The 461,373-nt window shown below is 48.6% G+C and carries 372 protein-coding genes, 4 tRNA genes and 6 pseudogenes (2 of these 382 running past the window's edge); 146 read left to right on the plus strand and 236 right to left on the minus strand.

The annotated features are described in order from the left end of the window. The 5 genes from lpxK to coaW form a co-directional block, all read left to right on the plus strand. Positions 1 to 134 carry the 3' end of a tetraacyldisaccharide 4'-kinase gene (gene lpxK, locus BMY16_RS00440; protein WP_139207072.1) on the plus strand. Its footprint begins 1,057 nt before the window's first position, so only the last 134 of its 1,191 coding nucleotides appear in the window; the start codon falls outside the window, past its left edge; its stop codon occupies positions 132 to 134. Continuing rightward, the gene (locus tag BMY16_RS00445; RefSeq protein WP_091838602.1) at positions 19 to 828 is read left to right on the plus strand and encodes a purine-nucleoside phosphorylase; all 810 of its coding nucleotides are present in this window, start codon (positions 19 to 21) and stop codon (positions 826 to 828) included. The genes lpxK and BMY16_RS00445 overlap by 116 nt, the downstream gene beginning before the upstream one ends. Before the next feature lies 1 nt (position 829). Then, positions 830 to 1,933 (plus strand): thiamine-phosphate kinase, encoded by a 1,104-nt coding sequence (gene thiL, locus BMY16_RS00450; protein WP_091838604.1) that lies wholly within the window; start codon positions 830 to 832, stop codon positions 1,931 to 1,933. A gap of 178 nt (positions 1,934 to 2,111) precedes the next feature. Continuing rightward, positions 2,112 to 2,184: transfer RNA gene (locus tag BMY16_RS00455), tRNA-Phe, on the plus strand. A gap of 92 nt (positions 2,185 to 2,276) precedes the next feature. After that, positions 2,277 to 3,107, plus strand: coding sequence for a type II pantothenate kinase (gene coaW, locus BMY16_RS00460; RefSeq protein WP_091838607.1), 831 nt, complete (start codon positions 2,277 to 2,279; stop codon positions 3,105 to 3,107). Positions 3,108 to 3,139: 32 nt separating this feature from the next. On the opposite strand, the gene BMY16_RS00465 is transcribed toward coaW, so the two are convergent. Further along, a complete protein-coding gene (locus BMY16_RS00465) occupies positions 3,140 to 4,351 on the minus strand; it encodes an MFS transporter (RefSeq protein WP_091838610.1) in 1,212 nt (403 codons plus the stop codon). A 143-nt stretch (positions 4,352 to 4,494) separates the two neighbouring features. Here BMY16_RS00465 and BMY16_RS00470 point away from each other — a divergent pair, with 143 nt between their 5' ends. Beyond that, the gene (locus BMY16_RS00470; RefSeq protein ID WP_091838613.1) at positions 4,495 to 5,370 is read left to right on the plus strand and encodes a hypothetical protein; all 876 of its coding nucleotides are present in this window, start codon (positions 4,495 to 4,497) and stop codon (positions 5,368 to 5,370) included. Positions 5,371 to 5,407: 37 nt separating this feature from the next. Here BMY16_RS00470 and BMY16_RS00475 read toward each other — a convergent pair whose 3' ends face one another. After that, on the minus strand, positions 5,408 to 7,012 hold the full coding sequence (locus BMY16_RS00475) for an L-lactate permease (protein WP_091838616.1): 1,605 nt from the start codon (positions 7,010 to 7,012) through the stop codon (positions 5,408 to 5,410). Positions 7,013 to 7,214: 202 nt separating this feature from the next. On the opposite strand from BMY16_RS00475, the gene BMY16_RS00480 reads away from it, so the two are divergent. The 4 genes from BMY16_RS00480 to BMY16_RS00495 all read left to right on the plus strand — a co-directional run bounded on the left by BMY16_RS00480 (position 7,215) and on the right by BMY16_RS00495 (position 14,421). Then, complete coding sequence (locus tag BMY16_RS00480) at positions 7,215 to 10,250, plus strand: FAD-binding and (Fe-S)-binding domain-containing protein (protein WP_091838618.1); 3,036 nt, start codon at positions 7,215 to 7,217, stop codon at positions 10,248 to 10,250. Between the two features lie 108 nt (positions 10,251 to 10,358). Beyond that, complete coding sequence (locus tag BMY16_RS00485) at positions 10,359 to 10,943, plus strand: helix-turn-helix domain-containing protein (RefSeq protein ID WP_091839782.1); 585 nt, start codon at positions 10,359 to 10,361, stop codon at positions 10,941 to 10,943. Between the two features lie 55 nt (positions 10,944 to 10,998). Next, the gene (locus tag BMY16_RS00490) at positions 10,999 to 12,705 is read left to right on the plus strand and encodes an AMP-binding protein (RefSeq protein ID WP_091839785.1); all 1,707 of its coding nucleotides are present in this window, start codon (positions 10,999 to 11,001) and stop codon (positions 12,703 to 12,705) included. Between the two features lie 561 nt (positions 12,706 to 13,266). After that, positions 13,267 to 14,421 (plus strand): glycoside hydrolase family 3 protein, encoded by a 1,155-nt coding sequence (locus BMY16_RS00495; protein WP_211839315.1) that lies wholly within the window; start codon positions 13,267 to 13,269, stop codon positions 14,419 to 14,421. Between the two features lie 63 nt (positions 14,422 to 14,484). Here the strand turns inward: BMY16_RS00495 and BMY16_RS00500 are convergent, their stop codons facing one another. Further along, positions 14,485 to 16,854 carry a S8 family serine peptidase gene (locus BMY16_RS00500; RefSeq protein WP_091838621.1) on the minus strand — a complete coding sequence of 790 codons (2,370 nt, stop codon included), beginning with the start codon at positions 16,852 to 16,854 and terminating at the stop codon, positions 14,485 to 14,487. A gap of 730 nt (positions 16,855 to 17,584) precedes the next feature. Between BMY16_RS00500 and BMY16_RS00505 the strand changes: the two genes are divergently transcribed. Then, positions 17,585 to 18,784: a DUF418 domain-containing protein gene (locus tag BMY16_RS00505; RefSeq protein WP_091838624.1), complete on the plus strand. Its 1,200-nt coding sequence runs from the start codon at positions 17,585 to 17,587 to the stop codon at positions 18,782 to 18,784. An 82-nt stretch (positions 18,785 to 18,866) separates the two neighbouring features. On the opposite strand, the gene BMY16_RS00510 is transcribed toward BMY16_RS00505, so the two are convergent. Continuing rightward, the gene (locus BMY16_RS00510; RefSeq protein ID WP_091838625.1) at positions 18,867 to 19,430 is read right to left on the minus strand and encodes a GNAT family N-acetyltransferase; all 564 of its coding nucleotides are present in this window, start codon (positions 19,428 to 19,430) and stop codon (positions 18,867 to 18,869) included. Between the two features lie 113 nt (positions 19,431 to 19,543). On the opposite strand from BMY16_RS00510, the gene BMY16_RS00515 reads away from it, so the two are divergent. The 13 genes from BMY16_RS00515 to BMY16_RS00575 all read left to right on the plus strand — a co-directional run bounded on the left by BMY16_RS00515 (position 19,544) and on the right by BMY16_RS00575 (position 27,994). Next, on the plus strand, positions 19,544 to 20,197 hold the full coding sequence (locus BMY16_RS00515; protein WP_091838628.1) for a CatB-related O-acetyltransferase: 654 nt from the start codon (positions 19,544 to 19,546) through the stop codon (positions 20,195 to 20,197). Positions 20,198 to 20,286: 89 nt separating this feature from the next. Beyond that, entirely contained in the window at positions 20,287 to 20,472 is a 186-nt protein-coding gene (locus BMY16_RS00520) for a hypothetical protein (RefSeq protein WP_091838630.1), read from the plus strand. Between the two features lie 18 nt (positions 20,473 to 20,490). After that, positions 20,491 to 20,928 carry a DoxX family protein gene (locus tag BMY16_RS00525; protein ID WP_091838633.1) on the plus strand — a complete coding sequence of 146 codons (438 nt, stop codon included), beginning with the start codon at positions 20,491 to 20,493 and terminating at the stop codon, positions 20,926 to 20,928. 3 nt (positions 20,929 to 20,931) lie between these two features. Continuing rightward, positions 20,932 to 21,285 (plus strand): DUF1304 domain-containing protein, encoded by a 354-nt coding sequence (locus tag BMY16_RS00530; RefSeq protein ID WP_091838636.1) that lies wholly within the window; start codon positions 20,932 to 20,934, stop codon positions 21,283 to 21,285. A 4-nt stretch (positions 21,286 to 21,289) separates the two neighbouring features. Further along, positions 21,290 to 21,811: a GNAT family N-acetyltransferase gene (locus tag BMY16_RS00535; protein WP_170835953.1), complete on the plus strand. Its 522-nt coding sequence runs from the start codon at positions 21,290 to 21,292 to the stop codon at positions 21,809 to 21,811. Between the two features lie 74 nt (positions 21,812 to 21,885). Further along, positions 21,886 to 22,503, plus strand: a complete 618-nt coding sequence (locus BMY16_RS00540) for a NapC/NirT family cytochrome c (RefSeq protein ID WP_091838643.1) — start codon at positions 21,886 to 21,888, stop codon at positions 22,501 to 22,503. 40 nt (positions 22,504 to 22,543) lie between these two features. After that, positions 22,544 to 24,103 (plus strand): ammonia-forming cytochrome c nitrite reductase, encoded by a 1,560-nt coding sequence (nrfA, locus tag BMY16_RS00545; RefSeq protein ID WP_091838646.1) that lies wholly within the window; start codon positions 22,544 to 22,546, stop codon positions 24,101 to 24,103. Then, entirely contained in the window at positions 24,103 to 24,996 is an 894-nt protein-coding gene (locus BMY16_RS00550) for a cytochrome c biogenesis ResB family protein (protein ID WP_091838648.1), read from the plus strand. The genes nrfA and BMY16_RS00550 overlap by 1 nt, the downstream gene beginning before the upstream one ends. Further along, positions 24,993 to 25,784: a cytochrome c biogenesis protein CcsA gene (gene ccsA, locus BMY16_RS00555; protein WP_073211487.1), complete on the plus strand. Its 792-nt coding sequence runs from the start codon at positions 24,993 to 24,995 to the stop codon at positions 25,782 to 25,784. The genes BMY16_RS00550 and ccsA overlap by 4 nt, the downstream gene beginning before the upstream one ends. Before the next feature lie 6 nt (positions 25,785 to 25,790). Continuing rightward, positions 25,791 to 26,306: a pyridoxamine 5'-phosphate oxidase family protein gene (locus BMY16_RS00560; RefSeq protein ID WP_028913134.1), complete on the plus strand. Its 516-nt coding sequence runs from the start codon at positions 25,791 to 25,793 to the stop codon at positions 26,304 to 26,306. Next, complete coding sequence (locus tag BMY16_RS15900) at positions 26,303 to 26,833, plus strand: nitrous oxide-stimulated promoter family protein (RefSeq protein ID WP_091838651.1); 531 nt, start codon at positions 26,303 to 26,305, stop codon at positions 26,831 to 26,833. The genes BMY16_RS00560 and BMY16_RS15900 overlap by 4 nt, the downstream gene beginning before the upstream one ends. Next, on the plus strand, positions 26,834 to 27,220 hold the full coding sequence (locus tag BMY16_RS00570; RefSeq protein WP_073211496.1) for a C-GCAxxG-C-C family protein: 387 nt from the start codon (positions 26,834 to 26,836) through the stop codon (positions 27,218 to 27,220). Between the two features lie 9 nt (positions 27,221 to 27,229). After that, the gene (locus tag BMY16_RS00575) at positions 27,230 to 27,994 is read left to right on the plus strand and encodes a YaaA family protein (protein ID WP_091838653.1); all 765 of its coding nucleotides are present in this window, start codon (positions 27,230 to 27,232) and stop codon (positions 27,992 to 27,994) included. 21 nt (positions 27,995 to 28,015) lie between these two features. On the opposite strand, the gene BMY16_RS00580 is transcribed toward BMY16_RS00575, so the two are convergent. Next, on the minus strand, positions 28,016 to 28,711 hold the full coding sequence (locus tag BMY16_RS00580) for a tyrosine-protein phosphatase (RefSeq protein WP_091838656.1): 696 nt from the start codon (positions 28,709 to 28,711) through the stop codon (positions 28,016 to 28,018). 97 nt (positions 28,712 to 28,808) lie between these two features. Between BMY16_RS00580 and BMY16_RS00585 the strand changes: the two genes are divergently transcribed. From BMY16_RS00585 to BMY16_RS00605, 5 genes are all read left to right on the plus strand, one after another. Next, positions 28,809 to 29,129, plus strand: coding sequence for a helix-turn-helix domain-containing protein (locus BMY16_RS00585; protein ID WP_091838658.1), 321 nt, complete (start codon positions 28,809 to 28,811; stop codon positions 29,127 to 29,129). Between the two features lie 129 nt (positions 29,130 to 29,258). Beyond that, positions 29,259 to 30,005: an SDR family NAD(P)-dependent oxidoreductase gene (locus BMY16_RS00590; protein WP_091838661.1), complete on the plus strand. Its 747-nt coding sequence runs from the start codon at positions 29,259 to 29,261 to the stop codon at positions 30,003 to 30,005. 1 nt (position 30,006) lies between these two features. Beyond that, positions 30,007 to 30,516, plus strand: coding sequence for a hypothetical protein (locus BMY16_RS00595; protein ID WP_091838664.1), 510 nt, complete (start codon positions 30,007 to 30,009; stop codon positions 30,514 to 30,516). 37 nt (positions 30,517 to 30,553) lie between these two features. Further along, positions 30,554 to 31,447, plus strand: a complete 894-nt coding sequence (locus BMY16_RS00600; RefSeq protein WP_244512795.1) for a helix-turn-helix domain-containing protein — start codon at positions 30,554 to 30,556, stop codon at positions 31,445 to 31,447. A 236-nt stretch (positions 31,448 to 31,683) separates the two neighbouring features. After that, entirely contained in the window at positions 31,684 to 32,109 is a 426-nt protein-coding gene (locus tag BMY16_RS00605) for an Hsp20/alpha crystallin family protein (RefSeq protein ID WP_091838666.1), read from the plus strand. 256 nt (positions 32,110 to 32,365) lie between these two features. Here BMY16_RS00605 and BMY16_RS00610 read toward each other — a convergent pair. Continuing rightward, a tRNA-Ser gene (locus BMY16_RS00610) sits at positions 32,366 to 32,450 on the minus strand. Between the two features lie 120 nt (positions 32,451 to 32,570). Between BMY16_RS00610 and BMY16_RS00615 the strand changes: the two genes are divergently transcribed. Next, positions 32,571 to 35,183: an endonuclease MutS2 gene (locus BMY16_RS00615; RefSeq protein ID WP_091838669.1), complete on the plus strand. Its 2,613-nt coding sequence runs from the start codon at positions 32,571 to 32,573 to the stop codon at positions 35,181 to 35,183. 175 nt (positions 35,184 to 35,358) lie between these two features. Then, complete coding sequence (locus tag BMY16_RS00620; protein ID WP_170835954.1) at positions 35,359 to 35,796, plus strand: lytic transglycosylase domain-containing protein; 438 nt, start codon at positions 35,359 to 35,361, stop codon at positions 35,794 to 35,796. Between the two features lie 90 nt (positions 35,797 to 35,886). Here BMY16_RS00620 and BMY16_RS00625 read toward each other — a convergent pair. Further along, positions 35,887 to 35,959: transfer RNA gene (locus BMY16_RS00625), tRNA-Met, on the minus strand. A gap of 205 nt (positions 35,960 to 36,164) precedes the next feature. Between BMY16_RS00625 and BMY16_RS00630 the strand changes: the two genes are divergently transcribed. The 12 genes from BMY16_RS00630 to glmM all read left to right on the plus strand — a co-directional run bounded on the left by BMY16_RS00630 (position 36,165) and on the right by glmM (position 53,378). Next, complete coding sequence (locus tag BMY16_RS00630; protein ID WP_091838672.1) at positions 36,165 to 36,758, plus strand: TetR/AcrR family transcriptional regulator; 594 nt, start codon at positions 36,165 to 36,167, stop codon at positions 36,756 to 36,758. Positions 36,759 to 36,790: 32 nt separating this feature from the next. Further along, a complete protein-coding gene (gene fabG / locus BMY16_RS00635) occupies positions 36,791 to 37,528 on the plus strand; it encodes a 3-oxoacyl-[acyl-carrier-protein] reductase (RefSeq protein WP_091838675.1) in 738 nt (245 codons plus the stop codon). Positions 37,529 to 37,548: 20 nt separating this feature from the next. Next, positions 37,549 to 38,214 (plus strand): RluA family pseudouridine synthase, encoded by a 666-nt coding sequence (locus tag BMY16_RS00640; protein WP_091838678.1) that lies wholly within the window; start codon positions 37,549 to 37,551, stop codon positions 38,212 to 38,214. 24 nt (positions 38,215 to 38,238) lie between these two features. Then, entirely contained in the window at positions 38,239 to 38,736 is a 498-nt protein-coding gene (locus BMY16_RS00645; RefSeq protein ID WP_244512798.1) for a hypothetical protein, read from the plus strand. Beyond that, entirely contained in the window at positions 38,733 to 41,168 is a 2,436-nt protein-coding gene (locus BMY16_RS00650; protein ID WP_091838681.1) for a DUF3160 domain-containing protein, read from the plus strand. Before BMY16_RS00645 ends, BMY16_RS00650 begins: the two co-directional genes overlap by 4 nt. Continuing rightward, positions 41,137 to 42,072, plus strand: a complete 936-nt coding sequence (locus BMY16_RS00655) for a CapA family protein (protein WP_091838685.1) — start codon at positions 41,137 to 41,139, stop codon at positions 42,070 to 42,072. The genes BMY16_RS00650 and BMY16_RS00655 overlap by 32 nt, the downstream gene beginning before the upstream one ends. A gap of 52 nt (positions 42,073 to 42,124) precedes the next feature. After that, positions 42,125 to 46,819, plus strand: a complete 4,695-nt coding sequence (locus tag BMY16_RS00660) for a translocation/assembly module TamB domain-containing protein (RefSeq protein WP_091838688.1) — start codon at positions 42,125 to 42,127, stop codon at positions 46,817 to 46,819. Continuing rightward, entirely contained in the window at positions 46,806 to 49,208 is a 2,403-nt protein-coding gene (locus BMY16_RS00665; protein WP_091838691.1) for a translocation and assembly module lipoprotein TamL, read from the plus strand. The genes BMY16_RS00660 and BMY16_RS00665 overlap by 14 nt, the downstream gene beginning before the upstream one ends. An 86-nt stretch (positions 49,209 to 49,294) precedes the next feature. Continuing rightward, complete coding sequence (locus BMY16_RS00670; RefSeq protein ID WP_091838693.1) at positions 49,295 to 50,236, plus strand: glycosyltransferase family protein; 942 nt, start codon at positions 49,295 to 49,297, stop codon at positions 50,234 to 50,236. Further along, a complete protein-coding gene (locus BMY16_RS00675; protein ID WP_091838696.1) occupies positions 50,237 to 51,271 on the plus strand; it encodes a DHH family phosphoesterase in 1,035 nt (344 codons plus the stop codon). A gap of 61 nt (positions 51,272 to 51,332) precedes the next feature. Continuing rightward, positions 51,333 to 51,977 (plus strand): DUF4827 domain-containing protein, encoded by a 645-nt coding sequence (locus BMY16_RS00680; protein ID WP_091838699.1) that lies wholly within the window; start codon positions 51,333 to 51,335, stop codon positions 51,975 to 51,977. A gap of 12 nt (positions 51,978 to 51,989) precedes the next feature. Then, complete coding sequence (gene glmM, locus BMY16_RS00685; RefSeq protein WP_091838702.1) at positions 51,990 to 53,378, plus strand: phosphoglucosamine mutase; 1,389 nt, start codon at positions 51,990 to 51,992, stop codon at positions 53,376 to 53,378. On the opposite strand, the gene BMY16_RS00690 is transcribed toward glmM, so the two are convergent. Genes BMY16_RS00690 through BMY16_RS00705 form a run of 4 tightly spaced genes read right to left on the minus strand, consistent with a single transcriptional unit; the run spans position 53,353 to position 58,369 of the window. Next, positions 53,353 to 54,627: an ABC transporter permease gene (locus BMY16_RS00690; protein ID WP_091838705.1), complete on the minus strand. Its 1,275-nt coding sequence runs from the start codon at positions 54,625 to 54,627 to the stop codon at positions 53,353 to 53,355. The genes glmM and BMY16_RS00690 overlap by 26 nt on opposite strands. Continuing rightward, a complete protein-coding gene (locus tag BMY16_RS00695; protein WP_244512800.1) occupies positions 54,611 to 55,780 on the minus strand; it encodes an ABC transporter permease in 1,170 nt (389 codons plus the stop codon). Before BMY16_RS00695 ends, BMY16_RS00690 begins: the two co-directional genes overlap by 17 nt. Positions 55,781 to 55,798: 18 nt before the next feature. Then, positions 55,799 to 56,782: an HlyD family secretion protein gene (locus tag BMY16_RS00700; protein WP_091838707.1), complete on the minus strand. Its 984-nt coding sequence runs from the start codon at positions 56,780 to 56,782 to the stop codon at positions 55,799 to 55,801. Between the two features lie 51 nt (positions 56,783 to 56,833). Then, positions 56,834 to 58,369, minus strand: a complete 1,536-nt coding sequence (locus tag BMY16_RS00705; RefSeq protein WP_317614769.1) for a TolC family protein — start codon at positions 58,367 to 58,369, stop codon at positions 56,834 to 56,836. A gap of 204 nt (positions 58,370 to 58,573) precedes the next feature. Here BMY16_RS00705 and BMY16_RS00710 point away from each other — a divergent pair, with 204 nt between their 5' ends. From BMY16_RS00710 to BMY16_RS00725, 4 genes are read left to right on the plus strand one after another with little or no spacing between them, the layout of a single operon-like run. Then, positions 58,574 to 58,795 (plus strand): DUF4492 domain-containing protein, encoded by a 222-nt coding sequence (locus BMY16_RS00710; RefSeq protein ID WP_091838710.1) that lies wholly within the window; start codon positions 58,574 to 58,576, stop codon positions 58,793 to 58,795. Positions 58,796 to 58,821: 26 nt separating this feature from the next. Then, positions 58,822 to 60,357, plus strand: a complete 1,536-nt coding sequence (locus BMY16_RS00715) for a cytochrome ubiquinol oxidase subunit I (RefSeq protein ID WP_091838713.1) — start codon at positions 58,822 to 58,824, stop codon at positions 60,355 to 60,357. Further along, positions 60,354 to 61,499, plus strand: a complete 1,146-nt coding sequence (locus tag BMY16_RS00720; RefSeq protein ID WP_091838715.1) for a cytochrome d ubiquinol oxidase subunit II — start codon at positions 60,354 to 60,356, stop codon at positions 61,497 to 61,499. The genes BMY16_RS00715 and BMY16_RS00720 overlap by 4 nt, the downstream gene beginning before the upstream one ends. Further along, on the plus strand, positions 61,471 to 61,707 hold the full coding sequence (locus BMY16_RS00725; protein ID WP_091838718.1) for a hypothetical protein: 237 nt from the start codon (positions 61,471 to 61,473) through the stop codon (positions 61,705 to 61,707). The genes BMY16_RS00720 and BMY16_RS00725 overlap by 29 nt, the downstream gene beginning before the upstream one ends. A gap of 12 nt (positions 61,708 to 61,719) precedes the next feature. Here BMY16_RS00725 and BMY16_RS00730 read toward each other — a convergent pair whose 3' ends face one another. Continuing rightward, positions 61,720 to 62,283: a peroxiredoxin family protein gene (locus BMY16_RS00730; RefSeq protein WP_317614770.1), complete on the minus strand. Its 564-nt coding sequence runs from the start codon at positions 62,281 to 62,283 to the stop codon at positions 61,720 to 61,722. Between the two features lie 949 nt (positions 62,284 to 63,232). On the opposite strand from BMY16_RS00730, the gene BMY16_RS15390 reads away from it, so the two are divergent. Continuing rightward, on the plus strand, positions 63,233 to 63,334 hold the full coding sequence (locus tag BMY16_RS15390; RefSeq protein ID WP_170835955.1) for a smalltalk protein: 102 nt from the start codon (positions 63,233 to 63,235) through the stop codon (positions 63,332 to 63,334). Between the two features lie 69 nt (positions 63,335 to 63,403). Here BMY16_RS15390 and bcp read toward each other — a convergent pair whose 3' ends face one another. From bcp to BMY16_RS00745, 3 genes are all read right to left on the minus strand, one after another. Beyond that, a complete protein-coding gene (gene bcp / locus BMY16_RS00735; protein WP_091839807.1) occupies positions 63,404 to 63,856 on the minus strand; it encodes a thioredoxin-dependent thiol peroxidase in 453 nt (150 codons plus the stop codon). A 24-nt stretch (positions 63,857 to 63,880) separates the two neighbouring features. After that, positions 63,881 to 64,522: a helix-turn-helix transcriptional regulator gene (locus tag BMY16_RS00740; RefSeq protein WP_091838720.1), complete on the minus strand. Its 642-nt coding sequence runs from the start codon at positions 64,520 to 64,522 to the stop codon at positions 63,881 to 63,883. Positions 64,523 to 64,662: 140 nt separating this feature from the next. Beyond that, complete coding sequence (locus tag BMY16_RS00745) at positions 64,663 to 65,949, minus strand: O-acetylhomoserine aminocarboxypropyltransferase/cysteine synthase family protein (RefSeq protein ID WP_091838723.1); 1,287 nt, start codon at positions 65,947 to 65,949, stop codon at positions 64,663 to 64,665. A gap of 218 nt (positions 65,950 to 66,167) precedes the next feature. On the opposite strand from BMY16_RS00745, the gene BMY16_RS00750 reads away from it, so the two are divergent. The 8 genes and pseudogenes from BMY16_RS00750 to BMY16_RS00790 all read left to right on the plus strand — a co-directional run bounded on the left by BMY16_RS00750 (position 66,168) and on the right by BMY16_RS00790 (position 78,877). Next, a complete protein-coding gene (locus tag BMY16_RS00750) occupies positions 66,168 to 66,632 on the plus strand; it encodes an Lrp/AsnC family transcriptional regulator (protein ID WP_091838726.1) in 465 nt (154 codons plus the stop codon). Positions 66,633 to 66,967: 335 nt separating this feature from the next. After that, positions 66,968 to 67,567: pseudogene (locus BMY16_RS16000) on the plus strand (alpha/beta hydrolase); the annotation flags it as partial. A 969-nt stretch (positions 67,568 to 68,536) separates the two neighbouring features. Beyond that, complete coding sequence (locus tag BMY16_RS16005; protein WP_411267762.1) at positions 68,537 to 69,925, plus strand: family 43 glycosylhydrolase; 1,389 nt, start codon at positions 68,537 to 68,539, stop codon at positions 69,923 to 69,925. A 167-nt stretch (positions 69,926 to 70,092) separates the two neighbouring features. Continuing rightward, complete coding sequence (locus tag BMY16_RS00765; RefSeq protein WP_091838731.1) at positions 70,093 to 72,471, plus strand: glycoside hydrolase family 3 C-terminal domain-containing protein; 2,379 nt, start codon at positions 70,093 to 70,095, stop codon at positions 72,469 to 72,471. Positions 72,472 to 72,478: 7 nt separating this feature from the next. Continuing rightward, positions 72,479 to 74,263: an alpha/beta hydrolase gene (locus BMY16_RS15750; RefSeq protein WP_244512802.1), complete on the plus strand. Its 1,785-nt coding sequence runs from the start codon at positions 72,479 to 72,481 to the stop codon at positions 74,261 to 74,263. A gap of 1 nt (position 74,264) precedes the next feature. After that, positions 74,265 to 76,424: a glycoside hydrolase family 31 protein gene (locus BMY16_RS00775; RefSeq protein WP_091838733.1), complete on the plus strand. Its 2,160-nt coding sequence runs from the start codon at positions 74,265 to 74,267 to the stop codon at positions 76,422 to 76,424. Between the two features lie 322 nt (positions 76,425 to 76,746). Beyond that, entirely contained in the window at positions 76,747 to 77,757 is a 1,011-nt protein-coding gene (locus tag BMY16_RS00785; RefSeq protein ID WP_091838739.1) for a LacI family DNA-binding transcriptional regulator, read from the plus strand. A gap of 127 nt (positions 77,758 to 77,884) precedes the next feature. Beyond that, positions 77,885 to 78,877: a Gfo/Idh/MocA family protein gene (locus BMY16_RS00790; protein WP_091838741.1), complete on the plus strand. Its 993-nt coding sequence runs from the start codon at positions 77,885 to 77,887 to the stop codon at positions 78,875 to 78,877. Positions 78,878 to 78,957: 80 nt separating this feature from the next. Here the strand turns inward: BMY16_RS00790 and BMY16_RS00795 are convergent, their stop codons facing one another. Genes BMY16_RS00795 through BMY16_RS00805 form a run of 3 tightly spaced genes read right to left on the minus strand, consistent with a single transcriptional unit; the run spans position 78,958 to position 82,680 of the window. Further along, on the minus strand, positions 78,958 to 79,686 hold the full coding sequence (locus tag BMY16_RS00795) for a LytR/AlgR family response regulator transcription factor (RefSeq protein WP_091838744.1): 729 nt from the start codon (positions 79,684 to 79,686) through the stop codon (positions 78,958 to 78,960). Continuing rightward, complete coding sequence (locus BMY16_RS00800) at positions 79,683 to 80,861, minus strand: sensor histidine kinase (RefSeq protein WP_091839812.1); 1,179 nt, start codon at positions 80,859 to 80,861, stop codon at positions 79,683 to 79,685. Before BMY16_RS00800 ends, BMY16_RS00795 begins: the two co-directional genes overlap by 4 nt. A 49-nt stretch (positions 80,862 to 80,910) precedes the next feature. Continuing rightward, positions 80,911 to 82,680, minus strand: a complete 1,770-nt coding sequence (locus BMY16_RS00805) for a carbohydrate-binding domain-containing protein (protein WP_170835956.1) — start codon at positions 82,678 to 82,680, stop codon at positions 80,911 to 80,913. Positions 82,681 to 82,834: 154 nt separating this feature from the next. On the opposite strand from BMY16_RS00805, the gene BMY16_RS00810 reads away from it, so the two are divergent. The 6 genes from BMY16_RS00810 to BMY16_RS00835 all read left to right on the plus strand — a co-directional run bounded on the left by BMY16_RS00810 (position 82,835) and on the right by BMY16_RS00835 (position 90,572). Then, positions 82,835 to 84,856 carry a protein-disulfide reductase DsbD family protein gene (locus BMY16_RS00810; RefSeq protein ID WP_091838750.1) on the plus strand — a complete coding sequence of 674 codons (2,022 nt, stop codon included), beginning with the start codon at positions 82,835 to 82,837 and terminating at the stop codon, positions 84,854 to 84,856. Between the two features lies 1 nt (position 84,857). Continuing rightward, positions 84,858 to 85,874, plus strand: coding sequence for an SDR family oxidoreductase (locus tag BMY16_RS00815; RefSeq protein WP_091838753.1), 1,017 nt, complete (start codon positions 84,858 to 84,860; stop codon positions 85,872 to 85,874). Positions 85,875 to 85,885: 11 nt separating this feature from the next. Further along, on the plus strand, positions 85,886 to 87,508 hold the full coding sequence (locus BMY16_RS00820) for an alpha/beta hydrolase (protein WP_139207073.1): 1,623 nt from the start codon (positions 85,886 to 85,888) through the stop codon (positions 87,506 to 87,508). 73 nt (positions 87,509 to 87,581) lie between these two features. Beyond that, the gene (locus tag BMY16_RS00825) at positions 87,582 to 88,769 is read left to right on the plus strand and encodes an Ig-like domain-containing protein (protein WP_091838758.1); all 1,188 of its coding nucleotides are present in this window, start codon (positions 87,582 to 87,584) and stop codon (positions 88,767 to 88,769) included. A 370-nt stretch (positions 88,770 to 89,139) separates the two neighbouring features. Continuing rightward, the gene (locus tag BMY16_RS00830; protein WP_091838761.1) at positions 89,140 to 89,514 is read left to right on the plus strand and encodes a hypothetical protein; all 375 of its coding nucleotides are present in this window, start codon (positions 89,140 to 89,142) and stop codon (positions 89,512 to 89,514) included. 437 nt (positions 89,515 to 89,951) lie between these two features. Beyond that, positions 89,952 to 90,572 carry a hypothetical protein gene (locus BMY16_RS00835; protein WP_091838763.1) on the plus strand — a complete coding sequence of 207 codons (621 nt, stop codon included), beginning with the start codon at positions 89,952 to 89,954 and terminating at the stop codon, positions 90,570 to 90,572. 264 nt (positions 90,573 to 90,836) lie between these two features. On the opposite strand, the gene BMY16_RS00840 is transcribed toward BMY16_RS00835, so the two are convergent. Further along, on the minus strand, positions 90,837 to 91,433 hold the full coding sequence (locus tag BMY16_RS00840; RefSeq protein ID WP_244512804.1) for a D-Ala-D-Ala carboxypeptidase family metallohydrolase: 597 nt from the start codon (positions 91,431 to 91,433) through the stop codon (positions 90,837 to 90,839). Between the two features lie 526 nt (positions 91,434 to 91,959). Then, a complete protein-coding gene (locus BMY16_RS00850) occupies positions 91,960 to 92,187 on the minus strand; it encodes a DUF4248 domain-containing protein (RefSeq protein ID WP_091838769.1) in 228 nt (75 codons plus the stop codon). A 293-nt stretch (positions 92,188 to 92,480) separates the two neighbouring features. Between BMY16_RS00850 and BMY16_RS00855 the strand changes: the two genes are divergently transcribed. From BMY16_RS00855 to BMY16_RS00870, 6 genes are all read left to right on the plus strand, one after another. Beyond that, entirely contained in the window at positions 92,481 to 93,023 is a 543-nt protein-coding gene (locus BMY16_RS00855) for an HU family DNA-binding protein (protein WP_139207075.1), read from the plus strand. Beyond that, on the plus strand, positions 93,020 to 93,124 hold the full coding sequence (locus BMY16_RS15395) for a smalltalk protein (RefSeq protein ID WP_411267756.1): 105 nt from the start codon (positions 93,020 to 93,022) through the stop codon (positions 93,122 to 93,124). The genes BMY16_RS00855 and BMY16_RS15395 overlap by 4 nt, the downstream gene beginning before the upstream one ends. 113 nt (positions 93,125 to 93,237) lie before the next feature. Continuing rightward, a complete protein-coding gene (locus BMY16_RS00860; protein WP_091838774.1) occupies positions 93,238 to 95,097 on the plus strand; it encodes a DNA topoisomerase 3 in 1,860 nt (619 codons plus the stop codon). Then, positions 95,094 to 95,528 (plus strand): hypothetical protein, encoded by a 435-nt coding sequence (locus BMY16_RS15660; RefSeq protein WP_211839316.1) that lies wholly within the window; start codon positions 95,094 to 95,096, stop codon positions 95,526 to 95,528. Before BMY16_RS00860 ends, BMY16_RS15660 begins: the two co-directional genes overlap by 4 nt. After that, a complete protein-coding gene (locus tag BMY16_RS00865) occupies positions 95,525 to 96,523 on the plus strand; it encodes an AAA family ATPase (RefSeq protein ID WP_211839317.1) in 999 nt (332 codons plus the stop codon). The genes BMY16_RS15660 and BMY16_RS00865 overlap by 4 nt, the downstream gene beginning before the upstream one ends. A gap of 49 nt (positions 96,524 to 96,572) precedes the next feature. Then, positions 96,573 to 98,591, plus strand: a complete 2,019-nt coding sequence (locus BMY16_RS00870) for a PorE family type IX secretion system protein (RefSeq protein ID WP_091838780.1) — start codon at positions 96,573 to 96,575, stop codon at positions 98,589 to 98,591. Here the strand turns inward: BMY16_RS00870 and BMY16_RS00875 are convergent. From BMY16_RS00875 to BMY16_RS00890, 4 genes and pseudogenes are all read right to left on the minus strand, one after another. Continuing rightward, on the minus strand, positions 98,503 to 98,886 hold the full coding sequence (locus BMY16_RS00875; RefSeq protein WP_170835957.1) for a DUF5056 domain-containing protein: 384 nt from the start codon (positions 98,884 to 98,886) through the stop codon (positions 98,503 to 98,505). The genes BMY16_RS00870 and BMY16_RS00875 overlap by 89 nt on opposite strands. After that, a pseudogene (locus tag BMY16_RS00880) lies at positions 98,876 to 99,415 on the minus strand (RNA polymerase sigma factor). The gene BMY16_RS00875 and the pseudogene BMY16_RS00880 overlap by 11 nt, the downstream one beginning before the upstream one ends. Before the next feature lie 36 nt (positions 99,416 to 99,451). Further along, on the minus strand, positions 99,452 to 99,649 hold the full coding sequence (locus tag BMY16_RS00885) for a PspC domain-containing protein (protein WP_091838785.1): 198 nt from the start codon (positions 99,647 to 99,649) through the stop codon (positions 99,452 to 99,454). After that, complete coding sequence (locus tag BMY16_RS00890) at positions 99,624 to 100,313, minus strand: DUF6249 domain-containing protein (RefSeq protein ID WP_139207076.1); 690 nt, start codon at positions 100,311 to 100,313, stop codon at positions 99,624 to 99,626. Before BMY16_RS00890 ends, BMY16_RS00885 begins: the two co-directional genes overlap by 26 nt. Before the next feature lie 133 nt (positions 100,314 to 100,446). Here BMY16_RS00890 and BMY16_RS00895 point away from each other — a divergent pair, with 133 nt between their 5' ends. The 3 genes from BMY16_RS00895 to BMY16_RS00905 are packed head-to-tail and all read left to right on the plus strand — an operon-like array spanning position 100,447 to position 102,920. Beyond that, the gene (locus BMY16_RS00895) at positions 100,447 to 101,628 is read left to right on the plus strand and encodes a methyltransferase RsmF C-terminal domain-like protein (RefSeq protein ID WP_091838790.1); all 1,182 of its coding nucleotides are present in this window, start codon (positions 100,447 to 100,449) and stop codon (positions 101,626 to 101,628) included. A gap of 18 nt (positions 101,629 to 101,646) precedes the next feature. Beyond that, a complete protein-coding gene (locus BMY16_RS00900; protein WP_091838793.1) occupies positions 101,647 to 102,441 on the plus strand; it encodes a thymidylate synthase in 795 nt (264 codons plus the stop codon). Next, a complete protein-coding gene (locus BMY16_RS00905; RefSeq protein WP_091838795.1) occupies positions 102,438 to 102,920 on the plus strand; it encodes a dihydrofolate reductase in 483 nt (160 codons plus the stop codon). Before BMY16_RS00900 ends, BMY16_RS00905 begins: the two co-directional genes overlap by 4 nt. An 8-nt stretch (positions 102,921 to 102,928) precedes the next feature. Here BMY16_RS00905 and BMY16_RS00910 read toward each other — a convergent pair whose 3' ends face one another. After that, a complete protein-coding gene (locus BMY16_RS00910; RefSeq protein WP_091838798.1) occupies positions 102,929 to 103,348 on the minus strand; it encodes an ATP-binding protein in 420 nt (139 codons plus the stop codon). Positions 103,349 to 103,477: 129 nt separating this feature from the next. Between BMY16_RS00910 and BMY16_RS00915 the strand changes: the two genes are divergently transcribed. Next, positions 103,478 to 105,532 carry a TonB-dependent receptor gene (locus BMY16_RS00915; RefSeq protein ID WP_091838800.1) on the plus strand — a complete coding sequence of 685 codons (2,055 nt, stop codon included), beginning with the start codon at positions 103,478 to 103,480 and terminating at the stop codon, positions 105,530 to 105,532. Between the two features lie 35 nt (positions 105,533 to 105,567). Here BMY16_RS00915 and dnaA read toward each other — a convergent pair whose 3' ends face one another. From dnaA to BMY16_RS00955, 8 genes and pseudogenes are all read right to left on the minus strand, one after another. Then, a complete protein-coding gene (dnaA, locus tag BMY16_RS00920; RefSeq protein ID WP_091838803.1) occupies positions 105,568 to 106,974 on the minus strand; it encodes a chromosomal replication initiator protein DnaA in 1,407 nt (468 codons plus the stop codon). Between the two features lie 308 nt (positions 106,975 to 107,282). Then, the gene (locus BMY16_RS00925) at positions 107,283 to 108,179 is read right to left on the minus strand and encodes an MlaD family protein (protein ID WP_091838805.1); all 897 of its coding nucleotides are present in this window, start codon (positions 108,177 to 108,179) and stop codon (positions 107,283 to 107,285) included. A 13-nt stretch (positions 108,180 to 108,192) separates the two neighbouring features. Continuing rightward, the gene (locus BMY16_RS00930; protein ID WP_411267757.1) at positions 108,193 to 109,518 is read right to left on the minus strand and encodes an N-acetylmuramoyl-L-alanine amidase family protein; all 1,326 of its coding nucleotides are present in this window, start codon (positions 109,516 to 109,518) and stop codon (positions 108,193 to 108,195) included. Positions 109,519 to 109,545: 27 nt separating this feature from the next. Further along, positions 109,546 to 109,914 (minus strand): dihydroneopterin aldolase, encoded by a 369-nt coding sequence (gene folB / locus BMY16_RS00935; protein ID WP_091838810.1) that lies wholly within the window; start codon positions 109,912 to 109,914, stop codon positions 109,546 to 109,548. Between the two features lie 36 nt (positions 109,915 to 109,950). Then, positions 109,951 to 110,394, minus strand: a pseudogene (locus BMY16_RS00940) (ribonucleoside-triphosphate reductase); the annotation flags it as partial. Between the two features lie 210 nt (positions 110,395 to 110,604). Then, complete coding sequence (locus BMY16_RS00945) at positions 110,605 to 112,947, minus strand: glycoside hydrolase family 2 TIM barrel-domain containing protein (RefSeq protein WP_091838813.1); 2,343 nt, start codon at positions 112,945 to 112,947, stop codon at positions 110,605 to 110,607. Beyond that, a complete protein-coding gene (locus BMY16_RS00950) occupies positions 112,944 to 115,934 on the minus strand; it encodes a TIM-barrel domain-containing protein (RefSeq protein ID WP_091838816.1) in 2,991 nt (996 codons plus the stop codon). The genes BMY16_RS00945 and BMY16_RS00950 overlap by 4 nt, the downstream gene beginning before the upstream one ends. Positions 115,935 to 115,958: 24 nt before the next feature. Further along, a complete protein-coding gene (locus BMY16_RS00955; RefSeq protein WP_170835958.1) occupies positions 115,959 to 119,078 on the minus strand; it encodes a sensor histidine kinase in 3,120 nt (1,039 codons plus the stop codon). 276 nt (positions 119,079 to 119,354) lie between these two features. Here BMY16_RS00955 and BMY16_RS15755 point away from each other — a divergent pair, with 276 nt between their 5' ends. Then, positions 119,355 to 121,250, plus strand: coding sequence for a heavy metal translocating P-type ATPase (locus BMY16_RS15755; protein WP_091839817.1), 1,896 nt, complete (start codon positions 119,355 to 119,357; stop codon positions 121,248 to 121,250). Between the two features lie 102 nt (positions 121,251 to 121,352). On the opposite strand, the pseudogene BMY16_RS15955 reads toward BMY16_RS15755, so the two are convergent. The 6 genes and pseudogenes from BMY16_RS15955 to BMY16_RS00985 all read right to left on the minus strand — a co-directional run. Next, positions 121,353 to 123,725, minus strand: a pseudogene (locus BMY16_RS15955) (two-component regulator propeller domain-containing protein); the annotation flags it as partial. 35 nt (positions 123,726 to 123,760) lie between these two features. Further along, a complete protein-coding gene (locus BMY16_RS00970) occupies positions 123,761 to 124,774 on the minus strand; it encodes a LacI family DNA-binding transcriptional regulator (RefSeq protein WP_091839819.1) in 1,014 nt (337 codons plus the stop codon). 590 nt (positions 124,775 to 125,364) lie between these two features. Further along, on the minus strand, positions 125,365 to 125,529 hold the full coding sequence (locus BMY16_RS15400; protein ID WP_170835959.1) for a hypothetical protein: 165 nt from the start codon (positions 125,527 to 125,529) through the stop codon (positions 125,365 to 125,367). Further along, positions 125,517 to 127,040, minus strand: coding sequence for a sodium:solute symporter family transporter (locus tag BMY16_RS00975; RefSeq protein WP_091838824.1), 1,524 nt, complete (start codon positions 127,038 to 127,040; stop codon positions 125,517 to 125,519). The genes BMY16_RS15400 and BMY16_RS00975 overlap by 13 nt, the downstream gene beginning before the upstream one ends. A 38-nt stretch (positions 127,041 to 127,078) precedes the next feature. Continuing rightward, positions 127,079 to 128,173, minus strand: a complete 1,095-nt coding sequence (locus tag BMY16_RS00980; RefSeq protein ID WP_139207077.1) for a porin — start codon at positions 128,171 to 128,173, stop codon at positions 127,079 to 127,081. 144 nt (positions 128,174 to 128,317) lie between these two features. After that, positions 128,318 to 129,559, minus strand: coding sequence for an esterase (locus tag BMY16_RS00985; protein WP_091838829.1), 1,242 nt, complete (start codon positions 129,557 to 129,559; stop codon positions 128,318 to 128,320). A 249-nt stretch (positions 129,560 to 129,808) separates the two neighbouring features. On the opposite strand from BMY16_RS00985, the gene BMY16_RS00990 reads away from it, so the two are divergent. From BMY16_RS00990 to BMY16_RS01000, 3 genes are all read left to right on the plus strand, one after another. After that, positions 129,809 to 130,690 (plus strand): cation diffusion facilitator family transporter, encoded by an 882-nt coding sequence (locus BMY16_RS00990; RefSeq protein WP_091838832.1) that lies wholly within the window; start codon positions 129,809 to 129,811, stop codon positions 130,688 to 130,690. Positions 130,691 to 130,794: 104 nt separating this feature from the next. Further along, positions 130,795 to 131,274 carry an RNA polymerase sigma factor gene (locus BMY16_RS00995; RefSeq protein WP_091839822.1) on the plus strand — a complete coding sequence of 160 codons (480 nt, stop codon included), beginning with the start codon at positions 130,795 to 130,797 and terminating at the stop codon, positions 131,272 to 131,274. 14 nt (positions 131,275 to 131,288) lie between these two features. Then, on the plus strand, positions 131,289 to 131,873 hold the full coding sequence (locus BMY16_RS01000; protein ID WP_091838834.1) for a hypothetical protein: 585 nt from the start codon (positions 131,289 to 131,291) through the stop codon (positions 131,871 to 131,873). 76 nt (positions 131,874 to 131,949) lie between these two features. Here the strand turns inward: BMY16_RS01000 and BMY16_RS01005 are convergent, their stop codons facing one another. The 4 genes from BMY16_RS01005 to BMY16_RS01020 all read right to left on the minus strand — a co-directional run bounded on the left by BMY16_RS01005 (position 131,950) and on the right by BMY16_RS01020 (position 140,309). Continuing rightward, positions 131,950 to 134,310, minus strand: a complete 2,361-nt coding sequence (locus BMY16_RS01005) for a beta-glucosidase (RefSeq protein WP_091838837.1) — start codon at positions 134,308 to 134,310, stop codon at positions 131,950 to 131,952. Positions 134,311 to 134,316: 6 nt separating this feature from the next. Further along, entirely contained in the window at positions 134,317 to 135,537 is a 1,221-nt protein-coding gene (locus BMY16_RS01010; RefSeq protein WP_091838839.1) for an esterase, read from the minus strand. A gap of 105 nt (positions 135,538 to 135,642) precedes the next feature. Next, positions 135,643 to 137,208 carry a RagB/SusD family nutrient uptake outer membrane protein gene (locus tag BMY16_RS01015; protein ID WP_091838842.1) on the minus strand — a complete coding sequence of 522 codons (1,566 nt, stop codon included), beginning with the start codon at positions 137,206 to 137,208 and terminating at the stop codon, positions 135,643 to 135,645. Positions 137,209 to 137,261: 53 nt separating this feature from the next. Then, positions 137,262 to 140,309, minus strand: coding sequence for a SusC/RagA family TonB-linked outer membrane protein (locus BMY16_RS01020; protein ID WP_091838845.1), 3,048 nt, complete (start codon positions 140,307 to 140,309; stop codon positions 137,262 to 137,264). Positions 140,310 to 140,590: 281 nt separating this feature from the next. On the opposite strand from BMY16_RS01020, the gene BMY16_RS01025 reads away from it, so the two are divergent. After that, on the plus strand, positions 140,591 to 144,631 hold the full coding sequence (locus tag BMY16_RS01025; RefSeq protein WP_091838847.1) for a two-component regulator propeller domain-containing protein: 4,041 nt from the start codon (positions 140,591 to 140,593) through the stop codon (positions 144,629 to 144,631). Here BMY16_RS01025 and cysK read toward each other — a convergent pair. Together cysK and BMY16_RS01035 are read right to left on the minus strand one after the other, a co-directional pair. After that, positions 144,628 to 145,575 (minus strand): cysteine synthase A, encoded by a 948-nt coding sequence (cysK, locus tag BMY16_RS01030; protein WP_091838850.1) that lies wholly within the window; start codon positions 145,573 to 145,575, stop codon positions 144,628 to 144,630. The two genes, BMY16_RS01025 and cysK, sit on opposite strands and share 4 nt — an antisense overlap. Before the next feature lie 117 nt (positions 145,576 to 145,692). Next, complete coding sequence (locus BMY16_RS01035) at positions 145,693 to 146,877, minus strand: dicarboxylate/amino acid:cation symporter (protein ID WP_091838853.1); 1,185 nt, start codon at positions 146,875 to 146,877, stop codon at positions 145,693 to 145,695. Positions 146,878 to 147,036: 159 nt separating this feature from the next. Between BMY16_RS01035 and BMY16_RS01040 the strand changes: the two genes are divergently transcribed. The 3 genes from BMY16_RS01040 (at position 147,037) to BMY16_RS01050 (ending at position 150,326) form a co-directional block, all read left to right on the plus strand. Next, entirely contained in the window at positions 147,037 to 147,765 is a 729-nt protein-coding gene (locus BMY16_RS01040; protein ID WP_091838855.1) for a tRNA threonylcarbamoyladenosine dehydratase, read from the plus strand. A gap of 12 nt (positions 147,766 to 147,777) precedes the next feature. Further along, a complete protein-coding gene (locus tag BMY16_RS01045; protein WP_091838858.1) occupies positions 147,778 to 149,178 on the plus strand; it encodes a histidine-type phosphatase in 1,401 nt (466 codons plus the stop codon). A gap of 71 nt (positions 149,179 to 149,249) precedes the next feature. Continuing rightward, positions 149,250 to 150,326, plus strand: coding sequence for a DUF4421 family protein (locus tag BMY16_RS01050; RefSeq protein WP_091838860.1), 1,077 nt, complete (start codon positions 149,250 to 149,252; stop codon positions 150,324 to 150,326). A 7-nt stretch (positions 150,327 to 150,333) separates the two neighbouring features. On the opposite strand, the gene BMY16_RS01055 is transcribed toward BMY16_RS01050, so the two are convergent. The 8 genes from BMY16_RS01055 to BMY16_RS01090 all read right to left on the minus strand — a co-directional run bounded on the left by BMY16_RS01055 (position 150,334) and on the right by BMY16_RS01090 (position 160,191). Beyond that, positions 150,334 to 151,686, minus strand: a complete 1,353-nt coding sequence (locus BMY16_RS01055) for a cation:proton antiporter (protein ID WP_091838863.1) — start codon at positions 151,684 to 151,686, stop codon at positions 150,334 to 150,336. 491 nt (positions 151,687 to 152,177) lie between these two features. After that, positions 152,178 to 154,856 carry a DUF5686 and carboxypeptidase-like regulatory domain-containing protein gene (locus BMY16_RS01060; RefSeq protein ID WP_170835960.1) on the minus strand — a complete coding sequence of 893 codons (2,679 nt, stop codon included), beginning with the start codon at positions 154,854 to 154,856 and terminating at the stop codon, positions 152,178 to 152,180. Between the two features lie 91 nt (positions 154,857 to 154,947). Next, the gene (locus BMY16_RS01065) at positions 154,948 to 155,631 is read right to left on the minus strand and encodes an HAD family hydrolase (RefSeq protein ID WP_091839827.1); all 684 of its coding nucleotides are present in this window, start codon (positions 155,629 to 155,631) and stop codon (positions 154,948 to 154,950) included. A gap of 12 nt (positions 155,632 to 155,643) precedes the next feature. Then, entirely contained in the window at positions 155,644 to 156,552 is a 909-nt protein-coding gene (locus BMY16_RS01070; RefSeq protein WP_091838865.1) for a CDP-alcohol phosphatidyltransferase family protein, read from the minus strand. A 49-nt stretch (positions 156,553 to 156,601) separates the two neighbouring features. Continuing rightward, complete coding sequence (locus BMY16_RS01075) at positions 156,602 to 157,384, minus strand: ATP-grasp domain-containing protein (RefSeq protein WP_091838868.1); 783 nt, start codon at positions 157,382 to 157,384, stop codon at positions 156,602 to 156,604. A gap of 3 nt (positions 157,385 to 157,387) precedes the next feature. Continuing rightward, a complete protein-coding gene (locus BMY16_RS01080; RefSeq protein WP_091838871.1) occupies positions 157,388 to 158,104 on the minus strand; it encodes a nucleotidyltransferase family protein in 717 nt (238 codons plus the stop codon). An 82-nt stretch (positions 158,105 to 158,186) separates the two neighbouring features. Next, positions 158,187 to 158,957, minus strand: coding sequence for a head GIN domain-containing protein (locus tag BMY16_RS01085; protein ID WP_091838873.1), 771 nt, complete (start codon positions 158,955 to 158,957; stop codon positions 158,187 to 158,189). 76 nt (positions 158,958 to 159,033) lie between these two features. After that, positions 159,034 to 160,191, minus strand: a complete 1,158-nt coding sequence (locus tag BMY16_RS01090; RefSeq protein ID WP_170835961.1) for a sensor histidine kinase — start codon at positions 160,189 to 160,191, stop codon at positions 159,034 to 159,036. A 257-nt stretch (positions 160,192 to 160,448) separates the two neighbouring features. Between BMY16_RS01090 and BMY16_RS01095 the strand changes: the two genes are divergently transcribed. From BMY16_RS01095 to BMY16_RS01130, 8 genes are all read left to right on the plus strand, one after another. Further along, on the plus strand, positions 160,449 to 161,957 hold the full coding sequence (locus BMY16_RS01095) for a THUMP domain-containing class I SAM-dependent RNA methyltransferase (RefSeq protein ID WP_091838877.1): 1,509 nt from the start codon (positions 160,449 to 160,451) through the stop codon (positions 161,955 to 161,957). After that, positions 161,947 to 164,106 carry a S9 family peptidase gene (locus BMY16_RS01100; protein ID WP_091839830.1) on the plus strand — a complete coding sequence of 720 codons (2,160 nt, stop codon included), beginning with the start codon at positions 161,947 to 161,949 and terminating at the stop codon, positions 164,104 to 164,106. Before BMY16_RS01095 ends, BMY16_RS01100 begins: the two co-directional genes overlap by 11 nt. Positions 164,107 to 164,109: 3 nt before the next feature. Next, positions 164,110 to 165,378 (plus strand): phosphoribosylamine--glycine ligase, encoded by a 1,269-nt coding sequence (gene purD, locus BMY16_RS01105; protein ID WP_091838880.1) that lies wholly within the window; start codon positions 164,110 to 164,112, stop codon positions 165,376 to 165,378. Continuing rightward, positions 165,375 to 166,319 (plus strand): hypothetical protein, encoded by a 945-nt coding sequence (locus BMY16_RS01110; protein WP_091838881.1) that lies wholly within the window; start codon positions 165,375 to 165,377, stop codon positions 166,317 to 166,319. The genes purD and BMY16_RS01110 overlap by 4 nt, the downstream gene beginning before the upstream one ends. After that, complete coding sequence (locus BMY16_RS01115; RefSeq protein WP_091838884.1) at positions 166,295 to 166,747, plus strand: YqaA family protein; 453 nt, start codon at positions 166,295 to 166,297, stop codon at positions 166,745 to 166,747. Before BMY16_RS01110 ends, BMY16_RS01115 begins: the two co-directional genes overlap by 25 nt. Positions 166,748 to 166,863: 116 nt before the next feature. Then, the gene (locus BMY16_RS01120) at positions 166,864 to 170,217 is read left to right on the plus strand and encodes a DUF2723 domain-containing protein (RefSeq protein WP_091838886.1); all 3,354 of its coding nucleotides are present in this window, start codon (positions 166,864 to 166,866) and stop codon (positions 170,215 to 170,217) included. Further along, entirely contained in the window at positions 170,214 to 170,825 is a 612-nt protein-coding gene (locus BMY16_RS01125; RefSeq protein ID WP_091838889.1) for a polysaccharide deacetylase family protein, read from the plus strand. Before BMY16_RS01120 ends, BMY16_RS01125 begins: the two co-directional genes overlap by 4 nt. Before the next feature lie 30 nt (positions 170,826 to 170,855). Further along, entirely contained in the window at positions 170,856 to 173,204 is a 2,349-nt protein-coding gene (locus BMY16_RS01130; protein WP_411267758.1) for a beta-glucosidase, read from the plus strand. 62 nt (positions 173,205 to 173,266) lie between these two features. Here the strand turns inward: BMY16_RS01130 and BMY16_RS01135 are convergent, their stop codons facing one another. The 56 genes from BMY16_RS01135 to BMY16_RS01415 all read right to left on the minus strand — a co-directional run bounded on the left by BMY16_RS01135 (position 173,267) and on the right by BMY16_RS01415 (position 241,505). Continuing rightward, positions 173,267 to 174,037, minus strand: a complete 771-nt coding sequence (locus BMY16_RS01135) for a DNA alkylation repair protein (protein ID WP_317614771.1) — start codon at positions 174,035 to 174,037, stop codon at positions 173,267 to 173,269. 12 nt (positions 174,038 to 174,049) lie between these two features. Then, positions 174,050 to 176,473 carry an FHA domain-containing protein gene (locus tag BMY16_RS01140; RefSeq protein ID WP_091838897.1) on the minus strand — a complete coding sequence of 808 codons (2,424 nt, stop codon included), beginning with the start codon at positions 176,471 to 176,473 and terminating at the stop codon, positions 174,050 to 174,052. A gap of 29 nt (positions 176,474 to 176,502) precedes the next feature. After that, positions 176,503 to 177,381 (minus strand): hypothetical protein, encoded by an 879-nt coding sequence (locus tag BMY16_RS01145; protein WP_139207078.1) that lies wholly within the window; start codon positions 177,379 to 177,381, stop codon positions 176,503 to 176,505. Further along, positions 177,381 to 178,565 carry a hypothetical protein gene (locus BMY16_RS01150; RefSeq protein WP_139207079.1) on the minus strand — a complete coding sequence of 395 codons (1,185 nt, stop codon included), beginning with the start codon at positions 178,563 to 178,565 and terminating at the stop codon, positions 177,381 to 177,383. The genes BMY16_RS01145 and BMY16_RS01150 overlap by 1 nt, the downstream gene beginning before the upstream one ends. Before the next feature lie 8 nt (positions 178,566 to 178,573). Then, a complete protein-coding gene (locus tag BMY16_RS01155) occupies positions 178,574 to 179,176 on the minus strand; it encodes a ubiquitin-conjugating enzyme family protein (protein ID WP_091838905.1) in 603 nt (200 codons plus the stop codon). Further along, entirely contained in the window at positions 179,173 to 179,490 is a 318-nt protein-coding gene (locus BMY16_RS01160) for a ubiquitin family protein (protein ID WP_091838907.1), read from the minus strand. Before BMY16_RS01160 ends, BMY16_RS01155 begins: the two co-directional genes overlap by 4 nt. A 21-nt stretch (positions 179,491 to 179,511) precedes the next feature. Beyond that, positions 179,512 to 181,215 (minus strand): hypothetical protein, encoded by a 1,704-nt coding sequence (locus tag BMY16_RS01165; protein WP_139207080.1) that lies wholly within the window; start codon positions 181,213 to 181,215, stop codon positions 179,512 to 179,514. Between the two features lie 27 nt (positions 181,216 to 181,242). Continuing rightward, the gene (locus BMY16_RS01170; protein WP_091838912.1) at positions 181,243 to 181,671 is read right to left on the minus strand and encodes a GPW/gp25 family protein; all 429 of its coding nucleotides are present in this window, start codon (positions 181,669 to 181,671) and stop codon (positions 181,243 to 181,245) included. Positions 181,672 to 181,705: 34 nt separating this feature from the next. Continuing rightward, positions 181,706 to 182,908 (minus strand): ATP synthase subunit B family protein, encoded by a 1,203-nt coding sequence (locus BMY16_RS01175; protein WP_091838914.1) that lies wholly within the window; start codon positions 182,906 to 182,908, stop codon positions 181,706 to 181,708. A gap of 4 nt (positions 182,909 to 182,912) precedes the next feature. Then, positions 182,913 to 183,704 carry a hypothetical protein gene (locus BMY16_RS01180; protein WP_091838917.1) on the minus strand — a complete coding sequence of 264 codons (792 nt, stop codon included), beginning with the start codon at positions 183,702 to 183,704 and terminating at the stop codon, positions 182,913 to 182,915. Then, entirely contained in the window at positions 183,701 to 184,837 is a 1,137-nt protein-coding gene (locus BMY16_RS01185; RefSeq protein WP_091838919.1) for a HesA/MoeB/ThiF family protein, read from the minus strand. Before BMY16_RS01185 ends, BMY16_RS01180 begins: the two co-directional genes overlap by 4 nt. Positions 184,838 to 184,839: 2 nt before the next feature. After that, a complete protein-coding gene (locus BMY16_RS01190) occupies positions 184,840 to 186,192 on the minus strand; it encodes a PEGA domain-containing protein (protein ID WP_091838922.1) in 1,353 nt (450 codons plus the stop codon). Beyond that, positions 186,189 to 186,578 carry a DUF4280 domain-containing protein gene (locus BMY16_RS01195; RefSeq protein WP_091838924.1) on the minus strand — a complete coding sequence of 130 codons (390 nt, stop codon included), beginning with the start codon at positions 186,576 to 186,578 and terminating at the stop codon, positions 186,189 to 186,191. Before BMY16_RS01195 ends, BMY16_RS01190 begins: the two co-directional genes overlap by 4 nt. A gap of 80 nt (positions 186,579 to 186,658) precedes the next feature. Further along, positions 186,659 to 187,654: a hypothetical protein gene (locus BMY16_RS01200; RefSeq protein WP_139207081.1), complete on the minus strand. Its 996-nt coding sequence runs from the start codon at positions 187,652 to 187,654 to the stop codon at positions 186,659 to 186,661. Between the two features lie 15 nt (positions 187,655 to 187,669). Next, the gene (locus BMY16_RS01205) at positions 187,670 to 188,377 is read right to left on the minus strand and encodes a ribosome recycling factor (protein WP_091838930.1); all 708 of its coding nucleotides are present in this window, start codon (positions 188,375 to 188,377) and stop codon (positions 187,670 to 187,672) included. A gap of 27 nt (positions 188,378 to 188,404) precedes the next feature. Then, complete coding sequence (locus tag BMY16_RS01210; protein WP_091838933.1) at positions 188,405 to 190,417, minus strand: hypothetical protein; 2,013 nt, start codon at positions 190,415 to 190,417, stop codon at positions 188,405 to 188,407. 11 nt (positions 190,418 to 190,428) lie between these two features. Beyond that, a complete protein-coding gene (locus BMY16_RS01215; RefSeq protein WP_091838935.1) occupies positions 190,429 to 194,328 on the minus strand; it encodes a phage baseplate assembly protein V in 3,900 nt (1,299 codons plus the stop codon). A 26-nt stretch (positions 194,329 to 194,354) separates the two neighbouring features. Then, positions 194,355 to 194,846: a hypothetical protein gene (locus BMY16_RS01220; protein ID WP_139207082.1), complete on the minus strand. Its 492-nt coding sequence runs from the start codon at positions 194,844 to 194,846 to the stop codon at positions 194,355 to 194,357. Positions 194,847 to 194,862: 16 nt separating this feature from the next. Continuing rightward, positions 194,863 to 195,279, minus strand: coding sequence for a type VI secretion system tube protein TssD (tssD, locus tag BMY16_RS01225; protein WP_091838941.1), 417 nt, complete (start codon positions 195,277 to 195,279; stop codon positions 194,863 to 194,865). A 96-nt stretch (positions 195,280 to 195,375) separates the two neighbouring features. Continuing rightward, positions 195,376 to 195,774, minus strand: coding sequence for a type VI secretion system tube protein TssD (gene tssD, locus BMY16_RS01230; RefSeq protein ID WP_091838944.1), 399 nt, complete (start codon positions 195,772 to 195,774; stop codon positions 195,376 to 195,378). 61 nt (positions 195,775 to 195,835) lie between these two features. Beyond that, complete coding sequence (gene tssD, locus BMY16_RS01235) at positions 195,836 to 196,228, minus strand: type VI secretion system tube protein TssD (protein ID WP_139207083.1); 393 nt, start codon at positions 196,226 to 196,228, stop codon at positions 195,836 to 195,838. A gap of 33 nt (positions 196,229 to 196,261) precedes the next feature. Further along, on the minus strand, positions 196,262 to 197,623 hold the full coding sequence (locus BMY16_RS01240) for a hypothetical protein (protein ID WP_091838949.1): 1,362 nt from the start codon (positions 197,621 to 197,623) through the stop codon (positions 196,262 to 196,264). Between the two features lie 38 nt (positions 197,624 to 197,661). Continuing rightward, positions 197,662 to 198,126, minus strand: a complete 465-nt coding sequence (locus tag BMY16_RS01245) for a hypothetical protein (RefSeq protein ID WP_091838951.1) — start codon at positions 198,124 to 198,126, stop codon at positions 197,662 to 197,664. Positions 198,127 to 198,170: 44 nt separating this feature from the next. Further along, entirely contained in the window at positions 198,171 to 200,714 is a 2,544-nt protein-coding gene (locus BMY16_RS01250; protein WP_091838954.1) for an AAA family ATPase, read from the minus strand. Between the two features lie 143 nt (positions 200,715 to 200,857). Further along, positions 200,858 to 202,315: a fimbrillin family protein gene (locus BMY16_RS01255; protein ID WP_139207084.1), complete on the minus strand. Its 1,458-nt coding sequence runs from the start codon at positions 202,313 to 202,315 to the stop codon at positions 200,858 to 200,860. Then, the gene (locus BMY16_RS01260) at positions 202,296 to 203,186 is read right to left on the minus strand and encodes a hypothetical protein (protein ID WP_139207085.1); all 891 of its coding nucleotides are present in this window, start codon (positions 203,184 to 203,186) and stop codon (positions 202,296 to 202,298) included. The genes BMY16_RS01255 and BMY16_RS01260 overlap by 20 nt, the downstream gene beginning before the upstream one ends. Before the next feature lie 32 nt (positions 203,187 to 203,218). Beyond that, positions 203,219 to 203,911: a ribosome recycling factor gene (locus tag BMY16_RS01265; RefSeq protein WP_091838962.1), complete on the minus strand. Its 693-nt coding sequence runs from the start codon at positions 203,909 to 203,911 to the stop codon at positions 203,219 to 203,221. 47 nt (positions 203,912 to 203,958) lie between these two features. Further along, entirely contained in the window at positions 203,959 to 205,947 is a 1,989-nt protein-coding gene (locus BMY16_RS01270; RefSeq protein ID WP_091838965.1) for a hypothetical protein, read from the minus strand. 24 nt (positions 205,948 to 205,971) lie between these two features. Beyond that, positions 205,972 to 210,306, minus strand: coding sequence for a phage baseplate assembly protein V (locus tag BMY16_RS01275; protein WP_091838968.1), 4,335 nt, complete (start codon positions 210,304 to 210,306; stop codon positions 205,972 to 205,974). A 1,223-nt stretch (positions 210,307 to 211,529) separates the two neighbouring features. Next, positions 211,530 to 213,173 (minus strand): ABC transporter ATP-binding protein, encoded by a 1,644-nt coding sequence (locus BMY16_RS01285; RefSeq protein WP_170835962.1) that lies wholly within the window; start codon positions 213,171 to 213,173, stop codon positions 211,530 to 211,532. Further along, complete coding sequence (locus tag BMY16_RS01290; protein ID WP_091838977.1) at positions 213,146 to 213,415, minus strand: PqqD family protein; 270 nt, start codon at positions 213,413 to 213,415, stop codon at positions 213,146 to 213,148. Before BMY16_RS01290 ends, BMY16_RS01285 begins: the two co-directional genes overlap by 28 nt. Next, positions 213,412 to 213,867, minus strand: coding sequence for a S24/S26 family peptidase (locus BMY16_RS01295; RefSeq protein ID WP_091838979.1), 456 nt, complete (start codon positions 213,865 to 213,867; stop codon positions 213,412 to 213,414). Before BMY16_RS01295 ends, BMY16_RS01290 begins: the two co-directional genes overlap by 4 nt. Beyond that, positions 213,843 to 214,694, minus strand: coding sequence for a hypothetical protein (locus BMY16_RS01300; protein WP_091838982.1), 852 nt, complete (start codon positions 214,692 to 214,694; stop codon positions 213,843 to 213,845). The genes BMY16_RS01295 and BMY16_RS01300 overlap by 25 nt, the downstream gene beginning before the upstream one ends. A gap of 22 nt (positions 214,695 to 214,716) precedes the next feature. Next, positions 214,717 to 215,535, minus strand: a complete 819-nt coding sequence (locus BMY16_RS01305; protein WP_091838985.1) for an acid phosphatase — start codon at positions 215,533 to 215,535, stop codon at positions 214,717 to 214,719. A 19-nt stretch (positions 215,536 to 215,554) separates the two neighbouring features. Next, positions 215,555 to 216,697, minus strand: a complete 1,143-nt coding sequence (locus BMY16_RS01310; protein ID WP_091838988.1) for a porin — start codon at positions 216,695 to 216,697, stop codon at positions 215,555 to 215,557. A gap of 23 nt (positions 216,698 to 216,720) precedes the next feature. Then, complete coding sequence (locus BMY16_RS01315; protein WP_139207086.1) at positions 216,721 to 217,449, minus strand: hypothetical protein; 729 nt, start codon at positions 217,447 to 217,449, stop codon at positions 216,721 to 216,723. Positions 217,450 to 217,506: 57 nt separating this feature from the next. Further along, positions 217,507 to 219,471 (minus strand): hypothetical protein, encoded by a 1,965-nt coding sequence (locus tag BMY16_RS01320; RefSeq protein ID WP_091838993.1) that lies wholly within the window; start codon positions 219,469 to 219,471, stop codon positions 217,507 to 217,509. Between the two features lie 8 nt (positions 219,472 to 219,479). Next, positions 219,480 to 223,217 (minus strand): phage baseplate assembly protein V, encoded by a 3,738-nt coding sequence (locus BMY16_RS01325; RefSeq protein ID WP_091838996.1) that lies wholly within the window; start codon positions 223,215 to 223,217, stop codon positions 219,480 to 219,482. Between the two features lie 105 nt (positions 223,218 to 223,322). Continuing rightward, positions 223,323 to 223,802 carry a hypothetical protein gene (locus tag BMY16_RS01330; RefSeq protein WP_139207087.1) on the minus strand — a complete coding sequence of 160 codons (480 nt, stop codon included), beginning with the start codon at positions 223,800 to 223,802 and terminating at the stop codon, positions 223,323 to 223,325. A gap of 3 nt (positions 223,803 to 223,805) precedes the next feature. Continuing rightward, complete coding sequence (gene tssD, locus BMY16_RS01335) at positions 223,806 to 224,219, minus strand: type VI secretion system tube protein TssD (RefSeq protein WP_091839002.1); 414 nt, start codon at positions 224,217 to 224,219, stop codon at positions 223,806 to 223,808. Between the two features lie 177 nt (positions 224,220 to 224,396). Further along, a complete protein-coding gene (locus BMY16_RS01340; protein WP_091839005.1) occupies positions 224,397 to 224,978 on the minus strand; it encodes a helix-turn-helix domain-containing protein in 582 nt (193 codons plus the stop codon). Between the two features lie 35 nt (positions 224,979 to 225,013). After that, positions 225,014 to 227,455, minus strand: a complete 2,442-nt coding sequence (locus BMY16_RS01345) for a TonB-dependent receptor (protein ID WP_091839007.1) — start codon at positions 227,453 to 227,455, stop codon at positions 225,014 to 225,016. A gap of 15 nt (positions 227,456 to 227,470) precedes the next feature. Continuing rightward, positions 227,471 to 229,927 carry a TonB-dependent receptor plug domain-containing protein gene (locus tag BMY16_RS01350; RefSeq protein ID WP_091839010.1) on the minus strand — a complete coding sequence of 819 codons (2,457 nt, stop codon included), beginning with the start codon at positions 229,925 to 229,927 and terminating at the stop codon, positions 227,471 to 227,473. Continuing rightward, positions 229,924 to 230,745, minus strand: coding sequence for a sensor histidine kinase (locus BMY16_RS01355; RefSeq protein ID WP_091839013.1), 822 nt, complete (start codon positions 230,743 to 230,745; stop codon positions 229,924 to 229,926). Before BMY16_RS01355 ends, BMY16_RS01350 begins: the two co-directional genes overlap by 4 nt. After that, a complete protein-coding gene (locus BMY16_RS01360) occupies positions 230,729 to 233,581 on the minus strand; it encodes a sensor histidine kinase (protein WP_091839016.1) in 2,853 nt (950 codons plus the stop codon). Before BMY16_RS01360 ends, BMY16_RS01355 begins: the two co-directional genes overlap by 17 nt. Beyond that, positions 233,578 to 235,167 carry a hypothetical protein gene (locus BMY16_RS01365; RefSeq protein WP_091839018.1) on the minus strand — a complete coding sequence of 530 codons (1,590 nt, stop codon included), beginning with the start codon at positions 235,165 to 235,167 and terminating at the stop codon, positions 233,578 to 233,580. Before BMY16_RS01365 ends, BMY16_RS01360 begins: the two co-directional genes overlap by 4 nt. Positions 235,168 to 235,193: 26 nt before the next feature. Further along, positions 235,194 to 236,363: a PP2C family protein-serine/threonine phosphatase gene (locus tag BMY16_RS01370; RefSeq protein ID WP_091839021.1), complete on the minus strand. Its 1,170-nt coding sequence runs from the start codon at positions 236,361 to 236,363 to the stop codon at positions 235,194 to 235,196. Positions 236,364 to 236,392: 29 nt separating this feature from the next. Beyond that, positions 236,393 to 236,695: an STAS domain-containing protein gene (locus BMY16_RS01375; RefSeq protein ID WP_170835963.1), complete on the minus strand. Its 303-nt coding sequence runs from the start codon at positions 236,693 to 236,695 to the stop codon at positions 236,393 to 236,395. A 28-nt stretch (positions 236,696 to 236,723) separates the two neighbouring features. Continuing rightward, positions 236,724 to 237,188 carry an ExbD/TolR family protein gene (locus BMY16_RS01380; RefSeq protein WP_091839831.1) on the minus strand — a complete coding sequence of 155 codons (465 nt, stop codon included), beginning with the start codon at positions 237,186 to 237,188 and terminating at the stop codon, positions 236,724 to 236,726. Positions 237,189 to 237,193: 5 nt separating this feature from the next. Continuing rightward, on the minus strand, positions 237,194 to 237,715 hold the full coding sequence (locus BMY16_RS01385; protein WP_091839028.1) for an ExbD/TolR family protein: 522 nt from the start codon (positions 237,713 to 237,715) through the stop codon (positions 237,194 to 237,196). Next, positions 237,676 to 238,035, minus strand: coding sequence for a hypothetical protein (locus BMY16_RS01390; protein ID WP_139207088.1), 360 nt, complete (start codon positions 238,033 to 238,035; stop codon positions 237,676 to 237,678). The genes BMY16_RS01385 and BMY16_RS01390 overlap by 40 nt, the downstream gene beginning before the upstream one ends. 3 nt (positions 238,036 to 238,038) lie before the next feature. Next, a complete protein-coding gene (locus BMY16_RS01395; RefSeq protein ID WP_091839034.1) occupies positions 238,039 to 238,788 on the minus strand; it encodes a MotA/TolQ/ExbB proton channel family protein in 750 nt (249 codons plus the stop codon). A gap of 141 nt (positions 238,789 to 238,929) precedes the next feature. Further along, positions 238,930 to 239,017, minus strand: a tRNA-Ser gene (locus BMY16_RS01400). 48 nt (positions 239,018 to 239,065) lie between these two features. Further along, complete coding sequence (locus BMY16_RS01405; protein ID WP_091839037.1) at positions 239,066 to 239,833, minus strand: TatD family hydrolase; 768 nt, start codon at positions 239,831 to 239,833, stop codon at positions 239,066 to 239,068. Continuing rightward, positions 239,830 to 240,804, minus strand: a complete 975-nt coding sequence (locus BMY16_RS01410; RefSeq protein ID WP_091839039.1) for a polyprenyl synthetase family protein — start codon at positions 240,802 to 240,804, stop codon at positions 239,830 to 239,832. The genes BMY16_RS01405 and BMY16_RS01410 overlap by 4 nt, the downstream gene beginning before the upstream one ends. 8 nt (positions 240,805 to 240,812) lie before the next feature. Then, positions 240,813 to 241,505: an energy transducer TonB gene (locus tag BMY16_RS01415; RefSeq protein ID WP_091839042.1), complete on the minus strand. Its 693-nt coding sequence runs from the start codon at positions 241,503 to 241,505 to the stop codon at positions 240,813 to 240,815. Positions 241,506 to 241,662: 157 nt separating this feature from the next. On the opposite strand from BMY16_RS01415, the gene porQ reads away from it, so the two are divergent. The 3 genes from porQ (at position 241,663) to BMY16_RS01430 (ending at position 244,808) form a co-directional block, all read left to right on the plus strand. Further along, a complete protein-coding gene (porQ, locus tag BMY16_RS01420) occupies positions 241,663 to 242,670 on the plus strand; it encodes a type IX secretion system protein PorQ (RefSeq protein ID WP_244512806.1) in 1,008 nt (335 codons plus the stop codon). After that, entirely contained in the window at positions 242,667 to 243,359 is a 693-nt protein-coding gene (cmk, locus tag BMY16_RS01425) for a (d)CMP kinase (RefSeq protein ID WP_091839045.1), read from the plus strand. The genes porQ and cmk overlap by 4 nt, the downstream gene beginning before the upstream one ends. A 93-nt stretch (positions 243,360 to 243,452) precedes the next feature. Beyond that, positions 243,453 to 244,808 (plus strand): OmpP1/FadL family transporter, encoded by a 1,356-nt coding sequence (locus BMY16_RS01430; protein ID WP_244512808.1) that lies wholly within the window; start codon positions 243,453 to 243,455, stop codon positions 244,806 to 244,808. A 51-nt stretch (positions 244,809 to 244,859) separates the two neighbouring features. Here BMY16_RS01430 and BMY16_RS01435 read toward each other — a convergent pair whose 3' ends face one another. The 4 genes from BMY16_RS01435 to BMY16_RS01450 are packed head-to-tail and all read right to left on the minus strand — an operon-like array spanning position 244,860 to position 253,549. Further along, on the minus strand, positions 244,860 to 245,714 hold the full coding sequence (locus BMY16_RS01435) for a 4-hydroxy-3-methylbut-2-enyl diphosphate reductase (RefSeq protein ID WP_091839048.1): 855 nt from the start codon (positions 245,712 to 245,714) through the stop codon (positions 244,860 to 244,862). 55 nt (positions 245,715 to 245,769) lie between these two features. Continuing rightward, positions 245,770 to 246,864 carry a methylmalonyl Co-A mutase-associated GTPase MeaB gene (gene meaB / locus BMY16_RS01440; protein WP_091839052.1) on the minus strand — a complete coding sequence of 365 codons (1,095 nt, stop codon included), beginning with the start codon at positions 246,862 to 246,864 and terminating at the stop codon, positions 245,770 to 245,772. A 2-nt stretch (positions 246,865 to 246,866) separates the two neighbouring features. Then, positions 246,867 to 247,979 (minus strand): DUF1573 domain-containing protein, encoded by a 1,113-nt coding sequence (locus tag BMY16_RS01445; RefSeq protein WP_091839055.1) that lies wholly within the window; start codon positions 247,977 to 247,979, stop codon positions 246,867 to 246,869. A 29-nt stretch (positions 247,980 to 248,008) separates the two neighbouring features. Further along, the gene (locus BMY16_RS01450; protein WP_170835964.1) at positions 248,009 to 253,549 is read right to left on the minus strand and encodes an alpha-2-macroglobulin family protein; all 5,541 of its coding nucleotides are present in this window, start codon (positions 253,547 to 253,549) and stop codon (positions 248,009 to 248,011) included. A gap of 95 nt (positions 253,550 to 253,644) precedes the next feature. Between BMY16_RS01450 and BMY16_RS01455 the strand changes: the two genes are divergently transcribed. Together BMY16_RS01455 and BMY16_RS01460 are read left to right on the plus strand one after the other, a co-directional pair. Further along, entirely contained in the window at positions 253,645 to 255,729 is a 2,085-nt protein-coding gene (locus BMY16_RS01455) for an acetate--CoA ligase family protein (RefSeq protein WP_091839071.1), read from the plus strand. Positions 255,730 to 255,748: 19 nt separating this feature from the next. Beyond that, complete coding sequence (locus BMY16_RS01460) at positions 255,749 to 256,828, plus strand: HAD family hydrolase (RefSeq protein ID WP_091839074.1); 1,080 nt, start codon at positions 255,749 to 255,751, stop codon at positions 256,826 to 256,828. A 200-nt stretch (positions 256,829 to 257,028) separates the two neighbouring features. Here the strand turns inward: BMY16_RS01460 and BMY16_RS01465 are convergent, their stop codons facing one another. Together BMY16_RS01465 and BMY16_RS01470 are read right to left on the minus strand one after the other, a co-directional pair. Then, positions 257,029 to 258,579, minus strand: coding sequence for a RagB/SusD family nutrient uptake outer membrane protein (locus BMY16_RS01465; protein WP_091839077.1), 1,551 nt, complete (start codon positions 258,577 to 258,579; stop codon positions 257,029 to 257,031). 23 nt (positions 258,580 to 258,602) lie between these two features. Continuing rightward, entirely contained in the window at positions 258,603 to 261,881 is a 3,279-nt protein-coding gene (locus BMY16_RS01470; protein WP_091839081.1) for a SusC/RagA family TonB-linked outer membrane protein, read from the minus strand. 275 nt (positions 261,882 to 262,156) lie between these two features. On the opposite strand from BMY16_RS01470, the gene BMY16_RS01475 reads away from it, so the two are divergent. Next, positions 262,157 to 264,622 carry a glycoside hydrolase family 94 protein gene (locus tag BMY16_RS01475; protein WP_091839084.1) on the plus strand — a complete coding sequence of 822 codons (2,466 nt, stop codon included), beginning with the start codon at positions 262,157 to 262,159 and terminating at the stop codon, positions 264,620 to 264,622. A 117-nt stretch (positions 264,623 to 264,739) separates the two neighbouring features. Next, positions 264,740 to 267,247: an ATP-dependent chaperone ClpB gene (gene clpB / locus BMY16_RS01480; protein ID WP_091839086.1), complete on the plus strand. Its 2,508-nt coding sequence runs from the start codon at positions 264,740 to 264,742 to the stop codon at positions 267,245 to 267,247. Positions 267,248 to 267,256: 9 nt separating this feature from the next. On the opposite strand, the gene BMY16_RS01485 is transcribed toward clpB, so the two are convergent. The 5 genes from BMY16_RS01485 to hflX form a co-directional block, all read right to left on the minus strand. After that, positions 267,257 to 268,759 (minus strand): M6 family metalloprotease domain-containing protein, encoded by a 1,503-nt coding sequence (locus BMY16_RS01485; protein WP_139207089.1) that lies wholly within the window; start codon positions 268,757 to 268,759, stop codon positions 267,257 to 267,259. 20 nt (positions 268,760 to 268,779) lie between these two features. Then, a complete protein-coding gene (locus tag BMY16_RS01490) occupies positions 268,780 to 270,429 on the minus strand; it encodes a fumarate hydratase (RefSeq protein ID WP_091839092.1) in 1,650 nt (549 codons plus the stop codon). Between the two features lie 50 nt (positions 270,430 to 270,479). Continuing rightward, positions 270,480 to 273,383 carry a M16 family metallopeptidase gene (locus BMY16_RS01495; protein ID WP_091839094.1) on the minus strand — a complete coding sequence of 968 codons (2,904 nt, stop codon included), beginning with the start codon at positions 273,381 to 273,383 and terminating at the stop codon, positions 270,480 to 270,482. A 15-nt stretch (positions 273,384 to 273,398) separates the two neighbouring features. Next, positions 273,399 to 275,252: a DUF4954 family protein gene (locus BMY16_RS01500; RefSeq protein ID WP_091839097.1), complete on the minus strand. Its 1,854-nt coding sequence runs from the start codon at positions 275,250 to 275,252 to the stop codon at positions 273,399 to 273,401. Between the two features lie 148 nt (positions 275,253 to 275,400). Continuing rightward, positions 275,401 to 276,723: a GTPase HflX gene (hflX, locus tag BMY16_RS01505; protein ID WP_091839100.1), complete on the minus strand. Its 1,323-nt coding sequence runs from the start codon at positions 276,721 to 276,723 to the stop codon at positions 275,401 to 275,403. Positions 276,724 to 276,887: 164 nt separating this feature from the next. On the opposite strand from hflX, the gene nagB reads away from it, so the two are divergent. Continuing rightward, a complete protein-coding gene (nagB, locus tag BMY16_RS01510; RefSeq protein ID WP_091839103.1) occupies positions 276,888 to 277,682 on the plus strand; it encodes a glucosamine-6-phosphate deaminase in 795 nt (264 codons plus the stop codon). A gap of 79 nt (positions 277,683 to 277,761) precedes the next feature. Further along, entirely contained in the window at positions 277,762 to 279,807 is a 2,046-nt protein-coding gene (locus BMY16_RS01515) for a glycoside hydrolase family 97 protein (protein ID WP_091839106.1), read from the plus strand. 494 nt (positions 279,808 to 280,301) lie between these two features. Here BMY16_RS01515 and BMY16_RS01520 read toward each other — a convergent pair whose 3' ends face one another. The 7 genes from BMY16_RS01520 to BMY16_RS01550 all read right to left on the minus strand — a co-directional run bounded on the left by BMY16_RS01520 (position 280,302) and on the right by BMY16_RS01550 (position 289,085). Continuing rightward, positions 280,302 to 282,323, minus strand: coding sequence for a polysaccharide biosynthesis protein (locus BMY16_RS01520; protein ID WP_091839109.1), 2,022 nt, complete (start codon positions 282,321 to 282,323; stop codon positions 280,302 to 280,304). Further along, positions 282,308 to 283,492, minus strand: a complete 1,185-nt coding sequence (gene wecB / locus BMY16_RS01525) for a non-hydrolyzing UDP-N-acetylglucosamine 2-epimerase (protein ID WP_091839111.1) — start codon at positions 283,490 to 283,492, stop codon at positions 282,308 to 282,310. Before wecB ends, BMY16_RS01520 begins: the two co-directional genes overlap by 16 nt. Positions 283,493 to 283,557: 65 nt before the next feature. Then, the gene (locus BMY16_RS01530) at positions 283,558 to 284,547 is read right to left on the minus strand and encodes an NAD-dependent epimerase/dehydratase family protein (protein WP_091839113.1); all 990 of its coding nucleotides are present in this window, start codon (positions 284,545 to 284,547) and stop codon (positions 283,558 to 283,560) included. Continuing rightward, on the minus strand, positions 284,544 to 285,674 hold the full coding sequence (locus BMY16_RS01535; RefSeq protein ID WP_091839116.1) for a nucleotidyltransferase family protein: 1,131 nt from the start codon (positions 285,672 to 285,674) through the stop codon (positions 284,544 to 284,546). Before BMY16_RS01535 ends, BMY16_RS01530 begins: the two co-directional genes overlap by 4 nt. Positions 285,675 to 285,706: 32 nt before the next feature. After that, a complete protein-coding gene (locus BMY16_RS01540; protein ID WP_091839119.1) occupies positions 285,707 to 286,846 on the minus strand; it encodes an NAD-dependent epimerase/dehydratase family protein in 1,140 nt (379 codons plus the stop codon). Between the two features lie 120 nt (positions 286,847 to 286,966). Then, complete coding sequence (locus BMY16_RS01545; RefSeq protein ID WP_091839121.1) at positions 286,967 to 287,701, minus strand: sugar phosphate nucleotidyltransferase; 735 nt, start codon at positions 287,699 to 287,701, stop codon at positions 286,967 to 286,969. 199 nt (positions 287,702 to 287,900) lie between these two features. After that, positions 287,901 to 289,085, minus strand: a complete 1,185-nt coding sequence (locus BMY16_RS01550; protein ID WP_091839124.1) for a GHMP family kinase ATP-binding protein — start codon at positions 289,083 to 289,085, stop codon at positions 287,901 to 287,903. Positions 289,086 to 289,315: 230 nt separating this feature from the next. On the opposite strand from BMY16_RS01550, the gene BMY16_RS01555 reads away from it, so the two are divergent. Both BMY16_RS01555 and BMY16_RS01560 read left to right on the plus strand, forming a co-directional pair. Then, positions 289,316 to 290,851, plus strand: coding sequence for an aldolase catalytic domain-containing protein (locus BMY16_RS01555; protein WP_091839127.1), 1,536 nt, complete (start codon positions 289,316 to 289,318; stop codon positions 290,849 to 290,851). 3 nt (positions 290,852 to 290,854) lie between these two features. Beyond that, entirely contained in the window at positions 290,855 to 291,553 is a 699-nt protein-coding gene (locus BMY16_RS01560; RefSeq protein WP_091839129.1) for an acylneuraminate cytidylyltransferase family protein, read from the plus strand. On the opposite strand, the gene BMY16_RS01565 is transcribed toward BMY16_RS01560, so the two are convergent. From BMY16_RS01565 to BMY16_RS01620, 13 genes are all read right to left on the minus strand, one after another. Further along, positions 291,538 to 293,370, minus strand: coding sequence for a phosphatase PAP2 family protein (locus tag BMY16_RS01565; RefSeq protein ID WP_170835965.1), 1,833 nt, complete (start codon positions 293,368 to 293,370; stop codon positions 291,538 to 291,540). The genes BMY16_RS01560 and BMY16_RS01565 overlap by 16 nt on opposite strands. Positions 293,371 to 293,389: 19 nt before the next feature. Next, positions 293,390 to 294,181 (minus strand): exopolysaccharide biosynthesis polyprenyl glycosylphosphotransferase, encoded by a 792-nt coding sequence (locus BMY16_RS01570; protein WP_244512812.1) that lies wholly within the window; start codon positions 294,179 to 294,181, stop codon positions 293,390 to 293,392. Positions 294,182 to 294,193: 12 nt separating this feature from the next. Beyond that, on the minus strand, positions 294,194 to 294,853 hold the full coding sequence (locus BMY16_RS01575; protein WP_091839136.1) for a Rossmann-fold NAD(P)-binding domain-containing protein: 660 nt from the start codon (positions 294,851 to 294,853) through the stop codon (positions 294,194 to 294,196). A 316-nt stretch (positions 294,854 to 295,169) separates the two neighbouring features. Next, on the minus strand, positions 295,170 to 295,751 hold the full coding sequence (locus BMY16_RS01580) for a superoxide dismutase (protein WP_091839138.1): 582 nt from the start codon (positions 295,749 to 295,751) through the stop codon (positions 295,170 to 295,172). A 162-nt stretch (positions 295,752 to 295,913) separates the two neighbouring features. Continuing rightward, positions 295,914 to 296,981 (minus strand): Fic family protein, encoded by a 1,068-nt coding sequence (locus BMY16_RS01585; RefSeq protein ID WP_091839141.1) that lies wholly within the window; start codon positions 296,979 to 296,981, stop codon positions 295,914 to 295,916. Positions 296,982 to 297,201: 220 nt separating this feature from the next. After that, positions 297,202 to 297,447, minus strand: coding sequence for a helicase associated domain-containing protein (locus BMY16_RS01590; RefSeq protein ID WP_139207090.1), 246 nt, complete (start codon positions 297,445 to 297,447; stop codon positions 297,202 to 297,204). Then, the gene (locus BMY16_RS15905; protein WP_262987316.1) at positions 297,444 to 297,578 is read right to left on the minus strand and encodes a hypothetical protein; all 135 of its coding nucleotides are present in this window, start codon (positions 297,576 to 297,578) and stop codon (positions 297,444 to 297,446) included. The genes BMY16_RS01590 and BMY16_RS15905 overlap by 4 nt, the downstream gene beginning before the upstream one ends. 165 nt (positions 297,579 to 297,743) lie before the next feature. Further along, positions 297,744 to 297,896: a hypothetical protein gene (locus BMY16_RS15405; RefSeq protein WP_170835966.1), complete on the minus strand. Its 153-nt coding sequence runs from the start codon at positions 297,894 to 297,896 to the stop codon at positions 297,744 to 297,746. Between the two features lie 41 nt (positions 297,897 to 297,937). Further along, on the minus strand, positions 297,938 to 298,366 hold the full coding sequence (locus BMY16_RS01600) for a hypothetical protein (RefSeq protein WP_091839148.1): 429 nt from the start codon (positions 298,364 to 298,366) through the stop codon (positions 297,938 to 297,940). 5 nt (positions 298,367 to 298,371) lie between these two features. Then, the gene (locus BMY16_RS01605; RefSeq protein WP_091839150.1) at positions 298,372 to 298,977 is read right to left on the minus strand and encodes a Panacea domain-containing protein; all 606 of its coding nucleotides are present in this window, start codon (positions 298,975 to 298,977) and stop codon (positions 298,372 to 298,374) included. A gap of 232 nt (positions 298,978 to 299,209) precedes the next feature. Beyond that, complete coding sequence (locus BMY16_RS01610; protein WP_091839152.1) at positions 299,210 to 299,440, minus strand: helicase associated domain-containing protein; 231 nt, start codon at positions 299,438 to 299,440, stop codon at positions 299,210 to 299,212. A gap of 5 nt (positions 299,441 to 299,445) precedes the next feature. Then, on the minus strand, positions 299,446 to 300,189 hold the full coding sequence (locus tag BMY16_RS01615; RefSeq protein WP_091839155.1) for a hypothetical protein: 744 nt from the start codon (positions 300,187 to 300,189) through the stop codon (positions 299,446 to 299,448). A 69-nt stretch (positions 300,190 to 300,258) separates the two neighbouring features. Then, positions 300,259 to 301,107, minus strand: coding sequence for a hypothetical protein (locus BMY16_RS01620; RefSeq protein ID WP_139207091.1), 849 nt, complete (start codon positions 301,105 to 301,107; stop codon positions 300,259 to 300,261). 572 nt (positions 301,108 to 301,679) lie between these two features. Here BMY16_RS01620 and BMY16_RS01625 point away from each other — a divergent pair. Next, positions 301,680 to 301,916, plus strand: coding sequence for a DUF2188 domain-containing protein (locus tag BMY16_RS01625; RefSeq protein WP_091839839.1), 237 nt, complete (start codon positions 301,680 to 301,682; stop codon positions 301,914 to 301,916). Positions 301,917 to 302,229: 313 nt separating this feature from the next. On the opposite strand, the gene BMY16_RS01630 is transcribed toward BMY16_RS01625, so the two are convergent. The 4 genes from BMY16_RS01630 to BMY16_RS01650 form a co-directional block, all read right to left on the minus strand. Beyond that, complete coding sequence (locus BMY16_RS01630; protein ID WP_091839160.1) at positions 302,230 to 302,808, minus strand: hypothetical protein; 579 nt, start codon at positions 302,806 to 302,808, stop codon at positions 302,230 to 302,232. 153 nt (positions 302,809 to 302,961) lie between these two features. After that, entirely contained in the window at positions 302,962 to 303,696 is a 735-nt protein-coding gene (locus BMY16_RS01635) for a TIGR04255 family protein (RefSeq protein ID WP_091839163.1), read from the minus strand. 535 nt (positions 303,697 to 304,231) lie between these two features. Then, entirely contained in the window at positions 304,232 to 304,621 is a 390-nt protein-coding gene (locus BMY16_RS01645) for a WbuC family cupin fold metalloprotein (protein ID WP_091839168.1), read from the minus strand. A 723-nt stretch (positions 304,622 to 305,344) separates the two neighbouring features. Then, positions 305,345 to 305,623: a WbuC family cupin fold metalloprotein gene (locus tag BMY16_RS01650; protein WP_170835967.1), complete on the minus strand. Its 279-nt coding sequence runs from the start codon at positions 305,621 to 305,623 to the stop codon at positions 305,345 to 305,347. A 333-nt stretch (positions 305,624 to 305,956) separates the two neighbouring features. Between BMY16_RS01650 and BMY16_RS01655 the strand changes: the two genes are divergently transcribed. The 8 genes from BMY16_RS01655 to BMY16_RS01690 all read left to right on the plus strand — a co-directional run bounded on the left by BMY16_RS01655 (position 305,957) and on the right by BMY16_RS01690 (position 314,251). Further along, positions 305,957 to 306,997, plus strand: a complete 1,041-nt coding sequence (locus BMY16_RS01655) for a type I phosphomannose isomerase catalytic subunit (protein WP_091839173.1) — start codon at positions 305,957 to 305,959, stop codon at positions 306,995 to 306,997. Between the two features lie 98 nt (positions 306,998 to 307,095). Next, positions 307,096 to 308,253, plus strand: a complete 1,158-nt coding sequence (gmd, locus tag BMY16_RS01660) for a GDP-mannose 4,6-dehydratase (RefSeq protein ID WP_244512814.1) — start codon at positions 307,096 to 307,098, stop codon at positions 308,251 to 308,253. 7 nt (positions 308,254 to 308,260) lie between these two features. Further along, complete coding sequence (gene rfbC / locus BMY16_RS01665) at positions 308,261 to 308,839, plus strand: dTDP-4-dehydrorhamnose 3,5-epimerase (protein ID WP_091839178.1); 579 nt, start codon at positions 308,261 to 308,263, stop codon at positions 308,837 to 308,839. A 33-nt stretch (positions 308,840 to 308,872) separates the two neighbouring features. Next, positions 308,873 to 310,081, plus strand: coding sequence for a UDP-N-acetylglucosamine 4,6-dehydratase (locus tag BMY16_RS01670; protein ID WP_091839181.1), 1,209 nt, complete (start codon positions 308,873 to 308,875; stop codon positions 310,079 to 310,081). 12 nt (positions 310,082 to 310,093) lie between these two features. Further along, entirely contained in the window at positions 310,094 to 311,008 is a 915-nt protein-coding gene (gene rfbA / locus BMY16_RS01675) for a glucose-1-phosphate thymidylyltransferase RfbA (protein ID WP_091839185.1), read from the plus strand. A gap of 1 nt (position 311,009) precedes the next feature. After that, complete coding sequence (gene rfbB / locus BMY16_RS01680; RefSeq protein WP_091839187.1) at positions 311,010 to 312,146, plus strand: dTDP-glucose 4,6-dehydratase; 1,137 nt, start codon at positions 311,010 to 311,012, stop codon at positions 312,144 to 312,146. Between the two features lie 112 nt (positions 312,147 to 312,258). Beyond that, positions 312,259 to 313,794 (plus strand): MATE family efflux transporter, encoded by a 1,536-nt coding sequence (locus BMY16_RS01685; RefSeq protein WP_091839190.1) that lies wholly within the window; start codon positions 312,259 to 312,261, stop codon positions 313,792 to 313,794. Then, positions 313,781 to 314,251: an acyltransferase family protein gene (locus tag BMY16_RS01690; protein WP_091839193.1), complete on the plus strand. Its 471-nt coding sequence runs from the start codon at positions 313,781 to 313,783 to the stop codon at positions 314,249 to 314,251. The genes BMY16_RS01685 and BMY16_RS01690 overlap by 14 nt, the downstream gene beginning before the upstream one ends. Here BMY16_RS01690 and BMY16_RS01695 read toward each other — a convergent pair. After that, a complete protein-coding gene (locus BMY16_RS01695) occupies positions 314,240 to 315,673 on the minus strand; it encodes an IS4 family transposase (protein WP_411267759.1) in 1,434 nt (477 codons plus the stop codon). The two genes, BMY16_RS01690 and BMY16_RS01695, sit on opposite strands and share 12 nt — an antisense overlap. 209 nt (positions 315,674 to 315,882) lie before the next feature. On the opposite strand from BMY16_RS01695, the gene BMY16_RS01700 reads away from it, so the two are divergent. The 23 genes from BMY16_RS01700 to BMY16_RS01810 all read left to right on the plus strand — a co-directional run bounded on the left by BMY16_RS01700 (position 315,883) and on the right by BMY16_RS01810 (position 342,297). Next, complete coding sequence (locus BMY16_RS01700; RefSeq protein WP_091839199.1) at positions 315,883 to 317,025, plus strand: DegT/DnrJ/EryC1/StrS family aminotransferase; 1,143 nt, start codon at positions 315,883 to 315,885, stop codon at positions 317,023 to 317,025. 30 nt (positions 317,026 to 317,055) lie between these two features. Beyond that, positions 317,056 to 317,694 (plus strand): formyltransferase family protein, encoded by a 639-nt coding sequence (locus tag BMY16_RS01705; RefSeq protein WP_091839202.1) that lies wholly within the window; start codon positions 317,056 to 317,058, stop codon positions 317,692 to 317,694. 6 nt (positions 317,695 to 317,700) lie between these two features. Then, the gene (locus BMY16_RS01710; RefSeq protein WP_139207092.1) at positions 317,701 to 318,756 is read left to right on the plus strand and encodes a nucleotidyltransferase family protein; all 1,056 of its coding nucleotides are present in this window, start codon (positions 317,701 to 317,703) and stop codon (positions 318,754 to 318,756) included. A 2-nt stretch (positions 318,757 to 318,758) separates the two neighbouring features. Then, positions 318,759 to 320,033 (plus strand): glycosyltransferase, encoded by a 1,275-nt coding sequence (locus tag BMY16_RS01715; RefSeq protein WP_091839204.1) that lies wholly within the window; start codon positions 318,759 to 318,761, stop codon positions 320,031 to 320,033. A gap of 11 nt (positions 320,034 to 320,044) precedes the next feature. Then, a complete protein-coding gene (locus BMY16_RS01720; protein ID WP_091839209.1) occupies positions 320,045 to 321,028 on the plus strand; it encodes an acyltransferase family protein in 984 nt (327 codons plus the stop codon). Beyond that, the gene (locus BMY16_RS01725) at positions 321,025 to 322,188 is read left to right on the plus strand and encodes a glycosyltransferase (RefSeq protein WP_139207093.1); all 1,164 of its coding nucleotides are present in this window, start codon (positions 321,025 to 321,027) and stop codon (positions 322,186 to 322,188) included. Before BMY16_RS01720 ends, BMY16_RS01725 begins: the two co-directional genes overlap by 4 nt. Positions 322,189 to 322,194: 6 nt before the next feature. Further along, positions 322,195 to 323,460, plus strand: coding sequence for a hypothetical protein (locus BMY16_RS01730; protein WP_091839215.1), 1,266 nt, complete (start codon positions 322,195 to 322,197; stop codon positions 323,458 to 323,460). A gap of 53 nt (positions 323,461 to 323,513) precedes the next feature. Beyond that, positions 323,514 to 324,284: a glycosyltransferase family 2 protein gene (locus BMY16_RS01735; protein WP_091839218.1), complete on the plus strand. Its 771-nt coding sequence runs from the start codon at positions 323,514 to 323,516 to the stop codon at positions 324,282 to 324,284. A 126-nt stretch (positions 324,285 to 324,410) separates the two neighbouring features. After that, a complete protein-coding gene (locus BMY16_RS01740; RefSeq protein WP_091839221.1) occupies positions 324,411 to 325,574 on the plus strand; it encodes an IS4 family transposase in 1,164 nt (387 codons plus the stop codon). Positions 325,575 to 325,632: 58 nt separating this feature from the next. Beyond that, positions 325,633 to 326,703 (plus strand): glycosyltransferase family 2 protein, encoded by a 1,071-nt coding sequence (locus BMY16_RS01745; protein ID WP_091839223.1) that lies wholly within the window; start codon positions 325,633 to 325,635, stop codon positions 326,701 to 326,703. Between the two features lie 2 nt (positions 326,704 to 326,705). Further along, the gene (locus BMY16_RS01750; protein ID WP_091839226.1) at positions 326,706 to 327,641 is read left to right on the plus strand and encodes an NAD-dependent epimerase/dehydratase family protein; all 936 of its coding nucleotides are present in this window, start codon (positions 326,706 to 326,708) and stop codon (positions 327,639 to 327,641) included. Continuing rightward, positions 327,638 to 328,663: an acyltransferase family protein gene (locus BMY16_RS01755; RefSeq protein ID WP_091839229.1), complete on the plus strand. Its 1,026-nt coding sequence runs from the start codon at positions 327,638 to 327,640 to the stop codon at positions 328,661 to 328,663. Before BMY16_RS01750 ends, BMY16_RS01755 begins: the two co-directional genes overlap by 4 nt. Continuing rightward, positions 328,608 to 329,861 carry an HAD-IIIA family hydrolase gene (locus tag BMY16_RS01760; RefSeq protein WP_091839232.1) on the plus strand — a complete coding sequence of 418 codons (1,254 nt, stop codon included), beginning with the start codon at positions 328,608 to 328,610 and terminating at the stop codon, positions 329,859 to 329,861. Before BMY16_RS01755 ends, BMY16_RS01760 begins: the two co-directional genes overlap by 56 nt. Before the next feature lie 10 nt (positions 329,862 to 329,871). Then, positions 329,872 to 330,873: a GHMP family kinase ATP-binding protein gene (locus tag BMY16_RS01765; protein ID WP_091839234.1), complete on the plus strand. Its 1,002-nt coding sequence runs from the start codon at positions 329,872 to 329,874 to the stop codon at positions 330,871 to 330,873. A gap of 15 nt (positions 330,874 to 330,888) precedes the next feature. After that, complete coding sequence (locus tag BMY16_RS01770) at positions 330,889 to 331,449, plus strand: D-sedoheptulose-7-phosphate isomerase (protein WP_091839237.1); 561 nt, start codon at positions 330,889 to 330,891, stop codon at positions 331,447 to 331,449. Then, positions 331,446 to 332,504 carry a glycosyltransferase family 2 protein gene (locus BMY16_RS01775; RefSeq protein WP_091839240.1) on the plus strand — a complete coding sequence of 353 codons (1,059 nt, stop codon included), beginning with the start codon at positions 331,446 to 331,448 and terminating at the stop codon, positions 332,502 to 332,504. Before BMY16_RS01770 ends, BMY16_RS01775 begins: the two co-directional genes overlap by 4 nt. 7 nt (positions 332,505 to 332,511) lie before the next feature. Beyond that, positions 332,512 to 333,714 carry a Coenzyme F420 hydrogenase/dehydrogenase, beta subunit C-terminal domain gene (locus BMY16_RS01780; RefSeq protein ID WP_091839243.1) on the plus strand — a complete coding sequence of 401 codons (1,203 nt, stop codon included), beginning with the start codon at positions 332,512 to 332,514 and terminating at the stop codon, positions 333,712 to 333,714. A 4-nt stretch (positions 333,715 to 333,718) separates the two neighbouring features. Beyond that, on the plus strand, positions 333,719 to 334,885 hold the full coding sequence (locus tag BMY16_RS01785) for a polysaccharide pyruvyl transferase family protein (RefSeq protein ID WP_091839247.1): 1,167 nt from the start codon (positions 333,719 to 333,721) through the stop codon (positions 334,883 to 334,885). A gap of 12 nt (positions 334,886 to 334,897) precedes the next feature. Then, positions 334,898 to 336,013 (plus strand): glycosyltransferase, encoded by a 1,116-nt coding sequence (locus BMY16_RS01790; RefSeq protein ID WP_091839251.1) that lies wholly within the window; start codon positions 334,898 to 334,900, stop codon positions 336,011 to 336,013. A gap of 12 nt (positions 336,014 to 336,025) precedes the next feature. Then, positions 336,026 to 337,147, plus strand: coding sequence for a dTDP-4-amino-4,6-dideoxygalactose transaminase (rffA, locus tag BMY16_RS01795; protein WP_091839254.1), 1,122 nt, complete (start codon positions 336,026 to 336,028; stop codon positions 337,145 to 337,147). 7 nt (positions 337,148 to 337,154) lie between these two features. Beyond that, positions 337,155 to 339,095 carry a sugar phosphate nucleotidyltransferase gene (locus BMY16_RS15410; RefSeq protein ID WP_170835969.1) on the plus strand — a complete coding sequence of 647 codons (1,941 nt, stop codon included), beginning with the start codon at positions 337,155 to 337,157 and terminating at the stop codon, positions 339,093 to 339,095. A gap of 15 nt (positions 339,096 to 339,110) precedes the next feature. Beyond that, positions 339,111 to 340,520: an exopolysaccharide biosynthesis polyprenyl glycosylphosphotransferase gene (locus BMY16_RS01805; RefSeq protein WP_091839257.1), complete on the plus strand. Its 1,410-nt coding sequence runs from the start codon at positions 339,111 to 339,113 to the stop codon at positions 340,518 to 340,520. Beyond that, positions 340,501 to 342,297 (plus strand): phosphatase PAP2 family protein, encoded by a 1,797-nt coding sequence (locus tag BMY16_RS01810; protein ID WP_091839260.1) that lies wholly within the window; start codon positions 340,501 to 340,503, stop codon positions 342,295 to 342,297. Before BMY16_RS01805 ends, BMY16_RS01810 begins: the two co-directional genes overlap by 20 nt. 149 nt (positions 342,298 to 342,446) lie before the next feature. Here BMY16_RS01810 and BMY16_RS01815 read toward each other — a convergent pair whose 3' ends face one another. The 13 genes and pseudogenes from BMY16_RS01815 to BMY16_RS01885 form a co-directional block, all read right to left on the minus strand. Continuing rightward, entirely contained in the window at positions 342,447 to 343,082 is a 636-nt protein-coding gene (locus BMY16_RS01815; RefSeq protein WP_091839844.1) for a sugar transferase, read from the minus strand. Between the two features lie 1,101 nt (positions 343,083 to 344,183). Next, complete coding sequence (gmhB, locus tag BMY16_RS01830) at positions 344,184 to 345,470, minus strand: D-glycero-beta-D-manno-heptose 1,7-bisphosphate 7-phosphatase (protein WP_091839269.1); 1,287 nt, start codon at positions 345,468 to 345,470, stop codon at positions 344,184 to 344,186. Further along, positions 345,467 to 346,114: a D-sedoheptulose-7-phosphate isomerase gene (locus BMY16_RS01835; protein ID WP_091839272.1), complete on the minus strand. Its 648-nt coding sequence runs from the start codon at positions 346,112 to 346,114 to the stop codon at positions 345,467 to 345,469. Before BMY16_RS01835 ends, gmhB begins: the two co-directional genes overlap by 4 nt. A gap of 11 nt (positions 346,115 to 346,125) precedes the next feature. After that, positions 346,126 to 347,142: a GHMP family kinase ATP-binding protein gene (locus BMY16_RS01840; RefSeq protein WP_091839275.1), complete on the minus strand. Its 1,017-nt coding sequence runs from the start codon at positions 347,140 to 347,142 to the stop codon at positions 346,126 to 346,128. Positions 347,143 to 347,146: 4 nt separating this feature from the next. Further along, positions 347,147 to 348,256 (minus strand): glycosyltransferase, encoded by a 1,110-nt coding sequence (locus BMY16_RS01845; RefSeq protein WP_091839277.1) that lies wholly within the window; start codon positions 348,254 to 348,256, stop codon positions 347,147 to 347,149. 56 nt (positions 348,257 to 348,312) lie between these two features. After that, positions 348,313 to 349,473 carry an EpsG family protein gene (locus tag BMY16_RS01850; RefSeq protein WP_091839280.1) on the minus strand — a complete coding sequence of 387 codons (1,161 nt, stop codon included), beginning with the start codon at positions 349,471 to 349,473 and terminating at the stop codon, positions 348,313 to 348,315. A gap of 71 nt (positions 349,474 to 349,544) precedes the next feature. Further along, the gene (locus tag BMY16_RS01855; RefSeq protein WP_091839283.1) at positions 349,545 to 350,543 is read right to left on the minus strand and encodes an endonuclease/exonuclease/phosphatase family protein; all 999 of its coding nucleotides are present in this window, start codon (positions 350,541 to 350,543) and stop codon (positions 349,545 to 349,547) included. A gap of 784 nt (positions 350,544 to 351,327) precedes the next feature. Then, positions 351,328 to 352,383 (minus strand): annotated as a pseudogene (gene gmd / locus BMY16_RS15765) (GDP-mannose 4,6-dehydratase); the annotation flags it as partial. Between the two features lie 6 nt (positions 352,384 to 352,389). Continuing rightward, on the minus strand, positions 352,390 to 353,436 hold the full coding sequence (gene gmd / locus BMY16_RS01865) for a GDP-mannose 4,6-dehydratase (RefSeq protein ID WP_091839847.1): 1,047 nt from the start codon (positions 353,434 to 353,436) through the stop codon (positions 352,390 to 352,392). 42 nt (positions 353,437 to 353,478) lie between these two features. Further along, entirely contained in the window at positions 353,479 to 354,540 is a 1,062-nt protein-coding gene (locus BMY16_RS01870; protein WP_091839288.1) for a glycosyltransferase family 4 protein, read from the minus strand. Then, complete coding sequence (locus BMY16_RS01875) at positions 354,537 to 355,664, minus strand: glycosyltransferase family 4 protein (RefSeq protein ID WP_091839290.1); 1,128 nt, start codon at positions 355,662 to 355,664, stop codon at positions 354,537 to 354,539. Before BMY16_RS01875 ends, BMY16_RS01870 begins: the two co-directional genes overlap by 4 nt. Next, entirely contained in the window at positions 355,661 to 356,557 is an 897-nt protein-coding gene (locus tag BMY16_RS01880) for a glycosyltransferase family 2 protein (protein ID WP_091839293.1), read from the minus strand. Before BMY16_RS01880 ends, BMY16_RS01875 begins: the two co-directional genes overlap by 4 nt. Continuing rightward, complete coding sequence (locus BMY16_RS01885; RefSeq protein WP_091839296.1) at positions 356,557 to 357,396, minus strand: NAD-dependent epimerase/dehydratase family protein; 840 nt, start codon at positions 357,394 to 357,396, stop codon at positions 356,557 to 356,559. The genes BMY16_RS01880 and BMY16_RS01885 overlap by 1 nt, the downstream gene beginning before the upstream one ends. Before the next feature lie 214 nt (positions 357,397 to 357,610). Between BMY16_RS01885 and BMY16_RS01890 the strand changes: the two are divergent. Beyond that, positions 357,611 to 358,575 (plus strand): annotated as a pseudogene (locus BMY16_RS01890) (IS110 family transposase). 159 nt (positions 358,576 to 358,734) lie between these two features. Here the strand turns inward: BMY16_RS01890 and BMY16_RS01895 are convergent. The 10 genes from BMY16_RS01895 to BMY16_RS15770 all read right to left on the minus strand — a co-directional run bounded on the left by BMY16_RS01895 (position 358,735) and on the right by BMY16_RS15770 (position 370,395). Next, positions 358,735 to 359,871, minus strand: coding sequence for an NAD-dependent epimerase/dehydratase family protein (locus BMY16_RS01895; RefSeq protein ID WP_091839299.1), 1,137 nt, complete (start codon positions 359,869 to 359,871; stop codon positions 358,735 to 358,737). A 187-nt stretch (positions 359,872 to 360,058) separates the two neighbouring features. Continuing rightward, positions 360,059 to 361,492: an oligosaccharide flippase family protein gene (locus tag BMY16_RS01900; RefSeq protein WP_091839301.1), complete on the minus strand. Its 1,434-nt coding sequence runs from the start codon at positions 361,490 to 361,492 to the stop codon at positions 360,059 to 360,061. Positions 361,493 to 361,629: 137 nt separating this feature from the next. After that, a complete protein-coding gene (rfbC, locus tag BMY16_RS01905; protein WP_091839304.1) occupies positions 361,630 to 362,199 on the minus strand; it encodes a dTDP-4-dehydrorhamnose 3,5-epimerase in 570 nt (189 codons plus the stop codon). A 25-nt stretch (positions 362,200 to 362,224) separates the two neighbouring features. Further along, positions 362,225 to 362,605 (minus strand): four helix bundle protein, encoded by a 381-nt coding sequence (locus BMY16_RS01910; protein ID WP_091839307.1) that lies wholly within the window; start codon positions 362,603 to 362,605, stop codon positions 362,225 to 362,227. A gap of 19 nt (positions 362,606 to 362,624) precedes the next feature. Further along, positions 362,625 to 363,539, minus strand: a complete 915-nt coding sequence (rfbA, locus tag BMY16_RS01915) for a glucose-1-phosphate thymidylyltransferase RfbA (protein ID WP_091839309.1) — start codon at positions 363,537 to 363,539, stop codon at positions 362,625 to 362,627. A gap of 87 nt (positions 363,540 to 363,626) precedes the next feature. After that, positions 363,627 to 364,271, minus strand: coding sequence for a dTDP-4-dehydrorhamnose 3,5-epimerase family protein (locus BMY16_RS01920; RefSeq protein WP_091839312.1), 645 nt, complete (start codon positions 364,269 to 364,271; stop codon positions 363,627 to 363,629). Between the two features lie 134 nt (positions 364,272 to 364,405). Then, the gene (locus tag BMY16_RS01925) at positions 364,406 to 364,879 is read right to left on the minus strand and encodes a hypothetical protein (RefSeq protein WP_139207095.1); all 474 of its coding nucleotides are present in this window, start codon (positions 364,877 to 364,879) and stop codon (positions 364,406 to 364,408) included. A gap of 1 nt (position 364,880) precedes the next feature. Beyond that, positions 364,881 to 365,966: a hypothetical protein gene (locus BMY16_RS01930; protein WP_091839318.1), complete on the minus strand. Its 1,086-nt coding sequence runs from the start codon at positions 365,964 to 365,966 to the stop codon at positions 364,881 to 364,883. Positions 365,967 to 366,271: 305 nt separating this feature from the next. Then, the gene (locus tag BMY16_RS01935) at positions 366,272 to 368,725 is read right to left on the minus strand and encodes an SLBB domain-containing protein (RefSeq protein ID WP_091839321.1); all 2,454 of its coding nucleotides are present in this window, start codon (positions 368,723 to 368,725) and stop codon (positions 366,272 to 366,274) included. A 257-nt stretch (positions 368,726 to 368,982) separates the two neighbouring features. After that, positions 368,983 to 370,395, minus strand: a complete 1,413-nt coding sequence (locus BMY16_RS15770; protein ID WP_244512818.1) for a DegT/DnrJ/EryC1/StrS family aminotransferase — start codon at positions 370,393 to 370,395, stop codon at positions 368,983 to 368,985. Between the two features lie 237 nt (positions 370,396 to 370,632). Between BMY16_RS15770 and BMY16_RS01950 the strand changes: the two genes are divergently transcribed. From BMY16_RS01950 to BMY16_RS01975, 6 genes are all read left to right on the plus strand, one after another. Continuing rightward, complete coding sequence (locus tag BMY16_RS01950; RefSeq protein ID WP_091839323.1) at positions 370,633 to 371,007, plus strand: hypothetical protein; 375 nt, start codon at positions 370,633 to 370,635, stop codon at positions 371,005 to 371,007. Next, complete coding sequence (locus tag BMY16_RS01955) at positions 371,004 to 372,185, plus strand: AAA family ATPase (RefSeq protein ID WP_091839326.1); 1,182 nt, start codon at positions 371,004 to 371,006, stop codon at positions 372,183 to 372,185. Before BMY16_RS01950 ends, BMY16_RS01955 begins: the two co-directional genes overlap by 4 nt. 88 nt (positions 372,186 to 372,273) lie before the next feature. Continuing rightward, positions 372,274 to 373,041 (plus strand): DUF6371 domain-containing protein, encoded by a 768-nt coding sequence (locus BMY16_RS01960; RefSeq protein WP_139207096.1) that lies wholly within the window; start codon positions 372,274 to 372,276, stop codon positions 373,039 to 373,041. Positions 373,042 to 373,414: 373 nt separating this feature from the next. Then, positions 373,415 to 373,597, plus strand: a complete 183-nt coding sequence (locus tag BMY16_RS15260; protein WP_139207097.1) for a DUF4248 domain-containing protein — start codon at positions 373,415 to 373,417, stop codon at positions 373,595 to 373,597. A gap of 394 nt (positions 373,598 to 373,991) precedes the next feature. Further along, positions 373,992 to 374,486 carry an HU family DNA-binding protein gene (locus BMY16_RS01965; RefSeq protein WP_170835971.1) on the plus strand — a complete coding sequence of 165 codons (495 nt, stop codon included), beginning with the start codon at positions 373,992 to 373,994 and terminating at the stop codon, positions 374,484 to 374,486. Positions 374,487 to 375,328: 842 nt separating this feature from the next. Then, positions 375,329 to 375,772 (plus strand): N-acetylmuramoyl-L-alanine amidase, encoded by a 444-nt coding sequence (locus BMY16_RS01975; RefSeq protein WP_091839335.1) that lies wholly within the window; start codon positions 375,329 to 375,331, stop codon positions 375,770 to 375,772. A 43-nt stretch (positions 375,773 to 375,815) separates the two neighbouring features. Here the strand turns inward: BMY16_RS01975 and BMY16_RS01980 are convergent, their stop codons facing one another. The 5 genes from BMY16_RS01980 to BMY16_RS02000 form a co-directional block, all read right to left on the minus strand. Beyond that, complete coding sequence (locus tag BMY16_RS01980; protein ID WP_091839338.1) at positions 375,816 to 377,162, minus strand: class I adenylate-forming enzyme family protein; 1,347 nt, start codon at positions 377,160 to 377,162, stop codon at positions 375,816 to 375,818. Positions 377,163 to 377,173: 11 nt separating this feature from the next. Further along, entirely contained in the window at positions 377,174 to 378,070 is an 897-nt protein-coding gene (locus BMY16_RS01985; protein WP_091839341.1) for a polysaccharide pyruvyl transferase family protein, read from the minus strand. A gap of 7 nt (positions 378,071 to 378,077) precedes the next feature. Then, the gene (locus BMY16_RS01990) at positions 378,078 to 378,314 is read right to left on the minus strand and encodes an acyl carrier protein (protein ID WP_091839344.1); all 237 of its coding nucleotides are present in this window, start codon (positions 378,312 to 378,314) and stop codon (positions 378,078 to 378,080) included. Positions 378,315 to 378,326: 12 nt separating this feature from the next. Then, the gene (locus tag BMY16_RS01995) at positions 378,327 to 379,073 is read right to left on the minus strand and encodes an SDR family NAD(P)-dependent oxidoreductase (protein WP_091839346.1); all 747 of its coding nucleotides are present in this window, start codon (positions 379,071 to 379,073) and stop codon (positions 378,327 to 378,329) included. A 175-nt stretch (positions 379,074 to 379,248) separates the two neighbouring features. Then, positions 379,249 to 380,307: a ketoacyl-ACP synthase III gene (locus tag BMY16_RS02000; protein WP_091839348.1), complete on the minus strand. Its 1,059-nt coding sequence runs from the start codon at positions 380,305 to 380,307 to the stop codon at positions 379,249 to 379,251. A 20-nt stretch (positions 380,308 to 380,327) separates the two neighbouring features. On the opposite strand from BMY16_RS02000, the gene BMY16_RS16010 reads away from it, so the two are divergent. Then, positions 380,328 to 380,531, plus strand: coding sequence for a hypothetical protein (locus BMY16_RS16010; RefSeq protein WP_411267760.1), 204 nt, complete (start codon positions 380,328 to 380,330; stop codon positions 380,529 to 380,531). Positions 380,532 to 380,564: 33 nt separating this feature from the next. Here the strand turns inward: BMY16_RS16010 and BMY16_RS02010 are convergent, their stop codons facing one another. Genes BMY16_RS02010 through BMY16_RS02025 form a run of 4 tightly spaced genes read right to left on the minus strand, consistent with a single transcriptional unit; the run spans position 380,565 to position 384,491 of the window. After that, positions 380,565 to 381,212: an acetyltransferase gene (locus BMY16_RS02010; protein ID WP_091839353.1), complete on the minus strand. Its 648-nt coding sequence runs from the start codon at positions 381,210 to 381,212 to the stop codon at positions 380,565 to 380,567. Further along, on the minus strand, positions 381,209 to 382,144 hold the full coding sequence (locus tag BMY16_RS02015; RefSeq protein WP_091839356.1) for a glycosyltransferase family 2 protein: 936 nt from the start codon (positions 382,142 to 382,144) through the stop codon (positions 381,209 to 381,211). The genes BMY16_RS02010 and BMY16_RS02015 overlap by 4 nt, the downstream gene beginning before the upstream one ends. Then, positions 382,129 to 383,109: a glycosyltransferase family 2 protein gene (locus BMY16_RS02020; RefSeq protein ID WP_091839359.1), complete on the minus strand. Its 981-nt coding sequence runs from the start codon at positions 383,107 to 383,109 to the stop codon at positions 382,129 to 382,131. Before BMY16_RS02020 ends, BMY16_RS02015 begins: the two co-directional genes overlap by 16 nt. A gap of 14 nt (positions 383,110 to 383,123) precedes the next feature. Then, a complete protein-coding gene (locus tag BMY16_RS02025) occupies positions 383,124 to 384,491 on the minus strand; it encodes a DUF6056 family protein (protein WP_139207098.1) in 1,368 nt (455 codons plus the stop codon). A gap of 66 nt (positions 384,492 to 384,557) precedes the next feature. Here BMY16_RS02025 and BMY16_RS15265 point away from each other — a divergent pair, with 66 nt between their 5' ends. Next, on the plus strand, positions 384,558 to 384,788 hold the full coding sequence (locus BMY16_RS15265; protein WP_139207099.1) for a hypothetical protein: 231 nt from the start codon (positions 384,558 to 384,560) through the stop codon (positions 384,786 to 384,788). 61 nt (positions 384,789 to 384,849) lie between these two features. Here BMY16_RS15265 and BMY16_RS02030 read toward each other — a convergent pair whose 3' ends face one another. The 55 genes from BMY16_RS02030 to BMY16_RS02300 all read right to left on the minus strand — a co-directional run bounded on the left by BMY16_RS02030 (position 384,850) and on the right by BMY16_RS02300 (position 444,118). Continuing rightward, positions 384,850 to 385,794 carry an MraY family glycosyltransferase gene (locus BMY16_RS02030; RefSeq protein ID WP_091839365.1) on the minus strand — a complete coding sequence of 315 codons (945 nt, stop codon included), beginning with the start codon at positions 385,792 to 385,794 and terminating at the stop codon, positions 384,850 to 384,852. Continuing rightward, on the minus strand, positions 385,795 to 386,538 hold the full coding sequence (locus tag BMY16_RS02035) for a WecB/TagA/CpsF family glycosyltransferase (protein WP_091839368.1): 744 nt from the start codon (positions 386,536 to 386,538) through the stop codon (positions 385,795 to 385,797). 7 nt (positions 386,539 to 386,545) lie between these two features. Further along, the gene (gene rffA / locus BMY16_RS02040) at positions 386,546 to 387,667 is read right to left on the minus strand and encodes a dTDP-4-amino-4,6-dideoxygalactose transaminase (RefSeq protein WP_091839371.1); all 1,122 of its coding nucleotides are present in this window, start codon (positions 387,665 to 387,667) and stop codon (positions 386,546 to 386,548) included. Further along, the gene (locus tag BMY16_RS02045; RefSeq protein WP_091839375.1) at positions 387,668 to 388,888 is read right to left on the minus strand and encodes a glycosyltransferase; all 1,221 of its coding nucleotides are present in this window, start codon (positions 388,886 to 388,888) and stop codon (positions 387,668 to 387,670) included. A 25-nt stretch (positions 388,889 to 388,913) separates the two neighbouring features. Next, a complete protein-coding gene (locus tag BMY16_RS02050; protein WP_091839378.1) occupies positions 388,914 to 389,819 on the minus strand; it encodes a glycosyltransferase family protein in 906 nt (301 codons plus the stop codon). A gap of 3 nt (positions 389,820 to 389,822) precedes the next feature. Further along, positions 389,823 to 390,656 (minus strand): glycosyltransferase family 2 protein, encoded by an 834-nt coding sequence (locus BMY16_RS02055; RefSeq protein ID WP_091839382.1) that lies wholly within the window; start codon positions 390,654 to 390,656, stop codon positions 389,823 to 389,825. Next, positions 390,653 to 391,579: a hypothetical protein gene (locus BMY16_RS02060; protein ID WP_091839385.1), complete on the minus strand. Its 927-nt coding sequence runs from the start codon at positions 391,577 to 391,579 to the stop codon at positions 390,653 to 390,655. Before BMY16_RS02060 ends, BMY16_RS02055 begins: the two co-directional genes overlap by 4 nt. A 4-nt stretch (positions 391,580 to 391,583) precedes the next feature. Next, on the minus strand, positions 391,584 to 393,056 hold the full coding sequence (locus BMY16_RS02065; protein WP_091839388.1) for an MBOAT family O-acyltransferase: 1,473 nt from the start codon (positions 393,054 to 393,056) through the stop codon (positions 391,584 to 391,586). Beyond that, positions 393,038 to 394,132 (minus strand): glycosyltransferase, encoded by a 1,095-nt coding sequence (locus BMY16_RS02070; RefSeq protein WP_244512820.1) that lies wholly within the window; start codon positions 394,130 to 394,132, stop codon positions 393,038 to 393,040. Before BMY16_RS02070 ends, BMY16_RS02065 begins: the two co-directional genes overlap by 19 nt. 25 nt (positions 394,133 to 394,157) lie before the next feature. Beyond that, positions 394,158 to 395,153 (minus strand): hypothetical protein, encoded by a 996-nt coding sequence (locus BMY16_RS02075; RefSeq protein WP_091839393.1) that lies wholly within the window; start codon positions 395,151 to 395,153, stop codon positions 394,158 to 394,160. Beyond that, on the minus strand, positions 395,150 to 396,070 hold the full coding sequence (locus BMY16_RS02080; RefSeq protein ID WP_170835972.1) for a glycosyltransferase family 2 protein: 921 nt from the start codon (positions 396,068 to 396,070) through the stop codon (positions 395,150 to 395,152). Before BMY16_RS02080 ends, BMY16_RS02075 begins: the two co-directional genes overlap by 4 nt. Continuing rightward, complete coding sequence (locus BMY16_RS02085) at positions 396,046 to 397,905, minus strand: hypothetical protein (protein ID WP_091839399.1); 1,860 nt, start codon at positions 397,903 to 397,905, stop codon at positions 396,046 to 396,048. The genes BMY16_RS02080 and BMY16_RS02085 overlap by 25 nt, the downstream gene beginning before the upstream one ends. 2 nt (positions 397,906 to 397,907) lie before the next feature. Continuing rightward, on the minus strand, positions 397,908 to 398,702 hold the full coding sequence (locus tag BMY16_RS02090; protein ID WP_091839402.1) for a hypothetical protein: 795 nt from the start codon (positions 398,700 to 398,702) through the stop codon (positions 397,908 to 397,910). Beyond that, a complete protein-coding gene (locus BMY16_RS02095) occupies positions 398,677 to 400,197 on the minus strand; it encodes a lipopolysaccharide biosynthesis protein (RefSeq protein WP_091839404.1) in 1,521 nt (506 codons plus the stop codon). The genes BMY16_RS02090 and BMY16_RS02095 overlap by 26 nt, the downstream gene beginning before the upstream one ends. Continuing rightward, positions 400,194 to 401,246, minus strand: a complete 1,053-nt coding sequence (locus tag BMY16_RS16015) for an acyltransferase (RefSeq protein WP_091839407.1) — start codon at positions 401,244 to 401,246, stop codon at positions 400,194 to 400,196. The genes BMY16_RS02095 and BMY16_RS16015 overlap by 4 nt, the downstream gene beginning before the upstream one ends. A 9-nt stretch (positions 401,247 to 401,255) precedes the next feature. Beyond that, complete coding sequence (locus tag BMY16_RS02105) at positions 401,256 to 402,344, minus strand: glycosyltransferase WbsX family protein (RefSeq protein WP_091839410.1); 1,089 nt, start codon at positions 402,342 to 402,344, stop codon at positions 401,256 to 401,258. A 3-nt stretch (positions 402,345 to 402,347) separates the two neighbouring features. Continuing rightward, the gene (locus BMY16_RS15960; RefSeq protein ID WP_091839413.1) at positions 402,348 to 402,929 is read right to left on the minus strand and encodes an acyltransferase; all 582 of its coding nucleotides are present in this window, start codon (positions 402,927 to 402,929) and stop codon (positions 402,348 to 402,350) included. A gap of 14 nt (positions 402,930 to 402,943) precedes the next feature. Then, complete coding sequence (locus BMY16_RS02115) at positions 402,944 to 404,092, minus strand: ATP-grasp domain-containing protein (protein ID WP_091839416.1); 1,149 nt, start codon at positions 404,090 to 404,092, stop codon at positions 402,944 to 402,946. Between the two features lie 5 nt (positions 404,093 to 404,097). Continuing rightward, entirely contained in the window at positions 404,098 to 405,144 is a 1,047-nt protein-coding gene (locus BMY16_RS02120) for a hypothetical protein (RefSeq protein WP_091839419.1), read from the minus strand. Continuing rightward, the gene (locus BMY16_RS02125) at positions 405,135 to 406,214 is read right to left on the minus strand and encodes an ATP-binding protein (protein WP_091839421.1); all 1,080 of its coding nucleotides are present in this window, start codon (positions 406,212 to 406,214) and stop codon (positions 405,135 to 405,137) included. The genes BMY16_RS02120 and BMY16_RS02125 overlap by 10 nt, the downstream gene beginning before the upstream one ends. Before the next feature lie 10 nt (positions 406,215 to 406,224). After that, positions 406,225 to 406,920, minus strand: coding sequence for a sugar transferase (locus BMY16_RS02130; RefSeq protein ID WP_091839423.1), 696 nt, complete (start codon positions 406,918 to 406,920; stop codon positions 406,225 to 406,227). A 1-nt stretch (position 406,921) separates the two neighbouring features. Further along, on the minus strand, positions 406,922 to 408,508 hold the full coding sequence (locus BMY16_RS02135) for a CotH kinase family protein (RefSeq protein ID WP_091839425.1): 1,587 nt from the start codon (positions 408,506 to 408,508) through the stop codon (positions 406,922 to 406,924). Between the two features lie 26 nt (positions 408,509 to 408,534). Further along, on the minus strand, positions 408,535 to 409,470 hold the full coding sequence (locus BMY16_RS02140; protein ID WP_211839318.1) for a glycosyltransferase family 2 protein: 936 nt from the start codon (positions 409,468 to 409,470) through the stop codon (positions 408,535 to 408,537). Further along, a complete protein-coding gene (locus tag BMY16_RS02145; RefSeq protein ID WP_091839428.1) occupies positions 409,467 to 410,366 on the minus strand; it encodes a sugar 3,4-ketoisomerase in 900 nt (299 codons plus the stop codon). Before BMY16_RS02145 ends, BMY16_RS02140 begins: the two co-directional genes overlap by 4 nt. Then, positions 410,353 to 411,366, minus strand: a complete 1,014-nt coding sequence (locus tag BMY16_RS02150; protein ID WP_091839431.1) for a glycosyltransferase family 92 protein — start codon at positions 411,364 to 411,366, stop codon at positions 410,353 to 410,355. Before BMY16_RS02150 ends, BMY16_RS02145 begins: the two co-directional genes overlap by 14 nt. Next, positions 411,356 to 412,798 (minus strand): lipopolysaccharide biosynthesis protein, encoded by a 1,443-nt coding sequence (locus tag BMY16_RS02155; protein ID WP_091839434.1) that lies wholly within the window; start codon positions 412,796 to 412,798, stop codon positions 411,356 to 411,358. Before BMY16_RS02155 ends, BMY16_RS02150 begins: the two co-directional genes overlap by 11 nt. Further along, complete coding sequence (locus BMY16_RS02160; RefSeq protein WP_091839437.1) at positions 412,795 to 413,982, minus strand: CDP-glycerol glycerophosphotransferase family protein; 1,188 nt, start codon at positions 413,980 to 413,982, stop codon at positions 412,795 to 412,797. The genes BMY16_RS02155 and BMY16_RS02160 overlap by 4 nt, the downstream gene beginning before the upstream one ends. Positions 413,983 to 414,013: 31 nt before the next feature. Next, entirely contained in the window at positions 414,014 to 414,736 is a 723-nt protein-coding gene (locus BMY16_RS02165; RefSeq protein WP_091839439.1) for an IspD/TarI family cytidylyltransferase, read from the minus strand. A gap of 18 nt (positions 414,737 to 414,754) precedes the next feature. Then, positions 414,755 to 415,984: a glycosyltransferase family 4 protein gene (locus BMY16_RS02170; protein WP_091839441.1), complete on the minus strand. Its 1,230-nt coding sequence runs from the start codon at positions 415,982 to 415,984 to the stop codon at positions 414,755 to 414,757. Between the two features lie 6 nt (positions 415,985 to 415,990). Then, positions 415,991 to 417,115, minus strand: coding sequence for a DegT/DnrJ/EryC1/StrS family aminotransferase (locus BMY16_RS02175; RefSeq protein ID WP_091839444.1), 1,125 nt, complete (start codon positions 417,113 to 417,115; stop codon positions 415,991 to 415,993). A gap of 7 nt (positions 417,116 to 417,122) precedes the next feature. Continuing rightward, the gene (locus BMY16_RS02180; RefSeq protein WP_091839447.1) at positions 417,123 to 417,584 is read right to left on the minus strand and encodes an acyltransferase; all 462 of its coding nucleotides are present in this window, start codon (positions 417,582 to 417,584) and stop codon (positions 417,123 to 417,125) included. Continuing rightward, a complete protein-coding gene (locus BMY16_RS02185) occupies positions 417,581 to 418,003 on the minus strand; it encodes a sugar 3,4-ketoisomerase (protein ID WP_091839449.1) in 423 nt (140 codons plus the stop codon). The genes BMY16_RS02180 and BMY16_RS02185 overlap by 4 nt, the downstream gene beginning before the upstream one ends. Next, positions 417,990 to 418,400 carry a sugar 3,4-ketoisomerase gene (locus BMY16_RS02190; RefSeq protein WP_091839452.1) on the minus strand — a complete coding sequence of 137 codons (411 nt, stop codon included), beginning with the start codon at positions 418,398 to 418,400 and terminating at the stop codon, positions 417,990 to 417,992. Before BMY16_RS02190 ends, BMY16_RS02185 begins: the two co-directional genes overlap by 14 nt. Next, positions 418,397 to 419,017: a hypothetical protein gene (locus BMY16_RS02195; protein ID WP_139207100.1), complete on the minus strand. Its 621-nt coding sequence runs from the start codon at positions 419,015 to 419,017 to the stop codon at positions 418,397 to 418,399. Before BMY16_RS02195 ends, BMY16_RS02190 begins: the two co-directional genes overlap by 4 nt. 158 nt (positions 419,018 to 419,175) lie before the next feature. After that, positions 419,176 to 420,381, minus strand: a complete 1,206-nt coding sequence (locus BMY16_RS02200) for a glycosyltransferase family 4 protein (RefSeq protein WP_091839456.1) — start codon at positions 420,379 to 420,381, stop codon at positions 419,176 to 419,178. Further along, positions 420,374 to 421,516, minus strand: a complete 1,143-nt coding sequence (locus BMY16_RS02205) for a glycosyltransferase (RefSeq protein ID WP_091839458.1) — start codon at positions 421,514 to 421,516, stop codon at positions 420,374 to 420,376. Before BMY16_RS02205 ends, BMY16_RS02200 begins: the two co-directional genes overlap by 8 nt. Continuing rightward, positions 421,513 to 422,739 (minus strand): O-antigen ligase family protein, encoded by a 1,227-nt coding sequence (locus BMY16_RS02210; protein ID WP_091839461.1) that lies wholly within the window; start codon positions 422,737 to 422,739, stop codon positions 421,513 to 421,515. The genes BMY16_RS02205 and BMY16_RS02210 overlap by 4 nt, the downstream gene beginning before the upstream one ends. 11 nt (positions 422,740 to 422,750) lie before the next feature. After that, positions 422,751 to 423,374 (minus strand): acyltransferase, encoded by a 624-nt coding sequence (locus tag BMY16_RS02215; RefSeq protein ID WP_091839464.1) that lies wholly within the window; start codon positions 423,372 to 423,374, stop codon positions 422,751 to 422,753. Positions 423,375 to 423,387: 13 nt separating this feature from the next. After that, positions 423,388 to 424,212, minus strand: coding sequence for a DUF4422 domain-containing protein (locus BMY16_RS02220; protein WP_091839467.1), 825 nt, complete (start codon positions 424,210 to 424,212; stop codon positions 423,388 to 423,390). Further along, the gene (locus BMY16_RS16020; protein WP_091839470.1) at positions 424,209 to 425,177 is read right to left on the minus strand and encodes an acyltransferase; all 969 of its coding nucleotides are present in this window, start codon (positions 425,175 to 425,177) and stop codon (positions 424,209 to 424,211) included. Before BMY16_RS16020 ends, BMY16_RS02220 begins: the two co-directional genes overlap by 4 nt. An 18-nt stretch (positions 425,178 to 425,195) precedes the next feature. After that, on the minus strand, positions 425,196 to 426,137 hold the full coding sequence (locus tag BMY16_RS02230; protein ID WP_091839473.1) for a glycosyltransferase family 2 protein: 942 nt from the start codon (positions 426,135 to 426,137) through the stop codon (positions 425,196 to 425,198). Further along, positions 426,134 to 427,060, minus strand: coding sequence for an ATP-grasp domain-containing protein (locus BMY16_RS02235; protein WP_170835973.1), 927 nt, complete (start codon positions 427,058 to 427,060; stop codon positions 426,134 to 426,136). The genes BMY16_RS02230 and BMY16_RS02235 overlap by 4 nt, the downstream gene beginning before the upstream one ends. 15 nt (positions 427,061 to 427,075) lie before the next feature. Continuing rightward, positions 427,076 to 428,188 carry a DegT/DnrJ/EryC1/StrS family aminotransferase gene (locus tag BMY16_RS02240; protein WP_091839480.1) on the minus strand — a complete coding sequence of 371 codons (1,113 nt, stop codon included), beginning with the start codon at positions 428,186 to 428,188 and terminating at the stop codon, positions 427,076 to 427,078. Positions 428,189 to 428,190: 2 nt separating this feature from the next. Next, the gene (locus BMY16_RS02245; protein ID WP_091839482.1) at positions 428,191 to 429,267 is read right to left on the minus strand and encodes a hypothetical protein; all 1,077 of its coding nucleotides are present in this window, start codon (positions 429,265 to 429,267) and stop codon (positions 428,191 to 428,193) included. Then, positions 429,264 to 430,790 (minus strand): lipopolysaccharide biosynthesis protein, encoded by a 1,527-nt coding sequence (locus tag BMY16_RS02250; protein ID WP_139207101.1) that lies wholly within the window; start codon positions 430,788 to 430,790, stop codon positions 429,264 to 429,266. The genes BMY16_RS02245 and BMY16_RS02250 overlap by 4 nt, the downstream gene beginning before the upstream one ends. A 5-nt stretch (positions 430,791 to 430,795) precedes the next feature. Continuing rightward, positions 430,796 to 431,977 carry a hypothetical protein gene (locus BMY16_RS02255; protein ID WP_091839488.1) on the minus strand — a complete coding sequence of 394 codons (1,182 nt, stop codon included), beginning with the start codon at positions 431,975 to 431,977 and terminating at the stop codon, positions 430,796 to 430,798. Positions 431,978 to 431,984: 7 nt separating this feature from the next. Next, positions 431,985 to 432,836, minus strand: a complete 852-nt coding sequence (locus BMY16_RS02260; protein ID WP_091839491.1) for a LicD family protein — start codon at positions 432,834 to 432,836, stop codon at positions 431,985 to 431,987. After that, positions 432,833 to 433,582, minus strand: a complete 750-nt coding sequence (locus BMY16_RS02265) for a DUF6564 domain-containing protein (protein ID WP_091839492.1) — start codon at positions 433,580 to 433,582, stop codon at positions 432,833 to 432,835. The genes BMY16_RS02260 and BMY16_RS02265 overlap by 4 nt, the downstream gene beginning before the upstream one ends. Further along, positions 433,583 to 434,581: an NAD-dependent epimerase/dehydratase family protein gene (locus tag BMY16_RS02270; RefSeq protein ID WP_091839494.1), complete on the minus strand. Its 999-nt coding sequence runs from the start codon at positions 434,579 to 434,581 to the stop codon at positions 433,583 to 433,585. Then, positions 434,578 to 435,309, minus strand: coding sequence for a metallophosphoesterase family protein (locus tag BMY16_RS02275; protein ID WP_091839496.1), 732 nt, complete (start codon positions 435,307 to 435,309; stop codon positions 434,578 to 434,580). The genes BMY16_RS02270 and BMY16_RS02275 overlap by 4 nt, the downstream gene beginning before the upstream one ends. Positions 435,310 to 435,312: 3 nt before the next feature. Then, a complete protein-coding gene (gene aepY, locus BMY16_RS02280) occupies positions 435,313 to 436,455 on the minus strand; it encodes a phosphonopyruvate decarboxylase (protein WP_091839499.1) in 1,143 nt (380 codons plus the stop codon). Positions 436,456 to 436,493: 38 nt separating this feature from the next. After that, positions 436,494 to 437,804 (minus strand): phosphoenolpyruvate mutase, encoded by a 1,311-nt coding sequence (aepX, locus tag BMY16_RS02285; protein WP_091839853.1) that lies wholly within the window; start codon positions 437,802 to 437,804, stop codon positions 436,494 to 436,496. Between the two features lie 11 nt (positions 437,805 to 437,815). Then, positions 437,816 to 438,877, minus strand: coding sequence for a GumC domain-containing protein (locus BMY16_RS02290; protein ID WP_091839501.1), 1,062 nt, complete (start codon positions 438,875 to 438,877; stop codon positions 437,816 to 437,818). Position 438,878: 1 nt separating this feature from the next. Continuing rightward, the gene (locus BMY16_RS02295) at positions 438,879 to 441,326 is read right to left on the minus strand and encodes an SLBB domain-containing protein (protein WP_091839856.1); all 2,448 of its coding nucleotides are present in this window, start codon (positions 441,324 to 441,326) and stop codon (positions 438,879 to 438,881) included. Positions 441,327 to 441,616: 290 nt separating this feature from the next. Next, a complete protein-coding gene (locus BMY16_RS02300) occupies positions 441,617 to 444,118 on the minus strand; it encodes a beta-galactosidase (protein ID WP_411267761.1) in 2,502 nt (833 codons plus the stop codon). Positions 444,119 to 444,252: 134 nt separating this feature from the next. Here BMY16_RS02300 and BMY16_RS02305 point away from each other — a divergent pair, with 134 nt between their 5' ends. After that, entirely contained in the window at positions 444,253 to 446,331 is a 2,079-nt protein-coding gene (locus BMY16_RS02305; protein ID WP_091839503.1) for an alpha-glucuronidase, read from the plus strand. Positions 446,332 to 446,939: 608 nt separating this feature from the next. Here BMY16_RS02305 and mnmA read toward each other — a convergent pair. From mnmA to frr, 3 genes are read right to left on the minus strand one after another with little or no spacing between them, the layout of a single operon-like run. Then, positions 446,940 to 448,019 (minus strand): tRNA 2-thiouridine(34) synthase MnmA, encoded by a 1,080-nt coding sequence (mnmA, locus tag BMY16_RS02310; RefSeq protein WP_091839505.1) that lies wholly within the window; start codon positions 448,017 to 448,019, stop codon positions 446,940 to 446,942. Positions 448,020 to 448,031: 12 nt separating this feature from the next. Continuing rightward, on the minus strand, positions 448,032 to 449,027 hold the full coding sequence (gene rsgA, locus BMY16_RS02315; protein ID WP_091839508.1) for a ribosome small subunit-dependent GTPase A: 996 nt from the start codon (positions 449,025 to 449,027) through the stop codon (positions 448,032 to 448,034). A 43-nt stretch (positions 449,028 to 449,070) separates the two neighbouring features. Then, complete coding sequence (gene frr, locus BMY16_RS02320) at positions 449,071 to 449,631, minus strand: ribosome recycling factor (protein ID WP_091839511.1); 561 nt, start codon at positions 449,629 to 449,631, stop codon at positions 449,071 to 449,073. Between the two features lie 211 nt (positions 449,632 to 449,842). Here frr and BMY16_RS02325 point away from each other — a divergent pair, with 211 nt between their 5' ends. The 5 genes from BMY16_RS02325 (at position 449,843) to BMY16_RS02345 (ending at position 460,531) form a co-directional block, all read left to right on the plus strand. After that, positions 449,843 to 451,951, plus strand: coding sequence for a PAS domain-containing sensor histidine kinase (locus BMY16_RS02325; RefSeq protein WP_170835974.1), 2,109 nt, complete (start codon positions 449,843 to 449,845; stop codon positions 451,949 to 451,951). Between the two features lie 15 nt (positions 451,952 to 451,966). Continuing rightward, the gene (locus tag BMY16_RS02330) at positions 451,967 to 454,000 is read left to right on the plus strand and encodes a PAS domain-containing sensor histidine kinase (protein WP_091839516.1); all 2,034 of its coding nucleotides are present in this window, start codon (positions 451,967 to 451,969) and stop codon (positions 453,998 to 454,000) included. Between the two features lie 100 nt (positions 454,001 to 454,100). Further along, positions 454,101 to 456,884, plus strand: coding sequence for an ATP-binding protein (locus BMY16_RS02335; protein WP_091839519.1), 2,784 nt, complete (start codon positions 454,101 to 454,103; stop codon positions 456,882 to 456,884). A gap of 15 nt (positions 456,885 to 456,899) precedes the next feature. Beyond that, positions 456,900 to 459,659, plus strand: coding sequence for an ATP-binding protein (locus BMY16_RS02340; protein WP_091839522.1), 2,760 nt, complete (start codon positions 456,900 to 456,902; stop codon positions 459,657 to 459,659). 2 nt (positions 459,660 to 459,661) lie between these two features. Then, a complete protein-coding gene (locus BMY16_RS02345; protein ID WP_091839525.1) occupies positions 459,662 to 460,531 on the plus strand; it encodes an AraC family transcriptional regulator in 870 nt (289 codons plus the stop codon). A 33-nt stretch (positions 460,532 to 460,564) separates the two neighbouring features. On the opposite strand, the gene nhaD is transcribed toward BMY16_RS02345, so the two are convergent. After that, positions 460,565 to 461,373, minus strand: partial view of a sodium:proton antiporter NhaD gene (gene nhaD, locus BMY16_RS02350; protein ID WP_091839527.1) — the 3' portion only. It continues 523 nt past the right edge of the window; only the last 809 of its 1,332 coding nucleotides appear in the window; its start codon lies off the right edge, out of view; its stop codon occupies positions 460,565 to 460,567.

Genomic DNA, 461,373 nt, shown 5'->3' on the forward strand with positions numbered 1-461,373 from the left:
ACAAGAGAATATTAGACTATGTACGAAAAAATTCAAGAAACGGCTTCCTGGTTAAAAGCAAGGATGACCACAAGTCCGACAACAGCCATCGTTCTGGGGACAGGCCTCGGACAATTAGCTTCAGAAATTTCTGACACTTACGAATTCGCCTATCAGGACATTCCCAATTTCCCTGTCTCTACTGTGGAAGGCCATTCAGGCAAACTCATCTTCGGCAAGTTGGGGGGTGTTGATGTCATGGCCATGCAGGGCCGTTTCCATTTCTACGAGGGCTACTCGATGAAGGAGGTCACCTTCCCTGTACGCGTCATGTATGAGCTAGGCATTAAGACCCTATTCGTATCCAATGCTGCCGGTGGTATGAATCCTAGTTTCAAGATTGGTGATCTGATGATCATCACCGACCATATCAACTTCTTCCCGGAGCATCCGCTGAGAGGCAAGAACTTCCCCACAGGTCCCCGATTCCCTGACATGCATGAGACCTACGACCAACAGATGGTCAGACAGGCCGATGAGATAGCCCGCGAGAAGGGTATCAAGGTACAGCATGGCGTCTATGTCGGTGTACAGGGACCTACATTCGAGACACCTGCAGAATATAAGATGTACCATATTCTGGGTGGCGATGCCGTAGGCATGTCCACTGTTCCTGAAGTCATCGTGGCCCACCACTGCGGCATCAAGACCTTCGGTATCTCCGTAATTACCGACCTGGGGGGCTTCGATGATCCAGTTGAGGTCAGCCACGAGGAGGTCCAGGAGGCAGCCAATAAGGCACAGCCCCTGATGACAGAGATTATGCGTGAAATGATAAAAAGAAGTTAGAATGGAAATTGCAAAACTCGGTGAATTCGGCCTGATTGACCGTCTCACCAAAGATATAGAAATCAAAAACGAGAGCACGAAGTATGGTGTAGGCGATGACTGTGCCGTACTCTCCTACCCCGATAAGGAAGTGCTGGTAACTACCGATTTGCTGATGGAAGGTGTGCACTTCGACTTGACCTACATCGACCTGAAGCACCTCGGCTACAAGTCGGCTATGGTCAATATCAGCGATGTATTTGCCATGAACGGCACTCCCCGTCAGATAACCGTCTCACTGGCTCTTAGCAAGCGTTTCTCTGTCGAGGATATGGAAGAATTCTACAGCGGATTACGTCTGGCCTGCGACAAGTGGAACGTTGACATCGTGGGAGGCGACACAACCTCCTCCTATACAGGTTTGGCGATCAGCATCACTTGTATTGGTGAGGCCAAGAAAGAGGACATCGTCTACCGTAATGGAGCCAAGAACACCGATCTCGTCTGCGTCAGCGGTGACCTCGGTGCCGCCTATATGGGTCTCCAGCTGCTTGAACGCGAGAAGAGCGTCTATTATGGTCAGATCAACGACCTCCAGAAAAAGATTGCCGAAGCCAAAGCCGCTGGTGACAACCAGAAGCTCTCAACTCTCAACTCACAACTCTCAACTTTCGACTTCCAGCCCGACTTCAGTGGCAAGGAATATCTGCTCCAGCGCCAGCTGCAAGCCGAAGCCCGTGGTGACATCATCCAGAAACTCCGTGAGGCAGGTATCAAGCCCACTGCGATGATGGATATCAGCGACGGACTCTCTTCCGAACTGATGCATATCTGCAAACAGTCGGGAGTCGGTTGCCGTATCTATGAGAAGAATATCCCCATTGACTACCAAACCGCAGTCATGGCTGAGGAAATGAACATGAACGTCACCACCTGTGCGCTCAACGGCGGCGAAGATTACGAGTTGCTTTTCACCGTTCCTATCGGTGATCACGAGAAAATCGAGCAAATTGAGGGAATAAAGCTCATCGGCCACATCACTGAGGAAAAGTTCGGAAAAGTGCTCGTAACCCGTGATAATCAGGAGTTTGAGCTTAAAGCGCAGGGCTGGAATCCGCTGCAATAAGAATGAAAGAATGAAAGAATGAAGAAATGAAAGAATGAAGAAATGAAAGAATGAAGAAATAAAGACGCTTTGTTAATAAACATTAAATCCGACCAATTTATTCTTCCATTCTTTCATTCTTTCATTTTTTCTTAGTACCTTTGCACCCGCAAACGAAAGGATTGCACATTGACATGATGGTGCCTTAGCTCAGTTGGTAGAGCATCGGACTGAAAATCCGTGTGTCCCCGGTTCGATTCCTGGAGGTACCACTCCTCCTTTCATTAGCCCGGTTTCGCGTAATGGCGGCCGGGTTTCTTTTTTATATTGAAGATTGAAAATTGAATATTGAAATATTGAATATATGGGAATAGTCATTGGAATCGACGTGGGCATCTCAACCACAAAGATTGTTGGAATCAAAAACGGCAAAGTATCGGCTCCTATCCGTATTACCGCTGCCGATCCTATCACCTCTCTCTATGGAGCATTCGGAAAGTATCTTCATGACAACGACATCGATCTCAAAGATGTAGAACAGGTGATGCTCACAGGTGTGGGTGCTGCCTACATCGACCAGCCCATCTATGGTCTGCCAACGGCAAAGTCTGAGGAGTTTGTGGCCGACGGTCTCGGAGCCCGCTTTGAATCAAAGCTCGACCATACCATTGTCGTATCAATGGGTACAGGTACCTCGTTCGTCAAGTGCGACGGTGACGAGATGAAACATATCGGTGGTATCGGTGTAGGAGGCGGTACACTCGCAGGACTAGCCCGTATCATGCTCAACACCAGCGACATCAAGCAAGTGGCAGCGATGGCCAAACAGGGTAATATCCGTAATATCGACCTGACCATCGGTGACATCAGTGCCCAGCCATTGCCTGGACTGCCTATGGATACTACGGCCTCGAACTTCGCCCGTGCCACTACCGACGCCAAGAAAGAGGATATCGCCGCTGGCCTCATCAAGATGGTGCTCCAGAGCATTGGCTCAGCCGCCTGGCTCGCCTCTTTAGGTAGTGACATTCGCGACTTTGTACTCATCGGCAACTTGTCACTTCTTCCCCAGTGCAAAGAAGTATTCCCTGCTTTGGAGAAGCTCTACGATATCCGATTCCACATCCCCAAGTACTCGCAGTACTGCACCGCCATCGGTGCTGCCCTCGATTATACCATCAACGGGAAAAAATAAAGAAATCCTCGCCAATCGGCGGGGATTTTTAATTATCGGACTGTCGGATTGAGATTTCTGCGGAGGAAGAACGTCTTGGTGGCCAAGAAGAAAGTAGCGACACCTGTGGCATTCACCACGACGACCGTCCAGAAGGCAGCACCATAGCCCAAAAGCTCGGATACGACACCACCCACGAGAATGCCAAGGCCCATGCCGATATCCCAGGAGATCAGGATGGTGCTGTTGGCTGTGCCACGCTGGTTGTTCGCAGCCACGTTGATGGTCATATTCTGAAAAGCAGGCCACATGTGACCATTGCCAAGACCTATCAACAGAGCAGAGCCGTAATAACCTGACATAATGGCTGTAGGGCTGGCAGGGAAGAGTGTTGGCATTAATATAAATAAGGTGTAGCCAACGAGTGAGATGACCATCCCCGAGCCTGCATTATGCGTCACACGTCCGTTTCTCAAGGCCTTCCCGCCCTGTAGACGAGAGAGGATCAGACCTACGGAGCAGAGCATGAAATAGGTGCCCGTGCCTCCTGTGATACCCATCACCTCCTTACCATAGATGGCGAGGTAGTTACTGAGTACGCCGAAACTGAAGCCAAAGGCCACCATATTTAACCCTAAGAGCCAGCCGCGCACGAGGAAGAAGCGGTCAAGTGAGAACTTACGGCAAGCAGTGGGAGTTGGTAAGTGTTTTACTTTGACCGTCGAGTCGACAAGCCATCCAGCACAAGCCACGATAAAGGCCAGCCAGAAAAGGAACTCAAAGCTGTGGGTAAGCTGATAGATGAAAATGCCAATCGTAGGAGCCAGTGCCATCGCCAGATTATTGCTCAAGCCATAATAACCGATGCCCTCAGTACGCCGACTGGAGGGCAGCACATCAATGGCCACCGTGGAGTTTGACACTGTCAAAGCCCCGAAGGGCCCTCCATGGAGTGTCCGGACGATGGTGAACAACAATAAGGTGGAAGCAGCCAGATAACCTGCGAAGAAGATGGAAAAAGCGCCAAAGGCCACCATCAGCACCTTCTTGCGGGGAAAGGCATCTACCATATAACCACTGAAAGGCCGGAACAGCAGGGCCGTGATGGTATAGCCTGAGAGTACGAGCCCTATCACATCCTTCGTGGCCCCGAAATGCTCACTCAGATAGAGCGGCAACAACGGCGTCAGCACGTAGAAAGCAAAAAACAACGAGAAGTTCGCTGCCATCACCTTACAATAGTTCCTATTCCAAAGTCTCTCCATACAAATTGCAAAGGTAGTGCTTTTTTCGCTTCCAGCGGTCGCCGCAACGTTAATGTTCTATAAATCTCTGCCTTTGGATTTAACTTTCACACCTCCGTTGCGTTTATTCATCAGATCATATTATCAACTTAAAAGGACCTTTTATGAAACGAACCATCACCTCTGTCCTGATGGCTATGACCATCGGATGCACGGCTGTGCAGGCACAGCCCTTCGGAGCCCCAAGTGGCCCCTCAGATCCACACACCCTGAAATGCGGTCACCAGACGATGACCATCGACGCTGGCAAAGGCGGAAAAATCCTGTCGCTGAAGTACGACGACCAGGAAGTTATCTCCCAGTCAAGGTTCCCCGAATCGTTTGGCAGCACCTTCTGGACAAGTCCGCAGAAAGAATGGAATTGGCCCCCCGTACCCGAATTTGACAAGCAGGCCTACACGGTTGAGGAAAAAGATGGCCATCTCATCATGACCAGCCCCGTTAGCAATCGTCTGGGCTTCCGCATCCGCAAGGCTTTTGCTACCGATGAGAAAGACGGTGCCTTCGTTATCACCTACTCTATCATCAATGAGAGCAACGACACCCGCAAGGTAGCTCCCTGGGAGATTACCCGCGTCACCAACGATGGTGGCGTCATCTTCTTCGATGCCCCCTTAGAGGGCATCACACCAGCCAACCTGATGGACTTCAAGGCCGAGCACGGTGCCGTGTGGTACAAGACTGACGTGACCAATGAGAACCGTAAGATCAATGCCGATGGTAATGGTTGGCTGGCTTATGCGAACAACGGACTGCTGCTGGTGAAGAAGTTCAACGACCTGAAGCCTGGCGATCCTGCTCCCAACGAGGCCGAGGTTCAGGTTTATGTCAACCGAGGCAAGACCTACATAGAGCTCGAGAGTCAGGGTGCCTACACCACGCTTCAGCCCAAAGAAGAACTCAATTGGACCGTCCGCTGGTATCTCAAGCCCATCAAGGAAGCAACACCCTCGAAAGACTTGCTGAAGATGGTAAAATAACAGAACAAATCCCACCGATTGGCGGGATTTGTTTTATTTAGATGACGTGTAAGCCGAGGAACACCATCAGGCCGTTCATCAGGATCCAGAAGATGGCAAACGGCATTGTCTTACGCATGATGTCACCGTCCTGACCCTCCATATCGCAGGCAGCCGTAGCAATGGCGATGGATTGCGGAGAGAGCAGCTTACCACCCTCAGAACCAGCACAGTTGGCAGCTGCCAGCCAGTTGGTTTCGTTACCCGTTACGCCGAAGAATGTGCCCTGGTTCACCAGTCCGAGGTCGCTGGCGGCAGTAGCCTGCAGCTTACCGAAGAGGATGTTGGCATTCGTGGCGCTACCCGTTACGAAGGTACCGATAGAACCAATCAGCGGAGCGAAGAACGGGAAGGCAGCACCCGTGAGCAATACCAGTCCCTTGGCAATATCGTTGGTCATACCCGTATTGTTCATCAGCATGGCCATAGCCACAAGACAGCAGATCGTCACCACCGTCTTCTGCAGGTTGATGGTGGTCTTGGCCAACAGTTTCATCAGACTGCCGAAGCTCATGCCCTGAATCAGTCCACCGATGACTGCACCGAGGAAAATCATCAAGCCAGCATTCGACAACCAGCCGAACTTAAACGTATTGCCAATCACTGGCAACTCAAACTTAGTCACCAGCGTATTGTTCAGCAGTTCGTTTACCGGCGGTACAATCTTACTGCTAATCAGGATGAAGAAGATGATCAGACCGTAAACACTCCAAGCCTTGAGGGTCTTTGCCAGACCGAACTTCTTCCTCTCCACGATCACCTCGTCCTTGGGGTCCTCATCGCGTATGAACAACTTATTATATATAAGCATGGCGATGATGGCAGCCACAGAACCGAGGATGGCTGGTGTCTCAGGACCGATGAAGTGAGCACAGCAGAACTGCACCACGATGGAGAAGGTTCCCACGAAGAGCGCAATGGTGATATTCTTCATGATCTTCGTACGATCGGTCATCATCAGGATGAGGAACGGGGTGATGAAGAACATCAGCGAGAGCTGCAGGATGATGAACGTAGCCACCTCACAGAGCTCTTCGGGCGTAGCCACACCACTGGCAGCCACCTGGTTGGCCAGCGTCGTGGCGGGCAGACCTACGGCACCGAAGCCTACAGCCACCGTATTGGCCACCAGACAGATGACAGCCGAGAACATCGGCTTGAACCCCAGTCCAATCAAGATAGCGGCAGGGATAGCCACAGCCGTACCGAAGCCGGCCATACCTTCGAGCACACCACCGAGACCCCATGTGAGCAAAAGCACCAACAATCCCTTATCTGAGGTCATCTGAATGAACTGCGTCTTGATGGTCTCAATCTCCTTGGTCTCGCATAGGATATTATAACTGAAGATGGCGCAGATAATGATCAGGATGATCGGGAAGCACGCCTTCAAGAAGCCCTCCACCACCGACCATAAAGTGATGCCAAAGATGGACACCCCGGCATACTTCTCCGGAACGATACCCATCGCAGGAACGGCAAACAGGGCCAACAAGATCGTTACAGCCAAGGTGATAATAGCACTTCTATAGCCCGACACCTTGAAACCCATCATCAGGACGATGAGCAATAAAATAGGAATTACAGATACTAATGCAGTCATAGCGGTCTTTAGTTATTATTTTGTGAATATTATATACGTTTTGCCGACAAATTTACAAATATTCTCCCATAAAACCATATTATTTTAGTGAAAAAATCAAAAAGAGCAAAAAACTCTCATCTTTCTACTCCCAACTTTCAAATTAATTTTGTATCTTTGGGCCGAAAATAATAATACACATCTAACTAAAAACGAATGCCCTATGATTGAACAATTCCTATCAGACCTCAGGAAGTTCCTACCGTCTGACCGTATCTACACCGATGAGCTCCGTACACTCGGTTGGGGAACAGACGCCAGTTTTTACCGTCAGATTCCCAAGGTCGTCATCCGCAGCGATGGCGAAGAGGAAATCTCCAAGATAGTAAGTCTCTGCCAGAAGCACAAGCTGCCCTTTACCTTCCGTGCTGCAGGCACATCACTCTCTGGTCAGAGTTGTACTGACAGCGTGCTCATCGTAGCCGGCAAGCACTGGGAGCAGTACAAGTTTGGTGAGGGTATGGAGACCATCAGACTCCAGCCTGGTATTGTGGGTGCCAGAGTGAATGAGATTCTGAGGCCCTTCGGTCGTGTATTCCCACCCGACCCTGCCTCCATCGGCTCAGCCATGGTGGGTGGTATCGTGATCAACAATGCCTCGGGTATGAACTGCGGCGTGCATGCCAACAGCGACCGTATGATGGTCTCTGCCCGCATCATCCTGACCGATGGCACCGTGCTCGACACAGGTTCTGAAGAGAGCAAAGCGGCCTTCCGCAAGAGTCACCCCGAGTTTCTGAAAAAGATTGAAGATTTGCGCGATAAGGTACGTGCAGACAAGGAACTGGCAGAGCGCATCAAGACCAAATACAGCATCAAGAACGTAACGGGTCTGAACCTGCGTCCGCTGATAGCCTATGACGATCCGTTCGACATCATCGCCCACTCGATGGTAGGCTCCGAGGGTACCCTTGCCTTCCTCTCCGAAGTCACGATGAAGACGCTCCACGACTACAAGTACAAAGCCTCTGCGATGGTTTACTTCCTCACGATGAAGGAGAGCTGCGAGGCCGTGGTAGCCATGAAGAAGCTGAAGGCCGGTGACGAAGACCTAGAGATGAGTGCAGAGAACCTGATGGTGAAGAGTGCCGAGATGCTCGACTACATGTCACTCAGTTCCGTCGACGACCCTGTCTTCCTGCGTTATAAGGAAGATGTGGATGCCGGACGTATTGCAGGTGTGGAGCCCGGCGACTATCACAACCTCACCGCCATCCTCACCGAGACCAAAGGCATCACACACGAGCAGCTGCTGGAGAAGATTGAAGCCATCGGCAACTGTCTCACACAGTTCAACCTCTACCAGCCCGTTGAGTTTACCGAGGATCCCAAGGTATACGGCAAATACTGGGCCATCCGAAGCGGAATCTTCCCAAGCGTCGGTGGTACACGCCCCATCGGCACCTCCTGCCTCATCGAAGATGTGGCCTTCCCCATCGAATCGTTGCCTGAGGCTACCGTCAAGCTGCAGAAGCTCATCGCCGACCACGGCTATGACGATGCCTGTATCTACGGTCATGCCTTCGAAGGCAACTACCACTTCATCCTCAACCAGAGCTTTGCTGATGAGCACGAGGTGGCACGTTATGCCGAGATGATGCGCGACGTGGCCAAACTCGTGGTCGAGGGCTACGATGGTTCACTGAAGGCAGAACACGGTACAGGTCGTAATATGGCACCGTTCGTGAAGTATGAGTGGGGCGACAAGGCCTACGAGGCCATGAAGGAGCTGAAGGCCATCTTCGACCCCGACGGCCTGCTCAACCAGGGTGTCATCTTCAACGACGACCCCGACTGCTTCATCAAGTGTCTGAAGCCGCTGCCAGTGCTCGACTTCGACTTCAAGAAGGTGCCCGATGGCGGTCATTACCTCATGGACCCGACGCTCTCTACAGCCAAGGAGACCATCGAGCAGGTGAAGCGTGCCAACAAGTGTATTGAGTGTGGTTTCTGCGAGGTCAACTGCATGTCGTGCGGCCTCACCCTCTCCTCTCGTATGCGTATTGCCGTCCAGCGTGAGATCCGCGAGCTGGAGGCCACGGGCAAGAATCCCGAACGTGTGGCTACGCTGAAGAAACAGTATAAATACTATGGTGATCAGACTTGTGCCACCGACGGCCTCTGCTCCACCTCGTGCCCGATGAAGATCAACACAGGCGAGCTGACACACATCATCCGTCAGATGGATATGCTCAACAACCATCTGGGCTATCAGGTCGGTGAGTTTGCTGCCAACCACATGGCTGGCATCAAGTCTGGCCTGCGCGTGGTACTCGATGTGGCCCATACAGCCCATGTCACCCTCGGTCCCACGCTGATGACCACCGTGTGCCGCACGATGAACAAGATGGGTCTTCCGCTCTGGACCACAGCCATGCCCAAGAAGCACCGTCAGCCCAAGAAGTCCGACCTCACCCAGTTCATCATCGAGAAATCCATCCCGCACAAGGAAGAAGAGCACTCTGACCTGAAGGTGGTCTACTTCCCCAGCTGTATCAACCAGACCATGGGTCAGTCGAAGGGAAGCAAGATGAAGCACGACCTCGTGGATGAGGTCATCCAGCTGATGGCGAAGGCTGGTTATGAGGTCATCTTCCCCGAAGGCATGGAGAAGATGTGCTGCGGACAGATCTGGGAGTCAAAGGGTATGCTCGATATTGCCGACCGTAAGAGTGCGGAGCTTGAGGCCGCTCTCTGGAAAGCCTCCGAGCATGGCAAATATCCAGTGCTCTGTGCCCAGAGCCCCTGCCTCCATCGCATGAAGAAGGTGATGAAGAAGATGAAGCTCTACGAGCCTGCCGAGTTTATCATGAAGTACCTCGTTGACCGTCTCGACTTCCATCCCACCGACAAGCATATTGCCCTGCACCTCACCTGTTCTACCCGCCAGATGGGTGTAGACAAGGATATGATTGCCCTGGCGAAGCTTTGCTGTACCAACGTCTTCCTACCCGAAGGCGTGGGCTGCTGCGGCTTTGCCGGCGACCGCGGATTCACCTTCCCCGAGCTCAACAAGTACGGCCTGAGGAAGCTCCGTCCGCAGATTGAGAAGAAAAAGATTGAGGTGGGCTACTCCAATAGCCGTACCTGCGAGATTGGTCTGGAAACCAACACCGGCATCCCCTACATGAGCATCATCTATCTGGTGAACCTCTGCACGACGCCGAAAAAAGGTCTGACATCGCATGATATGAAATAACAAATTGTCAACGATTTATGTTAATTTCCCCAAAATAGGCCGTTAATTCGGCCTTTTTTATTACTTTTGCGGCCAAAAATTAAGCTTAAGAATAACATTATCGATAATATGGCCAATAATAACTCTTTCGTAGGCTCAAAAATCAAGAGCCTTCGTGAAACAAAGAATCTCAGCATCGAAGAGATTGCAGAGCGCAGCGGACTGTCCGTAGAGCAGATCAACAGTATCGAAAACGATGTGAACCTGCCCTCCTTAGGGCCGCTGATTAAGATTGCCCGTGCACTGGGTGTCCGTCTGGGTACGTTTATGGATGATAACGATGCGCTGGGTCCCATCGTGACCCGTGCCGCCGACCGCGAGAAGGATAGCAGCATCAGCTTCAGCAACGATGCCACCGATGCCCGCAAGCACATGGAGTATCACCCGCTGGCTCAGCAAAAAGCCGGTCGCCACATGGAGCCGTTTGTGATTGACATCAATCCCGAGGAAAGTCCTAACTTCCAGCTCTCTGCTCATGAAGGTGAGGAGTTCATCTATGTCATGCAGGGCGAAGTGGAGATTGTGTATGGCAAGGAGACCTACAGCCTCAAAGAGGGTGACTCCATCTTCTACGACTCCATCGTGAAGCACCACGTGCATGGTGCCCCGGGCAAATCAGCCAAGATCCTCGCAGTCGTCTATATTCCATTTTGATTGAGAATTGAATATTGAAAATTGAAGATTGAAGATGAGCAACGTAAAATACGATATGGCGGGGCGTCCGCTTCCTGATAGAACATACCCTGCCGAGACGGGCAGCAAAGGCTATACACTCCACGAGCGCACACTCGGCCAGTGGCTCGAATACTGGGCTGAGACAACGCCTGACAAGGAGTACATTGTCTACTCCGACCGTGATCTCCGCTTTACGTGGAGCAAGTTCAACGAGCGCGTAGACAACCTTGCCAAAGGCCTCATTGCCATCGGTGTGGAGCGTGGTTCCAACGTAGGCATCTGGGCCACCAACGTGCCCGACTGGCTGACGTTCCTCTATGCCACAGCCAAGATCGGTGCCGTGCTGGTAACGGTGAACACCAACTACAAGCAGAGCGAGCTCGAGTATCTTTGCAAGGACTCCGACATGCACACCCTCTGCATCACCGACGGTACCTGGGACTGTAACTATGTAGACATGACCTACACCATGCTGCCCGAGCTGAAGACTTGCGAGCGCGGTCATCTGAACAGCGAGCGTTTCCCCTGTATGAAGAACGTAGTGTTCATCGGCATGGAGAAGTATCGCGGCATGTTCAATACTGCCGAGCTGTTGCTGCTGGGTCAGAACGTGGAGGATGAGACCCTGCTTGAGATGAAGAGCAAGGTGAGCTGTTACGATGTCTGCAACATGCAGTACACCTCGGGCACCACAGGCTTCCCCAAGGGCGTGATGCTCACCCACTACGGCATTGCCAACGATGGTTACTTCACAGGCGAGAATATGGGCTTCACGCAGGACGATAAGCTCTGCGTCTGTGTGCCGCTGTTCCATTGCTTCGGCGTGGTGCTCGCCACGATGAACTGCCTTACGCATGGCTGTACCGAGGTGATGGTTGAGAAGTTCGACCCGCTGGTAGTACTGGCGTCCATCCATAAAGAGCGCTGTACGGCTGTCTATGGTGTGCCCACCATGTTTATCGCCGAGCTCAACCACCCCATGTTCTCGATGTTCGACCTCACGTGTCTGCGCACGGGCATCATGGCTGGTTCACTCTGTCCTGTGGAACTCATGAAGCAGGTCAGCGAGAAGATGTATATGACCATCACGAGCGTCTACGGACTCACCGAGTCGTCACCGGGTATGACGCAGACTTGTCTGAACGACACCTTCGAACAGCGTTGCACCACGGTAGGCCGCGACTATCCGTTTGTAGATGTCAAGGTGCTCGACCCCGAGACCGGCGAGGAGTGTCCCGTCGGCGTACAGGGTGAGATGTGCTGCAAGGGCTTCAACGTGATGAAGGGCTACTATAAGAATCCTACAGCCACCGCTGAGGTCATCGACAAAAACGGCTACCTCCACTCTGGCGACCTCGGCATCAAAGACGAGCAGGGCTTCTACAAGATCACGGGCCGTATCAAGGACATGATCATCCGCGGCGGTGAGAACATCTACCCGCGTGAGATTGAAGAGTTCCTCTACCACATGCCTGGCATCCGCGATGTGCAGGTGGCTGCCGTTCCCTCCAAGAAATACGGTGAGGCCGTAGGTGCCTTCATCATCCTTGAGGAGGGAGTCAAGATGACCCCCGAGGATGTCCAGCTGTTCTGCCGTGGCAAGATTGCCCGTTACAAGATTCCAAAGTACGTCTTCTTCATCGACCAGTTCCCGCTGACCGGCTCAGGTAAGATCCAGAAGTTCAAGCTCAAGGAGATGAGCCTCAAACTCTGTGAGGAACAAGGCATCGAAGTAGTTTGATATACCCCAAAAACATCCATCCCCGCCCCGAAAACGAGCGGGGATGATTGTGTCTACTTGTTTAACAGAAGAAAGATTGTAAATTACAGTCCTGTCATCCCGAGCGCAGTCAAGATGGCACTATCAATTATTGTTAAACTATTACCCTACCCTTGCGCAATCCAAATAAAAGCCGTACTATTTTTCTTCCGTCACTTTGTAACTTTGTAACATTGTAACATTAAGGTGGTGGCGATTGTGGAAGGGGAAGGTAATAAGAATTATTATATATTATAATATATAATAATTTATAATATACTCTAGGCGGGAATTGCAATGTGCTTAATGTTACAATGTGACAAAGTGACATTGTTACAAAGAATCGGCATCTGCTTGGCTGAAAAACACGAAACGTAATTTCGCGGAGCAATTTTTCACGGCTCGAAGGCCATGAAATTACGGCTCGTAAAAAATCGCGCGAATTTGAGCATCTTCGACGTCAAAATGACGTCAATTGGAGGGCGAAAATTTGGAAGTGTGCGAAAATTGTCGTACCTTTGCACCGTTTTTAAAATGACAGTTATGAAAGAAAGATTTTTATGGATGTTGACCGCCATCTTGACTTGCGGCCTTTTGACAACCTCATGCTCGGATAATGATGATCAGAGTTCACCGAGGGATGAGGTGGAAGAACAATTAGCAAAGATGACGCTGCGAGAGAAGGTGGGACAGATGTTCTTCGTACGCATGGAAACACTCGATACGACCATTCACTGGAACGCCTATTCCGACCTTCAGGAGAATCCTATACATGAGGTGAATAAGACCATGCGCGATGTGAATGCCAACTACCCCATCGGCGGACTCATCCTCTATGCATGGAATATCGACGACGAGGCACAGCTGGCCAAGCTGATTCCTCAGATACGGGCACTGAACGGCCATCCACTGCTCTGCATCGATGAGGAAGGCGGACGTGTGTCACGCCTCGCCAACAACCCCAACTTCAACGTGAAGAAGTATGAGTCGATGGCTGCCATCGGTGCTACAGGCGACCCGAAGAACGCCTACGAGTGCGGCAACACCATCGGCACCTATCTGAAGCACTACGGCTTTGACATCGACTTTGCACCCGTAGCCGATGTGAACACCAATCCTGACAACATCATCATCGGCCTCCGTGCCTTCAGCGACGACCCTCAGGTGGCTGCGCCGATGGTAACCAACTATCTGCAAGGTCTGAAGGATGCAGGTGTCACAGGCTGTATCAAGCACTTCCCCGGTCACGGTGACACGAAGACCGACACACACTTCGGTTATGCATCGACTCAGAAGACGTGGGAGGAGATGATGGATTGTGAGATGGTGACCTTCAAGGCAGGCATCCAGTGGGGCTGTCAGCTGATCATGACCGCCCATATCGGTGCACCCAACGTCACAGGCTCGGATGTGCCCAGCACGATGTCATCGGTGATCCTGCAAGACAAGCTGCGCGGCGAACTGGGCTACCAGAACATCATCATCACCGACGGCATGGAGATGGGTGCCATCACCCAGCAGTACTCGAGCGCAGAGGCTGCCGTGAGCAGCATCAAGGCAGGTGTTGACATTGTATTGGGTCCGAAGAATCTGGTGGAGGCATTCGATGCCGTGATGGACGCCGTCAACAAGGGCACCATCACCGAAGAGCGCATCAACCAGAGCGTGAGAAGAATACTGAAACTGAGGCAACAATAATAAAAAAAGATGCCCTCCTGAGAAACCGGGAGGGCATTTTTTTTATGGATGTTACTTACGCAATTACTTACGAATGAGCGTTGAACCCAGCTTGGCGAGCTGTACGGCATAGACGCCCTTGTGGAGCCCCGCAAGACTGATCATGCCATCCTGAACCTGGGTCTGAGCCACCACAATGCCCTGCAGGTTGTAGAGCGTCACGGGCGTACCATCTTCAGCGCCATCGGCATAGAGGCAGTCACCAGCCACGCGGAAGGTGATATTGTCAGGCTGGTTGGTGCTGATGCCGTTGATGCCCGAAGGGTCATAGAGACCCAGCACGTAGAGCAGGCCCTTGTAGGCATTCATCTTTCCAAAGCCGAAACGCTCGGGCTTGGCCTTCGTAAAGTCATCGTTGTCGCTGGTCTTGGCACAGATATCCTTGATGTCGGCAGAAGTCAGCTTCCTGCCCTTGTCACGGGCGGCCTGCATCCAGAGGGCCACGATACCGGCAGATGCGGGTGTCGACATAGAGGTGCCGCTGGAAGAGCCCCACTGATAGGTGCGTGCAGACTTCTGACCCTCAAACTGATGATCGAGATCCTTCTTAGCTACAACCGTATAATCTTCGTTGGGATCTTCATAGAAGCTGTTGATGGCAGAATAGACACTCACGCCTGGCGTGCAGACATCGGGGTGCTTATGGCCTGCCAAGTCGGTGCCGAAACTTGAGAACTCGGCAATATCGCCTATGACCTTGCCAAATCTGTTTTCCTTGGTTGTGCCATCAAGCTTTTTGTTCACGTTGTTGGCCGACCAGGCACCTACAGAGACAGGCAGACCCGTGGTATTCCAGTCACCCATGCTCACCTCGCTTGTTCCTTTGATAAAAATACCTTCATTGATCATCGTCGCATTATTATCGGCCCAGGCAAACACCTCAGCAGGCTCCTCGAGCGGTTTGACGTGCAGCGTCCAGCCATACACCGGCATGCCAAGAAAAGACTTGAACTGGGCAGTGGCAGTCTTGACGGTGATAAGTGTATATTTGAAAGTATTGTCAGAGGTATTGCTCTCCATAGCCGTTCCCTGACTTGATGCGAACTCGATACCACCAGCGAAATAATTGCTGACATTTTTCACAACATCCTCAAAGGCCTGGCGTTCCTCAGGAGTATGTTTGCTCAGCTCGGCCTTTATCTGGTCGTTGATAAACGAGAAGATCTGGACGGTGTCGTTGGCTTGTTTTCCCGTGTTGATGGTTAGCGGACAGGCATACACCTCTTTATCGTCTAATAAGTCATAGATGCCCATTCTTGCCTCAATAGGCTTGACAGACTTCACAAAAAAGTAAATAGACGATTGATTTCCTGACACTGCCACGTTGACCGAATCACCCACGTTCACCGTACGGTGGACATAGATGCTGTCTTCGCCCTCGTTGCTGGCACAAAGCATCAGCACATTGTTCTTGGCGAACTCTCCAAGAAGCTGAGAGGTGGGGCTGGTGCCGTTATGCCATCCATCGTGTGCATTCATGCTGTAGCTTACCACCAGTTCCTTGTTGTTCTTCTCAGCGTAATGCTTCATGTAATCCAGAAAGTCAGAAGTGGAATTGCTTACATTAACGATAGCCTCACCATCGCTGTCCTTGTCGGGCTGATCGGTACAGAGGATGAGCTCAGCATCGGGAGCCATACCACCCAACATGTTGCCCGTAAGGCCGTTGACACCTTCGACGGGCGTGCCTGCGGCGATGTAGGCGCAGTGCGTGCCATGCGACTCGGTGCCATCCTTTACTTTCAGGGTGTCAAGGATCACTTTGGGGTCGGTAACGATGCCAGGCAGCAGCTGTACCTGCGTGGAAGCCCCGGTATGGTCGGTCTTGGTGACGGTCACCTTCTCTTGTGGCACCTTGGTGTTGCCAGCCAGGTAGACAGCCTTGACGCGCAGATTGCCATCCTTATCCTTGAAGCCCGGGTGGGTATAGTCGAAGCCAGTGTCCATGACGCCGATAACCACATCCTTGCCCGTATAGGCCTGAGGCAGTTTCTCACCCTTGCCCGACTGCACCTCGTCGACCTGAGTAACCTTACGCGAGGTATCAGTCTTCTTCACACCCTTCGTAGCCACATCGACGAGCAGCACGCCCTCTGTCTGAGCCATCGCCTCGATCTTGTCTGCAGGGACGGTCACAGCCACGCAGCGTCCATAGACACTATTCACCTCGGCGCCAAGGGCCTTCAGCTGTTCGGCAACAGCCACAGGACTGGCCTCGGCCTTACAGATGACCACGAACGATGCCTTCGGCATTTGCTTTCCATCGGCACGCGTCATAGCCTTATTCTTCTGATACTGCTGTTTCAGGGCATTGGCCTGAGCAGAGAAATCCCCTTGTGCACTGGCTGTGAGTCCAGTTACGAAGAGCAATGATGCGAGTAAAAACTGTTTCATGTTATCTTGTCTGTTAATAAATGTCGATTCACTTTTAAATGAAAACCCGCGCAACCCATTGATACCAATTAGTTACGCGGATTTATCAGCGGAGAGAGAGGTATCTCTCGCAGAAGGAGAGGATCCCTATATTTTTCCGTCTAACACACTGAGAACCAGCACCCTTCTGCTTCATCTCTATGTGGTTCGATTTCTCATCTGTAATTAATTTGTAATACTCTTCTTTTTCGGTCAGATTTCGCTTGTTTTCGCTCATCATAACCTTTTCGACTGCAAGGACGGTGCAAACCGAGTACAGAGAGCTCGCTCTTTGTCGAGGTGCAGCCCGTTCTCGCGGTTTTCAGCCGCAAAGTTACGAATAATTTTCGATATGTGTACCAAATGGAGCAAAAAATAACATTATTTTCTTTTGTCCGTTCCCTCTACCCTACCTCATGGTGATCATTGAAATGGAAAACTCGCAAATTAGACCATAATAAATTGTAGCCACTCACATCACATTCTTGCTCAGTTTATCCCACTATTATGCCCGTTTATTACAAACCTATGCAGAATATCCCAGATTTATGGAGGAATAAATCTGACTGCCTACCTTTGCAACATGATTTCAAAAGTTTAGTAGATGGCATTCGTTTCGACCACTACGTTGAATTTGCCTCGAAGGTCTCAAACCGCTAAAATTTTAGGGGAAATGTGATGGGGTTACTGAAAAATTGCTTATCTTTGCACCATGCTAAAACAAAAACTTGGACCGACTACAGAAAAAGAGCGTCACCTGATACTCGATATTCTTAGGGGATTGGCATTGGCTGACATCGCACTGGCCAATTTCCCCGAGTTTGCATTGTGGACCTTCCTCTCTCCGAATGAGCAGGCAATGTTGCCTACGGCTGAGGTTGACAAGGTGGTAAGATTCTTGCAGTTTGCCTTTGTCGACGGAAAGTTCTACACCATCTTCTCGATACTGTTTGGCATAGGATTCTCACTGATACTGGCTCGACGAAGTGTCTCGCTATTCCTGCGCCGCATGCTGATACTGGCCTGCATCGGCTTCTGCCATCTGATGTTTATCTGGAGCGGCGATATCTTGTTGCTCTATGCCGTAGGCGGACTGTTGCTGCCTCTGTTCATCAAGATAAAAGACAAGGTGCTCATGGTAATAGCGGGGCTGCTGATCTTTGTGCCAGTTGTGCTGGATGCCCTGACGGAGTTCGTCGGCATCGATTTCTCGGGACCATTCTATGACCTCTGGTGGGCACAGGCAGCCAAAGAGGGCATCACGGAGGCCAACTTCGCCTCCTGGCTTCGCGATGCCGACGATTATGCGGCGATGTTTGCCTTTCTGAAACAAGGGGCTTGCGAACGACTGTGGGAGATTGTGTCGGGTCATAGGTTGCCAAAGGTGCTGGGACTGTTTATCATCGGTTTTCTGATAGGCAGACACCGGTTCTATGCCCGTTTAAGGGAACTGCCACTGAAACAGATCTTCCTGTGGACGCTGGTGTTCTCGCTGCCTACCTCGCTGCTCTATGCCTGGAGTGTGGTTGAGGGACATCCCTGGGGACTAACTGTCCACTCGCTGCTCTATGCCGTGAGCGTCATTCCCATGTCGTTCAGCTATATCGCGGCTGTCTGTCTGCTATTCCTGAAGCGCCCTGCCTGGCTCATGCCTCTTGGCCAGCCCGGACGGATGGCGCTGACGTGCTACATCATGCAGTCGGTGATAGGCGTCATCTTGTTCTACGGCTTGGGATTTGGACTTGGCACAACCTTCGGCCTCATCACCATCGAACTGACGGCCGTCATCGTCTTCCTCTTCCAGATAGCCGTCTGCAAGTTGTGGCTTCACTTTTTCCGCTTCGGCCCGCTCGAGTGGATCTGGCGCATGCTTACTTACGGCCGCTACTTCCCCATATCTTGGAAGGAGTAAAAGTGATGAAAAAACGCTTGAGCAGTATGTACGAATCTGTATGCTCCCAGAAGGAATATGGAAAGGGTGATACTACTCATTGCTACAATATCAGATGTTTCATGGGGTGACCGCCCCAATGGCTATCATTTACATATCGGAATCCGACAGAAGTGTATAATGCTTCGCCGACGGGATTATTCTTATCTACCAAGAGACCGACACACGGCAAGCCCAAACGATTAGCCCGTTCTTTAGTAGCCAACAACAGTTTTTGGGCTATACCCTGACGACGATATTCGGGTTGTACAGCCAGAGAATCAAGATAGAGTTCACCTGCTTGTGTTTCATCGTCCATACCTGAATGGTCCTTACCAATATATTCTTTTGCATCTTCGATGAAAGCTCGTCGAAGTTCGTGCAGTTGGCCGCCATCATAGCTGACTGATATGCCGACCACCTTATTGCAATCCTTTGCAACGAGAGTATTCTTGTAACTATACTGAGAGTCTTCTCTTTCGACAAGCATTGTCATCATCTTCTGGAAGTCATCAAGTCCATAGCCATCCCCGCAGAAATACAGACAGCAATCATCTGTCATTGCCATCATAATCAAGCGGACAATTTCTGCTGCCTGGCTCTTTGTTGCTTCTTGAATCTCTATCATCTGTACTTCTCCAATTCCTTAATTAATCTCAAAACCAGGCACAAAAGTACAAAGAAATCTCCAAATCTCAGATGAAAACACTAACTTTGCAACATTATTTATGAGAAATAGCGATGGCAAATAAAAGACCAAATCCAAACGAGGCGTTTCCTAATCCGAATCTACCAAGACTCTGCTACATCAAGAATGTGGTGAAGAATCCGCGTATCATCATCGGCGATTACACCTACTATGATGATGTGGATGGTGCTGACCAGTTTGAGAAGCACGTCACGCATTTCTACGACTTTATCGGTGACAAACTTATTATCGGTAAGTTCTGTGCTATTGCCAAGGGGGTGGAGTTTGTGATGAACGGTGCTAATCACAGGATGGATTGTGCTACAACATATCCCTTTTATATCATGGGTGGCGACTGGGGAAGTGCCATTGCACCAGTGAAAGACGAATTGCCGCAGAAAGGAGATACCATCATTGGCAATGATGTCTGGATCGGCCAGAACGTCACCGTGATGCCTGGCGTCCATATCGGCGACGGAGCCATTATTGGAACAAACTCGGTGGTGGCAAAGGATATTCCTCCTTATGCTATTGCTGTTGGGAATCCTTGTCGAGTTGTCAGGAAACGCTTCGATGACGAACTGATAGAGCTATTGCTTAAACTCAGGTGGTGGGACAAAAGCATAGAGGAAATAGAAACCCTCATGCCGATATTATCTTGTGGCAACTTGGAAAAGGTAAAGACAGAACTGAAGGCAAGACTATGATTATTCTGATAACAGGTGCATACAGCTTGGCAAGACCGTTGTGACAGCAAACAATTAAAATAACAATATTCAAAGTAAAGCTATCAATTATGAAGTACCCATGTGAGAACTGCAAGCTACGTGCTGCGTATGACAAGAATCCGAAGTCATTAATTGGACGCTTCTGGCGTTGGCAAATCAACTTCTGTCCCAGTTGGCGAGGTTACTTTAAGTCGTTGCCACCTGAGAAACAGGAAGAGTTTCGCAAGAAGTATGATTTTTGGAAGTATCAATAATTTGTAAATCGTAGAGCTATGAAGTATCTCAAATTATTTTTCCGTTTGCTGTTGGGTCTGTTTATGACCTATGCAGGTTTCAGTCATCTGACATTCAACCGTCAGGAGTTTGTGGCGCAGGTGCCCACATGGCTCCAATTCAGTGAAGGCTTAACCGATTTCGTGGTGCTGGCATCGGGCGTAGTGGAGATTGCACTTGGCCTCGGTATGCTGCTGTTATGGAAGAAAAAGGCTGTGGTAGGTGCATTACTGGCCCTCTTCTATGTCGCCATCTTCCCTGGTAACATCAACCAGTACGTCAATCACATTGATGCCTTTGGTCTCACCACTGACAATCTGCGTCTTATCCGTCTGTTCATCCAGCCCGTCCTTATCTACCTCGCTCTTTGGAGCACTGGAGGTTGGCAACAGTTGAAATCATGGTGGCAGTGTCTAACAAAGTCTAAGAAGGCATAAAATATGAGTATGCTCACCACTGTCCTGGCAATATTGGTGGCCTTGGAACATCTGTACATCATGTTCCTCGAAACCATCGCGACGAGTTCAGAAAGCACGTCAAGAGTGTTTGGCATCAGCATTGACCAGCTGAAAAGCAAGACCATTGCGACGCTGTTGAAGAATCAGGGTGTGTATAACGGTCTGATAGCCATTCTACTGTTGGTTGCTGTCTGGCAACAGGATTTGCTGTGGACACGGCTGCTATTGGGCTATGTCGTGTTGGTAGCACTATATGGTAGTCTGACCAGCAAGCCAAACATCATCCTGAAACAAGGCGGCTTGGCTATCTTGGGATTGATCTGTAGTTTTATCTGAGTGTATGGAAAAAGAGATACGGTTATTACCACTTAGGGAGGCAAAGACCATTGCTATGAAGGAAGAAATGCAGGAGGCATTCCAGCATGGATTTCAGTCGTACTATAAAGAAGACAACCAATGGCAGGTGCTGCCTGATAAGGACTTCTATCAGTCGTTAGAGGCTGAAGGAGCAGAAGTCTACGAAGCTATTGATACAGACGGTCTGCGTGTGGGTGGTGCCATCATTGCTATTGATTCTGCCGAACATAGAGGCGAATTGTCGTTTCTCTATGTGAAAGTGGGCGTTCAGAGCAAGGGCATCGGACAGGGCATCTGGAAAGCCATCGAGAGATTGCATCCTGAAGTGGAGGTTTGGGAAACCTGCACGCCGTATTTCGACCGTCGAAACATCCACTTCTACATCAACCGCTTAGGATTCCATGCCGTCGAGTTCTTCAACGAGCATCATCCTGACCCGCACATGCCAGAGCAGTTTGACCAGGAGGACGGGCTGTTCAGATTTGAGAAGAGAATGGCGGATTAACAATTATTATGTCCTAAAATTAGGCAGTTTGGAATATTTTCCGTATATTTGCAACATAAATATACCTATAACGAATGAAGCTGAAAGATTTTTTTGCTTTTAAAGACTGGCTATCGTATCGACAGAAGGTGGGTTTGCTGGTGATAGCAGGCGTCGTATGCGGCCTCGGCGGATTGTTTATGTATCTGCTTAGGGCGCATACTTATTTTATAGGTGACAACCCGTCGGCCTGCGTCAACTGCCACATCATGACACCTTACTATGCTACGTGGAGCCACTCCTCTCACGGACGTATCGACCATCAGTCAAACGGTGCCACTTGCAACGATTGCCATGTGCCCCATCAGAATCTCGCCGTATATTACGGTTTCAAGGCAGTCGACGGTTTAAAGCACACAGTGTATTTCGTGGGCCACATGGAGCATCAGGCCATCAAGGCCGAGAAGCTAACAGGTCAGGTAGTGATGGACAATTGTATCCGCTGCCACACACAGCTGAACACGGAGTTTGTGAAGACAGGCCGCATGGGCTATATGCAGCAGTTGGCTACAGGCGGCAAGGTGTGCTGGGACTGTCATCGTAACGTGCCCCACGGTGGCATGAACTCGCTGATGGCAACACCTGGAGCCGAGGGGGTGACACCCCTACCACCATCGCCTGTGCCGGAATGGCTTCAGAACATGATGAAATGAAAAATTCAACAAACATCGCAAATAAATTAAAAAAAATATTATGGCAAAGCAATTGAAAAAATGGCAAGGTTGGATACTCTTCGGAGGATCTATGGCAGTAGTCTTTATCCTGGGACTGCTTGTGTCGTCGCTGATGGAGCGCAGGGCCGAGGTGGCCAGTGTGTTCAACAACAAACGTACTGTGTTTGAGGATGAAATAATCGCTCAGAACGAGAAGTTCAAGGCTGACTATCCGCGTGAGTACGAGACGTGGGCGATGACAGAGGACACCACGTTCAAATCAAAGTACAACTCGTCGCAGGAGGTAGATGTGCTTGAGCAGCGTCCTGAGATGGTGGTGCTGTGGGCTGGCTATGCCTTCTCGCGCCACTACAATTCCCCTCGTGGACATAAGCACGCCCTTGAGGATATGCGCAAGATTCTGCGTACGGGTAATCCAGGCATTATGGTAAAGACTGCCGATGGAAGCGATTCTATCGCCGTAGATATGCAGCCCGCCACCTGCTGGACGTGTAAGGGACCCGATGTGCCTCGCATGATGCGCGAACTGGGTAATGGTAAGGATCAATTTGATCCTGCTAACTTCTATGCAAAGAAGTGGAGTGAGTTAGGAGCTGAAGAGGTGAATACCATCGGCTGCTCAGACTGTCACGATGCCCGCACCATGGATTTGCGCCCTGCCCGTCCTGCCCTCTACGAGGCCTTTGCCCGTCGTGGTCTGGATGTGAAGAATGCTACCCATCAGGAAATGCGTTCGCTGGTATGCGCTCAGTGCCACGTGGAGTACTACTTCATCAAGCCTAACGACGAGAAGAATCCCGGCAAGGCCAACTATCTGGTATTCCCGCACGACAAGGGATTAACCTGCGAGGCTGCCGAGGAATACTACGACGAGATTGGTTTCTACGACTATATCCATCCGCTATCTGGCACGAAGATTCTGAAGGCTCAGCATCCGGGTTGGGAGATGTCGCAGCATGGTATCCATGCCCAGCGCGGCGTATCGTGTGCCGACTGTCACATGCCCTATAAGCAGGAAGGTGGCGTGAAGTTCTCTGACCACCAGATTCAGTCGCCATTGGCCAAGATTGACCGCACTTGTCAGACCTGTCACCGTCAGGATGCCGAGGTGCTGCGCCAGAATGTGTACGACCGTCAGGAGAAGTGCAACGAGGTGCGCAACCGTGCCGAGCAGGAACTGGCCCGTGCCCATTTCGAGGCTAAGTTCATCATCGACAAGGGAGCTACAGAGGCTGAGATGGCTCCTATCCAGGCTTTGTTGCGCAAGAGCCAGTGGCGTTGGGACTATGCCATCGCCTCTCATGGTGCTACTTTCCATGCGCCTCAGGAAGTTACCCGTCTGCTCTCCCACTCTGTCGACTATGCCCAGCAGGCCCGTTTGCTCATCGCCCGCGTAGCCGCCAAGCACGGACATACCGAAGCCATCCCTGTGCCTGATTATAGCACCAAGGCAAAGGCTCAGGCTGCCATCGGTCTCAACATGCAGAAGCTGAACGAGAACAAGCAACGCTTCCTGCAGGAAATCGAGCCCAAGTGGATTGAAGAGGCGAAAAAGAACGGAAAACTGATTGAGATCTGATGTGGACGAAACCCTGGACATTTAAGGAAGGCTTCCTCATTGGAGGAGGCCTTATCTTTGCAGGACTGATGCTGGAACTGAGCGTGGGTCCTGTAATGTGGGATGCATTTGCGTGGCCAGCTAACGCCATTGTGCTGGCAGGACTCTTTGTGATGTTGACAGCGATGGCGTACTTGCGTAAAAAAATATATGCCTTCCAATGGATGACAACGTATCAAGCAGCCATCCCAGCTATGGTATATGCTGTTGCGCTGACCATTATCATGGGACTGACACGACAGCAAGCAAACGGCACGTGGCTGAACAATATGCTGTCGTTCTGGCCGTTCGTACTTATTTATGTGTATATCACGGTGATTCTGGGACTCACCATCCATCGCAGATTACGTCAAATATTCAGAGGTGAGTGGTCGATGAAGCGCGATGTACCTTTCTTATTGAACCATCTCGGCCTTTTCATAGCATTGACCACTGCCACGCTTGGCAATGCCGACATACAGCGCGTAAAAATGATTAGTAGCGTTGGCGAACCTGAATGGCGCGCAATGGAGCAAGGAGGTGCTATCAAAGAAATGGATCTGGCCATCGAACTGAAGAAGTTCATCATGGAAACCTACGACGACGGCTCGCCCAAGCGCTTTGCTTCGGAGATACAGATACTGACGAAGACGGGCAAGAATATCGAGACTACCATTGATGTGAACATGCCCTACGAGGTGGACGGCTGGAAAATCTATCAGTACGGCTACGACACGCAGATGGGGGCTCAGAGCCAGATATCAATACTCGAACTGGTGAGCGACCCGTGGCTGCCATTTGTCTATACAGGTATTTATATGATGCTGGCAGGAGCGGTTTGTATGTTTGTTATTGGTGGGAGGAAACGCGTATGAGTTGGGAGCATTTTATATATTTCGCAATTGCAGCGGTACTGCTTTGGGCCGTGGGTGCATGGGCTGCGTGGAAGAGTAAAACTGGTATGGCCTACGCGACAACTGTCTTGGGCTTGCTCTTTTTCTTCTCGTTCATCCTCTCTATGTGGATCTCGCTGGAGCGACCGCCACTGCGCACGATGGGCGAAACGCGACTCTGGTATTCGTTCTTCCTGCCGTTGGCGGGTCTCATCGTCTATTCGCGCTGGAAGTACAAGTGGATCCTGTCGTTCTCAACCATTCTCGCCCTGGTATTTATCTGTGTAAATCTGTTCAAACCGGAGATACACGACAAGACGCTGATGCCCGCCCTTCAGAGTCCTTGGTTTGCGCCACATGTTATCGTCTATATGTTCGCCTACGCCGTACTCGGTGCGGCGGCAGTGATGGCTATCTATCTGCTCTTTATCAAAAAGAGTGACATCGCTGACCAAGAGTTTGACATCACGGACAACCTCGTTTATGTCGGTCTTGCCTTCCTCACCATAGGCATGCTTTTTGGTGCCCTATGGGCCAAGGAGGCATGGGGCCACTACTGGTCGTGGGATCCTAAAGAAACGTGGGCTGCCATCACTTGGCTAGCCTACCTCATCTACGTCCACTACCGCCAGTTACAACTCCATCGTGAGCGGCTGGCCCTTTGGATAATCATCATATCGTTCGTACTCTTACAAATGTGTTGGTGGGGTATCAATTACCTGCCATCAGCCCAAGGTTCAAGTGTACATACTTATAGCATTAGTGAATAAACAACTATGAGAAAAGCAAGTAGAGAGATGGATGCCGCCTTCGCTTTGGAGGTGTTAGATAAGGCACCATACGTTACAGTCAGCATGATTAAATCAGATGGGAGTCCATACGGATTACCTCTTTCGTTGGTACGCACAGACGAGAAAACCTTCTATTTCCATTGTGCCTTGGAGGGTGACAAGTTGGACTGCATTCGTCACTGTCCGACTGTATTCCTCTCGGCAGTTACTAAATGTGCGCCTACGGTTGGCCCTAAAGATGGAAGTTTTACGCTACAATACAAATCTGCAACCGCCGTAGGCAAGGCAGAGATTGTGACAGACCACGAAGAGAAGATTGCTGGTCTGAGAGCTATCTGCCAGCGTTTTCTCCCTCATCATATGGATGCTTTCGATGATGCTATTGCCAGAAGTCTCGAACGGACAGCAGTGGTTAGGATTACTCTGACTGAACCTCCCGTTGGTAAGCGTAAACAGTATGATAAACAGGGTGAAGAAATGAAATATGGCAGAATGAAATGACCAGGATTGAGCAAGAGAAGCGAATAGTCCGTAAGATGATTGAGCTGTATTGTCGCCATCATCTTCATCAGGACACAATGCCGGATGAATACTTGCATCTGGCAGACTTCGCTTGTCGTCGTCTTGATCATTGCACGTATGGCGAACAGAAGACAGCTTGCAAGGATTGTCCTACCCATTGCTATGCTCCTAAAGAGCGCGAGGCCATCCGTGAAGTGATGCGCTGGGCAGGGCCAAGAATGATATGGTATGCCCCAAAGGATGCCTTCATTCATTTTTTTCATATAGTGAAACACTGGCTCCAGTCGCTCTCTTTTAGAACTGGTGTTATTGTTCTTTTGTGCTGCATACCCTTCTATATCCTTTCCTTCGCCCAGATGCTGCTACCAACAAGTGTTGCTGCAAAGGGAATCTTATGGACTATACTATTCGGATTGGCTAAGACCTGTCAATATGGAGGTCTTACAATTCTTGGTGTTGAGGGCTACAAGCGGTTAAAAAATAAACTCAAAAAGAAAAAAGAATAAATGGAAACAAGAAAACAAATAGCAGCAGAGAAAAAGAGGTGCAACAGCCATAATTGCGCCCAAGCAATTCTTCACACCTACGCAGATATAGCTGGAATCAGTGAGGATGAAGCCATGAACATTGCTGGGGCTTTTGGTGGTGGTATGGGTAATATGGAAGGTACATGTGGCGCACTTGTTGGATCTGGCCTCGTTCTGGGATTAGTTAACAAAGATAAGGCAAAGTCCATGAAACAGATGCGTCAGATAATGACCAAGTTCCAAGAGAGAAACGGAGCCACACAATGCAAGCTGCTGAAAGGTATCGGAACAAAGGTGGTACTCAGAGAATGTCCTGACTGTGTAGCTGATGCAGCAGAATTTCTTGAAGAACAATTAAATGGGTAGAAGTCAAATATGCAGATAATTCTTGCTTCCGCAAAAATCATGAACGACAAGCTAAAGTCTGTTCCTGACGTTAGCCTGTCAACACCTCGTTTCCAGAATGAGGCAGATGCTTTTGCCAGGGACATGAGCCAGTATTCCGCAGAGACGATAGCCGAAATGCTGGGCTGTAGTCAGCAGATTGCCGTACAGAACAGGCTCAGGTTCATGCAGTTCTTCGATGAAAAGCCAAAGCTTCCAGCTATCCTTGCCTATCATGGTCAGGCTTACAAGCACCTGAAGGCTGAGACGCCGAATGTGGATGACCTCAATTATGCCCAAGGGAAGTTATGGATTACCTCGTTCCTCTACGGTCTGCTTCGTCCTTTGGATGGTATTCTGCCTTATCGAATGGAGGGTCATGTGGAACTGCCATGCGGAGCTGGGCAAAACATGTTCGGTTTCTGGAAGAGCCGCCTGACAGATGTCCTGATTGATGCCGTGAAAGCGGATGGCGGCATCCTGATTCACCTTGCCACTGAGGAATACCAACACCTCTTCGACTGGCAGCGTGTCCGTCGGGAAGTCCGTATTATTCAACCATTGTTCTATATCCGTAAGGGGAGCGATTTGAAGATACAGGCCGTATGGGCAAAGACCTGCCGGGGAGCCATGACGCGATTCATCATCGAGAACCGAATCGATAAGCCGGAAGATCTTTGTGCCTTCAGATATGAAGGCTTTGTCTATGAGCCAACTCTTGGTGAGCCGGATTTCCCGCATTTTATAAAGGAATAGCTTACGAAAGAGTAAGTTGTATCAGCCATAGTTCTCAATGGCTGTTACTATCAGTTTCCTGTCAGCCATGAAAGCCTTGTAAGCTGTTTTGACCAGACTCCAGTTCCTCGTCAGCAAGGCTATGCCTATACATTTCTTTATAGTTGTCCAAAAGGCATTACGATTGGTACGCATATAGTCCCTGATAATCTCCTTGTCGCCAACACCGTATGATTTCAGTAGTGCCATGCTGGCAATACCTGTCCTGTCTTTGCCAGCCGTACAATGAAACAGCGTCGTAATGCCTTTATCAGCATTCGCTCTTAATGTCTCAACGACTTGATTCAGATGACTGCGGGAATACCCGTCAGTCACTATATCCGTATAGAGTGCCGTGAAGTCTGGTATCATCTCCTTCAGTTTCTCAGGATGCTTGCGGAGATTACGGATGATGGTCATGGGGTCAGAACCTGTCTCATGGGTAATGCCGACGGCAGCATCCTTCAAGAGAGGTATTTGCAGGTATTCTACTCCTTCAGGCAACGGGTCTGGAAACTCGGCTGCCTCCACTGGCGTACGCAGGTCGATGATGCATTGGATATTGTACCTCTTGCAGAGTTCGGCGCATTCGGTTGGTGTGAGTATGCTGAGTTTGCCACTACGCAGAAACAGCCCTTGGGGAATAACATCATCTATTCCACCAAGGTCTCGTAGGTTCAACTCAGATCTTTTTGCCACGGTCTATCTCAGATAATCCTTTGCTTTTCTATCAAGTTCCGACCATGCCCTTCAATACTCCGACGACCTGAAAGGTGTTGACCAGAGCGCGTGGATCATGCGGCGCTTCATCGACCTGTTGCAGCAAGGGCTCATCCGCCAGCATCGCACAGTAGAGTATTACGCCTCGCGCCTGAATATCACACCCAATTACCTCACGGAATGCTGCATCAAGACGAGCCGTCATAATGCCAGTTTCTTCATCGAGCACTTCACTGCCGAAGAAATTGCCCGCCTGCTGAAACGCGAAGACCTGTCGATTACGGATGTAGCCTATCAGCTGGATTTCAACACCACCAACTACTTCACCCGCTACGTGAAGCGCGTTCTTGGCATGACTCCCAGCCAGTATAAGGCAAAGTTTAGCGTAAAAAAATAGGGAAAATCACCCCATCAGTAATTTGTATAAACCTTTCAGTAATTTGTTTAGCGATGGTTCGGTGAAATCGTCGTACCTTTGCAGCCGAGAACAAATAACAGTATTAATAACTTAAAAAAAATTGCGGTTATGAAGAGAATAATTATCATTACGGGTGGTACAACAGGTATCGGTAAGGCTACGGCTTACCAGTTTGCAAAGAACGGTTGGAATGTGGTTATTACAAGTAGAAGTGAAAAGAAGGGTCAGGCATTCGTCGAGGAAGCCAAGAACGAGGGGTTGGATATGACCTTCTTCCAGTTGGATGTGACGAACGAGGAGCAGGTGGCTCAGGTCATCGAGCAGACGGTGGCCAAGTTCGGCAAGCTGGACAGCATTGTCAACAACTCTGGCATCTCGCTGGGTGCCGCACCGCTGGCTGACACCGAGACGGACGAGTTCAAGCAGCAGCTGGACACCAACGTCCTGGGCGTTTATTACGGCATGAAGTATGCCATCCGCGCCATGCTGAAGACGGGCGGTGGCACGATTGTCAATCTGGCATCTATCGCAGGACTCAACGGACTGATTTACACCGCACAATATTGCGCAACTAAGCACGCCGTGGTGGGACTGACCAAGGCTGCTGCCATCGACTACGCCCAGCAAGGTATCCGCATCAACGCCGTTGCTCCCGGTGCCATCAAGACCGACATCCTGAAGCACGCTATCGAGGCTGGGGCTTATGATGAGAAGGGCATTGCTGCCATCCATCCGATGAATCGCATGGGCGAGGTGCAGGACATTGCCCTGGCTATCTATTATCTGGCTAGTCCCGACAACAAATTCCTGACAGGTACCATCCTCAACGTTGACGGCGGTTATAATTGTAGATAATATGGAACTGATTGACTATACCAACAAATGGTTGACTGGCGAAATTCAGGAGGATCTGGCAATGGTTGCAGGAGGCGTGGTATGCCTCCTGCTGGCCCTTGTGGCATGGCGTTGGGGCTCGTCGGAGTCGGCTCGCGCCATCATTCTGCCATTGACGGTGGTGGCGGTAATCTTTATCGGAGGAGGAGCTGCATTAGCCTATAATAATCATCAGCGGAGCAAGCAGTTCGTGGAACAATACCAGGAGTCGCCTGAGAAGTTTCTGGAGAGCGAGAAGGCTCGCGTGGCTGCTTTCATGAAGATCTATCCGCAGACCATCATCGTCTCTGCCGTCATGATGGTCATCGCTGTCTGCGTGTTCACCTTCTGCGATAAGCCCTGGCTCCGAGCATCTGCCCTTGCGCTCATCCTTGTAGCCCTCACCGCCCTGACAATTGATTTCTTCTCGAAGGAGCGTGGCGTGATTTATCAGCAAGAGTTGGACACCGTGAAGATAGAAAATGTAGGATGATAGTCATTATCTGCGAAAAAATTTGTATCTTTGCGCCATGAAGATAAGACAAATCCATTTCCCCACCGTGTCGGCATTCATGCATGCCCTCGGACGTGACGATGTCCGCCATCCGCTCATTGAGGTCATCCATCTCGACGACCTTGCTGATTGCAGCTCGTTTGGCAACACCCGCTATACGTTTGGCTTCTACTGCGTGGTTTACAAGGATGCACGCTGCGGCACCGTGCGCTACGGGCGCAACGAGTACGACTACGACAACGGCACGCTGCTCTTCTTCGCCCCCGACCACGACGTTGAGCTGGGCACGCTCGAACAGAGCTACCAGGGCGTGATGCTCATCTTCTCGCCGGCACTGATGCAGGGATTATCGATGTCGCCCTACACCTTCTTCGGCTATTCAGTCAACGAGGCCCTGCACGTATCGGAGCGTGAGCGCCAGCAGCTGCACGACATCCTCGGCAACATCGAGACAGAGTTGGAACGCGGCATCGACCGCCACACCCGCCAGCTGATGGCGCAGAACGTCGCCCTGATTCTGAACTACTGCGTGCGCTTCTACGACCGCCAATTCATCACCCGCGAACCCGTCGACAGCCAGCTCATGCAGCGCTTCACCGTCCTGCTCGACGACTATTTTGCCCGAGGCCTAGCCGCACGTCAGGGAGTGCCCACCGTGCGCTACTTTGCAGACACGCTGAACCTCTCGGCCAACTACTTCGGCGACCTCGTAAAAGCCCAGACGGGCAATAGTCCGCAGCAGCTCATCCAGCAGCACCTCATCGCTCAGGCCCGCCACCGCCTCACCACGACCACCGACACCGTCAGCCAGATAGCCTACGCCCTCGGCTTCGAGTACCCCCAGTACTTCTCCCGCCTGTTCAAAAAGCAGACCGGCCAGACCCCGCAGGAGTTCAGGGCTCAGGCGTAATGGTGGAATTAAATCGACAGAAATCTACTGTTGTGACAGCCAATGTTTAATGACGTTTAAATAATTGTCAGCATCAATTAATCGAGTTTAAAATCGGTGCCATCCTGACCGAATCCGAGTGCCATTTTGACAATCGGCATGCAAGTTGCTTTTAGGTGAGTGAAAGCCGACGCTAAATAGGCCGAGGCAATCAACAACATACGTTAAACTAAAAGTATAATTAGGAGGTATTGATTATGTTGAACGGATTAATGAAAAGCAATGGTTGGTTCCCAACAATGTTTGATGATTTCTTTAACACTGATTTCATGCCTCGTGCCAACAGTACAGCACCCGCAGTCAATGTCAAGGAGACAGACAAGAGCTATGTAATGGAACTTGCAGCTCCAGGCATCAAGAAAGAATATTGCCGCGTAGGTATCAATGACGAGGGCAACCTTACTATCGCCATCGAAAACAAGCAGGAACACAAGCATGAGGACAGTCACCGCCACTACCTGCGCCGTGAGTTCAGTTACTCGAACTACGAGCAGAACTACGTGTTGCCTGACGATGTTGTGAAGGACAAGATCTCAGCCAAGGTGGAGGACGGCATCCTGACTATCACCATGCCGAAGACCGAGCCGAAGGAGAAAGTCACCAAGGCCATTGAGGTATCATAAAGTGATTCTATTTCAAAACAGCAAGACCCCGACCTGCAGAAATGCAAGCCGGGGTCTCTTGGATGTTGTAATACAACAATAACACTATATGTCTGTTTATCAGACACATACTTTAACATCTCCTTGGATAGTTTAGGAATCGCTATTTTCAGAATTCTCCGAGTTTTGGATGAGATTTGGGTCTGATTTTGGGTAACGGAGAAATAGAAAATCCGCGTAACTTATTGATAAACAACTAGTTACGCGGATTTATCAGCGGAGAGAGAGGGATTCGAACCCCCGGTACCTCTCGGTACGGTAGTTTTCAAGACTACTGTAATCGACCACTCTACCATCTCTCCAGTGCTCTACTATCTTGAAAGCGGGTGCAAAGGTACGGATTATTTTGGAAATGAACAAATTTTTTGGCAACTTTTTAAAAAATATTTGGAAAATCGCTCACTTATTCGTACCTTTGCAGCGTGATTTATCCAAATAACTTCGAACATAAGCTCGGCTTCGATGAGATCAGACGACTGTTGAAAGAGCGCTGTCTGAGTACTCTCGGCAAAGAGAAGGTAGATGAAATAGCCTTCTCTACGGATGCCGATGTGATCAATGAATGGCTCGCACAGGTAAGGGAATTCCGAAGGCTGCAGGAAGAGAAAGATGACTTCCCGATGCAGTATTTCTTCGATGTACGACAGGCCATCATGCGCATCCGACTGGAGAACACTCATCTGGAGGAGGACGAGGTTTGGGACTTACGACGCTCACTGGAGACCATCACCAACATTGTGAAGTATCTCAATGATGCGGGAGAGGTCATCGGCGACCCTGTGGCCGACATGGCTTTGGCAGAGTACAAGTATCCCGCCCTGCAGAGACTGACGGAGGGTGTGATGACCTTCCCTGCCATGATTCGTCGCATTGACTCGATACTCGACAAGTTTGGAAGAATCAAAGACTCAGCCTCGATGACCCTTGCCAGCATCCGTCATGAGCTGGAGAAGACACAAGGCAGCATCTCGCGTACATTATATACTATATTGCATGCGGCACAAAAAGACGGGCTTGTGGACAAGGACGCCGCCCCGACCATGCGCGACGGTCGACTGGTATTGCCGGTAGCCCCATCCGTGAAGCGCAGAATCAGCGGTATCGTACACGATGAGAGTGCCACGGGAAAAACCGTGTTTATCGAGCCTGCCGAAGTGGTGGAAGCCAACAACAAGGTGCGTCAGCTGGAGGCAGAAGAGCGCAGGGAGGTGATCCGCATCCTCACGGTGTTCACCGATGAAGTAAGACCCTACGTCAGCGATATTCTCAACGCCTACCAGCTGTTGGCACAGATAGACCTGATACACGCCAAGGCAGAATGGGCGCGGCTTACGAAGGCTTTTGAGCCCATCGTGAACAACCTGCCCTACATCGATTGGATTCACGCCGTTCACCCCTTGTTGCAACTCTCGCTTGAGAAGAAAGGTGAGAAGGTGGTACCGCTGGATATCAGGCTCCAAGGAGACAGGGAGCCAGGAAGACAAGGAGACAAGAATATCGGACGTCTGCTGATTATATCGGGTCCGAACGCGGGTGGAAAGTCGGTATGTCTGAAGACGGTCGGACTGTTGCAGTATATGCTCCAGTGCGGCCTGCCCATTCCCATCGGCGACCGTAGCATGACGGGCATCTTCCATCATATCCTCATCGACATCGGCGACGAGCAGAGCATTGAGAACGACCTCTCAACTTACTCCAGCCACCTGATGAACATGAAGCAGATGATGCGTCAAGCCAACGATAAAACGCTGCTGCTGATTGATGAGTTTGGCAGCGGAACGGAGCCAACCATCGGCGGAGCCATCGCAGAAGCCATGCTGAAGCAGTTCTGGAAGAAGCAGGCCTTCGGCGTGATTACCACCCACTATCAGAACCTGAAGCACTTTGCCGAGGACCATGAGGGTGTGGTGAACGGAGCGATGCTCTATGACCGTCATGAGATGCAGGCACTCTTCCAACTGGCCATCGGACAGCCCGGCTCGAGCTTTGCCATCGAGATAGCCCGCAAGACCGGCATCCCTGAAGAGGTGATCAAAGACGCCTCAGACATCGTAGGTTCTGACTATATCCAGAGCGACAAATATCTGCAGGACATCGTACGCGATAAACGGTATTGGGAAGGCAAGCGGCAGACCATCCACCAGCACGAGAAATCACTGGAGCATAAAATCAACCGCTATGAAGACGAGCTCAACGAGATCGACCGTCAGCGGAAGGAGATACTGCGCAAGGCCAAGGAGGAGGCCGAAGAACTATTGCGCGAGAGTAATAAGAAGATAGAAAATGCCATCCGTGAAATCAAGGAAGCTCAGGCAGAGAAAGAGCGCACACGCCAGATCCGTGAAGAGCTCGACAGCTTCAAGGAGCAGGTGGCAGACATCGATACCCGCGATAATGACGAGGCCATAGCCCGAAAGATCCGTCAGATTCAGGAGCGAAAAGAGCGTCGTGAAAAGCGAAAGGCCGAGAAGAATGCTTCGACAGGCTCAGCACCCAAAGACGCTGCCGCTACTGCTACTAAGAAGCCTACGGACAACCAACCGATAGCCGCCGGCGACACCGTGAGGATCAAAGGACTGAGCTCAGTGGGTGAGGTTGAGTCCACAGACGGCAAGATGGCCACCGTGATCTTTGGCGGCATGAAGACCAAGATGCGCCTGGAGCGCCTGGAGCATGCCGAGAAGCCCAAAGCACAGACCACCAAGGCCGAAGAGCGCAACAACAATATCGCAGGCTCGTATGCCACCGTTTCAAGAGATACCCGCGATGTCATAGACAACCGCAAGCTCAACTTCCGCCAAGACCTCGATGTGAGAGGCATGAGAGGAGACGAAGCCATCAATGCCGTGACTTATTTCATCGACGACGCCATCCTTGTGGGCATGCCCCGCGTACGTATCCTCCACGGTACCGGAACGGGCGTTCTACGCCAGTTGATACGCCAATATCTGGCTACAATTCCCAACGTGAAAGCCTACCGTGACGAGCATGTCCAGTTCGGCGGAGCAGGCATTACCGTGGTGGATTTAGACTAACAAAATTCTTATTTTGACCATTTCCTTTCTCTTGACATAAATTAAGTGTACGTACACAATTATCATAAAAAGACCTAAAAAATTTGGCTAACTCATTGATTCTTTGTAACTTTGCACCCGAATCTAAAGGATAACGCGGCTCTTGTGATGAGAATCCGCCTAAAGTATAGAGCTTATGATAGTAATAAAGAAAGCAATGTTTAGCTTGATGGCTCTGTTGCTTGTGAGCACGATGGCCTTTGCGAAAGGAAAGACTACAAAGAGTTCAACATCAAGTTTTGACTGGAGCCCTGTAATGGAAGCAATCATTCAGGTTGAAAGCAATGGAAATCCCAACGCCGTGAGTGGAAACTCGGTTGGCGCAATGCAGATTACTCCGATTCTTGTAAAGGAATGCAATGACATTCTGAAAAAGCAGAAGAGTAAGAAGCGTTACACGATGGACGATCGCTACAGCATCGGAAAATCAAAGGAGATGTTCCTATTAATTCAGAAGTACTATAACCCTGAGAACTGCATTGAAAAAGCTATTCGCTCTTGGAATGGAGGAATGAAGTACAGTGTGAGGGCAACCAACCGGTACTACAAAAAGGTTTTAGCACAGATGAAGTAATGGATAAAAGAAACGCGGACCAATTATGGTTCGCGTTTCTTTTTTATAAACCATGGAGAAAAGAAAAGCAGCCTCCCGGCTGCTTCAGAGTTGCGGAGGCAGGATTCGAACGTGCGACCTCCAGGTTATGAGCCTGGCGAGCTACCAACTGCTCCACTCCGCGATGTTATTTTCAGGGCTTTTCTTGAAAAGCGGTGCAAAGGTACGACTATTTTTTGAAATAGCCAAATATTTGAGTATTTTTTTTATAAATTCTCACTTTTCTCAACTTTTTCCGCCTTTTTTCTTGCGTAATTCAAAGGAAAAATGTAATTTTGCACACAGAAAGTAAGTGTGCAATTTTGCAATAAGACAAGGAGGAAACAGATATGTCAATATCCAAGACCAGACAAAAGCTTGTAGATGTGGCCCGCCAGTTGTTTGCAAAGAACGGACTGGAGAACACCACGATGAACGACATTGCGATGCAATCAGGCAAGGGTCGTCGTACACTCTACACCTATTTTAAATCCAAGGAAGAAATCTACTATGCCGTCATTGAGAGCGAGCTGGAGCGACTGAGCGACAAACTCGACGAGGTGGCAGCACGCAAGATTCGGCCGCAGGACAAGATCATCGAACTGATCTACACCCATCTGAGCATGATTCGTGAGACGGTGGTCAGAAACGGAAACCTGCGCGCAGAGTTCTTCAGAAACATCTGGATGGTGGAGAAGGTGCGTAAGCATTTTGACGATGCAGAAATTGAACTCTTCCGTAAGGTATACACCGAAGGAAAGGAAGACGGAGAATTCGACATCGATAATGTAGACCTTGTAGCCGACATCACCCACTATTGTATCAAGGGGCTGGAAGTACCTTATATATACGGGCGTATCGCGCACGGGATGAAGGAGGAGGACACCAAGCCACAGGTAGCCAAGGTGGTGTATGGCGCACTGGGTAAGTTCAGGAGAAATTGATTAAACATTAAATATTTAAGATTTTAGAAATTATGGGATTATTAACTGGTAAGACAGCGCTTATTACTGGTGCTGCACGCGGTATCGGAAAAGCTATCGCACTGAAGTATGCCTCTGAGGGCTGTAACATCGCATTCACCGACCTTGAGATCAACGAGGAGACAGAGAAGGAAATCGCAGCCCTGGGCGTGAAAGCCAAGAGCTATGCCTCTAACGCAGCTGACTTTGCCCAGACCGAGGAAGTGGTAAAGGCCGTCAAGGAGGAGTTCGGAAGCATCGATATTCTGGTGAACAATGCCGGCATCACCAAGGACGGACTGATGCTGCGTATGACTGAGCAGCAGTGGGATGCTGTGATTGCCGTGAACCTGAAGTCGGCATTCAACTTCATCCACGCTTGTGTGCCCGTCATGATGCGTCAGCGTGGCGGAAGCATCATCAACATGGCTTCCGTAGTAGGTGTGCACGGTAATGCCGGACAGGCTAACTACGCTGCCTCAAAGGCTGGACTGATTGCCCTGGCCAAGAGTATTGCTCAGGAGATGGGTCCCAAGGGTATCCGTGCCAACGCCATCGCTCCAGGCTTCATTGAGACAGCCATGACAGCTCAGTTGCCCGATGAAGTTCGTGAGCAGTGGAAGCAGAAGATTCCCCTGCGCCGTGGTGGTCAGGTTGAGGATATCGCCAATGTGGCTACATTCCTTGCTTCTGATATGTCAAGCTACGTCAGCGGTCAGGTCATTCAGGTCGATGGTGGCATGAACATGTAGTTCATTGAACATTGATCATTATGGAGGTCGTTTACGAGGACAACCATATTATCATAGTCAACAAGCAGAGCGGGGAGATCGTTCAGGGTGATAAGACTGGCGATCGCCCCCTTTCTGATATTGTGAAAGACTATATCAAGGAGAAGTACCAGAAGCCGGGAGCAGTGTTCCTTGGTGTGGTGCATCGCCTGGATCGTCCCGTTAGCGGCCTCGTGGTCTTCGCTCGCACCTCGAAAGCCCTCACACGCCTGAACAAGATGTTTGCCGAGGGAGAGGTTCACAAGACCTATTGGGCCATCGTCAAGAATACTCCGCAAGCTAATGAGGGAACACTTGAGCACTGGCTCGTGAGGAATGAGAAGCAAAACAAATCGTACGCCTACAATCAGGAGAAGCCGAATGCAAAGAAGGCCATCCTAAAATATAAGGTGATAGGTCACAGTGACAACTACACATTGCTTGAAGTGCAGCTGATGACGGGCCGTCATCACCAGATACGCTGTCAGTTGGCTGCGATGGGCTGTCCCATCAAAGGCGACTTGAAATACGGCGCTCCCAGGAGCAATCCTGACGGCAGCATCTCCCTGATGTCCAGGCGCGTGGAGTTTACCCATCCCGTCTCGAAAGAAACCATCATTGCCGAAGCACCCATTCCGAAGGATCCTCTCTGGCAAGGCATGAAGTGAAGCATCAAGATTGAAATGTGAAGATTGAATAACCTAAGGCCGATATTACTATCCATTGTTCTCTTTGCAAGCATCGGTGTCTGTGAGTCACAAAGCAATGAGTCGCGCAAAGAACAAGGTTTCACACTGCGAAAGCAGCATGACAGCCTTTATTGGTTGAACGACTGGAAGCTCCCCTACCCTGTCTACCAGTTTCAGACGGGCGACGTTGACGGCGATGGAAGTATTGACGCCATGGTTGGGGTTATCAAGTCAACGCGTTTCTATCCTGAGAAGGCCCGCAGGATATTCATCTTCAAAGAGGTCCATAAGAAAGCTCGCCCCATGTGGTTGGGATCCAAGCTAGGAGGCATCCTTGAAGACTTCCGTTTTATCGATGGTAAGATACGGGCATTAGAATCGACCACCGACTCGCTCTATGTGGTATCCGACTATGTATGGGGCGGCTTCGGTATGAAATTCGACCACTATATAATAAAAGGTGTAGACAAACAAACAGCATTAAAAACCTATAGCCAATGAAAAGATTACTATTTCTCGTCTGTGCAGCAGCCTTGATAACAGCCTGCAGCCAGAAGCAAAGTCTGGTGACGTCAGTACCTCCATCGCAGATTGATGTGGAGAAGTTGATTGACAGTATTGATTACAACATGGACGTGAGCGGCCTCTCGCTGGCAGATGTCCGTACATTGCGTCATGCACCTGCAGCCCAACGCGGTCTGCCTTTCATGGATTCTTACCTGCGAGGCATCTACTCAGCCACTACCTGGTATGACTCACTGATGTGGGTATTTGATGAGAAGGTGGAAACGGCTGGCCTTAGTTCAAAGGAGGACGAGTCATGGCGTGACTTCTACTTTCGCGTCATCGAAGAGAAAAACCTGTTGAACTACAACGATCAGGAAAAAGCCTTTATTAAACGTATGGAGGCTCGTGAGACAGAACTCAAGAAACAGAACTTCGAGGTTCCCGAGGGTCTGAGAGTAAACATGACCAACCTGTTGAATCCCTCACAGATCAAGGAGTTTGACCAACAGCTGAGCCAGCAGCTGAGCGAAGACGGCTTTGCCATCGTACCCGCTCTGAATGCACAACTGTTTCAGGTCTATGAGCAGAACGACTACAATGAATTCCCCAACTTCGTGACTACCGACCTCTACCTGCAGCTCTATCATCTCTATATCGACTGCATGCTGAGGGAGTTGGAAATGTATCAGCTCTTCCCGATGATGGTGGATTACAGCTACGAGATGCTTCAAGAGATGAAAAAGATTTACCAGCGGACTGAGAACGGAACGGAATTGGAACGTGCCGCTGCTCACAGCGTGAGGTTTTTCACGATTGCCGAGACACTCTTAAGAGGGATGAAATACTTCGACCCGGGCAATGACGAGATTATTGCCGAGGAGGTAGAAAAAGCCGTGAAAGCCGTTGATGGCCCAAGCAATTTCATGGCCGACTATAAGGAAGTGACCTTTGCCTATAGCCTCTTCCGTCCGCGTGGCCATTATACCCGCAACCACGTGCTTGAAGAGTACTTCAGAGGTATGATGTGGCTGCAGAGCGTACCCTTCGGCATGGACCATGAAGACGAAATAAACGCTGCCGTGATGATTGCCTGCGTCATGAAGGACAATAAGAGTGTGCGAGATAAATATGAGAAGTTTGACCGTCTGATTACCTACCTGATGGGCAAGCCCGACAATCTGAGCATCCAGCAGGTGATTGCCGAGGTGGAAAAAGCCGGTCTGCCTATGGAAGAACTGCTCAAGAACAAGCAGGCTATGAGCAAGCTGAAGAAGAACCTCGAGAATATCGGTAATGAGCAGACTCGTATCCGTCCGAAGTTCGAGAAGACCAGCCATAACAAGATCTGTATCATGCCCCAGCGCTACCAGCCAGATGCAGAGGTGCTGCAGGAAATGGTAGACTATGACAACAAGCCCACCCTACGAGCCACACCTAAGGGACTTGACTTCATGGCAGCCATGGGTGTTACAGCCGCCGAAAAGATCCTGATGGAAGAGAAGACCGACTGGAAGGATCTCGGCAAGAACCTCAAACTGATGAAGAAGCGCATGGGTGAGATTGACTGGAATGAGAACATCGCCACCCAATGGATGCAGACGCTGAAGATAATGACCGACAAGGATAAGGGCGGCAAACTACCCTACTTCATGCAGAATCCGGAGTGGAGCAAGAAAGACCTGAACGCAGCCCTTGCCTCTTGGGCAGAGTTGAAACATGATGCCATCCTCTATGCCAAGCAGCCAATGGGTGCAGAGTGTGGTGGCGGTGGTCCCCCAGAGCCTGTCGTAAAGGGGTATGTAGAGCCCAACGTGGCCTTCTGGAAGAAAGCCATCGAACTGCTAGACAACACAGAGAAGTTGTTGAAGAGCCAGAATCTGCTAACCGAAAAGATTAGTGATGCCACGGAGCGCATGAGAGATGAAGCCAAATTCTTGCTTCAGCTCAGTGAGAAGGAGTTGGCAGGCGAAGAGCCGAGCGAAGAAGAGTACGACCAGCTGAAGTATATCGGTGCCTCCTTCGAGAATATCAGCCTGGACCTGCTGCGCGAGCCCAAGCAGATATTGAGTGGCTGGACTGACGTACAAGGTGTTGACCGTAAGGTTGCCATCGTTGCCGATGTCTATACAGCCAATGCCGACAACAACCCCAACAAGTCTATCCTCTTCGAGGCTGTGGGTGATGCCGATGAGATCTACGTGGTCGTGGAGATTGGCGGCTATCTATATCTGACGCGTGGTGCCGTACTGAGCTATCGCGAGTTTATCCAACCCATCGACCAACCCCGTAAGACAGACGAAGAGTGGCAGAAGGAACTGGAGAGCAATCCTCGCAAGGGCGTGCCCGAGTGGATGAAGCGCATCATCGTGCCACTGAACAAGATGCCGGAGCCGAATGAGGAAGTATTCTATAGTTCTGGCTGTTAGTATACTGTTGGGTGTGTCAGCACAAGCTGCTGACACACTCAGCATCGTCTTCACCGGCGATATTCTGCTGGATCGTGGAGTGCGCCGCGTGATTAACCATCATGGAGTCGGCCATCTCTTCTCGGAGGGTGTCGACTCCGTGTTCCGTTCTGCACAAATAGTCGTAGGCAATCTTGAGTGCCCTGCCACAAAAATCGAAGCACCTGTTTTCAAACGTTTCATCTTCAGAGCCGAGCCGGAATGGCTTGACACCCTCAGACAGCATGGCATCACCCATCTGAACCTGGCTAATAACCATGCAATAGATCAAGGGCGTGAGGGACTGATGGACACCCGTAGGAATATCATCGAGGCAGGAATGGTGCCCATCGGTGCAGGCGAGAATATGCAGGAGGCTTCAAAACCTGTGCTGTTGGCAGAACATCCGAGAAGGGTATGGCTCTTACCTTCGTTACGATTGGCGCTTGAAAACTATGCCTATCTTACAGACAAGCCCTGCGTCAGTCAGGAGCCGATGGACTCCTTGTTGAATCGCGTTCACCGGCTGAGACAAGCGGACTCTACGGCGGTCATCATCGTCTCACTCCATTGGGGAGGCGAACATACGTTGGAACCTGTCATCTCCCAGCGTCACGTTGCCCATCACCTGATACTCGCCGGGGCCGATGCGCTTATCTGTCATCACACCCACACCCTGCAAACCATTGAGGAATTTCGTGGCAAGAAGATCTACTATAGCATTGGCAACTTCATTTTCGACCCCACACGCTCCCTCAATGCCAAAGCCTGTATCGTAAGTCTAAAAATCACTCCTGACACCCTCCTCACAGAGTCACTACCTGTGGAAATACGCCATTGTGTACCTTATCTAAAAGATAACCAACACATTTTTGACAAGAAATGATGCGTATTTCGTAGAAATATCGTAAATTTGCAGCGTCAATACGATATCGTTGATGAAGAAAATTGCGAAGTGGATTGGGATTGCGGTGATAATCCCCATTCTACTGATTATAATACTCGCCGTGTTACTTTATTTACCACCCGTACAAAACTGGGCGGTAAAAAAAGTGGCTGCCATCGCCTCAGAGAAAACAGGCATGGAGATTACGGTGGAGCACGTGAATCTGGAATTTCCCCTTAACCTCGGCATAGGAGGGTTCCGCGCCCTGCACCCCAATGACTCCCTTCCACATGTAACAGACACGATAGCCGACATCGGGAAGATGGTGGTCGATGTACGTCTTTGGCCTTTGCTTGACAAGCAAATCATCATCAACGAGCTCTCAATCCAACAAGCCAAGGTCAACACCAACGGCTTTATCAGTGATGTGCGTATCAAAGGTGACTTCAATGAACTATGGCTCTCTTCAAAAGGTATCGACCTTAATCAGGAAACGGCAGAGATCAACGGACTCAGACTGAAAGAGGCACAATTGGACATCAACCTGACAGACACAGCTGCTGTGGACACCACATCAACATCAGTGAAATGGATTATCAATGCCGACAGCCTCAGCTTCAACAAAAGCAATCTGACATTACATTTGCCTGGCGATACCCTGAACCTGAAGACCAACTTCGACAAAGCCGTTGCCCGCAAGGCCGTCATCGACATCGGGAAAGGCATATATAAGGTGGGCAGCCTCGACTGGAATGGTGGACACTTTGCCTTCAACAACAGATATGAGCCTGAAACAACGGATGGCATCGACTTCTCTCACCTCTTGATGAACGATGTCAACCTCAGGCTCGAATCCTTCAGCTTCACCCCTCAAGGCACCTCACTCTTTGTAAAAAAAGCCTTCTTCAAGGAGAAAAGCGGACTGGTGGTGAGTGAAATGACTGGTGGCGTGACGCTCGATTCCACCTATAATCACATCCGCATGCCACTGATGACGCTTAGGACACCCGATTCGAGCATCATGACTGAGGCAGACTTGGATTTCACTGCCTTCGACAATCAGAATCCAGGACAAATGAAGGTACGCCTCTATGCTCAGCTTGGCAAACAGGATCTGCAGATCTATGCAGGCAAACTGCCCCAGAAGTTCATGGAGCATTTCCCAAACCGGCCACTTATTATCAGAGGTTCGCTTAATGGCAATATGCAGCATCTGGAACTGACGGGCATCGACATCAACCTTGCCACAGCCCTCCATGCTTCAATCGAAGGAACGGCAGACAACGTGACGGATATGAGCCGGCTGAAAGCCGACATCAAGATGGAGGCCAAGACCAAAGAACTGAACTTCATGACAGCCCTCATTGATCCAAAGATGAGTGGCATCTATCGCATACCCAACGGCATGGATCTCAATGCCACCCTGAAAGCCAACGGCACACGCTACACTGCAGACATGACCTTGCACGAAGGTGGTGGCAACGTGAAGATGAAAGGCACAGCGCTTATCCCTCTCAATGCCAAAGGAGAGATGGTGACAGGAAATATGACCTACGATGCAGACATCAGTATCAACCAACTAAACCTGCACCACTTCCTACCTAAAGACTCCATTTACACCCTCGCAGCCGATATCAAGGCAAAGGGACACGGCACAGACCTATTCTCAAGTCAGAGCCGCCTCGATGCCACAGCAAACGTGAGACTGCTGAAATACGGCTACATGAACCTCGACAACCTCACCGCCTCGGCAACACTCGAGAACGGACATGCACAAGCCAGTATCACAGGCCACAACGAGATCTTCGACGGAACCATGTCCGTAGACATGCTGCTCAATAAGAAACAGATAGATGGTACCGTCAGCGCTGATCTCGCCAAAGCCGACCTCTATCAGATGCGACTGCTCGACCAACATCTGACCATCGGCACCCACGGTAGTCTGAAGATTACCTCTGACATGGACCAAACCCACTACGTCAGCGGCCGACTCAACGAGGTCTATGTGAAGGATCTCAAGAAGACCTACAACCCTGGCGATGTAGGCATACTCATCAAGACCAGCCTCGACACCACCGTTGTCAGAGCCCAGAGTGGCGATTTCATCCTGAAGTTTGACGGCAGGGGCGGTTACGAGAAACTACTCTCACAAGCAACCGTCCTCACCGACTCCGTCATGGCCCAGTATAATGACAAGGTCATCAACCAACCAGCCATCAAGGCCCTGCTCCCTGTTGTGAAGCTTCATTTTGAAAGCAAGCGCGAGAATCCCATAGCCAACTTCCTCAGAGCTATTGGCATCGACTTCAAGGACATGGCCGTAGACCTGAACACCTCGCCAGAGACAGGCATCAACGGCACCAGCCATATCTACTCACTCGTCTACGATTCCACCCGTATAGACACTGTACGCCTGAACCTGACACAGAAAGGTGAGCGCCTCAGTTATCAAGGACAGATCTGCAACAACAAGAAAAATCCGCAATTCGTGTTCAATGCCCTTATCGACGGCCATATCCACGAACACGGTGCACTGGCGGGTCTGCGCTATTACGATGCGAAAGGTAAGATGGGTGTGCGCCTCGGAGCCACTGCCGAGATGGAGCAGAATGGCCTGCGCCTTCACCTCCTGCCTGAGCGCCCCACGATAGGTTACAAGGAGTTCAATCTTAACAAAGACAACTTTATCTTCCTGGGTAGTAACAGGAAAATGCAAGCCAAGATAGACCTGATAGCTGATGATAAAACAGGTATCAAGCTCTATACTGAACACCAAGACTCCACCATGCTTCAGGACCTTACCTTGAGCGTAAACCGCCTGGATCTTGGCGAAGTAACCTCTGTGATTCCCTACCTGCCCAAAATCACGGGGCAGTTGAACGGCGACTACCATATCCTGCAGGATCAGAATGAAAAAATCTCCGTGGCCTCTGATATGGCTATCAGGAACATGACTTATGAGGGTTCGGCAATCGGAAATATCAGCACAGAGTTGGTCTACCTGATGAAAGAGGATGACACCCATGCCATTGAGGCCCGGCTCATGCTCGATGACGAAGAGTTTGGACTGCTTAGCGGAACCTATCAAAGTAAGAATGAAGGCTACATCAATGCCACCTTTGACATGAAACATTTCCCCTTGTCATTAGCCAACGGCTTTATTCCTGATCAGATTGTCGGTTTTGAGGGTTATAGTGAGGGACGTTTGTACATCAAAGGCACCACATCCAACTCCCATGTCGACGGGGAGGTGTATGTCGACTCTGCCTACCTTGTCAGTATCCCCTATGGTGTAAGGATGCGCATGGATAATGACCCCATCCGTATCATTGACTCCAAGTTGCTCATTGAGAACTACGGGCTCTATGCCTATAACAACGAGCCTCTGAACTTGATGGGAGAAGTGGATTTCTCGAATCTGAATAATATCACGACCGACCTGAGGATGAGAGCACGTAACCTACTGCTTATCAATGCCAAACAAGAACAGAAGTCAATTGCCTGGGGAAAGGCATTCGTAAACTTTATGGCTCGGGTTCAGGGGCCACTCGAAACGATGAAGATGCGCGGCAGGCTTGATGTCCTAGGAACGACCGACATGACCTATCTGCTACTTGATTCTCCCCTTTCTACCGACAACCGACTGGATGAGTTGGTGAAGTTTACCGACTTCAACGACTCTACCCAGACTGTTATCACCCGCCCCACTCCTTCTGGACTTGATGTCGACCTGACTATCAATGTGGCACAGGGTGCCCATATTGTGTGTAACCTGAATACTGATCAGACCAACTATGTTGACCTGACGGGAGGTGGTGACCTTCGGATGAAGTACAACTCTGAGGGCATCAATCTGACAGGCCGCTACACATTGGCTAGTGGTCAGATGAAATACTCATTGCCCGTCATCCCGCTCAAGACTTTCACAGTGAAAGATGGCAGTTACGTGGAGTTTACAGGCGACCCGATGAACCCGAAACTGAACATTATAGCCACGGAACACACAAAAGCCACCGTCAGCGATGAGGATGGATCCACTCGTAGCGTGGCCTTCGATTGTGGCGTGGAAATCACGAAGACGCTCAATGACATGGGTCTGAAATTCATTATCGAGGCACCACAGGATAATATGATCAACAGCGAGCTGAGCGCCATGTCAGTAGAAGAGCGGGCTAAGATTGCCGTGGCTATGCTGACCACAGGTATGTACCTGAACACCGGCAACTCTGGCAATTTCTCCATGAACTCTGCACTGAGTGCCTTCTTGCAGAGTGAGATTAACAACATCGCAGGATCGGCACTGAAGACCATCGATATCAGTTTCGGCATCGAGAATTCTGTCACCAGCACGGGGCAGGAAACCACCGATTACTCGTTCCAATTCTCCAAACGCCTTTTCAACAATAGGCTGAAGATTGAAATTGGCGGGCTATTGGCTGGAGGAGCCAACGATGTTATGGGGCAGAAGCAATCGTTCTTCGATAATGTATCCATGGAGTATCGCCTGAATCAGGAAGGTACACAAAACCTCAAGCTTTTCTATCAGCAGAACGTATACGACTGGCTGGAAGGCTACACCAGCGAATACGGCGCTGGTTTCATCTGGCGCAGAAAACTAGATAATTTCTGGGATATCTTCCGTTTCTGGCATAAGGAACCGGCACCTGTTCCACAAAGACGACCAGTCGCGAGAACCGACTCAGTCAGGACTGACACCATAAAAGTAGTAAACAATGAGACGAAATAGTATTATTTACATACTCACAACCATGTTCCTCGTTTCGTGCTCGATGACGAAGAATATTCCCGAAGGCGAACAACTTTTCGTGGGTCTGACGAAGATTACCTATGAAGACGAGACTGCCAACTACCCTTACGAAAAGCACCTTGACGCCATGAAGGTGGAGATGGAGGCAGCCCTTGCTACAGAACCCAACGGCTCTCTCTTTGGCAGCAGTTACTACACTGTGCCCTGGTCATGGCACCTTTGGGTATACAACAAATACTCCGGCAAAACCTCTGGCTTTGCCAAATGGATGACCAAAACTTTTGGAAAGCCACCCGTGCTGATGAGTCAGGTCAATCCTGCCCTCCGTGCATCTGTGGCACAGAGCGTGCTCCGTAATAATGGCTATTTCCGCGGCTATGTGAACTACGATATTGTGCCCCAGAAGAATCCTAAAAAGAGCAAGATTGGCTATACCATTCACCTCGATTCCCTGTTCACGCTCGATTCCGTCAGCCACCAGAATTTCCCAGAAGGCATGAAACTACTGATCGATTCTACCCGCGAGGAGAGCCTCATCAAATCCGGTGCTCCTTTCAGCATGACCAACCTTGACGGAGAACGCACCCGTATCAGTACGTTGATGCGCAATAACGGCTACTATTATTATAACCCCAACTACGCCTCCTATCTGGCTGATACCTTTGCCGTTGACAACAAAGCACAGCTGCGTTTCCAGTTGGCCGAGGGACTACCTTCTGAGGCTTTACGGAAATGGTATATCGGCCATATAGATGTGCTGTTCCGCAAATCCTTCCGAGAACAGATGACAGACTCCATCAAACGGCGCGATCTCACCATTCACTATCACGGGAAGCGCTCTCCCATCCGACCAGCTATAGTGCTGAGGAATCTCCGTCTGCGACCACGACAGGAATTCAATTACGACAGGTATCTTGAGTCAACGAGTAAGATCAATGCTACGGGTGTCTTCAGCAGCACGGATTTCCAATTCACACCCAGACCCGACACTGACACCCTTGATCTCAGACTCACATGTACGTTCGACAAGCCCTACGATTTCTATATCGAAGCCAATGCCATCGGACGCACCAACGGGCGCTATGGTCCAGAAGCAAAGATCGGTTTCACAAAACGCAATCTCTTCAGAGGTGCAGAGAAACTCGATATCAATCTGCACGGCGCCTATCAGTGGCAGTCGAGCGGAGGCAGCAAGACGAGTACTTACGAATACGGTGCCGATGCCTCTATTGAGTTCCCACGCATCATCGCACCTTTCTATAATAGCGACCGCATACGCAGAGACCAGAACGGTCGTCCAAGACGCCGCCGATTCTATTCACCTCCCACAACTCTGGCCAAAATATCAACAGATGTTGTACGGCGTCCCGAATACTATAAGATGCACGTTGTATCAGGAGAATGGTCTTATCGTTGGCAGACTTCTGAGAGCAGCCGTCATGAATTCTCACCCCTGACAGTAAAATACCAGTTCAAGAATAGTACCACGGATAAGTATGAAGAAATCGTTGGCAAGAATTTTTATTTGGCCACGGCCATGGACGACTACTTCATCCCAAAGATGCGCTATACCTATACCTACACCAGTCCGGCAACCCTGCGCAACCCTATCCGTTGGGAAACCACCATCGAAGAAGCCGGTAATATCATATCGCTTGTAGATGTAGCATGTGGCAGGCAATTCAACACGAAAAACAAAGAACTCTTTAAGACCCCATACTCCCAGTTCCTTAGGTTGGAAACGGATCTGACCAAGACATGGTCTATTGGTACATCATCGAAGCTCGTAGGACATCTCAATGCCGGTATTATCTGGAGTTACGGTAACAGCGAGGAACCTCCTTTCAGTGAGATGTTCTACGTAGGTGGTGCTAACAGCATCCGTGCCTTCAGTGTACGTGATATAGGCCCGGGCCATTTCGATGATCTTGAAGAGAAAGACCGTCAGTTTAATTACGTCTTCCGTAACGGCGAGTCGAGGTTCGTTGCCAACCTCGAATACCGCATGCCGTTATTCGGCAACCTCCATGGAGCCGTTTTCCTTGATGCCGGTAATGTATGGACTGTCAATACCACCCCCTTTTCTGAGGAAGAAATAGAAGGAGCAGACTCGTTAGAACTCCTGGCATATATGCTGTTTTACAATAAATGGGCAGATCAGTCTAAATTCAGAATCTCCAAACTCTTCGACGATATTGCCCTTGGTACGGGTATCGGTCTGCGTTACGACTTAGGGTTCCTGGTGGTTCGTGTTGATTGGGGAATAGCACTGCATTGTCCTCACGATACAGGCAAGTCGGGCTATTTCAACATTAATCGCTTTAAAGATGCCCAGACACTGAATTTTGCCATTGGTTATCCATTCTAATGTTAAGGCGCGTTAATACGTGGCTGGATAAAAAAAAAATTCGTATCTTTGCAGACAAATTTTGAAACTCTAATATAATCAAGTTTATGAAACCAACTTTATTTCTGCTTGCAGCAGGTATGGGCAGCCGTTATGGCGGTCTGAAGCAGCTTGATGGTCTGGGACCCAACGGTGAGACCATCATGGACTACAGTATTTACGATGCCATCCAAGCCGGATTCGGCAAGATTGTGTGGGTTATCCGTAAGGATTTTGAGGAGCAGTTCCGCACACAGATTCTCGCCAAGTATGAAGGTAAGGTAAAGTGCGAACTCTGTTTCCAGGCACTCGATGCCCTGCCAGCAGGCTTCAGCGTACCCGAAGGCCGTCAGAAGCCTTGGGGAACTAACCACGCCGTACTGATGGGTAAGGATGTCATCAAGGAGCCCTTCTGCGTCATCAACTGCGACGACTTCTACAACCGTGATGCTTTCATGGTGATTGGCAAGTATCTGGCCAATCTGCCCGAGGGTGCCAAGAACCAATATGCCATGGTGGGCTTCCGCGTAGGTAACACCCTCTCTGAGAATGGTACTGTTGCCCGTGGCATCTGCTCTAAGAACGAGAAGGGTCACCTGACCACCGTTGTAGAGCGTACGGAGATCGTGCGCTGTGCTGAGGACGGTTCGAATGCCGGTGCCGCCAGCGAGCCTATCCGCTATAAGGATGAGAACGGCCAGTGGGTCGTGGTGGAAGATAACACACCAGTATCCATGAACATGTGGGGTTTCACCCCCGACTACTTCGAGTACTCGGAGGAATACTTCAAGGAATTCCTCAGTGATCCGAAGAATATGGAGAACCTGAAGGCCGAGTTCTTTATCCCCCTGATGGTCAACAAGCTCATCAACGAAGGCACTGCCACTGTTGAGGTGCTCGACACCACCTCGAAATGGTTTGGTGTGACCTATGCCGCTGACCGTGATGCCACCGTGGCTCGCATCAAGCAACTCGTCGACGAGGGCGTATATCCCAATAAACTGTTTTAAATGAATATCGATATTTTAAGTGAAGATCAGCTGGTTCAACTGGACCAGCTGATTTCTCATGCTGAAAACATTATCATCACCTGCCACAAGAGTCCTGACGGCGATGCCATCGGCTCCTGTTTAGGATGGGCAGAGTACCTGCGTTCCAGAGGTAAGGAGCCTACGGTCATTGTGCCCGACCAATATCCCGACTTTCTCCTCTGGCTGCCCAATACCGAAAAGATCGTACGTTATGACAAGCACAAGGAGAAGTGCGACATGCTCTTCAAGATTGCAGACTTGATTTTCTGTCTTGACTACAACACGCCAAGCCGTGTGGAAGACATGCAGGAGGCACTGGTCAGTTCACCAGCCCCCCGTGTACTCATCGATCATCACCTAAACCCCGACGTGCCTGCCGTCCTCACCATCTCCTTACCTGAAGCCTGTAGCACCTGCGAGCTTGTGTTTCGCATCGTCTGGCAGATGGGTGGATTTGAGAAACTCGACAAGCACTTTGCCGCCCCCATCTATTGCGGTATGATGACGGATACTGGCGGATTCCTTTGGAACAGCACCCGGTGCGAGATTTACTTCATCATCGGCGAACTGCTGACCAAGCGTATAGACAAGGATAAGATCTACCGCAATGTCTACCACAATTACTCAGAAAACCGCATCCGCCTGATGGGGTATGTCATGTATGAGAAGCTAGTATATCTGCCTAAGTTCAATGCTGCCTACTACACATTGACAAGAGAAGAGCAGAAACGCTTTAACTTTATCAAAGGCGATGCCGAGGGACTGGTCAACATCCCCCAGCAGATTAAAGGTCTGAAGCTTTCCATCTCACTCCGTGAAGATTCCGACAAGCCCAACCTGATATGGGTCAGTCTGCGCTCTGTCGATGACTTTCCCTGTAACCTGATGGCAGAGCAGTTCTTCAACGGAGGTGGTCACCTGAATGCATCCGGTGGACGAATTAACGGAACGATGGAAGAAGCCGTGGAGATAGTCAAGAAAGCCATCATTGCCTACGAAAACAAGTTAAAGTAGCCTAATATTGACGTTGTTTGAGATTTTATTCGTAATTTTGCACCGTCATACAGAAAAAAAGATGAAGAAATTTCTAATCATACTGATTGCCTTCACAGCTGTTCTCATCAGTTGTAACAACTATGAGACCTATGGCGACAAGAAAGACAAGGAGCGCAATGCCATCAGCAAGTTCATTGCCGACTCGTCGATCATGGTCATTTCCGAGAGTCAGTTCGAACAGCAAGGCAACACCACAAATCTTGCCCGTAACGAATTTGTCAAGCTTAGCAAGAGCGGTGTCTATCTTCAGATAGTCCGCGAGGGCTGTGGTACAATGGTAGAAGACGGAGAGAACGTGAACTTAGTATGTCGTTTTGAAGAATTTGACATCATGAACGACACGTTGAGTCTTTGCAACAACACCAACACCCTGCTCTACTACGGCAAAGGCCTGGCGGCTATTCCTGACATTATGAAGGTCAGCCGTAAAAGCGGTGCCTATACTGCCAGCTTCACCAGTGGCATGATGTACAACATCTATGGAGCCACGGTGCCTGCAGGCTGGCTCGTCCCCCTGCCATACGTTAAGGTGGGTCGCCCCGAGGCTAACGATCAGGAGTGTGCCAAGGTGCGCATCATCGTTCCCCATTCTCAGGGGCACGCCAGTGCTTCAAGCAACGTGAGACCCTTTTATTACGTTATCACTTTCATGCGTGAATCATAAATTATTATTGATATGACATTAATCAAATCCATCTCCGGTATCCGCGGAACCATTGGCGGACCCACTGGAGATACATTGAATCCATTAGACATCGTTAAGTTTACCACAGCCTATGCCCAGTTTATCGGGAAGACTGTCAAGGACAAGAAGCCTTTGATCGTTGTAGGACGTGATGGTCGTATCTCCGGTCTGATGGTGCGTAACGTAGTAGTAGGCACCCTGATGGGCATGGGATATGATGTCATCGATATCGGCTATGCCACAACCCCTACCACAGAGTTGGCTGTACGCATGGCTGGTGCCGATGGTGGTATTATCATCACCGCATCGCATAATCCCCGTCAGTGGAACGCCCTGAAGCTGCTTAATAGTGAAGGTGAGTTCCTGACAGCTGCCGATGGTGCAGAGGTCTTGGCCAATGCCGAAGCCGAAAACTTCAACTATGCCGAGGTCGACAAGTTGGGAACGCTGACAATTGATGACTCGTTCAACCAGCGCCATATTGACTCTGTGCTCCAGCTGAAGCTTGTCGACGTGGAAGCCATCAAGAAGCGTCAGTTCCGTGTCTGTGTGGACACCATCAACTCTGTAGGTGGAATCATCCTGCCCGACTTGTTCAAGGCTCTTGGTGTAGACTACGAGATACTCAATGGCGACTGCACAGGTGACTTTGCCCACAACCCCGAGCCACTGGAGAAGAACCTTCATGGCATCATGGGCAAGATGAAGCAAGGCGGCTTCGACCTCGGTATCGTGGTGGATCCCGATGTAGACCGTCTGGCCTTTATCTGCGAAGACGGAAAAATGTTCGGTGAGGAATACACCCTTGTCAGCGTGGCCGACTATGTGCTGAGCCACACTAAGGGAAACACCGTTTCAAATCTGAGTAGCACCCGTGCCTTGCGTGATGTGACAGAGAAACATGGTGGCCAGTACACCGCTGCCGCTGTAGGCGAGGTCAACGTTACCACGAAGATGAAGGAAGTAGGAGCCGTGATTGGCGGCGAAGGCAATGGTGGTGTCATCTACCCTGAGAGCCACTACGGCCGTGATGCCCTCGTTGGCATCGCCCTGTTCCTCTCATCGTTGGCTCAGAAGGGCTGCACTGTCAGCGAGCTCCGCTCTACCTTCCCCGACTACCAGATTGCCAAGAACCGCATCGACCTCACCCCAGAGACCGATGTCGACGCCATTCTGGTAAAGGTCAAGGAGATGTTCGCCAAGGACAACTCGGCCGTCGTCAACGACATCGATGGTGTCAAGATCGATTTCCCCGACCGCTGGGTACACCTGCGTAAGTCGAACACCGAGCCCATTATCCGTGTCTACAGCGAGGCTCAGACCATGGAACTGGCCGACGACTTAGGCAAGCAGCTTATGCAAGTGGTCTACGGGATGTAGAAAGCTGTTTGCGGACGACACGCTTCTTGCGGAGGAACTCCAGACGCTCTTGTGCGTGCTGTCTCGAGATATACAGCTGATGACCATACACAAGGCAGGCAGCAAAGAAATAGGCTGCAGCCTGAATCCAAAGAAACCAGATCTCGGGTGCGACGTCGCTGACGCTCGCACCCATTGTATTCATCCTGACAAACGCACGCACGCCGAAGGTACTGGGGAAGAGCCATGAGATGCCCTGCCAATAGCCTGGGATAGCCGACTGCGGCCAGGAGACGCCCGTCAGGAAGAGTAGCGGCAATGAGATAAATACCACGAGCAACATCACATTCTCTCGATAGCGCACCAGACAGGATACCGTCATGCCGAAGAACACACATGCCAGCAGATATGGAATCATGATGGTGAGCAGGTTCTGGATAGAGGCAAGCTGTGGGAAGTGGAAGAGCCGCGGCACGACAAGCGTCAGGTAAGCAGCCATGACGGCAAAGATCATCAGATAACAGAGGGATTTCCCGAAGACAACGCGCCCTACCCCATCATAACAGGGATGAATGGGTAAAAGATCACCATAGCGGTTACTCTCACGGGCCGTACCTGCGGAAAGACCGATTCCCAGCACTAACGTCTGCTGGAGAATCAGAATCAGCACAGCCGGCAATACAGAAGAGCCATAGCCACCCTGGGGATTAAACATCACCACTTCCTCAAAGTCGAGCGGACGGGTCACGATAGCCTCTTCACGACTGGTATACAGTCCCGACACCTTCTTTTGTATCTCTGCGCCCATCGACTGTGAAACAGCCATTGCCGTTTGGTAAATCGCCTTATAGGTAAGCATCAGTGCCATGTCGCAATAGACACTAACGGTGGCCTGTTCCATCCTGTTCAGACGTGTGTTGAAGTCAGATGGAATCAAGTAGATTCCTTTGACAATCTGTCGGCTGACGAGTGACTGCGCATCATCGAGATCCTCGGCATAACAGGCCACACGGACATCGGGCGAGGCATCACACATGCGGACAAACTGGCGCGACTGCTGTGAATGAGACAGGTCGACCACTACCACAGGCACCTCATGGATCGTCTCGTTATTATAAATCCACGAGTAGAGCAACGGATAGACAAGGGGCACGATGATAAAGAAGATAAGTACGCCCTCATCACGAAACGCCTGTCTCATCTCCTGACGCCAGACGTAGGCTGCATCCTGGATGCGCTGAAATATGGTTGTGTTAGGGAATATAGACATAAGTAAGCATTGCGTTTTTAATCTTACGGATAACGAACCACGGCAGCAGTGTGAAACCAACAAGGGCCACGAAGTGGAACCACGCGTCGATCAAGGGGAAACCATTAAACACCGTAATCTGATAAAGCATGTAGTAATGACGCAGTGGGAACAGCCAGGTCAGGGCCTGAAGGGGTGCGTCCATACCCATCACAGGATAGGCGGAACCCACTAACGAGAAACTAAGCACTGCCCATAGCGAACAGACACTCATCGACATACGGAGCGACGGCATCAGACCGAAGGCAAAGATACCGAAGCCGATGGAGCCGAACACCTGGAGCACTGCCAGCAGCACAATCATCCACCAGTTGCCAACATGCGGGAACTGGATGATGTTGTAAATATAGAACTCATAAAAGAAAATCAACACCAGGAACACGAGGGCCTGAGGCAGGAACTTACCAAGGATGGCCACCACAATGTTTCCTTCGGCCTTTTCAATCCACTCCTTGCCTCGTCCGAACTTCAGTTCCATACCTAAGGAATAGGCAGAGATGAGGAACATGAAGAGCATCATGATTCCTGGCACGAAAACGGTCGAGAGATAGAGGTTGTAGTTGGTCCACGGATTGGCTATCTGGTGGAGGTCAATGCGAATGGGCTGAAGAAAAGCCTGTATCTGCTGAGGGGTATACCCCTTGGCCCGCATCGTGGCCTGCCCTACTGCGGCAGAACCGAGGTTGGAGATGGTCTTCAGATCTTTCATCAGCAAGGCTCCCGACATGATGGAAGCCATGTTGTAATAATACGAGATCTTCGGCTGGCGACTGGCAAGCAGGTCATCCGTCGTTCCGTGTGGTATATAGAGAAACGCATAGATCTCATTTCTCTGGATGGCCTGACGGGCTGTGGCCACACTCGGATAGTGGGCGACGACCCTTGAACTCTGGAATGCATCAAGACGACGTATCAGTCCACGTGAGGTCGACGTGTTGTCAAGGTCTACGACACCCACAGGCATATCCTCAGGCAGTCCCTCATCCATCAGCGTGGTAAAGAATATCAATGCCAATAGAGGGAATACCACCATGCAGAAGCCGTAAATGCGATTCTTATAGAGAATCGCGCACTCACGCTTGGCTATCGTCCAGATATTATTGAGGTATCTCACTTCTTACTCTTCACTTTTTCACTTGATAATAAGTGACATGCCAGGACGCAGACCGTCAAGCTTCTCCACAGGACGGGCCTTCACCTCAAAGGTCTTCAGGTCGTACTGGCCGTTGGTCTTTGTAGCCTTCCATACCGCATAGGAGCCCTGATCCTTCAGATAATAGACCTTCATCTTCACCTCTTTATTAAAGGCAGGCACGAAAGCTGAAAACTCAGAGCCCACCTTCATACCATTCAGCTGGTCTTCACGTACATTGAATGTGCCCCACATATCGTCCATCACGGCAATCGACATGATGGGAGAGCCAGTGCCAACGAGCTCACCCACCTTGGGATAGATATCGGCCACCTCGCCCTCCATCTGGGCCACCTGTACCGTTTCGTGGATATAGCTGTTCACCTCACGGACAGCACCACGTGCACGACCCACCTGGGCGGCAGCTGCCATCTTATCCTCCACACGGGCACCGTTGACAGCCATGTCATACTGACTCTGGGCAGCCTTCATCTGAGCCTCCATGGCCTTGTAGTTGGCATAGGCCTCATCACGCTTCTGGGCACTCATCACGCCCTCGTCATAAAGACGCTGCACACGGTTATACGACTTCTCTGCAATCTCAAGACCAGCCTTGGCCTGCTGGAGCACATTGAAAGCACCACGCACCTGTTCCTCACGGGCACCGTTCTGAGCCTTCAGTTCCAGGGCGGCAGCAGCGCTCTCGGCACTCTGGGCCTGTTCCATCTTGGCACGCACCTCGGGAGCGTCAAGGATGGCAAGCGTATCGCCCACCTTCACATAGTCGCCTTCCTTCACCCGTAGCTCAAGAATACGTCCGGGCACCTTACTCGACACACGATACTCACTGACCTCCACCTGTCCCTGAATCGTATCAGGCTGACGGTCAAGGGCTAGAAAACCAATCAGGGCAACGATAATGATCACTGTCACAAATCCTGCAATGGCAAGCAGAATATTGTTATGTTGACTTTTTGCTGACATAATATATAATTATCTATTATCAATCTTCAATTTTCAATCTTCAACCTTCAATTACTCCAGCGTTCCGAGGGCCTTCTGGAGATCCACCTGCGAGAGCTTCACGTCAATCTCTGCATCAATCTTCTGCGACTGAGCCTGAAGCCAGGCCGTCTGGGCCTCCAGCACTGTGGCGGGCGTAATCACCCCCTCCTGGAATCCAAGATTAGCCGTGCGGAGATTCTCGTTGGCTCGTTGGATATTAGCCTGAGCCATCACGAGTTTCTTGTTCGCCTCACCCATCTTGAAGTTGCTTTGGTTCACCTGCAGTTCAATCTTCTCACGGGCCTCTGCCAGTTCGAGATTAGCAATGCTGGTGGCACCCTTCGAGGCACGCACCTTATACATCACGTCGCCCCAGTTCCATAGTGGTACGCGCACCTGCACGCCGATATGCCAGAAGCCACCGAACTGTTTCTGGTAGCCATTGAGCAGATTGGGGTTGCTGATAGCATAGCCACCCGTCAGCCCCACCTGAGGCAGATTACCTGCACGGAGCACGTTGGTGGCCTGCTTGGAGAGGTCGACGGTATTCTGGAGCATCTTCAGTTCCGGACGATTTGCCATGGCTACGGATGCATCACCCGACACGCCAGCACCTTCTGCGTTTTCTTCCGACAGGTCTGTGCTCTGCTCGTCCTCCAGGATCACCTGTTCGTTCAAGGGGATGCCACAGAGTTGGTTGAGAAGCATGCGCGAGAGTACGAGCCCGTCGTCCACCTTCATCACAGCCATCTCTGCCTCGTTCACCTTCACGTCGACACTCAGTCCGTCGCTTCTGGTGGCCACGCCCTCGTCGATCATCTTATGGACATCCGAGTCCAGTTTCTTGACCAGGTCGAGATAGCTCTCTGCCAACTGCTTCTTGTGATGGAGCGACACCACCTGCCAGTAGGCCATATCAATATGGTAGAGCGTAGCCTGACGTCGGGCATCGAGCGTATTCTCTGCTATTCTTTCATTGATATCAGCCATCTTGTTGAGGGCGATGATACTACCACCCATGAAGATGGGTTGAGTGAAAAGGATACTACCTGCCCAGACATTACGTGTATCGGTATTCAGGGCATCCACGATCTGCTGCCCCTGGGCATTCAGGATCTGCTGGAGACCAGCCGTCAGTCCCGTCATGTTCTTCTGCAGGTCGCCCATCATCCCCTGCACTTGAGCAGGGGGCACGCCCAACTGCACGAAGGCATTACCCATCTGGGCAAAAGAGTTCTCAAGTCCAGCCATCTGAGGTTGCAGGCCTCCTACAGCCTCCGTACCCATCTGGGGCAGGCTTTTCTTCTGGGCGTCGTTCAACAGTGAGATGGCCTCACTCGTGTGCTCATAGGTACCTATGGCACTGATGTGGGGCAAATACTTTGTACGCGCCGATTTGCGGATGTTGGCTGCCACGTTCTGCTTGAGCTTGGAGATACCCAGCTGCTTATTGTTCTGCAGGGCCATCTGTCGACAACTGTCGAGCGAAAGCACCCGCTGGGCTGTCATTGGTATCACCATCATGCAGAGGAGGCCTCCCAACCATCTTAAACTAATTTGCATCATAATCCAATTATTGACACTTCTAATCAGGTGCAAAGGTACGGCATTTCAGTGAAACCACAAAGAGAAATGGTCTTTTCTTTGTTTAACCTTGTTTAATTTTAAGATTATTACCGAAATTTCGACCAATTTTTGCAGTTTTCCTGCTCATTATTTGGTAGTTAAATGAAAATAACGTATATTTGCAGCAGTGTAAAGGCTAAGTCTATGAATAAGAGAGGGTTTCTCTATCGCACATTTGACCTCTACTATGAGGGGTTCAAGTCGATGCGCCTCGGGCGTACGCTCTGGGCCATCATACTCATCAAGCTGTTCATTATCTTTGCTGTACTGAAGCTGTTCTTCTTCCCCGACTTCCTTAAGACGCATGCCGGGGACGACAAGGCAGGCTATGTGGCCACCGAGCTCGTAGACCGTGCCACGGAGTAGAAATCACAAACGTAAATATTACAGATATGTTCAATCAGCTAATCTTATCTATCGATGCCGACACCATCGATTGGTCGAGGGCCCAATTCGCCCTGACGGCCATTTACCACTGGCTCTTTGTGCCCCTGACCCTCGGACTGGCGGTCATCATGGGCATCATGGAGACCAAGTACTATCGCACGAAGGACCAGTTCTGGAAAGACACTGCCATCTTCTGGCAGAAGCTCTTCGGAATCAACTTCGCCATGGGTGTCGCCACAGGTATCATCCTCGAATTCGAGTTTGGTACCAACTGGAGCAACTACTCCTGGTTCGTAGGCGACATCTTCGGAGCCCCACTGGCTGTCGAGGGTATCGTGGCCTTCTTCATGGAGTCCACCTTCGTGGCTGTGATGTTCTTCGGTTGGAAGAAGGTATCGCCAGGCTTCCATCTTGCCTCGACATGGCTCACTGGCCTTGGCGCCACCATCTCCGCCTGGTGGATCCTGGTGGCCAACGCGTGGATGCAGTATCCCGTTGGCTGCGAGTTCAATCCCGACACCATGCGCAACGAGATGGTCAGCTTTGCCGAGGTGGCACTCTCGCCCTTCGCCGTCAGCAAGTTCTGCCACACCGTCACCTCTGCCTGGATCATCGGTGGTGTCTTCTGCGTAGGCGTCTGCTGCTGGTATCTGATGAAGAAGCGCGACACGAAGATGGCTCTCGAGAGCATCAAGATCGGAGCTGGCGTAGGTTTGGTGGCCTCGCTGTTGGCAGCTGCCACTGGCCATAAGTCGGCTCAGGATGTGGCCGCTGTGCAACCCATGAAGCTGGCAGCCATGGAGGCACTCTACGATGGCGGCAACGGCGTTGGGCTCAAAGTGATTGAAGGCATCGAGGTGCCTTACGCCCTCTCGTTCATGGCCACCAACGACTTTCAGGGCTATGTGCCTGGCGTCAACGATATCCTCAACGGTTATACCACATCCGACGGTAAGGTAGAGCCCTCCGTCGACGAGAAGATAGAGCGAGGCAAGAAGGCCATCACAGCGCTGGCTGCTTATCGTGCTGCCAAATTCGAGTCGAGCGACGACGGTTCGACAGCAGCCGCCCATCTGAAGGTGTTGCAGGAGAACATGCCGTACTTCGGCTATGGCTATATCAAGGACAAGAACGATGTCGTGCCTCCCATCGCCGTCAACTTCTGGGCTTTCCGCATCATGGTGGGAATGGGATGCCTGTTCATCCTCTTCTTTGCCGTAGTACTGGCAGGTGCCTACCGATGGCCGAAGTTCCTGTTTGCCCATCGCGACATCACAGCCCTGCCCTCGTGGCACTACTGGATAGCCATCGCCCTCATCCCCCTGGGCTATATCGCCTCTGAGAGCGGCTGGCTGGTAGCAGAGTTCGGACGTCAGCCATGGACCATTCAGGACATGCTTCCCACGTGGGCAGCCGTCAGCGACCTCCAGTCGGCCAGCGTCATCATCACCTTCTTCCTCTTCCTGATTCTCTTCTCCACCATGCTGGCTGTAGAGATCAACATCATGCTCAAACAAATTAAGAAAGGACCCGAATTATGACATACGAATTCTTACAGCATTACTGGTGTTTCATCGTATCACTGCTTGGAGCCATCTTAGTGTTCCTGCTCTTCGTTCAGGGCGCCAACTCCGTGGCACGATCCTTAGGTTACACTGAGGAAGGACGCCGACTCGTCTATAACTCCACAGGCCGTAAATGGGAGTTCACCTTCACCACGCTCGTCACCTTCGGAGGAGCCTTCTTTGCCTCCTTCCCCCTCTTCTACTCCACCTCGTTTGGCGGTGCCTACTGGCTGTGGATGATCATCCTCTTCACCTTCGTGTTGCAGGCCGTCAGCTACGAGTTCCAGAACAAGATCGGCAACATTCTGGGACCGAAGACCTTCCAGTTCTTCCTCACGCTCAACGGCATCGTAGGACCATTGCTCTTAGGTGGGGCGGTGGCCACCTTCTTCGAGGGTTCCAACTTCCTCGTAGCCAAGGACAATCTGATTGACGCGGGTGCCATCACACCCATCATCTCGCGCTGGGCCAATGCCTCCCACGGCCTCGATGCCCTGCTCAACCCCTGGGTACTGGTACTGGGCTTCGCCGTGGTATTCCTGGCCCGCGTGCTGGGCATCCTCTACGTGATGAACAACGTGGCCGACGAGGACATCCGCTCGCGTGGCAGTGTGCGACTGATTGGTGCAGCCGTGCCCTTCCTCGTGCTCTTCGTGGCCTATCTCGTCCACCTGTTGCTCAAGGATGGCTTCGCCGTCAACGAAGAGGGCATCATCTACATGGAGCCCTATAAGTATCTCAACAACTTCCTGGAGATGTGGTACCTCACCGTCATATTATTAATAGGTGTCGTTCTGGTGCTGTTCGGCATCGGCAAGACCATCCTCTCGAAGAATTATGTGGGTGGCATCTGGCCTGCGGGCTTCGGCACCGTGCTCACCGTGCTGTCCCTGCTGCTCTGCTCGGCATGGAACAATACGGCCTACTACCCCTCAACGGCCGACCTCCAGTCGTCGCTCACCATCCAGAACTCCTGCTCGAGTGAGTTCACGCTCACCACCATGTTCTACGTCTCGCTGCTCGTGCCCTTCGTGCTGGCCTACATTGTCTATGCCTGGCGCGCCATTGATAACAAAAAACTCACAAAAGATGAAATCAAAGAAGATCACGCTTATTAATCGTCTGCTCACATGGCTGGGCATCGGCACCTCGTCGATGCTCTTCATCGCCTGCTATGGGGCTGCTCCCCGTGGCTATGCTGTCATCGACAACGACGACTCCATCGCCGTGGTCATGGGCGACAGCGTGGCTGCCACCTTCGATATAGCCTCAAATGATACGGAGCCGGCAGCTGCCGACTCCGCAAAGGTGGTGGACGAAGAGTAGCCCGGGAGCTACTTACTTCTTCGCAAAAAGTTCGTCGAGGAAAGGATAGAATGCCGGATCCTCGCCAACGACCACTTTCACAAGCTTCCCCTCAGGGTCGATGATCACCTTCGTGGGGAAGCCTTCTACGTTATACATCTCTTTGATAGCCTGCACCTTCTCGTCAGGACAACGCACCTGCAGCCAAGGCATCTGGAGCTGATCGACGGCAGCCCTCCAACTCTCTTCCGTGTCATGGCAGTCAACACCCAGAATTTCCATCTTGTCCTTGTGCTTGGCGTAGGCCTCCTTCATCTTGGGGACACCACGGATGCACCATACACACCAGGAGCCCCAAAAGTCGAGCACCACATACTTGCCTCGCAGGGAGGACAGTTTCAGAGGATTGCCCTGAAGGTTGGGCAGTTCGAAGTCAGGCGCCAGATCGGCAGCCTCCGCCTCTTGTGCCTCAGGCGCAGCGGCCTCAGTAGTCTCAACAGCAGCCGTCTCGTTAGTCTTTGCCTGCTGTTTGCACGAAGTCACTAATGTCATGGTGGTTGCCATCAGTGCAATGGCCATAAAAGTCTTCTTCATCATTGTCTCTTTTACATTTTCGGGGCAAAGGTATGAAATTTCCCCGAGACCACCAACGGTTTCGAGGAAATTCTTCATCCCTCCCTGTCATCCCGACTACCATTCCTGTCATCTCGAGCGCCCCCATTTGTCATCTCGAGCGCAGTCGAGGGATCTCACGTCTGTATAAACGCCGTCTTTCTCCGATTCTCTCGTGGTCGTTTCTCTCGGATTTGCGAGGGCGCAAATTTGCGCTCTCGCCTAGGACAAAATCAGAGTCCCTTCCGTCCCTTTGTCGCAACACCCATGTCGAGGGGACAATGGGACAACGGGACAAGAACGTTTTTGAAAAAGGACAAAATAGTCTTAATTTATAATTATATATTATATATATTATAATATATATAATATATAAAAGTATTTTCGTGCTTTTTTGAGTCAAACCAAAAAAGCTTCCTGTCCCGTTGTCCCATTGTCCCATTACGTTTGACACATAGATCTTATGTATCTTCATCACAATAAAATATTCTTGACAAAACAATATTCTTACATCACCCACAAAATATGCCTCCAATGAAAGTCGGAGTTTGGTCGGAGGAAAGTGGATGTTTCCTCCGAGTAAAGTCTGAGTTTGGTCGGAGGAAACCTCAAGCGTGCTATATGGGTCTAAAAAGGCAGCTCTACAGCTGCCCAAGGTGTTGATAAATAATATTTACTTCTGACGGAAGAAACGTGCGGCGTTTCAATTGCGTAAGGTGCTTTGCGGTGGCTACGCACACCGAGCCTGCCGGTACGGCAGGCTAGTAGACAAGGAGACAGGGAGTTCAGGGAGTTCTTGGACGAGCCAAGCGGCAAAGCCGAGTCCAGGACGATACTCCAAAGGCTGAAAGACCCGCAGAACATATGTCTTGGACTCCTTGAACTCCTTGAACTCCTAGTCTCCTAAATTTTTAATTCTTTAATAATTAGTATTATGACTAAGAAAGAGACTTTGAAGTGGACGCTGCAGATCATAGCGTCGGTAATCACGGCCGTACTGACGGCATTGGGCACCACCTCGTGCATGGGGATGTAAGCAAAGGGGGCTGGCGATTTAGTTCGTCTGCCCCTTTGGTTTTATTATATTGATTTTTGAGCGGGAGATCTATCGCGTTAGGATCTGCTCTGCGTGTTCTTTGGTTTTTACTTGTTTGCCTGCGAAGATCTGCTCGATGACACCTTCTTCATTGATAATAAAGGTGGTGCGGATGGTGCCCATGGTCTTTTTGCCATACATCGATTTCTCGCCCCATGCGCCCATCGCCTCCAGAAGCTCATGGTTGATGTCTGCTATCAAGGGGAAGGGCAACTCATACTTCTCCTTGAACTTCACATGCGAGGCGGCGGAGTCCTTGCTTACACCCACCACCTCATAGCCTTTGCCCTGCAGCTCTCCGTAGTGATCGCGCAAGCTGCATGCCTCAGCCGTACAGCCGCTCGTATTGTCCTTCGGATAGAAGTAGAGCACTAACTTACGACCCTTGTAATCACTCAGACGGATCTTACGTCCCTGTTCGTCTTTGCCCAGAATCTCAGGCGCCTTGTCTCCAATGTTCATCATACAGATGTTTTTAAACCTTATTTAGATATAGAATTCACTGGCATCTATCAGTCCGGCACGGAGGGCATATTTCACGGCCTCGTGGGCCGTGTTGATGCCCAGTTTGCGGAAGATGTTTTTCCGATGGGTGGTGACGGTGTGGATGCTCGAGAAGCGTTCGGCGGCGATTTCCTTGGTGGTCTTACCCAGGGCGATGGCCTTCACTATCTCCGTTTCCGTAGCCGTCAGGATGTCGGGTTTCTCGTCATCCTGCTGTTGGGAGATGATGGCTTCCAATGCCCGTTGGCTGAGGTAACGTGTATGACGGCTAACGGCCTGCAGGGCCTCACGTATCTCACTCATCGGACCATCCTTGAACACCAGACTGAACTGATGGGAGGAGTAGACCACACGACGGATGAACTGAGGGGTCAGCTCGTCGCTGATAAGGATCCACTCCGACAGACTGAAGCGCTCGGCCACAATCAGCAGCTGGTCTTCGTCGGAGAAATCAAACAGGGTATAGTCCAGGAACACAACAGCGTCTTCGTGTCCCTTCAGCAACTCTATCAGGCCTGCCTTGTCCACTGCACGGAAGACAGCACTACCTTCGTCGCGCTTCAGCAGACTCTGCAGTGCATAGCCCGTCAGTTCTTGATTATCTGCAATAATATAATTCCTCATACTGTGTCGGCAAAGTTACGAAATTAAAAGCAATCTGCCAAATCTTTTGGAAGGTTTGACAGATTACGCATTACTTTTTTAACTCTTCATTTTTCAAATTCCTACATTTTCACATTTTTCATTTTTACATTCTTACATTTTTATATTTTATCAAGTGCCTGTGCGAGGTCGTCGATGATGTCGTCGATGTGCTCAGTACCGATGGAGAGGCGTACGGTCGAGGGCGTGATGTGCTGTTCGGCCAGTTCCTCGGGCGAGAGCTGAGAGTGGGTGGTGGTGTAAGGATGGATCACCAGGCTCTTCACATCGGCCACGTTGGCCAGCAGCGAGAAGATCTGCAGGGCATCGATGAATTTCCACGCCTCTTCCTGACCGCCCTTCACTTCAAAGGTGAAGATGCTGCCGCCGCCGTTGGGGAAGTACTTCTTGTAGAGCTGGTGGTCGTGATGACTCTCCAGGGCCGGATGGTGAACAGCAGCCACCTTCGGGTGGTTAGCGAGGAAATCGACCACCTTCAGGGCGTTCTCCACATGACGCTCCACACGCAGGCTCAAGGTCTCGACACCCTGCAGCAGGATGAAGGCATTGAACGGAGAGATGGTGGCACCAGTGTCGCGCAGGATGACGGCACGGATACGGGTGACGTAAGCAGCAGCGCCTACGGCGTCGGCAAAGACGATGCCATGATACGAGGGATCGGGCTTGGAGAGCGAGGGGAACTTGTCGTTCTGTTTCCAGTCGAACTTACCACCGTCGACGATGACACCACCCAGGGAGGTACCATGACCACCGAGGAACTTCGTGGCGGAGTGTACCACAATGTCGGCACCATGCTCCAGCGGGCGGATGAGGTAAGGCGTGCCGAAAGTGTTATCCACAATGAAGGGGATGCCATGCTTATGGGCTACGGCCGCAACGCCCTCGAGGTCAAGTACATCACTATTAGGATTACCAAACGTTTCGGCATATACTACTTTTGTGTTGGGTTGGATAGCTGCCTCGAGGGCTGCGAGGTCGTTGACATTGATGATTGTATTACTGATGCCCTGAGTAGCCAGCGTGTGGGTGATCAGGTTGTAGGAACCGCCATAGAGGTTGTCGGCAGCCACGATGTGATCGCCAGCCTGAACGATGTTCTGCAGCGCGTAGGTGATGGCGGCAGCACCAGAGGCTACTGCGAGACCTGCCACGCCACCCTCAAGGGCAGCCACACGATCCTCGAACACACCCTGAGTGGAGTTGGTCAGACGGCCGTAGATATTACCTGCATCGCGGAGGCCGAAACGGTCGGCAGCGTGCTGTGAGTTACGGAACACATACGAGGTGGTCTGATAGATGGGCACCGCACGAGCGTCGGTAGCGGGGTCGGCCTGTTCCTGGCCTACATGAAGCTGTAAAGTCTCAAACTTGTAATTCTTTGTACTCATAATCTTATCCTTTCTTTTTATTTGTTATTATTATGTTTATTTTCACGGTGCAAAGGTACGATGTTTGGAAATATTATCCAAATTTCTTGCGTAATTCAGAAAATATACCTAAATTTGCAGCCGAGAAAGAAAATCTTTCCGATTCGGGCGCTCTTAACGCCTCCAAACAGAATAACATTCTGAAATTCAATTTTCAATATTCAATTTTCAATATAAAAATGGCTGAATTATTAGACGAAACCGACTTGCAGATACTGAAAACGCTGCAAAAAAACGCAAAATTGACCACTAAAGAGCTGGCCGATGCCGTACATCTGACCCCTACCCCCGTATTTGAGCGTCAGAAACGGTTGGAGAAGAAAGGGTATATCAAGAAGTATGTCGCCATCCTCGACCCCGAGAAGTTGGACCAAGGGCTGCTCGTGTTCTGCAAAGTCAAACTGAAGCAGATCAACCACGAGATTGCCGATGCCTTTGTGCGCCGCATCCACCGCATACCGGAGGTGACGGAGTGTTACAACACCTCGGGAGCCTATGATTATCTATTAAAGGTTCGCGCACGCGATATGAAGCAGTATCAGGAGTTTGTGCTCAACAAACTCGGCGAGATAGAGAGCCTGGCCTCCATCGAGTCGACTTTCGTGATGAGCGAAGTGAAGCAAAACTACGGCATCAACATCTGAAGCAGTCGTTTTTTTGCCGAATTTCTTGCTTGTTTCAAAATAAAGTCCTAACTTTGCCACCCGAATCATCAATCATTGATATGAAGAAAACTATCTTATTACAACTATTCATGGGAGTGGCATGCATGGCCACAGCCCAAAACATCTGTCATGAAGACGGAACCGTAACCTTCCAGTACAAGAACGATCAGGCCAAAGAAGTCATGGTAGACGTGCAGTTTGCAGGTCGCAACGCCATGACGCGCGATGCCAAGACAGGACTTTGGACTGTCACCCTCGGCCCTGCCGCGCCTGACATGTATCCCTATTGCTTCATCGTCGACGGCGTGAGCGTGATGGACCCGGAGAATCCCCAGTACTTCCCTAACGAGGGCTTTAAGAACTCGCTGTTGGAGATTCCTGCCAGCAAAGGCAAACTGGCCCACGACATTCTGGATGTGCCCCACGGCAAGCTGGAGTATATCCACTATTATTCCAAGAGTCTGGGGGCCACGAATCAGGCTGTGGTCTATCTGCCCCCGAAGTATCAGGAGAATAAGGACAAGAAATACCCCGTGTTCTATCTGATTAGCGGTACGACCGATACGGAGGAGGTGTATTACAAGGTAGGCCGAGTGAATTATATCCTCGACAACCTGCTGGCAGAAAGCAAGGCAGAGGAGATGATTGTGGTACTGCCTTACGGTAATCCCTATAAGCTGTTGCCCACCCCACCCAGTCTCGGCCTGGGAGGCATGCCGCAGACGATGTTCGGAAAGGATGTGTTCAGCCTCGACCTGACTGACGACCTGATGCCATACGTGGAACAGCATTACCGCACCATCAACGATGCTGACCATCGTGCTATCGGCGGATTCTCCCGTGGTGGCAACCAAGGACTGTCCAACGGCTTGCACAATCTCGATAAGTTCTCTTATCTGTGCAGCTACAGTTCGTTTACCTCGACGGATATCCCCGGCGTCTACGACCATGCCGCAGAGACCAACAGTAAGATCCGTCTGTTCTGGCTCGGCGTGGGCACAGACGATTTCCTTTATGGAAATGCTCGCGACTATATGGAGTTTCTCGACAAGAAGGGCATCCGCAGTGTGAAGGAGTTCACCCACGATAAGTTCGGACATACCTGGATGAACGCCAAGTATTTCCTCTCGAAGACCCTTCCCCTGCTCTTCAAGCCCGAAGTGGCTGAGCAGGCGATGAAGAACGGACAGCCTGCCCCCGCCGCCACTGGTAAGGAGCAGCAGTTTACACCTGGTGTGATGGCACGCCTCTTCCCCAAGCCCATCATCTCGCCCGAATACAAGTACGACAGCGTCGTTTTCCGCATGAAGGCACCTGACGCCAAGGAGGTGCTGCTGGCAGCAGAGATCCTGCCCAAGCCCAAGGCTATGGAGCGCGACAGCGACGGCATCTGGAGCACAGAGGTCGACGAGCATATCTATGAGGCATTCACCTATTATTTCATCGTCGACGGTACGGCTGTGGCCGACCCGCAGAACATGTATCTCGCACCCTCCAAGGGTTTCAAGCCCAGCATCTGCAACAACCCTGCCGCCACGTTCAACTTCATGAACATGGCAGAGATGGAGCATGGCGTGGTGAGCTATGACCTGAACGAGAACAAGGCTTGTTACCAGCCCGCAGGCGGTAAACCTGAGTTCATCATCCAACTCATTCCCGGCAAGGACGACACGATGGAGAGCTGGTTTAAGATCGGAGGAGCCGACGTGATGGCCGATAAGTTCATTGCAGCCAAGAAGCTGCCGCCATTCTGTATCACCACTGGAGAAGCTGCTTGCTGCAAGGGCAAGAAATGCGAGAAGAAGGTTTATACACTCAAAGCCGACGACTACCCCAACTGGCCTGAGCGCCGTCATGCCCTGGAGTCTATCCTCGACTCACTGATGCTGCAGCGCGCTGCGAAAGGCGAGATCAGTCTTAACCTGCCACTCTTCCAGACGAAATACACAGCCGACCCCGCCCCGCTGGTAGTGGGCGACACCCTGTTTCTCTTCACCTCGCACGATGCATCGCCAGAGGACATTCCCGATGTGAACGAGAAGAGTTCAGCAGGATTCTTCATGTACGACTGGCTTTTGTGGAGCACCACCGACATGGTGAACTGGACGGAGCATGGAGCCGTGGCCTCGTTGAAGGATATCCCCTGGCGCAGTCGTGAGAACGGAGCCTGGGCCATCCAGACGGTGGAGCGCAACGGTAAGTATTACCTCTATGCCCCACTCCATGGTCATGGCATCGCCGTACTGAAGGCCGACTCCCCCTACGGACCCTTCAAGGATCCTCTGGGCAAGCCATTGGTATGGGACCAGAGCAACTGGTTCGACATCGACCCTTCGGTATATACTGACGATGACGGACAGGCCTACCTCTACTGGGGCAATCCCCACACCTTCTACGCCAAGCTGAACGACGACATGATATCGCTGAAGAGCGAGGTCACCAAACTGCCGCATATCAAGCATTATCAGGAAGGGCCCTGGATTTATGGAAGGAGACAGGGAGACAGGGAGACAGGGAGTTACAAGTATTATTTAGCCTATGCCTCTACCTGCTGTCCTGAGGCTTTGGGCTATGCCATGAGCGACTCGCCTACAGGACTTTGGGAGTGGAAGAACTACATCATGCGCCCCACCCTGCGCGACAGAGGCAATCATCCTGGCATCTGCGACTTCAAGGGTCACTCCTATGTCTTTGGTCAGAGTTACGACCTCATGCACCTCGACACCTTCACGCATCACGAGCGTCGCAGCGTCTCTGCCACAGAGATCACCTACAATGAAGACGGCACCATCCAGGAGGTGCCTTACTGGCTCGATCAGGAGCCTGTGAAACAGCTCTGCTGGCTGAATCCCTACCAGCGTGTGGAGGCTGAGACGATGGCTTGGGGCTATGGACTGAAGAGTGCCAAGATGGGCATCGAGAATACAGGTGTGGTGGCTGACATGCCCACGTCTACCGGTAAGAAGAATATGTATATCTTCGACATCAACGATGGTGAGTTCATCAAACTGCGTGGTGTAGATTTTGGCAATGGAGCCAAGAAGTTCAACATCACGGCTGCCTCTACGGGCAGTTGTAAGGTCACCCTGCGTCTGGACGGTCAGGATGGTCCCATCGTTGGTGAAGCCGTCATCTCGAAGACTGGTTCGGTAGAAAAGTACAAGGCCTTTAATACCAAGGTGACGAATGCTTCAGGCGTACATGACCTCTACCTCTGCTTTAGCAACACCTCCGGCGAAACAAGGCTCGACTGGTGGAAGTTTGGGAATTGAAGATTGAAGATTGAAAATTGAAGATTGAAGATTGAAAATTGAAGATTGAAAATTGAAGATTGAAGATTGAAGATTGAAAATTGAAGATTGAAAATTGAAGATTGAAGATTGAAGATTGAAAATTGAAGATTGAAAATTGAAAATTGAAGATAATTGATAATGTGTCTATGAAGAAGTATGGTCTAAAAAAATCAGCTTTTGTGTGCTTTGGCGCACTATTGACGGGATGTAATGCTCCTGCCGACATCGAACAGCAAGTTGACGAACTCTATCAGAAGATGCCCCAGGAGGAGCGCATCGCCCAACTGAGGAGCATGTATATGGACGAGCTCTTCGATGAGCAGGGGAAGCTCGACACTGCGAAGTGCCGCGAACTGATTCCCTATGGCATCGGACACTTCTCGCAGTTCTGCATGCAGCAGCCCAGAGACCCCAACGAGTTGCGTGATCGTGCCATCGCCATCCAAGACTGGCTGATGCACAACACCCCCAACGGTATCCCTGCCTTGTTGCACGAAGAGGTGCTCTCTGGTGTCAACACCTTAGGCTCTGCCATCTACCCGCAGCAGATAGGCCAGGCCTGCTCGTTCAATTCCGAACTGGCTGAGTTGAAGACACGCCAGACGAGTACCACGCTGCGCAAGATAGGTGGAATCCTGGCCCTTTCACCCATGGTCGACGTGTGTCGCACACCCAGCTTTAACCGTCTGGAAGAGTCGTATGGTGAAGACGGCTACCTCTCAGCCGTGATGGGAACCGCCTTCGTCAAAGGTCTGCAGCAGGGTAACCTGAAGACGGGCGTTGGTGCCTGCTCGAAGCACTACCTTGGCTATGGCGGCGGTGGTGATGCAGAAGAGAAGGAGCTGATGGAGGAGATCCTGTTGCCCCACGAGACGATGATCCGCCTGACGGGTAGCGTGGCCGTGATGCCTGGCTATCATGATGTGCATGGCATCAGATGCGTTGCCAACAGCGAGATTCTTCAGGATATCCTTCGTGGTTATGTGGGCTTCGACGGTATGGTGGTGAGCGACTATACTGCCATCGACCAGATACCCAATCTGGAGACTTCGGTTGAAAAGGCTGCTGCTGCCATCAATGGTGGCAACGACGTTGACTTCCCCCATGGTGCCGACTATAAGAACCTGCAGGAGGCCATCGACAAGGGGCTGGTCAAGCCTGAGACATTGGAGCGTGCCGTGAAGGATGTGCTGCGCATCAAATTCCGCATGGGACTCTTCGACAAGGATGCCTATCTCTATTCCAAGGAGACAATCAAGCTCGACACCCCTGAGGAGCGCCAGACGGCCTACGACATCGCCACCCAATCGGTGGTGCTCCTCGAGAACAATGGTATCCTACCCTTGGATATCACAAAGCTAAATGCTCAAAGCTCAAAGCTAAATGTTCTTCTCACTGGTCCTAATGCCAACTCCATCTGGGCCATGTGTGGCGACTACACCTACCCTGCCATGTCGTACTTCTGGAAGCGAGTCGAGGATGTGGCCGATCGCGACAATCCCCATATCGTGAAACTGCTGGAGGCCATGCAGAACCGCAAGCCAGAGGGTGTCAACGTGATGTACTCGCGTGGCTGCGACTGGACTGAAGACATCGAGACCAAATACGGAGAAGTGGGCGATGCCCGTGCCTGGGAGTATTACCTCCTCCACCGTAAGGTAGACTCTGGCGAGAAGGCTGATAAGGCCGAAGCCCTGAAGATGGCCAAGGAGGCTGATGTGATTATTGCCGCCGTGGGTGAGAACGTGATGCTCTGCGGTGAAAACCGCGACCGTGAGGGACTCCGTCTGCCTGGTAAGCAGGAACAATATGTCAATGAACTGTTGAAGACAGGCAAGCCTGTAGTGCTGGTGGTATTCGGAGGTCGTGCCCAGGTCATTTCCGGCATCGCCGAGAAGTGCGCCGCCGTCATCCAGGCATGGTATCCTGGCGAGGAAGGCGGTAATGCAGTGGCAGATATCCTCTATGGTAAGGTGTCTCCCTCTGCCAAGCTCTCTGTCAGCTACCCGAATGTGGAAATCAACGAGCCCATCTGCTATAACTATAGTGCGGAGAAGGATGCACGCGTAGCATGGCCCTTCGGCTATGGTCTGAGCTACACCACGTTTGATTATCAGAACCTGCAGGTGAACAGTGAGGCCAAGACCTCCGACGATTTCGTGGAGCTCACTTTCCAGGTAAAGAATACGGGAGAGGTAAAGGCTGATGAGGTGGCACAGATCTATCTCTCGCCCACACAGGAGAGCCAGAATATCCGCCCCATCCAGCTGCAGGGCTTTGCCCGTATCTCACTGGAGCCAGGACAGACAAAGACTGTCACCACCCGCCTCTTTGTAGAGCAGTTCGGATTCTACACCCACAAGGGCGATGTACGCGAGTGGAACATCGAGCCAGGTACGTTCATCGTGAAGGTGGGCGCCTCTTCGGCCGACATCAAACTCCAGCAGCAGGTTGAACTCAAGGGTAAGGCTACCACCAAGCCCCTGCGCGACCACTATTTCTCAGAAACAACTATATCACAATAAAACAGAAATGAAAAAGACATTATTATCAACTATCATGATGTGCATGACTTCAATAGCCATCGCACAGCCAGCAGGCGGATTCGGAGGACTCCAGGCCCCGCAAGTAAAACTCGAAACATCACAAGAGTTCAAGGACGTGAACTATGCAGGAGACGACCAGGCATACCACACTTGCGACATCTACCTGCCTAAGCAGGAGAAAGCCACCTACCCCGTAGTGATTCACATCTACGGCAGTGCGTGGTTCAGCAACAGCAGTAAAGGCATGGCCGACCTCGGCACAATCGTCAATTCACTTCTCAAGGCAGGCTATGCTGTGGTTTGTCCTAACCACCGCAGCAGTATGGATGCCAAGTGGCCTGCCCAGATTCACGACATCCGTGCCGTCATCCGCTTTGTGCGTGGCGAGGCAGCCAAGTATAAGTTCGACACCCAGTTCATCGCCACCAGCGGTTTCTCATCTGGCGGACACCTGGCCTCTATGGCAGCTACCACCAGCGGAACCAAGCAAACTAAGGTGGGGACTATTGACATCGACCTCGAAGGCGAGGTGGGCAGCTATCTCAAGGAGAGCAGCGCCGTGAATGCAGCCTGCGACTGGAGCGGTCCTATCGACCTCACTGCCATGGATTGTGGTGAAGGTATGAAGATGGGCGAGAACTCACCAGAGGACGTGCTGCTTAATTCGAAGCTTGCCAAAGAGCCAGACAAATACATCAGTCTGAGTGCCAACCACTATGTAGACCCCAACGATCCTCCCATCATCATCTTCCACGGTGATAAGGACAACGTTGTGCCCAACTGTCAGGGTAAGGCTTTCTTTGAGACGCTGAAGGCTGCTGGTGTGAAGACTGAGGCCACCTTCCCTGCAGAGGGAAACCATGGAGGTCCGGCCATGTACACTGAAGAGAACTTACAGAAGATGGTACACTTCCTGGATGAGGTGCGCACCAATCGTTCACGTATCATCGAGAATGGTGGCACTGGTCAGTACAAGGCCATCATGAAGGAAGATACCACCCTGCCCGAGCACACCATCTTCGTGCCTCAGGATCTCTCTGCCTTCAGTGCCGAGAAACCTCTGCCCGTACTCGTATGGGGCAATGGCGCCTGTGCCAACTCTCCGTGGGAGCACATGAACTTCCTCAACGAGATTGCCTCACAGGGTTACATCGTGCTCGCCACGGGTATCATCCCGATGACCGACGATTGGTACAAGGGTCCGATGTCACGTTCAGAGCAGCAGATTGAGAGCATCGACTGGATCATTGCCCAGAATGCCGATCCTGCATCACCTTACTATCAGAAGATCGACGTGAAGAATATCTGCGTGGCTGGTATGTCATGTGGCGGATTGCAGACACTCTTCAACTGTGCCGATCCCCGCATCTCTTGCCTGATGATCTGCAACAGCGGACTCTTCAATCAGCAGAATGCCAATCAGGCTGTGAGCGGCATGCCCATGCCTCCGAAGGAGAAGTTGAAGGAGATCCACACGCCTATCATGTATCTGCTGGGGGGTGAGACTGATATTGCCTATGGCAATGGTATGGACGACTTCCACCGCATTGATCATGTACCTGCTGTCGCCACCAATTTCCCCGTAGGTCATGGTGGCACCTATCGCGAGCCGCATGGCGGTGAATTCACCATCGTAGCCCTCGCCTGGCTCAACTGGCAACTGAAGGGTTGCAAAGAGGCAGCCAAGATGTTCGTAGGCAAGGATTGCGGCATCTCTAAGCGCAACAAGTGGACCATCGAGAAGAATGCCAAGTTCGAAAAGCTGAAGTAATATGAAGAAGATACACACCATCATTCTGTCGATGGCTTTCTGCCTGAGCGCTGCGGCACAGACGCCCTTCTCTGAGGGGCGCCTCACTGTGACGCCTCTCTCGCGGAATGCCGTCCGCATCCAGTACGCCAAGGGCGACATCAAGAGCGAGCTTCCAGAATGGATCTATGTCAAGCAAGAACCGTTCAAAAATCGACAGGATATCTCTGTCGCCATCGATGCCAAGCAGCAAGAGGTTAAAATCTGCAATGCCCAAGGCAAGACCGTCTTCACAGCCACCAACCATCAGTTCAAGGATGGTGAGGCGACCCTCTCTTTCGTCTCTCCCGACGATGAGTTCCTCTATGGACTCGGGCAGTTCCAGGATGGCTACAGCAACGTGCGCGGTCTCTCCCGTCGACTCACCCAAGTGAACACCCAGATATCCATCCCCATGCTCATCTCCAGCAAGGGCTACGGCATTCTATGGAACAACTACGGACTGACGGAGTTCAATCCCTGCAGCCAGAGTGTCAAGCTTATCAAGCGTGACGGTGCTGGTGCACAGGAAGTGGTGGATGTCACCTCTACGGAAGGAGGCAAGCGCGAGGTACGTGAGCGCCATATCTTCGAAGCAAGCATCGACATAGCCGAGAGTGGTGACTATGCCCTGCTGCTCGATGTAGGACAGAAGATGGCACGTCGCCACAACCTCACCATCGATGGCAATCCCGTCATCGAGATGCAGAACCTATGGCTGCCCCCTACGGCTTCGCAGATAGTCCATCTAGAGGCAGGGCGTCATACTTTAGAGGCAGAACTCACCAAGGACGATCAGCCCACCCTCTATTATAATAAGGTAGAGAATCAGACCACCTTCCGTTCGCCTGTGGCTGAGGCAGTAGATTATACCGTCTTCATCGGCACCCCAGACGAGATTATCGCTTCGTATCGTGAACTCACGGGACCCTCTCCGCTGATGCCCGAGTGGGCACTGGGTTATATCCATTGCCGCGAGCGTTTCCACTCCTCCGATGAGATCCTGCAGACCGCCCGCCGTTTCCGCGACGAGCAGATGCCCCTGAGCGTCATCGTGCAGGACTGGCAGTATTGGGGGAAATATGGTTGGAACTCCATGCAGTTCGACGAGGAGTTCTACCCTGACCCCAAGGCACTCACTGACAGTCTCCACCAGATGGATGTACGCTTGATGGTGAGCGTATGGAGTAAGATTGACAAGAACTCCGAGGTAGGTCGCCAGATGGAGCGCGACCAGTATTACATCCCCGAAACCGACTGGATAGACTTCTTTAATCCCGAAGCCGCTGCCGCCTACTGGAAGAATTTCCGCGAGCGCCTCGTCCCCTTAGGCATCGACGCCTGGTGGCAGGATGCCACAGAACCAGAGAACGACGATCTTGCAGGCCGCCGTGTGAACAATGGCCGCTGGAGTGGCGAACAGGTGCGCAATGTCTATCCCCTGCTCGTCAACAAGACAGTCTATGAGGGACTGAAAGAAGCTGGTAAGGATCCTGTTATCCTCACCCGCTGCGGATTCCCCGGTATTCAGCGATACGGCTCAGCCATGTGGAGCGGTGATGTGGGCAACGACTGGGAGACCTTCCGCCGCCAGATTACGGCAGGTCTTGGCATGCAGGCAGCAGGTATCCCCTGGTGGACCTATGATGCAGGCGGATTCTTCCGTCCCCGAGACCAGTACACCAACCAGGATTACATCGACCGTATGCTCCGCTGGATAGAGACCAGCGTCTACCTGCCCCTGATGCGCGTTCATGGTTATATGAGCAATACCGAACCCTGGAACTACGGTCCAGAGGCACAGGCCATCATCACAGAGTGTCTGAAGGAGCGCGAGCGCCTGTTGCCATATATCAAGCAGTGTGCAGAGCGCGTCTCTAAAGAAGGCTACACGCTGATGCGCCCCCTTGTGTTCGACTTTGCCGACGATCCTGAGGCCCTCAAACAGAAATATGAATATATGTTCGGCCCAGATCTGCTCATCAGTCCTGTCACCAAACCAGGCGTCACTGAGTGGCAAACCTATCTGCCCAAAAGCAGGAACGGCTGGCGAGAACAACATACAGGACAACACTTCGAAGGTGGGCAATACGTCACCACCCCTGTGACCAAGGCCCATATTCCAGTGTTCGTTCGTGAGTAAACTAGGAAATGTTGCGTAAGTTTTCCGCAACGGGTTGCGTATAGATTTACTGAATAAGTTGTATATAATTTTAGTTTTTTTGTGTATTTTTGCAGTGTCAGGATGAACCTTTTATGCAATACGGTTGAGAACCTGACATGCAACACAAAAAAATCATATATGTCAGTGAATTCGTTAGATTAGACCATCTACTTGAAAAAGTGGGTGGTCTAAATCATATAATCCGAATGTTGCGCAACGCGTTGCGCAATATTTTAAGCAACACTTTCGTTATAATGTTACCAAGAATGATTACTTTTGTGGTGTCAATAAAACTAGGAAGGTGAAAAAAAGAATATCTCAACGTGATCTAGCCAAGATTCTCGGGGTTAACGTCTCGACAGTCTCACGTGCGTTGAAAGGTCTTGATGGCGTAAGTTTAGCTTTGAAGCAGAAGATTCTGAAACTGGCAGAAGAAAACGGCTATCGCCCCAATCCCCTTGCCATGAGTCTGCGGTATGGCAAAACGCGTACCATTGGCGTCATTGTGCCCGACATGTCGTTCAGCCACTTCTCCCACATCGTGAAGAGTATTGAGGCTGAAGCACGTAAAGCGGGCTATATGTGTATTGTCACTGATTCTAATGAGCGTTATAAGGGTGAGGTGGCCTGCGTCGAGCTATTGGAGGACCTCCATGTGGATGGTATCATCATGTGTCTATCGCAGGAAACGGTTGACTTTGCACATCTGGAACAACTGAAAGAGACACACATCCCCGTAGTGCTGTTTGACAGGATTGCCGATATCAACTTATCGTCAGTTACGATTAATGATATAGCCACGGCCTATGAGATGACCCTCCACCTCATTGACGGAGGAGCAAGGCGTATTGCCTTCTTGGGGGGACCTAACCAAATGAAGCAGACAGCCGACCGCAAACATGGATACATCACAGCCTTACGCGAACGGGGAATCCCAATCAGACGAGAACTGGTAAAATGCGGAGTCGCCACCATCAACTCAGGCCTAAAGGATACATTGGACTTGCTCGACATGACCGAGCCCCCTGATGCCATTCTGGCTACTCACGGACTTTTGGCAGCCTCTGCCTTCCAGACAGTTCGTAGCCGGGGGCTCCGTATGCCGGAAGACATTTCTTTGGCAGGCTACATGAGCGAATGGGTGTCGGACATGTATCATCCTCGGGTGACGTTTGTAAAACAAAACTTAAAGGAAATTGGACGGAAGGCCTTCAGGCTCCTGTACGATCAAATGGAAGGCGACACACTTGTCAAGCATCTGACAGTTGACGCTCATATGGAGATGAGAGAGAGTACATTAAAAGTAACATAACAGGTGAGGATCATTCGCCTGCCTTCACAAGAATGAAAAGACTGTATAGCTATATTCAGCATTCTTTCTCAGCCAGATTAAACAAGTTGGCTGAAGACGTGGAGGCAATCTATAAAATGGCACGAGGATGACAGATAACAAAATACTGCGTGTCGGTATCATCGGCACAGGATGGATTGCCGAGAAGGCTGCCATCACCTTGAATGGTTTGACAGTGTGTGAGGCCTATGCTGTGGGGTCGCGCTCACAAGAGAAGGCAGAAGCGTTCGCCCAGAAATGGAACATCGGAAAGGCTTATGGCTCATATAGTGAGTTGATTGCCGACCCTGACGTAGACTTGGTTTATGTAGGTACGCCCCACTCCCACCATTACGACGTGACCCGTGAGGCCCTGTTGGCAGGCAAGCCCTGTCTGGTGGAGAAAGCCTTTATGGCCAACCACCGTCAGGCTAAGGAGATCGTTGACATAGCCCGTCAGCAGAAAGTCTTTCTGGCTGAAGCCATCTGGACACGTTACCAGCCTGTTGTGAAGACGATGCGTGACCTCATCAGCAGCGGACGCATCGGAGAACCCAGGCTCGTAACCGCCACCCTTGGCTACTCGATGGGCGACAAACCACGCATCATGCGCCCAGACCTCTGCGGCGGTGCCCTGCTCGACCTCGGTGTCTATGTCCTGAACTTCGTGAGGATGTTCTTCGATGCCGATATCGTGAGTATGGAGAGCCAATGCGTGAAGTCAAAGACGGGTATGGACCTGACAAATGCCATCAGTCTCGTGCTTGCCGATGGTGTACTCTGCAACCTGCAGTCGAGTGCCCAGTGCGTGGGCGACAACATCGGTGTGATAGCAGGTACGGAGGGTAACCTGATCATCGACAACGTGAACAATCCGCAACAGATTACGGTAAATGGCCCCGACCGTACCTATATCGAGACCATCCATGTTCCACAGCAGATTACGGGCTACGAGTATCAATTTCGAGCTTGCCGTCAGGCGCTCATCGACGGACTTCTGGAGCCTCGGGAGATGCCTTTAAACGAAACGCTTTATATCATGGAGCTGATGGACGGCCTGCGCAAGAAGTGGGACGTACGCTATCCTATGGACGAGGAATAACAAATAAACACAGAACAATAAAACATGAAACGTATGTGATCTTCGGCTCGTCGTTCAAGAATATCGTAGGCAGCAAATAGTCACTTGCCCAAGAACTTCGTGTCGAGATAAGCCTGGAAGGCATCCTTATACATCTCGCCAATAGGCAGATAGGTGTCGGCATCCATGATGACGCGGTTCTTGTTGACTTCCTGAATCTTGGTGAGGTTGATGATGTAAGAACGGTGGATACGCATAAACGTGTCGGGTAGCCGTTCTTCCATCTTCTTCATCGAGAGGAGGGTGATGATGGGCTTGGACTGTCCTTCAAGCCAGACCTTCAGATATTCGCTCATAGCCTCCACATAACGGATATCGCCGATGCTGACTTTCACGATACGATAGTCGGTCTTCAGGAAGAGCGTATCATCTTCAGTCTCTTTGGCCGGAGTATTTTCCGCAGCCATACCCGCACCCTCCATCCTTTCTTTCAAACGGTTGGCAGCCCGTTGGAACTCCTGCAGTCCGAAAGGCTTCAACAGATAGTCTACGGCATTCACCTTAAATCCCTCAACAGCATATTCCGAATAGGCAGTAGTAAAGACCACAAGAGGTGGAGCCATGAGCGCCTTGACAAACTCCATGCCATTCAGGTCGGGCATGTTGATATCGCAGAAGATGGCATCCACGGTATCGTTCTCCAAAAACCGACGGGCTTCAATGGCACTCCGGCACTGGGCAGCCAACTCCAGGAAGGGCACCTTATTAATATATGAAACAAGCTGCTGCAGAGCCAATGGCTCATCATCTATGGCAAGACATCTGATCATGATAACGGAATATTTAGTTCGACGGCGTAGCTGTCGGCTTCGTCGTGGATATCGAGTGAATAATCATTTTTGAATAGCAGGTCGAGACGCTTGCGGACATTGGTGAGTCCTACGCCGCCTTTCTCCTGATTGGGTTTGCTAGCCTTGGAGTTACGACAAGAGAAGACCAGTCTTTCATCCTCCACGGCAGCCTGCAGCTCTATATACGACTCCTGCTGATAACTGACCCCATGCTTGAAGGCATTCTCGACAAACGTGATGAGCAACAGGGGCGGGATGTTCCTGTCGGGCACCTCCGCAGGCAGATTCTGCGAAATCCTTACCTGATCGGTAAAGCGCAACTGCATCAGTTTCAGATAGGTTCGGATAAACTCCAGTTCACGAGCCAGGGTCACGCCGCGCTTGTCGCCCTCATACAAGACGAACCGCATCATCTTCGACAACTCCACGATGGTCTCTTGAGCTTTAGCAGGATCGATATCCACGAGCGCATGGATATTATTGAGCGTGTTCATGAAGAAATGGGGGTTGATCTGATAACGCAGATACTCCAGCTGCTGCTCCAAATTCTGCCGTTCCAGTTCTGCCAACCGCTTCTGGTCGTCACGACTACGGAAATAGTACTTCGTGCCGAGGTTTGCGCCAAACATCAGAATGAGCACCACCAAGGCCAGTATATCACGTTCGCCAACGATGGGAGGCGGCATATGGTCCCGACGCATGCGATGCTCAGGTTTGTCGTGAGGCGGCTTGTCGAAGGGGGGCTGATGCTCACCGGCCTCATCCATATGGGGCTGATGCCCACCGTTCTCATCCATATGGGGCGGCCGTGATTCATGTCGCTCCATGGGGGGTCGCCTGCGGAAATCCTTATCCCTCTGTGGCTTATGGGAACATTGCCAGATGAAGAACGCACCCAATACTGCCGTTACGACAGAGAAGTAAAGCACCCGTCGCTGCTGATGCACGATGAGCGGTGCCAGGAAGCAGTTATGAAGGAGAAACAAGACCAGGAAAATGGCGAATGAGCGCCAGACAATCAGCACCTCCGTCCAGTTGAAAGTGGCATCCTCATGATTGATAGTCCTGACATAAAGGCTGAGGAGTGGGGCTAAAAAGAGCAAGCCCCACACCACCAGATACATCATATTTTCATGTCGTGACTGATTCTTCATCAAATTCATCTGTTTAATGATATAACGTGAAAGAAAGAGATTTATTGTGTCAACGCCATCCGCCAGGACCGCCTCCCATGCCACCGTTGCCACCTGTATACGAGGTGAGCGATACCGAAGAACCGCCACTGACGGTGCCATCCTGAATACCCAGACCACCAAAATACTTGCTGCCGCCGCTGACGGAGACGTCCTTCAGAAGTGAGGGTGCGGAAGCTGCCGATACAACGAGCCCTGAGCCACCGCCCGATGGTGTCTGGAACGAGAAACTGCTGTTTCCATAGGAAAGGGTGTACCAGGCATTGGTCGACCATTGCGAAGCCAGATAACAAGCCTGTGTCAGTTGTGAACCATTCTCCAATCCTCCCACGGCCACGATCGTACCGCCTGTGAGATAGAGTTTCTTGCCACCCTCGGTATTGGCATCGATAGCCACCTCGGGAGAGCCGGAGCAGATGGCATAGACAATTCCGCCCTTGATATAGCAGTTGCCGTTGGCATCGAGGCCGTCGTTGGCCTTTCCCTGGGCATAGACATAACCGCCACTGATGGTCATGTCATCCTTCGAGTTGATGGCATCGTCATAAGCGTAGGAAGCCACCTCGCCACCTGTTATCGTCAGCTTACCTTTGGTTTCGATGCCCTCACCGTTATTACCGCTGGTGCGCACCCAGATAGTACCGCCGCTGATGGTCAGGTTGCCATCCACCTTGATACCCTTGGGCGACGAGGTGTCGTTGTTGCTCCTGAACTGTCCGCCCTCGGTGATGATGTATACCTCACCGCCATTGAAGTAGGCCTCCATATCCACATTGATGCCTTTGCCACCCGAGCCTGTACTTTTCAGCATCAACGTACCTGCATTCACCGTCAGGGTGGAATCGGCCTTGATACAAGCAGCCCCCTTAGCCTCGCGGTCGTCGGTGTCATAGATGCCATCGCCTGTCGTGATGACGGTGGTGCGTCCGCCATTCACCACGATATGCCCCTCACAATTGATGCCTTTTGCTGCGGCCGCTGTCACCTCGACGTTCAGGATGCCGCCATTGATAAACACCCCGTCGTTGGCTTTGATACCGTGGTTGGCTGTCGACTTCACCGAGATGTTATTCCCTTTGCGAAACACGATATAGTCTGCCGAGTGGATGGCATTGTTCGTGTTACCCGTCACACTGAGCGAACCTTTTCCGTTGAAGAGCAGCTTACCCTTGCAATAGAGTGCTCCTTTCTGGCTGCCACCAGCGCCATCGGCCAAGGTATTGTCTGTACCTTCTGCCAGCACCACATAGGCACGTTTGCCGCTCAACAGGTTCAGGGCAGCACTGTCGGGATTGGTGATGCTGACACCGTTCAGCTTCACCTCATATTTCTTATCGCCCACCACCGTAAACGAGCCGTTAGTCGTCGTACCGCTCAACACGTAGCAGATGCCCTTCGCTGAACCATGATTGGCGGTGACGTGTCCGCCTTTGACGGTGACCTCCACCCCACTCTCACTCTTCGCCACAGGGTTCGTCAGGTCAATGCTCACCTCGGTCTTGAAATCGTTGTTCTCCAAGGCATCCTCGTCTTCGGGGAAATACTCCGAGGCAGCTGCGGTGGGCTCGGCTGTCGTCTGGTCAGGGTTCACCGCAAAGGTAGCCAATACTCCCGTCGTGGCAGAACTGCCACTGCCATTATTGCCAGGAACCTGTGATCCGCCTTGGTTCCATTCTTCTTGCGGATCATTATAAAAATCACTCAGGGGGTCTTCTGCCGAACAGCAGGTCAAGACCACTAAAGATGCCATCAGCATCATGAAAAACATCATCCTCTTCATACGAATATTATGCATTTATTTATTTGTTGGCGCAAAGGTAATACAAATAGTGTCACCCACCAAAACTTTTCAGCGAACGGCCCATTTCCTTCAATGAATGTTAAATCCCAAGGGCACTCTTGGTTTTTTGCTCGCTTATTCGTATCTTTGCAGCATGAAGAAATTTCTGTCATTATCACTCTTACTGTTCTTTGTGCTCTCAGCCACGGCTCAGATGATGGAGCCCGTTCATTTCACTTCACAGTTGAAGGAACTGAAAGGCGGCGAGGGCGAGCTCGTATTCTCCGCCACCATCGATCCAGGCTGGCATGTCTATTCCACCAATCTTGGCAACGACGGTCCCATCTCCGCCTCCTTCAACGTGGTGAAGATGGAGGGTGCCCAACCTGTAGGAAAGCTGCAAGCCAGAGGCAAGGAAATCAAACAGTTCGACAAACTCTTCGAGATGGAGCTGCGCTACTTTGAGAGTGCCGTCACCTTCGTGCAGAAAATCCGTTTCACTAAACCCCAATACGACATCGACTGCTACCTCGAGTATGGCGCCTGCAATGATGCGTCTTGTCTGCCTCCCTCTGAGGTCACGCTGCAGGTCAAGGGAAAGAGTCCCGTAGTGGAAGAGGAGAAGAAGGATCAGGATGAGAAGAAGGAAGAGCCCGTCGTGGCAGAGACACCCAAAGACACGGTGGTGGCCGATACGGTGGTGGCCGATTCCGCTACAGTAGCCACTGCCTCCGACCTCTGGCAGCCTGTGGTGGAGGAGCTCCGCGCCATGGGCTCCGACAGCGACAACATTGCCGACCACTCCTTATGGTTTATTCTCCTGATGGGCTTTGTCGGCGGATTGCTCGCCGTCTGCATGCCCTGCATCTGGCCCATCATCCCCATGACGGTCAGTTTCTTCCTCAAGCGTGCCAAGAGTGATAAGCGCCAAGGGGTGCGCGATGCCGTCACCTATGGGCTGTCCATCATAGTCATCTACCTCGGACTGGGATTGCTTGTGACAGCCCTCTTCGGCAGCAACACGCTCAATGCCATGTCCACCAATGCTGTGTTCAATATCCTACTCTTCCTGCTGCTCGTGGTCTTTGCCCTGTCATTCTTCGGTTGGTTCGAAATCAAGCTGCCCGACAGCTGGGCTAACAGCGTCGACACCAAGGCCACAACGACCAGCGGGCTGCTCTCCATCTTCCTCATGGCGTTCACGCTGGTACTCGTGTCGTTCTCATGCACGGCCCCCATCATCGGCCTGCTGCTCGTAGAGACCACCACCAGCGGCAACTGGCTGGCACCTGCCCTCGGCATGTTCGGATTCTCCCTGGCGCTGGCCCTGCCCTTCACGCTCTTCGCCCTCTTCCCTGCCTGGCTGAAACAGGCGCCGAAGTCGGGGTCGTGGATGAACACGTTGAAGATTGTGCTGGGTTTCATCGAACTGGCCTTCGCCCTGAAGTTCTTCTCCGTGGCCGATCTCGCCTATGGCTGGCATCTGCTCGACCGTGAGGTGTTCCTCTCGCTGTGGATTGTCATCTTCGCACTCCTGGGTGCCTACCTCTGTGGCTGGCTCAAATTCCAGAGCGACGAGGTGGGCGGCGAGCTCCATAAGCCGATGCCAGTGGTCTGCATCATGGGCGGACTGGTGTCGCTGGCCTTCGCCCTCTATATGGTTCCCGGACTCTGGGGGGCTCCGTGCAAGGCTGTCAGCGCCTTCGCCCCTCCGATGAACACGCAGGACTTCAACCTTAATAATAAGGTGGTAGAGGCCAAATACACCGACTACGAATCGGGCATGGCCGCTGCCAAGTCGCTGGGCAAGCCTGTACTCATCGACTTCACCGGCTTCGGTTGCGTGAACTGCCGTAAGATGGAGGCAGCCGTATGGACCGATCCTACCGTGGCCGATATGCTCACCAACGACTTCGTGCTCATCTCGCTCTATGTCGACGACAAGACGCCGCTCAGCGAGCCCTATGAGGTGACCGATGCCAACGGCAACACCAAGACGCTGCGCACCGTCGGGGCGAAGTGGAGCTGGCTCCAGAGTTCCAAGTTCGGTGCCAATGCCCAGCCGTTCTATGTCATCCTCGACAACGACGGCCATCCGCTCACTGGCAGCCGTGCCTACGATGAAGACATCAACGCCTACATCGACTTCCTGAAAAAAGGACTTGACAAATATTAATATGAAGATTCTATTAATCGGTGGCACGGGCACCATCTCGAGTGCCATCACCCGCCAGTTGGCAGCAAGCGGCCACGACCTGTGGCTGCTCAATCGCGGCAATCGCAAGAGCGAAGTACCCGCCAGTGTGAAACAAGTCATTGTCGACATCAACGACGAGCAGGAGGTGCTGCGTCAGGTGGGCAGCGAGATGTTCGACGCCGTCTGTGAGTTCATCGGCTTCCTGCCCTCTCAGGTAGAGCGCGATATCCGCCTCTTCAAGGGCCGCACCCGCCAGTATGTCTACATCAGCTCGGCCTCGGCCTACAACAAGCCCGCCGCCAATCATGTCATCACCGAGGGCACCACCCTCGCCAACCCCTACTGGGAGTACTCGCGCAACAAGATTGCCTGCGAGGAGCTGCTCATGAAGGAATACCGCGAAAACGGCTTCCCCGTCACCATCGTCCGTCCCAGCCACACCTATTGTGAGCGTGGCGTGCCCGTCAGCGTGCATGGTCCCAAGGGCAGCTGGCAGGTGCTCAAACGCATGATGGAGGGCAAGCCCGTCATCGTCAATGGCGATGGTTCATCCCTCTGGACCCTCACATGGAACGAGGATTTTGCCCGAGGCTTCATCGGCCTTTTAGGTAATCCCAAGGCCATCGGCGAGCCCTTCCAGATCATGAGCGACGAACAGCTCTCGTGGAATCAGATCTACCAGTGTGTGGCCAACGCCCTCGGCGTCACGCCCCAGCTCTACCATGTGGCCTCCGACTTCCTCGCTGCCGTAGCGCCCAAGGAATACGACTTTACGGGCAACCTCTTAGGCGACAAGTCGGTCACCGTCATCTTCGACTGTTCGAAGCTGAAGCGTGCCGTTCCGGGCTTCCAGTGTGTCACCCGTTTCGACGAGGGTGTGCGCCGCTGTGTAGCCTATCTCCTCGCCCACCCCGAGCTCCAGGAAGAAGATCCTGAGTTCGACGCCTGGTGCGATAAGGTCATCGCCGCCCAGGAATCCGCAAAACAAATAATATAACTTAAAGCAACATGAAAAAAGTATTATTCACAATGATGGCCGTAGTGCTCCTGTTAGGCTTGAGTGCCTGTAAAGACAATACCGACAACCCCGCAACCCCCAGCCAACAGGAGATGGAACAGAGCCTCGTCGGCCTGTGGAGCGAGTCATTCGACTATGAAGACGTCACCGAGGACGGCAAGCCCTTCAACCGCGCTTTGATTGTAGTGGAGGCCAAAGCCGACCACACGGGCTACATTGCCCTGGCTGTGTTTGATGACGAATTCAATGAGCCGCTCGAGATTTACGGCGGTCCGAAGGATGCACCGTTCACATGGCAGGTGTCTGCCAATGGACAAGTCACCCTGACCGACCCGAATACTGGCACATCCTATGCGGCGGCCCGCACACGCGGTGACGGGGGTCACAACGACTTTGTCGATATCGGTCAGATCAAGATGAGAAGTGGCTCGGGCAGTATCGCCTTCAGCAATGCCACCCACGAAGGTACACTTACCAAGACTGTAAGCAATAATAGCGGGATGATCCAAGACTGGATGGCCAAGTCGACCCTCCCTCGGGCCTGCATTATCGACAGCATCCCCGTGCTGCTTTTCCCCAACCACATGAACTATGTGTTCAACTATCCTTCTGTCGACCCCTTCGGCAATCCCTGCACGCTCAGCGGCACCATCACGGTCAACAAATCACTGATAAAGGAAGACAAGCCCTTCAACGGCATTCTGCTCTACAATCACTTCACGATCTACGCCACCACGCAGGCGCCTTCGCGCGGAGCCGTTGAGTTCCCCACCGGGGCTTCCCTCACCGACTTCATCGTCGTAGCCCCCGACTACTACGGCTTCGGCATCACCGAGAAAGAGCCGCAGGCCTACTGTATCTCACGCACCAACGGACGCGCCTCGCTCGATGCCTACCTCGCTGCCAAGCGACTGATAGAAGACTTTAAAGTGAAAAAGGGCGACGACTTCGTCATCGCAGGCTACTCGGAGGGCGGACAGACCACGATGGGCGTCTTGCGCGAGATCTCAGAGCGCCACCCGGAAATCAAGGTTAAACGCGCCTTCGCCGGCGACGGTCCCTACGACATCAACTCGATGTTCGACGCTGTCACCAAAGGTGAAACCGAGATGCCCAGCACCGTCTGCAACCTGCTCTATGCCTACAACCACTTCTTCCGTCTGGGTTACAACATCCACGACTATCTGAAGGATCCCGTGGCCAAGAACTTCGATGAGTGGTTCCTTAGCAAGCAGAACAAGCGCAGGGCCCTCGACGAGGAGCTTATCAAAACCAAGAAGACGAGCGATCTCCTCACAGAGGCCTTCCTCGATGCCAACAATCCCCTGTCGCTCAAGTTCAAGGCCGCCTTCAGTGAGGATGCGCTTACCAGCGGCTGGACGCCCCGCAAAGACTTCGATGTGATGCTCTTCCACGATACGAAAGACGATGTCGTGCCAGTGGAGAATTTCTATGCCATGAGCAAGTTCCTCAAGGCCAATGGCATCAAGACCGAGGAGTTTGTCGGAGAGTACAGCGCCGAAGCGACCAAGGAGGTCGGCATCACCAATCACGAGGTATCGGCTCTGACCTTCTTCCTCAGGATTGTAGAATGGATGAAGGCAAACTATTGAGACAATATTTGGATATTTTCGATATTTTGTTTACCTTTGCCACCAATAAATAATAATTTTAATCAATAAAACAATGAAACAATCAATGATGAAAAAACTCTGGGGACTGGTAGTCCTCTTTAGTCTTTCCATGTGTTTAACCTCGTGTGAAGATGTGCTCGGCCATTGGGAAAAGCCGACGCCTCCAGAATGTACCGTAACCAGTATCTCGCTGGACAAGACCAGCTTGGTGCTGTATATTGATGGCGGTGAAAATACTGCAACGTTGAAACCCACGCTCGTAGGCGATCCGGGCCTTGATCAGGTCGTCTTTAGTTCAAGACGCCCGTGGGTGGCCACTGTCGATGAGGAGACTGGCGAGGTGACGGCTGTTGATGGCGGTGAAACGACTATCACAGCCTCTATCGGGGATTTGTATGTCGACTGCGAAGTGAAGGTTTACCACAAGTTGCATGACATCAATACTGGAGATGCAAACATCCCAGCCAATGAGCAATGGGAGATCATAGGAACAAGTGACACATATAAGATTACTATTGCAGATGAGGCTACCGCCGTTCTCAATGGCGTCACCATCAACAGTACTACAGGGTCATGTATTGAGACCAGTGGAACTACCGGTTCCAACATCATCTTGGTTGACGGTACGACGAACACCATGACCACAACACACAATGGTTCTGCTGCTATTAATACAGCCTTCGGTCCGCTCAACATCTTTGGTCAGACCGCAGGAACGGGTAAGTTGGAAGCTAATGGCGGTGCTAGCGGTGCGGGCATTGGTGGTAGTTTGAACGGTAATTTCAAGGCTATCGTAATTATGGGTGGAGAAATTGAAGCTAATGGTGGTAATGGCGCTGCGGGTATCGGATCGGGATACTTTAGTGATGCCGCTACCTCTTCTTATACTAACGGTGACATTACCATCTCGGGTGGTACAGTAACAGCCACGGGCAAAGGTGGTGGCGCAGGTATCGGAACGGGAGAATCAGATAATGGTACGTATGCTGCATCATGCGGTAGTATTAAGATCGAGAAAACAGTTGTCAGCGTGACCGCCCAAAAAAGTACGGGTGCAAACTGCATCGGTAAAGGTTTTGGTAATGTATTACAGCACCCAATATATTTCGGCACAGAAAAAGTGACTAACGATGATGGTGATTATACAATTACCATAACCGATGGCACTTACCCCCATAGCGATGGCGACATGACACTTGCCATCTCCGGCGACACTTGGACGCTGACGCCAACCAACTAATGGTGCAGCATCTGGGTTGCGAAACAGCCCTTTTAATCATCTGAAAACAGTATCCCCAGTCGTAGTCACGGCTGGGGATTATTGAAAAACCAAAATATATTTGGTCATCTCTCGGCTACGCTCGAGATGACAAGGGGCATGGATCACGTCTGCACAATACATTTTAGCAAACAGCACCCCAAATTATATCGACGAATGGAAAAATCTATTAAAATAGAGTTAAATATTTGGCTATTTCCCCAAGAATCCGTACCTTTGCATCGTCAAAACATTGTTGAGCTTAGAAATAATGGTATGAATAACATCACATCACATTTACACCATATTTATATAGTCTCAATATTAGATTATTAATAATAAGCATAAAGATATGGAATGCAAAAACGTAATTTTAGATTTTGAGAGTAAGCCCGTAGATGAAACACTACAAGAGGCATACTGGAAGTATTATTTAGATCATGATAGCGCAATTCCCATTAGTGTAATGGGAGCCATGCTAGGTTCTATCAGGTGGATGGCACAATATTCAGACTTCTATTATGATGGGGGATGGCCAAATAAAAGTCATGAAGATTATAAACTGTATTATAATGGTATTTGGCAAGACATCTTAAGTCGCAAGCAGAAAACAGAAGATGTATTTGAAAAATATTTTAGTTCGCAAATGACCACAAGACTTTCTAACAAAATTAAGGAAGTCATAGAAATAGCCAAGTTGTTTGCACCTGAATATGCGCAATTGTGATAAGAAAAAAGTAATTTAGTTTTTCATATATTATTGGCAAAAGGGGTTCACTTCAGTGATGCGCGCCCCTTTTTTCATGTCATCTCGAGCGTAGATGGTCGCCTACCCGTTGCCTTTCGAGATGACAAGAAACGGAAGCTAGCTGATTACTTATCGGGATTCAACTGGTCAGGCCCATGCAGACTGACAGCAAAGCCATCATCATGAGGTTGGTAATCTTCTTCTTAATTTTTTAAGTTTTTGTTATTCAAATCGTTAATACTATTTCGATTGCAAAGATAATATAAATCGAAGATAAAACCAAATAAAAACTCGATTTTTTGTTTTTGTTGAACATAATATGTCCCCACAACAACATGGGAAGAGGATAGAAAAACAATCAAATGTTTGGAGGAATCTGAAATAATTATTACCTTTGCCAGCAGAAAACATATACTATGACAGAAGAGCATCTTATCGAAGACGAGATATTCGAAGACGAAGTGGAGCAAATGTGGCTTGTGGCCGAGGCTCCATCGAGGGATATTGCTGAGCAATTGGCTGATCTGCATTCCTTGAAGGGTGCGGGATTCATCAGCATGCTAAAAGAGATAACCCAGCAAAGAGCCTTTAGTCCTTTGGAGGGCGAAAGCAACATCTATACCACTGGTGGTACGAAGGATGATGATTATGACAATCTGCTGAATGCTGCCCGCAAGGCTGTGGAGCATGGTTACAGCGTCTATATCTTGCCAAATCCAAGAGGCATCAGAACAGCCGATTTCATCTTTGAGCGAAAGGGTGTGTACAAGATGTTCGACTTAAAGACTATTTCAGGGAAGAATTCAATCGACAATCGTTTGTCGGAGTCTGTTGGACAAACTAATCGTGTGCTGCTCAACATGACTATTGACTATTCGCCTAGTACATTGGCTCGTAACATTAAACATTACTTTGAGGCAAACTTTAATGCAAAAGAAGTTTTGGTGTTCAAGGGTAAGAAGCAATTGTCTGTAACCCGAAAGAGTTTGGAAGACAAACGGTTTTTCCAGACCTTTATTTGCCGTTACATCAAATAAGAAAAATAAATGAGCCACTTCCGAGTGACTCATTTAAAATGGAGTAGTGTCGATAAAGTCTTGCTCCCCCGCGGGATTCTGCCCGGATAGCCAGAACTTTCATTCTGACGGTGCAAAGATACGAAAAAGCGAGCAAACTACCAAATAAATCTCGATTTATTTTTAGTTTCGAGCGAAAGTATCTTCGGCGAAGCCAGAGATAAGAAGGAATTCAATATGTTCCAAATATTATTTATCCTGCAGGGATGCAAGCCTCGTTCTTTTTTACGTCTGCACAAAAGCCGTCTTCCGTCGATTCTCCTTCGGGCGCACTGCGAAGTGAATCCAGTAGCGCCCCTGCTTGCTTCGTTCGTTGAACAGTTCATCGTAATCCCGCTTCGAGCCATCCGCGATATCCAGCAGGATACACGCATACCGAATCGCCTGCTCAATGCCCACGCATCGGATATCCACCGCACACCCCGTCAGGTGGTTACTCGTTGGCGATCCTCCCACCGCCTTATTCACCTCCGGCGAGCGATAACCGCTCGTGATGATGATGGGCTCGTCACCCTTACAATCCCCTACTCCTTCGTAAATGAGATTATAATTCTCGCGCAGCTCCTCCAACCAATTCTCACAGAGATTCCTCAGATTCTCAATCGCCACATGGCTGGGAATATTCTTTGCAAGCAAAGCGTCTCCTTGCGTCGCCGAGCGTTCTCCCGCCGTTTTCACACTCGTCTTCGTAACCTCCCCGAGCGTAAAGTGAGGCGATAAGCGAAGGCCATCAAGCTTGCTTGAATGGCTGAGCGCAGCCTCACTCGGCGAAGCCAAGTGCTCGGAGAGGTGCATTGATTTATTCATTTCTACTGTTTCCATTTTGTGAGTTTGTGAGTTTGTGAGTTGTGAGTTAAATTAGCATTTGATGCCTTTTCCTGATTTAGGTAGACACTTTTCCTGAGAAAGTAGACACAGCCATGAAAAACACCGCGGTGGTTTGCCTCAGCGGCTGGAGGCGCGAAGCCTCCGAAGAGCGTCTCGGCTGCAATGTCTTGTACTAAAAACGTAGACACTGGTACTCACAACTCACAAATTCACAAATGGTTCTGAAAAAGTGATTATGGAGGGTGAGTGAGGTGGTAGAAAGAATTGGAGGTAGAGATAATTTAATCTATTTATTAAATTATATATATATTAATTATATTATAATATAATTAATATATATATAATTATTAAGAGAGAGATTGGTGAATTGAAAAAAGTATTTGTGAGTTTGTGAGTTGTGAGTAGCTCTAAGGGGGGGAGCGGAGTTTTAGTCGGAGTAAAGTCTCGGTTTACTCGGAGTAAAGTCCGAGTTTAGTCGGAGTAATCCTTAGACAAGCTCAGGGACCGAAAAGGGGGCGCTTTATGGGCGCCCCAGGTGGTGGTAGATAGTGTCTACCTCTGAAGGAAGAAACGTTCGTCGACGCTGCTTAGCGAAGCCTGAGAGGTCTGGATTTTCGCGTAAGAGTCTCTTGAACTTTTGCCAGGCAGAGCGAGGCAGAAGGAAAGGGAAATAACTCTGGGCGAGCTCCATGCGACCGATGGCCGACGATTGATTGGTGTTTTGATCGTAATGATTGGTAATAAACATAATTGATAAATAGTATTGATTAAACGCACCACAAAGATACAAAATAAAAGAGCGTTTTGCAAGAAAAACGTCCAAATACCGGGCGTAAGTACTCATAAGTTCACATAAGTTCACATAAGTACTCGCGCAGAGGGGTAAAATTTGGAAAAAGGCATTTTATTTAGTAACTTTGCAATGCATTCCAGAAGAGAAGATCGCAGTGCGCAGGCGGGAGGCTCGGAAGGGTTGCAAAGAGAGAACAATTAACATTAAGCTTTAAGCTTTAACCATTAAAAAAGAAAGGAACAAAGAAAATGGCAAGTGAAGTAATTGCATTTCCGGTGAATCTCCGGAAGAACAAAAACCAGTACAACGCCGGTTACGGCCAGTACTATCCCGAGGCAGACACCAAGGAGCCTCTGAGTCTGAAGGGCTTCGCCAAGCACCTCGCTGAGCACGGAAAGCTCGTAGACTACCCCATGGCGGTGCTCGTGTTGCAGAACATCGTGGCATGTCTGAAGGAGATGGTGATCCAGGGTCAGCCCGTGAAGCTCGACGGCTTCGGAACGTTCTCGCCCAGCATCGAGAGCGACGGCAAGAAGGCGCAGGACACGGTGGAGAAGTCGCTCAATGTGGGCATCGAGAATCTGATTGCGGGTGTACACCTGCGCTTCGTCCCCGAGAACTCGAAGGGCGAGAAGCTGACCAGTCGCGCGCTGAAGGAGGAGTGTACCTTCAAGGCCGCCTACGTGGTGGAGTCGAAGAAGAAGACCATCGACGGCAAGGAGCGCACCTATCAGGAGAAGATTCCCATCAGCTCGTTCGCAGTAGCAACCCATCAGGAAGGAGGTGAATGATGAGTAAGAGAGAGACGTTGAAGTGGACGCTGCAGATCATAGCGTCGGTGATCACGGCAGTACTCACGGCACTGGGGGCCACCTCGTGCATGGGTATGTAGAGAGAGAAGGGGCAGGCGATTTGGTTCGTCTGCCCCTGTTTTTGTGGGCATTTTATGAAAAACCAAAATATATTTGGTTATCTTCGCACTTTTTTGTACCTTTGTCCCCTGATATGATAGTATGTATTGCAGAGAAACCTAGCGTGGCGAGAGATATCGCCCGGATTATCGGGGCCACATCGTCGCGCGACGGATATATGGAGGGGAACGGGTATCAGGTGACCTGGACCTTCGGACATTTGTGTACCCTGAAGGAGCCAGGCGACTATAGCCCGGCATGGAAGCCGTGGGCACTGACACAGCTGCCCATGGTGCCACAGCGCTTCGGCATCAAGCTGATAGACGATAACGGCATCAAGAAGCAGTTTGCCACCATCGAGCGCCTGATGCAGGCTGCCGACGGCATCGTGAACTGCGGTGACGCCGGACAAGAGGGAGAGCTTATCCAGCGATGGGTGATGCAGAAGGCGCAGGCGAAGTGCCCCGTGAAGAGACTGTGGATATCGTCGATGACCGACGAGGCCATCCGCGAGGGATTCGCCAACCTGAAAGACCAGCAGGATTACCAGCCGCTCTACCTAGCAGGACTCTCACGCGCCATCGGTGACTGGCTGCTGGGCATGAACGCCACACGACTCTACACGCTGAAGTACGGCCAGAACCGTCAGGTGCTCTCCATTGGGCGCGTGCAGACCCCTACCCTCGCCCTCATCGTGAACCGACAGAAGGAGATAGAGAACTTCAAGCCAGAGCCCTACTGGGTGCTGGCAACCGTCTACCGAGATACCACCTTCACCGCCACCAAAGGGAAATTCACCTCGAAGGAGGAGGGCGAGAAGGCTTTTGAGACCATCGAGGGCAAGCCCTTCACGGTGACGAAGGTGGAGAAGAAGGAGGGCAAGGAGCAGCCACCACAGCTCTACGACCTCACCTCGCTGCAGGTGGACTGCAACCGCAAGTATGCCTATTCTGCCGAGATGACGCTCAACCTGATACAGAGCCTCTACGAGAAGAAGTATACCACCTACCCCCGTGTGGACACGCAGTACCTCTCGGACGACATCTACCCCAAGTGCGGACCAACGCTGAACGGACTCTATCAGACGCAGTTCGGCGGGGTGGCTCCCTATGCCGAGCTGATCAGGCCCATCGGCGGCAAGCCCCTGAAGAAGAGCAAGCGCGTATTCGACACCTCGAAGGTGACCGATCACCACGCCATCATTCCGACGGGCGTGATACCACACAACCTGAGTGATGCCGAGCAAAAGGTGTTCGACCTCGTGGCAAGGCGGTTTATCGCCGTCTTCCTGCCCGACTGTAAGTTCTCGACGACGACGGTCTTAGGAGAGGTGGACGGTATTGAGTTCAAGGTGACGGGTAAGGAGATTCTGGATCCGGGCTGGCGCGTGGTGCAGGGCAAGGAGAAGCAGAAAGACGAGGAAGAGAAGAAGGGCGACGACGAGGAGCGCACACTGCCCACCTTCGTAAAAGGCGAGAGCGGCGAGCATAAGCCGACACTGACGGAGAAGTGGACCACGCCCCCACCTTATTATAATGAAGCCTCGCTGCTGAGGGCCATGGAGACGGCAGGTAAGTTTGTGGAGGACGAGACCCTGCGCGCCGCCATGAAGGAAAACGGCATCGGACGACCCTCATCAAGGGCAGGCATCATCGAGACCCTGTTTAAGCGCCGCTACATCAAGCGCGACAAGAAACGCCTCATCGCCACACCCACTGGCATAGAACTGATAGACCTGATCAGGGAGGAGCTGCTGAAGAGCTGTGAGCTGACAGGTATCTGGGAGAAGAAGCTGCGTGACATTGAGCACCAGAAGTACGACCCGCAACAGTTTATTGAGGAGCTGAAACAGCAGGTGGCCGAGATTGTGCACGAGGTGATGACCGACACCAGCAACCGAAGGGTGACCGTGCTGACAGATGCCGAGCTGAAGAAGATAAAATCGCCGAAATGACAATACGGAAGCGCAAACCCTGGCTATGGGGCAGCCTCCTGTTGCTTCTCATCGGCGGAATGATCTACATCCTGTTCCGCTCCAGACAGACGCTTATCAATCTGCTGCTCGACCATGCGGGAGCTAACGGTCTGGAAGGCGCACGGGAGGCCATCAGCCAATGGCAATTCCCAGAATGGGTGGTCTACAACCTGCCGGGAGGACTATGGTCGGGAGCCTATATCATGCTCATCCACGCACTGACCATGGGCGAGCCCATCGGCAAACGCCTCTTATGGGCGGGATTGATTCCCGCGCTCGGTGTGCTCTCGGAAATGATGCAGCAATTATTGCTGCTGCCTGGTGTGGCCGACCGTTGGGATATGTTCTTCTATGTACTACCCTATTTTGTCTATTTTGTGTATATATCACTAAAAACTATAAGATCATGAATGTTAACATTAACAACAAGTGGGCGGCAGCCATCGTCTTCGTGCTGCTAGGCATCTTCACCATGCTGGTTCCCACAGACGAAGAAGAGAAGGATGAGGAATCGACCACCGCTGAGACCACCGAACAGAAGACGGAGGAGAAGAAAGACAGTGTGGTGATTAACCCCGTGCTCGACACAGACCCCTATCAGGAGTTGGAAGACCTGATTGGACTCGAGAACGTGAAACAGGAGGTGAAATCGCTGGCCAACTTCGTCAAGTTGCAGAAGCAGCGCCAGCAGAAGGGGCTGAAGACTCCGAAGCTCTCGTACCACCTGGTGTTTACGGGTAGTCCTGGTACAGGTAAGACCACCGTGGCCCGCATCGTGGCACGTATCTACAAGGACCTGGGTATCCTGAAGAAAGGCCATACCGTGGAGACTGACCGCTCGGGACTGGTTGCAGAATACGTGGGTCAGACAGCCACCAAGACCAACGCCATCGTAGACTCGGCACTCAACGGTGTGCTCTTCATCGACGAAGCCTATGCACTCGTGCCCGAGGGCAGTGGTCAGGACTACGGACAGGAGGCCATCTCGACCCTGCTGAAGCGCATGGAGGACGATCGCGACAAGCTGGTGGTGATCATCGCCGGCTATACCAACGAGATGAAGCGATTCATCGACTCGAACCCCGGACTGCAGTCGCGTTTCAACCGCTATATCAACTTCCCCGACTATTCGGCCCAAGAACTGGTGAAGATCTTCCACATGTATATGAAGAAGAACCAGTATACCATCTCTGACGAGGCCGACACGCTGCTGAAGGAGAAACTCGACTACGCCGTAGAGCACAAAGACAGGAACTTCGGTAATGCCCGATATGTGCGCAACGTGTTTGAGAAGGCCATACAGATGCAAGCCAACCGTCTGGAAGGAAAGTCGAACCTCTCCGACCGTCAGCTGACGGAGATTACCGCCTCGGACATCGAAAGGTCGTTCGCCAGCGTGAAATAACAGCTGCCCAAAATAATAATCCGCATGCCTCATGCGTTATTAATAAGGTATGCGAAGACATCTATACATCCTATACATCGCCCTCTGCTCCCTGCTCCTTCTGAGTTGCGGAGCAGAGAAGGCTATGAAGAAAGGCGACCAGTTCTACGCCATCGGAGAATATTACAACGCCGCAGAACAATACAGGAAAGCCTATTCGCAGACACCCGCCAAGGAGAGAGACCTGCGAGGCCAGCGCGCCCAGAAACTCGCAGAGTGCTACCGGCGCATCAATGCCACCACCAAGGCCATCAACGCCTATAACAACGTGGTGCGCTACAAGAAGGCCGACTCCATCACCCACCTCTACCTCGGACAACTCTACCTGAAAAACGGCAATTATAAGGAGGCTGCCAAAGCATTCCAAACCGCCAACGACTCACTGCCCGGCGATGAGCGGGTGAAGAACGGCCTGAAATCGGCACAGATGGCACCAGCATGGAAGAAGGAGGGTTCGGCCTATATCGTGAAGCGGATGGACGTGTTCAACTCCCGCCGAGACGACTACTCACCCATGATAGGCGGTGACGACAATAACCTGCTCTACTTCACCTCCACCCGTAACCAGGCACAAGGCGACGACTGGAGCGGGATCACAGGTGCCAAGGCCGCCGACATCTTCCTCTCGCAGAAGGACGACCAGGGCCGATGGAGCAAACCCCAGAGCATCGACTCGGAACTGAACTCCGACTTTGACGAGGGTGCCTGCTGTCTGTCGCCTGATGGCAGGACGATGTATCTCACCCAGTGTAAGACCGACCCTACCCATCCACGCTATGCCACCATCGTGGTGTCGGAACGAAGCGATGCCACCTGGACGAAACCCCGCGAGCTCACCATCTCGAAGGATACCACCTGCAGCTATGCCCACCCCGCCGTCTCGCCTGATGGCGAATGGCTCTATTTCGTCAGTGACATGCCTGGAGGTATGGGCGGACTCGACATCTGGCGCTGCCGTCTGCTCAGCCATGGAGAAGCTGGCGTGGTGGAGAATCTCGGCAAGCCTGTCAACACAGCCGGCGATGAGATGTTTCCTACTTTCCGTCCCAACGGCGACCTGTATTTCTCGAGCAACGGCCACCCAGGCTTCGGAGGTCTCGACATCTACATTGCCAGAGGCCATCAACTGGAACATCTGGGCTTTCCCGTAAACTCCCAAGGTGATGACTTCGGCATGACGTTCGAAGGCAAGCGCAACCAGGGATTCTTCTGTTCCAGTCGTGGCGACCAGCGTGGCAACGACCACATCTACAGCTTCTACAATCCGGAGATCGTACAGACCGTGAAAGGCTGGGTGTATGAGCAGGACGGCTATGAGCTGCCTGCCGCACAGGTATATATGGTGGGCAATGACGGTACGAACCTGAAACTCAGCGTACGCGGTGACGGATCGTTTACACAGGAGATCAAGCCAGGCGTGGACTATGTGCTGCTGGCTACCTGTAAGGGGTATCTGAACCATCAGCAGGAGATCAGCGTGGCTCCCGCAAAGACCTCGGAGGAGCATGTGCTGCAATTCCCCCTGGCCAACATCTCCGCCCCAGTGCTCATAGAGAACATCTTCTACGACTTCAATAAGGCCACCCTTCGCCCGGAGTCAGCAACAGCCCTTGACGAACTCGTCAGATTGTTGAACGAGAACCCCAACGTCACCATCGAGCTCTCTGCCCATACCGACTGCCGAGGTTCCGACCCATACAACGAAGCCCTCTCCCAGCGAAGAGCCGAGAGCGTGGTGAACTACCTGATTCAGCACGGCATTGCTTCAGACCGTCTCACGCCCAAGGGGTATGGCGAAGGCAAGCCCAAGCGCATCAAGCGTAAGGTGGCAGAAAAATATCCGTTCCTCAAGGAGGGCGATATACTCACCGAGGAGTTTATTGCCACGCTCCCAGAGGAACAGCAGGAACAGTGTCACCAGCTAAACCGGCGCACGGAGTTTATTGTATTACGTACAACTTACGGGCTATTTGATAAGGCAGGAAGATTAATACAAAAGCCAACAGCAGCAGAACCACCCACGGATTGACGGGTATCTCTGTGGTTGGAGCTGTTACCATCAACACCTCGAGCCATCCCAGCATCATGCGCAAGCCTCCGTAGAACAGACCCTGCAGGATCTGCCAACCTCCGAACACGAAAAAGAGCACCACGCCCACGACACCGCAGAAGATGGTCCACAGTCTGGACAGACGGCGCACGCGCTCTGCACTGGTCTCGGGCAGGCTCTTCATCACCCGCTCCGTAAAGCCGTTGTCTTCAATCTGCTGCTGAGCAGCCTGCTTGAAGAATTCCTCTATCATGATATTGTCTTTATCGGTCATAGCCATTTTCCTTTAAATAGTTTGCCAATTTGTCTTTTCCTCTCTTCAGGTGAGATTTCACCGTATTCTCGTTAATCCCCGTAATCTTGCTAATCTGGTCGACCGGATAACCATCGATAAGCTGCAGGGTGACGCAGCTGCGTTCATCGGGCTTCAACAGGGCCAGAGCTGCATGGATATCCATCTTCAGGTTGGAGTCGCCGGACTTCGAGGACTGCCGAACCGCCGAACTGGTATCGATATCTTCGGTCTGCTTACGGGAACGGACATCATCGTAGAACACGTTGTAGGCAATGCGCATGAGCCATGTAGAGAAGCTCGACATACCTCGGAACTTCGTGATGTTCACATAGGCCTTGATGAAAGTCTCCTAGGCAAGGTCGTCGCTCAGCTGCTCGTCGCCCAGCGTCTGATTCAGGAAGAAACGACGCACAGGTGACTGATACTTCCTAACAAGCTGGTCGAAGGCCTTCTTGTTGTGCAGTACCGCCACCTGGGTTACGAGAGAGATATCGCTGAGATCCGCCACCTTTTTACCCTTTTACCTTTTTACTTTTTTACTTTTTTACTTTTCCAAAAGGTTCTTTTCCGGCATCACAATCCACAGCACGATATAGAAAATCAATCCGCTGAAGGCTGTGAAGAGTGTCAGGAAAGCGTATGCTATTCTAACCAATACGGGGTCGAAATCCAGATACTCGGCAATGCCGCCGCAAACCCCAGCCCATACTCTGTCGTTAGAGCGTGTCAGTCTCTTGTTCATTGTTGTTCATTTTATAGTTGTTATAATCTTGAAAATCTCTCGGGGCATCATTCTTAGCCTGGCGCGCTACGTACCACTTTCCGAGTCCGATGAAGAATACCAGGGCACCGATGCCTATTCCCAGTTTTCCGATGATGATACCCAGGAAGATGGCTAAGCCAACACCTGTGAACATCTGGCGGAGGCCTGTATCGTAGTCGTCTTTCGTCATCGCGGCTGTATTCTCCTTCAGCAGCTGATCAGGAATAGGTTGTCCGTTCTGCATGGCCATCTGTGCCAGTTTGTACTTCTCCCTGCGGTTCTTGTTCACAAAGTAGAAGATGGCGATGATGATACCTATCGGTGCAGCCAGGAACATGATCAGAATGATCAGCAGTACGAAGAGCATGCCTGCGATGTCATCTCCGTCGAGGTTATTAAAGATCCCAGGGAAGCCGCTGACGTGGTGAGTGGTGTGACGACGGCTCTGAATGTACTGGTCGTCCTCAGCATCCTCTGAATTAGCAACATTGGTTGTGTCAGAAAAGGCTTCGATTGCGTCCTGATTGTTTTTAGTAGTGTCCACCTGCTCCGTACGAGGAGTATGGCGGTGTTTCTGTGCTGCAGCGTTAGCATTCATGCTAAGCGTGAGCACCATGGCGATTGCGATTAAACACTGTTTCATATTTATTCTCCTTTTTAACTTTTATCTGTTTAACTTGTTTCTTTTGTCTATTTGACGAAACAAATTATAATTTAGTTGCAAAGATAGTGATAATTCCTATTTTTTTTGTAATTTTGGCGCGAAAATAGCATTTATGACGAATTTACCTGAGGATTTCATCCGTGAGACGAGGTTGGTGATGGGCGAGGAGCGCCTGAACCGCTTCTTAGGAGCCTTCGATGACGAGGCTCCCGTAAGCATTCGGATTAATCCGAGGAAGGCTGCTTCCGCCAGAGTCTCAGGCGAGAGAGTTGCTTGGTGCGAGGAGGGTTATTACCTTGAAGGGCGCCCGCAGTTCACGTTCGATCCCCTTTTCCATGCAGGCTGTTATTATGTGCAGGAGGCGGCATCGATGTTCGTCACCCATGTATTGCGACAATTTGTCAAAGACCCCGTGGCGATGCTCGACCTTTGTGCCGCCCCTGGCGGAAAGTCTACGGCTGCCATCAGCGTATTACCTGCAGGCAGTACACTGGTAAGTAATGAGCCTATCGCTAACCGTGCACAGATTCTGTTGGAGAACATCACGAAGTGGGGCTATCCTGAATGCAGCGTCACCAACGCCTACCCTCGCGACTTCCGAAAGGCGAAGGCCAGCTTCGACGTGATACTCTGCGACGTACCCTGCTCTGGCGAAGGCATGTTCCGCAAGGATCCTGCCACCATCAGCGAGTGGAGTCTGCAAAATGTGGAAAAGTGCTGGCGACTGCAGCGCGACATCGTGGCCGATGCATGGGAGTGTCTGAATCCCGGGGGATTGCTAATATATAGTACATGTACCTTTAATATAAAAGAGAACGAAGAGAACATACGGTGGATTCTCAAGACATACGATGCGGAGTTGATGGAAGTTCCCACACAGACGGAATGGCATATCACGGGTTCGCTACTCGAGGGCTTTCCTATGCCCGTCTATCGTTTCATCCCAGGGATCACCCGAGGAGAAGGACTGTTTATGGCTGTGGTGAGGAAAAAGGGCACGTCTTCTCACGATAAGAGGAAACAACTCCCGTTAAAACCGCTGATGATTGATTTCCCCACAGGAGAGCCCATCAGTCTCTCCTACCCCGAGGCACTCAGGTATCTCCGGGGCGAGGCACTGGTATTGCCTCCCGATACACCCCGTGGCATCGTGACCATCGCCTACAAAGGATTCGCACTGGGACCTGCCAAGAATATCGGCAACCGCGCCAACAACCTCTATCCCAAGCCCTGGCGCATCAAGACCACGCATCTGCCCTCAGAACCTGTTGGGATATTGAAAATTGAAGATTGAAAATTGAAATATTGAAATATGAAACAGTACTTAGACATTCTGAACCGCATCCTTACCGAAGGCACTGAGAAAGGCGACCGTACCGGTACAGGCACCATCAGTATCTTCGGCACCCAGAGCCGATACAACCTCGACGACGGTTTCCCTCTGCTCACCACGAAGAAGCTCCACCTGAAAAGTATCATCTACGAACTGCTATGGTTCTTGAAGGGCGACACCAACGTGAAATACCTGCAGGAACATGGTGTCAGGATCTGGAACGAGTGGGCTGACGAGAATGGTGAGCTGGGACCTGTATATGGTCACCAGTGGCGCTCATGGCCCGATTATAACGGGGGGACTATCGACCAGATACAGTACGTGCTGGATCAGTTGAAAAACAATCCGAACTCCCGTCGTATGATTGTCTCGGCATGGAATGTGGCCGAGGTGAATAAGATGGCCCTGCCCCCATGCCACACCATCTTCCAGTTCTATGTGGCCGATGACCGTCTCTCGCTGCAACTCTACCAGCGCTCGGCTGATACTTTCCTTGGCGTACCCTTCAACATCGCCTCTTACGCCCTCTTGCTCCAGATGATGGCACAGGTAACTGGATTCAAGGCTGGGGACTTCATCCACACGACGGGCGACACCCACCTCTACCTGAACCATATCGAGCAAGCCAAGCTCCAATTGACACGAGAGCCGAGGCCATTGCCACAAATGAAGCTTAACCCCGATGTCAAGTCGCTCTTCGACTTCCAGTTCGAAGACTTTGAGCTCATAGGTTACGATCCACATCCCCATATTAAAGCAGAAGTGAGTGTATGATATCGATTATTGCAGCGGTGGCGAAGAATAGAGCCATCGGATTGAAGAACAAACTGATTTATTGGCTCCCCAATGACCTGAAGCGCTTTAAGGCACTCACCACAGGTCATACCATCATCATGGGGCACAACACCTTTCTCTCCCTCCCCAAAGGAGCCCTGCCTAATCGTCGTAACATCGTGCTGAGCCGAAGTGCCAAGGCTTTTCCAGGCTGCGATGTCTACCCTTCGCTGGAAGAAGCCATCGCCCATTGCTCTTCAGATGAGGATATCTACATCATCGGAGGGGCTAGCGTCTACCAGCAGGCTCTGCCTCTGGCCGACCGTCTCTGTCTCACAGAGATTGACGACACCCCTGTTGAAGCCGACACTTTTTTCCCTGAGTACAAGGACGAGTGGCAAGAAGAAAGTCGTGAAGACCATCCTATGGACGATCGTCACGACTTCCGCTATTCGTTTGTAGACTACGTCAGAAAGTAGACTTATCCTTATTGGCCAATCTTCTTGGTAAGCGTAAGGATGTTGTAGCCATCAGCCGTACGCTCATAGGACATCGTGTCCATGATGCTACGGATCATGTGGATACCCAGACCACCTACCTGACGGTATTCGAGTGTAGCTTCCACATCGGCCTCATGATGCTTTGTAGGATCGAAGGCAATGCCATGGTCCTTGACCACCAACTTCAGCACGCCATCTATGACCTCAGCTGTTATTTCCATGCCTTCAGGTTTTGTACCCTCGGGATAGGCATGATTGATGACGTTAACTGCCCATTCCTCAACAGCCAGATTCAGGCTTCTGAAACTCTTATCACTGAGTTCATAGCCACGACAGACTTCTTGCAGGAAAAACTCCAACCTGCTCGTCTCAGAAATATCGTTCTTTAAGATGATATGCTGAACCATGTTGCAAATATAGGAAAAAAGTAGGACACAATCAAGATTGTTTGTCAAGAAATGGCATAAATATAGTTAAAATTCAGAAATCTTCACATTTTATCAGTACCTTTGCAATCCCTTTTTTATTTATAACAAATGTACAAACCAACTTTCAACATGAAGCGCCAGGTCCTGGTGTTCCGACATTTCGGAAACAAGGGCTACTCGCTTTTTGCCTGTCTGGGGCGCGAGGTGGTATGCAGTGTGCTCTCAGTAGCCACACTGACCTATGCCTCTGCAGAGAGTGTCAGCACGGATCCCGTGGTGAGTGACTCTGCCTCGATGACGACGGCTCGCGAGATGATGCTCGAGGAGGTCAGTATCACCGGCTCGAGGGCGCCCCTGACTAAAAGTCAGGCTGCGAGAATGGTCACTGTACTGGATCGTGCAGATATTGCGCAGGCTCCAGTACAAAGTATTAACGATTTGCTCAAATACGCTGTTGGCGTAGATGTACGTCAGCGCGGTCCCATCGGCACTCAGACAGACATCTCCATCCGTGGCGGTACGCAGGACCAGGTGATTCTCTTGCTCAACGGCATCAACATCTGTGACCCACAGACGGGGCACAATGCGATGGACTTGCCAATAGACCTGAGCGAAATTGTACGCATCGAAGTACTAGAAGGCCCTGCAGGAAGAATCTACGGAAGTTCATCACTCGTAGGAGCCATCAATATCGTGACGAGACCAGCCCCTACGACAAGTGCTGACGTGACAGTGGAAGGTGGCAGTTATGGCTACGGCAAGGTAAGTGCACGCGCCAACCTGCGACAAGGATCATGGAACAACCAGGTGAGTGCGGGCTATAATCGTAGCGACGGCTACTCACGTTCGAAGGCGGGGACGCTGAATACCGACTTCAGCGGTTCGAAAGCATTCTATCAGGGACAATACGCTGACAATGACGTACGTATCCGCTGGCACCTCGGTATTGCAGACAAAGGCTGGGGCTCCAGCACCTTTTATGCCTCACCGAAATGGCAGGCCGATGACCAGTATGAGCACACCACAAAACTCTACTCGGCCATTCAAGCAGAGACATCTATCGGTAAGCTACGCCTGATGCCCAGCATCTACTGGAATCAAAACTACGACCGCTATGAAGGATATCGTAACCATCCTGAGAAGATGAAGTACAACTATAACCGCACAGATATCTATGGTATCAACCTGAGCAGTTATTTCGACTGGGCAGCAGGGCGCACAGCCTTCGGTGCGGAGATCAGAAACGAAGACCTCATGAGTGGCAATCTCGGTGAACCCCTTTCAGAGCCACACGCTATCAAAGGTACAAACCGCGACTATACATTAGGCTTGAACCGCACGAACATCAGCGGTTACTTGGAGCACAACCTGTTGTTAGAACATCTGACGGTATCTGCAGGTCTCGTGGCAGTGAAGAACACCTGGAGCAACATGAACATGACCATCTATCCAGGCATCGACGTCAGCTATCGTCCTGACACCCACTGGACGCTCCACGCCTCCTACAACACCTCTCTCCGCATGCCCTCATTCACAGAGATGTATTACAAGCTTCAGGGTTATGCAGCCGATCCCCACCTGAAGCCCGAAGAGATGCAAGCCTTTGAGGCTGGTGCTCAATATAGCCAGCAAACGCTGACGATATCCGCCACTCTCTGGCATCACCGTGGTCGTAATATGATCGACTGGATCATGGATACCTCATTGGGAGACGAGGCTGTATGGCAAAGCGTCAACCACACGAAAGTAAACAGCCTTGGTTTCGAGGTCAAAGCCCAGCTTTCAATTCTTAACTCTCAATTCTCTGCTTCCTACAGTTACATTGATCAGGATAAAGAACAGGAGCCGAATATCGTGTCGCAATACGCTTTAGAATACCTGCGCCATAAGTTCGTGGCCAATGCCCTATTACCTCTCTGGAAACAATTGACGCTCGGTCTGAACTTCCGCTGGCAAGACCGTGTGGGACAATACACCGACTTTGACGGCATCGTACAGGATTACCAGCCATACGCTCTCGTCGATGCGCGCCTGTCGTGGCAGCAAAAGAAATGGAAGTTGTATCTTGAGGGCAACAACCTCTTCGATAAAGACTACGTAGATTTTGGACATGTCGAGGAACCTGGCCGATGGCTCATTGTGGGAATGAACCTCTCCCTATAATCATAATCCCCATCCAAGTGGATGGGGATTATTTGTTATTTTTTCAGCTTAAAGGAGTTTTCTATACTATTGATCTCATCGAGGAACGACTTGTCTACCTTCATACGCTTCTCGATGGTATTACAACTGTGAATCACCGTCGAGTGGTCACGATTGCCTATTAACAATCCGATACGTGCGGCCGATAGCTTCGTGTGCTTCTGTGCAAGATACATCGAAACTTGGCGCACCTGCACGTAATTACGCTTACGGCTCTTGCTGAAGGCGCTTTGCTGACTGACACCATAATGGTGGCATACCTTCTCGAGAATATCGTCGATAGTCAGTGGACGATCGTCGATCTTCACCGAACGCATGATGACACGCTCAGCCAGATGCATATCAATATTCGAGTTATAGACAATTGAATATGCCATCAGCGAATTCACCACACCCTCTAGGTCACGCACGCTACCATTGGCTGTCTGGGCAATGAAATCAATCACATCTGCGGGAATCTTCAGGCCGTCACGACGGCACTTAGCATTCAGAATATCGATACACAACTGTGTATTGGGCTTCTCCAACTCTGCAATCAGACCGCAGGCAAAGCGTGTCAACAGACGGTCCTTTACACCCTGCAGATCCACGGGAGGACGGTCGCTGGCCAAAACAATCTGCTTACCAAGACGGAACAGATGATCGAAGATGTGGAAGAACGTATCGAGCGTCTTCGGCGAGTTCATCCACTCCTGAATATCATCCACAATCAGCACATCGATCGACTGATAGAAGTTGATGAAGTCGTTGGTCGTATTCTGACGGACAGAGTCCGTGAACTGCACCTGGAACAGACGGGCACTGACATAGAGTACACGCTTCTGCGGATAGGTCTCCTTGCAGCGCACGCCAATGGCATTGATCAGATGTGTCTTACCACAACCCGAAGGTCCGTAGATAAAGAAGGGGTTGAACGTGGTCTTGCCCGGATGCTCAGCGATGGAAAGACCTACCGTACGTGACAGTTTGTTGCTGTCGCCTTCAATGAAGTTCTGAAAGGTCTTCTTCGAATCGAGCTGAGGATTCAGTGCAGGCGTCACACTATCCAACGTGTGGGGCGCCTTGTTGCCCATGGGAGCCGGCTGGGCGATATCGAGGCCAGGACCATCACTCTCCACGTCTACAACGCCAGGGGCAGCCGACTGCACGGTCATCAGTCTATAGGTAAGCGTCACCCCAGAACCGAATACGCGTGCGAGTACCTTACTTAATAGTCCAGCGTAGTACTGCTCCAAGTACTCGTACACATACGGACTTGGAACCTGCACCAAAAGCTTGTGCTCATCCTCCGAATAAGACTCGAGGGTGAGTGGTGCAAACCACGTTTTAAACTGCTGCTCAGTAACGTTTGCCTGAATCAGTTTCAGGCAGTTGTCCCAGAGCGCCTGGTGACTATCTTTCATTTGGCGTTATAGTTTCTAATTTAAACAAGACGTTGGCTTGTTGATTTATAATTGCGAGTGCAAAGTTCGCAATTTTTTTTCAATCCTGCAAATCCGTCTTTTTACCCTTCGTGTGTACAAACCTTCGTAACTCGTTACAGAATGGGCATTTAGGGTGTTTCACGCTATATTGTGCCCAAAATAACACTTGCAAAAATGTAACTATTTGATACTCCGCAATATAACAAATTCATAGGCCTCTAAAAGGCACGATAAACCGACATTCAGCGAACAAATGAAACTTTCTGCTTATTTAGACAAATTATAAATTACTTATCTTTTTTACCGAAAACTGAGAAGTGTACGTAGCGTTTTGGATGAGCCTTCAGATCTATCATCAGAGAGTCGGCATGCATCATCGTAGCATTGAGGTTGGAATAGAGGCTCGGGTCTCTCATCAGCAGTCCCAATGTACCTTCTTTGCTGTTCAACTGGTTAGTCATCTGCTCTACATTTTTCAGTGTAGTGTTCACGCTGGCCATTGTTGAGGAGATGTCCAGATCGTTCAGCGATTTCGTCAACTGATTGGTATTTGCCAGAAGCCCATCAGCATTCTCCAGCATCTGGGGCATATGACTGTTCAGACTGGTGGTCAATGCATTCAGGTCGTGCGAGGTCTTCGTCAAGTCCGCAGTAATCTGATCGATGTTATGCAAGGAATTCGCAATGGCGGGATCAGCCAACAGCATGTTGATGCTCGCCAGGATAGAGTCGAGTTTAGGCAGCATCTGCTCAATCTGCGGAACCATACCTGCCGCCTGTCCCAGAGCACCTTCGTGCTGACAGCCGAAGATGGTATCACCAGGGGCAATGGCGGCACCAGTACCCATCACCAGCTCCACCTTCACATTACCCATCAGATCAGTCAGAATCTCAGCCCTACTGTCTGCAGGTACGGCCAACTGATTGTCTATACCAATCCTTGCCACGATGTTGCTCTGGTGCTGATAGTCAAACACGATGTCCTCCACGACGCCCACCTTGAAGCCGTTGGCATAGATGGGGCTGGCAGCGCTTAATCCACTGACATCACTAAACTTCACATAGTAATTATTGTCTGTCGAGAAGAGCGTCTTGCCCTTAAGGTACTGCAGTCCGAAAAACAGCACCACCACACCTACGATGGCTACGAGCGCAATCTGAATCTCCTTTGAAAACTTCTTCATATCCTTACCTTTTTTACTTTTTCACCTTTATCTTTCTCGCTTCATTCACATCCATGCGGGCCCCGTTTCTGAAGGCCACGATGAACGCTTGTGGGAATTTATCCACGATCGACTTCCTTAACTGATAAATCTCATGATAATCCTCAGAGCAACCAACGGTGTACTTAAACATGCCGCCCTCCTGATAGATGGCCACACCAGACAATCCCTTGAAGCGCGCATCCGTAGACCGCAGTCGAGACGAGCTCACCAGAATCTGTACCTTAAACACTGGTGCCTCCTCCACGGGTTTTACTGCCACAGGTTCCTCCTTAGGTTTAGCGACAGGATCCGCAACAGGTTCCGTAGCAGGCTGAGCCACGGGCTCCACAGGGGTAGCTACAGGCTGTACCACTGGAGCGACTACCAACTCCTCTGCCACTGTCTCTGGCTCCTTGACCACAGTATCCATTGGCACAACGGGCTCCTGGGCCACAACCTCCGGCACCACCTCGCGCTTCGACTTTGACCTTGGCTGGGGCTCGCTTGCAGGAATATAAGGAATGGTGATATTCCCGCCATGACGCTTCCGATAAGCCAGGAAAGCATTAAACACACCTCTTGCATACTGCCCTTCAGCGGCTTTGGAGTTCATATATTGCTCCTCGTCCCTTGTGGAGATAAAGCCCAGTTCTATCAGACAACCTGGCATCGACGAGAGGCGCAGCACAGCCAGATTATCCTGCTGGGCACCCATATTCTGACGCCCCGTAGCCTCACAGACGTATTTCTGCATATACTTCGCCAGCTCAACGCTGTTCTCCATGTTCTTGTCCTGAATAAACTCAAACATGATGTTACTCTCCGGGGAGTTCGGGTCGTAGCCATGATAAGTCTGCTGATAGTCCTTCTCAAGGAAGATCACAGCGTTCTCACGTTTGGCCACTTCCAGATTCTCCATCACGCCAGTCTTCTTACCCGTACGTTTGCTCGTTCCTAATGTGTAGGTCTGGAATCCACGGGCAATCCTACCTTTGGGCAGCGCATTGATATGGAACGATATAAAGAGGTCGGCCTTTGCCTTGTTGGCAATCTCCGCCCTACGATAGAGCTCCACAAACTTATCCGTCTTTCGGGTATAAATCACCTTCACGTCGGGGCACCTCTGTTCCACGAGGCGTCCGAAGGCCAGGGCAAACTTCAGCGTCAGGTTCTTCTCATACGAGATGGCTCCCTTGGCACCAGTGTCGCCACCGCCATGACCCGCATCAATCACCAGCGTAAAAGTCTTATTCTGTGCAGCGCTCATCATTCCTGCCACACAGAGCATCGATATCAAAACAATTAAAAACCTTCTCAATTCCTACCTATTTACTTTTCTACCTTTTTACCTTTTCCAATGCACTTCCACTCCAGCACCCTCGCAGTCGGCCCCCATCGGGGGATTTAACTTCGTCAGAGTCAGGTCGATGGAAGTCACCAGCGGAAATGTATTATCGATGGCGGCCACGATTCTGCCAGCCACATGTTCCAGCAACTTCGAGGGTTGCTTCATCTCCTGTTTCACCAGCGCATACAGCGCCGCATAGTTCAACGTGTCATTCACCTCGTCGCTCTCCATCGCCCGCTCCAGTGGATAACCCACACGCAGGTCGACATCGAAGTCGCCTCCCACTATACCTTCCTGAGGCATCACCCCATGAAAGGCCTGGAAACGGACATGCCGCAGAACGATATATGACCCTTCAATTTTCAATCTTCAATCCTCAATTTCATCCTCGTGCACCCCAGGGATATACTTCTTCAGCGCACGCTCCACACCCGTCTTCCAGGTGTTGATACTCTCATCCTTCAGCGAAAGCGAGGCCACCAACTTGATCACATGCTCCAAAGGCATACGATAGCGCAGCACACCCGAGATCAGCTTGGCATAGTTCCAGTACTCAGGGTTGAACTTCTCCGAGAGGCCCTCCACCGTCGTCTTGTAGCCACGCTTGTTCTCAAACTGGAAGTCATAGCGTTTCGTTCCGTCGGGATTCACCTGCTTGATGATCTTACCGTGGGTGACGGTCTTGGGCAGGATGATACCCTCCTCGTCGTCCTGGAGACCAGTAAATATCTCATAGGGATAGCCATCGAGCAGTCCTACGAGCGCCACCCATTTCTCCTTATTATTCTGGAATCTCACCACATCGCACTCCAGTGCCTGCGGTCTTACCTCCGTCACCTCAGGTCTGATGGTTGGCAGGCTTACCTCCAAGACGGGTATTATCTCCTCCTCCTTCAGAGCACGGCCCAATTTCTCGCCCATCAAAGCCAGTTCATGTGCCACACGCTGCAGAGACTCATTTTGCATATTTCCTTCCATATCAGTCACTTTTTGCGTGCAAAATTACAATATTTCCCCGAAACCACCAACGGTTTCGGGGAAATTCTTCTTATCGTCCTACTCAATCTCAATCCATGCAGGTTTCAGCGTTGCCGACTTGGCTGTGATGGAGCCTTTTCCTTTTGCCACTACGAGGCACTTGCCAAAGAAGGCCTTGCGACGGGGAGCCGTGAAGCGCTCCATCGAAGTCTGGCAACCATTGTCGGTGCCAAGGATGCCCCCTTCGCCTTCGTAGATGAAGACAATTTCATCGTCGGCCCAAGGGCAGAGGTTGCCATCCTTGTCTACAACCTCAGCCACAATGAAGTCAGTGGTTTTACCCCGGTAGTCATACGACAGACGGATATGGTCTGGGGCACCAGCGGTCTTGATGGTCTGCTGGGCCACCTCCCTGCCATCTTTCCGGGCCACAACCTTCACCTCTCCCGGATCAAAGACCACTCGCCACATCACATGATACTGATGGCTGTCAGCCTTCTTACGGACGCCCTGGCTCTGGCCATTGATGAATAGCTCCACCTCGTCGGCATTGTTATAGTAGCACCACATGTCGATATAGTCGCCCGGAACCCAGTTCCAGTGGGGGAAGAGATGGAGCACGGGCTGGCTGGTCCATTCGCTCTGGTACATGTAGTAGCTGTCTTTGGGGAAGCCTGCGAGATCGATGATTCCGAAGTAGCTGGAGCGGGCAGGGAAGCCATAGGGTGTGGGCTCACCGATATAGTCGAAGCCCGTCCAGATGAACTGGCCACCCACATAGGGCGTATGTTTCACCACATCCCACGTTTCTTCATGGGTACTCGACCATGAGGCGTGCATGTTGTCATAGGCAGAACACATATAGGAAGGATCGGTATAGGGCAGCCACCACTCCTTGGGAGCTTTGTAGATGCTGTCGGAGGGCATTCTATAGTGTCCTCGCGTCTGGAGAGCCGACACACTCTCTGAGAAGATGAAGGGTTTGCCAGGGAAGTTCTGGGGGACGTCCTTCACCCACTGGTGGTGATAGTTAAAGCCGATGATGTCGATAGCCCCGCTCTTGAAGAGGTGGTTGTTGGGCGAAGGCTCGTTACAGCCTGCCGTAATGGGGCGTGTCTTATCGTAGCGTTTCACGATCTCCGCCAGATGACGGGTGAGCAAGGAGTTGACACTGAGTTCACCCTCCTTGGCGAGTGTCGATGCATCATGACCAGCATTGAGAATCAGGTTAGCCTGTTCAAGGGTCAGCGTATCGGCCTGTACATCGCTCCATTGTTCGAGCACCTCGTTACCAATCGACCACATGAGAATGGAGGGATGGTTACGGTCACGGAGAATCAGATCGGTGAGGTCTCGCTCGTGCCACTCGTCGAAAAAGCGGGCATAGTCGTTCTGAGTCTTCTTGCGTCGCCACATGTCGAACGATTCGTCCATGACTATCAGTCCCATGGTGTCACACATATTCAGCAACTCAGGGGCAGGAGGATTGTGCGAACTGCGGATAGAGTTCACACCCATAGCCTTGAGTTTCACGAGTTTACGGTGGAGGGCGTCCTCGTTAAGGGCAGCGCCGAGACAACCGAAGTCATGGTGCTCGCAGACTCCGTTGAGCTTGAAGTTCTTACCATTGAGCCAAAAGCCGGTCTTGGGGTCGAACTTAAAGTCGCGGAAGCCAGTGGTCGTCTCTACTTCATCCACCACCTGGCCGCCAGCAATCAGTTGCGTGCGTACCTTATATATATAAGGGTCCACACACGACCACTTGCGGGGCTTCTTGATGCTTGTGGGTTTGCCGTCGGCATCAAACCAGGTATTCTTAACTATGACTTTCTGATTAGTGGGATTCTCAAAATCTACTTCTACTTTGCCATCATGTACATAGACGCCCCAGTGTTTGACGTGAATGGGGTTGGTCTGTGTGAGCCAGACATGGCGATAAATGCCACAACCAGAGTACCAACGTGAATTGGGCTGATCAGAGTTATCCACACGTACAGCCACCACGTTCCCACCAGCCTTCACGTAAGGGGTGATATCATATTCAAAGCTCGAATAGCCATAGGGGCGGAAGCCCACCTGCTGGCCATTGACATAGACCGTGGAGTTCATATACACGCCATCAAACTCAAGATAGACCTTCTCTATCTTGTCGAGCGAGAAGTGCTTCCGATACCAACCAATGCCACCTGGCAACGCTCCTCCACCCGCGCCACTTGGGTTTCCCACATAGAAGTCTCCCTCGATGGCCCAATCGTGGGGCACGTTGAGTTGGCGCCAATGGTTGTCATTATACCCAGTCTGAGACATCTGGACAGAGTCGCCCAGAATAAAAAGCCAGTCAGCGTCAAAATTCTGACGCTGACGGGCTTGTATCGTTGTCAGTCCACAAAGGACGCAGACGAGACAAAAGAATCTTTTCATAATTGAATGCTTACGGCTTTACCATTATAGTTAACCATCTTGCCCTCTGGATCCTCCAGGTTGAGGGGTTTGGGGGCATCCTTAGAGATAAGAACCACATTGAAGCGGCGATTCTTCAGCATGCCAGGGAACTGGCCCTTGCGGGCAGAGAAGCTAACCGTCTTAGTGGCATCATCGTAAGTGATGTCGATAGTGGCATACTTGCCCTTCTCGTAATTGTAGTTAGTACCTTCGTCCTCGTAAAGCTGGAACGAGCCATTCTGTCCTGCATAGACATAGAGGTTGATAAGCTCTGCTGGCTTCTCGTCGCTCCACTCCATCTCTGGGCCGAAGGGGATGATGGCTCCCTCGCGAACGAAGACAGGAATCTGCTCATAAGGTGCATCGACCACAAGGCGCTGACCTCCCTGGATATACTCGTTGGTATAGAGGTTGTACCAGCCACACTGCTCAGGGAAATAGACACTGCGGTTGCGAGCCTTGTAGTAACCTACGGGACAAGCCATCAGCGCAGGGCCGAACATCCACTGGTTGCCGATATTCTCCACTTCCTTATCGCCATTGAAATCCATCACCAGCGGGCGCATCAGGGTATAGTCCTTGAAATGGGCCCAACCCGCCATTGAATAGAGGTACGGCATGAGGCGATAACGCAACTTGTCGTAATAGACGAACGACTGATAGGCAGGATGATTTTCTGGGGCGATATTCCAGATTTCACGCAATGGCCACTGACCATGACTACGGAAGAGCGGAATAAAGGTGCCGAACTGGTTCCAACGGGTCTGCAGCTCGCGCCACTCCTTCAGGTCTTCGTTCTCCACACCACTCTTGTCAAACAACTGCTGGGCAGCCATATAACGGTTTTCCACACAGAAACCGCCCTGGTCCATACCCCAGAAAGGAAGTCCGGAGATAGAGTAGTTCAGGCCTGCGGTCATCTGGGCACGCATATCCTCCCAACGGGTACCGATATCACCACTCCAGGTAGCTGTCGAGAAGCGCTGCTCACCAGCAAAGCCACTACGCGTCAGCAAGAAGACGCGAGGCTCATTGAGCTTGCCATTATACACACTGCGCTGACCATTATAGATGGCATCGGCATTAACCGTACTGTAGGCGTTGAAATATTCAGTAGAAGTACCGAGCGCCGTAGGACCACTCAGGGCTTTACGATACCACATAGGAGTACAGTCGCGCACGTTGGGCTCAGAGGCATCCATCCACCAGGCGTCAACACCGGCTATACCACCATGGTTAAATTTGGTATAGAGATTCTCGTCCATCTGACGCCAGAACATCTTACGGGCTCCAGCATCGTAGGCGTCATAGAAACCATTCTTATAGCCAGGGCCTACCCAGTCGTGGATATCGTCGGTAGGCGACTGAATATACATCCATCCCTTGGCATCAAGCTCTTTGTAGTTGTCGGTGTTACAATAGAACTTGGGCCAAACGGAAATCATGAAACGTCCATGCATGGCGTGAACGCTGTCGAGCATTGCCTGGGGGTTTGGATAGCGCGAAGCCTCAAACTTGTGACTACCCCACTGGTCCTCGGGCCAGTAGTTCCAGTCTTGTACGATATTGTCGATGGGTATATGACGCTTACGGAACTCTGCGAGGGTCTCCTCGATCTCGCCAGAGGTCTTATAGCGTTCGCGACTCTGCCAGAAGCCCAGCACCCACTTCGGATAGAGCGATGCCTTACCCGTCAGTGTACGGTAACCTGATACCACCTGATCCAGGTTCTCACCTGCGATGAAGTAGTAGTCCATATCCTTGGCCATCTCACTCCAGATGGAGAGCTGTTCGCGCTGTTCCTTGTTGCGAGGTTCTGAAACACGCAAGCCACAATAAGCCTCACCACCATCGGGGCGCCACTCGATGCGCAGCTGTACACGCTTGCCCTTCTGCAACTCGGTAGAGAACTTATAGGTGTTAGGGTTCCAGGCTGTGCGCCAGCGCTCGGGCACCACCTCACGACCATCGATGTATACCTTCACATAACCAGAATAATAGAGGATAAACTGGTAGAGTTGTGTCTTACCTTTACATTTACCACAACACTCGGGTTCAATGAAACCCTCATAGGTAACGTTGGCACCCATCAGATTGATGCCCTTGGGGAAGTTTTTAATACCGCCATTATCAGTCTTCAAAGCAATCTCCGACTTATCGGGCGTACCATATTCATAATAGATACTGTCCTCGTCGCGAACGAGCTTCTTACCCTTAGCATCGACATAGGTTCCCGTCAGGTGTCCTTCCTTGCCGTTCTTATCGTAAAGTTTGAAGGCGCGATTCAGCTGCAGATAGTCGTTAGGATTACCAAAACGGCAATAGCTGTAAGAGTCCCACAACAGTCCATAGTTCTTGTTTGACAGGACGAACGGTATCGACACCTTAGTATTATACTGGAACAGGTCTTCGTTCTTGCCTTTCATATTGAACTCCTCGCTCTGGTGCTGACCCAGGCCATAGAAAGCCTCATCGTCAGGGCTATCGAACTTCATCTGCCAGGTGAGCCCATGTTTCTGCTCCTCAGGCACCGTATAGCCCGACTTCATACCAAGTTCTCGCTCAGGTACGGTGAAGTCCCAGAACTGCTTTCCGTCCTTGGCTTCCTTCAACAACTGGTTGCCATTGGCATCGAAGAAGGTGATCTCACCTGTAGCTTTTTGTACCACGGCCTTGACGTTCTTCGCCTTAACCACTACTGTCTCACCCTCGTCGTTCATCGTATAACCGCCCTTCTGGGGAGCCGTCTGGGGCACAATCATCAACGAAGCCGGTTTCTGAGGCAAATCGGCCTTTGAGGTGGCACGCACACGAATGATGTTGTCGTTCATCACTTCAAGGCAAATGACCTTAGCCTGACCTCCGTCAGGACGGATCAACACACTGTTTCCATTGGTCTGCACCTCTGCTGCCATAAGCGTTTCAGCCATCAGGAGGGCAGACACCATCGTTAGTAATTTTTTCATAAATTGGTTTTTATAATGTTTGTATTAATTCTCATCATCCATAAGTACAGCCTCTTCGACATCATCGCCCATGCCATCAAGCGGCAGGGTGATGGTGAACACACTTCCACCTCCGGCATTATTGTCGCCCACGACCGTACCGCCATGGGCAGTCACGATGTCCTTCACGATATGCAGGCATACGCCAGGGTCGTCGTCGCTGACAACGGGATCGAACATGTGTTCCTTGGCCTCCTCTGGCAAGCCGACGCCATTATCCGAGATGCGGATGGAGCCATTCTTATCGGTCTTGTCTACAAACACCTTGATACGACAATCACTGGGCGAGAACATCACCGAGTTGTTCAAAAGAATCTGAATGGCCTGTCCCAACATGTCGTGGTCGAATTCCATAGAGAGGTCGGGCGCCAAGGGGAAGAAGGTAAACTTCAGGCGCTTGCCTTCTGGAGCCTTGAACTGGGCACATTGCTCCTCCATAAACTCCTGCAGGTCACCTGGGGTCTTATGTAAGTCTTCGGGCTTCATGCCCCATGCCAGATCCTCACTGGTACGTGTTGGCTGCTTCTGCTGATCCAAACCAGCTTCTTTCATGAGCTGGGCCTTCATCTCGTTCATCCACTGCTTCTTCATCACCTCCATACGCAGATGTTCGCGCTCTACAGTGTCTGCCTGACGCTTCAAGAAGAGGCGACGCCAGAAATAGACACCTCCTCCGACACACAGCAGGAAGGTCAACAGCATCCAACGGTTACGAAGCAGCGGGGGCGTGATGGAGATTTTCAGCACAGCCTCGTTCTGACCCATCGAACCATCCTCGTTAAGCATACGCACATGGAGCACATAGTCGCCATGGTGGAGCGACATATAGGTGATGTTCGGGTCCTGGGGCTCGGTCTTAATCCACTTGTCGCTGAAGCTTTCCAGCATGTAGATGAAGCGCGAGGTGTTGTGAATCTCACCTTTATCGGTACCCAACTGAATGGTAAACTGGTTCTCGTCATAGCGCAGCGTCAGTTCCTCGAGCTCGTTGAGTGCCTTCTTGAGGATGACACGTCCTTCATAAGCCTTGCCGACACCCAGTTCCTGACCGAAGAGCTTCAGTCCGCTGAAGATGGGTTTTTCTGTATTATTGACATTGGCCACCAGCTTGGGGTCGATGACATCCACGCCACCTACGCCACCCACGAGAATCAGACCATCGTGCGTACAACTGATAGAACGCTTGTTATAAGGTCCCTGCTGCAAGCCGTCCTTGCTACTGAAACTACGCACCAGGAACGACCACTCGCCATTATCTTCTTTCTTTGGCACAACGTTTGAGACACCATGATCGGTGACCACCCACATGGTGTGGAGCTTATCCTCAGCAATACCTGCCACGCTGGAGCCTATCAGACCGTTGGTCATGTCGAGCGTCGTCTGCTTGCCAGTCTTCCGATCATAGATACAGCAACCGGAAGTAGAGCCATACCATATCAATTCACGACTATCCTCCATCACACAAACGTTGGTGGCATTGGCTACCGACTGGCCTGGGACTGCAGGAATCGTGAAGTTGATCACCTTGCCGCTGACAGGATTGATGAACGAATAGAACTGAGAGTGTCCCACCACGAGCCAGCCTTTCTTATTCCAGTTGGCCGAGGTCATAAAAATCTCTTTCAGATTGCTGTTGTTGGGGTCATAGGTCCTGAACTTACCCGTCTTCACGTTGAGTTTCTGCACACCACTACCCAAGGTACCAATCCAGATGTCACCCCACTTATCCTCCGTAACCGACCACACGTTGCTGTTGGCCAATGAGCCCTCAGCGCTGGAGGCAGAATAGACTTTCACCTGACCATTAACAACGCGCACCAGACCACCGTTGTAAGTACCAAACCATACAGAGCCGTCGCGGGCTCCATGGCTAGCCACCATGATATCGGATGTCAGCGGACTGTTTGCCTTGTTGAAATGCTGCTGCTCGCCCGTCTTAGGATCATATTTGATGATACCATTATTGTCACTGCCAAACCAGTAGTTGCCATAGATATCCTCGGTTGTGGTGTTGATATCTCCCAATTCGAGCAGGGAGAAGGCCTGAGGCTTCTCAATATACTGGTTCAGACCGCTACGATAGGCGCCAATCCATACATTACCACTCTTGTCGAGCATCAACTGCTTTAAGGTATTCTCGTTGATGGAGCTCTCGTCGAATTTATTATTCAGGAACTGCTTCATCTCCATGGTCTTCGTGTCGATCACAATCAGACCCTCATGATCAGTAGCCAGCCAGAGCCAGCTGCGTTGATCCATCATCAGGTCCCACACCAGCAGGTTGTCAGGCAGGGCCGTCACGCCTTTCAGACCAAAAAACTCATTGATGGAGTTATACCACTTCTTCTGCTTCTGGTCGTACACATAACTCTTTCCATTGGAAAGGATAAAGAAGTTGCCGTCGTTGTCGACAATCGTCCGGTACTCCGTATTCTGATCTCCCCCGCTACGCTTCATGTAGTCGTCTTTCCAAATCACGCGCCCCTTGCGGCCATCGATACCCATCAGTTCACCATTACTCGATGCTACTATCAGCAGACCGTTATATTCAGCAAACGAGGAGAACCAGAAGTCTTTGGGGAACTGGTCTTCATCATAGCCGTACTTGACCAGCGTCTTCTGCTTCGTCTTGGGATTATAGCAATAGAGGCCGTCGTCATAGTTCTTCACCCACAGATTCTTCTGCGCGTCGATATAGATACGGTCAATACCGCCCGTGATGCCGATTTTGGCGAGTTCGGACGAAGGATTGCGTACAGTGCTCTCCGTCTTGGGGTCGAAAATGCAGAAGTTCATACCCTGGCGCAGCCACAGCCTGCCATCGATATCCTCCCAGATCATATCGACATAGTTGTTGCGTAGCGACGTGGTATCATTCGGATCGGAATAGAACGTATGGAAGCGATAGCCGTCATAGCGGTTCAAGCCGTAGGCCGTTCCTATCCAAATGACTCCTCTAGAGTCTTGAAACAGTTCATTGACTGAAGAATTCGACAATCCGTCACGCGTATCCAGACGACGGAACTTCATATCAGGAATCACTGTAGATGCTGCGTTCATGCCAAGGCAGAACGTCAGCAACAAAGATGTTAGCAGTTGTTTCATATCATTGCGGGTCATCTGATAATATTCATAATTCGGCACAAATTTAGACATTTTCCCTGACATAAACAAATGATTTGGAAAAAAATTGCAACCAAGTTGCGAAAGAAAGGCCGTACCTTTGCATCCGAAAAGAATTTCAAGGTAAAAAAGTAAAAAAGTAAAAAGGTAAATATGTCACACGAACATCATCACCACGAGTGCTGCGAGCACGAACATGAACACCATCTTGAACATCATCATGAGCATGAACATGAGCATCATCACCACGAGCACAGCCTGAAGAAACAGCTCTCCCTGATTGTCATCACAGCCATCCTGCTCGTCATCGCCGTTCTCATCGAGAAGGGACTCATTTTCAATATTCATTTTTCAATCTTCAATCTACTACTCCTCTACCTCGTGCCCTATCTGCTCATTGGCCACGACACCCTGAAAGAGGCTCTGGAAGGACTGATGCACGGGGATATCTTCAATGAGCACTTCCTCATGTCGATAGCCACTATCGGAGCTCTCTGCATCGGTTTTCTGCCAGGGGCAGAGACAGAGTTTCCTGAGGCGGTATTTGTCATGCTTTTCTTCCAGGTAGGAGAACTCTTCGAGGGTTACGCTGAGGGAAAGAGTCGCGACAGCATTGCCCATCTGATGGACATTCGTCCCGATGTGGCACATCTGGAGGAGACAGGGAGACAGGGAGACCGGGAGTTACAGGACATTAGTCCTGAGGCTGTAGAAGTAGGATCAATTATTGTGATACGCCCAGGCGAGAAGGTGCCATTGGACGGTATCATCATTGAGGGCTCCACCTCGCTTAACACCATCGCCCTTACCGGCGAGAGTCTGCCTCGTGAGATCAGCGTAGGCGATGAGGTCATCTCGGGCTGCGTCAACCTCTCTGGCGTCATCAGGGTACGTACCACGAAAGCTTTTGGTGAGAGCACAGTATCAAAGATTCTATCACTCGTAGAGAATGCGGGGGAGAACAAGTCGAAGAGTGAGGCGTTCATCACCCGTTTTGCCCGTATCTATACCCCCATCGTTGTCTTTGCCGCCGTGGCTCTGGCCATCATCCCCACCCTCTTTGGAGGTGCGTTGGCCACATGGCTTTATCGTGCCTTGATGTTCCTTGTCGTCAGCTGTCCCTGCGCCTTGGTCATCAGCGTTCCGCTGACCTTCTTCGGAGGCATCGGCGGCGCTTCACGCAAAGGCATCCTCATCAAAGGGGCCAGCTATATGGATGTTCTGGCGAAACTACACACAGTAGTCTTCGACAAGACGGGTACACTCACGCATGGTCAGTTTGCCGTCACGGCTGTTCATCCCGAGGCCTGCAACGAGCACCAATTGCTGCACCTGGCAGCCCATTTGGAGCATTACTCCACCCACCCCATCGGTGCCGCCCTGCGCGATGCCTTCCCAGAGGAGGCTACCGACGGCTGTGAGGTGTCGGAGGTGGAAGAGGTTGCTGGTCATGGCATCCGTGCCCGGGTGGGTGGAAAGACTGTCTGTGTAGGCAACACCAAGATGATGGATGCCGTGGGGGCCAACTGGCACGACTGCCATCATGTCGGAACGATCATCCATGTCGCCATCGACGGACAGTATGCAGGCCATATCGTCATCAACGACAAAATTAAGGACGACAGTGCCGAGGCCATCCGACAGCTGGATGCGCTGGGTATTGCCAAGACCGTGATGCTGACTGGCGACCGTCAGGAGGTTGGTGAGAAAGTAGCCGAACAGCTCGGCTTGAGTGAATACCATGCCGAACTACTGCCAGCAGACAAAGTCAGTCATGTGGAACGTCTGCTCGGCGAGAAGCCCGCCAACAGCTACCTGGCCTTCGTGGGCGATGGCATCAATGATGCCCCTGTGCTGGCACGCGCTGATGTAGGCATTGCCATGGGAGGCTTAGGCAGCGATGCTGCCATCGAGGCAGCAGACATCGTACTGATGGACGACAAGCCTTCGAAGATTGCCTTAGCGGTCAGCATCGCCAGGCGCACCATCCTCATCGCTCAGCAGAATGTAGGAGTCGCCATCGGCATCAAGGTTGCTGTCCTGATCCTCGCCACCCTCGGCATCGCTACCATGTGGCTCGCTGTCTTTGCTGATGTAGGAGTCACCGTCTTGGCTGTCCTCAACGCCATGCGTGCCCTTCGGACTACGGCGTAGCTGCTGCCACTTGCGCCAGCCTATCCAGCCTGCCACCAACAGCAGGAGATATAGGATGTATGCCCACCATGAGCTGTACCAGGGAGAGCCGATGGTTATCTCCAGTTCACTCTCATTTTCCCCCATGGTGCCATCGTCTCTCAGCATTCTCACGCAGAGTGTATAGGTACCTGGAGGCAACGACATGTAGGTGATGTCGGGATTAGCTGCCGAGGTCTTGATCCAACGGTCGTTGAAGCCTTTCAACTGGTAGATGAAACGCGTGGCATTCTTCACGCCGCCATTGTCCGATGCCATGTGTATCGTAAACTGGTTCTCGCTGTATTTCAGACTGATGCTACGCTGCATGTCAAGGGCTTCCTTCAGAATGACGCGGCCATCATACTTATGTCCCACTTCCACTTCCTGGTCAAAAAGGAGCATACCACTGAACACTGGCCGTTCGCTGGCATCGCCATTACCCAGATTCAGCGTGTTGATGATATCCAGCCCATCCTGTCCGCCAATCAGCAGTTCACCAGAACGACTACAGAAGATGGCCCGTTGATTGAACGGACCAGGCTGCAAGCCGTCTCTGTCATTGAAACTGCGAACGGTAAATGTCCATGTGCCATCGTCCTGCTTCAGCGGGGTGATGTTCGATACACCATGATCGGTGGCCACCCACATGCTCTTCCTGGTATCCTCAGTCACAGCCACGGCATTTGATCCATGCAGGCCCGACTTCATATCGAGCAGCGTCTTCTGCCCAGTCTTACGGTCGTAGATGACCACGCCAGAAGGTGAGCAGAGCCAGAGTAGTCCACGGCTATCCATCACAGCCTGACTGGTGGCCGTCGACACAGTGATGGCCTTCAGGTCATCCTCCTGCGGAAGCGTTCCGTTAATGACCTTGAGATTGCCAGGATGTATCAGGGCATAGTACTCTGAGTTACCCAATACAATCCAGCCATTGGGTGCCGTAGAGATGCTATTTGTCCAAACGGTATTCAACACGGAATTGTCTGATGTGACAGCCGTCTGTTTGTCTGTATTCTTGTCGAACCTGACAGCACCGCCGCCCAGCACACCTGCCCAGATGTTACCCCAGCGATCTTCTGTCACGCCCCATATATTATTTGTTTTCAGCAGACTACCCTCATCGGAGGCACGGAAGTTCTTCCACTGTCCGCCCCTGTATCTGAGCAGACCACCTTCCCAGGTGCCGAACCAAAGACTGCCATCTCGGGCGGCATAGCTACCCACCACCACATCGCTGGGCACTCCCAACGACTGTTTGGTAAATCTTTCCAAGGGCTCCCTGGTTTTGGAATCTAGTTTCACGATACCACCGCTGTTCAGACCCAGCCAGTAATTGCCATCCTTGTCTTCTGTGATGGCGTTGATATCGCCAAGGGCCATGCTGGTGAAGTTTGACATGGCCTCCGAACACATGGCGACGCCATTCTTATAGGAGGCCACCCACATACGTCCCAGCTGATCGAGATAGAGATGCTTCAGCGTGATATCGGGCAGGGTGGTCTCGTCGCCCTTTACATTCGTGAACTGACGCCACTCCTTGGTCTTGAAGTCGAGAACCAGGGCACCCATGTGGTCACTGGCTACCCAGAGGAATCCCTTTGCATCGTAGCACACCTCCCACACGACGATGTCGTCAGGCACATTCTCAAAGCCCTTTGCCCGCATCAACTCCGTCAACGAGGTATACCAGCGATCCTCTTGCTTCATGTAAATATAGGTACCTGTGGAGTGCGTGATCACCCAGATGTTTTCTTCCTTATCGACCATCACCCAGTAGTCGTTATAGGTGTCCAGGGCTTCCTTCACGTAATTGTTCTTCCAGCGGATGATGCCTTCCTCGCCCCTGATGCACATCAGCTCACCGTATGTCGACACGAGAACCATACCATCCTTTGTCTCAGAATAGGCCGACACACCGAACTCCTTGGGGAACTCGTTCTCACCATAGCCGAAGTTCAGGTGTTGCAGATTCTTCGTCACGGGGTTGAAATAGTAGAATCCATCTTCGTAGGTTTTGATCCAATAGTTCTTCTTCGAATCCAGATGGAGGCTCTCAATAGAGCCCTTGATACCCTGCTGGTTGAGCCAGCGTGAAGGTGTACGATCCACCTGCTCTGTCACTGGGTCGTAGAGCGAATAGTTCATGCCCTGCTTCAACCATAGTCTGCCACCATACCCCTCTTGTATCTCATCCACACGGTTGTTGCGCAACGAGGTGGTATCCTTGTCGTAAGAATAATAGATACGCACGCGATAGCCGTCATAGCGGTTCAGGCCATAGCCTGTTCCCAACCACACATAGCCTCGCGAGTCACGGTAGATACAGTTTACCGTAGAGTTCGACAATCCCTCCCGGGTATCAAGTCTTCGGAATTTCATGTCGGGTATCACGCCCGACCACACGGTGAGGCTGATTATCAGCATCGCCGATAATGTCAAAAGTTTGTTTTTCATTATTTACTCGCTATTCACTCTATATGTTATTATCTTCATTTCTTTGCACTCGTGTCGCGGATGACCAACTTCTGCGGCACGATCTTTTTACAGATCTTCTGGTCGCCGCCGATGTTCTTCAACAGCAGCCTACAGGCCTCCATACCCATCTCATGGCTCTGGTCTTCGATGGCCGACATCCGTGGTGTGACGTATTGGGCATGCACATCGTCCGTAAAGCCAATCAGCGCCACATCCTCAGGAATCCGCAGTCCCTTATCCTTGATGGCCGAAAAGGCGGCAAAGGTGATGATGTCATTGAAGGCCAAGATGGCATCAGGCCTGTTTTCCATATCCAACAGCCGTTTCGTGGCTTCCAAGGCCCAGTCGTAGTCAATCTTCTCACACACCACAAGTTCCCTCTCAATAGGAATCCTATTCTCGCGCAGTGCCTCTAAATAACCGTGTTTGCGACGACGCACCATGTCAAGGTGATTGGGGCCTCCGATAAAGGCTATTCTGCGACTGCCCGTATCAATCAGGTGCTGTGTGGCCTCCTGGGCTGCCACATCGCCATTAGCCATTACACAAGAGAACTTATCCGACAGGCAGGTTCGCCCGAAGAACACCAAGGGGATGCTCATCTGGGAGATTTCCTCAAAATGCTTATAGTCGGTGGTGCTCTGTGCAAGACAGGCAATGATTCCTTCTACATGAAGATTGATGAAGTTGTCGATGGCTTGGACCTCCCTCTCACTGTCCTCGTGGGTATTGGCACAGATGACGGAGTAGCCCGACTCGCGGGCCTCATCCTCAATACCATCGAGCACGGCTGCATAATAGTGTGTCACCAGATTGGGCACCACCACACCAATCACCCTCGGTGCCTCCTTCCTCAGACTCTGGGCAAAGGGGTTCGGACGGTAATTCAGCTTCTTGGCCAGAGCCTTTACCTTCTCCTGCATCTCAGCACCAATCTCTGGAGAGTTTCGCAAGGCCCTGCTTACAGTGGCAATACTCACGCCAAGTTCTTTGGCGAGGTCTTTCAATGATGTACGATGTTTATTAATGGCCATAAAATGAGTTATAAGTTAGTCGACGTTGCAAGGGTGGTGCAAGGCGAATGCAAAGCCGAACTCGCTCGAGCTATGCTGAGCCGCAGCCCACGCTCGCCGTGCAATTTTCCTATTGCACGGCAAAGGTACAAAAATAATTGGAAATTTGCAAACGTTTACGTGTATTTTTTCACCATCAACTATTGTTTTTTCCCATTTTTCGTCGTACCTTTGCACTCGCAAACTAGAATGAGTAATGAATAGTTGATAATAAGTTAGTTAGAAAAACGTTGCAGGACTGTCGTGATGACACTCCTGCTTTTTTTGTTTATTACCCGTTCAGAAATGCCAGTCTAGAAAATAAAAAAATCATTACATTATTAGCAGTCTCCAAACCTGTTCCAAAGTTGCCACTTTAAAACCTGAATTTTACCCGTCATAAAGTCGGAGTTTACCCGTCACAAACCAACGGTTTAATCGTCATAAAGTCCCAGTGTACTCAAGGGCTCTCAAAAGACGCTACAAACCACGAAATTGGGGCGCCCTACGGGTGTCCCCAAATGTTGGTAAATAATATTGACCTCACACGAAAGAAATGTCCGCCATCACTGCGTCGCGAAGCCTGAGAGGTCGGGATTCTCGAGCATCAGGTGCTTGAACTTTTGCCAGGCAGAGCCGTACTCACGGCACTGGGAGCCACCTCGTGCATGGGCATGTAGACAATAAACGGAAGCCAGTGGCTTCCGTTTATTGTTTCTTATTTGTAGCACTCGAAGATGCTGTCGACGGTCTTTTGGGGGAGTTTCTTGGTGAGCAGACTCACAATAAAGACTACGGGGAAGCCGCCAACCATGGCGATGGCACCACAGTTGATCGGGTTGATGGGGTTGCCGATGAGCATGTTGATCACGGTGAGACCCACACCCCAAACGAAGCAAGCCCAGACGCTGGCCTTTGTGACGCCACGCCAGTAGAGACCCAGCATGAAGGGAGCCAGGAAAGCACCAGCCAGAGCACCCCAGGAGATACCCATCAGCTGAGCGATGAACGTAGGCGGATTGAGGGCGATGAGCAGGGAGATGGCAATGAAGAACATGATGAGCACACGCATCACCACCACCTTACGACGCTCGATCTTCTCGGCCACGATATCGTCGATGGTACCATCCTCCACCTCGCCTGGCAGCGATTTCTTGTCACGATAGATGAGGTCGAGGGTCATGGTAGACGACGAGGTGAGCACCAGCGAAGCCAGCGTAGACATCGAAGCAGAGAGCACCAACAACACCACGAGGGCAATGAGCACATCGGGCAGCGTTACCAGCATGGCAGGCACGATCGAGTCGAAGGCAATCTTACCCGTGGCCTCGTTGATGACGGGGTCGTAGAGACGGCCGAAGCCTCCGAGGAAATAGCAGCCACCAGCCACGATGAAGGCGAAGACGGTTGAGATGACCGTACCACGCTTGATGGCACTCTCGTCGGTGATGGAATAGAACTTACCCACCATCTGAGGCAAGCCCATCGTGCCCAGTGAGGTGAGGATGACCACACCCAGCAAGCCCCAGGGATCGGGACCGAACCACGAGGCAAATCCACCGTTCACACTGGGGTCGGCATCAGAGGGAATCTGAGCCAGCTTATCGACAGCAGCCACCAGTCCGCCCTGCGCATTGAGCACAGCCAGAATAACGGCACAGATACCAAAGAGCATGATGATACCCTGGATGAAGTCGTTCATGGCCGTGGCCTTGTAACCTCCGATTATCACGTAGACAGCCGTCAGGATAGACATGATGACCACGCAGTATTCGTAAGGGATCTCGAAGCCCATCTCGAAGAGGCGGGAGATACCACTATAGACACCTGCTGTGTAGGGAATGAGGAACACGAAGGCGATGACGGAGGCCACCACGCGCAGACCCTGATCCGAGAAACGGGTGCCGAAGAAATCGGGCATCGTGCGCGATTCGATATGCTGGGTCATCAGCTTCGTGCGACGACCTAAGATGATCCAGGCCAGAAGCGAACCGATGATGGCATTGCCGATGCCGATCCAGGCACTCGAGAGACCGTATCTCCATCCGAACTGTCCAGCGTAGCCCACGAAGACCACAGCTGAGAAATAGGAGGTTCCGAAGGCGAAAGCCGTGAGCCAGGGACCTACGGCACGACCGCCCAATACGAAACCGTCGACTGTGCTGGCCTGCTTACGGGAGTAGACACCCACGCCAATCATCACGGCCAGGAAGATGATGGTCAATGTTACCTTAATTATCATAGATTCTTAATTTTCAATTTTCAATTTTCAATTCTCAATTAAAATGCCACCTGCACTTGGGCCTGAAGCCAGTCGTAATCCTTTGAGGAGATATTCTCGCCACAGAGGCAACGTGTGTACTGCAGCTGCAGACGGCACTTCTTATAGAACCAGTACTGCAAGCCTAAGGTGAGGTTGGTCTGATCCCAGCCATCCACCTTGGTGTTACGGTCGAAGGTCTCGCCGCTGGCCACCACGTCGAGGGCATCCACCACAGGGATGCAGACGGTGGCATAGCCGCCACGTGAGCCCACGTCGCCATCCTGACCACCGAGCCACTCTGCACGGATGGAGGCCGGACGCGCTTCCTTGTATTTACTACCAGCATAGGTCTGCGTCTTATACTCAGCACCCACACTGTAACGATTGCGTGTATAGTTGTCGCCCACCTTGACGTCAGGGTTCCAGGCAGCCGTGTTCACAGCACAGCCCGTGCCCAGATAACCTGATGCCACCACGCGGAAGCCCGGCATGGGACGCAGTTCAAGTTTGGCAATAAAGTCTTTCTGATTATTCAGGTCCCTACGGTTGATACCCTGACCACTCATCAAGGCCAGCTCGTAGTGGACGAGGCCCTTGGCCAGATCGCCATAGATCTCCAGACCCATATCACGGCCATAGTTGACGCCATTCAGCGGGTCGGGACCTTCGCCAGCCAGATAGAGCACCGCCTGCGAATAGACGTCGATAAGCTCCAGCTGTGTGGGCGAGAGGGGATTTTCCATCGAATAGGAGTGTTTGAATTGTCCGAGGCGCACAGTCAGTTCGTTACCCTTCGAGAGGCGATAGTCGGTATAGAACTCCTGGACTACGCTCGAGAAGTCGTGCATGAACATAAACGACCAGCGATCGGTGATACGTGCCTTTGCCCATAGTAAGGTGCGTTTAAGGTTGTAGGCATTGGTTGGTTCTCCGTTAGGGTTCTGATACGACCAGCCTCCCTGTGCATAACCGTTAAGAGTGATTCTACTTGTGAAGTCCTTCAGCCAATCGGGCTCACTGTTCTTTTTCTCTGATTGCCCCATAGCGGCAACACTACTGAACACCGCCATGATCATGGCGAGTGTCCTCATTTTGCAAGTTTTACGTTTCATTTTGTCATTTTTAAAAAAAGATTTTAATCCTTGCGTCGGCAAAAGTACAACTTTTCTTGCAAACAGACAAAAGAAAAGGCAAAAAACTTGCAATTTTACATAAAAGAGTTCTTGGACGAGCCGTGAAGCTCGTCCAAGAATCACTTATTTGAAGATTTTCTGGGCAAACATCGTCAGATAGATGCGCCAGTTACGCCAGATGTGACCGCCATCGGTCTCCACATATTCGTAGTTGTAACCCTTGCTGTCCCAGAAAGCGCGCAGGTCGACAGTGCTCTGGTAGAGGAAGTCGGTCTTACCCATACCCATCCAGTAAAGCTTGGGCTTGCTGCCAAAGAGCTTTGCTGACTGGGTTGCGAACTCGGGATTAGCCTTGATCTGATCGGCAAACGATCCCTGGAATCCACCATTGCCCAAGTGCAGACCAGCAGAGAAGAGTCCGTAATAGTCGAACTTGTTGGGGTAAAGCAGACTTACGTGGAAGGTGTGGCCACCACCCATGGACAGGCCACAGATAGCACGGTGGGCACGATCCTTCAGAGTGCGGTAGTTGGCATCCACATAGTTCACGATGTCCATGAAGCTCTCCGGGATAGAAGCTGCAGCAGGAGCAGTAGGACCGGTACCACTGTCGCGGAAGCCAGGCGTGTACATGCCCCACGACCACTCACCAGGGGCTGCCTGACAGTTGGGGTTACCATTGGGCATCACCACGATCATGGGCTTAGCCTTACCTGTGGCAATCAGGTTGTCGAGAATCTGGGCAGCACGTCCAAGCTCACTCCAGGCGTTCTCGTCGCCACCAGCACCATGAAGCAGATACAATACCGGATATTTGCCACCCTTGTCGTAGCCGGCAGGGGTATAGATGGTCATACGGCGCTGCATCTTCAGTGTGGGACTATTGTACCATACCTTCGAGAGGTTGCCGTGGGGCACTTCGTTCACACGATACAGGTCGCCCTTGTCGCCCTTCTCGTTGCTGACGATGAAGATGTTGGTGAACGATACGATGTCGCGATTCACATAGATGTTAGCAGGATCCTTCACACCCGTCATGCCATCAATATTAAAGGTATAGCTGTACATCTCAGGAGCGAGCTTGTCGGTGGTATAGCTCCACACGCCGTTCTTTCCTTCTTTGAGCTGAGCCACACCTGGGGCATCATAAGTACCAAAGCCTTCGACCTCAACAGGCTGAGTGGGCAGGAAATCGCCTGTCACCTCCACCTTCACGGCCTTTGGGGCAAAGAGGTTGAATGTCACTGTGCCGTCCTTGTTGACGACTGGAGATTGAACACTGGCACTGTTGAAGAGCTTCTCCTGTGCCTGAGCGCCTACACAGCACATGGCTGCCAGCGCGAAAGTCATGATTTTCTTTTTCATACGATTGCAATTTATCTTTGATTGAATTTTGGGCAAATATACAAAATATTTTTGGATTTCCGAGTGCAAAGGTAAAAAAACTAATAAAAAAAGACTTTTCGCAGCGTACGTTTGTTTTTCACAAGTGTTCAAAAGTGCACCTCGACGTTTCTATTTGTTCAAATCCGTTTCTATTTGTTCATTTTTCCAAGGATTTCTTTCCGATTATCGGATAAATGGTGTATTTTTGCAGCCTGTAAACTTGACACGATGGAAAGAAACAGGAAAATCTATCAGGTGACACTTGTCGGGGGAGCAGTGAATGTGTTGCTGCTCGTCTTCAAGTTTGTGGCGGGCATTGTGGGACATAGTGCGGCCATGGTGGCCGATGCCGTCCACTCGCTCAGCGACTTCGTGACGGATGTCATCGTGCTCGTCTTCGTACATATCAGCGGTAAGCCCAAGGACAAGTCGCACGACTACGGCCATGGAAAGTATGAGACGCTGGCCATGACCATCATCGGACTGGCACTACTCGCTGTAGCCTTTGGTATCGTCTATGGCGGCATCACGAAAATCTTTGCATGGTGGAATGGTCATCAGCTCAAGGCACCTGGTATGCTGGCCTTCTGGGCTGCCCTGTTGTCGATATTACTTAAGGAGGCTGTCTACCGCTATTCGATAGCGGTGGCCCATCAGCTCCAATCACAGGCGCTCGAGGCCAATGCCTGGCATCACCGCAGCGACGCCCTTTCATCAATAGGCACAGCCGTCGGCATCGGGGGGGCTATCTTCCTGGGACAGAGCTGGACCGTACTCGACCCCATCGCCTCCGTCATTGTGGGATTCTTTATCATCAAGGTTTCTACAGAACTGTTGCGACGTGGCTTTGGCGACCTGATGGAGCAATCACTGCCTGAGGAGGTGGAAGAAGAGATTCTGCGCCTTGCGGCCTCCGTGGATGGCGTTGTCAATCCCCACGACCTGCGTACACGGCGCATCGGCAGCCATTATGCCATCGAGCTCCACATCCTGATGCCTGGCGACATCTCCTTGTGTCAAGCCCACGACAAGGCCTCCGAGATTGAAGAGATTCTGAGACAGCATTATGGCCCGGAAACACACGTGGCCATACATGTAGAACCAGAATAATCGAATCAGCCAAATAGCTTTTTTTGAAAAAAATTGGAAATTCGCGTAGTTTTTTGTATTTTTGCTGCGTCTAATGGGCAAATGATTCAAAAAACAGAATGACAATGATGACATTAGAAAGACAATTTGCGCAAATCGTTGCAGAACACAAGAGCACCATCTACACCGTGTGCTACATGTTCTCGCAAGATGCCGACGAGGTGAACGACCTGTTCCAAGAGGTACTAGTGAATCTTTGGAAAGGTTTCGACAAGTTCGAGCATCGCAGTGACATCCGGACGTGGATCTACCGCGTCGCCCTCAACACCTGCATATCAATTGACAGGAAGAAGCGACGCGCAGCCACAACCAGACTGACAATGGACATCAACCTCTTTGAAGACCGCGACGAGGACACCAAGCAGGTGGACATGCTCCATAAGCGTATCTCCAAGCTCCAGCCCTTCGACCGTGCGATTGTCCTGCTCTGGCTCGAAAACCTCCCCTACGAGGAAATCGGACAGATTGTCGGTATCTCTACTAAGAACGTCAGCGTCCGTCTGTTTAGAATCCGTGAACAGTTAAAACAAATGTCAAACGATTAAAACCACGCCCCATTATGAACGAGAATTTCAATTTAGAGGAGATGCGTCAGCAGATGACCACTCTCAAGAATAAGCTTAACCAGCAGGAAATAGTGAACGACCGCCTCATACGCCGTTCGATGCGGAACGAAGTGAGCAACATCAACCGCCGCTACAACATTATCATGGCCATTGGAATATTGATGGTGCCCTACGGCTACTGGTGCTTCGTGAAACTGGCAGGCCTCTCCGTCTTTTTCTGGATTGTCACCAGCATCTTTATGCTCATCTGTGCAGGTGCCACTTTCTACAACAGTCGCAAAATCAGTGATCCCGGACTGATGAGCCACAGTCTCGTGGAAGCCCGCAAGAAGGTGGTCAGTGCCAAGAAGTTTGAATCCAACTGGCTGTTGTTTGGCATTCCCGCCGTCATTTTATGGATGGGATGGTTCTTCTACGAGATCTATCAGATTCAGGGAGGTGACTTTAACAATGGCTTCTTCTGGGGCGGTTGTATCGGAGGTATCATCGGCGCCATCATTGGCATCAAGATCCACCTCAAGACCCAGCGCCAGTATCAGGACGTCATCGACCAGATAGAAGACCTGACAGCAGAATAGCCCTTGCCTGTCTATCATAAAAGAATCAAGCACGACTCTCACGAGCCGTGCTTGACTATTTATAGACTAATAGCTATTAACGCTTCAAGAGATTTAGCGGAGCCTGAGGCTTCATCACATCGTTGACCTTGGTCTGCTGAGCCTTGGCATTAGCAGTAAGGGTAGCCTTGATGTCCTGAGAGGAAGCACCTACCAGGAACTGATACTCACCCTCGGCAACCACCCATGCAGAGGCAGCCTCGTCAAATGATGCGAGGTCGGCAGCCTTCACTGTGAGTGTGAGTGTCTCACTCTCGCCCGGCTTCAACTGCTTGGTTTTGGCAAAGGCCTTCAACTCTTTGACGGGTTTGTTGGCAGCCTTGTTGTCGGGAGCGGAGATGTAAAGCTCAACGACCTCCTTGCCCTCAAACTTACCTGTATTTTTAACAGTAACTGTCACCTCGTAGGCATCGCCCTTCTCGGCAATCTGGGCATCGCTGTACTCAAAAGTAGTATAGCTCAGACCGAAGCCGAAAGGATAGCTCACGGGTACGTTGAAGCTGTCGAAATAACGGTAACCCACGTAGATATCCTCCTCGTAGTTGGTGTAGTCTACATTCTTCACATTACCCCGTTCTACAGTATTCATGAAGTCGATCTTTGCTGTCTGGTCTACAGGGAAGTTACGTGAGGAATAAGCATCGGTGAATTTCACAGGCCATGTCATGGTAAACTTACCAGAGGGTGACTGTTTGCCGCTCATCACGTCAACCACGCTGTTGCCGCCTTCCTGTCCTGCCTGCCAGGCACAGAGGATAGCATCAGGCAGATCCTTCCAAGAAGCAGTCTCGATGACGCCACCGATATTCAGCAGCACGACCACCTGCTTGCCAGCCTTATGATACACCTCACACACCTGCTCGATGAGCTTACGCTCAGAGTCGCTCAGATTAAAGTCGGCAGACTTACGATCGAAGAACTCGCCAGAGATGCGTCCAATAGTCAGCACGGCGATGTCAGCCTTGGCGGCCTGAGTCTCAAGTTCCGCAGCAGTAAACTGCTTCTCTGCAGGCAGACCGCTGGGCAGGAACTTCATCATCATTGCCCGCTGCTTATCTGTCTTCTCGATTTCAGCAATCTCGGCCTCACGTGCCTTATGGTAGTCGCTCCAGAACTGCTCATACGCCTGTTTCAGATCGTCAGAGACAGCGTAGCCTCCGTTCTTCAGACCATCGAGCAGCGACACCACATAAGCATGGTTCACATTACCAGAGCCCGTACCTCCGGCGATAAACTCGTATGATGTATTGCCATAGAGAGCCACATTCTTCACACTCTCCTTCAGAGGCAGAGCCTCGTTGTTCTTCATCAGCACCATACCTTCAGCAGCACTCTGACGGGTAACGGCTGCATGAGCCTCGAGGTCGGGCTTGTTGGAATACTGATAGCCCTGGTATCGAGGTGTTTTCTCAATGAGATTCAGGATACGGCTCACGTTGCGGTCGAGGTCAGCCTCTGCGAGCTTACCACTCTTCACGCCAGCCACGATAGAGTCAAACTGGGCTTTCTTTCCAGGCTGGAGCATATCGTTACCTGCCCACATCTGCACAGCACCGTCTTTACCTCCGAACCAGTCGGTCATCACAGTTCCCTCATAGCCCCACTCATCACGAAGGATGGTCTGTACGAGGTCTTTGCTCTCAGAGGTATAGACACCGTTGATATAGTTATAAGAGGTCATCACCGTCCAAGGCTTGCTCTCCTTGATGGCAATCTCAAAGCCCTTCAGGTAGATCTCGCGGAGAGCGCGCTGCGACATATTGGCATCGTTGCCCATGCGGTTGGTCTCCTGATTGTTGGCCGCAAAGTGCTTGATGCTGGTGCCTACATCGTTCTTCTGAACGCCAGTGATATAGGCGCCAGCGGTCTTACCTGCCACCACGGGATCCTCAGAGTAATACTCGAAGTTACGACCGCAGAGGGGGTTACGCATAATGTTCAAGGCAGGTGCCAACAACACATCGGCACCATATTCCTTCACCTCCTGTCCCATGGCGGTACCCACCTCTTCTACGAGCTGAGTGTTCCATGTAGAGGCCAGCAGCGTTCCGATGGGGAAATGCGTGCAATAGTAGGTAGCAGAGTCACCCTCACGCGTGGGGTCGATACGTAGTCCAGCAGGACCGTCGGCCAATACGATGGCAGGGATTCCCAGTGAGTCGAGAGGATAGGTGGTACCAGCAGCACCAGGCACCAGGTTCTTAGTGGCGCCAATCACGGCCTCATCACCAGAGAAGCCTTGCATTCCTGTACCAATCACAAAATGTGCCTTGTCCTCAAGCGAGAGTTTGGCCATCACCTCTTCCTGATTGATGGTGTTCTTAGTCACTTTGTCGGCAGAGTTGCAACCCGTCATCAGGGCTACCATACCGAAGGCGAAAAAAATGGTCTTCTTCATACGCTATTATTTGAAAAGTAATGGAGTAAATTCTGTGAGATAGATACGCCAGTTGCGCCAGATGTGGCCACCATCGGTCTCAAGGTAGGTGTATTTGTGGTTTTTGCTATCCAGATAGGCACGCAGATCGTTATTGTTCTTGAAGAGGAAGTCGGTCTTGCCGATACCGATCCAGAACAGTTTGGGATTCTTGCTGAACAGGCAGTCAATCTTCTGATCGCGGTCTGCATACACTTCCGGATGACCTTCCGCCCCATCCTTCTGCTGCTGGTCGACAGCGGCAGAGAACAAACCTACATAACCAAACATATCAGGATTGTTGATCGAGATGAAGAGGCTGTGGAAACCACCCATCGACAATCCTGCGATGGCGCGGTGTGCCTTATCCTTCTTCACACGATAGGTCTTCTCGATGAACTTCACCACATCGGGGAAAGCAGTCTCGAAGCTTCCCTCCATCGTCTTGGGGAGCATCATCGTGGGCACCTTGAAGCCTTCAGAAGTCTCACCAGGGCATGCCTCCTGAGAGATGTTACCATTGGTCATCACCAGGATCATGGGCTCTGCCTTCCCCTGGGCAATGAGGTTGTCAAGGATCTGGGCGGCACGACCAAGTTCACTCCAGGCATTCTCGTCACCACCGATACCATGCAACAGATAGAATACGGGATACTTCTTTTTACTCTTTTCGTAACCAGCAGGGGTATAGACCGTCAGACGACGGGTTAGACCTGCCGTAGGACTCTCGTACCATACCTTGCTCACCGTTCCGTGGGCCACCTTGTTTACCTTATAGAGATCTGTACGGGCATCACCGCCAATCAGCAACACACTGAACAGGTTGTTGATATCTCGGATGTTATACACATTCAGCGGGTCGATAATCTTCACGCCGTCCACCATCATGTTATAGGTATAGAGCTCGGGCTTCAGGGGTTCTGACGTAAAACTCCATACACCTTTATCGTTCTTCACGAGGTCCACAACGCCAGGGGCTTCAACCTCACCATAGCCTTCCACCTTGATTTTCTGCGTTGGCAGGAAATCGCCAGTGATCTGTACCTTCTGTGCCTCAGGGGCAATCAGATTAAATGTTACTGAGTTGTCAGCATGTACATCGGGCGAAGCCACCTGCGGGCCCTGTCCCCAGCTCAGGTTTTGCTGAGCCTGAGCGGCTGAGCCCATGAGACAGAGGGCTGCCACTACCATCATTTTAATTGCTTTCATTTACGTTATAGTCTTTTTAGGTTGGTGCAAAGATACAAAATATTTTTGAACCTTTGCACCATTTCCTATTCTTTTATAATCTTTTTTACCTTTTACCTTTACAAATCACCATCCGGGATTCTGCTGCATGTTAGGATTCAACTCGAGTTCCTTCAGAGGAATAGGCAACAGCATGTTCCTATCCTGGAAGCCATACTTGGTGTTGTGCCAGTTCCATTGTACGCCATTGGTTGTGAAGGCAGGCACATCCTTACCCTGCTCACCCATAGCACTTTTGGCGTCACCCCAGCGCACCAGATCCTGGAAACGGATAGCTTCGTTGCAGAGCTCCAGACGCTTCTCCATCTTAATGTCACTCATGGAGACTTCTGTCAGCGGTGTTTCCTTGGCACGTGCACGCACTTCATTGACATACTCCAGAGCCTTCGATGCGTTGCCTGACTGAAGCTGAGCCTCTGCAGCCATCAGCAACACCTCTGCATAGCGCATCACCTTCTGGTCGATATATTGTCCACCCTGGAAGTACGACATATCCACAATCACGTCCGACTTCAGCGACTGGTTCTTCCAGTAGAAATAACCTTCGTTGCCATAGACGCTGGCACCGGGCTGAGCCTCTACGCCGTAAGCCTTAATCTGATCGTAGGTCATGATGGACTTGTTCAGACGATAGCCGTCGGCACCTTCCCAAGCCACGAAAGCATCATAGAGCGACTTGCGTGGATTGAAGAAGCCATAGGTACCTGTTGCCAACTCCTGGGCAGCCTGTCCGCTATACATCAGTACGCTCGTACGCCAGCCCTGCATCAGGAAGAGCATGTCTAACTGGTTCCACATCTGCTCTGCATCGTTACGCTTCTGGAGTTCAAAGAGCGACTCGCAGTTGTTGTTAGCCAGAGCATGGAACTGGGCATCGTACTCACCTGGATAGAGGGCGTACTTCTTAGAGTTGATCACATTGTCGAGCATCGAGGCTGCCTCGCTGTACTTTCCCTGGAAGAGGTAAGCCTTACCCAACAGTGCCTGGGCGTATTCCTTGGTCACACGGATACCGGTTTCCTGATCGTTGACATCGTTCTTTGAAGGCAGCGTACCAGAGCCTATAGCCTCGGTGAGGTCCTTCTCCACGAAAGCCCAGAGGTCGGCTGCGGTACCATTAGCCTGACGATACTCGCCCGGTTCCAGCAGATGGTCAACCACCGGGGCCGTTCCAAAGAGAGAAGCCAGTTCGAAGTGTCCGAAAGCACGAAACACCTTGGCCTCGTTGATAGCGTGTTTCATCACAGGCGTATCACCCTCAGTCTTGTCGATAATCAGATTGGCCTTGTAGATGATACCATAAAGTCCTGAGTAGAGGCTCTCAATCATGCTGTGATTAGTGTCGAAAGAGTACTCGTTCAACTCCTCCATCTGGCCATTGTCATTACGCTGACCACCGCCACACCAAGAGTCGTCAGAGAGCAGGTTCTTGGTGAAGAACCAGTTATAGTAGTTGCTGCGCATCTGCAGATAGAGCGATGCCGAAGCCGTGTTAATATTCTCGTCGGTGGTGTAGTATGTGTCCATGCTACCCATATTGCCGTGTTTCTCGATGTCGAGTTCGCTGTCGCAAGCGGTAAAGGCGAGTGACATCAGACCCAGCAGTGCTATATATAATCTGTTCTTTTTCATAACTTTTTCTATTATTCAGTTTTCAATCTTCAATTTTCAATTTTCAATCTTAATTAGAACTCTATATTGAAGCCCAGTACCACCTTCTTAGATGTAGGATAAGCACCCTTGTCTACGCCCATGCCAGTGGTGGCGTTGGCGCTGGCCTCAGGATCGAAACCGGGATACTTCGAGATGGTAAAGAAGTCGTCGAGAGAGCAGTATATGCGAGAGTGGCTGATGCCTACCTTACTGATCAGGCTCTTCGGTAGGGTGTAACCCAGCTGGATCTGCTTGAACTTGAAGTAGCTACCATCGTAAACCATAGCGCTGGAGTCCACATACTTATCGATGTCGTTGGCTCCTGCACGGGGCTTCGTACCATTGGTGTTGGTGGGAGTCCAACGGTCGTCGAACATCACCTCCTTCATCTTATTAGAGGTAGCGTAGTCCGGGCGGTTGATACAATTGAAAATCTTGTTGCCTGCAGCACCTGTGCCGAATACGGTCAGGTCGAAGCCCTTATAGGCTGCCGTCAGGGTGATACCATAGGTAATATTGGGAATGGCGTTGCCGATATCGGTCATATCATCGTTGGTGATCTGATTGTCACCATTGATGTCTACGAACATCGGGTCACCAGTCTCAGGATTGATCTTGTCGAACTTGAAGCCTCGGAAGTAGTATACAGGATAGCCCTGCTCGAAGTAAGTGATCGTATAGGTATGGAAGGTGCTGCCAGACAGACGGGTGATTGACGGGTCAATATAGGTCACCTCATTCTTCAGGGTAGAGAGGTTGGCACGGATGCCATAGCTGAAGTCGCCGATATGGTCTCTCCAACCCAGGTCGAACTCGAAGCCTTTGTTCTCCACATTACCGGCATTGATAGGCGATGTAGAACCACCGATGACCAGCGAAGGGGTGGTGTTCCAAACCAGCAGGTCCTTGGTCTTTTTGATGAAGTAGTCGATACCGAAGGTCAGACGCCCACCCAGCAGGATACCGTCGAGACCGAAGTTCAGCTGCTCAGACGTTTCCCACTTCAGGTCATCGTTACCCATCGTTGAGGGGGCAGCAGCCTGTGTGTACTGGATACCTGAGTTGAAGGGATACAGCCCGCCCAGAGCAATGTCTGTGCTGTAGCTATAGCCGCTCAAGGCCGAGAGACTACCGTTCTGGCCCCAAGATGCACGGAATTTCAAGCTGTCGAACCAGCTCTTCAGTGGATTGAAGAACTTCTCCTCGCTGATAGTCCAACCTACAGATACGGCAGGGAAGTATCCCCAGCGACTCTTTTTAGAGAGCTTCGAGAGGTCGGCAGCATCAGCACGCAGCGAAGCCTGGAAGAGGTAACGACCCATGTAGTCATAGCCCACACGACCGAAGTATGAATATTTCGTAGTGTTGGTGGTCTCACCGCTGACGCTCTTGGTAGCTGAGGCATTGGCGTAGTTCAGATAGTAGAAGAGCGGATCGTTCTTTTTCAGGGCATCCTCACCGTTAGCGTCCAGACCGCCAGTCACGTAGTCGTAGTTATTGTCTTGGAACGACATACCGACCATGGCACTCACGGTGTGGGCATCAGCGAAGGTCTTCATATAGTTTGCGAAGTTCTCCCACTGATAGTAGATCGTGGTAGAAGAGGTGTTGCTCTGGCTTACGTAGTCGCGGCTCTGAACGGCATTGCCGTAGAAAGGCAGCGAGGTAGAAGAGCTACGAGAGCCAGCCAGACGATAACCGAAACGAGACGTGATGGTCAGGTTGGGAATCAGCGTGAAGTCGCCATAGATACTTCCCGTCACGTTATAGCCAGAGCTCTTGCTCAGACCATTGTCGCGCATGACCATGGGGTGATATTGCTCACCATTGTAGAACTGAGAGATACCATAGTAGTTGCCTGCACCATCCTGCAGGAATGTCTTTCCTGCGGCCTGATAGGTCTGATATATTTCTGGCAGGGTCTTTCCATAGGTGTCAGGGGTCAGCGGATCCATCATCAGCACAGCCGTCAGCAGAGAGCCGTACTCATTGTTAGAAGATACCTGACGCACGTTGTACTTCTCCACCTGGTTCGTTGTACCAACCTTCAGCCAATCTTTTATCTTATACTCTCCATTGATGGTGGCTGTCAGACGCTTATAAGTGTCTGCATCGCCCTTTACGATACCATTATTATTCAAGTATGAGAGGGCCAGGTAGTAGTTGCCGCGATCGTTACCACCAGTGAACGAGAAGTTGTGCTTCTGCATGTGACCGTGGGTGAAAGCCACGTCCGTCCACTTGGTGTTGGTGGTGCCGTCCCAGTTGGCGTTAATGTAGTCCTCAGTAAAGAGGTTACCCTCCATCATATACTGCTTATACTCCTGTGCGCTCAGCATCTTGGGGATGCGGGCCAGACTCTCGTCAGTCCATTGGAAGTCATAACTGATCTTACCCTGTCCGGCCTTACCCTTCTTGGTGGTAATCAGCACCACGCCGTTACCAGCCTCAGCACCATAGATGGCAGCCGAAGCAGCGTCCTTCAGGATTTCCATCGAGGCGATGGTGGCAGGGTCGATACCGCTGATGTCGCTCAGGCGCACACCGTCCACCACGTAGAGAGGTTCAGAACTACTATTAGAGGAATAACCGCGCACACGTACGGTAGGCGAGCTGCCTGGGGCTGCACTCGACTGAATGATCTGCACACCAGAGGTCTTACCCTGCAGAGCTTGCTGGGCATTCGAGATGGTACGGTTTTCCATATCCTCTGGTTTAACCTGCGAGATGGCACCCGTCACCGAACTCTTCTTCTGTACACCATAACCAACTACGACCACCTCGTCGAGCACCTTGTTGTCAGGCTGAATCTTAATGGTCATGCCATTCTTGGCTGCCAACTCCTGGGTCTCATAGCCGATGTAAGAGACCACAATGCTCTGTCCAGTCTTCACATTAATTACAAAGTTTCCGTCGAAGTCGGTAATGGTAGCGTTCTTGCTGTCGTTCTTGTCAGCAATCGTTGCACCGATTACGGCCTCACCGTTCTCATCAATCACAGTGCCCTTGATTCCTTGGGCGAATGAAGTCACCGACATCATCAGTGCCATCATCATCATCAAAATACTGCTCTTTTTCATTGAGTTTTAATTGTTTGAGTTAAATTGTTAGAACTATTATTTGAAAATTTTAATGCTTTGGTCTCGTTTTCGGCTGCAAAAGTATATAATATTTAAAAAGGTAGCGTTCTGAATCTGTTTTTCGTTTTTCCCCTTTGTTCAAATCGTTTCCGGCACTTTCCTATTTGTTCAAAACTTATCCGATTCGTTCAAAAACACCTCTGCCCGATTAAACCTTTCTGTAAAAAAGCACCATAAATTCAAAAAATCATCGTATCTTTGCAGCATAAAATTACGACACTATGAGACTAAAAGAGAATCTTGCCGTAGCACTGGCTGCGTTTTTCAGTACGTTGATGATTGTTTCCTGTCAGCAAAAGGATTTGTGCGATGGGAGCAAGGATAAGGACGAGGAACATGGACTGGTGGTGGCTGGCGAACTATCTAACAGCCGCGTGCAGGACATCGAGGAGGATGCTACGGGTCAGCTATGGATTGCGACGTTCAGAGGACTGAACCGCTATGACGGACATGCGTATCACCAATATTTCTGCACGGAGGACTCGCTGGGACTGCCTGACAATAACGTGCAGGATCTGCTCAACGACAAGCAGGGACGGCTCTGGGTGGCGACAGTGAACGGCGTATGCCGATATACCAGACAAGACAATTTCGAGCGCATACCCATGCAGACGAGCAACCGCAACGCCCGTAAGCTGCTGATGGACTCGAAGGGACGCGTGATGGTCTACAACGGCACGGAGGTAATGGTTTACGACGAGCATCACCATATCTTCCTGCCTCGCATCAACCGTCAGCTGACAAACCAGTCTTGGGGCGACTTCTTCATCGACTCAAGCGACGACATTCTGCTGATTGGTTCTGAGAACCTGTTAATCTATAGCGGCAACGACTTTAAGCTACGCACGGAACTGAAGCACCCCGAGGGAGCTGGATTCTACTATTTCGCCATGCTGAAGAACGGGTTGCTGCTGTCGTCTGGCAACGGTACGTTGATGCTTTTCGACACGAAAGGCCGTCAGGAGGTGCCGTTAAATACAGAGATGAAGGCGAGGTTACTGAAGAACGGCAGCGTGGTACAGGCTGCCTGTCTGCTGGAAAACAACACCATCCTGCTGAACACCTCGAAGAATGGTCTCTTCGAACTGAACCTGCTCACCCACACACTGGTGGGCGAGGGCGAAGCCGGCTTTACCCTACCCGTGCCAGATGCCTACGTGACGCAGATTTTCCAAGACTCCAGGAAAAATATCTGGCTGGGCTCTTACGACAAGGGGCTCTTCGTAGACTACTATTATAAAGAGAAGTTCGGCGGCAGCGACAGCTATCTGAACCGAATGATCGAGAACTCATCGGTGATGGCCGTGGCTATAGACAAGCAGGAGAACCTCTGGGTATCGACGATGCTGAAAGGTGTGTTCGTGTATCATACTGCGACGCAGAAAGCCGAACAGATTGGGATTGAGGGACTGCCAGCTGGTGAGACAAAGAACGCCGTAAACCACATTTTCTGCGACCGCGATGGACTGTTATGGCTCTCGACGAGCAATATCGTGATGAAATGCCGATACGACGGGACGAGACTGAATATCCTCGGCCAGTGGCCCGTGCCGATGGCGATGGACATTGAGCAGACGGACGACGGTACGGTATGGGCCTCGACAGCATCGACTTATCTTTATGGGTTCCACCCTGGCAGCAGCGAGCCCGAGATGAAGCAGGCATTTAATGTGGACTATACCTTCATCCCCTCATTGCTGAAACTGAGTGACGGACAGATGCTGATATCAGCCTTCTATCAAAATATCCTACAGATGAATCCCACGACGGGTAAGCTGACACAGCTGGAGATACAGGACATGCAGAAGTGTATCCGCAGAAGCGTATATATCCCCACCAGCATGCATGAGGACAAGCAGGGCTATGTGTGGATAGGCACCGTGAGCAACGGATTACTGAGGTACGACATCCAAGCGAACAGGATGACGCGTATTGGCGGTCTCTCATGTTCTGACGTGGCGAGCATCGAGGAGGACTGTCAGGAGAACATCTGGATCAGCACCATGAAGGGGTTGAACAGATGGGACAGAAAGACAGGACGCATCACAACACTCTATAAGGCCGACGGCATTGGTGGCGATGAGTTCGTGGATCGTGCCTCGTGCCAGCTACCCAACGGCAGTCTGGTATTTGGCAGTACGGAGGGCATTACCATGTTCAACCCTGCCGACATCGACACCATCCGACAGATTCCACTGATATTCTGCGACTTGAAGATTCACAACCAACTGGTACGTCCTGCCGCAGAAGGTCCTATAGAGGCGATACTCGACAGTTGTCGTGAGGTGCGTCTGAAGCATCATGAGAACAGCTTCGGCATCTCGTTTACCGCCCTCGACTTCGGCGAATACGAACGCGTACATTATTATTATAAGCTCGACGGATTCGACAGCGAATGGATTGATGCGGGCAATGACCACTGGGCCAACTACGCCAACTTGCCCTCAGGCCACTACACCCTGCGCGTTCGCACCACCGACAGTGCTAGCGACGAGGTAGCTGGCGACGAGCGCTCGATCCGCATTGTCATCGAGTCGGCTCCTGCCCTATCGTGGTGGGCGTGGATCATCTATCTGGTACTGGCATCGGCCCTCGCGTGGTATCTCTATCAGAACGCCCATAGAGTGGTGATGGCACGCAGGGCAGCCCGTCAGGCACAAATGGAGAAGGAACAGGAAAAGCGCGTCAACGCGATGAACATGAGTTTCTTTGCCAATATCGCCCATGAGTTCCGTACGCCCTTGACGATGATCGCAGGGCCCGTCAGACAACTGTCAAAGAGCGGTTCACTGGACAGTGGTGAGCGTAATCTGCTGACTGTGGCCCAGCGCAGCATCCAAAGGATGTTTAAACTCGTGAACCAGCTGATGGATTTCAACAAACTGGAGAATGACACCCTACGACTTTGCGTGGAGCAGACCGACGTGGTGAAGGCGATGAACGACATCTGCGACACCTTTGAGTTTAACGCCCACGAAAAAGGCCTGACGCTGAACCGATTCGGGATGGAAGACCAGCTCATGGCTTGGACAGACAGTGACAAATTGGAGAAGATTGTGTCGAACCTGCTGTCGAACGCCCTGAAGTTTACGCCCCGTGGAGGCCATATCGACGTATCGTTGGATGTAGCAGACAATCAGGTGAAGGTGACCATTGCCGATACAGGCAAGGGCATCCCTGAGGAGCAGAAAGAGAATATCTTTAAGCGCTACTACCAGCTCGACAACCAGACGAAAGCAATCGTGAATTGGGGTACGGGCATCGGCCTCTACTACTCGCGCCGTCTGGCAGAACTACACCACGGAAGTCTGACGGCAGGCAATCGTACAGAGGGCACTGGTGCCGTCTTTACGCTCATCTATCCCATGAACGAGAGCGCTTATACCGAGGCAGAACGAAGTCTATTACAGGAAGACAAGACTCCCCCCACTTCAGCTATGGTCTTGGACTCCTTGTCCACATATTCCCCTGTCTCCCCGGAAAAGGACGACGACCACCGTCCGACCATCCTCGTCGTCGACGACGACACAGAGATCATCAACTACATGCGCATACTCTTCTCACAAGACTATAGGCTCATCACCTGTCTCGATGCAGACACGGCCCTTGAGGAGATGCGGGCAGAGGAACCCAACATCGTGTTGAGCGATGTGGCGATGCCAGGAAAAGACGGTTACGAGCTGTGTCAGGAGATTAAGCAGGACATCCAGCTAAGTCATATACCCGTAATTCTGGTGACGGCCAAGGTAACGGCCGAGAATCAGGTGGAGGGATTGAACGTGGGTGCAGACGCCTACGTGACAAAGCCTTTCGAGCCTGCCGTACTATCAGCTCTGATACAGAGTCAGCTGAAAAATCGCGAACGTGTGAGGCAATTATTGACCTCGAACACCAACTCCCAGCTTTCAGCCCTCAACTCTCAACTCGACAACGCCCTCTCCGAGCAGGACAAGCACTTCATGGAGGAACTCTACAAGCTGATGGAGGAAGAACTCTGGAACTCAGAACTCGATGTGACACGTATCACCAGACTACTGCTCATCTCGCGAACCAAGCTCTACTACAAAATCAAAGGACTGACTGGCGAGACACCCTCGAACTTTTTCCGTACTTACAAACTAAACCGCGCCGCGGAACTCCTGAAGAGCGGCAAATATACCGTCTCAGAAGTTTCCGACAAGTGCGGTTTCAGTACACAAAGCCACTTCTCTGTGGTGTTCAAGAAGCAGTTTGGCGTGACGCCTACGGAGTATAGGGGTTAAAGAGGATAATCCTCGAAGGCGTAGAGAACGGTAGAGAGATAGCGCTCACCCGTATCAGGCAGCAGGACTACAATCTTCTTTCCCTTGTTCTCTGGACGCTTGGCCACCTGGATGGCTGCATAGAGGGCAGCACCCGCAGAGATACCCACCAGCAGACCTTCTGACTGGGCCACCTCACGACCTGTGCGGATGGCATCGTCGTTTTCTACGTCGAACACCTCGTCGATCACCTCAGCATCGTAAGTCTTGGGAATGAAACCTGCACCGATACCCTGAATCTTGTGAGGACCGCTCTTGCCACCGTTCAAGACGGGGCTCGACTTTGGCTCAACGGCGATGATCTTCACGTTGGGGTTCTGCTCCTTCAGATACTTACCTGTTCCAGAGATAGTACCGCCAGTACCTACACCCCCTACGAAGATATCCACCTTTCCATCGGTATCACGCCAGATCTCCGGACCCGTAGTGGCATAATGCTTGGCGGGATTGGCTGCGTTCTCAAACTGCTGCAGGATGACAGCACCAGGGATAGAGTCGCGCAACTCCTCGGCAGCGCGGATGGCGCCTGGCATACCGTCTTTACCAGAGGTGAGGCGAACCTCGGCGCCATAGGCCTTCACAAGATTACGGCGCTCAATGCTCATGGTCTCAGGCATGGTAAGGATAAGATGGTAGCCCTTGACGGCAGATACCAGTGCCAGTCCTACGCCCGTATTTCCTGATGTGGGTTCGATGATGGTGGCACCGGGCTTCAAGATACCCTTAGCCTCAGCGTCCTCGATCATGGCGAGGGCAATACGGTCCTTTACGCTACCGCCGGGGTTGAAAAACTCTACTTTAGCAATAACCGGGGTCTCGAGACCCTTTGCCTGTGAATACTTGTTGAGCTCAAGAATTGGAGTGTTGCCGATGAGCTCAGTCAGCTGTTTTGCAATCTTTGTCATAATCTTATCCTTTTATAAATAAATAACTAAATGTTTCTGGGTGCAAAGGTAGGCTGTTTTTTCCACCTCCACAATACCGCGGGCGCGTTATTCGCATACCACAAACATGGTATTTTGCTATAAATCGTGGTTAGTCATGGCCACAACGCAGGAGTCCGACCATACATTTTCAGCCGTTTCCACCATATCTATAATAGTATAGATGGGCAGGATGACACCCAGGATGGCGACAGGAGCACCTATGCCCGACATCAGCGAGAGCGTCAGGAAATAGCAGCCCATGGGCACACCAGCATTACCTACAGCAGAGACGACGGAGATGAGAATCCACAAGAGGATGGTCGACCATGTAAGCGGTGTACCGCCATTCTGCATCACGAAGAGCGAGGTGACGAGGATAAAGGCTGCACAGCCGTTCATATTGATTGTGGTGCAGATGGGCAATACGAAGCGGGCAATATTCTTCTTGACACCCAGACGATTCTCAGCAGTATCCATCGTCACTGGCAGCGTGGCTGCACTGCTCTTGGTGAAGAGGGCCATCAGCACGGCGGGCATCATCCGCCCTAGCACATGGATAGGGTTCAGGCCTCGCGCCAACAGGAACAGCGGCAGCACAACGAAGAACTGTATCACATTACCACCCAGCACCACCAGCACATACTTGCCGATGCTGTCGGCTACGACACCTGCCGACACCTGGGCAGACAGCTGGGCAGAGAAAGCCACGATGCCAAGGGGCAGGGTCCAGATAAGGCCGCGAATCAGCAGGAAGAGCAGCTCCTGAAGTCCCAGCAGCCCCTTTACGACCACAGCCTTATTCTCGGATTCAGGCAACTTCGACAGTCCGATGCCGATGGCAAAGGCCAGCAGCAACAGCGAGAGCACATTGCCTTCAAGGAAAGGCTTGACGATGTTATTCGGTATGAGACCCATCAGATGACTGTAATAAGAGAGGTGTGGAGTATCGGCGGCAACCTCCTCACCCTGTCCGATAGCGTCAGCAGGCAGATTGCCAGGAGCCACCAGCACATAGAGCACCGCTCCCACTGCCGCCGCTGCAAAGGTCGTCAGAAGGGTGTAAGTCAACGTACGGCCAAAAACCCTGCCAGAGCCCTTCGAGCCGAATGTGGCAAACGTTGTGATGACCGCCAAGACGATTGTAGGCACGGCCAACAGCTGGAACAGTCGTGTGTAAACCACAGCCACAAACTCCATCGTCTGGTCGAGCCAATGCAGCCCTAACAGTCCCAATACCGCACCAACCACGAGTGCAGCTATCCATAATATCGTTTTTTTCATAATCCTCTTTTCTTTCGTTTTCGGGTGCAAAGGTACGAAAAATAGCGGAACAGGGAATACCAACAGTGAGGTATTATGCTAAAAAATGTATATGATTGGTGATTAGTTCTAAAATTAGTCGTACCTTTGCAGCCGTGAAAACCTTCACGAAGAGACCGTATGGCATTAGAACAAGCTATTTTCAGTAGATCAGAACTCTTGTTGGGTCAGGAAGCGATGGAGCGCATCGGCGAGAAGCGCGTCATCATCTTCGGTGTGGGCGGCGTAGGCTCGTGGTGCGCCGAGAGTCTGGTGCGCTCAGGAATCAAACATCTGACCATTGTCGATAGCGATACTGTATGTGCCAGCAATATCAATCGCCAGCTGATGGCCACCACGGAGACGATAGGACAAGTGAAGGTGGATGTGCTTCGCCAACGTTTGCTCACCATCAATCCCTCTGCTGAGATTACGGCTATTCATGAGTTCTTCACAGCCGAAACCGCCGAGAGCTTCCATCTCAACAGCTATGACTATATTATCGATGCGATTGACTCGCTCAAGGATAAGGCATTACTCATTCTAATGGCTTGCGAAACCAATGCCACGTTCTTCGCATCGATGGGTGCAGCCTTAAAGCTAGACCCTACACGCATCAAAATTGCAGAATTCTGGAAGATTCAAGGCGACCCCCTGGCTCGTGCCCTCCGCAAGCGTTTCAAGGTTCAACCGCAGGTCAAACTCCAGGGCCTGTATCCCTCGCGTAAGTTCCTGTGCGTCTATTCCGACGAACTCATCGAGCCCCAAGGCGAGGGCAAAGGCTCCCTCGTACACATCACCGCCATTTTCGGCAACATGCTGGCGGGACTGGTCATTCAGGATGCCGTCAAAGAACCACCTCTTTCTTAAAGATTGAACGATATGAAAAAATGGTTGATAATGGTAGCAGCAGCCATCATTGCTGCAACGAGCCTACAGGCTCAGACAGAACGCTCCGATGTCTTCAAGGCAAAGTATGAACTGAAAGAAGTGGTGGTGATGAGCCGTCACAACATCCGTTCGCCACTGACATCTGGTGGTGCTGCCCATATGAGGGTGACACCATACGAATGGTTTAAGTGGACATCACCCAGCAGCCAGCTGTCGCAGCGCGGCGGTGTGCTCGAGACAGAGATGGGCCAGTTCTTCCGTAAATGGGTGGTCAGCGCAGGCCTTTTACCCGATAACTACCGTCCAACAGACAACGAGGTGCTGTTCTATGCCAACTCGCGCCAGCGCACATTCACTACGGCGAAATACTTCTCAGCAGGTTTCCTGCCTTTTGCCAATGTGGAGATAAAACATAAGTACGACGAGGACAAGATGGATCCCGTGTTCAAACCCCAGTTCACAAAGATGAACGATCAGTATCGCCAGCAGATTCTTGCTGAGATGGAGGCTTTGCATGGCGGTCCGGAGGCATGGATGCAGAGTGTACAGCCCACGCTGACCCTGATGGAGGAGGTGATAGACATGGCCCACTCGCCTGCTGCCGCCAACGATACGACCCATTTCCGCTTCGACGATATGCAGTACAAGTTGGAAAAGGACGACGAGCCCAAGATGTCGGGCGGCTTCAAATTGGCCTACAGCGTGTCGGATGCCCTCGTGCTTCAGTGCTTTGAGAGCGAGAACATGGCGGCCTTTGGTCATGAACTGACAGAGGAACAATGGCGCGCCATCTGTCATGTCAAGGAGGTGCACGACGGTTTGCTCTACTCCACTCATAGTGCTGCTGTCAATCTGGCCTATCCCCTGGTGAGCCTTATCCGTGAGGAGCTTGCCAACGTCAATCGCAAGTTCACTTTCCTCTGTGGTCATGATGTCAATCTGACATCTATCGGAGCAGCCTTGCGTCTGAATCTTCCGGAGACAGAGCATGCATTGGAGGTGCGCACGCCCATCGGTTCGAAGCTCGTCTTCGAGAAATGGAGCGATGGCAGCGAAGACTATGTCGCCATCAATCTGGTCTATCCGAAATACACTCAGATGCATGCCCGCTCACTGCTCTCGCTTGAAGAGCCTCCGATGGTTCAGTCCGTCACGATCGAGGGTCTGACAGCCAATAGCGACGGGCTCTACCGTCTGACAGACCTCGACGCCCGTATGACTGAGGCGATGGCAGAATACGACGCCATCGAGGATATGCCGACAGCTGTGACCTCTGCTACTCGCACCGTCACTACTGGTGAAGAGCGTTCCTATACGCTGAGCGGAACACCTGCCAATGCTTCTACCCGTGGAATAGTGATCAGCAATAATAAGAAAATCATCAGGAAATAACGTTGGCACAAGTCACCAAAACAATCTTTATATCGGTTGTATTTCTTTGCCTGAATTTCTGTGGGCAGACGATGGCGCAAGGGAAACTGGTTTCTCTTGTCAATAAAGTGGGTACCCTTCTCGACTCCATGGCCGTCAAGGGTGTTGACCGCAGCTATATAGGTGCCCCCGAGAAGCCCTGGCAGGTTATCCTGAGAGGCAATGTGAGCCAGACCATCGTGAGTATGAAGTCCCAAGGGGATATGGCAGGCGAAGAATACAGTGCCAACCCGCACTTGAAGACCACTCCTTCGCAGTATGTCGGCCTGTGGGCAGGATATAGGGGCTATGGTCTGGGCTACACGTTCAACGTTGGCGGCGACAAAGGTAGCTATTTCACGATTGGTGCCACGGGAGGCTCCTATGGCATCAATGTGCGCATCCACTCGTTTGAAAACAGCACCCCGAACTTCAATCTGAACAGCAGCCTTATATCAGAAGAAGACCTGGACACATGGCAAGAAGTGAAGCTGATAGACCCTATCCACGTGAAAACGATTATCGCCGACGGATACTATATGTTCAATGGCAAGAAATTCTCCTATGCGGCAGCCTACGACCAGTCGGTGATACAGAAACGCTCGGCGGGTTCGCTGATGGCCGGACTCATGTACAACTACACCGACATCGACTATGCCTCAGACCTTAATGGCGACATCATCTATGCGATGGAAGGACTGGGCCGCATGAAACTATGGCAAGGCAGTGTTGGTGTAGGCTATGCATACAACTGGGTACCGGCTCGCGGTCTGCTCATCAACATCCTCGCCATGCCCATGCTCACCTTCGTCAACAAGCTCAAGGCCTATGCCTATGAAACAAACGTCGAGACACTGATGGAAGCCCCCATCTTCTGGGACCCGGACATCTCCAACGAAGACTGGGATAAGTGGTTCTATGGGAATCTGCATATAACCCCCATAGGTGATAAGACCTTCAACAGCGGACTCAGCATAGGCTTCGATGCCCGCATGTCGCTAACCTATAGCTTTGGGCGCTGTTTCCTCAATGCATACGGGCAGTTCAACAATATCCGTTATCATCACAACAGCACCAAAGGTTATCTGAACGACTGGTTCATCAACACCTCCTTTGGCGTACGGCTATAACCTGCAGCTAATTTGCCTTTTCATCGTGAGCACTCATGTTCTTGATAAACAGATTGACAAGATGCTTCATGATAAAAGTGTTCCTGACGGCATGTCGAACCTTTTCTGCAAATGACTTCGTGTCGCCGGATGGCGTAGCCGCCTCTGCCTCTGCTGCTGCCACTTGCTGCTCACGCTGGTCGATCTTAGCACGTAAGCCCGCTGGGGCGTGATTATAAAGGAACGTATAGCATGGCACAGCAGCCTTCATAATATAAGGTGTGAGGAAGGTGGTCACCACACTGGATGCCACGATGATAGGATAGATCACGGGATTGAGAACGCCCAGGCTGGTACCCAGCGAAGCGATGATGAACGAGAACTCGCCAATCTGGACGAACGAGAAACTAGTGAGCATAGAGTCGCGCATGGTCTGACCGCCCCACCAGCAACCCAAGGTAGCAAAGAGAATCATTCCGATGATAATGACCAGGCTGACATAGGCGATGCTCACCCAATATTCCGCCAATGAAGCCGGGTTGATCAGCATGCCCACGGAGATGAAGAAGATGGCAGCAAAGACATTCTTGAGCGGTGTCATCAGCTTTTCGATACGATGCGACTCCACCGTCTCGGCAAGGATGGAACCCATCACGAAAGCACCGAGAGCGCTGCTGAACCCTGCTTCCTCAGCCGTCAGCACCATACCCAGGCACAGACCCAAGGCGAGGATGATAAGCGTCTCGTCATTCAAATGTTTCTTCACTTTGCGTATCAGTGTCGGGATAATCAGAATGCCGCAGATGAACCATGCCGCGAGGGTAATAGCCAGATCGATGACCTTGCCTACCAATTCGGCACCCTCGAACTGATGGCGGATGGCTATACTGGAGAGCAATACCATCAGGACCACAGCCACCACATCCTCAACGATGAGAATGCTGGTGGCGCCCTTCACGAAACGCTCCTTTTTCAAGCCTGCCTCATCAATAGCCTTCATCACAATCGTGGTGCTCGACATACAAAGCATGCCTGCCAAGAAAAGGGAGTTGACCATATCCAATTGGGCATCCTTGCCCACGGCATAGCCAAAGAGCATCATACCACCGATGATAGTCAACGCACCGATTGCTGCCACCTTGCCGCTGCTGATGAGGTTCTTGAGGCGGAACTCCAGGCCGATGCAGAACAACACAAACAGCACGCCGATGTCGCCCCATGCCTTGACGTTTTCCTCATTCACCCAAGTCCCTCCAAACAGATTGGGGCCTACCAAGACGCCGGCAACGATATAGCCCAGCACCACAGGCTGCTTTAACAACTTAAACAGAATACTGACTACAGCTGCTGTAATCATCAAAACGTATAAATCTTGTACCATACTTAATATTTATAGAATTATTGTCTTGAAAGTGTCATAAAGACTGTTTACGATGCAAATATACTAAAAACATCCGACATATTTGCATTTCCGCCCACCCTTTAATATTTTTTGTCTAAAAACTTGTCATCTCGAGCCCCCCCTCCCCTGACAGGCTACGCTCACGTCTGTAAAAACTCCGTCTTTCTCCGATGGTTTCCCGTGAGCTGCGCAATCTCCAACGAGGTCATGTGCTGTGCCACATTCTGGAAGAGTTGAAAGGGCAAGACAGATGGTAAAAGTGAAAAACGAAATGTACCATTTGTACCATGTACCACGTGTACCACCAAGGTAGTTTATCTTATAATAGTTTAGACGGAGCAAAGGCTCGGTTTACTCGGAGTAAAGCTGGAGTTTACTTGGAGGAATGATGAATAAGAAAGAGACGTTGAAGCGGACATGGGTATATAGACAAAGAGTAATCCCCGCTGATTGGCGGGGATTATTGTTTGTTAGAATGTGGTGCGGATCATGAAACGGAAACCGTGTTTGTGGGCGGTGGGGAGCTCGTTATAGTTCAAGCGGCGCACGTACTCCACATGGATGAGCTTGAAGATGTTGTGAATGCCCAACGACATTTCCATGTAAGGCCGCTTGGAGTCGATGACATAAGAGCCCTCGGGGAAGTACATCAACAACGGCGAACCAGCGTTCTCTTCAAGGAGGGGGTTGTTCTTGTCCGTCAAGTCACCCCAGAGGATGCGGAACCCGATAAACTCGCGCCACTTAAGCTTCTTCAACAGCGGGATGCGGTTCAAGATCTTACCATTCAGGTCCCACCCGATGTTACCTGAGAGGAAACGGTCGGTGGGGAACTCCATGTTGTTGATGGAGGAGAAGGTGAAGTCCTGCAGGATATAGGAGAGGTTGGTCTCTGGCATGATGAGGAGCGGATAAGGCACTTTCTCCCACTGGAGACCACCCTTGAGCATGATGTCGAGCTTACCCCATGACTTGAGCCAGAAGCGCTTGTAGATAGAGGCTTCGGTGTAGTTATAGCTGTAGTCGCTGCCCAGGACACCCTTGATGCCAAGGGTATGGCTGAGGGTGAAGACAGGGGCATCGAGGTTGATGCGCACACGACGCTGCTTGGTGTTGATGAAGCTCTCGCCAGGGGCAAAGCGCAGCTGGGCAAAGAGTTCTGTTGTACGGAACTTTCGGGAGGCCACAGGAGCAAGGTTAGCTGTAATAAAGCCATTGCCCTCGAACATAGGCGCCACGGGATGACTCCAGTTGGTCCACAGACTGCGGTCGGAGCTCTCCGACAAGGGGATATAATATAGTTCTCCAGCGGCCTCGTTTTCTTCAGTCTTCAGACGCACGGTGGTGCGGAAGCCCCAGTCTTCCTCACGTTCGAAGGTGAGCGACTGACGGTTGTAGAAGAGCATCTTGTCGACCTTAGACCACTTGAAGGCCGTGAACACATTATCCTTATCGGTATGCATGAACTTGTCGGAGGGTGACTCGATGTCGTAGCTCGACGAGAAGGTGAGTGTGCGCATGGGGAACTCACGGGGCAGGTATTCCTTCTTGTTGAACGACCAGATGACATCACCTTTATAATACATTTTCTTCGATCCCCAGCCTCGGGCAATATAGCCACGGAAGAAGAAGTTGGAGTCGAGGTTGGCCGTAGTCTGCGCTGAGAGTCGTGTACGGAGACCATCGATGAAGTTGGACGTCACAGTGGTGTTAATAGGTCCTAAGTCAACCTTCGAGGGATGCTTCTTGGAACCCGTCTCGACAAAGTTCTCAATGAAAGCCTTGAGTACAAAGATGATGTACTTGAAGCCCTTGATATTTTCAATATTACTGATAAAGTTGCCCATGGAGCTCTCGCTCTTTGTGAGTTCCACCTGACGGTACTGCGCCCAGAAGTCGTCGCCACGCATCATGGCATTCGCATCCTTCACCTCCTTTTTCTTTCCCTTGAAGAGCTGACGGGGCAGTTCGTCGAAGGCATAGTCGGTAAGACGGGTATTGCGAATCACGGCAAAGGTGTTGAGGAAGCTGGCGAACTTCAACTCCGTAAAGAAGTCGTCGACCGTGAGCACCCAACCACCATCGGGCAGCTGACTGAACTCCTGAACAATCTGCATGTTCTCCACGAAGTTGACATCGCTCTTCTTGGGGATGGTCATCTCACAGCGCTTCACCTGCCACGAGCTGTCGGCCAGGATATAGAGATCGCCACGGAAGCCGAAGTCCTGCTGGTTGTTGGGCAGGAAGTGGAGATGGAAGCACTTGTCGCCGTTCACCATCAGCGTGTCCTGGATATAATAGCGGTAGAAGGCTATGGCATCCTTTCCGATGGGCGAGGTGAAGGGATACTGCAGCATGCGGATCTGGTCGTCGTAGATATTGACATCAGTAAAGATGTCCTTGATCACCGTATTGAGGATGTCACCCGTCTGGATCAGGTCGTTGATACCCGTGGAGTTCATACCCTTGATGATGGTCTTCTCGTCGTGGGGCTTCTTGCGATAGATCTTCTGCGACACCGTCTCATCCACGCTGACGGGCAGGATGAGCTTGTTGTTGTAGGGGCAGGGCTCTATCTGGTCTACAAGCCACTGGCGCTTCTTGAACTTCGGCAAGGAGTCGAGTTCCTCGGCTTTGAAGTCGTTGAGGGCCAAGGTGATTTTCTGATACTTATTATACTGGTAGAAGTCACGATTCGACAGGTCGGTGAGTTTCTTGGCAGCCACCACCTTCTTCATCATCTCTACGGCAGGGTTGTTCTTACGACTATAGCGTCCACGCTTGGCTTTGACCGTCACCTCCTTCAGCACTTTATTATCCGGCTGCAGACGCACCCTGACGATGTTCTTGGCAGAGGCATTGACCAGAATGGTCTGCGACACATAGCCGACGGCAGAGAACGTGAGATACCACCCGTTATGACGGGCAATGGAATAGTTGCCCTCGATATCCGACACCATACCGATGTTGTGGCCCTTATACTGGCACGATGCAAAGGGAACGGGTTCGCCTGTTGTGGCATCGAGAATCTGACCTGTTAAAAGGTGAGGATTCTGGGCAAGGGCAATGGAATATTGAAAATTGAAGATTGAAGATTGAAAAAAGAAAAACGTAAACGGGAGATGGAGAATGAACAATAAAACGACCATTCTCTTTACCAGCTGCATGCTACATTTTTTTTTGTTACCTTTTATATTTATATTCATCCTAATCTTCAATTTTCAATCTTCAATCTTCAATTTATAGCTCACCGAGATCCGTAATAATCTTCTCGGGAATCGACTCGTCGACGGGAGCGTCGGTCCATCCCTCACCTCGGAACCACACTGTATGGCATCCTGCCTGACGGGCGGGGATGATGTCCTTGTCAATGCTGTCGCCCACAACTACGATCTCATCCGGCTTCATATTCAGCGCCTCCACACCGAGGGTAAAGATACGGGGGTCGGGCTTACGCACGCCCACCACAGCCGATTCGATAATCTGAGAGAAGATACCATCAAGACCAAACTCCTTCAAGACGGTCTCGATGTTACCATAGAAGTTGCTGACGAGTACCATCGGGTATTGCTCCCTCAGGCGGAGCAGCACTTCACGACTTTTCCGCGTCTCGTTCTGCGTGTGGGTATAGAGATCATTCAGGACGGCCTGAAGATACTGCCCGCAGATCGTTTTTCCACACTTCGTTTCCATATACTCCATCTGCAGCTGGAGTTTCTTCTCCAGTGTCTGACGGAAGGTAAAATCCGGCTGGATGATAGGATTCTTACCCAGTGTGCGCTCCACGTAGACATAAGCCTCACGGAACAACGCCTCATCGACGGGCACCTGCTGCCGCTCATAGGCATGCCAGATGACCTTGCCCCAGTGATGGCCACCAGTGTCGAGGGTACCCCCGTAGTCGAATATATAGCCTTTTATCATCATTGTCCCGCCTTATTTTTCAGTCAACGAAGCGCAGAGTTGCTCATGCGTGCGGTGCATATAGACATACATCGCCTGGAATACAGTGAGTTCGACAAGTGGATAGACCCACGGGCAACCCAGCAGACAGGTGACATAGATGGTGATGGCACGCGAGTTGAACGTCAGCAGGTTGGTGTATTTCATCAGCGGACGGCTACCTGCAAGCAGCTGCTGGCGTACGGTCTCCGACGGTTGCTGCTTCCATTGCGCGAAGAAGCGCTGGAAGTGGGGCGTACGCTGTTCCTGACTCTTACAATAGTTCGCGTAATTATAGTAGAACGTGCGCGCGAGGAGCTCTCCCTTAGGCAGGTTCTCATAAATCTGGCGCTGCTGCTGGTAATTATCAAGTTCACTACCCTCCTTACCCAAGAGGAAGAAGAGGTGAATCTGACGATAGTAGTCGGCCAGGGAGCTCTGCTTGGAGTGGAAGCCAAAACCCGCCAAGGCACACAGTACAAGCCCTGCGAGGCCCCACTGGTAATCCGTAAAGGGGACATTCTGATGCCAGAGACGGACCACGATACCCAAGTAGATGGCGACAAACCACACATCACCGGCAAAACCATCGAGCATTCGACCAATAAGGGTCTTCTTACCCGTGATACGTGCCATCTGTCCGTCGGTAGAGTCACAGAAGTTGGCGAACATCAACAGCAACACACCACAGACATTCGACCAGAGGTCTGTATATTGGAACATCCATCCAGCTGCCACTCCCAGGAAGATGGAGAGGATGGTGATAACGTTGGGATGGATATCGAACTTGTTCCACAACAAGGCAAAAGCCAAACCTATAGGACGCGTAAAGTGGACATCGAGCCACTCTTCTGTATCCTCCGACTTAAATGATAATTTCAGTAATTCCTTAAATGTTGCCATATTCTATTTTTTTAAGCATTAAGCTTTGAGCTTTTTCAATTTTCAATCTTCAATCTTCAATAATTCCCGCTATTGCGGAAGCTGCTTCGGGGCGGCAGCGTGAGAAGCTGGGCCAATCGTTGAAATCAATCACAGCCCAGGAGCCGTCACTACGTATGATACAATCGCCTCCGTACACCTGAAGTCCCACAGCCTTTGCCAGTTGCTCCATCTGTTGTTGGAGTCTGGTCTCATCGAAGGGATAGTGATGGGCATCGCCATTTCGCTGTTCGTCGCCAAACTTCGACTGACGGTCGTCGGTGGGGTAAAAGTAACGGAAGAAGCCCGACCCGGCAACCCCATAGAATTTCACCAGATCACCCACGACATGGGCACTTACCACATACTCATGGATGCCTCGAGCCTCGAAGGCTGCCACCTTCTCAATCAGTTCGGCCTTAGTGGCAGCAAACTGCACATCATCCTTGGATTGGGCGGCCGCATCGCCCCGTTTCAGCCAGAAGCCGTCAGGGCCTTCTTTGGGAGGCACAGGGATACCCGTCTGCTCCATGATAGCCTGTAGCTTCGTCCGAGCGCAATTATCAATGCCCTCAGGGGTGTTGATGACTCTCACACCTTTCAAGGCTTTCAGGGTTTGGAGCGTTTCAGGCTCACGACCCATCGTAAAGATCGCATCGTAAGCGATGGGCGTCTTGAGCGCCAACTCGCTTATCATATCTATTTGATGACCAGCAGCAGTGAGGTTGGCGCCTACTGCCTGGAGTATCGCCTTATCGTTCTCTACCGAGTTTGGCGAGAACCTCTCCGCCCGCTGTATTAATAGAATCTTCAATTCTCAATCTTCAATCTTCAAAAAAGCCTCAGCTTTTTGAATGTCGCTTGCATGGTCGATATCGAGTACCTTAGAGAAAGGCCACGCCTGAAGACGAAGTCCATCACTGACAAGGGCCCTCTGGAAGTTACGCATTCGGCTCTCACCACGTTCAATGCAACGATTCAGGGTGGCGATACTCCCAGGAGTAAGACCATAGATACCCCCACTGATATAGCGGGGATTGTCACAGCTGTCGAGGAAGCCTGTAATACGCAGTGAGTCATCAGTAGCCACATAGAGTGGTTTCTCGTCGTCGATATAGTCGGTGACGCCCATCAGGCCGTCGCCCCTACCCTGTTCCAACAGCGTCTGGAAGTCACGCACATAAGTAGCAAACTCCTGTTCGCGGAAGATGGTGTCGACGGTGGTAAGCACAAAAGGCTCATGGTCGAGCCAACGGCTCAACTCCCACATACTGTGCATCGAGCTAGGTGTTGACTTGACCAAATATCGCAGGGGGATGTCCCCACGTTCCTGTACAGCTGCCAGATGGTCCTTCACGGCGGTCATCTGCTCATTACAGATCACCACAATCTCCGAAGCACCATTGGCCATGAAGACCCGCATCAGACGGTCTATCAGCCGTTCTCCACCAATCTCCACAAGGGGTTTCGGCTTCTGAATGCCCTCCTGGGCCAATCGCGAACCTTCTCCTGCAGCAATAATTGCATATTTCATCCTGATTTTCTTATACGTACATCTAATTCAGGCCGCAAAGGTACGCATTTCCCTTGAAAATCAGAAAACTATTTAGATTTATTTATTTTTCTATGGTTAAATTCGCAATGTCGATATCCCCCGAACCATGTTTTTCTCCACGAAAATGTCCGATTTTACCTGAAAGGCCGATATCGCCGGAACCATTGACCGTACAGTCTACCGAACGGCACCCTTCAGAAAAATCCACCTTGATGTCGCCAGAACCTTTCAGCGAGAGACGAGTGTCGGCCACCTTGGAGAGGCCCATCTTGATATCACCGGAGCCTACCAGCACCGCAGAGGTTTCTTTGGCCTCCACCTCGGGCAGATCAATGTCGCCGGAGCCTATCAACTCAACATCACAACGGTCACAAAGCAACTTGTCTATATTGATGTCGCCAGAACCCCGTAAGGTGATGTTCATGTTATCGGTATCTATTAGATCGGTACTGATAAAATCGCCAGAGCCGTTCACGCGTACAGCCACTAGATCGGGCGAGGTCACATAGACAGCCAGTTCGTCCTCATCGCTGAAGGAGATATTGACAACGCCCCACTTCCCCTTGTTACGGACGGTTAGTGTCTTGCCGTTTTTCTCTGTGAGGATGTTATCCACAAAATTATCGGGTCCCTTCACTCGCACCGAGAAGCTGTCGGCCTGAGTGTAATACACATTGGGAGAGCCAACGACCTCTACTTCTTCAAAGCCCTTGATGAGGCGGTCTTCTGTAACGTAATCCTTACTGATCACAGCTGTGTTATGGCATGACACCAACGTTGCTGAACCCATCAGTAACATCATTCCAACGATTGCAAACTGTTTCCTTTTCATTTGTCTTCCTTCTTTTTTTATAACTTCTGACTGTTAGACGTGATAAGGAGCGGGAAAGTTGCAAGCACTAAAAAAATCACATCAACGACAAATCCACCCAGAAGGTTGAGCCCTTGTTAATAGCCGACTCCACACCGATCTTTCCGCCCAAGCTCTCGATATGCGATTTTGCCACAGAGAGTCCGAGACCTGTACCTGGGATATAGTCGTCGACCTTGATGAAACGTTCGAAGATACGCTGCTGATCCTCTGGAGCAATACCCTTACCAGTATCTGCCACGCTGATACGCACACGGTCGCCTTCTGCCAGGCTGAAGCCCAAGGTAATAGTACCATGGTCTGTAAACTTGATGGCATTCTGCATAAGGTTGTCGATGGCCTCACGCAACTTATCTGCATCAGTATTCACCAACAGCTCATTATAGGGGAACTGTGTGACGATTTTCACCGTCTCACCGTCGACAAGGGTTCTGCAGTTGTCGGCAATCTCCTTCAATATAGGTACAATATCGGTCTGCGCCCTTACAAGGCTCTTCGCCTCAGCCTCAACCTTCGACATGCTGACAAGACCATCGATAATCTGCAGCAGTTTGTGGTTGTTCATTTGTATCTCAGAGATCAGCTGCTGACGGTCTTCATCACTCTCCACCACAGGAAGGAGGTCGGCAAAGCCCACAATGGCATTCAAAGGCGTACGGATTTCATGCCCCATATTCGCCAAAAAGGCAGTCTTCAACCGGTCACTTTCCTCTGCCCTGTTACGGGCATTGATAAGGGCCGTTTCCATATGTTTCTGCTCGTCGATACGCATCGAGGCACCCACAATCTTCGTGGGCATGCCATCGGCATCGCGATCAGCCACCATGGCAAAACTCTGTTCCCAATAGATCTGTCCAGGGGTCATACCCTTGGCCTGATACTGCTGGTTGTAGAACATCGTACGTCCAGAGATCATATTCTCCAGAGCCGACATCACGCGCTGAGAGTCATTAGGCACAAGCAAATCAGGCAGAAGGTCGAGAGAGGTCTCAACAGCCGTATAATAATTATCAATTCCTTCACGGAAATCAGCATCGAAAGTAAGGGTACGCGCTTGACAATCGATATGCCACGTAGCCAACTTCATGGCCTTCAGTACAAGATCATACTCAATATTATCCTGACGAACCTTATCCAGCTCCAACAGCTCCTGACGGATTTTTTTCCCGTTGCGATATTGAAAAATGATACTCATAATGAGAAGAATCATCAAAAGGATGCCAATACCCCACATAATGGGGTAAAAGTAGGTATCTGAGAACTGGACAACTAATAGTAATCTGAGCATAGGTTCTTATTCTTTATTTGGGCAAAAGTACGTATTTTATTTGGAATTACCGCATTTTAGTTCTCTTTTTTCACAAAAACTGATGTTTTTTATTAGATTAACAGAAAAAAAGGCGGTTTTTCGGTCAACTTGCATTAACTTTGCAGGCTGTAATTGACACATTCATGGAACAAAGTTTTGAAATAATCGCCAAAACGTTTATGGGACTGGAACCTGTACTGGCGAAAGAGCTGACCCAAATGGGGGCTAAGGATGTAGAAATCGGTAGACGAATGGTTTCGTTTACAGGTGATAAGGAAATGATGTATCGTGCAAACTTCCAATTGCACACAGCCATCAGAATTTTAAAACCTATCCGTCATTTCAAGGCGAAGAGCGCTGACGACGTGTATGAGGAAATCAAGAAGATAGACTGGACAGAATATTTAGGCACAGAGAAGACCTTTACCGTTGATTCAGTGGTTTTCTCAGAAGAGTTCCGTCATTCAAAGTTCGTATCATATAAAGTAAAGGACGCCATCGTGGACCAGTTCCGCGAGAAGACGGGTAAGCGCCCCAACATCTCCGTGGCCAATCCCGACATCCGACTGAATATGCATATTGCAGACGACAAGTGTACGCTGAGTCTCGACTCCAGTGGTGAATCTCTGCATCGTCGCGGTTACCGTCAGGAAAGCGTAGAAGCACCGCTTAACGAAGTGCTGGCAGCAGGTATGATTCTGCTCTCCGGATGGCAGGGCGACACTGACTTTATCGATCCGATGTGTGGTAGCGGCACCCTGCTCATCGAGGCAGCCCTCATTGCCAAGAATATGGCACCCGGACTCTTCCGTAAGGAGTATGCCTTTGAGAAATGGCCCGACTTCGATGCTGAACTTTTCGACGCCATCTACAATGACGAGAGTCTGGAGCGTGACTTCAACCATAAGATCTATGGCTACGACATCGACATGAAGGCTGTGAACACGGCCCGCATGAACGTGAAGGCTGCTGGCCTCTCCGACGTCATCAGCGTAGAGCAGCAGGACTTCAAGGAGTTCACACAGCCACAAAACAAGAGCATCATGATCACGAACCCGCCTTATGGCGAGCGTATCTCCACACCCGACCTCATGGGTACCTATAAGATGATTGGCGAACGCCTGAAGCACCAGTTCAAGGGCAACGACGCCTGGGTGCTCAGCTATCGGGAGGAGTGTTTCGACCAGATTGGTCTGAAGCCCAGCATCAAGATTCCTCTCTATAACGGATCGTTGGAGTGCGAATTCCGCAAGTACCAGATGTTCGACGGCAAACTGAAAGATTTCCGTTCCGAGGGCGGTATTGTGAAGACTGAAGAAGAGAAGCGTCAGATGGCAGAGAAGCACCGCTTCAAGAAAGAGCGCGAGTTCAAGAAGCGCCTAGAGGAACAGGAGGAGAACGAGGAGGCCGACATCCGCTCGTTTACCTTCCACCGCCATGACATGGAGAAAAAAGAGCGTTCGGAGCGCAAAGGCCGTAGAGATGGAAAACGCGAAGACCGTGAGGAGCGCAGAGACCGTAAAGGTGGCTATAAAGGCGCCAACAAGGGCGGTCACGAGCGTTTTGATAGAAGCGGAAAGAGCCGCTCCTTTGGAAAAGGCAAGAGTTTTACGGACAAAAGGAAAAGGATGTTCGAAGATGATGAAGAATAACACATGGCTTTTAGCACTGCTTGCTTTTCACTTATCGTTATTCACTCCCATGAGCGCACAGGATAAGTTATTCTCATTGGAAGACCTGAACTACGGAGGCAACAACTACCACCGTATGCAGCCCAAGGATTTGTTTCTCACCTGGTGGGGAGAGAAACTGGTCAATACCGATGTGGAGGAGTGTTATCTCATCGATACCAAAACGGGTAAAAAAGAGCTACTCTTCACCCTTGATGATATCAACACCTGGGCAAAGAGCGACGACGTGAAGTACGTGCGGCACTTGATGAATGCCACTTTCCCCTACCCCGACAAGCCCATTGTGGCCGTAGGCAATAGGAAGGCATTTATCCTCGTTGACTTCGAGGCAAAGAAAATTGTCTGGCAGGATAGTATCTCCGGGCAGGACGCCAATGACTGGAATCCGCAATCGCGGGCCACAGCCTACGTGGAGGATCATCAGCTTTTTGTAGTTGACAGCCATGGCCAAAAGTACCAGTTATCAACCGATGGAAGTCGTGAGATTGTGTATGGACAGTCTGTACATCGTAACGAGTTCGGCATCAACAAAGGCACTTTCTGGAGTCCTGACGGCACTAAATTGGCCTTCTATCGCATGGATCAGCAAATGGTGGCAGACTATCCGCAGGTAAACATCTTCCCCCGTGAAGCCACCTATGAGCCCGATAAATACCCTATGGCCGGAATGACCAGCCATCAGGTGACAGTGGGCGTCTATGACCTGAACACTCAAAAGACCGTTTATCTGCAGGCCGGAAGCCCTATCGACCGTTATTTTACAAATATCGCATGGAGTCCCGATAGCAAAACCGTCTATATGTTTGAGCTGAACCGTGGTCAGAACGATTGTCGGCTCGTATCCTATAACGCAGAAACGGGTGCCAAGATTGCAGAGCTCTATCGCGAGACCTCCGACAAGTATGTAGAACCCCAGAACCCCATCCTTTTCCTGCCCTGGGACCATTCGAAGTTCATCATGCAGAGTGAGAAGGACGGTTATAACCACCTGTATCTTTTTGACCATAGTGGCAAGGAGCTGAAACAGCTCACCAAAGGCCCGTGGGTAGTCATCAGCGTGGTGGGTTTCAATACCAAGACGCAAAGTATCCTCATCCTGAGCAATGAAGCGGATCTGCGTCAGAAAAACCTCTATGCCGTCAACATCAAGAGTGGCAAGCGTACCCTGTTGGGCAGAAATATCGGCGTGACAAGAAGTGCGGAGCTGTCAGCCTCAGGCCAGCAAGTTTTCCTGAAGCTCTCGGCCCCCGATTGTCCGCGCATCATCGATGTTGTCAATACCAACAACGGCCGACAGACAGAACTGTTGAATGCTGAGGATCCTTGGAAAGATTACCGTCAGCCTATCTTTACCAATGGTTCCATCAAGGCCGCCGACGGTGTGACAGACCTGTTTTATCGTATGGTGAAGCCCCACGACTTTGATGCCAGCAAGAAATATCCGACGGTGGTATATGTCTATGGCGGACCGCATGCCCATAACGTGGATGCCTCCTGGCACTGGGCCAGTCGCTCGTGGGAGACCTACATGGCTCAAAAGGGGTATATTGTGTTCATCCTCGACAATCGAGGTTCGGAAAACCGTGGACGCGACTTCGAGCAGGCCACATTCCACCAACTGGGACAGATAGAGATGCAAGACCAGATGAAAGGTGTCGAGTATCTCCGTACCCAACCCTATATAGATATGGACCGTCTAGGTGTACATGGATGGAGTTTTGGAGGTTTCATGACCATCTCACTGATAACCAACTACCCCGACGTGTTTAAAGTTGCTGTGGCTGGAGGCCCCGTCATCGACTGGAAGTGGTATGAGGTGATGTATGGTGAGCGCTATATGGGCACCCCCGAGAATAATCCCGAAGGCTATGCCAAGGTCAGTCTCATAAGCAAAGCCAAGAATCTGAAAGGTAAGTTGCAGATTATCACGGGGTACAACGACCCGACGGTGGTACCCCAGCATTGTCTGTCGTTCCTCGATGCCTGTATCAAGGCAGGCACTCAGCCAGACTTCTTCGCCTACCCTGGTGAAGAGCATAACATGCGCGGCCATGCCAGTGTTCATCTGCATGAGCGCATCACTCAGTATTTTGAAGATTATTTAAAATAAGATATGAAAATATTACTGTTAGGAAGTGGCGGACGTGAGCACGCCTTAGCATGGAAAATTGCTCAGAGCAGCAAGTGTGAGAAACTGTTTATTGCCCCAGGCAATGCCGGTACCGGCAATTGTGGCGAGAACGTAGCCATGAAGGCCGACGATTTCGAAGCTATCAAGAATTTCGTAGTGGAGAAAGGTGTCGACATGGTGGTGGTAGGTCCTGAGGATCCTCTGGTAAAAGGTATCTATGACGAGTTGAAGGCCGACAGCCGCACTAAGGACGTGCCTGTTATCGGTCCTTCAAAGGCTGGTGCCGTGCTCGAAGGTTCCAAGGATTTCGCCAAAGGCTTCATGCAGCGTCATCACATCCCCACAGCCCGTTATCAGACATTCGATGGTGAGCACCTCCAGGAAGGTCTCAAATTTCTTGAGACTCTAGAAGCCCCTTATGTTCTCAAGGCCGATGGCCTCTGTGCCGGTAAGGGCGTACTGATTCTCCCTACCCTCGACGAGGCAAAAAAGGAACTGAAGGAGATGTTGGGCGGCATGTTCGGTAACGCTTCCAGTCAGGTGGTCATCGAAGAGTTCCTGAGTGGTATAGAATGTAGTGTCTTCGTTCTTACGGACGGCCAACACTATAAAATCCTGCCCGAGGCCAAGGATTACAAGCGCATCGGCGAGCACGATACGGGTCTGAATACTGGTGGCATGGGTTCCGTCACCCCTGTGCCCTTCGCCACAAAGGAGTGGATGCAGAAGGTGGAGGACCGTATCATCCGGCCTACCGTTGAGGGTCTGGCTGCCGAGCATATCGACTACAAAGGCTTTATCTTCTTCGGACTCATCAACGTGAAGGGGGAGCCGATGGTCATCGAATATAACTGCCGTATGGGCGACCCAGAGACCGAGAGTGTCATGCTGCGCTTGCAGAGCGACATCGTGGACCTCTTCGAAGGTGTGGCTCAGGGAGACCTCGACCAGCGTGCCATCACGTTTGATCCCCGTTCAGCCGTCTGTGTCATGCTCGTCAGCGGTGGATATCCAGAGGCCTATCAGAAGGGATATCCCATTACTGGAATCGATCAGGTCGAAGGATCCATCGTATTCCACAGCGGCACAGCCATAAAGGATGGCAACGTCGTCACTAATGGCGGTCGTGTCATCGCCGTTTCATCTTACGGTAAGGATAAGGCCGAGGCTCTGCAGAAGTCGTTCGAAGAGGCTCAGAAGATTCAGTTCACCGATAAATATTTCCGTCGTGACATTGGTGCCGACCTATGATCAGACGCATACAGAACATTGTCGCTGAAAGCCGTGTAACCCTACCTGTAACGGTGGTTTATGCGGTGGCCATCTGGCTGCTGACAGGACTACTGAAAGAGCAGTGGTGGATACAGTTCGTTTGCTTTGCCGCCTCCGTGGCACTGATGATGGAGCTCAACAACCAAAATCTGCTGATCCGCGTCTTCAGCAGGATGGTGTCGTCGACATACATTGTTCTGACGTGTACGGCAGTCTTCCTTTTTCCTTCCCTTTCGGGAGCCATTCTCCAGCTCTGCACCATCGCCGCCCTCTGTCTGCTCTATCACACCTATCAGGACAAGGCCTCGATGGGATGGATTTACTTTGCATTCCTTTGTGTGGGATTGGGCAGCCTCATGGACATCCACATGTTCTGGTACGTGCCGCTCCTCTGGGTCATCATGACATGGTTCACCTATTCCCTCTCCTGGCGCACATTCTTTGCCTCACTTCTGGGATTGCTGACACCCTACTGGTTCATTGCGGCTTGGAAATCCTATCATGGGAAAGAAGCTCTAATAGCCGGAATAAAAGAAGTGAGCCATTCCTTCGACCTCATCGTGCAGCCCGATTATGCCGCTTTGACCCTCCAACAGACACTGTTCTTGGCATTTCTTGTGATCCTGGCGATTGCTGGTACCATCCATTTCCTGCTGACAAGCTATCACGACAAAATCCGCGTACGACAGCTCTACTATAGTTTCATCATCATGACCTGTTTCTCGTGTGTACTGATAGGCTTACAGCCCCAGCACTATGACATGGTCATCCACCTGATGATTATTACCGTCAGTCCGCTCATCGCCCATTACGTCGCCCTTACCCATTCCAGACTTAGCAACATCGTGTTCATTGTCATCTCAGCGATTACCTTGATTCTGACAGGCTTTAACATATGGATGTCATCATTTCTCTTCTAAGTCAGTATGGCTACTGGGGCATGCTGTTGGCAGCCTTTTTGGCCGGCAGTTTCTTCCCGTTCTCGAGCGAGGCAGTCATGGTGGCTCTCATGGCTACAGGTCTTGACCCATGGCTGCTGATGGTCTATGGTACCATTGGCAACGTACTTGGCAGCATTTTCAACTATACGTTAGGGCGCATGGGCAAGATGGAGTGGATTGAGAAGTATCTCCATGTAAAAAAGGAAGACCTCGACAAAGCCCACCGTTTTATGGCAGGCCGTGGCTCATGGATGGGCTTCTTTGCCTTCCTACCAGTTTTGGGATCGGCCATCACGATTGCCTTAGGACTCATGCGTTCCAATATCATCATCACATTTATCGCCATCACATTAGGAAAGATTTTCCGTTATATCGTCCTCATCTATGGTGCTGGTTTGTTCATATAACGTTAATTTATGTAGAGCAACCATAAATTCTCAATTTTCAATTCTCAATTTTCAATTAATATTCGTACCTTTGCAGTCACAATTGTAGTTTTAACGTTAGAATAGCATCTTTTTCAATGAAACAATTCAGACTGGTGGATAATACCCTCGGCTGGCTCTCGTTCTTGATTGCCGCCTTCGTTTATTGTTCCACAATCGAACCGACAGCCAGTTTCTGGGACTGTCCGGAGTTTATCACGACAGGTTACAAACTGGAAATAGGCCATCCCCCTGGGGCACCGTTCTTTATGCTCACGGCCAATCTGTTCTCACAGTTCACGAGTGATGCCACGCAGGTGGCCCGGATGGTCAACATCATGAGTGCTTTGCTCTCAGCTACCTGTATCCTCTTTCTTTTCTGGACCATCACGCACCTCACCAGAAAGTTATTCATCAGTGAATGGAGTGAGATGACGCTGCCAAAGCTGATAGCCATCGAGGCCTCCGGTCTTGTCGGTGCCCTGATATACACCTTCAGCGACACGTTCTGGTTCTCGGCTGTCGAGGGTGAGGTCTATGCCTACTCCTCTGCCTTCACGGCTGTTGTATTCTGGCTTATCCTGAAATGGGAAGATCAGGCCGACGAGCCTCACAGCGACCGTTGGCTGGTACTAATCATGTATATGACGGGCCTCTCCATCGGCGTCCACCTGCTGAACCTGTTGTGTGTCCCCGCCATCGGCCTCGTCTGGTACTACCGCCGCTTTCCAAATGCCAACCTCAAAGGCTCTCTCATTGCCTTAGGCATCTCCATCGTGATCCTGGCAGCCGTGCTCTATGGTGTCGTGCCCGGCATCATCACCGTAGGCGGATGGTTCGAGCTGTTCTTTGTCAATACGCTCGGCATGCCGTTCAATACCGGTGAGATTATCTATATCATACTGCTTGTAGCCTGTGTCATCTGGGCCGTCTATGAGACTCAGACCCAGCGCCATGGGCAGAAGATACAGAACCTGGCCTTCCTGCTCTCCGTAGGTATGCTCGGTATCCCCTTCTATGGTTGGGGATGGTCGGCCTTCATCATCGGCATCATCGTACTCGCAGCCCTCTGGTTCGTCCTTGGCTACACCCGCGAGAAGCAGCCGTTGATCTCCGCCCGCGTGAAGAACACCATGCTGCTCTGCATGCTCATGCTGATGATTGGCTATTCCTGCTACGCGCTGATAGTTGTCCGCTCGGCGGCCAATCCCCCGATGGACCAAAACTCACCGGAAGATATCTTCACTCTGGGCGACTACCTCGGACGTGAGCAGTACGGACAGCGTCCGTTGCTCTACGGACAGGCCTACACCTCCCAGGTGGCCCTTGAGCAGGATGGCAACTACTGCCGTCCCGTGATGTCGAAGGGCAAGCCTGTCTGGCAGCGTAAGGAGAAAGCCTCCGAGGATGAGAAGGATTCCTACTTTGTAGTCCGCACGAAAGATGAATACAAATATGCCCAGAACATGCTGTTCCCACGTATGTACGACAGTGGCCATGCCCCTGCCTACGAGTCGTGGATGGGCGGTGTCGACGGTACTGAGGTGCCTTACGACCGCTGTGGTGAGATGACAACCGTCAAGGTGCCCACCCAGTTCGAGAACATCCGTTTCTTCCTATCCTACCAGTGTAACTTCATGTACTGGCGCTATTTCATGTGGAACTTCGCAGGCCGTCAGAACGACATTCAGGGTAACGGCGAACTCGAGCACGGCAACTGGCTCACAGGTATCCCCTTCATCGACAATGCCCGTCTGGGAAATCAGGAACTCCTGCCCGACGAGTTGAAGGAGAACAAGGGGCATAACGTGTTCTACTGCATGCCACTGATCCTCGGCCTCCTCGGCCTCTTCTGGCAAGCCTGGTATACCCGTAAGCGCAAGGATGGTGAGAAAACCGTCGAAGACCCCATCGGCATCCGCCAATTCTGGGTGGTATTCTTCCTCTTCTTTATGACTGGTCTGGCCATCGTCATCTACCTGAACCAGACACCGATGCAGCCCCGTGAGCGCGACTATGCCTATGCCGGTTCCTTCTATGCCTTCGCCATCTGGTGTGGCATGGGTGTGGCAGCCATCATCGACTGGCTCAACCGCAAGCTTAAAAAAGAAAGCCTCATCGTAGCTGCTGTGGCTGGCATCGTTTGTCTCTTTGTACCTATCCAAATGGCCAGTCAGACCTGGGACGACCACGACCGCTCAGGCCGTTACTGCTGCCGTGATTTCGGACAGAACTACCTGATGACCCTGCAGGAAGAGGGTAACCCCATCATCTTCACCAACGGCGATAACGACACATTCCCACTCTGGTACAACCAGGACACCGAGGGTGTGCGCACCGATGCCCGTGTCTGCAACCTCTCTTATCTGCAGACCGATTGGTATATCGACCAGATGCGCCGTCAGGCTTATGATTCACCTTCCGTACCCATCACATGGAGCCGACTGGAATACTGTGCCGGCACTAATGAGTACGTACAGGTAGATCCCTCACTGAAAGAACAGGTACTCGAACTCTACCGTCAGAACCCCGAAGAAGCCAAGGCACAACTTGGCGAAGAGCCCTTCGAACTGAAGAACATTCTGAAGAACTGGGTGCGCTCGAAGATCAAGGACTTCCACGTAATTCCCACCGACACCGTCTATGTCACCATCGACAAGGAGGCTGTCCGCAAGAGCGGTATGATGATGGCCGCCGACTCCATCCCCGACAAGATGGTCATCTCGCTCAAAGGTAAGAGTGCCCTCTATAAGGGTGACCTGATGATGCTGGAGATGATTGCCAACGCCAACTGGACACGCCCCATCTACGTCGCGCTGACCGTGGGTTCAGAGAACTATATGAATCTTGGAGACAACTTCGTACAGGAGGGTCTGGCCAACCGCATCACACCGTTCACGACCAATGCTCCTGGCGCCAAGAACTTCGATACCGAGAAGACCTTCAACAACGTCATGAACAAGTTTAAGTTCGGTGGTGTCGACGTGCCGGGCATCTATCTCGATGAGACCGTGACACGTATGTGTTATACCCATCGCCGTCTGATGGCATCCCTGGCCATTAACCTCATTCAGGAAGGACAGGACGAGAAGGCCAAGCAAGTACTCGACAAGTGTGAAAAGGAACTCCCAAGCTACAACATCCCGCACGACTACCAGAGCGGCTCTTTGGACCTGGCCCGCGGCTATGCCCTCACCGGACAGAACAAAAAAGCTCAGCAGCTGATCGACGATCTATGGAAGAAAGCCGCTCAGTACCTCAAGTGGTATTGTTCGCTCGATGGCTCACGCTTCAGCATGTCACAGCAGGATAGTATTATCCACCTCTACATCATGCAGCGTATCCTAGAAATCCAGGAACTTGTCGATGAAAAGAAAGCCGAGAAGATGGATCAGCAGATTCAGAGCTTTATGAGTCTATACGAATCTAAAGGAGGAAGCTACGGACAATGATTATTGAGCAACCGGCAATCTACCTCCGCTGGCTTTATCCAAAAGCTTACTGGAGAATGGACCGTCACGAGAAGGCCGTCTATCTGACCTTCGACGACGGTCCCATACCGGAAGCGACACCTTTTATCCTCGACACCCTACGTGACTTTAATGCCAAGGCCACCTTTTTCATGGTGGGCGATAATGTCCGCAAGTACCCTGAGCTCTACAAGCGTATTCTGGCAGAAGGTCACCAGGTGGGTAACCACACCCACAACCACATCCAAGGGCTCACCCACAGCATCAAGGAGTACAGTTACAACGTGGAGAAGGCCAATGCCTATATCCAGAGCCACTACGTGCGGCCACCTCACGGATGGATGCGCCTCAGCCAGTACGCCTGGCTCAGTCGGAAGTACAAGATTGTGATGTGGGACCTCGTTACGCGCGACTATTCCAAATGGTTGTCGGCTGAGGATGTGGTGAACAATGTGAAGAAGTATGCGCGCAATGGCTCCATCATCACCTTCCACGATTCGTTGAAGTCTATCGACAAGCTCCGCACCGCCCTACCCGAGAGTTTGCAATGGCTCAAGGATCAAGGCTATGCCTTCCGCACATTCCCATAAACATGGCATTTACTCTAAACAATAAACAATATGAAGAAATTACTAACAACCTGCTTATTAGCAACATCATTCGTTATGACAACAAATGCCCAGCCTCAGCTCCGCGCTGACAACATCGATGAGGTAATCAAGGCCATGACCCTTGAGGAGAAAGCCAAACTGCTCGTTGGCGGTGCCAACAACTTCTTCGGCGCAGGAGCCGTCGTTGGCGGTGAAGCCGACCTCGTAGCAGGTGCCGCCGGTACCTCGCCCGCCATTCCCCGTTTGGGAATCCCTGCCACTGTATTGACCGACGGTCCTGCCGGTGTACGTATTGACCCCACCCGTAAAGGAACGGACAAGACCTATTACGCCACAGCCTTCCCCATCGGCTCCTGTCTTGCCTCCACCTGGAACACGGAGCTCGTTGGCAAGGTAGGTGAAGCCATCGGCAACGAGACCAAGGAGTATCGCTGCGACGTGATTCTCGGTCCTGGTATGAATCTGCACCGCAATCCGCTTTGTGGCCGTAACTTCGAGTACTATTCAGAGGATCCGCTGCTGACGGGTAAGATTGCCGCCGCCTATATCAATGGCGTACAAAGCCAGGGTGCAGGTGTCTCTGCCAAGCACTTCGCCGTGAACTCACAGGAGACCGATCGTACCGCTGTCGACGAGCGTGTCTCGCAGCGTGCTGCCCGTGAACTCTACCTCCGTGGCTTCGAGATAGCCGTCCGCGAGAGCGATCCCTGGACCATCATGGCCTCATATAATAAGGTCAACGGCGAGTTCTCTATGGGCAACCACGACCTGCTCACCAAGATCCTGCGCGACGACTGGGGGTATAAAGGTATCGTGATGACCGACTGGATTGGCATCCGTGAAGGTCTGCCCACCACCCGTGAGGTACATGCAGGCAACGACCTGATGGAACCAGGACAGCCCGCCCAGGTCGAAGAGATTATCGCAGGTGTCAAGAACGGCAGTCTCGACATCGCCGATGTCGACCGCAATGTGCACCGCATGCTCGAATACATTGTCAAGACCCCAAGCTTCCATAAGTATCCTGCTTCCAATGCCCCCAACTTCAAGGCCCACGCAGCCATCACGCGTCAGAGCGCTGCCGAGGGTATCGTCCTGCTGAAGAACAATGGCGCCCTGCCCTGGAAGAGTGGTGCCATCAAGACCGTTGCCCTCTTCGGTGAGAACTCTTACGACTTCCTCTCCGGTGGTACTGGTTCCGGTTGCGTACACCCGCCTTATGTGGTTGACATGCTCGAAGGTCTGAAGAACGCAGGCATCAGCTCATCTGAGACCCTAACCGACATCTACCGCAAGTACATTGCCTACGCCCGAGTGAAGTTCCAGGCCGAGCGCCATCCCGCCAAGTGGTTCCAGACCGAGATGATGGGCCAGCAGAAATATCCCGAGATCAGCATCTCTCCCATCGCCGTCAACAAGGAGGTTCAGGCCGCCGATGCCGCCATCATCACCATTGGCCGTCAGGCAGGTGAAGGCATCGACCGCGACATCGCCACCGAGTTCAACCTCATCCCCGAGGAGCGTGCCCTCATCACCGATGTGTGCAATGCCTTCCACGCTGCCGGTAAGCCCGTCATCGTAATCATCAACTCCGGCAGCGTCATCGAGACCGCCTCTTGGAGCAGCTATCCCGACGCTATCCTCTGCGCCTGGCAGCCAGGTATGGAGGGCGGCAACTCTATCGCCGACCTGCTCACCGGTAAAGTAAACCCCTCCGGCAAGCTTACGATGACATGGCCCATCGCCGCCACCGACCACGCCTCCACTCCGAACTTCCCCGGTCAGATCGACAGCTATACCTACGAGGTGATGATTGCCAACAAGATGCCCGTCCCGGGCCATGCCTACACCAACCACGATGAAGACATCTACGTGGGCTATCGCTATTTCGACACTTTCCAGAAGGATGTCGCCTACCCCTTCGGCTTCGGTCTGAGCTACACCACATTCAGCTTCTCCAAGCCCGTTGTGAAGGCTAAGGGTAACAGCGCCGTTGAGGTGAGCATCACCATCAAGAACACCGGTGCCGTAGCTGGTAAGGAAGTGGCTCAAGTCTATGTTCAGGCTCCCAAGGGAAAGTTGGAGAAGCCCGCTCAGGAGCTGAAGGCCTTCGCCAAGACCCGTGAGCTGAAGCCCGGCGAGAGCCAGACGCTCACAATGACCATCCCCGTGCGCGACCTCGCCTCGTTCGATGAAGCGGGTTCACAGTGGCTCACCGAGGCAGGCACCTACACCTTCTGCATCGGTAACAGCAGCCGCAACCTCCCCTGCTCAGCCTCTCTGAAACTCGCAGAGTATACCGAGAAGACCAGCAACGCCCTTGCTCCCCAGCAGCCGCTGAATCTTCTCAAGCAATAAGCAATCATACATCCCACAAAAAAAGTACGGCTCTCATCCCTCAGAGCCGTACTTTTTTCATATTACGCATTCATCCACTCTTTTCGTTCCCTCTCCGGCATTTTCTCAATCGCATAACGGAGCATCGTCCGAGGCATCTCCTGGACATGTTGGCTCAGGAACTCACGGAGCAGCTCCATCGATACGCGCTTTCCCATCTCACGAAGCATCCATCCTACGGCTTTGTGCATCAGGTCATGAGGATGGTGCAAGTGAACCTCGGCATAGCGCAAGCACCACGAGGGATCCCCCATCTGCGAGGTCTTCCACGAACAGACGATACTCATACGCTGTTTCCATAGACAAGAACTTGCAGCCAACTCATCAAGCACCTTCATCTTGTAATCCTTATCTCCAAGATTCGACGGCAGCATCAACCAATGCCCCAGTATCTTTGGTGCAGAGAGATCCACGAGATCCCAGTTATTTGCCTGCTCAGCATACTGCAGGTACATCGTCACGATCTCATCCCGTTTCCTGATAGCTTCTGCATCGGCCTCCAACCGTTTCGTGGCCAGCTTCTCAAACATCGACACAAGAATCAGAAAGCCACAAAGCCGGATCTCATGCCAACGGTTCATCAGCAGTTCTGGCACGTCATCGAGCGAAACATCTTTAGCCACTGCCCGAACGACCTCTCTTGTCTGCGGCACCTTCAGCCCCAGGAACTCATCGCCATAACCATACTCACCTGGTCCCGTCTTAAAGAATCCCATGAGTATCTTTCGCTGTTCGTCATTGCGCAACGATTCCATATACGCGATGATCTCCTGTGCATAGTTTCCATTGTTCAATTTTATAATTCCTTAGTTATCTTTCTCGACATAAGTGAAGGAAGTGTTACCGATAGTGAAGTGGCGGCCGTGATAGAGCCACACTTCTTTGCCGATGGGCAGCGGCTTGTCATTGTCGACATAGACACCATTCTCCAAGGCGATGAGGCGCATGCTGCCCACGTACTGACGTATCTCGGCCTGTACGGCTGCCACATTGCCGTTGAGGTCCCATGACAGCTGTAGGCTGCAGTCGACAGACTTACCGATAGTGACCACATGGTCGGGTGAGGTACGCATCCACTTGTAGAGGGCGACATCCATCTCCTTGACGGCCCCCTCGATATGCAGGAAGTAACGCTCCGACCTCGGAGCCACACGGGCGATACTCACAGCAATACAGACCGCATAGGTAATGAAACTCATCAACAATGCCACACGGTAGTCGAGGAAAGAGTAGGTATAGACCACCGACCAAATGAACATGGAAAGGAAACCGATGATACAGGCAGCCACCAGGAACACTTTCTCAATTCGGGTACGCGTTGCATATGTGATGGCAAACATGATAACCCAGCTCATCAGTGCCCAGGGAATCCAGTCGACCAGGAACGAGTTGGAATCCAGATGTAAGGCGATGGGGATAATACTACCCACGACACAGCAGAAAAAGCTGGCTATACCAGCCAATATGGCACGAATCACCATCTCAAGGATGCGCAGATGCCACTGGCGGCGACGGATAGTGAGGAACGACAGGAACAGCGTGACATAGAAGCTGACATAGAGGCCAAAAGCAGGCAGATAAGTCAGACGTGAGCCATACTCTGCCACGGAGAGTTCGGCCTCCTTGGTACCATCCTTCAAACCATTGATCAAGAGCACGATGCGTTCTACAATATAGGTCGACACCGGATGATCCAATATAGTGTATAAGAACCAAGCCACGAAGCCAGAAACGATGGCCACGAATATCCACTTCAAATAGAAAAGGGCATTACGCGAGTCGTAGATATTCTTACTATTGTAATAGTGAGAGCCTTCCTTGCAGTGACGGCCATGCTCCGGACAATGGTACTCGTTCTCATCCCAGCATTGTTTGTGCATGGTGTGCTTACACTTGGTGACAATCTCATCACCCTCTACGAAAGGAGCCTTACAGAGGTAACAGGTCTCTGCCACCATCTGGCCCCCAAAGCTCATCTTGTTGCCTCCATAAACGTTCACATATTTGCGTTTGAAGATCTGATAGCGGATATAGGGCTCCAATAGCTGGAACACCAACCACGTCACCAATAACAGTACAAACAGTACGATAAATCCTTGGATAATCACATCGAGCGTGGAACCGCCATTGACAATGATAGGTGCATAGACGCTACCCAGATAGAAGAAGGTAGAGCCCGTCACGATCAGATCGTTATTAGTGACATCACGGAAAGTAAGCTGGAGGTTATGGCGATTGCCACGGAACACCTTATTGTCAGGCTGCTCAAGCGTGATGATATAATTGGAATAGTTGACATTGAAGTCCTTCATGATGTCATCTTCAATCTCGGGCCAGTTGAACTCTCCCTGCCACAAACCATTCATATCCTTACAGAAGTATTGCATGATATTGGCATCGGCCTGTTTGCCCGGCACCATGAAGAGAGAGTCTTGGTTCGTGGTGCTCTTCTCTGCGAAGTTGGAATAGTAGGCCAACAGCTGTCCCCTGCCCTCCTTCACCTTATCAGCCAACTGTTGCTGCATCTCAAAGTGTTTGGGGTCGATAGGTTGGTCACCATCGTAGGTCTTACCGCCTGAAAGGATGAGCATCACCTTATAACGGGCGCTGCCCAGCACGGTAGACTTATCCTGAAGTTCAGAGAACTTGGTCAGTATCGAGCGATAGAGATAGGTATAGTCTGGATCATGATGCACGAAATAGTTATTGATCACATAGTCAGTGGCCTGATAGGTCTCCGACACATTGTCGCCCTGCATGAAAGAAAGGAAGAGGTTTTGATCGCCAAAGAGGGTTCTGATCTCACGTACGGCATCGCGCTCCTCGTCGACGAGCGACTGAGGCAGGCTGAGGTCGACGAGAACGAGCAGGCGCATCTTGAGCTTGGCCACCTGCTCCCGGCTGACATTCGTGACACCGGTAACGACGGGTTGGGTCTCCTGTCTGGTCTGTCCGGAGATGAGTTTCACCTCTTGCTGCACATCGACATTCACCATGGCAGAATCCGTGAGGTCATAGGTTCCAACATCGTGCAGCAGACGGGCTGACACGGTCATCACCTTATAATCGTCGGAGAACTTTATATCATGTATCTGAAGGCCTTCGCCCGAAACCACCACGGAGTCCTCAGGCGACATCAAATCGTCGATATTGGGAACGCTCTGTTCATCGCAGGCCGCCGCTCCAAGAGCGACACCTACAGCCAATAACCATTTATATACCTTATTCATATATATTCAATTTACAATCTTCAATATCATTATATCGTCGGGTAGTCACGCTGCCCCATCATACTTTCTTTCAACTTCTTAGCCTGATCTCGGGCAGCCTTGATCTGCTTCAGCTTCTGGGCAAACAGGTTGAAGAACATCATTAGGATGGCCACTGCCGCCAAGCCAATCAGATAATCCTTGATACGCTGGATAAAGGGTTTGTAGACCATCTCCTGTATCTTCGTCGAGACGCTCTGCAACTCAATAAACTTCTTTTCCATGCCCTTCATGCGCACCTCTAATCCCGGGAAAGCCTCTGCCGCCTCTTTAGCCTGCGCAAAGAGGGTCTGGGCCTCGGTAAAGATATTGGCCTCCTCAGCCTTCACCTTTTCCAGTTGGGAGGCCAGCTTCGGTGACAGCGAATATTTCGTCGCATCCTGATAGAGCTTACGGTATTTCTTGTCCTGTCCCCAAATAAAACGCTCAGCCTTTGAGAAGGTAGACAACTGCTCATATTGTTGCTGACGCACAGTCAGGGTGTCGGTCACTATCTGTTGCATCTGCTGGATCTGTGCCACCTTATTGAGCAAAGAGTCATTGTCGGCGACATACACCTGCTGAGCCTGGGAATAAGTGTTCCATCTGACGGAGAAGGAGTTGAGGGCATTCGACAACGAGTTCAGACGATTGGAAACAGCATCAAGCAACGAGGCATTGAGTGGCATCTCTAAATCGATGTTCATCTGGAAGCGACTGAGAGCATAGAGCTGGTTCAGTTCTTCCTCAAACAAAAGCATGCGCTCCTGAATGTCCATGTAGGTGGACTCCAAGTCCTCCTCAGCAGGCGCTGCGGACTCCTGAGCCCCAGCCACTAGCGGCATCAGGGTCAGAAAGGCCATGAGTAGCATACTTCTTATTCTTATCATCACTTCTGACAATTCTTCCTAAAATATTGTTCTGCCTCACGGAACACCGACAGAGCATGACGCTGTTCTGCGCTATAGACGCCCATGGACTTTACTGAGGCATTGACTTCCTTGATTGTTCCCTCACACTGGAGGATGATATCGCGCCGCTCGATGGGATCGCTGGAGAGCAACCAACGAGCCACGGCAGCATCTATCTGACGAGCCTTCGACAGTAATGACTTCGCATTGACACCACTGCCACCGGCACCGCCGCCACCTTCAGAACCGCCCAACACACATTTCATGTTGGCAATAGAGTCGGCATAAGCATTATAGTCGTCCAACGCCTTCTGCAGATCGGGACAAGCGCTCTGTTCGTCCTTACGCGGGAACTGCTTGACAAGCAGATCCTTCAGGTCCTGGAACAACTTCAAACTCTCCTGATTGGTAGCGATGCCATTGGGGAATTTACTATGAAGATTATTATAACTCTTCTGGATGCCTTCCAGCGCTGTTGTGGCCGAGGCGATCTCTTCATCCAGGCCGAAACAGGGATTACGCTGGATATCTACATGATACTCCATATAGAGGTCGCGGCCAAAGCGTATCTCATACTCTTTCTTATTCGGTTTCTTGCTGACATCATCCATCAGGAGCACGTCACGAAGGCGAACCACGACAGAAGAGCGTTTGTTCATAATGTCAAACGTCTGGGTAATATAGTCATTAACCATTGCATACTCCTGTGGTGCAGGCTGGAGGCCCTCATAGTCTATCCAGCGATGGAACACATACTGACTACGGGGCTTGGGGACCGTACTCCTGAAGAGTTTGGAGAAACGGTATTTTTCTTTCGGGTCGAAGGTTACCACATACGGCAGTAAGTCTGGGCGTATGGTACGGCCCTTGATGGTGGGCTTGAAACGAGTATCCTCACGGAATACGAAGATATTACGATAGGAGATCAGGCTGACGGTCAGCTGATTGGCAGCCTCATCGAACACGAACTTGACCATGATGTCCTTGTCGGTAGCATCATCGTCGAGACTGATGTGGTCAGTAAAGGCCTGCCCCTGACTGACGGTCACATTCCTGACTGTCTGAGCGGAAGAAGTGAGAAGAGAGGAATGGAAAGTGAAAAGTACTACCAGTACTTTCGCAATCCACCAGTCTTTCACACCATACGTTATTTTATATCTCATATATCTTTTCATTTTTCACTTTTCACTTCATCACTATCAAAGTAAATCCATTCATTGGGTTCACCCTGACGGATAACCCAGGAGGCCACCTTCAGGTCCTCGGGGTAAGGTGGTTCCGAGACAGCGTGATAGACGTCGTAGCGCAGATAATGGGCCACGCGCTCCACTCCCCATACGAGGTCGGTATAGGTGTCGGCCATATTGATGCACACCCGCCCGGCAAAGTCACCGAACCAACGGATGTTCGGATGCCATGGATGCGGAATGGGATTCCCCTCTTCGTCATGGGTCAGGAAACGGAACACTGCCGGACTGTCCACGGAGGGATAACCCTCAGGGATGTCTATACGCATCTGGAAACCTGTGGCGAAGACAGGGGCATGGGTGACACCCCGCTCACCGAAATGTGCCAGATTGCTGACACCGCAGATACTCCGGAGCTGATAGCTGACCAGATAGCCTACGGGCAGTCCGTCGGCATTGCGACGGACAACCTGTAGCTGGATGTCGCGTCTGTTCTCCAAATGCTCCTCCAGCTTTCGCCACTCGTTCAACAGGCGTCTGTTGCGCCCGATGAACTTCCGGTCGGCATATCGTTCACTTTCTCTCATCCCGGAAACGGATCTGGCATTAAGAACACTTTGTCACCATTCTGCACGTTATAGTCGGCCAGTGTCTGGTCGTTACGGCCGATACGCGGACGAAGCACTCGGATTTCATGAATCTCCGGGTCCTCACGTCCGAAGAAGTAGTCGAGCGGCGCTCCCGTTTCATCAATCGACGGGAAATCGAAGATCAGACGACCGTCACTGCCTACGGCATGACGTAGATTGTTCATCAGCGTCGACAACGGGGCCTCTGGGTTGATCACCTTAAACCTCACCGTCTTGTTCTTATAAACTATATCTAAAAAGAATTCATCCATATAGCATGATAGGTTTTATGTTTACTTAATCTGAATACTCACAAGAATAGGATAGATGTTGGTACTTCTCACCTCAATCATCTTCTGCAGCAGGATCTCTACCTGCGGAATCTTATCGGCAAAGCTGCGCTTCACGAAAGAGTTGTCGGCCAAGAGAATCTCCACGACGATTTCATAACCACAGTCACGATAGTCCATCTGCTGACGACGCCGCACACTGATGTCGCTGACCATGTCACGAACGATACCATAGCGCGACAGGAGTTCGTTGTAACAGAATATCTTAATGTCGGCAGGTGTCACAATACGGTCGTTAGTGGCCAGGTAATAGCGCGACAGACTGGCCAGCGCGCCTTCTTCACGGATTTCATCGCTACCCAATACCGGGCTGGCAATCTGATGTGTCTCGGCGGCATTAAAGCCTGTAGGCACAGTAAACGTGCTGCTGGCATTGAGAGAGGCATTCACATTGGCACCAGCAGTCGTCATGTAGTTTATATCCACACTGCCACCACCTGCTCGCATGGCATTCATCTCACGCAACAGGATATAAACACCAGGCAACTGGCGCAGTTTGTCTTTCTGGGCAGCATCCAACAGTCGTGCCAGAATCTCCTGCAACGCCTGAATGGTCTTATCGCCCGAGATGCCCTTCAGGTCTTGGAAGGCGTAATAGTCAGAATGATATTTCGCTATCAGGGCGTGCAGCAGACGAACCAGCTGTCCCTGGTTGAAACGGTCAGCTGCCACGCGACGTACCTCCACGAGGCTGTTGCCGTAGATCTGCTCTTCCGGTGGGCGAATGGCATGCAGGAACTGCTGTCCGCCCTGAGTGTCCTGGCTGTCGTATCCCGCCACACGGGCTAAAGGCGAGGCTGCCGAGAGCGTCACTGTGTGCATCTGCGCATTGGCTAGCAATACGGTGTTCAGAGAGAAGTTTTCCTTATCAAACTGGAACTTGTCGCTGATACCCATAAACTCAAACAGCAGGTCGACGGTCTCCATCTCTGTTGGCAACAGCTTGCCTGCAGCATGAGGCTTCACACAGAAGATCCGGATGTTCTGACGGGCAAAGAGGTCGAGACAGGAGGCCTGCGCCTGATAGGTCAGTGAACGGTTATAGAGGATCGTATCCAGGCCGAAGCACTCCGACATCGGGAGGTCGGCAAAATCCCAGGGCTTGACCAAGGGAACAGGTTGTCCCTTGATGGTCACTTTCAGATCCTGGAAGTTCATATTGCGCACGGCAAAGGACAGGCCCGATATCTCGCTGACTGGCGACTTGAACTGCAGGCTCACCTTCCAACGGCGGCCATCCATCCTGACGATGGAACGCACCCTAGCATTCATCACCCTGGTGTGCAGCACAGGAATAAACACATGGTTGGTACCTGCAAGCGTAAACTCGTTCTGGGGCGTCATGTCCACCTCATGTATCGTATCCTGCAAGGCCGTTTCCAACACTACCGTAGCAGGTACAGCATGTCCCACCTCATAAGGTGTCAGCAGATGAGCGTACTCCTCGAGCACTTCGGTCTTCAGCATTTCCATATCGCCTACAGCCTCATTCATCTGATAGGCCAATGCTGTCAACATCAGCGAGAGCACCGGGTCGGTCTCCAGACCTTCCAGGAAATCATTCATGTCGCTCTGCCGCCAGATATTGATGGCTTCACGCATTAACTCATCGGCTCGTTGCCTGGTCTCAAATATTGTTTGTTTCATGCTTTAATCTTCAATTTTCAATCATCATCAGTTCCAGACTCTGATTGTCTGTTTGTAGACATAATTCTCCTTTGTACTTACAATCACCCCTTTGACAGTAATATATATCTGCCGTTCCTCACGGATGTATGTCATCGATACAGCCACATCTTCCAAACGGCGCTCATATTTCAGAACCGACTCCTTCAGTTCGGAAGCGAAGGTGTTGATACTCTTCGACGAACCGGAGATCTTCTTGTCGTAGATGCCCTGCAGGTCGTCCATGGACTTGGTATCACCTGAATCGTAGACCACGCCTTCATTCTCGTTGAAGATCTCGAAACGCAGGTTGTTGAACACAAATCCGAACTGCGGGTCGGCAGGTGTACTGAACTGTGGCGTTGTCAGAATCAGGAATATCGACGCATCCAGAGACTTCTTCAGTTTCTCTTCTCTCGCGAGTCCTTTTGGACTCACACGTAGTGGCAAGCTAAGACTGGTCATAAGCACATCAGATTAGCGGTATATACTCTTTCTCCTCAGGCTCCGGCACGTAAAGGGCATTGAACAGATGGTCGAACATGTTGAAATAGAGTTTCTCATAGAGCGACTCTGAGAGATCCTTGCCCAACTGATCGAACTTCTGGTTCAACGAAACGCTGAGCTGGGTCATGCGATTGTCCATCTCCGATCCCAACTGTTCCATAATGGCAGCCTTAAGATTATTATTGATATAGTTGGTGAGCGACTCGGTCTGCTGCTGCATCTCGGCGCGCAATTCCTCCTTCATGTCGGCCAACAGCTTTGCTATCAGCTCTGGATGCAGCTGGGAATACAGTTCGGCCTTAGCCTGTGCCAGCAGAGCCTCGTAGTCGATGGTGTTATCTTCTAGCACCACACCGTCGAGGATGACGGCGGCACCGGCCAGATAGTCGTCGAGCCACTGCAGCCAGATCTGGATATCGGTATATGACGGCAGCGGCACATCCGTGGGCTGCTCCCTGTTGGGGGTGACGATATAATAGTCGATGGCCTGCGCAATCTCCTGGGTCAGCAAGACGAAGTCCTGCATACTGTTCTGTAGGTTATAGCCCTTCAGACGGAACACATAACGGAGTAATGTCCGCTTACCTTCTCCATCGGCAAGGCTCTTGTGGGATGCCAGGATGAACAGCTTATCCACATACCTTTCGATATAGTCCAAAAAGCGCAGGTCGGCAGACAGTAGCAGGCAGGGCGGAATAAACTCCGTATCCATGGAGAACACACCGTCGGTGACCTTAAACCTCAACAGGGGGAACAGGTCATTGGCCTCAATATCTTCCATGGTAGAGATACCATAGACATAATGCGGGCGAACGTACGGCACCCCATCCATCTCGTACTCCGTCAGTTCTTCGCCGAAACCTACAGTCAGGTAATAGCGCTCACCGAAGAGCATAGGAATCGTGACTTGCACATCCTCGTCGGCACTGACAATCCTGCCTGATGCCAGGAGCGCCAGACACTGAAGGTGGTCAACTTCGAAACGGTTCTTTACAAAGATACCGTTACAGTTGAAGACCGACTCGGGCAAGAGTCCCATCCTATTGTTACCAAGAGCTGCACGCAGGGATAACCTGTACTTGTAGTTCCAGTTCTCGGCCATCCCGAGGAAGGTCTCCGCAGTGACCTCCATGCCCGGCATCCAGTTGATTCTCGAGTTGATATCCATATCGTCATTCGTTTTTTAATTCCATATTATAGCCCAAAGTCAGACGGGTGTTCACCTGCTGCTCTGAATGATGTTCCTTAATCAGTATGTCGCACTTCACCTCGAAGGGGATGAACCACTCGCAGATGAATTCGCGCAAAGGCTGCAACGCTGTATTCAGCGACCTGAACTCTTCAGGCGACAGACCGGGAATGAGTAGCTCATACCTGATGCGAGGCAGCCAGCGGAGCGTCGTGTCCGTCTGACTGTAGCGGCCTGTCATCGTATTCACCTTGCAATGGAGCAGCGCACCCAATAGCGCGCCAACATATCCGAAGTTCCCACGCATCCTGCTCACATAGGGCAGCATGAGCGCAGCCTCTTTCACCAGCGGGCTCTCCACCTCGTCCAGATTAATGCCGAAATACTCTTTCAGAATATACGACAGTTTGTTCTGCAGGAGTTCCGACACCTGACGCTCCACATACAGGCGCTGTCGGAAGGCAGTTGTATCGATAGGCAGAAACGCCTCGTTCAACAGTCGGATGCGGCGCTGTATCTTCTTGAACTTCTCGGCGGCATCCTCTCCCCTCAGGTCATTGTCGTTGTTGATGACACCCTGCGGCAACAGGTTCAGGAAGGTGTCGCGCGCCAGCCATGCCTCCATCGTCTCATCATCGAAATCAAGGAGGTCATTATTATAGTTGCGGTAGAAAGAGCCTTCACCATGGGCAATCCACTTCCGTTCCACCTCCGGATAGAGGTAGTTCAGCAGCATCTCTGCACTGGCTTCAGATATTTTGTTTCTTTGTCTCATGCTTCTTCCATTTCAAAATAATAATCACCCGCTCCGGTTGACACATGCAGTACATCATGGGGCGGCAAGCCCAGTTCTGCAAGCGTCAGTTCCTGATAGGGGAACGAGCGGTCGACATGACGATACTCGTGCTGGTAGAGTCCGCTCAAGGGGACGCCCTGTAGGGTCTTATCCCGTGCGGTGACCTCCTCCACAGCCCTTCCGGGACACATCACCGTAGTGCGCTCGTCATTGTCGCGCCGCGCCACGTAGTCCACGTAACAGTCCCGTGTCAGACAGAGCGTCACATCCTGCGTTTCCAACTCCTGCGACAGTTTCCGGAGTGCTTCTGCCACGCTGTCGGTGGGCATCACACGGCACGGTTTGACAGGCGTCCACGGCTCATGTTCGGCACAGTCGTCATCATAGGCGGCAAAGTCAGCGATGCGGGTCGTCAGATGTTCCCCGTCGTAATACAGCATCTTCCCACAGAGGGAGGTCAGCCTGCCGGCCTCCAGTTCCTCACGGTGGATCAGTTTCAGTGCCTCCTGCACCTGTACGGCTCCGATCACCGAAGCCACGATAGAGGTGGTGGGTGCCGACCCTGCCTGTTCCTGCCGGCGGATGATGCCCGAGCAGGGCATGCGCCTCGCCAGATCCTTCAGGCCCTCAGGTCCGAGGTTGCAGGCGTAGCAGTTCTTTCCCGGCATAAACACACGGGCCGTTCCTTCCAGACCGTCGATGCCGCCGTCTACCCAAGGGATGCCTGCCCGCATACAGAGGCGGTTGATGCAGTAACGTGCCCAACGGCTGTCGACACAGCCGATGACCACATCCATCTGGCGGACCAGTCCCAGTCCGACATCATAGGCGATGTCGCCACAGACGGTCCATACCTCCATGGCCGGATTCATGGCCACCAGGCGCTCTGCCACCACGTCGACCTTCAGGCGACGGGCCTCGGCATCAGCCTCGGTGAAAAGGACAGAACGGGAGAGGTTACCCATCTCCACCACATCGAAGTCGACAGCCACGATGTGCTCCACGCCCATCAGCACTAGATTCTTCAGTACCTCGTTTCCCAAGGCACCGCAGCCAACCACCATCACACGGGCGGACTGAATCAGGCTCTGACTGAAGCAACTGTCCTTCATCCTTATATCTTCTTCATTTTAATATTCACGTCGACCATATCGTTGCCGATCACCTGCACCATGGTCTCACTGTCGCGGAAGCCATCCTTCGTCAGCTTCACCTTACAGTTCATACCCGCAGGGAGGTTCTCGACCACCAGGGGCGTAACCCCTTTCAGGGCACCGTTGATATAGACCTTCGCACCAATCTCCTCACTGTGGATATTGAGCAGGCCATAGTTGGTCATCGGCGGGAGCAGCTCAAGCTTCTTCGGCGTCTCATCGTCGATCCAGACAGCCGTCGTCCGCGACTCCAGACCATCCTTCTCGGTGCTCACCTGATAATAGCCCAATGGCAACTGCCCTTCCCAGGTGCCGTAGCCCATGAGCTCACGGTTCACCCAGATGGCCGTACTGTCGTCGGGGGCCACAATCGTCACAGGCGCCTTCTTCACGACGGCAGCCACGCTCACGGAGTCGGTGACCTGCGTAGAGTCGGTGGCCACCACTGGCAGACTGGCCATCAAGGGCACCCTACCCTCATGACTCGTCACGCGCGGATAGAGATCCGAGGCAGCCAGTTCTATCTGTTTCTTCTCTGCCCTACCGATGGTCACCATGCCCTCGTAGTAGCACTGCTGACCGACCATCACCGTCAGGCGGTGACTGCCCTCCAGCAGATGTCCGCTCGTAGCCTCGTGGTTGCCTATCCACTGACCGTCGACCATGATACGCCCCTCGTCCAGGGGGGTCTTCACGGTAAGATAGGAATAGAACGGCTTCAGGGCCACCGGCACGATGAGCCGCGCCGTGTCGGAGAGTTCAAAGCTGTCGACCACCTCTTCGTGGAAAGGGGCCTCCACCTTATAGGGGTGTGTGCCCACCGACAGATTGAACTGGCAGATGCCCGTACGAACCGCCGTCGTCACACTGTCTATGGTGACGATGGCATCCTTAGGCTGTATTTCAAAGATCACCCACTGCTTCTGCAGCTTATATGACTTGGTAGGACTGAAGGTCAGCAAGTTGGCCTCATAGTGCTGTTTCTTCCGAAGGCCCTTCTTTCCCGGCACCTTCCAGGTGTACTGACCATAGTCCGGATGACTGATCACCAGAAACGTGGTCTTGTCGGGCGTCTTCAGCGACAGTGCACCGTCGGCCTCCTCTGCCTGCACCTCTTCCTTTCCGTTGGCAAGAAACTTAAAGCCTTTCTCGCCTGTCTTCATGTCAATAGTGGCCAACTGCTTGTCGGTCTTCACATGATTCATGTTGAACGGTCCTTTCTTCTGCTTGGAAAACCGTTCCACGCGCATCTGCTGCGCACTTACAGTGAGTGCCAGCACCAGCAGCCCAACTATCGACAGCCACCGTTTCACTTACCCTGCGTCGTCATACTGCCACTGGGGTTAGTAACCGATATCTGACCGCCCCAGTTACACATGCACTTGGCATTGTTGATAAGTGCCGGCATATTCATCACTTTCACCTGACCACCGGGCGTCCAAGGGGCTGCTATCACAGGGATGCAAGGCATCGGCGTGAGCACACCCATGGCTGCAGCTGTGGCTGAAGCCACCGTCGGGTTGGCCATCGACTGGCACATACCGAAAGGCATGATGTTAACCATCGGAATATTATCCATAATGTTGGCCATCAACATATTGCCACATTTGGGACGAAGGGGCACGATGACGTTCAGCGTCGAAGGTGCCATCCCAAAAGAACACTGGAGCATTGCTCCCTGACATACGAAATTTCCCATATACCTTATTATTTATTAAACATTATCTTTTATCATGCGAAAGACTATCTTTTATCATGCGAAAGACTATCTTTTGTTACTCAAAACAACGTCTTTGCAAACCTGACACTCAGGACAGGATAGATCTTCAGGGCCTCGACCAGGGCTATGCTATGCCCCATCGTGCCTTTGATATTACAGACATCCTCGAGGTCGGTGCCATCCTGAGTCTGCTGCAACGGCGTACCGCCCCAGATCAGGACACCCAGTGCGGCAGACACCTTCCAGTCGTCGCGACTCTTGATCAGACGTCCGGTATAGCCTACACCCAGATAGGGCTTCACAGACCACGACTTGGCAGTGATGCGCACCGTGCCGTCTTCAGCCGGCTGCAGCAGGAAGGGATCGCCCTTCTTGTGCATCACGCCCTTGACCACAAAGTCACGGCCGTAGTCACCGGGATAGAGATCCAGACGCCCGTATTTCTTGATGGGGTCGTCGGCAGCTGCCTCGTCATAGAGCTTGTTATAGCTGGCCATATAGCTCAGCATGACATCGGCCCCGGAACCCTTCTCTGCCACGGCGAACTGCTGCGGTCCCCAATAGATACCGGCAGTGACATGAAGGTGCTTGTTATAAGACAGCGGATAGACATCGAAGAGCAACTTCAGGTTGTTCATCGTCAGCTTACCATCCAACTGGATATGATCCTCCATCTCGTAACCGGACTGCTGATACATGTACTCCGCAATCTCAGTAAACGGCGTCACCTTGCGATTGCCTTTCTCGTCATACTGACGGGCAGCCTGTCCGCCGCCAGCCAGTGGCATTTCAAACTTACGCTTGAAAGGCAGCATATAGTCATAGCCCAGACGCACCTGTATGAAATCGCATATAGGCGTAGCCACGTCGATACCGATGCCGGTAGTACCCAGCGAGACCGACACCTCCAGATGCTTGAAGGTGTTACCCTCGTCCCAGTACCCCTTACCAGGATCTTTCGTCTCCATGGTATCCGTACGGAATGCCGGGATGTACTGGGCATCAGCCAGTGCAGCCATACAAGCCATCAGTATACACAGAATACCTTTCTTCATACTTCTTTCCGCTCTTTATTCATCCTCCTGATTGATGTTGAACGCCTGACCCGCATTCTCTCCACGGGCAGCCGCTTTCTCGTCGGCAGCCGTCTGCTTTTCAGCCTGCTCCTTCAGATAGCGCTGATAAGCCTCCTCAATCTCTTTCAGCTTGGCATCTTTATACTGGAGACATATCTCGTCATGCTTATTATAGATTTCCTCCAGCTTATCCTCAGCCTCCTTAGCATCTTCTTTTGAACTGCCCAATAACTTGGTTGTCAGACGAGACTTATAGATAGTATGGTTAGCATCAAGCTTTGCCTTACACTGGTCGTAAAGCATACCTACTCCATCGGTCAATGAATCATGACGGTCCTTGTTGACCTCTGGCATAGTACAGAGAAGATACTTGTTTTCATCTTCACCAGAATCATTACTATTTTCCTCTGACTTAACATCTATCTTGAACTCCGGATGAGCATGTTTAATGCCCTTGCTGATGGCAAAGACCATCTTCGAATCATGTGGGTAGATTGCAAACTGATAGTCGTTGGCCAAACATGCTGAGGCCACGCTCTCAAGATCCTTCTCTTCTCCTTCTTCATCGATGACAGAGATTGCCAAAAGAGCTGCAGGCTCTGCTTTTATGCAAAGATTCATAAACCGATACTGCAACAAGACGGCGTAACCGCTCATCTTGGTCTTCATCTCACCAATCAGGGTTTCTATACTCTTTTTCATTGCTCACTTATCACTATTCATTTTTCACTATTCATTATTGTCTCCTTCCTCGTCATCCTTAGGCAGTTCCACATCCTTCGCCTTAGGCGCATCAGCCTCTTTCAACTTGGCACTGAGCTTAGCCGATGACGGAGCACCAGGCACAGCAATACCGTCGCTGATGTTCTTGCTCTTGAACGAGGTCTTGGCCTCCACGTTGTCGGCCGTCAGTTTCGTCATGGTGGTATCAGCCTTGAAGTCGGTCTTGCCGTTCACGGTGTTATCACCATAAAACTCTGCCTTCGAACCACTGATGGCCACATTGCCACCATCGAGCTGTACCACAGCTTTGGCCTCACCCTGTTGCATCTCGGCAGTCGTCTTACCGTAGATACCCGTCTTGTCGGCAGATACCAACAGCTCCTTAGCCTGGTTGTCTGCATCGGTACGTCCGATATACATCTTCTCAGCCAACAGTGTCAGGCTACTGCCTTCTGCCATATTCTTATCAGTCAGTTTCTCCGCATCCACGTCGGTAGCTTTCACATACACATCCTTGGCATCAAGACTGATCTGACCCTTTGCCTTGCCTTCCTTGTCGATGGCAGCAACACTAGCCAATTCGGTAACGAGTGTGAACTGACCCGTGGCGTTCTTATCCTTGTCGGTAGAAGATAGAGCCATATTCTGTGCCTGAACTGTGAAGGTACCTGTAGTATTCTTATCTTTATCAATAGATCCGAACTTCGTGTCGGCTGCATAGACAGAAAACTGACCCGTTGTATTTCCGTCCTTATCTTGTGAGAGCAAATCTATATTTTCTGCACGAATACTAACACTACTCTCAGACGCTTGATCTTTTTCTTCCAGTTCACCATCCTTGATGTCGTAGTCAACTGCCACAACACTAAAGTCCTTCGTTTCTATAAATACAGAACCGCCAGAAGTGACACTTCCATTCGTCTCATCGGTCATTTCCGTATTAGCTGTCGATATTGACAACGACTCAGTGTTGAACGAGATACTGCTATCTGCTATCAATGTTCCATCAACATTGAGGGTATCAGCACTCATGTGACGAGCCTGCATATGGATGGATGACTCATCATTCGTACGGATATTACCATCTCCATCAACAGACGAGAATAGCATCTGTTCGGCATTCACTGTGAGACGTGTACCCGTTGTCTTATCCGTAAATTCCGACTTGGCATTATCCACATCTGTCTGCTCAGCCTCCAAAGCTGTAATACGCCTATTAGTTTCAGCTAAACGGGAGAGAGTATCGATACAGTTGGTTACAGCATTATAGAGAGCCGGTATCATTCCTTCGTACTGGTTCTGTAGTTCAACCAGGTCTACAAGATTTGACCTGATATCCAACTCCCCATCCTTCAGGTCTTCCTCCGACTTCAGAATATCCTCCACGTCAGAAATGATACTGTTCACCTGCTTCATCTTTGCAGAAGCCTCAGAGTTCAAATCAGACTTGACACTTTTCAAGTCGCTCAACTTATCAGAGATAGAGTTACCCCGGTTCTCCACTGACTTGGTGGCACTAATTTCTATCGTGTCATCGGCATGGATGCGCACACCAGCACCTCCAGAAACTGGGGCTTCTGAAAAATAACCATTGGATTCGTTACTCTGAAGGACGATATTACGGGCTTGACTAACCACTTGCGAATGAGGCCATACGACCTCTTCCACGCCATCAGGTCCCGGATCAACGGCTATCTGTGAAATAAAGGGTGCACGACTTGTCACAGTTCCTGTTTCACCGGTACCTTCCAAACTCACGTTGCCACCTCTGACCACGACGGCTCCGCCATCGCCCCAGAGAGTACCACTTTTATCCACATCACCGATAATGATCTCAGGCGCAGAAATCACAATCCGCTTGTCATCACGGAAATACTTGCCTTCAGCCAGCCGGTTGAAGATATCTATCTTGATCTGTTGCACCTCTGCCTTCTGCTTGCGTATCTCTTCCAGATCCTTCTCAACGCAATCCTGCAGGTTCTGAAGCGCTTCCTTCCAATCACTGAATACTGTATCCATAGTCACATCTTTTATTTTACAGCATTAACTATACGTCTTAATTCTATAGGATGAGAATTGGTCACTTCACCGAAATTATGATCGGTTACCAATTGCTCAGCATCGAAATGAATGGTTCGTCCCGGTGTATCAGAGATTAGAATTCGTCCTTTCTCCGGAGCCTTCCATTTCCATTGATTACTTAAAGGATTACCAACGGCATCAATCCAGTCATTAAGGAAATTCGTCTTGAAATAATTCTTAAAGTAGGTTTTTGCACCTACATCGTAAGACGCAACCGAGGTCGGATCGCCAATATAGTCAGCGTACTCTTTCCACTTGGCATCATCTCCAAAGTCAGGCTTAGTTGCTTTGGAATCAACACTAAACATATCCTTATAGCCATCCTTCGTCTTTACTTCAGTTATCAGTTCATAAACAATCTCACGGTGAATCTTAATAAGATCCTTGTCAAAATCTTTAAAGACGTCCTTATCAAATTCTACCGTACCACCGTCCACTTTGCTAACAAAATTGTCAAAGATATTAAGATCTTGAACTTTCTTGATAATACTATCTGAAGAATAATAGAGATCTCCCTGATGAGCCGCATTAAATTTAAAGTTCTTCCAAGCGGCAACTGTATCAAACAGGACTTTCAGCTGAAAACCAAGTATCCTGGCTTTCTCAAGAACAACAGCACGCCTAGGTCTGATTATCTTATTATCATCGGCCTTGTCTCTTTTATACGCCTCATAGGCTTCCTTTATCCTCAAACCATAAGCCTTCTTTTCTTCGTTTTCTTTCTGGTTCGGTTTTTCGAACTTTTTATCTCCAATCTTGAGCTTAAAGCCTTCTGTATTGTCAAAGTCAAAGTCTTTCTCCTCAATAACTGTATAAATACTAAAATTTTTATCAGTTCTCTTGGCATATACCTTCTGAACAATATCATTCACTTTCATCTTTGTCAGGCTATCATAACATTTGAAGCCCGACACATCAGTCTTCTCGTAATCCGATTTCTTCGTTTTAGATTTGTTAAAGGCTGTCTTCATCTTCTGACAAACAGTTGTTGTGTCTGAAGTAAGGGCATCTATCGTATTTGTTAACTTGCCCAACAATGGAGCCTGTGCCACATAGTCATTACCTTGTACTCCTTCCCATTTAGGTCTATTAAAGTCAGCATGAGGAACCTGAGCAGAACCCTTACCGGCTTCAAGAAGCAGATAAGTGTTCGACCTGATTTTAAGCGTACCGTCTACCGGACGAGTAAACACCTCAAAGATTGTACGGAAGAATGACAGATCGATGAGTTTGCCCAAAGTTCTGTCTAACATATCTGTACCTATCCCCACCAACGAAGTCAAGAAACCATCCTTGGATGTAAAAGCATCCTTATTGATATAACGATCGCTGACAGCAGAACCAGACTCAAGAGTCAGTTTATTGCTGGCTGCTATAGTCACATTCTTACCCTTGATATCAATATTGCCGTTGGGGGCTGAGATCGTTATTCCCGTAAAGGCATTGAGCTTTACGTCACCCAACGGGGAATTGATATTGACCTGTCTGCCGTCCGACGACATGTTGATGGAATACAATCCGTAACGGTCGCTGATTTTGATACCGCCAGTCAGGTCTACCATATTCTGGAACGTTATCAGTTGATCGGAAGCAGGAAGGAAACTCTTGATAAACGTAACCAGAGGATTCACCTGAGGAGCCATACCTGTCAGGAATGCCAGACCGTCGTCCTTGTCTGTGAAGGTTATCGCATGACCATTCTTCGACTGAACAACACGATCGGCCAAAGCCCCCCAGTTGTCTGTGACGTACTTCGACTGAAGAGAGCCAACGATATACGGACGTTCAATATTTCCGTCTTCGAAGTTAAGCAAGACCTCATCACCTTTCTCTGGTTTGAACGTCACACCGCCACCATTAGTGGCAAAGGGTGTCGCCATACGGATCCAAGGAGAACAATCACCATCCTTGAGCTGCCAGGGGAATCTCACACGGACGCGTCCAAGTTTGTTCGGGTCGAGATTGTTCTCTACAAAGGCCACCTGCGCATCCGATGTCCTGACATCAGGAATCTCCGGCATCAGTGGCGGACATGGGATGGCTGCACTAAGTTTATTGTTCTCTACTTTCTTATAGAAAGGAGGAATAGCCTCTACAACATGGTCCTTACCATCCAGTTCCACCTGTACGACCACATAGTAGTCGTCATCCACCTTAATGACATCTCCTAAGCAGAGTCCGGGATTCGAACTTCCATAGTTCAGTCTGACACGTACCTGACTGACAGTCGTCGCTGCCATCCGCATCTTGGAATAGAAATCTGCCACCAGCAAAGACACGACTGACCCTTCCTTATTCACATCAAATGTGGATGGCTTCATATTCGCCTTCAGCGTAGAGAACAGGTTAAAGGTGCTATCATCTGTCTGGTCCGGATTCTTAGTGCTTGTAAGTGTCAGATTGACGTCGTTGTTCTTGTTGTTCTTCTTTCTCTGAGCCATATCAGCCTCTCCGAGACCCCAGAGCAATCCAGAAGCCAAATCTGCTATAGCATCGTAGAGCGTCGTACTGTCAAGCAGGTTCAGGAACAGATCATTGAACAGGAACGTCCTGTAATCAAACCATTCATCCACAAGACTGGTATAGCCGTCTTTCTTTAATTCCTCAAAAACAGCATCGTTAGACATTGGCAGGTTGTAGTTGCCTAAGGATGTTTCGTCATTCGAGCCTGTTGTCGGCTCTGTTATCGTCTTCTTTGTCGTATAGACGTATTTGCCGTCTTCCTTCTTGTAATCATTCTTTCCTTTGTCAAGCTCATAGATATATTCCACCTTTTCAGTTTCCATCAACAATGCATTACCGCTGGAGTCTTCCACCTTGTAGGTTGTTGTCACACTACTAAGTTCTCCCTTCAGTTTGTTGGCAGGAGATGTGGATTTATCAGTGAAATAGACCTTCTCTACCGTGATGGTTGTTTTTCCACATTCACAATTATTCGTAGTGACCTCCGTCACCTTTCCATCTTCCTTCTTCCCTGTTATTACAGGATCCTCGGTCGAGACGAACCTGCCTATCAGCGAGAAGGTAGAATTGGTATACCGGTTGTCGTTGTCCTTCGAACGGTCCATGTAGTTATAGTGGCGGTCGGAAAGGGGTACCGCCCGTTCCATGCAGTCTTCAAGATCCACGCTGTCAGCCTTTGTGGCCTGATCGTCTGTCACCTTAAGAACCACAGGCATACCCAGGTGCAGCTTGCCACCCTCGAAATACAGCATCTCACCACAACGGATGGCACTACGCGCCATGAAGTCGTAGAAACTCTCATTATACTGCACCAGATAGGGTTGACGCACCTCGACTGTCTTCTTATTGTCCTTATCGTCTTTCTCCACTTCACTGACATAATTCAGGATCTGCAGGTTTACTGCGCCCTCTAACGCAGTACTTCCAATCTTGAATTTTTTGATCTCATCCGTGAAGATCTCGCCTCCAAGTTTCTTGCCAGTAAAGGCATTGCAATATTTGTCGATTGTTAGAAGTTTATCGAGACTGTAGATAAAAAGTTCCACTTTCAGGACGGAAGACTGTTGGCCATCCTTACTCCTGCTGGGTTTCATCTTATACACGAAGAAATTCTCTGCCACCTTGACTGTGTCGTCATACAGTGTCACCAGCTTCTTTGAGAAGACGGATTGAAGCTCACTTAATTTGGGAGGATCAGCTATTGTATCTGTTTTTTTCACAATGCTGAGTACGGTATGAATTTCATTGGGAGCAAAGATCTTTTTCGTATAAGTCAGGCTCTCCATGATTACCGAATAGACAATGCTGTTGATTGTGACTTTAGCTGTATCTTTGCTCAACTCAATATCCTTGATGTCACCGACAGTCAGTTTATAGGTTGCCATATATTCTTGTTCTTAGTTTTACTGTGTTATTGATTATCTCGCGAGATGATGATGGAGCGGTTACCATTCATGCCTATATAAGTGATATTGGCAACCAGCAGCTTCACGTGGATCATCATCTGTTCCGTACTTCCATCCGCCACCGGGGTCGTGGAATAGTCGTCTTCAACGTCTACCACATAACCACAAACCACCATACCATCCTCGTAACCAGTCACAAACTGACGTTTCTGAATATCTGCATTAAACATGAATGTAAAGTCACCTGGCTCATTCTGTTGCATCAGCTGATAGAAATATCTACCATCATCAGGTTGTAACAGTCGGATAGTGAATTCAAGGAAAGTGGTCGTGGTATTCCCTTGGGGAAATCCCGACTTGTTCCGTTCCCGACTACACGCATAGTTAAAATGGAGTATGGTGAAGCACTTGTCTAAAGGTATCCTGCATATCTCTTCCGTGAGGATATTGGCAGGATAGAGCGTTGCCTTCAAATGGTTGGATAGCGTTATTGCCATAGTCGTTGGGGATTTATCAGATGGGACTATTATATTCTACATCATTCACGATCATTTTCTCTGCCATGAAAGAGAGCTTCAAACAGCGACGGTTTGAGGTGTCTACATGATAGTCTTCTGCCAATGAAAAACAATAGGCATCTTCAAACAGCAGCTCCTTCGCCGACGTAAATTCTCCGCCATGCATAGATGACAAGTCGAACAATAAACGACCACTGAGCGGGTTACCGCTGATATACCAGTCGAAGAGATTAAGGTTCTCTTTTCCTGGTGCCACGACAATCACTTCAACTCGTTCACAACGGGCATCTGCATCGGGATGGAACTGATTGTGGTGACGCGTAAAATGACAGTGGCAGTCTGCTACCAGATATTCTGTCGGGTAGGTTTTTGACTCGTTATCGCCGAACTGAAGACGTGCTGTTAGTGCCATAGAATTGTAATGGTTTTTAGGGTTCTTATTTACACGGCAAATCAATTGACCCGGTCTTTTCAGGCCGAATCAATTGATTATGAGGGTATTGGAATATTACTTCCAAGGATTTTCGTAGCTGACAGGACCGTTCTCGAGTTTCTGACATACGATTTCGATTTCCTCGTAGTGCTGCTCACCATCCTCCCACTTCTCAACATAGTTGACGCAGTAGCAGTTGGTGCCCTTCAGCTCCTTCATAGCTGCACCGTCCACAGTGTTCACGAACTTTACTGAGAAATCCTTCGGGGCTGTTGGATCGAGCATCCAGGCAATCAGCTGGTTGTTGCCGTCGTTCATTGCCTTCACACGAACTGTTACCTTACCACCACGGGGGATACCTGCAATCTGTCCTTCACGATCGGTAGCCTGATCAAACTTATAGTCTACCATCATCACCTCACGAGGCTCAAAATCCTTGATCTCAAGTACTACTGGGGTTACATTTTCTGCCATAATAATGATGTTTTAATATGGTTCAACTTAATTTTTACTTTTTTACCTTTTCACCTTTGGGTTATGCCCAGTCGTTCTCGTACTTCACGTTGCCGAACTCGATGGCCTTGCAGGTGATAGTGATCTCCTCGAAGTGACCCATCTTGTCCTCCCACTTCTCCTCGAAGTTGACGCAGTAGCCGTTGGTGAACTTGATGCTCTTCATCTCCTTGTTGGTCTTGGTCTCCAAGAACTTGATCTCACCGTTCTTCGGGAGGCTGCGCTCTGTCATCCATGCCAGCAGGTCGGGAGTTCCGTCGTTCAGAGCCTTCACACGCACAGTAATCTTACCGCCACGTGGAATGCCAGCCATCTGGCCTTCTACATCTGTTGCCTGGTTGAACTCATAGGTCACCATCAGGACTTCTCTGTCTTTGTAACCATCAATGGTCATTGAAACTGGAGTCTTTGCCATAATTGTTTGTTTTTAATTGTTGATAAAATATTTTTATGCGCTTGCCATAGCGGCTTCTTTGTCCTTCTTGTCAGCAGCCACCTTGATCACGAAGTTCTTGGCAGCATAGAACGGGGTCAGCGTAATGTCACAGGTAATCTGCTTGGTAACAGGATCCTGACGCGGCTCACCAATCTCATAATTCTGGAACAGGTTGCCATAACCCTTGTAAGCATTCAGGAACTCCTGGATCTTAGCCTTCAGGTTCTTCGGGCTGTTGTATGGATCCCAGTTCTCAAGAGCCACCTCGTGTACGAAGTTCATCAGCACCTTCTTCACCCAGTCGAACACGCGTACGATAGGATACTCCTTCATAGCGTCGAGGTCACCGTTGTAAAGCGTGGTGTTGTTGAATGCCATCACACGACCCTCAGAGTAAACCATAGGAATTACCTGGTTGTCCATCAGGGCAGCAATCTCTGACTTCAGCAGGTCGCTCTTAACGCCCTTCACACCGTCGAGTGTACCATACTTCTTACCACCGGCACCCTGTGCCATATTAGCGGTCTCGTCGTACAGTTTTCCGCAGAGGGCGGCAGCCGGTGCGATATAGAAAGCCTTCTGGTCTTCCTCGTCAGAAGACATCTTCTCAGCCTCACGGCCTACGAGCCAGTTAGCGGTCATCACCACATTCATCAGACACTGGTCGCTGTCGCGATAGCCCTCGGTGTTAGCCTGCAGGTCATCGAACGAGTACTCATCAGCGTGGTCGGTGATCATCATTACCTTATACTTGAATGCCATCTTAGCCCACTGCAGCAGGTCTACCTTGTCGGTGAACACAGCACCAGGTACGCAAACGAGGCTGTATGCATCCTTCAGGCTCAGACGGTCGAAACCGTTGCGGAGGATGTTCTCCACCTCACCAGCGAAGCCTGAGTCGGCATCGGCGATATCTTCCTTCAGCACGTTGATGATACGCAGGTTCTTCACCTTATCGGTACCACAGGTCTTGAAGAAAGAGTCGAGCTGACGATAGCTGCGCTCCAGATTCTGTGTGGCATAGAGGGCGTCGGTGATACCCTGCTTCAGCACGTTGGTGTACTTCTCCTCGTCCTTCTTACAAGCATCGGCAAAACCAGTAGCGCTATCAATGCTGTCGTCGCTGAGCAACTCAATCCAGCGGGCGATTTCCTTCTTCAGGCTCTCGCGCTTATCCTTGAAACGCTTGTCCTTCAGGAACACGTCCTTGGCTGCCTTACGGGCAGGATTCATATTGTCGGCATCAGGCATGAAACCACGGATAGCATTAAAGCCACCAAATGATTTCAGCAAATCTTTCTTACCTTCTTTCTCTTGAAGCTCGGCACCGGCCTGACCGGCGGCCTGGGCTTTCTGCATTTCTACATCTGCCATGATATTATCTCTTTATACCTATTAACTTATTTAATAAATTACTCTGCGCCATTCAGTTCATCGAGCATGCCCTGCAGCATCTCCTTCAGCTCAGAACGGCTGCCAGCCTCCTTCAGGATGTCGCGCAGTTTGCGGTTCTGCTCAATGCTCTTGCGGATCTTCACGTTCGTATCAATCTGCTCCTTAGTACCTGACAGGAACGGGCTGTTCTTCACCAGATTGCCCTTACCGCCCTGTGCCTCGAAGTCGCGGATCTCACCAAACTTCAGTGACTCCTCAACGGCACCACCATCGGCGTCGGTAAAGGTCACGTCTACCTTCGGCTTAAAGTGCTCAAAGGCGTCGTTAATGTTCTGGATATCCTCTACAAACTCGGGATTGCCAGCCTCTACATCACTTGTGTACTGATCGATCATCAGTGTTTTGTTCTGGTCGATCAAACTCACTTTCGCACTGCTCTCCTCATCGGGAGCCATGGAAATAAAATTTTCCTTCATTGCCATAATTGTAATGGATTTTAGTGAATACTTATTTAAAATTTAAACTCTTATTTTCCTTTCTTTGCTGCTTTCTTCTCTGCTGCAGCAGGAGCCTCTGCCTTACCTTCGGGATTATCCGCCTTCTCGCCATTGATCACAAAGACTGCCTGAGCATCCTTGTCGACCTCTACCAGGATCTTGTCGCCCGGCTTCACCTTACCTGCAATCATCATCTTAGAGATGGGGTGACGCAGTTCCTTACGGATGATACCGATGACGGGACGCGCACCGTACTGCTGGTTGTAGCCACGCAGGGCAATAGCCTCGCGGGCCTTCGGATCCAGTGTCAGCTCGATGTTCTGCTCCTCAAGCAGCTTGAGCAAGCCCTTCAGGTGGATATCGAAGATCTTCGTCACGGTCTTGTCGGTGATCGGTGAGAACGGGACGATCTCGGTCAGACGGGCCAGGAACTCCGGACGGAAGTAACCCTGCATGATGTCCATCAGCTCGTTGTTCTCGGGGATGACACCGCTGTTGAACTTCTCAACGATAGTCTGTGCACCGATGTTTGAGGTGAAGAGGATGAGGGCGTTAGAGAAGTCACCCACACGACCCAGACGGTCATGGAGCTTACCCTCGTCAAGAATCTGCAGGAACAGGTCGAACACACTCTTGTGAGCCTTCTCGATCTCATCGAACAGCACCACAGCATAGGGGTTCTGACGGATCTTGTTCACCAACAGACCACCCTCCTCGTAACCTACGTATCCCGGAGGCGCACCATACAGCAGAGCCACTGAGTGCTCTTCCTTGAATTCCGACATATCGAAACGGATCAGTGCACTCTCGTCGCCGAAAAGGAACGTAGCCAGGGCCTTTGCCAACTCGGTCTTACCAGTACCAGTCGGGCCAAGGAAGAAGAACGAACCCATGGGCTGTCCCTTCTTGCTCAGACCAGAACGGGCCTCGTATACGGCATCGAGCACCTTCTTCACGGCATGATCCTGACCAACCACGCGCTTCTTCAGGGTCTCTTCAGCACCCATCAGGCGGTCGCGCTCCTTCGTCTGTACCTTACCAAGAGGTATACCGGTCTGCTTAGCCACTACGGCACTCAAGTCGTCACCCTTCAGGTCGGTACGCTGCTCAGCGCTCAGCTCAGTCAGCTTATCGAGGATACCAGCCAGGAAGTCAATACGCTCCTGAATCGTGGCTATCTTGCTGAAGTCGGTATCTGAATCCACACCGGCCAACAGGATGCAGCTCACCTTATTGAACAGCTCGTAGTTCAGCCAGTCGAGTTCCTTCATCAGTCCCTCGTCAGCCTTATCCTTACCCTCTGCCGATGCTTTGATAGCCTCCAGCTTACCCTTCAGCTCGTCGATGATATTACCGGTCAGGTCGTTCATCGTCTTCACCTGAGCCATCGTACGGTCGATGAGGTCGAAGGCTGAGTCGGGCAGCGACTTCTCCGTCAGATAGCGCTTAGCCAGACGGATAGCCTCGTCCATCACAGGCTCGTCGATCTTCAGACCGTGATACTCCTCGTAAGCGGGCAGCGCACCCTTCAGGATACGCAGTGTCAGGTCGGCTGTGGGCTCTTCCACAGTGATCTTCTCCAACTTAGAGATCATCTCCTTGTCGGTCTCGATATTCTTCGTATAACCGTCGATGCTGGAGGTAGCCAACAGCTGCAGACGGCCTTTCGACAATTCGTTCTTCAGGATGGAAGAGGCGCCAAACAGCGAGCCCTGCTTATCAAACAGTTTGTCGATCGACTCGATGATCAGCACGGCATTCGGCAGGTTCTCCACCTCCGTGATGACGTTCTTGAAACGATCCTCCACCTCACCCTTATACTGGGCGTCGCCACCAAGGGCAGCCGTATCGAGTTCATAAGCCACGGCACCGCTCAGGAATCCGGGAACATGGTCGGCAGCCAGTTCGCGAACGAATCCGTTCACCAGCGAAGTCTTACCAACACCAGCCTCACCGGTAATCAGCAGGTTTGCCTTGGTCTTACGGCCTAATATCTCGTAGATAATGGCGATTTCTTTCTCAAAACCAATCACGTTGTCGAGGTTGCCGGCACGGGCCACAGCCGTCTTGTCAACGCAATACTTAGCCAGACAGCCCTTACCGCCTGAGGCAGCAGTCTTCTTCGTCAGCTCAGCGCCCTCCATATAGGGAGCCTCCACGTTCGCACCACCACCCATCTTGGCACTGATGTCCGACGGAGTCAGGGGCAATGTCTTCAGCTGGTCGAATGAAAAGCCGACACCCGGAGTTACCAGGGCAGCCAACACGCACACGTCGGTCGTCTCGTCAAGGTCGAACTTCACCTTGTAGTTTTCGGCCTCCTCGAGCACAGCCACACTCTCGTCGCTGTATTCCAGATCACGCATCGGACGTACGGCGCGTGGCGACAGTTGCATCTGCACGTCAGCCCAGTCCTGAAGATAAAAATAATCCTTGTCCAGTTCAGTCTCAATGAAATGGACGAGCCCAATCTCCTTGTGTAGGATGGCCTTAAAAAGGTGTGCCGGATAGATGGCATCACTACAATACTCCTCTGCAAAGGAATTGGCAATAGACTTTAGATTCTCATTCATATACTTTAGTTATAAGTTTCTTATAGATTACAAAAGTACAAAAAAAAATTTATTACCGCCTACATAAAAGCATTTAGCCGCCCATTTTTTAATCTTTTTAACTATTGACGGCTAAATACTTATATCTGGAGCTGTTTTTCCCATTATTCAGAAGTAACCTTCCACCCTGGAGGAATGCCCGAGGCATCGTCCGTGATAGCGCTCCAGCCTTCCATCGACGACGCTTTGACAAAGGTGCCCGACGCCTTCACGCCGTTCACCCAGTTAGAGGTACAACCCGTCGCTGATATGTCCGTGGCCATACACTTGATATAAGCCAGGTTGAGACATCCCGTAAACATCGACTGATAGCAACCGGCACGCAGTGTGGAAGCCGGCAGCACTGGTGCTTTAGTCAGGCCCGTACAACCGGCAAACATATTGCGGTAGCAGTTAGGCTGCAGCGTTGTGGCAGGCAGCAACAGTTCCTTATCCGGATGGCTCATGATCTGGGTGTTATTCTCAAAGAGACTGCGGAACGTATCGTTGCCGTCTGGCAGACTGGTCAGCTTGTCAAAGGCAGTGGCGTTGACCAGGCTCATGATGTTGCCATACACATAGCAGGGGTCTGTACACGTGATGCTGGAGGCCTCGTTGTCAGGATAATAGGAGGCATTGTTACCTCGGAAATAAACCTTCTCGCCAGCAGACAGGGAGATATTACGCGATGCTTCCGGAGCAATATTCTCCCAGTCTGTCAGGTTTTTGCTGACCTGCACATTTCCCTTCGACTTATTGATGAAGGTAATCTGCGTGCCGTCGCCAACAGCCTCTAACGTCAGCGGATTGCCCAGCATCGGGTCTCGGTTGCTCTTCATCGAGACCGTGATGGGATAATAGGCGCCGTTCTCAAAGGTCTGACTATTAGCGGTGGTGTAGGTATAGGTATCATCCCCCACGGTCGCCGTGAGGGTCACCTTGCCATTCACGCCGCTCAGGGCCGCATAGATGTCACTGGTGGCCGCAGCAGGTGTGATGGTGAGTTCGCCTGTGGCGGTCGCATTCTGCTTCAGTCCGTCGGCAGCAATCGAGAGGCTCGTCACCGGAAGGGGGTTAGCACCGTCTCTCAACGAGAACTTCACGATGGCCTGCTGATTCTGGAACACGGCATTGGTGGCCGATACGATACCATCCTCGACATATCGGATGCGCACCGCCGCCGTCGCATAGTCGTAACGGGCAGCGATGTCGGCCAGCGTACCCACCTGTCCGGTATAGTCCTGCCCCGTACGGGGGAACACCAGGGTGAGCGCATCGTTCAAGGCAACCGGCGAAGTAAGGTTGGCCTTCAGGCGCGCCGTCGCCGATCCTGTGTTCAAGGGCGTCATCGTTCCAATCTGCGAGCCGTCGGCTGTGAGCACGGCCACGGCGTCGCCCTCGCTCCAGATGGTCTGAACATTGTTGGTAAGCCCTCGGGTCTGGGCACGACCGTCTTTGGTGGCATCCACCACAAGCACATCCCCACCCTGTGGACGATGCTCCAGGGCGAGGTCGCTGCTGCAGGCCGTCAAAGCGAGGCCTACGGCAAGAAGTGCTATGAGTTTACTGCCAAACGGTGTCACCCTTGTCTGTGTAACCAGTACGTTCGCTGTAAGTGTTGTTCATGTCCTTCATCCATATCACGATGTCCCAGAATTCACCGGGCTTGAAGGTCACGTTCTCCTTGGTATAGCAGTACACGGTATTGTTGGCTCTCGTCGTAAACGTATAGGTGTCAGCACCGTCATGGTCGTTGCGCAGTGCCACGAAGAAGGTCTTAGTGGCGGCAGACGGCGTAACGGTCAGACCGCCGTAGTTCACGGTCGATCCGTCGAGATTGCGCGACAGCACGATCTTGCCACTGCTGCTGACGATGGTGAGCGACGGCACCACCAGATCCTGTGAGCCGTCATCATTCTTCAGTGTAAACTTCAGGATGGTCTGCTGAGGAGCGAAGATGGCATTGCTGGCATAGAGTTTGTTATTGCTCTCTTTGTCGATATAGATCACCTGTGCCTCGGCCACGGCATAGTCGTAGGTGCTGGAGATTTTCTCCAGCGTACCGTCCTGCTCGGCGTACGACCAGTCGGTACGCGGGGTGATCAGGTCCATCTTGTCGCCCACATTCATCCCCGCCGAGTTCACGCTGCCGTCGAGCTTTGTCCTGGCATTGTCGCTGTCGGCCTTCGGAGCGAGGTCGCCGATCTTCGCGCCCCATCCTTTCTTATAGACAGCCACCTTGTCGGAGGTCTTCCAGGTAGACACCACCGTAGAGTTGGCCTCGGTGATCGTACGCGTCTCTACGGGCGCCGTATACTCTCCTTTGGATGCCTCGAGCGTCAGCTCGGCAAACACCTCGGGCAAGTCGTTGTCACTTGATGAACAGGAACTGACGGCCACCGACAGTGTCATCACGACTGCCGATGCAAAGGCCGTAGAAATATTTTTTTTCATTGCTCTATTCTTTGATAAATTCTTGATTCCGTTTATTCGTCCGTCGGCTTCCACTCCTTGACCACGTCGTAGTCAGGTTGGTCTTCATCGAGGTCCTCATCGTAATAGATGTCTGAGGGATGTCCCTCCAGATAGTGCTGATAAGCCTCCTCGATCTCCATCAGCTTGGCATCGCGTATCTGTTCGGCCTCGTCCTTGCCATCGTCGTAGAGGGTTTTCATCTCTCCTTTGGCCTCGTCGGCATCCTCTGCCGGCGCATGAAGCAGCAGGTCAACAAACTTGGCCTGCTCCTTGGCATAGGCTGCATCTATCTGAACGGTACACTCGTCATAGAAGCCTTTAGTCAACTTGGTCAGCAAGTCGTAGCGGTCCTTATCCACATCGGGCATGGAATACGAGGCATAGCGGTGCTCGTTATCATCGGTATCCTTCTCGGTTTTCATTTCCAGAATAAACTCCGGATGCACGTCGAAGATATAGCCAGTGATGTCATCGAGGTTGTTCTCGTTGTTCGCCCTGATTTCCAGATGATACTCGTCTGGGCGACGGATCTCCGCCACCTCTTCGAGATTATATTCCTTGCCCAAGATCTCCACCGTAACGGGCATGAGTGCGGCGGGTTCCGCCTTCACACAGAGGTTCATCAGACGGTAGTTGAAAAGCATGTTGTAGCCACGAATTTTTTGTGTAAAATCCTGAAGCTTTATATTGATTATCGTATTCATTCTTTTACTTTTTTACTTTTTCACCTTTTTACTTTTTTACCTTTCTCCTACCCTTCCTTCGGGGCGTCTTCGGTCTTCAGCTTCGCACTCAAGCTGCCGCCACCGCCACCGCCACCTGCGGCCATACCGTCGCTGATGTTGGGCGACTTGAGCGCACTCTTGGCCTCCACGCTGTCGGCAGATACCTTCGGTGCCTTGACCTCGCCTTTGACCTCGGTCTTGGCATTGATGGTCGTTTCGCCATAGATCTGTGTCTTGTCGCCACCCACAGCAGTCTTGCCGCCGTCGAGCTGAACCACGGCCTTGCCGTCGCCCTGCTGGGCCTCGAAGGTCTTGTCGGCAAACAGGCCCATCTCTTCGCTGACAGCCTGGAATTTCTTGCTCTTGACATCCTTCGACTTCGCACCCACGTACATCTTCTCTGAGACGAGCGTCATCGTGCTGCCTGCAGCCAGCTTGTCGTCGGTGAGCTTCTCCTTGTCGACATCCATCGACTTCACGTCCACGGCCTTGGCGTTGACGCTGAAGCTACCCGTAGACTTGCCTTCGACATCGGCAGCCAGGAAGGCCGTCTTCTCGGCGCGTACGGATACCTTACCGTCCTTGGTAAGGGCTTTCGGTTCGAGCTTGCCGTCCTTCAACTCACTGTCGAGGCTCTCGACGGTGAAGGTCTTCGACCTGAAGATCACATCACCCTCGGCCGTGTATTCACCCTTCGTCTGCTTGCCCTTGTCGTCGACCTCAATGTTGGCAGAAGCCTCGGTGCTCACCTCGATGGTCTTGGCGCGCATCTTGATCTTACTGTCGGCCGTCAGGGCCTTCTCCTTCAGTTTCTTATCGGCTACCTCGTAGTCCACGCTCTCGAAGGTGATGTTCTTCGACTTCAGTGTGAAGTCGCCCTCTGCGGCATAGGTGGCGGTCGTCAGCTCGCCTTCCTCGTATTTCTGGTCGGCCTCGCCGGCAGTAGCCATCTCTATGTTCATGGCCTTCACGCTCACCTTACCTTTCTCCTTCAGCTTACCGTCCTCCTCTATAGAGGCGATGCTCACGCTGTTGGCGGTCATGGTGATGCCCGAGCCCTCGTTGTCGCGCAGGTTGTTCTCGCCGTCGGCCGATACGAGGCTGATCGACTCGCCCTTCACCGTCACAGCAGCACCCGTCGACTTCTTCTTAAAGTCGTCGCCTTTGACAACCTTGCCTTTCAGTTCCTTGAACACCTTGGCCTGACGGTTGGCCTCGGCCAACTGAGAGAGCACGTCGCTATAGTCATAAATGTTCGTACAGATGCTTGACGACAACTCTCGTATATCACGGTCAAGCTCCACCACCTCACTGGCATTTGTACGCACGGCTGTCAGGTCCTTACAGAGTTTCTCCTTCTCTTCTATCAGCTTCTGGATCTCCTCTATGGATTTCTTAAAGCCCTCTTTCTGTTTGTCGGCCTTTTCCTTCAGGGCCTTCTTGACATCTTCGGCAGCTTTCGCACGATCCTCGAGCTGCTTCTCACGGGCCTCCGCCGTCATGGATGCCTCCAGCTCCAGCTTCTGGTCGGCATGAATGCGCACGCCACTGCCGCCTGTGGAGAGAGTGGGCTCAAAGAACGCATCGGTCGCATCATCGCTCTGGATAACAATGTTGCGGGCCTGACTGACCACTTCCGAGTGGTTATACACCACATGCTCGTAACCGTCTACACCCGGGTCTTCGGCAATCTGACGGATACCCGGAGCGCGCATTTCCAATAGACCGCCCTCGCCGGCAGCCTGCACACCTACGTTGGTGCCTCTCACCACGATGGTAGAACCGCCAGGGAAGAGGGTGCCGTTACGGTCTACGTTGCCGATGACGATCTCTGGGGCCGAAATCACCACCCGATGGTCGTCGCGCAGGAAGTATCCCTTTTTCAATTCGGCTGTCATCTCCAGCTTCATCTGCTGAATCTCGGCCTTACACTTACGGATCTCTTTCAGGTCTTTCTCAACGCTGTCAGCATAAGTTGACATCCGTTTCTCCCAGTCTTTGAATATATAGTCCATAATCTTTTTTCGCTTTGATTGTTGTTACAAATCTCTCATTATCCACTTCAGGTGTTGGTAAGTACCCTGATTGGCATCTGTCTCCACATGCACGCTCGCACCATCGAAGTTCATTGTACAGTCTTCTCTGTCTGAGAAGAGTATCTGTCCGTTGAGGTCGGAGCCCCATACCTGTCGGTCGGTCTCTTTCTTAAACATGCCTACGGTGTTGTCATAAATGTCGTTCAACAGTTTTCCAGCAGTGCTGTCCCAAAGTGTGCGCGCCAGTGAATTCTGGCTATAGCGGTCAATGGCGTGTACTTGGCGCTTCCACCAGTAGTCCACACTTAAATCCACTTTCTTGGGATCCGTGACATCTGCCTCTTTATAACCAATATAGAAATACTTAAACGTATTCTTCGTCAACTTATCCAGTTTACCCGGATTCTCCTTCTTGTTCTCTGGAGCGTCATAGGCATTTTTCAGGAAAACCAGTAGGAAGGCACGGCGGAAGAATGTCTGATGTGATGTTCCAAAAGGATCGCTATTTTCTTCAATGAATTTCTCTTCCTCGTTTCCGAAGATGGCATCGTCACATTTCTTGTGCCAATCCTCAAAGTACTTTTCGCACCATCCCTCAGTCGCAGTTTTGAGATAGGCTTCATCCAACCATTTAAAATCTTCGTGTTTGACCATATTGATAGTCAATTGGACGCCATTGCAAAGGTTATAATAATAGCGGCCTGCGTTGTAATAGTCCTTGACAACGGGTTCAATGGCCTTGAACTTCTCTTCATTCTTATCGTAGTCTACACCTTTCAATTTGAACTTGTCTTTGAACAGGGGTATGAATTGATCTATGGTGTAAGAAGGTGTCTGACCGTTATTCTTGGCATCGGTCATTGCCATCTTACCGATAGTAGGTACCTTAGAGTCTGGCTTCAGAACCTCCTTCATCAAAAGAAGATAGTTCGCCCGACAAGAGAAGAAATTCTTTTTGACAACATTATAAGTATCGAGGAACATGTTAACGTCGTCGTTGATACACTTCACTCTATCAATCAGCGCCAGGAAGAACGCCTGTTCCGTTGCCATTTTAGCATCACTCTTCTCCTTATAGTGGTTATGCTTGATGGTAGCATTGCCAAGACCGGCCTCCAGTCTGAGGAACTTCCTCGACTTGATGAGTGTCGTACCGTCGACAGGGCGCACAAACACCTCGATGATATGGCGTATCGTCGAGAGGTCGACAATAGAAGATGCGAACTGGTCGACAAGAGCTGTACCTACACCGCCGATGACCGCCTTCGTAATATCTGCCGCCTTGGTCTTGCCGGCAGGAGCCGTACCAAAGTCCGGCTGTGGCAGGTTGGTACCCGAGTTAATGGTCACCTTATTGCCGGCCTCCAGAGTGATATTCTTACCTTGGATTTTCACATCACCATTGGGCGCACTGATGGTGATACCCGTGAAGGCATTGATACTCACAGTTCCTAAGGGCGACTTGATCTCAATAGCACGCTTGTGGCTCTTCATCTCGATCTCATACAGGCCATAGCGGTCGCCGATGTGGATACCGCCCGCCAGGTCCTTACCGCCCTTGGCGATCTTGTTGAAACCGAAGATGCTACCATAGAATCCCAGTCCCGGTGAGATCAGGTTGGAGATGAAGCTACCGCCTCCTCCCGGATCGGTAAACGAGATATGATGTCCGTTGGGCGACGAGATGGCCATCGAGATATCCTTCCACTGCAGTTCGGGCGACTGCTTGCGGTAATAGCGCTCATCGGGTGTCAGGACGTTCTTCGAGAAGAGACTGCCCACCACGTAAGGCCGCTCCACATTGTCGCTGTCGAAGTTCACCAGCACCTCATCGCCGACGCGCGGACGATAGAACGAACCGCCACCAGGCGTGGCCATCGGCGTGGCAATGCGCACCCACGGAGACGACATTTCATTAATGCTCTGCTTGAGGGCCTTGATCTGCTGTTTGACGTCTGATTCGACGGTTTTCTTCTGCTTTTCGAGATCATCAATAGAAGCATCCAGCTTAGACCTCTTTGCAGTATGAGAATTCCTGGTATCCTTGAACTTCTTGATGACCGAGTTATCTTTTGACGGTTTCTTATAACTGCTATCCTTCCCTTTCCTCTGATCATGCTCCTTGGCAGCATCATTCATGATGGATATCGTCTCTTCGAGAGCCATCTTTTTGTCATTCTTACTTTTTCTCTCTTCCTCCTTTTGATTAAGTAATGCAGTCTTCACCTGTACCTTGGCCTCATCCACCGGATAGGCCTGCTTCAGCGCTTCAATTTCATTCTTTTTCTGGTTGATATCAGCATCCAGATTCGCCACCTCGGTGGTCAGTTTTTTGAGATCCGAGGTCTTGGCATCCATGGTTGTCTTACGCACCTCGGCCGAAGCTTCCACATATTTTATCAGATCATCGTCGAAAAGCATGTCTAGGATGATAGCCTTCAGTGCATTCATCCTCTGATCTTTCAGCTCGTTTATTTTAGTCTCCAGAGCCTTCAGCTGCTTCTGGCCTTCTGCAATCTTTGTTTTCAGACCGGAACCTTCCGACTGCCAGGGATAGGCGATACGCACACGACCCTGGAACTTCGGATCCTCATTGTCGGTCACATAAGCCGTCTGCGGACCCGACTTACGGATCACCGACACGGGCTGCACAGGCGGAACAAAGTATTCCACGGTATCCTTTTCATCCTTCTTGAACGACGGGATGCAATAAATCTTCAGTGAGCGCTTGCCAGTGAACTTATCGCTTTTCTCCAAGCCGTACTTCTCGTAGTCACGGCTCCACGCCTCTTCCGACAGCTGCTGGATCTGGATCACCACGTAGGTGCCTTCCAAACCCGCAATCTGAACCTTCTGACCCAGTTTCACGGGAGCAAACTTTGTACCCATGTTGACGCACACTATCTGGCGCTGCTGGGCCTCCTCGTATTTGAAGATGTCGTTATAATAGTTAAGCGTGGTCCAGCCTGCTGCCGACAAGGAAGCGAACTCTACGGCTTTGCTGCCGTCGTATTGTTCCTTCTTATCCTCATATGGCTTAATATAGCGTTCTTCCTTCTCTTTATTGACAGTACTTTGCTGCATACCCGACAAGCCTGCCTGAACGAGATGATCCACAATGGTGGCTTTGGCCAGACTGCCCAGCACACCTCCTACAGCATCCAGCGTGTTCGAGAAAATCGTCTTTCCCGCCTTAAATGCCTGGAACATGGCGATATCGGCTCCATCACCATAATAGAACATCTCGCGTGCAGTCTTCGAGAATTTATCCTTGAAGAGCGGGAAGATATACTCATCGGTAGCCAGTTCCGAGTTGGCACTCAGCTGCGCGGGGAACGCCTCATTGGGGAAGCCCGCTGAGCCATTCTTTATGACCGTCTGGTTCAGGTCTTTGATTTCACCTACACCGTCCTTCATGCTGTCACGGGCATATTCACTGACAAGCATCGGGCCGGCAGTGATACTCTGCATCGTCACCGAATCATAGCCCTCAAGAAGCATGGGCGGTTCGACTTTCTTCTGCTCTTCCGTCTTCTTTTCCTCCTGTTTTTTCTCCTCTCCTTTGGGCAGGCCCAGTGTCAGCTGTCCGTCCTCAAAGAAGAGGAACTCACCGCAACGGTTGGAGGTGCGCACCAGGAAGTCGTAGAAGCTCTCGTTATACTGCACCAGGTAGGGCTGTATGAACTCACGCGAGGTCGAACCATCCTTATACTTCAGGAATTGTAGCCCGCTAAAGTCTGTCTTCACCAAGGGGGTATCCTCCGCATCTTTGCCAAACTCCAGACTCTCCGGCTGGAGGATTTCCGAGCCCAGCTTACGGGCCACGTAGGCTTTGCTGTATTTATTGAGCGTCATCAGCTTGTCCATACTGAAGATGTTCAGCTTCACGTACATCTGCGTAGAATCACCATTACGCTTCAGCAGAGGATCCATCTCATACACAAAGCAGTTCCAGGCAAGTGTTTGGACTAACTCATTCTCTGGTTCCGTATTGTTCTCGGACGTCTGTCCAGTCTTCATAAGGTCCACTTTCACCATTCTCCTCATCAACAGGTCCGTCACACTGCTGAACGATGGTGCCTGAGGATTCGTCGAACTATTATTGTCCGTCTTCTGCTCGAAGGTCAGCTCCGCCTCTATCTCTACAGGCTGATAGATCTTACGGTTGATCTTCACGCCGCGCAAAGTAAGGTAATACTCGCGGTCCGAGTCTTTGAATCCATTTTTTTTACCTTGGTCCAAGACCAGCTCGGGAAGATCTTTTTTGGGTGCTGAGATCGTGTTGGCAAATGTCAAACGATAAAGATAGACTGAACTATCGTTGGTATTTGTAGCCATTGTTTTATATTTTAATTAGTTATTTGGCGACAAAGTTAGGAAAAACCAAGCAAAAGACAAAGGAATTTGCATTTTTTAATTGTTTTGCCTACGCCGCCTAACGATGCCATTTTAGAGCAAAACGGAGCTAAAAGTGTTAAAAATTGACCAACTTAACTTTCTTTAGCTAGCAAACATAATAAAACTTAAAACCGTTCTTTTATATTTGCACCCGAATAGGCAACTATACTGGAACTTAAAACTTTAGAAATATGAGAAAAACCAAACTAACGTACGAAAAGCCTTCTCGTCCTTATAAGTCAGTGACAATATAACGCTTATTGCAATTTGTAGTTTGACATATCGAGCGGGAAGGAGCAAACCTTCCCGCTTCTTTTTCTTGTCATCTCGGGCGTCCCCCTGTCATCTCGAGCGTCCCAGCCCTTTGTCATCTCGAGCGTCCCCCCTGTCATCTCGAGCGCCCCCCTGTCATCTCGAGCGCCCCCCTGTCATCTCGAGCGGAGTCGAGAGATCTCTCCATGCGCTTCGCTTAGTCGAGATGACACATCACTCTACCAACACCCCACCAAAAACGCTCGGAACCCCTGTGTTTATCGGGGTTTGAGCGTGGTGGAGTGTTGGCTTAACCCCCCCACCACCCCCCCCACCATTTTGAATCAGGCGACCTTAACGTATTGTCGATAAACATACCCTCTGGAATCGTCAGGCAGATGTATCGACGACTGCATGCGGCATCCGACAGCGGATGATGATTGTCTTGATTTTAACAATTGGGCTGAGGGTGGAACAATTGGGCAGCCAAATGGGTGGAGTGTTGGTGGGGGGTTGGTGGGGGGGTTGGTGGGGGGTTAAGCCAACACTCCACCACGCTCAAACCCCGATAAACACAGGGGTTCCGAGAGATTTTGGTGGGGTGTTGGGTGAACTTTACCCGGAGTAAACATAGACTTTACTCGGAGTAAAGTCCCACTTTACCCGATAGTCTTTTACACTTGTCCGGATAGTCTCTTTCAGTTATCCGAATAGTCCTTTTCATTTATTCAGATAGTCCTTTACCCCTATAAGGGATTATCTCCATACCTCATAGAAGATATCGGAACAACCGTAAAGGACTATCCGAATGTCGTAAGCAAACCCTTTGTCATCTCGAGCGCCCCACCCTTTGTCATCTCGAGCGGAGTCGAGAGATCTCTCCATGCGCTCCGCTTAGTCGAGATGACACATCACCTTGGCATCCTGAGCGGAGTCTGCAGTTGGTCGTCTCCAATCCGATACATATCACACAATTCACACACGGAGGAGCGATGGGTGATGAAGAGCATGGTCTTGTCGGGATAGGCGGCGAAGAGACGGCTGTATAGCTCGCGTTCGGTGGGCTCATCGAGCGAGCTGCTGATCTCGTCGAGCAGGAGGATGTCACCGCCATGCAACAGTCCGCGGGCGATGGCGATACGCTGAGCCTGACCTTCGCTGAGTCCGCTACCACGTTCGCCCAGTTCGGTATCAAGACCATCGGGCAGGTCGAGCACAAAGTCGGCACAGGCAGTGTGTAGCACCTCGCACAGTTCGGCATCGGTGGCATCGGGCTTGGCCAGTTGCAGGTTGTAGCGGATGGTGCCGCTCATCAGGGTGTTTCCCTGGGGCACGAAGCAGAGCTCCCCACCCTTCTCTACCGTTCCTTCCGTCGGCTCGATAAAACCGAGAATCAGCCTGAACAGCGTGGTCTTGCCGATACCAGTCTCACCCATGATGGCGGTCTTCGTACCAGGCAGGAAGTCGTGGGAGAAATGCGACAGTATCTCCCTGTCGCCCTTGGCATAGCGGAACGACACGTCTTTGAAGCTGATGCCCTTCGCAGCGGTGTGGCCGACATGTGCGGCTGACGACGGCTGTTCCCCGTGATTTGCCAGTTCCTCCAGGCGGTCGATGCTCGCCGTGGCATGGATCACGCCAGGCACCATGTTGAGCAGTTGCAGGATCGGATGCTGGATCATGCCTACCAGCTGCAGGAACGATGTCATCACACCAAAGGTGATGGTGCCATTGCGCAGACCGATGCCTCCCCATACGAATGCCAGGAGATAGCCCAGTCCGAACACGCAGCCCATGATGAGTCGGGCGAGAACCGTAAAGCGCAACCGCCTGACCACATTCCCCTTCAGGCGTTGCTGCATGGAGTCGAGCCGCCCGGTGACCCACTGTTCACTGCCCAGCGAGCGCAGTACGGCATTGTGCTCCATACCCTCCTGCACCTGCATCTGGATACGGCTCTCGTCCTGGCGGATGTCGAGGGTCATCTTTCTCAGTCGTCGGGCAATGAGTTTGCCGAAGACGATGGCCAGAGGGGTGAGCAGCAACAGGGCCCAAGCCAGACGGGCGTCGAACCACCGCATCAGCAGGAACGCCCCCGACAACTGTATCACCGTGATGACCATCTGAGGCAGCGTGTCGGTGCAGATGGCGCTCACCTGCTCGATGTCCTTCGCCAAGCGGGAGGTCACGTCGCCGGAGTGCAGCTCTTCGCCATCGTACAGCCGTCGGCGGAACAGACTGCTGAAGATCCTCAGGCGCAGGGTGTTGGTCTGGCGGACGTTGGCAGTGGTGGTCAGCCAGAAGCCGACCTGTCGCAGCACGACACCGCCTAAGACGGTAGTCACCAGCCAGAAGACGACCTGCAGCACTTCATCGGCCGACACCGTACGGATGGTCTCGTCGATGAAGTGCCGGCTCAGCCATACCATCAACAGCCCGCACACCACCTGTCCGATGCCTGCTGCGATGTGCATTGCCGTATTCCAGCGGATGCCACGCATGTTGCGCCAAAACCAAGAGACGTATTTCATTCCACGACGTCCACTTGCTGCCACTCGGCGATGATGTCGGCGACATCCTTTCGGGCTTCAGCTTCCGACACCTCGTATTCCTCACACAGTTTCTCAGCCAGGGAATCGATGGTGAAGTCGCCCATCCCGACAGCCTGTTTCCACAACCATGCCGCCGACCCGTTAAGTGCCAGCATCTTACCGAAGTTAAGGGCACCGAGGCCCTCACCTACAATCACATTCTCGCCGCACACCTCGCGCAGCACAAATCCCTTCTTTATTCTCATTTTCCCTTTTTACTTTTTTCCCTTTTTACCCTTCTATACACTGCCAACAAGTATCTTCTCACGGGGCGCAGCCAGAACCACAAACGGGCTCCGAACTGCCGCGGCCTGGTATACAGATAGTGCCTCCTGCCCTTGGCATCGACCACATGGGTGGCGATGGCCTTGATGTTGCAGACGGCACAACGCTCGGTTCCCACGAGATTCCCATCACCCATCAGCGTGACGGTGTCGCCCTCGATCCGGATGATGCGGTGGACAACGTAACGGCCGTCATCCACCAAAGCAAATACGACATCGCCTATATTCGGCACAGAGGGCTTTTGCAGGATGACACTCTCCTGACCGCCGATGATAAACGGCAGCATGCTACGTCCATCGACGGGCAGCGTCACACAGACCCCCTCTTCTACCAGCCGGATGGCTTCTTTCAGGATGTAATCGTCGTTTGGCATAAGTTTGCAGCTTCTTGATCGGGCAGGCACTCCAGATGCCATATCGGCATGTTGGAAGCCAGCTCATTCTCCGTTTGGTGAAGACCGTTGGCAATCCCTTCATTCCAGCGCTGTCCACTGATGCTCGACACCAGAACCATATAGGCCTCAAGACCTTGCATCCTCTGGATCTGATTATAGGGTGCTTGACTCAGCAGCACGACGCCACCCAACGGGTAACTCACGTTACGGTAACAGGGTGTCTTTCCACTCCAGGGCGAGCCATAGACAACAGACTGACCATCGGTGATACGCACCACAGGATTGTCGTCGTTGATCAGCACAGCCCCTTCGATGTGTTTCACCCACAGACCCGCATGAGTGCTCTTGCCCGTACCGCTACTGCCAAGGAACATATAGCCGCGGCCGTCATAGCTCACCGCTGCCGCATGGAAGAGTGCCGTACCCTTCTCGGCCGTCGACAGGGCATACATCACCATCACGGCATTGTCGATGGCCATCTTCGTGTGATGGCCAGTCAGGATGAGCCGACCCTCGCGATAGTCGTCGGTACAGACGAGCCAGCCTGCAGATACATTCCACCATATAAACTCATATACAGGCTCAAGGTCAGCAGTTCGTCCACAAACGATCTGCTGACCCTCTTCCTCCTGGCGGAGATCCTCTATATAACTGACGGCTTGGCCGTCGGCAATCGCGAGCATGAAGACTGGATCGCCTACAGCCTCACTGGTCAGAAACGGTTCGTAGTTGTCCATCAGTGCGAAGACTTCCGCACCGCCAGAGACACCGAACGTGTGACCTGCCACCTGATAATATCTTCTCATTCAGAAGATCTTCAGATATGCCTTATTTGATAGCTGCAATCTTGGCTGCCTTAGCCGCAGCTTTGGCACGCTTGGCGGCGGCCTTCTTATAGGCCTTCATCTCGACGATGGTGGCAAGACCCATCTTCACACGGAACTCCTCACGGGCAAGGCGCATCTGCTCGAGGAAACGCTCACTGGTGTGCAGACGGGCATAGGCGGCGGCAGCTGCCAGACGGGCGGCATTGACATCACTCTGCCAGTGGGCACCGACGATGAGACGGCTGTCGCCGTACATCAGGCCGCGAGCCAGGATGGTGTCGGCACGGTCGGGGTTGATCTCAGAGAGCAGCAGCGCAGAACTCCAGCCGAGCAGCGTGTGGCCTGAGGGATAAGAGCCGTTCTTGCGGAGTGCAGGCTCATCCTCTGGGGTGAGCGTCGGCTCGTTGAAGCGCATGAAGGGGCGCTTGCGCATGTAATATCTTTTGGGCAGTGTGCAGATGCTGTCGCAGGTGGCAGTACCCTCACGCAATACCTTATAGATCTCGGGGGTCTCTTCCTTGGAAATCTGCAGGCCGAAAGGCTCGCTGAACTCACGGATGATACAGTCGAGGCCATAGACGGCATCGCGGATGGCAATGTCGGCGCGCTCCTTGCAATTACGCATCTGCTTGCCCCACATATACTGCATGATATCGTAGGCAAAAGCAGGGCCGATGGTATCGGGAGGTGCGGGACACCATTTCACCATGTCGGGCATCTCTGCGGTAGTAAAGTAGGCATCAACGGGGGTTTTGTCACTCTGTGCCGAGGCACACACGGAAGCCATCATCATGACGGCCATTGTCAATAACTTTTTCATAATCGAATTATTTTGAGCTTTAGAATTTTACTTGCAAACGCGTTTCGAGGATGCTGCACTCATTGTCGGCAAAGCCGCTGCGATTGGTCACCTTGGTATATGAGGCACGCACACGCCAGATCATATACTTATTGGGGTAGAAGTTGTAGCAGAGCGCCCAGTCGTTGAGGTAGCCGCCATAGACTCCTGCAGAGGCATCGGAGAGCGACGTGTAGTTGTACTGCAGGCAGACCTCCATGTTGCCGGGATCGGGGGTGGCAATACCACCGTCGCCCATGTTGGGAGCATAGTTGCGACCCTTGACGAGCGCACGCAGGGTGACGTAGGCACCGCTGCCGGTGAAGCTCTCCAGATTGTTTTCACGGGTGATCCGATTCCAGAAGTACTGCCCTACCACGGCGAATCGACCCTGAGAGTACATCACCTCGGGCGAGAACTTATACATGGTCTTGGCATCGGTGACAACAGCCTGTTGGGCGTTGACCTTAGCGACACGCATCGGCCAACGGGAAGTGAGGGTGAACTGCTTGTGGTTCATGTCCTTATTACTGCTGTAACGGGCGCCCTCAAGGCCACCACTGATACCCACCTGAAACATCTTGCCACGCTGGGCATAAGGACGGTAGAGCAGTCGCGTCATGGCACCGATAGCCTGATCGCCAGTCTGGTCGGTAGTGGCCTTCATGGCATCGCTCTCCACCACAACACTGGCAGTGCCGAGGAACTTCTCTGCAGAGTGCTCGTACATGATACCAATCATACGGTCGTTGTTGAACACGGCGTTGCTCTGGGGCTCCTCCATGGTCTCCTTGAACGACGAGCTGGTACTGCTCTGGAAGCCGTACTGATGGATGAAGTAACCGCCACGGATGAAGTTCTTCTTATCGAAGTCGTACTGCAGCCAGACGTCTTTCATGTTCACCTTACCATAGGCATAGCCCATGTCGATCTTTCCTTTCCACTGACCATAAGAGAAGCCGACACCCACACGAAAATCGGGAATGCCGACACCACTCTTCAGGTCGTCCTCCTGATGTTGCGGATTGACATAGGCAGCATCGAAGAGGATACGTCCCGACGGCTTTACCGTCAGCTTGGGTTCCTCCTGTGCGTAAACAGCGACAGCAAGGCCCCAAGCGACTAAAGTTAGTTTCAGTCTCATATGCTTCTGTTGGTTATGTTTTGTCAGTTGGCCTCCTCTTCATGTTTACCCATGCGCATGGAGTAGGTCACGTTCTCACCACGAGCGTCTTCCTTCTCCTTCTGCTTCTGGTCGAGATCGGCTTTCTGGTTAAGCCACTTGTTATGGGCATCCTCGATTTCCTGGAGTTTCTCGTGATAGAGACCGTCGCGATGCTCAGTCCACTGCTTATTCAGTTTGTCGCGCTCAGCCTTGATCAGTCGCATATTCTCTGGTGTCTCGTCGACAGTCAAGACGGCCAGTTTCACGTCGGCATTTGTATTAGCCACATCCATCTGGTTCTTACACCCCTCATATAAGGCCTCAACTCCTTTCTTAAGCGCATCGTAACGATCGTCGTCGACTTCGGGCATAGTGACCAGGATATAATGTGCATCGGCCTCCGTGGGCTCATCATTCTCATCGAGGGTATCAACCTTCATGATTTTCTCCTCCTGTTTGAACTCTGGATGGACAGCCATGATACCCTTGGCCACAGCCAGCATATCCTCTTCGAACTTGGGGAAAATCATAAAGCTATAATCATCCTTTCTGGCAATGACAGTACACTTCTCCAGATTCTTCATCTCGCCCTCAACCAGTACCTGTACAGGCAGGAGTGACACTTCCTCAGCCTTGATGCACAGGTTCTTCAGATTATAGCCGAACATCGTACTATAGTTACTGAGTGACTCAGACAACTGTTCGAACTCTCTTATAATACTTCTTCTCATAATTATTCTATATTATTACCTTACCCTTTTTTACCTTTTTACTTTTTTACCTTTCTCCTACCCTTCTTTCGGAGCGTCTTCGGTCTTCAGCTTCGCACTCAGGCTGCCGCCACCGCCACCGGCTCCTACGGCCATACCGTCGCTGATATTGGGCGACTTGAGCGCACTCTTGGCCTCCACACTGTCGGCCGACACCTTCGGAGCCTTGAGCTCGCCCTTGACCTCGGTCTTGGCATTGATGGTCGTGTCGCCATAGACTGCCGTCTTGCTGCCACCAACGTTGGCGTTGCCGCCGTCGAGCTGAACAACAGCCTTGCCGTCGCCCTGCTGGGCCTCGAACGTCTTGTCGGCAAACAGGCCCATCTCTTCGCTCACGGCCTGCAGCTTTTTGCTCTTGATGTCCTTCGACTTCGCACCCATGTACATCTTCTCTGAGACGAGCGTCATCGTGCTGCCTGCAGCCAGCTTGTCGTCGGTCAGCTTCTCCTTGTCGACATCCATCGACTTCACATCCACAGCCTTGGCGTTGACGCTGAAGCTACCCGTAGACTTGCCTTCGGCATCGGCAGCCAGAAAGGCGGTCTTCTCGGCGCGTACGGAAACCTTACCGTCCTTGGTAAGGGCCTTCGTCGCAAGTTTGCCGTCCTTCACCTCATAATCAAGGCTCTCGACAGTAAAGGTCTTCGACCTGAAGATGACATCACCCTCGGCAGTGTACTCACCCTTAGTAATCTTGTCCTGATCGTCGCGCTCAATATCCTTCGGATTCGTGGTAGCCACCTCAATGGTCTTGGCGGTCATCGAGATCTTACTATCGGCTGTCAGTTCTTTTTCCTTGATTCCCTTATCGTCTTTCTGGTAGTCGATAGCCTCCATAATGATTTCCTTCGACTTGACATTAACCTTTCCAACAACAGGAAGTTCCTTTCCGTCGTTAGTCACATTAACAGAGGTAAGAGAGATATTCTGTGAATTAACTGTAAAGGTACCGTCTTCAACGAGTTTACCAGTACCGTCGGACATGCTCACGCCGAATCGTGGTGTCTGGATGCTGATGCCAGCCTCAGGATTAATGTGGAAATTGCCGTCACCATCAGAGGTTGACATGGTAATATTCTCTGCTACGATACTCATCGAGGCACCAGTGGTATTTTTCTTGAAGTCGTCGCCAGTCTTAATCTCCTTCTTCTCGGCCTCTAGTGCCTTCTTCTTACGGTTCACTTCAGCCAGCAGCGAGACTGTATGGATGAAATCGGCAGTGGTGCTATACAACGAAGGCATCACAGACTCCATCTGATCATGCAGATTATCTATATCCTTCAGAGTGACACGTGACAGGAAACCATCAGAAACATTCAGTTTCTCTTCAGCATCCAACAAGTTGGACATCTGTTTAAAGAATGTGTCTAATGTCTTCTTCTGCCCATCCATCTGTTTCTTCAGATTGTCGGCCTGTGTAGAAAGATCTTTCACCTCGTCCTCGATAGCCTTTTTCCGGCCATCAGCCGAAACAGCGGACTCTAACTGCAGGCTGTTGTCAGCATGAATCCTGACACCGCCCTTACCAGCGAGAGCTGGAGCCTGAGAAAAGGCATCCTTGGCATCGCTGCTGTGGAGCACGATATCCGTAGCCTGAGAGACAATCTCCGAGGTTGGGCATACCACATTCTCCAGTCCGTCGATACCAGGATCAACTGCCACCTGGCGTATGCTCGGTGCACGAGAGATAATCCGGCCATTAGTACCAACACCCTCCTGAGAGATTTCATTGCCTTTGACGATGATACGCCCGAAGCCCTGCAGATCGCCAGTTCTGTCGACGTTACCGATTACGATTTCCGGTGCGGAGATAACGATACGAGTGTCGTCATGATAGAAAAGGCCTTCGCCCATCTTGTTGAAGATATCACTCTTGATCTGCTGCACCTCTGCCTTCTGCTGGTGGATCTCCTCCAGATCTTTCTCTACGCTTTTTTGGAAGTTCTCTAACAGTTTCTTCCAGTCATCATATATATATCCCATAACTATAATTAATCAAAAGAACTCAATTTTCTACGAATTGCATCGAGGAAAGAGTTTACCGGCCCGTTTGCTTCAACGTCGTCATCCTTCGTCAGATTTTCCTTAGCGGCGACTTCAATTTCCTCAATAGCGTTATTATTCAGACTATAGACATTCTCACTTGAAGAAAAGAGAATGGCTCCCTTCTTGGCATTGCCCCATGACAAATTCTCCTTGATATTCTTGAAGAAATACAGATTGTCTACAGCACCCAGTGCAGCCTTCTTCAACTCATTGAGTGCTTTCCACTGTACGGGGTTAAGCTGAGGTACAGCGACAAGCGTTGTCAGATAGTCGGTCCAATATTCATCAGTGAGATCCGCCTCATTCGTTTTGAGTGGCAATGGTACCATATTTGGAGTGGGGAGTGGAATAGCGGCAGGTGGTGCAGGAATGCCTGGTACAGCGGCAGCCGGTGCTAACGCTACTGGTGGTACGAGAGGAACTGTTCGATCTACAACTCCCTTGCGCCATTCATCTTTGAAGCCCATTTCTGTAAGCAGCGTGATGGCAGCCTTACGCTTCAAAGCCTTCCGCTGAGATTCTAGGTCATTATTTTCATACTTGGTTGTCAGTGCCTTCTTATCATCCACAATCTCCTTATAATAGAATGTGTCGCCCAATTTATCTTTCTTAAAGGCTGTGATAAGCGCTTTTCGGAAATCATCAGGAATATTCCGATCCTTCCATGCACCAAACAAAGCATTGACATCCTTCTCTGACAATCCATACATGCTCTGCAAATCTGCTATTGCATTTTGTAGATCGACAGCGATCTTTAGAAGTTTATCCCTAGAAGCGATGCGATTATTAACAACGGCTTCTCTTCTCACATCTTCCTTTATAAAGATTGGACTATTCAGAGTTGATGAGTAGTAATTCAATGCCTTATCTTTAACGTCATTCTTAGCGAACTTGTAATTGTCCTTGAAATCCAAATCTGCTACTTTGAGATCTGGCTCCTTAGGATTCTTCCATAACGTCTCCTTCAGATCATCATAGGTTTTACAGATCTTCGGATTCTCGGCCACGGACTTGGCTGGATCATAATCATCCGACCATCTCACGGCTTTTGCGTACTCTTCAACATATTCTTTACGAAGATCACAGCACTTGTTATAGGCAGTACGATAGTCAGCATCAATCTTATTTCCCAATGTATTTACTCTGGCTATCATCTCAACCACACCTGATGATAATTTCAAGCCTGGACGGAGATCCTCCTTCGCCTTCTTCTTGAGGACTTCCTGAACTGTAGCGTTGTCCTTATAGGCAGCTGCAGGATAGTCGCACTCACCCTTACCCGACTCTAGCATCAGGTATCTGTTGGACTTAACACGCAGGTTTCCTTCAGCTGGGCGCCAGAAGATGTCGAGCACATTCCTCACCATCGACAGGTCGACAATGTTCAGAGCCTTCTGTGCCAGTTTCTTCGTAACGGCAGCAGCCATATTTCCAAAGAAAGCAGAAGCAATATCACCACCACTCTTATCAATGGTCTCACCCAACAGCTTGTACTTAACATTGGTACCTGAAGTGATCTCCAGATTATTACCGGCCGAGATAGAGACATTCTTACCAGAAATGGAGACGTCACCGTTAGGAGCAGAGATGTTAATGCCTGAGAAAGCGCTGAGATTCACTTCACCCCAAGGAGATGCGATGGATACTTCACGTCCATCGGTAGAACCAGAGATCTTGTAAATACCATATTTATCCGCAAGCTCAAATCCACCACCAAGAGCGATATTGTTCTTACAACCTGCTGAGGGTTTTAATACAGCCTCTTTAAAAGCGCTGAATCCAGGGATGAGGGAGATGAAAGGCGTTATTGTACCAACGCCCGGAAGGAACATGCCATTCAAGAAGGAGGCAATACCTTCTTCATCATCGGTCATTGTAAACTGGTGACCTCCAGGCGTGCTCTGGATGTAATCATTACCATCACCTTTTGAGGTCACGCCGCCCAGGACATAGGGACGCTCCACATTTCCGTCGATAAAGCCCACCAGCACCTTATTCTTCTCATAATGCTTTCCGACAATAGGAGAGCCGGCAGAACCCGCCGTGAAGGTAAGCCAGGGCGAAGAGAGTTTCTTCGTCTCATCAGTGATGCTTTCTTTCTTCTTCTCGTCCTCGAAATGAATGGTCTGCCATTTATCGAACATCACCCTGACACGGTTCTTGCCACTGGGGTCGTCCGCATCGGTAATGGTTGCGATCTGAGGATCAGACATCTTAACATGACCAGAAGGAATCACAACGGGATAGAAAATCTTGTCACTGTTTTGGGGAGTGGCAATGACCTCGAACACCTGAGCTCTGACAGTCACCTGTTCAATTTCTTTTGTATCTTTATCTAAATCGTAATAAGTATTCTCGTCGACATGGGAAGAGATTTCGAAAACAAGGAACGGTTCACCATTGACGTTAATAATATCACCCAGATTCAGTTCGGGGCATGTGGTGCCATAATCAATGTTGACGGCATCCTTGGCTGCAAGGAACTCTTTTTTCAGAATCTTGAAGTACTTTTTCTCATTATAATCGGTATTGATTTCTGAGAACAGGTTATAACCGGTTGCTATATCTTTATTGTCGTCATCACCAAAATTATAGTCACCATACTGTTCGTCCAATCCCGGCTTGTCTTTGTCGGGGAAATAGTCTTTATCAAAACTCTTGTTATCCTTTAAGACGCCTAACTCCTTGACAAGAAGATCATAGGAATTATCAAACAAGCGGTTAGTCAGATAAGTAGGTATGTTCTTGTCGTTCTTGAGTAAGGCTGCAACTTCCTTCATAGCCACCTTGTCGCCCTTTCCGTTAGGACAGAACAAGTTACCTGAGATAGAATTAGGGCTCTTTCTCAGTGTACTGCCAATGAAGTCTTTCTCTTCAGAAGCTGCACAATCATATTTCTCAGTCTCAGGAATAATCTTACTCTCATTGTCAAGGTTGACATATGTGATATCGTTATAATCCTTGTCGATCGTCTTCTCTTTAGCAGTAGCGTTGTAACCGATGTTCAGCTTGCCATTCTCGTAATACAAGAACTCACCCCAACGGTTGGTAGTACGGGCCAGGAAATCGTAGAAGCTCTCGTTATACTGTACCAGATACGGGAAGATGTGCTCCTTCTTTTCAGAGCCCTTCGTATAGAACAACTGCTGGGCACCGCTGCTTTCCAGTACTATTGATTTGCTGTTATCATAAGGAAGGGGATAGGTGTACACCTTTTTCTTCGATCCGTCTGGTAGGGTTTCATCCGTTTCCTTTTGCTTAAGCTCGTCAGTCAGGATATCTTCAATAAGTTTCTTACCCACGAATGAGCGACTAAAATGATTGAGTGTCAACAGTTTGTCGGGGCTATAGATCTTCAACGTAACAAACAATGAATCGGTCTTATAGCGAGGTTTCACTTCCTGGACATAAAAATCGTTACCGATTGTATGACTCACGCACTCGTTGTTCTGAGCATCCTTTCCCATCTCCTCAAGCGATACCTTCTTGTTTTTAAACAACTCGATAAGCACACTCTTTCCGATGGTTTTCCATTTACTGCCTAGTGCTTTGGTCAGCTGTATCTCTGCGGAGACCTCTGTAGGCTGATACATCTTCTTCTTAAAGCTCAGATCTACCAGATTCAGGGTATAATCCATGCCGTCGGTATCGGAAACCTTGACAGAGATGGTATCGGTCTCCATCTCGTTGGAGACATGCAAGTCTCTTGCTACAAGACTTTTCAGAGTAGAATCCTGGTAGCAATTGACTTGATGTATTGTTAATCTTAATTTTGCCATATATAATAATTAATGAATAAACGTACTTTGGAAATTATTGTCTACACCGAGGTAGGTCACAGAGCGTGACAGAAGGGTCACCTTCATCTCAATCTGCGTGTTGCTACCTGCCTGATTAGTGGTAGAGGAATATTTCTCTTCGATATGTACGATGTAACCGTTGACTACCATTCCATCTTCATAGGAATTCAGACGCTGGTTCTCATTATAAGTCACATTAAACAGAAAAGAGAAGTTGGTATGCTCGTTGGACACCAGTTCCTTATAGAACGCCTTGGCCTGACGAGGAGAGTTTGCACGGATGGTAAACTCAAGAATGACAGGATTCAAGGCACCGTAGATATCACCGGCCTCATTACGCTTGTGCTCACAGTCGTAATTAAAATGCTGAACGGTCATGCAGTTCTCTTTCAGCACGTTCATGGGGTTGTCGAGGAAATTATCCATCACGACAACAGCTTTCAATTCATTGGAATATAATGTTGCCATCGCTTACACACATTTAAATTCTACATCTTCTATTTCTATCGAATCAGCTACAATGGCCAACTTGACGAGTCGTCGGCTGGAGTTGTCGATATCATAAATCTCAGAGAGCGAGAGGCACTTGGCGTTCTCGAAATAAATCACCTGAGGGTCTGCCTGATTCTGCATCATATCTCCTATCAGACTGATGGCGATACGACCTTCACGGATTTCTTGATTAGAGAACCACTGGAAGAGACCGAGATCTTTCTTACCCGGTGCAATCACCACAACCTCCAAACGCTCGCAACGGGCCGGACGCTCCGGACTGAAGGCGTTGTAGGGTCGATCAAAAACAAAGCGACAGTCAGCAAGCAGATACTGCTTGGTGTAACGTCTAATGTTGTTGTCGCCGAATTCTAAAGCTGCTATTAATGCCATATTTTCTATTTTTATTCTGATTTTTTTTGCAAAAGTAGTATATATCTTGTATGCTTCAAAGGTTTTTCCCCTGTTTTTTGCCCAAGTGGTTGCGACACGAGAGCGTTTTTGCGACAAAACGGGGGGTGATTCCCGGAATCTGTCGGATTACCCGGACCTGTGAAGGACTAAATGACATTAATTGTCGCGAGTCATCATCAGGCGGTATTCAACGGGAGTCATACCTATGGCTTCCTGGAAGCGGCGCTGCAAGGTACGGACGTTACCGAAGCCAGCCTCCTCGGCAATCACAGCTATCGTGTAATTAGGTTGCTCGCGGAGCATGCGCATGGCTGACAACAGACGTATGTTGTCGATATAGGCCTCGGGCGTACGATAGATCGTCTGCCTACGGAAAAGGCGGTTCAGGCGTTCCTGACTGACGCCTAACAGCCGGGCTAAGGCTGCAGTATCGAAGTCAGGATTCTGATGGAGCATGTCGCTCTCGACACGCATCTCAATAAGGGCCATCAACTGACCGTCGTCCTGAAGGTCTGCATTCCGCTGGCGCTCGATATTACCCTCAAGCAATTCGCGTGCTACTTCCACTCGGCGACGCAGGTCTACATCGTCTTCCAAGCGTTCTGAGAGGTCAAGGTTACGACTAATCAGCCGCATCATCTCATCCTTCAGTTGATCAATCTCTTCTCGCAGAGCGGCGTTCTCGGCCTGCAGCTGCTGGAGTTCATTGTTTTCAGTTTTGCTAGTTGATTTTGGCATATATATCTATTATTATAGTTTATTATCTGTTTGATTCAGAAGGTATAAGCCACAGAGGCCATCAGGGTACGGCCATGCTGGAAAACCGGATGCTTATCATCAATAGCATCGATTATATAACGATCGGAATTCAGGAGGTTCTCACAGTCAAGGGAGATATTCAGACGCTGACGGTAGCAATACTTGATGCCAAGGTCGAAAAACGCCTGTGCCTTCAAATAATAATCATCCTTCATGACATCGGTTTGGTTCAACTGACGGCCAATATAGGATGCATGGCCATAGACCTTGAGTTCGTGACTGGCAGTCTGAAAGAGTTTGTAGGCACCAAAAAGGCCCATGGTAAAATGGGGAACGCCCGTTACGACTTTCTCTATACTATTATAGTAGTAATTCTCACAACTAACGGTATGACAATAGTAAAGGTTGAGCCCGCCTGAAAGCCGTTGGTTAGTATATCGGACACTTGCCTCTATGCCGATATTTTTCATTTGGCTGTTATTCATGGATTTTGTCATATCAAGAACGTCCTCGTCTATCCTGCTGCTAGCCCAGCATGGCAGATTGAGAAAATAATTATAGAAAAGGTTGAATTCATAATTCAGGTGCCACGGAACAATTTTACCCATAGCCGTCAACTGTAAAGCCGACAGATGCTGAGGGTCTAGTTTAAAAACCCCATTAAGAATGTATCGGTAATAAAACGCCATATCGGCAAAAGCCTCAGCATACGACAACTTCAGGCTAAAACGGTCGCTAGGTACATACATCAGGGCCAGACGTGGGGAAAAAGTTGTCAACTGATCTACCTTACGGAATCTTTGGTCGAAACGCAGACCTGCATTCAAGATGAACTGTGGTGTGAAGTAGTGCTTGTCTTGCACAAACAGAGAGAGATTGTCTTCCCTTCCTCCCTCAGTCAGTGTCTCATCGAAAATGGAGACAGATTCAGATCCCTCATTTATAGCCAAGCCCACCATGGAATTGATAGAGAAATGCTCAAAATGACAGCCTACCAACAGGTTTCCCTTCATATTTGAAAAACGATAGTCGGTAGCTACTTTTATGACGCCACCAAATGAAGACTCCTTATAATCGCTGACATCTATTCCCCTGTCTTCTACAATCGTTTGATCGTCAGGATCAATTTCTTCATCAGAGAACTCCATTTCATCTATATTTTCCCTTCGAAGAAATAAAGTGTCATAGTTAACAGCATAATGGTGCGAGGTGTTCCAGCTGCCATAAAGTGAGGCATTGAGAGAGAATCTGCCCAACTGACGGGTGTAACCAAACTCTATATGCGTCTCCTCATTACCCTCACCGGGCTTGTTGCCTAAGACATTAGAATAAATATCATAATCATAGCCAGAATTACTAGTATGTTGGAATAGTTTCTTGGTTCTCTTATAGCTGACCATTGCATTAAAACCTTTCAACCTAAAGGTGAAGCCTAAGTCATAAGAAGGGGTGTCTCTATAGCTATCGATATAAAGTCTGTCAGGCCCCACACAGGCATTGAAATTATAGCCCCATGTATATGAAGTAGATAAATGACTGGCATAGTAGCCCTCGCCGTCATTAAAATGACGAATTTGTCCGTCAGACCTATAGAGCGATGCCCAAGCGGAAATATCGGCATCCATGAACTGTGTACCCATCAGTATGTCAGCCCTGTGGGTGTTGTAGGAGCCATAGCCGTAACGTGCCTTGATGCCATTGATATCACGGCCGCTCTTGGTAATGATGTTCACAACGGCAGAAAGGGCCACATTACCATACAAAGACGAAGCCGGACCGCGAAGCACCTCTATGTGGTCGATCTTCTCAAGGCTGATGGAATAGCCGGTTGTTCCGATGTTGGTGGTATGGTTGTTCAGACGGTGACCGTTTTCCATAATGAGGATAAGTTCCTGTCCATAGGCATAGGCACCATGCATCGCCAGATTCTCACCCGGGGAATAGGGTGCAATCTCCGCCATACCCGGCACATAGGCTGCCAGGATCTGGTTGAGGTTCTTGTTATAGCCAAGTTCCTCTATCATCTCGGCCGTAATGATGGTGATGGGCACAGGGGCTTCGTTGACGCTCTCACTCTGATTGGACGCCGTGGAGATGGTGGTGGTTAAGCCCTGCTTGATGTCATTAATCATATCAACAAAGCGGGGCGGGTAATCAATAGTAGGCGTGTAATACGGATTTTCTTCGAGTACCAGTTCAGCATAGTGTCGGGCATCATCCTGCTGGTCGAGGGCCAGACAGCAAAGTGACAGCAGACGGTAGCCTGAGAGCCGCTGGGCATTATCCAGCCTCTTGACGCAGTCTTCGGCCAGTTTCTTAGCTTCCAATATCCTTCCTATCTGGTACGCCTCTTCTGCCTGTTCTAACATCTGACGGGGAGAATTTTCTTGAGCACTGACAGTAAGAACTGCCAGCAACAGCGCAACGACGATAGGAAAGAGTCTTCTTTTGTTCATATCTTGATTGGTTTATTATATATGAAAGGCTATAGAAGCCATCAGATTACGTCCTCGCTGGAAAATAGGGTGAAACGTGTCAAGAGGACCACAGAGATAACGGTCGGAGTTTAGGAGATTCTCGCAGTCAAGGGAGATATCCAGACGCTGACGGTAGCTATACTTGACACCGAGGTCGAACAATGCCTGAGCCTTCACGTAATAATCGTCCTTCAAGTATTCTGTTTGGTTCAACCGACGGCCAATATAGGACGCATGGCCATAGACTTTGAGTTCGTGATTGGCGGTCTGAATGAGCTTATAAGCACCATGAAGATTCATCGTGAAATGGGGGACAGCCGTCACTGTTTTCTCCATGTCGTTATAGTAGTAATCTTCACATTTAATGTTATGACAATAGTAAAGGTTGAGAGCACCCGAGAGCCGCTGGTTAGTATATCGGACGGTAGCCTCTATACCAGCATTTTTCAGTTGGCCACTATTCAAACGTTTATTAAATGAATAGCTATCAGCATCATTCCTTGTAAATAAGCACAGCAGGTTGGTATAATTATTATAGAAAAGGTTGACTTCATAATTCAAATTCCACGGAGCAATTTTACCCATGGCCGTCAACTGAAAAGCCGAAAGTCGCTGGGGAGACAATTCGTAGGAATAATTAAACACGTAATGGTAAAATAAGGCCAAATCAGCAAAAGCCTCAGCATATGACAGTTTCAGGCTAAAACGGTCGTTTGGTACATACATCAGCGCCAAACGTGGGGAGAAGGTCGTCTGTTTTTCGTCATTCTGGGATTTCTGATCATAACGCAGAGCAGCGTTCATAATAAGATGTGGCGTGAAGTAGTGTTTGTCTTGCACGAAAAGGGACAGAATGTTCTCAGTTCCTACTAATGCCAAATCTTCATAGTAATATGATCCTTCTCTTATAAAATCATCTTCGTCTCCATAAAAATAAACTCTGGAACCGGCGGAGGAATGCTCAAATTGACAGCCAACCAACAGGTTTCCCTTCATGTTGGCAATGCGATAGTCTGTGCCAACTTTCAGCATACCCCCAATCGTGTTTTCTTTGAAACTTTCATAATTCGATCTAGATCCTTCTTCCTCTATATCATAAATTTTGTTTCCCTCTTCATCATAAATATAACCATTCTCGTCATACTTGTAAGAAAGCGACGATAAAGAATCATACCAGACTTCATATCTCCTGAAGGAATACCAGTCGCCATAAAGTGAAGCATCTAAGGAGAACTTTCCCAACTGACGGGAATACCCAATCTCTGCATGTGTCTCGTCTAATGCGTTGCCAGGCTTGAGGTTATTTATACTATGGTAGTGACTATAATCATACCCGCAATATGAAGCTGTTTGGAATAGCTTCTTACCACTCTTATGACTAAACTGCAGGTTAAAGCCTTTCAGCCTAAAAGCAAAGCCAAGGTCGTAGGATGGGGTATCCCTATAACTATCAACATAGATTTTGTCAGGGCCAGAATAATAATTAACCATAAAATTATAATATCTGGCAACAGGACTTGCATATTCCTTATAGTATCCCTCACCATCATTAAAATGACGGATCTGTCCGTCAGATCTATAAAGTGAAGCCCAGGCTGAAATGTCGGCATCCATGAACTGCGTACCCGCCAGCAAATCAGCCCTATGGGTATTGAAGGAGCCATAGCCATAACGGGCTCTGACGCCATTGATATCACGACCGCTCTTGGTTATGATGTTCACAACGGCAGAAAGGGCCACATTACCATACAAAGACGAAGCAGGACCGCGAAGCACCTCTATGTGGTCGATCTTCTCAAGACTGATGGAATAGCCGGTAGATCCGATATTATTAAAACGGTTGTTCAAACGATGGCCGTTTTCCATGATAAGGATAAGCTCCTGTCCATAGGCAAAGGCACCATGCATCGCCAGATTCTCACCTGGCCTAATGGATGTGGATGCCAATTCTGCCATACCCGGCACATAGGCTGCCAGGATCTGGTTGAGGTTCTTGTTGTAACCAAGTTCCTCTATCATCTCGGCCGTAATGATGGTGATGGGCACAGGGGCTTCGTTGACGCTCTCACTCTGGTTGGACGCCGTGGAGATGGTGGTGGTTAAGCCCTGCTTGATGTCATTAATCATATCAACAAAGCGGGGCGGGTAATCAATTGTAGGCGTAAAATACGGATTTTCTTTGAGTACCAGTTCAGCATAGCGTCGAGCATCATCCTGCTGGTCGAGGGCCAGACAGCAAAGTGACAGCAAACGGTAGCCAGAAAGCCGCTGGGCATTATCCAGCCTCTTGACGCAGTCTTCGGCCAGTTTCTTGGCTTCCAATATCCTTCCTATCTGGTACGCCTCTTCTGCCTGTTCTAACATCTGACGGGGAGAATCATCCTGAGCACTGACAGTAAGAACTGCCAGCAACAGCGCAACGACGATAGATAAGGATCTCCTTCTGTTCATGCCTTGATTGGTATGCTAAATATAAATGTCGTACCCTCGCCTACTGTTGAGTCGAAGGAGATCTTGCCACCATGGCGGTCTTCAACGATTTCGCGGGTAATACCCATACCCAGTCCGGTACCCTTTCCGATAGGTTTGGTGGTAAAAAAGTTCTCAAACAACCGCTCTTTCACCTCGTCGGTCATTCCCTCACCGTTGTCGCTCATGGTGATAACGACGTTGCCGTCATGGGAAACAACACTGACAGAGACCTCGGGCTTATAGTCTTCAGCAGCCGTCTGTGCCTTATGCCAGACTGCATAGAAGGCATTGTTCATCACATTAAGAACGGCACGGCTGATATCCTGAGGTATCAACATCATCTGCGGCAGACCATCCTCGTATCGTTCATGAATTCCGACATTGAAGCCCTTGTGGTTAGCACGCATTGCATGATAAGCCAGCCACGTATACTCCTTTACAATCTTGCAAATGTCTGAGGGCAGGAGCTCGCCCTCCTTACCCCTCGATACGAGCAGGATACCCCGGATTATACTGATGGCGCGCTCACCATGTTCGACAATCTTCGCCATATTATCCTTCAGGCCAACCATGATGTCAGCAATCTCTTCACGATCATCAGCAGGTAGCTTGTCGGCATGGGCGTTGACGAGCTCTGTGAGGTCACTGAGCAGATTATCGTTCATCTTGCTGAAGTTGATAACGAAGTTCAAGGGATTCTGTATCTCATGGGCGATACCTGCACTAAGCATACCCAATGAGGCTAGCTTCTCTTGCTTCTGCAATCGTTCTTTGAGTTCTTCAATCTGTTTCTCCATAGGTTGGTGATGTTTGTTTAGGCAGGGTGATGGTAAACTCAGTAAACTCATCCTTAACGGAACGGGCGGAGATATCACCACCATAGTTTTGAATAATTTCATGACTCAGGTAGAGGCCGATACCGGCAGCCTCGCCAGTGGTCTTCGTCGTAAAGAAGGGATCAAAGATCTTGCTCAGAATCTTCTCCTCGATGCCGAGACCCGTATCGTAGATGGTTATCGTCACCTGATCGCTGTCGACAACGGTCCTCAATGCGATCTCCGGCTGGTAGTCCATGCGCTGGGCTTTCTTCACCACAGCATAGACACTGTTACCCAATGAGTTCATCAGCACCTTGCTGAGTTGATCAGGATTGACGTTGACATAAACAGGGGCGGCGGGATAGTCAAACAGGGTACGGATATGATGGTCGCTGATCTGCTTAGCATAGTAGGTAGCGAACATTTCTTCGTCCTGACGAAGAATGTTGCGGAGATCGATGGTAACAACACCACCGCTACGGTCCTTGAGCATTTCCTCCATGGCCTTAAGGGTTCGCGTAGTGTTCTGTCCATGCTCTCCCACTTTCTGTAGGTTACCTTTCAGCATGTCGAGCACATCCATCGTATCCTCATAGTTTTCCTTATCCATGTGTTCCTCCTCATCCTCGATATTGGCCTTAATGTCCTTGACAAGACCCTCAGAGAGCTTTGAGAAGTTGTTGATATAGTTCAACGGGTTCAATATACGGTCGATAAGTCCTTGCGTCAGCTTACCAACGGTAGCCATCTTCTCATGTTTAATGAGAGCCTTTTGCGCACTCCTCACCTCGGCTGTCCGTTCCTCCACAATCTGCTCCAGACGGATCTTATCCCGTTGCAGGTTACGCATTCGCAGACGGAGCACGAGATAGACCAAAGAGCACACCAGCAGAACATACAGCAGGTTCATATACCAGCGCATATAGAAGGGATATTTGATATAGAAATCGATGGATACGACCTCCGACTCACGTCCAAAGGCATCACGGGCCTGCACCTCGAAGGTATAACTGCCGTATGACAAATTATTGTATTCCACAGAATGGTTGTCGGCCCAGGCAGACCATTCTCCGTTGTTCAGTCTATATCGGTAGACCGTTTCACCAACAAGGGCCTCATAGTCGAGCGAAAATACAAAACGCAGGTTAGAGTCATCGCTATCCAAGATAGGTAGTTCTTCTGGCATATCGCCATAACCACCCCAAAACACACTATCGTTACCCAGCACAATACTGCGAATTTTCAGCTGAGGATTGGTTTCCATGATGGGGTCCTTCTGTTTCGTGTTGATGATAACCACGCCATCGGACCCTCCCAGCCAGATTTCATCGTTGTGCAGCATGATGGCCCTGACAGTCATCTTGGCAAACGGATAGAGCAACTGGTCAAGGTCAGTCACCCGCTGGCCATTCTTCCAACGATAGATACCTTTGCCATCTGGATTCGTCAGCCAAAGCACACCTGAAGGATCAGAATAAGTGAACATAGGATATGGGAAAGGCTCGGTGTCATCGGCCCTGACAATCTGCATCTTACCGTTGATCTCCACGATGGTGGCCGCAACATCTTCAGAGCCTTCATTCTTATAAGGTGCAAATTCCTTTTCCTGAGCCTTCTTGCTCCAGATTGCACCATACATGCTCTGCAACCAGATAGTCCCTTCGGCATCCTTGACAATTTTCGATATTTTCTCCAGCTTGCACACTCTTCTACGGCCACCACCATTTTTCTGTGTCACCCAAAGACCGTCAATCTCACCACTATAATATTGCTGGTCATCGTCCATCAGCGAAAGACAGCTGGTAGCGGTTAGCCGCCTTACCGCGCCATTAGGAGTAATCAACATAACGCCGACACTGGTCGCAGCCAACAGACCCTCATCAGTAACAATCAGATGCCAACAGGTATAATCAAATCCCGGCAGCTTAACAAACCGTCTACCTTCCAACCGAAAGAGGCCATCATTGGTTCCCACATACTTCTGACCATGATATTCCGTCATGGCCACCACTTCACCCTTCAATCCTTCATGCTCCGTAAATCGGGAGAATGCAGAAGGGACAGCCATCGCAAAGACGCCATTCTCGGTGGCTCCCCATATACAGCCATGGTCATCGTAATCAATCCACTGGACATTGCTGGTTATCAATCCATTAGCCTCGGTAACCGTGTATAGTTCCTCACCATTCTCGTTTGTAACGAGAATGCCATGCCCTTTCTTGACGGAAGCCTTTTGCCCTTGCTTCAAGTCTATCACCTGTGTGATATCGGTCAGCACTTCCAACTCGCCTTTTTCATCGATAACATCAGGATTGATAATGTCAGTCAGACCTGTCTTGGATATATTTCCAAGTTCTTTGTAGACGGTCACCTTATCTCCATTCACATGAAAACACTGACCATCGTTGACGACAAAATTAAGCTGACCATCCTTTTCCCATATTTCAAGTACTTCGCCCATGAACAGGTCTGGCTTACCTACCCGTTGCAGGTAGAGTTCACCATTTTCAGTCTTGGAGACGCGACCAAAATAGTTGTAACCGCCTGTCCAAATTACATCATTCTTATCACGGTAGACGACAGTGACACGAGTGATGCCCGAGTTATAGAGGATGTTCCACGTCGCATGGTCATAATACATCACGCCTTCGAAATTAGCGAAATAGATGGTGCCGTCGGCACCTGTCTTAAGATCGAAATTGATATTATGCGCATCATATTCCTGAGGCGTATAGTTTTTCAGGAAAGGCACGCCCTGAGCCGAGAGAGCCATGGCCTGCAACAGCATCAGCAAAGGAATCAGCAATCGTTTCATAAGCGCACCCCCTTTCTGACGAGTAACAAAAACGACTCATAAGGCACGTTACGACCAATATAGTAGTTCCATTCTTCCTGACTCAAGTTACGGTTGACTTTCTTCTGCAACTTGTCGAACATCGCCTGGGTTGAAATCAAGGCTTCCGAGATAGTACCCCGCTGTCCGGCTGTCCACAAGTAGTTCTTCGAGGAGTCGAAGGTGAAATGCAAAATCCAGTTGTTGGTATTGACGAGAGGCATAGGTTCTATCTTCTCCTTGTTGGTCATCCATAGGTTCACCGTACCATCAAAGCTCGAGGAATAGAGTTGTGAACCGTTAAGTTTGAGCTTGGAGATACGAGAACGATGACCGACCAGACGGAAGATTTTCTTCTGTTTGTCTAACAAAAAAATAGTGCCGTCGTTCAGACCATAAGCCTCATAGCCAGTCGACTTAGAACTGGCGAAAGCCGACACATTCCCCAAAACGGGCACTTTCCTGGACGAAAATTTATTCAAATCTCTCACTGTGTGCATCTTTCCCTTATTGTCGAAAATGGCAGGCGCATAGTCATAACGGGAACACAGCGTCACCATGAAGTCCAGATCTTGCGAACCGACAATAGTATTGGTGGTCATGTCGAGTTTAGCCAATTTATTCTCTCCGACAATAAGCAAATGGCGCTTATCCTGCATGGGCTCAATAGCGAAAGGATGCAGCATGTTGGTAAGAGGCAGAATCTGGCTGTTTTTTGAGGTCTTGATAAACAGACTGCCAGTACGACTCACCGCATAGATATTCTTATTTTCGGGATAGATATACACATCCCGGAAATCATAGTGACGATCCCTGAGAAGAGCTGTTGTCTTCAGCCTATTGCCATCGCGGACATGATAGAGCACCTCACCATAGGAACTGACGGTTACCAATTCGTTATCCGTCTGGGGCATGAACTCCAGATCACGTATCGCACCCTCATGCCGCGGCCACTCACTTTTACTCTGGCTACAAAGAGAGAGAGACTGGTAGACCGAAGGATTATAGATATCACCCTTGTAGCGACTGGTATACAGGCAAGCAGCAAAGCCCAGAATATTAGCCAAATCGTTATTCCCAGCCCTGAACTGCGCAATGGCAAGGGAACCTAGGGTACGCCCCAAGGTCACATAGCTCAACGTGTCAGCCACCCGTTTGGAGAACTCAGCCTGTACACGCTGTTGTTCAGCTATCTCGCGCTGACTTTGTGCCTGGTCATAGGCTTCGAGGGCTTTACGCTCAGAGACGACTGCCTGCTGTTGGGCTTGGATGGCATTCCGACGCTCTGCTTCCGAACGCTCACGCAACTCATTGGCCACGCGGGTCTGCTGAAGAGCTTCCTCACGCTGTTCATCAGAGATTTCTTTCTGTTGAAAAGCTATCTGCTCCATCTGCTTACTTACACTCTGTAATACGGCAGAACGCATTTCCTGACGCCGGAGTTCTTGCAACTGCGCCTCCAAAGCCCTCACACGCGTATTTGAGGTATACCACCCTATCATGCCCGCTATGGCGGTCATGAGCAGTGCCAGTCCGACGGCACCTATGATGAGGTCTTTCTTTCCCATACGCTACGGGAACTAGTTATTAGTTTTTATGACAAGCGTTTCAGAGCGAGCATCGTGATATCATCACTCTGCTCTGCACCTTTCGTATAGTCAGCAACATCGGCCTTCATTGTGTCGATGATCTGCTGGCAGGTGTGTTGGGGAACCTTTGCCAAAGAGGCCTTCATTCGGTCTTCACCAAACATCTCGAGATTGACATCCATTGCCTCTGAAACACCATCTGTATAAGTAAACAGGGTATCTCCTGGCTCCAGCTGGCATCTCCCCTCCTCAAACTCAAAGCCATCCATAATACCAACAATCAGATTGGTCGACATGGGCAGTTCCTCCACCTTACCATTTTCCTTAAGGATAAAGGGAGAATTATGCCCCGCATTACAATAGGAAATCTCACCGGTCTTGACATTGTAGATGCCATAGAATACGGTGACGAACATGCCATTTGAGGACTCTTTAGAAATCAGGGAGTTGGAACGAGCGATACAAGCGCCCGGACTCATGCCTTGAATGGCTGTGGTGCGGATAACGGTCCTGCTTACAGCCATGAAGATGGCAGCGGGGATGCCCTTGCCGCTCACATCGGCCATCACAAAGCCTATATGGTCGTCATCAATGCGAAAGAAGTCGTAGAAGTCGCCTCCCACATCCTTGGCGGCATGCATACTGGCAGCAATGTCCAGTTTGTCAGTACAGTCGGGGAAAGGCGGGAAGATTCTAGGCAGAATAGAGAGTTGTATCTGACTGGCCACAGCCAAATCGTCCTTGATGCCCTCCAGTTGCTTATGCTCCAGCTCCATACGTTTGATATACGCAATCTGAGCGATAGCCTTCTCAATGGTCACACTCAGATCATCTAGGTCGATAGGTTTGGTAGCAAAATCGAAAGCGCCATTGTTCATCGCCTGACGAATGTTTCCCATGTCGCCATAGGCCGATACCATGATACACTTCAGGGCAGGGTTCTGCATCTCATTGATCTTCGTCAGCAGTGTCAAACCGTCCATCTCCGGCATGTTGATATCCGACAGAATGATGTCGAAGTTTTTATGCTTCAGCAACATCTCCAGTGCTTCTAAACCGTTGTGGGCAAAAGAAAACTCATATTCGCCCTTACGGATCTTACGTCTGAAATATTGTGTAAGCAGCAACTCGAGGTCACTCTCATCATCAACACTTAGGATTCTTACAGTATCCATTGAAGAAAATCTAAAAAAACAATTAACTATTATTCAATGATAAAAAGTTTAGAGAAACCTGTCATAGAGAAGACCTCCCTGAGGTAGTCGTTGGCACCACGGATAATCACTTGACAGCCCTTGGGCTTTGTAGCCTGAAGCAAACTGAGGAAAATACGCAGACCACTGGAAGCGACATACTCCAGATTCGTACAGTCGAGTACGATATCAATTCCATTACTGTTCTTGAGGGGTTCCAGATCTTTCTGGGCCTGTGATGAGGCTGCCGTGTCGAGGCGACCTTCGAGGATAGCCAATGTACGGCCTTCTTGTTCTTGGATTGTAGCTTTCATTGTAAAAACGTTTTTAATGTTGATATTATTATTGTATTTCTGTTGCACTATAGTTGATACGCAAGGCATACGACTGCTGGAGAGCTTGCTTCACATCCTGGATGATACCCATCGGAGTGTGGCGATCGGCACGAAGGCTGACAGTCAAGCGCTCTGCCAATTCCGGCGACATTGTCGCACGGATCTGCTCGATACGGGCCGGTAACTCTTCCGGCTTCACCAAATCGCCATTCAACTGTACAAGCCAGTCTTCTCCTTGTCTCCCTGTCTCCTTGTTTACTTGTCTCCCTATATAAATATTCACCACCGATGACTTATTGGCGAGCTTCCGCACCTCATTGCCCTCTGGCACCTGCAAACGCACTTGCACCTCGTCGTTACGCATATGGGTAACAATCATAAAGAAAAAGAGTACCGTGAAGATGAGGTCAGGCATCGAGGCGACATTCAGCGAAGGCACATTGTGCCGACGGGTATGAAACATGCTGCGCATAGGTCTCATGGGCGGCCTCCTTTCACTATTGGAGCTTCACTGATGCGCTGCGGATAGCGGTCGTTGATGACCGAGCGCTCCTCAGCCGTACAACGCTGATAGGACTTCCCGTAATGCTCTTGAGCATATTGCTGCCGCAAGCTATTGTAGGCTCTCACCACTGCGTCCTGCATCCGGAAGTAGGTTTCATAGGTAGCCTCACGGTCTGCCTGTACGGCGACCACATGCCCCGTAGGATTGACGGAAGCCATCGTGCGCACCTCTTCTGTGAGTTGGACTGGTGTCACCGCCTTCCCGTTGAGCATCAACCGGTTGTTGGCATCAATCTCCACATTCATCACCAGATCCTTGTTAATATCCATCGGCTGTTCGTGCTCAGCAGGCGGAGGCGCCATTTGACGCATGAGTCCCTTGTCCGTGTCCATCGACGATGTCACGAGAAAGAATATCAACAACATGAATGAGATATCAGCTGTCGATGTAGTATTCAGCTCCGGAATCTGCTGACGATAGCGCTTACGAAACATCCAAGGATTAATAAAATGGAGGTATAGATAAACATATCCGTCAGCTTCAGCCAAAAGACATTCGTGAACTGGACGCCATTGGTGACGACTGGAGCCGACGAGCCAAGAAGGAATGTAACAGCGAGGCAGACTACGAAGCAGATGGCTACGCACCACCCTATCCTACCTGCAGGTACACCATTTATGATATCATCGCCCTTCCGCCGCGTGCGCATACCATGCCAAACAGAGTAGGCCGTCACACCCAGTGCGGCAGCCACCATCAGGTACATCAGTCCCAACATCACATCGGCAAAGAATGGCGATACAAGACTATTCATTTTTCACTGTTTATTCTTCAGTTTGTACTCTGTAATCATGTCGAGCAGCGTGATGGCACTCTCTTCCATCTGTGCCGTCAGCCGTTCTATCTTCGAGAGGATATAGCTATAGAAAAGTTGCAGAATCAGCGCCACTACGATTCCGAAGATGGTGGTTATCAGCGCCACCTTCATACCTTGGGCCACAATAGTAGGACCGATATCGCCGGCCTGCTGAATCTGATCAAAGGCCATCACCATACCTATCACCGTTCCTAAAAAGCCCAGAGAGGGAGCCATGGCGATAAATAACTTGATCCAAGAACAACCCTTCTCCAAATTGGCTGCCTGCAATCCACCGTAGTTGGTGATACTGCGCTCGATGGCCTCCATCGGCTGACGGATATGGAGCAGACCCTGGTAGCAGACAGAAGCCACCGGGCCACGTGTATGCTGACAAAGACTCCTGGCCCCCTCCACATCATCCTGCTGCAGATGTTTCTCAATATCCTCTAATAGTCGGTAGCTTTTAATCTCAGATAATGTTAGATAAATGATGCGCTCGATGCAAAATGCCAGGCCCAATACTAAGGCCAGCGCCACCAACGACATAAACCCGACGTTACCGTCGATGAACTTCGTCTTAAGCTGCTTGTGGAAACTGTCAGAATCATCCACAATTTCGGTATCATCTATTGTCCTCTCTTGAGCCTTAACGGTCTGAATCATACCGATCAAAAGCACCATTGAGAACAAAACTATCAGTCTTTTCATTGTGCGTGCAATATTATTACGGCACAAAGGTAAAAAAAAAAAAGGAAAATACGAAGAAATTTAAAAAAAATTATCTCAAAAAAGGAAAAAGCGGAGAGAACAGGAAATCGTAAAAGGACGCTTTGAACCAGTTCTATCTTGCGGAGAGAACAGGATTCGAACCTGCGAGCCGGTTTTGCCGGCTACACGCTTTCCAGGCGTGCCTCTTCAACCACTCGAGCACCTCTCCTTAGTTTAGCGGCTGCAAAGGTAATCATTTTACTTCACATAATACCGCTTAAGCCGTGATATTTAATACTTTTTTGCAGTTTTCATCTGTCTGGCGAATCACTTCCGATATACTGACGCCATAGGTCTCAGCAAGTCTTTGCGCTACATGCGCCACAAAAGCAGGCTCATTGCGCTGGCCACGCATGGGCACTGGTGCCATATAGGGGGAGTCGGTCTCAAGTACGATACGCTCCAAGGGTACAACCGCCTGTAGCGTCTCGGGCAACTTCGATTTTTTAAAGGTCAGAACGCCACCAATGCCTAGAACAAACTGATCAAACTGCAAGAGTTCCCGGGCTTCCAACTCATTTCCCGTAAAGCAATGGAACACCCCGCCCGGCAACTGATTCTTAAACCGTTTTAATAAAGTGACCATCTCGTTCTGCGCCTTCCGACAGTGGATCATCAGGGGAAGTCCCAATTCTACCGACCAACGTACCTGTTCTTCAAAAGCCTCTATCTGCTCACGTTCAAACTCACGACTCCAGTAGAAGTCGAGGCCCACCTCACCTACGCAGACCCCTTTGTTCAAGAAAGGCTTGATGCGAGCCAGCACCTCACGCCAATCAGCGCGGACCTCCTCGGGATGTAGGCCAAGCATAGGGAAGCAATAGCCAGGGTAACGGCGACAGACCTCCAAGACGGTGTCACACGATTTCAAGTCAATACCCGGCACCCCAATAGCAGTAACCCCTGCCTCACGGGCACGGGTCACCACGGCATCGAGATCCTCATGGAACTCTTCTCCGTCCAAATGGCAATGGGTATCAATCATGACTGACGGGTCATCATCTCAGCAGCATAGGCCTTCAGCTCTGCCTTGCGCTCTTCGGACACCTCCACCTTAGCCAGATACTGCAGAGCCAGCTGATAGCACTCCTCCATCTTCTGTTCACAGAGCTGACGGATACCAATCTCATCATAGAGCTTCGTCACAGCTGCCACCTTCTCGTTGCGGTCAAAGCCCTTGGCCTCAATCCACTTTTTCAGCTCTTGGCGCTGGGCATCGTTGGCACGGTTGATGGCATTGATAAGCATATAGGTTTTCTTGTTCGACGTGATATCTCCACCGATATTCTTACCAAACACCTTAGGATCGCCATACACATCCAACAGGTCGTCCTGCAACTGGAAAGCCAGACCAATTTGCTCACCAAACTTATACAGGTTGTCCCAGTCCTTCTTTGGCGCACCAGCCAAGATGGCACCAATCTTCACGGCACAGGCCAACAGGACACTGGTCTTCAGACGTATCATCTCGATATATTCCTCCTCACGCACATCATTGCGGGTCTCAAACTCCACGTCAAGCTGCTGACCCTCTCCAATCTCATAGGTGGTGATGAGGAAAGTCTGGAAAACATCCTTCACTTTGTCCACCTCGCAGGCCTCAATACGTTCAAACGCCTGCAACAACATCGTATCACCAGAAAGGATGGCCTGGTTGGCATCCCACTTCTTGTGAACGGTCTCATGACCACGGCGCATGTCGGCATTGTCCATCAGGTCATCGTGCAACAGTGTGAAGTTGTGATAGGTCTCCAAGCCGATGGCCTGCGTCATAATACGCTCAGGGTCATCCTTGTAGAGGTTATAGGCCAGCAACATCAGCACTGGGCGTACACGCTTGCCACCCAATGAGAGCACATACTTGATTGGTTCGTAAAGGGTAAAGGGCTTACGGTCATAGACAATCCCGTCGAGCGACGCATTCACCTTCTTCAGTAATTCTTCAGATGTGTACATATCTTATATTATAAATTAAATACAACTGGTATGCAGACTTTCGTCCTACAAGGCTTGGCATTCATCACGCCAGCCTGCCAGTTCGGCATCTTCTTGAGCACCCGCAGCACCTCTTGGTCACATACAGGATGCAAATGTTCCACCACCTCCAAGTCACTCACCGTTCCGTCCTTATTGACGATAAACTGTGCCACCACCTTGCCCTTGATTTTCTGCTGCTGGGCAACGGCAGGATATTTGAGGTTTTTCGTGAGCCACTTCATAAATTCCACAGCCCCTCCGGGAAACTGAGGCAGATCCTCCACCACACGGAAGTCCACGGGCTCGTCGTACATATCTACGACCTCAGGCTTTTCTTCCTCGGCCACCTTCTCAGGGTCGGGTATCTCCTCGGGCTCCGCAAGTGCCTCCTGAGGCAGTTCTACGTCCTCTTCTACCAGCCTCAACTGTTCCGATTCAGGTTTCTCCACCTTATGCTCTTGCGGCAGCATCATCGGGATCTCATCCTGGTCGCGCTTCAGGGGCGAGAGCTCCATCTCCGCTTCCAGATCGTCATCTTCTTCAAAAAAAGTCCAGCCGCTGTCGGAGCTATTCCACTCCAAGGCCACGAAAGCGGAAGCCAGCACTACAATCAGTCCCAGGAGAAACCGCTGCGTCCGTTGCTGTTCCAAATCAGCCTCACGACTCTTCTTGACTTCCATAATAAAAAAGCTTTTTCTACGTTTTATAGCTAAAGTGAGTGCAAAGATAAGAAAAAAGTAAAAAGGTAGAAACGATAAAAGGTAAAAAAGGGGCGAAATTAAGAAAAATTTTGTAATTTTGCGCCCAATTAGGGGATAAAGGAGTGAAAAGTGAAGAATGAGAAGTGAAATGTCCAGAATCGGCAAACGTTCAGGCTGCAGAAGTCACAGACCTCTGCCCCTTCGTTTTTGCCTTTCACTTTTCATTTTTCTTTTCTCTGTAAGTTCGGCTTTTCCCCAAGAAAGCTCAACCACCTACAACTTCCTCCGACTGCCCGTCAGTGCCCATGTGGCTGCTGTGGGAGGTGACAACATCACCCTCACCGACGACGATGCCACCCTCATCTTCCATAACCCTGCCCTCATCAATGGCGTTAGCGACCGTTCCATCAACCTCAACTACATGACCTACATGGAGGGAGCCAAGACGGCCAGTGCCGCCTTTGTCAAGGGAGCTGGCGATCGTGCCACATGGGGTGTCACCGGACAGTATATGGACTACGGAAGTATCAAACAGACTTCTGCCCACAACGAGGATCTCGGCACGTTCTCCGCCCGCGACTGGGCCATCGGCGGCACCTTCGCCTATGCCCTTACCAACACCCTTAGCGGCGGCATCACAGCTAAGGTCATCTCCTCGCATATCGCAGGATATAACTCCATGGCCGTAGGCGTAGACCTCGGCCTGAACTACTTCAACGAAGTCTCTCTATGGAGTCTCTCTGCCGTGGCCCGTAACCTCGGTGGACAGGTCAAGGCCTACCACGATACCTTCGAACGCATCCCCTTCGACCTGCAGGTGGGTGTCAGCAAACAGCTTCAGGGCGCCCCCTTGCGTTTCCATGTCACGCTGAGCCGCCTCACAGACTGGGATGAAGCCTTCGGGCGACATATCGCCATCGGTGCCGATGTTCTGTTGGGCAGCAACATCTACGTGGCGGCAGGCTATAACTTCCGCCGTGCCTACGAAATGAAGATCAGCGACGAAGACGGTTCCTCTGCCCATGGGGCAGGCTTTTCACTTGGTGCAGGACTTAGCCTTGAGCGCTTCAAGCTCCACGTAGCCTACGGCAAGTACCACGTCACCACCTCATCGATACTCATTAACATATCATACGCATTATGAAGAAGATTACAATTGCCATCGATGGTCACTCGTCGTGCGGAAAGAGCACGATGGCCAAAGACCTTGCCCGTGAAGTGGGCTATGTCTATGTCGACACTGGTGCCATGTACCGCAGTGTCACCCTTTATGCCCTCCGCAAGGGGCTGTTCAATGATGACGGTAGTGTCAACACCTCCGCCCTGGAGGCCGAGATGCCCAACATCCAGATCTCGTTTAAGTTCAATCCCGAGACTGGTCGTCCCGACACCTATTTAAATAATGAGTGTGTGGAAAAAGAGATTCGCTCACTCGAAGTCTCCAACCATGTCAGCCCCATCGCTGCCGTCGGTTTTGTGCGCACAGCCATGGTTGCCCAACAACAGCAGATGGGCAAGGACAAAGGTGTGGTGATGGACGGCCGTGACATCGGCACCACCGTCTTTCCTGATGCCGAACTCAAGATCTTCGTCACCGCCTCTGCTAAGGTTCGTGCCCAGCGTCGCTACGACGAACTGAAGGCCAAAGGGATGCCTGCCGACTTCGACGATATCCTGAAGAATGTCGAAGAACGCGACTACATCGACTCCCACCGTGAGGTTTCTCCCTTACGCAAGGCCGATGACGCCATCGAGCTCGACAACTCCAATATGACGATTCCGGAGCAGAAACAGTGGCTCATGGACCGCTTCCGTGAGCGTACAGCGCAATAATTTGTCCCTTTTGCGCAATTTTCTCATCATAATTTCGGTTAATAAGGGAAATTTTGCTAACTTTGCAGCCAAATTTCGTTAGAATCGACAATTATGATGAGAAAATTAATTATTTCAGCCGTTATCGCTCTTTGCAGCAACTCAGTCTTCGCCGGCGGACTGATGACCAACACCAATTATCACATTGCCTTCGACCGTATGTTCGCCCGTGGTGCATCCATGGAAATCGATGCAGCCTACAGCAACCCTGCAGGCCTCGCCTGGGGACACGAAGGTTTCCAACTCTCACTCAACTTCCAGAAGCCCTGGCAGCACCGCGACATCGAGACCAGCATCCCCAACTTCCTCGGTTCCAATTTCGAGAAGAAGTACAACGGTGTGGCCTCTGCTCCTATCGTCCCTGCCCTCTTCGCCTCCTACAAGAAAGACCGTTGGGTACTCTCTACCATGATCGGTATCGTGGGCAGCGGCGGATTCGTAAAGTATGACGATGGTGTTCCCATGTTCGAGGTGCCCATCCGCGCCATGCTCGCCCAGAGCAAGCTGATGCCCGGAATGTACGACTATGATGCCCAAATGAAGGGTAAGCAGTATATCTATGGTGCCCAATTAAACTTCACCTATCGCATCACCGACAACTTTGCCGCTGCTGTAGGTCTGCGTGCCAACTACTATGACGGCTACAACCGCGGATTCGTTTCTGCCACGACACAGGGAGTCGACCTCATCAACCTCAACCTCGACTGCATCCAGCGCGGTTTTGGTGTGGCCCCCATCTTCAGTTTCGACTACCACAATGGTCCTCTGACTGTAGCTGCCCGCTATGAGTTCCGTACGAAGATAGAGACCAAGAACGACACGAAGGAACTCTCTGGCCGCATCAAGAACACCGATCCCAACACGGCTGCCCTCATGCCCTACATCGAAGGCGAGCTGGCCCTGGCACAGTTTGGCGACAGAGTGGCCGCTTATCAGGATGGTGTCAAGACACGCTACGACATGCCCTCGCTCTTCGTGGCAGCCGTCGGCTATGAGTTCACCAAGCAGCTCCGCGCCACCCTCGAATACCATTTCTTCGACGACAAGCACGCTATCATGGCTGGCGACCGTCAGAAGGAACTCGACCACGGCACCCACGAGATCCTTGCAGGTGTGGAGTACGACATCAACGATAAGTTCACCGTCAGCTGCGGTGGTCAGCGTACCGACTACGGTCTTAGCGACGGCTACCAGCAGAACACCTCGTTTGCCTGCGACAGCTACAGCCTCGGCCTTGGCGGTGCTTGGAACATCACCGACAAGATGCGCCTCAACGTCAGCTATTTCTGTTCGCTCTATAGCGACTACAAGAAGCAGCAGGACCAGTATCAGGGAACTCCCTTCCCCGGTTCCGACACCTACAGCCGCACTAACCACGTCATCGGCGTAGGTCTCGACTACAAGTTCTAAAAATACGATAGTTCACAATAATCCCCCGCCACTTGACGGGGGATTATTGTTTTATTGCATCTGCTGGATAGCATCACGGCACTGTTCCATAAGCCAGCGAGGAGTAGAGGTTGCTCCACAGATGCCCACGGTCTGGATACCTTCAAACCACCCAGGCTGTATCTCCTGAGGATCCTCAACAAGGTGGGTATTGGGATTCACACGCAGACACTCGTTATAAAGCACCTTGCCGTTGGAGCTCTTTCGCCCGCAGACAAAGAGGATCAGGTCGTGTTTCGTGGCAAACTGCGAGATATTTGGCATGCGGTTGGCCACATTACGACAGATCGTATCAAAGCTCTTGAAGGTTGCCTCTGGGGCTATATGACTCTGGATATAGTCGATAATGCGATGAAACTCGTCGAGCGATTTCGTGGTTTGCGAATACAAATATATATCGCGTGAGAAGTCGAGTTTGGCCACCTCATCGAAGTTCTCAATCACAATGGCCGTGGACTGGGTCTGGCCTACAAGACCGAGAACCTCAGCATGTCCTTTCTTACCGAAGATGACAATCTGGCCGTTGCCCGCCTCAAACTGGGTTTTGATGCGCTTCTGAAGCTGAAGCACCACAGGACAGGTGGCATCGATGATCTCTATGTGGTTCTTGCGGGCGAGTTCATAAGTCTCTGGGGGCTCACCATGGGCCCGCAACAACACCTTGACATCGTGGAGCTCGCGCATCTCGTCGTGGTTGATGGTGATGAGTCCCATCTCACGGAGGCGCTCACACTCCATACCATTATGCACAATATCACCGAGGCAGTAGAGCTTCGACCCTTTGGTGAGCTCTTCCTCGGCCTTCTTGATGGCGGTGGTCACTCCGAAGCAGAAGCCACTGCCTTCGTCTATTTCTATTTGAATCATTGAAGATTGAATATTGAAGATTGAAAATTGAAAATTGAAAATTGAAGATTGAAGATTATTTTTTCAACTCTGCAAAGTATTCATCCAGCAGGTCCTGAGCGGCGACGAATGAAGTTTTGTGGCCTGCCAAAACCGTTTGTTCGGCAGCACTGAGCTGAGCCTTGATTCGTGGGTTGTTGTAGAAGTTCAGCCGCAGATGCTCGTTGATACTCTCATACATCCAGTATTTCGACTGTTCATTGCGACGGTAGTCAAAATAGCCATTGGCCTTCACGAAGTCGATATACTGGTAGATCATGTCCCATATCTCTTTCACGCCCGTGCCATAGAAGCCCGAGTAACAGAGCACTTTAGGCAGCCAGCCACTCTCGGGCATGGGGAAGAAATGGAGGGCGTTGCGGAAGTTCGTGGCCGCCATCTGACAACGGTCCACATTGTCACCGTCGCACTTATTGATGACGATGCCGTCGCTGATCTCCATGATACCTCGCTTGATGCCCTGAAGCTCATCACCCGTACCTGCCACTTGGATCAACAGGAAGAAGTCGACCATCGAGTGACAGGCCGTCTCACTCTGTCCGACACCCACGGTCTCAACAAATATCTTGTCGAAGCCAGCGGCCTCACAGAGGATAATCGTCTCACGCGTCTTTCGGGCCACGCCACCCAGGGAACCTGCCGATGGACTAGGCCGTATGAACGAGTCAGGATGCTGTGCCAGCTTTTCCATACGGGTCTTATCTCCGAGGATAGAGCCTTTGGTACGCTCACTGGAAGGGTCGATAGCGAGAACAGCGAGTTTGCCGCCTTTCTCTCGGAGTACGTGCATGCCGAACTCATCGATAGAGGTCGACTTTCCTGCCCCCGGCACACCGCTGATGCCCACACGGATACTACGGCCACTGTAAGGCAAGCACTTGTTGATGACCTCCTGGGCACGGGCCTGATGGTCTGGGTTGACACTCTCTATGAGGGTCACAGCCTGGGAAAGGATGGTGACGTCGCCCTTGACGATACCCTCGACCAACTCTGCTGCAGAGAGTTCGCGACGACGGTTGCGCTTCAGGTAGGGATTGACGATAGGTGGCTGCTTGACACCACTGTTCACCTGCAGGCCTGCATATTCTGAACTATTCTCAGGATGATCCATGTTTATTTTGTTTTAATGTTAATGATGACCTTGGCATGGTCAGGGTCGTTGGTGATGAGTAGGATACGAGGACGGGCACGCAACTTACTCAGTTCGTCGGCATAGCCGGTAATCTTCAGCGTCGTGGACTGTCCAGGCTCCAGCTCGCGTTTGCCCAGCGTCACTTTCATACCACCCGTAGACATCTGCATGGAGGAGAAAGTGAGCGTGGAATGTCCTTGATTGCTGAAGAGTATCTCAGTCGATTTCTTGGACTTGCCTCCGAAGTCGGTGAAATCGACATCGGTGGTGGAGATAGTCAGCTGCGGGGCCAGATCCTTATTGGTCGTGGCAAACGACTTCAGGTCGGGCAACAGGATGGTAGATACGGGCACCTCGGTATCCTGGCTAACCTTCTCACCGAGCTGCTTGGCCAGATAGACGGAGGTTTGGGTCAGGCCATAGTCACGCAACTTGTCGGAATGGAGGGTCACCGTGATGGTGGCACCACGACCTGGTCTGATACGCTCTGGCGTTACCGTAGCTGAGAGGTAGGGCGGCAGGTGCATCACGTTGGGTGTCATCTCCTTCGTACCGTTGTTGAAGACATGGATCTCCTGCACAGGCTCGTCGCCCTTGTTCACATCGTCGTACACCAGCTCAGCCTTATCGAGCAGCAGCTCACCCATCGACAAGGGGTAGTTGCCCGAGTAGTCGACCATCTCTGCAAGCACCACGCCCTGCATCGTGAGATAGACGGGGGTCTTTGTGCCATTGCTCGTCACAGCAGCCATCTTGTGGAAGTGGCCGAGCTGACGGGCGTCGTAGGTCATCTTAATAGTAAACTTATCGCCTGCACCCACCTTCTTGGGATAGTCGACAGCCGTACAGCCGCAGTCGGGTTTCACGCTCTCAATGACGAGGCTACGGCGGCCTTTGTTACGCAGTTCGAAGGTAGCCGTGATAGGCTGTTCATAGCCTGTACGACCGCAGTCGATGGTGGTCTTCTCGATAACGAGTTTCTGGGCGAAGATCATTGAAGATTGAAAATTGAAGATTGAACAATGTAGCGCCAAGGCCAACAATGCTATTCTTCGTTTTCCAACGCCTGAGATTCTTAAATACTTTCTTTCCATATTTTATAAATTTTCACAATCTTCAATTTTCAATCTTCAATCTTCAACGTTTGTGACTTTGTGATGGCACGGAACTCTGGGGCATAGGCACACTCTACGGTACAGGTGCCCGTCTCGTAGGTTCCTGTGCGGTCGATATAATAGACATTCTCTATGACATGCTTACCTTTCGACAGACAGTCGAAGTAATAGTTCGTAGAACAGTCGTGGGGCGCACAATAGGAGCCGTCGTGCCAACCACTGAGCTGACGGACGGGTTCCATGCAGGCAGCACGGCGGTCGATCACCTGTACGAAGTCATAGTCGCTGTCGGCAGTGATGGTGATACGTACACGAATCCGGTCGCCCACTTTGAGCTTTGAGCTTTCAGCATTAAGCTTTGAGCTTTGATCTGCAGCGAGGATCTCGCGCTTCACGGTGATGCCACTGCCAGCATCGGCAATATGCTTCGTTGCCTGAGAGAACTGGGCATAGACAGCCCCCCACGAAGTACCTGTCGAGGTCTTATCGATGGTGAGAGCCTTACTGTCGGCGGGCATCGTGGTCTTCACATAGCCAATGGCTGCGGTGGCCTTGGGCAGTTCGAGGGCCTTACCGTCCACCTTGATGGTGGAGTTCTCGGCATCAAGTCTCAAAGTATTGCCTTGACTCCTTGTCTCCTTGTCTCCTTGTCTCCCTGTCTCCTTGTCTCCTTGTCTCCCCAAGAATGCATACACCGCATTCACGCTGTTGATAGGCGTATCCCAGGCCTGGGTACGTTTCTCCATCAAGAGCCAGCGCTGCATCTCCTCGATGGTCTGCTCATCCTCTGGGGTGAGGCGCTGCAGGGCCTCGATAGCCACGGTCTGGGTGGGAATCTTATAGTCGTACCAGCTATAGCCGGCACGTGGCGTATCGTAATAACGCCCCATCTCCTCACGATAGACGGTATACTCCTTCAACGACTGGACATACTCGAGGGCACGCTTCGGATCAGTCTTGGAGAGGATCACGGCCGTCAGGGCCTTTTCATAGATGCTCTGTCTCTTGATATCCTTCTTCAGCAGGCGCAGCAGATAGTTGTTGGCAGCCTGTACCTTGGCTGGCAGTTCCCTGCCGTCGAGGGTGGTGAGATAGAGCCACTGGAGGGCCTTGAACGAGGGGAACGAGGGCTTATGACCTTCCTTCTCCCATTTCTTCATCTCTTCTACCATCTCCACGATCTCCGAGCCCATGAAGTCGAAGGCACTGGAGAGCATCTGCTCCGTAGAGGCCTGTGTTCCTGTCATATCGTTCAGACGGACCAGCATCTCACTCACGGCCACAGTCATATAGAACGAGCCCGGCATACCTTGCCACCAGGTCCAGGCACCATCACTGAGCTGTAGCTTACGGAGTTTCCCGATAGCCGAGTTCAGACGGTTCTGCATCAGGTTCTCATCGAAGAAGTCTCCCAGCCGCTGGCGCTGTTCGGTCTCACGCTCTGCATCCAACACCCACGGTGTCTCGTTCAGAATCAGGTCCTTCAGTTCCTGGTTCTTCTCGAGTTGAGAGGTGAGCGACTCGCCCGAGGCCTCCTGCTTCCAGAGTCTGAAGGCCACAGCAGCCTGTGGGTTCTGCTGGAGGATATACTGTCCGATGGCGTTGGCATAATACGAGGCAGCCTGTGAGATGGCATTATCGTCAACGGGGTTACCTACGGTGGGCAGTGCCTGTATCATGAGCCATGCGGGATGGTTGGTATACTCAAGGGTGAGCTTGCCATTCTTCCCGTCTTCAGGAATCAGGGCGGCGAGGTCGATGGTGGTCTCTCCCGGCTGGTGCTGGGTGATGGGCACTGCCACCGTGACGCGCTCCGTCGAAGGCAGCAGGGGCAGGTAGTGCTGTTCACCATCAGAGAAGCCCTTTCCGCTGACAGTCATCTGACAGACGAGCAATGGAAGATTGAAGATTGAATATTCTTGCGTCCCGCTGGTAGCAAGCGTCCTTCGGCCGAGCGGAAGATTGAAAGTTACGGGGGTGGTGGAACCTGCAGGGAGGGTAACATCCTGCGTCTGCTCGAGCACCACGGCATTGGTCTCCGGATCGAGGAACCTGACCACGGCCTTACCCGTAAGCGACTGTTCGCCGGTGTTGATGATACGGGCAGAGATGGCACTCTCATCACCCTCACGGATAAAGCGGGGCATGTTGGGCTGTATCATCACATCCTTCTGGGCCACGGTCTCACCGGTGAGTGAACCGTAATACATATCCTTTGTATGGGCAACACCCATGAAGCGCCATGTGGTGAGGCTCTCAGGCAACGTGAACTTCAGGGCCACGGAACCATCCTTCGCCGTCACCAGCTGGGGATAGAAAAAAGCCGTCTCGTTGAGGTTCTCACGCACCTGAACCTGTTCTGCCTTCGACTCCTCTTCAGGGGCCTCGGCCTCTGTCACTTCAGCAACCATCGCGTCGGCAGCCTCTTCGACAACCGCATCTTCCAACATGACGTTACGTGCAGACATCTTGGCCATCGGAGCCGAATCCAAGACTGCACCAGCCCCTAACATAGCACCCCGCGAGAAGCGACGGAAACGACCACTCCTATACGACGGGAAGATCTCATCGTCGAAACGGCTGAACGTCAGATCATCGACAGATGCCGAGCGCCACGACATATAAGCGCTGCCGCTCATGCTGCGCACAGGGACAAAATACCAAGAGCTGTTGGGAAGGGCCACCGACAGAGCGGGCACCAGACTCCAGGAGTGGGCATAGATCTGGTCGAGGCTCTTATCGTAGAGCGTGGCCATCAGCTGGGCGTCGACAGGCTTGCCATCGGCATCCTTGATGGTGAGTGTCCATTCTTCCTGCTGACCAGGTGTCAACCGGTCACGGAAGGTGGTCCACTCCAGCTTCAGACGCTTGTCGGGCAAGGGACGGCGGATAGTAGCCGTGTGGGTATAGCAAAGGCCGTTCTTCACCCACGCAAAGGTGAGCAACAGGCCGTTTTCATAATTCTCATCATACTTCAGCTTGAGGTTAAGCAGTTGGTTGCTCTTGTCGACGGCCCCCTGCTTGATCAGTTTCTTACCGGCAAAGAGGCTGTAGACGATATGCACATCAGCATCGGAAGAGCCTGCCTGCACCGTCACGGGCTTGCCGTCGTTAGGGAACTGGGTGGCCGAGAGCCAGAACCAGTCATGCGTCTCTGTGGCAGGCACCTCGTCATCTGCCGAGAAGAGCACGAACTCACGCTTCGTGGTATCATTCTCGAAGGTGGCCTCCAGCACATGCTTTCCAGAAGCGAGTTTCTGCATCACGATAGGACTGTTGGTCTTGACTTTCTGCCACGCTCCCTCATCTATGCGGTATTTCACCTCGGCGTCGAGGTCCTTGCCGGCAGCATTGAGCAGATGGATGGTGGCCTTGGGCTGGTCTTCCTTCAGGATCTTCTCTGCCAGGTCGATGCTCAGGGCCTGTTTACGATTGCCCAGAGGCAGCGAGAGTTCACCGCTATGGGTCTCACCCGCCGTATCAGTAACATCAGCCGTCACCACAAAGTGGTAGAACATCGGATAGCTGGTCTCGGGCATCTGCAAAGGCATGGTCACGTCAAACGTTCCGTCATCGCCCGTGGTTGCCTCACCCTGAAACACCTCATCGCCCTGATTACGATAGTTCAGCGAGGTGGAATCCCAGTAACTGCTGTAGCTCCACCACCAGAAGGCTGTACGGCGCACCACCTTATAGCTGACCTTCGCCCCCTGTACTGGTACGCCGGCATAGCTCATGGCCGTACCCTTTACTGTCAGGGTGTCGCCAGCGGCATACAACTGTTTCACTTCGGGGAAGTCGACATGGAACGTCGGACGCTTATACTCCTCCACACGGAAACCGTAGCTCTGGTTCCCCACTTGGAGGGTAAACCGTCCCGTCAGTCCTGTAGAGGGCAGGGTGAAATCGGCAGCAGCCGTACCATAGGCATCCGTCACGGCCTGCTGCTCCTTGATCACCTTATAGTTGGCATCGCGCAGGACAAAGGTCAACGGGGCCTCGCTCCTGACAGAATGCTTGAAACCCTGGATCACATTATAGAGAATGGCCGAGGCATGAACGGTCTGACCCGGACGATAGATGGCGCGGTCGGTATAGATACAGGTGCGCTGCTCCAAACCACGGTCGCCATAGTAAGTGTAGCGGAAGGTGCCGGAAAGGGGCGGACAGGCCTGATCGTCGGGGGTATAGGCAAAAGCCTCCATACGGTGGTCGGCATCCTTGGCATGATAGATATACTCACCCTTGGCGTCGGTCACGGCATCGTGTTCAAAAAAGTTTTTGTAGCCTAACTGCTCCTTGATGTGCAGCTGAGCGTTGGCGATGGGCTGGCCTGTAGTGGCACTCACCACCACAAAGCGCATGGCCTCGTTTGCCGGCTGGGGCTCGGCAATGGTGTAGACATCGGTCACAAAATACAGGCTGCGAATCACCTCCGTGGCAGGAAGGCTCTTAAACTCCACCATATACACACCCATGGGGAGACCATCCAACTGGAGGGTATCCTTAAACATCTCATAAGGGGCCTTACCCGTATAGGCATGCTCCTGCTGAAGCACCACCTCTCCCAAGAGGGGTTTGATCTTCCTATAGCCTTCCGGATAGTTGGGCGAGATGTCGATATCTCCCTTGGCATTCACCCGATACACCTTCATCGAGAGCGACGAGAGGTTACGCAACTCATCCAGCCTCACCTCCTGCGACTGCTGTGGAAGGGCCACCTTCCGGTCAAAACCTACCCGATATTGGGGATTGGTCATGTCGGCCTCGGCATTGGCCAGGATGGCCATACGTTTCCATGAGCGCCAGCGCTTCTGGGCTTCCTGCAGCCACGCCAGTTTGTCGCCCATGGGTATCTCGTCATTATACCTGATCCGGTGATAGCGCACGATGGCCAGCTCACCCGCCTCAGGCAGGTCGCCATATTCGGCTATCAGCGAGTCGATCTCGGCAATCGGACTGAAGCCATAGACCTCGGAGGCCGTGATGCAGGCCGCCCTCCGGTTGCCGGCCTTCACGTAGAAGTCATGGAGGTTCCGGTAGTCGGAGAGTTCATAGCCGATGACATGCAGGAGGTCGTGGTCGAAGATGGCGGCATCGGCTCCCTTGATCACGAGCGGGCTGTAAGCCTCATCCTTGATCTTAGAGAGTTTCGCGCAGAGGCCGTCGGTCAGCTTCGGCCGCTCGATATTCATCTCCAGCTCAGCATTGCCCGAAGACACCTTATAGAGTACGGTCTGCCACACCAGCCTCAACACCTCGTCCTTCGTGCCGAGCCAGTGCTGCTGCATCTGGTCCATGGCGGGCTTCAACGAGTCGGGGGCTATCTCTGCCATCACCTGGGCAGCCTGCAGTTCAGCCTTCAACAGCTGTCCGTAGGCTTTCTCCTTCGTGGCCTTCTTCACAATCTTCTGAAGCACCTCATACTCCGTCTTGGGCAGATCTTTCTTTTCTGCCTCTTCCACCTGATTCCAGAGTGACTTATACGTTTGTCCGAATAGAAATATAGGCATGACCAATGCAATTATAAGAATAATACTTTTCTTCATATCCAAGCCCATTAATTTGGTTTATGCGTACAAAGGTAGAAAAAATTTCTCAATATTGCTTGGAAATTAGGCATTTTTATATTATCTTTGCACCTATGATTAACCAACAGCTATTAAAACCCGCGAGCATCGTCGTCATCGGCGGCTCCAACAACGTACATAAGCCGGGTGGCTCTATCGTACGCAATATCATCAACGGTGGTTTCGGTGGTGACCTGTACATCGTAAACCCCAAGGAAGACCTAGTACAGGGCATCAAGGCGTTTCACGACGTGAAGGATATCCCCCAGACAGAGTTGGCCGTGCTGGTGGTGGCAGCGAAGTTCTGCCCCGACTATGTGGACTATCTCTGCAAGGAGAAAGGAGTGCGAGCCTTCGTCATCATCTCTGCCGGATTCGGAGAAGAGACCAAGGCTGGTGCCGCCCTCGAACAGCGTATCCTCGACACGTGTGAACAATACGGGGCAGCCCTGATAGGACCCAATTGCATCGGACTGCTGAACCGCCACCACCACAGCGTCTTCACCCTGCCCATCCCCAACCTCAATCCGCAGGGTGTCGACTTCATCTCTGGCTCCGGTGCCACGGCGGTGTTCATTCTCGAGAGTGCCGTCATCAAAGGCCTCCAGTTCAACAGCGTGTGGTCGATAGGCAACGGTAAGCAGATAGGTATCGAGGATGTGCTGCAGTATATGGACGAGCACTTCAATGCCGAGACCGACTCGAAGGTCAAGCTGCTCTATATCGAAAACATCGCCAACCCCGACAAGCTGCTCTACCACGCCTGCAACCTCATCCGCAAGGGTTGTCGCATCGCTGCCATCAAGGCGGGCTCATCGGAGAGCGGCTCCCGTGCCGCCTCATCCCATACGGGTGCCATCGCCTCCAGCGACTCTGCCGTCGAGGCCCTCTTCCGTAAAGCAGGCATCGTGCGCTGCTTCAGCCGTGAAGAGCTCACCACCGTGGGCTGTATCTTCACCCTGCCCCCTCTGAAGGGCAAGAACTTTGCCATCGTCACCCATGCTGGCGGCCCTGGTGTGATGCTCACGGATGCCCTGTCAAAAGGCGGACTCAACGTACCCAGGATTGAAGGGCCTGCTGCCGAAGAGCTGAAGACCAAGCTCTTCGCAGGCTCCTCCGTAGCCAACCCCATCGACTTCCTGGCCACAGGAACAGCTGAGCAGCTGGGCACCGTGATTGACTACTGCGAAAACAAGTTCGACTATATCGATGCCATTGCCGTCATCTACGGCACCCCTGGCCTCACCCAACTCTATGAGGCCTACGATGTGCTCGACCAGAAGATCCGCGCTTGCAAGAAGCCCATCTTCCCCGTACTGCCCAGCCTGCACACGGCAGGTCCTGAGGTCGAGGAGTTCCTGAAGAAAGGCCATGTCAACTTCAGCGACGAGGTGACGCTGGCCACGGCCCTTTCGCAGGTGATGAGCACCCCACCCCCTGCCCCGTCGGAGGTACAGCTCTATGGCACCGACATCTCCATGCTTCATAAGATTATCTATCGTGAGACCAACCGATTGAAATTCGAGGGTCTTCAGAGCGGCTACCTCGCTCCCGACGTTGTCAGGGAGATACTCTCCTGTGCCGGCATCCCCTTGGTGCCCGAGCTGGTGAGCTTCTCGAAAGAAGAGCTCACGGCCTTTGCCGAGCGTGTGGGCTATCCCGTTGTAGCCAAGGTGGTAGGTCCGGTCCATAAAAGTGATGTGGGCGGTGTGGCCCTCAACATCCGCACCCCCGAGCACCTTGCCCTCGAATACGACCGTATGATGCAGATCGAGGGCGCTACCGGGGTGATGGTCCAGAAGATGCTCAAGGGCACCGAACTCTTTATCGGTGCGAAATACGAAGAGCGCTTCGGTCATGTGGTGCTCTGTGGTCTGGGTGGCATCTTCGTCGAGGTACTGAAGGATGTATCGTCAGGCCTGGCTCCCTTGAGCTATGGCGAAGCCTACTCCATGATCCACTCGCTGCGTGGCTATAAGATATTAAAAGGTACGCGCGGGCAGAAGGGCATCAACGAACAGAAGTTTGCCGAGATCATTGTGCGCCTCTCCACCCTACTCCGCTTTGCCACCGAGATCAAGGAGATGGATATCAATCCGCTCCTTGCCAACGAGAACGACATCGTGGCCGTCGATGCCCGCATACGGATTGAAAGGTAAATTCTAATAGTTAGTAAATATGAGAAGATTAAGATTTCAATGGATGTTTGCCGCCATCCTCATTTTCAGCGGCATGAGTGTGGTCACATCGTGCAACAAGGATGAAGAAAGTAAAGTCGTCAAGCAGCAACAGGTGCAGTTCACGCTGTGGAACAACTGCGAGGCGCTGACTGCCCTGCAAGACTATGTGAAGGACGTGACAAACCCGAATTCTCCCAACTTTATCAAGGAGGAAGACCGCATCGCCACATTCGATATGGACGGTACGTTCGTCGGTGAACTCTACCCGTCGTATTTCGAGTACAATCTGCTGGAATACCGCGTACTGGACGATGCTTCGTATAAAGGCAAAGCACCTGATGACGTGAAGGAGGCAGCCCAGGACATCAGGGATTTTGTCAGGAACGGCAAGAAGCTGCCCGACCATTTCGACATGAAGCATGCCTATGCTGCGGCCAAGGCCTATGAAGGCATGACGCTCAAAGAGTTTGATAACTACGTGAAGGCGTATGCGGCCAAGTCGGCCAACGGCTTCCGGGGCATGACCTACGGCCAGAGTTTCTTCAAGCCCATGCTGGAGGTGTTTGATTACCTGAAGGCCAACGGCTTCACCTATTACGTTGTGTCAGGCTCCGACCGTTTCATCTGCCGTGCGCTGGTGGAAGCCATCGGCATCCCTGCCAACCGCGTCATCGGCATGGATGTTAAGCTGCGCTCTGGCGGTCAGGGTCTCGAGGCTGGTGTCAACTACACGATGAGCAAGTCGGAAGACATCATCCGTACGAGTGAGCTGATCATCAAGAACCTGAAGACCAACAAGGTGCTGCAGATTTCGCAGGAGATTGGCAAGGTGCCTGTGCTCTCGTTTGGCAATAGCGGTGGTGACTGTGCCATGCACAACTACGCCCTGAGTAGTCCGCACAAGTCGGCTGCCTTTATGCTCATTGCCGATGATGACACCCGCGACCATGCCAACCGCGAAAAAGCCCTCACGCTCGAACAGCAGTGGCGCGACTCGGGATATTTTGTCATCTCGATGAAGAATGACTTTAAGACCATCTACGGCGATGGCGTAGAGAAAACAGATTTCACCTTTTAGACCCTACCTGAAACTACCTAGTTCGTGCATCGTTTAGATAGTCCTTTCCCAGAGTTTCTACCACGGTGACGGCTTTTGCCATTTTTAATGAAATCTCTCAGAAAGAATATTTTTGATTAACCTGAGCGCTCGAGATAAAAAAAAGACCTCCCCCGCGATGACTTGGCGGGAGAGGTCTTTATATATGGATTGGATGACTATTAGTTGATCAAGTCATTATAGTCAGACTCCTTCTCAGGAATAGCCCATGTCCAGTTGTTACCGTCCTCAGGCTTGATGGTAACAGCGAAAGAGGTGTGGAAGTTACCACCGTCCTTGATACTCTTACGAACGATGGTGTCGCCCCAACGCTTGTAGTCGAACCAGTCGTTACCCTCGCCCCAGAGGTCGAAGCGACGATAGAGCTTCACCTCGGTCAGCAGGGCGTCACCCGTCTTGGTGCTCTTCTCGTAGGCAGCGTCGAACTTCGAAGTCACATCGTAGAGCAGCTGCTGAGCCTCAGCGTCCTTGCCCAGATGGCAGTCGGCCTCAGCCTCAGTGTAATACATCTCGGCAGCACGGATGATGGGGAATGAACCACCACCAGGCATGAATTCTGCCATGAGCTTGTACTGCTGGTAAGCATAGACCAGAGAGGTGCTGTAAAGACGATCGCCATACTCCTGGAAAGCACGCTTATAGAGTTTACCAGTGCTACGGCCGGCTGAGTTACACTCTGCCCACTCCTCATCCGTAGGAACGAGATAGAGCCAGCGGCGAGTGTCGGTCTCAGGAATCTGATCGATGAGCTCCTTGCTGATGGCTACAGGGTAAGTGCGGCATGCACTGGCACTTGAGTTAGAACCGATGTAAGCAAAGAAACCATAATAATACAGAGTCTGCTCTGAGCCTTCATATACACCCCAGATCCACTCATCGTTATACTTATTGAAACCAGACTTATACTGTGATTCCGACATCAGCGGATGACCTTCACGGGCCAGGGCAGCATAGTTGGCAGCCGTCTGCCAGTCCTCTCGCGTGAGGGCTGCTTTGGCATAGATGGCATAAGCTACGTCGAGAGCGGGTAGATAGAACTCTGGAGCACCAATTTTACTATTGTTACCACGTTTCATACCACTCTGCTTGAAAAGGCTGATAGCCTCGTCGAGATCCTTATAGATCTGAGCGTAGGTCTCTGCCAGGGTTGAGAGGGCGAGGTCGCCTGTGCTCTGGTCGAGACGGAGGGCGATACCTGGCGTGTTACCCTGGGTATCCTTCCAACGGAAGCTGTAGAGCTGAGACAGGCGGAAGAAAGAGTAAGCACGGAAGGTGAGTGCCTGAGCCTTCAGGAAAGCCTTTTCAGCATCGGTACCCTCGGCATTGTCGATGTTACAGATGATACCATTGGCATTACCCACCAGCTTGTAGTAGTAGAACCAAGGGTAGTACAGATAGATACTGCTCTTACGCAGGTGATAGGTAGAGTTCCACAGAGCAGCCCAACCCGTCTGGTTACACTTCTGACCATCGTTACCGGTGAAGGTGCCATACCAGTTCAGGATAGAACCCTCACCATTCAGACCCTGAGTACTCAGATACTGGTTCGTCATGGCCTTGCAGATACCATTGATTGATAGGGCTGCATTGCCAGTAGTACCCAGCACAGTAGAGGTACCCATCTTATCCTCAGGAGCAGTCTCCAGATAATCGCTCCCGCAGGATGTCAGACCCAGCAGGGCGAAGCTAATTAAATAAATATATTTCTTCATAATGATATTCCTTATTAATGTGATTAGAACTTAACATTGAGACCTACGGTGAATACACGAGGTGTTACAAACGTGTTAGACTGTGTACCGTTGTAGTTCTCCTGCGGGTTCATACCCTTGCGGGCTGTCAACGAGAAGAGGTTCTCACAAGCAATCGTCACTGCCACTGCATCGAGGTCGATCTTACGAACCAGGTTCTTGGGCAGCTCATAGCTCAGGTTGAGGTTCTTCAGAATCAGGTATCGTGCGCTGGTGAGCCAACGAGAAGAGGTAGCGTTCAGGTCGGCCTCGACTGCTGTGCCAGGAATGGTCGGCGCACTGTTCAGCTGAGGAACACCGTTTCTGTCAATGGCATCCGTACCAGAAGCCTGTTCAACAGTCCAACTCTTGGCAGCGTCCTTGTGCAGAGAGTAAGGAGTACCAGAGGCACTCATCAATGAAGAATAAGTAGAGTCCATGACCTTACCACCCAGTTGATAGGTGAACAGGCTGTAGAGGCTCAGGCCCTTCCAGCTGACAGTGAAGTGGAAACCACCATAAGCGCTAGGAATGGCAGATCCGTGGAACTCACGCTTACCATAGCTGGTAATGTAGGAGTAGGGCGTGCCATCAATCACGACCAGCGTGTTCAGGTTATCACCCGTAATCTCAGTTCCTTCTGTGTTACCAAAGGTCTTTCCGTCCTTGGTAAAGAAGTAGTCCTCATCGTTGAACTTATAGAGAGAGAAACCATTGGCGGTGTTGACACCTTCCCATGTGTAGGTGAAGAACTCATAGCGGCTCTTGCCTTCCACAATCTTCTTGGTACCGTCGATGATACCGTCCTTGTTCTGCTCAGGCAGCTTCACCACCTCGTTCTTCAGGATGGTAATGTCGGCACCGACGTTGATGCGCCAGTCTTTGTTCTTAAACACATCGATGTCGGCAGAGATCTCGACACCCTTGTTAGAGATGGTACCCAGATTCTGCGTAATGGTCGACTCTGCGTCAGAGGTGCTGGTAGCACCGGCTGACAATGGATTGTAAACCTTGAAGAGCAGGTCCTTGTTACGCTTGTCGAAGTACTCAATGCTGAAGTTCAGCTTATTGAACAGACGACCGTCGAGACCAATACCCCATGACTGACCAGTCTCCCACTTCAGGTCAAAGTTCTGCAGCTGATCAATCCAAAGAGCGCCCAACTTAGCATTCTGCGTAGTGTTATACAGAGCCATATAGCCATAGCGACCTGAACCAGCATCGTTACCTACCTCACCGTAGTCGGCACGGAGCTTCAGGTAGTTCACCCAGTCGACTTTCTTCATGAAGGCCTCGTTGGAGATCACCCAGTTGGCACCAATGCTCCAGAAGTTACCCCAGCGGGCATCCTTTTGGAAACGTGAAGAACCGTCGCGACGGAAGCTGGCCTCCACATTGTAGCGGCTGTCATAACCATAGCGCACACGTCCCAGATATGACTCGGTACGATAGGTATCGTTGTAATCATAAACATCTGTCATCTCAGTGAAATTGTTCAGGTTGTTGATACCAGGAACCACTTCAGCAGTCTTATAAGCATACATGTAATTACGCTGCCAGCTGTAATTCTCATGACCAATCAAAGCGTCAACAGAATGTACACCGAACTCATGGTTCCAGTGCAACTGCTGTTGGAAGGTCCAGTCCTTATAGCGATAATCCTCGCGTTTGCCACGTCCTTCATTTCCCTTACCATCACCAATCACAGCTGAATCATAGCTGCTCTCTTCAGAATGGCGGGTGTTCAGGTTGGCCTTCAAGGTGAAGGTGAAGTTGTAAGGCAGGATGAAGTCTGCGTAAGCAATGGCGTTCATCGTATTACGGATGGTCTTATCCTTGTTCAACTCGCTCTCCCACATGAGGTGACGGTCAACGAACTGGTTACGGGTGTTCACGACCTGTCCATTCGCATCGATATATGAACCACCATCGTACTGCTTGTTACCGAACTCGTCGAGGATATACTGACCAGTGTTCACATCGTGCAGGTGTACGGGATAGATAGGCGCAATGTTACGACAATACATCCAAGGATTGGCGTATGCATTTGTACCAGTGCTATAACGTGTGTCGAAGGTCTGGTGTGTAGCATTGACGTTCAAACCGGCCTTGAACCACTTTGTGGGCTGTACGTTCACGGCAGCACGACCAGAAAGACGGTCGAAGCCTGAGGTCTTGATGTAACCATTCTCGTTCAGATAACCTACAGAGAACAGGTAGTCGGCCTTATCGGTAGCACCGTTGGCGCTCAGGTTGTACTCCTCACGGAATCCGTGGTGAATAGCCTGGTCGAACCAGTCGAGATCCTCACCATAGGTACCCTTCATGGCTGTAGTTGTCAGCTTACCGTCAGAGGTAAACAGGGCATCGTCAGCAGCCTGATAGATGTTCAGATACAGACGGTCTGCAATCAGGTTCTTAGAAGCGTAGGCGGCAGCTGTAGCAGCATCGTCGCCAGCAGCCATACGGTTGTTCTTCATGTTCATCCACTGAGCCTCCATCCACTGGTTGGCGCCCATCACGTCGTACTCGGGAATACCACGGCTGAAGGTACCCAGCTTCACGTCGAGGTTGATGTTCAGCTTACCCTGCTTGCCCTTCTTGGTGGTGATCAGGATCACACCGTTAGAAGCACGGTTACCATACAGAGCTGCAGAGGCAGCATCCTTCAGCACTGACATCGACTCGATATCCTGCGGGTTCAAGTCACTGATGTTACCGCCAAATGGCACACCGTCAATGACATAGAGGGGAGAAGAAGAACCGTTTACAGTACCGATACCACGGATACGGATATCAGGATCCTGTCCTGGAGCACCATAAGTGCTATTCACCTGAACACCGGTCACCGTACCTTCCAGAGCACTGGCTACTGAAGAGGTGGGACGGAGCAGGATCTCATCGCTCTTCACTTCCTGGATAGCACCAGTCAGCGAAGTCTTCTTCTGTGTACCATAGGCAACCACCACCACCTCATCGAGACTGTTGGCATCGTTGCGGAGCTGGATGCGGAGAGGTTTGCTAGAGACAGCAATCTCCAGGGGCTCCATACCTACATACGTAATCTTCAACGTGGTCTTCCCTGCAGGAACCTCCAGGGTAAACTGTCCATTCATGTCGGTAATGGTACCAATGTTGGTTGCACCTACCACCTGGATGCTTGCGCCGATAATCGGCTCATTGTCCTCGTAGGTCACAACGGTACCTTTCACCGTCGTCTGTGCCAGTGCGATTCCGATAAACAGAAACAGACTGGCGAGAGTCATACTGAGTCTTTTCATCATAAAATAGTTTATAACAATTAATTAATAGTTGAATCCTATCTCACATATCGTAATTAGTCATCGGTAATATTACGACGGCAAAGGTATACAAAAGTTTTCTAAAAAACAAATAAAATAATAAAAAATTAGCAATTTGCGTCATTATTTAAGTATAATTCAAGTAAAAGTTTAGAAAGAAATCGATTTTTCTTGGCTATTTCAGAATATAATTGTACCTTTGCAAAGCAAAAGATTCATAACTGGAGAATATCACAAAATAAAACAATCATAACATTATGGAACAGCAGAAACGTTACGGTCATTTCGACGACCAGCACCGCGAGTATGTCATCACAGACCCGCAGACCCCATGGCCTTGGATTAACTATTTAGGCAACGAGGATTTCTTCTCACTCATCTCCAACACTGCCGGCGGCTATAGCTTCTATAAGGATGCCAAGTTCCGTCGTATCACCCGCTATCGCTACAACAATGTGCCGATGGATAATGGCGGACGGTATTTTTATATTGTAGACAAGGAGACAGGGAGTCAGGGAGACAAGACAATAGTCTGGAATCCTGGTTGGAAGCCCTGCAAGACACCGCTCGACTTCTATGAGTGCCGTCATGGCATGAGCTATACCCGCATCACAGGCCGTAAGAACGGGGTCGAGGCCTCAGTTCTTTTCTTCGTGCCTCTGAAGAAGTGGTGCGAGGTGCAGAAGCTGACGCTGAAGAACGATTCTGCCGAGACCAAGACGCTGAAGCTCTTCTCGTTTGAGGAGTGGTGCCTCTGGAATGCCGCCACCGACATGGAGAATTTCCAGCGTAATTTCTCTACCGGTGAGGTGGAGATTGAGGGTAGCACCATCTATCACAAGACCGAATATCGTGAGCGTCGTAACCACTATGCGTTCTATCATGTGAATACAGAGATCCAGGGCTTCGATACCGACCGTGAGACCTTCGTAGGTCTCTACAATGAGTTTGCCAATCCCGATGCTGTCATGGAGGGCAAGCCCCGTAATTCTCATGCCCATGGCTGGAGCCCGATTGCCTCACATTATATCGAGGTGACCCTGAAGCCCGGCGAGAGTAAGGACTTCGTGTTCCTGTTGGGTTATATCGAAAACGAGCAAGACAAGAAATTTGAGGCTCCTCAGGTGATTAATAAGCAGAAGGCCAAGGCCCTCATCGCCGAGCTCGACACCACGGAGAAGGTGGATAAGGCTTTTGCCGAACTCTGTGAGTACTGGGATGCCCTGCTTAATATATATAAGGTACGCACAGGCAACGACAAGCTCGACCGCATGGTGAATATCTGGAACCAGTACCAGTGTATGGTCACCTTTAACTTCTCCCGCAGTGCAAGTTTCTTCGAGAGTGGTGTCGGTCGTGGCATGGGCTTCCGCGATTCCAATCAGGACCTCGTGGGCTTCGTCCATCAGATTCCTCCCCGTGCCCGTCAGCGCATCATCGACATCGCTTCCACCCAGTTCCCCGATGGTGGCTGCTACCATCAGTACCAGCCCCTGACCAAGCGTGGTAACAACGATATCGGTGGTGGCTTCAACGATGATCCCTGCTGGCTCATCTTCGGTACCGTGGCTTATATCAAGGAGACGGGCGATTTTTCAATTCTCGACGAGATGGTGCCCTTCGACAATCAGCCGGGCTCTGAGGTCACCCTCTTCGAGCACCTCAAGATCTCGATGGACCACGTCATCAAGAACCTTGGTCCTCACATGTTGCCGCTCATTGGCCGTGCCGACTGGAACGACTGTCTGAACCTGAACTGCTTCTCTTGGGATCCCAACGAGAGCTTCCAGACCACGGAGAACGTCTCTGAGGGCACCAAGGCCGAATCACTGATGATTGCCGGTCTGTTCGTGGTAACTGGCAAAGATTATGTGGCTCTCTGCAAGAAACTTGGCAAGACCGAGGAAGCAGAGCGTATGCAGAAGGCTGTCGATGCGATGATCGAGGCTGTGAAGAAACATGGCTGGGACGGTGAGTGGTATCTCCGTGCCTACGACTTCTATGGCCGTAAGATCGGTTCTAACGAGTGCGAAGAAGCCAAGATCTTCATCGAGAGTCAGGGCTGGTGTACGATGGCAGAGATTGGTGCCGAGGACGGCATGGTGGCCAAGAGCCTCGACTCCTGCAAGAAGTACCTCGAGTGCGAACATGGTATGGTGCTCAACAATCCTGCCTTCTCGAAGTATATCTACGAATATGGCGAGATCTCCTCTTATCCCGAGGGCTACAAGGAGAACGCCGGTATCTTCTGCCACAACAATCCTTGGGTCATCATCGGCGAGTGCTTGGCAGGTCGTGGTAACGATGCCTGGAGCCACTACGCTAAGATTCTGCCCTCTTACGTGGAGGAGAAATACCAGACGCTGCACAAGGTAGAGCCTTACGTGAACTGCCAGATGGTAGCAGGTAAGGATGCCTTCAAGCCTGGCGAGGGTAAGAACTCATGGCTCACGGGTACGGCCGCTTGGATGTGGTACACCGTCAGCGAGTTCATCCTCGGCATCAAGCCCGACTACGACGGCATCCGTATCGATCCTTGTCTCCCAGAGACAGCCACCGACTACACCGTCAACCGTAAGTTCCGCGACGCTGAGTACGAGATCACCATCCATCCCAACGGCGCTCAGAAGGGTGTGAAATCCATCACCCTCGACGGCCAGAAGGTTGATGGCACCGTCATCCCCTACTCCGCTGGCAAGCACACCGTAGAGGTTACGATGTAGGACGGTTTCTAAACCAACGACAAAATGGCGGAACTTTCCGCCATTTTGTCGTATATAGCCCTAACGGCACAGAGTTTGAGCCTCCGTTTTTAGAATAAAATATAGGAGGATCAAATTATGACATTAGACAAATTTACAATCAAAGCACAGGAGGCTGTTCAGGAGGCAGTGAATACGGCCCAGTTGAATGGCCAGCAGGTCATCGAACCTGTACATATACTCAAAGGAGTATTGGAGAAGGCGAAGGACGTGACAACCTTCATCTTCCAGAAACTCGGCGTGAACGCCCAGCAGATCGACATGCTCATCACCCAGGAGATCCAGCATCTGCCGAGGGTGCAGGGTGGACAGCCGTATCTCTCAAGTGATAGTAATAATGTACTCGTACGTGCACAGGAGACAGCCCAGAAGATGGGCGATGAGTTTGTGTCGGTGGAGCCGATCCTGTTGGCCCTGCTGAACGTGAACTCCACCGCCTCACGCATCATGAAGGATGCCGGCTGTACGGAGAAGGATATGCTGAAGGCTATCCAGGAACTGCGACAGGGACAGAAGGTGCAATCCCAGAGTGCTGACGATAATTATCAGTCGCTGGAGAAGTTTGCCAAGAACCTCGTAGACCTCGCCCGTCAGGGTAAACTCGACCCTGTGATAGGTCGTGACGATGAGATTCGCCGTGTGCTGCAGATTCTCTCGCGCCGTACGAAGAACAACCCGATTCTGATTGGTGAACCTGGTACGGGTAAGACCGCCATCGTGGAGGGTCTGGCAGGCCGTATCGTGCGTGGTGATGTGCCGGAGAACCTGAAGGACAAACAGCTCTACTCCCTCGACATGGGTGCCCTGGTGGCTGGCGCAAAGTACAAGGGTGAGTTTGAGGAGCGCCTGAAGAGCGTCATCAACGAGGTAACCAAGAGTGAGGGCCGCATCATCCTCTTCATCGATGAGATCCACACGCTGGTGGGTGCCGGCGGTGGCGAGGGTGCCATGGATGCCGCCAACATCCTGAAACCGGCCCTGGCCCGTGGTGAACTGCGTGCCATCGGTGCCACCACCCTGAATGAGTATCAGAAGTATTTCGAGAAGGATAAGGCCCTTGAGCGTCGATTCCAGACGGTGATGGTGGATGAGCCCGATGAACTCTCGGCCATCTCTATCCTGCGTGGTCTGAAGGAGCGCTACGAGAACCACCATAAGGTACGTATCCAGGATGATGCCTGTATCGCTGCCGTCCAACTCTCTGAGCGTTATATCTCCGAACGGTTCCTGCCGGATAAAGCCATCGACCTGATGGACGAGGCTGCCGCCAAACTGCGTATGGAGCGTGACTCCGTGCCTGAGGAACTCGATGAGATCACCCGTCGTTTGGCTCAGCTCGAGATCGAGCGTGAGGCCATCAAGCGCGAGGGCGATGAAGCCAAGATTGCCCAACTCGATAAGGATATCGCCGAACTGAAGGAACAGGAGACCCAGTTCCGTGCCAAGTGGGAAGGTGAGCGCCAGCTGGTGAACAAGATCCAGCAGGATAAGCAGGAGATGGAGAACCTGAAGTTTGAGGCCGAGCGTGCAGAGCGTGAGGGTGACTATGGTAAGGTGGCCGAGATCCGTTACTCAAAGCTCAAGGCACTCGAAGATGATATCAAGGCCATCCAGCAGCAACTGGCAAACGCCCAGAACGGTGATTCGCTGGTTCGTGAGGAGGTGACTGCCGATGATATCGCGGAAGTGGTCAGCCGCTGGACAGGCATTCCTGTGACCCGTATGATGCAGAGTGAGCGAGAAAAACTGCTCCATCTGGAGGAGGAACTGCATAAGCGTGTGATTGGTCAGGAGGAGGCCATCACAGCCGTCTCTGATGCCGTGCGCCGTTCAAGGGCAGGCTTGCAGGATCCCAAGCGACCCATCGCCTCGTTCATCTTCCTCGGCACCACAGGTGTCGGTAAGACCGAATTGGCCAAGACCCTGGCCGACTACCTCTTCAATGATGAGACGATGATGACGCGTATCGATATGAGTGAGTATCAGGAGAAGTACAGCGTCTCCCGTCTGATTGGTGCCCCTCCAGGATACGTAGGTTACGATGAGGGTGGACAACTCACTGAGGCTGTACGCCGTAAGCCCTACTCTGTGGTGCTGTTCGATGAAATAGAGAAAGCCCACCCCGATGTGTTCAACATCCTGTTGCAGGTGCTCGATGATGGACGGTTGACCGACAACAAGGGTCGTACGGCCAACTTCAAGAACACCATCATCATCATGACCTCGAACGCCACGCGTGAACAGCTTCGTGCCACCATGCGCCCCGAGTTCCTGAACCGTATCGATGAGATTATCACCTTCACCCCGTTGACGAAGGAACAGATTGCCGACGTGGTTCGTCTGCAGATGAAGAAGGTGACGGATATGCTGGAGCCGCAGGGCATCCGTCTGGAGTGTACACCTCAGGCTATCAACTATCTGGCTGAGGAAGGCTACGATCCTGACTTTGGTGCCCGTCCTGTCAAACGTGCCATCCAGCAGTTCGTGCTCAACGACCTGTCGAAGAAGCTCCTGGCCGATGAGGTGGATCGCACGAAGCCAATCATCATCGATGAGTTTGGAGATGGGCTGGTATTCAGAAATTAAGAAGGTGGCTTAGAAAGCCACCTTCTTATTTCCATGAATGAACACGCCCTTTCCCGTTGGTTTACCTGACAGCTTTCGCCCCTGGAGATCGTACCAAGGGGCGTCATCAACATCTGCCTGCACATGATGGATGCCCGAGGCCTCCTTCATAAAATCGAAGGAGATGGTGCCATCGCTGGCCATCTGGATATTGGTGATGGGTTTCGACATCAGCTTCAGACCATCGGTATTAGCTGTGAAGAGTGTCGCAGCCGGATTGGAGTCGTTGGTAAGACTCGCGTTAATCACCAGTGTCTCAGGATTGGTGTAAGGATATGCCGATGTGCTCAGATACTTATTGTGCAGATGTCCCTCATCAGCCCACTTACTATCATCTTTACCATCGTTTGTAGGATCCCAGAAACGATAGTCCTTACCATCGGCATGGAAAAGACTGTAACGATAATGGGTGTCGGAGATGTTCAGATTATTTTCCTTCCATTCGACATAATCGTAATCCACATGGAAGATCAGCAAGCCATTGCCCGGACAGCCGATATCCCACCCCTTCTGTTGGCGATTCTCTAAAAGGTAATACTCATCGCGATTCGCAGGATTACGGATGATATAAGTATCCCCACCATCACTCAGAGGCTTCATGGCGGTAACAGTAGTGGCCGATGTCAGTTCAATAGGATCACCCCACTTGAGCATCATCTTCTCCATCGTAGAGAGGTTGGGTGGGCACCAGCCATAATTCGTATAGTTGCCACCGTCCATCAAGTCCCACTCATCTACCGCAGAAAAAGCTGTGGCAGAGCCCATAGGATAAACATCAGGTAGCCCCAAGGCATGAAAGAGTTCATGGAGGATGGTGCCGATACCGCATGAGGTGTCGTTCTTCCACAACTCACAGGTAATAGACGCTACCGTTGCGTTGACACCTCCAGGCAATTCCATTCCAAAGGTCCAGCCCGTATTAGGCCAGGTATAGCCTTTGTTTAGATTACCAGTATAGCCCGCAATGATGAAAAGCACCTGATCGACTTCGCCATCACCATCCCAGTCGTAGATAGAGAAATCGGTTGTCTCTGTCTCACACAACTTCTTAACAGCTTCACTCTTAATACCTTCACCATAATAATAACTACCATGTCCTCCAGCTTTAAGAGAATCAAGTTTCACTGGTCCATAGATATCAAACTTGATATTGAGGCGCCCTTCAGACTGGTCGCGAATATAGTCGGCCGCACAACCTAACCCCACGCCTTCGTTATAGCCTTTCTCGTTGAGAATGCGATGGTAGTAGTTCACTGGATCAGCCATCGAGAAGTCGGCATCACTACAGGCGACAAGTATGACAGGCTGGCGATAGGTTTTCTGAGGATCGAACGTCTTCACTTCAGGAACACTATACCGTGGTTGTTGACGAGTGCCTGCCTGTTCGGAAGGAGGGAAGCAAGAAAGACGCTGAGCGCTAGCTGTTATCACAGCCAGCGTCAGCATCAAACCTATCGTAAAAAGCCTTTTCACCTTTTTACTTTTTTACCTTTTTACTTTTTCACTGGGCACCAGGGCTTCAGTGTCTTGAAGAAGTCATTACCCTTGTCGTCCACGAGGATGAAGGCGGGGAAGTCCTCTACCTCAATCTTCCATACAGCCTCCATACCGAGCTCAGGATACTCTACGCACTCAATGCTCTTGATAGAGCTCTGTGAGAGCACAGCAGCCACACCACCGATAGTACCGAGGTAGAAACCGCCATGCTTCTTACAAGCCTCTGTCACCACGTCAGAGCGGTTACCCTTGGCAATCATCACGAGGGATGCACCGTTAGCCTGGAACTCATCCACATAGGGATCCATACGGTTGGCGGTGGTGGGACCCATCGAACCACAAGGATAGCCCTCTGGTGTCTTGGCAGGTCCGGCATACAGCACAGGATACTTCTTGAAGTAGTCGGGCATACCCTCACCAGCATCCAGACGGGCCTTCAGCTTAGCGTGAGCAATATCACGAGCCACAATGATGGTACCCTTCAGGTTCACACGAGTAGAGACAGGATACTTGCTCAGCTCCTTGCGTACGGCATCGATGCCCTCGTTCAGGTCGATCTCGATACCCTTGCCACCTTCACCCGGCTTGCGCAGCTCCTCAGGGATCAGCTCTGTGGGGTTGCTGTCCATCTTCTCGAGCCAGATACCGTCAGCATTGATCTTAGCCTTGATATTTCTATCTGCAGAGCAACTGACGCCCATACCAATCGGACAAGAGGCACCATGACGAGGCAGACGAACCACGCGGATATCGTGAGCCAGGTACTTACCACCAAACTGAGCACCCAGACCAATCTTCTGAGCCTCCTTGATGAGCTTCTGCTCGAGATCAACATCACGGAAAGCACGACCGGTCTCATCACCGGTTGTAGGCAGACCGTCGTAGTACTTGATCGAAGCCAGCTTCACGGTGAGCAGGTTCTTCTCAGCCGATGTGCCACCAATCACGAAGGCGATGTGGTATGGAGGACAAGCTGCAGTACCCAGACTCTTCATCTTCTCTACCAGGAACGGGATGAGCGTACCCTCGTTCTGGATGGTAGCCTTGGTCATGGGATAGAAGTAGGTCTTATTGGCCGAGCCACCACCCTTAGCCACCATCACAAACTTATACTCAGCACCCCCTGTTGCCTCGATATCAATCTGGGCAGGCAGGTTGCAACGGGTGTTCACCTCGTCATACATGTTCAGAGGTGCATTCTGAGAGTAGCGCAGGTTGTCCTGGGTAAAGGTGTTGAACACGCCCAGACTCAACGCCTCCTCATCCTCAAAACCGGTCCAGATCTGCTGTCCCTTCTCACCGTGGATGATGGCAGTACCCGTATCCTGACAGAAAGGCAGGATACCCTTGGCAGCCACCTCGGCATTGCGCAGGAACTGCAGGGCCACGTACTTATCATTCTCAGAGGCCTCAGGATCGGTCAGGATCTTAGCCACCTGTTCGTTGTGCTCCCTACGCAGCATGAACTCCACATCGTGGAAAGCCTGCTGGGCCAAAAGGGTCAGGGCCTCCTTAGAGACCTTCACGATTGTCTTACCTTCAAACTCTGACGTTGTCACGCCTTCCTTACTCAACAGACGATACTCTGTCTTGTCCTCGCCCACCTGAAACATCGGGGCATACTTAAATTCTACTGTCTTAGCCATAAACGTATTTGTTTAATAATATTCAATTTTCAATCTTCAATCTTCAATCTTCAATATCCAAACACTTCTTCTGTTGTGAGTCGGCGGATGGGGCCGATCTTCTCCAAGGCCTTCATATCCAACTCCTTCTCATCACCGAGAATCAGGTAGCGGAGGGGCTTCCCTGCCATGTTCGCCTTCTCGAAATCAACCATATCCTTCAACTGAACGGTCTTCAGGTCCTCATAGATCTTCTTGTTCAGGTCGAAGTCGAGGCCCAAATCCTTCATCGCGTGCCAATGGTTGATGATGCCCATCTTCGTGGTACGCAGGCTGGCCAACTGCTTGGTGAGTCCCTCCTTGGCAATCTGGAAAGCCGTCTCACTGGCGGGCATCTCATCCGTAATCTTTTTGAAGTGGTTGATGCAGTCCATCATCTTATCGTTCTGGGTGATGATATGGGTATAGAAACTCTCCTTCTCACCCACTCTGCCAGCACGGCTATAATAAGCCGAAGCATTATAGGCGAGGCCACGGGCCTCACGCATCTCCTGGAACACGATACCATTCATGCCCCCACCGAAATATTCATTGAATACAGCCTGAACAGCAGCCTCATCGATATGCCAATCACGATTCTCATTATGGTATGCGCGCATGTAGATATTCTTAGCATCGAAAGGTGCAATCCAAACCTCATTCTGCTGGGCCACCTGCTTCTCGTAATGCTTGTTCTGAGGTACAGCCTGAAGCTGTTTGGCGGTCTGGTGGGTCTTATTGATGATGGCAGTCAGTTCTTTCACATCCATCGGACCATAGTAGTTCACGCTGTGCTCATAGGTACTGAGGTTCTTGATCAGATCCACAAACACCTGGGGCTGGGTTTCTTTCAGCTCCTGCTCACTCACGAGGTCGCGATAGGCATTACGCGGTCCCATGATACCATACTGACAGAGGAATGCGTAATAGAAACGCTGGTCTTTCTTATCATCCTCACGCTCCTTCAGGATACGCTTGACGAGCGTCTCGTAGGCTTTCTGATCCACCTGGGCATGGTTCAACACCTCCTCCAACAAAGCCAGGGCAGGCTGCATATTCTCGTTCAGACCACTCAGGTTGACGGTGATGACATTCTCCCCGACATTTGTATAGAAACTACAAGCCAGCTCATAGAACTTCTGCTGGATCTCAGCAGCCGACAGCTTGTCAGTACCCAGGAAATCCAGATACTCTGTAGACACGTCATAACGCTTGTCTGCACTCTGGCCAAACTCATAACGGAACGTCAACTGGAACAGTCCGTTCTCTTCATTCTTCACATAATACAGCGGCAGACCTTTTTTGACCTCAGTCTTGGTCATATCCTTCTGGAAATCCACAAACTTCGGCTGGATAGGCTCCACCTTGGCGTTCTGGATATCCTTCACAAACTGACTCATCATATCACGATTGGCAGGAATCGGCGTGATGGCGGGCTTGTCGATCTTCTTCTGTGTAGAGTCGATGCCCTGCTTCTTATACACCACCACATAGCCATCGGTAAAGAAGTGGTTGGCGAAGTCGACAATCTCCTGCTTCGTGATTTTAGAGATACGGTCGATGCTCTCCACCTCCTGTTTCCATTCCACCTCATTGATAAAGGCTTGTACAAACATATTGGCCCGTCCGCGGTTACTCTCCAGCAACTGGTAGTGGCTGCGCTTCTTATTATTGATGATGCTGGGCAGCAGGTTGTCGGGGAAGTCACCCTTCTTCAACTTGTCAATCTCAGCAAGCATCAAGGTTTTCACCTCATCGAGGCTCTGTCCCTGCTTCGGCGTACCCAGCAGGAAGAATGCCCCATGATCGTGCAGCAGTTCAGAGCCACCCACAGCGCGCATCACCTTCATGGTCTGGTTCAGGTCCAGGTCGAAGAGACCTGCACGCCCATTGCTCAGCACATCTTCCATCAGATTAAGGGTATCAGCCTGAAGGGTATTAGCCTGTTTGGCGCGCCATCCCATCCAGATCTGCTCAGCCTCCTGTCCTACGATCGTGGTATCCTGAGGCTGGTTCAGTGGAGGCAGCGCAGCAAAGGTGGGCTGCTTCACGTCTGCACCGGGTTTCCAGCCACTAAAATACTTCTCGATGATGGCAATGGTCTTGTCAGGGTCAAAGTCACCTGCCATACAGATGGCCACATTGTTGGGGCGATACCACTTATTGAAATAGTTCTTGATATTCGTGATCGAGGGGTTCTTCAGATGCTCCTGCGTACCGATGGTGGTCTGTGTGCCATAGGGATGGTTAGGCCAGAGCATCTTCGAGATGGTGTAGAACAGCTTGCGCTGGTCTTGCGACAGACCGATGTTATACTCCTCGTACACAGCCTCCAGTTCGGTGTGGAAGCCACGGATCACCATGTTCTGGAACCTGTCACTCTGGATCTTGGCCCAGTTCTCGATCTCGTTCGAGGGGATATCCTCCGTATAACAGGTCACATCGTTCGAAGTATAGGCATTCGTTCCCTCAGCACCGATGGCAGCCATCAGTTTGTCATACTCATTGGGAATGAAATACTGGGCAGCCACCTGCGAGACAGAGTCAATCTCGTGGTAAGCCTGCTTACGCGCCTGTGGATCGGTCAGTTTACGATAAGCCTCGTAGCGCTGTTCAATCTCAGCCAGCAACGGAGCCTCTGCCTCGGGGTTATTCGTACCAAACTGTTTCGTACCCTTAAACATCAGGTGCTCCAGATAGTGAGCCAGTCCTGTGGTCTCTGCAGGATCGTTCTTCGAACCGGTCCTCACCGCAATAAAGGTCTGGATCCTCGGTTTCTCCGGATTGACCGACAAATACACCTTCAACCCATTCTCCAGTGTATAGATGCGCGTCTGCATCTTATCCCCCGGCACTGTGACATAGTCACGTGCCGTTAAAGGTGAAAAGGTAAAAAGGTAAAAAAGTAAAACAGACAAATACTTCATATTCTTCATTTTGTTTCTATTTTATTAATTTTCGTAATCTATTTCGTGGTCTAATTTTTCGACAAACTCATCGAAAACCTCCTTATCCACATCACCCATGGCGTACTCCTTCTCTGCATCCTTGCGGATCTCTGCAATCCAGGCACGGCGGGCCTTCACATAATCCTCACGAATACGCTCACAGGCTGCAGCATCGAGTTCCTCGAGATGATAGTAGTCGAGAATCATCTGATAACTCCATGCCCAACGGTACTCAGGGTAGTTATTATTAATCTCCGAGAAGCGATCCAGCACCTGCTGGATGTTATCGATGGCTCCGCTCTTGATATCATCAATCAGGCGCAGCTCCTCACTCTCAGGCAACAGCAGACCACTCAGGTCCACCCATTTACCCTTACCGATAGAGCTCACCGGCTGTCCGATATACCCCTCCTTCTGGGCACGCTTCAATACAGCACCCATATAGATTCTCAGGGCGATATCGTAATACTTCTGTCCCTTACGCAACGACGAGGCATTGATCACATACTCATGGAAGTTATAGGTCGACACGTTGTCACCCGAAGCCTCCCGCAGGGCCTTCAGGATATTGATACCCTCCATGATCTCACCCACGGTGAAAGGCGAGAGCCAGTCGAAGTTAATGATACTCTTCTTCGACTGCTTACTGCGCTTGTCACGCTTCGGCCATTTCTTGATATCACGATAGAGACCCACCGTCGTGATGTTACGCCCAGGCACGAGATAACAGTCGTCTCCATAGGCCACCAGATAGGAGAAGGGCAGGTTACGGGTATCAGGATGGTGCATCAGCTTACCAAAACAGACACTGAACGCGCCGATGGTGGCAGGCATCAGCACATAGGCACCCGAGGCGGTCTTCGTACCACGCTCCAGGGTGCCGTAATGCAACGGCCCCATCTTATAGGCATGGTTCGAGAAGTTGGTATTCGAACCGGCATTATAGAACGAGAACTCACCGCCAATCAACAGGGAGCTCTTATGGTGCGAAGCCGAGAACGGGCCGCAGAAGGCAGCACAGGCCTCACCATTGGCCATAAACGAGTTGGCAAAGAAGAGGCTGGCCTCAGCCGTAAAGCCGTTGGTAATCTGACAAGCCTCACCCACGAAACAGTCCTGCATCTTCACCGAGTTGTTGATCGAGCAACCGTCACAGATAATCGAGTTCTCACAGATCACACCCGTACCGATAAACACAGGGGCATCCATCGAACTCATCACCGTACACTCACTCAGGCGGGCAGCACCACTGATCTCACAGTCACCCTTGATGATGGTATTCGTGATATCCTTGGCATTGATGATCTTCACATTATTACCGATATAGCCACGGTCAGGACGCGATACGCGCAACTCATCCTCAATCATCTGTTGCAGACGCTGTTTCAGAGCCTTATCGCGCTCATGCTTCACCATCAGCGAAGCCACCTGACTGTTCAGTTCACGGAAGATGGTCACATTACCATCACCCATCTCGTTGAGCACGGAGATCACCGACCCCTCGCCATAAGTCGCATCGTCAGTAGTCTCCAACGTACAGATATTCGAGATATAACAGTCGTTACCGATGGTATAGTTATTGATATAGTTACCCACCTTCTCAATCAGGCAGTCGTTACCCACTGTGACATTCCTCAGGGTAGCATCATTGATACCAGAGTGCTTCACAAAGCCCTTGCTCACCTCCACCATCTTATGGAAGGAGCCCAGGCGGATATCACCATAGAAGATGACGCGATGGAAGTTATAAGGCTTAAAATCGTCAGCCACCATCACTCGCTGCCAGTCCTCTGCCCAACTGACGTTATGTTCCAAAACCTCAATCTCGTCTTGCGTTAAGTTTCTGTAATTATTCATACTTTTTATTCTTTATGCATTAAGCTTTAATCTTTAAGCTTTAATTTTACTTTTTTACTTTTTCGCTCGGCTTTGCCGCTTGGCTCCGCAAAGAATTTTCAAATCATAAAGCTTAAAGCTCAAAGCTCAAAGCTTAATGTTTCAATCTTCAATCTTCAATTGAATAAAGAAAGTCATTATACGGATACTTCTGTACGTGGAGTTCGCGCACGCGCTTGTAAAGCGTCTCGCGCAACTCATCGATATTCTCTTTCTTCTTCGCCGAAATAAAGAGGGGGGTGGTTGGGCGGGGAAGTTTCCCCATCCAGGTCTTCTTAAGCTCCTCGAGTGAGATATTCTCCTTCCCCATGGGTGTCAGGTCATCCTCCTCCTTCGGAGTCCACGTATAGGCATCTATCTTATTAAACACCAGCATGGCGGGTTTGTCGGCACAGCCCAGTTCCTTCAGGGTCTCCTCCACCACACGTATCTGGTCCTCGAAGTCGGGATGCGAGATATCCACCACATGCACCAGCAGATCGGCCTCACGCACCTCGTCGAGGGTACTCTTAAAACTCTCCACCAGGTCAGAGGGCAACTTACGGATAAACCCGACGGTATCAGCCAACAGGAACGGCAGGTTGTCGATGGTCATCTTTCTCACCGTCGTGTCGAGGGTGGCGAAGAGCTTATTCTCTGCAAACACCTCACTCTTGGCCAACAGGTTCATCATCGTACTCTTACCCACGTTGGTATAGCCCACCAGTGCCACACGGATCAGTCTGCCACGGTTCTTGCGTTGGGTGGTCTTCTGTTTGTCAATCTCTGCCAGACGCTGTTTCAACAAGGTGATACGCTGCAGGATGATTCTTCGGTCCATCTCCAACTGGGTCTCACCTGGGCCACGCAGACCCACAGAACCCTTACCGCCTCCGGAGCCAGATCCACCACCTTGTCGTTCCAGGTGGGTCCACAGTCTCTGCAGTCGGGGTAGCATATAGCGATGCTGGGCCAGTTCCACCTGAGCCTTCGCCTCTGCGGTCTGGGCCCTCATGGCAAAAATATCCAGAATCAGGGAGGTCCTGTCCAGGATCTTCACCTGCAGCTCCTGTTCGATATTCCGGATCTGCTTGGCACTCAGTTCATCGTCAAAGATTACCATACCCACAGGCTGTGGGGCGTTCGTCTCGTCCAACAGGCCCTCAGCAAAGAGCTGGGCATCCTGTTGATCCAGCCAGTCGTCATAGGCGTCCTGGCACTGTTTGATATATTGCTTGATTTCCTGCAGTTTTCCACTCCCCACATAGGTGGTCTGACTGGGTCCTCCCACCTTCTGGGTAAAGCGTTTCACAGTCACAGCCCCAGCCGTGTCTGCAAGAAACTCCAGTTCATCCAGATATTCCTTGGTCTTGGCCTCGTCCTGCTCCTTGGTGATCAGTCCCACCAGCACCGCAGTCTCCGCCTTCGCCTCTGATATTACAAATTCCTTCATACTGCATGCAAAGTTACGAATAAAAGTAAAAAGGTAAAAAAGTAAAAAGGTAAAAAAAATAAAAAACGCCCTCTTTAACTCCTTTTAACTCCTTTACTCCTTTATCTCCTAAAAAAAATTGTACTTTTGCACCAAATATTTTATAACCAAAAACAAAAATCATTATGAGAGTAATTATTCAGAACGATTATCAGAAGATGTCCCAGTGGGCAGCTAGCCACGTGATTGAGCGCATCAACCAGTTCAATCCCACCCCTGACCACAAGTTTGTACTCGGCCTGCCTACAGGTTCTTCACCCGTTGGCATGTACAATGCCCTTGTCGAGGCCAACCGTGCCGGAAAGGTATCCTTTAAGAATGTCATCACCTTCAACATGGACGAGTACGTGGGCCTGCCCGAGACTCATCCTGAGAGCTACCATGCCTTCATGGCCCGTAACCTCTTCGATCATATCGACTGTCCGAAGGAGAACATCCACATCCTCAATGGTAACGCTCCTGACCTCCAGGCCGAGTGTGCCCACTACGAGGAGATGATCCAAGAGGCCGGTGGTATCGACCTGTTCATCGGTGGTATCGGCCCCGATGGTCACATCGCCTTCAATGAGCCGGGTTCTTCCCTGCGCAGTAAGACCCGCATGAAGACCCTCACCACGGATACCCGTATTGCCAACTCCCGTTTCTTCGGTGGTAAGCCCGAGAACGTACCTGCCCACGCCCTCACTGTAGGTGTTGGTACAGTCATGGATGCCCGCGAGGTCATGATTCTGGCCAATGGTCACCTCAAGGCCCGTGCCCTGCAGGCAGCCATCGAGGGTTCTGTCAACCACATGTGGACCATCTCTGCCCTGCAGATGCACGAGCATGGTATCATCGTCTGCGATGAGGAGGCTGCCGATGAGCTGAAGGTTGCTACCTATAAGTATTTCAAGGACATCGAACAAGACAACATACTTTAAAGGTAAAAAAGTAAAAAGGTAAAAAATAGGGGCACGGATGGTGTATGATCGTTCGTGCCCATTTTAAATTTATATAGTTATGAAGATTTCAATAATAAGGGGTATCGGTATAAGGAAATGGATCTTACCTTTTTACCTTTTTACCTTTTTACCCTTACACGCTGATAATCTCAGCGTGTCCTCCCCCAACGGTCAACTCGTGGTGACGGTCTCTGAGACCGACGGAAACATCACCTATGCTGCCACGCTCAATGGCCAGCCAGTCATCACCCCCTCCGCCCTCGGCCTCAAAACCAACATCGCCTCCTTCACCGAAAATCTCTCAATCCTCCCCCCCAATCCTCCAAGCTCAAAGCTCAAAGCTCAAAGCTCAAAGCTAAATGCTCAAAGCTCAAAGCTAAATGCTCAAAGCTTAAAGCTCAATGCTCCATACCAAATGCGTGGCACGAAGGCCTCAAAAGCCAACTACCAAGCCAATCAACTAACCGTTGACCTCCAGAACAAAGCAGGCCAACGTCTCAGCATCATCTTCCAGGTGAGCGACAACGATATTGCCTTCCGCTATGTCCTCCCCCGTCAGAAAGTGGGTCACAAGGAGTACAAGCGCGCCTTGGTCTATGAGGAGCTGACCAGTTTCAACTTCCCCGATGGCACCACCACCTTTATCTCCCCGCAGATAGGCCCCGAGACAGGTTGGGAACAGACCAAGCCCTCTTACGAAGAAGGCTACTCTGCCGATGCCCCGATGGCCACCCCCTCCCAACACGGTCATGGCTACATCTTCCCCGCCCTGTTCCACCTCCCCAACGCTTGGGCGTTGGTCAGTGAGACTGGCGTTGGTTCCAACTACTGTGGCAGCCATCTCTCCGACTATCAGGCTGGCAAAGGCTACACCATCGCCTATCCTGACAAAGGCGAAAACAATGGCGTAGGCTCCGAGTTCGCAGGCATTCCCCTCCCGGGGGAGACACCTTGGCGCACCATCACTGTAGGTACCAGCCTCAAACCCATTGTAGAGACCACCATCAGCTACGACCTTGTAGAGCCCCTCTACGAACCCTCTACAGACTACAAACCCGGTCGTTACACTTGGAGCTGGCTCATCTGGCAGGACACCTCCATCAACTACGACGATCAGGTGAAATTCATCGACCTCGCTTCGGCCATGGGCTTTGAATACTGCCTTGTCGACAACTGGTGGGACACACAGATTGGTCGTGAGCGCATCGCAGAACTCTCCCGATATGCCCAGTCCAAAGGTGTACACCTATTATTATGGTATAACAGCAATGGTTATTGGAACGATGCCCCCCAAGGCCCGCGCAACTGCATGAACACCGCCATTGCCCGCGAACGGGAGATGAAATGGATGCAGTCCATTGGCATCAAAGGCATCAAGGTCGACTTCTTTGGAGGTGACAAACAGCAGACCATGCAGCTCTATGAGGACATCCTCTCTGATGCCAACCGCTATGGTCTGCAGGTAGTGTTCCATGGCTGTACCATCCCCCGTGGCTGGGAGCGCATGTATCCCAACTATGTGGCCTCCGAGGCTGTGCTGGCCTCCGAGAACGTGTTCTTCAACGAAGGGGCGGCCACCAAAGAGCCCTTCGACCTCACGCTCCATCCCTTCTGCCGCAATGCCACGGCCTCGATGGACTGGGGAGGCATCATCATGAACAAATACCTGTCTAAGGACAACAAGAGCCGCCATACCCGTAAGACCACCGACATCTTCGAGATGGCCTCAAGCATCATCATGCAGACCTCTGTCCAGTGTGTGGCCATCCAGCCCAACAACCTGGAGGAGCTCCCCCAGTTTGAGCTCGACTTCCTCCGTGACCTCCCCACCACTTGGGAAGAGACACGGTTTATCGATGGCTATCCCGGCAAGTATGTGGTCTTGGCTCGCAAGTCCGCAGCCACTGGCCAATGGTACATCGCCGGGCTCAACGCGCTCAAAGAGCCGTTGGCTCTTACGCTCGACCTAAGTTCCTTCGGACCTTTGTCGAGTCTTTACATCGACAATAAAAAAGGTGAGCCCACCCTTTCTCCTGTCAAGCCAGACAAGAAGGGACGTCTCAAGCTCACCCTCCAGCCCAACGGAGGTTTCATCATCAAGTGAAACCTCCGTTGGGCTGGCCCCCCTTACTAAGGGGTGGCCCTAAAGCAGGGTTGTTCATTCTCTGGCGCAGAGAATGAACCAAGAGACATCCACCCCCTCCAAGGCCTCCCCCTATATGGGGAGGATGCAACACTGAAAATCGCAGAAACCGACGATTTTCAGATCTACACCAAGGTAAAATCGACCATCAAAGGTCGATTTTGATTGAAAATAATCATGGCTCGCCCCGAAGGGGCACAGGCTTTGCGAGCCATACCAAAACTCTGAAAATGAGGGTCTCTCGAAATTTTCAGTTAAGTCCCTTGCCAAAGATTGGCGAGGGGTTTGGGGAGTGGTCTGAAGCCCTCTTGGCTAAGAGGGTTGGGTGATCGGTAAAAAGAAGTGCAGGGTATAACCCTGCGAAAGAGGGATGCAGGGGGAACCCTGCAAAACTCTCTAAGGCGGAGCCTTTCAGTATGAAGAACTTGCAAAAAGAAAGCAGAGCCTGCGCTCTGCTACTTTTTGTCCAGTGCTTCGTACTTGGGCGAATTCTCACTCTTATACTCTGGAACAATCTCCTTCATCTTCTTCACCGTCGCCATGTCATCATACTGCTTCGAGATGGCAATCAACTCATCAATATCCTTCGACACTTGATCAAAATCATACTCACGAACCTTGGCTATACGAATCTTCTCATGGAACGTCGGCTTCGTCTTCTCCTTGTCATTCAGCATCTCCTCATAGAGTTTCTCACCCTCACGAAGACCTGTATACTGAATCTCCACATTCTTCGCCCCAGAGAGCTTAATCATACGCTCTGCCAAGTCGGCAATCCTCACTGGCTGTCCCATATCAAAGATAAAGATCTCACCGCCATTTCCCTTGGTTCCAGCCTCCAGAACCAGTTTACAGGCCTCAGGAATCAACATGAAATAACGCACGATACGCTCATCCGTCACGGTCACGGGTCCACCCTTACGGATCTGCTCACGGAACAAGGGGATCACAGACCCATTCGAGCCCAGCACATTTCCAAAACGGGTGGTTACAAACTGGGTATATACATTCTTCTTACTGCTCTTGGCCTTCTTGGCCTTACGCACATCATCCAACTCCCGGAACTTGAGCTCACGATCGAGCGACTGCACATAAATCTCACAGATACGCTTGGAGCAACCCATCACATTCGTCGGGTTCACGGCCTTGTCTGTCGACACCATCACAAACTTCCTGACGCCGTACTTCACGCTCAGGTCGGCAATCACTTTTGTACCATAGATATTATTAAACACGGCCTCACAGGGGTTATCCTCCATCATAGGTACATGCTTATAGGCAGCCGCATGGAACACATAGTTGGGGCGGAAATCTCTGAAAAGTTTCTCCATATGTGCCATTTGACAGATATTCGCCACTACCGTCTTCGTCTCCACATTCGGGAATTCACTCGCCATCATCAATCTCACATCATGCTCAGGCGTCTCTGCAGAGTCAATCAGCAACATGGCTTCCGGTTGATAGGAGGCAATCTGGCGCACCATCTCAGAACCGATACTGCCAGCAGCACCTGTGATCATGATACGTTTATTAGTCAGCAGTTCTCCCACCGACTCCATATCCACCTTGATCTCGTTACGTGGAAGCAGGTCTTCTACTGAAACCTCCTTCAACTTCAGATCCGACATCATCTGCTGATTATCGGCCTCCGAGTTCATCTCAGCCGCACCCTGGGCTAGGAAGATCTTCACACCTACATCAATCAAATCGTCAAGCAGTTTCTGGTTCTGTCGTATCTCATCCACGCGGTTTGAAGCCACCAGCAACACCTCAATACGATTCTTCTCGGCAATCCAGGCGATATCGTCATACTGGCTATACACGCGTTCACCCATCAGTCGGTTATGCTTCAGTCTGGCATCATGCGAGATAAAGCCCTTGATGATATACTTCACAGGCCGCTGGTTACGGATATTCTTCGCCAACCCTACGCCCCCGTTCATCGCACCATATATCAGAGCCCTCGAGGCGCGCTTGTCATAGGCCGACACGTCATACAGGGCCTTGACCAGGATTCTTACAGCCCACATCAGCGAGGTGGAGATGATAAACATCAGCACGATTTCCCTGGTACGGAAATGCAACATCACATCCTCTGGCATTTCATATATGAGGTAATGCAGGCCCCATACCAACGCAAACGACAACAGGTTGGCATAGCACACCTTCAGCAGGTCTACAAACGAGGAGTATCGCACGATACCGGCATAAGTATGGAACGTTCTTACACCGATGATATTTGTCAACAAATACACAATCAGGGTATTCATCAGAGGGATGAAGTGTTCTATCACCCCATGATGCTCATTAAATATCCAATAGCTGAAGATACCTGATCCAAGTAGGATGATACCGTCGAGTGCAAAAATACACCAGTAAGGCAGCGCATTCTTACTGAAATACCATCTCAGCAGTTTGACCAATGGATTGTGAAGACGACGCTTTCTGATTCTATTCAGACCTAGAACTTTCTCCATACAAACTTATTAATTATTCCCGTGTAAGATTGTATAATCTTCACCACCTTCGTGGAGACATTCTCCTCAATATAATCCGGTACGGGAGTACCATAATCCCCATTCTGATTCATCGTCACAGCAGTCTCTACAGCCTGCAGCAACGAAGCCTCGTCGATACCTGCAATAAAGAAACACGCCTTATCCAGCGCCTCCGGCCTCTCGGTGCTTGTGCGGATACAAATGGCAGGGAACGGATGCCCCACGCTGGTAAAGAAGCTACTCTCCTCAGGCAGCGTCCCCGAATCACTCACCACGGCAAATGCATTCATCTGCAGGCAGTTATAATCGTGGAATCCCAGAGGCTCATGCTGAATCACGCGTTTATCCAAAGAGATCCTTCGACTGGGCTCAGGATGACTGGCGGCAGCCTCCAAACGCTTGCGGCTACGAGGATGGCACGAATACAGGATAGGCATATCATACTTCTCTGCCATCTTATTAATTGCTGTAAACAGGCTCAGGAAATTCTTCTCCGTATCGATATTCTCTTCACGGTGAGCGCTCAACAGGATATACTTACCCTTCTCCAGTCCCAGCCTCTGGTGGATATCACTAGCCTCAATCTCAGCCAGATTCTGGTGAAGTACCTCTGCCATCGGCGAGCCTGTCACATACGTCCGTTCCTTAGGCAAACCGCAATCAGCCAGATAGCGGCGGGCATGCTCACTGTACGCCATATTCACATCGCTGATAATATCCACGATACGTCGGTTCGTCTCCTCTGGCAGACACTCGTCCTTACATCGGTTACCTGCCTCCATGTGGAAGATGGGGATATGCAGGCGCTTCGCTCCGATCACGCTCAGACACGAATTCGTATCGCCCAACACCAGCACTGCGTCGGGTTTCGTCTCCACCATCACCTTATAGCTTTTATCGATAATGTTTCCCATGGTAGCGCCGAGGTCATCGCCCACAGCCTCCATATAGATATCCGGATCTGCCAGTTTCAGGTCCTTGAAGAACACCCCATTCAGGTTATAATCATAATTCTGTCCGGTGTGGGCCAAAAGCGTATCGAAATACTGTCTGCACTTATTAATCACCGCTGCCAGTCGGATAATCTCCGGCCTGGTCCCCACGATAATCAATAGTTTCAGTTTTCCGTTATTTTTAAATTGTTTCATCGATGATTCATGTAATTTCTTGCAAAAGTACGAATAATCGAGCAAAAAACCAAATAAAAAGGCTTTTATTTTTTGTTTTCGAACGCCTTTATCGTCTTATACAACCCATCCTTAGCCCTCACAGGCAGCTGTTCAATGCCCAAAGCCCTCTTAATCTTCGCATTCGACGACACATAATTCTCCGTCAGTTTCCGAAGGCGTTCGGGATTCAAGGGCAGATGCAGTATACCGCCAATCCTTGCGATGCCCTCCATCAATCCCCGGGGGACTCTCCAGATATGTGCCTTCTTGCCCAGGGCCGAGCAGATAATCTCTATCAGCTCATTGGTCGACACGGCCTCATCGTCATTGATATGATAAATGCCACTCTCCACCTCCTTGGTCAACAGTCCATGGACGATGTAGCAGACATTATCGATCGAAGTAAACGTCCGTTTGTTCTCAAACGCACCCAGTGGCCAGGGGATACCCCTCTTCACCACGCCATACAGCAGATTCAGGTTCCCCTTATTCCCCGGCCCATGAATCATACACGGCCTCAATATATACGTCCTCTTGTCATCTCGACACCCTTTATTGTCATCTCGACACCCTTTATTGTCATCTCGACCGAAGTGGAGAGATCTCATTATATAGTGTTCCGCCTCGATCTTGCTCTCCCCATACGGGCCCACCGGCTTAGGCTCCACATTCTCATCCACATACGCCCCCTCTACTCGATCCGCAGCAGCCTTCACCGAACTAAAAAACACAAACCTCCTCGCACTCGAAGCCAGGAAATAATCATAGATCCGCTTCGTCAGTTCGGTATTCACCTGGAAATACACCTCTGCCTGACTCTGATTCTTCGTATCATGTGCCTTTCCAGCCAGATGGATGATCGCATCCACCTCTGGGAGCACTCCATGCGCCAGATCATCCCAGGAGAAGGTCTTAACCACGCCCTCCCTCTCAGGACTGACAATATCCAGCCCATAAATCTCAAAATCCTTCGATAGGGCCTTCACCAGATTCGTCCCCACGAAACCATGTATTCCTGTTATTAATACTCTCACTCTAATGATAATCGCCCGCGCTTGACTCTCGCGGGTATGGTCTTAATAAAAAACGAAACATACATCAACTCTATCCAGAAAGCCTCACTGAAGTCGAAGCGAAACATCTTCAGTCGATGTTGATGCTTGGCAAGGATACGCCTCCCAAGTCCATGCTGCTTATCCGGATGATAACGCCCAAAGTTGCCTCCATCCATCATCTGCTGCCACAGCATTTGGCCACGTCTTTCATCCCTCGGCGCTATCAGGAGATCCTCCTCCAGCCCCAACTTCTCATGCAGCACCCACATCATGGCCTCTGCTGTATGTTGGAGTCCATAGCGCTTCAAACCATCGACGACCTCAGCTCTCAGACTATTGGTGTCAGACTTCAGCAAAAAATAAAAATCTATCAGCTGCCTCATGCCTACCCCTTCACTCACCAGATGCCTCTGGATATGGGCCAACTGCATCACCAATGCAAACGCCAGGCTCGGCACCCTAAATCCCTCTCTCACGAGCTCATTCTCCTGATGGATCTCTTCCTCCAGAAAAACCTGCAATCGGCGATTCGTAAAAGGATTGATATTCCCTGACGAGGGCAGGAAGTGCACCTCCACATCTATACCATGCTCATTCTCATTCTTCGACAAATGGATATGATGGCGCGACACGGTGGTATCACCATCAAAGCTATACTTCGCGATGTTCCCTTTCAACAGTCCCAGCTGTCTGGCGGTCTCTATCACCTTCTCCTGTCCACCGCTCACCCAGATATCGATATCTCCGGGCTGTCTCGACATCTTATCGGGATACAGCCTCGCATTCGCTTGGCCTTTCAAGATGGCAGTCCGATGGCCCGCATCTTCAAACAGTTTGGTCAACCGGGCAGCCTCCCGGTTCATCAACTCATTCTGTGCTTTCACCTGCTCGCTCAGGGCCAGCCACTCATAGACCAATCCCACAGGTGCCTTTTGTCCAGCCCGGCTCAATCGATCCAATGCTGGAAAAGCAAAAGCCGTCACCGCTTGCATCTGGCACACACGAAAGAGCATCCTCCACTCCTTCTCAGAAGGACACTCCGAAAGCGCCCCCCTCATCCCAAGTGCCACCTGCATCAGCTCTAAGAGAAGTCCCTCTCTTCCCATTTTCCAGCTCCTTTCATATCCATTTTGTCATCTCATCCGAGAGAGTTATTATATTCCTTATACCACTCCGCAAACTTCCTTAATCCCTCCCTCAACGTTATCTTGGGTGTAAACCCGAAATCACGCTCAAGAGCAGTGGCATCGGCATACGTCGTTGGCACATCTCCTGGCTGCATGGGAACCAGTTCCTTGTGGGCCTCAAAGTCGAAATCTGAGGGAAGGACACCGGCACGAACCAGTTCTTCCTGCAGGATATTCACAAAATCCAACAAATTCTCTGGCTGACCACCACCAATATTATAGATTGCATACGGCGGAATCGGCAGGCCGTCTTCTCCTTTCTTACGTTCAGGAGCGCCCTGCATCACGCGCACGATACCCTCCACAATGTCATCCACGTAGGTAAAATCGCGTCTGCAGTTGCCATAGTTAAAGATCTTGATAGTCTCACCCTTCAGCAACTTATTCGTAAAGCCAAAATAAGCCATATCAGGACGACCTGCAGGGCCATATACCGTAAAGAATCGTAAGCCCGTGGTAGGGATATCATACAGTTTCGAATAACAATGCGCAAACAGCTCGTTGCTCTTCTTCGTAGCTGCATACAGCGATACAGGATTATCCACGCGGTCATCCGTCGAGAACGGCACTTTCTTGTTGCCACCATAAACTGAGCTGGACGAAGCGTAAACAAGGTGTTGCACCCCTCGATATGGTTGAGATTTCTCCACGTTGGTCGAAATGACACTATCCCCTTTGTCATCTCGAGCGTAGTCGAGAGATCTCCTACACGCCTCGAGAATATTATAGAATCCCATCATATTGCTCATGATATACGCATCCGGATTCTCAATCGAATACCTTACACCAGCCTGTGCAGCCAGATTCACCACCACATCAAACTGATACTCCGCAAAGAGCTTATCTATCAATGCCTTGTCAGCGATATCACCTTTTACAAAGAAATATTTAATCCCCGCAGGCACCACCCTCTCCAATTCCTTGAGTCGATACTCCTTCAGCGACACGTCATAATAGGAATTCATATTGTCTATATTGACAATTGTCGTTCCCTTCGTATCAGCAATCAGTCTCTTTATCAAGTTTGAGCCTATAAATCCAGCTCCTCCAGTCACCAATATGGTCTTATTGTCTAAATTTACTTTTTCCATTATATAATTAGTTTTTAAATCTTTAATAATATATCATCCCCCTTTGAAGGGAACCCTGCATTATAGCCGCCCCTTAGCAAGGGGCTCTAAATCTCGGAGCGAGCGAGAAAATGAATAAAATTATCCAAACCTCCGTTTGGCCTCCTCATAGGTGTCGATTGACCCAATATCAAATCGACCACCTGTCATTCTCCAGGCATGGAGAACCGTATTCTCAACCATATAATGGGCGAGATTCCCCGGAGCATCCTTCCCACACCCATTCTCGACAGAATGCCTGACGAGATCAAGATCCTTCTTCAGATAGATATAGAATGGCGGTACAGCCCAATGGCTCTTCGGCACTTGTGGTTTCTCCTCCATCCCCAGCACCCGATAATTCTCATCCAACTCTACGACACCCGTCCTCTGCAACTTCTCAATCGAAGGCTGCTCATGACACATGATGCAGCTCGTTCCCTTCTCCCGAGCAAAATCCACAAACTCCTGGAACGAGAAAAACAGCAGATTATCTGCTGCCACAACCAACAAATCATCATCGATGTGCAATTTATCCATTGCGAACAGCAAATCACACACTGCCCCCAGTCGCGTCTCATTCGTCTCCGTCCCATCATCCACAATGGTAATGGGCTTCTTCAATCTTCCATCTTCAATCTTCCATTTATCGAAAATGGGAGCGAAGCGATGATTTGAGATAATAATATGTTCATCCACATCATCAATCTTATCAATGTCGTCTAACATCCTTCCCAAGATAGTACTCTCCCCTATCTTCAGCAACGGTTTAGGGAAATTCTTTGTCAGTTCCCCAAGTCTGGTTGCATATCCAGCAGCAATAACTATATTCTTCATAAACTTCTATTATTCATAAAACAATCATCGCTCGCCCTTTAGGGCACAGGCTTTGCGAGCGATACCAAAACCTTGACGAAGGGCGGTCTCTGCCCGAAGTCAATTGCATCCTTCCCTTGGGGGAAGGCCTTGGTGGGGGGAATGTCTCTTTTCGTTCTTTTCTCTGCGCCAGAGAAAAGGACATAACCTTCCTATCGCTTCATACGAAGCGAGCTCCATCATCACTCTTACAGAAATACACCTTAAACGAGTTCTTATACTGCGGGAACTGCTCCAAGTACTTTTCTGTTATTTCTTTCTCTATCTGCTCCTTCTTTGCTGGATCAACGAGGGCTATGCATGCCCCTTTGAATCCAGCACCGCTAAACCTGCCTCCATAGATGCCATCCGTAGTGAGCATAGCATTATAAATAGCAATCAATTCCGGACTTCCACACTCATAATTATGTATAGAACTCTCACATGAAGCCTTAGACAGGCTGCCAAACCACTCCAGATTTCCTGTTTCCCAAGCAGTGATACCTTCTCTCACACGCTTATGCTCTGAGAAAAAATGCTCCGCTCTGCGTGCAAACCTCGGCGGCATCTTGTCACGATGAATCTTAAACATATTCTCGCTCACATCCCTCAAGAAGGTCTTATTCTGCTCCTTTAGTGGTATATTCTCGTACGCCTGCACCAACCAAGCAGCAGTCTTACACTCAGCCACTCTCAGGTTATAGTCGCTGCCCATCAGGCTACGGGTTAATCCTGAAAAGAAGATTCCGAGTTCAAAGTCTGGCATGTTGGCAGCCTTGGGTATCAGTCGATACTCATTACTCTCACAATCCAGCATCAGCAGATGGTCTTTCTTACCCAATGCGATACAAGCCTGGTCAAGCATGCCGTTGTTCAGCCCGATATACTCACGTTCAGCCTCCGAAGCAATCTTCATCACCTCAAAAGCCTCCAGCTGTATGCCATTTGCTTTGGCGAACGCCATCACATAGGCTATCAACACAGCTGCGCTACTACTGAGACCGCCCACGGGAATGGAGCCTTTGATGGTTCCTGTAATACCCTTCTGGAGCTTGAAGCGCTTTTGCAGGGCAAACTTGGCACCACGTGCATAATCGCCCCAGTCGCCCTGCTTTACCAGTGCCGGTGTAGCAATATCAAACTCCACCACTCCATCAAACGTCTGGCTCTCCAAATGCACATGGCTTTCCAGATAATTTTCAATTTTCCATTTTCCATTTTCAATTTGTGAACTTCCATTCACATTGAACCACAAGTCCACGCCTTTATCAATCGCAAATCCCGTCACCAGTCCATGCTGGTGATCCACATGTGCCCCCAATGGACACACGCGGTACGGGCTAAAAATATGATACTGATACTCCATATTGCCTGCAAAGATAGTGTAATTCGAGCGAAATACCAAATTTTAATATGAGTTTTTCCGAGAAGCAGCCTATCTTCGACCAAATTTTTGGGGCGAAGGTAAATAAATTCTTTGTTAAAATGACAAGAGTTTGCAGAATAATTCCTAACTTTGCAGGCGGTATGGAGGCTGACACTCTTTAGACGAAATTTGGAAAAGACATTTATATTGGATTAAAATGTAAAACTGTCATGGTAAAACTCTTAGACTGCACTCTCCGTGACGGAGGGTATTATACAGATTGGGATTTTGATTCTAAGATAGTAGATGAATACATCTTAGCGATGAATCAATTGCCGATAGACTACCTTGAGGTGGGATATCGTAACAACCCGAGTAAGGAATATCTTGGCAAGTTTGCCTATACACCAGTTTCTGTATTGAAGCATCTTCGTGAGTTAAGCACAAAGAAACTGGCGGTCATGCTAAATGAGAAGAGTACCAAACCTGAAGACCTTCATATGCTGCTTGATTCCATGAAGGGGCTTGCAGATATGGTTCGAATAGCCATTGATCCAAAGAACTTTGATAGAGCAGTTGTACTGGCAAAGGTAATCAAGGCCATGGGATTTGAGGTCGGTTTCAATTGCATGTACATGAGCTGTTGGCTGACGGATTATCCTAACTTCTTGAAAAAGCTAAGCCAGATCAATGGTGTGGCCGACTTATTTTGTATGGTGGACAGTTTTGGTGGTATGACACCAAAGGAATTAACTACTATTATAAAAGAAGTGATGGCCAATACCACAGTTCCTATTGGTTTTCACGGCCACAACAACCTTCAACTGGGGCTTATTAATACGCTTACAGCTATTGATCTTGGGGTGGATTATGTAGATTGTACCATTCTTGGCATGGGTCGTGGCGCAGGCAATCTGAACACAGAATTGCTACTCACAGTTTTAAATGCACATCAAGGTCTTGAGGTGGATTTAAATGTGCTGGGAGATGTCATTACTGCATTTACACCTCTTTATGAGAAATACAGATGGGGAACTCAACTTCCTTATATGATTTCCGGAGCAAACTCCATACCCCAGAAAGAGGTAATGGAATTGGTGACAAACCGTGTCTATTCATTCAATAGCATCGTTCGTGGTTTGCAGAATCGTAAGGACAAAGTGAAGGACAATGCCAAATATCCTATACTGGAAGAGAAGAACTACGAGAATGTGATTATCTTTGGTGGTGGTCAGTCCCCAATAGAGCATTTGGATGGTATTATTGATTTCATCAAACAAACGAAGAATATCGCTTTGGTATTTGCAACAGCTCGTCATGTAGGTAAATTTCTCAATATAGATGCGCCACAATATTATTGTCTCTTGGGCCGTGAGGCTAAGCGTCTGAAAGCTAATGTGAGTTCAGATCAGTTTAAGGCCACATGCGTATTGCATCCATATCCCAGAAAGTTAGGTACAGATGTGCCAGAATACGCAGAGAAGGCAACTTACGAACTACCTAAGATTGAGTTTACAACGGAATTTCAGGATTCTTGCACAACCTTAGCTATCCAGACGGCTTTGAATATCTGCAAGGGCAACATCTATATTGTTGGATATGATGGTTATCTTGGCAGTGTATTGTCTGAGAAGGAAGTTGCTCTGACTAATGAAAACATGGCACTCTTTCAAGATTATGCGAATTATACAGGAAGGAAAATGAAGTCATTGACTCCTTCTTTGTATCCAGAACTTGAAGTTGAATCCATTTATCAGTTTATATAACCGATGAAAGAAAGAATATCATTCTTCTTGCCCACACGTAAGGGTAGTGAGCGCGTAAAGAATAAGAATACAAAGCCCTTTGCAGGCATTGAAGGTGGTTTGATGGAGAACAAAATCAAGCAGCTGGTGGAAACCAAAATGCTGGATGAAATCATTCTCTCTACCAATGATGAGACCTGCATGGCTATTGCAGAGAAATATGCCGTTAAAGACAGCAGAATAAAAATCATTCCACGCCCTGATGAGCTGTGCCTTAGTAGCACCAATCTTCAAGACTTGATTTGCTATGTTCCAACTATTACGGATGCCGAGCACATCCTGTGGGGACACGTGACAACTCCTCTTGCTGGCGCAGACCAGTATGATGCAGGAATCCAGTTGTATTTGGACAATCTTCAGAACGGCTTTGATTCTTTGGTGGGTGTAACGGAGTTGAAGAACTTCCTGTTGAACAAAGAGGGTAAGTTGGTAAACAATACCACAGATATTCCTTGGCCTCGTACTCAGGACTTAGAGCCTCTTTATCCTATCAACCACACGATGTTCCTGGCGAAGCGTGAAGTGTATGTGGAGCAGAAGAACCGTTTAGGCAAAAAGATTCTACTTCATGTAATGGATGAACTCCATTCATTTGACATTGATTGGCCAGATGACTTTGTGATTGCAGAAATGATGTATAAGAACCTTTACGGGAACCTATAGACCACATCCACGGTATTCCCGCTGGTGCCAACGGCAACATGACTTCCTTTGCCCAGCAGTTTATCGCTCGCCCACCATGTCAGTTCTGCGGCACCAAAGCCAAGCGCAGCTCCAGCTACCACGTCATACCAGTGATGATGATCATTCACAACCCTTTCCACGCCTATGGCGGTAGCGGCGGCATAGCCGGCAATCGGAATCCAGATACAGTCTTTCCTGAACTCCTTGTCTAACGACCTCGCTGCAGCAAAAGCCATCGAAGCATGTCCTGAGGGGAACGACTTATGATCCGAATGGTCCGGTCTTTCCTCATTCACCACTGCCTTCAGGACAGTCTTTCCGATATAGGCAACGCCTACCGAAGCGACGGTATTCACGGCAAAACGCGGCCAATTATGCCCCGTCAACGGCTGTAAATAAGCCTTCCGCTTCTCCTCCGCATCACGATAGAACATATTATGTCCGATGTCATATCTGACACCGAAGTCAATATCGAAAAATCCATTTGTTCCTGCTGCCACCTCCATGCCAGTAGTGCTCACGCCCATGCCTTCGCTCGTGGTCACCTGATAGCCCAGCGCTCCGAACAGGCTCCATCGGTCATTCAGCCGATACGTCTCTTCCAGGCCCAAGCCTCCCAGCGGAGATCCTGACCCCTCCACAAACTGCGTGATGATACCCATCCTCAAATAGGCCGACGTATGCCATTTCCGCTCCGGGTCATAGCCCGAAAACGCATTGGTCAGGTTCACCATCGCATCCAACGACACTGCTGCCAATCCGCCTTTCTTATAATTCTGCTTCGGATCGTCTACTGGCGAAACCCATTCCAGTCCATTGTTCGGAATCAGTCCATTATCCCACTGCACACGCACCTTCAGTCCATACTCCGGCGTGAACCATTTTCCCATAGCGCCATTCAGTCCGAACGTCAAGCCCTTGGGGATCACCTTCCCGAAATTACACCCGTAAGGATTCAGCAAGCTCATATCCAGGCCCGCCTGCACAAACCAGTTATCCCAAATCCCATTCGTCAGCACCGCGTGCTCATCCCCTTTTACCTTTTCGCTCGGCTTTGCCGCTTGGCTAGTCCTGGAATTTTCAATTTTCAATTTTCCATTTTCAATTTTCTTTCGTCCCAGCTCAACCTGCGCTCCAATCCCAATCGTCAGGTATCCGTTGGAATTCGATCCCGTTCCGGTTCCTTCAACCTTCTCTGCCCCCACGAATCCACTACCGGTCATGATATAGGCAATATCCCCATACACGCTCCACCTGTCACTGATCCGATAAGTATTCAGCAGTCCGAGACCAGCATTCAGGGCACCCTTCGATACACCGAAATTATAATTCACACCAATCCTCGGATAAAGGCTCGCATTCCATTTCCTCTCCGGCCGATAGGTCCCGAAGAAATTATGCAGATTAAACAGGGCATCAGCATAAGCAGCGATATAGCCGCCTTTCTCCCGGTTCACCCCCGGTTGATAAAACGGGGCCAACCAGTTGGCGTGATCATTCTCCAACAGCGGCAACTTATTCTCCCAATTAAACTTCCCTCGGAGGCCCACCTGGTGAGAAAACCACTTACCTACTGCCAGATCCAGTCCGAACGACTTGCCATTGGGAAACACCTTCGAAAAATCATACCCATACGGATTCTGCAGCGTCATGTCCAGACCCACCTGAACAAACCAGTCCTTCCAGAACCCGTCAGCAACGATTACATTCTCTGAGGCGTTATAACCATTAACCTTGCCTCCTTCACCATCAACCGTTTCAAACACCTGTGCCTCTGCACAAAGACAACTTGCCACAAGGGCAACAAAAAATATCTTAATACGCATGCTCATCATGTACAAAAATCGTCTTAAACGTCATCCAGATGATACGGATATCCAGCCAGATGCTCCGATGCTCCATATACCAGATGTCTCGTTTCACACGACCTTCCATCTGCCACAGTTCCTTGGTCTCACCTCGGAATCCCGTCACTTGTGCCCATCCTGTCAAGCCAGGCTTCACAAAGTGCCTTACCATATACTTATCTATCAACTCCGAATACTGCTCCGTATGCGCCAGCATATGCGGTCTTGGCCCCACAAAGCTCATGTCCCCCTTCAGCACATTCAGGAACTGCGGCAGCTCATCGATATTCGACTTCCTCATAAAGTTACCAAACGGATACTTTCTCGGGTCATCCTTCGTAGCCTGCAGCCTGTCTGCATCCGCATTCACATGCATCGAGCGGAACTTCAGCATCATAAAGGTCTTACCGTCGATACCCGTTCTGGCCTGTTTAAAGAAGATAGGCCCTGGGCTCTGGATCTTGATAATCAACCAGATAAACGGGAACATCAAGGCTGTCGGGATCAGGAAGAAAAGCGACATCACAATGTCAAACGCTCTCTTGATAGCCCTGTTAACCGAATTCTGTAGCGGATTCTCATAGGTGGTATAAATCTCCATATCGTCCATCAGCTCTCGCTTCAGGTTCAGTCCGATGGACTCCACGGACACGGGCACATAGTAAAATCTGATCACCTTATGGTCGCAGAGTTTTGATATCTTCCGAATCGTATCTCTCTCCAGTCTCGAGACGCAGAGATACAACTCGTCGCCCAACACCAACTCTTCTGGCTAGTTAATCTTCGAAACAAAATCCTCAAAGCTTCCCAGCCTTACCAATTGATCCTCCTTCCATCTGCTTCCTTGATGATTATATCTGCGTTCTGCCTCTTCAACCTCAGAGATCAGTTTAGTCAGGTCCTCTTCTCCATAATACCCCAAGATCCTGTATCCCAAGGTTTCATCATACTTCAGCTTCCGGTAAATGCCCACCAGCTCCGGGTCCGAGCCCACCAGCGTCACGGCTCGGGTGTTTCGTCCAGCCTGGCGATAGAGTCTGATAAACCATCGTTCAGACAATCGTTTGGCCACCAGCAACAGGAAAAATGCCGTTCCTATGCCCCACTGTATCCAGCCTATAGGCAGATAATAGTCGAACACCTTCAGCAACACATAAGCCAACACCGACTGAACAACGGTCAGTCCTACAATACGTTGCAGGATATCGCCTGCACCTACCAATCTCAGATGGATGATGGTGGAAAAACGCAGCTGAGCCAATATCAGTGCGAGATTATTAACCAACACAAATATCTCCAGACTCCGGGCCGGCCAACAATTCACCTGCCACGACCATCGTGCTGGTATCAAGATCAGGGCATTCAGCAACATAAAGTCACCCAGCATCACGATCCATTTGATGAGTCTGTTCGATTGATTGTTGTTACTCATATAGTAGTCTCAATTGAATTAATCTCCATATCGCCGACAAAGATAGTGCAAATTGAGCGAAAAACCAAATAAAAATCAATATAATTTGTTTTTTAGCGAAAACCGCCCCTTATGTCATCCCGACCTCCCTTCCCTCTGTCATCTCGACCTCCCTTCCCTCTGTCATCTCGACCTCCCTTCCCTCTGTCATCTCGACTAAGCGAAGCGCATGGAGAGATCTAGAGATTTCTCGACTCCGCTCGAAATGACAAAGGGTCTGTCATCTCGACCCCTTCTTCCTTGTCATCTCGACTAAGCGAAGCGCATGGAGGGATCTCTAAAATCTCCCCTCTACAACCTTCCAGTCGACGATCTGCCACAGCGCAGCCAAATGATCCGGCCTACGGTTCTGATAATCCAAGTAATACGCATGCTCCCACACATCGAAAGTCAGCAGAGGCCTCAATCCCTTTTGAATAGGATTAGCAGCATTCGGCTCCTGCGTAATCACGAGCTTTCCGTCCTTATCAGCCGACAGCCACACCCAGCCACTTCCAAACAGCGTAGCGCCCTTCTTCTGAAACTCCTCCTTGAAAGCCTCAAACGAGCCAAAATCACGAGCAATCGCGTCAGCGAGCTTTCCCATAGGAGCATTATCTGCCTTGGGCGCACAAAACTGCCCAAAATACAGATTGTGGTTCAATATCTGCCCCGCATTATTCAGCATACCACCCTCGGCCTTTAGGACAATCTCCTCCAAAGGCAATCCAGCCAATGGACTCCCTTCCAGCAGCCCATTCAGATTATTCACATACCCGGCCAAATGCTTTCCGTGATGGAAACCAATCGTCTCCTTACTAATCACCGGCTCCAATGCATCAATCGCATACGGCAGCCCCATCAATTCAAACTTTCCCATACTCAATTATTATAATTATCCGCCGGCAAATATAGGTATTTAATCCATACCCTCAAAATAAATCAATATCTTTTATTAATTTATAACGATTTCCTCCTCCTGTCATCTCGACTCCCCTCTTCATGTCATCTCGACCAACGTGGAGAGATCTCGACAACCTTTTTATTGCGCTACAAACACCCGCCAGCTGCCATCCTTCTCGCCCCGTTCCACGTACTTCTTGCTAATCAACTGATCCAGCAGTTTCTGTATCGCAGCGATGCTAATGCCCGTCTCTTCCCTCATATCCGCCAGCGTCAGCGTAGGCTGTGTCCGCATGGCATTCAATAACTTCGTGTAGTTAGGTGTACGGAAGGCGATTCTCTCCCCGTCATACCACCACACGTTCTCATCCTTCTCACTCACAAACAACACATCGTTATAAACTTCCGTGGCCACAAGCTCATTAAAGTACTTCAAAAATGGTCTGATATCCTTTATTTCAGCATGAGCACCATCACTGGGCAGAGGTCCTACTTCGATGTCAGCCTGGTGCAGTGCCTCCAAGTATTCACTCTTTTTTCTGCTGCGTACCACAATCATAGGATAGTCGTGCCGAGTCAGGATAAAGTTCACCATCAGGCGGGCTATTCGGCCATTGCCATCCTCGAACGGGTGTATGCGGATATAACGGTAATGAAACAACGCAGCCAACTCCACGGGCGACAGTTTTCCCTCCTTTTCAGCCTTGTTATACCAATCCACCAAATCCGTCATCAGCCCCGGAGTCTCCTCTGGCGATACATATTCAAATCTATCACCATAGCGGGTAATCACGCTATTCGGTCGCGTTTTATACTGTCCCGCATGCACCGTATAGCTTGTCTGCTGTCCTCCCGGCAGATTCCTATATACAGTGTAGTCCTCACGTAGCAGTGTCTTGTGCAATGTTCGTATGAAGTTCTGCGTCAGTGGCATCTCTTTCACGCGAGCCTCCTCAGTCATCATCTTCAGGCCCACGTTACTCGCCGTCATCTCTTGCACGTCATGCACGTCTGCCTCTCCAATTACCTTGCCAAACAGCAGCAGAATCTCCGTCTGCCCATAAGTCAGCGTATTACCTTCAATATGGTTACTATTGTAGTTAAAGTCTACGGTAAACCTACGGCTCAACCGCTCTCTATCTTTCTCCGAGAGAGGTTGTAACTCCTGCCATGCTGCCAATGCCTTTTTGATATTCAGATACTTCATAGATGCCAAATTTTTGCAAATATACAAAATTATATTAAAATGGTTGTAACATTACAACCTTTTTAACATAATTCATATAAAAAAGGCCTATTCCCTCTGTCATCTCGAGCGCAGTCGAGGGATCTCTACCCTACTAGCCTATCAGCCAGCGCCTTCAATTCAAACTTTCCCATACTCCTTATGTCTTAGATTAATCAGCCCTGCGGCAGACTTTCTTTCGTTATTGATACTGATTCACTCTTCTATACTTTTCGCACAGTACAAGCAGCTTCTCAAACGCTTCCATCCTCTCCGCCTTCAACCTCCCCGCATTGAGTAGCTTCCTCTGCTGCTTCACCCAATTCAGCATATCATGCTCCTCAATCCGATGCTTAGACGGATTCCGGTGATTCTCCTCAATGAAGCCCTTCACCTCCTTATACCGTATTTCCCATCTCTCGTCTTGTGTCATAATAATTAAGCTCAAACAGGTTCTTTGATGGTTCTGTTTACCTTAGTGTAGTCTGAGAATTTGCGGTTTTCCCAAATTATCAGTTGCATCCCCTCCATATAGGGAGGGGCCTTGGGGAAGGTGGATGCTTTCTTTAGTTCTTTCATTCGCGCCGAAAGAAAGGACATTACCTTTTGTTCCTTTTCGAAAAGGAGAATCACCCCTGTCATCCCGAGCGCTCCCCTCTCTGTCATCTCGACCTCCCTTCCTTGTCATCTCGACCAACGTGGAGAGATCTCTCCTCCTCCCCCCATCAACGCCGAAAACCAGCCTCATGGCTGGTTCCCGTCTATCCTCTGCTGCTTCACCCAATTCAGCATATCATGCTCCTCAATCCGATGCTTCGACGGATTCCTATGATTCTCCTCTATGAAGGCTCTCACCTCATTATATTTTGTCAACCAACGTTCATCCTGTTTCATCATTAACCCTTAACCATGAACCATCAACCATTAACCATGAACCCTTAACCATTAAAGAATTGTCTTATCTCATCAGCAGTCAACGAGCCACTGGCAATGATTTGTTGCTTGATTTGGTTAAGATCGGCTTCGCATAATAAGCCACAATACTTGACTTCTTCGCCCAAGAAATGACTAAACTTTGCTTTGATTGGCTGTGCACAATTCACATATGAGTCATGTGAAAGGAATGAATAATCCTCCTCTTTAATTTCCACCTGACATGCCAAAAGCTTAGGACGTTTCATGATATACTGATTAATCTGAGAGTTTATCATGACCGAACAAACCAGGATCCTTTCTTTTTCTACACCAGCCACTACAAGGAATTTCTCATGATCAACGCCCGACCAAGGTCCCAAAAACACTGAGCCGGGAACAACTGAAAGATCCTTTAGGTTATCCAAAGCTGAAAATGTGTTTTTCTTTACCATGACTTTTAACTTAGTCCAGTTTCCAAATCGGAGAACTCTTTTATGCACGCCATTTCTTCTGAATCAAGACCAGCCTCCCGGGCGATATCCTCCCATTTGATTGAGAAATCCCTTGCTGTTGAACGCCAGGCTATATCATGCGATTTCTCTTTAATCTCATCATATGACAAGCCCGCATATTTGGCGATAGAGTCATCCAATGCATTTCTCTCATTCTTTGAAAGCTTGTTCATGTCAGCATCAACCAAAGGCTGCACATACATCCAATTCTCAACTTTAAAGAAAGCACCGAGTCCCTCAGTATCTGGCAGATAAGAGTCACCTCGTACAATTTTCAGCATATCGTACATCTTTGAAGGAACAGGCCCTGCATCCATGGCAATATACGTATCGCCAGTGATAGGTTTGCCCCACTCTGCCAAGTGCTGTCGATCTGCAAAATAAATGATTTTGAAGATCTTATGAAAGTCCTTTCGCTGTACACGGCAGGCCACATACAGCAGAGCATTCAAAGCTTTCACCTTATCAAATTGTACATTCATAACTCCCATTGTCCTTGATTTCGGATGCAAAGATATATATTTTTTTGGAAACAACATAAGTTTTACCATTATTTTTCCACTTTACCCTCAAAAGGTAAAACTTCCATTATAACCCTTCACCATTAACCACTAATCATTATTCATCCCTCCTCCCTTCCTTGTCATCTCGACCAACGTGGAGAGATCTCATCAGATTTCTCGACTCCGCTCGAAATGACAAAAGGCTGTCATCCCGAGCATCGTCGAGGGATCTCCTCCTACCCCATTAACGCCGAAAACCAGCCGCATGGCTGGTTTTCGTCTATTGATACTGATTCTTCCTCCTATATTGTTCCGTCAGGGCAAGAAGTTTTCTAAACTTCTCCACCCTTTCCGGCTTCATCTTTCCTGCATTCATGGCTTTTCGATTCGCCTTTAGCCAATTCAGCATATCATGCTCCTCAATCCGATGCTTCGACGGATTCCGATGCTCGCGCTCAATGAACTCAACCACTTCCAGATATCTCGCCATCCATCTCTCGTCCTGCGTCATTCCTTCTATACATTTATTCCACTCACCTTACACAAACTGTAATACATCAATATAAGTTTTCTATAATTCGGCTGCAAGACCAATTTATAGAAGTCGTCAGTGTAATCACAGTTTCCCTTACTCTTCTCGTACGATCTAAAAAACTGATTCAACCGGCTTCCCCTTATAGCCTCAAGATAAATCATCTGCTCACCACTCAGGTATTCCTTATAATCATTTATCAGCGCATCCACCATAGACTTTAATTCATTATAGTCTCTAATAAATTCCTCCGTTACATCTTTACACCCTGAATGTTCAGGCACGTGACAACGCTCCTTCCAACGTTTCCTTTCAAATAGGGCCATAATACCATCAAGGTCCGATATCGGAGGATTGTTACCCGTTTCTCTAAACTCAATATTCATCCAAGCCAACATACTGCCCAGATTTCCCACTTTCACCTTAATCACTGGTGTCAGACGTCGTTTGTTCAGATAATTGGGATACTTTATCGTCATCCAATAAATAATCACTCCCGCAATATAGCTATAAGCTAAGGCCTGACATGCTCTATTAACCCCATCTATTATTTCTTCAGAAAAACTGCACGGTATTTTTGTTATCAACGGAATATCGATACTAAACACAGCCCATACCGACAATAGCGATCCCACGAACAACATGACTGATACTACATTCATGAAGAACCACCTCTTTATCCTCCATACCTGAAACTCAAGCTTACTAACTTTCTCAATTTCTCTCATGGTTGTTCATCATTACAAACACAATCAAATCATCATATTGTTTCTACCAACTTTCATCTTGGGTCATCACTATAGAGTTAAAGATTCATGATTAGCGGTTTTCAAATCTCTAAGTTTCTCAGCTATATCTTCAAGCACCTTTATTCTATTCTCCCACTCCTTACCACATTCGTCAAAACAAACTCTTATATTCTTGTTTATCAAATCTATATAACTTTGTATTAAGTCTACTATTCGTATCATAGCCCACATGCTTTTCACGCTCATCCCAAAATCGCAGTTCTTATAAGCCTCAATTTGTTCTGAGAAGGAATCTCTTTGGTGCGAATCAATTGTATTCCTAACAAACTCTGCCTCATTTTTCTTTATCATCAACTTGGATACTCTTTTTATACCTTTCCATAAATCTGAAAGGACATCCTTGTCTGCCAATCGCTCAGGGAATTGTCTCATTCTGCATGAAACAATCTTATATAGATTCTTCTCTAGAGCCTCATACATTATAGTATAAGCATGCTTGCTGAGCATTATCCTTTCGGTGTCAGATGAGGCTTTTATTATACTGATTAAAGAAGCAAGAGCATCCATCTGTAACAACGTCAGATATCCTGCCAAATTAGTGGCATCGTATCCTGATTGCAATAATACGCGCCATTCATTAGAAGGATAGATGTCTATAACAACAGATTTTGACTCATTATCAAATCTCACTATTTCCTTTTCGTAATGCTTTAATAGTGTCAGATAAATCTCGCTCTTTTTCCCGGCATAAACAAGATATTCTTCCAGTTTCTTCAAATCCAGGTCTGCTTCAATCTCTATCCATTGTAGAATATCATGAACATAAGAGTCTGGTATTTCAAACACGCGTAGTATTTCAATACCACTCTCATATTCCACGGTCTGAATATCTTTCAATAATTTCTCAAGCATCACATAAAATAATTATCAACCATGAACCATTGAAATTGAATAGAAAAAACGGAGCAAATCCTTTCACTTATCCGACAAGTTTTTCTACATCAGCAAAAGTTGTCCCACAAAGCCATCCTCCCCTACCATTCTGAGCCCATCTTTTATTCCATGATTATATGTATCCGCACTTTGCTTCATCTGGTGCTTCTGCTCTTCTTTCTCTTAATCTGAGAGTGGCAGGTCGTCAATCTTACTTTCCCTGTTTCTTGTTACAATTTCCTTGATGGGGTCTACCAGCTTCTCTGATATATCCCCATCCATAAACCTTGCTATTAAAATTGTTCTGTATGAACCTTTGATATATATATCACCCATCGAAATATTTGATGTCATTTTGTCAGTTCCGCAAATACAGGCAACAAACTTGCTAGAAATGTACTTGAAGAATTGAAAGTCTTGATAATCTGTCAGTCTGGCATATAACTATTTTTTATGGTAGTGGCCCCAGCCATCAAATGGACCAGGTGAGGCCCCAAAACCTCAGGAGGGGAAGAATAATAAACCTCTTTACGATTATGAGACAAGAAATACACATTGTTCCTAATCAAGAGAGGGGCGGTTGGGATGCAAAGAGGCAAAACGCGGAAAGAGCCTCAAAGCATTTCGGAACCAAGCAGCAAGCTGTGGATTGGAGCCGCAATCTTGCAAAAAAGGAAGGACTTGAAATGATTCCTCATGGCAAAGACGGCAAAGTACAAAATCCTAACAGCTACGGTAACGATCCTTGCCCGCCTCGTGACAAAAAGCATTAATTGTCACTCTCATGGTAGCAGGTCTTTGGCAGAAGGCCTGCTACTTTATTGATATTGATTAACGTGATTATACTTCTTACTCGACACCAACAACTCATTGGACAGCAACATCCCTAGTTCCTTCAATTTCCCTGCCTTCATCAGTGTTTTGTTGTGCTTTATCCAATAGCAGTAAAAACCTCTTTCAATATCGTCGTACTTTGAAGGATTCCGCTTGTATGTATTAATGAAATCAACGACAATAATGTATTTGGATAGACACTTCTCATCCTGAGTAATCGCAGAATATAATGTCCAAGACAATCCTTTCTACCTACAGCTCTTTTTTCTCAACTTCGATTTCTGGTAGTCCAATTCTGCTTAGATAATCGCAGAACCTTTGGTTTATCAAATCTCTAAACAAATCGTCAACAGAACATACCTTGTGGTCTAGTCTACTATAGAGTGTATCACGATTTATCGTAAAGAAATATTTGAAATCAATGATTAACTCAGGCATATCTTTCTCGGGAAAGACCACATAGTGATAACGTGGGTCATTATTAGCTTTAATATATCGAATCCTTTCACTATTAATTCTATCACCCACATTCATCAAATCGCCCCAGTTCTTCCCTTCACGGAAACTTGAAATCTCAAATAGAGGTGCTACAATCAAATGAAGAAGTGAGCCTGATTTATTCTCCGTCCTATGAATAAAATCTGTATGAAGGTCACAATCCTGATTGAGGCAAATCACAAGTGGGAAAGTTATCTTCTTTAACAGAATAGCCCCATCCGGCTTTACAATGACATCCTCAACAATATCAATATTATGGAATATGTCACCCTGCATTATTCGCCCATCTTCAACCTTCTTATCAGGACGTCTTACAACAGTTGCATTATTCATGAATTGCTTTTCTTAGTTCAATAACCTCCCTAACAGGTACATAATGACTCTTATAATAATCTACATTAAAAGAGACCACACTCTGCACCGTAATCTCAGGTTCTTTATATGCCGGCTCTAAGTCCTGCAATGATACAACGTCTAATTCATCCATCACCTTAAATAATCAATGACTTCGCCTCGGATATACCTTATAAAAGTATCAAAAGCCGCGTGGTTATATACAGAAATCATCTCACACCAGTTTTCTATTGGTTGAAGCCCCTCTGAATACACGTCGATATCCAGAATTACATCCTGACTGCTAATCTTGTTAGGATAGAATTTATTTGGCACACCATACTGCACTCTGATTCTATAATCCTCTTTCAAGTACTCATCAACAATAATCAGGCGAGAAAGATCATTTTTCTTTGCCAGAGACTCTTTCAATATCTTCGTTTCAGATGCATTCAAGACAGTCGGAAGATTGCCATCTTTATTAGCAGGAAAAGTGTTTATAAAACGCATTCCGATTCTCCTAGACTTTATGGTTCCTCCCGTTCTCTCCGAGAAAACCTCAACTACTTTCCCTAGGCGTTCTTTGTATAAATCATTAGTAGTATAGTAGTTAGATGAGAAGATAATGGCCTTATCGACTGGCGATATCTCTAATCTAACACTTGGTTCAATTAAAAAGAGGAATTTCTTGGCTTCCGCCTTATCAATCCTAACACTATCCAGGTTCACATTGAAATGTGGTGAGATTTGGATTTGCCTATTAGGAAAGACCATGCCTAAAGCATCACTTATGTCTCCATAATCCAATTCACTACTCATATCCAAATCTATTCGAATAATAAATGTGGATACTTTGTTCTTTGTAAGGGTTCTTTTGGGGTTACTCATATTGGTTATTAGTATTTTATTCAAAAAGTGGAGAGTTGTCTAAGAGCAAAACTGCTTTACTCTCTCATTTAGAGCATTCAGATTAAACACTCCCATGATATCATTATTTAGGTTTTCTGCTTCAGTGTCTTAACAATGGAAGTTAGCATTTTCTGAATTCTGATAAATAAACAGGACATGACTTCCCAGTCGGAACGGTTAAACCCGCTCTTTTCCGGAGCTGATTTTGGTCTGAAATGGTCTCCTTAAAAACGAAGCATATCCGTTCAAAAAAGGGGAAAATGTCAGTTTTTGGCGTCCTGGCTTTAAAAAAGCCTTTTAGGGCAGTTTTCTTGGACGAGCCAAGCGACAAAGCCGAGCGCTCGACTTCGCTCGAAATGACAAAGAGGGTATGCCTTCCCGACACCCTTTTATTGTCATACCTACGCTTTTTTGTCTTCTCGACCGAGTGCAACGAGTGGAGAGATCTCATGAGATTTCTCGACTTCGCTCGAAATGACAAGGGGCGACTTCACTCGAGATGACAAGGGGGCTGTCACCCTTTCCATACTTCATCCTCATCCAGCGGGCTGTACGCCCCATCCTTCGCCTCAAACAGCACCGTTCCGCTCTCCAGACACTTCAAGCTATGCCACTGTCCCTTCTCGATATTCAGCACTACTCCACCCGGCACCATATCAATGGTATCCGTCAGCCATCCTTCAGAGTCATAGAAATACTCCTCAAAATGCCCGCGAACGCAAACACATGTCTCAGATGTCCCCTTATGTCTGTGTATAGGCATCACCGTTCCCGGCTCCAGTGCATTCAACATCCTTTGCGACTGGTCGTCAGCAGAATTCCGCATATCTAGATTACAACGCAGCCTCGGGCTCTCCTTCGCCTTCGCTGTCAACTCATCCAGTATCTTCTTATCTATAACCATTTTTCCGTTTCAATATCTTCAAGTGCAAAAGAGCTTCCCCCACTCCTCAGGGTCACCCCATCCTTACGAACAGGGCGAGCCATGGAATCCTATTTCCGGCAATACACTTCATAGATGACTGGTATCCAAATGCACCGATGATTAGTAGTAACCGCTGGCAAAGATACGATTAAACGAGCAAAATACAAAATAAAACGCAGATTATTTTTAGTTTCGAGTGTGAGTATCCTCGAGACTTTGTCTCAAAGATAGTGAAAATCGAGCGAGAAACCAAACTCTTATTTGGATTTTTCCGAGAGCCGCCCGCTCGGCTTTGCCGCTTTTACAAAGCAAAGCGACTAAAAGAATTTTCGACCTCATTTCGAGGTCAAATATACAACTTTTCTGCTAACAATCCAAATTTTCGAGCAGCGAACGCAGAGAAAAGATCACTTTTACTCTGCTGAGTCGTGAGAAAATTCGACAATCTGTCAAACTTTCTTCGCACTTTTTTCAGCGGAGCTCAGGCGAGCATGCTCGAAAGCGCCCAAAAACTCCTCACCTACAAAACCCAAAATCGCCTCGAACCATTACGGTTCAAAGCGATTGTCATCTCAACTAAGCGATGGAGCAGTGAGTGGAAAGCTAAGCTTGCTTAAGCTATCCAGAGTCGCGGCAGAGTTCGACGTAGTCAAATGACAATGAGGGTTCTTGACATAGCCAAGCGAGCGAGGGTGGAAGTCCCTACTTCATTATATCCCCCTCTTCAAGCGGTTCATACGCCCCATCCTTCACCTCCAGAATCACAGAGCCACTCTCCAAGGCATGAACAGTATGCCATTGACCAATAGGCACATTAAGAGCCGCCACCGGCCCATTGGGGCTCAATTCTATCGTCTCGGTACATCTACGCATCTCGTCATAATATTCCCATACCAGTCGACCACGGAGACAAACCACAGTCTCTGAAGTCTTCTGATGGCGATGAACCGAGGGAGCAGCGAGCGCAATGCCGAATCTCATTCGAGCATTGCCGAGTCGCGTCCAAGGAAGACCGAAGGTCAATGGGGAAACCATTAATCACTCGCTTACCTTATCCAATAATCACTATCACCGTTTGCGAAGGTACACAATAATCTCCATATTTCCAAATTTTGCCGCCACTTTTTTTCTAAAACCCTAATCAAATCTCCTCCTCCACCCTCTTATGAGGCAATCGGTCACCATATTTCAATATCGTTTTGGCTTAATCTCGATAACTACCTATTTACAACAAGCCACTCAAATCCCACATCATTTGGCGACATCCCCCACTCCTCGGTTAATCCGGGGGGGATTAACTGAAAGTAGAAAAAAATGAAACTCTACCCATTACTCTTCGAACCCAACCTCCACGAGGTGATATGGGGAGGAAATAACCTCAGACCCTATAAAGGCTTGGAACCCTCTGATGAGCCTATTGGCGAGAGTTGGGAGGTCAGTGCAGTGCCCTCCAGCACTAGCATCATCAGTAATGGCGATTGGGCTGGCAAGGATATCATCTCCGTCATCAAGGATTATCCAGAACAGATCCTGGGAAAAGAGGTCAACCAGAGATACCACGGCCAATTACCATTACTCGTCAAATTCATCGATGCCAAGCGTGACCTGAGCATTCAGGTACATCCCAATGATGAGATGGCGATGCGCGAACATGGCAAGATGGGTAAGAATGAGATGTGGTACATCATCAAGGTCGAAGAGGGAAGCCACCTCTATGCAGGCTTCAAGCAGGAGATATCCCCCAACGAATACCAGCGCAGAATAGCCGATGGAACCATCACGGAAGTCCTAGCCGACCACCCTGTCAAAGCGGGTGACGTGTTCTACCTCCCTGCAGGCCGTGTCCATGCCATCTGTGGTGGCATCATGCTGGCAGAGGTCCAGCAATCCTCTGATGTCACCTATCGCATCTACGACTACAACCGTCCAGGCTTGGATGGCAAGCCTCGTGAACTGCATACGGAATTGGCTGCGAAAGCCCTCGATTACCATGTCGAGAAGAACTACCGTACGGAATATAGTGAGACATCAGATAAAGCTGTCCAGATTATCGATTCCCCCTATTTCGATGTGCGTGTGATGGAAATCAATCAGTCCATGCATCGCAACCTGATTAAGTATGACAGTTTCATTATTTCCATGTGCATAGCTGGCGACTGCAAAATCAGGATCAGAAGTACTCAGGATGAGATCATCCTGAAAGAAGGTCGTAGTACCTTGATTCCTGCAGCGATAGCAGATTACGATGTCACCCCCTTAAATGGCTCTTCAAAACTGCTGGATGCATTTATTGACAACAAAGACAGAAGCCTTCCTCATAAGGTTACTCGATTCTTACATATTACTCAGAAATAATAATCATATATGAACTTTTGGAGCAGCGAGAGATAAGCAAAGAATGCTTTAGCTTATCTGAGTCGTGACAAAAGTGCATGATAAAACAAAGTTTTAGCATGAAAACAGCATTAATTACAGGTGTTACGGGTCAAGATGGAAGTTACTTGGCCGAGTTCTTATTAGAGAAAGGCTACGACGTCCATGGCATGATCCGTCGTAATTCATCGGATTATCGTGAACGTATTGCCCACTTGGAGGGTGTCAAGAACTTCCACTTACACTTCGGTCATTTGGGAGACTCGATGAGTATCATCTCAATTATTAACAAGGTAAAACCTGATGAGATATACAACCTGGCTGCCCAGAGTCATGTGCAAGTAAGTTTTGACTCTCCAGAGTTTACGGCTGATGTTGATGCGACTGGTGTCCTCAGGGTTCTTGAAGCAGTCCGTCAATGTGGTTTGGCAGATAAGTGCCGTATTTATCAGGCATCCACCTCAGAACTCTATGGTAAGGTAGAAGAAGTTCCTCAGAACGAGAACACCCCTTTCCATCCCTACAGCCCCTATGCTGTAGCTAAGCAATATGGATTCTGGATTGTGAAGGAATATCGTGAGGCATACAATATGTACTGTTGCTCTGGTATTCTGTTTAATCATGAGTCAGAGCGCCGTGGAGAGACTTTCGTCACCCGCAAGATCACCCTTGCTGCAGCTCGTATTAAGCAGGGTAAGCAAGAAAAACTCTACCTCGGTAACCTGAGTTCACTTCGTGACTGGGGCTATGCCAAGGACTACGTAGAGTGTATGTGGCTCATCCTTCAGCAGGATAAACCCGAGGACTTTGTAATTGCAACCGGTGTTCAGCATTCGGTTCGTGAATTCTGCTATTATGCTTTCAAGCGTGTTGGCATTGAACTCGAGTTCCAAGGCGAGGGCGAAAACGAGAAAGGTATTATCAAGAGCCTTGCTTCAGACATCCGCTCGGCCGAAGGACGCTTGCAAGGCAAGAACCTTCAGACATCAGCCCTCTCCGTAGGCGACGTAGTCGTCGAGGTCAGCCCCGATTTCTATCGTCCTACGGACGTAGTTAACCTCTGGGGCGATCCCACCAAGGCAAAGGCAAAACTGGGCTGGAATCCCAACAAGACAAGTTTCGAAGAACTGGTGAATATCATGGTTGACTCCGATATGGCAAAAGTTGCAGCAGAAGATGCTGCCACAAAGGTAAGAACCAACCTCGCAGAGTATTTGGAGAAAGGTATTGTAAAGTAGGAAAACGATGGAAGTAATAAAAACCAATATCGATGGTCTGTTTATAATAGAACCGCAAATTTTCAAGGATTCGCGAGGTTATTTCTTTGAGTCTTTCTCACAACGTGAATTTGATGAGAAAGTGACACCGATTATTGGACAAAAGATTACTTTTGTTCAAGACAACGAGTCGATGTCCTCTTACGGTGTGATGCGAGGTCTTCATTTCCAGTGCCCCCCATTTACCCAGAGCAAACTTGTACGTTGTGTGAAAGGCGCTGTGCTCGATGTGGCAGTTGATATCCGTAAAGGCTCACCAACTTATGGTCAGCATGTGGCTGTTGAGTTGACAGAGGAGAATCACCGCCAGTTTTTCATATCGAAAGGTTTTGCACATGGCTTTGCCGTACTGAGTGAAACGGCTGTTTTTCAGTATAAGTGCGATGAGTTCTATCATCCTGAGACTGATGGAGGTATTAGTATCTTAGATGATTCCCTTGGTATTGACTGGCATATACCAACAGATAAGGCTATCCTTTCTGAGAAGGATATTAAGCATGTGTTGCTGAAGGATTTTGATAGTCCTTTTGATGTGAAATCCATATAAAGGGGATTTAAGTAATGATTAGTATATATTGCTATGTTCAATATAGATAAATTTATTTCAGACAGTGTGACGTTCCGTCCCGTCAGCATGTTTGCCCCAGATATTGAGGCAAACAAGGAGAAGCTCACCCAGGAGATTAAGGGTAAGAAAGTATGTGTGATTGGTGGTGCTGGCTCTATCGGTTCCAGCTTCATCAAGGCGGTGTTACGGTTTGAACCGGCAAGCGTGGTGGTGGTTGATCTGAACGAGAACGGATTGGCTGAGTTGGTGCGCGATGTGCGCTCAACAAATGGCCTGTACGTGCCCGATGAGTTCCGCTGCTATACGCTGAACTTCGCAGACCCTATCTTTGAGCGCATCTTCCGTGAGGATAAGGGCTTTGATATTGTGGCAAACTTCAGTGCGCACAAGCATGTGCGTTCGGAAAAAGACCGCTACAGCGTGCAGGCGCTGATAGAGAACAATGACATCAAGGCGAAGAAGCTGATGGACTTGCTGATGGTGTATCCTCCGAAGCACTTCTTCTGTGTTTCGACGGATAAGGCTGCAAATCCTGTGAACATCATGGGCGCCAGCAAGCGCATTATGGAGGATTTGGTGATGGCATATAACAAGTACTTCAAGGTGACGACAGCGCGTTTTGCGAACGTTGCATTCAGTAATGGTTCTTTGCCCGACGGTTGGATTCACCGCTTGCAGAAGAAGCAGCCGCTGGCTGCGCCAAGCGATGTGAAGCGTTACTTCGTTTCGCCCGAAGAGTCAGGCCAGATTTGTATGTTGGCTTGTATCCTTGGTAATGGAGGCGAAGTTTTCTTCCCGAAACTGGGGGAGGACCAGATGTTGACGTTCTCTTCGATTTGTGACAAGTTCGTAACGGCCAATGGACTGGAGAAAGATCCGTGCTCATCAGACGATGAAGCCAAGCGCAAGGCCGCAGCACTGGGTTGGGATGACAACAAGTATCCTACGGTGTACTTCGGTTCAGACACCACTGGTGAAAAGGCCTACGAGGAGTTCTATGTGCCTGGTGAGAAGATTGATATGCAGCGCTTTGCTGCCCTTGGTGTAGTCTGCCAGACCACTCGCCATGAAATGAGCGAGGTGAATGGGTTCTTCGACAAGTTGGAAGGCATCTTCCAGAAGGAGGATTTCACCAAGGCGCAGGTGGTAGAGGCCATCAAGGAATTCATTCCGAATTTTGAGCATGAAGAAAAGGGTAAGAACCTTGATCAGAAAATGTAAACCATATAATTTATGAAAGGTATAGTATTAGCGGGAGGCAGCGGAACGCGCCTCTATCCGATAACTAAGGGTGTTAGCAAACAACTTTTGCCAATCTACGATAAACCGATGGTTTATTATCCAATCTCTGCACTGATGCTCGCAGGCATAAGGGATATACTAATTATTAGCACACCGTATGACTTACCAGGGTTCAAGCGCCTCTTAGGTGATGGTTCAGACTATGGTGTACACTTTGAGTATGCAGAGCAACCATCCCCTGATGGACTGGCACAGGCATTTATCATAGGCGACAAGTTCATAGGCAATGATCCTGCTTGCCTAGTGCTTGGTGATAATATTTTCTATGGCGCAGGCTTTACTTCACTTCTAAAGCAAGCTGTTAAAGATGCGGAAGAAAACAACAAGGCATCTGTATTCGGTTATTGGGTTTCTGATCCGGAACGCTATGGTGTTGCTGAGTTTGACAAGCAAGGCAATTGTTTGAGCATTGAAGAGAAACCTGCCAATCCTAAATCAAACTATGCCGTTGTGGGTCTCTATTTTTATCCTAACAAGGTGGTAAATGTTGCAAAGCATATTAAACCCTCTGCTCGTGGTGAACTGGAGATTACCACTGTCAATCAAGAGTTCCTGAAAGATGGAGAATTGAAGGTTCAGGTCTTTGGCCGTGGCTTTGCATGGCTAGATACTGGTACTCATGACTCTTTGGCAGAGGCCAGTACTTTCGTGGAAGTTATTGAGAAACGCCAGGGCTTGAAGGTCGCTTGCTTAGAGGGTATTGCTTACCGTAATGGTTGGATTTCAGAAGAGAAAATGCGTGAATTGGCTAAACCCATGTTGAAGAATCAATATGGCCAGTACCTTTTGAAGGTTATAGACGAGATGAAGGAGGATATTAATTCCAATACATTGCAACACGTTTAATATGAAGCGCAATATTGTTATTACCGGTGGCGCAGGCTTTATTGGAAGCCATGTGGTGCGCCTTTTCGTGAACAAGTATCCTGAGTATCACATCATCAACCTCGACAAGTTGACGTATGCTGGCAACCTCGCAAACCTGAAGGACATCGAGGACAAACCCAACTACAAGTTTGTGAAGATGGACATCTGCGACTTCGACGCTTTCTACAAGCTGATGCAGGACAAGAAGGTGGACGGCATCATCCACCTCGCTGCTGAGAGTCATGTGGACCGTTCCATCAAAGACCCCTTCACCTTTGCCCAGACCAACGTGATGGGAACACTCTCTCTGCTTCAGGCTGCCAAACTGTATTGGGAGAGTCTGCCGGAGAAGTATGAGGGCAAGCGCTTCTACCACATCTCTACCGATGAGGTGTATGGCGCTCTGGAGTTGACACATCCAGAGGGCATCGAGCCTCCTTTCACTACGACCGCTTCTTCTGCCGAGCATCATTTGGCATACGGCGACAAGTTCTTCCTGGAGACCACGAAGTACAACCCTCACTCACCTTATTCAGCTGCCAAGGCATCTTCAGACCACTTTGTTCGTGCCTATCACGACACTTACGGCATGCCCGTCGTGGTGACCAACTGCTCGAACAACTACGGTCCCTACCAGTTCCCCGAGAAGCTGATACCTTTATTTATTAACAACATCCGTCACCGCAAGCCATTGCCCGTCTATGGTAAGGGCGAGAACGTTCGCGACTGGTTGTTCGTTGAGGACCATGCCCGTGCCATCGACCTCATTTTCCATGAGGGTAAGATTGGCGATACCTATAACATCGGCGGCTTCAACGAGTGGAAGAACATCGACATCATCAAGGTGGTCATCAAGACGGTTGACCGTCTGCTGGGTCGCCCGGAGGGTGCTGACGAGGATTTGATAACCTTCGTAACCGACCGAGCCGGTCACGACCTGCGCTATGCCATCGACAGCACCAAGCTGCAGCGTGAACTGGGTTGGGAGCCCAGCCTTCAGTTCGAGGAAGGCATTGAGAAGACCGTTCGCTGGTATCTCGACAACCAGGAGTGGTTAGACAATGTGACGAGTGGCGACTACCAGAAGTATTACAAAAACCAATATGGAATCAAATAACCTTTCCCCCCAAAAATATAGAATCAAACTGTCCGATATAAAGATACGTTTGGTATAAAAAAACAGCTTGAGAATATCGTGCTGGACTAAGAAACGTACATAGGTGGCTATCATGGCAGAAAATAAACAGCTAATAGCTAAGAATACTCTTTATCTCTATGCGAGGATGTTGCTTGTGATGTGTGTAACTCTTTACACATCGCGGGTTATACTTCACACTCTAGGTGCAACTGATTATGGCGTCTATAGTGTTGTAGGAGGTATAGTTGTGATGTTCTCTTTTCTATCAGGATCTTTGTCAGGTGCTACAAGCAGATACTTAGCATTTGACTTAGGGAAAGGAGATAAAGAACAACTTAATAGAACATTTTCTTCTTCATTGAATATCTATCTTTCTATTGCTTTAGTAATAGTTCTTTTAGGGGAGATGGTAGGATTATGGCTTGTTTCTAATAAACTTACGATACCTATAGAAAGATTGAATGCGGCATATTGGGTTCTTCATTTTAGTGTTATTACGGCATTTTTTAGTTTTTCTCAATATCCTTACACTGCCTCTTTGCTAGCTCATGAAGATATGTCTGTTTATGCATATGTGGGTATTTACGAGGCTGTATCAAAGTTGTCCATTGCATTTGCGATTACCATATCCCCGATTGATTCGCTCGTATTTTATGCATTCCTGATCATGCTCAATCAAATATGCATACAATCATTTTATAGAATATATGCTTCGAGGAAATACACTGAATGTAGATTCAGATTGATAGGTGACTCGGCATTATATAAAAGGTTATTATCATACTCAGGGTATGATATGCTACCTAGCATGTGCATTATGTTTCAAAATCAGGGTGCTGACATTTTACTTAATGTGTTCTTTGGCCCTATAGCAAATGCAGCACGCGCGATTGCAAATCAAGTAAATGGAGCGCTAAATCAAATGGTTATTAATTTAATACAAGCGGCACGCCCTCAAGTTATTAAAGACTATGCACAATGTGACCCTATAGGAATGTACAATTTGACATTTTTGGTTTCTAAATATGCATATTTGCTAATGCTTGCCATGACTGTACCTCTTTTCTTTGAGATGGATATTATAATTCAACTATGGTTAGGATCAGAAGCGCCATCTCATACGGTTATTTATTGTAGAATTGTCTTGCTTACAGGTCTAATAAGTACATTCAGTTACGCTTTATCCATGCCAATGCATGCTATTGGAAAATTACGTAGTTTTAGTATAGTCAATAGTTTACTGTATTTATTACCTATACCTATATGCTATTTGATGTTTAAATTAGGAGCACCAGATTATACAATATTCGTGGCCATATTTGCTTCTAATGTCATTATAATTGCGAGTACTCTCTTTTTATTGCATCGTTTAGAAGGCTTTTTATGGCGGGATTTTTTTACAAGTGTATTTGTAAGCTGCTTTGTTATAACATTAATATCAATTATAGTCCCGATTCTATTAATCCATCTTCTACCATCTTGTTTTTGGAAACTAGTCATTGATATAATATTAAGTGAGGTAGTAATTGGATTATTAGTTTGGTTTGTGGCAATGGATGCAGAATTAAGATTTAAATTTAAAATGATTATTCATATTAAACTGCATAAAAACAATGCGTCAGAGTAATATAGAATTATGCCGCATCATTGCAATAATGATGGTACTCACGGTACATTCCTCTTTTGCTACTTTTGGAGGACCTGCAGAGTGGGAAAAACCTTACTATGGATTGATTGTGGCCCAATCCTTGAGTGTTGTGGGTGTTAATTTGTTTGTGCTTATTAGTGGTTATTTCTCTATCAAGTTGAAAACACAGTCAGTATTGCGATTATGTTTTTGTTACTTGTTTTATGCTATAATGTCATCTGTATTTGCATATTTCAATAACTCGTTCTCATTTAGACAACTTTTGTTTGTATCAGAAGCTAACTGGTTTATTGCTGCATATATTGGTTTGATGTTTTTGTCTCCAATCCTAAATACATTTGTTGATAATAGTAGCAAAAAGACCCTCGAAACAACGATCGTTGTTTTATTATTATCTGAACTTTCGCAAGTGAATATTCATTCATCAAGCGACTAATTTATACATTTGATATAGCTTATGGAACTTAGGATTCCCACCAATAACCGCAGAAAGCAGTTCGCTGGCATCAGCAGAGATAATCTCTGCGATTTCCAGTATGGTATCCAGTATCAGTTCCCATATTCTGTCCGTTACGGACAGCTCGAGAGTATTCCCCGTGGCTTCACGGAAGAGGGCTCCGATAGTTTCGTAAGCCTCAAACCGCTTCACCATACAAAGTATATTGTACTGTATCATCGTCAGCGTAGTGCTTGCAATCTGAGCGGAGAAGTGGAGGCTCTGACATCTGCCGAAGCCAAGCAGTTGCTTACAATCGTGATATGCCACCTCAGTAGTCCAACGAGTAGCATAAGTCCGATATGCCTTAAGGAAGCTGAGCGAGAGGTCCGTGGTGAGCAGTCCGTTCCACTGTCCTTTTCTGCCTCGCTTCGAGAAGAACAGACGCACGGTGGTTCCTGCAAACTTCACGTCTATGGTGCAGTAGGTGCACTTCAAGGTCCTGTTGTGCTTGGTGAGGCCCTGCTTCTGGAGTTTCTTGATAATTTGGTTGGCTGTCAGATCACCCCACTGGGTGTGGTATTTGGTCTTTCCCAATTTGATCATACCAATCAGATGACACTTGATGTGTCGGCTGGTAATCAGGCGAACGAAGTCCGCACAGGTAAACCAGCTGTCAATGAGCAGATAGTCGAATCGGATGCCGCGCTTGATGGCGTACTTCACCATCTCGATGGCCTTGGCAATCTTCGACATCGTATACTCCTTGATGCGTTCCTCGACAGCCTCTCCGCTATGATCCTTGCTATACCGTGCTTTGCGCTGTTTGTCCGTCAGCCCCTGCTTCTTGTCAGGCTTGCGGCCTTCTTCACCATGAAGCGAGAAATCGAGGAACAGTTGGCTCATGCCATCGCTCAGAAGCAGCGTCAGACATTTGTAGCCAAGGATGGTCTTGTGCTCAAGGTGAGAGAAAACCTTGCCGATGAGCTCACTCTTACGTCCGCTCTTCGGAGCGTCAGTGTCATCGATAATCAGGCAGACAGGCCTGTCATGCTCAGCCTCGGTGCTGCGGCTGATCTTACGCAGCAGTTGAAGGTTCATTGCATACAGCAGTTTGCGCCACTTGATATTACCGTCATTCATAAAACGATAGAACATGTCCTTCTCACAACAGAACAGGCGGCTTAATGAAGAGCCCGAGTACCGGTATGCATTCCTGACGACAAAGAACGGGAACAGCACCAGAAGATTAAGGACCTGCACGTTCGTGAACTTGCAGTTCTCCTTCTTCTCTGTCCCTATCTGCTCCGGACGTATGTTTATGCACTCCATCACTCTCATAATCGCATTAATTGTACGGTTATTCTCATTTTCTGAGAAAAAGCTTCTCAAATCTGAAATAATTGTTGTACCTTTGCTCACGGCTTCTAAGTTTGTACTTTACTGTTTGGCGATTGTAAAGTTACTCATTTTCAGTGAGTTGAGCAAACTTCGAAGCCTTTTTTATTCCTATTTTATGTTAAATTATGCAGGTGCGCCATCACTTGCGAAACTTTAGTCTTTTTATTTTGTGCAGCTGTTGATCAAATTTGAATATATATAGAGAACAAAATTTTATCCAAGAGTTAATTATGGCATACAAAATTCCTCTTTTTAATCTGAACTTCGACGAGCGCGAGGCTCAGGCCGCGTATGATACAATTAAGTCGGGCTGGATCTCTACTGGCCCGAAGAATGCAGAGTTAGAGCAGATGTTTATTGATATGTGGAAGGTGAAGTATGCAGTGAGCATGTCGAACTGCACCGATGCCCTTCACGTCTGCTGTATGGTTTGTGGCTTTGGCCCTGGCGATGAGGTGATTTGTCCTTCTCTGACCTTTGCAGCTTCTTGCAACTGCATCCGCTATGTAGGTGCTACACCTGTATTCGCAGATATTGTTGGCCCAGACCACATCAATATTGACCCAGCTGACATTGAGCGCAAGATTACTCCCCAAACCAAGGGTATTGTGGTAGTACACATGGCTGGTTTCCCTGCTAAGATGGACGAGATTATGGCCATTGCTAAGAAGCATAACCTTAAGGTGGTTGAGGATGCTTGTCATGGCCCATTGTCGGAGTACAAAGGCCAGAAACTGGGTACCATTGGTGATTGTGCCGCTTTCAGTTTCTTCTCTAACAAGAATATCTCTACCGGTGAAGGTGGTATGTTCATCACCAATAATGAGGAGATGGAAAAGAAAGCTCGCTTGATTCGCTCTCACGGTATGAGTACCATGAGCTATCAGCGTGCCAGTGGTCATGCCACAGAATATGATATCACCTGCTTGGGTTACAACTTCCGCATGGATGATATTCGTGCAGCCATTGCCATTGAGCAGTTGAAGAAGCTCCCTGAAGATTTGGAAACTCGTCTGCTTGTTCGCCAGCGTTATGTGGAGCGTTTGAGCAATGTGGAAGGATTGGTAATCCCGTTTGCTGACAACACTGAGTTTGTGAGTAACTATATCTTTCCGACAGTGTTGTTGAATAGCACTAAGGGGAGAAGGAATAAGATCCGTGAGTATATCCACGAAGCAGGAATCCAGACCTCCGTTCACTATCCAGCTGCCCATAGATTCACTACATACATAGATCTTGGAGCGGTTCTACCCCAGACGGAATACGTCACAGATAATGAAATAACGCTGCCGATGTATGCCGCATTGACAGACGAGCAGATTGATTTTATATGTGATGTTTATTTAAAGGCCTTGAAAGAAATATCCGCTTAAAATATTGTTTACCATTGCAACTATAATAATATGAAAATTGCGATATTAGTTGATGATATTAACTCATGGTTTGTACCATATTCTCATGTTTTAAAAGAGAAGTTGCAGACAGACAATATCGATGTGAAAGAGTATAACAACTCAAAAGAAGTTGGCGATGAGGATATTTGTTTTATCTTGAGTTGTACTAAGATTCTTAAAAAAGATTTTTTGGATAAACATAAACACAATATTGTTGTACATGCGTCAGATTTACCTAAAGGTAAGGGCTTTACACCTTTAAAATGGCAGATTTTGGAAGGTAAGAATGATATTCCTCTTACTTTGTTTGAAGCAGTAGAGGCATGCGATGCTGGCCCATATTATTTAAAAGATGTAATTCATTTCCGAGGTTATGAAATGCTAGGAGAAATGCAGGATATTATGGCGAGAAAAATCATTGATATGTGTTGTCTATTTGTACAACAGTTAGATTCATTAAATCCCATTGAACAAATTGGTGATTCATCTTATTATAGAAGATTTAATAAGAACGATGATAATTTGGATACGAATCAAACATTAAGCGAATTGCTCCCAAGGTTCAGAATCGCAGACTTTGAGAGATTCCCCTTGACGTTTGAAAAAGATGGTCATCGTTATTCTTTAGTTGTAAAAAGAATAGATTAAACTCTTATGAAAGAAAAAATCACAAGAAGGATTATTTCGCCCAACGTATCATTGCTTGAAGCGATGAAGTTGATGGACGAAATAAAGGTTAAGATGCTTTTCGTGTTTGATGGGCAACATTTTGAAGGAATCTTCACAATAGGCGATATTCAGCGGGCTATTATAAAAAATGCACCGCTAAGTGATTCCGTATCCTCTATTGTTGATAAGAAAAAAAAGTATGCATCGCCTGGCGAAAGTAGAGAGTCCGTTAGGACTAAGATGATGGCACTACGGGCTGAATGTATGCCTGTAGTTGATGCCAGCGGAGAATTAATTGACGTATATTTCTGGGATGATTTTTTCAAGCATTCAGAACTGCAACATCGTGATAAGATTGATTTGCCGGTAGTCATTATGGCTGGTGGGAAGGGGACAAGATTAAAGCCCCTTACAAATGTTTTACCTAAACCACTTGTTCCCGTCGGGGATAAAACAATCCTTGAAGTTATAATGGACCAATTTGAGGCAATTGGATGCCATAAATTCTTCATGTCAGTGAATTATAAAGCAGATATGATGAAATACTATCTAAGTCAACTAGAACATAAATATGACATTGACTTCTTTATGGAGGATAAACCATTAGGAACTATTGGCAGTGTGTCACTATTAAAAGGTAGAATTAATACGCCATTCTTTGTATCTAACTGTGATAGTATTAATGAGCAAGATTATCGTGACGTGTATGATTATCATATCAATAACCATAATGATATGACAATTGTAACAATGGTGAAGAGTTTTAAGATACCATACGGAGTTATTGAAACAGGCGAAGATGGATTGATGGTAGATTTGAAAGAGAAACCTGAACATACCTATATGGTTAATTCTGGAGTTTATATTCTTAATCCGGGACTGATAGATGAGATTCCTGAAGGAGAGTTCTTCCATATAACCCATTTGATGGAAAAGGTTAAAACACGTGGTGGTAGAGTTGGGTGTTTTCCCGTGAGTGAGGAATCGTGGCATGATATGGGTGAGTGGCCGGAATATTTAAAGATGATAAAAGTGTTGTGATAATGAACAAGATGTTAAAAGTCGCTATTATTTGTCATGTTTCAAATAAGGAAATAAGGGAAAGTATTAAATTGTCATCACTGAGACTCACGAACACTATAAAAAGAATTTTAGGTATCCCTCAATATCATTACTATGATAGAGGAATGTGGAATACACTCCTTTTTAATGAGTTTAAAAAGTATAATGATATAGAACTGCATGCTATTATACCACATCCAGGTATGAAAACAATGATGCAATCTTTTGTAATAGATGGTATATATTATCATTGTTTTAATCAAGAAAGAGGCTATTTTGATAAGTTATACAAGCAAAACAGGTATTATATACGTAGGTTTATCAATGAGATACAGCCAGATGTGATAAACATAGTTGGAATAGAGTCACCATTTTATTCTCTATGTGCTCTTGATATAGATGTTGAAAAGTATCCATTAATTGTCTCTATGCAAACAGCTTTATCTGATCCTGATTTTATTACGAATTATCCTTTAATGGACAAGCAAGAGTATGAGACGCGAAAAGAAGTAGAGCAACGTGTTTTAAAGCGAGCTCATTATATTGCAACAGACTCGCAATGGTATAGGACTATAGCTTCTTGGTTTAATCCTGATGCTGTTTTCTTGAGATACCATTTTTGTGCAAGTCAGGATGTGCCAAGTCCTAAAGATAAAGAATATGATTTTGCATATTGGGCCGCAGACATCTCAAAAGCAGGTGAGGATGCTATAATGGCTTTTGTCGAAGCTTCAAAAATAGAAAAAGGAATAACGATGAATGTGATTGGACGATATTCACAGGGATTCCTTAATCATTTAAAATCCATACTTGAAAAAGAGGGATTGGAACAGCAGGTCATTTTTAGTGGCTATTATGAAACCCACTATGATGCCCTTTGTCAAGTTGCAAAATCACGATTTGCGTTAGTACCAATTAGGGTGGATACCATTTCCACAACCATTAGAGAAGCTATTCAGATGCAAATGCCGGTAGTTACCTATGCGACAAAAGGGACACCATCATTAAATAAAAAATCTACATCTGTATTAATATCGGAAATTGGCGATTATATAGAGATGGGTAAAAATATGGTGAAATTAGTAAAAGATAAAGGACTTCAAAGAATTCTAGTTGAAAATGCAACTGCTTTTGCCGATACTTATTGGGATAATGAAAAGGCCATGAGAATACAGGCTGCAATGTATCATGCTGTTTATGATCATTTTATACATGGAACTGAAATACCATCGGAAATAACTAATTATGTTATTTAAGTTGTTGTTTTATGAACCGAGGTGTACAAATCTTGAAGGGCATAGCTGCGTTGATGGTCTTTCTTTCCCATGCTTTGAATATGAGAGATATAGCATGGGTTCTTAAGTATCAACCAACCCTTTTCCATATTTTGTGGGATGGCCAGTGCGCTGTGATAATTTTCATGGGTATCAGTGTCTTCTTTTATTATAAAACAGAGTTTACCTGGGTGGGGTATTTTAATGGTATTAAGAAGAAAGTATTGAGGATTTATCCTCTGGCAATTATAGTATTGTCTTTAGCATATGTGTTATGCAATTTACAGATACCATATAATCAAGGTAGTTTTAGTGATTGGGGAAACTCATTCTGGAATAAGCCTATTGGAATAGCAGATTATCTTAAAAATGTATCTTTGTTATTACCTTGTAATAGTGATTTGTTAGATCCACCAATTTGGTATCTTTATGTTGAGGTACGTATGTTTTTGATCATGCCTTTGCTAATCGGATTATGGATAAAAAAAGGAATATGGCTATCATCGTTAATTATACTCTTGGTATGTGTAAATCCTATTCTACCAACATATATAGAGTATTTGCCAGTCTATTTTATTGGTGGTTTTTTCCGATGGCTGAATGAGAAGTATTTGAATAGATGGAGGGCAGAGTATTTTTGGCTTTTCTGCATATTTGGTGTTGTTTTGCTTGACATCAACAATATAGTGGGGTATGAAAATAATGTTATTTATAGGATAGTACAAGCATTTGGCGCTGCTTTTATTGTGGTGGGATTATATAATATTGTCTTTAAACAGAACTTGTTGTGTAAACTTCTTGAGAAAATGGGTAATGTTTCTTATGAGTTCTTTTTACTACATTTTGTAGTTTTACTTTCTTTTAGGATTCTATGTCTTCCGACATGGTTATATATAATGCTATCGTTGGCTACTTCGATATTATTGAGTTATTTGTTAAATATCTCTTTATCTAGGATTATAAGAATAAAGAAATGAATAGGACACTCTTTTCTAAGTTATTATTAAAGGTATCAAGGCATTTTCAAATACTTGATATGGATAATATTAATAGGGATTTAGCCAATCCTTGTCAAAAGCGAGTGTTTTTCTCATACAAGTCATTACTAAATAAAGACATTGATAATGTTGCTCATGCACAAATACAGCACATCAATCAAATGATTCACTACTTGATACAAAAAGATTATTGCATTGATTTATGTGATTGTCAGGATTTAACTGCATTTGAAAGACATAATGGAATCACCTATGATTTGATATTGGGATTTGGCCCGCTATATGAAAAATGTTGTAATGAATGGGCTATCAAGCAGAAGATATTATTTGTAACAGAGAATAATCCAGCCGTTGTTGAAGAGAAATACGAGGAAAGATTGCAGAATCTTAACCAGCGGCATCCTCGCATTAATACAAAAAAGGCAATAGTAAGAAAGGGATTTTATACTCTTAAACAGTTTGAACAATCGGATTACGGCATTATACTCAACTCGGAATACAATGCGGAATCAATGCTTTCGTATTTCTCTAAGTATGGCAGGATAAATGCGAATGCCATCAGGAATAAGTCTTATGTATATAATTCGCAAGAAATACTGAGAGTGACATCATCAGTAAAAAAGAAATTCGTTTGGTTTGGTTCTGGAGGCTTTATTCATAAAGGATTGGATGTCTTATTGGACGCTTTCGCGAAACTGGAAGACTGCGAATTAAATGTATATGGACTTTACGATGAAGAGAAATCATTATTTGATAAGCTGAAATCGCCCAATACAATTAATCGAGGGCGTGTAAGTGTTATGTCAGACGATTTCGTTAAGAACGTGGTACTTGGCAACACATACGTTATTTATCCATCATGCTCAGAGGCAATGAACACCGGTGTGGCTACTTGTATGGCACATGGTCTTATCCCAGTTGTTACAAAAGAATGTGGCTTCGATTATTGCGAAGGGATGGTTGTTTTGAATGATTTTCATGTTGAGACAATAGTTAAAACTGTTAAAGAGTTATCAAAACTCAGTGTGGAGGAAATAGAGAAAAGGCGACAGTATATTTATGATTATTCAGATAAAGTCTTTTCATTGGCATCTTTTACCACCAAGTTTAATTCTATTATGGATAGTTTTATCGAGTGAAAGAATATGGCTGCAAATGTATTGACATACAAGTCGCTACTCGTCTATATATTTCTTGCGTTGACTTTTGCAAATGCTGTGTTTAGCAATACGGCCTTTGGTATTGTCATACAATTATTAGTAATTGCGTGTTTGTTTGTTGCAAGAAAAGAGTTTTCTCATTTCTATTTTGATAGTTATTTTAGATGGATTCGTTTATATTTCCTGTGGGTCGGGGCTTGTATGATGAGGGGACTATTCCTTATAGAAAATTATACAGATTCTCGCATTTTCTTAGATAATTCAATAAGGCTATTATGTCCTTTGTTAATATTCCCATTTATCAATCCAGCTTTTACTCGGGAATTCTATCAGAAGTGGCTTAAGTTTGTTTTGATATTTACCGTCTTGCTTTTTTATTGGGTTGCAGGCGGGCTTTCTGAGTTTTATATGCTTCCTATTCTTTTTGTTATCTTATATTCTCCTTTATTTAAAAGAAAATATTTCTATTTTGCACTAGTCTTCCTTGTGTTTTTTTCATTTAACTTTTATCCAGATGGCAGAATGCAACTGCTTAAAGGAACTGCGACATTTGTTTTCTGTATATTGGTATATAAATCAAAAAAACTCTCTGAAAGGAAATATAGATTAATATTGAAATGCTCATATGGATGTTTGGCGCTTGCTTATGTGATGATTCTTTCCAATGCATATAGTATGCTTAATGGAAAAATGGACGCAGAGTATACAAGAACAGAAGATGATAAAAAGGGAGATACAAGAAGTTTGTTGTATTATGATGTCATCAATTCTGCTTTGAAGCACAATTATTGGTTATGGGGGCGAACCCCCGCTCGCGGTAATGATGTGGAGGCATCCCAGGTTCTATTTATATATGTGTATGATTATGATGATAGTATGATTTATCGAGGCCAAAGAGCTAATAATGAGGCGGCCGTTTTAAACTATATTACGCATACGGGGCTTATAGGACTGTTTTTGTTTAGTATGATTTATTTTAAAGCTACATATCTTGCAGTTTATTGTAGTAGGAATAAATATATTAAACTATTAGGAAGCTATGTCGCATTTCAATGGGTCTGTACGTGGTTAGAGAACGTTAACAACATAGATACTTTAAATGTAGGACTGTGGTGTCTTGTGGCTATGTGTTATTCACCTGAGTTTAGAGGAATGAATGATTCTGAGTTTGAAGGTTGGTTTAGAGGACTTGTATGTTTTAAGATGGAAGAAAATCTAAAAACTGAGGATGAAGAGAGTAATCTGTCATAGATAGCTTAGAGTGTCATTCTTCTGTTAATTGCCAATTAGTTATTGTATTATTTATGACATCATTATTATCTTTGCCTTGCGTTACAATTATAACAGTGTCCTATAATGCAAAGGACGGTATAGAAAAAACGATATTGTCTGTTGTTAAACAGTCATATAAGAATATAGAGTATATTATTGTTGATGGTGGTAGTTCAGACGGAACCATTGATATTATAAAGAAATATGATAAGCAATTAACTTGTTGGATAAGTGAGCCTGATAAGGGAATCTATGATGCTATGAACAAAGGTATCAAAAAAGCAACAGGAGAATGGCTGATCATGATGAATGCTGGAGACTGTTTTGCAAATGAAAGTGTCCTAGAAGAGGTCTTCTCAAGAAAGATACCAAACAATATATCATTTCTTTATTCTGATGTGTATAGTAAAAAAAAAGACGGCGGCTTAATTTTAAGACCATCAGATTTTGCATCTGGTAATTTGATACATCAGGCTATCATTTACAAGAGAGATTTACATAAAGAACATGGCTACTATATCGTAACCAAAAAAATTATTATTTCAGATGCACTGTTTTTTGCAAGAATTCCCATAGATCAAACAATGAAGATCGACACTGTCCTTTCTATTTATGAAGGAGGAGGTGTGTCCCAACAAGGAAACTGGGCGGAGCAGCAATTTTATTGCATGGAAGTGGTGTTTAGAAAGAAAAGTTTTTGGGGGATGGTTTTTTCATATAGTTGGAAAAGAATTAAATCAATTTTGCCCGTTTCAGTAAAGGACAAAATAAAAAGTGTTTTGGGAATAAATTATAAAGGATAATCACTACTGTCCCGTTAAAGTGGACTAATCGCTCTTTGAAATAATTGAAATTCAGTCTATTAGGCAGGTTTTTGAAATGAAACGGACTTGATTTTGTAACTTTGCAGCCAAATATAATTGACTGCTATGTTCCAAGACAAATACGTTTTTGCTCAACTTACCGCTTTTCTAAACAGGACTCAGTTTAACAACTACGTTCGCAAGTATGATGGTAATCGCTACGTGAAGCACTTCACCTGCTGGAACCAGCTGCTTGCAATGATGTTTGGTCAACTGAGTAATCGTGAGAGTCTTCGTGATCTGATTGTTGCTTTTGAAGCACATCGGGCCAAGCAATACCATCTTGGATTAGGTCGTGAACCTATCGCTAAAACGACTCTTGCGTCAGCTAATCAGAATCGTGATTACAGAATCTTCAAGGACTTTGCCTTCTATATGATGAAGGAAGCTTGCGAGAAACGAGCGACCAACATCTTGGATATCCCAGGAAAGAAATATGCCTTTGATTCAACTACTATTCCGTTGTGTCTGGCAACATTCCCATGGGCGAAGTTTCGAAGAAAGAAGGGAGGCGTCAAAGTCCATGTCTTATATGACATTGAGGCTCAGGTTCCGGCCTTCTATACAGTGACCACAGCATCCAAGCATGATTCGACGACAATGTCTTCAATTTCCTGTGAGCCAAATGCTTACTACATATTCGACAGGGCTTATGACTCATTTAAGGAACTCTACAGGATACACCTTACAGAGTCTTTCTTCGTAGTCAGAGCCAAGACGAACCTGAAGTACAAGATTGTCAAATGGAAGCGAAGAATGCCTAAGAACGTGCTGACTGATGCAGAAGTAAAACTGGCTGGTTATCTCTCGGAGAAGAAGTATCCAGAGTCATTCAGACTCATTCGCTACTATGACGAGGAAGACGACCGTGAGTTCACTTTCCTGACGAATGCAAAGCAGCTTTCTGCATTGGATGTCGCAAATCTCTATCAGAAAAGATGGCTGGTAGAACTATTCTTCAAATGGCTCAAGCAACATCTAAAGATAAAGAGGTTTTGGGGTACGACGGAGAATGCTGTCCGCATACAAATCAGTGTGGCCATTATTACTTACTGTCTCGTGGCTATTGTCCAACATGATATGCGATTAGAACGCTCGACCTATGAGGTTTTGCAGATTCTTAGCATCTCATTGACAGACAAGACTCACTTACGAGACCTGTTCGATAAGACTAATTTCAACGATGTCAAAGATCAATTTGGTCCCCTCATTCCGGGGCTATTTGATTAATATTTAAACTCGTCCCATTTTAACGGGACACTAATGAAGGATAATAAGAATTAAGTATATGGAAAATAATCCTAAGATATCTGTTGTTATGCCTGTTTATAATACAGGGGAGTATTTAAACAAGGCTATTGACAGTATTTTAAATCAAAATTTTCAAGATTACGAATTAATACTTGTCGATGATGGTTCCGAAGATGGTAGTTCTGAGTTATGCGATAAATATGCTAATGCGGATAATCGTATAGTTGTAATCCATCAAAAGAATGGAGGTATTTGCAATGCCAGAAATGCTGCACTTAAGATTGCAAAAGGGGATTATATTGCGTTTTCAGATCATGATGATGAGTATCTTCCTGGGCTTCTTGAAGAATCATATAGAAGGGCAATAAACGACGATGCAGACATTGTAAAATTTGGAAAGAAAGAATATATCATAAGCGATGGGGTTGTGGTAAGAACTCGTCAGACTTCTATTTATGACATGGTGTTAAAAGATAGTCTTATTGCAGATAACTATCTACAGTTGTTGAATAAAAACATCATTGATTGTGTTTGGGATTCACTGATAAAAAAAGATCTTATTATCCAAAACAATGTATTCTTTGATGAAAGCTATAAGGCAGGAGGTGAGGACATCGATTTTATCACACGGATTTTCAAATATGCGAAAGTGGTTAGTCTGATGAGAAAGACTTTTTATTTACATTATATTCGCGAAGGTTTCTCAACTTCATCTAAGTTTAATCCGATAAAACTTTCAACACTTAAGTTGCTTGCTGAACGTATTACAGAAGGCGCAAAAGCATTAGGAGTGGATTTGTATGAAAAAAGAAAGGAATATGTTTATCAGATGACATATACCTTGCTTAACGCCCCTGCAACCCTCCTAACAAAAAAGGGGTGTAAGATGACAAAAAAGGAAAAATATAGCTATTTAGATGATTTAAGAGAATCCCTATTCTTGCCGGAATGGTTTTTTAAGCAATCACCATTATTAATAGTAGGACTTAGTAAGAGATATGCAATGTCTTATTTCTTATTTAAACATAAATTATATACACCTTTCTTTCTTATAACAAATATGAGAAGTTTAGAATTGACAATAAAGAAAAAAATAATAAGGAAATAAATATGAATATTTTAATTTCAGGAGGAGCCGGATTTATAGGCTCTCATTTAAACGATGCATTAATAGCAAGAGGTCATAATCTGACCGTAGTAGATAACTTGGTACTAGGACGTAAAGAGAACATTGAGCACCTAATTGGAAATCCCAACTTCCGCTTTATTGAAGCAGATTTGCTGGATATGTCTAAGATGGGCGAAATTTTTGCTGAAGGCAAGTTTGATATGGTTTATCATCTTGCAGCTAACAGCGACATCCAGAAGGGTGGTAAAGACCCGATGGTGGATTATAACTTGACGTTCAACACTACTTTCAATGTACTACAGCTTCTGAAAGAGTTTGAAATTAAGAAGCTCTTCTTTGCATCCACCTCTGCCATTTACGGTGAGACATACGATGTGTTGAACGAAGATTACGGTCCACTGAAACCCGTATCAAATTATGGTGCAGGTAAGTTGGCCAGTGAGGCTTTCATTAGCGCATTTAGTTCTACTTATGGTATACAGACATGGATAACACGTTTCCCGAATGTGGTGGGTGAGCGTTTCACTCATGGTGTTATCTATGACTTTATCCACAAACTCCAGAGAAATCCGAATGAATTGGAGGTTCTTGGAAATGGCGAACAATGCAAACCATATGTTTACGTGAAAGACTTAGTGGATGGAATATTCTTTGTGATAGACCATGCTCACGAACCTTACAACGTATATATGCTTGGCTCTAACACCCGCACCAAGGTGAAGGAAATTGCTGCTATGGTAATAGAGGAAATGGAATTGAATGCGAAGATTCGTTATACAGGAGGTGACCGTGGTTGGGTAGGTGATGTTCCTGAATTCCGTTATGACTTGACAAAGGTGAACGAGCTAGGATGGAAAGCTCCCCATAATTCAAATGACTCTGTTCGTTTGGCAATACAAAAAGCACTCGGGAAATGATTCGCTGGATAAATAACCTAAAGGGATTTGGAATCTTACTCGTCGTTTTAGGCCATTTAATCCCTCGTGAAGGCTTTGGGCAGTGGATATATGCATTCCATATGCCATTGTTCTTCTATCTTTCAGGATATCTATTCAGTATTCGTTCTAAGACTGCTTGGGGGGGGGGGAAACCGCAGTTCTTACGATTGATGGCTCCATTCTATTTTTGGAGTGTCATCTGTTTAGCCATTAACTTCATAGTTGCCACAATTTGGTATCCTGATAAGATACATAAGTTAGTTGTTTATACTGCCCATGTCGTATTGGGAGGAGGACAAAATGGAATAAAAGAACTTGGCCTGTCGTTTTTCCCAATTTGGTTTTTACCTCCATTGTTCTTCTCGAATCTTTTGTTTATTTATATGAACAAAAACATTAAGAGTATAGCATGGAAATTTATGATGACTGCGGTTTTATCGGTAGGTGGAATTTTGTTATTCTTCATTCACAGAACCCTTCCATTCCGTTTAGATGTAACGCTTTTAGTCATTCCGTTCGTCTGGGCAGGTTTCTATCATGATAGGATTGTGCGCAAATTAAATAAACCTCAATGGGGGGTAATAATGATAATTACTGGTACACTTGTCAATATCTTAAATATAATATTATCAGGGATTTTAAGTGTAGAAGTAGTTCTTCAGACAATAGGAAATCCAATGTTGTTTTTCTTTTCTGCATGGTTAATTATTGTAGGAACTTTTATTCTCTTTGAAAACTTGTTGCAGGAATCCTCTATTTCGGAATATTTTGGAAAGAACTCAATGGTAATAATGACATTTCATTTTCCAATCATATTTTTCCTTAAGAGAGAGATTCCTTTAGACGATTTTTCTATTTTCTTAATGATATGTGTCATTATGTATTTCTTTATAAAATGTATAGACCGGTACATACCATGGTCTTTTAATTTTAAATTGTTGACAAGTGAAAATTGTAATAATCGCTGGAGGGCAGGGTACTCGCATCGCCTCCGTGAATAGTGAGATTCCCAAGGCAATGATACCTGTCTGCGGGAAACCCATTGTCGAACATGAGGTTGAGTTATGCAAGCGTTATGGCTTCGCAGATTTCCTGTTCATCATCGGCCACATGGGTGACCAGATTTCATCGTATTTCGGTGATGGAAAGAAATGGGATGTTAATATTGAATACTATCAGGAAACGCAACCTCTTGGAACTGCAGGAGCACTGGGGTATCTGAAGGAAAAACTGACTGAAGACTTTTTCGTGTTCTATGGAGATACGATTATTGACTTTGATATGAGGTCGATGCTCAATTATCATAAGTCAAAGAAGGCGGATGCAACTCTATTTTTACACCCCAATGATCATCCATACGATTCGGATATAGTAGATTTGGATGCAGAAGGGAAAGTACGTAAGTTCTTTAATAAACCACATGAGGAAGGCTTTGTTAGCCGTAACATCGTTAACGCAGCCTTGTTTATTTTCTCTCCGAAGATTCTGACACAGATAGAAGTCGGCGTAAAGAGCCATATCGAGAAGAATGTGCTACCCCGTTGCCTGGATAACGGCATGAATCTTTATGGCTATGTGAGCTTTGAGTATATCAAGGATATGGGCACTCCCGAACGTTATTATGCTGTATGTGATGATGTCAAGAGTGGCAAAGTGAGTCGTCTGAATCGAAGCAACAAGCGCCCTGCTATTTTCCTTGATAGAGACGGAACTATCTCAAGAGAGGTGAATCTGCTGAACAAACCAGAGCAGTTGGAGCTGATTGAAGGGGCAGCTGAGGCTATCCGACTGATTAATAAGAGCGATTATCTGTCTATTATTGTCACAAACCAGCCGGTGATAGCCCGCAACCTCTGTTCCATTGAGGAATTGGAGTATATCCATGCATCATTGGAAACGATGCTTGGCAAAGAACGTGCTTATATGAATGCCATCTACTACTGTCCTCATCATCCAGACAGAGGCTATCCAGAAGAGCGTCCTGAATATAAGATTGACTGTGAGTGCCGCAAACCAAAACCAGGCATGTTACTTCAAGCCGCCAAAGATTGGAACATTGACCTGTCAAAGAGCTATATGATTGGAGATTCCGACAGAGATTTGAAAGTTGGGCAGAATGCTGGATGTAAGGACTCTATTATCATCAAGACAAACGAACCCAATGCACTGCTTAATGCTATAAAAGAAATAATTAATTAGAACTAACTATATGATTATATCAAGAACACCTTTTCGCATTTCATTTGCGGGTGGCGGATCAGACTTGCCGTCATTTTACCGCAGATCTACAGGAGCTGTGCTCAGCACCTCGATAGATAAATACATGTATATTGCTATCCATCCCTACTTTGAGAAGGATAAGATTCAGCTAAAGTATTCCAAAACAGAGCAGGTAAATTGCATTGACGACATTAAGCATCCTATTTTCCGTGAAGTGCTGAAAATGTATGGATTGACGGGTGTGGATTTGAATTCCATTGCTGATATTCCTTCGGGTACGGGTTTGGGTTCCAGCAGTTCGTTCACTGTTGGCTTGCTGAATGCGGTACGTGCATATATTGGCAAGGCCTCCAGTGGTGAGAAGCTTGGAGAATTGGCTTGTGATATTGAAATCAATCGAGTCGGTTCTCCTATTGGAAAGCAGGATCAGTATGCAGCAGCTTGTGGCGGTCTGAACTTTATCACATTCTATGGTGATGAGACCGTGAATGTAGAGAAAATTATCATGCAACCAGGAAAAAAGCAGGAACTGGAAGAGAACCTAATGATGGTTTTCGTAGGTGGTGAACATTCTGCTAATGCCATTTTGAAGAGCCAGTCAGCAGCGATTAGTGATAAGAAGAAGTTTGAGGCACAGAAAGAGATGGTCAAATTGGCTTATAGCCTCAGAGAATCCTTGGAAAAAAATAATCTTGATGACTTTGGGAGAATACTACATGAAAACTGGTTACTGAAAAAATCCTTGACTTCAGGGATTAGTACGGGACTGGTTGACGAGATGTATAACAAAGGAATGGAAGCCGGAGCCCTTGGTGGAAAGCTATTAGGTGCAGGAGGTGCAGGATTCATCCTTTTCTATTGCCCCAAAGAGCGTCAGCAGGAGTTTCGTGATCGTATGGGTGATATAACTGAACTTAATTTCAGGTTTGACAATTATGGGTCTAAGATTATCTATGTAGGTGAAAAGGTAAATATTTGGAGAAAAGAATAATAAAAACATATATGTATGGATTACAAGGAAGAAATAACTAACTATTTTGAAAAGGAAAAGGCAACTCTAGATGCTATCAATAAGGAAGACCTGAATACGCTGATGAACGTTTTGGTTCAGGCCAAAGATGAAGGAAAGACAATCTTCATTATGGGTAATGGTGGGTCTGCAGCTACAGCATCGCACTATGTTTGTGACTTTAACAAGGGTATATCGTTTGGTAAGGAAAAGATGTTTAAGTTTATCTGTCTGAATGACAATATTCCAACAATGATGGCTTATGCCAACGATATGTCGTACGCAGATGTTTTTGTAGGGCCTCTAAAAAATTTTATGCAGGATGGGGATATCGTGATAGGCATATCAGGAAGCGGCAACTCCGAGAATGTAGTCAGAGCCATCAGATATGCTAACGAGAATGGTGGTGTCAGTGTAGGTATTACTGGCTATAGCGGAGGTAAAGTAAAACAAATGAGTAGATATAATGTTCATGTACCTGTGGACGATATGCAAATAACAGAAGACCTGCATATGGTTCTTGATCATTGTATGATGAAAATTCTTTGTTCGAAATGATAGACAACGGAAAGATTAGCATTATAGTCCCGATGTACAATTGCGCAGAGTATGCGCCTAAGTGTATCGACAACATCCTAAGTCAGAGCTATACGAATTGGGAACTGTGGCTTGTTCATGGAGATTCAAATGATGGCACAGAGGCTGTCTGCCAGAAATATGAAGATCTGGATTCGCGTATTCATAACATCTTCCATATCGATGGTCTCGTTCCTGCCCGCAACGTGGGTTATGAGCGTGCCACAGGTGACTGGATTATGTACATAGATGGTGATGACTGGATAGATGGTGACTGTTTGGTGTCTATCATGGAGGCTGCTAAAAAATATAATAATCCAGATGTTATCTTTTGGAAGGTTTTACAAGATTTGAATGGTAAGCCTGTTTATGGTAAAATGGAATGGGCATGTCAGGATGACGAGCATCTGTACAAAGATGAAGAGTGTCGTGAGTTGGCTAGACATACGATGATTTACAGTAGTGGAATCACTACTGCCTACGCAAAACTTGTACGCCTAGACTGGGCTAAGGCTAAAAACATTTACCACGATAAGCGACTTAGGCAAGGTGAAGAAGGCGTTGAATATTCACTCCGTGTTTTTTATTATGCTTCAAAAGCTTTATTCCTGAATAAGTATTATAACCATTATAGATATACTCCAACCTCTCTTTCTAAGTCTATTAATGAGAAAAATACCAAATATATGACAGACTCCTTTCTTGTCATGGAAGAAGATATTGATGGTTTTGAGAATCGGGATGAAATAAAGAGGATGTATTATCAAAGGGTAGTATATGGTTTGATTGCTATGGCTATGAGTACCTATTTTCATCCTAATAACCCAAACCCTCTTTCAACGAAAGTGAGAAAATTTAAAGAGGTCATTGCCAGTGCTTCTCTATATAAAGAGTCAATACAGAAGTGTCCAATAGTTTACATGGATAAACTGAGAATAATCATACTTTATTTACTTCGATGCAGAATGTATTGGTTGTTGGCTCCTATTGCCCAGATAAAGCAATTCTTATTGAAACGGGGATACTTTAAATATTAATTCTCTGATGATTAAAATCCAAGAAAAGCAGGATTGCTGTGGGTGCTATGCTTGTGAGAATGTTTGCCCCAAGCATTCTATAATGTTGCAAAAGGATGAAGAGGGATTCTTATATCCTCAAATAAACCTTGAAACCTGCATAGATTGTCATCTGTGTGAAAAAATATGCCCTATTATCAATGTTGAGCCTGAGAAGAAGAAACCTCAAACTGCCCATTTAATTCAGATAACGGATGATGTTATAAGAAAGGAAAGCACTTCTGGAGGTGCGTTTACAGCCATAGCCAAATGGATTCTCCGTCAAGGTGGCGTGGTCTTTGGAGCAACGCTTGATATCAATACTTTTGAGGTACATCATCGTTGGGTAGACAATGAGGCAGACTTATCATTGTTTAGGAACAGTAAGTATGTTCAGAGCCATATAGACAAATGTTATCAAGAGGTCAAGGAATTCCTAAAGGAAGACAGATGGGTTTGTTTTAGTGGTACCCCTTGCCAGATAGAAGGACTTTATCACTTCTTGAGAGGGGCGTATGATAAATTGCTGCTTGTAGATGTCGTATGCTATGGAATTCCAAGTCCAGGAGTTTACAAAGACTATATGCAGTGGAAGCAACAGCAGATTGGGGGCAATTTCCAGAAGATGCTTTTTCGCGAAAAGCGATTGAGCTATAATTATACATCTTTTTCTATTTTTAATGATAAACCTGAACTGAATTATCATCAGGGCGTAGAGCGTGAGCAGTTTATGCGTTCCTTCTTTAGCGATATGAATGTACGACCATCATGCTATAACTGTAAGTTTAAGAAACGCTATCGTGTGTCTGATTTTACGATCTGGGACTGTTACGATGTGAAGGCTTTCAGTAAGAATTTTGATGAAGATGGAACGAACCGGGTATTGGTACATTCTGCATTAGGAGAAAAGATTCTGAGAGGAATCAAGGAATGGACTAAAGAGGAACCATACGAAGATATTGATATGTTTATCAAGGATGAGATTGCTATGGTCAAGTCTGTTGTTATGAATCCAAAGCGAGAGGCTTTCTTTGCAGATTATGCTACGATGTCAATGGGGGATTTGATGGAGAAATGGTTTCCTCTGACATTGACTGTCAGAATAAAAACATTTCTCAGGATGGCTGCTTTCAAGTTGGGTATTTACAATGAGGCAAAGAGAACGGTCAAGAAACTGTTAAGAAAGAATTGATAATATGACAAAAAAGAAAGTGGCTTTAGCCATTAACTATGATTATCACGACTATGGAGGCATGCTTCAGGCATTTGCTACACAGAAAGCATTAGACAAGCTTGGCGTAGATTCTGAAGCCATTAACTTTGATTCTCTTAAGGGTGACATCAATAAACGCAAATGGAAGTATTTTCTGTCGAATCTATGTGATGCGACCATTGTCAAGGAAAAGAGCCGGGTAATTAGTAAGAAACTGAGAATGAAGTTTGATTCATCCTTGGGTGGAAAAATGGCTCAAAGGGATGCTGCCTTTGATCAGTTCTGTCATGATGGTTTTAAGGTCTCAAGGATGTTTGAGTCATGGGAGGATTTAAGTGGAGCTTGTCGGAATTATGATGCTGTAATCGTTGGAAGTGACCAACTTTGGTTGCCTTCCAATGTGGCTGGTGATTATTATACCTTGTCATTTGTTCCAGATGATGTAAAAAAGATTGCATACGCGACGAGTTTTGGAATTGGGGCTATTCCGGAGAATATGAAAGCGCAGTATTCCCGATTCCTAAATAGAATCAATTATTTGTCTGCTCGTGAAACCAGTGGGCAGGAAATCATCAAGGTATGTACTGGAAGGGATGTGCAGTTGGTATGCGATCCTACTATGCTGTTAGAAGTGAAAGACTGGTCGGAAATCGCCTCTTCCCGACCTGTTGATGGGGATTATATCTTCTGCTATCTCATGGGAGATAACCCTGTACAGCGTGAGTTTGTGAAGAAATTGGCGAAGAAGGAAAATTGTAAAATCGTGGCATTGTTGCATTTGGATCAATATATCTCTGCTGACGAAGATTATGTGGATGAGGCCCCATACAATATTAGCCCTGCCGGTTTTGTCAGCCTAGTTAATAATGCTAAATATATATGTACGGATTCTTTCCATGGAACGGTGTTCTCAATTATCTTCTCCAAGAATTTCTTTACCTTCAAAAGGTTCAATAAGAAAGCTTCACTCTCAACAAATACAAGACTTACTTCTTTATTGAATAATCTTGGTCTTAATGAAAGACTTTTTACTGGGTTTGAGAATGTAGATAATAATTTGGATGTAAAGAACTATCCTCTTGTACAAGAGAATTTAAGACTATTTCGTGATGAGTCTATTCGTTATCTGATGAAATCTATTGAATCTTAAATATTATAAACAATGATAAAGGTAGCATACATTTTTGGAAGTATAAATCCTGGTGGGAAAAAGAATCTAGCTTTAGAATATTGTCGACACATGGATACCACCAAGGTTAGGGTGGACTGGATTTGTGATGCTGATTCTACAGCCATACCCGAGGATGAGATTAAGGCTTTGGGTGGAAAGGTACATATTGTAACACCCTATAAGAATATCCTGAAGAATATGAGTGATATTCGGAAGGTAATCAGAGAAGAGAAGTATGACGTAGTTCATGTTTGGTTGTCGACGATGAACCTGTTCTCGTTGATTGTTGCCAAGCAGGAAGGTGTTAAGGTGAGGATATCTGAAAGTATCTCTATGGCCAATAAGCATGAGAAAAAAGTGCTGCTAAAATATGCCCTCAAGCCATTCAGTAGTATTGGGGCTAATTATTATATGGCCTGTGGCGTGGATTGTGGCGTGTTCCAGTTTGGACAGAAGTCATACGATGATGGGGATATTGCCATCTTTAAGACTGTCATCAATACAGATGATAATGCATACGAGCCCGAGTTAAGAACCATAACAAGGAAGAAGTTCGGATGGGAGAATAGCGTGGTATATGGGTTTATCGGCCGGTATATGGTACAGAAAAATCCTTTGTTTATCGTAGATATTTTCAATGAGATCCAAAAGATACAACCAAATGCCAAACTGGCCCTGATTGGTTTTGGTGGATTGGAGGAGAAGATGATGGAAAGGATTACTCATTATGGCATCGCGGATAAGGCTATCAACTATGGCAAGCGTGAGGACATTAAGCAGTTTTATAATGCTTTCGATGCCTTCCTGCTCCCCAGTATTTATGAAGGATTGCCAGTTGTTGGTGTTGAGGCTCAGAGTTGTGGCCTTCCTATCTTTTTTTCTACAGAGATTACTCCAGAGGCTAAAGGGTGCAACATGGCTCATTTTATCAGTTTGAAAGAATCTGCAGCAGAATGGGCAAAGAAGATAGTTGAGATAGTCAGTCAAAATATGCCTGCACGCAGAAGCTTTGTAGAGGAGATGAAGGCCGCCGGTTTTGACTCTAAGAGCGAGGCCATGAGGCTGCAGAAATACTATTTTGATGCAATTGAAGAACAAAACAAATAAATCGATTTAATTATGATTCCGTTTAATAAACCGTATTGCTCAGGCAGAGAACTGAAGTATATGGAAGAAGTATGCCATTCCACAACAATGTCAGGTAATGGTCAGTTTACAAAAAAATGCCATAAGTTCTTTGAAGAGAAATATGGCTTTAAGAAGTGTCTGTTAGCTACATCTGGTACCGATGCGTTGGAGATGTGTGCTATGTTATGCGAACTAAAGCCTGGTGATGAGGTTATCATTCCATCTTATACGTTTGTATCTACAGCGTTGGCATTCCTGCGTGAAGGAGCTAAGGTAGTATTTGCAGACAGTGGCGCTGAGAATCCTAATGTAAGATCTGAGAATATTGAGCCTTTGATTACAGATAAAACCAAGGTAATTGCAGTGGTGCATTATGCAGGTGTCGCTTGCGATATGGATGCCATCATGTCATTAGCAGAGAAGCATAACCTACTTGTTGTAGAGGATGCTGCGCATAGTGTGGATTCATTCTATAAAGGTAAGCCACTAGGTGGAATTGGACATCTTGGGGCATTCTCTTTCCATGAGACCAAGAACATCAGCAGTGGTGAGGGTGGTATGCTCGTGGTGAATGATGAGCGTTTTATCCGTCGTTCGGAGATTATCTGGGAGAAGGGTACCAACCGTGCAGAGTTCTATCGTGGTATGGTGAATAAGTATGGATGGTGTGATATGGGTAGCTCTTTCCTGCCCTCAGAGTTTAATGCTGCCTATCTATGGGCACAGTTGGAGCAATTGGATGATATTCAGAACAAGCGCAAGCATATATGGAATATGTATTATGAGGGGTTAAAGGGAAAGATTGACTCAGAGATAACCATTCCCGAATTACCAGAATATGCTACTAATAACGCCCACATGTTCTATTTGCTCTGTCCTTCACTAGATTATCGTACTAAATTGATGGGCTATCTGAAAGAAAAAGGCATCCAGACAACCTTCCACTATCTGCCCCTGCATTCAAGTGCCTATTATCAGGACAAACATGATGGACGAGAGCTATCTAATTGTGACAGATATGGGGATACATTGGTTCGTCTTCCGTTGTTCTACGAATTGACTGATGATGAGATAAATATAGTAATCAATGCAATAAAGCAGTTCCGTATTTAAGAATAGAATGGCAATAGATTTATTTGTACCCGGCCGTTTGTGTTTGTTTGGAGAGCACACGGACTGGGCAGGAAAATACCGCACGATGAATGCGGATATCGTTCCTGGCGCATCGATTGTGACAGGTATCGAGCAGGGTATCTATGCAGAGGTGGAGAAGAGTTCTATATTCGAGATGTATAGCGAGGCTCCGGAGATCAGTGATGTCTGGCAGGACTTTGCCTGCAGGATGAATGAGACGGAACTGAAAAATGTGGCGAAGAGTGGAAGTTTTTTCTGCTACTGTGCCGGCGTGGCCTCGTATATGCTAGAATGGTATCAGGTGGGCGGCGTGAGAATCACACTGAAGCAGATGACGCTTCCTATGAAGAGCGGACTCTCATCGAGCGCAGCTATCTGTGTATTGGTGGCTCGCGCCTTTAACAAGCTCTACAACCTGAACCTGAACACAATGGGCGAGATGAATATCGCCTATCTGGGAGAGCTTCGCACATCATCACGCTGTGGTCGGTTGGATCAGGCCTGTGCCTTCGGCGTGAAGCCCAACCTGATGACCTTTGACGGTGATGAGGTGGAGGTGAAGACGCTGAATGTGAAGAAGCACCTCTATTGGGTGTTCGCCGACCTCTGCGCTGAAAAGAACACCATCAAGATTCTGCGTGACCTGAACCGTGGTTTCCCTTTCGCATCGAACGAGATGGAGGAGAGGGAACAGAAAGCTCTTGGCGTGGACAACCAAAAGATTATCGACCTGGCCATCAAATATATGGCAGAGGGCGATGCCGAGGCTTTGGGTAAATTGATGATTGGGGCACAAACGCTCTTCGATCAGGCGGTGGCTCCGATGTGTCCAGAGGAACTGACATCGCCGAAATTGCATGAGGTGCTGGCTGATCCCATTATCAAGCAGTGGACATACGGTGGAAAGGGCGTTGGCTCACAGGGCGATGGCAGTATCCAGTTTTTGGCAAAGGATAAAGAATGCCAGCAGAAGGTGATAGATTATCTGAACAGTCAGGGTATGAAAGCATACCCGCTGACGCTGAGGCCTGTACATGCTGTGAGAAAGGCTGTGATTCCTGTGGCAGGATTTGGCACGAGACTCTATCCTGCCACCAGGGCTATGAAGAAGGATTTCTTCCCGATTCCTGACAAGGATGGCATCGTGAAGCCTGTGATTCTCATTCTGCTTGAAGAATTGGTGAAAAGTGGTATTGAGGAGATTTGTTTGGTGCTTGGCTCAGAAGAGGAGCGCTTGCAGTATCGCGACTTCTTCGAGAACCCACTGCCGGAGGAGCATCTGAGGAAACTGAATCCGGAGTTGCAGGAATATGAGAACCGCATACTGGCCATCGGCAAGAAACTTCGCTATGTATATCAGAAGGAGAAACGAGGCTTCGGCCATGCCGTGTATCAGGCGGTGGATTTTGCTAACAACGAGCCTGTACTGCTGTTGCTGGGTGACACACTCTACCGCAGTGAGACTGGCAAGCCTTGCGCCTTGCAGCTGATAGAGAGGTACGAACAATATAACAAGCTGATGGTGGCCATCCACTCGATCCCATTGGCAGATGTGTCACACTATGGTATTCTGACAGGAACCTGGGAGGACAAGAACGAAACGGAACTGAACATCTCGCAGATGAACGAGAAACCCAAGGCCAGCTATGCCGAGGAGTTTCTGGGTGTGAAATGCAAGGATGGCAGCAGGAAGTACATGTCTGTTTTTGGACAATATATCCTGACGCCAGAGGTGTTTGCTCAACTCCATCAAGATATCACGCAGAAGGAGATAGATGGAGACCATATAACAGAGATTGAACTCACCTCGGCCCTCGACAAAGTGCGTGATAGGGAAGGCATGATAGGCGTGAAGCTACAAGGTCGCATGTACGATATGGGCAACTTCAATGCCTTCAGCCATTGTGTGGCAGAGTTTGCAAAATAAAAAAACAAAATAGCAATGAGTAGCAATAACCAATCTAACAATCTGATCAAGTGGATGATCATCATAGGTGACCTGATCATCATGAATATTCTCTTGCTGGCTTTTACTAATTGGCATCCCCAGGCTGAGACGTGGAGCAGAAGCTGTAAGATTATGGTGATACTGGTGTGCAACCTGACACTGGTGATGAGTGAGTTTAAATTCTATACGGTGATTCATCGGCGACTGGTGTCAAGTGCTGATATCCTCAGGCGAATCGTATGGCTTACCGTGGTACAGGCAGTACTGGCATATCTGTTCTTGAAGGTTTTGGACTATATGCTGCCTGTAGGTTGGTTCTTGTTTGCCCTGGGTACAACCTTTTTCTTGGTGCTGAGTTTCGTGAGGCTGTTCGAACGCTGGCTGGTGAAACTGTATCGCAAGGCTGGTGGGAACTTCAGGACGGTCACCCTGATTGGCTCAGACACGGAACTCCTGAATGTATATGACCGACTGATGAAAGATCCGACAAGAGGATACAAAGTGTACGGTTATTATGGCGACGAGATTGACGGGGCAGAAGGGATCATGAAGCGCCTAGGCTCGCTGGAGGATGTGACGGACAATCTGAATACACCCGAGAACTTGAAGCTGGGCGACGACGTTTATGTGTGTCTCTCGCGGCGTCAGCCCGAGATTGTGAAACGGATATCAAGAATGTGTGATGCTAAAGTGAATCGCTTCTTTTACGTACCTGTGTCGGTGGAGTCGATGGGTATCAGTCTGAAACGCGAGCTTCTAGACGACATGGAGGTTTATACCACCTATGAGAATCCCCTTCAGAACCCTGTGAACAAACTGGAGAAAAGACTGTTTGACATAGTATTCTCTATCGGAGCATTGCTGTGTATACTGCCTTTCCTGCCTATTATCGCACTGATCATCAAGATTCAAAGCCCGAAGGGCCCCGTGTTCTTCAAACAGCCGAGAACTGGACTCGACGGCAAGAATTTCTATTGCTATAAGTTCCGCTCCATGCATCCCAACAAGGACGAGTCGGGAGCGAAGCAGGCTACGAAGGACGATCCGAGGAAATTCCCCTTTGGCAATTTCATGAGAAAAGCCAGTGTGGACGAACTGCCACAGTTCTGGAATGTACTGAAGGGTGATATGTCGGTTGTAGGGCCAAGACCTCACCCTATAGTCATCAATGAGAAATACACGGAGCTGATAGACAAGTACATGGCGCGTCACTTTGTAAAACCGGGATTAACGGGATGGGCTCAGGTAACAGGATTCCGTGGAGAGACCGAGGAATTGTGGCAGATGGAAGGACGCGTGAAGAAAGATATCTGGTATATGGAACATTGGGACTTCTGGTTGGATATCAGAATCCTATGGATGACAGTGAAGCAAATTGTGACGCATGATGAACAGGCATATTAATATAAGATTTTTTGGGGTGGTTGCTGCCTGCTGGACGATGTCTGTTGCCGCGAAGGCGCAGGTGTTTGAACCTGGGGATGAACCAAGAACCGTGAGAACTGGAGGGTTCTGGGAGGACTGGTTTGTGCAGGCAGGCTTGGACATGACACTGCAGAATCCATACGGGTATGATTTTTCGAAGGTGTTCCCTAACGGAAAAACGTTTGGTCTGGATCTGGCCGTTGGTAAGTGGTTTTCTCATCAGGTGGGCTTCCGAGGGAAGTTTAACTGGGAAAACAAGTTACCGTTGTTGGAGAATGAACATGCTAATTGGTTGGCTCCGTTTGACCAACCGGGGGTGAATCGGGAAAAAGGTGGATATATTGCCTTTTATGGTGATGCCCTGTTCAATCTGCATAATTTCTTCGGGACATATCGAACAGACAGGAAATGGAATGCAAGCCTTTATCCGAGGATTGGAGTGAATTATAACTTTGGAGTTAGCAAGGGTTCGTTGCTGGCAGGTATTGGTGTGCTGAACACGTATCGGATAAGTGATAGGTGGAGCGTATATGGAGACATCGCCTATATCATGACGGGCGGTGGATTCGTTGGTAAGGAATCGAGGGCTGATACTGGTACGGGAAGCAATTCCAACGGTTATTTGACTATAGGTTTGGGCGCCCAGATCGAGCTAGGAAAAGTTGGCTCTAAGGAGCTAGGGACAAAGGCCCCGTTGAATCACGTGCTGACGAATGGGATCTGGGATAACTGGTTCGTGCAGGCAGGACTGGATATGAGTCTGATGAATCCATACGGATGTAACTTTGGAAAGGTGATACCGAAGGGTATGACGTTCGGACTGAATGGAGCTATGGGAAAATGGTTTACGCCAGAGTATGGAGTGAAGGTGCGTGTGCAGTGGGACAATGGACTGATTCCAAACAATGGCTTGGAATGGGTGGCACCAGCAGATGATCCGAAAGAAAATTATAAGAAAGGCGGACTGGCTACAGTGGCGATAGATGCCATGCTGAACCTGACGAATGCGCTTTCAGGCTATGACCCAGAGAGGAAATGGCATACCTCGGCCTATCTAAGGATGGGTATCATCACACAGTTTGTGGAAGGGTCTGCATCGCCGCTAGCTGGTATTGGTTTGGAAGAAACGTATCGACTGAATGACCGTATGAGCCTGTTTGGGGCTGTGGGTTATCAGGTATCGACCAGTGAAGGTATGGGCTACGGCTTTACAGGCATGGAGGATACTGCGGGCAGTAATGGCTTCTTTGACATTGACTTCGGTATCCGCTACGACATCAGCAGGAATCAGTTTTATCGCGATGCGGAGTCGAAGCGGAAGGCCTATGCACAGCCTCTGACGGGACATAACTGGCCGCGTTTTGCTGTGAATACTGTCGCATCCGTAGGAGTTGCCTATATCGGAAAGACGGCGCTGAAGGCGGTGGTGAATGAGGAAAGGCCGGACCATTCGGATAATAAATCGTTCCCCTCAGGCCATGCTGCGATGGCTTTTGCTGCAGCGAGATCGATAGATAAGGAGTTCAGGAAGGACTGTATATGGATTCCGATTGCTGGCTATGCTGCAGCCACGGCTGTGGGCGTGGAGCGAGTGGTGAATGATCATCATCATTGGTATGACGTGGTGGCTGGGGCTGCGCTTGGCTTTGGTGCAGCGGAGCTAACATGGTGGGCGAGTGACCAATTATTGGGTAAAGGAAATCGTGTTGCCGTTGGCACCAGTGGGAATACTGTGGATGTGGTGTATAATTTCTGAATTTACCAAGAGGGTATAAACCCTATTGCAGACAAATAACGAAAATGAGCAACCGTTGGTTGCTCATTTTTTCACTTTGATGTAAGTATTTGTAGAAATACATGTAGTAATTCACTTATCGTGACTAATAGTCTTACAAAGAATCCTTCCTAAAATTTCTTACCAAACACAATATTAAGGAATGTCTTTGTAAGAATCTTTGCATCCATCAACCACGAACGATGCTCTAGATAAAATAAGTCATAGCGTAGGCGACGAACCATCTTCTCCACAGTGTCTGTATATCCATTATACAAGGTAGCATAACTGGTCACACCAGGCCTAATCTGATACAGCATATAATAACGTGGATCTACCTCTTCTATCTGCTTGATATAGAATTCGCGTTCAGGTCTCGGCCCGATGAAAGCCATATCCCCGCGAAACACATTCCATAGCTGGGGCAACTCGTCGAGGTGATGCGCCCTCAGAAACCTACCAATCTTTGTTAGTCGAGGGTCTACCTTCTCACCTTTGAATAGTGCCGGTCCAGATTTCTCTGCATCCAGTCGCATCGACCTGAACTTATAAATATTAAACGGCCTGCCAAAGCGTCCGATTCGTTCTTGCTTAAAGATTGCTGGACCACCATCCTCCCTCTTTACCGCGATGTAGCAGAAAAGGAATAGTGGCGAAAAAATGACCAACGCAAAACCAGCCGAAATACAATCCAATACACGCTTCACGTTTCTTTCAAACGCATTCATTCCATCTGGAATAAATCTTACATTTTCTTTCTTTTCCATATTATTATGTTTCTCGTTTAACTCAATTTTAGAACTCATTTTCAGAATTTAGTTTTCAGCCTCTAATAAATAAATTGCAGTACCATGCATGGGAACTTCATCATAGTTTCTTTGGGATAAAGATGAAAGAATTTCAATGATTGAATCATCAGCTTATACCCCGTTTGGATACTATGAGAAAGTCCCGGATTTGCCATTGGTTATAAATTCCTGCCAAAGTTGCCCATCTTAATGAAGTCAGCGAGTATCATCCGTCCATATCTCCTATTAGAATCATGCATATCAAATCGGAATTCTTCTTTTGACAGTCCCAAGTAATCAACTAATATAGAACCTACAGATATATAAGCTTTCATCAGCCCCAAATGGTGCAAATGAGTCTTTTGTAGTTTATAGTCTATTTGCCCATAGTAAAAGTATATGCACATCATCCAATCGCAAAGATGCCTTAAGCTCACCCCTGAACTAATTCATGCTCCATAAGTGCGTTCCAATATTTCGAATATCTCGGGTAATAAGACTTTAACAACTCGTGATATAATTCATATAATACATCGTTGATAACAAATTCAGAATGCTTCTCAAATGTATCCAAATGCAATTCCGTGTTTAAAAACTTCTTTATCAGCTCCTCTGCAGAATTAGTATTCCCATTCCAAATAAGGAAATCCACATCACCTGGCATTCTAGCCTCTGGGACGGGGTATCATTGTGCAGCAACCTGCCCTTTTACCATTAAACATTCAACTTTATGGTTTCGTAATAATGCGAATAATCTAATAATTTCTGCATTAATTTGATAGTTCCTTCTTTGGGTATATACTACTTCGGTCATAGCATTAGATACAGTATCAGATCCTTTTAAGCCTTCATAATCTAAAAGTTATTTAAAACACACCTTGTAGGCATTGCTCTTTCGACAAGGATATAATTTTATCTGCTTGCTCTTGACTATATAGTACCCTTAAATCACCGCTCCATAATAAAAAACGCAGGATTTATAAAAATAAATCTATTTATCCTTCTTGCATAAAATCTGATTATAGCATTCAGATCTTTATCGTTCTCTTGATGAAGAAAAATGGTATAGATACCGGATTTTTACTTTATGAGCCCTTTGACCAATTTGATCAAACTACCATCAATATTTGTCTTAACAAGGAAACACCCTTTGCATCCCGCATTTCTACCAGCCTCAAGATCTCTCCCAGTGTCACCAACCATGATTGACTGACTTAAGTCAATATTAAAATCTTGTGCAGCATGGAACAGTAAGCCTGGCTTAGGTTTCCTACAATCGCAGTCAAACTTATACTCAGGTCTTTCTCCCTCAAATCCTTTGTCTGGATGATGAGGGCAGATATATAGGCCATCAATATATGCACCATCCTTACCAAGGAGCGTTTCCATCTTTCTGTGTATTTCATGGAGCTCTTCCCATGACACTTCTCCACGCGCAATCACGGGCTGATTCGTGACGACAATCGCTAAATAACCACTTTGGTTAATTTGCTTTATTGCCTCAGAAACCCCATCAATTAACTCGAAATCATCAATGTTTCTTAGAAAACCAACATATTTGTTGATAGTTCCATCACGATCTAAGAAAATAGCTTTCTGTCTGTTTCTAAGATTCTTGGCTTGAACGACTCCGTTCTTAAAGTCTGCTTCTACCTGATGGAAACGTTCTGGAGTACCCATGTCCTTCACATACTCCGGACTATCATAACAGAACATCTTTCCTGTTCCACATAGTGGTTTGAGAACCTGACGATCCAAATCCACCTTGTCTTTGGGGTAACCCGTCAATGGGTCTGTGTCAAAATACTCTAGACTTAGTTCCAAAACCTTCGGATCGACCACATGAAGTCCGGCGTTTACTCGATTATTGTACCATTTTGGACGTTCATCCTCCTTGCTAAGCCACTTCTCAACTTGTCCATCATTGTCAGCAATTATCAACCCACTATCGTAAGGATGAGAATTTGGATGAGTGAATAGTGTTACAAAGCCTTCATGTTTCTTATGGAAGGCAAGCATTCGATTAAAATCTACATCAAAGGCAGCATCAGCATTTAGAAGAAAAAAGGGCTCTTCGCCAATCTTATCCCTCAACTGGAATAAAGCACCCGCATTTCCAAGAGGAGTTTCTTCTACAAAATAATCAATTTTCACGCCTAACTTGCTGCCATCGCCAAAATACGCGATGATCTTATCTGCAAGATAGCTTACTGTTAGAATCAAATCATTGAACCCCTGAGATGCAAGCGACCTGATTTCTCTTTCAAGAATAGGCATACCATCAACAGGAATCAACGGTTTAGGGATATCAGGGAAAAGCTCAGCGATACGAGTTCCTCGTCCGCCTGCCATTATTACGACTTTCATACACCAAAGAATTTATCTTCCAACATCAGACACAAACAATGGTACACAGGCAGGTGCAACTCCTGTATTTTATAAGTCTCGGTCTCGGGTACGCGAATGCATACATCTGCGTACTTCATCAGTTTGTTCTCTTTAGCACCAGTAAGGCCAATCACCTTCAGGCCTTTAGCCTTAGCATTGACAGCCGCATAAAGCACGTTCTTGCTATTGCCAGAGGTCGAGATACCCAAGAACACGTCTCCGGGCTTTCCATAACCATTTACCTGTTGAGCAAATACTAGTTCAGGAACTGCATCGTTCATGTAGGCTGTCTGGAGAGAGGAATGGCCAGTAAGAGATATAGCAGGGAGTGCTCCTTGTAGGTGCTCAGCAAGAATTTGTCCAAGATCGGGGTCAATCTCTTTCAGAACGGCTGCATGGTCGCCATAAACCTTGCGCTTCAGTTTGAACTCCTTCATCAACTCACCTACAATATGTTCAGAGTCTGATGCAGAGCCTCCATTGCCGCAAACTAGGAGTTTGCGACCATTGCTATATGCTTCCTCTAATAAGCCGTATGCCTTTATGATGTCCTCGCGGCAAACGGTAAGCTTGGAATAGCGGTCAATCAGATGATTGAGATGAACTTCTATTTTACTTCCCATAATGATTTGTATTATCGTAGCAAGATTTCTTTCCTCGGAGAATATGTTTGAGACGCATAATACAACACCTGTGCACCATCATTCTCAAAGCAAAAAGGAACAATCATTAGATTTTCCAAAGCTTTCTTCAAATTCTCCTGTTTGTCTTTCTCACAGTAGAAAAGTAGGAATCCCCCACCTCCAGCACCAAGAAGTTTGCCTCCTAAAGCACCAGCTTTGATAGCGATATTATACAACTCATCTATACTACCATTGCTAATCTTACTTCCAGTACCCCTCTTCAGTTTCCATGTGGTATCCAAGAGTTTACCAAATTCATTAAGACTGATGTTCTTATCAGCAAGGATTCTTTCTGCTTCATCTACCAATGCTAACATGTCAAGCAACTGCTTGGATTTTTCAACCGACTTTGCAAATGTATCTGCTTGTATCTCTGATGAGAAACGTTGAACTCCAGTATAGAACAATAGCAGGTTCTCGTCTAACTTCTTCTTACGTTCTTGGCTAACAACAATTGGATGAACAGAGAAATCACCGTCTTTAAAATCAATACGGTTAAAGCCTCCATAGGCTGCCGCAATCTGATCTTGCCAGCCACCATGCTCTTGCAGGACATCTCTCTCAACGTAAATTGCCTCCTGAGCCAACTGTCGCTTACTCATCATTTTCCCTTTCAGCGCACAGAAGGCATTCAGCATACCTACAGCAAAGGTACTACTTGTACCAAGCCCCGTACGTGCCGGTAAATCACCCTCATAAGTGAGACGTATTTCATGTATGTCGTGCAAACGCATACATTCACGTATTAGAGGATGTTCAATTTCCTCTATATCATTAACTCGCTCAAAGCGGTTGTGTACCAATTCTGAAACATACGGATGGAACGGGGGCATATGTCTAACATTTACATAGCAATACTTGTCGAATGTTGTCGAGATAACAGCCCCTCCGTGTTCATTGAAAAACGATGGTATGTCTGTCCCTCCACCAAAGAAAGACATTCTAAATGGTGTTTTTGTAATTATCATATTTTTAATTTTCTTGAAGATTTTTCATATATTCTTTTGCCAATCTAACCTCACATTCTACTGTATATTTTTCAATTACTCTACGGTGAGCATTTTCAGCCAATTTATCTCGAAGTTCAGCATCCATAAGCAGACTATCAATGGCCTGCGCAAATCTTTTGTAATTTGAATTTTCAACTTCTAATCCTGTTTCTCCATCTATTGAAACCCAATTCACTCCGCTTCCTTTAATTGTGAAGGTTACAGGCACACAGCGACAATACATCGCTTCAACTAATGCCAAACCAAAAGCTTCATTCCTTGTTATTGATGGAAATGCAAAGACAGAAGAAACGTCCAAATACGCTCTTAATTCGGAATCAGAAATTCTCCCAATAAACTTTATCCTATCGTTCGCAGAAGATTTTAGTTGAGGTGTTAAAGGACCGTCACCTGCTACAACAATAACACAGTCAGATTTGATATATTTCTCTGCCTCAACCAAATATTCAATTCCTTTATATGGCACATGACGGCCCACAAAGAATACGATGGGTTTTGAGTACTTCGATTTTATTTTGTCAACGAGATCTTTTGATACCTTCTTAAATACATTTATATCAATTGCAGAGGGCAACACCTTAACTTTGTGTCGGTAGTTACGGAGGGGAATAGAACAGTCTCTATATGTCGGGCTTGTAACCATTATCAAATCAGCCCTATTTATAATTTTGTGTTCTAAGCCCTTTATGAATTTATATATTCTACCTTGCTTTATAATATCTGAATGCCATAAAATGGCAAGTTTGGTTCTTTTATTAATCAACAAAAGGAGTATTGCATATAAAAAAGGGTTGGGGGCATGAAGAAATATGATGTCTGGTTTGAACTCTTTAAGCAAAGTTCTCAATCTGCCATAATATTCTAATGAAATTGCCTGGCTAGCAATGGTTTTGTTTACTTTCATTTTATGAACATGTATACCATTTACATCGATTTCTCCTGTAAAGCCATTTTCTCCGAAACATACCACTTGTGTTTCAAAATCAGTCATACCTTCTGCAAGATATTGTGCAGTTTTTTCTATTCCACCAATGTGAGGAAAATAATAATTTGAGATTTGTAGTATTTTCATAATGCTTTTAATATGTTCTTTGATACAATTATTTTAGAGCTATGGGATTAAAACCTTTATCTCTCATGATTCACAATATAGGAATTTATTCGGCTCTCTGCAGATTTCCTATCTTCAACCCCTGTCAAGAAATTTGAATATTTGGCAACAATATTGCTATGTGGATTATATACAAACCCCAATAAACATACAATGTTTACAGCGACAAAAACTCTTTTTATAGGTTTTTGTTTAATGACATCCTTAATATATGGAAGTATTCCAATGATACCGATGGCAAACAATGACGATAATCTATCTCTCATAATCAATATGGAATTAAATGCTGTGTTGCAACAAATGTATAAAATTGCCAAGTTTAGTAATATAAGGTTGTATTTCCCTAAACGATCATACTTTAACAACAGAAACATTAAGATAAACATTCTATATAAAAAACCTAATGTCAATCCAGCACCTGTTGTGGAATTCATATATGAGGTCGCTACATCTTCTACCTTGCCTCCCATCTTTGCCGATAAAAAAGTAAAAACAATATTCAAAATTGACAAATCAGAAAAATATAGAACAATAGATAGTACACTTAATCCTATCATAATTAATCGCATTTTTCTATTTATGAAAAAGTAGAATGGCAGTAGTAATGCTGTGCTTATATGTATGAGTGTTCCCAAGAGAACACAAACAAAATACTTTGCAAAATTCCTTTCTCTGATGTATCTTAGTGCAAAATAGAAAAGCAAAATTCCTTTTACATTTCTTAACATATTAATTTGAATGCCATCAAACAAGGGAACAAGGAAAGCGAATGCAAGCAAAAAATAAGGGCCTGTTTCATATTTCAATATAAAATACAAAAAAATAACATCTATCAACGTCCATACAAACTGAAAGAAAAACGGACTTGAACCGAAGTAATGAATGATTATGTTGCAGAGCACATAACCTGGCTCAAAATTGAATTCCGAATATGACCACTTAAACTCAAAATCATTTATTGATTCAAAAAACTCATGATACTGAAAAATGTCGGTAAACATATATCCACGTAATCCATAGAATATCAAGTACGATAACAATGCCAGCCTCTCATAGACATTGGCACTATGCAAACTTGCTTTCTGATAGAGCATTTTATTATGATATTTGAATCTGCTTATCCAATACAGATATACCAGAAACAAGAATAGTAGTAAATATGGTGTTGCGTAAATCATTCACATTATAGAGTAACAAAAAGAGTCTGTACATAGCTTTAAACAGCTAGAAATGCCGCCTATTGCCGACTCTATTTAATTAAAAAAACAAAATCACAGATCGTTGGAGAATGGTCTGATACATTAGTACGTGGTACAATAATATTACATAATTTAAACTGTTTTGATGTAAACAACACGTGATCCAGTCTAAATCTCAATCCCATCCCATGAAAGGTATACCCAAATCCAAATCCCTTTTTCCACCATGAGTCATATAAACCGCTTTGCTGAAGTTCATGCAATGTAGCCGAACCGCTTACATCATTGAAATCGCCACAAATCAAAGCTGGCAGATTTTCATCAATATGCTCACTTAATATTCTTGCTTGGAGTGTCCTAGCTTTATATCCGAAATCTAACCTTTTGAGAATGGGGATGATGCCATAACATATGCATTGTCCCTTTTTTCTCAGGTTTCTTATGACTACAGAATAATTGTTTGACATCAGATGGCAATTAAAAACTTGAACCATGCGGCCGGCAATCATTATTTTCATCTTACAGATAGGTAGTACTTCTATCCCTTTATGATTCTTCTTGTTATAGAAAGCATTTTGGAACAACTTATATTTTGGATCATTGCTATCAACCATCAACTGTTCGCATGATTCAATGGAGAATCGACTAAATACCGTCTTGAAACGACTATTAATTTCTATGACGCTGTTATGTGAATATTCATAGTTTAGCCGTTCTTGGACTTCTGGATAAAGTTCTGCATTATATTCTTGTAAAAGCACGATATCAGCGTTCTGTTTGAGGATGAACTCGATTAATTGTTCCGTCGTCCCCATATTGACAGAAAATCCATGCGCACGGTTGACATTAAAACTTAGTATTCGGAAATCGTAATGACTGTTGATTTCGCCAAAAGGATGCAGTGCAAAGGTCTCTGACCACCAGTTTAGAATCAAGACCACTAGTACGAAAGATACCGCCCATTGCCAAAGTCCCAATAGCAGCAAAAACATTGCTACTACAAATAGAACCATAATAAGCAACGGAACAATTAATATCAGTTTTTTCAATCGCACATTTCCTTATTCTTCTATTCTTCAATCACTATATCTTTCCGCGTCTGATATAGACATCAACAGCCCCAGCTGGGAAATCCGAGCGCGAATGACAGACTAATACCAGATAGCCTCCACCTCCTGCACCAGATATTTTCCATGCGAGCACACCAGGTATCTTAGAGTATTTGTCAATATACTCCTGAACTCCGGGTTGAATCATCCCTGGGAAAAGTTCTATCTGCGCTTCAAACGATTCCCGGAAAGATGAAGCGAAACCATTTAAATCGCGATCCATGATACACTTCCAGCAATTCTCCGCAGCTTTGGCCAAATTTTCAACTACAGGTTTAATTATTTTTTTTCCAGCCATCAAGTTACAGTTGGGACGTCGCGGAAACATAGGAATCATACAGAGGTGGTCTTCAAGCCATGTGAGAATACCCTCATCGTCATTCGACTCTATCCGCTCCGGCCAATAATGCTGGTTGTAGTAGTGACGTGCCAGACCTGGCATACAAATACCTATGGCATCCTGAGCTCCAGACAGCATACCATCTGTCTTCTCTGGATTGTTCTCAAAACAAAATACCAGCCGTGCCAGCATCTCTGGATCCATATCAGGAATCTGTTTAGGCCAGATTTTTTTGATTGCGTCACGAATACTCGTACCCAGGCCGTAACGTGGTTTAACTTCGAAGGTTGGTTCCAACGAGATAGTAATGGCCCATCCTGGAGCCAATTTGCTGACGAATGGCTGGTCTATCCACGTTCCTGCCAAGTCAAGACGGGCAGGAAGTTCCTCTGAATGTGTCCTTTTCTCTGCAATCTGTTTGCGAACCACCTTTATTTGCTGCCTCACCATAGTCTGAACCAGTTGCTCAAAGCTGGTCTTTCTCGGATTCCATCCCAAAACATTCTTTGCTTTTGACGGGTTGCCATACATTTGGTTTGCCTCAATAGGGCGGAAAAACAATGGATCAACCTCAACGACCGTCTTTCCGCTTTCCTTGTCTATACCCTTTTCGTCCATTCCTTCTCCCTGCCACTCCAGATCTATCCCGACTTCCTTAAAAGCCAAAGAACAAAATTCACGCACGGAATGCTGTTCGCCTGTTGCTATGACATAGTCATCCGCTTCTTCTTGTTGGAGCATCAGCCACATACACTCCACATAATCCTTGGCATACCCCCAGTCCCTTAATGCATTAAGGTTGCCAAGAGAGAGTTTATCCTGAAGCCCCTGTGCAATACGGGATGCTGCCGATGCGATTTTACAAGTGACAAATATCTCTGGTCTACGCTCACTCTCATGATTAAAGAGGATACCATTGCACACAAACATCTTATATGCCTTACGGTACATTTGCGTCATCCAATACCCATACACCTTTGAGATAGCGTATGGGTCGTTGGGATGAAGTGGGGTGTTCTCATCCTCTGGCACTTCTGTCGCATTGCCAAACATGGCCGATGTAGATGCCTGGAAGAAACGGCAAGAATCCGTAAGGCCTGCCTGACGGATTGCTTCCAGGATACGTAACACACCTAAAGCATCAATGTTGGAGGTCAACTCTGGCTTGTCAAAACTGACTTTAACATTACTTTGTGCTGCAAAGTTATATATCTCATCAGGTCGCACCTCCATCACAAGATTGAGCACACTCTGCGTATCCGTCAGATCTACTGTCTGAGTATAAAAGTTTGGATTGGCAAAAAGCTTAATGAAATAGTCTGGCGGATTGTCCATTATTCGCACGTCTGCCCCATAAACCTCATAACCTTTCTCTAAAAGAAATTCTGAGAGGAAGCTGCCATCCTGACCAAATACGCCAGTTATTAACGCTTTCTTCATGGACTTTTACTCCTTTGAAACTTTCTCCATATCACTCTCCACCATGATGCGCACCAAATCTTCGAAGCTGGTTTGTTTTACAGGATCCCAACCCAGCTGTCTCTTGGCCTTGGAAGCATCACCCCACAGGTTTACGACATCAGTAGGACGGTAGAAGTTTTCGCTCACTGCAACGACAGTTTTACCTATCAGACTCTCTGGGCCACTAACAACAATACCCTTTTCATTCATTCCTTCACCCTCGAATTTAAGTTCTATACCGGCGTGCATGAACGCTATCTGTGTGAACTCACGTACCGAATGCTGAACACCTGAGGCAATCACAAAGTCATCCGGTTGATCCTGCTGAAGTATCAACCACATACATTTCACATAGTCCTTAGCATAACCCCAGTCGCGAAGTGATGATAGGTTACCCAAATATAGACATTCCTGCTTACCCTGAGCAATACGGGCTGCTGCCAGTGTAATTTTACGCGTCACGAAGGTTTCACCTCGACGCTCACTCTCATGGTTGAACAGGATACCATTGCAGCAAAACATGTTATAAGCCTCGCGATACTCTTTAGTTATCCAAAACCCATACTGCTTGGCCACAGCATATGGACTATAAGGATGGAAATGTGTGTTCTCATTTTGGGGAACTTCCTCTACTTTACCATACAACTCTGATGTTGAAGCCTGATAGAATCGACATTTGTCAGCTAATCCGCATTGCCGAATGGCTTCAAGCACTCGTAATACGCCTGTTGCATCAATGTCTGCCGTATACTCTGCAGATGAAAAAGACACACCCACATGACTCTGTGCAGCAAGATTATAGACTTCATCGGGTTGAATTTCGCGGACAATCTGAACAACCGACAACGAATCTCCCAAATGCCCATAATGCAAATGAAAATTGGGGTGTTTTTCAATATGGTTGATCCTCTCACGATACTCTGTCGATGAGCGACGAATCATACCATGTACTTCATAACCCTTTTCAAGCAGAAATTCTGCCAAAAACGAGCCGTCTTGACCCGTTACACCTGTAATTAGCGCTTTTTTCATAAAATAATATCTCTTAATCATTTTTTCATTGATTTCCTCATTTTAATCTATTTGATTTGACTCCTCGATTGCACTAATAATAATATTCGCAATATTAATGAAGCTATATTGTGAATCTATCATTTTTCTGACATCCTCAATATTGAAATTACTATTTTTGAAACTTTTAATAACATTACACAAATCTGACGAATCATCACATTGAAAGAATGTCACAGGATAATTGGAATAAATCTCCTTCAAAACTGGGATATCAGACAATATAACATCTGTGCCTAAATACAATGCTTCTAATGGCGGGAGCCCAAATCCTTCGTATCTTGATGGAAGAACAAGAGCATCTGCCCTCATGATATAGTCATATAACTTTTCATTGGGTACATAACCAGTAAATTGGATTTGATCAGAAGTAAACATATTAGCAAGATTATCTTCAGAAGATTTAAAATTATCTGCTTCACCCACTATAATTAATTTTTTGTTTAATCCTTGATTTACTGCAAGATTAAAGCCTTCTAATAGAATTCGTAAACCTTTATGCCGCTTTATATTACCTACATAAAGGAAATAGTTTCCCTTCTTTCTATTTCCTTTTAAAGGAATTTTATGAATATCTTCTGAGACCGAACTATACGTAACAAACACGTTGTCAACATGAAAATAATGTCTAATTCGTTCTTTAGAGAAATTTGAAACAGTAAAAATACTTTTTGCTGATTTCACAGCATGCCATAAAAACATTTTTCGAATATAATAACCAAATGTAGATGTTAGTCCTCTTTCATCCAAAAAAATTACATCATGTATTGTTAAATATTTAGGGATATGAATTCCTCTAGGCACATTCCAATTCGGAGAAAAGAAGGCATCACATTTGTTAACCTCTTTTGTCGGAAATCTAAACTGCTCAGCAATTGAATATGGAATAATATTACATTCCAAAACTTCACATTTAGAATACAAACTATATTTCTCAAGTATCTTAAGGTTTCCAATTAAAAGATAATAGTGATTGTTAGCCTTCAACAAAATGTCGAGAACTCCCTCAATATATGAGCCAATACCGCTTTTACCTAAAAAACGACAATCAACAGCAATCTTCATGATTCTTCGATCCTTGATTTCCTTAATTCTTTTACAATACTATCCCAGTTATACTTATCAAACTGATGAATGTCAACGGATGGTTGTTCCCTAACGACATTTATTATCTTCTTGATCCATTCTTCTTTATTATAGCCTTCTATCAAATAACCGCCCTTCTTACTCTCTGCCACTTCAATCATGGCCGAGTTTGCTGATGTGATGACAGGGCAACCGCACAGAAAAGCTTCAAGCTGTGGTAGCCCGAATCCCTCATTAAGAGATGAAGAGACAAAACAGTCTGCAATATTATAAAGCATAACCAATTCCTCATTAGGGACAAAGCCACAAAAGATGGTACTCTCTTGCGGGAATAATGCATCCATTACTTTCGTTCTAATTGCAGAATTTTTCCACCCCTTGGCTCCAACGACAACTAGTTGTATGCCTGCCTCACGATATATTTCGGGAATAATGTCTAACAGAAAAGGCAGGTTCTTCCTAGGCTCGAGCGAACCGACAAACAGTATGAACTTATCCTTTACCCCGAATTTATTCTTAAGTTCTATCTTCGTTTCCAATGAAATATCAAGTTTCTTATACAGGGTTCTGTCTGTTGCACATCCTACGAATATCTCATTGCATCTCCTTTTAGGGAAATACTCCTCAACTTTCTTCTTTGTGTATTCTGATATAGACCATATTACATCTGCTTTTTTCATTGATCTGTTAAACAAAAGAGCATTGGCTAGTTTATTTGACCATGCCATTGTATCCTTATACTCCAAATTAACCACATCATTAATTTCAATAATAGTCTTAACCTTCTTTGGAATAAAGAAAGGCAGGCAAGGAACAGGGGTGTAATAAACAGATATTTTGTATTTAAATATATAATAAGGGACCATCAACAGCAGATATACCAGGTTTGGAAGGTACTTAAAGACAAGAGACTTTGATTCAAGCCACTTGACATTAGGTGGAAATTCCGTATTCCTTATAGACCCAACTCGCTCCTTTGGGAGAATTACGTACAATACCTCCTTAGGGTATTGGTTCCCCCAAGACTGTAAAACACAGCGCAGAACTGTAGATATTCCTGCACTTGAAGCGCAAAATGCTCTTCCATCAACTAAAATATTCATAATCCAAGTGTACTTTTTGATAGAGCTTTACCATCTGCCAGCCCTTTTTTTAGCAAATTTCGCTGGTCTTTTGTCAACAATTTCAAATCTCTTGTTATATAGTGAAATGCTAAAAACATATATAACCTAACGCGTTGTAAAAAGTTAAAGTGTTTATGAGCAAAATACATGCGATTACGAGCCAAATAATAAATAGAAAAATCACTCTGGCTGCCACCCGTGCTAAAACTCTCCTTATGCCATAATAATGAAGAAGGAATATAATACACTTTTCCCCTATCCTTTCTCACAGCACGCCAAATGAAGTCAGAGTCGTCATAATATACGAAATAGGTTTCATCCATGAATCCAACGTCATTAAAGACACTTTTATTGATTAACATAAAACATGTGGGAGCGTACCCTATTTGCCTTACCTTATCAAACTGCCCTTGATCTGGCTTCCTCATGCCGTAATGTCTTGAGGAGCAATCTGTCAAGCGGAAATACCCACCCGCAGCCCAAATAATTTTATCGGTGTTCCAATAATATATCTTGGGGACTGACAAGGACGCGTTGTTGTCTATATGGCCTTTTAACAAATTCTCTATAGTATCCTTTTCCAAAACAACGTCGTTGTTGGACAACAACACATAATCACATTTGTCCTTTAGCGCCGCTTTGATACCAATATTATTTCCTTTAGCCACTCCCCAATTTTCAGGTTGTGGTAGGATTATCGTTTTAAAACCTACAGTTTCTGAAAGTCTTTCTGCTTCAGCTAAAGAATTATCACTAGACTTGTTATCTATAACATACAATATAAAAACTTTGTATGTCTGAATGTCCAGTGTACTAAAATACTCCTCTAAAACTGGGGCACTATTATACAAGACTGTTACGATTCCAATCATCACCTTTCTGAATTTTGCAAAATCTTATTTATCTTCGTTGCATCTCCATATTCGCAAGGTGAATCATACGGTCTGTCAGGGAAAGCTCCATATTCCAACTTTATATCGAGGTCGTGCTCCTTGATAAATTGTTCCACTCTTTCTGCTAGTGTCATAGGCTTGCCTGTGCAACAATTAATAATTCCCACAACTTCTGTCTGCATCACAGCAGCTGATAGTTGGTTGGCAAGTTCATCCACAGTAATGAAATCATATTGGTTCTTTCCAGTAGTGAACGGGAAAGTTTTCTTACCCTCTTCAGCAGCCATTAACAACTTACAGAAAATGGAGTTGTTTTTCTTATCATCACCCAAGATATAGTAGCAACGAAGCCACTGAAGAATGCACTCTTTTTGTTTGCAATAGAGAATCATTGCTCTGCGAAGAGCATCCTTCGCAATGCCATACATGGAAATAGGATTACATGGAGTATTTTCATCAATGGCACCTTCCCAATAGCCAACCTCATGCATGGTACCCATAACAGCCAACTGTTTTAAACCGCCATCAATCAGGGCCGTCAAGAACTTATAGTGAGCTGAAAGATCACCAATTTGAGTGGGCGCATTATGCACAAATCCATTACGCCAAGCCATGTGAAGGCAAACATCCGGTGAGCCTAATTGTTCATACACATTGCCTTCTGGCAGTTCAAAGAGGTTTAGAGTCTTTCGCTCTGCTCGTCCATCCACATCATTTGTCACAATATCACACGCTATCACCTCAACGCCTTTATCCAAAAGCGCCTTCACTACATGGCTGCCAATGTAACCATTGGCTCCTGTTACCAATACTTTCATTGTATATTCAATATTAATTATTATCTTTGCACTCGTTAACAACATCAAGGATGTGGAATAAGGCCGAGTTTTCATTCGTCATAAGACGGTAAATTATGTTCTGCCCCCACTCCTTAACATCCGAATCCGGACAGTTCACTGGGCTTTGACCCCGCATTTGCAATGATGACTCCAAGATGTTTCGATGTTGCATATTATTAAAAATGTTATTGTTATGACTTACATTGGTATCGACGTCAGCAAGGACACTTTCGTTGTCGCTTATTCTCCAGACAAGGACAGCAAGACGAAGACATTCAAGAACACTACTAGAGGTATTCATGAGTTTATCAAGACATCTCCAAGGAGGAGCACCACTGTGTCATGGAGGCGCCAGGTAATTACAGCGCTCTGCTTGTCTATCTGCTTTCTGAGGCTGTTATCACGACAAGCCTTGAGAACCCTCTTAAAGTGAAGAACTTCGCCCGTGCAATGCTATCCACCATTAAGACGGATGAGATAGATGCCCGCCTGATTGCTCTCTATGGTGAGAAGATGCAGCCAGCGCCTTACATGCTCCGCAGCGACGCCATTCTCACCTTGAAGCAGAAGCGTACAGTCATTCGCCAGCTCAAGAAACAACTTATTGCCACGAGGAACCTCAAGGGCTCGATGGAGGCACTGCCGTTCTTTGATGCCAAGTGTAGGAAATCGGTCGAGAAGACCATTGCCTTCCTTGAGAAGCAGATTAAAGACCTCGAAGAGGATCTCGCATCTCTTGCCAAGTCAGAGTACAAAAAGCAGATGGATTTGCTCACATCCGTAAAAGGGATAGGTATTACCCTTGCTGCTGCACTCATCATGGCCACTGGTGGCTTCACTTACTTTGATAATGCCAAACAACTCACCCGTCATTTGGGATTGTCGCCTACTTATCTGCAGTCCGGTACTTCAGTCAATTTCAAAGGTCACATCAACCGCAATGGAGACTCTTCTTTAAGGAGTCAGCTCTACGTGGCAGCATTCGCATCCCTGAGATGCAACACTGAATGCAGAGCCTGTTATGACCGTTTGCGGTCTAATGGCAAGCCAGGAAAAGTAGCTGTCATTGCCGTAGCAAACAAACTCATCCGACAGGCTTTTGCCGTTGTCACTCAGGAGAAACCGTATGTCGATGGTTACATATCTTCAAAGAAGTAACTCCTGCATTCTACCGAAGTGTATCAGGTTAGAAAATCTAATACCTGAAAACACCGAGGGGTGTGGGGGCGAGAAGCCCCCATAAGAGGGCACGTATTAGCATCAAGTGCTAATTATCGTTAACCGTATCCATTTTTTATATTACAGTTCATACAATCTTTATTTAAAAAGGCCTTTCTGCTTCATTTCTTCCAGTGAGGCCTCGTAATTATCTGTTTGTAATTCCTGGCAGTTCACCCATTCTGTGAACTGCTTGATACCTGCATCAAATGTCCACTTGGGTTTGAATCCAAGAATCTGTTTAGCAAGGGTTATATCCGCATAATTATGCCGTATGTCCCCCATACGATAATTGCCGGAAACAGTCAACGGAACTTCTATTCCGTAGTGCTTGCAAAGCGTTTGTGCGACGGTAAGAACAGACGTTGCTACGCCTGTTCCGATGTTGAATACATGGCCGTTGGCTTTGGGCACTTCCATACCAGCAATGGTTGCATCCACCACATCATCTATATAAACAAAGTCGCGGGTCTCTTTGCCGTCTTCAAAGATATTGATGCATTTATGGCTCTTGATGCGGTTAGAAAAGATGCTCAGAATGCCTGTATAGGGGTTGGTCAGAGACTGGCCTGGGCCATATACATTCTGGAAACGGAAGGATACTGATTCGATACCAATGGTCTTGCAAATCAAGTGTACCAACTGGCCTTGTACCTGTTTACCAATTCCGTACACAGAAGAAGGATGGATAGTACTATCCTCTGTCGTGGCGACTAAAGTAACCATTCCACCACATTTGGGGCAATGGCACTCAAAGTCACCTTTTGCCATATCCTCATCCTTACGCTCAGTAGGATATACATCACCGCACTTCTCACAATGATACTTACCTTCACCATAGATGGCACGGGATTCTGCTACCGCTACACGTTTGACGTGATTCTTGGTGTTGGTGAGAATATCAAGGAGCAAGGCTGTTCCTCCTATATTAACATCAATGTACCGCTTGATTTCATACATAGATTGACCTGTTCCAGTCTCCGCTGCCAGGTGGATTACATAATCAACATCCTCAAGGGCTAGCTCTAATAATGTCTTATCGCAAACATCACCTTTAATGAAACGAACTTTGTCCTTGATACTGCAAAAGAGAGGAGACGTCTTGACAGGGTATACGCCATGAATCTGCTCCAAAAGATTATCAAGCACTGTAACATCATACCCCTTCTCAATGAGCTTCTGGACTAGATGTGAACCTATAAATCCGGCTCCACCAGTTATTAATGCTCTGTTCATTGTAAATTTTATTTACATTTTTCTATTTTGTAAACTTGGCAAATCAGTAAGTTCCTTTTGTGACGAGCATTCTGAAAAGCCCGCTTTATTTTATTTCCTTATGAGTAATTAAAATAAGTGCATGGGACGTAAACCAGCCTGACTATGTTGTTCTTGTGCCCTGTTGGTATCAAGCGTGTTGTGTAATTCACGACTTTCTAAAAAAGCTCTCTAAATAATTGTGAATATAGCCTTCTTTTAAAATATATTTGTGAAGAATAAAAAAGTAAAATGTGAAGAAAACAGCCGTCATTACCAATGAAAGAAATACATTTGGCACCATTTGTCGCGAAATTGTACACAATGGATAAAAAGGTATCGCAAATAATAAATTCAAACCCATTCTTTTTGCAGGAAATTCAACAATCTTTACCTTTATGACATAATAAAAGCAATATGCATCCCCAGCTATTTCCGCAAGAATAAGGACTAATGCAGAGCCTATAGCTCCAAATCGACCTACTAAAAGAATATTGGCTGTGAGACCTACTATTGCTCCGATTATCGACCCCCAAAGCACAACTGAATCTTTTTTCATTGGCATTAATATTTGTATAACCCATATTTGAGCCATAGCAACAAATAATACATTTATAGTAACAATACGCATGGGAGTAATCGCTCCTTCAAACCCCGGTCCAGACAATATACGTATTATTTCAGGAGCTAACGATATACAATAAATAATAAGAGGTATTGCTACAGCGAAGATTATATCTAATGAATATTTAATATTTATCTTAAACAAATCCATTTTCTCCTCTGCCAATAAGGAACTCATTCGGGGCATGATTACCGTTGTAAATGCAGAGATAACACCTATAAAAATTGTAAATAGTTTAATTGATGTATAGTAATAACCAACTTCTGTTTCTGAACAGACAAAGCCTAGATAAATCACATTAAAAGTCGTGTACATTGAAACCAATACTCTATATACGCCTAATGAAATCATTGGTTTTAGGAAAACTTTCCATGAGCCAGGTTTATATACGAACTTTACGTAATTTCTGGATTGACGTAAATTAATAATTGCGTTAATAACCACAACAGAAATAGTCAAGATATAATATAAGATATAATCCTCTCTGTCTTGAATAAAGACAATTACAAGAGCTGCGTAGATTAACTTAACCGCAATGTTTCTTATTGTTATGTATCTAAAATTTTCTATTCCTTGATATAGCCATTCCAACAATAATGAGGACATAAACAGCTGTGACATTCCAATTAAAAGCAATGTACGGTTCTCTATAAACTTTGGAATAATTGTAATTGCCAATAGGAATAAGACTATTACAAATATCGTAGCATAGATAAGCAAGACCAAAAGACCAGAAAAAACTTCTGATCTCTTTTTAAAATCATCCCCACATGCAGCTATTTCCCTAACTCCCACAACAACTATACCTAGAGTAGAAAATAAGGAAAAATAGGTAACAACATTATCAACAAATCCTATTCTACCAATCAATTCTACTCCTAATACCCGAGAGACATAAGGGAATACAATAAGATGTATAATATAAGTCGATAATGTTAATGCTATATTATATATAAAATTGACTTTAATTTTTGACATTAGTGGCTTCAAAATTTCCGCACTATTTTAAAATTGACATTTCATCAAATGATTTAATGCGGGACGGATTCAAAATATTTGCAGAAGCCATTTACTAGCTTAAACAACTTATTCTCCTCAAACTAGTACAAATCAACTCACAAATAAAATGGACTAACGAATTTCTTAAATAAGGGATGCTTTGTGTCTTTCTCTGAAAGTACTGCTTTACCTATTGGTATTCTCCAATCTATTCCCAGACTATCATCCAGAATACTGATACCCCCATCAGCCTCAGGATGATAGAATTCATCACACTTGTACTGGAAAACAGCTGTTTCTGAGAGGACAGAAAAACCGTGAGCAAATCCACGGGGCACAAAGAACTGCCTATGGTTTCCCTCAGTCAATTCCACAGCCACATGCTGACCGTATGTAGGGCTGCCCTTGCGAATATCCACAGCTACGTCAAGTACTGCCCCCTTTACGCAACGGACAAGTTTGCTTTGGGTAAACGGGGGACGCTGAAAGTGTAAGCCTCGCATCACGCCATAATTGCTCATGCTCTCATTATCCTGTACAAAGTTCACCTTATGACCAAGTATAGGAGCCACATTCTCGTCAAAGTCTCTTTGGGAAAAGCTCTCGAAAAAATAGCCACGTGCATCACCAAAGATCTTAGGCTCTATTATTAATACGCCATCAATGGCGGTTTTTATTACTTCCATCCAATAATCGTTGTTGGTTTTGTGGTTAGCGGTTAGCGGATTCTAACTGCTTTTGGAATGAAGCACGAAGTCCAGATAACTGCTTTCCTATTACATCAATTCTTTCTTTTTCTTCTTCAAACTCGTTGTCATTGATATAGTCCAGGTCATGGGCTATGTCAAGTTGGCAAAGTGTTTCGGTTAATGATCCATAAGCGATTTCTATAAAATGTATTTTCTCATTGATAGAGAAGCGTCCTGAACCCTCAGCAATGTTAGACGGTACAAAAACAACAGCTCTACGTAGTTGATCTCTTAATGCATAAGTTTCATACTTTGGGTATTTGTCCATGAGAGTATAAACTTCTCTCACTAACAGCTTCGCTTCCTTATAAACTCTAATATCAAAGAATGTAAACTTATCCACTATCGCTAACCTTTAACCGCTAAACATGAACAAGCGTTCCGCTGTTCACTTCTTCCTTCATTTCGTCAATCACTTTCAAAAGGTACTGACCATACTGATTCTTGAGCATAGGCTTTGCGAGCTCGCGCATTTCCTCTTCAGTTATCCAACCGTTGCGGTAAGCAATACCCTCCAAGCAGGCCACTTTCAAGCCCTGGCGTTTCTCTATCACTTCCACAAATGTAGATGCCTCTGCAAGGCTATCATGAGTGCCAGTGTCAAGCCACGCGAAACCGCGACCAAAGACCTGAACCTTCAAATTACCTTCTTTTAGGAACTCCTGGTTCACGGTAGTAATCTCCAACTCACCACGGGCAGAGGGTTTGATATGTTTAGCAACATCTATTACCTTGTTGGGATAGAAATAAAGGCCAACCACTGCATAATTACTCTTCGGTTCCTTAGGTTTCTCCTCTATGCTTAAGCAGTTGCCTTGCTTATCGAATTCAGCCACACCATAGCGCTCAGGGTCGTTCACCCAATAGCCAAAGACGGATGCCTTACCATTGACTTCAGCATCTTCAACGGCTTTACGAAGCAAAGATGTAAATCCTGCACCATAAAAAATATTATCACCAAGCACCAAACATGCAGAATCGTTTCCTATAAACTTGTCTCCAATTATAAATGCTTGTGCTAATCCATCAGGGCTGGGTTGCTCAGCATACTCGAAGTGTACACCATAGTCACTACCATCACCTAAAAGGCGCTTAAATCCTGGTAGGTCATAAGGCGTACTAATAATGAGTATATCACGAATTCCTGCTAACATAAGGGCAGAAATAGGATAATACACCATTGGTTTATCATAAATAGGGAGCAATTGCTTGCTAACACCCTTTGTAATGGGATAAAGGCGTGTGCCACTACCGCCTGCTAATACAATTCCTTTCATAGGCTACATAAATGAAATAAGGAGCTCACACCTGCAACAGGAAGTTGCTCTATGACCCGAATACAGGTGCTACACTCCCATATAAGATTAATACAAATCAATTTTGATGTCAAATGGAGAATCAAAGACTTTGAGCAAGGGATGCTTTGTGTCCTTTTCGCTCAAGATAGCTTTATCCTTGATTCGCCAATCAATACCGAGAGAATCATCGAGAATTGATATGCCTCCATCAGCCTCTGGGTGATAGAATTCATCACATTTGTATTGGAATACAGCTGTTTCGGAGAGGACTGCAAAACCATGAGCGAATCCTTTTGGGATGAAAAACTGTTGGCCTAATTGAGAATTGAACATTGAACATTGACCATTGAAAGTGTAGCCCGCAAATTCTTTTGCGATGCGGGCAGCTTCTTCATCGTGAGCACAGAGGAGGCATTCCACGTGTTGGCCATAAGTCGGTGAACCCTTACGAATATCTACTGCTACATCAAGGACTGCGCCTTTGACACAACGTACCAGTTTGCTTTGGGTGAATGGAGGACGCTGGAAATGCAGACCTCGCATGACACCATAGGAAGATTTACTCTCATTGTCCTGGACAAATGTGATAGGACGCACTTTCTCGTTAAAATCTCTCTGAGAGAATGACTCGAAGAAATAGCCTCGTGAATCTTCAAAGATTCTAGGCTCTATAATTACTACGCCATCAATGGCGGTTTTGATTACTTGCATTTTATAATATTTCTTTTTTTCGGTTAATCCCCCCCGGATTAACCGAAAATGGGGGGATGTCTTATGATGATGAGATCCCTCGACTGCGCTCGGGATGACAATAAAGGGGCGCTCGAGATGACAGGGGAAGGAGATTACCGAGTTGTGGGCATGTCGCCGGACCAGCCATGGCCCAAGTCCCAGTGATAGTCGTACACGAACTCGAAGTACGGTAGTGAGAACTCCTGCTCCAGCAATTCGGTGAGCTCGTTCTGGATGGGCTCGGCCCACTTACCCACCAGCACAATGAACTTATTAACGTTCCATGCCACACGACCACGGGGAACTTGCGTGTAGTCACCCTCGAACTTTGTACGCTCACCCTTTGCCTGAGCCTTAAAGTATTCCTTTGCCCAAATCTGACGGTGCAGCTTAGGATAATTAATGAAGGGCATCCCCTTCTCGGCCGCCTCCTCAACCATCTTGGGGGTGATTTCCTTCTTATGCACCCCAAAGAAGTTATGCTCCTCCGGGTCGTACCAGAAGATCCCGACGCACGGCATCTGCTCATCAAACGATGCCATGTCCGCCATTTGAGCTTTATGGTCTTTATCTGAAAGATGTATCATATTAGTCCATGCCGAGGAGGGATTTGAGGTCGTCTTCTTTGTAGAGGATCCAGGCGGTGGTGCCGAGGGCGGCGAGGAAGAGGAAGATGAGACACATCTGAGCACGCTTGGGGCCTTCTTTCCTTACGGGGACTGTCGCACTCTGCAGGGTGGTGAAGGCAGGGGTTTCTTCCTGTACCTTCATCTCGGCCTGCTGCAGCTGAGCTACCACCTGCTGATAGATACGCTCCTGCAGCTGCATCTCGCTCTGGAGGTCTGCCTCCTTGGTCTGAGCGTTCTGAGAAGTGACATTACGGTGGGAGTCGGCATAAGCGGCATAGCGGTCACGAGCCTGCTCATACTTGGCCTTGGCCTCGCGAGAGAGTTTCAGATTGTAGTCATAATCCACACGGGCTTTGCTCGTACGATAGTCTGTAATGAATTTCTGAAGGCGGGTCTTCACTGTGTCGGCCATCGTGGCGCAAATCAGGGGATCCTGGTCGGTCACGCTAATCGTAATCACAAAAGTTTTCTTATCCACATCGCAAACCACATTTTTATCAATGGCTTTCACAATATCGGTCTGTTTTTTGCTCAGACGGAAGGGATCAATCTTTGAAGATTCTTCTTCCTTGGAACTGAAAAGATCGAAAAAGGACTTCATACCAGCTGACCACCAAGAGAGCTTCTGCTCTTTAGCGAGATAGTCGTAATAGGTGAAGAACTGATTGTCATCCTCGCGGCGTACCTTGACTTTGAACAAGTCGGTCTTGAAGTCGACCGAGTTCATCAGGTCGGGGTACAAGGTTGGGTTAATGGCATCAGCGCCTTGCTGGGCTGAGCCCAGATTTACGCCGAAGCTGCTGGCCAGGCTGGCGAGGCTTCCGCCGGCCTTGGCGGAAGAACCAAGTTCTGGGGCCAACTTTACAGTACAACTGTAGTAGTTGGGTAAGCTTAGAGCATAAATTGCTGCTAAGACAAAGGCTATAGGGAGCACTTTGTAGTAGAGCTTCTTATATTTAAGAAGGTCAGAGAAGATTTTCTTAAAATCTATAGAGGATTCTTCATCCTCTAATAACTCCTGCTTTTTTATTTCTTCATTATTCATAATAATAATATTTTTTCTATTTTACCGATTACCCAACCCTCTTAGCCAAGAGGGCTTCAGACCACTCCCCAAACCCCTCGCCAATCTTTGGCAAGGGACTTAACTGAAAATTTCGAGAGACCCTCATTTTCAGAGTTTTGGTATGGCTCGCAAAGCCTGTGCCCCTAAAGGGGCGAGCCATGTTTATTTAATCTAATACCATGCTAAAACACCGAGGGGGTAGCCGCGCGGCGAGGGGGCGAGAAGCCCCCTATGAACGAGGGTGGGCGGGAGCGAACGCTAGAGAGCGGGGATTCTTAATTACATCATTTCAGCATGTTAGCAATGCTGACGAACATTGTTGCTAACGATGCGGCAGAGGTGCCGATGGAAAGCCATTGCTGGAGGTTGGCACTATCCTTCGGACCCTTGGTGGGAACGACGATCTCGCAGCCGGGCTCGATCTTGCCCTTCGAGGCCTTGGCGATGGTTCCGTTCTGATAGAGAATATAGGTATGGCTCGTGCGGGCACGCTTACCATAGCCACCGGCCTGCTCGATATAGTATTTGTAGCTCTTCTTATCCTTGAAGGCAACGACGTTCGGCTTCAGGATATCACCCGAGATCTTGACGGTACGGTTGTAGCGCGGGATAATCAGCTCGTCACCATCATGCAACTCGATGTCCTCGTCGCAGCCAGGATTGGCCAGGGCTTCGTCGAGATGGATACCTACGCTATAGGTGGTCTGCAAGGCCAACTGCTCCAGACTCAGGGAGTCGGAGGAGGATGACTGTCTGGCCATCTCTACCAGCTCCTTCATGCGCGCACGTTCATCTTCATTCATCTGACGAATGAGGCGGGCACCGCGTACATAGGCGCCGGGGATGACACCACCGGCCTCCTTGACCACATCGGAGAGGCGCTGGTTCTTGACACTCAGCGTATAACGGCCCTCGAAGGCAATCTCGCCCTCCACACTGACGGTGAAGAGCTCTGTAGATACCGGACTGCGGCGAACAGACACCACATCGTAGGGTTCGAGGGTAAAGCTGCGGTCACCATCAAACGCGAAGCCGGGTTTGATGGAGAAACTGAAGGTCTTGGCGATATCCATCGTGGCGGTCGTGGCCTCGGGGTTGATGACACGCCGGGCCACATCGACTTTCACGGTCGAGGCTTCATCCGTCAGGCCACCGGCCTGCAGGATGAGGTCTTCGATGGTCATCTTGTCGGCATATTCGTAGGTGCCCGGGAAGATGACCTCTCCATTGATGGTCAGCGTGCGCAGGTTCATGTGCTCAGCCATCGTCGGGATAAAGAGCACATCTTCGTTCTCTAGCGGCAGGTCGGCAGCCGTCCCTTCCAGGATACCCTTCAGGTCGACGGAGAGCACCTCCTGGGTGCGGTTGGCCTTCATGCGGCGGAGCACGGCGCGAGAGATCAGGGCCTCTTCGGTCACACCATCGGCATTATCAATCAACGTGCGGACCGTGCTCACCTTGTCGCCCAACTGGTAGAGACCGGGGCGATAGACAGCGCCCTTCACCTCGACCATATTCTCAAAGCGGTCGTAGATAGAGTCTACAATCACCGAGTCGCCATCGGCCATCTTAAAGGCATTGCGCTCAAATTCCTCGACATTGAAGACGCTCTTCATGCGGCCGTTCTTACGGAGCACACGTAGCGATTTCTTGTAGGCATCGCTGGCAAAGCCGCCACTATAGTTCAACAAGGTCGAGAGGCTCTCATCCTCGCGTAGCTCGTAGGCCATCGGGCGCTTCACACGACCCGAGATGTCAACAATGGCATCGTAGGTGCCCACCTGGATGACATCGTTATCAGCCAGGCGCACATTACCGGCCAGACGGCCATTGAGGATAAACTGGTAGACGTCGACGGTCGAGATGAGTCGGCCCTGACGATAGACCTTGATATTACGCAGCGTTCCCAGGTCGTTGACACCACCAGCCATATAGAGGGCGTGGAAGACCGTGGCAAAGGCGCTGACGGTATAGGTGCCCGGCGTCTTGACCTCACCCATCACGTTCACCAGGATGGTGCGGGTCTGGCCCAGGGCGACCTTGATCTCTGAACTGGCATAGTAGGAGCCCAGTCGACTGCGGATACGGCTCTGGGCAGCGGATACCGTCAGGCCACTGACATGCACCGGCCCATAGTCGGGTACGGTGACATCACCATCCGGGCTGACCGTCAGACTCTCGCTCTTCTGGGTATCGCCATAGACATCGATAATCAGCTGGTCGCCGGGACCCAGCACATAGTTCTGGGGCGTGGCGATGTTCATCTGAGGCTCGAAGGTCAGGTTCTTGTTGTTAAAGATATCTCGGCCAAAGACTTTCTTACCAGGAATCACATCAAAATAGTCACCACTCGTCTCCGACAAAGCCCCCTGATCGCTATAGAGCAGATTATCTGGAGCATCCTGACTCATCTGCTGCTGACGGTACTCACGCTGATCAGCCTCTTTCATCGGTGCATTATTCTGGCGCATCCGGTTCTGGGCATCGCTGATGGCACCGTCGACCACACCGCCCATGCTCGCCTTCTCGAGCTGACTGGCATATTTCTGGCGCATCTTCTGGATCTGTTCAAGGGTAGCGCCCTTCTGCAACAACTGGGTGGCTATCTCCTGCTCAGAGACACCGGCTTTCTTCTGTTTAGTCACATACTGGAGGATCTGACTCTCCGTCATGCCCTGCGCATAAGCCCCCATGGTCATCCCCATCATCATGATGAGTGTTAAAAATATCTTTTTCATCTTTACTGTTGTATTTTTCCTGTTTCAATCGAGACAACGTCTCGGGGTCACCATCATATTGACATGACAGAGAACCGCGAGTGCCTACTATGTTAAAATCGTCCGTTCTGCCTGATTTCCAGTGACATACAAGAACTCTTTTCCTTTTACTTCGTAAAAAAAGTCCGTTAGAATAAGTGTTATAGGGGGCAAAGGTACATCTTTTTTTTGAATGTACCAAATAAAACGGGAAATATCTTCAAAATGTTGTCTTTTTCCTACAAGATGTTGTCTTTGATGGCATTGACAATATACGCCACTTGCTCGTCGGTCACACAGGGACCCGTAGGCAGGCACATACCGACTTTAAACAAGCCCTCACTCACGCCATTGACATAAGCAGGCGAATGGCGATAAACGGGCTGTTTGTGCATGGGTTTCCAGAGGGGGCGCGACTCGATCCCGGCTGCTAACAAGGCCAGGCGCATCGCCTCGACATTGTCGTTGGGCTGGCAGTCTGTGACGGCTGTAGAGGCCGTGTGGATCACACCGGCCGCCCCGCCCACAGCGCTGGTGATGATTTGTTTGTAGGCGTTCTCCTGGCCCTTGACTTTGAGGGAAGGGTCCAAAGTGATGGTGGTAAGCCAGTAGTTGCTGTCGTAAATAGGCTTGTCATCTCGACTATTCCCCATGTCATTTCGACTTACCATATTCCCTTTGTCATCTCGACTAAGCGAAGCGCATGGAGAGATCTCAGAGATGTCTCGACTACGCTCGACATGACAAGTGGGTTGCTCGAAATGACAAGAGGCTTGCTCGAAATGACAGAGGGTGTCCGGTTGGGTGTGGACGGTGATCCCGGGGACATCGGCCAGGAGCTGCTCATATAAAGCCTGGACGTGGTGATGATGGGCGATGTGGGCGTTGAGGACGGTCATTTGGCCGCGGCCGATGCCGGCGCAGATGTTACTCATGCGGTAATTATAGCCGATTGTCTCATGCTGATAATAAGGATAACTCTCGCGGGCCTGCGTGGCGAGCCACATAATCTTATCCCAGTCCGTTTTATCTTTACAAATCAGGGCTCCACCGCCTGAGGTGGTAATCATCTTATTACCATTAAAGCTCAGCACGCCATAGCGGCCTGCCGTACCCAGCACCTGACCCTTATAGCGCGAGCCAAAGCCCTCTGCTGCATCTTCGATCACAGGAATCTCGTAGCGATTGGCGATGTCCATGATACGATCCAGGTCGTAGGGCATGCCATAGAGGGCTACCGGCACGATGGCCTTGGGCTTTTTGCCGGTCTTGGCGATACGGTCTTTGATGGCTTCTTCGAGCAGATCGGGGTCGATATTCCAGGTTTCTGGCTCAGAGTCCACAAAAACGGGGGTTGCACCGAGATAGGTCACGGGGTGGGAAGAGGCGCAGAATGTGAAGCTCTGGACAATGACTTCGTCGCCGGGGCCTACGCCACAGGCGATGAGTGCCAAGTGCACGGCCGCCGTGCCGTTGCTCAGCGCCACCACGCGCTTTCCCTCACAGACGAATTGCTCCAAGTCCTTCTCGAAGGCATTGACGTTGGGGCCCAGGGGGGCGACCCACTGCGTATCAAAAGCTTCCTGAATGTATTTTTGCTCCATGCCTGTCTCACTCATTTTAGCCAGGCACAGATGTATCATTTTACTCATTGTTTTTAATTTGGGTGCAAAAGTACAATGATTTAAGCAAATAACAAAATATTTCTCCGATTTTTCTTAATTTTTAATAAAAGTACAACTTTATCGGTCCATTTTCGGCCTTTCGTCGAGACGACTTTCCGTGTACGGAACACACTTTATTTTAAAATGCGTAAATTTGTACCCGAATTGGAATCATTCCCAATATAAAAATTAACAATACAATTAATTAATTAAAAGTTTAGAATTATGGATTCAAAAAGAACAACAGAGGATGAGATCCTCATTGAATTTTATGAGATTATTCTCGATGTCGTGAACAATCCCAAGTATCCTGGTCGCAAAGCCAGGATTTGCAAAAATTATTGCATTAGCCCCAATTCGCTGAAGGCAGAAAAGATGGTTCGCGGAAATAATTCAACATTTTTCCGTCTCATGGCGGGTCTTAGTCTAGAGGCTCCTCAGGAGAACGAGTTTTTTGAAATGCTTGATAAAATGAAGTATTTCACCATCGAGGTGGCAGAAAGGCTTGATGGCACCTTCGAAACCATCATCAAGGCCCACGAGGGTTCCATCATCGGTCGCAAAAAGGCAAAATCCATCAAAAAGGACAAGAAGAAATGATGGAAGTTCAGAAGTCTTTCATTCAGGAGGATCTCACCCATGCTGGTGAGGCCTCCTTGGTCACACCCGAGCTGATTCAGCTCGACACGTATCGTGTGACGCCCCATGGCCAGTTTGCCGAAGAGGAGTTCCTCATCCGCCTGAAAGGCCAGCCCTGTTTCCCCAGAAAGGATCTGACCGGTATCGCCGGTCAGGCTAAGAGTGGTAAGACCAATCTGATTGCCATGCTGTTGGCTTGTTGCACCCGACCTGCCGAAGACCGGCATGTGCTGAACATGCAGCGTATCCAGGAGGCGCCGCTCAAAGTGATGTGGATTGATACGGAACAGAGTCAGAAGAGCACCCAGAACATCCTGATGCACCGCATTGCCAAGATGCTCCAAGAAGGGGAGGAAGAGGAGGGACAGCCTTCCGACTTCCCCGAGGAGCTGTTCTTTGTGTTTAATCTGAGGTCAGCCTTGATTGAAGACCGATACGACCTGCTGGCAGAGGCCGTAGAGGCCTACAAGCCCGACCTCGTGGTGATCGACAACATCCGCGACCTCGTGAAGGATATCAACGACGGCGTCCAGGCCCAGACCCTGATAGAGGGGTTGATGCACATGGCAGAGCAGTACAACTGTAACATCACCACCGTCATCCACCAGAACCGCAGCGCCGACAACCGAGGCCTGCGCGGTTGGCTGGGAACGGAACTCATGAACAAGGTGTTCGAGGTTTTTACCTGTCAGAAGATCCTGCAGAAGCAGGGCGAGAAGCCCGTCTTCTGCATCGAACAGACCCTGACCCGCAAATACGACATCGATGAGCCGATGTGCTATACGATCAGGGACAACGGACTGCCAGAATCCTGCGAACAGCCCGTCGTACAGCCACGGGATGCCAAGGGGAAGTTCACCGCTTACGACACGCCCGATCCCAAGTTGTTCAACCGCGCTTATATCATCTCGCATCCCGACGACTCCTGGGAGTGGAACCTGCGTAAACTTTTTTCCGACTGTTTCGGAGACCGGGCCCTGATGGGGTATCAGGATCTGATGGATACAGCCATGAAACTGTCGCTCATCAAACGCAGCAAGTATTTCGAGAAGGTGTTCCGGATGGCCGAGGAAGCCAAGGTGGTCCGGGCAGACCAAGACCGTTGTGGACGGCCGGTGGCCATGATGTTGCCCCAGTAAAGCCGCCCCCTCTATATAGCCCCTCCCCTCTCTTGAAAGAGGGAGGGCTATAGTAGGAGGGGGCTTGTAAGGGCCCAACGAATGACGTATGAAGTGGGAACAAGTTTTTAGTCACACCTTCCAGGCCATCAGGAAGCGACTATATGAAGAATCGTTCACCCTCTACCACCCCCGGTCCATGGTCAATTCCAGCCTGTCGATTCAGAGTCAGTTCTGTCAGGCCATCCTCAACATGGGTTACCTGACGTTCGAACAGCTCCTCGACGCCGTCTTGCGTTATCGGCTGGGCGCCTCGAAAAGTGGTGGTGTCATCTTCTGGCAGGTAGACCATGAGGGCCGTATCCACGACGGTAAGATCATGTACTACCACCCCGACTGTCACCGCAACAAAGAGCGACCACCTACCTGGGTGAGCTATCTCCTGGCCAAACGACAGGGCAGGACCACCGATCAGAACAGCACGTCGCACTGCTTATTTGGGCTGCACCAGCTGTTAGGTCCAAGATTCAGCCTTCGTGAGGAAGAGCGACCAGTGGCGATTGTAGAGGCGGAGAAGACGGCTGTGATCCTGAGCGGCCATTATCCACAGTACATCTGGTTGGCGACAGGGGGGTTGGGGGAGTTGCAGGTCAACAAGTTCCGTCCCCTCCGGGGCCGAAAGGTCGTCCTCTTCCCCGATACCGACCCCGAGGGCAAGACCTTCGCCCGTTGGTATGACATCGCCCAACAAGTCATGGCCGAGCCCTTTTGGGAGGATTCCCCGCCCATCCGCGTCTCTCCCGTCCTGGAGCTCCACGCCACAGAAGAGCAGAAGAGGGGGAAAATCGACTTAGTCGATTTTGTCTTTAAGCTTTGAGCTTTGAGCTTTAAGCATTGAGCTTTGAGCTTTAAGCATTGAGCATTGAGCATTGAGCTTTGAGCTTTAAGCATTGAGCATTGAGCTTTGAGCATTAAGCTTTATGATTGTCATCTCGACTAAGCGCAGCGCATGGAGAGATCTCATGACCAACCCACTTGTCATCTCGACTAAGCGCAGCGCATGGAGAGATCTCATGAGATTTCTTGGACTGGCCAAGCGGCAAAGCCGAGCGCTCGACTACGCTCGAAATGACAAAAGGCGCTCGACTACGCTCGACATGACAGGGAGTGTTTCAATTCATAAAGATTAAAGCGAAAAGGTAAAAAGTAAAGCTTAAAGATTAAAGCTTAAAGATTAAAGATTAAAGAATATGAAGGCATTGAGTAAACAAAAATTGGCCGATAAGGCCGGGGTGAGTCTGAACACCTTTAACAAATGGTGCAAGCCACTGGAGAAAGAGCTGCAGGCCATGGGGTTGCAGCCCGGTGCCAGGATGTGGCCACCACACATCGTGAAGTTCATCGCCGAGACCTTTTGCATCGATATTGAATAACGATGCCACTTTATCTCGAATTAATTCACTTTATCTCCCGTATGTCACCATAACCCGAAACCACCCTTCAAAAATGTTGTAACTTTGCCGTTGCAATGAAGATGCAACGGCGATTACGGGCTGCGGCTCAGCAAACCAAGCAAGCTTGTTTGCGTTCGCCTTGCACCGTAATTCGCACTCGGCAAGCAAGCAGGGATGTCACCTATGGTTCGTCCAGACGTCTTGAACCACTCATTCAGACTATTCCTTTACCCTATAAGGGATTATCTGAACACGAGTAAGAGACTATCCGGATAGCAGTTAGAGACTATCTGAACGCCCCAAAGGTCCCCCCTCCCTCCGCTCGGCTACCCAAAACTTTTCAATTTTCAATTTTCAATTTTCAATTTAAAAAATGTCTCAGAAGTTTATTAAAACAAAGAACAACAACCAGTACAATACAGCCTACGGCAAGTACTTCGCCGAGGCCGTGTACGACAGCCACTTTATTGGCACAGAAGAATTGTCGGAGTTTATCCAGCGCCAGGCCAGTGTGAAGAAGAGTGATATCAAGGCCGTGCTCCAGGAGTTGGGTGAGGCGATGAAGCACTTCTTCGAGATGGGTCAGAAGATCAAACTCGACGGTATCGGTATCTTCAAGGTGGGATTCTCGAGCATCGGTGTCGACAAGATCGAGGACTGCGGAGCCAGCACCATCTCTACCCGACGGGTGCTGTTCCAGCCGGAGACCACCCGTGTCGTCGTGGGACAGGAGAAGAAGAATGGCAAAGTGAAGCAAAAGTACGTGAATGCAATCACGTTACTCAAAGATGTGGTCTTTGAGGAGACTCATGACAACAGTATGAACACCGAGCCAGAATCTCCTGTCTCTCCCGACACAGGGGACTAGGCTCGCCCCTCCCTCCTGAGGGGCATGAGGCTTGAGTCCGGAGCAAGGCAATGACACACCTGTCAGCCTCAGAGCTGAAACAACATCCAAGCCCTGTCATGTATGCCGCTTGCTCAACCTCATGCCCCTCTTTCGCAGGGGGTACCCCTGCAACCCCTTTCCGAGGGTAAACCCTCGGTATCTCCATCAACCCCCGCTCGGCTCTGCCGCTTGGCTATGCCAAGAACCCCTTTTACCGATCACCCAACCCTCTTAGCCAAGAGGGCTTCAGACCACTCCCCAAACCCCTCGCCAATCTTTGGCAAGGGACTTAACTGAAAATTTCGAGAGACCCTCATTTTCAGAGTTTTGGTATGGCTCGCAAAGCCTGTGCCCCTAAAGGGGCGAGCCATGGTCTTGACATCCCTGCTATCGCCGCCCCTTGGAAAGGGGCTCATTACAGGGCTCATTACAACAGGGCGCAGCCGATAAAAATCAGATTTGACCTTTGATGGTCAAATCTACCTTGGTGTTAATCTGAAAATCGTCGGTTTCTGCGATTTTCAGCGTTGCATCCTCCCCATATAGGGGGAGGCCTTGGAGGGGGTGGATGTTTCTTTTAGTTCTTTTCTTTGCGCCAAAGAAAAGGACAATACACCGAGAGTTTACTCTCGGAAAACGGGTTGTAGGGCTGGGCCCTGCAAAAAAAATGATAATTTAATTTTATAAAAATAATAGTTTTATGAAGATTTTTAAAAATGTTACATCCGATAAGATCGGAAACTTCGTTTTGACGGTGATGACCGCATTTGTATCAACGTTTTTAATGCAGAGCTGCGATCTGCCAAGTTTGCTTTAAGCTTATGAGAAGAATAGATTTGATCGTTATTCATTGTACCGCCTCGCGGCCCGACCAAAGCATTTCGTTCGAGAAGCTCGACAAGATGCATCAAGCCAGAGGCTGGAAATGCTGCGGCTATCATTACTACATAACCCGTGATGGCCAGTTACATATAGGCCGCCCCGAAGAAATGGTGGGCGCTCATGCCCGCCACTACAATGCCCACTCCATCGGCATTTGCTATGAGGGCGGCCTCGACGAGAAAGGTCATGCAGCCGACACCCGTACACCAGCCCAACGCCACGCGATGATAGCCCTGCTGCGATCGTTGAAAGAAGACTACCCCGATGCAGAAATCCTCGGCCACTGCGAACTGGAAGGCGTTCACAAGGCTTGTCCCTGTTTCCTGCCATCCATAGAGTATCAGCATCTACAGCCCACCACGTGGCAGGAAGATCACAAATAATCCTAAATGAAATCGCCCCGAGATTTGAACTCGGGGCGATTTTTTATTTTCCGGAAAGAGAGGTACGTTGTTTTTTGCCGAGGGGGGTGATGGGGATGGTGTCGATCCAGTCGTAGAGGGTGGGACATTTGAAGGGTTGGAGGAGGGAGCGGAGGCGGGTGTCGATCTCCTCGAAGGTGAGGGTTGTGGAGCCGCGGAGGATATAAGCCTTGACCGTTTCGCCGAGCATCTCATGGGGATGACTGACGCAGATGCAATCCCCGACCCCCAGTCGGCAGATAGCCTCCTCGACTTCGGCAGGACTCACCTTCTCGCCACCCACGTTGATCATCTCCTTAACACGACCCGTCAGGTAGACATAGCCATCGTCAGAGATGTAGCCACAGTCACCAGTTCTCACCAGCCCATCCACCAGAGCGCCTTCATTGTCTTCCGCATCCCAGTAGCCCACCATGGTCTGTCGGCCATGGACACAGAGCTCTCCATCGATCACCTGGACCGTGACACTGTCGGCGATGGGACGGCCGATGGAGTCGAGATGGGCGGTGTCATGGAGTTCCAGCGAGGTGGAGCGGTTGGATTCCGTCAGACCGTAGTTGTCGTAGATACGGGTGTCGGGAAACAGCGTCAGCACGTCGTGCTTCGTTTCCAACGACAGGGCCGATGTGCCGAACTCGATCTGTCGCAGTTGGCCAGCATATTTCGCGATGCGCGTGCCACTGATCTGCCGGATATACCTCCAGGCCGCTGGCGACAGCGCCAAGGTGGTGACCTGATAGGTCTCGATGGTGTTCAGCAACAGGCGCACATTCGCGATGTTGGGCAATAAGATCGCCGTGGCCCCGTTCATCAGGGAGAGGTAGAGGCGGCGCAGACCGAAGCCGTGACAGAGTGGCATGGCCACCACTTCGACATCGTGCTCGTCGTTCTGCACGGCATCGCTGGTATAGCGGGCCGCCCAGTAGACATTGTAGTGCGACAGGCACACCAGCTTCGGTCGGGCCGTGGTACCTGTGGTATGGATGATCTCGATGATATCCGTCTCCTTCAGTTCTGCGGGGGCTTCTGCCAAGGGGGGCGTCTTTTCTATCTCCTCCGGCAGATAGTGGAACCGCTCCAAGGTCGACTGCGGATCGATGAGCTCGGCGATCACACCCACCATCATCGCCCCAAGGGCCATGTAGACAAAATGCGGTTCCTTGACGGCGGCCAACCGAAGGACATCCCCTACCCTGTACCCTTTGGACTGAATGAAAGCGGCGGCCTGCCGGCTTTTCCGGCAGAGCTGGGCATAGGAGACCCTCTCCTGCCCTGCCACCAGCGCCACCTTTTCCGGATGACGGGCACCAGCACTGAAGATGGCTTGAAGGAGCGGACTATAGGGATACATCGGTCAGCACTCTAATATTCCCACAGATCGTAAGGGAACGTGGCTATCGCGGCTTCTTGCAAGGGTTTGATATCGGGCAGAGGCAAGGGCTCCATCCGGCAAGCCTCCTCAAAGGTGTCGGCCAGATGGACATCATAGCGCCCGGTACTGGCATAGTAGTCGAGGTATTTAAAGTCCACATTCTTCGCCAAGCCACGGAACATCACCGCCGGCACCCCATAGGCTTCGGCCAGGATGATGCCATGCAAGGAACTCGAGATGACCTTCTTACTGGCGGCGATGGTGTCGATGGCCGCCTTGTAGTCGTTGGTGTTCATCGACAACATGTGGAGTCCCGGGTGCTCAGCCCGGAACTGTACCTCGGTGCGGATCTGGGCAATCACCAACACGTCATCGGTCTTCTCCACCTGCGGCTGGTAGACCAGGGGCATCAACACCGCCGGGTCGCCATAGATGGCCGGACACTGATGCCCCATCTTCAGCAGCACCTCCCTGGAGAGCGGACCGCGTACCGAGCGGATATCCAACCGCCTGATGGGATAGTAATGCAGGGGTTTGAGGAAGATGCCCGTGCCATGATGAACGCCACTGCCCCAGATGGTGGTGGTCTGGTACGACGAGAAGATGGTGGCACCCACCGAGTTCATATGTTTTTTCTTGGGTACCCAGGTGTCTAGTGACAGTCCTCGTTTCTTCAGCATGAAGTCGGCCACCACAAACCCTAGGTAGTCGCCCAGGTTGTAACGGCTGTGATTAAAACAGTCGACACCCTCATAGTCAGGGCGGAAATCAAAGAGGTTCACCCGGTGGGGCTGCGCTTTCACCTGCGTATATTTACCATTGATCTTATCCGCAAAGAAAAAGCAATACAACTGGCGACCAACGAGTCTCAGGAAGTTGCGTTTCATAGGCTACCTATTTTAATAGTTTCGTGATCTCATCGACAAAAGCCCGGACTGAGGTCAGGTCGTAGATATCGTCCGACGGAAATACGACATCAAAATGCTCCTCCAACCGGGCGAGGATCATCACATGGCGCAAGGAGTCCCAACCCGCAATGGCCGTCATCTCGGCGTTGGTATCCAACTGTTCGACGGGGATCTTCAGCACAGCAGCGATGATGGCTTTGGTGTCTGACAGAATAGTCTTCATATTGTATAGGATTTATTTAGCGGTGATGCCGCCATCAATGACCAACGAGGTGCCTGTGACCCACGAGGAAGCGTCGGACAGCAGATAGGCCACACCATGGGCGATATCCTCGGGTTCGCCATAGCGTTTGAGGGGGTACGACGCCCGGTCTTGTTCCAACTGTTCCTCGGTCAAGGCCCCGCTATGAATGAAGGGCGTGTTGACCATGCCCGGACAGACCGCGTTCACCCGGATCTTCTTGGGGGCTAGTTCCAGCGCGGTATAGCGCACCATCGACTGCAGTGCGGCCTTCGCCGAGCCATAGACGGAGTTGCCCACAGACCTTCGGCCTGTACCGGCGATAGAAGCGATCATGACCACAGAAGCACCCGGACGGAGCTTTTTCTTCTTAAACAACTGTCTCAGGAGTTCGAGGGGCGCAAAGAAGTTGATGTTAAAGACCTCATCGAACTGCTCACGACCACAGAACTGGAACGGGAGGGTGAGGCCTTTGCCGGCGGAGAGGACGATGCCATCCAGCGCGGGCACTTCGCTGACCAACCGGTCGATGGTGGTCGGCTCCAGGAGATCGCCCTCGAAGGGGATATGTCCGGCGCCCTCCAAGAGATGGAGGGTTTGCGACAGGCGCTCATGGTCGCGGCCACAGGCAATGACGTGGGCGCCTAGGCGCGAGGCTTCCATGGCCGTCGCCCGGCCAATGCCCGATGACGCTCCGGTTATCAGGAGTGTCTTGTCTGTTAATATAAAGGGGTTATACATATGTCATTTCGAGCGTAGTCGAGAAATCTCCCTCTGTCATTTCGAGCGTAGTCGAGAAATCTCCCTCTGTCATTTCGAGCGTAGTCGAGCGCTCGGCTTTGCCGCTTGGCTTGTCCAAGAAATCTCATGAGATCTCTCCATGCGCTTCGCTTAGTCGAGATGACAATAAGGGGGCTTATTGTGATGACAAGGGGGAAGGGACTTCCACCAAGTCCGATATGACTACCCGGTCCGTGGTGAACGCGGCGGAGCCCCAGGAGAGGCCGACGCCGAAGCCACAGGCGATCAGTTTGACAGGCCGTGTGCGGAGCTGCTCTGGCAGTTGCGTGACCATCGTCAAGGGAATCGAGGCCGACGAGGTGTTACCGAAGTGGTACATACACGAGGGGAACTTTTCCGCGGGCAGCTTCAGACGACGGATAATCATATCGTTCATCTTCAGATTGGCCTGATGCAGCACATAGTAGTCCGCCTCCCGATAATCAAAACCGAAATGCGCTGCCAACTTCTTGATGGAGGCAGGCGCCGTCATGATACCAAATGAAAAGACGTCCATGCCCTTCATACGCGTCTCCAGGCGGTTATAGGTCCGGCCGTCGATCACCTCTTCCTTAAAGGAATCAGGCGTCACGCGATTACGGCAACCACCATCCGGGATGATGATGGCATCGAAACCACTGCCGTCGGTACCGAAATGGAACTGGAACCCCGGCGCGTTTTCCTGATATTCCAAGGCCGTCACCGTACCGGCAAAGCCGAACAGCGGGTCGTTGAGTGGTACACGCCGCCGGGCATCACCAGCCATCAGCAGGGCTTTTCGTAGCCCTCCTTGTGACATCAGGGCCACCAGGGAGCTCAGGCCGTACACCCATCCCGAACAACCTAAGACGATATCCTGGGCATAGCACTCCTGACTCAGGCCTAACCGGTCCTGGATGATACAGGCCGTGGCAGGCAGGTAGTAGTCGGTGGTCTGGGAGACGAAGACCAGTCCATCCACCTCAGACTTGTCCCAACCGAGATCGGCCAGAAGGCGCTCTGCCGCAGCTACACAGAGATCGGAGGTGGTGAGATCTTCATCCACCCGGCGCTCCAGCACCCCTGTTGCCTCCACAAAGCTCGCAGCATCATAGTCGGCAGAGATGTCGGGGATGTCGAGGTTGCACGCCCTCCGCAGCGGTACACCGGCACTCATGCCGGCCATCCGGACGTTCTTAAACTCCAGAAAAGCCATCAGAGCTTGGATAAGACACGGTGATACAGATCTTCCAGGGTCACAGAGAGTTTGATGTCATCGCCCTTGAGACCGATATTAAACTCCTCGGCGATCATGCCGATGAGCGACAGACCGACCAGCGACGACCAGCCGTCCAACTCATGGAAGGCGGTGGCGGCAGTGATCTGACTGGCGGTGGCGTCGTCGAACTGTTCTGCGCAGAGCGCCACGAATTCTTCTAATGTCTTCATTGTTTTTATGGGTTGGTTGTTGTTTCAAAGTTCCGTCTTGATGGCCGGATTACCCAGATAGAGATGGCCGTCCTTGGGTCGTTTCATGAGGATGCTCCCCGCCCCTAACCGGATGCGATGGCCGATGGTGAGCTGTTGCAGCACCACCGCATAGACCCCGAAGAAGTTCTCATCACCAATGGTGACACCCCCCGAGATCCTGACGCCCGGCATCAGCATGTTGTAGGAGCCCACACGGGCGTCGTGACCCAAACAGACCGAGCCGTTCAGGATATTGAAGTCGCCCAACTTCACATCGACGGTCACCGTACAGTTGGCCTGGATGATATTACCACGGCCCATCTGGAAAGTCTCGGGATCAGAGATTGAAAAAGAGGGATGGATCAGGTTGGGGAAGGCAATCTGCGGATTCTGAATTTTCCCCACCACCTGTCTTAACACCTGGGGATTCCCGATGGCGATGGCCAGTGCCAACGGCTGGGGATAGCGGTTCAGTTCCTCGGTCGTTCCCAGACAGGGTCCGAAATGCAACACGGCCCTCCCTTTCAGGTCGGGGTTATCATCGAAGAAGCCGATTAGACGCCACGTGGGGGCCTGTTCATTGATCCGCTGGATCAGGCAGGCCACTTCCTTTCCCAAGCCCCCTGCCCCGAAAATCGCTATATCTTTCATTTTTTCTGGCGATAGCGCATTAAAGAACAATAGATCTGGGGTGCCAAGAGAAAGAGGAGCGAGCCCTTACTGGAGGCATCGCCTGTATGTTTGGCAAAAAAACTGACATACCCTTTCCAATAGTGAAACCGGGTCTTGACATCCCCAAACGACAGCCAGGCCTGGGCATAGGAGAACAGGACATATCGTGCAAAACGACAGGAATCAAAAGCTTTCTGCTGAAAATAACGATACAGTTTTTCGTAGCCTAGGATCTGGAAGTCCAGACGCTTACGCGTCGGTGGCTTAAAGCTGATGTTGTCTTTCCTTACGGAGTAGAAGTACAACTGTTCGGAGGTATAGGCGATTCGGGAGGCCTGAGCCAGATAGTCGGGAACGATGAAGAGATCCTCCGCCCAATGCGACTCGGGAAAGCGCAGGTGACTGAAGATGGCTTTCCGATATAGTTTCAGGAAAGTGCTCTCCAAGTCGGTACTATTGCCTAACCTCGCCACGTCGACCACACCGTTCTCAAACACGCTGACGCCTGTATCCGCATGCTCATCGGCCAACCAGTCGCTGACCACCTTCCGACTACAGAAACTGATATCCGCCTGATGGGTCTGAAGCAGGTCGTACAACCGCTCGTACATCTCCGGATGAATGGTGTCATCCGCATCGACGAAAGCGACATAGCCGCCAGTCATATGGTCTAACCCGACATTACGCGCCCTACCCGGACCGCCATTTCCCTGACAGTGGATGGCCTTGAGGCGGGCATCCTGGGCTGATAGCCGGTCGCACAACAGGCCACTGCCGTCGGTGGAGCAGTCGTCGACCAGGATGACCTCCAGCTGCTCGTAGGTGGACCGGAGGACGGACGACACGCAGTCCTCCAAGTACTTCCCGGCATTGTAGACCGGGATGATGATGCTGATCAGTTCGCGGGGCATGTCACACTGGATTCGTCCTTGTCGGCCACGTCCTTGCCCACGATGTAGTCGCGGATCAGATAGGTGGGTCGCTGCTTCGTCTCGTTGAAGATCTTACCGATGTATTCGCCCAAGATGCCGATGGAGATGAGCTGTCCGCCGCCTAGGAACAGCATGATACAGACCAGCGTGGTAAATCCTTGTACAGGATCGCCGAACAGCAGGCGCTTACCCAGATAGTACAACAAGAAGGTAAAGGCACCCATGGCGATGATAAAACCGGAGATGGTGGCCAAGCGCAAGGGGGCGGTGGTAAACGAGGTGATGCCGTCGATGGCCAGGTTCAGCAGGCTCCAATAACTCCAGTTGCTCTCACCGGCCACCCGGTCGGCCCGGTCGAAGAGAATCTCTTTCTTTCGATAGCCTATCCAGGCATACATGCCCTTGGTATAACGCTCGTTTTCGCGCAGCTGTTTCATGGCCTCGATACATTTCCTGTCCAGCAGACGGAAGTCACCGACATTCTTCAGCACCTCAAACCGCGTCGACTTGTCCAGGATATGATAGTAAGCCAGCGTCAGGTGTTTGCGAAGCCAACTCTCACGGCCCCTGTCTCTCCGTTTGGCATAGACATCTTCGTAGCCTTCTTCCCACCAATGCAACATCTCGGGAATCAAGGAGGGGGAGTCCTGCAGATCCGCATCCATGACAATGACACAGTCGCCCTTCACATAGTCGAAACCGGCCAACATGGCGTTTTCCTTGCCGAAGTTACGGCTCAGGTCGATGTACGACACCCGCCCGTCGATGTCATGGAAATGGCGGATGAGCTCCAGCGTATGATCCACACTGCCGTCGTTGACAAACAACAACTCGAAAGCATACGCCTCCAGCTCATTGATGGTCTTCACCAACACCTCGTACAGGCATGGCAAAGCCTCCTGCTCATTAAAACAAGGAATCAATATGGAAACTTTTTTTTTCATCCTTTTTTACCTTTTTACTTTTTTACCTTTTTACCTTTTCTCCCTTCTTCGATTATTGCTTTGACGTTAAAATAGACCGCCATTTCTGAGATCTTCACGGCTTGAGGGATATCCGTCCGGGTACTGTCATAGTCGGCCGGGTAAGGATATGGAAGGCGGATCGTATCCTTGCCCGCCGCTATCTGCTCCTGGATCCGCGCATTCCGCTGAATCTCGTAGGGCTTCAGATACATGGAGTAAGACAAGGAGGGCACAATCAGTCGTACGCACAACACACACAGGACCACCGCCATCAGCAGGGGAGCCAGCAACGACCGGTGCTCTTCTGACAACGAGAAAGCCAGATAGAGAACCGCACAGATGACACCAAAGCTACAGGGCGTGAAGGTAGAGTCGTTAGGCACCGCACCGGCGATGTAGGCCACGGCCGTCAGCAGGCTGATGGCCACGATAGCCAGCGAGACTCCGATCTGTCGGAGCACCTTGTCGCGGTGGTCGCTCTTCACATACACATAGACCCCATACAGTAACATCGCCATATACAGGAAAAAAGCCACCTGCGTGACCCGCCATGCCACCGTCCATAACTCCGGCAGATAGCTCAGTTTGGTTAATAACGGCAGCCCGTACAGGTTATAGGGGATGCTCCCCCCTACAAAAGGAGAGTTCATGCCACGCACGGAGGCGCCGGGGGTGAACAGCAGCCACGACGCGCCCATCCAGAACGTGATGAGCGACAGATAGTAAAGAGGTGGTAAAGAGTGACCCTTCAAATATCGCCACAGCAGTTGGGCGAACAACAGGGCCGTAAAGACCACGGCGATGCCTTCTGTCGACAGGCCAAAGAAGATGGTACACAGGCCAAACAAGGCAATGGTCACCCAGGAATGTGAACCAGTCTCATCGACCCTATAGACATAATAGGGCAGCAACAACATCACGAAGATGGTGCCATAGATATAATTGGCACAGCCCGAGAAACAGCAGTAGGTGGAGAACCGGACTCCCAGATAGATCATGCAGGCGGCACAGAGATAGAACACCGCCCCACGGGGGGAGCACCACACCAGCTTGGGCAGTACCAACCGTTTGATGGCCACAGGGAACAGGGCGAACAACAACGGGGTCAGCGTCAGATGAACCCAGCGGTCGGGCGTCAAGGGGAAAAGGTAGAAAAAGAGTTCCCCGCCACGGGCCACATGGATGTTACTGCACCAGATCCACCGGAGGAACCGCACATAGAAGGGCTGCCCCGTGTTCAGGGTACAGTAGAAGTCATCGCCGCTCCACCAGGAGTTATAGATGATGGTGTAGCTCAAGGCGAACTGCAACGCCGCCAACACGACCAGCACGGTCAACCACCCCTTGTTGGCCTCCCGCACTTGGGTCCAGACCTGCTGCGCATATCGGGGCAGCTTGGAGAACCGGGGGATCCAGTAGAAATGGTATTGAGAACGCCACGCTTTGACCGGCATGAACAGGAGAAGCACCGACAGACCCAGACAGAACAGGAAGATCTTCCCTATCTGGAAGAACATCTCCTGCAGTTGCCAGATGGTGGGGATCGTGTCGAGATGGAATTTCTCCTGGATCTTCCCCATCAGGTCGAAGTTCTCCAGAAAGGCGATCGCATGACTGTCGATGGCCTGGAGGAGCCAGCTGCGACCCAGGGTGTATAGCAGACAGATCAAAGCTGTCAGCAGGCTGGCCACGACCAGTGACCAACCCAAACGAATACATTTATTCAACATGGAGATGATAGTATTTTCGCATGAAGACCATATACAACATCGACAGGAGGATGAGCTGCAGGAACAGGGTAGTGTTACCGGGATTGGCGATGAGCCAGATGTTGCAGAGTGCCTGAAGACCCATATAGATGAGCGACACCTTCAGATGACTCATCCCCAGTTCGTTGGCCATCAGCTGATAGGCATGTTTCTTGTGCGGCATCATCAGGTTCTCTCCCAGGAAGGCCCGATGGAGGATGGTCATACCACCATCGACGGCATAGACGATGATGAGCGACATCCAGTAGAGCTGCGCCTCCTGCAGGAAGAGCTTCAGGATGAGGAACAGGACGATATACCCGATGGACAAGGCCCCCACATCCCCCGCGAAGCACTTGGCATGGGGGCGGAAGTTGAAGACGCAGAACACCAGTATCGACGCCATGACGACGATCAACAGGGAGGACTCGACAAAAGGCGTGACATATTCATTCACATACCACAACGACACGATGGCCACCAGCGAATAACCGCCGGTCATGCCATTGACCCCATCCATGAAATTGTAGATGTTCACAGCCCCCACACAGGCCACCGACAACAGGAGCAACGGCTGCCACGGCTGATTGAACACATGCATCTCGTAAAGCATGATCAGGAAGGCCGCAAACTGACACACCAACCGCACCTTCGGGTTGACGCTATGGATATCGTCGATGAAACTCACCAAGGCCAGGATGCTCAACCCTAAGAAGATCATGGGACTGTGCAGGCCTGAGAGGATAAACCAGACCAGGTAGGCGATATAGAAGATGATGCCCCCACCCCGCACGACAACCCCCGTGTGGGAACTCTGGTGATGGGGACGGTCTACAATCCCTATCTTACTGGCCAGCCAAATATAGACGATCTCCACCACCAGGAGGAAGACACCTATCAACAAATAGTCTTTCATTTATTGATTATCTTTTCTTTTATTACTTCTTTTTCGTTCATCGAGGTACAACCGGGGCAGGGTGATGAGGATCTTACCCACCCGCTTCAACTGCTTACGAGGTTCCCTGTAAATACGATCGAGCCAGATGAACCGCAGGGCCCCCAGATGAAAACGGGGCTGGACGTTATGGCCGATATAGAAATTGAAGGCCGCCCCGACACCCAACAGCACGCCCCGCTGGATATAGGGCAGGAGCCGCGACATGAACAGCTCCTGCTTGGGCGCGCCCAGCGACACCCAGATCAGGTCGGGGTTCCGCGCATTGACCGCTGCCGCGATGGCCGGATAGTCGAAGTCGTCGACACGGGCAAACGGCACCGGCAGGTGGGCGATATGATTCACGGAAAAGCCCCTGTGCTGAAGTTCACTTTTCACTTTCTGGAAGACGTCCTCGGTGCTCCCCAACAACAGCTGGCGATACTGAGACAGTCTGATCATGTTCTCAAAGAAGTCGGGTCCGTTATAGGCCCTGACACGGGTGTGATAGATCTTGTTGACGATGGCAGCGATGGAGCCGCCGTCGCAGCTGTTGGCCAAGGACTGTTGCAGCACCGACAGGCACCGCTGGTCTTTCCGGGCGATAGAGAGCATGGTGGCATCGACAAAACAGATATACCCCTTGCCCCCTTCGCCGACACAATTGTTGACGAGTTGGTGGAGCCGGTTCCGGTCGAACTCGATATCGATATTAAAAACGTTCATGGTAGGATCAACGATAAAAGGCCTTGACCGCCTCGGCGATATGGTTCACCTCGGCTTCGGTCAGTTCGTAGTACAGGGGGAGTCTGACCAGACAGTCGCCAAAGTGGTCGCAGGCCGGCAGGGGCCGGCCATCATGCTGGTCATGATAATAGGCACTGGCGTGCAAGGGCAGATAGTGGAAGGTGGCCTGTACCCCATGCTCTTTGAGATAGGCGATGAGCCGCGTCCGTTCCTCCAGGGAGGCACAGACCAAAAAGAACATGTGGGCATTGTTGGTGGCATAGTCGGGGATGACAGGCAGTTTTACCCGCGAAGCGGGAAGGTCTGCCAGCGCCTCGTGATACCACATCCAGATCTGAAGGCGCTTGTGCTGGATATCATCCAACTGCTCCAGCTGAGACCAGAGATAGGCCGCATTGAATTCCGACGGGAGGAAAGAGCTGCCCATGTCGCACCAGCCGTATTTGTTGACCATGCCCCGGTAGAACTCGGCACGGTTGGTGCCTTTCTCCCACAGGATCTCAGAACGACGGACGAAACGGTCGTCATTGACCACCAGCATGCCCCCTTCACCACAGTGGATATTCTTCGACTCATGGAAGGAGAAGGCTCCCAGATGTCCGATACCGCCCAAGGGGCGACCCTTGTAGAAGGCGTCGATGGCCTGGGCAGCGTCCTCGACCACCAGAAGGCCATGTTCCTGCGCCAAGGCCATGATGGGATCCATGTCGCAGGCCACACCGGCATAATGCACCACCACGATCACCTTCGTACGACTGGTCACCAAAGGACGGATAGTCTCGGCCGTGATGTCAGGATGGTCCGGACCACTGTCGGCAAACACCACCCTCGCCCCTTCGCGCAGGAAGGCCAGGGCCGAGGATACAAACGTATAGGAAGGGACGATCACCTCATCGCCCGGTTGGAGACGGCAGAGCATGGCACACATCTCCAGGGCATCCGTGCCCGAGGTGGTGAGGAGACATTTTCTGAAGCCATACCGTTCTTCAAAGAACCGATGGCATTGTTTGGTGAAATCGCCATTGCCCGACATGGTCGTGGAATGGCATACCTGCTCCAGATAAGCTAACTCTTTCCCTGAGTAGTAGGGCTTATTAAATAGAATCATTTATTGTTGTATCAGTGATTGATAGATCTTTTCCAGTTTTCCGAAGATGACATCACCGGCATAACGGCCTACGGCATACTGATGACAAGCTGCCGAGCGCTCTGGCGTCTTCTTCGGGGTGGTGGCGATGACCTGTGCCAGCGCGGGGATGTCATAGGTCTTCGTAAAGGTGGCATAGTCTGACGGAGCCACGTAGGGGGTGCCAGCCTCGGCAAAACCTGCCAACGGCGTGCCACAGCCTAACGCCTCGATACATACATTGGGCATGGTGTCGGCCAGACTCGTACAGACGAACAGGTCGCCCAATGCATAGTACTGCGCCAGTTCTTCCTGAGACGAGACATAAGGCACCGTCACCACATGCGGAAGGGTGACCAGCTGTTTCACGTCATAGCCCACGAAGACGAAGGTGAGATCTTCCTGATGGGCCAGCAACTCTGCCGCCTGAAGGAAGTAGATGCCACCCTTCCGGGGGTTGCTCATCTGTGCGACGGTGACGATCACCCTATGGGTTTCGGGGATGTTCAGACGGGTCCGCAAAGCCTTGACATCACGGGGATGGAAGGTGGTGCCGAAATCAACCGGCTCATCCAGTTCGCGGATGTCAAAACCCCGGAGCAGTTGGGAGCGCCTCGCCCTGTCGACCACCCAACCCGGGCCCGTAAAGACGATATGCTCAAACCCCCGATAGGCACGCGCCTTTGCCTGCCAGATCACTGCCGACCGGTCGAAGAAGAAGCTCTTGGGGTAGTGTTTCTGTTCCGGACAACCGCCTGTGCAACCTGTCAGGAACTGATTGCAAGAGAAGGAATAGGGGCATTTCCCCATATAGGCATACTCATCCATCATCGTGTAACAGACCCTGTAATGGTGGTCGTTCAGAAACCGGATATACGCATGGCTGTTGATAAAATAACCATGCAGGATGTTCAGTTGGACGATATCGGGATGGAACGACTGGGTATATTGGATCAAACGCTTCGTGGCCAAGGGATGACAGAACCCTTCATAGCCGGTGACCCAGGACAGGAGCCGGCCCACCCCGGGCTCGATGGTGCCAGCCACAGGCTGATAGTCGGGGTTGTCGATCCGGGGTTCCCGGACCCCACGGTAACAGACACGTACCTCATGGCCACGGGATTTCAGATAACGGTACTGCAGGGTGGTAATCTTTCCCGTGCTGTTCACCGCACCAAACACATCGACAATCAGTATCTTCATCTAGTCTTCATCTTACTCAGTTGCCTCATCCCCGATGGAAGAGTTTCCTCAGTTTTTTACGTAAACCTATCTTCCGCACCTGCCAGAAGTCGGCCTGGTCATATCGGGCCTGCAGGGGGTCGGGCTGTACCGTATCGTTGTATACCAGGGGCCACGACAGGTGGCCCACTTTCAGATGGGCATAGGGGTTGGTGTCGCCCTGTTCGTAATGGGCCCCGCCATCCATGCCGATGTTCACGGCGAGGTTTACACCGGGACAGATCAAGAGACCGTCGTGGATCAGGATGCTGAGATACCATCTGAGATCCCAGGTGTCGAAGGGGATGAACTGATGGTAGTCGCCTTTGAAATAGTAGAACATCATCAAGCCCTCGAACCAACCCAACCGTTTCGTGAGATACCACGGCTTCAAGTTCCTGGCCGCCGCCATGGTCATATCCATCTGTTCCCAGGCCCTACGCCATGTGGCCCAGCCCCAACAGTTGAAACGGGGCGTGTAGACATAGGAGTTGTTGAGGTCGGTCCGACCGCTGTGGTTCTCGGCAGAGAGGCCCATCACCCTGTGGTCTTCGGCATATCTGGGGAGCAGCAACTCACAAAACGTAAAAAAGTCCTGTCCCACCAGGATATCATCTTCGATGATGACACCATAGGGCTCATGCTTGAAAAACCACGTGATGGCCTCATAGACAGCATGTCCGCAGCCCAGGTTGCTGTCGCGGAACAGGGTATGCACCTCACAATCCCAGGTCACGGCATCCAGCATCGCCTGCCGGGTGGCTGCCACCAGCTCCGCCTCGCCCGCCTTATGGGCTCTGGGCCCGTCACAGGCCAGGTAGAGGCGTGCGGGCTGATAGGTCTGCACCGCCGCCATCGCCCTTTTCACATGTTCCGGCCGACTGAATGCCAGGATCAAAACAGGTACCTTCATTCTTTATTCATTTTTCCACCACTGGGGGAACAGGCATTGCAGGTGGATGGAGAGATAATGTTTGAGACCGGTCAGCACCCCATGGTGCTTCCTGTCGAAATAGAAGAATTCGGCGGGAGCCATCCCGGTAGGTTGTCGTAATGCCTGCCAGCGCGCGCTCAAGGAGAGTTCCGGATCGCGCCAGCGGTCGGCCCTCGGATGCAGGTCGCACACGCCCAAGGGTTTGCCCACCATCATCATCGGGATGCCAGCCTCCTGGGCTCTCAGGCCATAGTCGATATCCCCCTTGTCATGCCGGAAGCGGGGATCCAGGTTGCCTAGTACCTGATACACCGCCCGAGGCACTAACACGACGTTTCCATTGAAGTAGTTGATGGTTACCGGCTGACCAGTCAGAGGGGGTATCACGGCATGGGCCAGGGTGCCCACAAAACCACCATAGGTGACGCTGTGGTGATCGCGGTCTTCCGTAGCCCCTACGATGATGGCCCGGTCTTCAGACTGTGCTGAGGTCATCAACAGGGCCTCGATGGCATCCTCATAGAGGAAGGTGTCGTCGTTCAACCAGAAGTAGAAGTCGAAATCCGCCTTCGCCGCTTCCTGCCAGGCTGTCCACATACCCCGGTTCCAATAGAGGTCGCCCGAGCCTGTGAGTACCTGTACTGAAGGATACTGGGCCCGTACGGCCTCAGCCGTCCCGTCGGTACACCCATCATCCGTGAGGTAGACGGTCATGGCATAGTTGGCAGGCAACCGGTTGGCAAAGAGGTGCTCCAAGCACAGGAGGGTCTTCTCTCGCCGGTTATGCACAGTCATCAGAACGGCTATCCGCTTCATATCGCTTGACGTAGAATCTCAATCAGATGACCGGTGTTCTGACGCACGCCTTCTTTCGTGACGTGGCCACCACCGTCATAGGAACAGCTGTCGTTGAGGACCATGGAGGCAGGCGGTACGACATACCATCGGCCGATGGACTTTAAGGCGGGCTCCAGTTTGGAGCTATAGCCTTCGCGGAAACAGGTCTCCACATCCACGGGGGGGACCATGAGCACCTTCGCCCCGGCAGCCTCGTACTGCAAGACGATGGTCTGGAACCACTGGAGGAAGTCGGTATCGACATCACGCTCCTCCCGCCGGCCCGTGGCCCTGGCACCCACACCCTTAAAGGCCAGATGGTTGACCTCGTCGCCATATTCATTAAAACCGTCCTTAAAAAAGGCGTTGCCATTCGACGGCTTATCCCAGCTTTTCCGGATGGGGTACTTGAGGAGTCGGTTGATATTACCGATCACCGCTGCAGGGACACCCTGCAACACGTTCGACCACTGATGGGCGTTGAGACGCGTGGCATTCCGCCAGTCGGTGGCTATCATCAACTGCGTAAGATCCCTCACATTCCCGTTACCACCATTGAAGAAGTTGTCGTACTCAATCTGGAGCACGATGACATCGCCCTTCCGCACATACTGCAGACAATCGTCCAACAGATAACGGATGCCCACCCCCTTATTCAGGCCGAAGTTCACCACATGACAGTGCAGGGAGTCCATGATGCGACGGGAGTCGGTGCCAAAGGCCACCGTACTGCCACCTATCAGGATGATACGGGGCTGGGGCGTGAAGGCTATCAGCTCCACCTTATGGTTGTATTCACATTCATAGGCATTACCATCCTTGGGGATGCCCCATAACAGCACGGCATTGGCCACCACAAACAGGAACACCACCAACAGCCCTTTCAGCCAGAACCTCTTCATCTGCTTAGAATCTGAAATAAATAAACTCCGATTTCGTGACCGACATACCGAAGATCATGATCAGCAGACCGACATAGATGGCATAGCGCACCCAGGCGTGACGGGCCACAAAGCCACCGCCAGCCAACTGCATCACATGGTCTTGGCGCCTGTTCACCCACTCACTCAGCGTCAGGATCACGATAGCGGGAATGATGATATACATCTGCAGGATGACCTCCTGCAGGGCCTCCAACGTGGCTGTCAGCTCCAACAACGACGGACTGCACATGCCCTGGAGATAACCGATGGCATCATGCATCGTCGACGCCCTGAAGATGACCAGGCCAATGGCCACCAACAGGAAGGTGAGCACCATCTGAACCGCCTCCCGGAGAGAGGGGAGGCAGCGCTCTGCAGCCACCACGTGCTTGTATTTCGTGTTGATGCCCAACACATTATAAATGGCCAGGAGGGTGCCGTGGAACAAGCCCCAACAGACATAGGTCCAGTTGGCGCCATGCCACAGACCACTGATGCCCCAGACGATCAGGACATTGCGGACTGCCTTCCAGCGCCCACACCTGCTACCCCCCAAGGGGAAATACACATAATCGCGAAACCAGGTGGTTAAGGAGATATGCCATCTGCGCCAGAACTCCGGGATGCTCCGCGAGAAATGCGGGAAGTCGAAGTTCTTCATCAAGTCGAAGCCAAACAGGCGGGCACTGCCGATGGCGATATCGGAATAGCCGGAGAAGTCGCAATAGATCTGGATGGTGAAGAGGATGGCCCCGAAGAGCAACAGCAGACCTGGCGCCGTCGTGTAATGGTCCCAGATCTGGGACACCACGGTGCCACAGTTGTCGGCCACCACCATCTTCTTGAAAAAGCCCCACAGCATCTGCCGACAGCCATCGACCGCCTTGGCATAGTCGAACCGACGGGGTTGTTGGAACTGCGGCAACAGTCGGGTGGCCCTTTCAATAGGACCAGCCACCAGTTGGGGGAAGAAGCTGATATAGGCAAAGAACGCCACGGGGTCGTGGGTGGCCTTCAACTTGCCCTGATAGACGTCGATGGTATAGCTGAGGGCCTGGAACGTATAGAAGCTGATGCCGACAGGCAGGACGATGTGGAGCGTGACCCAGTCCAGATGGAGGCCCATCGCCAGGAACAAGCCATTCAGGCTCTCCACAAAGAAATTGAAGTATTTGAAGAGGCCCAGGATCAACAGGTTCAGCACGATGTTGGCGGCACTCACATATCTTTGTTGTCGCCGATGCCCCTCGTAACGCTCCATCAGCACCCCACTCGCATAACTGCAGAAAGAGGTGAGGGCTATCAGAAAGAGGAACCGCCAGTCCCACCAGCCGTAGAACACATAACTGGCCACGACAATCAGCAGGTTCTGCCACCTGCGGCCCTTAAAGACGAACCAATAGAGCAGAAAGACGATGGGCAGGAAAAAGAGGAATTCTATCGAGTTGAATAGCATACTTCAAAAATTTGCCTGACATTGGTCTCCATGTCAAATTCACGGTGGATATAGTCGGATGCCTGTTGCGTGAGACGCTGTTGCAGGGCCGGGTCCTGAGACAGTTGTAAGATGGCCTCAGCCAAACGCTCAGGCTGTTCTTCCACGAGAAGAGAACAGTCCCCGTGCTTGTTGAAATCCCACAGGCCAGGCACGTTATAGAAAACGGCTGGGACGCCACAGGCCATGGCCTCGATGGCCGTAATAGGCATGCCCTCAAAGCGACTTGGCATGACATAGATATCGGCAGCAATCAGATAGGGGCGTACATCCTTCTGGTTCCCCAGGAAACGCACCGCATCCCCAATGCCCAGCGACGCAGCCAACTGTCGCTCCTCTTCGGTCTTGTCGCCCTCTCCCAGATGGAGATAGAGGATCTGAGGACAGGACTGTCGGATCATCGCAACTGCCTGCAGGATATCCTCATGACGTTTGATAGTGCTACATCCGCCAACAGAGATAATGACAAAACTCTCAGGACAGATTCCCAGTTCTTGACGAATCAGGCTCTTCTCGCCTTCCCGGGCAGGATAATACTTATTGGAGTTATACCAGTTATTAATCAGAATCGTGGAATTATGAAAATAGTTCAGTTCATGCTCATAAACCGAATCACTGATAGTCTGCTGAACCTGATGGAAGAGGTACTTACAAACATAACGCAGCAACACATGGTAGGGATAGGTCAATACCCTAGAGGGGAATACGTTATGATAGGTATATACCGAACTGACCCCTGCCCGCCAGGCACAATAGGCCATCGGGCATTTCATATCGGGACGATGCACATGGACCACATCTATCTTGTTACGCTGGATAAACCGGATGGTCCGATTCCAGTAGATGAACTTCTGAAAGAGCGACAGATGCTCGTAAGGCCAATGGAGAATCGTGTACCCTGCTTCCTGGAAGAATGGCGTATATTCTCCCAAATGGGTGGCAGTATTCACTACAAACAACTCACACCCCATTTCCTGAAACTGCTTCGCTGCTGCGACATACATGATCTCAGCACCGGAGAACTTTAACTCATCCAAAATATGCAAAACTCTCATAGCATCATCACCAATAAGTGGCATCCTCTACTTCCTGGGCTTTCTTAGGCTTATAGTCATCACCAGCCTTGACCCAGAACTCGTTCATCATGTTAGAATAAAAACCATAAGGCTGTTGCCATTCCCTTACTCCATAGGACGGATTTTCCCAACGTTTTCCACGGATACCAAACAAATGCTGTAAGACACCGCCTAAATGAACAGCCTTATGCCCTGTTCTTTTGGCCTCAGCAGCCAAAGGGAAGCCATAGGCCCCACAACCTATCAAGGCAACATCGTAAGGCTCCTTTGCCATTTCTCCTTTCATCCATTCCAAAGCCTCGAACCAATCGCGAAAGCCATTCGCTTCGCCTCCTATACTCTGTACGGCCTTGACAGTACGTAAATGAAATTCTGGCAAAATGTCCGGGTTGGAGAACAACTCTTTCCGATGATTGGTGTATTGGGATTCTATCAACTCAGCAAAAGGATGTACCACTAATACTTGTTTGCCATCTAATGCCTTCGTCCATGGATGCTTACATAAAAAAGGTTCAAGAAGATTCAATTGAGTAATATATACTTTTTTAAAATAATGCTGAACATACTTTTCTAAACTGATCCAACTTCCCAATATATCCAACTGTTCAATATCCTGTAACATCAACTTGCAGAATCGCACAAGATTATCTTCGGTAACAGGAAAAAAACCCGCATTAGTCTCCATACATTTCATCATACCCTTGTTCCACCACCATTCCGGACATCTCCCTGATAAATAGTCTCGCATAGGATATGCGCCATGTTGTATACCAAGATAATTAACCAGACATCCTAATTCATTACTCCCAAATCTGGCAATCATACAAGGATGATCAAGATTTAGCATCTCAAAAATCTTCCTTGACGCAAATTCTGCATTCAATTCTGCACAGGGTAAGGTCTGAAACATATCCTGCTCGCCAAACAGACTGCCATAGAATTTCCGGGCGATCTTTAAAAACAGAACCAGCGAGGCTGTCATGATATATTTTTAATAAAGCGTTTTAGACCTGCCAATTTACACATCATGTTAGATACAGTCAAGAAACACCATACGGAAAAAGCAGAATAGCCCCTATACGCTCTAAAATAATACGCATTTGATCGAGACATCATCTTATATACATAAGTGCCAAGATATTTCCGAGTAGTACTTCCATTATCATGAATAACAGTCATGTCAGGAGCAAAATAGTAACCCAATCCTATCTTACCCATCCTTTCAGACAATATGCAGCCTTCAGCATATAGGAACGTATGAGGATCCATCATGCCACAAGCAACATAGTCCTTCAAACGGGAAATGAAGAAACATTCTGCAAAAGTATAATGAAAACCTTCCTGAGCTAAATCACAATATTCTACCGGCTGGTGCTTTATTATTGACATCAATGGAGATGAAAGCGTTTCCCATATATTTCTCCATAGATAGGTCTTGGGCATAGGCGTTTGTCTCGTCCCATCAACATGTAAAATATTGGGGCCGATAATGCCAACCCCCTCTACGGATTCATACTTGTCGATAAGAACACTCACAACCTGCGGGTCAACGATTCTGATATCATTATTTGTAAACAAGACATATTCTATTCCTGGGAAGAAGCGCGCAATAAATGCCACGCCCAGATTGTTGGCTATAGCAAAGCCTAGATTCTCTTTTATATCAAGCACATAAACACGATGTCCACTCTTATAACCAGAGAAATCTGCTTCTACTATACAGGCATTTAAATTTTCCCTCAAAAAACGACAGCCCTCAACGGTCGATGAGTTGCTTACAATGACAACAATCGTCTCGACATCGAGTTTTGACAACTCCTTCTGAACAAATTCAGTTGTCAATTCTTCATTTTTATATCCAACGATAATTGAAGCTATCGTACGAGATGCTTTAGCCACATGATCCATCTTTGCAAATGATAATTCTCTGACCAAACAATCCGATATGAATAATAGATGCTATTCTTTTGGAGACATGCCTTACCCGTATGCCCCTCATATAGATACCTTAGCAGACCTATGGGGGAAATCGTTTCTATTAAGTTATCACCATCGGGTGTTCTCAAATCCTTCAGCCTTGAATAATCTATCAGGTGAACAGCCTTTTTAAACAAAGATATAAAAGCGACTCCCCAGACATCCATAGAGGGGATCATACTGTGATAAGGCATCTCACGTAAATACCCAAGAACAACCTTGCATACACAGGCATTGACAATAGATACTTTCTGAGAAATGAGATCCTCTTTCTCAAAGACCGGCTCAATACATGAGTTGTTTTCTTGATAGCCAATAACTGAAGGATAATAGGATGAGGAATAATAGGACTCAATCAGATATGTCAGATCTGTTGTAACAAATTCCGGGGGGAGAAAGGTATAGAACATGCCATATTTCCGACTAAGCACATCATCCCTACAGCCTAAATAAAAGAAAGGTATCTCTGATAAAGAGAACGATGAACGAATGCTATTTACCATTAACCTCGTCGATCCAAACCAACCGACATCAACCATAGCCATCTTCATGTGACTATCCAAGACCCCCTCTTGCCTGAAATAGTGATACAAGAGAAATCTGGATTCTTGACGTTTCCTGCTAATCACTTCTTCATGAAGTGCGAGATAAGACAGAAACGCCTTTTCATCCTTTTGGTCCTTGATGACCTTAATAGGGAGCTGTTGTATCAGCTCGTCTAATTGTAACTTACGTAATATCGGCTCTGTTTCAAATCCATTCAAGGAATCGTATCCCCCCATTATTTTGCCGATTGATTGGGAGTCCAGATCATTCAAAGTTGGAAGAGCCAGCGATCGTCTGGACAAGTACAAATACTTGCATTCGATGTCTGGATATTCTTCACGCAATGACAGGGCCATCTCATACAAAAGATAAGAATCCCTAGATAAGAAATAGAGTCGCTCAATATGGTGTAAACGTGCCTGTCTGAAAACATATAAGAGATATGGGATGTATAGAGACGCTACAAAGTCGGCAGCATTGGTGTAATCAACATCGCTCTCTGACAGATGAAGCCTTGCACTTCTTTGCATCCCTATTAATACTGACATGGTCTTCCCAAACGGGTATTTCTTGTATTCCGATTCTATAAACAGCTCAGTTCTTGTATAGGAGGTATCAACATATCTTGCCAGAATACCCTTTTTCCTACAGATGATATAATCACTTTGCTTATTATCGCCGAAATGCTCCCAAAAATTGATAGCGCCATAAAAATCCCTGACCGCATCATACAGGGAACCGTCAGCCTTGGACTTTCCATATTCACAAGATACGAATACAACATCCTGCTTCTCTGCGCAGCCCTCACGAATCAATATCTCCTTTAATAACGAGCTATCGATATACATGTCTGATACGAAACATATCGTGAAACCTTCTGAACGTTTGGATGAGATCTTTTCTAAAATGCTCTTATTGGAGGTCAACATCAATGACTCCATGTCTTTTTCGGACTTGATAGCATCTTCTTCTGAAACCGTTCCGAAACCCAATGCGCCAAAACCATCATAGATCTCTCTCAAACCGACAATGGACTTGGCAAATCTTTGACATGCTACTTGTTCTGCCTGAATGCGCCACATATAGAACGAGCGCTGCATCCCCTCATCATCTGGGAAAAGTTGTTTTGACAACAGGAAAAAGACATTCTCCGGCCGACCACATTTCCTCACGAGTGTAGTATCGAAGATGTCGAAAGATGCAAGTTTCATGATTATTCCTGATATAAATCTTTAAACAGGCCCTTTAAGCCAACAGGGTTCACCGAAATAATCTCGGTTTCCGGATAATAAAGATTGGCAAACTCCTTCAGATCATTCCATGCCTGTGCCGTTATTCTTGCCCATTCTTCCAGATTATCATCCCTATCCTTCGCTCTTTTCTTCAATTCATCAACAGTACCCTGAGACTTATCAAAGTGCCCCAACGCAGAACAATCGATTCCGACGAGATAGATACGACGAGGGTTGGTATATAATATGAATTGCATAGCTTGTAATGACACGCTGTTGAAATTGCCCAAAGGCTGAGATTCTAAATACAAAGCACATTTGCTATATTCATGAATATTGATATCCGTCATATATCGACGCACATCCCCCATCTTAAAAATCTCAGACTCTGGTATTTGATATCTGGCGCCTTTATTCTGATCACCTATAAACTTGATACAATCTACAGATGCAAAGTCTGAATAGATCTTATCGATTCCCATTTTATCAATTGAAAAAAGATAGTCAAACTTAACTGTTTTCAGCTTACATGCGCTATTGAGACCAACATATATACAATTCGGAATTGGTTTAAAGTCCTTGACAGAAGGACCTGCTCCAATCATGACAACATCCCTTCCTGAATAACAACCCTTAAATCCTGAAAATGTTTTCTGGTGAAGATTGGAAATGGTCAGTAAACGTTCCACCCTGTCTACAATCGCCTGATCATGCTTGTTGACATAATCAGAGATATATTGACCACCTAATTTAGTTAATAGCCATTTCATTTTCATCTTTTCTTCTTTTTTTAATAAGCTCTTTCACAAAAATCCAATCAGTCTTGTTCATGATAAGCCATAACGACATAAGGAATAGCAATACATATAACGAGCCGAATATCACAATATTCGCAAGATACGATTCTGTATGCGGAACAAAAATACAGATGCTGAACACGACAGCACCGCCGACAGTACCTGGCATGAGACTATGTACCAGAATACGCCTACTACTTAGTCCGAACAGATGCTTCCAGTAATAATTATAATAGAACAGTAGTTGAGACATTGAATAAATCATGAAAGACATAATTGTACCACCAACCTGGAAGTAAGGAATCAGCAACCAACAGGATAACAAGCCCAATAGGGATGAAAAAGCGGTATTATACATTAAGGGTCTAAGATTGGGCTGAGATAACATTAGAGAAGATATGAAATTGGTATGATTTCCCATAATAAGGAAAAGCCACAAATAAAGCCAAACCGTCAGATGCTCAAAATCTTCGCCAACATATATCATTAACAAATCATGGCCGATTGTCATGATTCCAAATACCACAAAGGACAAAAAAATAGAAAGGTATTTAGTACCATCATAAGCAATCCGTTCCAAGGCTTCCTGATTGCCTGATTTCACCACTCTTGAGGCCGTTGGTAACAAAACACCAAAAAACAAGCCAGGTAGTAAACCCACGACATTGACAATTCCATCAAGTATTCGGTAGTCTGTCACGGACTCAATCTCACCACGCATACCTAGAAAAACCGGTCTCATATTAAAATATATGAATTGAAAGATCGCAAAAGAGAACATATTAACAGAATAGGGAAGTATCTCCCGAAATATCTTCTGATTAAACTGTGGCCAAAAGGATATATCTGGTATTTCTCTTCGGATCTTTCTAACCTGTAAAGGGATTGTTATAAATCCTACAGACATAGTCAGAGCCATAAAAGTTTCTATATCGAACTTAAACAACAATGTGGAAATAAGCACCAATATAAGGAACAATTTGGGTAATATCGCTATCTTCTGAAACCATCCAACATTCTCTGTTGCTCGAATAACCTGTTCAATGCATGAGAAATACCAGTTCAGTATAGAGCAAATAATGACAATCCATAAGAGGTGTCTTAATGTAACATTTTGGGCATCAGACACATTGAACACGTCTTTTGTATAGACAAGTACGACAGACAACACCAAAACATTCAGAATACCCATCATGCCATAGATGGCAAGACTGGTTTTGAACAGCTCGTTAACTTTCCGCCAGTTTTGCTCTTGAATCCATATAGAAAGGAACCGCACATTCGTTGTATTCATTCCGATGTCGGCTAAACCGACACAAACATTCAACGAAGTCGCCAAACTAACCAGGCCATAATTAGCATTCCCGAAATAACCGATCAGGATAGGAGTCGCAAAGAAACTATATGCAGCTCCAAGTATCGTACAAATCGTAGACCAGACTGTACCAGAAAGGATTTTCCCGGACGTACTCATTTTCTTGAAAGCGAGAACCTGGAATACAAATAATTGTAAATGCTGAGCCTTGAGAACCGGTCAAATATGACAATCAGCATAAAAAGGACCACTCCATACAACAAAACGACCAGATACATATACATATCTGAATAACACGTATGACTATCTGCTATCACAGACCTGAGCGGATTGATATATGCAAGGTGGTTTATAAGCCCATTTTCATGCAGTAAATATACTGAAAAAACAGATGGGGAAATCAAAAGGATCCACCTTCTATTGATGTTCAACGTCAGGAAGAATATAAAAAACATCACCGATGAGAGCATCACCCATGGTGAACTGTACGCATACATCATTTTGTCAGACACATCGTGCCCTCTCTGCACCCAGCTATAAGCTAGTACAAATGTGACAGCAACAGACAATAAATACAGCAGGAACCAAAGTGTTCTTTTAAGCCTCAACTTCTCAACCTTAATCAACCTTATATATCTTCCCAACAAATACAAGACCACAAACTGATAAATGCTATACCCTTGGTAGCCATAAACGCCATAGCAGAAAAAAACACATAGCAGCGCAGACCAAAGAGCAATATCATGAAGCCAACGTCTTTCACAAAGAAGATTAAGCAAAGGAGACACAAGCATCAACATGAAATAGCTGGGGACGAACCAAAGATTGGGGGCATTAAACGGCAATAAAACCCAAATGACATAACCAATAGTAACAGGCTCATGCTGAGACATTTTCTGAAGTAAGAAAATGACAACAGCAATGAAAGAACAGAACACTACTTGAAACAAAAAAGAAACGAGCGATTTGATTCTAAGCCGAATTGAGAAATAGCCACTGATTAAAATGAAACAATTCACTGCAACTATCACAAATGAGTTCACCACTAAAGCGATATTGTTCATTAACACAGACGTACTCTCATTTCGCAAAATCACATTTAAGTTAAAATGAATGATTAACACGAACAACATGCATACAATCCGCAGAAGTTCAATGTTTCCTTGTCTCTGCGAGCTACCTATCTGTTGTTCGGACAGTCGCTTCATCTTAACACATTATTTCAGCTCATCATATGCGGTTCTTGTTGCCTCTATATAGCCCTTTCCACTTAGTTGATCTGGTTCCATATAGTTGCCTTCCCCCCACTCGTTCCAAGCTTTGATGAACACCACATTCTGATCGGACGCTCTGCCTATGCACATCTCAAACACCTTCTGACAAAGGGTTTTCCAACGTTCCGGGGTAGAACGGTGGAGGATGACGCCCCGGTTTCCACTCCGGGGGGAATGGTCAAAACAGGGCACCAGACACGGCCACACATCCTTGTGCTGGCCAAAGGTCTTCAACAAACTATTGGCATAGGTATCATACTCATACACCTTGTTGGGTTTCTGGGTGATGGTCCGCATCATTCTCTCCCAGATCTTCCGAGGAAGCAGGGTCTTATTAAACATCTCCCTGATATAATCCACCACCACATGGTCATATCCCATCTTCTTGATGTTCTCCACCTCCTTATCCTCGAACGTAAAGCCAAAAAACGTAAAACCAGGAAGGTCATATTGGATGGCGAGCTCGTTCCACGTCTTCTGGAACAACTCAAACCGATCCTTGCCTAAGCCCATGACATTATAAACGCCGAATAACAATTTCCCATTCACCTTCATATAACGATGGTCCTTGAAGGCAGGCAACATCTCGTGGAAATGGGCGATAAAATCATCGACACCGGGATAGGTCTGACCTATCAGGAGTTTGTCGGGCATGTCGGGATCCCAGGTCTTACGATACCAACTATGGTTGGCCCAACAGAGACAGAAGGGGAAGTCGGGCTTTCCCGACTCAACGACCTCCCTGAAAACCCTGTCCAACAGTCTCCGGCCGGCAAACCAATAATGCCAGTAACAAAAACCCTCTATACCGGCTTCACGGGCCAGTGCTACCTGGCGCTCCCTGACCTGAGGGTCTCGCAGGTCGTAATAGCCCAGATCTGCAGGGACACGAGGTTGGTAATGGCCCTTGAACAAAGGCCTTCCCCGTTTGACATTGGTCCATTCGGTAAAGTCCTTCTCCCACCATTCGTCATTCTCCTTCGTCGGGTAGAACTGTGGCAGATAAAATGCTATCAATCGTGGTTTTGACATTGTCTATAACGTTTTGATGATTCTGGCAGGGACACCTGCCACCATACTATTAGCCGGCACATCGGATGTTACAACGGCATTCGCTGCTATAATGGCATTATCGCCAATGTGTACACCTGCCAAAATGGTGGCCTTGTCACCAATCCATACATGATTACCAATAATGACCGCACCTTTTGATACCAATTTCCTAGAAATAGGAGGTATGGAAGCTTCCTCTAGACTTAGACCACCATGGCTATTATCGGAAATCAGCACAAAACGGCCCGTCAACAGACCATCGCCTATGACGATCTTGTTGATGGCGGTAATATGGCAATACTCGCCGATGTTACAGTGATTACCAATGGTAATACTCGGGGAAAAGGATTGCTCATGATAACTTGTCCAACAACCAAGAATCGTATGACGCTGGATGATTGTGTTATCGCCTATGACAATATGTTTCTGCCCCCCTCCCCAAAGCCGACACGAGCGACCGACAACGGAGTTATGACCAAGATGTCCCAGATAATGACGTATCCACTTCGAATACAGCGCATCCAAATAGATACCTAGTCTCTGGCACCAGGAATAAGGAATCATAGCGTGCAATAGAATTATTTCTTAATAAATTTATTTAAATCCGGTTTAGCCGTTTTAGAGTAATACATCATAAAATTCGTATGATAGCCATCATTATGAGTCAACGGCAATAACTCCTTACTTACCTCATTTTTCCAATAAAGCCAGTCGAACTGCTCACATATATCAAAGAGCGGCTTTAAGTAGGCTGTTTGTTCTGTAACGAAACAGACACCAGCATAATAGTTTTTCAACTGCGCCTCATCCAGTCCACGGAATTCATCCAGCGCTACCTCAATCAGACCTTTAATATAGGGATACCCTGTACTCAGTTCTGTCAAAGGCCATGCAATATGGTCACCACCTGGGCGGGCGTTAAACTCTATCAGATAGATCTTGTCATGGACTATTTTTATCTCGGTATGACAAGAACCGTTTTCTACGCCTATAGCAGTCAAACCTCCAAAAACAGCTTTCTGGACCGCAGACCTCATCTCTGGAGACAGTTGTGCAGGCTGCCGATGCCCTAACTCCACACAATGAGGGGGGCCGGAACTGATTTTCTCAGTGATTTGAATCATATAATGTCTTCCCTTGTAAGAAAGACTTTCTACAGAATACTCCTGCCCTCCCTTGATAAATTCTTCTATAATAATAGGATCATGCCCTGCAAACTGCTTCGTGTAACCAAATGCAGAGATTAACTCGTCAGGACTATCAACAACTGCAATTCCTCTTTTTCCACCTTTTGAGGTTGGTTTTAAGATTATCGGGAATTGCCAGTCCTTATCATTAAACACGTCCAAATCATACACTTCCGCATACCTTGGCTGCACCAAGCCTTCTACATGCTCGCAGACTTTTCTGTTACGGTATTTGTCTGTTATCACTTTGGCCTTATCGTATGGAATACATGGCAGGCCCATATTCTGAGCAACGTAAGATGCGACAGGAACTGTCAGCTCCGTTGTTGCAACGACGCCATGAACTCCTATCTTCCTGCAGATATCAAGAACATCATCTACTTTCATGATATCTACAAGATGGTGTTCCGTGACAGTTTCCTTGGCAACACAATGGTCGTCAAAAGAAAAAGCATGGGACTCAATCCCCATCTCACTCGCATTTTTGCCAAAAATCCAGGCCATACGACCGGAACCAATGATAGCAAGTTTCTTCACCATTCTTCCTATGATTTTATAACGTCAACCATCCTTTGCATATCACTAAGGCCATATCTCTGATCGATGGGAAGCATCAGGATCTCATCATATATACGTTTGATGCTATCGTTAATCATAACGGCAGAAGTATGCACTGGCCACAATATTGGGGCGTAGATCTCCTTCTGAGCAAGTTTTTTCTGGAAAGCAGACCTGTCTTTGACATAAATCGGGAAAAACAAAGGAGCACATGTCACTTCCTCCAAATCTCTGCCAACAGGCTCAAAATCATCACTGCCATAAAGATGATCATGGAGATACTTATAATTCTCAAACCTCTTTCTTTTGGTCTCATCGATATCTATTTGTGACAATAAACCAATGGAAAGGTCTGACATCCGATGGGGTTCGATTGATTTTGAAATATGACCAATCGCCACATTCCCCACCCGTCTCGATATGTCCTTGATATTCTCGTCACCTGTCTGGTGGAATACACCCCTTAAATACATGGCATCCGACATGGTGCGAACAAACTCTTCGTTCTCTGTCATCCCATCCATCATGACATCCTGTCCTACCAGGAAAGCCCCGTCAGGAATCGGGAACCACTTACGATAACTACCTATAAAGAAATCAAAAATAGGACTCTTTTGAGTCGAGAACACACATTGGGTTAAATCCTCTATCAGAACACATCCTTTTTCCTTGATAACCGACAAAGCCTGAAGTTCCGCTTCATTCAGATCTGCGCCATAATAGGGATGAGCGACACAAAGGGCAGGAGAGAAACGGTCATATTCACATAACAAACCATCCGTATCAATTCTGAGTTCTCTGGTGATATTATAATAGCAGATATCCCATCCTGATTGCAAAAAAGGGTCTATAACGGTCTGACAGGTATAGGACGGCAGGAGTACTCGCTTCTGAGCGTTCTCACAATAGTGGGTAACCGCCAAAAGAGCCTCACGGCAAAGTGAGAAGTATACGGCATTCTTACCAGCCAGAGTCAAAGCACTGCCAGGTTTCGACTCAATTTTCCTTAACGAAAAAATGCTTCCTATCTCCATCCGTCATTCTTTTCAAACACATCCTCCGATTCCAGGATAATGGGTTCCACATCAACATCCCTCAAGAATATATATGGTTTCTGATAATGGAAAAAAGGAGCACGCTCAACATGGTCGGCATTACCATCCTCCATAATCTTAATCGTGTCCTCTATAAGGTCGAAACCTACATGGGCCATCACACCGGTATAGGCCATATGACGGATATTAACCTCCGTCACCTTCAGACGACCATCCTTGTCTTCCTTCAAGTCAAACGACAAGATGCCGTGAGCAGGCACATTCAGTTTCTTCTCCAAATATTTGATGCAGCGATCGCAAAATTCATTGATCCTGTCTTCATTCAGAAAACGGCCAAAAGCTGTATTACCTGTCACATGCGAGGGAGCCGTATTAGCCATGACATACTCTGCGCACTCCAGAGCTGCACCTTTCACATATTCGCCATGATAATAGAGCATCTCATTGGCAAGATGGCGACCCGTCAGAAATTCGCTGACAGTAAACTCCGAAATACGACTATTGATAAACAGCCATGACTTGTAGCTGCTTAAATCCTCCAGTTTCAGGGAGCCTAAGCCACCTGTGCCCTCTGTGGCCCGAATCCAGCAGGGGAAGCCTATCTCTTTCTCTACATCCTCATATCGGGGATTATCCTGGGTTACTTTGATGGTCTTGGGAATAAACTCCGTATCTTTAAGCAGGTCGGCCATGATACTTTTGTCTTTCAGTGACACAGAGAGCAATTTGCTTCCCATGAAAACAGGACAAGGATAATGGCCATGTTTCTCAAAGTAGTCGCCCCACTCCACAATTTCACTCTCCGGCTGCACAAACGCATAGTCGATATGCTTTTCCTCTACCAACTTCTCTATAAAGGGGAAGTATGCTTGATCCGTACAACGGGGACACACATAATAATCATCGAGTAGCCCCTTCATAAAGAAACCCAAGGCTTTCTTATTCACATCTACACCTATCAGACGATAATCGGGATGGTTTTCCCTGATAATACCCGCTATCGAACGAGGGGTCAGTCCTCCAATTCCTGTAATTAGGATATTCTTCATTGTCCAATTACTATTTAATATTATAACGATCCATTATTTCTTTCATCTCCTTAAAGGCTTTCTCAACTTTATCATGACGGCCTTCTTTTTCCCATTGCTCACTCCTAAAGTCATAGAAATGGCCAACACCACTTGTATCCACACCAACATCGTCACGATGGAGAACCTTGTAAATTGTCAATAGAAAAATCTTCAAGTCAAGTGTGAACGACTGATTCTTGACATACTCCACATCATAATTAAGCTTCTGATTCCATTTAACAGATTTCCGGCCATTCACCTGTGCCAAGCCAGTAATTCCAGGTAACACATCATGCCGATGTTGCTCCGTTTCATTATAAAACGGATAATACTCCACAGGAAGAGGTCTTGGACCTATCAGCGACATGTCTCCTTTTAAGATATTTATCAACTGGGGAAGTTCGTCAATACTTGTCAAACGAACAAAACGACCGACCTTGGTCAGACGTTTTGCATCTGGCAACAATTGTCCGTTCTCATCGCGCTCGTCTGTCATCGATTTATACTTATAAATCTTAAAGAAGCGACCTCCTTTTCCGACTCTTTCCTGAAAAAAAAACACGCCTGCTCCTTTATTGGCAAAGTGCAACCAGAGAGTAATCACCAACAATAGCGGTGAGAGAACAAGCAGCATCAACAGCGACACACAGAAATCTATAAATCGCTTAACAAATAACTTATACATATTACATTTTAACCCTAAACTGATAATCCAACCAATTGAAGCGCTCCGTCAGCCATTCTTTCATAGACTGTACCTCGTTGGTATAATTGCCCCAGATGTCATAGTTGGGCCAGGTCTCCTTATAAAGCGTGCCCCAACGGTTCTCATTCTCTGCAGCTGCATGGCGTAGATAGACCGCATCCTCAGACATATGGCGGAAAATGTCCCCCTGGTGGTTATAGAAATAAGTAAAACGCTCCTTCACCTTAGCCACAAAGGCGGGATCCTCAAAGAGACGAGCATACCAGGTGGCATTCTTCACCCAAAAGCCCTCCGTCTTAAAGTTATTGTTGTAATTCACATTGCCAAAGGCCGTATCAAAATCCCAGATCGGGCCCATCTTCAACTTGCCACCTCTGGTGAGATTCATATAACAGCTGGTAAAGAACACGGCATCGTTACATCTGGCGATCTCACAGATGAGGTACCAGTCGACGAACGAATCCATATCCATGTATTTCTGCCAACCGTTCTCAGGGTCGGTGAAGTTTGTCGAATACAGTGCGTTCTCGGCCGTCGTGACAAAGTCCTTGACATAGTTATAGTCCTCACTGCCTGTTTCGACACTGGGGGACTTGATGTTGACCGGTCGCTTCAGGTTGGGCGTACGGAAGACCGCATCTTCGGGCAGGTAATTATCGTCGATCTCAAGGAGGAAGCCATCATCGCCCACATCCACACGATGCTTGGAGCGCTTCAGCTTCTCACAGAGCTGATAGGTGCCCTGATACCTGCCATTCAACATGAGTTCCACGAAATGGGCTTTCGGCGTATAGTCGAGGTTGCTGATCTCACCCATATAGAAAGCGGTGCTGTTGCGCAGCATCGTCTTGTCGGCGTAATTGCCTAACAGTACCCAGGCTTTGTCCTTATGTTCACCCAACAACGGGTAATCCTGGTCGAGTTTGAGACGATAGGGTTTCTTGGGCATGGCCCAGTTGGAGTTACCACGTCCCTTGATCTGCATGCCTGTCTCGATGACATCGCCTGCAGAACGGGTTCTGACATCCTCCACCAGTCGGAAGTTGGCATTGACATATTCCTGTCTAGAGACAATCTCCTGTCGGTCCCAGGTCTCTATCCATACCACGGGCAGGCCAGTAAAAGCATGGACATACACGGTATATTCCTTCGACTTGTTCTGGTTGGTCACCAACAGTTTGACAGGTTTCTTGAAATCATAAGCCGTCGTTCTGCTGGACGCCGTCGAACCATTGAGTTTGACGGTCTCACCGACGAACTGGAAGTCGGCCACCAGTTTCTTATCCTCCATCACATGGGGAACCCAGCACTCCACCACGCTGTCGCCAATGATCTCGCCCTTCACATCGGCTGCCAACAAGGTGGCGTTATCTGCAGCCCAGAAATTCAGGCCCAGAAGGACAGGATCAGCTGGCACAGGCTTCTTCATCTCGTCGATCTCATCCTGGAGATGTTTGTTCTTGTCCCTCAGGTCAGACAACTCTTGTTCAATACCACTGAGGTCAGTCTCCTTGCTACAGCCTAATAAGGCCATAACCATCATTGTACAAAAGATTAATCTCCTCATATGCTTTATTGTTTTTGGTTTTATCTTTATATAATTACTGGCAAAAAAAAACGCTTTATTTTGCTTGCAGCTGCAAAACAAATATCAATAGGTGCTAGTAAGTAGGCTTTGAGAACCATTCGGTAATAACCAGATATCCCATAATACACCTTCATACTCTTCTTGATATTATTTAAGATAAAGGTATGCTTTGTGGGCAAAATCTTTTCATTTTTATAGAGTTTCACCAATAATCCAAACAAATCCTTTCTAATGACTTCAAAGGTTTCATTACTTATTCGTTGGGCATCTCGAAGTTCCTTGATCAAATCAAGAAAATGGACTGCAAAAGTATCAAAGAGATCATAGCCTCCTTTACCTGCATCATCAGACATTTGCTCGTATTTCTTATTCCAGATCACGTACTGAGAATCCTTGCGTACATTAAACAATAACGACGCATTAGGGAACATCTGATCTAAATGAATACGCCCAATTTGATCCATATCTTTTTTCCAAAAGCCAATTCCTGCACTCCAGCTAGCCCAATAACTCAAATTCTGAAGGAATTGATCCATATCCTGACAGTCTATGACATCAGGTCCTTTCACCTGGCCATCAGAACAATATATAATAGGTTGACTTTCCTTATATTTTTCAATCATGGCCAACCAATCAGATATTGTACCAGGTAAGAGCACACTACGATGATTGAGCATTTTACAGAAAAGAGCCTTACCCTCTTTCAATGAAGTAACCAGATTCAGAAATCCTTCGTCTGTGGTAGGGATATATCGAAGGTTGGGGTAATTATATCTGGGAAGATAATCTGAAATCTTTGAATCCTTGCCATTGTCCGTGATGATGACTTCAAACTTTGAGAGGTCACAATTCTGGGCATAGATGCTATCCAGGACTGGAAGAATCCACTGAACAGCCCCATTCGTAGGAATACATATTGAGAGAAGTATTTGATTGATCATATTTCTTTCAAATAATTCAAATAATCATCGTAATTTCTGATATAATCATCTTCTGAATAGCCCTCTGATGCTAACACCAGACAGATAGAGCCTGAAGAAAACCCTTGTTCGGAAGCCCAAATGCCAGGAGGGACATGAAGCCCCCAAAACGGACGATTTAGAAGCACAGTTCGCTTATTGGTCCCATCATCAAGAGAAACTTCAAAACTTCCACTTGCGGCAATCAAAAACTGATGGCACTTTTTGTGAGCATGAGCACCACGGTCTTCTCCACCAGGGATATCATAACTGTAAAAAACCCTATTGACAGGAAATGGCACATGCACATTCTGATAGATATATGTAAGATTACCCTCTGGGTCGTGCATTTTGTTCAGTTCACAAAGTGAACAGTCAAAAACGCTCTTTCCTCTATGTGACAGATACTTAGTTATGGGATTATTGACTTTAACGGATGTATCTCCTTTTGAGGAATCAATCATGACGGTCTTATCCTTTGACCACAACTTATATTCCTCATAGTCCATGATATAATCATTTTTATCGTAATCGGTAGAAGAGAGTACAAGGGCCAACGAATTCGTAGAAAAATTAGTCATGGTTCGCCAGATCCCCTTGGGCACATAAAGGCCATAATAAGACCTATTGAGTGGAAAGGTCTTTTTCTTTGTACCATCACTAACCTGCACATCAAAACTACCAGACAAAGCCACAATAAACTCTTCTGTTTCTTTATAGGCGTGTCCACCGCGATTCACGCCTCCTGGAACATCATAGATCCAATGAGTCCTTTTGATTTCAAAGGGAATCTGTTTAATTTGCTCAATGATGGACAAATTACCACGCTCGTCGCCAATTTTTGGCAATGATATGATTTTACAGTCAGTTATTTTCATACTTATATAACCCCATTTTCAGCTTTAGCTGCATCAAAAACCTAAATATAACATGATTGGTTGTCCTATTGTTTTCTTCGTGTTCGAAGAAATAATCCATATTTAGTTTAGGATTTACCTTAAAATACACATCTGTCATCCTTCTCTTTTTCTCATATACATCCCAGGCTTTAGACCAATAATGATTAATCTGAATGGTATAATTGGAATCATGATCAAAGTGGCTAAAAAAGATGGGTTCGAAAACAAACCATCCAAATTGATTAACAGGGAACATGGTCCATCTAAAAAGGCCACCAAGAAGAGGATATCTGACACGTGTAAGATGATGAGTGGAAGTATCAAATACAGATATGTCGTAATCCGTATTAACTAAACATTTTCCGCAATGATATAAATGATCCCATGAAACAGAATATTGCTCTATTACTAATTGATCACTCTGATGATAGAGTTGGCCAGAAGTACCAAACATACGCCAATATATCACTAATACGGGGTACTTATCGTACTTCGCAAGCCAATTTGTCAGCGTTCTCTCGTATCGCGGACAGAAAAACTCATCAATATCAAGAAATGAAACCCATTGAGTTTCATGACGATAAGTCTCATAGAAGTTCTGATAAGCTTTTATTTGGGCCTGATCATAAGGCCAATCTATTAAAGAGACCAAACCTTTATCCATATAAGGCTGCAACACCTCTTTATAGTTGTCCTCTGAGTTATTGTTATAAAGATAGAAATGTTCTACTCCTATCATCTCATGAAACTCTATCCACTCCTTCAGAAATGGAGCCTCGTTCTTAAAAATGCCACAAATACTAATTCTGTACTTCTTTGTATACTTTGGCTTGCGAAGAAAAAAACGAAGGATAAAATTCTGAAATAAAAGATTTAAGAATAATGGCAAAAGCATCATTCGATCGTGACACGAAGCAATCACGCCCCTTAGTCTTTTATGTTTCTTTACAAATAATACCAATATATTCTTAAAAGCCATACCTATCTTTTTTATAAACTTGTATCTTCTTGATATAATCCAGGAACAAAGAATCTCTCAGTCCCCAAAGGACTGCGCAATAAACCAAACTCATGATGATTGTTCTGAAGACTATGTCGACAACACAGTTGAATTGTACAAAATTAGAAAGCGAAAAGACAACTACCGATCCTATCACCCATGCCACGAGATACTTCGACACATCCTTTATCTGCTCTATGTATGTATAACCAATATACTTACTTGGAGCAGACATATTTACGATGGTAGAAATTAAGGAAACGATAAACATGGCTGCCAACAAACCATACAAGCCAAACTGAAGCAGTAATAAAATGACCAATAAGTAAACTGGTTTTTTGATGAACTCCAACTTTAAAGTATATTCTGTATGATTAACGATCTGCAAGATAATAAGAGTCAGATACTGTATATTAGAAACAATGTTACATAATAATAATATCTGAAATATAGAAACCGTTTCAACCCACTTCTCACCCCATATCAGGAGAATAAGCGGTCTGGCAACCACTATGAGTATGCCACTTACCAAGGTCATAACGCAAGTTATCATCATGGTAAGATCTCTGTACTTTTCCTTCAGCAAAATAGTATCACCCTGATATTTAGACAGCAATGGAATTGCGACTTTCTGCACGACACCATTGCAGATATTGTCTGTTTGAGTGGATAGTGACCGGCCTTTAGAATATAAGCCCAGATCGCTTTTTCCAACATATTTTCCTATGAGCACAGAATAAATTTCATTAAACACGGTTCCCAAGAAATTGGCACCAATGAGTTTTGAACCAAATCCCCATAAATAACTCATCGACTCTTTACTAAATTCCATCGTGGGCAACCACTTGGCCACAATCCAGAACATCAGAGTCCTGATAAAAGCAGAAAGGACGGAAAATACCACCAAAGAATATACTCCCAAACCACGATAGGCCAAATATATAGCCACTAAACCTGATGGAATCTGAGAAGCTATATTGATAAATGCCTGTTCCTTCATCCTCAACTCTGCTGTCAATATAGCATTCTGGACAATACACAAAGAATTGAGTATTACGGTGATGCTTACGATACGAGTCAGAAGAACCAGCTGTTGATCCTCAAAATAATCAGCTATAAAGGGTGATGAGATATATAGAACCAAATACATGACCACACCCATTATTACATTAAAATGGAATGCAGTAGAGTAATCTGTTTGAGTCCTATCAAGTTTACGAATTAATGCATTTGAAAAACCTGCTTCTATAAATACATTGGAAAAAGTAATGAATATCGTACTGATACCCACTAAACCATAATCTTCAGGAGTAAGTAGGCGTGCGAGGACAATTCCTATAAAGAGACCTACTATTTGGGACCATACCCTATCTAGCACACTCCAAATAGTTGCCAAATATGATTTTCTCATTTTGTAGTAGACATTTTAATCATTATCCTATCCACAACTCGTTCTGAAGCATGCCCATCATCTATACTACCATACCATTTCATGAAATCATCAGAATAAGGATGATCGAAGTCCAAATCTTTCAGAGATGCTACTAATTCTAAATTATTTTTGCAATGAGGGAATGGTAGTTTATAATACTCCGGTCTTATTCCTCTATGGGCAACATACGCCTGCTCGTCAGTAGCAAACAACAGAACAGGTTTATGCATCAACAAAAAATCTATCATTATGGAGGAATAATCCGTTATAAGGATATCTGTTATCAAAAACAACTTTTGAGCATCAGGGTAAGATGTTACATCTCTTATGGAATCAGAGTATTCAAAATCCAATGATTTTCCTGATAAAAAGAATACATTAGGATGAGCTCTTACTAAGAGTATCCAATCTTCTCCTGTCTTCCGCTTCAGCTCATTTAGAAGCATATTGGCATCAAGACAATAACAACTAAAATCGCCATTATCACGAAACGTAGGAGCATAGGTTACAATCTTTTTTCTATGGTCTATACCAAGTTCCTTTCGAATATCCTGCTTATCTGTATCCTTCCAATTGAAATAAATATCATTACGAGGGTAACCACTTTCCATGATTTCTCCATGATACCACAAAGCCTTGCGACAGAAGTTGCTTGTCCATTCACTATCAGACAACATTAAATCCGTCAGTTTGGAGTCTATCTTACTGTATTTAACATACACCTCAGGAAGTTTCTCCTCACATTCCGCTTCTACATATTTAAGAGGAAAGGATCCATGATGAGTTTGTATCAAATATTGTTTTCCTTTCTTTGAGTATCTTATTCTGTCTCCTTTGCTATTCATGACAAGAACTCGAGCTGTTGAAAGATGATAAACCGCTTTTATTCCTGTTTTTTTTACTAATTTAATAGGATGAGGAATATCTTCAATCTTATAATTGGATAACCAGATCAATTTCGCCCTTATTCCACGTCGTAATATTTCTTCTGCAATAGCTTTAGGATTACAGCTATAATCTTCGTTTATAAATACGATTTTGTCATTCTGCACCCGACAAAGGGCAAAAAGATATTTATATAAGAATATCTTGCTTTCAGAAAAGATTCTTAAAACAAGACAACAACTAATTGTCAAGGCTGATTTTGTCAATCTTATCAGCATATCATTTATGCTTTAAAACAGTAAGTAGTCTCTATTTCAGCCATGTATCTTTATCCATTTTTAGATAGCCTTTAAACAACTCAAGGTCATCTTTGGTCGTTAGTTTAATATTCTTATCAGACCCTGCGGCAAAATGAAGGGTTTCTCCAAGTTCTACCATCATTGTATTTGTATAAGCTGAGCCATAAATACCAATCTCTTTTTCAAAAGCTTCATGATAAGCAGAATCTAATCTTCCATATTTATAAGCTTGAGGTGTAGAAACCCTACGAAGCGTTTCTCGAGGGATATATTGTTTGGTCGTGTCAGGGTCATCGGGATTGACAATAAAGATTTGTTCATTATATGGTAATGAGGTAACACCATTTCCATATTTCATGGCAGTATTTATCACATCAGTCAATACTTCTGCATCCACTAAAGGACGAATACCATCATGAACAATAATAATATCATCACCACCTGCTTTTCCTTCTAGATTATAAACACCATTACGTATGCTCTCCTGGCCTGTATGGCCTCCAGAAACAACCCATTTTAATTTTGAAATATTAAACTGATGGGCATAAGCCCACAAAACATCATGCCAACCATCTAAACAAACGACTTCAATGGCATCAATCATCGGATGCTTTTGAAAGCCTTCAAGCGTATATATCAAAACTGGTTTGTCGTAGACATTGATAAACTGCTTAGGAATATCCTGGCCCATACGATTGCCTGAACCACCAGCTATAATTAAAGCTATATTCATATACTAGAATTTTATCATTTAAATGATACTGTCTATCACCTTCAGTTCCTGTGCGGCCAGTTTTTGATAATCAAAACATGCTGCCGCCTCACGTACGCGTTGACACATCGCACGATACTCATTCACAGGCTGTTCTGCCAAGCGTCTGATCTCCTGGGCCAGCTCTGTAGGCGTATCCATATCACGCGCAACACCCAGCTGATGATCAGTGATGATATCATCGTAGGCGATATGGATATTACAAACAATCGGTTTACCGGCTGCCAGGTATTGGAACATTTTTCCCGAGCTCACCCCCATATAGCCAAACCCTCTTTCATAGGTCATAATATTGACTGATGCTTGACTTACAACCCACGCCACTTCACATAATGGAATATGCCTTTCCTTAAAATGAACATTCTTGATATGGTGTTGCTTGGTATACTGCTCCAATCGTTCCCGGTCGGAGCCATCACCATAAATAAAGAATTCATATTTCTCATCACTTTCCAACATAGCAGCAGCATCAATCAACATTTCCACATGATTGGCAAAGCTGATAGTACCCATGTAAACGATCTTATAGACATCCGGACGATTGAAATCTTCATCAGGTCGTGGATAAGCATTCTTATCTGCATCAAACTGCCTTAAATCAACACCATTATTAATATAATGTACGTGAGAAAGATCTATTTTCCCTCCTGAATCAGTCGTCCACCCTTTATTCTTCAAATAATGTTTGGCTCCAGCAAGTGTAAATACTAACTGATCGGCGTGTTCATAAATCCACCGCTCCACACGATAAAACACCTTCATGATAGGGTTTTGAGCTGATACGAGTCCGAAGTTGACGAAATTGTCAGGCCACAGATCCCATACTTCTGAGATATACTTCGCATGAAGCCTCTTGGCTGCCAGGACTATCGGGAAGTCAAATGGTGCATGGACATTATGCAAAATGACATCAGGCCGTTCAAACGTTTTGCAATGGCAGAAGATCCGCCATGCAAACATCCATATAGAGAACATTCTTCTGAGTCCATTACCTTCATAATGGGGAGCCTTGACATGTACATATTGATACTCCCCATATTTCCGCCTAGTGAAAAGAGACGTCTCCGGACCAGACTGATGGTCTGCGTTAAAGGTCATGACCTCATAACCCGCCTGACGGAAATAATGAGCGAACTGCACATACCGGGGGTTGGAGGCATCTGCAGGTGTTCCTGTATAGTAATTGACTATCCAGATTCTCTTACCCATTACTTATTACTTAAATGCATTGACCAGTCTGACAACCTCTGCCACCTCCTCCAGGGTGATGGCAGGGCCGATGGGCAGACTCAGCTCCTCATCAGCCAGGCGTTCGGTGATGGGCAGACTCAACTGAGGCGTATTCCACCCTTCCTTAGCATAGCACTCCTGCTTATGTGGGGCGATGGGATAATGGCAGACCGTACCCACCCCATTCCGGTCCAGGTAGTCGTGCAGGGCATCGCGCCGGCCATCACCCACCAGGATGGGGAACAGATGATAGGCGTTCTGCTCATCGGGAAGGAGATCAGGAAGCGTTACCAGAGGATTGTTGAGGTGCTCGTAATAATAATGGGCCACCTCCTTACGATGCAGGTTATCAGTCACCAGATACTTCAACTTCACATCCAGAACGGCCGCCTGGATCTCGTCGAGACGACTGTTACGCCCCGCGTACTTGAAGACATATTTCTTTTGAGAACCGTAGTTGGCCAGGGCACGGACAGCTGCAGCCAGTTCAGGATCGTTTGTGGTGACAGCGCCACCATCGCCCAGAGCACCGAGGTTCTTGCCGGGATAGAAGCTGTGACCAGCTGCATCGCCGATAGAACCAGTCATCCGACCATCGGTATACTGGCATCCATGGGCCTGTGCATTGTCTTCGACCAGCTTGAGGTTGTATTTCTTACAGAGCTGGTCTATCTTCTCAGTATAGGCGATACGGCCATACAGGTGGACAATGGCGATAGCCTTGGTCCGGGGTGTGATGAGCCCTTCGATGCGCTCATCATCTATCTCCAACGTGTTGGCCTTCGGTTCACAGAGAACGGGTATCAACCCATTCTCCGTGATCGCCAGAATCGTGGCGATATAGGTGTTGGCCGGAACGATGACCTCATCGCCCGGTTGCATGACGCCCATCTCGATATAGGCGCGGAAGATCCAGATGAGCGCATCAAGGCCATTGGCGCAACCGATGGTATACTTGGTTCCGATAAACACGGAGTAGTTGGTTTCAAACTGTTCATTCTCCTTGCCCTGGAGGTACCACCCCCCATTGACGACCCTTGAGACAGCCTCATTGATCTCCTCACCATGAAGGGCTGTGACGTCTTTTAATGATAAAAAAGGTATCTTCATTTTTCAATTATTTTAACTCTATTTTTCTAGAAAACCTGGCAGGATTGCCTATCCACAGCTCGCCTGCCGGCACATCCTTGGTCACCACCGAGCCAGCCCCGATCATAGCCCCTTCGCCAATGGTCAGCCCAGGAAGGATGACAGCCCCGGCTCCTATAGAGGCACCCTTGCACACCTTGGTACGCAACAACTTCCAGTCTTCGTTTTTGGATTTGGGATACATATCATTCGTAAAGGTGACATTTGAACCCACCATCACATCATCCTCCAAGGTGATGCCATCCCAGACCTGGACACCACATTTGATGGTGACATTATTACCAATGACCACATCGTTCTCGATGAAGCAATGGGAACAGATATTACAATTCTCCCCTATCTGAGCATGCGGGAGGACCACACAGAACTGCCAGATGTTGGTACTCTCCGGCACGTTCGGGTTCATACAGTCGGCTAATGGGTGTATCATAATTGTTGGCGGAAACTCATAAACTCGTCATAATCCCTGATATAATCCTCGGGCTGATAGACCTCTGAGGCCAGAACCATACAGACGGCACCGGAAGAGAAATCGTCGAGGTCACGCCAGATGCCCGGCTTGACAAGCAGGCCCTGGTAGGGGCGGTTCAAGACAAAAGCCCTTTTGGCAGTGCCATCGTCGAGCACCACCCTGAAGCTGCCACTGGCAGCCACGATCAGCTGGCTCAGTTCACGATGGGCATGGGAGCCACGGCTCTCACCCCCAGGGACATCATATAAATAATAGACGCGCTTGATATCGAAAGGCACGGTAACGCCATTCTGAACCACCGTGAGGTTACCCTTGCGGTCGCTATGGTGTTTGTTCAAGTCCAACACCGAACAGTCGTTGACACTATATTTCTCCATTCCTCTTCAGTTTTAGGAACTCATCATAATCACGGATATAGTCGTGGGCATCGTAATCGGTAGAAGACAAGATCAGTGCCAGAGAATTGGTAGAGAAGTTCTCCATCTCACGCCATAAGCCCTTGGGGACATACAGGCCATGGTAAGAGCGGTTCAAGGAAAAGACCTTCCTCTCCGTCCCATCATTCAATACCACATCGAAACTACCTGATAAAGAGATGATAAACTCCTCATTATTCCGATAAGCATGGCCACCCCGGCACTCGCCTCCAGGAACATCATAAATCCAATAAGCCCGTTTGATGACAAACGGGATATGCTTCTCCTGTTCTATAAAAGACAGGTTCCCCCGTGCATCCAGGAACTTGGGGAGATTGATAATCTGTGGTCCGTTCATAATTTCATATATAGCCCCCGGTAAAGACGGCTGATTTCTTCTTTCATATTCACCCGTACTGGAGAATTCCACTGTCGGGGATGCGTTAACAATTCCAACACAGGCTCTCCCCGTTGTATGGCAGCAATAGCATTATCCGTAAATCGCCCCATTTCCTTCTGGTCTGCAATCCGACAAGTCAGCATGCTCATTCGTTCGTCATCATACGCCTCACGGATAATACCGCATGCTGCCCTCACCCTCTCATCCATCAATATCATACTTCCAGCTTTCACTATTTCATTGACAAAATCACCATGAGCGGCCACAGTCAGACAAGGCTGGCCTGTAGTCTGCTTGAAACGATGATACTGACGAATAAAGAAATCCCGAATGTTCTCCATGTGGGACAGCATCACATCATGCGACTTGATATGATGCTTGTAACAATAGGAAGCAATCTCTTCATAATGGTAGGAAGCCTCGCCTCCTGCCTTGGCAATCTCATGCATGAGAGCAATGTTCAAGGTATTCCACCGGAAATAATAGGTACACCTGGCGCCATACTTCTGCTCAAGGACCAACATCTTACGAAGGATACCGAAATCGGCGGTATCAATGTCACGGCGCAGAATCAAATATTTCTTATCTGCTTCCCGACCTTGAGCGACAACATGCTCAAAGGACAGAATCGTATGGAACTCATAACCTGCCTCTTGAGCTGTTCGTAAGATCAGTTCATAATCAGCCTCTTTAGACGGCCTGAAGAAATCGTTATAAAAACGCTGTCTGAGATTCACTTGATAATGGAATTAATATAATGTTCTGCTACTTTCTCGTCAGTGAGTTGCTCAGCTGTCAAAATAGCATTTTCTGAAATACGTTGTCGCTCCTTGGGTGAGAGACTGTTTATCTTCTTTATTAATCCGGCAAGATCGTCTGTACTACCAGCCTCACAAAGGAAGCCATTTTCTCCATCCACTATAACTCCATCGAAGCCTTCTCGTTTCGATGCAATAACGATACAGCCACGAGACATCGCCTCTAAATAGACCAATCCATATGCTTCATATTTACTAATCATCACCATACAATCAGCCTTATCGTACTCTTCTAATATTTGATCACGAGGGATACGACCAAGGATGGAAACTTGTTGATGCAACTGACAACTATCGATCTTTCGAGCTATATCAGAGAGTAGATGACCCGCGCCAATATAGGTTAAATGAAAATCCTTTTCCGGATATGCTTGACAAAGCGCTCCTAATACCTCCTTAGGAAATTTACGTTCAATCATCTCACCAACAAATACGAAACGGCGCAAGGTACCAGAATAGTTATGCGTATTATGAGTCGTAATATAATATGGCGGAACTCCAGAATAACATATAAATGACGTTTTTTTCTGTCCTACAGCCGACTCAAACTCCTCTTGCACAGTCTTACTACGGAAACCCCATATATCAATATCTGCCATTAAATCTGACAACTTTTGACCATACACTTTTTGCATAATATTAATATCGCCATGCATAACCAAACAGGTTCTCGCTCTTGAATATCTTCTTTTCAACAAACTCAACAGCTCAATCTGAGGATTAGGGAAGTGACCTATGATGACATCAGGCTCGAAACTTCTTTTTTGATTATCCAAAAGGATCTCAGCGATTGTTTTTTTGATTGATTTACTTGGATACGCCCCATGAGGCCATCGTTTAAAAACAGGTATCCGACTAATCATCACGCCATCCATCTCATAATGTACGACCTTATTATCTCGATGCGTATAAACCACTGCACCAGTTTTAGCTGCAATGAGATTCCTGGCCAAACGAGCTAACCAATAAAAAAAGAGAGGGAAAACCGCTTGTATATGTACGACTCGGACATGATACCCACTCTTGACCCATTCACGAGCGAAAAAATGGCATACTGACGTACCTTTATTTCCTTTCGGTAGTGGATAAATGGTTGAAATAAGCAATATATTTTTACTCATAAATGGCGTGATTGAATTTCTCGATTGAATGACCTGTCAGATAATCTTCCCTTTTCATACTATATTCTGGGGTGTTATTCATCAAATAACGAAGAATCCAACATATAGAACCTTCTGACGAATCGCGTAAGAGATGTCCCAATCTCCATTTTCGTACTATTTTCCCAATGACGCCTTTTCCCACGACAATAACCGGTTTACCATAATAAACGGCATGACCAACGATACCACTACTCTGTCCTTTGGCCAAATACGGAATTAACACATAATCACACGTTTCAAACAAATCCGCCATCTTCTCAAAAGGCAAATAGCCCTCCAACAACACCAAATGGACTTTTGTATTAACTTTCTTGTACAAGAATTCGAAATCCTCTTTAATATCCTTTTTGACTTGACCTGCAAAAATAAACACCATATTCTGCAAATCACTTCTATCCATGGAATATAAAGCTCTCAAGATTCCCAAAGTATTCTTATAGCAATTCATGCTTCCAGGATGTAAAAACACTTTGTCCGATTGAGATATACCCAACTCTTCACGAATGCTACGTCCTGCATAGCCTTGCAAAGCCCCCACCGGATCAGGCATATAACGGAATTTGGTGGTATGGAAAAGGCGATTGAGATAATGTGCCGAAACAGAGTCGTTACACATGAGGACACGATGGAACACCCTGAAGCGACTCAAGAGAAAATACTTAAATGCATCCTGCCATCTCATCAGGCGAGACTCATGCTGCCACTCATATAAATAGATTCTGTAAATGATACCACAGACCCGAACACGCCTATGGAGGAATAACGGCAGAAAGGGCAGATACTCCATCAACGTGATAACCACCACATCAGTCACATGATACTGACGGACATATTTCCGGATGGTCTTAGAGTTGCGCCAGCCCTTGGACAGCAGCCCACAGTCGGACGGTACCTCGTCCTCCGGATTCATCACCAGGATTTGGATGTGTTCCGCCTCCGGCCACTCAAGTTTGGCAGAGTCGATGGTAAACCGGCTAGGGACGGCAAAGAAAAACCTGTCGGACGGCCGCTCCAGAGCACCCAGATATAGATGATGCAGATACTCTAACTGATGGCCTCCAATAGTTTGCGAATGTATCAAATAGGTTTTCATCCGTTTTCAACAGGTTGTTCTTCGGGGAAACTAAAATTGTATATATAAGTCAGTACAAACCAAAAAAGCGGCTCGTATGTATATGAACTAGAAAAAAGGAGCTCCGTGAATGCGTAAATAGCAAATGGCATCAAAAGTATTTGAGATTTGTCAAACTGTAGCATTTTCCTATATTTTCCATACGACATGACTAACATGAAAGAGAATACCGCCAAGAAGAGGAGTCCTCCCTGCAATAATATCTCCAAAATAATGTTATGTGGAAACATTTCCATTTTTCTGAGATATGCATATAGCCCATAACCGTAGACTGGTCTATCTGAGATAAAGCCAAGCGCTTCACCATATAATTCATCTCTTCCAGAGGTTGCATTACTAGTATCCATATTTTGGAAATCCACAAGAGCCGTAATTCTATTAAAATTGCCAACAAAGAAGTCCATGAGCTCGCTGTCTTCGTCAAGCATACTCCCCCCTACAACAAGAGCTAAAATCACGCCTAGCGTCGCGATAACAAATCGCTTCATTAATTTTGCGTTATGGATTAAGAGATCTATATTAAACAATAAGCCTACCAGTATTGTAACAAATGCCCCACGACCACCTGCGAAGAAAGCCATCACAATAAAATAGGGAAGAAGACATATTTTAAAAATCCTATACCATTTTTTATTGAGGAATTCAAAAGGTGACACTAAGTGACCATAACGCAAAAGAAAAACATCTACAAGGAAGCAAAAAGCTATTCTATAAGAAGCAGATTGGCTATAAAAGCTACCACCCTCCAGCTTACTTAAATATATCTCATAAATCTGAAAAAGAAAAGAAAGTGAAAAAAGAGGAAGAAAGAGATCCAGCCACTTCATCATCCCTGCCAATGTATCATATTCTTTCATATTAAGTGCAATACATAAGGCCGGTAGAGAAAAACAAATCATCATTAAATAAACAACATTTGTTTCGTATCCCTGAATATAACCATCAATGATATATATAACAAGAATTGATAACGGGAGAACCTCTTTGAGAGTAAAAACCCGTCGATTATACAAGCCACGCAAGAAATAATAAAAGCCCACAACAAGAAGCAATGCCATCATTATCTTATATTGTATTCCTGCGCCTTCTTCTTCAGTAGTTTTAACACCTATCAATGGCGCTATACTAAAATAAAAGAGTGGGCCGTTTAAAACAAATGTATTAATGATATTTCTTGTTTCCATTGACAGACAAATTATTGTGGCATATTATTGTATCTGATAATCCTGCAAGGATTACCACCTGCGACGCAATCTGCAGGTATATTCTTTGTCACGACACTTCCCGCCGCTATAATAGAGCGGGCACCAATATGTACTCCCTTCAAAATAATGCACCGGGCTCCAATCCAAACATCATCCTCTATCACCACAGGAATAGCTGGGATAGAAGGATGACACTGAACATCATGGAACCGTCTTCTACTAAGATAATTGATTGGATGGGCATCATTGTCCATGATCAGTGTATCACCACCGATATTAACATCATTACCAATGGATATCCTGTTGTCGGCCCACAGACATGACGCACTGATACCCACCCGGTCTCCAATTTCTATACAAGCATTGGAATTACCCAAATAAAAAGCTCCTCGAATATTCCGATGAATGGGATTGAAACTATCGTCAGAAAAGTATTTGAAGTCATCGCCAATCTTCACCTGACCAAAGCCACAGACATACACCTTATTATATACCTGCAGGTTTTTGCCATATTTGATTCCTATCATAGAGAGCCAAAAACGGTTGTAATGACGATAAAACACCTGTTTCAAGAATCGGGGGACACGAAACAGCAGATAACGATATCTATTCATCTCAACATAAATTTCAGATAAATATTTGGTCTGCCTTCAGACCATCTCTTAAAGCGGCCAAATCTGGAATCCCCTCGTCTTTCCAAAGACGATAAAGCCCTTTTTTGAGCATCTCATAGACAATACGTTTAAGCTTATTGCCTGCTTCTATATCTCCTACCACAGGAACCCAATCATCGTATCTGACCTTCAACCTATTGTATTTACAATAGAGGGGTAACATGATTTCAGACACATAGCCATACAGACGTCGGCAACGGGTATAGCCAGGCAGCTTCACATACTTCTCCATCTCCTGAAGAACAGCAAACTGCCAGGATGCGAAATCATCAAAAAGAGACTTCTTCATCACAAACATATTATAAGGGACGACCTTATTACCTCTTAAATATTCTAACGCCAACGGCTTATACTCCGGGAAGAGCTTGACGAAACAGAGGTAAAAGATATAGACATCCTCCGAACAAGTTGCCAGTCGCAAACGATTGGCCACACTGTTGCGTTCATAAAGCGGATGAACAAGCATGACATCATAGTGACTACCCAGCAGCTGATCCACATTCTCAGGTGTCACCTTAGTCTGGAAGTAGCGCCTATAATGACAAAGCCCTATATAATCGACATCATTCAGATTTTTCCACCCCCAATATTGGGCAGTGAGCTCACTATAAAAGGGATTCTTCTCACTGATATGGACACCAGTGTCGTCACCAATCATATCCGACATCTCATCCTTGTATCTGGAGATGGCACGTCCCACATGTATTGGCGTGTAGACCTCATCATGGTATACGGTGTCTGGCTTATGACACGCCACTAAAATTTTAACCCGACTCATATTCTTATCAACGAATTGAAGTACTTAATATGCATTAAGATATACGATATCAGTATAGATATCAACACCACTATGGGCCAACTGACTGGTCTTGTCAACATTCCGACAGAAGGCTGAACCATGTTAAACACAGGATTGATCAGGAAGATGTGAATCGTAAAAACTGGCAAGAACAAACTGGACAGTTCTGAGATGACTCTCCTGACAGGCTCGTGTTCATAATTGAACTGCGATATATATATAAAGATAGTAATACAGCATACCATCACGACAAAAGAAGAATAGAAAAATTCACACCTGACATCATTCATATATGGAGTCAATAGGAATTGGAACATACCATTTATTCCCACAACAAAAAGAACAAACCATAGCTTGACAGATGGCAGCCTATCCATAAAAGACTTCATGACACCTCCCATTAAACAATAAAAGATCCATGTGTATAGCCTATAGACTTGGGGAATTCCTGCTTCAAAAGGACGGCCTTCGTTTTTCAACAAGTTTAAAAGAAAAACAACTTGTAAAAAGAAAAATAAGACTGACACAACAAGAAAGTTACAACTCTTTTTTATTTTAAACAAAGGAAGTATCATATAAACCAGCAGCAAGGAGCCGAAGAACCAGAAATGCCAGAAAGGCGGCTCACCCAATATTGATATACTGGATATAAAGGAATTAAAATTAAAAGACTTATATGAAATGCCTACAATCAGCCAATAAACCAAGTTGGCTATCACAACATACTTTAAGACATGGAATATCTTCCACATGATGTATTTCCATGAATAATCTCTATCGTACATCAAAAAGCCTGTTGACATGAAAAATAATGGAATTGACATACTACAAGTTGCATATATCAAGGGAACGCCTGCGGTGGTATGTAATCCCACGACACCAATCATCGCAACTATTTTAATAACGTCAATGAATTGGATTCTTTCGGTAGTCTTATTTCCCATCCTTGATCATCTGTGTTATTAGAACCTGCGAGTCATTCTATACTTCATATACCAACCTCCAATCATTAGTACCGAGAGAAGCCTCTTCATAGTTTTTTTAGACAACGTACAAAAAAATAAATCTACCCTATTTTTGAATGTCTTTGAAGAATTAATCTTTCCTAATACAATAGAAGACCTGTCATCAATCACCTGTTTAGAATACAAATCCGACGAAGCTACTCCACAATGTTCTCCAGAGCCATCATGGCCCATATTCTTGCTCATCGAAATAGCGGGTGCTAACTCATATCTGTCTTCCACTATATTAATGATACAACGTGCTACATCATTCCATACCACTTGATCTTGTGCCATTCGCATCAACAATCTCAAGTCAGAAGCATTCGTTATAAAGACTTTCCAAGAGAGGCGCCAAGAACCCAAAACTTTTCTAAAAAAATCCATGGTCATTTTTGACTCCAACTCTTTGTCTTTATCAAACCATCTCCCTACCCCCCAAGCCGAGCAAACAGGTCTATAGAAGAAATCGCAACCATTTTGATCATATAACTCTACAAAATTGTATCCAGAAATACTTGTAACACGGGGGTTTCCAGAAAACTTATCCAATCCAAGATTTACATACTCCAAAAAATTAGGAGAAAAAATATTATCGTCTTCCGTCAGAATATATGCTTTATAATACCGAGATACATAAGATTTTAAAAATGAGCAGTTCTTCTCAGAACCCAAGTTTTCTTCTTGTTCAAAAACAGTAACTGTCTTAAAACCGTTTATTGTTGGTAAATACTCTTTTATCTTATTATAACCATCTCGGTATTCCTCAGTTGGAGGATAGTCCAGACTAATATATAGAGGTGTATTTTCTGCTCCTTTACATCTTGCAAGCGAATCAATGCAATCTTTTAGATGTTCATATCTATTGAGAGTCGGAATGATGATTGGATAATAATTCATGAAAACACCTCTTCGTACTTTTTAATGATAATCCTTTCTTCAATATCAATACACGAATCAATTTCGTCACCAGTGAAGCATCTCATATGATTAGTTACCATATCATAACCAGACTTTTCAGAAAAAGCAATTCCTGCAGAGAAACGAGGATTAATATCAATAAGATAATAGTTATTTCGACAGAAAATAAACTCCATATTTACACAACCGTTAATATTGAGACTTTTTCCTATATGCCTAACAAGACTGATTAGCTTAGGATCATTGCACGTCCTGATTGTAAGTCCTGCGCCATTTGATGTACGTAATAATTCCTGGCGAGGAACACATGCATCACAACCACTGGCAGAGGTCCTAACATAATCTACCGTAAATATTTCTCCATGCAACTGCTCTTGTACAATATAATCCCTCTTATCTATAATCGCCAAAACTTGTTCTTTAGAAGCATTTCTCAATAATCCCTCACTACTTCTTCCATGACATGGTTTCGCGACACATGGATATCTAAAGGTATCTGGTATTTTTGTTGCCAAATGCGTCTCAATAGTTGGCACTAACTCATCATTCCTAAAGAAAGCATATAATTCATATTTATCTCGTACAACGCTTAGCACTTGTGAGGATTGCATACATAACTGTATCTTTTCCTTAACAAAACCATCTCTATGACGATTAATGACGTCTATCTCCAAATCTGTCAGAGGTAAAAGGGCATCAAGATGGTTCTCTGAACAGGTTTTTAATAAAAAAGAAATGTATTCATCTTCGCATCTAGTGGATGGTGCTTGATAAAACATGTCACAGAGTTTTGACTCCAAATGCCACTCCTTGGGATAGATGTCACATCCCACTACATAATAGCCGTCTTCTTTTAATCTCTTAATCGTACACTCGGCAGACATGGAGCCTATAGCAGTCACAAGTATTCGCATGGTCTATCTTTTTATGCAATTGAGTACACGATCTATATCTTGATCAGTTAAAACATGATGGATTGGCAAACATATAACCTCTTCTGCCATCTTAGTAGCCACAGGCAGATTTTCACGGGAGGCACTTGGTAAACTGCGATATGTCGAGAATTCGGAAATCAAAGGATAAAAATATCTTCTCCCATAAACGCCCTGCTTTTGCATTTTAAAGTAAAGATCGTCACGAGTCATACCATACCTCTCTGCATCTACAAATATTGGGAAATAGCCATAATTATGTCTTACACCTACCATGTCGTTCCAATAAGTAATACCATCTACATCTTTCAATTCCTGGCGATATCTGATTGCAACCTGATGACGAGCCTCAATGGCCTTATCAACCTGTCTTAGATTCAATAGGCCATAAGCACTCCGAATCTCATCCATCTTCGAGTTAATACCAGGAGCGACAACTTCTGTCTCACCAGCAAAACCGAAATTCTTCAAATAATCTATACGCTGCTTCATCTTTGCGTCATGCATCACCATTGCTCCTCCTTCAATCGTATTATAGACCTTTGTGGCATGGAAACTAAGGGTTGAAAGATCTCCTGCGTTCAATATACTCTCACCATTAACTTCTACACCAAAAGCATGAGCGGCATCATAAATGACCTTAAGACCATATTTATCGGCAATATCTTGGATACTCTTAACATCGCATGGTTTTCCATAAACATGGACAGGCATAATAGCCGTAGTCTTGGGTGTAATAGCTGCTTCTATTTTATTGGGATCAATACAACCTGTTTTTTCATCAATATCAACAAATACAGGTTTAATTCCATTCCACCACAAAGCATGAGTTGTTGCAACAAAACTATAGGGCGTCGTAATCACCTCGCCTGTAATACGCAATGCTTGCAAAGCAGTTATTAGCGGCAGCGTGCCATTTGTAAACAAACTAACATACGGAACCTTCAGATAATCAACAAGAGCACTTTCCAGTTGCTGATGAAAGCTTCCATTGTTGGTAATCCATCGGCTTTTCCATATTTCCTGTAGCATCTCGTTAAAATCTCCCAAATCTGGTAATAACGGAGAGGTTACAGTTATTTTTTCATTTGTTTCCATCTTCAAAAAATCTTTTTCCTATCTTTTCCTAATGTCTTATAAAGATAAAAGGGGTATAATGATTCTGGCAACATGGATTCTATTTTCTTAATATCGTCCTTATAATCATCATAAAGATTAAATAGTTGCGTATTATTAATTGACTGCTGAGGACTGAAGAATTCAAATTTGCGAGCATGGTTCTTTATACCGACAAAAGCCTCTACCTTCTTCTTCGTTTGTTCATACTGATAGATGATATCCTCATAATTGATACTTAAGACAGAATCATCATCTTGTAGTTTCGTATCTTGAATGATCTGTTTATAATACAATATAAAGTCATCAACATTCTCCACAGGTATGGGAATTTCAGAATGATATGTTTGTTTTGCCAGAAGATACATATCTCGTGGATCTCGTCGAACAATCATACATTTAATGGGCTCATTCACATATTTAAAAAACAACTTTGGGCAATCTGGAGGGAACAACTGGTCCGTAACCAAAGGATATGACCTATCACTCCTAGAAAAGGACAGCAACTCATCCATGAACTGCTGAGTTCGTTCCAAAAAATGATCCGGATTGTAGGAGACTGCAATCGTATTCATATTGGGATGAGTTAGGAATGTTGACAAATCACAATGAAAGAGGTTCTTTATATAATGGTTTCCCAACAACAGTTTAATAATGTGATTATAGCGCGATAAGATCCTCTCTTTCAGGTCTGGAAACATGATTTCCTCAAAAGTACGTCCTTTAAAACGGAACTGAACTAAATCATCAATATAACGTTTACATATTTGATAATATTTCCCATTGAATTGCTCATCATAATGAAGAAAAGGAGTACGGTTCTGCGCATCTACCAGACGAAGAAAACGTTTTATTGCCGTACTGGAATCACCACAACGACAGTGTTTAAAACATAATTTATGTTCCAGATCATAAATGCCATCCGCTTCCCATAGAATAGTAAACTCCCAATCATGTTTTTTCCAGTCCACCGCTAAAAACCTAAGGTCATCATACTCTCTAAGCATATCTTCAAGAGCGCCTGCACCAGACCATCCAAAACCTGTAACATCAACTATCATCTCAGAAATCTGTTTCGTAAAACATTTTTGACGTATATCTTTTCTGACTTATCCAAGCCTGCATAATAAATAACCATCAGAATGGAAAAGAATGACAGGATTGTTATCACCACAATAAATAACAGAGGATTCATATTGTCATGAAAAGAATGATGCGTAGCCCATAAGGGAACAAGCATTGAAACGAAAATAACAATAGAGGGGCGAAAGACGACTTTCGAGAAATAATCAGAAATTGGTAAATGAAGATATTTATGTGCAAAAAAAACACGATTAAAATGGCAAGCAATTCCACATATTATCATGATGATAAATACAGATTGTGGTCCATACCCTAGTTTCAAGGCAACATAAGACAACGGAAAATTCATCACAAGAATTGTACCACCTATAATCTCAGGATATTTAATCTTTCCTCTTGCTCTTACTGCCATATTCAGAGGGTTTGCACCGGACTCAACAAGATTAAATATCAGTACAAGTTGCAAAAAAATGGTTGTATAATCAGGAACTTCTACAAGCCAGATCCCCAGTATCTCATCCATACAAAGCATGATGGGTAAAGAAAAAAACCAAAGCAGATACAACGAGAAACGCGAACTATTATATATAAGCAAAAACAATCTACTATCGTTTCCTACAGCATAGGACTTAGTAATCTGAGGAGATACTGCCGACTGAAAATTATTACTAAAACCACTAACTGCACTGGAGACCCTTAATGCGACCCCACGAGCTGCATTTACAACTGGAGAGAAGAAAACATTAAGCATCATATTTTGTGCAGAAGTATTAATGATATAAGATATGTGTCCTAACAATCCCCAAGACGCAAAGATAGTCATTTCCTTATAAAGGGCATCAAAGCGATAAAACCTAAAAGAACATTCCTCAAAATGGCTTTTACAATAGATAACATAAACCCCTGTAACAACTACTTGTGCTACTACTATCAAAAAAGAATAGAAAACGAGTCGATCAAAACTGACAACAGATATAATATATGCAATAAGTAATTTAAAAATAACATCAATGATAGAGATATATGCAAATGTACCCATACGCTCTCTGGAAATAACCAAAGCATCAAAAGGGACAGTTATAATGGTAATAAATGCAGCTATCAATGACAACTGGAATGACCAAAAGACTGCTAACTCACGACCTGCGGGGATAACCATCTCATGATATATAAACCACAAGCCAAAGACTTCACATATGACTACAATTCCTATTCCTATCAAAGAATGGATAACAAGACTAACATTAAAAATCTTATGTAATTGTAGAGTATCGTTACGACCTACCGCTATGGATAGATAACGTTGGGTAGAAGAATACATCGCTGTGTTTAAAAAAGAAAACATGGCAGCAACACTCCCCACAACATTGTACAATCCAAAATCAGATATCCCCAGATTCTTAAGTATGATTCTGCTTGTATAGAGTGATATGATCATCACCACAAGCATCCTCATATATAATAATAAGGTATTTTTTGTAAGTCGTGAATTATCACTCATTTGTCTCAGCCGACAATATTTGGTTTAATTATTTTCTCAATCAACAGGTTAGCTACATCCCAAGCTTCTCTCAGATGAACTTTCTGGGGCAATACTACATTAAAGCGACTTTTTACTTTACTGATTAATTCATCAGTGTAAATCAAATAACCATCCTCAACGTTCTTAATGCCATCACAATATATCGAATTTCTGTTCACCTGTTCCATCTCCTCCAAAGAATAACCAGAATAGAAATTGCCCTTAACCTCTTCTCCTCTTCCATCAATGAGGTAAGGATAGCCACCAATACGACCTTCAACTCCAGGTGTATGGATCTTTATGACCTTTTTTTCTCGAATAGCGCTGAGAATGCCATAGACGATATCAAAGTTGCTGGAAGCATTCATCATGTTACGCTTCTGGTCGGTTGGCATTGGAATTCCACAAGCCTTATAGACTTCCTCATGATTAACATCCAACTCCTTGCCCTGATACTTGATGCTAAGCAGCAGTTTTACACCTTCCGTATGACCTTCCTTACTGATAACTACGTCATGGAAATGACTGGCAACAAGTGTAATATCGATATCATTCAGGTTCTCGATACCATATTTCTCCGCTACGTAAAATTTCATACGAGGAATAAGGTGATTCAGATTGCCACTGCCAAAATCAAAATAGGCCATGCCTACACTCTTCAACCATGGAATAACAGCATCTGAATAAGAGGTGTTAATGCTGATAGCATTGCAGCCAACGTTCTCATAAGCCTCCATGATGTTCTTCCCCAGAAGAACTGACATCGGTGTCCATATACCATAAGCTCTAAGATTTGACCAAGATATTGTTCCATACTTCAAACCAGCAAACAAGCGACTGCTATTCACAATAATGTCGGGCTGGATCCGGCGCAGGACAGCCTCGATTGACTTAACGTCCCTGAAATCACAATTGCCCTCAACCACTATCTCACTGCACATCTGCCGGCGAATAGTTGCTGCAGTACGGATGATATTTACATCCTTCTGCATCTTCTCTGCATTACGACCGACTACAACCAGACGAAGCTGTGGATCATGCAAAGATATGAGATAATCAAGCAGATAACAACCCACACTGCCCAATCCAAATATTGCAATTGTTATAATTTCATTATCCTCAATCTTTTGTTTAATCAGATTGAGTTTTTCATTAATTAATTTCATTTTTATATTATTTCTCACCAAAACTAATAAACGACACCTGGGCATGTCCACAACGTTTATCCTCAGGAGGCAATTTCATATAATCACCAAATTTCCACCTCAAGAATCCGTCGTAATCACGAGAACCATATAAAGGAACACCTTCAAAGATATATTCTGCTCTTTCGGTAATCCACTTCTTGGTCATGCCGTAACGATCGTTTAAGGGTTTCTTTGTATATTCCCTGCCAGGAGGTATGAATAATAACAATCTAACCCGATTTGTGGAACTATTTCGACTTCTACTCGTATAGATACTTAGAAAATCATATACGGTTTTTATAGAAATATGCGACAATAGACTAAACCACAGTTTCTTAAAACCGCTGGTATTTTTCTTTGCGACCTCTGACCATAATATCTTTCTACAACAGAAACAATAAAAATTCTGAATCAACTGCAAACACAAATTATGCGGAATATCATCATAAGGCATGATATCAATAAAGATACCTGTCTTACATTTTAAATGCTCTTGCCCTACTCTGATATGCTGGGTGCCTGATCTTCTTAATTTAGCATAACCCCACCTGTAATAAGGATCGGTAGTATTATCCTGAAAGAAACATATATCAGGATTCAGATCCTTCATTGCTTCCTTTTTGAATCTTTCATAATCCTCGCGCAACATACAAATGTCTGCATCATCATCCCATGGGATAAAACCATGATGCCGTACTGCACCAAGCATTGTACCATCAGTAATGACATACGAGATATTATGAAGACGGCAAACCCTATCGAACTCTTTTAATAAATCAAGTTCAATAAGTTGCATTTTCCTAAAATCCTCTTTCGAAAGTTCAAGTTCTTTACTCATACAGTCAAATTCATAGCGCCACGATAATCTGAGACAGTATTGCAATTATACCATGAAACAACTTTAACTATATCTATTTGTAACAACTTAAGGACACCGAAATACTTCTGTATAATTACCAAATTAGTGCTCTGTTTTTCCTTAGGAGTAAGGAACTGGCATATCTCGTACACCCTTTGGGGATTTTTGAACTTCCACATCTGACCTGAATTATAGATAGCAACAAATGGCTCTGGGATTATCAAACATGAATGACTGGTGTCGTAAATGTAGTGAGGATAATTATTGGAATCAAAATAAAGAGCAACCGCCTTACTAGAAAGAATGGGCTCATTATTCACGGATATAACATCTTTTGAGGATGTAATAATTCTCTTCACACTTTCTGTGTCAAAAAACAAATCACCTTCGATAAAGATAATCTCATCTGCTTTGTCGGATACGACCTCGATGCCTTTCAACAAGCTATAGCCGGAACCATAATCATGATAATGATCATTATAAACCAACTTTGTTTTATGGTTAACATCCTTCATCTCTTGGCGAATAAAGGTTTCAAGATCATCGTATTTGTAACCGCCAACCACTATTATCTCGTCCACAAGATCAAAACACTTGTGCACCTGAATATTAAGAAGGGAGTTTGCTGGGGTTCCCTCGTAATAAAGACATTTCAGAACATCCTCTTTTGTGTCTTTATTAAATCGACTGGACATACCAGCCACTGTAATAATCAGACTCTTCATTTACCTTTCGATTGAAGCTACACACATCTCTAAGCCCTTATCAAGCGTAATGATAGGGAACCAGTCTGTACGCGTCCGAATCTTCTCCGTATTCAAGATACGGCGTTCCGGGTCTGAGCTGCGATAACCTTCAAAAATAATATCAGGCTTAGGCAGCCCCATTTTCTCAGCAATCTTGTTGGTTAGATCAATGATGGTGATTTCCTCGTCTGTAGCGACATTATAGACAGTTCCATCAAGTGCCTTCTCTGAGTTGATCAGTGCCATCACTGATCGGCAGGAATCAATATTGTGTAAGAATGCACGACGGTTCTTCTTGGAGTTCTCCAACAACTTGACGGAATTCTTTTCCAGTAACTCATTGATAATATGAGGTATAATATGTTTGGCAAAGCGTTCATGTTTGCTGTAGACATTGGCAAAACGAATAGAACAGCCTTTGATCTTACCTTTATCCACAGCGTCCTTCATAAAGAACTCGGTCATCAGTTTTCCACAGGCATAACTAGTACGCTGACTATGTTCAGCTGTTGACATCATCAAATAATCACTTTCACGAACACCACCATTCTCGTTCCAAGACTGCATCGAGTACACCTCTGAGGTAGAGCAGTTAATATAAATATCAGCCTTCACACGGATAGCCTGCTCAAGGAAAGATTTCATAGAAATAACATTGGTCTCCCAAGTGTGTTCCACCTCGTAGAAATGCTCAGTATGAACAACTGCGGCACAATTAATATATACAACTCTATCAAAAGCACCTTTTTCTCGAACTACCTCTTCTTCAACAATACGCATCTTAGAAGCATCATTTATATCATATTCATTAAAGGCAAAACGCGAATTATCAAGAAAGTCCCTGATAGTATCAATGCTACTAGCGAAGAAATTGTCAAAGCCGATAATACGACTGTCTTTCTCTGATTCCAAAATCTGACGCACAAGTTCGCTACCCGTCATGCCCGATGCGCCACTCAATATATATAAACTTTTCATATTCCTAATGTTAACCTATCTTTATAAAAAGAATCTACTTTGTCACTAAACAGTTTTTGTTCCTCCTTTACGTCATACCACACTGAGCGATGTTCATAGTTACCTGTTTGGGTATCCAATATACCATACTGGGCATAAGGATTATGATTACGAGGTTGACCAACCGATCCCGGGTTGATAAATACAGTACGTTTCTTGTTGCGATACGCTTTATTATCAGAAGGGAAAAGAAACTCCACATAATGAGGGACATGGGAATGGCCACTAATAACAAAGTCATATGGGGCAAAACGTTCATCGTTTATCTTATCAACTCCAAACTTGCCCCAAAATGGATCGTCCAAATTACCATGGATAAAAAGAAAAAATTTTCCTTCGATGGAGCATTTTTCATAGCCTTGATGATTCATCTTGCCATCCAGATACTCCCTGGATTCCCTTGTCAGAATGGTATTAGTATATTGCAAAACGGCCCGACCTCTGTCTGTGGCAAACCGATCAGGACTTCCTCCAAAAATGGAATACTCATGATTACCCCAAAGATTAACACAAACATCCTGAGAAAGATGTTGTACCATATCAATGGTCTCATTGGGGCGGGGACCATAGTTGATCAAGTCTCCAAGTATTGCACAAGCGTCAACCTCACCAACAGTCTGAATATCGTTTATGACAGCCTGAAAGGCAGTTAAATTGGCATGGATGTCTGAAAGAAGAACTATACGCATAGTTTACTTTTTCAGGAATGCCATTAACGCTTCTTTATTCTGGATGGGCGTGGTGGTGGGTCTGCCCAGATCCTTGCGATTACCTTTCTTGACTTTGACTTCTAAAAAGACAGGGGCGTCAAAAATTGAAAATTGAAAATTGAAAATTGAAAGAATCTCCTCCAACTTTTCCTTATTATCAACACTGTAAACAGTTTTGTAGCCTACTGCCTTTGCCACAGCGGGGAGGTCTATCTTGAGTCCGACGGTGGGCTGGCCTCCTACAGAGTCGTGGGCACCATTGTTGAAGACGACATGAACATAGTTCTTAGGGGCCTTGCTGGCAACGATGGCCATACTGCCCATGTGCATAATGGTTGCACCATCGCCGTCGAAACACCAGACCCGGCGGTCTGGCTTTGCCAAGGCGATGCCAAGGGCTATCTGAGAGGCGTGCCCCATGGAACCTACCGTCAGGAAATCGCGCTCATGACCCTCGTTCTTCACAGTGCGATACTCAAAGAGTTCACGGGAGATCATGCCTGTGGTGCTGACGATACAATCCTTTTCGCCCAAGGCGGCTGCTACCGTCTGGATAGCCTCCTCTCTACTTAATTGAAAATTGAAGATTGAAGATTGAGAATTTAGTTGATAGTTTTCGAAGGTGTCTTTCTCAATCACCAGGGCGTAACACTGTCTGGTGGCCTGCATATGGGCTACAGCCTTCCGAATCTGGGCCTCAGCCTTATCCTCTTCTTTGGAGAGAACGGTATAATCAATACCCATCACATTCAGTAGTCCAGTTGTGACCTTACCTTGTTTCACATGCTGGGGTTCATCATGGACACCGGGTTTGCCACGCCATCCAATGACCAGCAACACCGGAATGTTATAGACATCAGGATCCGTCAGAGAAGCCAGGGGGTTGATGATATTACCCTCCCCTGAGTTCTGCATGTAAACAACGGGAATATGACCAGTTGCCAGATAGTGTCCTGCAGCCAGACCCATAGCGCCACCTTCATTGGCTGCAATAATATTATGGGCAGCATCTGCATGGTCAGTGATGTAGGCACAAAGATTCTTCAATAAAGAATCAGGTACGCCCGCATAGAAATCAATACCACAGTTGGCTAATGTATCATAAAAGAATTTCGGAGAAATCATAACTTTCAATTTTCAACTTTCAATTTTCAATCTACTAATTACCCTTTCCTTGTTCCCGGAATCAGATTCAGTATCTGTTTGATGGGCATGCAATACTCCTCAGAGGCCTCCAAACTGCGAGACGTTTCCAGAATACGCTCAGCGCACTTCACCATAGCGGGGTAAGCACTGCGTAGCATGTGGTTAGCATAGATGACGATGTTGATGCCCCACGCTGCCAACTCCTCTTCCGTAAACTGATTATAAGTGGTAGGTACAGCCACAATAGGCGTATGAGGATCCTTCTCACGGAAACGCAAGCAGAACTCCTTGATATCCTCACCACTCTTGTTCTTGGAATGGATCATCACGCCATCAGCACCTGCTGCCACATAAGCATGACAACGCTCCAAGGCGTCCTCGACAGGCTTTCCTGCTATCAGAGACTCACACCGGGAGATGATCATAAAGTCGCGCGTGATCTGGGCTTCCTTACCGGCCCTGATCTTATTACAGAAGCCCTCGATGGTATCCTGAGTCTGGATAGCATCTGTTCCAAAGAGAGAATTCTGTTTTAAACCGACCTTGTCCTCAATGATAATGGCTGAGATACCAAGTCGTTCCAAGGTGCGTACCGTAAACACGAAATGCTCCAGCTTGCCACCCGTATCGCCATCATAAATGACTGGCTTGGTGGTTACTTCAAGGGTATCATTGAGGTCATGCAAACGAGTGGTCAGGTCGACAGCCTCAATGTCAGGCTTACCTTTAGAGGTAGAGTCTGTCAAAGAAGAAGCCCACATACCATCGAACTCACGATGCTGACCATTCACTTCAACAGAGGTATGCTCTACTATTAGACCTGTCAAGCCACTGTGAGACTCCAGAATACGAACAATCGGCTTGGCTGTAATCAGTCTTCGCAATGAAGCCAGACGGGCCTGTGGAGTAACCCCTAACGAGTCTATCTCATCTTTAAGACTTGAAGAGGATATTCCTTTTGTATATGGAATCTCTATTACCTCTCCACCAAGTGATTCCATCACCTTATATACTTCGTCACGGATAAATTTCTGAGATCCATACTGCCAGTCATCACCATGAATGATATAGTCAGGCTTGTATTTCAGAAGGTTTGGAACATAACTCCATTCATCCTGAGGGACAATGGATGATACGCCCTTGATATTCTCTATAACATTCTTTCGCTGTTCATAAGTTAGGTAAGGCAATCTGGAATGTGTGGCTATCGCCTTATCTGTGAAGAGACCAATCATCACATTGCCATACTTGGCACCTTGATTGATAATATTGATTAGTCCCGGATGCATGATATCACCTATCATTCCCAAATATACTGTTTTTGCCATCATTAATCAAATTACTTCAAGCCAAGAAGAGATTTTAAATGTTTTTCTTTATACAACACATATATGGTGATAAATAAAGTGGCTAAGAAAAGATATAAAAGAACTATCTGCCCTCTTCTAGGTCCTGAAGGTCCAAGAGGAACCGTCGCAGACTGGAGAGGGGTAAAGGCTGGAGTTACTTCCTGTACTTTTGCCTTTGCCGTCAACACCTGTGCACTAACGGCAAGAAAGTTATTATACTGTAATTGCATCTCGTTCTCCAAATCTACCTGTTTCTGCTTGGCAGTCAATAAGGATACTTCCTGATTAGCATCCATATACTCCACATATAGCCTCCGGGCATGTTCATAGTCCTTCTTAGCCTGTCTGTAGAGTGTTTCCGCATACTCCAAATCATGTCGAGCCTTATTGGTCTTATATTCAGTGATAAAATCCTGTAAACGAGTTTTAACAGAATCCGCCAGTAATGCAGCAATATAAGGATCTTGTTCAGTAACTTGAATGGTTATCAAGAATGTTTTCTTATCAAGTACACATACGACATTTTGATTGACTAAACTCATAATACGTGCCTGTTCTCCCGTCAATTCAAAAGTATTAACAATTGTATCATTTTGTTTGGGAGGCTTCGTCAAACCAAAAAAATGTGACCACCAAGGGTATTTCCACTCATTCTTAAGATAATCATAATAAGTCATAGAATTCTTTTGACCTTTCTTCCTAACTTTTACAGGGAAAAGAGAGGTCTTAAAATCTACACTCTGCGTTAACTGAGGATACACTGAAGGTCTGATGGCATTCCCACTTTGATTTCCTTCTCCTACATTAACTCCAAAGGAAGAAGCCAAAGAAGCCAAACCACTCATCCCCTGATTGTTTCCACCAATCTCTGGTGCCAACAGAATTCTACATGTGTAATAATTGGGAATTGACTTGGCTATCACAAAAGCAAATACAAATGTAATTGGCAAAATGATATAGTACAGCTTCCGATAATGCTTAATGGATTTCCAGATAGCCTTGAAATCTACAGAATACTTTTCTGCTGGCATTTTTTTAATCTCTTCGCTCATATTAGAATGACTTGATCAAGTTGGTGACCGTTGCAATCATGGTAACCATCGTAGCGAGAGAGGTGCCGAGGTTAGCAATCATGCTGATATTGTCGTTGGCAGAACGGGTCTTGTTGGGGATGATGATCTCACAGCCCGGCTCCACCTTACCCTTGGAGGCCTTGGAGACCTTACCGTTCTGGTAGAGGATGAAGGCCTTGGAGCGCTTGGCACCATTTCCATAACCACCTGCCTCGTTGATATACCACTTGTAGCTCTTACCCTTGCTGTAAGCCACGGTGTTGGGGTACATGACATTACCGTTGATCTTCACAGTACCAGAGTACTCAGGCACCACCAGGCGGTCGCCCTCACGGAGGATGACATCATAGTCGCTGCCGGGATTAGCCAAAGCCTTGTCGAGTTCGATACCGACATAGTAGACTGTGTCTTGAGACACCTTACCGGCATCAAGACCAGAGCCACCCTGCATCTCGACCATCTTGAGCAAGCGGTTGAGACGGAACTTCTCGTCCTCGTTCAAGGGGCGCTCGATACGGGCACCACGGACATAAGCCTCATCGGTGACACCACCTGCTGCCTTGATGAGTTCGCTGATGCGCTGGTTTTTCTGACTGAGGGCATAGGTGCCGGCAAACATCACCTCACCATCGACGGTGACATTACGCTGGGGCACGAAGCCCGGGCTCTTGCGGACATAGACCTCATCGTAAGGCTGAAGGGTGAAGCTGCGGTCACCACCGATGAGCAGACCGTCACGCATGGTGAAACTGAAGGTCTGGGCAATCTCCTTGGAGTCGGTGGTACGAGAGGGGTCGATGATACGACGCGACACATCGACCTTGGCGGTAGAGGCAGCGTCGGTCAGACCACCTGCCAGAATAATCAGGTCTTCGATGGTCTCATTGTCAGAGTATTCGTAGGTTGCGGGGAACTGTACCTCACCAAAGATGGTAACGGTGCGCTGGTTCATCTTATCCTTCCGGACGGAGATGAAAAGCACGTCCTCGTTCTCCAGGGGGAGGTCAGCGACAGTACCATTGAGGATACCCTCCACATCGACAGAGACAGTACGCCAAGTGCGATCTTCCTTCATACGACGGAGGACGGCATGGGCACCAAAAGCCTCCTCGGTGAGACCACCGGCATTCTCAATCAGAGAACGGACAGTAGGTGTGCTGCCCAGGTCGTACTGTCCCGGGTGATAGACAGCACCCTTGATGCCCACCGTGTTCTCATAACGGTGGAGAATAGTATCGACGGTCACAGAGTCACCGTCCATCAGCTTAAAGCTGGCCATCTCGAACTCAGGCACATTATAGGCAGAATATTTCTCACCGGCAATACGATTCAGACGGACAGCCTTCTGGTAGGCACCTGTGGAAAAGCCACCGGCATATTTGAGCAGTGTAGCCACACTCTCATTCTTCTTCATCTCATAGGCCATCGGGCGCTTCACGTTACCGGCAATGTCGACGATACAGTCGTAAGGACCAACCATGACAACATCGTTGTCGGCGAGGCGGACATTCCCTGAAAGCTTGCCATTGAGGATATAGTCGTAGATATCGACTGAGGTCACCTGACGGCCACCACGGAAGACCTTGATGTCACGAAGGGTACCCAGCGAATTGACACCACCAGCCATGTAGAGGGCATGGAACACAGAGGCAAAGGCGCTGAGGGTATAAGTACCGGGGGCTACGACCTCACCCATCACGTTGATGGAGATGGTACGGGTCTGACCGACGGTCATGCGGATCTCCGAACTACTGTAGCGCTGACCCAGCGTACGACGGATCTTAGCATTGGCGGCATCAACAGTAAGACCACCGATATGAATGGGACCAAAGCCCGTCACAATGATCGTGCCATCGGGAGACACCTCCAGTTGCTCAGATTTTGCAGAAGCGCCATAGACATCAACGAACACCTTGTCGCCAGGACCTACCACATAACTGGCAGGGGTAGCGATGTTCATATTGGGTTCGAAAGAGAGCTTGTCGTGGTTGAAGATATCACGGCCAAAGACGTGCTTGCCATTAATGGTATTGTCGGTTGGATTGACATAAACCTTGGCGCGGGTAGTGGCGTCAATGGTAGAGGACGTTGCCTTCACGTCCTGAGTGGAGAGGGCATTACCTGCAGAATCCGTACGAATAGCGCCATTGGCATCGCGGAGACGGCTGTCTTGTACCAGCACATCGGTGCTGGAGCCGCTGGAACGGGTGGAGCGGCCGCCATTGAGCGTTTCGTATTGTGAACGGACGCGCTGCAGCTGCTGCATCGTCACACCACGCTGCATCAGGCGCGTGGCAATTTGAGACTGAGAGGCACCAGATTTCATCTCACGCTGTACGTATTGCATTACCTGCGTGTCACTCATCTGGGCAAAACCAGTCATCACCCCCAAAACAACGAGGGCACATGTTAAAAGAATTTTTTTCATATCGATATAAAATTTTTGTTTGTTTTTCGGACCAAAAGAGGGGGTCACCGCCTTATGACATAAGCGGAGAAAATAGGGGTTCCCGTCTATAACGATATTTATATTGCACTGATTTTCAGCGACATTATGATATCGAGGCGGTGCTCAAATTACTGAGGCACAGCCATTTTGCGTGCAAAGGTACAACATTTTACCGATATAGCCAAATATTTCTAAAGAAATCTTTAGGCAGCATTAACTTTAAGGGTTAAAATTTACAGGGGTTCCCTACAGGGTCATAACCACCCGCGCTAGTAAACGAAGATTTTGAAGTTCTTAATACTGCCGGGGGCGGAGGATTCGGCACGGGGGAGGTAGTCGAGGGCGGAGATGGTTTGCTCACTGCCGAGGTCGATGACGAGGAGGTGAGGAAGCGGAGACTTCCTCGCAGACTGCCAGTAAGTGGACTCCTGGAGATCGAAGACTTTATCACCGGTGAAGTTACCACGATTGATTTCCTCACTGTCAGCATATTCCACCGTCCACGATTCACGAGAAAGACGATTCCCATCGGCATCACGGACATAGAGTTCGGCTATGGCAACCTCCGGTTTTTCGCTCTGAGACGATAAAGCCTGAATAGCGACGAATCTACCACGTTTAGAACCATTAAACCGAATGGTCTGCCAACCATTGCCCGGGGCGAACTGACCTTCGACTACCGGTGTAGCAGAATTAAGGTCTGGACAGTCGGCAGGATTGTTATGAAGTCGGGATTTTTCAGTATTTAGTTTATCCAACTCCGGATGATTCTGGGAGAAGAGTGAAGGGGAGAGAGACCTTTCGACTTCGCTCAAGGTGACAGAGGGGGCGCTCGAGGCGGCAGAGGGGGCGCTTGAGGCGGCAGAAGAGGAACGAGGTGCGCGCTGGGAGGGGATCTTCCTGGTGGAGGTCAGTTTGAGGGCATTGGTGATGGAAGGGGCGTAAGCCTGAAGGGAGGGACCGACGACATCGAGGACGATGATCTCGTTCTTACCTTTTTTCAGCCAACAACCGGGGACATAGAGGGTCTGTTGGGGACCAATAGACCAGAATCGGCCAATGGCGTGGCCATTGATATAAACCTGGCCTTTGCCCCAAGCCTCCATGTTGAGGAAGGTATCACCGGTCTTTTTGAGGGTGAAGTAGCCACGGTAGTAGCCGGAACCTTTGAAGATTGAAGATTGAAAATTAAACATTGAAGAAGAATCACGCTGGGCAAGGTCAAGGGCACGGCGGGCGGTGGCGAGGTTGTCGGGGATGGTGAAGATGTTCCAGCGCTTGAGGTTCCAAGAGAGCTCATGACCATCCTGTTCGGTGGTGAGGGTGACACTCTCGGTGATGCCCTTATAGTCTTTGATGGCACGACCGAAGTTGATACGGCCCATGGCTTCGACAAGGATTCTGAGTTCCTGCCCTTTCTTCACTGCCGGAAGACGGAGGCTCTTCTCATTGCGCACACGGTCGATCTTTCCGATATAAGCGGTATCGACAAACACCTGGGCATAGTCGTGACACTCGTTGAGGGTGAGCACACTCTCGGAGGTAATCTCAGGCAACGTGGCAATATAGAGCATCGAGCCCCAGCCCTGACCCATCTCTTCCATGGTGAGCAGGGGTGAGTTCATCACCAGACTGTCGGCTCCGAGGATGATATCAGCACGCTCCGTAAGTTCGAAGGGAGGGATGGAGATCATCATGGCAGGGGGTGCAGGAATGGCAGGGAGAGGCTCCTTGCTGTACTTCTGCATCATCTTACGGAGTCTGAAGAATTTCTCCGTGGTACCGCCATACTCGTTGATGGGAGCATCGTAATCATAGGAGGTGACATCGGGTGCAAAACCGGGGGAGTTGGCTCCGGCCCAGTGGCCAAAGGAGGTGCCTCCGTGGGTCATATAGAGGGAGAAACTGATATTTTTGGAGAGCATCTCTTCGATACCATCGACCATATCCTTGGCTGGGCGGGTCTCGTGGTTGGCACCCCACTTGTCGAACCAGCCACTCCAGAACTCAGAGCACATCAGCGGGGCATCAGGGCGGAGCTGTTTGAGGCGCTTGAACTGTTCGTCGATGTTAGCGCCTGTACCGAAGTTCATGGTCCAGACGAGGTCGTCGAGACCGTTGAGTTCGAAGTTGGAGGACCAGTCGCATTGGAAAAGTGTTTGTTTTGCGCCATATAAATGGCGTAAACAATCACGTATCTCAGCGATATATGCTTTATCTTCACCGTAGGAGCCATACTCGTTTTCGACCTGGACCATGATGATGGGACCTCCGTTCTGGATGGTCAGAGGGGCGAGTTGTTCGGCTACTTTCTCTTCGAAGATACGGACACGTTCCATGAAGTAGGGATCCTGTTCACGCAGGCGGATATCCTTCTTTTTGAGGAGCCACCAGGGCAGACCACCCATCTCCCACTCTGCACAGACATAGGGTCCGGGGCGCACGATGACGTACATACCGTTTTTCTGGGCCAAACGACAGAACTCTGCCACATCGCTGTTGCCAGTAAAGTCGAACTGACCTTCGCGGGGCTCATGGAGGTTCCAGAAGACATAGATGCAGAGGGTGTTCATGCCCAACGACTTACACATCTGGATACGGTGCTCCCAGTATGGACGGGGGATGCGGGGGTAGTGCACTTCGGCTGCCTTCACCACGAAAGGCTCACCATTGAGCAGGAAGGTCTTGTGACCTACAGTGAAGTCACCGGCCTGCATCATCAGTGGAAAAACGAGTAAAAGCGTCGCTAGCAGTAGTCTTACCTTTTTCATTTTGTTTCGTAAATTTGTATATTTGGTGCAAAAATAAGAAAAAAGTAAAAAAGTAAAAAGGTAAAAAGGTAAAATTTAGATTATTTTTGTATATTTGCACTGCGAATTTGCTGAAACTTTAATTTAAAACCGTTATGAGAATAAAAAGTTTGTATCAAAACTGGGTAAAGTGGGTTTTGCCTTTTTACCTTTTTACCTTTTTACCTTTCAGCGTGAGCGCTGAGGATGGCCACCAGCTGTGGCTGAGATATCAACCCGTGAACAAGGCCAAGGTGACAGGGCCTGAGTGTATCGCTGCCCAGGAGTTGAGGACTTACAGTTGCCAGGATGTGGTACTGACACTCGACGCTGCCATGGAGCAGGATGCATACCGGATCTCCGATGGCGTTATCACAGCTAAGGACGAGATCGGATTGCTGTATGGAGCGTATGAGCTTTTAAGGAGACAAGGGAGATCTCTCGACTGCGCTCGAGATGACAAAGGGGGCGCTCGAGATGACAAAGGGGGCGCTCGAGATGACAAAGGGGGCGCTCGAGATGACAAAGGGGACGCTCGAGATGACATTTTCAGTAAGCCTTTTTATAAGTTGAGGATATTGAACCATTGGGATAATCTGAATGGAACGATTGAGCGAGGCTATGCCGGATTGAGCATCTTCTGGAAGGGGAAAGACAGTGGAAAGAGCTTCCACGGGCATTCTGTCTTTGTGGAGGATCCCGACCAGCCCATCAACGCAGAACTCATCAAGGAGTATGCCAGAGCCAATGCATCGATTGGTATCAATGGTACAGTACTGAATAACGTGAACGCATCGCCGAAAATGCTGTCGGCTGTATATATTAATAAGGTAAAACAATATGCCGATATCCTGAGACCTTATGGTATCAAGGTGTATCTGTCGGTGAACTTTGCCTCGCCCATGAGCATTCCTGCGAAGGGATTCAACGGTGGGAAGCCTGTGAAGACAGCGGATCCCCTGAACGCACAGGTGAAGGCCTGGTGGAAGGCTAAGGCCAAGGAGATCTATGCGGTGATCCCCGATTTCGGCGGATTCCTGGTGAAGGCGAACTCCGAGGGACAGCCTGGTCCGTTTGACTATAAGCGTACTCATGCTGACGGTGCAAACATGTTGGCCGATGCCGTGAAGCCATACGGTGGTATCATCATGTGGCGCAGTTTTGTGTATGGTGCCGCCCATGCCGGTGAGGACCGTGTAAAACAGGCAGTGAGCGAGTTTGCCAGTCTGGATGGGAAGTTCCGCGATAATGTGATTCTGCAGTCGAAGAACGGTCCGTTGGACTTCCAACCGCGTGAGCCCTATGCCCCTATCTTTGATAATATCAAGCAGACCAAGCAGATGGCCGAGTTGCAGATTACCCAGGAGTACCTGGGACAGTCGCGCCACCTGGTGTATCTAGCCCCCATGTGGCAGGAGTTCTTCGGGTTTGTAGCCCCAGAGAAGCTCGTGGGCATCGCTGGTGTAGCAAATATCGGACTCGACACCAACTGGTGCGGTCATCATTTCTCCCAGGCGAACTGGTATGCGTTTGGACGATTGGCTTGGGATCCGAGGATGAGAAGTGAGGATATCGCCAACGAGTGGCTTAGTCTCACTTTTGGAGACAAGGAGACAGGGAGACAGGGAGACAAGGAGACAGGGAGACAGGGAGTTCTTGAACAGCTGTTGAGCGTGATGCAGAGGAGCAGGGAGGCTTGTGTGGATTATATGATGCCGATAGGTCTGCACCATATCTTTGCGTTTGATGAGCATTACGGCCCGGAGCCAGACGGATATAATGCCCATGTGCCGTATGAGTGGTGTCCGGTGTATTATCATCAGGCCAACAAAGACAGTATTGGTTTTGACCGTACGCATACGGGTTCGAATGCCACGGCCCAGTATCGGGAGCCGTATTGTACCCTTTATGATAACATCAATACTTGTCCGGAGCGGTATCTGTTGTGGTTCCACCGCGTACCATGGAGTTATCGTCTCAAGAGCGGGCGCACCGTTCTTGAGGAAATGGATTATCGCTACACTCGTGGAGTCAGTGAAGTGGAGGATTTCGTTCGCATCTGGAATGAGGCCAAGCCATACATTGACCAGCAGCGCTGGCAAGAGGTTGATGCACGCTTACAGCACCAGCTTGACAATGCCAAGCAGTGGCGCAAAACTTGCTTGGATTATTTTGGCAGTTTCACTTCCAAATAATCCTTTCTCAAGCAGAGTTTAGTAGGGCTAAGCCCTAACAACCTTTTTTAAGCAGGGCTTCGGCCCTGCTTTTTTTTGCAGGGTTCCCCTGCCTTCTTTTCGAAAAGAAGCAAAAGGAATTGTTCATTTCTTCGGCGCGAAGATTTTGAGCCCTTTGCTAAGGGGCGGCCCTAAAGCGGGGTTGTTCATTCTCTGGCGCAGAGAATGAACCAAGAGACATCCACCCCCTCCAAGGCCTCCCCCTATATGGGGAGGATGCAACCGCTCCTCCTGTCGCTCGTACATTAAGGTATCCTCGACCCATCAAAGGGTCGGGATAAGTATCTGAACATCCCCGCTGTCGCCGCCCCTTGGAAAGGGGCTCATTACATGCGCAGCCATTAAAAATATATGGCTCGCCCCGAAGGGGCACAGGCTTTGCGAGCCATACCAAAACTCTGAAAATGAGGGTCTCTCGAAATTTTCAGTTAAGCCCCTTGCCAAAGATTGGCGAGGGGTTTGGGGAGTGGTCTGAAGCCCCTTCTTATGAAGAAGGGGTTGGGGTTGATGGAGATACCGAGGGCATACCCTCGGAAAAACGGGGTGCAGGGGTGGAACCCTGCAAAAGATTAGATGGTGATTTCACCACTGCCGAAACAATGGTGATGTTCTGCGTCATAGACGACGCAGAATTGCCCGGGGGCTACGCCATGGATGCGTTCCTTGGAATGGACAATGAACGAATGGGAGCTTGTCCATTCCAGGGTGGCAGGATGGTACTCCGGGGTATGACGGATTTTAAACGTGACTTCGGTGGGAGTCAAAGGCCTTGTCAGAAAATGAAAAGCCTGCACAGGGAAATCCTGCTTATAAGCTGTCTCCGGGTCATAGCCATGTGACACATAGAGGATATTGTGGGCCACATCCTTCTTCACTACAAACCAAGGACCTCCACCAAAACCCATCCCCTTGCGCTGGCCAATAGTATGGAACCACAGGCCCTTGTGCTCACCAATGCGCTTACCAGTCTCCAGTTCGATGACATCGCCAGGCTGTTCACCCAGATAACGACGGATATAATCGTTATAGTTTATCTTGCCAAGGAAACAGATGCCCTGTGAGTCCTTGCGCTTGGCATTGACCAGATGCTCACGTTCTGCGATGATGCGTACCTCATCCTTTACGTAATGTCCTATGGGGAAGAGGGCTTTTTTCAATTGCCAGTCGGCTATCTGAGCCAGGAAATCGGTCTGGTCCTTGACAGGGTCAGGACTAGTACAGAGCCATTTGAAGCCCTCTGCGTCGGTTTCTGTCTGGGCATAGTGCCCTGTGGCAATGAGGTCATAGTCGTGACCTCGCTTCTCATCAAAAGCGCCAAACTTGATGAGACGGTTGCACATCACATCGGGGTTGGGTGTCAGACCTGCTTTCACCTTATCCATCGTGTATTTGGTCACTTGGTTCCAATATTCCTGATGACAGTCGATCACTTCCAGTTTGCAACCATACTTATGGGCTACAGCCGTGGCCATCTCCAGATCCTCCTCGGAGGAGCAGTCCCACTCCTCAGTCTCCTCAGGACCAATCTTGATATAGAAGCAATCAGGATGGAGTCCGAGCTTGGCAAACTCGTACACCACGACACTGCTATCCACACCGCCCGAAAGCAGCACTGCAATCTTCTTATTCTCTATTTCCTTTGTATTCATGGATGCCAGGGATTAGTAAGCTGCACGGTATTTGCCCTCATCCTTGTCTTCGAGCATGGAGAGGTAGGACTGGTAGCGGGATTCGGCGATGTAATGGTCTTCGAGGGCTTTGAGCACGGCACAGCCAGGTTCGTGGGTATGGGTGCAGTTGGAGAAACGGCAGTCTTTGGAGAACTGGAAGATTTCCTTGAAATAACTTGTCAGTTCTTCGGGTTCTATGTCGAAGGTGCCGAAGCCTTTGATGCCCGGGGTGTCGATGAGCCAGGAGAGAGGGAGATCTCTCGACTGCGCTCGAGATGACAAGGAGGGGGAAAGGGATGACAAGGAGGGGGAAAGGGATGACAGAGGAGAGAGGGGGATCATTTCGGAGAAGGTGGTGGTGTGCTGGCCGGTGTTATGGGCATCGGAGATCTCACCGGTACGCAGGTTGGCATCGGGGACCAGGCGATTGATGAGGGTGGACTTCCCCACTCCACTATTGCCACTAAGCAGAGTAATTTTCCCTTCCAAAAGGGGACGGATCTCATCCATGCCAAAGCCTGTGGCGGCAGAGACCTGCCGACAGTCATAGCCGATGGTCTGGTAGAGATGGACCATGGCTTCCTGATAGTGACGAAGGTCATCATCGAGGAGGTCGGTTTTGTTGAAGACCAGAATCACAGGGACCCGATAGGCCTCAGCCGAGGCCAGGAAGCGGTCGATGAAAGTTGTTGACGTCTGTGGAGTAACGACGGTCACTACCAACAAAGCCTGGTCGACATTCGCAGCAAGGATATGGCTTTGTTTGGAGAGGTTGATGCTCTTACGGATGATATAATTGCGGCGGTCTTCAATAGCCACAATCCAATTGCCCTCACCTACCGTTACCCTGTCGCCTACGGCCACAGGATTGGTGGAGCGAATTCCCTTGATGCGGAAATTGCCCTTTACCTTACACTCAAGGAGCTGGCCATCATCGGTTAAGACGCCGTACCAACTTCCCGTATTTTTAATTACAAGTCCCTTCATATTTAAAGTTGTTCCCGCCTGCCCGGCGGGAACAACAAACCCATTAGACCGTCATGATCTCTTTGTTCTTCGCGGCGAGGAGGTCATCAAGTTTCTTGATGTACTTGTCGTGGAGCTTCTGGAGTTCGAGCTCGGCATCCTTCTCATTGTCCTCAGAGAGACCGTCCTTGATGGCCTTCTTCAGCTTATCCTTGATGTCGGCACGGACATTACGCACCTCGACCTTGGCCTTCTCAGCAATCTTGTTGCACTGCTTGGCCAGATCGCGACGACGCTCCTCAGTCGGTACAGGAATGTTCAGGCGGATCACCTCACCATTGTTCTCCGGGGTGATGCCTACATCAGAGTCCATGATAGCCTTCTCAATGGTACGGATCTCCTTACGGTCCCAAGGTTTGATGGCGATGGTACGGGGATCGGGCACACTGACGTTAGCCACCTGGTTGAGGGGCACCTTACTGCCGTATGACTCCACACGGACTCCGTCGAGAATGGCCACATTGGCACGACCGGCACGGATGCGATTCAGTTCCTCTTCTAAAAAAAGGGCTGCCATTTCCATTCTCTCTTCACTCTTTTTCAAAGTTTCTTTTACGTCTATCATCTTACAATAGTTTTAGTTTCTGATGACAAAAGTAAGGATTTTCTACGAAACTTCCAAATGTTTAGCCCATAATTTGCCGTAATTAGTGGGATTTTGTGTTTTTTTTGCTGAAATATTTTGTAATTTGGGTAGAATCTATTAACTTTGCGGGTGATTACTACCCTACTTTCGACATTATATGCGAATTGGCAACTATTCATCCAGGGCGATTGTGACTGGTATCCTCATGATGGGAACCCTCGCAGCCCAGGCACAGCAAGAGAACATGGAGACCATCGTGGACTTCCATCATATCATGGCATACCTCGTGGCCACCTTCCTGATTTCGGTTTTTGTGATGTTTTTCTACAACCGGCTCATCTATTTCCGGGAGAAAGATGTCACCAAGGAGGCTGAGCGGCTGATTGCACAGCTCAGTCTGGTGATGGATGCCAACAAGACCCAGACCTGGGCCTACGATCTCGAGAAAGACTTCTATACCGTATTCTCGGGAAAAGACAACAAGGAGACGACCTATATGCCCATCGACTTCTCGCAGGCCTATGACCGCGAGGACTTCTATAGTCTTCAGAAAGCCATCAACTCCATCAAGGACGGGAAATCTTCGTTGGAGATGCTGGTGATGAAGAGTGTTGCCCCAAAAGATGCGACAGAGCCTCAGCGCATCTATGAGGTGAGCGTCTCTATCCTGCGCCAGGACTGGCGAGGGAGGCCGACAGCCCTCCTCGGAACGCAACGCGACATCACCAAAGAGCAATTAAGGGCCGAGAACACGAAGAAGCTCATGCTGCGCTATCACACCGTGTTTGAGTCTTCGCTGGTGGATATGGTGTTCTATGACCAGAACGGTATCCTGACCGAGGTCAACAACAAGGCCTTAGAGACCTTTGGTGTAGAGGACCGTCAGGCCCTGATAGACCACAAGGTGAACATAAAGGATATCCCCTCGTATCGGGAGTTGGATCTCCAGGCACTGGAGCCCACCCACTTCTCGTCGATCACCGATGTCACCCAGGTGAAGCAGACCGACGAGCGGGTTCCCCAGATACATGTAGAAGGAAAGATGTATTACGAGGCCAGCCTAGGGCCTATCCGCGACAAGGATGACAACTTCGTAGGTGTCATCGTGGCTGGTCGGGACATTACGGACATGGTGGAGTCGAATCACCACCAGAAAGAGGCCGCCCTGCTGTTGGAGAAGCGCACTAACGACATTCAGCAATATATCCAGAACATCAACTACTCGCTGAAGGTCAGCAACGTCAGACTAGTGAACTACTACCCTGACAGGCATGAGTTGGAGGTGATGAGTGACCTGAGTCATACACAGTACTGTCTGACACAATTGCGTGTCATCACCCTGATTCAGCAGGAAGACCGCAGGAAGGCCAAGCGACTGATGATACAGATGGACCATCGGCATAAGGAGGCTCTCTCAGAGACGCTGCGTACCATCTTCCGCGACAAACAGGGAAGAGAGGTCTACCTGAATTTCCGGATTATGCCTGTGCTGGACAATAACGGTGAGGTGACCCACTATCTCGGCATGTGCCGTGATGTGACGGAGATGACCTATACCGAGAGACGACTGCAGGTGGAGACGGCCAAGGCCCAGGAGGAGGAGCAGTTGAAAAACACGTTCCTCCTGAATATGAGCTATGAGCTGCGTACCCCATTGAATGCCGTGATCGGCTTTGCCGAGCTCTTCGGTGCTGAGCACAATGAAGAAGACGAGCCCATCTTCGCCGAGGAGATCAAGAAGAATACCAACACGCTGCTGAAACTGATTAACGACATCCTCTTCCTCTCACGTCTGGATGCCCATATGATTGAGTTCAACTACCAGGAGACCGACTTCGCCATGCTCTTCGAGGGCTGGTGCTATATGGGGTGGAGTAATCTGTCGCCGGATGTCAAGGTGGTGGTGGAAAACCCGTACAACAGTCTGTTGGTGACCATCGACCAACAGAACCTGAGCACAGTCATCCAGAAGCTCTGTGTCTACACCGGGCAGAACACCCAGGAGGGTACCGTGCGTGCCAAATACGAGTATCGCCACGGAGAGCTGATGATCACGATTGAAGATACCGGCAAGGGGCTGGATGCCGACGGTCTGAAGAAAGCCTTCGACCGCTTTGCCCATGAGGAGGGTTCTGAGGATTCGGGCACCGGCCTGGGCCTGCCCATCGTCAGGGAGCTGATAGAACAGATGAACGGCACCATCGAGCTTCAGTCGGAACGGGGCAAGGGCAGTACCTTCTTTGTGAGCATCCCCTGTGAGATGAGTACCCTTGAGAAGAAAGCAGAAATCACCGTCTAAGAAAGGATTACAAGCATGAATATACTTCTCGCCACCATACAACAGAGCACAGGCATCGACAAAATCTCGGTGTTGATTACCATCGTCATCTTCGTGGCGTTTATCTTCGGTTGGGTGATCAACCGTATCACGCTGCTGAGAATACGTCATAACTCCGAGCGCATAAAAGACCTCTCGACCATCATGCAGCGCACCCTCGGCACGAGTAATAACTTCGTGGTGCGTCTCAACCTGCAGAAGCGCTTCGCCGTGAATCTGCACGGAGATTTCCTGCCAGAAGGGGGCATAGGCTTCGAGGAGAGCCTCGACTATATCCACCCGGAAGACCAGCAGATGTATACGGAATTCCTGAAGAGTATGACCCATGAAAACAAGACGGCAGAGTGTACCTTCCGCTGGGACTGGAGCACCAGCAAGCATGAAGGCGACTGGCGCTATATCCACGATGTGGGTATTGCCGAATTTGCCGGTAATCAGAAGATTCCCCTGAACATCCTGTGTACCCTGACCGATAAGACAGAGGAGATCCTGAAAGAGCAGGAGGAACAGAATCTGACAGACCGTTACCGACTGTTCTTTGAACAGGGTATCGCAGGATTGGCCTTCTATGACAAGGACGGCCAGCTGCTCTATGCCAATGAAAAGATGCGCGAGATCCTGAAGTTCCAGTCGGAGGACGACCCCTATTATTTTAACCGGACACTCTACGACCTGCCCACCCTGCGCTATGTACTAGACAACCGTCAGGCGGAAGAGCTCTATTTCTGTACAAGGAGTGTGGTTGTGGAGCGCGGTGTGAACTGTTATACCGAACTGCGCGTGCACCCCATCTATGATGACAGTCAGCAGCTGGTATATATCACCTTCTCTATCCGTGACATCACCAAGGAGCGTGAGCTCTACCTGCAGAACAAGAAGAACGAGATTGAGCTACGGCAGGCCAACGAGAACATCAAACGTCTGGAAACAGAGCTACAGTATCTGATGGATACCTGCGACATGCGTTTCTGGCGTACTTCCATCAAAGAACGTACCTTCTCTATCTATAAGGGTATGTCGATGCCTGCCACCATCATCACGTTTGACGAGTTTACCAACTTGTTTGTGGAAGACCAGGATAAGATCGTCGAGAAATTCAAGGATGTGAACAGCGCTTATAGCAAGCCTGCAACCTACCTGCATCACATGAAGCCCATCTTCCACAATAGTGATGAGCTGCAATGGAACATGATTGACTCTGTGCCCTACTTTGACGAAAACGGACAGTTTCTGGGGAACTATGGTGTGATCCGTAATGTGACCGACCTGATAGAGAAACAGGAGCGACTGAAGGAAGAGACGGAGCGCGCCAATGAGTCGGGTTTGAAGAAGAGTACCTTTATGGCCAATATGACCCACGAGATACGTACACCACTGAACGCCATCGTAGGCTTCTCGGACGTGCTACCCATGTTGTCGACACCGGAAGAGAAACAGGAGATCATCAAGGTGATCATGAACAACTGCGACATGCTGTTACGACTAGTGAACGACATCCTGGCTATCTCGTCGCTCAGCAGTGGTGAGATAGAAATCATTCCTGCCAAGGTGGACTTTGCCAAGTCGTTTGACAGTACCTGTATCTCCCTGGCCCAGCGCGTGCAGAACCCGAACGTAGCCTTCGTCAAGGACAACCCATTGGAGACGTTTGTGACAGTGTTGGACTACGGTCGTATCCAACAGGTGATCACCAACTTCGTGACCAATGCCGTGAAATATACGCAGCAGGGCCATATCAAGGTGGGTTACAAACTGGAGGAGCGGGCTGGCAAGCACGGCCTCTACCTCTATTGCGAGGATACAGGTGCCGGTATTCCCAAGGAAGACCAGGCGAAGGTGTTTGAAAGGTTTGTGAAGTTGAATGACTTTGTACAGGGAACAGGTCTTGGCCTGAGCATCTGCAAGGCCATCGCTGATAATTGTCAGGGAGAGATCGGCCTCTTCTCTGAAGGAGAGGGGCATGGGTCAACGTTCTGGCTGTGGATTCCGTGTGAGAAGATTGAAAATTGAAAATTGAAAATTGAAGGTCGCGATTAAGTGAGAACAGAGCCAAGCTTGCTTGAGCTATGTCGAACGTGAGCGAGCTCGATGTGAAACATCAAGATTGAAAATGAAGATATATCAGAGACTGACAGTGGTGCTTTTGATGGTCTGTTCGCTACAGACCGTTACTGCTGCGGCAGATAAAGACACGACTATCGTATATAACGAGGCCAGGCCCCTCATCTATGAAGATGCATGGGACCTGTGGCCCTATGTGTTCCTGAATGAGAACGGTGAACCGGATGGTTATAACATCGACCTCCTGAAGATGATCTTCAAGGAGTTGAACATCCCATATATCATCAAACTGAAGCCCACCCTGGAGGCTCAGAAAGACCTGAAGGAGAAAAAGTCGGACCTGATGCTCAGAATGGATGCCAGCTTCACAAGGAACAATGCCTCGTACGGACAGACCATCGTACAGCTCTTCACGCATAGTGTGGTGACACCGACAAGCAAGCACCTCGAGATCCGCAGGGAGACCGACATGGGCGGGCATACCATCATCGTGCACGAGGGCAGCTTCAGTCATTACCTTATCAAGGAACACGGTTGGGCTGATGATGTGGTGGGCTATGACGACATGCAGGAAGCCATCCAGAAGGTCAGTGCAGAGGATGACGGTATCATCATCTGGAACACGATGTCGCTGAAATGGCTCATGCAGAAGTTCCAGACCACCAACCTCCAGCTGGACCCCATCGACCTACCCTATGGCGAGTATAAATTCTTTGCCAACGACCACCACCTGCTGGCCCAGATGGACAGTGTCTATGCCTACCTGCGTGCCAATGACAAGCTGACCCCCATCCAGAATAAATGGTTCTACCCGGAAAAGAAGGAGTCGGGTATCCCCTCGTGGATCTGGGACCTGATCATGATCCTGGCTGCCGTCGCCTTCTGTATCGTGGTCTATTATATTATATATAAGGTACGTGAGGACAAGATGACGCGTGAGATCAGAAAGAGCAACAACCGGCTCGCGCTTATCATGAAGACCAGTCATGTAGGTCTGTGGACTTACGATGTGGACTCCCAGGTCTTTGCCATGGTGGACCAGCATGGCAAAATCGCAAAAGCCTTCAGCTCACTGGAGTTTTCGAGGTACTATACCCCGGCAGATTTCAAGATTCTGATCGAAGCCCTGAAGAGACTCATTGAGAACAAAACCGAGAGTGTGACCCTGGACCTGAAGACCAGGTCGACAGAAGAGGAGGAAGAGCGTGAATTCACAACCACCCTGTCGGTATTGAGACGTAACAAGCACAACAGGCCCACCATCATCCTTTGTTCGGAGAGTGACGTCACAGAAGAGCGTATCCGCCAGGCAGAGGTGAAGGATAACCGCCTGCGCTACGAGTCGGTCTTTGAATCGGTCATGATCGACATGGTTTCCTACGACAAGGACGGCTACATCTACGACATGAACCAGAAGGCCAAGGATGCCATGCCGGTGGACATAGAGAAAATCCGGGACATGAAGATCTCCGTCGGTCAGGTGCTGGGCATGGATGACCTTGACCTGCAGAACCTGGACTATATCTACGTGACCCAGCTGTTCAAGGGGGATGATCCTAACGACAACCGTCCACTCAACAAACTACTGAAGCGCGACCTGATGTACTACGAATTGCAGATCACGGCCTTGCGGGACAGTGAGAACAAACTGCTCGGCATTTATGGTTCGGGACGTGACGTCACTGAGGTGGCCCATTCGTACCAGACGCTGCAGGACAACATCCAGCAATTGCAGGAAAAGAACGAGGAGGTGACCACCTATGTCAAGAACATCGACTATGTGTTGTCGGTGGGTGGTATCAGTCTAGTGAGATACAATCTGGACAACCATATCCTCACTATCTACAGTGAGATCAACCAACCGAAATACGCCCTGACACAGACCAGGGCCCTCTCGTTTGTCCATGAATCATCGAAGCACCGTGCCCTGAGACTGTTGACAAAGATGGACAACGGACAGGCAGGCACCTTCCACGAAGACATGAAGATCAACCTCCGCCGGAAAGACGGAGTGCCCCTGTTTATGCAGCTGCACTTCATCCCCACCTATCAGAATGGGCAGATCAAGGAATACTTCGGTATGTGTCGTGATATCAGTGACATCAAGATGATCGAGGCCAAGTTGGAGCAGGAGACCATCCGTGCCCAAGAGGTAGAGGTGGTAAAGAATGCCTTCCTGCACAATATGAGCCATGAGATCAGAACCCCGTTGAACTCAGTGGTCGGTTTCTCGGAACTCTTCGAGATGGAACACAGTACAGAAGACGAGGCCGTGTTTATCAGAGAGATCAAGGAGAGTTCGGCAGCCCTGTTGAAACTGATCAACGACATCCTGTTCCTGTCGCGTCTGGATGCCGGCATGATCACCATCAACCAGCAGCCCATCGACTTCGCCAGCGTCTTCGAGTCGAGATGTGACTCAGCATGGATGAAGGACAAAAAGCCAGGAGTGAACTATATCGTGAAGAATCCCTACCAGAAGCTGGTGATTGAGATTGATGAGCCGAAAGTCTCGATGATCATGGAAAAGATCATCAACAATGCAGCCCAGCACACCACGGCCGGTTCTATCCTGGCGCGTTATGACTATATCGGTGACCAGCTGGCTGTTTCCATCGAGGATACGGGTGACGGTATTCCTGAGGATGCCATTGAGCATATCTTCGAGCGTTTTGTCACGGGTGCCAACACTGGTGTAGGTCTGGGACTGAGCATCTGTCACGAGCTGATAGAGTACATGGGGGGGAAGATTCAGTTGAAATCCAAGACAGGTCAGGGAACCACTGTCTGGTTCACCCTCCCCTGCAAGGTTTTGGAATGGGAACGTAAATAAATGAGTTGAGACATCATGACGAGACAAATATATATCCTCATCGCCGCCTGCCTGTTGTCGGTATGCCATATACAGACAGCAAAGGCACTGTTTATCCGGGAATATACCGAAGATCACCCGCTGACCATCGTCAGCGACTGGGAGTTCCCGCCCTATGAGTTCCGTAATGACCGAGGCGAGCCCGACGGCTACAATGTGGAGGTGCTCGACATCATCCTGACGAAGCTGGAGATTCCCCATCGGTTTGTCATGAAGGAGTGGTACCAGTGTACCGAGACCTTCGAGAAGCGGGAGGCCGACCTTATCCATGCCCTGACATTCAAATACAAGCAGCGTCCCTATGTGATGACGCAGAACATGATCACCTACTACAACCTCCGGGTGGCCCGTCATAAGAAGACGCCACCTCTGAACCAAATCAGCAAATTGACGGAGGAAGACACGCTGATCCTGAAAAAAAACGACTATGCGGCCCTGCGTATCTCTGAGATCAGAGACCGTGTGTTCAAGACCGAATACCACTCGTCGAGAGAAGCCTTGACAGGTATCAGGAGTGGCAAATACAAGTATTATATCTGGGGAGAGATTCCCCTCAGCATGAAGATCCGGGAATATGGTGTGGAGGACGTGGTGCTCGATGAGATAGACATCCCCGCCGGTGAGCTCCGCATCATCGGTTATGACAAAGAACTGATTGATGCCATCGATGACAACTTTGCGCGAATGGAACAGTCGGGAGAGATGGAAAGAATCCGCGACAAGTGGTTCCATCCCGACAAGGTGCATAACGACACCTCGCCCATCACCCTGATTCTATTGGTGGGTGTCGTCATCGCCGGTATCATCGCCTTCCTGTTCAGTCAGCTCATCCGTAACCGTGTGAAGATGGCCATCAACAAGTCGACAGACCTGAATCACATGATGACACAGGCCCTGAACATGGGTGCCTATGCGGTGGTGGAATATGACATCGACAACCAGCACCTGCGTAACCTGCATGGTCATGTAGTGCCTGACGAGGGGATGCCATCCTCGGAGTTCCTCAGTGGGATGCGCCCCGAACAAGGTATGGTGCTGCATGAGAACAATCTGCGGCTTATCAAAGGAGAGATCCAGACTTTTGAGATGACCGTGAGTCTGAACTCCGGCACTGCAGAACAGCCCCAGTGGAAAGACTATTACGGCTATGCACTTGTGGAGAAAGAAAACGGGCATCCGAAGTATATCATCTATACCGTCAAGGACCTGACTGAAGAGTTGATAGAGGAGCAGTTGAACCTGGAAACAGGTATCAAATTCCACAAGATGTTTGAGACCAGTCTGATTGCCATGTCGTTCTATAACAAGGAGGGCATGATGATTGATGCCAACCAGAAGATGCGCCAGTTGTGTAACTTCAATGAAGATACAGAGAGATACTTCCGCAACATGTCACTGTTCAACACGCCATCCCTCGAAGGTCAGATTGAACCGACCAGAAAAGATGTATTCCATGTCTGTCAGAGAATGTTCTACCCAGATCTAGGCATCTACAGGTATATTGAGTTAAAGATTCGTCCAACCTTCGACGAAGAGGGTGACCTGCGCTTCTATATCGCCACAGCCAGAGACCTGAGTGCAGAACGAAAGATGTATCTGGACCAGCGTAACCATGAACAGGAGATGAACAAGGCCAACGAGAAGATCCAGGCCTATGAGGAACAGTTGAGGTACCTGTTGGAGAATAGTAAGATGACAGTCTGGCGTTCGGACCTGCGTACGAACGAGGTTTTCTTCTCCCATTCACTCAAGACAACAGACTACAGCGAAACTATTGAAGATTATACCAACCGTATCGATGAAAGCGAGCAGCAAGGCTCAAGAAATGCCATTGCCGACCCGGACTTCATGAGCAAGCCCTTCAACGTGATTCATCACTTCAAGCATACTCACGATGGAAGCGGACCTGGCTGGTATGCCATCAGCGGTATTCCCACCTATGACTCAAAGGGTGAGAGAATCGGCTATTTCGGAATCTCCCGTAATATCACTGACCTGATGGATGCCCAACAGAAGCTGAAAGAAGAGACCAAACGTGCAGAAAACTCCGGTAAGATGAAGAGTGCCTTCCTGGCCAATATGACCCATGAGATCCGTACACCACTGAATGCCATCGTAGGTTTCAGTGACCTGTTGCCTATGGTAGACACCAAACAAGAGCGCATGGACTTCATCCGTATCATCCGCAACAACTGTGACATGCTCATGCGCCTCATCAATGATATCCTGGAGGCCTCGAACATGGGACAGGCGCTCGCTATCAAGCCTATATCCTGCGACCTTGCCGTGGTATTCAACGACATCTGCCAGACCCTGGCCCAGCGCGTGGAAGAACCTGGGGTGGAGTTCATTAAGGACAATCCCTACGACACCTTCCCTGTCGTGCTTGACATAGGCCGTATCCAGCAGGTGCTGACCAACTTCACCACCAACGCCGTGAAGTACACCCACCAAGGCCATATCAAGGTGGGCTACCGAGAGCAAGACAATGGTGTCTACTTCTATTGTGAGGATACCGGCGCCGGTATTCCCAAGGAGAAACAAGCCAGTGTGTTTGAGCGTTTTGTCAAGCTCAACGACTTCGTGCAGGGTACGGGTCTGGGGCTCAGTATCTGTCAGGCCATTGCAGAACGTTGTGGCGGAAAGATCGGTGTCACCTCTGAAGGTGAGGGACATGGATCTACCTTCTGGTTATGGACGCCCCGAGAAATTACCCCCCCTAAAACAGAATCCTGACTATGCAAAAAAGTAAATACCTGCTCGCCAATGAGCGTGATGCCTTGTGGGGACTGACAGTCAGCACTGTGGGCTATGAGGACATAGCCCGTGGGGAGCCCTATCCCACCAAGGGGCATGCCGACGGCTATTATTTCAATATTGAGAAGGGCCGTATCCTCAACGAATACCAACTACTCTATAACCCCGAGGGAGAGGGGGAATTTGAAAGCACCCACTGTCCGAAGACCCAGCTGAAGCCGGGTGACATGTTCCTGCTCTTTCCCGGGGAATGGCATACATATCATCCCAACCCACGTACCGGATGGAAGAGCAACTGGATCGGTTTCAAGGGCAAGAACATGGACGACCGTGTAAAGGCGGGATTCCTGTCACCAGAGAAGCCCATCTACCATGTAGGCTATTCGGCAGTCATTGAGACCCTTTACAAGCGGGCCTTCGAGGCAGCTATGGAAGAGGCGGCCTATGCCCAGCAGATGATGGCAGGGCTCGTGAACCACCTGATTGGTATCATGTACTCCCTGGAGCGTAACATCGAACTGAACAAGAACCAACAACAGGTGGATATGGTGAGTAAAGCGCGACTGCGTATCCGTGAGTCACTGGAGTCGGACGTGACCATCCAGACGATTGCCGAGGAGCTGGGCGTGAGCTACAGTAACTTCCGTAAGCTGTTCAAGGAATACACGGGACTCTCGCCCGCCACCTACCAGCAAGAACTGAGACTCTTGCGTGCCAAGGAGCTGTTGACCACCACAGAACTCAGTATCAAGGAGATTGCCTATCGGCTGAACTTCGAGAGTCCGGACTACTTCTCGGCCAAGTTCAAGGCCAAGATGGGCTTCAAGCCCAGTGAGATCAAGATGAAATAAAACATCCCCGCCGATTTGGCGGGGATGAATTATTTAGAAGAACAATGATCTTTCTATCCAATAGGTCAGGATACCTGCGAGATAGCCTACAAAGGCCACCCACGTGATCTTCTTCATATACCAACCGAAGGTAATCTTCTCAAGGCCCATGACAACCACGCCGGCAGCAGAACCGATGATCAGCATCGAGCCACCAACACCGGCACAATAAGCCAACAACTGCCAGAAGATACCGTCTATAGCCATATCACCCGTAGCGGCCACGGGATACATACCCATACAACCGGCTACCAAAGGTACGTTGTCGACTATAGAAGAGAGGACGCCGATGATACCTGTGACAAGGAAATGGTTTCCCTCGAAGGTAGAATCGAGTACAGAACCCAGCATCGTGAGGACACCCACCTCCTGTAAGACGGCCACAGCCATCAGGATGCCCAGGAAGAACATGATGGTGGAGAGGTCTATCTTGGAGAGGAGATCAGAGACACGTTTGGCCATCGTATCGTCCTCGGCCGTGTTATGATGGAAAATCTCGGTCACAGTCCATAGCACGCCCAGAACGAGCAGGATGCCCATGAACGGTGGCAGATGCGTCAGGGTCTTGAAGACGGGAACAAAGCAGAGACCTCCCACACCCAGCCAGAAGATGATATCGCGCTGGGCCTTGGTGAATTGGGTCACATCGGCCTTGGGCAGGTTCTGTGACTTGTCGAACTTACCCTGCAGCTGATACTGGAGGATAAAGGCAGGTACCAGCATAGAGATCAGTGAGGGCACGAAGATCTCGGTGAGTACACCCTGTGTGGTGATGACACCCTTGATCCACAGCATGATGGTGG

This window comes from Prevotella sp. ne3005, from assembly GCF_900110085.1.
GTDB lineage: Bacteria > Bacteroidota > Bacteroidia > Bacteroidales > Bacteroidaceae > Prevotella.

Excerpts from the sequence above, each read along its gene's own strand:
- BMY16_RS00445 (WP_091838602.1), top strand. The coding sequence starts at position 19 with ATGTACGAAAAAATTCAAGAAACGGCTTCCTGGTTAAAAGCAAGGATG.
- thiL (WP_091838604.1), top strand. The coding sequence starts at position 830 with ATGGAAATTGCAAAACTCGGTGAATTCGGCCTGATTGACCGTCTCACC.
- coaW (WP_091838607.1), top strand. The coding sequence starts at position 2,277 with ATGGGAATAGTCATTGGAATCGACGTGGGCATCTCAACCACAAAGATT.
- BMY16_RS00465 (WP_091838610.1), bottom strand. The coding sequence starts at position 4,351 with ATGGAGAGACTTTGGAATAGGAACTATTGTAAGGTGATGGCAGCGAAC.
- BMY16_RS00470 (WP_091838613.1), top strand. The coding sequence starts at position 4,495 with ATGAAACGAACCATCACCTCTGTCCTGATGGCTATGACCATCGGATGC.
- BMY16_RS00475 (WP_091838616.1), bottom strand. The coding sequence starts at position 7,012 with ATGACTGCATTAGTATCTGTAATTCCTATTTTATTGCTCATCGTCCTG.
- BMY16_RS00480 (WP_091838618.1), top strand. The coding sequence starts at position 7,215 with ATGATTGAACAATTCCTATCAGACCTCAGGAAGTTCCTACCGTCTGAC.
- BMY16_RS00485 (WP_091839782.1), top strand. The coding sequence starts at position 10,359 with ATGGCCAATAATAACTCTTTCGTAGGCTCAAAAATCAAGAGCCTTCGT.
- BMY16_RS00490 (WP_091839785.1), top strand. The coding sequence starts at position 10,999 with ATGGCGGGGCGTCCGCTTCCTGATAGAACATACCCTGCCGAGACGGGC.
- BMY16_RS00495 (WP_211839315.1), top strand. The coding sequence starts at position 13,267 with ATGAAAGAAAGATTTTTATGGATGTTGACCGCCATCTTGACTTGCGGC.
- BMY16_RS00500 (WP_091838621.1), bottom strand. The coding sequence starts at position 16,854 with ATGAAACAGTTTTTACTCGCATCATTGCTCTTCGTAACTGGACTCACA.
- BMY16_RS00505 (WP_091838624.1), top strand. The coding sequence starts at position 17,585 with ATGCTAAAACAAAAACTTGGACCGACTACAGAAAAAGAGCGTCACCTG.
- BMY16_RS00510 (WP_091838625.1), bottom strand. The coding sequence starts at position 19,430 with ATGATAGAGATTCAAGAAGCAACAAAGAGCCAGGCAGCAGAAATTGTC.
- BMY16_RS00515 (WP_091838628.1), top strand. The coding sequence starts at position 19,544 with ATGGCAAATAAAAGACCAAATCCAAACGAGGCGTTTCCTAATCCGAAT.
- BMY16_RS00520 (WP_091838630.1), top strand. The coding sequence starts at position 20,287 with ATGAAGTACCCATGTGAGAACTGCAAGCTACGTGCTGCGTATGACAAG.
- BMY16_RS00525 (WP_091838633.1), top strand. The coding sequence starts at position 20,491 with ATGAAGTATCTCAAATTATTTTTCCGTTTGCTGTTGGGTCTGTTTATG.
- BMY16_RS00530 (WP_091838636.1), top strand. The coding sequence starts at position 20,932 with ATGAGTATGCTCACCACTGTCCTGGCAATATTGGTGGCCTTGGAACAT.
- BMY16_RS00535 (WP_170835953.1), top strand. The coding sequence starts at position 21,290 with ATGGAAAAAGAGATACGGTTATTACCACTTAGGGAGGCAAAGACCATT.
- BMY16_RS00540 (WP_091838643.1), top strand. The coding sequence starts at position 21,886 with ATGAAGCTGAAAGATTTTTTTGCTTTTAAAGACTGGCTATCGTATCGA.
- nrfA (WP_091838646.1), top strand. The coding sequence starts at position 22,544 with ATGGCAAAGCAATTGAAAAAATGGCAAGGTTGGATACTCTTCGGAGGA.
- BMY16_RS00550 (WP_091838648.1), top strand. The coding sequence starts at position 24,103 with ATGTGGACGAAACCCTGGACATTTAAGGAAGGCTTCCTCATTGGAGGA.
- ccsA (WP_073211487.1), top strand. The coding sequence starts at position 24,993 with ATGAGTTGGGAGCATTTTATATATTTCGCAATTGCAGCGGTACTGCTT.
- BMY16_RS00560 (WP_028913134.1), top strand. The coding sequence starts at position 25,791 with ATGAGAAAAGCAAGTAGAGAGATGGATGCCGCCTTCGCTTTGGAGGTG.
- BMY16_RS15900 (WP_091838651.1), top strand. The coding sequence starts at position 26,303 with ATGACCAGGATTGAGCAAGAGAAGCGAATAGTCCGTAAGATGATTGAG.
- BMY16_RS00570 (WP_073211496.1), top strand. The coding sequence starts at position 26,834 with ATGGAAACAAGAAAACAAATAGCAGCAGAGAAAAAGAGGTGCAACAGC.
- BMY16_RS00575 (WP_091838653.1), top strand. The coding sequence starts at position 27,230 with ATGCAGATAATTCTTGCTTCCGCAAAAATCATGAACGACAAGCTAAAG.
- BMY16_RS00585 (WP_091838658.1), top strand. The coding sequence starts at position 28,809 with ATGCGGCGCTTCATCGACCTGTTGCAGCAAGGGCTCATCCGCCAGCAT.
- BMY16_RS00590 (WP_091838661.1), top strand. The coding sequence starts at position 29,259 with ATGAAGAGAATAATTATCATTACGGGTGGTACAACAGGTATCGGTAAG.
- BMY16_RS00595 (WP_091838664.1), top strand. The coding sequence starts at position 30,007 with ATGGAACTGATTGACTATACCAACAAATGGTTGACTGGCGAAATTCAG.
- BMY16_RS00600 (WP_244512795.1), top strand. The coding sequence starts at position 30,554 with ATGAAGATAAGACAAATCCATTTCCCCACCGTGTCGGCATTCATGCAT.
- BMY16_RS00605 (WP_091838666.1), top strand. The coding sequence starts at position 31,684 with ATGTTGAACGGATTAATGAAAAGCAATGGTTGGTTCCCAACAATGTTT.
- BMY16_RS00620 (WP_170835954.1), top strand. The coding sequence starts at position 35,359 with ATGATAGTAATAAAGAAAGCAATGTTTAGCTTGATGGCTCTGTTGCTT.
- BMY16_RS00630 (WP_091838672.1), top strand. The coding sequence starts at position 36,165 with ATGTCAATATCCAAGACCAGACAAAAGCTTGTAGATGTGGCCCGCCAG.
- fabG (WP_091838675.1), top strand. The coding sequence starts at position 36,791 with ATGGGATTATTAACTGGTAAGACAGCGCTTATTACTGGTGCTGCACGC.
- BMY16_RS00640 (WP_091838678.1), top strand. The coding sequence starts at position 37,549 with ATGGAGGTCGTTTACGAGGACAACCATATTATCATAGTCAACAAGCAG.
- BMY16_RS00650 (WP_091838681.1), top strand. The coding sequence starts at position 38,733 with ATGAAAAGATTACTATTTCTCGTCTGTGCAGCAGCCTTGATAACAGCC.
- BMY16_RS00655 (WP_091838685.1), top strand. The coding sequence starts at position 41,137 with ATGAGGAAGTATTCTATAGTTCTGGCTGTTAGTATACTGTTGGGTGTG.
- BMY16_RS00660 (WP_091838688.1), top strand. The coding sequence starts at position 42,125 with ATGAAGAAAATTGCGAAGTGGATTGGGATTGCGGTGATAATCCCCATT.
- BMY16_RS00665 (WP_091838691.1), top strand. The coding sequence starts at position 46,806 with ATGAGACGAAATAGTATTATTTACATACTCACAACCATGTTCCTCGTT.
- BMY16_RS00670 (WP_091838693.1), top strand. The coding sequence starts at position 49,295 with ATGAAACCAACTTTATTTCTGCTTGCAGCAGGTATGGGCAGCCGTTAT.
- BMY16_RS00675 (WP_091838696.1), top strand. The coding sequence starts at position 50,237 with ATGAATATCGATATTTTAAGTGAAGATCAGCTGGTTCAACTGGACCAG.
- BMY16_RS00680 (WP_091838699.1), top strand. The coding sequence starts at position 51,333 with ATGAAGAAATTTCTAATCATACTGATTGCCTTCACAGCTGTTCTCATC.
- glmM (WP_091838702.1), top strand. The coding sequence starts at position 51,990 with ATGACATTAATCAAATCCATCTCCGGTATCCGCGGAACCATTGGCGGA.
- BMY16_RS00690 (WP_091838705.1), bottom strand. The coding sequence starts at position 54,627 with ATGTCTATATTCCCTAACACAACCATATTTCAGCGCATCCAGGATGCA.
- BMY16_RS00700 (WP_091838707.1), bottom strand. The coding sequence starts at position 56,782 with ATGTCAGCAAAAAGTCAACATAACAATATTCTGCTTGCCATTGCAGGA.
- BMY16_RS00705 (WP_317614769.1), bottom strand. The coding sequence starts at position 58,369 with ATGATGCAAATTAGTTTAAGATGGTTGGGAGGCCTCCTCTGCATGATG.
- BMY16_RS00710 (WP_091838710.1), top strand. The coding sequence starts at position 58,574 with ATGAATAAGAGAGGGTTTCTCTATCGCACATTTGACCTCTACTATGAG.
- BMY16_RS00715 (WP_091838713.1), top strand. The coding sequence starts at position 58,822 with ATGTTCAATCAGCTAATCTTATCTATCGATGCCGACACCATCGATTGG.
- BMY16_RS00720 (WP_091838715.1), top strand. The coding sequence starts at position 60,354 with ATGACATACGAATTCTTACAGCATTACTGGTGTTTCATCGTATCACTG.
- BMY16_RS00725 (WP_091838718.1), top strand. The coding sequence starts at position 61,471 with ATGAAATCAAAGAAGATCACGCTTATTAATCGTCTGCTCACATGGCTG.
- BMY16_RS00730 (WP_317614770.1), bottom strand. The coding sequence starts at position 62,283 with ATGATGAAGAAGACTTTTATGGCCATTGCACTGATGGCAACCACCATG.
- BMY16_RS15390 (WP_170835955.1), top strand. The coding sequence starts at position 63,233 with ATGACTAAGAAAGAGACTTTGAAGTGGACGCTGCAGATCATAGCGTCG.
- bcp (WP_091839807.1), bottom strand. The coding sequence starts at position 63,856 with ATGAACATTGGAGACAAGGCGCCTGAGATTCTGGGCAAAGACGAACAG.
- BMY16_RS00740 (WP_091838720.1), bottom strand. The coding sequence starts at position 64,522 with ATGAGGAATTATATTATTGCAGATAATCAAGAACTGACGGGCTATGCA.
- BMY16_RS00745 (WP_091838723.1), bottom strand. The coding sequence starts at position 65,949 with ATGAGTACAAAGAATTACAAGTTTGAGACTTTACAGCTTCATGTAGGC.
- BMY16_RS00750 (WP_091838726.1), top strand. The coding sequence starts at position 66,168 with ATGGCTGAATTATTAGACGAAACCGACTTGCAGATACTGAAAACGCTG.
- BMY16_RS16005 (WP_411267762.1), top strand. The coding sequence starts at position 68,537 with ATGCTGCAGCGCGCTGCGAAAGGCGAGATCAGTCTTAACCTGCCACTC.
- BMY16_RS00765 (WP_091838731.1), top strand. The coding sequence starts at position 70,093 with ATGAAGAAGTATGGTCTAAAAAAATCAGCTTTTGTGTGCTTTGGCGCA.
- BMY16_RS15750 (WP_244512802.1), top strand. The coding sequence starts at position 72,479 with ATGAAAAAGACATTATTATCAACTATCATGATGTGCATGACTTCAATA.
- BMY16_RS00775 (WP_091838733.1), top strand. The coding sequence starts at position 74,265 with ATGAAGAAGATACACACCATCATTCTGTCGATGGCTTTCTGCCTGAGC.
- BMY16_RS00790 (WP_091838741.1), top strand. The coding sequence starts at position 77,885 with ATGACAGATAACAAAATACTGCGTGTCGGTATCATCGGCACAGGATGG.
- BMY16_RS00795 (WP_091838744.1), bottom strand. The coding sequence starts at position 79,686 with ATGATCAGATGTCTTGCCATAGATGATGAGCCATTGGCTCTGCAGCAG.
- BMY16_RS00800 (WP_091839812.1), bottom strand. The coding sequence starts at position 80,861 with ATGAAGAATCAGTCACGACATGAAAATATGATGTATCTGGTGGTGTGG.
- BMY16_RS00805 (WP_170835956.1), bottom strand. The coding sequence starts at position 82,680 with ATGAAGAGGATGATGTTTTTCATGATGCTGATGGCATCTTTAGTGGTC.
- BMY16_RS00810 (WP_091838750.1), top strand. The coding sequence starts at position 82,835 with ATGAAGAAATTTCTGTCATTATCACTCTTACTGTTCTTTGTGCTCTCA.
- BMY16_RS00815 (WP_091838753.1), top strand. The coding sequence starts at position 84,858 with ATGAAGATTCTATTAATCGGTGGCACGGGCACCATCTCGAGTGCCATC.
- BMY16_RS00820 (WP_139207073.1), top strand. The coding sequence starts at position 85,886 with ATGAAAAAAGTATTATTCACAATGATGGCCGTAGTGCTCCTGTTAGGC.
- BMY16_RS00825 (WP_091838758.1), top strand. The coding sequence starts at position 87,582 with ATGAAACAATCAATGATGAAAAAACTCTGGGGACTGGTAGTCCTCTTT.
- BMY16_RS00830 (WP_091838761.1), top strand. The coding sequence starts at position 89,140 with ATGGAATGCAAAAACGTAATTTTAGATTTTGAGAGTAAGCCCGTAGAT.
- BMY16_RS00835 (WP_091838763.1), top strand. The coding sequence starts at position 89,952 with ATGACAGAAGAGCATCTTATCGAAGACGAGATATTCGAAGACGAAGTG.
- BMY16_RS00840 (WP_244512804.1), bottom strand. The coding sequence starts at position 91,433 with ATGGAAACAGTAGAAATGAATAAATCAATGCACCTCTCCGAGCACTTG.
- BMY16_RS00850 (WP_091838769.1), bottom strand. The coding sequence starts at position 92,187 with ATGTTTATTACCAATCATTACGATCAAAACACCAATCAATCGTCGGCC.
- BMY16_RS00855 (WP_139207075.1), top strand. The coding sequence starts at position 92,481 with ATGGCAAGTGAAGTAATTGCATTTCCGGTGAATCTCCGGAAGAACAAA.
- BMY16_RS15395 (WP_411267756.1), top strand. The coding sequence starts at position 93,020 with ATGATGAGTAAGAGAGAGACGTTGAAGTGGACGCTGCAGATCATAGCG.
- BMY16_RS00860 (WP_091838774.1), top strand. The coding sequence starts at position 93,238 with ATGATAGTATGTATTGCAGAGAAACCTAGCGTGGCGAGAGATATCGCC.
- BMY16_RS15660 (WP_211839316.1), top strand. The coding sequence starts at position 95,094 with ATGACAATACGGAAGCGCAAACCCTGGCTATGGGGCAGCCTCCTGTTG.
- BMY16_RS00865 (WP_211839317.1), top strand. The coding sequence starts at position 95,525 with ATGAATGTTAACATTAACAACAAGTGGGCGGCAGCCATCGTCTTCGTG.
- BMY16_RS00870 (WP_091838780.1), top strand. The coding sequence starts at position 96,573 with ATGCGAAGACATCTATACATCCTATACATCGCCCTCTGCTCCCTGCTC.
- BMY16_RS00875 (WP_170835957.1), bottom strand. The coding sequence starts at position 98,886 with ATGACCGATAAAGACAATATCATGATAGAGGAATTCTTCAAGCAGGCT.
- BMY16_RS00885 (WP_091838785.1), bottom strand. The coding sequence starts at position 99,649 with ATGAACAAGAGACTGACACGCTCTAACGACAGAGTATGGGCTGGGGTT.
- BMY16_RS00890 (WP_139207076.1), bottom strand. The coding sequence starts at position 100,313 with ATGAAACAGTGTTTAATCGCAATCGCCATGGTGCTCACGCTTAGCATG.
- BMY16_RS00895 (WP_091838790.1), top strand. The coding sequence starts at position 100,447 with ATGACGAATTTACCTGAGGATTTCATCCGTGAGACGAGGTTGGTGATG.
- BMY16_RS00900 (WP_091838793.1), top strand. The coding sequence starts at position 101,647 with ATGAAACAGTACTTAGACATTCTGAACCGCATCCTTACCGAAGGCACT.
- BMY16_RS00905 (WP_091838795.1), top strand. The coding sequence starts at position 102,438 with ATGATATCGATTATTGCAGCGGTGGCGAAGAATAGAGCCATCGGATTG.
- BMY16_RS00910 (WP_091838798.1), bottom strand. The coding sequence starts at position 103,348 with ATGGTTCAGCATATCATCTTAAAGAACGATATTTCTGAGACGAGCAGG.
- BMY16_RS00915 (WP_091838800.1), top strand. The coding sequence starts at position 103,478 with ATGTACAAACCAACTTTCAACATGAAGCGCCAGGTCCTGGTGTTCCGA.
- dnaA (WP_091838803.1), bottom strand. The coding sequence starts at position 106,974 with ATGAAAGATAGTCACCAGGCGCTCTGGGACAACTGCCTGAAACTGATT.
- BMY16_RS00925 (WP_091838805.1), bottom strand. The coding sequence starts at position 108,179 with ATGAAGAAGTTTTCAAAGGAGATTCAGATTGCGCTCGTAGCCATCGTA.
- BMY16_RS00945 (WP_091838813.1), bottom strand. The coding sequence starts at position 112,947 with ATGAAAAGATTCTTTTGTCTCGTCTGCGTCCTTTGTGGACTGACAACG.
- BMY16_RS00950 (WP_091838816.1), bottom strand. The coding sequence starts at position 115,934 with ATGAAAAAATTACTAACGATGGTGTCTGCCCTCCTGATGGCTGAAACG.
- BMY16_RS00955 (WP_170835958.1), bottom strand. The coding sequence starts at position 119,078 with ATGAAACAACTGCTAACATCTTTGTTGCTGACGTTCTGCCTTGGCATG.
- BMY16_RS00975 (WP_091838824.1), bottom strand. The coding sequence starts at position 127,040 with ATGATAATTAAGGTAACATTGACCATCATCTTCCTGGCCGTGATGATT.
- BMY16_RS00980 (WP_139207077.1), bottom strand. The coding sequence starts at position 128,173 with ATGAAACGTAAAACTTGCAAAATGAGGACACTCGCCATGATCATGGCG.
- BMY16_RS00985 (WP_091838829.1), bottom strand. The coding sequence starts at position 129,559 with ATGAAAAAGAAAATCATGACTTTCGCGCTGGCAGCCATGTGCTGTGTA.
- BMY16_RS00990 (WP_091838832.1), top strand. The coding sequence starts at position 129,809 with ATGGAAAGAAACAGGAAAATCTATCAGGTGACACTTGTCGGGGGAGCA.
- BMY16_RS00995 (WP_091839822.1), top strand. The coding sequence starts at position 130,795 with ATGATGACATTAGAAAGACAATTTGCGCAAATCGTTGCAGAACACAAG.
- BMY16_RS01000 (WP_091838834.1), top strand. The coding sequence starts at position 131,289 with ATGAACGAGAATTTCAATTTAGAGGAGATGCGTCAGCAGATGACCACT.
- BMY16_RS01005 (WP_091838837.1), bottom strand. The coding sequence starts at position 134,310 with ATGAAGAAGACCATTTTTTTCGCCTTCGGTATGGTAGCCCTGATGACG.
- BMY16_RS01010 (WP_091838839.1), bottom strand. The coding sequence starts at position 135,537 with ATGAAAGCAATTAAAATGATGGTAGTGGCAGCCCTCTGTCTCATGGGC.
- BMY16_RS01015 (WP_091838842.1), bottom strand. The coding sequence starts at position 137,208 with ATGAAAAAGAACAGATTATATATAGCACTGCTGGGTCTGATGTCACTC.
- BMY16_RS01020 (WP_091838845.1), bottom strand. The coding sequence starts at position 140,309 with ATGAAAAAGAGCAGTATTTTGATGATGATGATGGCACTGATGATGTCG.
- BMY16_RS01025 (WP_091838847.1), top strand. The coding sequence starts at position 140,591 with ATGAGACTAAAAGAGAATCTTGCCGTAGCACTGGCTGCGTTTTTCAGT.
- cysK (WP_091838850.1), bottom strand. The coding sequence starts at position 145,575 with ATGACAAAGATTGCAAAACAGCTGACTGAGCTCATCGGCAACACTCCA.
- BMY16_RS01035 (WP_091838853.1), bottom strand. The coding sequence starts at position 146,877 with ATGAAAAAAACGATATTATGGATAGCTGCACTCGTGGTTGGTGCGGTA.
- BMY16_RS01040 (WP_091838855.1), top strand. The coding sequence starts at position 147,037 with ATGGCATTAGAACAAGCTATTTTCAGTAGATCAGAACTCTTGTTGGGT.
- BMY16_RS01045 (WP_091838858.1), top strand. The coding sequence starts at position 147,778 with ATGAAAAAATGGTTGATAATGGTAGCAGCAGCCATCATTGCTGCAACG.
- BMY16_RS01050 (WP_091838860.1), top strand. The coding sequence starts at position 149,250 with ATGGCGCAAGGGAAACTGGTTTCTCTTGTCAATAAAGTGGGTACCCTT.
- BMY16_RS01055 (WP_091838863.1), bottom strand. The coding sequence starts at position 151,686 with ATGGTACAAGATTTATACGTTTTGATGATTACAGCAGCTGTAGTCAGT.
- BMY16_RS01060 (WP_170835960.1), bottom strand. The coding sequence starts at position 154,856 with ATGGTCGTTTTATTGTTCATTCTCCATCTCCCGTTTACGTTTTTCTTT.
- BMY16_RS01065 (WP_091839827.1), bottom strand. The coding sequence starts at position 155,631 with ATGATAAAAGGCTATATATTCGACTACGGGGGTACCCTCGACACTGGT.
- BMY16_RS01070 (WP_091838865.1), bottom strand. The coding sequence starts at position 156,552 with ATGGCAACATTTAAGGAATTACTGAAATTATCATTTAAGTCGGAGGAT.
- BMY16_RS01080 (WP_091838871.1), bottom strand. The coding sequence starts at position 158,104 with ATGAAATATGCAATTATTGCTGCAGGAGAAGGTTCGCGATTGGCCCAG.
- BMY16_RS01085 (WP_091838873.1), bottom strand. The coding sequence starts at position 158,957 with ATGAAAAGGAAACAGTTTGCAATCGTTGGAATGATGTTACTGATGGGT.
- BMY16_RS01090 (WP_170835961.1), bottom strand. The coding sequence starts at position 160,191 with ATGAGTATCATTTTTCAATATCGCAACGGGAAAAAAATCCGTCAGGAG.
- BMY16_RS01095 (WP_091838877.1), top strand. The coding sequence starts at position 160,449 with ATGGAACAAAGTTTTGAAATAATCGCCAAAACGTTTATGGGACTGGAA.
- BMY16_RS01100 (WP_091839830.1), top strand. The coding sequence starts at position 161,947 with ATGAAGAATAACACATGGCTTTTAGCACTGCTTGCTTTTCACTTATCG.
- purD (WP_091838880.1), top strand. The coding sequence starts at position 164,110 with ATGAAAATATTACTGTTAGGAAGTGGCGGACGTGAGCACGCCTTAGCA.
- BMY16_RS01110 (WP_091838881.1), top strand. The coding sequence starts at position 165,375 with ATGATCAGACGCATACAGAACATTGTCGCTGAAAGCCGTGTAACCCTA.
- BMY16_RS01115 (WP_091838884.1), top strand. The coding sequence starts at position 166,295 with ATGGATGTCATCATTTCTCTTCTAAGTCAGTATGGCTACTGGGGCATG.
- BMY16_RS01120 (WP_091838886.1), top strand. The coding sequence starts at position 166,864 with ATGAAACAATTCAGACTGGTGGATAATACCCTCGGCTGGCTCTCGTTC.
- BMY16_RS01125 (WP_091838889.1), top strand. The coding sequence starts at position 170,214 with ATGATTATTGAGCAACCGGCAATCTACCTCCGCTGGCTTTATCCAAAA.
- BMY16_RS01130 (WP_411267758.1), top strand. The coding sequence starts at position 170,856 with ATGAAGAAATTACTAACAACCTGCTTATTAGCAACATCATTCGTTATG.
- BMY16_RS01140 (WP_091838897.1), bottom strand. The coding sequence starts at position 176,473 with ATGAATAAGGTATATAAATGGTTATTGGCTGTAGGTGTCGCTCTTGGA.
- BMY16_RS01145 (WP_139207078.1), bottom strand. The coding sequence starts at position 177,381 with ATGATAAGAATAAGAAGTATGCTACTCATGGCCTTTCTGACCCTGATG.
- BMY16_RS01150 (WP_139207079.1), bottom strand. The coding sequence starts at position 178,565 with ATGAGATATAAAATAACGTATGGTGTGAAAGACTGGTGGATTGCGAAA.
- BMY16_RS01155 (WP_091838905.1), bottom strand. The coding sequence starts at position 179,176 with ATGAGAGAAAGTGAACGATATGCCGACCGGAAGTTCATCGGGCGCAAC.
- BMY16_RS01160 (WP_091838907.1), bottom strand. The coding sequence starts at position 179,490 with ATGGATGAATTCTTTTTAGATATAGTTTATAAGAACAAGACGGTGAGG.
- BMY16_RS01165 (WP_139207080.1), bottom strand. The coding sequence starts at position 181,215 with ATGAAACAAACAATATTTGAGACCAGGCAACGAGCCGATGAGTTAATG.
- BMY16_RS01175 (WP_091838914.1), bottom strand. The coding sequence starts at position 182,908 with ATGGATATCAACTCGAGAATCAACTGGATGCCGGGCATGGAGGTCACT.
- BMY16_RS01180 (WP_091838917.1), bottom strand. The coding sequence starts at position 183,704 with ATGAGACAAAGAAACAAAATATCTGAAGCCAGTGCAGAGATGCTGCTG.
- BMY16_RS01185 (WP_091838919.1), bottom strand. The coding sequence starts at position 184,837 with ATGAAGGACAGTTGCTTCAGTCAGAGCCTGATTCAGTCCGCCCGTGTG.
- BMY16_RS01195 (WP_091838924.1), bottom strand. The coding sequence starts at position 186,578 with ATGGGAAATTTCGTATGTCAGGGAGCAATGCTCCAGTGTTCTTTTGGG.
- BMY16_RS01200 (WP_139207081.1), bottom strand. The coding sequence starts at position 187,654 with ATGAAGAAAGGTATTCTGTGTATACTGATGGCTTGTATGGCTGCACTG.
- BMY16_RS01205 (WP_091838930.1), bottom strand. The coding sequence starts at position 188,377 with ATGAAAAAGAGTATAGAAACCCTGATTGGTGAGATGAAGACCAAGATG.
- BMY16_RS01210 (WP_091838933.1), bottom strand. The coding sequence starts at position 190,417 with ATGGATACAGTATTCAGTGATTGGAAGGAAGCGCTTCAGAACCTGCAG.
- BMY16_RS01215 (WP_091838935.1), bottom strand. The coding sequence starts at position 194,328 with ATGGCAACCTATAAACTGACTGTCGGTGACATCAAGGATATTGAGTTG.
- BMY16_RS01220 (WP_139207082.1), bottom strand. The coding sequence starts at position 194,846 with ATGGCAATAACGCTATCCAACCATTTGAAGGCAACGCTCTATCCTGCC.
- tssD (WP_091838941.1), bottom strand. The coding sequence starts at position 195,279 with ATGGCACTAACAGCACGTCTTCAGTTCGGCGATAACGAGTCAAAAACC.
- tssD (WP_091838944.1), bottom strand. The coding sequence starts at position 195,774 with ATGGCAGAAAATGTAACCCCAGTAGTACTTGAGATCAAGGATTTTGAG.
- tssD (WP_139207083.1), bottom strand. The coding sequence starts at position 196,228 with ATGGCAAAGACTCCAGTTTCAATGACCATTGATGGTTACAAAGACAGA.
- BMY16_RS01240 (WP_091838949.1), bottom strand. The coding sequence starts at position 197,623 with ATGGCAGATGTAGAAATGCAGAAAGCCCAGGCCGCCGGTCAGGCCGGT.
- BMY16_RS01245 (WP_091838951.1), bottom strand. The coding sequence starts at position 198,126 with ATGGCAATGAAGGAAAATTTTATTTCCATGGCTCCCGATGAGGAGAGC.
- BMY16_RS01250 (WP_091838954.1), bottom strand. The coding sequence starts at position 200,714 with ATGAATGAGAATCTAAAGTCTATTGCCAATTCCTTTGCAGAGGAGTAT.
- BMY16_RS01260 (WP_139207085.1), bottom strand. The coding sequence starts at position 203,186 with ATGAAAAAAAATATTTCTACGGCCTTTGCATCGGCAGTCGTGATGACA.
- BMY16_RS01265 (WP_091838962.1), bottom strand. The coding sequence starts at position 203,911 with ATGAATACGATAATCAATATAAAGCTTCAGGATTTTACACAAAAAATT.
- BMY16_RS01270 (WP_091838965.1), bottom strand. The coding sequence starts at position 205,947 with ATGGACTATATATTCAAAGACTGGGAGAAACGGATGTCAACTTATGCT.
- BMY16_RS01275 (WP_091838968.1), bottom strand. The coding sequence starts at position 210,306 with ATGGCTACAAATACCAACGATAGTTCAGTCTATCTTTATCGTTTGACA.
- BMY16_RS01290 (WP_091838977.1), bottom strand. The coding sequence starts at position 213,415 with ATGAGAATAAAGAAGGGATTTGTGCTGCGCGAGGTGTGCGGCGAGAAT.
- BMY16_RS01295 (WP_091838979.1), bottom strand. The coding sequence starts at position 213,867 with ATGCCAAACGACGATTACATCCTGAAAGAAGCCATCCGGCTGGTAGAA.
- BMY16_RS01300 (WP_091838982.1), bottom strand. The coding sequence starts at position 214,694 with ATGAGAAGATATTATCAGGTGGCAGGTCACACGTTCGGTGTCTCTGGC.
- BMY16_RS01305 (WP_091838985.1), bottom strand. The coding sequence starts at position 215,535 with ATGAAAAAGTTATTGACAATGGCCGTCATGATGATGGCTTCCGTGTGT.
- BMY16_RS01310 (WP_091838988.1), bottom strand. The coding sequence starts at position 216,697 with ATGAGACTGAAACTAACTTTAGTCGCTTGGGGCCTTGCTGTCGCTGTT.
- BMY16_RS01315 (WP_139207086.1), bottom strand. The coding sequence starts at position 217,449 with ATGAGAAGAAGTATTATAAGAGAGTTCGAACAGTTGTCTGAGTCACTC.
- BMY16_RS01320 (WP_091838993.1), bottom strand. The coding sequence starts at position 219,471 with ATGGGATATATATATGATGACTGGAAGAAACTGTTAGAGAACTTCCAA.
- BMY16_RS01325 (WP_091838996.1), bottom strand. The coding sequence starts at position 223,217 with ATGGAGACCGATACCATCTCTGTCAAGGTTTCCGATACCGACGGCATG.
- BMY16_RS01330 (WP_139207087.1), bottom strand. The coding sequence starts at position 223,802 with ATGGCAACATTATATTCCAATGAATTGAAAGCTGTTGTCGTGATGGAT.
- tssD (WP_091839002.1), bottom strand. The coding sequence starts at position 224,219 with ATGGCATTAATAGCAGCTTTAGAATTCGGCGACAACAACATTAGACGT.
- BMY16_RS01340 (WP_091839005.1), bottom strand. The coding sequence starts at position 224,978 with ATGCCAAAATCAACTAGCAAAACTGAAAACAATGAACTCCAGCAGCTG.
- BMY16_RS01345 (WP_091839007.1), bottom strand. The coding sequence starts at position 227,455 with ATGAACAAAAGAAGACTCTTTCCTATCGTCGTTGCGCTGTTGCTGGCA.
- BMY16_RS01350 (WP_091839010.1), bottom strand. The coding sequence starts at position 229,927 with ATGAACAGAAGGAGATCCTTATCTATCGTCGTTGCGCTGTTGCTGGCA.
- BMY16_RS01355 (WP_091839013.1), bottom strand. The coding sequence starts at position 230,745 with ATGGAGAAACAGATTGAAGAACTCAAAGAACGATTGCAGAAGCAAGAG.
- BMY16_RS01360 (WP_091839016.1), bottom strand. The coding sequence starts at position 233,581 with ATGAAACGATTGCTGATTCCTTTGCTGATGCTGTTGCAGGCCATGGCT.
- BMY16_RS01365 (WP_091839018.1), bottom strand. The coding sequence starts at position 235,167 with ATGGGAAAGAAAGACCTCATCATAGGTGCCGTCGGACTGGCACTGCTC.
- BMY16_RS01370 (WP_091839021.1), bottom strand. The coding sequence starts at position 236,363 with ATGGATACTGTAAGAATCCTAAGTGTTGATGATGAGAGTGACCTCGAG.
- BMY16_RS01375 (WP_170835963.1), bottom strand. The coding sequence starts at position 236,695 with ATGAAAGCTACAATCCAAGAACAAGAAGGCCGTACATTGGCTATCCTC.
- BMY16_RS01380 (WP_091839831.1), bottom strand. The coding sequence starts at position 237,188 with ATGCGCAGCATGTTTCATACCCGTCGGCACAATGTGCCTTCGCTGAAT.
- BMY16_RS01385 (WP_091839028.1), bottom strand. The coding sequence starts at position 237,715 with ATGTTTCGTAAGCGCTATCGTCAGCAGATTCCGGAGCTGAATACTACA.
- BMY16_RS01390 (WP_139207088.1), bottom strand. The coding sequence starts at position 238,035 with ATGAATAGTCTTGTATCGCCATTCTTTGCCGATGTGATGTTGGGACTG.
- BMY16_RS01395 (WP_091839034.1), bottom strand. The coding sequence starts at position 238,788 with ATGAAAAGACTGATAGTTTTGTTCTCAATGGTGCTTTTGATCGGTATG.
- BMY16_RS01405 (WP_091839037.1), bottom strand. The coding sequence starts at position 239,833 with ATGATTGATACCCATTGCCATTTGGACGGAGAAGAGTTCCATGAGGAT.
- BMY16_RS01410 (WP_091839039.1), bottom strand. The coding sequence starts at position 240,804 with ATGTACACATCTGAAGAATTACTGAAGAAGGTGAATGCGTCGCTCGAC.
- BMY16_RS01415 (WP_091839042.1), bottom strand. The coding sequence starts at position 241,505 with ATGGAAGTCAAGAAGAGTCGTGAGGCTGATTTGGAACAGCAACGGACG.
- porQ (WP_244512806.1), top strand. The coding sequence starts at position 241,663 with ATGAGAAGTGAAATGTCCAGAATCGGCAAACGTTCAGGCTGCAGAAGT.
- cmk (WP_091839045.1), top strand. The coding sequence starts at position 242,667 with ATGAAGAAGATTACAATTGCCATCGATGGTCACTCGTCGTGCGGAAAG.
- BMY16_RS01430 (WP_244512808.1), top strand. The coding sequence starts at position 243,453 with ATGATGAGAAAATTAATTATTTCAGCCGTTATCGCTCTTTGCAGCAAC.
- BMY16_RS01435 (WP_091839048.1), bottom strand. The coding sequence starts at position 245,714 with ATGATTCAAATAGAAATAGACGAAGGCAGTGGCTTCTGCTTCGGAGTG.
- meaB (WP_091839052.1), bottom strand. The coding sequence starts at position 246,864 with ATGGATCATCCTGAGAATAGTTCAGAATATGCAGGCCTGCAGGTGAAC.
- BMY16_RS01445 (WP_091839055.1), bottom strand. The coding sequence starts at position 247,979 with ATGGAAAGAAAGTATTTAAGAATCTCAGGCGTTGGAAAACGAAGAATA.
- BMY16_RS01450 (WP_170835964.1), bottom strand. The coding sequence starts at position 253,549 with ATGAAGAAAAGTATTATTCTTATAATTGCATTGGTCATGCCTATATTT.
- BMY16_RS01455 (WP_091839071.1), top strand. The coding sequence starts at position 253,645 with ATGATTAACCAACAGCTATTAAAACCCGCGAGCATCGTCGTCATCGGC.
- BMY16_RS01460 (WP_091839074.1), top strand. The coding sequence starts at position 255,749 with ATGAGAAGATTAAGATTTCAATGGATGTTTGCCGCCATCCTCATTTTC.
- BMY16_RS01465 (WP_091839077.1), bottom strand. The coding sequence starts at position 258,579 with ATGAAGAAATATATTTATTTAATTAGCTTCGCCCTGCTGGGTCTGACA.
- BMY16_RS01470 (WP_091839081.1), bottom strand. The coding sequence starts at position 261,881 with ATGATGAAAAGACTCAGTATGACTCTCGCCAGTCTGTTTCTGTTTATC.
- BMY16_RS01475 (WP_091839084.1), top strand. The coding sequence starts at position 262,157 with ATGGAACAGCAGAAACGTTACGGTCATTTCGACGACCAGCACCGCGAG.
- clpB (WP_091839086.1), top strand. The coding sequence starts at position 264,740 with ATGACATTAGACAAATTTACAATCAAAGCACAGGAGGCTGTTCAGGAG.
- BMY16_RS01490 (WP_091839092.1), bottom strand. The coding sequence starts at position 270,429 with ATGGCTAAGACAGTAGAATTTAAGTATGCCCCGATGTTTCAGGTGGGC.
- BMY16_RS01495 (WP_091839094.1), bottom strand. The coding sequence starts at position 273,383 with ATGAAGAATATGAAGTATTTGTCTGTTTTACTTTTTTACCTTTTTACC.
- BMY16_RS01500 (WP_091839097.1), bottom strand. The coding sequence starts at position 275,252 with ATGAATAATTACAGAAACTTAACGCAAGACGAGATTGAGGTTTTGGAA.
- hflX (WP_091839100.1), bottom strand. The coding sequence starts at position 276,723 with ATGAAGGAATTTGTAATATCAGAGGCGAAGGCGGAGACTGCGGTGCTG.
- nagB (WP_091839103.1), top strand. The coding sequence starts at position 276,888 with ATGAGAGTAATTATTCAGAACGATTATCAGAAGATGTCCCAGTGGGCA.
- BMY16_RS01515 (WP_091839106.1), top strand. The coding sequence starts at position 277,762 with ATGAAGATTTCAATAATAAGGGGTATCGGTATAAGGAAATGGATCTTA.
- BMY16_RS01520 (WP_091839109.1), bottom strand. The coding sequence starts at position 282,323 with ATGGAGAAAGTTCTAGGTCTGAATAGAATCAGAAAGCGTCGTCTTCAC.
- wecB (WP_091839111.1), bottom strand. The coding sequence starts at position 283,492 with ATGAAACAATTTAAAAATAACGGAAAACTGAAACTATTGATTATCGTG.
- BMY16_RS01535 (WP_091839116.1), bottom strand. The coding sequence starts at position 285,674 with ATGGGAAGAGAGGGACTTCTCTTAGAGCTGATGCAGGTGGCACTTGGG.
- BMY16_RS01540 (WP_091839119.1), bottom strand. The coding sequence starts at position 286,846 with ATGGAAAAAGTAAATTTAGACAATAAGACCATATTGGTGACTGGAGGA.
- BMY16_RS01545 (WP_091839121.1), bottom strand. The coding sequence starts at position 287,701 with ATGAAGAATATAGTTATTGCTGCTGGATATGCAACCAGACTTGGGGAA.
- BMY16_RS01550 (WP_091839124.1), bottom strand. The coding sequence starts at position 289,085 with ATGGAGTATCAGTATCATATTTTTAGCCCGTACCGCGTGTGTCCATTG.
- BMY16_RS01555 (WP_091839127.1), top strand. The coding sequence starts at position 289,316 with ATGGTAAAACTCTTAGACTGCACTCTCCGTGACGGAGGGTATTATACA.
- BMY16_RS01560 (WP_091839129.1), top strand. The coding sequence starts at position 290,855 with ATGAAAGAAAGAATATCATTCTTCTTGCCCACACGTAAGGGTAGTGAG.
- BMY16_RS01575 (WP_091839136.1), bottom strand. The coding sequence starts at position 294,853 with ATGAGTAACAACAATCAATCGAACAGACTCATCAAATGGATCGTGATG.
- BMY16_RS01580 (WP_091839138.1), bottom strand. The coding sequence starts at position 295,751 with ATGGGAAAGTTTGAATTGATGGGGCTGCCGTATGCGATTGATGCATTG.
- BMY16_RS01585 (WP_091839141.1), bottom strand. The coding sequence starts at position 296,981 with ATGAAGTATCTGAATATCAAAAAGGCATTGGCAGCATGGCAGGAGTTA.
- BMY16_RS15905 (WP_262987316.1), bottom strand. The coding sequence starts at position 297,578 with ATGAAAGAACTAAAGAAAGCATCCACCTTCCCCAAGGCCCCTCCCTAT.
- BMY16_RS15405 (WP_170835966.1), bottom strand. The coding sequence starts at position 297,896 with ATGATGAAACAGGATGAACGTTGGTTGACAAAATATAATGAGGTGAGA.
- BMY16_RS01600 (WP_091839148.1), bottom strand. The coding sequence starts at position 298,366 with ATGGTAAAGAAAAACACATTTTCAGCTTTGGATAACCTAAAGGATCTT.
- BMY16_RS01605 (WP_091839150.1), bottom strand. The coding sequence starts at position 298,977 with ATGGTAAAACTTATGTTGTTTCCAAAAAAATATATATCTTTGCATCCG.
- BMY16_RS01610 (WP_091839152.1), bottom strand. The coding sequence starts at position 299,440 with ATGACGCAGGACGAGAGATGGATGGCGAGATATCTGGAAGTGGTTGAG.
- BMY16_RS01615 (WP_091839155.1), bottom strand. The coding sequence starts at position 300,189 with ATGAGAGAAATTGAGAAAGTTAGTAAGCTTGAGTTTCAGGTATGGAGG.
- BMY16_RS01625 (WP_091839839.1), top strand. The coding sequence starts at position 301,680 with ATGAGACAAGAAATACACATTGTTCCTAATCAAGAGAGGGGCGGTTGG.
- BMY16_RS01630 (WP_091839160.1), bottom strand. The coding sequence starts at position 302,808 with ATGAATAATGCAACTGTTGTAAGACGTCCTGATAAGAAGGTTGAAGAT.
- BMY16_RS01635 (WP_091839163.1), bottom strand. The coding sequence starts at position 303,696 with ATGAGTAACCCCAAAAGAACCCTTACAAAGAACAAAGTATCCACATTT.
- BMY16_RS01645 (WP_091839168.1), bottom strand. The coding sequence starts at position 304,621 with ATGGTTATAGATAAGAAGATACTGGATGAGTTGACAGCGAAGGCGAAG.
- BMY16_RS01650 (WP_170835967.1), bottom strand. The coding sequence starts at position 305,623 with ATGAGATTCGGCATTGCGCTCGCTGCTCCCTCGGTTCATCGCCATCAG.
- BMY16_RS01655 (WP_091839173.1), top strand. The coding sequence starts at position 305,957 with ATGAAACTCTACCCATTACTCTTCGAACCCAACCTCCACGAGGTGATA.
- gmd (WP_244512814.1), top strand. The coding sequence starts at position 307,096 with ATGAAAACAGCATTAATTACAGGTGTTACGGGTCAAGATGGAAGTTAC.
- rfbC (WP_091839178.1), top strand. The coding sequence starts at position 308,261 with ATGGAAGTAATAAAAACCAATATCGATGGTCTGTTTATAATAGAACCG.
- BMY16_RS01670 (WP_091839181.1), top strand. The coding sequence starts at position 308,873 with ATGTTCAATATAGATAAATTTATTTCAGACAGTGTGACGTTCCGTCCC.
- rfbA (WP_091839185.1), top strand. The coding sequence starts at position 310,094 with ATGAAAGGTATAGTATTAGCGGGAGGCAGCGGAACGCGCCTCTATCCG.
- rfbB (WP_091839187.1), top strand. The coding sequence starts at position 311,010 with ATGAAGCGCAATATTGTTATTACCGGTGGCGCAGGCTTTATTGGAAGC.
- BMY16_RS01685 (WP_091839190.1), top strand. The coding sequence starts at position 312,259 with ATGGCAGAAAATAAACAGCTAATAGCTAAGAATACTCTTTATCTCTAT.
- BMY16_RS01690 (WP_091839193.1), top strand. The coding sequence starts at position 313,781 with ATGCGTCAGAGTAATATAGAATTATGCCGCATCATTGCAATAATGATG.
- BMY16_RS01700 (WP_091839199.1), top strand. The coding sequence starts at position 315,883 with ATGGCATACAAAATTCCTCTTTTTAATCTGAACTTCGACGAGCGCGAG.
- BMY16_RS01705 (WP_091839202.1), top strand. The coding sequence starts at position 317,056 with ATGAAAATTGCGATATTAGTTGATGATATTAACTCATGGTTTGTACCA.
- BMY16_RS01710 (WP_139207092.1), top strand. The coding sequence starts at position 317,701 with ATGAAAGAAAAAATCACAAGAAGGATTATTTCGCCCAACGTATCATTG.
- BMY16_RS01715 (WP_091839204.1), top strand. The coding sequence starts at position 318,759 with ATGAACAAGATGTTAAAAGTCGCTATTATTTGTCATGTTTCAAATAAG.
- BMY16_RS01720 (WP_091839209.1), top strand. The coding sequence starts at position 320,045 with ATGAACCGAGGTGTACAAATCTTGAAGGGCATAGCTGCGTTGATGGTC.
- BMY16_RS01725 (WP_139207093.1), top strand. The coding sequence starts at position 321,025 with ATGAATAGGACACTCTTTTCTAAGTTATTATTAAAGGTATCAAGGCAT.
- BMY16_RS01730 (WP_091839215.1), top strand. The coding sequence starts at position 322,195 with ATGGCTGCAAATGTATTGACATACAAGTCGCTACTCGTCTATATATTT.
- BMY16_RS01735 (WP_091839218.1), top strand. The coding sequence starts at position 323,514 with ATGACATCATTATTATCTTTGCCTTGCGTTACAATTATAACAGTGTCC.
- BMY16_RS01740 (WP_091839221.1), top strand. The coding sequence starts at position 324,411 with ATGTTCCAAGACAAATACGTTTTTGCTCAACTTACCGCTTTTCTAAAC.
- BMY16_RS01745 (WP_091839223.1), top strand. The coding sequence starts at position 325,633 with ATGGAAAATAATCCTAAGATATCTGTTGTTATGCCTGTTTATAATACA.
- BMY16_RS01750 (WP_091839226.1), top strand. The coding sequence starts at position 326,706 with ATGAATATTTTAATTTCAGGAGGAGCCGGATTTATAGGCTCTCATTTA.
- BMY16_RS01755 (WP_091839229.1), top strand. The coding sequence starts at position 327,638 with ATGATTCGCTGGATAAATAACCTAAAGGGATTTGGAATCTTACTCGTC.
- BMY16_RS01765 (WP_091839234.1), top strand. The coding sequence starts at position 329,872 with ATGATTATATCAAGAACACCTTTTCGCATTTCATTTGCGGGTGGCGGA.
- BMY16_RS01770 (WP_091839237.1), top strand. The coding sequence starts at position 330,889 with ATGGATTACAAGGAAGAAATAACTAACTATTTTGAAAAGGAAAAGGCA.
- BMY16_RS01775 (WP_091839240.1), top strand. The coding sequence starts at position 331,446 with ATGATAGACAACGGAAAGATTAGCATTATAGTCCCGATGTACAATTGC.
- BMY16_RS01780 (WP_091839243.1), top strand. The coding sequence starts at position 332,512 with ATGATTAAAATCCAAGAAAAGCAGGATTGCTGTGGGTGCTATGCTTGT.
- BMY16_RS01785 (WP_091839247.1), top strand. The coding sequence starts at position 333,719 with ATGACAAAAAAGAAAGTGGCTTTAGCCATTAACTATGATTATCACGAC.
- BMY16_RS01790 (WP_091839251.1), top strand. The coding sequence starts at position 334,898 with ATGATAAAGGTAGCATACATTTTTGGAAGTATAAATCCTGGTGGGAAA.
- rffA (WP_091839254.1), top strand. The coding sequence starts at position 336,026 with ATGATTCCGTTTAATAAACCGTATTGCTCAGGCAGAGAACTGAAGTAT.
- BMY16_RS15410 (WP_170835969.1), top strand. The coding sequence starts at position 337,155 with ATGGCAATAGATTTATTTGTACCCGGCCGTTTGTGTTTGTTTGGAGAG.
- BMY16_RS01805 (WP_091839257.1), top strand. The coding sequence starts at position 339,111 with ATGAGTAGCAATAACCAATCTAACAATCTGATCAAGTGGATGATCATC.
- BMY16_RS01810 (WP_091839260.1), top strand. The coding sequence starts at position 340,501 with ATGATGAACAGGCATATTAATATAAGATTTTTTGGGGTGGTTGCTGCC.
- BMY16_RS01815 (WP_091839844.1), bottom strand. The coding sequence starts at position 343,082 with ATGGAAAAGAAAGAAAATGTAAGATTTATTCCAGATGGAATGAATGCG.
- gmhB (WP_091839269.1), bottom strand. The coding sequence starts at position 345,470 with ATGAAAGTCGTAATAATGGCAGGCGGACGAGGAACTCGTATCGCTGAG.
- BMY16_RS01835 (WP_091839272.1), bottom strand. The coding sequence starts at position 346,114 with ATGGGAAGTAAAATAGAAGTTCATCTCAATCATCTGATTGACCGCTAT.
- BMY16_RS01840 (WP_091839275.1), bottom strand. The coding sequence starts at position 347,142 with ATGATAATTACAAAAACACCATTTAGAATGTCTTTCTTTGGTGGAGGG.
- BMY16_RS01845 (WP_091839277.1), bottom strand. The coding sequence starts at position 348,256 with ATGAAAATACTACAAATCTCAAATTATTATTTTCCTCACATTGGTGGA.
- BMY16_RS01850 (WP_091839280.1), bottom strand. The coding sequence starts at position 349,473 with ATGATTTACGCAACACCATATTTACTACTATTCTTGTTTCTGGTATAT.
- gmd (WP_091839847.1), bottom strand. The coding sequence starts at position 353,436 with ATGAAAAAAGCGCTAATTACAGGTGTAACGGGTCAAGACGGCTCGTTT.
- BMY16_RS01870 (WP_091839288.1), bottom strand. The coding sequence starts at position 354,540 with ATGAAGATTGCTGTTGATTGTCGTTTTTTAGGTAAAAGCGGTATTGGC.
- BMY16_RS01875 (WP_091839290.1), bottom strand. The coding sequence starts at position 355,664 with ATGAATATTTTAGTTGATGGAAGAGCATTTTGCGCTTCAAGTGCAGGA.
- BMY16_RS01880 (WP_091839293.1), bottom strand. The coding sequence starts at position 356,557 with ATGATTGGAATCGTAACAGTCTTGTATAATAGTGCCCCAGTTTTAGAG.
- BMY16_RS01885 (WP_091839296.1), bottom strand. The coding sequence starts at position 357,396 with ATGAAAGTATTGGTAACAGGAGCCAATGGTTACATTGGCAGCCATGTA.
- BMY16_RS01895 (WP_091839299.1), bottom strand. The coding sequence starts at position 359,871 with ATGAACAGAGCATTAATAACTGGTGGAGCCGGATTTATAGGTTCACAT.
- BMY16_RS01900 (WP_091839301.1), bottom strand. The coding sequence starts at position 361,492 with ATGTCAAAAATTAAAGTCAATTTTATATATAATATAGCATTAACATTA.
- rfbC (WP_091839304.1), bottom strand. The coding sequence starts at position 362,199 with ATGGAAGTAATAAAAACCGCCATTGATGGCGTATTAATAATAGAGCCT.
- rfbA (WP_091839309.1), bottom strand. The coding sequence starts at position 363,539 with ATGAAAGGAATTGTATTAGCAGGCGGTAGTGGCACACGCCTTTATCCC.
- BMY16_RS01920 (WP_091839312.1), bottom strand. The coding sequence starts at position 364,271 with ATGCAAGTAATCAAAACCGCCATTGATGGCGTAGTAATTATAGAGCCT.
- BMY16_RS01925 (WP_139207095.1), bottom strand. The coding sequence starts at position 364,879 with ATGATACATCTTTCAGATAAAGACCATAAAGCTCAAATGGCGGACATG.
- BMY16_RS01930 (WP_091839318.1), bottom strand. The coding sequence starts at position 365,966 with ATGAATAATGAAGAAATAAAAAAGCAGGAGTTATTAGAGGATGAAGAA.
- BMY16_RS01935 (WP_091839321.1), bottom strand. The coding sequence starts at position 368,725 with ATGAAAAAGATATTTTTAACACTCATCATGATGATGGGGATGACCATG.
- BMY16_RS15770 (WP_244512818.1), bottom strand. The coding sequence starts at position 370,395 with ATGAGTAAAATGATACATCTGTGCCTGGCTAAAATGAGTGAGACAGGC.
- BMY16_RS01950 (WP_091839323.1), top strand. The coding sequence starts at position 370,633 with ATGGATTCAAAAAGAACAACAGAGGATGAGATCCTCATTGAATTTTAT.
- BMY16_RS01955 (WP_091839326.1), top strand. The coding sequence starts at position 371,004 with ATGATGGAAGTTCAGAAGTCTTTCATTCAGGAGGATCTCACCCATGCT.
- BMY16_RS01960 (WP_139207096.1), top strand. The coding sequence starts at position 372,274 with ATGAAGTGGGAACAAGTTTTTAGTCACACCTTCCAGGCCATCAGGAAG.
- BMY16_RS15260 (WP_139207097.1), top strand. The coding sequence starts at position 373,415 with ATGAAGGCATTGAGTAAACAAAAATTGGCCGATAAGGCCGGGGTGAGT.
- BMY16_RS01965 (WP_170835971.1), top strand. The coding sequence starts at position 373,992 with ATGTCTCAGAAGTTTATTAAAACAAAGAACAACAACCAGTACAATACA.
- BMY16_RS01975 (WP_091839335.1), top strand. The coding sequence starts at position 375,329 with ATGAGAAGAATAGATTTGATCGTTATTCATTGTACCGCCTCGCGGCCC.
- BMY16_RS01980 (WP_091839338.1), bottom strand. The coding sequence starts at position 377,162 with ATGTATCCCTATAGTCCGCTCCTTCAAGCCATCTTCAGTGCTGGTGCC.
- BMY16_RS01985 (WP_091839341.1), bottom strand. The coding sequence starts at position 378,070 with ATGAAACGCAACTTCCTGAGACTCGTTGGTCGCCAGTTGTATTGCTTT.
- BMY16_RS01990 (WP_091839344.1), bottom strand. The coding sequence starts at position 378,314 with ATGAAGACTATTCTGTCAGACACCAAAGCCATCATCGCTGCTGTGCTG.
- BMY16_RS01995 (WP_091839346.1), bottom strand. The coding sequence starts at position 379,073 with ATGTATAACCCCTTTATATTAACAGACAAGACACTCCTGATAACCGGA.
- BMY16_RS02000 (WP_091839348.1), bottom strand. The coding sequence starts at position 380,307 with ATGGCTTTTCTGGAGTTTAAGAACGTCCGGATGGCCGGCATGAGTGCC.
- BMY16_RS02010 (WP_091839353.1), bottom strand. The coding sequence starts at position 381,212 with ATGAAAGATATAGCGATTTTCGGGGCAGGGGGCTTGGGAAAGGAAGTG.
- BMY16_RS02015 (WP_091839356.1), bottom strand. The coding sequence starts at position 382,144 with ATGCCCCGCGAACTGATCAGCATCATCATCCCGGTCTACAATGCCGGG.
- BMY16_RS02020 (WP_091839359.1), bottom strand. The coding sequence starts at position 383,109 with ATGAAAAAAAAAGTTTCCATATTGATTCCTTGTTTTAATGAGCAGGAG.
- BMY16_RS02030 (WP_091839365.1), bottom strand. The coding sequence starts at position 385,794 with ATGAAAGACTATTTGTTGATAGGTGTCTTCCTCCTGGTGGTGGAGATC.
- BMY16_RS02035 (WP_091839368.1), bottom strand. The coding sequence starts at position 386,538 with ATGAACGTTTTTAATATCGATATCGAGTTCGACCGGAACCGGCTCCAC.
- rffA (WP_091839371.1), bottom strand. The coding sequence starts at position 387,667 with ATGATTCTATTTAATAAGCCCTACTACTCAGGGAAAGAGTTAGCTTAT.
- BMY16_RS02045 (WP_091839375.1), bottom strand. The coding sequence starts at position 388,888 with ATGAAGATACTGATTGTCGATGTGTTTGGTGCGGTGAACAGCACGGGA.
- BMY16_RS02050 (WP_091839378.1), bottom strand. The coding sequence starts at position 389,819 with ATGAAGGTACCTGTTTTGATCCTGGCATTCAGTCGGCCGGAACATGTG.
- BMY16_RS02055 (WP_091839382.1), bottom strand. The coding sequence starts at position 390,656 with ATGAAGCGGATAGCCGTTCTGATGACTGTGCATAACCGGCGAGAGAAG.
- BMY16_RS02060 (WP_091839385.1), bottom strand. The coding sequence starts at position 391,579 with ATGAAGAGGTTCTGGCTGAAAGGGCTGTTGGTGGTGTTCCTGTTTGTG.
- BMY16_RS02065 (WP_091839388.1), bottom strand. The coding sequence starts at position 393,056 with ATGCTATTCAACTCGATAGAATTCCTCTTTTTCCTGCCCATCGTCTTT.
- BMY16_RS02075 (WP_091839393.1), bottom strand. The coding sequence starts at position 395,153 with ATGACAGCCTCGCTGGTTCTGTTTTTAAAGATCGCCCGGAAATTCTAT.
- BMY16_RS02085 (WP_091839399.1), bottom strand. The coding sequence starts at position 397,905 with ATGAAACTTGCATCTTTCGACATCTTCGATACTACACTCGTGAGGAAA.
- BMY16_RS02090 (WP_091839402.1), bottom strand. The coding sequence starts at position 398,702 with ATGAAAATGAAATGGCTATTAACTAAATTAGGTGGTCAATATATCTCT.
- BMY16_RS02095 (WP_091839404.1), bottom strand. The coding sequence starts at position 400,197 with ATGAGTACGTCCGGGAAAATCCTTTCTGGTACAGTCTGGTCTACGATT.
- BMY16_RS16015 (WP_091839407.1), bottom strand. The coding sequence starts at position 401,246 with ATGAAGCGACTGTCCGAACAACAGATAGGTAGCTCGCAGAGACAAGGA.
- BMY16_RS02105 (WP_091839410.1), bottom strand. The coding sequence starts at position 402,344 with ATGTCAAAACCACGATTGATAGCATTTTATCTGCCACAGTTCTACCCG.
- BMY16_RS15960 (WP_091839413.1), bottom strand. The coding sequence starts at position 402,929 with ATGATTCCTTATTCCTGGTGCCAGAGACTAGGTATCTATTTGGATGCG.
- BMY16_RS02115 (WP_091839416.1), bottom strand. The coding sequence starts at position 404,092 with ATGGTGAAGAAACTTGCTATCATTGGTTCCGGTCGTATGGCCTGGATT.
- BMY16_RS02120 (WP_091839419.1), bottom strand. The coding sequence starts at position 405,144 with ATGGAGATAGGAAGCATTTTTTCGTTAAGGAAAATTGAGTCGAAACCT.
- BMY16_RS02125 (WP_091839421.1), bottom strand. The coding sequence starts at position 406,214 with ATGAAGAATATCCTAATTACAGGAATTGGAGGACTGACCCCTCGTTCG.
- BMY16_RS02130 (WP_091839423.1), bottom strand. The coding sequence starts at position 406,920 with ATGTATAAGTTATTTGTTAAGCGATTTATAGATTTCTGTGTGTCGCTG.
- BMY16_RS02135 (WP_091839425.1), bottom strand. The coding sequence starts at position 408,508 with ATGAGGAGATTAATCTTTTGTACAATGATGGTTATGGCCTTATTAGGC.
- BMY16_RS02140 (WP_211839318.1), bottom strand. The coding sequence starts at position 409,470 with ATGATCAATCAAATACTTCTCTCAATATGTATTCCTACGAATGGGGCT.
- BMY16_RS02145 (WP_091839428.1), bottom strand. The coding sequence starts at position 410,366 with ATGAAAATAACTGACTGTAAAATCATATCATTGCCAAAAATTGGCGAC.
- BMY16_RS02150 (WP_091839431.1), bottom strand. The coding sequence starts at position 411,366 with ATGGCTTTTAAGAATATATTGGTATTATTTGTAAAGAAACATAAAAGA.
- BMY16_RS02155 (WP_091839434.1), bottom strand. The coding sequence starts at position 412,798 with ATGAGAAAATCATATTTGGCAACTATTTGGAGTGTGCTAGATAGGGTA.
- BMY16_RS02160 (WP_091839437.1), bottom strand. The coding sequence starts at position 413,982 with ATGCTGATAAGATTGACAAAATCAGCCTTGACAATTAGTTGTTGTCTT.
- BMY16_RS02165 (WP_091839439.1), bottom strand. The coding sequence starts at position 414,736 with ATGAATATAGCTTTAATTATAGCTGGTGGTTCAGGCAATCGTATGGGC.
- BMY16_RS02170 (WP_091839441.1), bottom strand. The coding sequence starts at position 415,984 with ATGGGTAAGAGAATCTGGATAGTCAATTACTATACAGGAACACCTGCA.
- BMY16_RS02175 (WP_091839444.1), bottom strand. The coding sequence starts at position 417,115 with ATGAAGATACCTTTTTTATCATTAAAAGACGTCACAGCCCTTCATGGT.
- BMY16_RS02180 (WP_091839447.1), bottom strand. The coding sequence starts at position 417,584 with ATGATACACCCATTAGCCGACTGTATGAACCCGAACGTGCCGGAGAGT.
- BMY16_RS02185 (WP_091839449.1), bottom strand. The coding sequence starts at position 418,003 with ATGGAGAAATATAGTGTCAACGACTGTTCGGTGTTGGACTTGAACAAA.
- BMY16_RS02190 (WP_091839452.1), bottom strand. The coding sequence starts at position 418,400 with ATGAACGGACCACAGATTATCAATCTCCCCAAGTTCCTGGATGCACGG.
- BMY16_RS02200 (WP_091839456.1), bottom strand. The coding sequence starts at position 420,381 with ATGAGTAAAAATATATTGCTTATTTCAACCATTTATCCACTACCGAAA.
- BMY16_RS02205 (WP_091839458.1), bottom strand. The coding sequence starts at position 421,516 with ATGAAAACCTATTTGATACATTCGCAAACTATTGGAGGCCATCAGTTA.
- BMY16_RS02210 (WP_091839461.1), bottom strand. The coding sequence starts at position 422,739 with ATGGAAACAAGAAATATCATTAATACATTTGTTTTAAACGGCCCACTC.
- BMY16_RS02215 (WP_091839464.1), bottom strand. The coding sequence starts at position 423,374 with ATGAATAGATATCGTTATCTGCTGTTTCGTGTCCCCCGATTCTTGAAA.
- BMY16_RS02220 (WP_091839467.1), bottom strand. The coding sequence starts at position 424,212 with ATGAGTCGGGTTAAAATTTTAGTGGCGTGTCATAAGCCAGACACCGTA.
- BMY16_RS16020 (WP_091839470.1), bottom strand. The coding sequence starts at position 425,177 with ATGGGAAATAAGACTACCGAAAGAATCCAATTCATTGACGTTATTAAA.
- BMY16_RS02230 (WP_091839473.1), bottom strand. The coding sequence starts at position 426,137 with ATGAATTATTATCCAATCATCATTCCGACTCTCAATAGATATGAACAT.
- BMY16_RS02240 (WP_091839480.1), bottom strand. The coding sequence starts at position 428,188 with ATGGAAACAAATGAAAAAATAACTGTAACCTCTCCGTTATTACCAGAT.
- BMY16_RS02245 (WP_091839482.1), bottom strand. The coding sequence starts at position 429,267 with ATGATAGTTGATGTTACAGGTTTTGGATGGTCTGGTGCAGGCGCTCTT.
- BMY16_RS02250 (WP_139207101.1), bottom strand. The coding sequence starts at position 430,790 with ATGAGTGATAATTCACGACTTACAAAAAATACCTTATTATTATATATG.
- BMY16_RS02255 (WP_091839488.1), bottom strand. The coding sequence starts at position 431,977 with ATGAAATTAATTAATGAAAAACTCAATCTGATTAAACAAAAGATTGAG.
- BMY16_RS02260 (WP_091839491.1), bottom strand. The coding sequence starts at position 432,836 with ATGAGTAAAGAACTTGAACTTTCGAAAGAGGATTTTAGGAAAATGCAA.
- BMY16_RS02265 (WP_091839492.1), bottom strand. The coding sequence starts at position 433,582 with ATGAAGAGTCTGATTATTACAGTGGCTGGTATGTCCAGTCGATTTAAT.
- BMY16_RS02270 (WP_091839494.1), bottom strand. The coding sequence starts at position 434,581 with ATGAAAAGTTTATATATATTGAGTGGCGCATCGGGCATGACGGGTAGC.
- BMY16_RS02275 (WP_091839496.1), bottom strand. The coding sequence starts at position 435,309 with ATGCGTATAGTTCTTCTTTCAGACATCCATGCCAATTTAACTGCCTTT.
- aepY (WP_091839499.1), bottom strand. The coding sequence starts at position 436,455 with ATGATTTCTCCGAAATTCTTTTATGATACATTAGCCAACTGTGGTATT.
- aepX (WP_091839853.1), bottom strand. The coding sequence starts at position 437,804 with ATGGCAAAAACAGTATATTTGGGAATGATAGGTGATATCATGCATCCG.
- BMY16_RS02290 (WP_091839501.1), bottom strand. The coding sequence starts at position 438,877 with ATGAGCGAAGAGATTAAAAAAATGCCAGCAGAAAAGTATTCTGTAGAT.
- BMY16_RS02295 (WP_091839856.1), bottom strand. The coding sequence starts at position 441,326 with ATGAAAAAAATTCTTTTAACATGTGCCCTCGTTGTTTTGGGGGTGATG.
- BMY16_RS02300 (WP_411267761.1), bottom strand. The coding sequence starts at position 444,118 with ATGAAAAAGGTAAGACTACTGCTAGCGACGCTTTTACTCGTTTTTCCA.
- BMY16_RS02305 (WP_091839503.1), top strand. The coding sequence starts at position 444,253 with ATGAGAATAAAAAGTTTGTATCAAAACTGGGTAAAGTGGGTTTTGCCT.
- mnmA (WP_091839505.1), bottom strand. The coding sequence starts at position 448,019 with ATGAATACAAAGGAAATAGAGAATAAGAAGATTGCAGTGCTGCTTTCG.
- rsgA (WP_091839508.1), bottom strand. The coding sequence starts at position 449,027 with ATGAAGGGACTTGTAATTAAAAATACGGGAAGTTGGTACGGCGTCTTA.
- frr (WP_091839511.1), bottom strand. The coding sequence starts at position 449,631 with ATGATAGACGTAAAAGAAACTTTGAAAAAGAGTGAAGAGAGAATGGAA.
- BMY16_RS02330 (WP_091839516.1), top strand. The coding sequence starts at position 451,967 with ATGAATATACTTCTCGCCACCATACAACAGAGCACAGGCATCGACAAA.
- BMY16_RS02335 (WP_091839519.1), top strand. The coding sequence starts at position 454,101 with ATGAAGATATATCAGAGACTGACAGTGGTGCTTTTGATGGTCTGTTCG.
- BMY16_RS02340 (WP_091839522.1), top strand. The coding sequence starts at position 456,900 with ATGACGAGACAAATATATATCCTCATCGCCGCCTGCCTGTTGTCGGTA.
- BMY16_RS02345 (WP_091839525.1), top strand. The coding sequence starts at position 459,662 with ATGCAAAAAAGTAAATACCTGCTCGCCAATGAGCGTGATGCCTTGTGG.